Annotated in this window: 440 protein-coding genes, 7 tRNA genes, 1 rRNA gene, 2 pseudogenes and 3 other annotated features (1 of these 453 only partly in view); of the genes and pseudogenes, 355 read left to right on the forward strand and 95 right to left on the reverse strand. The window is 36.4% G+C overall.

The window, feature by feature from the left end; genetic code table 11:
* The 3 genes from rrf to KUA55_RS00010 form a co-directional block, all read left to right on the forward strand.
* Positions 1-77 (forward strand): 5S ribosomal RNA (gene rrf, locus KUA55_RS18680); the annotation flags it as partial.
* Positions 78-86: 9 nt separating this feature from the next.
* A tRNA-Asn gene (locus KUA55_RS00005) sits at positions 87-160 on the forward strand.
* 101 nt (positions 161-261) lie between these two features.
* Entirely contained in the window at positions 262-621 is a 360-nt protein-coding gene (locus KUA55_RS00010; RefSeq protein WP_218324119.1) for an iron-sulfur cluster biosynthesis family protein, read from the forward strand.
* Positions 622-675: 54 nt separating this feature from the next.
* Here KUA55_RS00010 and KUA55_RS00015 read toward each other — a convergent pair whose 3' ends face one another.
* Both KUA55_RS00015 and KUA55_RS00020 read right to left on the reverse strand, forming a co-directional pair.
* The gene (locus KUA55_RS00015; RefSeq protein WP_218324120.1) at positions 676-1,296 is read right to left on the reverse strand and encodes a flavin reductase family protein; all 621 of its coding nucleotides are present in this window, start codon (positions 1,294-1,296) and stop codon (positions 676-678) included.
* Positions 1,297-1,348: 52 nt separating this feature from the next.
* Positions 1,349-2,323: a ring-cleaving dioxygenase gene (locus tag KUA55_RS00020; RefSeq protein WP_218324121.1), complete on the reverse strand. Its 975-nt coding sequence runs from the start codon at positions 2,321-2,323 to the stop codon at positions 1,349-1,351.
* 136 nt (positions 2,324-2,459) lie between these two features.
* On the opposite strand from KUA55_RS00020, the gene KUA55_RS00025 reads away from it, so the two are divergent.
* Complete coding sequence (locus KUA55_RS00025) at positions 2,460-3,101, forward strand: HAD hydrolase-like protein (protein WP_218324122.1); 642 nt, start codon at positions 2,460-2,462, stop codon at positions 3,099-3,101.
* Between the two features lie 41 nt (positions 3,102-3,142).
* On the opposite strand, the gene KUA55_RS00030 is transcribed toward KUA55_RS00025, so the two are convergent.
* Both KUA55_RS00030 and KUA55_RS00035 read right to left on the reverse strand, forming a co-directional pair.
* Entirely contained in the window at positions 3,143-3,901 is a 759-nt protein-coding gene (locus KUA55_RS00030) for a hypothetical protein (protein WP_218324123.1), read from the reverse strand.
* A gap of 106 nt (positions 3,902-4,007) precedes the next feature.
* Positions 4,008-4,080, reverse strand: a tRNA-Thr gene (locus KUA55_RS00035).
* A gap of 377 nt (positions 4,081-4,457) precedes the next feature.
* On the opposite strand from KUA55_RS00035, the gene KUA55_RS00040 reads away from it, so the two are divergent.
* From KUA55_RS00040 to KUA55_RS00055, 4 genes are all read left to right on the forward strand, one after another.
* The gene (locus tag KUA55_RS00040; RefSeq protein WP_218324124.1) at positions 4,458-5,177 is read left to right on the forward strand and encodes a TVP38/TMEM64 family protein; all 720 of its coding nucleotides are present in this window, start codon (positions 4,458-4,460) and stop codon (positions 5,175-5,177) included.
* Between the two features lie 145 nt (positions 5,178-5,322).
* Positions 5,323-6,006: a response regulator transcription factor gene (locus KUA55_RS00045; RefSeq protein WP_218324125.1), complete on the forward strand. Its 684-nt coding sequence runs from the start codon at positions 5,323-5,325 to the stop codon at positions 6,004-6,006.
* A complete protein-coding gene (locus tag KUA55_RS00050; RefSeq protein WP_218324126.1) occupies positions 6,003-7,325 on the forward strand; it encodes a sensor histidine kinase in 1,323 nt (440 codons plus the stop codon). Before KUA55_RS00045 ends, KUA55_RS00050 begins: the two co-directional genes overlap by 4 nt.
* A gap of 96 nt (positions 7,326-7,421) precedes the next feature.
* Complete coding sequence (locus tag KUA55_RS00055) at positions 7,422-8,006, forward strand: PepSY domain-containing protein (RefSeq protein WP_218324127.1); 585 nt, start codon at positions 7,422-7,424, stop codon at positions 8,004-8,006.
* Between the two features lie 124 nt (positions 8,007-8,130).
* Here KUA55_RS00055 and KUA55_RS00060 read toward each other — a convergent pair whose 3' ends face one another.
* The gene (locus KUA55_RS00060; protein WP_218324128.1) at positions 8,131-8,931 is read right to left on the reverse strand and encodes an AraC family transcriptional regulator; all 801 of its coding nucleotides are present in this window, start codon (positions 8,929-8,931) and stop codon (positions 8,131-8,133) included.
* Positions 8,932-8,968: 37 nt separating this feature from the next.
* On the opposite strand from KUA55_RS00060, the gene KUA55_RS00065 reads away from it, so the two are divergent.
* From KUA55_RS00065 to KUA55_RS00095, 7 genes are all read left to right on the forward strand, one after another.
* Positions 8,969-11,311 (forward strand): beta-glucosidase, encoded by a 2,343-nt coding sequence (locus KUA55_RS00065; protein WP_218324129.1) that lies wholly within the window; start codon positions 8,969-8,971, stop codon positions 11,309-11,311.
* A 5-nt stretch (positions 11,312-11,316) separates the two neighbouring features.
* Positions 11,317-12,690 (forward strand): MFS transporter, encoded by a 1,374-nt coding sequence (locus KUA55_RS00070; protein WP_218324130.1) that lies wholly within the window; start codon positions 11,317-11,319, stop codon positions 12,688-12,690.
* Positions 12,691-12,703: 13 nt separating this feature from the next.
* A complete protein-coding gene (locus KUA55_RS00075; protein WP_218324131.1) occupies positions 12,704-13,804 on the forward strand; it encodes an alpha/beta hydrolase in 1,101 nt (366 codons plus the stop codon).
* 120 nt (positions 13,805-13,924) lie between these two features.
* Positions 13,925-15,253 carry a C1 family peptidase gene (locus KUA55_RS00080; protein WP_218324132.1) on the forward strand — a complete coding sequence of 443 codons (1,329 nt, stop codon included), beginning with the start codon at positions 13,925-13,927 and terminating at the stop codon, positions 15,251-15,253.
* A gap of 109 nt (positions 15,254-15,362) precedes the next feature.
* Entirely contained in the window at positions 15,363-16,154 is a 792-nt protein-coding gene (locus KUA55_RS00085) for a tyrosine-protein phosphatase (protein ID WP_218324133.1), read from the forward strand.
* A 13-nt stretch (positions 16,155-16,167) separates the two neighbouring features.
* Positions 16,168-17,004 (forward strand): fructosamine kinase family protein, encoded by an 837-nt coding sequence (locus tag KUA55_RS00090; RefSeq protein ID WP_218324134.1) that lies wholly within the window; start codon positions 16,168-16,170, stop codon positions 17,002-17,004.
* Positions 16,997-17,731 (forward strand): acyl-[acyl-carrier-protein] thioesterase, encoded by a 735-nt coding sequence (locus KUA55_RS00095; protein ID WP_218324135.1) that lies wholly within the window; start codon positions 16,997-16,999, stop codon positions 17,729-17,731. Before KUA55_RS00090 ends, KUA55_RS00095 begins: the two co-directional genes overlap by 8 nt.
* Before the next feature lie 29 nt (positions 17,732-17,760).
* Here the strand turns inward: KUA55_RS00095 and KUA55_RS00100 are convergent, their stop codons facing one another.
* Positions 17,761-18,735 carry an asparaginase gene (locus KUA55_RS00100; protein WP_218324136.1) on the reverse strand — a complete coding sequence of 325 codons (975 nt, stop codon included), beginning with the start codon at positions 18,733-18,735 and terminating at the stop codon, positions 17,761-17,763.
* Between the two features lie 74 nt (positions 18,736-18,809).
* Between KUA55_RS00100 and KUA55_RS00105 the strand changes: the two genes are divergently transcribed.
* Genes KUA55_RS00105 through KUA55_RS00115 form a run of 3 tightly spaced genes read left to right on the forward strand, consistent with a single transcriptional unit; the run spans position 18,810 to position 21,011 of the window.
* Positions 18,810-19,637 (forward strand): DUF72 domain-containing protein, encoded by an 828-nt coding sequence (locus tag KUA55_RS00105; protein ID WP_218324137.1) that lies wholly within the window; start codon positions 18,810-18,812, stop codon positions 19,635-19,637.
* Between the two features lie 14 nt (positions 19,638-19,651).
* The gene (locus KUA55_RS00110) at positions 19,652-20,488 is read left to right on the forward strand and encodes a Cof-type HAD-IIB family hydrolase (protein WP_218324138.1); all 837 of its coding nucleotides are present in this window, start codon (positions 19,652-19,654) and stop codon (positions 20,486-20,488) included.
* A 13-nt stretch (positions 20,489-20,501) separates the two neighbouring features.
* Entirely contained in the window at positions 20,502-21,011 is a 510-nt protein-coding gene (locus KUA55_RS00115; RefSeq protein WP_218324139.1) for a pyrophosphohydrolase domain-containing protein, read from the forward strand.
* Between the two features lie 19 nt (positions 21,012-21,030).
* On the opposite strand, the gene KUA55_RS00120 is transcribed toward KUA55_RS00115, so the two are convergent.
* The gene (locus KUA55_RS00120; RefSeq protein WP_218324140.1) at positions 21,031-22,386 is read right to left on the reverse strand and encodes an aspartate kinase; all 1,356 of its coding nucleotides are present in this window, start codon (positions 22,384-22,386) and stop codon (positions 21,031-21,033) included.
* Between the two features lie 304 nt (positions 22,387-22,690).
* Here KUA55_RS00120 and KUA55_RS00125 point away from each other — a divergent pair, with 304 nt between their 5' ends.
* The 10 genes from KUA55_RS00125 to KUA55_RS00170 all read left to right on the forward strand — a co-directional run bounded on the left by KUA55_RS00125 (position 22,691) and on the right by KUA55_RS00170 (position 33,990).
* A complete protein-coding gene (locus tag KUA55_RS00125; protein ID WP_218324141.1) occupies positions 22,691-24,412 on the forward strand; it encodes a septation ring formation regulator EzrA in 1,722 nt (573 codons plus the stop codon).
* A 71-nt stretch (positions 24,413-24,483) separates the two neighbouring features.
* Positions 24,484-24,660: a hypothetical protein gene (locus tag KUA55_RS00130; RefSeq protein WP_218324831.1), complete on the forward strand. Its 177-nt coding sequence runs from the start codon at positions 24,484-24,486 to the stop codon at positions 24,658-24,660.
* Positions 24,661-24,785: 125 nt separating this feature from the next.
* Positions 24,786-25,922, forward strand: a complete 1,137-nt coding sequence (locus KUA55_RS00135) for a cysteine desulfurase family protein (protein ID WP_218324142.1) — start codon at positions 24,786-24,788, stop codon at positions 25,920-25,922.
* Between the two features lie 10 nt (positions 25,923-25,932).
* Positions 25,933-27,147 (forward strand): tRNA uracil 4-sulfurtransferase ThiI, encoded by a 1,215-nt coding sequence (thiI, locus tag KUA55_RS00140; protein WP_218324143.1) that lies wholly within the window; start codon positions 25,933-25,935, stop codon positions 27,145-27,147.
* A gap of 119 nt (positions 27,148-27,266) precedes the next feature.
* The gene (locus KUA55_RS00145; protein WP_218324144.1) at positions 27,267-27,914 is read left to right on the forward strand and encodes a redox-sensing transcriptional repressor Rex; all 648 of its coding nucleotides are present in this window, start codon (positions 27,267-27,269) and stop codon (positions 27,912-27,914) included.
* Positions 27,915-27,951: 37 nt separating this feature from the next.
* Positions 27,952-28,156, forward strand: a binding site (T-box leader).
* Positions 28,157-28,210: 54 nt separating this feature from the next.
* Positions 28,211-30,856 (forward strand): valine--tRNA ligase, encoded by a 2,646-nt coding sequence (locus KUA55_RS00150; RefSeq protein WP_218324145.1) that lies wholly within the window; start codon positions 28,211-28,213, stop codon positions 30,854-30,856.
* 77 nt (positions 30,857-30,933) lie between these two features.
* Positions 30,934-32,250, forward strand: coding sequence for a bifunctional folylpolyglutamate synthase/dihydrofolate synthase (locus KUA55_RS00155; protein WP_218324146.1), 1,317 nt, complete (start codon positions 30,934-30,936; stop codon positions 32,248-32,250).
* Positions 32,237-32,896, forward strand: a complete 660-nt coding sequence (locus tag KUA55_RS00160; RefSeq protein WP_218324147.1) for an HAD family hydrolase — start codon at positions 32,237-32,239, stop codon at positions 32,894-32,896. Before KUA55_RS00155 ends, KUA55_RS00160 begins: the two co-directional genes overlap by 14 nt.
* A 49-nt stretch (positions 32,897-32,945) precedes the next feature.
* On the forward strand, positions 32,946-33,632 hold the full coding sequence (gene radC / locus KUA55_RS00165; RefSeq protein ID WP_218324148.1) for a RadC family protein: 687 nt from the start codon (positions 32,946-32,948) through the stop codon (positions 33,630-33,632).
* Positions 33,633-33,789: 157 nt separating this feature from the next.
* A complete protein-coding gene (locus KUA55_RS00170; protein ID WP_218324149.1) occupies positions 33,790-33,990 on the forward strand; it encodes a cold-shock protein in 201 nt (66 codons plus the stop codon).
* 43 nt (positions 33,991-34,033) lie between these two features.
* Here the strand turns inward: KUA55_RS00170 and KUA55_RS00175 are convergent, their stop codons facing one another.
* From KUA55_RS00175 to KUA55_RS00185, 3 genes are all read right to left on the reverse strand, one after another.
* Positions 34,034-34,546 (reverse strand): TetR/AcrR family transcriptional regulator, encoded by a 513-nt coding sequence (locus KUA55_RS00175; protein ID WP_218324150.1) that lies wholly within the window; start codon positions 34,544-34,546, stop codon positions 34,034-34,036.
* Positions 34,547-34,833: 287 nt separating this feature from the next.
* On the reverse strand, positions 34,834-36,507 hold the full coding sequence (gene rnjA / locus KUA55_RS00180; RefSeq protein WP_218324151.1) for a ribonuclease J1: 1,674 nt from the start codon (positions 36,505-36,507) through the stop codon (positions 34,834-34,836).
* Between the two features lie 2 nt (positions 36,508-36,509).
* Positions 36,510-36,722 carry a DNA-directed RNA polymerase subunit epsilon gene (locus tag KUA55_RS00185; protein ID WP_218324152.1) on the reverse strand — a complete coding sequence of 71 codons (213 nt, stop codon included), beginning with the start codon at positions 36,720-36,722 and terminating at the stop codon, positions 36,510-36,512.
* A 434-nt stretch (positions 36,723-37,156) separates the two neighbouring features.
* Here KUA55_RS00185 and KUA55_RS00190 point away from each other — a divergent pair, with 434 nt between their 5' ends.
* The 34 genes from KUA55_RS00190 (at position 37,157) to KUA55_RS00355 (ending at position 64,790) form a co-directional block, all read left to right on the forward strand.
* Positions 37,157-38,887, forward strand: a complete 1,731-nt coding sequence (locus tag KUA55_RS00190) for an ABC transporter ATP-binding protein (RefSeq protein WP_218324153.1) — start codon at positions 37,157-37,159, stop codon at positions 38,885-38,887.
* Positions 38,884-40,638, forward strand: a complete 1,755-nt coding sequence (locus KUA55_RS00195) for an ABC transporter ATP-binding protein (protein ID WP_218324154.1) — start codon at positions 38,884-38,886, stop codon at positions 40,636-40,638. Before KUA55_RS00190 ends, KUA55_RS00195 begins: the two co-directional genes overlap by 4 nt.
* 459 nt (positions 40,639-41,097) lie before the next feature.
* On the forward strand, positions 41,098-42,600 hold the full coding sequence (gene yjeM / locus KUA55_RS00200) for a glutamate/gamma-aminobutyrate family transporter YjeM (RefSeq protein WP_218324155.1): 1,503 nt from the start codon (positions 41,098-41,100) through the stop codon (positions 42,598-42,600).
* Between the two features lie 11 nt (positions 42,601-42,611).
* Positions 42,612-43,841 carry an aminopeptidase gene (locus KUA55_RS00205; RefSeq protein ID WP_218324156.1) on the forward strand — a complete coding sequence of 410 codons (1,230 nt, stop codon included), beginning with the start codon at positions 42,612-42,614 and terminating at the stop codon, positions 43,839-43,841.
* A 159-nt stretch (positions 43,842-44,000) separates the two neighbouring features.
* A complete protein-coding gene (locus KUA55_RS00210; protein WP_218324157.1) occupies positions 44,001-44,492 on the forward strand; it encodes a gamma carbonic anhydrase family protein in 492 nt (163 codons plus the stop codon).
* Positions 44,493-44,619: 127 nt separating this feature from the next.
* Positions 44,620-44,883, forward strand: coding sequence for a (4Fe-4S)-binding protein (locus KUA55_RS00215; RefSeq protein ID WP_218324158.1), 264 nt, complete (start codon positions 44,620-44,622; stop codon positions 44,881-44,883).
* A gap of 8 nt (positions 44,884-44,891) precedes the next feature.
* The gene (locus KUA55_RS00220; RefSeq protein ID WP_218324159.1) at positions 44,892-45,167 is read left to right on the forward strand and encodes a GNAT family N-acetyltransferase; all 276 of its coding nucleotides are present in this window, start codon (positions 44,892-44,894) and stop codon (positions 45,165-45,167) included.
* Between the two features lie 81 nt (positions 45,168-45,248).
* Entirely contained in the window at positions 45,249-45,488 is a 240-nt protein-coding gene (gene secG, locus KUA55_RS00225) for a preprotein translocase subunit SecG (RefSeq protein ID WP_218324160.1), read from the forward strand.
* Positions 45,489-45,588: 100 nt separating this feature from the next.
* On the forward strand, positions 45,589-46,326 hold the full coding sequence (locus KUA55_RS00230) for an alpha/beta hydrolase (protein ID WP_218324161.1): 738 nt from the start codon (positions 45,589-45,591) through the stop codon (positions 46,324-46,326).
* The gene (gene rnr / locus KUA55_RS00235; protein WP_218324162.1) at positions 46,326-48,689 is read left to right on the forward strand and encodes a ribonuclease R; all 2,364 of its coding nucleotides are present in this window, start codon (positions 46,326-46,328) and stop codon (positions 48,687-48,689) included. Before KUA55_RS00230 ends, rnr begins: the two co-directional genes overlap by 1 nt.
* A 1-nt stretch (position 48,690) precedes the next feature.
* Positions 48,691-49,155, forward strand: a complete 465-nt coding sequence (gene smpB, locus KUA55_RS00240; RefSeq protein ID WP_218324163.1) for an SsrA-binding protein SmpB — start codon at positions 48,691-48,693, stop codon at positions 49,153-49,155.
* Between the two features lie 286 nt (positions 49,156-49,441).
* Entirely contained in the window at positions 49,442-50,161 is a 720-nt protein-coding gene (gene atpB / locus KUA55_RS00245) for a F0F1 ATP synthase subunit A (protein ID WP_218324164.1), read from the forward strand.
* Between the two features lie 28 nt (positions 50,162-50,189).
* A complete protein-coding gene (atpE, locus tag KUA55_RS00250; protein ID WP_218324165.1) occupies positions 50,190-50,402 on the forward strand; it encodes an ATP synthase F0 subunit C in 213 nt (70 codons plus the stop codon).
* A gap of 66 nt (positions 50,403-50,468) precedes the next feature.
* The gene (atpF, locus tag KUA55_RS00255) at positions 50,469-50,990 is read left to right on the forward strand and encodes a F0F1 ATP synthase subunit B (RefSeq protein WP_218324166.1); all 522 of its coding nucleotides are present in this window, start codon (positions 50,469-50,471) and stop codon (positions 50,988-50,990) included.
* The gene (gene atpH / locus KUA55_RS00260) at positions 50,980-51,522 is read left to right on the forward strand and encodes an ATP synthase F1 subunit delta (RefSeq protein ID WP_218324167.1); all 543 of its coding nucleotides are present in this window, start codon (positions 50,980-50,982) and stop codon (positions 51,520-51,522) included. Before atpF ends, atpH begins: the two co-directional genes overlap by 11 nt.
* A 16-nt stretch (positions 51,523-51,538) precedes the next feature.
* Positions 51,539-53,065: a F0F1 ATP synthase subunit alpha gene (gene atpA / locus KUA55_RS00265; RefSeq protein ID WP_218324168.1), complete on the forward strand. Its 1,527-nt coding sequence runs from the start codon at positions 51,539-51,541 to the stop codon at positions 53,063-53,065.
* A gap of 15 nt (positions 53,066-53,080) precedes the next feature.
* Complete coding sequence (locus KUA55_RS00270; RefSeq protein WP_218324169.1) at positions 53,081-53,983, forward strand: F0F1 ATP synthase subunit gamma; 903 nt, start codon at positions 53,081-53,083, stop codon at positions 53,981-53,983.
* Between the two features lie 22 nt (positions 53,984-54,005).
* On the forward strand, positions 54,006-55,406 hold the full coding sequence (gene atpD, locus KUA55_RS00275) for a F0F1 ATP synthase subunit beta (protein WP_218324170.1): 1,401 nt from the start codon (positions 54,006-54,008) through the stop codon (positions 55,404-55,406).
* Between the two features lie 13 nt (positions 55,407-55,419).
* Positions 55,420-55,851, forward strand: a complete 432-nt coding sequence (locus KUA55_RS00280) for a F0F1 ATP synthase subunit epsilon (RefSeq protein ID WP_218324171.1) — start codon at positions 55,420-55,422, stop codon at positions 55,849-55,851.
* A gap of 167 nt (positions 55,852-56,018) precedes the next feature.
* A complete protein-coding gene (locus tag KUA55_RS00285) occupies positions 56,019-56,252 on the forward strand; it encodes a DUF1146 family protein (protein ID WP_218324172.1) in 234 nt (77 codons plus the stop codon).
* A gap of 45 nt (positions 56,253-56,297) precedes the next feature.
* The gene (murA, locus tag KUA55_RS00290; protein WP_218324173.1) at positions 56,298-57,599 is read left to right on the forward strand and encodes a UDP-N-acetylglucosamine 1-carboxyvinyltransferase; all 1,302 of its coding nucleotides are present in this window, start codon (positions 56,298-56,300) and stop codon (positions 57,597-57,599) included.
* Positions 57,600-57,610: 11 nt separating this feature from the next.
* The gene (locus tag KUA55_RS00295) at positions 57,611-57,787 is read left to right on the forward strand and encodes a DNA-directed RNA polymerase subunit beta (RefSeq protein ID WP_218324174.1); all 177 of its coding nucleotides are present in this window, start codon (positions 57,611-57,613) and stop codon (positions 57,785-57,787) included.
* Positions 57,788-57,839: 52 nt separating this feature from the next.
* Entirely contained in the window at positions 57,840-58,118 is a 279-nt protein-coding gene (gene yidD / locus KUA55_RS00300; protein ID WP_218324175.1) for a membrane protein insertion efficiency factor YidD, read from the forward strand.
* A complete protein-coding gene (locus KUA55_RS00305) occupies positions 58,105-58,560 on the forward strand; it encodes a GNAT family N-acetyltransferase (RefSeq protein WP_218324176.1) in 456 nt (151 codons plus the stop codon). Before yidD ends, KUA55_RS00305 begins: the two co-directional genes overlap by 14 nt.
* Positions 58,561-58,748: 188 nt before the next feature.
* On the forward strand, positions 58,749-59,927 hold the full coding sequence (locus KUA55_RS00310) for an ABC transporter substrate-binding protein (RefSeq protein ID WP_218324177.1): 1,179 nt from the start codon (positions 58,749-58,751) through the stop codon (positions 59,925-59,927).
* 69 nt (positions 59,928-59,996) lie between these two features.
* Entirely contained in the window at positions 59,997-60,875 is an 879-nt protein-coding gene (locus tag KUA55_RS00315) for a branched-chain amino acid ABC transporter permease (protein ID WP_218324178.1), read from the forward strand.
* A gap of 9 nt (positions 60,876-60,884) precedes the next feature.
* On the forward strand, positions 60,885-61,859 hold the full coding sequence (locus KUA55_RS00320) for a branched-chain amino acid ABC transporter permease (protein WP_218324179.1): 975 nt from the start codon (positions 60,885-60,887) through the stop codon (positions 61,857-61,859).
* Positions 61,840-62,604, forward strand: a complete 765-nt coding sequence (locus tag KUA55_RS00325; protein WP_218324180.1) for an ABC transporter ATP-binding protein — start codon at positions 61,840-61,842, stop codon at positions 62,602-62,604. The genes KUA55_RS00320 and KUA55_RS00325 overlap by 20 nt, the downstream gene beginning before the upstream one ends.
* 1 nt (position 62,605) lies before the next feature.
* A complete protein-coding gene (locus tag KUA55_RS00330; RefSeq protein ID WP_218324181.1) occupies positions 62,606-63,307 on the forward strand; it encodes an ABC transporter ATP-binding protein in 702 nt (233 codons plus the stop codon).
* Between the two features lie 3 nt (positions 63,308-63,310).
* The gene (locus tag KUA55_RS00335; protein ID WP_218324182.1) at positions 63,311-63,955 is read left to right on the forward strand and encodes a CBS domain-containing protein; all 645 of its coding nucleotides are present in this window, start codon (positions 63,311-63,313) and stop codon (positions 63,953-63,955) included.
* A gap of 84 nt (positions 63,956-64,039) precedes the next feature.
* The gene (locus KUA55_RS00340; RefSeq protein ID WP_218324183.1) at positions 64,040-64,267 is read left to right on the forward strand and encodes a DUF2969 family protein; all 228 of its coding nucleotides are present in this window, start codon (positions 64,040-64,042) and stop codon (positions 64,265-64,267) included.
* 78 nt (positions 64,268-64,345) lie between these two features.
* Positions 64,346-64,429, forward strand: a tRNA-Tyr gene (locus KUA55_RS00345).
* Position 64,430: 1 nt separating this feature from the next.
* A tRNA-Gln gene (locus KUA55_RS00350) sits at positions 64,431-64,502 on the forward strand.
* A 114-nt stretch (positions 64,503-64,616) separates the two neighbouring features.
* Positions 64,617-64,790, forward strand: a complete 174-nt coding sequence (locus KUA55_RS00355; RefSeq protein WP_218324184.1) for a hypothetical protein — start codon at positions 64,617-64,619, stop codon at positions 64,788-64,790.
* Positions 64,791-64,826: 36 nt separating this feature from the next.
* Here KUA55_RS00355 and KUA55_RS00360 read toward each other — a convergent pair whose 3' ends face one another.
* Positions 64,827-65,435 (reverse strand): TetR/AcrR family transcriptional regulator, encoded by a 609-nt coding sequence (locus KUA55_RS00360; RefSeq protein ID WP_218324185.1) that lies wholly within the window; start codon positions 65,433-65,435, stop codon positions 64,827-64,829.
* A gap of 175 nt (positions 65,436-65,610) precedes the next feature.
* On the opposite strand from KUA55_RS00360, the gene KUA55_RS00365 reads away from it, so the two are divergent.
* Both KUA55_RS00365 and KUA55_RS00370 read left to right on the forward strand, forming a co-directional pair.
* Positions 65,611-69,855, forward strand: coding sequence for a 2-hydroxyacyl-CoA dehydratase (locus KUA55_RS00365; RefSeq protein WP_218324186.1), 4,245 nt, complete (start codon positions 65,611-65,613; stop codon positions 69,853-69,855).
* 132 nt (positions 69,856-69,987) lie between these two features.
* Complete coding sequence (locus tag KUA55_RS00370) at positions 69,988-70,692, forward strand: GntR family transcriptional regulator (protein WP_218324187.1); 705 nt, start codon at positions 69,988-69,990, stop codon at positions 70,690-70,692.
* On the opposite strand, the gene KUA55_RS00375 is transcribed toward KUA55_RS00370, so the two are convergent.
* Entirely contained in the window at positions 70,693-71,331 is a 639-nt protein-coding gene (locus KUA55_RS00375) for a YigZ family protein (protein WP_218324188.1), read from the reverse strand. It abuts the gene before it with no gap.
* A 37-nt stretch (positions 71,332-71,368) separates the two neighbouring features.
* On the opposite strand from KUA55_RS00375, the gene KUA55_RS00380 reads away from it, so the two are divergent.
* The 18 genes and pseudogenes from KUA55_RS00380 (at position 71,369) to KUA55_RS00460 (ending at position 90,912) form a co-directional block, all read left to right on the forward strand.
* Positions 71,369-71,650 carry a DUF7662 domain-containing protein gene (locus KUA55_RS00380; protein ID WP_218324189.1) on the forward strand — a complete coding sequence of 94 codons (282 nt, stop codon included), beginning with the start codon at positions 71,369-71,371 and terminating at the stop codon, positions 71,648-71,650.
* A 91-nt stretch (positions 71,651-71,741) separates the two neighbouring features.
* Entirely contained in the window at positions 71,742-73,043 is a 1,302-nt protein-coding gene (locus KUA55_RS00385; RefSeq protein WP_218324190.1) for a helicase-related protein, read from the forward strand.
* Entirely contained in the window at positions 73,033-73,701 is a 669-nt protein-coding gene (locus tag KUA55_RS00390; RefSeq protein ID WP_218324191.1) for a ComF family protein, read from the forward strand. The genes KUA55_RS00385 and KUA55_RS00390 overlap by 11 nt, the downstream gene beginning before the upstream one ends.
* Before the next feature lie 140 nt (positions 73,702-73,841).
* Entirely contained in the window at positions 73,842-74,390 is a 549-nt protein-coding gene (gene hpf, locus KUA55_RS00395) for a ribosome hibernation-promoting factor, HPF/YfiA family (RefSeq protein WP_218324192.1), read from the forward strand.
* 191 nt (positions 74,391-74,581) lie between these two features.
* Positions 74,582-76,955: pseudogene (gene secA, locus KUA55_RS00400) on the forward strand (preprotein translocase subunit SecA); the annotation flags it as partial.
* 98 nt (positions 76,956-77,053) lie between these two features.
* On the forward strand, positions 77,054-77,146 hold the full coding sequence (locus KUA55_RS18685) for an SEC-C metal-binding domain-containing protein (protein ID WP_425514592.1): 93 nt from the start codon (positions 77,054-77,056) through the stop codon (positions 77,144-77,146).
* A 76-nt stretch (positions 77,147-77,222) separates the two neighbouring features.
* Positions 77,223-78,336, forward strand: a protein-coding gene (gene prfB, locus KUA55_RS00405; protein WP_218324194.1) for a peptide chain release factor 2 whose coding sequence is annotated in 2 segments (ribosomal slippage) — positions 77,223-77,294 and positions 77,296-78,336 — 1,113 coding nt in all. Because the reading frame shifts where the segments join, the coding sequence is not laid out codon by codon here.
* A 93-nt stretch (positions 78,337-78,429) separates the two neighbouring features.
* Positions 78,430-79,119: a cell division ATP-binding protein FtsE gene (gene ftsE / locus KUA55_RS00410; protein ID WP_218324195.1), complete on the forward strand. Its 690-nt coding sequence runs from the start codon at positions 78,430-78,432 to the stop codon at positions 79,117-79,119.
* On the forward strand, positions 79,112-79,996 hold the full coding sequence (gene ftsX, locus KUA55_RS00415) for a permease-like cell division protein FtsX (RefSeq protein WP_218324196.1): 885 nt from the start codon (positions 79,112-79,114) through the stop codon (positions 79,994-79,996). Before ftsE ends, ftsX begins: the two co-directional genes overlap by 8 nt.
* 220 nt (positions 79,997-80,216) lie before the next feature.
* Positions 80,217-80,537, forward strand: a complete 321-nt coding sequence (locus tag KUA55_RS00420; RefSeq protein ID WP_218324197.1) for a DMT family transporter — start codon at positions 80,217-80,219, stop codon at positions 80,535-80,537.
* A 62-nt stretch (positions 80,538-80,599) separates the two neighbouring features.
* Positions 80,600-82,048: a cardiolipin synthase gene (gene cls, locus KUA55_RS00425; protein ID WP_218324198.1), complete on the forward strand. Its 1,449-nt coding sequence runs from the start codon at positions 80,600-80,602 to the stop codon at positions 82,046-82,048.
* A gap of 72 nt (positions 82,049-82,120) precedes the next feature.
* Positions 82,121-82,975 carry a phosphate ABC transporter substrate-binding protein PstS gene (locus KUA55_RS00430; protein ID WP_218324199.1) on the forward strand — a complete coding sequence of 285 codons (855 nt, stop codon included), beginning with the start codon at positions 82,121-82,123 and terminating at the stop codon, positions 82,973-82,975.
* 162 nt (positions 82,976-83,137) lie between these two features.
* Positions 83,138-84,070: a phosphate ABC transporter permease subunit PstC gene (gene pstC, locus KUA55_RS00435; RefSeq protein WP_218324200.1), complete on the forward strand. Its 933-nt coding sequence runs from the start codon at positions 83,138-83,140 to the stop codon at positions 84,068-84,070.
* Entirely contained in the window at positions 84,063-84,950 is an 888-nt protein-coding gene (gene pstA / locus KUA55_RS00440) for a phosphate ABC transporter permease PstA (protein WP_218324201.1), read from the forward strand. Before pstC ends, pstA begins: the two co-directional genes overlap by 8 nt.
* Before the next feature lie 11 nt (positions 84,951-84,961).
* Positions 84,962-85,762, forward strand: coding sequence for a phosphate ABC transporter ATP-binding protein PstB (gene pstB / locus KUA55_RS00445; RefSeq protein ID WP_218324202.1), 801 nt, complete (start codon positions 84,962-84,964; stop codon positions 85,760-85,762).
* A 149-nt stretch (positions 85,763-85,911) separates the two neighbouring features.
* Positions 85,912-86,670 (forward strand): phosphate ABC transporter ATP-binding protein PstB, encoded by a 759-nt coding sequence (gene pstB / locus KUA55_RS00450; protein WP_218324203.1) that lies wholly within the window; start codon positions 85,912-85,914, stop codon positions 86,668-86,670.
* A 36-nt stretch (positions 86,671-86,706) separates the two neighbouring features.
* Positions 86,707-87,384 (forward strand): phosphate signaling complex protein PhoU, encoded by a 678-nt coding sequence (gene phoU / locus KUA55_RS00455; protein WP_218324204.1) that lies wholly within the window; start codon positions 86,707-86,709, stop codon positions 87,382-87,384.
* 219 nt (positions 87,385-87,603) lie between these two features.
* Entirely contained in the window at positions 87,604-90,912 is a 3,309-nt protein-coding gene (locus KUA55_RS00460) for a MucBP domain-containing protein (protein ID WP_218324205.1), read from the forward strand.
* Positions 90,913-91,242: 330 nt separating this feature from the next.
* On the opposite strand, the gene KUA55_RS00465 is transcribed toward KUA55_RS00460, so the two are convergent.
* Together KUA55_RS00465 and KUA55_RS00470 are read right to left on the reverse strand one after the other, a co-directional pair.
* Positions 91,243-92,193 carry a 1-phosphofructokinase family hexose kinase gene (locus KUA55_RS00465; RefSeq protein WP_218324206.1) on the reverse strand — a complete coding sequence of 317 codons (951 nt, stop codon included), beginning with the start codon at positions 92,191-92,193 and terminating at the stop codon, positions 91,243-91,245.
* A complete protein-coding gene (locus tag KUA55_RS00470) occupies positions 92,190-92,951 on the reverse strand; it encodes a DeoR/GlpR family DNA-binding transcription regulator (protein ID WP_218324207.1) in 762 nt (253 codons plus the stop codon). Before KUA55_RS00470 ends, KUA55_RS00465 begins: the two co-directional genes overlap by 4 nt.
* A gap of 247 nt (positions 92,952-93,198) precedes the next feature.
* On the opposite strand from KUA55_RS00470, the gene KUA55_RS00475 reads away from it, so the two are divergent.
* The 8 genes from KUA55_RS00475 (at position 93,199) to KUA55_RS00510 (ending at position 98,825) form a co-directional block, all read left to right on the forward strand.
* Positions 93,199-93,657 carry a PTS sugar transporter subunit IIA gene (locus KUA55_RS00475; RefSeq protein ID WP_218324208.1) on the forward strand — a complete coding sequence of 153 codons (459 nt, stop codon included), beginning with the start codon at positions 93,199-93,201 and terminating at the stop codon, positions 93,655-93,657.
* 22 nt (positions 93,658-93,679) lie between these two features.
* Positions 93,680-93,979 (forward strand): PTS sugar transporter subunit IIB, encoded by a 300-nt coding sequence (locus KUA55_RS00480; RefSeq protein WP_218324209.1) that lies wholly within the window; start codon positions 93,680-93,682, stop codon positions 93,977-93,979.
* A 21-nt stretch (positions 93,980-94,000) separates the two neighbouring features.
* The gene (locus tag KUA55_RS00485; protein WP_218324210.1) at positions 94,001-95,395 is read left to right on the forward strand and encodes a PTS galactitol transporter subunit IIC; all 1,395 of its coding nucleotides are present in this window, start codon (positions 94,001-94,003) and stop codon (positions 95,393-95,395) included.
* A 27-nt stretch (positions 95,396-95,422) separates the two neighbouring features.
* The gene (locus KUA55_RS00490) at positions 95,423-95,686 is read left to right on the forward strand and encodes a hypothetical protein (protein ID WP_343214695.1); all 264 of its coding nucleotides are present in this window, start codon (positions 95,423-95,425) and stop codon (positions 95,684-95,686) included.
* A 14-nt stretch (positions 95,687-95,700) separates the two neighbouring features.
* The gene (locus KUA55_RS00495) at positions 95,701-96,453 is read left to right on the forward strand and encodes a class II aldolase/adducin family protein (RefSeq protein ID WP_218324211.1); all 753 of its coding nucleotides are present in this window, start codon (positions 95,701-95,703) and stop codon (positions 96,451-96,453) included.
* Between the two features lie 178 nt (positions 96,454-96,631).
* A complete protein-coding gene (gene liaX, locus KUA55_RS00500) occupies positions 96,632-98,143 on the forward strand; it encodes a daptomycin-sensing surface protein LiaX (protein WP_218324212.1) in 1,512 nt (503 codons plus the stop codon).
* Between the two features lie 26 nt (positions 98,144-98,169).
* Positions 98,170-98,463, forward strand: a complete 294-nt coding sequence (locus KUA55_RS00505; RefSeq protein ID WP_218324213.1) for a PspC domain-containing protein — start codon at positions 98,170-98,172, stop codon at positions 98,461-98,463.
* Positions 98,463-98,825, forward strand: coding sequence for a phage holin family protein (locus tag KUA55_RS00510; RefSeq protein WP_218324214.1), 363 nt, complete (start codon positions 98,463-98,465; stop codon positions 98,823-98,825). The genes KUA55_RS00505 and KUA55_RS00510 overlap by 1 nt, the downstream gene beginning before the upstream one ends.
* Positions 98,826-98,925: 100 nt before the next feature.
* On the opposite strand, the gene KUA55_RS00515 is transcribed toward KUA55_RS00510, so the two are convergent.
* The 5 genes from KUA55_RS00515 to KUA55_RS00535 are packed head-to-tail and all read right to left on the reverse strand — an operon-like array spanning position 98,926 to position 103,698.
* Positions 98,926-99,957, reverse strand: coding sequence for a ketopantoate reductase family protein (locus KUA55_RS00515; RefSeq protein ID WP_218324215.1), 1,032 nt, complete (start codon positions 99,955-99,957; stop codon positions 98,926-98,928).
* Between the two features lie 19 nt (positions 99,958-99,976).
* On the reverse strand, positions 99,977-101,137 hold the full coding sequence (locus KUA55_RS00520; RefSeq protein ID WP_218324216.1) for a thiolase family protein: 1,161 nt from the start codon (positions 101,135-101,137) through the stop codon (positions 99,977-99,979).
* A gap of 12 nt (positions 101,138-101,149) precedes the next feature.
* The gene (locus tag KUA55_RS00525) at positions 101,150-101,797 is read right to left on the reverse strand and encodes a 3-oxoacid CoA-transferase subunit B (RefSeq protein ID WP_218324217.1); all 648 of its coding nucleotides are present in this window, start codon (positions 101,795-101,797) and stop codon (positions 101,150-101,152) included.
* Complete coding sequence (locus KUA55_RS00530; protein ID WP_218324218.1) at positions 101,790-102,449, reverse strand: CoA transferase subunit A; 660 nt, start codon at positions 102,447-102,449, stop codon at positions 101,790-101,792. The genes KUA55_RS00525 and KUA55_RS00530 overlap by 8 nt, the downstream gene beginning before the upstream one ends.
* Positions 102,442-103,698 carry an MFS transporter gene (locus tag KUA55_RS00535; protein ID WP_218324219.1) on the reverse strand — a complete coding sequence of 419 codons (1,257 nt, stop codon included), beginning with the start codon at positions 103,696-103,698 and terminating at the stop codon, positions 102,442-102,444. Before KUA55_RS00535 ends, KUA55_RS00530 begins: the two co-directional genes overlap by 8 nt.
* Before the next feature lie 223 nt (positions 103,699-103,921).
* Here KUA55_RS00535 and KUA55_RS00540 point away from each other — a divergent pair, with 223 nt between their 5' ends.
* The 7 genes from KUA55_RS00540 (at position 103,922) to KUA55_RS00570 (ending at position 109,612) form a co-directional block, all read left to right on the forward strand.
* A complete protein-coding gene (locus KUA55_RS00540) occupies positions 103,922-104,509 on the forward strand; it encodes a TetR/AcrR family transcriptional regulator (RefSeq protein ID WP_218324220.1) in 588 nt (195 codons plus the stop codon).
* Between the two features lie 309 nt (positions 104,510-104,818).
* Positions 104,819-105,757: an HPr(Ser) kinase/phosphatase gene (gene hprK, locus KUA55_RS00545; protein ID WP_218324221.1), complete on the forward strand. Its 939-nt coding sequence runs from the start codon at positions 104,819-104,821 to the stop codon at positions 105,755-105,757.
* On the forward strand, positions 105,757-106,590 hold the full coding sequence (lgt, locus tag KUA55_RS00550; RefSeq protein ID WP_218324222.1) for a prolipoprotein diacylglyceryl transferase: 834 nt from the start codon (positions 105,757-105,759) through the stop codon (positions 106,588-106,590). Before hprK ends, lgt begins: the two co-directional genes overlap by 1 nt.
* A gap of 56 nt (positions 106,591-106,646) precedes the next feature.
* Complete coding sequence (locus tag KUA55_RS00555; RefSeq protein WP_343214696.1) at positions 106,647-107,663, forward strand: NAD(P)H-dependent glycerol-3-phosphate dehydrogenase; 1,017 nt, start codon at positions 106,647-106,649, stop codon at positions 107,661-107,663.
* A 19-nt stretch (positions 107,664-107,682) separates the two neighbouring features.
* A complete protein-coding gene (gene galU, locus KUA55_RS00560) occupies positions 107,683-108,579 on the forward strand; it encodes a UTP--glucose-1-phosphate uridylyltransferase GalU (RefSeq protein ID WP_218324224.1) in 897 nt (298 codons plus the stop codon).
* 100 nt (positions 108,580-108,679) lie between these two features.
* Positions 108,680-109,108 (forward strand): DUF948 domain-containing protein, encoded by a 429-nt coding sequence (locus KUA55_RS00565; protein WP_218324225.1) that lies wholly within the window; start codon positions 108,680-108,682, stop codon positions 109,106-109,108.
* Between the two features lie 18 nt (positions 109,109-109,126).
* Complete coding sequence (locus KUA55_RS00570; protein ID WP_218324226.1) at positions 109,127-109,612, forward strand: YtxH domain-containing protein; 486 nt, start codon at positions 109,127-109,129, stop codon at positions 109,610-109,612.
* 89 nt (positions 109,613-109,701) lie between these two features.
* Here the strand turns inward: KUA55_RS00570 and KUA55_RS00575 are convergent, their stop codons facing one another.
* Positions 109,702-110,802: a M24 family metallopeptidase gene (locus tag KUA55_RS00575; RefSeq protein ID WP_218324227.1), complete on the reverse strand. Its 1,101-nt coding sequence runs from the start codon at positions 110,800-110,802 to the stop codon at positions 109,702-109,704.
* Positions 110,803-111,001: 199 nt separating this feature from the next.
* Here KUA55_RS00575 and ccpA point away from each other — a divergent pair, with 199 nt between their 5' ends.
* The 3 genes from ccpA (at position 111,002) to KUA55_RS00590 (ending at position 113,789) form a co-directional block, all read left to right on the forward strand.
* Positions 111,002-112,003 carry a catabolite control protein A gene (gene ccpA / locus KUA55_RS00580; protein ID WP_218324228.1) on the forward strand — a complete coding sequence of 334 codons (1,002 nt, stop codon included), beginning with the start codon at positions 111,002-111,004 and terminating at the stop codon, positions 112,001-112,003.
* Positions 112,004-112,058: 55 nt separating this feature from the next.
* Entirely contained in the window at positions 112,059-112,442 is a 384-nt protein-coding gene (locus tag KUA55_RS00585; protein WP_218324229.1) for an MmcQ/YjbR family DNA-binding protein, read from the forward strand.
* Between the two features lie 93 nt (positions 112,443-112,535).
* On the forward strand, positions 112,536-113,789 hold the full coding sequence (locus KUA55_RS00590; RefSeq protein WP_218324230.1) for a hypothetical protein: 1,254 nt from the start codon (positions 112,536-112,538) through the stop codon (positions 113,787-113,789).
* A gap of 57 nt (positions 113,790-113,846) precedes the next feature.
* On the opposite strand, the gene KUA55_RS00595 is transcribed toward KUA55_RS00590, so the two are convergent.
* Entirely contained in the window at positions 113,847-116,195 is a 2,349-nt protein-coding gene (locus tag KUA55_RS00595) for a transglycosylase domain-containing protein (RefSeq protein ID WP_218324231.1), read from the reverse strand.
* A gap of 190 nt (positions 116,196-116,385) precedes the next feature.
* Here KUA55_RS00595 and tyrS point away from each other — a divergent pair, with 190 nt between their 5' ends.
* The 14 genes from tyrS to KUA55_RS00665 all read left to right on the forward strand — a co-directional run bounded on the left by tyrS (position 116,386) and on the right by KUA55_RS00665 (position 132,848).
* A complete protein-coding gene (gene tyrS / locus KUA55_RS00600; protein ID WP_218324232.1) occupies positions 116,386-117,648 on the forward strand; it encodes a tyrosine--tRNA ligase in 1,263 nt (420 codons plus the stop codon).
* 56 nt (positions 117,649-117,704) lie between these two features.
* Positions 117,705-118,613 carry an AEC family transporter gene (locus KUA55_RS00605; RefSeq protein ID WP_218324233.1) on the forward strand — a complete coding sequence of 303 codons (909 nt, stop codon included), beginning with the start codon at positions 117,705-117,707 and terminating at the stop codon, positions 118,611-118,613.
* A gap of 18 nt (positions 118,614-118,631) precedes the next feature.
* Positions 118,632-119,519: a deoxyribonuclease IV gene (locus tag KUA55_RS00610; protein WP_218324234.1), complete on the forward strand. Its 888-nt coding sequence runs from the start codon at positions 118,632-118,634 to the stop codon at positions 119,517-119,519.
* Between the two features lie 81 nt (positions 119,520-119,600).
* Complete coding sequence (locus tag KUA55_RS00615; RefSeq protein WP_218324235.1) at positions 119,601-119,816, forward strand: YneF family protein; 216 nt, start codon at positions 119,601-119,603, stop codon at positions 119,814-119,816.
* 125 nt (positions 119,817-119,941) lie between these two features.
* A complete protein-coding gene (gene trxB, locus KUA55_RS00620; RefSeq protein WP_218324236.1) occupies positions 119,942-120,856 on the forward strand; it encodes a thioredoxin-disulfide reductase in 915 nt (304 codons plus the stop codon).
* 123 nt (positions 120,857-120,979) lie between these two features.
* Positions 120,980-122,704 carry a phospho-sugar mutase gene (locus tag KUA55_RS00625; protein WP_218324237.1) on the forward strand — a complete coding sequence of 575 codons (1,725 nt, stop codon included), beginning with the start codon at positions 120,980-120,982 and terminating at the stop codon, positions 122,702-122,704.
* 12 nt (positions 122,705-122,716) lie between these two features.
* Positions 122,717-123,004 carry an ArsR/SmtB family transcription factor gene (locus KUA55_RS00630; RefSeq protein WP_218324238.1) on the forward strand — a complete coding sequence of 96 codons (288 nt, stop codon included), beginning with the start codon at positions 122,717-122,719 and terminating at the stop codon, positions 123,002-123,004.
* Positions 123,005-123,130: 126 nt separating this feature from the next.
* Positions 123,131-124,423 (forward strand): homoserine dehydrogenase, encoded by a 1,293-nt coding sequence (locus KUA55_RS00635; RefSeq protein WP_218324239.1) that lies wholly within the window; start codon positions 123,131-123,133, stop codon positions 124,421-124,423.
* Positions 124,424-125,482, forward strand: a complete 1,059-nt coding sequence (gene thrC / locus KUA55_RS00640; protein ID WP_218324240.1) for a threonine synthase — start codon at positions 124,424-124,426, stop codon at positions 125,480-125,482.
* Positions 125,479-126,342 (forward strand): homoserine kinase, encoded by an 864-nt coding sequence (gene thrB, locus KUA55_RS00645; protein WP_218324241.1) that lies wholly within the window; start codon positions 125,479-125,481, stop codon positions 126,340-126,342. The genes thrC and thrB overlap by 4 nt, the downstream gene beginning before the upstream one ends.
* A 405-nt stretch (positions 126,343-126,747) precedes the next feature.
* Positions 126,748-130,500: a WxL domain-containing protein gene (locus tag KUA55_RS00650; RefSeq protein WP_218324242.1), complete on the forward strand. Its 3,753-nt coding sequence runs from the start codon at positions 126,748-126,750 to the stop codon at positions 130,498-130,500.
* Between the two features lie 21 nt (positions 130,501-130,521).
* Entirely contained in the window at positions 130,522-130,881 is a 360-nt protein-coding gene (locus KUA55_RS00655) for an EF2685/EF0750 family sortase-dependent surface protein (RefSeq protein ID WP_218324243.1), read from the forward strand.
* Positions 130,882-130,893: 12 nt separating this feature from the next.
* A complete protein-coding gene (locus tag KUA55_RS00660) occupies positions 130,894-131,541 on the forward strand; it encodes a WxL domain-containing protein (RefSeq protein WP_218324244.1) in 648 nt (215 codons plus the stop codon).
* A gap of 89 nt (positions 131,542-131,630) precedes the next feature.
* Positions 131,631-132,848, forward strand: coding sequence for a WxLIP family cell surface protein (locus KUA55_RS00665; protein ID WP_218324245.1), 1,218 nt, complete (start codon positions 131,631-131,633; stop codon positions 132,846-132,848).
* Positions 132,849-132,903: 55 nt separating this feature from the next.
* Here KUA55_RS00665 and KUA55_RS00670 read toward each other — a convergent pair whose 3' ends face one another.
* Positions 132,904-133,758: a pyruvate, water dikinase regulatory protein gene (locus KUA55_RS00670; protein ID WP_218324246.1), complete on the reverse strand. Its 855-nt coding sequence runs from the start codon at positions 133,756-133,758 to the stop codon at positions 132,904-132,906.
* Positions 133,759-133,835: 77 nt separating this feature from the next.
* Here KUA55_RS00670 and KUA55_RS00675 point away from each other — a divergent pair, with 77 nt between their 5' ends.
* The 21 genes from KUA55_RS00675 (at position 133,836) to KUA55_RS00775 (ending at position 152,974) form a co-directional block, all read left to right on the forward strand.
* Complete coding sequence (locus KUA55_RS00675) at positions 133,836-134,267, forward strand: Fur family transcriptional regulator (protein ID WP_218324807.1); 432 nt, start codon at positions 133,836-133,838, stop codon at positions 134,265-134,267.
* A gap of 129 nt (positions 134,268-134,396) precedes the next feature.
* Positions 134,397-134,573 (forward strand): 30S ribosomal protein S21, encoded by a 177-nt coding sequence (gene rpsU / locus KUA55_RS00680; protein WP_002356740.1) that lies wholly within the window; start codon positions 134,397-134,399, stop codon positions 134,571-134,573.
* 21 nt (positions 134,574-134,594) lie between these two features.
* Complete coding sequence (locus KUA55_RS00685; protein ID WP_218324247.1) at positions 134,595-135,038, forward strand: GatB/YqeY domain-containing protein; 444 nt, start codon at positions 134,595-134,597, stop codon at positions 135,036-135,038.
* Between the two features lie 202 nt (positions 135,039-135,240).
* Positions 135,241-136,161 carry a PhoH family protein gene (locus tag KUA55_RS00690; protein WP_218324808.1) on the forward strand — a complete coding sequence of 307 codons (921 nt, stop codon included), beginning with the start codon at positions 135,241-135,243 and terminating at the stop codon, positions 136,159-136,161.
* A 14-nt stretch (positions 136,162-136,175) separates the two neighbouring features.
* Positions 136,176-138,371, forward strand: a complete 2,196-nt coding sequence (locus KUA55_RS00695) for an HD family phosphohydrolase (RefSeq protein ID WP_218324248.1) — start codon at positions 136,176-136,178, stop codon at positions 138,369-138,371.
* Positions 138,371-138,850 carry an rRNA maturation RNase YbeY gene (ybeY, locus tag KUA55_RS00700; protein ID WP_218324249.1) on the forward strand — a complete coding sequence of 160 codons (480 nt, stop codon included), beginning with the start codon at positions 138,371-138,373 and terminating at the stop codon, positions 138,848-138,850. The genes KUA55_RS00695 and ybeY overlap by 1 nt, the downstream gene beginning before the upstream one ends.
* On the forward strand, positions 138,834-139,229 hold the full coding sequence (locus KUA55_RS00705; protein ID WP_218324809.1) for a diacylglycerol kinase family protein: 396 nt from the start codon (positions 138,834-138,836) through the stop codon (positions 139,227-139,229). Before ybeY ends, KUA55_RS00705 begins: the two co-directional genes overlap by 17 nt.
* Positions 139,230-139,243: 14 nt before the next feature.
* A complete protein-coding gene (era, locus tag KUA55_RS00710; RefSeq protein WP_218324250.1) occupies positions 139,244-140,143 on the forward strand; it encodes a GTPase Era in 900 nt (299 codons plus the stop codon).
* Positions 140,144-140,186: 43 nt separating this feature from the next.
* Positions 140,187-140,972, forward strand: a complete 786-nt coding sequence (recO, locus tag KUA55_RS00715; protein ID WP_218324251.1) for a DNA repair protein RecO — start codon at positions 140,187-140,189, stop codon at positions 140,970-140,972.
* Between the two features lie 117 nt (positions 140,973-141,089).
* Positions 141,090-142,652 (forward strand): ATP phosphoribosyltransferase, encoded by a 1,563-nt coding sequence (hisG, locus tag KUA55_RS00720; protein WP_218324252.1) that lies wholly within the window; start codon positions 141,090-141,092, stop codon positions 142,650-142,652.
* Positions 142,649-143,926 (forward strand): histidinol dehydrogenase, encoded by a 1,278-nt coding sequence (gene hisD / locus KUA55_RS00725; protein ID WP_218324253.1) that lies wholly within the window; start codon positions 142,649-142,651, stop codon positions 143,924-143,926. Before hisG ends, hisD begins: the two co-directional genes overlap by 4 nt.
* The gene (hisC, locus tag KUA55_RS00730; RefSeq protein WP_218324254.1) at positions 143,927-144,982 is read left to right on the forward strand and encodes a histidinol-phosphate transaminase; all 1,056 of its coding nucleotides are present in this window, start codon (positions 143,927-143,929) and stop codon (positions 144,980-144,982) included.
* Positions 144,982-145,575, forward strand: coding sequence for an imidazoleglycerol-phosphate dehydratase HisB (hisB, locus tag KUA55_RS00735; RefSeq protein WP_218324255.1), 594 nt, complete (start codon positions 144,982-144,984; stop codon positions 145,573-145,575). Before hisC ends, hisB begins: the two co-directional genes overlap by 1 nt.
* Positions 145,576-145,587: 12 nt before the next feature.
* Positions 145,588-146,211, forward strand: a complete 624-nt coding sequence (hisH, locus tag KUA55_RS00740; protein ID WP_218324256.1) for an imidazole glycerol phosphate synthase subunit HisH — start codon at positions 145,588-145,590, stop codon at positions 146,209-146,211.
* A complete protein-coding gene (gene hisA / locus KUA55_RS00745) occupies positions 146,208-146,930 on the forward strand; it encodes a 1-(5-phosphoribosyl)-5-[(5-phosphoribosylamino)methylideneamino]imidazole-4-carboxamide isomerase (protein ID WP_218324257.1) in 723 nt (240 codons plus the stop codon). The genes hisH and hisA overlap by 4 nt, the downstream gene beginning before the upstream one ends.
* Positions 146,927-147,685 (forward strand): imidazole glycerol phosphate synthase subunit HisF, encoded by a 759-nt coding sequence (gene hisF / locus KUA55_RS00750; RefSeq protein WP_218324258.1) that lies wholly within the window; start codon positions 146,927-146,929, stop codon positions 147,683-147,685. The genes hisA and hisF overlap by 4 nt, the downstream gene beginning before the upstream one ends.
* A 12-nt stretch (positions 147,686-147,697) precedes the next feature.
* A complete protein-coding gene (gene hisIE, locus KUA55_RS00755; RefSeq protein ID WP_218324259.1) occupies positions 147,698-148,330 on the forward strand; it encodes a bifunctional phosphoribosyl-AMP cyclohydrolase/phosphoribosyl-ATP diphosphatase HisIE in 633 nt (210 codons plus the stop codon).
* A 16-nt stretch (positions 148,331-148,346) separates the two neighbouring features.
* Positions 148,347-149,171 carry a histidinol-phosphatase HisJ family protein gene (locus tag KUA55_RS00760; protein WP_218324260.1) on the forward strand — a complete coding sequence of 275 codons (825 nt, stop codon included), beginning with the start codon at positions 148,347-148,349 and terminating at the stop codon, positions 149,169-149,171.
* 257 nt (positions 149,172-149,428) lie between these two features.
* Positions 149,429-150,319 (forward strand): glycine--tRNA ligase subunit alpha, encoded by an 891-nt coding sequence (glyQ, locus tag KUA55_RS00765; RefSeq protein ID WP_218324261.1) that lies wholly within the window; start codon positions 149,429-149,431, stop codon positions 150,317-150,319.
* Between the two features lies 1 nt (position 150,320).
* Complete coding sequence (glyS, locus tag KUA55_RS00770; protein WP_218324262.1) at positions 150,321-152,396, forward strand: glycine--tRNA ligase subunit beta; 2,076 nt, start codon at positions 150,321-150,323, stop codon at positions 152,394-152,396.
* Positions 152,397-152,545: 149 nt separating this feature from the next.
* Positions 152,546-152,974 (forward strand): helix-turn-helix domain-containing protein, encoded by a 429-nt coding sequence (locus KUA55_RS00775; RefSeq protein WP_218324263.1) that lies wholly within the window; start codon positions 152,546-152,548, stop codon positions 152,972-152,974.
* A gap of 42 nt (positions 152,975-153,016) precedes the next feature.
* Here the strand turns inward: KUA55_RS00775 and KUA55_RS00780 are convergent, their stop codons facing one another.
* The 4 genes from KUA55_RS00780 to KUA55_RS00795 all read right to left on the reverse strand — a co-directional run bounded on the left by KUA55_RS00780 (position 153,017) and on the right by KUA55_RS00795 (position 157,490).
* A complete protein-coding gene (locus tag KUA55_RS00780; protein ID WP_218324264.1) occupies positions 153,017-153,958 on the reverse strand; it encodes an AEC family transporter in 942 nt (313 codons plus the stop codon).
* A 73-nt stretch (positions 153,959-154,031) separates the two neighbouring features.
* Positions 154,032-155,957, reverse strand: a complete 1,926-nt coding sequence (locus KUA55_RS00785) for a fructose-1,6-bisphosphatase (RefSeq protein WP_218324265.1) — start codon at positions 155,955-155,957, stop codon at positions 154,032-154,034.
* 76 nt (positions 155,958-156,033) lie between these two features.
* The gene (locus tag KUA55_RS00790; RefSeq protein WP_218324266.1) at positions 156,034-156,849 is read right to left on the reverse strand and encodes a pyruvate, water dikinase regulatory protein; all 816 of its coding nucleotides are present in this window, start codon (positions 156,847-156,849) and stop codon (positions 156,034-156,036) included.
* Positions 156,850-156,860: 11 nt separating this feature from the next.
* Positions 156,861-157,490 carry a helix-turn-helix transcriptional regulator gene (locus tag KUA55_RS00795; RefSeq protein ID WP_218324267.1) on the reverse strand — a complete coding sequence of 210 codons (630 nt, stop codon included), beginning with the start codon at positions 157,488-157,490 and terminating at the stop codon, positions 156,861-156,863.
* 478 nt (positions 157,491-157,968) lie between these two features.
* On the opposite strand from KUA55_RS00795, the gene KUA55_RS00800 reads away from it, so the two are divergent.
* From KUA55_RS00800 to KUA55_RS00810, 3 genes are all read left to right on the forward strand, one after another.
* Positions 157,969-159,792: an FIVAR domain-containing protein gene (locus KUA55_RS00800; RefSeq protein WP_218324268.1), complete on the forward strand. Its 1,824-nt coding sequence runs from the start codon at positions 157,969-157,971 to the stop codon at positions 159,790-159,792.
* 514 nt (positions 159,793-160,306) lie between these two features.
* Entirely contained in the window at positions 160,307-161,749 is a 1,443-nt protein-coding gene (locus KUA55_RS00805) for a hypothetical protein (protein ID WP_218324269.1), read from the forward strand.
* A 333-nt stretch (positions 161,750-162,082) separates the two neighbouring features.
* On the forward strand, positions 162,083-163,639 hold the full coding sequence (locus KUA55_RS00810) for an FIVAR domain-containing protein (RefSeq protein WP_218324270.1): 1,557 nt from the start codon (positions 162,083-162,085) through the stop codon (positions 163,637-163,639).
* 231 nt (positions 163,640-163,870) lie between these two features.
* Here the strand turns inward: KUA55_RS00810 and yidC are convergent, their stop codons facing one another.
* Positions 163,871-164,794 (reverse strand): membrane protein insertase YidC, encoded by a 924-nt coding sequence (gene yidC, locus KUA55_RS00815; RefSeq protein ID WP_218324271.1) that lies wholly within the window; start codon positions 164,792-164,794, stop codon positions 163,871-163,873.
* Between the two features lie 102 nt (positions 164,795-164,896).
* Entirely contained in the window at positions 164,897-165,169 is a 273-nt protein-coding gene (locus KUA55_RS00820; RefSeq protein WP_218324272.1) for an acylphosphatase, read from the reverse strand.
* Between the two features lie 94 nt (positions 165,170-165,263).
* Here KUA55_RS00820 and KUA55_RS00825 point away from each other — a divergent pair, with 94 nt between their 5' ends.
* Positions 165,264-166,028, forward strand: coding sequence for a TrmH family RNA methyltransferase (locus tag KUA55_RS00825; RefSeq protein ID WP_218324273.1), 765 nt, complete (start codon positions 165,264-165,266; stop codon positions 166,026-166,028).
* A 109-nt stretch (positions 166,029-166,137) separates the two neighbouring features.
* On the forward strand, positions 166,138-166,629 hold the full coding sequence (locus KUA55_RS00830) for an HD domain-containing protein (protein WP_218324274.1): 492 nt from the start codon (positions 166,138-166,140) through the stop codon (positions 166,627-166,629).
* A gap of 44 nt (positions 166,630-166,673) precedes the next feature.
* On the opposite strand, the gene KUA55_RS00835 is transcribed toward KUA55_RS00830, so the two are convergent.
* A complete protein-coding gene (locus tag KUA55_RS00835; protein WP_218324275.1) occupies positions 166,674-167,012 on the reverse strand; it encodes a hypothetical protein in 339 nt (112 codons plus the stop codon).
* 151 nt (positions 167,013-167,163) lie between these two features.
* Here KUA55_RS00835 and efp point away from each other — a divergent pair, with 151 nt between their 5' ends.
* The 5 genes from efp (at position 167,164) to KUA55_RS00860 (ending at position 171,615) form a co-directional block, all read left to right on the forward strand.
* The gene (gene efp / locus KUA55_RS00840; RefSeq protein WP_218324276.1) at positions 167,164-167,727 is read left to right on the forward strand and encodes an elongation factor P; all 564 of its coding nucleotides are present in this window, start codon (positions 167,164-167,166) and stop codon (positions 167,725-167,727) included.
* 84 nt (positions 167,728-167,811) lie between these two features.
* Positions 167,812-169,515 carry a glycosyltransferase family protein gene (locus KUA55_RS00845; RefSeq protein WP_218324277.1) on the forward strand — a complete coding sequence of 568 codons (1,704 nt, stop codon included), beginning with the start codon at positions 167,812-167,814 and terminating at the stop codon, positions 169,513-169,515.
* Between the two features lie 185 nt (positions 169,516-169,700).
* Entirely contained in the window at positions 169,701-170,465 is a 765-nt protein-coding gene (locus tag KUA55_RS00850; protein ID WP_218324278.1) for a formate/nitrite transporter family protein, read from the forward strand.
* 86 nt (positions 170,466-170,551) lie between these two features.
* Positions 170,552-171,169 (forward strand): hypothetical protein, encoded by a 618-nt coding sequence (locus tag KUA55_RS00855; protein WP_218324279.1) that lies wholly within the window; start codon positions 170,552-170,554, stop codon positions 171,167-171,169.
* A gap of 71 nt (positions 171,170-171,240) precedes the next feature.
* The gene (locus KUA55_RS00860) at positions 171,241-171,615 is read left to right on the forward strand and encodes a hypothetical protein (RefSeq protein WP_218324280.1); all 375 of its coding nucleotides are present in this window, start codon (positions 171,241-171,243) and stop codon (positions 171,613-171,615) included.
* A gap of 49 nt (positions 171,616-171,664) precedes the next feature.
* On the opposite strand, the gene KUA55_RS00865 is transcribed toward KUA55_RS00860, so the two are convergent.
* Positions 171,665-172,567 carry a LysR family transcriptional regulator gene (locus KUA55_RS00865; RefSeq protein ID WP_218324281.1) on the reverse strand — a complete coding sequence of 301 codons (903 nt, stop codon included), beginning with the start codon at positions 172,565-172,567 and terminating at the stop codon, positions 171,665-171,667.
* Positions 172,568-172,843: 276 nt separating this feature from the next.
* Between KUA55_RS00865 and KUA55_RS00870 the strand changes: the two genes are divergently transcribed.
* From KUA55_RS00870 to KUA55_RS00900, 7 genes are all read left to right on the forward strand, one after another.
* Complete coding sequence (locus KUA55_RS00870; RefSeq protein WP_218324282.1) at positions 172,844-173,695, forward strand: sugar phosphate isomerase/epimerase family protein; 852 nt, start codon at positions 172,844-172,846, stop codon at positions 173,693-173,695.
* Between the two features lie 86 nt (positions 173,696-173,781).
* On the forward strand, positions 173,782-174,633 hold the full coding sequence (locus KUA55_RS00875) for a shikimate dehydrogenase (RefSeq protein WP_218324283.1): 852 nt from the start codon (positions 173,782-173,784) through the stop codon (positions 174,631-174,633).
* 65 nt (positions 174,634-174,698) lie between these two features.
* Entirely contained in the window at positions 174,699-175,985 is a 1,287-nt protein-coding gene (locus tag KUA55_RS00880) for an MFS transporter (RefSeq protein ID WP_218324284.1), read from the forward strand.
* A gap of 115 nt (positions 175,986-176,100) precedes the next feature.
* Positions 176,101-177,429 (forward strand): citrate transporter, encoded by a 1,329-nt coding sequence (locus KUA55_RS00885; protein WP_218324285.1) that lies wholly within the window; start codon positions 176,101-176,103, stop codon positions 177,427-177,429.
* Between the two features lie 246 nt (positions 177,430-177,675).
* Positions 177,676-179,796: a hydantoinase/oxoprolinase family protein gene (locus tag KUA55_RS00890; RefSeq protein ID WP_218324286.1), complete on the forward strand. Its 2,121-nt coding sequence runs from the start codon at positions 177,676-177,678 to the stop codon at positions 179,794-179,796.
* Positions 179,797-179,804: 8 nt separating this feature from the next.
* Positions 179,805-180,443, forward strand: a complete 639-nt coding sequence (locus KUA55_RS00895) for a hypothetical protein (protein ID WP_218324287.1) — start codon at positions 179,805-179,807, stop codon at positions 180,441-180,443.
* Positions 180,444-180,551: 108 nt separating this feature from the next.
* Positions 180,552-181,388 (forward strand): SDR family NAD(P)-dependent oxidoreductase, encoded by an 837-nt coding sequence (locus tag KUA55_RS00900; RefSeq protein ID WP_218324288.1) that lies wholly within the window; start codon positions 180,552-180,554, stop codon positions 181,386-181,388.
* A gap of 46 nt (positions 181,389-181,434) precedes the next feature.
* Here KUA55_RS00900 and KUA55_RS00905 read toward each other — a convergent pair whose 3' ends face one another.
* Positions 181,435-183,342, reverse strand: a complete 1,908-nt coding sequence (locus tag KUA55_RS00905) for a M13 family metallopeptidase (RefSeq protein ID WP_218324289.1) — start codon at positions 183,340-183,342, stop codon at positions 181,435-181,437.
* A 91-nt stretch (positions 183,343-183,433) separates the two neighbouring features.
* Here KUA55_RS00905 and KUA55_RS00910 point away from each other — a divergent pair, with 91 nt between their 5' ends.
* The 8 genes from KUA55_RS00910 to KUA55_RS00945 all read left to right on the forward strand — a co-directional run bounded on the left by KUA55_RS00910 (position 183,434) and on the right by KUA55_RS00945 (position 189,722).
* The gene (locus tag KUA55_RS00910; RefSeq protein ID WP_218324290.1) at positions 183,434-183,982 is read left to right on the forward strand and encodes a hypothetical protein; all 549 of its coding nucleotides are present in this window, start codon (positions 183,434-183,436) and stop codon (positions 183,980-183,982) included.
* A gap of 52 nt (positions 183,983-184,034) precedes the next feature.
* Positions 184,035-185,009: a ribose-phosphate diphosphokinase gene (locus tag KUA55_RS00915; RefSeq protein ID WP_218324291.1), complete on the forward strand. Its 975-nt coding sequence runs from the start codon at positions 184,035-184,037 to the stop codon at positions 185,007-185,009.
* A gap of 62 nt (positions 185,010-185,071) precedes the next feature.
* The gene (locus KUA55_RS00920) at positions 185,072-185,995 is read left to right on the forward strand and encodes an alpha/beta fold hydrolase (RefSeq protein WP_218324292.1); all 924 of its coding nucleotides are present in this window, start codon (positions 185,072-185,074) and stop codon (positions 185,993-185,995) included.
* 78 nt (positions 185,996-186,073) lie between these two features.
* Complete coding sequence (locus tag KUA55_RS00925; protein ID WP_218324293.1) at positions 186,074-187,219, forward strand: cysteine desulfurase family protein; 1,146 nt, start codon at positions 186,074-186,076, stop codon at positions 187,217-187,219.
* A gap of 61 nt (positions 187,220-187,280) precedes the next feature.
* Positions 187,281-187,628 (forward strand): DUF1831 domain-containing protein, encoded by a 348-nt coding sequence (locus KUA55_RS00930; RefSeq protein ID WP_218324294.1) that lies wholly within the window; start codon positions 187,281-187,283, stop codon positions 187,626-187,628.
* A gap of 153 nt (positions 187,629-187,781) precedes the next feature.
* Positions 187,782-188,435 (forward strand): hypothetical protein, encoded by a 654-nt coding sequence (locus KUA55_RS00935; RefSeq protein WP_218324295.1) that lies wholly within the window; start codon positions 187,782-187,784, stop codon positions 188,433-188,435.
* A 16-nt stretch (positions 188,436-188,451) separates the two neighbouring features.
* On the forward strand, positions 188,452-189,057 hold the full coding sequence (locus KUA55_RS00940) for a metallophosphoesterase family protein (protein WP_218324296.1): 606 nt from the start codon (positions 188,452-188,454) through the stop codon (positions 189,055-189,057).
* A gap of 50 nt (positions 189,058-189,107) precedes the next feature.
* Positions 189,108-189,722, forward strand: coding sequence for a Vat family streptogramin A O-acetyltransferase (locus KUA55_RS00945; RefSeq protein WP_218324297.1), 615 nt, complete (start codon positions 189,108-189,110; stop codon positions 189,720-189,722).
* Between the two features lie 30 nt (positions 189,723-189,752).
* Here the strand turns inward: KUA55_RS00945 and KUA55_RS00950 are convergent, their stop codons facing one another.
* Both KUA55_RS00950 and KUA55_RS00955 read right to left on the reverse strand, forming a co-directional pair.
* Positions 189,753-191,129, reverse strand: coding sequence for a PH domain-containing protein (locus tag KUA55_RS00950; protein WP_218324298.1), 1,377 nt, complete (start codon positions 191,127-191,129; stop codon positions 189,753-189,755).
* A complete protein-coding gene (locus KUA55_RS00955; RefSeq protein WP_218324299.1) occupies positions 191,126-191,506 on the reverse strand; it encodes a GntR family transcriptional regulator in 381 nt (126 codons plus the stop codon). Before KUA55_RS00955 ends, KUA55_RS00950 begins: the two co-directional genes overlap by 4 nt.
* A 165-nt stretch (positions 191,507-191,671) precedes the next feature.
* Here KUA55_RS00955 and mnmA point away from each other — a divergent pair, with 165 nt between their 5' ends.
* Positions 191,672-192,790, forward strand: a complete 1,119-nt coding sequence (gene mnmA / locus KUA55_RS00960) for a tRNA 2-thiouridine(34) synthase MnmA (protein ID WP_218324300.1) — start codon at positions 191,672-191,674, stop codon at positions 192,788-192,790.
* An 86-nt stretch (positions 192,791-192,876) separates the two neighbouring features.
* Here the strand turns inward: mnmA and KUA55_RS00965 are convergent, their stop codons facing one another.
* Positions 192,877-195,543 (reverse strand): cation-translocating P-type ATPase, encoded by a 2,667-nt coding sequence (locus tag KUA55_RS00965; protein ID WP_218324301.1) that lies wholly within the window; start codon positions 195,541-195,543, stop codon positions 192,877-192,879.
* Positions 195,544-195,768: 225 nt separating this feature from the next.
* Positions 195,769-196,842, reverse strand: coding sequence for a glutamyl aminopeptidase (gene pepA, locus KUA55_RS00970; protein ID WP_218324302.1), 1,074 nt, complete (start codon positions 196,840-196,842; stop codon positions 195,769-195,771).
* A gap of 127 nt (positions 196,843-196,969) precedes the next feature.
* Between pepA and KUA55_RS00975 the strand changes: the two genes are divergently transcribed.
* Together KUA55_RS00975 and KUA55_RS00980 are read left to right on the forward strand one after the other, a co-directional pair.
* Complete coding sequence (locus tag KUA55_RS00975; RefSeq protein WP_218324303.1) at positions 196,970-197,641, forward strand: Pr6Pr family membrane protein; 672 nt, start codon at positions 196,970-196,972, stop codon at positions 197,639-197,641.
* A gap of 91 nt (positions 197,642-197,732) precedes the next feature.
* Positions 197,733-199,157, forward strand: a complete 1,425-nt coding sequence (locus KUA55_RS00980) for an MFS transporter (RefSeq protein ID WP_218324304.1) — start codon at positions 197,733-197,735, stop codon at positions 199,155-199,157.
* On the opposite strand, the gene KUA55_RS00985 is transcribed toward KUA55_RS00980, so the two are convergent.
* The gene (locus KUA55_RS00985; RefSeq protein ID WP_218324305.1) at positions 199,154-199,855 is read right to left on the reverse strand and encodes a methyltransferase domain-containing protein; all 702 of its coding nucleotides are present in this window, start codon (positions 199,853-199,855) and stop codon (positions 199,154-199,156) included. The genes KUA55_RS00980 and KUA55_RS00985 overlap by 4 nt on opposite strands.
* Positions 199,856-199,880: 25 nt before the next feature.
* Here KUA55_RS00985 and KUA55_RS00990 point away from each other — a divergent pair, with 25 nt between their 5' ends.
* On the forward strand, positions 199,881-200,294 hold the full coding sequence (locus tag KUA55_RS00990) for a GNAT family N-acetyltransferase (protein ID WP_218324306.1): 414 nt from the start codon (positions 199,881-199,883) through the stop codon (positions 200,292-200,294).
* Here the strand turns inward: KUA55_RS00990 and KUA55_RS00995 are convergent.
* The 3 genes from KUA55_RS00995 to KUA55_RS01005 form a co-directional block, all read right to left on the reverse strand.
* Positions 200,291-200,992, reverse strand: coding sequence for a DUF554 domain-containing protein (locus KUA55_RS00995; RefSeq protein ID WP_218324307.1), 702 nt, complete (start codon positions 200,990-200,992; stop codon positions 200,291-200,293). The genes KUA55_RS00990 and KUA55_RS00995 overlap by 4 nt on opposite strands.
* 110 nt (positions 200,993-201,102) lie before the next feature.
* A complete protein-coding gene (locus KUA55_RS01000; RefSeq protein ID WP_218324308.1) occupies positions 201,103-202,539 on the reverse strand; it encodes an amino acid permease in 1,437 nt (478 codons plus the stop codon).
* A 184-nt stretch (positions 202,540-202,723) separates the two neighbouring features.
* Positions 202,724-203,749, reverse strand: coding sequence for a threonine aldolase family protein (locus tag KUA55_RS01005; RefSeq protein ID WP_218324309.1), 1,026 nt, complete (start codon positions 203,747-203,749; stop codon positions 202,724-202,726).
* An 82-nt stretch (positions 203,750-203,831) separates the two neighbouring features.
* Here KUA55_RS01005 and KUA55_RS01010 point away from each other — a divergent pair, with 82 nt between their 5' ends.
* Positions 203,832-204,365: a GNAT family N-acetyltransferase gene (locus KUA55_RS01010; protein ID WP_218324310.1), complete on the forward strand. Its 534-nt coding sequence runs from the start codon at positions 203,832-203,834 to the stop codon at positions 204,363-204,365.
* On the opposite strand, the gene KUA55_RS01015 is transcribed toward KUA55_RS01010, so the two are convergent.
* Positions 204,360-205,043, reverse strand: coding sequence for a metal-dependent hydrolase (locus KUA55_RS01015; RefSeq protein WP_218324311.1), 684 nt, complete (start codon positions 205,041-205,043; stop codon positions 204,360-204,362). The two genes, KUA55_RS01010 and KUA55_RS01015, sit on opposite strands and share 6 nt — an antisense overlap.
* A gap of 81 nt (positions 205,044-205,124) precedes the next feature.
* Between KUA55_RS01015 and KUA55_RS01020 the strand changes: the two genes are divergently transcribed.
* Complete coding sequence (locus KUA55_RS01020; RefSeq protein WP_218324312.1) at positions 205,125-205,775, forward strand: B3/B4 domain-containing protein; 651 nt, start codon at positions 205,125-205,127, stop codon at positions 205,773-205,775.
* A gap of 41 nt (positions 205,776-205,816) precedes the next feature.
* Here the strand turns inward: KUA55_RS01020 and KUA55_RS01025 are convergent, their stop codons facing one another.
* On the reverse strand, positions 205,817-206,290 hold the full coding sequence (locus tag KUA55_RS01025) for a YbaK/EbsC family protein (protein ID WP_218324313.1): 474 nt from the start codon (positions 206,288-206,290) through the stop codon (positions 205,817-205,819).
* 132 nt (positions 206,291-206,422) lie between these two features.
* Between KUA55_RS01025 and KUA55_RS01030 the strand changes: the two genes are divergently transcribed.
* From KUA55_RS01030 to KUA55_RS01065, 8 genes are all read left to right on the forward strand, one after another.
* A complete protein-coding gene (locus tag KUA55_RS01030) occupies positions 206,423-207,358 on the forward strand; it encodes an NADP-dependent oxidoreductase (RefSeq protein ID WP_218324314.1) in 936 nt (311 codons plus the stop codon).
* Positions 207,359-207,515: 157 nt separating this feature from the next.
* On the forward strand, positions 207,516-208,184 hold the full coding sequence (locus tag KUA55_RS01035; protein ID WP_218324315.1) for a response regulator transcription factor: 669 nt from the start codon (positions 207,516-207,518) through the stop codon (positions 208,182-208,184).
* The gene (locus tag KUA55_RS01040; protein ID WP_218324316.1) at positions 208,175-209,263 is read left to right on the forward strand and encodes a sensor histidine kinase; all 1,089 of its coding nucleotides are present in this window, start codon (positions 208,175-208,177) and stop codon (positions 209,261-209,263) included. Before KUA55_RS01035 ends, KUA55_RS01040 begins: the two co-directional genes overlap by 10 nt.
* A 50-nt stretch (positions 209,264-209,313) precedes the next feature.
* Positions 209,314-210,603, forward strand: coding sequence for an ABC transporter permease (locus KUA55_RS01045; RefSeq protein WP_218324317.1), 1,290 nt, complete (start codon positions 209,314-209,316; stop codon positions 210,601-210,603).
* Positions 210,600-211,268 (forward strand): ATP-binding cassette domain-containing protein, encoded by a 669-nt coding sequence (locus KUA55_RS01050; RefSeq protein ID WP_218324318.1) that lies wholly within the window; start codon positions 210,600-210,602, stop codon positions 211,266-211,268. Before KUA55_RS01045 ends, KUA55_RS01050 begins: the two co-directional genes overlap by 4 nt.
* A 46-nt stretch (positions 211,269-211,314) precedes the next feature.
* Positions 211,315-212,784: an ABC transporter permease gene (locus KUA55_RS01055; RefSeq protein ID WP_218324319.1), complete on the forward strand. Its 1,470-nt coding sequence runs from the start codon at positions 211,315-211,317 to the stop codon at positions 212,782-212,784.
* Positions 212,785-212,796: 12 nt separating this feature from the next.
* The gene (locus KUA55_RS01060; RefSeq protein WP_218324320.1) at positions 212,797-213,471 is read left to right on the forward strand and encodes an ABC transporter ATP-binding protein; all 675 of its coding nucleotides are present in this window, start codon (positions 212,797-212,799) and stop codon (positions 213,469-213,471) included.
* Positions 213,464-214,801 (forward strand): PASTA domain-containing protein, encoded by a 1,338-nt coding sequence (locus tag KUA55_RS01065; RefSeq protein ID WP_218324321.1) that lies wholly within the window; start codon positions 213,464-213,466, stop codon positions 214,799-214,801. The genes KUA55_RS01060 and KUA55_RS01065 overlap by 8 nt, the downstream gene beginning before the upstream one ends.
* A 36-nt stretch (positions 214,802-214,837) precedes the next feature.
* On the opposite strand, the gene KUA55_RS01070 is transcribed toward KUA55_RS01065, so the two are convergent.
* Entirely contained in the window at positions 214,838-215,566 is a 729-nt protein-coding gene (locus KUA55_RS01070; protein WP_218324322.1) for an NADPH-dependent oxidoreductase, read from the reverse strand.
* Positions 215,567-215,719: 153 nt separating this feature from the next.
* Here KUA55_RS01070 and KUA55_RS01075 point away from each other — a divergent pair, with 153 nt between their 5' ends.
* The 3 genes from KUA55_RS01075 (at position 215,720) to thrS (ending at position 219,832) form a co-directional block, all read left to right on the forward strand.
* A complete protein-coding gene (locus tag KUA55_RS01075; RefSeq protein ID WP_218324323.1) occupies positions 215,720-215,989 on the forward strand; it encodes an ACT domain-containing protein in 270 nt (89 codons plus the stop codon).
* Positions 215,990-216,001: 12 nt separating this feature from the next.
* Entirely contained in the window at positions 216,002-217,345 is a 1,344-nt protein-coding gene (locus KUA55_RS01080; RefSeq protein WP_218324324.1) for a PFL family protein, read from the forward strand.
* 573 nt (positions 217,346-217,918) lie between these two features.
* Positions 217,919-219,832, forward strand: coding sequence for a threonine--tRNA ligase (gene thrS / locus KUA55_RS01085; protein WP_218324325.1), 1,914 nt, complete (start codon positions 217,919-217,921; stop codon positions 219,830-219,832).
* Positions 219,833-219,862: 30 nt separating this feature from the next.
* On the opposite strand, the gene KUA55_RS01090 is transcribed toward thrS, so the two are convergent.
* Positions 219,863-220,465: a TetR/AcrR family transcriptional regulator gene (locus tag KUA55_RS01090; RefSeq protein WP_218324326.1), complete on the reverse strand. Its 603-nt coding sequence runs from the start codon at positions 220,463-220,465 to the stop codon at positions 219,863-219,865.
* 172 nt (positions 220,466-220,637) lie between these two features.
* Between KUA55_RS01090 and KUA55_RS01095 the strand changes: the two genes are divergently transcribed.
* The 4 genes from KUA55_RS01095 to KUA55_RS01110 all read left to right on the forward strand — a co-directional run bounded on the left by KUA55_RS01095 (position 220,638) and on the right by KUA55_RS01110 (position 224,436).
* A complete protein-coding gene (locus KUA55_RS01095) occupies positions 220,638-221,720 on the forward strand; it encodes an ABC transporter permease (protein WP_218324327.1) in 1,083 nt (360 codons plus the stop codon).
* Position 221,721: 1 nt separating this feature from the next.
* A complete protein-coding gene (locus KUA55_RS01100) occupies positions 221,722-222,390 on the forward strand; it encodes an ABC transporter ATP-binding protein (RefSeq protein ID WP_218324328.1) in 669 nt (222 codons plus the stop codon).
* Between the two features lie 73 nt (positions 222,391-222,463).
* Positions 222,464-223,468, forward strand: a complete 1,005-nt coding sequence (locus tag KUA55_RS01105; RefSeq protein WP_218324329.1) for a nucleoid-associated protein — start codon at positions 222,464-222,466, stop codon at positions 223,466-223,468.
* 20 nt (positions 223,469-223,488) lie between these two features.
* Complete coding sequence (locus KUA55_RS01110; RefSeq protein WP_218324330.1) at positions 223,489-224,436, forward strand: P1 family peptidase; 948 nt, start codon at positions 223,489-223,491, stop codon at positions 224,434-224,436.
* A 31-nt stretch (positions 224,437-224,467) separates the two neighbouring features.
* Here KUA55_RS01110 and KUA55_RS01115 read toward each other — a convergent pair whose 3' ends face one another.
* Positions 224,468-224,929, reverse strand: coding sequence for a DUF441 domain-containing protein (locus KUA55_RS01115; RefSeq protein ID WP_218324331.1), 462 nt, complete (start codon positions 224,927-224,929; stop codon positions 224,468-224,470).
* 328 nt (positions 224,930-225,257) lie between these two features.
* On the opposite strand from KUA55_RS01115, the gene KUA55_RS01125 reads away from it, so the two are divergent.
* Positions 225,258-226,610, forward strand: a complete 1,353-nt coding sequence (locus KUA55_RS01125) for an FAD-dependent oxidoreductase (protein ID WP_246601340.1) — start codon at positions 225,258-225,260, stop codon at positions 226,608-226,610.
* A gap of 68 nt (positions 226,611-226,678) precedes the next feature.
* Complete coding sequence (locus KUA55_RS01130) at positions 226,679-227,632, forward strand: aromatic acid exporter family protein (protein WP_218324334.1); 954 nt, start codon at positions 226,679-226,681, stop codon at positions 227,630-227,632.
* A 14-nt stretch (positions 227,633-227,646) separates the two neighbouring features.
* Here the strand turns inward: KUA55_RS01130 and KUA55_RS01135 are convergent, their stop codons facing one another.
* Positions 227,647-228,345: a YoaK family protein gene (locus tag KUA55_RS01135; RefSeq protein WP_218324335.1), complete on the reverse strand. Its 699-nt coding sequence runs from the start codon at positions 228,343-228,345 to the stop codon at positions 227,647-227,649.
* Positions 228,346-228,540: 195 nt separating this feature from the next.
* On the opposite strand from KUA55_RS01135, the gene KUA55_RS01140 reads away from it, so the two are divergent.
* Entirely contained in the window at positions 228,541-229,257 is a 717-nt protein-coding gene (locus KUA55_RS01140) for an AzlC family ABC transporter permease (RefSeq protein WP_218324336.1), read from the forward strand.
* Complete coding sequence (locus KUA55_RS01145) at positions 229,254-229,568, forward strand: AzlD domain-containing protein (RefSeq protein WP_218324337.1); 315 nt, start codon at positions 229,254-229,256, stop codon at positions 229,566-229,568. Before KUA55_RS01140 ends, KUA55_RS01145 begins: the two co-directional genes overlap by 4 nt.
* A 50-nt stretch (positions 229,569-229,618) precedes the next feature.
* Here the strand turns inward: KUA55_RS01145 and KUA55_RS01150 are convergent, their stop codons facing one another.
* The 3 genes from KUA55_RS01150 to KUA55_RS01160 all read right to left on the reverse strand — a co-directional run bounded on the left by KUA55_RS01150 (position 229,619) and on the right by KUA55_RS01160 (position 231,719).
* The gene (locus KUA55_RS01150) at positions 229,619-229,909 is read right to left on the reverse strand and encodes a hypothetical protein (protein ID WP_218324338.1); all 291 of its coding nucleotides are present in this window, start codon (positions 229,907-229,909) and stop codon (positions 229,619-229,621) included.
* Positions 229,910-229,998: 89 nt separating this feature from the next.
* A complete protein-coding gene (locus KUA55_RS01155; protein WP_218324339.1) occupies positions 229,999-231,048 on the reverse strand; it encodes a sensor histidine kinase in 1,050 nt (349 codons plus the stop codon).
* Entirely contained in the window at positions 231,045-231,719 is a 675-nt protein-coding gene (locus tag KUA55_RS01160; RefSeq protein WP_218324340.1) for a response regulator transcription factor, read from the reverse strand. The genes KUA55_RS01155 and KUA55_RS01160 overlap by 4 nt, the downstream gene beginning before the upstream one ends.
* A 127-nt stretch (positions 231,720-231,846) precedes the next feature.
* Between KUA55_RS01160 and KUA55_RS01165 the strand changes: the two genes are divergently transcribed.
* Positions 231,847-234,195 (forward strand): ABC transporter ATP-binding protein/permease, encoded by a 2,349-nt coding sequence (locus KUA55_RS01165; RefSeq protein ID WP_218324341.1) that lies wholly within the window; start codon positions 231,847-231,849, stop codon positions 234,193-234,195.
* A gap of 328 nt (positions 234,196-234,523) precedes the next feature.
* The gene (locus tag KUA55_RS01170; protein ID WP_218324342.1) at positions 234,524-236,878 is read left to right on the forward strand and encodes an ABC transporter ATP-binding protein/permease; all 2,355 of its coding nucleotides are present in this window, start codon (positions 234,524-234,526) and stop codon (positions 236,876-236,878) included.
* 34 nt (positions 236,879-236,912) lie between these two features.
* Here KUA55_RS01170 and KUA55_RS01175 read toward each other — a convergent pair whose 3' ends face one another.
* Positions 236,913-237,527, reverse strand: coding sequence for a PepSY domain-containing protein (locus KUA55_RS01175; RefSeq protein WP_218324343.1), 615 nt, complete (start codon positions 237,525-237,527; stop codon positions 236,913-236,915).
* A gap of 142 nt (positions 237,528-237,669) precedes the next feature.
* Between KUA55_RS01175 and KUA55_RS01180 the strand changes: the two genes are divergently transcribed.
* Positions 237,670-238,500 carry an aldo/keto reductase gene (locus KUA55_RS01180; RefSeq protein ID WP_218324344.1) on the forward strand — a complete coding sequence of 277 codons (831 nt, stop codon included), beginning with the start codon at positions 237,670-237,672 and terminating at the stop codon, positions 238,498-238,500.
* Between the two features lie 91 nt (positions 238,501-238,591).
* On the opposite strand, the gene KUA55_RS01185 is transcribed toward KUA55_RS01180, so the two are convergent.
* Positions 238,592-239,788 (reverse strand): YdcF family protein, encoded by a 1,197-nt coding sequence (locus KUA55_RS01185; protein ID WP_218324345.1) that lies wholly within the window; start codon positions 239,786-239,788, stop codon positions 238,592-238,594.
* Positions 239,789-239,898: 110 nt separating this feature from the next.
* Here KUA55_RS01185 and KUA55_RS01190 point away from each other — a divergent pair, with 110 nt between their 5' ends.
* Positions 239,899-240,381, forward strand: coding sequence for a GyrI-like domain-containing protein (locus KUA55_RS01190; protein WP_343214698.1), 483 nt, complete (start codon positions 239,899-239,901; stop codon positions 240,379-240,381).
* Positions 240,382-240,432: 51 nt separating this feature from the next.
* Here KUA55_RS01190 and KUA55_RS01195 read toward each other — a convergent pair whose 3' ends face one another.
* From KUA55_RS01195 to KUA55_RS01210, 4 genes are all read right to left on the reverse strand, one after another.
* A complete protein-coding gene (locus tag KUA55_RS01195; protein WP_218324347.1) occupies positions 240,433-241,716 on the reverse strand; it encodes a serine hydrolase in 1,284 nt (427 codons plus the stop codon).
* 240 nt (positions 241,717-241,956) lie between these two features.
* Positions 241,957-242,757 (reverse strand): TPM domain-containing protein, encoded by an 801-nt coding sequence (locus tag KUA55_RS01200; protein ID WP_218324348.1) that lies wholly within the window; start codon positions 242,755-242,757, stop codon positions 241,957-241,959.
* On the reverse strand, positions 242,754-243,794 hold the full coding sequence (locus KUA55_RS01205) for a TFIIB-type zinc ribbon-containing protein (RefSeq protein ID WP_218324349.1): 1,041 nt from the start codon (positions 243,792-243,794) through the stop codon (positions 242,754-242,756). The genes KUA55_RS01200 and KUA55_RS01205 overlap by 4 nt, the downstream gene beginning before the upstream one ends.
* Positions 243,795-243,804: 10 nt before the next feature.
* Positions 243,805-245,022: an SPFH domain-containing protein gene (locus KUA55_RS01210; protein ID WP_218324350.1), complete on the reverse strand. Its 1,218-nt coding sequence runs from the start codon at positions 245,020-245,022 to the stop codon at positions 243,805-243,807.
* 180 nt (positions 245,023-245,202) lie between these two features.
* Here KUA55_RS01210 and dnaX point away from each other — a divergent pair, with 180 nt between their 5' ends.
* The 11 genes from dnaX (at position 245,203) to KUA55_RS01265 (ending at position 253,719) form a co-directional block, all read left to right on the forward strand.
* Positions 245,203-246,930 (forward strand): DNA polymerase III subunit gamma/tau, encoded by a 1,728-nt coding sequence (gene dnaX / locus KUA55_RS01215; RefSeq protein WP_218324351.1) that lies wholly within the window; start codon positions 245,203-245,205, stop codon positions 246,928-246,930.
* A gap of 12 nt (positions 246,931-246,942) precedes the next feature.
* A complete protein-coding gene (locus KUA55_RS01220; RefSeq protein WP_218324352.1) occupies positions 246,943-247,254 on the forward strand; it encodes a YbaB/EbfC family nucleoid-associated protein in 312 nt (103 codons plus the stop codon).
* A 44-nt stretch (positions 247,255-247,298) separates the two neighbouring features.
* Positions 247,299-247,895 carry a recombination mediator RecR gene (gene recR, locus KUA55_RS01225; RefSeq protein WP_218324353.1) on the forward strand — a complete coding sequence of 199 codons (597 nt, stop codon included), beginning with the start codon at positions 247,299-247,301 and terminating at the stop codon, positions 247,893-247,895.
* 60 nt (positions 247,896-247,955) lie between these two features.
* Positions 247,956-248,597, forward strand: a complete 642-nt coding sequence (gene tmk / locus KUA55_RS01230; protein WP_218324354.1) for a dTMP kinase — start codon at positions 247,956-247,958, stop codon at positions 248,595-248,597.
* 17 nt (positions 248,598-248,614) lie between these two features.
* The gene (locus tag KUA55_RS01235; protein WP_218324355.1) at positions 248,615-248,944 is read left to right on the forward strand and encodes a cyclic-di-AMP receptor; all 330 of its coding nucleotides are present in this window, start codon (positions 248,615-248,617) and stop codon (positions 248,942-248,944) included.
* Between the two features lies 1 nt (position 248,945).
* On the forward strand, positions 248,946-249,887 hold the full coding sequence (gene holB, locus KUA55_RS01240; protein ID WP_218324810.1) for a DNA polymerase III subunit delta': 942 nt from the start codon (positions 248,946-248,948) through the stop codon (positions 249,885-249,887).
* Positions 249,888-249,903: 16 nt separating this feature from the next.
* Entirely contained in the window at positions 249,904-250,722 is an 819-nt protein-coding gene (locus tag KUA55_RS01245) for a PSP1 domain-containing protein (RefSeq protein WP_218324356.1), read from the forward strand.
* On the forward strand, positions 250,715-251,068 hold the full coding sequence (locus tag KUA55_RS01250; RefSeq protein WP_218324357.1) for a DNA replication initiation control protein YabA: 354 nt from the start codon (positions 250,715-250,717) through the stop codon (positions 251,066-251,068). The genes KUA55_RS01245 and KUA55_RS01250 overlap by 8 nt, the downstream gene beginning before the upstream one ends.
* A gap of 60 nt (positions 251,069-251,128) precedes the next feature.
* Complete coding sequence (rsmI, locus tag KUA55_RS01255) at positions 251,129-251,989, forward strand: 16S rRNA (cytidine(1402)-2'-O)-methyltransferase (protein ID WP_218324811.1); 861 nt, start codon at positions 251,129-251,131, stop codon at positions 251,987-251,989.
* Between the two features lie 158 nt (positions 251,990-252,147).
* The gene (locus tag KUA55_RS01260; RefSeq protein ID WP_218324358.1) at positions 252,148-253,362 is read left to right on the forward strand and encodes an ammonium transporter; all 1,215 of its coding nucleotides are present in this window, start codon (positions 252,148-252,150) and stop codon (positions 253,360-253,362) included.
* Positions 253,363-253,374: 12 nt separating this feature from the next.
* Positions 253,375-253,719 (forward strand): P-II family nitrogen regulator, encoded by a 345-nt coding sequence (locus tag KUA55_RS01265; protein ID WP_218324359.1) that lies wholly within the window; start codon positions 253,375-253,377, stop codon positions 253,717-253,719.
* 39 nt (positions 253,720-253,758) lie between these two features.
* On the opposite strand, the gene KUA55_RS01270 is transcribed toward KUA55_RS01265, so the two are convergent.
* Positions 253,759-254,301, reverse strand: a complete 543-nt coding sequence (locus tag KUA55_RS01270) for an SHOCT domain-containing protein (protein WP_218324360.1) — start codon at positions 254,299-254,301, stop codon at positions 253,759-253,761.
* Between the two features lie 316 nt (positions 254,302-254,617).
* On the opposite strand from KUA55_RS01270, the gene KUA55_RS01275 reads away from it, so the two are divergent.
* The 19 genes from KUA55_RS01275 (at position 254,618) to dinB (ending at position 275,580) form a co-directional block, all read left to right on the forward strand.
* Positions 254,618-255,727, forward strand: a complete 1,110-nt coding sequence (locus KUA55_RS01275; protein WP_218324361.1) for a baeRF6 domain-containing protein — start codon at positions 254,618-254,620, stop codon at positions 255,725-255,727.
* A gap of 191 nt (positions 255,728-255,918) precedes the next feature.
* Positions 255,919-256,119, forward strand: a complete 201-nt coding sequence (locus tag KUA55_RS01280) for a cold-shock protein (protein ID WP_218324362.1) — start codon at positions 255,919-255,921, stop codon at positions 256,117-256,119.
* Between the two features lie 88 nt (positions 256,120-256,207).
* Complete coding sequence (locus tag KUA55_RS01285; RefSeq protein WP_218324363.1) at positions 256,208-258,952, forward strand: helicase C-terminal domain-containing protein; 2,745 nt, start codon at positions 256,208-256,210, stop codon at positions 258,950-258,952.
* A 56-nt stretch (positions 258,953-259,008) separates the two neighbouring features.
* On the forward strand, positions 259,009-259,512 hold the full coding sequence (locus KUA55_RS01290; protein ID WP_218324364.1) for a cell wall elongation regulator TseB-like domain-containing protein: 504 nt from the start codon (positions 259,009-259,011) through the stop codon (positions 259,510-259,512).
* 20 nt (positions 259,513-259,532) lie between these two features.
* Entirely contained in the window at positions 259,533-260,720 is a 1,188-nt protein-coding gene (locus KUA55_RS01295; RefSeq protein ID WP_218324365.1) for a pyridoxal phosphate-dependent aminotransferase, read from the forward strand.
* 48 nt (positions 260,721-260,768) lie between these two features.
* Positions 260,769-262,067: an asparagine--tRNA ligase gene (gene asnS / locus KUA55_RS01300; protein ID WP_218324366.1), complete on the forward strand. Its 1,299-nt coding sequence runs from the start codon at positions 260,769-260,771 to the stop codon at positions 262,065-262,067.
* A 148-nt stretch (positions 262,068-262,215) separates the two neighbouring features.
* The gene (locus KUA55_RS01305; RefSeq protein ID WP_218324367.1) at positions 262,216-264,273 is read left to right on the forward strand and encodes a heavy metal translocating P-type ATPase; all 2,058 of its coding nucleotides are present in this window, start codon (positions 262,216-262,218) and stop codon (positions 264,271-264,273) included.
* A gap of 311 nt (positions 264,274-264,584) precedes the next feature.
* On the forward strand, positions 264,585-265,418 hold the full coding sequence (locus KUA55_RS01310; protein ID WP_218324368.1) for a PRD domain-containing protein: 834 nt from the start codon (positions 264,585-264,587) through the stop codon (positions 265,416-265,418).
* A gap of 62 nt (positions 265,419-265,480) precedes the next feature.
* Positions 265,481-266,890, forward strand: coding sequence for a 6-phospho-beta-galactosidase (gene lacG, locus KUA55_RS01315; RefSeq protein WP_218324369.1), 1,410 nt, complete (start codon positions 265,481-265,483; stop codon positions 266,888-266,890).
* Positions 266,891-266,911: 21 nt separating this feature from the next.
* Positions 266,912-267,229 carry a PTS sugar transporter subunit IIA gene (locus KUA55_RS01320; protein ID WP_218324370.1) on the forward strand — a complete coding sequence of 106 codons (318 nt, stop codon included), beginning with the start codon at positions 266,912-266,914 and terminating at the stop codon, positions 267,227-267,229.
* A gap of 23 nt (positions 267,230-267,252) precedes the next feature.
* Positions 267,253-268,965: a PTS lactose transporter subunit IIBC gene (locus KUA55_RS01325; protein ID WP_218324371.1), complete on the forward strand. Its 1,713-nt coding sequence runs from the start codon at positions 267,253-267,255 to the stop codon at positions 268,963-268,965.
* Positions 268,966-269,128: 163 nt separating this feature from the next.
* On the forward strand, positions 269,129-269,335 hold the full coding sequence (locus tag KUA55_RS01330) for a helix-turn-helix transcriptional regulator (protein WP_218324372.1): 207 nt from the start codon (positions 269,129-269,131) through the stop codon (positions 269,333-269,335).
* The gene (locus KUA55_RS01335) at positions 269,332-269,655 is read left to right on the forward strand and encodes a hypothetical protein (protein ID WP_218324373.1); all 324 of its coding nucleotides are present in this window, start codon (positions 269,332-269,334) and stop codon (positions 269,653-269,655) included. The genes KUA55_RS01330 and KUA55_RS01335 overlap by 4 nt, the downstream gene beginning before the upstream one ends.
* Before the next feature lie 111 nt (positions 269,656-269,766).
* Positions 269,767-270,210: a CopY/TcrY family copper transport repressor gene (locus KUA55_RS01340; RefSeq protein WP_218324374.1), complete on the forward strand. Its 444-nt coding sequence runs from the start codon at positions 269,767-269,769 to the stop codon at positions 270,208-270,210.
* Between the two features lie 25 nt (positions 270,211-270,235).
* Positions 270,236-270,445: a copper chaperone CopZ gene (gene copZ / locus KUA55_RS01345; RefSeq protein ID WP_218324375.1), complete on the forward strand. Its 210-nt coding sequence runs from the start codon at positions 270,236-270,238 to the stop codon at positions 270,443-270,445.
* On the forward strand, positions 270,446-272,620 hold the full coding sequence (locus KUA55_RS01350) for a heavy metal translocating P-type ATPase (RefSeq protein WP_218324376.1): 2,175 nt from the start codon (positions 270,446-270,448) through the stop codon (positions 272,618-272,620). It abuts the gene before it with no gap.
* Between the two features lie 108 nt (positions 272,621-272,728).
* Positions 272,729-273,790 (forward strand): DeoR family transcriptional regulator, encoded by a 1,062-nt coding sequence (locus tag KUA55_RS01355; protein WP_218324377.1) that lies wholly within the window; start codon positions 272,729-272,731, stop codon positions 273,788-273,790.
* 48 nt (positions 273,791-273,838) lie between these two features.
* Positions 273,839-274,366, forward strand: a complete 528-nt coding sequence (locus KUA55_RS01360; protein ID WP_218324378.1) for a type II toxin-antitoxin system Phd/YefM family antitoxin — start codon at positions 273,839-273,841, stop codon at positions 274,364-274,366.
* Positions 274,367-274,452: 86 nt separating this feature from the next.
* Positions 274,453-275,580, forward strand: a complete 1,128-nt coding sequence (gene dinB, locus KUA55_RS01365; RefSeq protein WP_218324379.1) for a DNA polymerase IV — start codon at positions 274,453-274,455, stop codon at positions 275,578-275,580.
* Here dinB and nrdG read toward each other — a convergent pair.
* Complete coding sequence (gene nrdG / locus KUA55_RS01370; protein WP_218324380.1) at positions 275,577-276,179, reverse strand: anaerobic ribonucleoside-triphosphate reductase activating protein; 603 nt, start codon at positions 276,177-276,179, stop codon at positions 275,577-275,579. The genes dinB and nrdG overlap by 4 nt on opposite strands.
* A gap of 60 nt (positions 276,180-276,239) precedes the next feature.
* Positions 276,240-278,429, reverse strand: a complete 2,190-nt coding sequence (gene nrdD / locus KUA55_RS01375; RefSeq protein ID WP_425514593.1) for an anaerobic ribonucleoside-triphosphate reductase — start codon at positions 278,427-278,429, stop codon at positions 276,240-276,242.
* A 272-nt stretch (positions 278,430-278,701) separates the two neighbouring features.
* Between nrdD and KUA55_RS01380 the strand changes: the two genes are divergently transcribed.
* The 7 genes from KUA55_RS01380 to dltD all read left to right on the forward strand — a co-directional run bounded on the left by KUA55_RS01380 (position 278,702) and on the right by dltD (position 285,999).
* Entirely contained in the window at positions 278,702-279,469 is a 768-nt protein-coding gene (locus KUA55_RS01380) for an ABC transporter ATP-binding protein (protein WP_218324382.1), read from the forward strand.
* Positions 279,459-281,459 carry an FtsX-like permease family protein gene (locus tag KUA55_RS01385; RefSeq protein WP_218324383.1) on the forward strand — a complete coding sequence of 667 codons (2,001 nt, stop codon included), beginning with the start codon at positions 279,459-279,461 and terminating at the stop codon, positions 281,457-281,459. Before KUA55_RS01380 ends, KUA55_RS01385 begins: the two co-directional genes overlap by 11 nt.
* Before the next feature lie 148 nt (positions 281,460-281,607).
* Positions 281,608-281,757, forward strand: coding sequence for a teichoic acid D-Ala incorporation-associated protein DltX (locus tag KUA55_RS01390; protein ID WP_218324384.1), 150 nt, complete (start codon positions 281,608-281,610; stop codon positions 281,755-281,757).
* A 14-nt stretch (positions 281,758-281,771) separates the two neighbouring features.
* Positions 281,772-283,286 carry a D-alanine--poly(phosphoribitol) ligase subunit DltA gene (gene dltA / locus KUA55_RS01395; protein WP_218324385.1) on the forward strand — a complete coding sequence of 505 codons (1,515 nt, stop codon included), beginning with the start codon at positions 281,772-281,774 and terminating at the stop codon, positions 283,284-283,286.
* Positions 283,283-284,491: a D-alanyl-lipoteichoic acid biosynthesis protein DltB gene (dltB, locus tag KUA55_RS01400; protein ID WP_218324386.1), complete on the forward strand. Its 1,209-nt coding sequence runs from the start codon at positions 283,283-283,285 to the stop codon at positions 284,489-284,491. Before dltA ends, dltB begins: the two co-directional genes overlap by 4 nt.
* Positions 284,492-284,503: 12 nt before the next feature.
* The gene (gene dltC / locus KUA55_RS01405) at positions 284,504-284,743 is read left to right on the forward strand and encodes a D-alanine--poly(phosphoribitol) ligase subunit DltC (RefSeq protein WP_246601341.1); all 240 of its coding nucleotides are present in this window, start codon (positions 284,504-284,506) and stop codon (positions 284,741-284,743) included.
* Positions 284,743-285,999, forward strand: a complete 1,257-nt coding sequence (gene dltD / locus KUA55_RS01410) for a D-alanyl-lipoteichoic acid biosynthesis protein DltD (protein WP_218324388.1) — start codon at positions 284,743-284,745, stop codon at positions 285,997-285,999. Before dltC ends, dltD begins: the two co-directional genes overlap by 1 nt.
* A gap of 34 nt (positions 286,000-286,033) precedes the next feature.
* Here dltD and KUA55_RS01415 read toward each other — a convergent pair whose 3' ends face one another.
* Positions 286,034-286,447: an NUDIX domain-containing protein gene (locus tag KUA55_RS01415; protein ID WP_218324389.1), complete on the reverse strand. Its 414-nt coding sequence runs from the start codon at positions 286,445-286,447 to the stop codon at positions 286,034-286,036.
* Between the two features lie 103 nt (positions 286,448-286,550).
* Here KUA55_RS01415 and KUA55_RS01420 point away from each other — a divergent pair, with 103 nt between their 5' ends.
* From KUA55_RS01420 to KUA55_RS01445, 6 genes are all read left to right on the forward strand, one after another.
* Complete coding sequence (locus tag KUA55_RS01420; protein ID WP_218324390.1) at positions 286,551-287,627, forward strand: M42 family metallopeptidase; 1,077 nt, start codon at positions 286,551-286,553, stop codon at positions 287,625-287,627.
* Positions 287,628-287,639: 12 nt separating this feature from the next.
* On the forward strand, positions 287,640-288,395 hold the full coding sequence (locus KUA55_RS01425; protein ID WP_218324391.1) for a DUF975 family protein: 756 nt from the start codon (positions 287,640-287,642) through the stop codon (positions 288,393-288,395).
* Positions 288,396-288,407: 12 nt separating this feature from the next.
* Positions 288,408-289,145, forward strand: coding sequence for an MBL fold metallo-hydrolase (locus KUA55_RS01430; protein ID WP_218324392.1), 738 nt, complete (start codon positions 288,408-288,410; stop codon positions 289,143-289,145).
* A gap of 11 nt (positions 289,146-289,156) precedes the next feature.
* On the forward strand, positions 289,157-290,164 hold the full coding sequence (lplA, locus tag KUA55_RS01435) for a lipoate--protein ligase (RefSeq protein ID WP_218324393.1): 1,008 nt from the start codon (positions 289,157-289,159) through the stop codon (positions 290,162-290,164).
* Positions 290,165-290,289: 125 nt separating this feature from the next.
* Entirely contained in the window at positions 290,290-290,835 is a 546-nt protein-coding gene (locus KUA55_RS01440; RefSeq protein ID WP_218324394.1) for a hypothetical protein, read from the forward strand.
* A 4-nt stretch (positions 290,836-290,839) separates the two neighbouring features.
* Positions 290,840-291,043 carry a helix-turn-helix domain-containing protein gene (locus KUA55_RS01445; RefSeq protein ID WP_218324395.1) on the forward strand — a complete coding sequence of 68 codons (204 nt, stop codon included), beginning with the start codon at positions 290,840-290,842 and terminating at the stop codon, positions 291,041-291,043.
* Between the two features lie 227 nt (positions 291,044-291,270).
* Here the strand turns inward: KUA55_RS01445 and KUA55_RS01450 are convergent.
* Both KUA55_RS01450 and KUA55_RS01455 read right to left on the reverse strand, forming a co-directional pair.
* Positions 291,271-291,344 (reverse strand) — tRNA-Arg (locus tag KUA55_RS01450).
* A gap of 76 nt (positions 291,345-291,420) precedes the next feature.
* The gene (locus KUA55_RS01455) at positions 291,421-292,092 is read right to left on the reverse strand and encodes an O-methyltransferase (protein WP_218324396.1); all 672 of its coding nucleotides are present in this window, start codon (positions 292,090-292,092) and stop codon (positions 291,421-291,423) included.
* Positions 292,093-292,235: 143 nt separating this feature from the next.
* Positions 292,236-292,306 (forward strand) — a sequence feature (ribosomal protein L21 leader region).
* A 19-nt stretch (positions 292,307-292,325) separates the two neighbouring features.
* On the opposite strand from KUA55_RS01455, the gene rplU reads away from it, so the two are divergent.
* The 3 genes from rplU to rpmA are packed head-to-tail and all read left to right on the forward strand — an operon-like array spanning position 292,326 to position 293,299.
* Positions 292,326-292,634, forward strand: a complete 309-nt coding sequence (gene rplU / locus KUA55_RS01460; RefSeq protein WP_218324397.1) for a 50S ribosomal protein L21 — start codon at positions 292,326-292,328, stop codon at positions 292,632-292,634.
* Positions 292,635-292,654: 20 nt separating this feature from the next.
* Complete coding sequence (locus KUA55_RS01465; protein ID WP_218324398.1) at positions 292,655-292,993, forward strand: ribosomal-processing cysteine protease Prp; 339 nt, start codon at positions 292,655-292,657, stop codon at positions 292,991-292,993.
* 12 nt (positions 292,994-293,005) lie between these two features.
* Positions 293,006-293,299 carry a 50S ribosomal protein L27 gene (rpmA, locus tag KUA55_RS01470; protein ID WP_218324399.1) on the forward strand — a complete coding sequence of 98 codons (294 nt, stop codon included), beginning with the start codon at positions 293,006-293,008 and terminating at the stop codon, positions 293,297-293,299.
* A 202-nt stretch (positions 293,300-293,501) separates the two neighbouring features.
* On the opposite strand, the gene KUA55_RS01475 is transcribed toward rpmA, so the two are convergent.
* Positions 293,502-294,554: a zinc-binding alcohol dehydrogenase family protein gene (locus KUA55_RS01475; RefSeq protein WP_218324400.1), complete on the reverse strand. Its 1,053-nt coding sequence runs from the start codon at positions 294,552-294,554 to the stop codon at positions 293,502-293,504.
* Positions 294,555-294,916: 362 nt separating this feature from the next.
* Here KUA55_RS01475 and KUA55_RS01480 point away from each other — a divergent pair, with 362 nt between their 5' ends.
* From KUA55_RS01480 to KUA55_RS01640, 34 genes and pseudogenes are all read left to right on the forward strand, one after another.
* Positions 294,917-295,672 carry an SDR family NAD(P)-dependent oxidoreductase gene (locus tag KUA55_RS01480; RefSeq protein ID WP_218324401.1) on the forward strand — a complete coding sequence of 252 codons (756 nt, stop codon included), beginning with the start codon at positions 294,917-294,919 and terminating at the stop codon, positions 295,670-295,672.
* Positions 295,673-295,749: 77 nt separating this feature from the next.
* Complete coding sequence (locus KUA55_RS01485) at positions 295,750-296,427, forward strand: TVP38/TMEM64 family protein (RefSeq protein WP_218324402.1); 678 nt, start codon at positions 295,750-295,752, stop codon at positions 296,425-296,427.
* Between the two features lie 114 nt (positions 296,428-296,541).
* The gene (locus KUA55_RS01490; RefSeq protein ID WP_218324403.1) at positions 296,542-299,313 is read left to right on the forward strand and encodes a sigma-54-dependent transcriptional regulator; all 2,772 of its coding nucleotides are present in this window, start codon (positions 296,542-296,544) and stop codon (positions 299,311-299,313) included.
* Positions 299,314-299,489: 176 nt separating this feature from the next.
* Positions 299,490-299,990 (forward strand): PTS sugar transporter subunit IIB, encoded by a 501-nt coding sequence (locus KUA55_RS01495; RefSeq protein ID WP_218324404.1) that lies wholly within the window; start codon positions 299,490-299,492, stop codon positions 299,988-299,990.
* Between the two features lie 70 nt (positions 299,991-300,060).
* Positions 300,061-301,053, forward strand: coding sequence for a mannose/fructose/sorbose PTS transporter subunit IIA (locus KUA55_RS01500; protein WP_218324405.1), 993 nt, complete (start codon positions 300,061-300,063; stop codon positions 301,051-301,053).
* Between the two features lie 27 nt (positions 301,054-301,080).
* The gene (locus KUA55_RS01505) at positions 301,081-301,887 is read left to right on the forward strand and encodes a PTS mannose/fructose/sorbose transporter subunit IIC (protein WP_218324406.1); all 807 of its coding nucleotides are present in this window, start codon (positions 301,081-301,083) and stop codon (positions 301,885-301,887) included.
* A gap of 21 nt (positions 301,888-301,908) precedes the next feature.
* The gene (locus KUA55_RS01510) at positions 301,909-302,820 is read left to right on the forward strand and encodes a PTS system mannose/fructose/sorbose family transporter subunit IID (protein WP_218324407.1); all 912 of its coding nucleotides are present in this window, start codon (positions 301,909-301,911) and stop codon (positions 302,818-302,820) included.
* A 103-nt stretch (positions 302,821-302,923) separates the two neighbouring features.
* Positions 302,924-303,298, forward strand: a complete 375-nt coding sequence (locus tag KUA55_RS01515; RefSeq protein ID WP_218324408.1) for a DUF956 family protein — start codon at positions 302,924-302,926, stop codon at positions 303,296-303,298.
* 185 nt (positions 303,299-303,483) lie between these two features.
* The gene (locus KUA55_RS01520) at positions 303,484-305,265 is read left to right on the forward strand and encodes a hypothetical protein (protein WP_218324409.1); all 1,782 of its coding nucleotides are present in this window, start codon (positions 303,484-303,486) and stop codon (positions 305,263-305,265) included.
* A gap of 188 nt (positions 305,266-305,453) precedes the next feature.
* Positions 305,454-307,226 carry a PTS mannitol transporter subunit IIBC gene (locus KUA55_RS01525; RefSeq protein ID WP_218324410.1) on the forward strand — a complete coding sequence of 591 codons (1,773 nt, stop codon included), beginning with the start codon at positions 305,454-305,456 and terminating at the stop codon, positions 307,224-307,226.
* A gap of 161 nt (positions 307,227-307,387) precedes the next feature.
* On the forward strand, positions 307,388-309,445 hold the full coding sequence (locus KUA55_RS01530) for a BglG family transcription antiterminator (RefSeq protein WP_218324411.1): 2,058 nt from the start codon (positions 307,388-307,390) through the stop codon (positions 309,443-309,445).
* 24 nt (positions 309,446-309,469) lie between these two features.
* A complete protein-coding gene (locus KUA55_RS01535) occupies positions 309,470-309,907 on the forward strand; it encodes a PTS mannitol transporter subunit IIA (RefSeq protein WP_218324412.1) in 438 nt (145 codons plus the stop codon).
* 2 nt (positions 309,908-309,909) lie between these two features.
* Positions 309,910-311,049: a mannitol-1-phosphate 5-dehydrogenase gene (locus tag KUA55_RS01540; protein ID WP_218324413.1), complete on the forward strand. Its 1,140-nt coding sequence runs from the start codon at positions 309,910-309,912 to the stop codon at positions 311,047-311,049.
* A gap of 135 nt (positions 311,050-311,184) precedes the next feature.
* Complete coding sequence (gene nagB / locus KUA55_RS01545; protein ID WP_218324414.1) at positions 311,185-311,886, forward strand: glucosamine-6-phosphate deaminase; 702 nt, start codon at positions 311,185-311,187, stop codon at positions 311,884-311,886.
* A gap of 123 nt (positions 311,887-312,009) precedes the next feature.
* Entirely contained in the window at positions 312,010-312,216 is a 207-nt protein-coding gene (locus tag KUA55_RS01550) for a helix-turn-helix transcriptional regulator (protein WP_218324415.1), read from the forward strand.
* Position 312,217: 1 nt separating this feature from the next.
* Complete coding sequence (locus tag KUA55_RS01555) at positions 312,218-312,598, forward strand: hypothetical protein (RefSeq protein ID WP_218324416.1); 381 nt, start codon at positions 312,218-312,220, stop codon at positions 312,596-312,598.
* Between the two features lie 155 nt (positions 312,599-312,753).
* Complete coding sequence (locus KUA55_RS01560; protein ID WP_218324417.1) at positions 312,754-313,461, forward strand: pseudouridine synthase; 708 nt, start codon at positions 312,754-312,756, stop codon at positions 313,459-313,461.
* A 5-nt stretch (positions 313,462-313,466) separates the two neighbouring features.
* Positions 313,467-314,171, forward strand: coding sequence for an MgtC/SapB family protein (locus KUA55_RS01565; RefSeq protein ID WP_218324418.1), 705 nt, complete (start codon positions 313,467-313,469; stop codon positions 314,169-314,171).
* 113 nt (positions 314,172-314,284) lie between these two features.
* Entirely contained in the window at positions 314,285-316,819 is a 2,535-nt protein-coding gene (locus KUA55_RS01570) for a sigma-54-dependent transcriptional regulator (protein WP_218324419.1), read from the forward strand.
* A 171-nt stretch (positions 316,820-316,990) separates the two neighbouring features.
* Positions 316,991-317,407, forward strand: coding sequence for a PTS sugar transporter subunit IIA (locus tag KUA55_RS01575; protein ID WP_218324420.1), 417 nt, complete (start codon positions 316,991-316,993; stop codon positions 317,405-317,407).
* 2 nt (positions 317,408-317,409) lie between these two features.
* Positions 317,410-317,886 (forward strand): PTS sugar transporter subunit IIB, encoded by a 477-nt coding sequence (locus tag KUA55_RS01580; RefSeq protein WP_218324421.1) that lies wholly within the window; start codon positions 317,410-317,412, stop codon positions 317,884-317,886.
* Between the two features lie 15 nt (positions 317,887-317,901).
* Positions 317,902-318,660, forward strand: a complete 759-nt coding sequence (locus KUA55_RS01585) for a PTS mannose/fructose/sorbose/N-acetylgalactosamine transporter subunit IIC (RefSeq protein WP_218324422.1) — start codon at positions 317,902-317,904, stop codon at positions 318,658-318,660.
* A 15-nt stretch (positions 318,661-318,675) separates the two neighbouring features.
* Positions 318,676-319,497, forward strand: a complete 822-nt coding sequence (locus KUA55_RS01590; protein ID WP_343214701.1) for a PTS system mannose/fructose/sorbose family transporter subunit IID — start codon at positions 318,676-318,678, stop codon at positions 319,495-319,497.
* 18 nt (positions 319,498-319,515) lie between these two features.
* Entirely contained in the window at positions 319,516-320,568 is a 1,053-nt protein-coding gene (locus tag KUA55_RS01595) for a galactitol-1-phosphate 5-dehydrogenase (RefSeq protein WP_218324424.1), read from the forward strand.
* Positions 320,552-320,701: a hypothetical protein gene (locus KUA55_RS18240; protein ID WP_246601343.1), complete on the forward strand. Its 150-nt coding sequence runs from the start codon at positions 320,552-320,554 to the stop codon at positions 320,699-320,701. Before KUA55_RS01595 ends, KUA55_RS18240 begins: the two co-directional genes overlap by 17 nt.
* A gap of 141 nt (positions 320,702-320,842) precedes the next feature.
* Complete coding sequence (locus tag KUA55_RS18245) at positions 320,843-321,106, forward strand: phosphoheptose isomerase family protein (protein WP_246601344.1); 264 nt, start codon at positions 320,843-320,845, stop codon at positions 321,104-321,106.
* Between the two features lie 13 nt (positions 321,107-321,119).
* Positions 321,120-321,860, forward strand: coding sequence for an SDR family NAD(P)-dependent oxidoreductase (locus KUA55_RS01605; protein WP_218324425.1), 741 nt, complete (start codon positions 321,120-321,122; stop codon positions 321,858-321,860).
* Positions 321,861-321,873: 13 nt separating this feature from the next.
* Positions 321,874-322,548 carry a D-allulose 6-phosphate 3-epimerase gene (gene alsE / locus KUA55_RS01610; protein WP_218324426.1) on the forward strand — a complete coding sequence of 225 codons (675 nt, stop codon included), beginning with the start codon at positions 321,874-321,876 and terminating at the stop codon, positions 322,546-322,548.
* 102 nt (positions 322,549-322,650) lie between these two features.
* Positions 322,651-322,818 (forward strand): annotated as a pseudogene (locus KUA55_RS01615) (MgtC/SapB family protein); the annotation flags it as partial.
* A 331-nt stretch (positions 322,819-323,149) separates the two neighbouring features.
* Complete coding sequence (locus tag KUA55_RS01620; RefSeq protein ID WP_218324427.1) at positions 323,150-324,703, forward strand: ABC transporter substrate-binding protein; 1,554 nt, start codon at positions 323,150-323,152, stop codon at positions 324,701-324,703.
* 70 nt (positions 324,704-324,773) lie between these two features.
* Positions 324,774-325,730: an ABC transporter permease gene (locus KUA55_RS01625; RefSeq protein WP_218324428.1), complete on the forward strand. Its 957-nt coding sequence runs from the start codon at positions 324,774-324,776 to the stop codon at positions 325,728-325,730.
* Positions 325,727-326,563 carry an ABC transporter permease gene (locus KUA55_RS01630; protein WP_218324429.1) on the forward strand — a complete coding sequence of 279 codons (837 nt, stop codon included), beginning with the start codon at positions 325,727-325,729 and terminating at the stop codon, positions 326,561-326,563. Before KUA55_RS01625 ends, KUA55_RS01630 begins: the two co-directional genes overlap by 4 nt.
* Before the next feature lie 12 nt (positions 326,564-326,575).
* Positions 326,576-327,571: an ABC transporter ATP-binding protein gene (locus KUA55_RS01635; RefSeq protein ID WP_218324430.1), complete on the forward strand. Its 996-nt coding sequence runs from the start codon at positions 326,576-326,578 to the stop codon at positions 327,569-327,571.
* Positions 327,519-328,292: an ABC transporter ATP-binding protein gene (locus KUA55_RS01640; RefSeq protein ID WP_218324431.1), complete on the forward strand. Its 774-nt coding sequence runs from the start codon at positions 327,519-327,521 to the stop codon at positions 328,290-328,292. Before KUA55_RS01635 ends, KUA55_RS01640 begins: the two co-directional genes overlap by 53 nt.
* A gap of 44 nt (positions 328,293-328,336) precedes the next feature.
* On the opposite strand, the gene nrdF is transcribed toward KUA55_RS01640, so the two are convergent.
* From nrdF to nrdH, 3 genes are all read right to left on the reverse strand, one after another.
* Positions 328,337-329,302 (reverse strand): class 1b ribonucleoside-diphosphate reductase subunit beta, encoded by a 966-nt coding sequence (nrdF, locus tag KUA55_RS01645; RefSeq protein WP_218324432.1) that lies wholly within the window; start codon positions 329,300-329,302, stop codon positions 328,337-328,339.
* Positions 329,303-329,315: 13 nt separating this feature from the next.
* Positions 329,316-331,475, reverse strand: coding sequence for a class 1b ribonucleoside-diphosphate reductase subunit alpha (gene nrdE, locus KUA55_RS01650; protein WP_218324433.1), 2,160 nt, complete (start codon positions 331,473-331,475; stop codon positions 329,316-329,318).
* A gap of 93 nt (positions 331,476-331,568) precedes the next feature.
* Positions 331,569-331,787 (reverse strand): glutaredoxin-like protein NrdH, encoded by a 219-nt coding sequence (nrdH, locus tag KUA55_RS01655; protein ID WP_218324434.1) that lies wholly within the window; start codon positions 331,785-331,787, stop codon positions 331,569-331,571.
* A gap of 367 nt (positions 331,788-332,154) precedes the next feature.
* Here nrdH and KUA55_RS01660 point away from each other — a divergent pair, with 367 nt between their 5' ends.
* The 3 genes from KUA55_RS01660 to KUA55_RS01670 are packed head-to-tail and all read left to right on the forward strand — an operon-like array spanning position 332,155 to position 334,906.
* On the forward strand, positions 332,155-332,625 hold the full coding sequence (locus tag KUA55_RS01660) for a FeoA family protein (protein ID WP_218324435.1): 471 nt from the start codon (positions 332,155-332,157) through the stop codon (positions 332,623-332,625).
* A complete protein-coding gene (gene feoB / locus KUA55_RS01665; RefSeq protein WP_218324436.1) occupies positions 332,625-334,787 on the forward strand; it encodes a ferrous iron transport protein B in 2,163 nt (720 codons plus the stop codon). Before KUA55_RS01660 ends, feoB begins: the two co-directional genes overlap by 1 nt.
* A complete protein-coding gene (locus KUA55_RS01670) occupies positions 334,775-334,906 on the forward strand; it encodes a FeoB-associated Cys-rich membrane protein (protein WP_218324437.1) in 132 nt (43 codons plus the stop codon). The genes feoB and KUA55_RS01670 overlap by 13 nt, the downstream gene beginning before the upstream one ends.
* Before the next feature lie 82 nt (positions 334,907-334,988).
* On the opposite strand, the gene leuD is transcribed toward KUA55_RS01670, so the two are convergent.
* From leuD to KUA55_RS01690, 4 genes are read right to left on the reverse strand one after another with little or no spacing between them, the layout of a single operon-like run.
* Positions 334,989-335,570: a 3-isopropylmalate dehydratase small subunit gene (gene leuD / locus KUA55_RS01675; RefSeq protein ID WP_218324438.1), complete on the reverse strand. Its 582-nt coding sequence runs from the start codon at positions 335,568-335,570 to the stop codon at positions 334,989-334,991.
* On the reverse strand, positions 335,571-336,944 hold the full coding sequence (leuC, locus tag KUA55_RS01680; RefSeq protein WP_218324439.1) for a 3-isopropylmalate dehydratase large subunit: 1,374 nt from the start codon (positions 336,942-336,944) through the stop codon (positions 335,571-335,573).
* A 2-nt stretch (positions 336,945-336,946) separates the two neighbouring features.
* Positions 336,947-337,984: a 3-isopropylmalate dehydrogenase gene (leuB, locus tag KUA55_RS01685; RefSeq protein ID WP_218324440.1), complete on the reverse strand. Its 1,038-nt coding sequence runs from the start codon at positions 337,982-337,984 to the stop codon at positions 336,947-336,949.
* A gap of 11 nt (positions 337,985-337,995) precedes the next feature.
* Positions 337,996-339,513, reverse strand: a complete 1,518-nt coding sequence (locus KUA55_RS01690) for a 2-isopropylmalate synthase (protein WP_218324441.1) — start codon at positions 339,511-339,513, stop codon at positions 337,996-337,998.
* 694 nt (positions 339,514-340,207) lie between these two features.
* Between KUA55_RS01690 and KUA55_RS01695 the strand changes: the two genes are divergently transcribed.
* The 6 genes from KUA55_RS01695 (at position 340,208) to KUA55_RS01720 (ending at position 346,973) form a co-directional block, all read left to right on the forward strand.
* Complete coding sequence (locus KUA55_RS01695) at positions 340,208-340,546, forward strand: PTS sugar transporter subunit IIA (protein WP_218324442.1); 339 nt, start codon at positions 340,208-340,210, stop codon at positions 340,544-340,546.
* Complete coding sequence (locus tag KUA55_RS01700) at positions 340,539-341,933, forward strand: glycoside hydrolase family 1 protein (RefSeq protein WP_218324443.1); 1,395 nt, start codon at positions 340,539-340,541, stop codon at positions 341,931-341,933. Before KUA55_RS01695 ends, KUA55_RS01700 begins: the two co-directional genes overlap by 8 nt.
* Positions 341,934-341,949: 16 nt before the next feature.
* Positions 341,950-342,240, forward strand: coding sequence for a PTS sugar transporter subunit IIB (locus KUA55_RS01705; protein WP_218324444.1), 291 nt, complete (start codon positions 341,950-341,952; stop codon positions 342,238-342,240).
* Positions 342,241-342,244: 4 nt separating this feature from the next.
* Positions 342,245-343,591 carry a PTS sugar transporter subunit IIC gene (locus KUA55_RS01710; protein WP_218324445.1) on the forward strand — a complete coding sequence of 449 codons (1,347 nt, stop codon included), beginning with the start codon at positions 342,245-342,247 and terminating at the stop codon, positions 343,589-343,591.
* 129 nt (positions 343,592-343,720) lie between these two features.
* Complete coding sequence (locus KUA55_RS01715; RefSeq protein WP_218324446.1) at positions 343,721-345,568, forward strand: BglG family transcription antiterminator; 1,848 nt, start codon at positions 343,721-343,723, stop codon at positions 345,566-345,568.
* Positions 345,569-345,647: 79 nt separating this feature from the next.
* Complete coding sequence (locus tag KUA55_RS01720) at positions 345,648-346,973, forward strand: MATE family efflux transporter (protein WP_218324447.1); 1,326 nt, start codon at positions 345,648-345,650, stop codon at positions 346,971-346,973.
* Between the two features lie 360 nt (positions 346,974-347,333).
* On the opposite strand, the gene KUA55_RS01725 is transcribed toward KUA55_RS01720, so the two are convergent.
* Positions 347,334-347,406: transfer RNA gene (locus KUA55_RS01725), tRNA-Lys, on the reverse strand.
* A gap of 142 nt (positions 347,407-347,548) precedes the next feature.
* Here KUA55_RS01725 and KUA55_RS01730 point away from each other — a divergent pair.
* The 6 genes from KUA55_RS01730 (at position 347,549) to KUA55_RS01755 (ending at position 353,780) form a co-directional block, all read left to right on the forward strand.
* Positions 347,549-348,106 carry a DUF1836 domain-containing protein gene (locus KUA55_RS01730; protein WP_218324448.1) on the forward strand — a complete coding sequence of 186 codons (558 nt, stop codon included), beginning with the start codon at positions 347,549-347,551 and terminating at the stop codon, positions 348,104-348,106.
* Positions 348,107-348,230: 124 nt separating this feature from the next.
* Positions 348,231-348,932, forward strand: a complete 702-nt coding sequence (gene yycF, locus KUA55_RS01735) for a response regulator YycF (RefSeq protein ID WP_218324449.1) — start codon at positions 348,231-348,233, stop codon at positions 348,930-348,932.
* 3 nt (positions 348,933-348,935) lie between these two features.
* A complete protein-coding gene (gene walK, locus KUA55_RS01740) occupies positions 348,936-350,768 on the forward strand; it encodes a cell wall metabolism sensor histidine kinase WalK (RefSeq protein ID WP_218324450.1) in 1,833 nt (610 codons plus the stop codon).
* Positions 350,759-352,084, forward strand: coding sequence for a YycH family regulatory protein (locus KUA55_RS01745; protein WP_343214699.1), 1,326 nt, complete (start codon positions 350,759-350,761; stop codon positions 352,082-352,084). Before walK ends, KUA55_RS01745 begins: the two co-directional genes overlap by 10 nt.
* The gene (locus KUA55_RS01750) at positions 352,074-352,922 is read left to right on the forward strand and encodes a two-component system regulatory protein YycI (RefSeq protein ID WP_218324451.1); all 849 of its coding nucleotides are present in this window, start codon (positions 352,074-352,076) and stop codon (positions 352,920-352,922) included. The genes KUA55_RS01745 and KUA55_RS01750 overlap by 11 nt, the downstream gene beginning before the upstream one ends.
* Positions 352,923-352,970: 48 nt before the next feature.
* Positions 352,971-353,780 (forward strand): MBL fold metallo-hydrolase, encoded by an 810-nt coding sequence (locus KUA55_RS01755; RefSeq protein ID WP_218324452.1) that lies wholly within the window; start codon positions 352,971-352,973, stop codon positions 353,778-353,780.
* Positions 353,781-353,815: 35 nt separating this feature from the next.
* Here the strand turns inward: KUA55_RS01755 and KUA55_RS01760 are convergent, their stop codons facing one another.
* Together KUA55_RS01760 and KUA55_RS01765 are read right to left on the reverse strand one after the other, a co-directional pair.
* Complete coding sequence (locus KUA55_RS01760) at positions 353,816-354,445, reverse strand: NAD(P)-dependent oxidoreductase (RefSeq protein WP_218324453.1); 630 nt, start codon at positions 354,443-354,445, stop codon at positions 353,816-353,818.
* A 70-nt stretch (positions 354,446-354,515) separates the two neighbouring features.
* Positions 354,516-355,169, reverse strand: coding sequence for a CPBP family intramembrane glutamic endopeptidase (locus KUA55_RS01765; RefSeq protein WP_218324454.1), 654 nt, complete (start codon positions 355,167-355,169; stop codon positions 354,516-354,518).
* Between the two features lie 182 nt (positions 355,170-355,351).
* On the opposite strand from KUA55_RS01765, the gene groES reads away from it, so the two are divergent.
* The gene (gene groES, locus KUA55_RS01770) at positions 355,352-355,636 is read left to right on the forward strand and encodes a co-chaperone GroES (RefSeq protein ID WP_218324455.1); all 285 of its coding nucleotides are present in this window, start codon (positions 355,352-355,354) and stop codon (positions 355,634-355,636) included.
* A gap of 24 nt (positions 355,637-355,660) precedes the next feature.
* The gene (gene groL / locus KUA55_RS01775; RefSeq protein WP_218324456.1) at positions 355,661-357,289 is read left to right on the forward strand and encodes a chaperonin GroEL; all 1,629 of its coding nucleotides are present in this window, start codon (positions 355,661-355,663) and stop codon (positions 357,287-357,289) included.
* Positions 357,290-357,383: 94 nt separating this feature from the next.
* On the opposite strand, the gene KUA55_RS01780 is transcribed toward groL, so the two are convergent.
* Together KUA55_RS01780 and KUA55_RS01785 are read right to left on the reverse strand one after the other, a co-directional pair.
* The gene (locus KUA55_RS01780; RefSeq protein ID WP_218324457.1) at positions 357,384-358,085 is read right to left on the reverse strand and encodes a response regulator; all 702 of its coding nucleotides are present in this window, start codon (positions 358,083-358,085) and stop codon (positions 357,384-357,386) included.
* The gene (locus tag KUA55_RS01785) at positions 358,057-359,610 is read right to left on the reverse strand and encodes a Spo0B domain-containing protein (RefSeq protein WP_218324458.1); all 1,554 of its coding nucleotides are present in this window, start codon (positions 359,608-359,610) and stop codon (positions 358,057-358,059) included. Before KUA55_RS01785 ends, KUA55_RS01780 begins: the two co-directional genes overlap by 29 nt.
* A 163-nt stretch (positions 359,611-359,773) precedes the next feature.
* On the opposite strand from KUA55_RS01785, the gene KUA55_RS01790 reads away from it, so the two are divergent.
* A complete protein-coding gene (locus KUA55_RS01790; protein WP_218324459.1) occupies positions 359,774-361,114 on the forward strand; it encodes a 2-hydroxycarboxylate transporter family protein in 1,341 nt (446 codons plus the stop codon).
* 36 nt (positions 361,115-361,150) lie between these two features.
* Positions 361,151-362,308: an NAD(P)-dependent malic enzyme gene (locus tag KUA55_RS01795; RefSeq protein WP_218324460.1), complete on the forward strand. Its 1,158-nt coding sequence runs from the start codon at positions 361,151-361,153 to the stop codon at positions 362,306-362,308.
* 52 nt (positions 362,309-362,360) lie between these two features.
* Here the strand turns inward: KUA55_RS01795 and KUA55_RS01800 are convergent, their stop codons facing one another.
* A complete protein-coding gene (locus KUA55_RS01800; RefSeq protein WP_218324461.1) occupies positions 362,361-363,194 on the reverse strand; it encodes a MerR family transcriptional regulator in 834 nt (277 codons plus the stop codon).
* Between the two features lie 75 nt (positions 363,195-363,269).
* Here KUA55_RS01800 and KUA55_RS01805 point away from each other — a divergent pair, with 75 nt between their 5' ends.
* The 9 genes from KUA55_RS01805 to gad all read left to right on the forward strand — a co-directional run bounded on the left by KUA55_RS01805 (position 363,270) and on the right by gad (position 377,619).
* The gene (locus KUA55_RS01805; protein ID WP_218324462.1) at positions 363,270-365,012 is read left to right on the forward strand and encodes an ABC transporter ATP-binding protein; all 1,743 of its coding nucleotides are present in this window, start codon (positions 363,270-363,272) and stop codon (positions 365,010-365,012) included.
* Positions 364,993-366,798, forward strand: coding sequence for an ABC transporter ATP-binding protein (locus KUA55_RS01810; protein WP_218324463.1), 1,806 nt, complete (start codon positions 364,993-364,995; stop codon positions 366,796-366,798). Before KUA55_RS01805 ends, KUA55_RS01810 begins: the two co-directional genes overlap by 20 nt.
* 360 nt (positions 366,799-367,158) lie before the next feature.
* On the forward strand, positions 367,159-370,743 hold the full coding sequence (locus KUA55_RS01815; protein ID WP_218324464.1) for an MBG domain-containing protein: 3,585 nt from the start codon (positions 367,159-367,161) through the stop codon (positions 370,741-370,743).
* Between the two features lie 237 nt (positions 370,744-370,980).
* Positions 370,981-372,150 (forward strand): pyridoxal phosphate-dependent aminotransferase, encoded by a 1,170-nt coding sequence (locus tag KUA55_RS01820; protein ID WP_218324465.1) that lies wholly within the window; start codon positions 370,981-370,983, stop codon positions 372,148-372,150.
* Positions 372,151-372,220: 70 nt separating this feature from the next.
* The gene (gene cysK, locus KUA55_RS01825; RefSeq protein WP_218324466.1) at positions 372,221-373,147 is read left to right on the forward strand and encodes a cysteine synthase A; all 927 of its coding nucleotides are present in this window, start codon (positions 372,221-372,223) and stop codon (positions 373,145-373,147) included.
* A gap of 161 nt (positions 373,148-373,308) precedes the next feature.
* Entirely contained in the window at positions 373,309-373,662 is a 354-nt protein-coding gene (locus tag KUA55_RS01830) for a DUF1827 family protein (protein ID WP_218324467.1), read from the forward strand.
* A gap of 101 nt (positions 373,663-373,763) precedes the next feature.
* Positions 373,764-375,242 (forward strand): nicotinate phosphoribosyltransferase, encoded by a 1,479-nt coding sequence (locus KUA55_RS01835; protein WP_218324468.1) that lies wholly within the window; start codon positions 373,764-373,766, stop codon positions 375,240-375,242.
* Positions 375,243-376,067 carry an ammonia-dependent NAD(+) synthetase gene (gene nadE / locus KUA55_RS01840; protein WP_218324469.1) on the forward strand — a complete coding sequence of 275 codons (825 nt, stop codon included), beginning with the start codon at positions 375,243-375,245 and terminating at the stop codon, positions 376,065-376,067. It abuts the gene before it with no gap.
* Positions 376,068-376,218: 151 nt separating this feature from the next.
* Entirely contained in the window at positions 376,219-377,619 is a 1,401-nt protein-coding gene (gene gad, locus KUA55_RS01845; protein ID WP_218324470.1) for a glutamate decarboxylase, read from the forward strand.
* A gap of 62 nt (positions 377,620-377,681) precedes the next feature.
* Here the strand turns inward: gad and recQ are convergent, their stop codons facing one another.
* Positions 377,682-379,433, reverse strand: a complete 1,752-nt coding sequence (recQ, locus tag KUA55_RS01850) for a DNA helicase RecQ (protein ID WP_218324471.1) — start codon at positions 379,431-379,433, stop codon at positions 377,682-377,684.
* Positions 379,434-379,576: 143 nt separating this feature from the next.
* Between recQ and KUA55_RS01855 the strand changes: the two genes are divergently transcribed.
* The 4 genes from KUA55_RS01855 to KUA55_RS01870 all read left to right on the forward strand — a co-directional run bounded on the left by KUA55_RS01855 (position 379,577) and on the right by KUA55_RS01870 (position 385,663).
* A complete protein-coding gene (locus KUA55_RS01855) occupies positions 379,577-381,448 on the forward strand; it encodes an LTA synthase family protein (RefSeq protein WP_246601345.1) in 1,872 nt (623 codons plus the stop codon).
* 16 nt (positions 381,449-381,464) lie between these two features.
* On the forward strand, positions 381,465-382,214 hold the full coding sequence (locus KUA55_RS01860; protein ID WP_218324472.1) for a tRNA 2-thiocytidine biosynthesis TtcA family protein: 750 nt from the start codon (positions 381,465-381,467) through the stop codon (positions 382,212-382,214).
* A gap of 243 nt (positions 382,215-382,457) precedes the next feature.
* Positions 382,458-385,136, forward strand: a complete 2,679-nt coding sequence (locus tag KUA55_RS01865; protein ID WP_218324473.1) for a cation-translocating P-type ATPase — start codon at positions 382,458-382,460, stop codon at positions 385,134-385,136.
* 101 nt (positions 385,137-385,237) lie between these two features.
* Positions 385,238-385,663, forward strand: a complete 426-nt coding sequence (locus KUA55_RS01870; protein ID WP_218324474.1) for a hypothetical protein — start codon at positions 385,238-385,240, stop codon at positions 385,661-385,663.
* A gap of 212 nt (positions 385,664-385,875) precedes the next feature.
* Here KUA55_RS01870 and KUA55_RS01875 read toward each other — a convergent pair whose 3' ends face one another.
* Both KUA55_RS01875 and KUA55_RS01880 read right to left on the reverse strand, forming a co-directional pair.
* Positions 385,876-386,037, reverse strand: coding sequence for a hypothetical protein (locus KUA55_RS01875; RefSeq protein ID WP_218324475.1), 162 nt, complete (start codon positions 386,035-386,037; stop codon positions 385,876-385,878).
* A 10-nt stretch (positions 386,038-386,047) separates the two neighbouring features.
* Positions 386,048-387,061, reverse strand: coding sequence for a lactonase family protein (locus KUA55_RS01880; RefSeq protein WP_218324476.1), 1,014 nt, complete (start codon positions 387,059-387,061; stop codon positions 386,048-386,050).
* A gap of 167 nt (positions 387,062-387,228) precedes the next feature.
* Here KUA55_RS01880 and KUA55_RS01885 point away from each other — a divergent pair, with 167 nt between their 5' ends.
* On the forward strand, positions 387,229-388,392 hold the full coding sequence (locus KUA55_RS01885; protein WP_218324477.1) for an AI-2E family transporter: 1,164 nt from the start codon (positions 387,229-387,231) through the stop codon (positions 388,390-388,392).
* Between the two features lie 42 nt (positions 388,393-388,434).
* Here the strand turns inward: KUA55_RS01885 and KUA55_RS01890 are convergent, their stop codons facing one another.
* Together KUA55_RS01890 and KUA55_RS01895 are read right to left on the reverse strand one after the other, a co-directional pair.
* Positions 388,435-389,055: an FMN-dependent NADH-azoreductase gene (locus tag KUA55_RS01890; protein ID WP_218324478.1), complete on the reverse strand. Its 621-nt coding sequence runs from the start codon at positions 389,053-389,055 to the stop codon at positions 388,435-388,437.
* A 150-nt stretch (positions 389,056-389,205) separates the two neighbouring features.
* A complete protein-coding gene (locus KUA55_RS01895; RefSeq protein WP_218324479.1) occupies positions 389,206-389,514 on the reverse strand; it encodes a rhodanese-like domain-containing protein in 309 nt (102 codons plus the stop codon).
* A 208-nt stretch (positions 389,515-389,722) separates the two neighbouring features.
* Here KUA55_RS01895 and KUA55_RS01900 point away from each other — a divergent pair, with 208 nt between their 5' ends.
* The 12 genes from KUA55_RS01900 to KUA55_RS01955 all read left to right on the forward strand — a co-directional run bounded on the left by KUA55_RS01900 (position 389,723) and on the right by KUA55_RS01955 (position 406,113).
* A complete protein-coding gene (locus KUA55_RS01900; RefSeq protein WP_218324480.1) occupies positions 389,723-390,364 on the forward strand; it encodes a TetR/AcrR family transcriptional regulator in 642 nt (213 codons plus the stop codon).
* Positions 390,365-392,089 (forward strand): ABC transporter ATP-binding protein, encoded by a 1,725-nt coding sequence (locus tag KUA55_RS01905; RefSeq protein WP_218324481.1) that lies wholly within the window; start codon positions 390,365-390,367, stop codon positions 392,087-392,089. It begins immediately after the preceding gene.
* Positions 392,090-393,946, forward strand: a complete 1,857-nt coding sequence (locus KUA55_RS01910; protein WP_218324482.1) for an ABC transporter ATP-binding protein — start codon at positions 392,090-392,092, stop codon at positions 393,944-393,946.
* A gap of 131 nt (positions 393,947-394,077) precedes the next feature.
* Positions 394,078-394,908, forward strand: a complete 831-nt coding sequence (locus KUA55_RS01915; RefSeq protein ID WP_218324483.1) for a VOC family protein — start codon at positions 394,078-394,080, stop codon at positions 394,906-394,908.
* Positions 394,909-394,948: 40 nt separating this feature from the next.
* The gene (locus KUA55_RS01920) at positions 394,949-395,968 is read left to right on the forward strand and encodes a serine hydrolase domain-containing protein (RefSeq protein ID WP_218324484.1); all 1,020 of its coding nucleotides are present in this window, start codon (positions 394,949-394,951) and stop codon (positions 395,966-395,968) included.
* Between the two features lie 7 nt (positions 395,969-395,975).
* Complete coding sequence (manA, locus tag KUA55_RS01925; RefSeq protein ID WP_218324814.1) at positions 395,976-396,926, forward strand: mannose-6-phosphate isomerase, class I; 951 nt, start codon at positions 395,976-395,978, stop codon at positions 396,924-396,926.
* Positions 396,927-397,268: 342 nt separating this feature from the next.
* Positions 397,269-397,859: a signal peptidase I gene (locus KUA55_RS01930; protein ID WP_218324485.1), complete on the forward strand. Its 591-nt coding sequence runs from the start codon at positions 397,269-397,271 to the stop codon at positions 397,857-397,859.
* Positions 397,837-398,607, forward strand: a complete 771-nt coding sequence (locus KUA55_RS01935; RefSeq protein ID WP_218324486.1) for a hypothetical protein — start codon at positions 397,837-397,839, stop codon at positions 398,605-398,607. The genes KUA55_RS01930 and KUA55_RS01935 overlap by 23 nt, the downstream gene beginning before the upstream one ends.
* 19 nt (positions 398,608-398,626) lie before the next feature.
* On the forward strand, positions 398,627-399,370 hold the full coding sequence (locus tag KUA55_RS01940; RefSeq protein ID WP_218324487.1) for an LPXTG cell wall anchor domain-containing protein: 744 nt from the start codon (positions 398,627-398,629) through the stop codon (positions 399,368-399,370).
* Entirely contained in the window at positions 399,363-399,866 is a 504-nt protein-coding gene (locus KUA55_RS01945) for a hypothetical protein (protein ID WP_218324488.1), read from the forward strand. The genes KUA55_RS01940 and KUA55_RS01945 overlap by 8 nt, the downstream gene beginning before the upstream one ends.
* A gap of 9 nt (positions 399,867-399,875) precedes the next feature.
* Positions 399,876-400,712 (forward strand): hypothetical protein, encoded by an 837-nt coding sequence (locus tag KUA55_RS01950; protein ID WP_218324489.1) that lies wholly within the window; start codon positions 399,876-399,878, stop codon positions 400,710-400,712.
* Between the two features lie 31 nt (positions 400,713-400,743).
* The gene (locus KUA55_RS01955; RefSeq protein ID WP_218324490.1) at positions 400,744-406,113 is read left to right on the forward strand and encodes a hypothetical protein; all 5,370 of its coding nucleotides are present in this window, start codon (positions 400,744-400,746) and stop codon (positions 406,111-406,113) included.
* Between the two features lie 42 nt (positions 406,114-406,155).
* Here the strand turns inward: KUA55_RS01955 and KUA55_RS01960 are convergent, their stop codons facing one another.
* From KUA55_RS01960 to KUA55_RS01985, 6 genes are all read right to left on the reverse strand, one after another.
* The gene (locus KUA55_RS01960) at positions 406,156-406,848 is read right to left on the reverse strand and encodes a type 1 glutamine amidotransferase (protein ID WP_218324491.1); all 693 of its coding nucleotides are present in this window, start codon (positions 406,846-406,848) and stop codon (positions 406,156-406,158) included.
* Positions 406,841-408,193, reverse strand: a complete 1,353-nt coding sequence (locus KUA55_RS01965) for a Mur ligase family protein (protein ID WP_218324492.1) — start codon at positions 408,191-408,193, stop codon at positions 406,841-406,843. The genes KUA55_RS01960 and KUA55_RS01965 overlap by 8 nt, the downstream gene beginning before the upstream one ends.
* Before the next feature lie 238 nt (positions 408,194-408,431).
* A complete protein-coding gene (locus KUA55_RS01970) occupies positions 408,432-409,829 on the reverse strand; it encodes a TrkH family potassium uptake protein (protein WP_218324493.1) in 1,398 nt (465 codons plus the stop codon).
* A gap of 74 nt (positions 409,830-409,903) precedes the next feature.
* Positions 409,904-410,263 carry a GIY-YIG nuclease family protein gene (locus KUA55_RS01975; protein ID WP_218324494.1) on the reverse strand — a complete coding sequence of 120 codons (360 nt, stop codon included), beginning with the start codon at positions 410,261-410,263 and terminating at the stop codon, positions 409,904-409,906.
* Positions 410,264-410,275: 12 nt separating this feature from the next.
* Entirely contained in the window at positions 410,276-411,010 is a 735-nt protein-coding gene (locus KUA55_RS01980; protein WP_218324495.1) for a DUF2087 domain-containing protein, read from the reverse strand.
* A 99-nt stretch (positions 411,011-411,109) separates the two neighbouring features.
* Complete coding sequence (locus KUA55_RS01985) at positions 411,110-412,642, reverse strand: YfcC family protein (protein WP_218324496.1); 1,533 nt, start codon at positions 412,640-412,642, stop codon at positions 411,110-411,112.
* Positions 412,643-412,903: 261 nt separating this feature from the next.
* On the opposite strand from KUA55_RS01985, the gene KUA55_RS01990 reads away from it, so the two are divergent.
* The 6 genes from KUA55_RS01990 (at position 412,904) to upp (ending at position 418,597) form a co-directional block, all read left to right on the forward strand.
* Positions 412,904-413,485: a thymidine kinase gene (locus KUA55_RS01990; RefSeq protein ID WP_218324497.1), complete on the forward strand. Its 582-nt coding sequence runs from the start codon at positions 412,904-412,906 to the stop codon at positions 413,483-413,485.
* A gap of 3 nt (positions 413,486-413,488) precedes the next feature.
* Positions 413,489-414,562: a peptide chain release factor 1 gene (prfA, locus tag KUA55_RS01995; protein ID WP_218324498.1), complete on the forward strand. Its 1,074-nt coding sequence runs from the start codon at positions 413,489-413,491 to the stop codon at positions 414,560-414,562.
* Positions 414,555-415,385: a peptide chain release factor N(5)-glutamine methyltransferase gene (prmC, locus tag KUA55_RS02000; RefSeq protein ID WP_218324499.1), complete on the forward strand. Its 831-nt coding sequence runs from the start codon at positions 414,555-414,557 to the stop codon at positions 415,383-415,385. The genes prfA and prmC overlap by 8 nt, the downstream gene beginning before the upstream one ends.
* A 193-nt stretch (positions 415,386-415,578) precedes the next feature.
* Entirely contained in the window at positions 415,579-416,589 is a 1,011-nt protein-coding gene (locus KUA55_RS02005) for an L-threonylcarbamoyladenylate synthase (protein ID WP_218324500.1), read from the forward strand.
* A gap of 76 nt (positions 416,590-416,665) precedes the next feature.
* The gene (glyA, locus tag KUA55_RS02010) at positions 416,666-417,898 is read left to right on the forward strand and encodes a serine hydroxymethyltransferase (protein WP_218324501.1); all 1,233 of its coding nucleotides are present in this window, start codon (positions 416,666-416,668) and stop codon (positions 417,896-417,898) included.
* A 69-nt stretch (positions 417,899-417,967) separates the two neighbouring features.
* Positions 417,968-418,597 (forward strand): uracil phosphoribosyltransferase, encoded by a 630-nt coding sequence (upp, locus tag KUA55_RS02015; RefSeq protein WP_218324502.1) that lies wholly within the window; start codon positions 417,968-417,970, stop codon positions 418,595-418,597.
* A 48-nt stretch (positions 418,598-418,645) separates the two neighbouring features.
* Here upp and KUA55_RS02020 read toward each other — a convergent pair whose 3' ends face one another.
* Positions 418,646-418,864 (reverse strand): hypothetical protein, encoded by a 219-nt coding sequence (locus tag KUA55_RS02020; RefSeq protein ID WP_218324815.1) that lies wholly within the window; start codon positions 418,862-418,864, stop codon positions 418,646-418,648.
* A 147-nt stretch (positions 418,865-419,011) separates the two neighbouring features.
* Between KUA55_RS02020 and KUA55_RS02025 the strand changes: the two genes are divergently transcribed.
* From KUA55_RS02025 to KUA55_RS02150, 26 genes are all read left to right on the forward strand, one after another.
* Positions 419,012-419,084: transfer RNA gene (locus KUA55_RS02025), tRNA-Thr, on the forward strand.
* 407 nt (positions 419,085-419,491) lie between these two features.
* Positions 419,492-420,700 (forward strand): FtsW/RodA/SpoVE family cell cycle protein, encoded by a 1,209-nt coding sequence (locus tag KUA55_RS02030; RefSeq protein WP_218324503.1) that lies wholly within the window; start codon positions 419,492-419,494, stop codon positions 420,698-420,700.
* The gene (locus tag KUA55_RS02035; RefSeq protein ID WP_218324504.1) at positions 420,693-421,049 is read left to right on the forward strand and encodes an arsenate reductase family protein; all 357 of its coding nucleotides are present in this window, start codon (positions 420,693-420,695) and stop codon (positions 421,047-421,049) included. The genes KUA55_RS02030 and KUA55_RS02035 overlap by 8 nt, the downstream gene beginning before the upstream one ends.
* A complete protein-coding gene (locus KUA55_RS02040; protein WP_218324505.1) occupies positions 421,049-421,348 on the forward strand; it encodes a glycine cleavage system H family protein in 300 nt (99 codons plus the stop codon). The genes KUA55_RS02035 and KUA55_RS02040 overlap by 1 nt, the downstream gene beginning before the upstream one ends.
* Before the next feature lie 72 nt (positions 421,349-421,420).
* Positions 421,421-421,663: a binding site (T-box leader), on the forward strand.
* A 54-nt stretch (positions 421,664-421,717) separates the two neighbouring features.
* The gene (locus KUA55_RS02045) at positions 421,718-422,746 is read left to right on the forward strand and encodes a methionine ABC transporter ATP-binding protein (protein WP_218324506.1); all 1,029 of its coding nucleotides are present in this window, start codon (positions 421,718-421,720) and stop codon (positions 422,744-422,746) included.
* Positions 422,739-423,434 carry a methionine ABC transporter permease gene (locus KUA55_RS02050; RefSeq protein ID WP_218324507.1) on the forward strand — a complete coding sequence of 232 codons (696 nt, stop codon included), beginning with the start codon at positions 422,739-422,741 and terminating at the stop codon, positions 423,432-423,434. Before KUA55_RS02045 ends, KUA55_RS02050 begins: the two co-directional genes overlap by 8 nt.
* A gap of 63 nt (positions 423,435-423,497) precedes the next feature.
* Positions 423,498-424,346 (forward strand): MetQ/NlpA family ABC transporter substrate-binding protein, encoded by an 849-nt coding sequence (locus KUA55_RS02055; RefSeq protein WP_218324508.1) that lies wholly within the window; start codon positions 423,498-423,500, stop codon positions 424,344-424,346.
* Between the two features lie 204 nt (positions 424,347-424,550).
* Positions 424,551-425,321 (forward strand): Fe-S cluster assembly ATPase SufC, encoded by a 771-nt coding sequence (sufC, locus tag KUA55_RS02060; protein ID WP_218324509.1) that lies wholly within the window; start codon positions 424,551-424,553, stop codon positions 425,319-425,321.
* Between the two features lie 13 nt (positions 425,322-425,334).
* Complete coding sequence (sufD, locus tag KUA55_RS02065; RefSeq protein ID WP_218324510.1) at positions 425,335-426,612, forward strand: Fe-S cluster assembly protein SufD; 1,278 nt, start codon at positions 425,335-425,337, stop codon at positions 426,610-426,612.
* Positions 426,612-427,847 (forward strand): cysteine desulfurase, encoded by a 1,236-nt coding sequence (locus KUA55_RS02070; RefSeq protein ID WP_218324511.1) that lies wholly within the window; start codon positions 426,612-426,614, stop codon positions 427,845-427,847. Before sufD ends, KUA55_RS02070 begins: the two co-directional genes overlap by 1 nt.
* Positions 427,834-428,310 (forward strand): Fe-S cluster assembly sulfur transfer protein SufU, encoded by a 477-nt coding sequence (gene sufU / locus KUA55_RS02075; RefSeq protein ID WP_218324512.1) that lies wholly within the window; start codon positions 427,834-427,836, stop codon positions 428,308-428,310. Before KUA55_RS02070 ends, sufU begins: the two co-directional genes overlap by 14 nt.
* A gap of 11 nt (positions 428,311-428,321) precedes the next feature.
* Positions 428,322-429,716, forward strand: a complete 1,395-nt coding sequence (gene sufB / locus KUA55_RS02080) for a Fe-S cluster assembly protein SufB (RefSeq protein ID WP_218324513.1) — start codon at positions 428,322-428,324, stop codon at positions 429,714-429,716.
* 611 nt (positions 429,717-430,327) lie between these two features.
* A complete protein-coding gene (locus KUA55_RS02085; protein ID WP_218324514.1) occupies positions 430,328-431,797 on the forward strand; it encodes a type I restriction-modification system subunit M in 1,470 nt (489 codons plus the stop codon).
* A complete protein-coding gene (locus KUA55_RS02090) occupies positions 431,790-432,929 on the forward strand; it encodes a restriction endonuclease subunit S (protein WP_218324515.1) in 1,140 nt (379 codons plus the stop codon). Before KUA55_RS02085 ends, KUA55_RS02090 begins: the two co-directional genes overlap by 8 nt.
* Before the next feature lie 29 nt (positions 432,930-432,958).
* Positions 432,959-436,315: a DEAD/DEAH box helicase family protein gene (locus tag KUA55_RS02095; RefSeq protein ID WP_218324516.1), complete on the forward strand. Its 3,357-nt coding sequence runs from the start codon at positions 432,959-432,961 to the stop codon at positions 436,313-436,315.
* Between the two features lie 149 nt (positions 436,316-436,464).
* Positions 436,465-437,574 carry a GmrSD restriction endonuclease domain-containing protein gene (locus KUA55_RS02100; protein WP_343214700.1) on the forward strand — a complete coding sequence of 370 codons (1,110 nt, stop codon included), beginning with the start codon at positions 436,465-436,467 and terminating at the stop codon, positions 437,572-437,574.
* The gene (locus KUA55_RS02105; RefSeq protein ID WP_024797006.1) at positions 437,574-438,110 is read left to right on the forward strand and encodes a HEPN domain-containing protein; all 537 of its coding nucleotides are present in this window, start codon (positions 437,574-437,576) and stop codon (positions 438,108-438,110) included. Before KUA55_RS02100 ends, KUA55_RS02105 begins: the two co-directional genes overlap by 1 nt.
* A 649-nt stretch (positions 438,111-438,759) precedes the next feature.
* The gene (locus tag KUA55_RS02110) at positions 438,760-439,458 is read left to right on the forward strand and encodes a putative ABC transporter permease (protein ID WP_218324817.1); all 699 of its coding nucleotides are present in this window, start codon (positions 438,760-438,762) and stop codon (positions 439,456-439,458) included.
* Between the two features lie 289 nt (positions 439,459-439,747).
* Positions 439,748-440,008, forward strand: coding sequence for an SWEET family sugar transporter (locus KUA55_RS02115; protein ID WP_218324517.1), 261 nt, complete (start codon positions 439,748-439,750; stop codon positions 440,006-440,008).
* A gap of 356 nt (positions 440,009-440,364) precedes the next feature.
* Positions 440,365-440,790, forward strand: coding sequence for a PAS domain-containing protein (locus KUA55_RS02120; RefSeq protein ID WP_218324518.1), 426 nt, complete (start codon positions 440,365-440,367; stop codon positions 440,788-440,790).
* 16 nt (positions 440,791-440,806) lie between these two features.
* Positions 440,807-441,193 carry a hypothetical protein gene (locus KUA55_RS02125; RefSeq protein WP_218324519.1) on the forward strand — a complete coding sequence of 129 codons (387 nt, stop codon included), beginning with the start codon at positions 440,807-440,809 and terminating at the stop codon, positions 441,191-441,193.
* A 762-nt stretch (positions 441,194-441,955) separates the two neighbouring features.
* Entirely contained in the window at positions 441,956-442,690 is a 735-nt protein-coding gene (locus KUA55_RS02130; protein WP_218324520.1) for a WxL domain-containing protein, read from the forward strand.
* A 21-nt stretch (positions 442,691-442,711) separates the two neighbouring features.
* Positions 442,712-443,413, forward strand: a complete 702-nt coding sequence (locus KUA55_RS02135) for a WxL domain-containing protein (RefSeq protein WP_218324521.1) — start codon at positions 442,712-442,714, stop codon at positions 443,411-443,413.
* A gap of 31 nt (positions 443,414-443,444) precedes the next feature.
* On the forward strand, positions 443,445-444,524 hold the full coding sequence (locus tag KUA55_RS02140) for a WxLIP family cell surface protein (RefSeq protein ID WP_218324522.1): 1,080 nt from the start codon (positions 443,445-443,447) through the stop codon (positions 444,522-444,524).
* A 93-nt stretch (positions 444,525-444,617) separates the two neighbouring features.
* Positions 444,618-444,959, forward strand: coding sequence for an EF2685/EF0750 family sortase-dependent surface protein (locus KUA55_RS02145; protein WP_218324523.1), 342 nt, complete (start codon positions 444,618-444,620; stop codon positions 444,957-444,959).
* Positions 444,960-445,070: 111 nt separating this feature from the next.
* Complete coding sequence (locus tag KUA55_RS02150; protein ID WP_218324524.1) at positions 445,071-447,827, forward strand: hypothetical protein; 2,757 nt, start codon at positions 445,071-445,073, stop codon at positions 447,825-447,827.
* Positions 447,828-447,934: 107 nt separating this feature from the next.
* Here the strand turns inward: KUA55_RS02150 and KUA55_RS02155 are convergent, their stop codons facing one another.
* Entirely contained in the window at positions 447,935-449,005 is a 1,071-nt protein-coding gene (locus KUA55_RS02155; protein ID WP_218324525.1) for an endonuclease/exonuclease/phosphatase family protein, read from the reverse strand.
* A 117-nt stretch (positions 449,006-449,122) separates the two neighbouring features.
* On the opposite strand from KUA55_RS02155, the gene KUA55_RS02160 reads away from it, so the two are divergent.
* Positions 449,123-449,701, forward strand: a complete 579-nt coding sequence (locus tag KUA55_RS02160) for a GNAT family N-acetyltransferase (RefSeq protein ID WP_218324526.1) — start codon at positions 449,123-449,125, stop codon at positions 449,699-449,701.
* Between the two features lie 17 nt (positions 449,702-449,718).
* On the opposite strand, the gene KUA55_RS02165 is transcribed toward KUA55_RS02160, so the two are convergent.
* The gene (locus KUA55_RS02165; RefSeq protein WP_218324527.1) at positions 449,719-450,237 is read right to left on the reverse strand and encodes an LURP-one-related/scramblase family protein; all 519 of its coding nucleotides are present in this window, start codon (positions 450,235-450,237) and stop codon (positions 449,719-449,721) included.
* A 21-nt stretch (positions 450,238-450,258) separates the two neighbouring features.
* Positions 450,259-451,122, reverse strand: a complete 864-nt coding sequence (locus tag KUA55_RS02170; RefSeq protein WP_218324528.1) for a Cof-type HAD-IIB family hydrolase — start codon at positions 451,120-451,122, stop codon at positions 450,259-450,261.
* An 84-nt stretch (positions 451,123-451,206) separates the two neighbouring features.
* On the opposite strand from KUA55_RS02170, the gene KUA55_RS02175 reads away from it, so the two are divergent.
* The 4 genes from KUA55_RS02175 to KUA55_RS02190 all read left to right on the forward strand — a co-directional run bounded on the left by KUA55_RS02175 (position 451,207) and on the right by KUA55_RS02190 (position 454,114).
* On the forward strand, positions 451,207-451,890 hold the full coding sequence (locus KUA55_RS02175; protein ID WP_218324529.1) for a uracil-DNA glycosylase: 684 nt from the start codon (positions 451,207-451,209) through the stop codon (positions 451,888-451,890).
* Between the two features lie 154 nt (positions 451,891-452,044).
* The gene (gene pta / locus KUA55_RS02180; RefSeq protein ID WP_218324530.1) at positions 452,045-453,028 is read left to right on the forward strand and encodes a phosphate acetyltransferase; all 984 of its coding nucleotides are present in this window, start codon (positions 452,045-452,047) and stop codon (positions 453,026-453,028) included.
* 104 nt (positions 453,029-453,132) lie between these two features.
* Positions 453,133-453,600, forward strand: a complete 468-nt coding sequence (gene tsaE, locus KUA55_RS02185) for a tRNA (adenosine(37)-N6)-threonylcarbamoyltransferase complex ATPase subunit type 1 TsaE (protein WP_218324531.1) — start codon at positions 453,133-453,135, stop codon at positions 453,598-453,600.
* The gene (locus KUA55_RS02190) at positions 453,593-454,114 is read left to right on the forward strand and encodes a GNAT family N-acetyltransferase (protein ID WP_218324532.1); all 522 of its coding nucleotides are present in this window, start codon (positions 453,593-453,595) and stop codon (positions 454,112-454,114) included. The genes tsaE and KUA55_RS02190 overlap by 8 nt, the downstream gene beginning before the upstream one ends.
* Before the next feature lie 25 nt (positions 454,115-454,139).
* On the opposite strand, the gene KUA55_RS02195 is transcribed toward KUA55_RS02190, so the two are convergent.
* Positions 454,140-454,673, reverse strand: coding sequence for a 3'-5' exonuclease (locus KUA55_RS02195; RefSeq protein WP_218324533.1), 534 nt, complete (start codon positions 454,671-454,673; stop codon positions 454,140-454,142).
* Positions 454,674-454,686: 13 nt separating this feature from the next.
* Positions 454,687-455,442, reverse strand: a complete 756-nt coding sequence (locus KUA55_RS02200) for an exodeoxyribonuclease III (protein ID WP_218324534.1) — start codon at positions 455,440-455,442, stop codon at positions 454,687-454,689.
* Between the two features lie 76 nt (positions 455,443-455,518).
* Here KUA55_RS02200 and KUA55_RS02205 point away from each other — a divergent pair, with 76 nt between their 5' ends.
* Together KUA55_RS02205 and murB are read left to right on the forward strand one after the other, a co-directional pair.
* On the forward strand, positions 455,519-456,430 hold the full coding sequence (locus KUA55_RS02205; RefSeq protein WP_218324535.1) for a Gfo/Idh/MocA family protein: 912 nt from the start codon (positions 455,519-455,521) through the stop codon (positions 456,428-456,430).
* Positions 456,431-456,494: 64 nt separating this feature from the next.
* Entirely contained in the window at positions 456,495-457,409 is a 915-nt protein-coding gene (gene murB, locus KUA55_RS02210; RefSeq protein ID WP_425514586.1) for a UDP-N-acetylmuramate dehydrogenase, read from the forward strand.
* Between the two features lie 4 nt (positions 457,410-457,413).
* Here murB and KUA55_RS02215 read toward each other — a convergent pair whose 3' ends face one another.
* Genes KUA55_RS02215 through KUA55_RS02230 form a run of 4 tightly spaced genes read right to left on the reverse strand, consistent with a single transcriptional unit; the run spans position 457,414 to position 460,347 of the window.
* Entirely contained in the window at positions 457,414-458,043 is a 630-nt protein-coding gene (locus KUA55_RS02215) for an ECF transporter S component (protein WP_218324537.1), read from the reverse strand.
* A gap of 4 nt (positions 458,044-458,047) precedes the next feature.
* On the reverse strand, positions 458,048-458,593 hold the full coding sequence (gene coaC, locus KUA55_RS02220; RefSeq protein WP_218324538.1) for a phosphopantothenoylcysteine decarboxylase: 546 nt from the start codon (positions 458,591-458,593) through the stop codon (positions 458,048-458,050).
* On the reverse strand, positions 458,590-459,306 hold the full coding sequence (locus KUA55_RS02225) for a phosphopantothenate--cysteine ligase (RefSeq protein ID WP_218324539.1): 717 nt from the start codon (positions 459,304-459,306) through the stop codon (positions 458,590-458,592). Before KUA55_RS02225 ends, coaC begins: the two co-directional genes overlap by 4 nt.
* Before the next feature lie 48 nt (positions 459,307-459,354).
* A complete protein-coding gene (locus KUA55_RS02230) occupies positions 459,355-460,347 on the reverse strand; it encodes a YhdH/YhfP family quinone oxidoreductase (RefSeq protein ID WP_218324540.1) in 993 nt (330 codons plus the stop codon).
* A gap of 202 nt (positions 460,348-460,549) precedes the next feature.
* On the opposite strand from KUA55_RS02230, the gene KUA55_RS02235 reads away from it, so the two are divergent.
* Both KUA55_RS02235 and KUA55_RS02240 read left to right on the forward strand, forming a co-directional pair.
* Complete coding sequence (locus KUA55_RS02235; RefSeq protein ID WP_218324541.1) at positions 460,550-461,092, forward strand: helix-turn-helix domain-containing protein; 543 nt, start codon at positions 460,550-460,552, stop codon at positions 461,090-461,092.
* 17 nt (positions 461,093-461,109) lie between these two features.
* On the forward strand, positions 461,110-461,373 hold the start of the coding sequence (locus KUA55_RS02240; protein ID WP_218324542.1) for an ABC transporter ATP-binding protein. 825 nt of this gene lie beyond the right edge of the window; the window shows 264 of its 1,089 coding nt (coding positions 1-264); the start codon lies at positions 461,110-461,112; its stop codon lies beyond the right edge, outside the window.

Raw genomic sequence — 461,373 nt, forward strand, 5'->3', positions numbered from 1 at the left:
TCGAACACAGAAGTTAAGCTTTTTAGCGCCGATCGTAGTGAGGGGTTGCCCCTTGTGAGAGTAGGACGTCGCCACGCGTAATTTATTCCGGCATAGCTCAGTTGGTAGTAGCGCATGACTGTTAATCATGATGTCGTAGGTTCGAGTCCTACTGCCGGAGTCATTAAAACAATTCATAAATTGAATTGTTTTTTTTGTGAGCAAATTTCTGTGGTTTAAATTGATTTGATGTTATTCTTCTTACATAAAGGGGATGAAATTATGTACATGAAAATTTCTGAATCATTAATAGACCAGTTGAAAGATTATCAAAAAAACGGGACGATTGTTCTCGATTTAGATGATGGTGTGGGCAAATACTCTAAGTTTGGAACTTGTGCTATAAATATAAGTTTCAGATTGTTGGTATTAGGAAAAGATCAAGATCAATCTGATTATACTGAAGTAATTTCTAGTGATATTGGTGAAATGCCAATAAAAAAACACTCTGAAATGTATTTGGAAGACAATTTAATTTTAGATTATGATCCAAGAATGTCATTAATTAAGTTAAAAGGCCCAAGTGGTATGATTGATGGAAACGTACAGATTGTTGATTTGAGAGAAAAAATTAGCAACTAAATTAAATAATTATAGTAAACAACGCTTTGTCAATGCAAAGCGTTGTTTTTATATTTATTTAGGTCTTTTGATATCGATAAGATTTGAGATATGGCTATATGTTTCGCCGGCTAATCGGGCAACTGGAGATAATTTTTCAGGTAAAATGTATTCTTTGTCAGCATCGAAAACATCTTCTGAAAATGAATAGTGCAATACTTCTAAGATGAATAAGTCGCTGATAATTATTTGATTATTAGTGATAGGAATGTATTGATGGACTTTTACTTCTAGACGAATTGGTGCTTCTTGGATGCCTGGAACGGCTATTTTTTTGCTGTCGATCATAGTGACGGGTAGGTTTGATAATTCACTTTCTGTTTCTGATAAGGTCGCAGCTGTTGCATTCATCAATACTAGGACGTCATCGTTTACAATTTGAATAACTGCTTCATTTGTTTCAGATAAATTTTTGGCAGTATCTTTCATTTGTTGATTGGGTTGTCGATTAATTGACAGGCTGACCAAAGGTAGATCTTTGGCGATGACACTGAAATAACTAAAAGGGGCAGCATTTATTACCTCTTTTGCTTTATTAAATGTTGTGACCCAAGCAATCGGGCGTGGGATAATACTACCAGTTAAAAATTTATAATGCTGTTGTGTAGTTAAGTTATTTGCTTCATATTCAATCATCTTTTTCCTCCTAAAAAAAGGCTGGGCCAGTATAAATGGTCCAGCCTTTATTTTATTGACGTTTTGTATTGGCATCGGATGTATCAAATGGTCTCACATATGCTTCGATTTCTTCCCGTTCACTTTGTAAGTGTGGAGGTAATGATAAGATTTCACCTGCGTGTTCGTAAGTTTCATCTTGTAAGAAGCCAGGACCATCTGTTGCTAATTCAAATAAAACCCCAGGTGCTGCTTGGAAATATTCAGATTGGAAATAGAAACGGTCAACAAAACCTGAATTTGGGAATTCTAATTCATTGATTTTTTTAATCCAAAAACGTAAAGCTTCATCGTCAGCAACCCGTAAAGCTAGGTGATGAACGTTACCAAAGCCTTGCATTGCTGGTGGCAAATCTTCACGATGATCTACGATGATAGTAGCCCCGTTACCGCCTTCGCCAACTTCAAATAAATGCATCGTGCCGTCTGAAGCTGTTTCTTCAAAGCCTAAAACATTTTTCAAGACAAGTTTCATATGATCAAAGTTTGAAACAACTACAATGGTTGGGCCTAAGCCGATAATTGAGTGTTCAGCGGGAACATTGGAATTTTTCCAAGGAATACCTGCTGCAACCCCTTTGTTATGTTCATCGGAAACCAATTGCATTAATTGATCATCAAAATCACTGAATTCCAAATACTTTTTACCGAAACGTTCTTTAATTTCACCATGCTCAACATTTAAACGATCAAAACGTTCTACCCAATAAGCTAAACTAGCATCAGTTGCTACACGGAAGCCAGTTCGAGCAATCGTATTCGTTCCTTTTTGGCCTTTTGGTAGTCCTTGGAAGTCAAAGAAAGTCATGTCTGTACCGGCACCGCCGACATCATCAGTAAAATATAAATGATAAGCACTGATGTCATCTTGATTGACTGTTTTTTTAATCATGCGTAAACCTAGTACATCAGTGAAAAAACGATAATTTTTTTCGGCGCTGGAAGTCATTGCAGTAACGTGGTGTAATCCTCTAATTTGTGTATCCATTGAAAAATCCTCCTTGATTGTCTGATTAACTCTTACTAAAAGTAAGTATACAGGATTAATTTTTTAAAGCAAGAATTTCAACTCCGCTTGATAATTCAAGTAAAAATCGCTAGGATGAAAATAAGGAGGCGCTCTTATGAAAAATACAATATTATTTGATCTGGATGGCACCTTGGTAGACTCCAGTGAAGGAATCATTAATAGTTTAAACTATATGATTGATCGGTTAGGCTTAAAAAAATTAGATCAAGCAACTTTACGTTTGTTTATCGGACCACCTTTGAAAGATTCTTTATCAACATATTTAGAAGTGACTGATCCGCTGGAAATCGACCAAGCGATTGCCACTTATCGTGAGCATTTTGCGGTTGCTGGTTTGAAGGAATTAACGATGTACCCCAATATTGCTGAGACATTGACTAGTTTGGCAAAAGAAAATAGATTGGCTGTAGCCACTTCAAAACCTGAAAAATATGCGAAACAAATTATTAAAAACCTAGGATTAAATCAATTTGAAGGTGTTTTTGGTGCCGATATGGACGGGAAATTATCAAGTAAAACAGCAGTCATCGAGTATGCGTTGGATCAGCTGGACACGACAGAGGGAATAATGGTGGGTGATCGTGAATTTGATATCCTTGGTGGAAGGGAAAACCATTTAAAAACAATTGGTGTATTATATGGTTTTGGTGATCGTACAGAGCTAACGGCTGCCGGAGCTGATGAAATCATCGAGTCTGTCACTGAATTACCTTTTGCGATAAAAAAAATCAAATAAAAAACCAGTCATTTTTTGAAGGACTGGTTTAAGCCGAAAGATTATTTAACTAATGTGTAGTCATCAATCGTTTTACCGTTAACATCTTTTAAGATGAGCCAGCTGTTGGTACCGGCAAAATATAAGAAGTTTCCTATCTCATTGACGCTTTTGAAAATAATATCTTCGGTAGTAGTAAAATTTTTTATTTGTTTAGCATGCTCTGCTCGCAAGCTCTGAGTGAATTTGGCAGCAAAACCAAGAGAACCGTCTTTGTTTAAAGGGGGTTCTTTTTTTAATGTTGCGCCGGCTAAAAGTTTTAACTCGTTGCGCTTTTGCCAAATGGCAGTGCCTTTTGCTTCATTATAATCAATAAAAAATTCAACGGTACTGATTTCTTTACGCCAGCGATGTTGCGCCTTTGCGGGTGCTTTTTTGATTTTTTTCATAGGATAACCAAAAGCCGTTAAAATTGTTGCAACCGATTCGTAAAAGTCGTCTAATTGATTGATATAATTTTGTGGAATCTTTTTCGCTGGAAACTCGCGGGCAATCGTTAATTTTGCATCAGTTAACTGTTGATAGAAAAACTCACCATAGTCGGCTAATGGAAAATCAAAGTCACAGCTAATCGTAATCAGCGTATCAAAATCTACACTTGGCTGATGATTGTCGATACCAATTCCGTTTAATTGACGATTTTTAGTGTAAAGCAATAGATGGTTGAGAGGTATATTGCTAGGGTTTGAGCTGATGCTAATCATTATATTTTGATGAATAATGTTAATCTCGTTTTTTTCGATGGATACTTGTAAGTCCATAGGAATCTCCTGCTTTTTTTATTTCAGTATACGAGAAATGCCAGGTAGAAAAAAATAATTTGCTTGGATACAAAAAAACCAATCTGTAAAGGATTGGTTTTTGTAAAGCCACCTGACGGGCTTGAACCGTCGACCTCCACCTTACCATGGTGGCGCTCTACCAGCTGAGCTAAGGCGGCATTTGTTATCTTATTAAGCTGCACAGATAATTATATAAAAGCTTTTTTTAAAAGTCAATCAAATTTAAATTTAAAAAATTTGGTCCTAATTGGAAGTTTTCAAAGGCTTATAAATTAGTTATTTTTAGTTGACTTCAAATAGAAAGATTCATTGATAGCTGTTTTTTGTTTTGCTATACTTATAATAAGAAAAAAGCGCTTTATTTTAGATTGGGAGGGATTTTTATGAGAAAAAATTGAGTTACCATACACTTAGAGTTTCTAAGTTTTTCCACAAAAAATCCCTTTGCGAATTGTTGTAAGTATATTTGTAGTAATAGGTAGTGGATGGATGGTTTTTTTGTGGCGTTTGAAATACGTTTACAAAAGGAGAGCCTATGAAAAAGGAAACAAAAAAAAGCTTAGTTAGTAAATTGATTGTTGTTGGTGTTGTCGTTATTTTGGTACTGATCTATTTTCTTGTACCTAGTGTGAATCAAATAGTACGCCAAATTGTCGGTATGTTTGCCAGTGGAGATTTTACCGTGGTACGGCAATTTATAGCTTCTTATGGTGGCTATGCCGTGCTGATTTCATTTTTCTTAATGATTTTTCAGTCAGTGGCAGCACCTTTACCGGCATTTTTGATCACCTTTGCCAATGCCAATCTTTTTGGTTGGTGGCAAGGTGCGATCCTGTCTTGGGTGTCCTCGATGGCTGGAGCCGCTTTGTGTTTTTGGATTGCCCGCATTTTAGGTCGGGATGTGGTTGAGAAATTAACCAGTAAGGGTGGCTTGCAACAAATTGACACCTTTTTTGAAAAATACGGTCGACTGAGTATTTTGATTGCGCGACTACTACCTTTTATTTCTTTTGACATTGTTAGTTATGCAGCAGGCTTGACAGCGATGTCCTTTGGGAGCTTTTTAATTGCGACAGGACTAGGGCAGTTACCGGCGACGATTATTTATTCTTATGTGGGCGGCATGTTAACTGGCGGTGCTGGTATGTTGGTGAGTGCGTTAATGATTTTATTTGCTTTATCGGCATTAATCGTCTTATTTAGAAAAATTTACACCGACCGGCAGAAAAAGAAAGTGAAACAAGAAGAAAATTAATTGCTTTTTTTAAAGACAGTCCTTAATGGATTGTCTTTTTTTGCTTAAATGAAGAAATCTTCATCTTGTTTATTAAAAAAAAGACGGATTATTTGTGAAAATCTAGTATGCTATAAGTGAGAGGAACTAAGGAGGTTGGGTTAGTATGAAAATTTTAATCGTGGAAGACGAAGAAAGTTTGGCTAATTTTATTGAGACAGAATTAAAATTTGAGGGTTATGAAACTGTTTGGGCTAGCGATGGGCAAGAGGCGCTAACAATCTTTTTTGAAAACCCTGAAGCGATCGATTTAATTTTATTAGATTGGATGCTACCAAAAACTGATGGGATTACTGTTGCCAGAAGAATCCGCAAACAATCAGAAGTGCCGATTATTATGATGACGGCAAGAGACCAAACCACAGATATTGTCCAAGGTTTAGACACAGGATTGGATGATTACTTAACCAAACCATTTGAAATTGAAGAATTATTTGCTCGGATTCGGGTAATTGAGCGACGAGTGGAAAAGCAAAAACAAGTGGAGCAACATTTAATATATCATGGCATTACGATGGATGTGGCGAAACACCAAGTTTTATTGAATGAGCAAATAATTGATTTGACGCCCAAAGAATTTGGTATTTTATATGAATTAATGAAAGAACCCGAAGCCGTGAAAACCCGTGATGAATTATTAAATGAAGTTTGGGGCTATGATTATTTTGGTCAAACCAATGTTGTAGACGTTTATATTCGAACATTGCGAAATAAATTGAAAGCAGTCGACGATGAGAACTATTTACAGACGGTTCGTGGTGTTGGCTATGTTTTGAGGGTGGGAGAATGAAAAAGAAGAAAGAAATTACTGCTAAAAAACAATTAACCCGAAATTTAACAGGTGTGTTATTACTACTGCTAATTATTGGCAATTTACTTTTTGTCCTCCTTTCTTTTTTTTCGGCTTATGAATATTTAGAAGATCGTAGCGACAATATGATTGAAGCGATTCAAAAGGGCAGCCAAGATAATTTGCAGCAAATTTTAGATGCGACAGTTTCCAGTGACGATGAGGATGCGGTGCGGGTGATTTTAACTGATGGCACGACTTACTATTCTGACGATGCTGAAGAAATTTTTTCCGAATTGTCACGAGGCCGCTATTTGCCTTTCTTTAGTGATTTATTATCCAGCGAAGAAGGGATTTATCTTTATCAGAGTGAGAAATATAACGGTGGACAAATTGAGGTCGCTGTCAATAGTGAAACGATTTTAGATATTACCAGTAGCATGGTGATGCTAAATATTTTTCTTAATGTCGTGACGATTGTTGTTGGTGCAACCTTAATTTATTACGTGGTGGGTAAATGGAGCCAAAAATTAAGTCGTTTAGCAAATGAAATTCATTTAGTAGAAACCGAAGATTTACCCCAAGTGACCGAAATTAATGAACCAATGGAGATGCAGGCGGTGACCCAAAGTTTTAATCAGTTGTTAATCAAACAAAAAGCAGCTATGGAAAGAGAAAGTCAGTTTGTTACTGATGCTTCCCATGAATTGCGGACGCCGATTGCAGCAATTCGTGGGCATGTTAATCTAATTAAACGTCGTGGTCAAGAACATCCAGAAGTAGTGGAAAAATCATTGGCCTTTATTGACCAAGAATCAAAACGGATGGAAGTCATGAGTAATCAATTATTAACATTAGGTCGTAGCCAAAAAGACGAAGCCACCGAGACTGTTAATTTATCTCAGTTAGTTAAGGAATCAATCGAAAAAATCCAAACGATTAGTGATCACGTGATTAGTTACCAAATCGCACCGGATGTTACAGGTACCTTTGTCAAAAATGATTTAAATCAAATTTTGCAAAACTTATTGGAAAATGCTGTGAAATATTCGCCAGACAAACAACCTATAGAAGTAACTTTAAAAAATGTTGATGGGAAAATTAAATTAGCGGTGATTGATCAAGGAATTGGGATTTCAGATGATCAGAAGACTAAAATTTTTGAACGTTTTTATCGGGTAGATGATGCCCATTCTAGTGTGATTGAAGGTTCAGGAATTGGTTTATCGATTGTTGATGCGTTAGTTAAAAAGTATCAAGGGGAGATTACTGTGACGGATAATCAGCCACAGGGAACGATTTTTACGATTATTTTCTAAAATGAAGAATTCTTCATTTACCTTCACTTAAATCTTGGTTTTTATCTTTTCGGAACTTGATAAGATAAAGTCATCAAAGAGATGGAGGAATTTAAAATGATTAAACATACGAAAAAAATTATCGCAGGTGTTGCAGCAGTCGCAGTAGCAGGAATTGCAGGAGGTTTGGTTTACGCAAACAGTAATGCAAGTGAAACAAAACAAATGGCAACTGTAAATACGAGTCAAATTAAAGTAACTCAAGAAGAAGCAATTGAACAATTCAATCAACAATTTGAAGGCAAAGAATTAAATCAAGTGGAATTAGAAGTTTCTCGCGCAGGATATGTTTATACAGTGGAAGGTTTTGACGACACGACTGATTACACGTTGAAAATTGATGCACAAACAGGAAGTGTTGTAGGTCATGAAACCGATCCGAAAGATCAAGAAGATATGCTAGAAGCTGAATATACGTTGAATTTAGACGGCATTATCACCCGTGATGAAGCAAGTAAAATCGCCGAAGACCAAGCCAAGCGTGGTGAAGCAAAAGAATGGGCGCTAGATCAAACGTCTACTGACGGTACGACTTGGGAAGTCAAAGTTATTGATGGTACTTATGAAACAGAAGTAACAATTAATGCGTTGACTGGCGATGTGGTTGGTGTCGATGTTGATGATGAAGCTTATGATGATTAAAAAAGTTGTGATGTTTAAAAACATCACAGCTTTTTTTTTGCGTTATTAAAATAGAATAATGATAGCAATCGTAAAATATTTATATAATTTGCGTAGATAATTTGATAATTTTTAGACAAGATAATTATTGAAAACGTTCACGATATTTTTTGGGACTGATTTGATAGATTTTTTTAAAGCGACTGGCAAAATAACTGGGCGACGAAAAACCAACACTCATACTGATTTCCTGAATCGTTTGTTGGGTAAAACGCAATAACTCAGCAGCCTCTTTCAAACGGGCTTCTAAAATAAAATCAGTGATGGTGATGCCAGTATTTTGATGGAATTTTGTCGACAAATAATTTTTACTGACAGAAGCGTAATTAGCCAGCTCTTCAATCCGAATCGGATAATGCAAATGACCTAAAATATAATCAATCGTCATACGCGTCAGCTGGGTATATTCTGCCGGATAACGTAAGAGATTGATGCGAGAAGTGTAATCGTAAATCATACTATAGGTGATTTCAGCAATTTCTTGAGAAGTCGTCAGTAAATCCATTTTTTGAATGTATAAATCGCTCAAATTGTATGCGCTTTCGCTATCGATACCCCCTTCAATCGCCAACCGTGAAATTAATGTCACTAAAACGACAAAAGAATAGCGGGCTTGACGTAAAGGATCGGCAGACATTTTTCCTACTCGTAGTGAAGGATCTGGATTACTTAAAACTTCAGCAATTTTTTCCGTATCGCCGTTTTTGATTAATTTTAGTAAGAGATTGAAACTTTCTGAATAGTCGTGGGTGTTCAAATTTTCCCGCTGTTCAAAGAAAAACTGATCAGAAGGTTGCTTATCTAGTGTGATTGGTTGGAACTGAAAATTTTTAGCAACACGTTTTAAAGTGAGGGAAAAATCTTCCTCGTGATTGATATTCGCCATGAATTTACCTCGATTATTTTTTAAAGGAGTTTTTGTTTTGGAAAAAAAGATTAAAGACATTATCCCACAAATGAGTTTAAAAGAAAAAGCTGATTTTGTCTGTGGGCAAGATTTTTGGCATACGAAAAGTTTGCCAATAGCAGAAGTGCCTGCGGTATTGCTGGCAGATGGACCAAATGGTTTGCGGATTCAAGAAGATGCGACGGATCATCTAGGTATTAATGATAGTAAAGCGGCGACTTGTTTTCCGACTGCAGCTAGTTATAGCTGTAGTTTTGATCCAGAATTAACCGCATTATTAGGCGACACGATTGCTAATGAAGCACTGGCAGAAAAAGTCGGCTTATTATTAGGTCCCGGAATAAATATTAAACGGAATCCATTAGGCGGACGAAATTTTGAATATTTAAGTGAAGATCCTTACTTAACGAGTCAACTGACGATTCCTTTAGTTAAAGCGTTGCAAGCAAAGGGTGTTGGCGCTTGTATCAAACATTTTGCTGCCAATAGTCAAGAAACGGCACGCTTGATTAATAATTCTGTGATTGATGAGCGGGCTTTGGCAGAAATTTATTTGCCACAATTTGAAGCGGTCATCAAAGAAAGTCAACCGTGGGGTGTGATGACTAGTTACAACCGATTGAACGGGATTTATACCAGCGAAAGCCAAGAATTATTGCAAGAAAAATTACGAAAAAATTGGAATTATCAAGGCATGGTCGTTTCAGATTGGGGAGGTACCAGTGATCGAGTAGCGACTTTGTTAGCTGGCATGGATTTAGAAATGCCTTACCAAGATGAAGCCAATGCTGAAAAAATAATCACTGCAGCCGAATCTGGTGACCTACCTATCGAAAAATTAGATACAGCAGTAACCGCTATTTTAACTTTTGTCAAAAAAACGCAACAAAATATCCATCAATCAACTTTTACTGAGGGACAACAACATCAAATTGCTAGAAAAATTGCTGAAGAATCAGCAGTCTTGTTAAAAAATCAAGACAATCATTTACCACTAACTAATTTTAATCAGACCGCCGTGATCGGTGCTTTAGCAAAAACACCACGTTTTCAAGGTTCAGGTTCAAGTAAAATTAACCCAACTCGTTTAGATTGTCCGATTGATTTTATTACTGGAAATGATGTGACTTATAGTCAAGGCTATCAACTAGATTCAGAGGAATTATTTGAAGAAGAATTATTAGCTGAAGCTTTAAAAAATGCTGGAAAAGCTGACAATATAGTAATTTTTGCCGGGTTACCAGATAGTTTTGAAGGGGAAGGTTATGACCGCCAACATTTAGATTTACCGCAGAATCAAAATTATTTAATTGAAAAAATTGCGGAAGTAAATTCAAATATCACAGTAATTTTAATGGGTGGCGGACCAGTCATTTTACCGTGGGCTGAAAAAGTCAAAAGTATTTTATTAACTTACCTTGCCGGTCAAGCAGTCGGTTCAGCCGTTGCAAATTTATTGACAGGTAAAGCAAATCCCTCAGGAAAATTAGCGGAAACTTGGCCTAAAAAATATAGCGATGCGCCTAGTGCACTGACCTTTGTCAAAGATGTTAAAAATACTCAGTATCGAGAAAGCATTTATGTCGGTTATCGTTTTTATGACACGAATAAACGGGAAGTGGCGTATCCTTTTGGTTTTGGCCTTTCCTATAGTCAATTTAAAGTCGCCACACCAGAAATAGAAAAAGGAAATAACAATATTCAAGTCACCGTAGAAATTGAAAACACAAGCTCGATTGCCGGTGCAGAGGTTCTACAGGTTTATGTTGTTGGCAGCAAAAAAATTCCAACTGCCGAAAAAACCTTAAAAGCTTTCCAAAAAGTTCATTTAGATGCTGGCGAGAAAAAAATGGTTCATTTTGAATTGCAGCGAGATGATTTTGCTTATTACGATGTTTCAACGAAAAAATGGCAGGTAGTAGAAGATCAATATACGATTTATCTAGCGAATTCTAGTCGAAATATTTTAGCCGAAATGCAGTTAGCTCTTTCAGGCGTTACTGATGTAAAAATTCCCGGTGAAAAAATTCATCCTAGCAATCATTCAAATGAGCATCCTTTTGCGATTACGGAAAAAGATTTTGCGGAATTATTTCCAGCTGAAAAAATGCCAACCATGGCGGCTAGTCAAAAATTGACAGTGGATAGCACATTAGCTGATGTGAAAACAGTCGGCGGTGAAATGATTTACCAAAGTTTAATTAGTAATTTAGAACAAGCCATTGGAGGAGATCCAGCACTTTATCAGATGTTGATGGCCAGTATTGAAACCATGCCTTTACGCAGTTTTAAATTGGCAGGCGCAGTAAGTGAAGATGATCTGACGCAATTATTGAAGCAATTAAATCAGGAGGAGTGAAAAAAATGCAATTAAGTCAAAAACAAACAAAACAACCAGGGAAGATTAGTTTTCTCGAGAAACTTGCTTATGGTAGTGGGGATTTAGCCAGTAATTTGGTTTTAGTTTTAACTACTACGTATGCAACATTCTTTTATACCGATGCATTAGGTTTGAATCCCGGAATTATTGGCGGTATTTTATTAGCATCAAAACTTTTAGATGGTACCAGTGATATTTTGATGGGCTTTGTGATGGATCGCGTGCATTCCAAACACGGTAAGGCGCGCTCTTGGATTTTGTGGTTAGCGATTCCGATTGGGATTGCCACAGTTATGATGTTTGCCGTACCGAATTTGGGAACTATCGGCAAATATATCTATGTTGCGATTACTTATAACCTAGTGAGTACGTTCTTTTATACCATGATTAATGTGCCTTATGGAACGTTGAATTCATTAATGACTCGCGACCAAGACGAACGTATGGTGATTAATGTTTTTCGAATGTTTATGGCACAGATTGGTCAGTTGGTCATTTCTGGTGTTACTTTGCCATTAGTTAATTTTGTAGGTGGTTCTGGCTATCAAAAAAGCTGGATTATCGTTGGCGCCATTTATGGTGTGCTAGCAGCAGTTATTTTCCTATTTTGTTACAGTAATACCAAAGAACGCGTGACCGTTTCTGAAGAACAAAAAACGAATTTATCGTTTATCGCTTCTTTCAAAATTATTATCAAAAATAACTATTGGTTATTGTTAGTCGTTGTTTGGGTATTTTTATCTTTCTTTATTAATTTATCAATGTTGACGGCTTCATATTATGGCAAATGGATCTTAGGCGACGAAAACTTAGGTGGATTATTACTATCTGCAACTTTATTACCAGCCATTTTAGCGATGGTCTTATTACCAATCTTTGTCCGTAAAATTGGTAAAAGGAATCTTTCATTAATCGGTGGCGTTGGTTTAGTTGTCGTACAAGTTTTAATGATTATCAATCCAACCAATATCACTTGGTTACTTGTTTGTTCAGTCGTTCGTGGTCTGGCATTATCCACTTTGATGGGAACTATTTTTGCCATGGTAGCCGATACGATTGAATACGGTGAGTGGAAAACCGGTACGCGAGTTGAAGGAATGTTGTATTCTACTACTACTTTTGGTGCAAAAGTGGGCGCGGGTTTGGCGCCAGCGGTTGCTTTAGGAATTTTAGGCGCAGCTGGCTACAATGGTGTAGCAGCTGAACAGGCAACAAAAGCAATCGACGCGATTAACTTTTTATATTTATATTTACCATTGCCAGTATTGATTGTTATTCCAATCATTTATCTATTCTACAAATTAGATAAAATTTATCCACAAGTTATGTCTGACTTAGAAAAACGCGAACAAGCTTAATGAGGTGATTTTTTTGAAAAGAGAATATACAAATTTAAATTTAGCTACTTTAAAAAAAGAAACGGAAATAATCGTAGAAGACGGACTAGAAAAAATAATTAAGCCGATTCCCAATGTTTCAGCGAAAGGCGTTTTGGATCCTAAATACTACGCGGAAATTTTGCCTGGCTTTGAAAAGGACGGTGGCGCAGAAACTTTAGCATTTATGAGTCAATTAGGGCAACGCAGTGGTGAACCCGACGGTACTTTGACTCGCATGGTGAATAATGGGGTTAAGAGTCTGCCGATTACTGATGGTGTTGAGACGATTCACTTAACCACCGATAATCAGATCCCCTTACGTTTGTATCGAAAAAATACGAAACTAAATGCACCGGTTTTATATTATATTCACGGTGGTAGTTTTTCTGCGGGGCAACCAGAAGTGGTGGAAGAATTGTGTAAATTGTTCGTTGAGAAGACTGGATTTTTAGCAGTGCAAATCGATTATCGTTTGGCGCCGGAAAATCCATTTCCGACGGGTTTACAAGATTGCTTTGAAGGCTTAACTTGGGTCTATCAAAATATTCAAACATATCAAGGCGATCCCCAAAAAATTACTATTGCTGGTGACTCAGCTGGCGGAAATTTGGCAGCGGTTTGTAGCATGATGGATCGCGACCAGCAAACAAAAATGGTCCATCAACAAGTTCTGTATTATCCTAGTGTTAATATGTCCACTAAAGAAGATGAAAATCTAAATTACCAAGCTTTTGATTTTAAACCAGCTACTGAACAAAAAGATTTGATTGAAGTATCTCTGGAAGCTTTGCGTTTAACGGCATCGGACAATTTAGGTTATATGTTAAAAGCAGAAAATTTGGAAGATCCTTATTTAAGTCCTTATTTAGGCGAGCTACAAGATTTGCCGGCGACTCTTTTGATAGTCGGAGAATTTGATTATTTACGCATTGAAGATGAAGCCTTTGCTAGAAAATTAAACAAAGCCAATGTACCAGTGAAAATCATCGAATATCGTGGATTAGGTCATGGCTTTGCAGATAAAATTGGCGTTTGGGCACAAGCAGAAGACAGCGTCGATGAAATGATAGATTTTGTAGAAAATGGATTATAGAACAAATGAGACAGTTGGAAGAAACTTTTTCAACTGTTTTTTTGTGGGCATTAAAGCAAGAGTGTTAGGATTGTTTCACAAGCATTTTAGTCGTAGAATAAGAGCAAGGAGGTTTTTGACATGACAGAAATTAATCAAGAACTTACAAAAACATTTCGTGAAGAATTTTTAATGAATCGTAAACAAGTCGCGTTACAACGGGGTGTAGTTAAAAATGGGATTGTGGAGTCAGCTGAAAATGTCAGCGCTCACGTAAAAAATGCACCGGTCTTCTCCATTGATTTAACTACCGGAAAAGTATCTGACCAAAAACAATCAGGTCGTTGCTGGATGTTTGCCGCTTTGAATACTTTCCGCCACAAAATGATTACTAGTTATCAACTGAAGGATTTTGAATTGTCACAGAATTATACTTTCTTTTGGGACAAATATGAGAAGGCTAATTATTTCTATCAAAATATTTTAAATACTGCCAAAGAACCAACAGCAAGCAGAGAAGTTGCATTTTTGATGCAAACACCGCAACAAGATGGCGGGCAATGGGACATGATTGTTTCTATTTTCCAAAAATACGGTGTTGTACCAAAAGCTGTGATGCCAGAAAGTAAAAACAGTATCAATTCACGCAATTTAAATAATTACTTAAATAAATTATTGCGGAAACACGCTGTAATCTTACGTCAACTGGTGGCTGAAAATGCTTCTCCAGAACAAATTGAAGACAATCGCCAAGCGATGTTACAAGAAGTTTATAATTTCTTGGCCATTTCTCTAGGTACACCACCAGAGGAATTTGATTTTGAATATCGGGATGAAGAAAAAAATTACCATATTGACCAAGGCATGACGCCACAAAGTTTTTATAAGAAATATGTTGATGTGGATTTAGATGAATATGTCAGCATTATCCATGCACCAACTGACGATAAACCATTTAACCAATCTTACACTGTCGACATGCTGGGTAATGTAGTCGGTGGTAAACAAGTGAAGTATCTTAACTTGGAAATGCCTGAATTGAAAAAATTAGCCTTACAACAATTGGAACAAGGCGAAACAGTTTGGTTTGGTTGTGATGTGGGTCAGTCTTCTGTCAGCAAAGATGGTATCATGGCATTGGACATTTTTGACATGGATGATCTATTTGATACAGATTTTGCTATGACGAAAGCAGAACGCTTAGATTATGGTGAAAGTATGATGACTCATGCGATGGTTCTAACCGGTGTGGATGTAATTAACGGTGAATCAGCGAAATGGAAAGTAGAAAATAGCTGGGGCGAAAAAGTCGGTGAAAAAGGTTATTTTGTCATGAGTGATGACTGGATGAGCGAATACACCTATCAAATCGTTGTGAGAAAAGAATTCTTATCACCAGAACAACGGGCTGCTTTTGAAGCAGAGCCAAAAGTTTTAGCACCGTGGGATCCGATGGGTGCCTTAGCCTAAAAATACTAGATCGACTTCTCTAGAAGAGTCGGTCTTTTTGTTTTCACCAGCGAAAATAATTTTCTATGCTATACTTAAAGAAAATAAATTTGACCGAGGGGGAATAAAAATGGGAAAACCCTTAGCTGTAAAACATGCTGAAAATATGCGAGAACTGGGTGGCTATACCAATAAAGATGGAAAAAAAGTGGCCAGTCAAAAGTTGATTCGCTCAGCTGCGATTAATTTATTAGATGAAACTGACCAAAATTATTTAGAAAAATATGGTATTCGTAAGATTGTCGATTTTCGTTCAACGGATGAACGTTCTTCTCAACCAGACAAAGACGTTACTTTAGCGGAAAATATTTTTCTGCCAATTTTTCCAGAAAAACAAGAGAAGAAGGAAGAATTAACCGCCTCTCCGCAAGCCTTATTGAAGCGCATGGAAAACGGTGAATCAGCCTTTGGACAAATGATGGATGCCTATGAAAGTTTTGTATTAGATGACTATGTTAGAAAACAATACCACAAATTTTTTGAGATTGTGTTAGCCAATGAAAATCCTAATGAAAGTGTCTTATTTCATTGTACTGCTGGAAAAGACCGGACTGGTTTTGCAGCGTTATTGTTATTGAGTGGCTTAGGTGTAGACCGTGTTACTGCCATGACCGATTATTTAGCTACCAATGAATTTTTAAAGGGCTTCACTGATAATATGTTGCAACATGCAAAAGAAAATGGTGTGCCTGACGCTTTATTAGCCAGCGTTAAAGATATGACAATGGCTCGCAAGGAATATTTAACAAAAAGCCTAAATTTGATTGATGAAAATTATGGTACAGTAGACAATTTCTTAATCGATGGTATTGGCTTACATGCAGCAGATCTGAAAGATTTACAGCGATTATATTTAGAATAAGAGGTGGCTTGAAATGGATCCGATTTTAAAGCAATTAGGGTTAAAAGAAAAATCGTTACCAATTGTTGGTGGTGATATTAATCAAGCCTATCGTGTTACCGATGGAAAAACCGATTATTTTTTAAAATATCATCCCCATGTTGATGCTGCCTTTTTTCAAGCGGAAGTTTTTGGTCTTGAACAGCTAGGACAAGTCGTGCGGGTTCCAAAAGTTTTTCAAGTTGGCGATTTTGAAGGGAATGCCTTTCTTTTATTGGAATGGATTGAACCTGGAAATGGTGATCAACAAGACTTGGCAAAAGATTTAATCAAAATTCACCAAGTCAAATCAGATTTGTTCGGTTTGTCAGAGGATAATTTTATTGGTTTATTACCGCAAATCAATCATCCAGAAGCAAACTGGTGGGATTTTTATTTTAAAAATCGTTTAGAAGTCCAGATTGAAATTGCTAAAAACCGTAATCATTGGACACCGGAAAGAGCGGCAGATTATGCACATTTAAAGGCAGTTGCCTATAAAAATTGGGGCGATTTAACCTTCAAACCATCCTTGTTACATGGGGATTTTTGGAGTGGCAATACTTTCTTTGATCAAGCGGGACAACCTATTTTTGTTGACCCAGCAGTATATTTTGGACATCGAGAATTAGATATCGCCATGTCGCAACTATTTGGTGGCTTTCGCAATGAATTTTTGGAAACTTATCAAGCAGGATATTTGTTGACGACAGGTTTTGAAGAACGCTTGCCATTATATCAACTGTACTATTTATTGGCTCACTTAAATATGTTTGGCGAAAGCTATGGCGGAGCTGTAGATAAAATTTTAGGAGGAAATTTAGGTGGGTAAGAAACACGAAACCATGCATCAAGTCAGTTATTATGAATGTGATCTCAACGGAGAAATGACTTTTCCAATGATGATTAGTGTAGCGATAAAAGTATCATCAGAACAAAGCGATATTCTAGGAGTAGGCTCAGATTACATCAATACGCTAGGAATTACTTGGGTGATTACCCAGACTGAAGTGATCATTCAACAATTGCCGAAAGTCGATCAAACCATCAAGATTGTGACTGAACCGACGGCTTTTAATAAATTTTTCTGTTATCGTTCTTTTTGGATCTACAATGAAGCCGGTGAAGAATTGGTGCAAATTAACATGGCTTTTGCCTTAATGGACGTGAAGGCACGGAAAATCACCAGTGTCTCCGCAGAATTGATGGCACCTTTCGAATCAGAACAAATTAAGAAAATTCATCGCTGGGAAAAGATTGAACAGGTTGAATCAGAAACCAGCCGTCCTTATCATGTTCGCTATTATGATTTGGATAGTAATCATCATGTGAATAATGCTATTTATTTTAATTGGTTAATTGATGTGTTAGGTAGAGAATTTATGGAAACATATCGTCCGACTTATGCTAATCTGAAGTTTGATAAAGAAGTTTTATACGGTGTAGATATCGATAGTTATTATGATTTACTAGAAGAAGAGGCATTGCGAAGCCGTCATGCAATTCGTTTTGGCGATCAATTAGCTTGTGAAGCGAACTTTTTATGGGAAAAAAGATAAAACCTTCTGAATTTCAGAAGGCTTTTTTCTTATTCTTCTAAATAAGCTTTTAATTCTTCAAAGTTTAAGCCAGCATTCAAAGCAATTAATAATTTGATGCGGGCTTTTTGGCCATTGATTCCAGGACAGAATATTACACCTTTTTCGGCAAGTTCCACACCGCCGCCATGATAATCATAGACTGGCTCTGCAATGCCGTTGAAACAACGAGAAACTAAAACCACCGGTAGTTTTTTTTGAATCAAGGTATCCAGTGCGCCTAAAGTTTGTGGTGGTAGATTACCAGCACCTAAAGCTTCGATTACTAAGCCGTCCACCCAATCAGTTTGGGTTAATATTTCAAAAAATTTACCTTGCATCCCAGCATAAGCTTTGATAATTGGAATCATGTTGTCGACACTTTGAATATCATAATGGGTGGTATCTGGTAATTCTTGTAAAAATAAAATGTGGGTCTTGGTGACTAAACCAATGGGTCCCAAAGTTGGTGTCCGAAATGTCGCCACATTCGTTGTGTGGGTCTTGGTTACGTGACGAGCAGAGTGAATTTCATCATTCATTACCACCATCACACCTTTGCCTTGTGCGTCGTCACTAGCAGCCACTCGAATAGCGCTAGCAAAATTATACAAACCATCTGAACCTAATTCATTAATTGAACGCATCGCACCAGTGATAATGACCGGCATTAATTTGCCGATAGTTTGATCTAAAAAGTAGCCGGTTTCTTCTAATGTATCAGTGCCATGAGTAATGACTACACTGTCAAAACCATTTTTTTTAGCTTCTTTAATTTTTTCTTTTAGCTGCAACATAATTTCTAAAGTAATGTGGGGAGAGGGTAAGTTAGAGAACTCTTCCACCACAATCTCAATATTATTAGGAACATTCATCTCATGACCGGCAGCGACTAAAGGATTCTTTTCATCTGGACGAACGGTACCATGGTCATCTTGGCTCATGGAGATTGTCCCGCCAGTATGTAAAATCAAAATCTTTTTCAATTGATCACCTTCTTATAAATTTTTCTATCTTCTAAAGATATTGTATACTAGTAAAAAAATAATTGGAGAGAGATATGATTAGAATTGGCTTAACTTCTTTTAGTGAACATGATACTTTAACTGGTAAAAAGAAAAGCAGCCTATTTGAATACGCTGGTTTTTTACCTTTGGTGGAATTAGATACCAGTTTTTATGGGATTCCCGCAGCAAAAACCGTTGAAAATTGGCTGACGCAAGTACCTCAGACTTTTCGCTTTATTATAAAATTACCTAGTCCATTAACCAAACAAAAAGATTTGGCGCCAGAAGAAAGCCTGCAAGAGATTTACCAGCAATTTTTAAAAGTGATGGCACCTATCATAAAAAATGGGCAACTTTATTGTTTTTTGGCACAATTTCCAGCGCAGTTTAAATTAACAAAAGAAAATGTGCGTTATCTGGAAGAATTGCGAGAAATGTTTCAGGAGTTACCAATAGCAGTAGAATTAAGAGACGCTAGCTGGTATGCAGAAGGCTTTCATGACAAAACTATGGCGCTCATGAAGAAATTAGAATATAGTCTAGTAATGGTGGATGAACCGAAATTATTAGATACAGTTCCGTTGGATCTGACGATTACCAATCCAGAATTTGTACTGTTTCGTTTTCATGGCAGAAATCAAACTTTTTGGAAAGATAATAGTCCTGAATGGCGTAAAAAAAGAACCCTTTATCGCTATAATCAAACAGAATTAAATGACTTGGCAAAGAAAATTCAACAAGTTGCAGCCGAAGTGGATGAAGTAGCAATTATTTTTAATAATAATTCTGGTGGCGATGCGGCCGGAAATGCTTTAACATTAAAAGAGATACTAAATTTAGATTATCAAGCCTTAAATCCTAGTCAGTTAGGCTTATTTTAGAAAAAGGGATGAACATGATTAAAGCAATTTTTTTTGATATTGATGGGACATTAGTAACAACTGAATCAAAAGCTTTGGATAGTACTAGAAAAGCGATTGCCGCAGCTCAAGCAAAAGGTATTTTATGCGGGATTGCGACTGGACGTGGACCGGTAGATATTGAAGAACGCATTGATCACTTACCGATGGATATGTTTGTGACCTATAATGGACAAATTGTATTTAGCAAAGAAAAAACAATTTTTGCCGAGCCTTTTTCCCAAGAGGTATTGGATGAAATCGTTGATTTTGCTGATCGTGAACGGCGACAGATTATTTTTGGCGGGCGCCATCATGTTGAAGGCAGTAGTATTATGAAATTCTCTCAGTCAGCTGCTGTGAAAAAAATTGCAGGTTTTATACCTTCTTGGTTTCCAGTAAGAATGACGAGGAAATTCATGCAAAAGTTCAGCTCGAATCGCAAAAAAGAACGTTTTGCCAAACTAGGAATTTTAAAGGAACCGATTTATCAATGTGTCTTGTTCGCTGCCGAATCAGAAAATCAAAAATTGGCTGAATTATTGCCTAACTGTTCCTTTCAGCGTTCCAATCCTTATTCGATAGACATTATTCCTAAGAATGGCTCAAAATATCATGGGATTGAAAAATTTTTAACCGCTTTTGATATTCAACCGGAAGAAGTGATGGCTTTTGGCGATCATTTTAATGATATAGAAATGCTCACCCATGTTGGAATCGGTGTTGCTATGGGAAATGGTCAGGCAGAAACGAAAGCTAGTGCAGATTATGTAACGGACACCAATGAAGCAGATGGTATTGCAAAAGCGTTAAAACATTTTGATATTATTTGATGAAGGAGAAAGTATGAAAACACCTTACGAAATGGCCCAAGAATTTCATCAGCAATTTGAACCTCATCCGCCTAACAAGCCGCAAGCTTATCAAAGTAGTGCTGCAAGTTTTCGGGCAGGTTTTAAAGTAGAAGAAATCGTTGAATATTTATATGGCGCGGCAGCTGGAGAGGAACAGCTTTTTTCAGCCTTAACCGAGGAGCTTCATCAAAGTATTGAGACAGCTAAAACTAAAATCTTAAACAAAGCTGAAGCCGTACCAGATCCACTGGTTGCAGAAGTGGATGCCTTAACTGATTTGTTGTATTTTACTTATGGTTCTTTTGCTTTGATGGGCGTTGACCCACAACCAATTTTTGAAATTGTTCATCGAGCAAACATGGGGAAATTATTTCCAGATGGTAAAGCACATTATCATCCAGTGACTCATAAAGTCATGAAGCCTGAAAATTGGGCTGAAGATTTTGCACCGGAGCCACTTATTTCTAAAGAATTAGACAGACAAAAAGACTTGACTAGCTAATCAGCTGCCAAGTCTTTTTTTAATCAAAAAAAGTGTAATAAATAGATCGTACAGCTTGTCTTTCCTGATCTCCCCGGATAACAAAAATGATACTCCGCTCGTCAGCGCCCTGACTGATCATTCGCAAGCTAATATTTTTTCTAGCTAAAGCAGCTGCACTTTCTGCTGTAGTACCTGGACGATCTCGCATGCCTTCACCTACTAGCGCAAGCACGGACAAGTCATGTTCTATTTCCATTAGGTCTGGCGAAATAGCATTCTCGATATTTTCTAATAATGCTTTTTCAATTTCAGGAGTCAATTGTTCTTCTCGTAAAACAATCGAAATATCATCTATTCCTGATGGCATATGCTCAAAGCTGATATCTAAATCTTCAAAAACCTGGAGGATTTTACGAACAATCCCAATTTCTCGGTTTAATAAATATTTAGCAATGGTAATACTACAAAAACCGCCATCACTAGCAACACCGACTACTTCATTATGGTGTTTCGCTTTGTTGTAAGATTCAGTAATAATTGTTCCAGTACAATTAGGATTATTGGTATTTTTAATCACAACCGGAATTTTTGCATGATAAGAAGGCATTAAGGCTTCATCGTGGAAAACTTTAAAGCCTGCATAACTTAATTCGCGCATTTCCCGGTAAGTTAAAACGTCGATTAATTCTGGGTCATGGATATACTTGGGATTTGCGGCAAATATCCCATCGACATCGGTAAAGTTTTCATAGCAATCCGCTTTTAAGCCCGCGGCAACAATCGAACCGGTAATGTCGGAACCACCTCGAGAAAAGGTGCAGATCTGACCTTCTTCGGTAAAACCAAAAAATCCGGGAATGACTAAAATATCATTACTGTCGCGCCATTGGTAGATTTTTTCATAGGATTTTTCTAATATTCTGGCATTATGAGGTTGTGCAGAAACTTGTATGCCTAATTCTTTAGGATTAATGTAGCGGGCATCTAGGCCGCTATTTTTAAAAAAGTTAGCAATTAATTGCGCATTTAAGTTTTCACCAGTTGCCAAGAAAGCATCTAGCATATAAGGATTGCTTTCATCAAAATTATTTTTCAACTCAGCTAATTCAGCTTGAAATTGTTGGCACAATTCTTCTGATATTCCCAATTCTTCCGCCATCACACCGTAGCGACGTAAGATAGCTTGGGTGATTTCAGTTGTATCTGTTTTGACTTTTACAGCTTCATAATAGGCGATTAATAAATCGGTGACTTTCTGGTCTTCATTATTTCTTTTGCCTGGTGCTGAAACAACAACGAAACGTCGCGTGACATCACTCTTCACAATAGCTAAGACTTTTTTTAATTGTGTGGCTGAAGCGACCGAGCTTCCACCAAATTTGATTACTTTCACTTTAATCACCTCTTATTTTAATGTAAGCTTAATCATAGCCGAAAAGCCCGATGACTTCAAGGTTCTTTTTAAAGGAAAAATGAAAAAATATTTGTTTATTTAATCGAATAGACTAAAAAATTTCAGAAAAGAATCGTTACCTCAAAAGATTTCACATAAAAAAATGAAGAATATTTGAAAAGTATTAGTGTAGGCTTGCAAAGTTTATGCTATAATCTAAGCTAGATGTTTTCGTCAAAAAAACATAGGAATCAATTATACTAAACAATAATCTTTTTATTATGAGTTGAAAGGAAAATCATTCATGGGAAGCAATTTGATTATTGGTATCATCATTGGTTTAGCTATCATAGCGGCCGCTTTATACTTGGTTGGGTATTTTATGCGCAAGAAAAACCAAGAACGACTGAAAAAGTTGGAGGAACGCAAAGAAGCTTGGTTTGATTTACCGATCGTGGAAGAAATTGATGAGGTCAGAAAGATGCATCTTGTAGGCCAAAGTCAAAATACCTTTCGCGAATGGAATCAAAAATGGAACGACGTTTACATCAATGATTTTGCTGAATTAGAAAGCCAAATCTTTGAAGTCGAAAGCCAAAATGAAACTTTCCGCTTATTCCAAAGTAAAGCAGCAATTGAAGCTGCTGAAAAAACAATGGATGAGATGGAAGCCAGTGCTGAAGAAGTGCAGCTGGGTTTGAAAGAACTCCGTGAAACTGAAGAGCGCAATTCATTGGCGGTCCAACAAGCCTTAGATATTTTTGAAGAATTGAAAAAAGAATTACAGGAAAACAATGATCAATTTGGTCCAGCTTTACCTGAGATTCAAAAACAAGTCAAAAATGTCGAACTTGAATTCACCCAATTTGTTACCTTAAATACATCAGGTGACCCAGTTGAAGCCCGTGAAGTACTAGACGATGCTGAGGCCAACACGTACAAAGTGCAAGCCACGATCCAAAAAATTCCTAGTATATTTGAAGAATTAAGTGCAACATTCCCAGGACAAATTGACGAACTCGAAGAAACCTATCAAACGATGATGGATGAAGATGTTGTTTTACCAGAAGAAGACTTTGAAGAACGACTTGAGCAGATTCGCAGAAGAGTCACTCATGCGTTAGAAGATTTAGAAAAAGTTGAACTGGAAACAGTGGAAACAGCCAACAAAGAAACTGCTGAAAAAATCGACGAGTTATATAGTATTCTTGAAAAAGAATTCAATGCTCGCCAATATGTTGAAAAAAATCGCAAATTAATTGCTGAATTTATCCAACATGCAGCAGCTAACAATCATCAATTGATGGTGGAACTGGATCACACTTCCCAAAGCTATACCTTAAACAACAATGAGTTAGGTCGGGCACGCGGTTTCCAAACAGAAATCGAAGAACTTGAACGTCGCAATCGTAACTTAGAACCAATGATTGATAAACATCAAATCGCTTTTTCTGAAGTGGAAGTTTTCTATCAAGATGCTTACAAAGTGTTGGAAGATATTGAAGCGAAGCAAGTTGAGATTGGTAATGACTTACAGGAGTTGCGTAAAGGGGAAAAAGTGGCACAAGACCGGATTGAGGAATATGAATTCCGTCTTCGAGGTTTTAAACGTTATGTTGAACACCAACGTTTGCCAGGGTTACCTTCAGATTATCTAGAATTTTTCTTCATTGCGACTGATCGGGTGGAAGAGTTAAGCCGTTCGCTTAACCAAATCCGTATCAACATGACAGACATCAACAAACTTGTTGCTCTGTGTGATGAAGATATGATTTCATTGGATGAAAAAACCAATGATTTGGTGGACGCAGCTGCGCTGACTGAACAAATGATGCAATATGCGAATCGTTACCGCCACACCCATGCGGATGTGAAAGAAGCGATCGAAATTAGCTACGATTTATTTAATAAGGAATTCCGCTATCAAGATGCTTTAGATGAAATTGGCACAGCTTTAGAAAGAGTTGAACCAGGTGCATTTAAACGAATTGAGGATTTCTATTTTAATAATCGTGATTTAGCTTAAAAATCAGGGAGCTGGAATGATTTCATTCCAGCTTCTTTTTTTAACAATAAAAATAATGAGGAGAAATATTGATGAAAAGTTTTAAAATTGGCGATGGCGTTACACCAGTAACCGGATCAATGAAAAATGAGTATGGGACAATTGTCAATTTCTATCAAGAGAAAAATCAAATCTTGGTACGTTTTGGTTCAGATCAGCAATTCTATTTTTCACCGGAGGAATTAATCTATTGGCAGGAACGGGAATAAACAGAATTTTTTATTTTATTTGGTTAAACTGCTTTTTTTGTCCTTAATTTATGAAGACATCTGCGCTTTACGTTGAGTGAATTACCCGTTATAATGAGAAAGAATTTTTGAAGGAAGGTAAATAAATGATTTATTTTGATAATAGTGCTACCACGCCGATTTATCCGCAAGCTTTAGATACATATGTAAAAACGAGTCAACGTATCATAGGAAATCCCTCAAGTTTACATGACTTGGGGAGTCAAGCGCATCGTTTACTGCAACAAGCTCGTAAACAAATTGCTGAATTAATTCAAGTCAAGCCACAAGAAATTTTCTTTACTAGTGGTGGGACAGAAGGGGACAACTGGGTCCTCAAAGGTACTGCGTGGGCCAAAAAAGATTTTGGTAATCATTTGATCATCTCCAGTGTTGAACATTCGGCTGTTAGAAATACGGCGGAACAATTAGCAACGCAAGGATTTGATGTCAGTGTTGTGCCGGTAGATTCATCTGGCCGCGTGGAGATTGCTGAATTGAAAAAATTGATTCGTCCAGAAACTATTCTAGTATCAGTGATGGCCGTGAATAATGAAATGGGCGCGTTACAGCCGATTCAAGAAATTAGTGAGCTATTGGCAGATTTTCCAACCATTCACTTTCATGTTGATGCTGTGCAAGCTATTGGGAAAGTTGATCAAAGCTTGTGGCTAACACCACGGGTAGATTTTGCTACTTTTTCAGCCCATAAGTTTCATGGTCCTCGTGGTGTTGGTTTTAATTATTGGAAAACTGGCCGAAAATTAATGCCTTTAATTAATGGCGGCGGACAAGAAAATGGGCAACGCAGTGGTACCGAAAATACACCGGGAATTGTTGCCATGAGTAAAGCGCTACGGATTCATTTAGAAAAAGTGTATCCAGATCATTTGAATAGCTTGCGTCAAGCTTTGAAAGCTGCATTGAAGCGCTATGATAAAGTCACCGTTTTCTCGGGAGATGAACATGCCGCGCCCCATATCTTAACTTTTGGGATTAAAGATATTCGTGGGGAAGTATTGGTTCATGCTTTGGAGGAAAAACAAATTTTTGTTTCGACTACCAGTGCTTGTTCTAGCAAGAAAAAAGCTGATAGTTCAACCTTAGGCGCCATGAAGATTCCTCATGAATTGGCGACAACAGCAATTCGCGTCAGCTTAGATGAAAGCAATACGATGGCTGAAATAGAACAATTTATGGTGGTTTTCAATCATATCTACGAAAAATTCAACAAAATTAATTAGGAGGATTCTCTTGCAATATACAGAAATTATGGTTCGTTACGGTGAACTATCAACAAAAGGAAAAAATCGCCGGAGTTTTATTATGCAATTGGCACAAAATGTTCGCGGTGCGCTTATTGAGTTTCCTGCTTTAAAAATTCATGCCGACCGTGATCGGATGCATTTAATTTTAAATGGAGAAGATTCTAACTTGGTGATTCCAAAGCTACAAAAAGTTTTTGGAATTCAAAATTTTTCTCCTAGTATCCGGGTTGAAAAAACACCGGAAGCATTAAGAGCAGTAGCAGAAGATATTATGCGAGAAATTTATACTGGTGAAGAAACTTTTAAAATCACAGCTAAAAGAAGTGATCATGGGTTTGAAATGAATACCCATGATTTACAACAATTTTTAGGTCAAGCAGTCGTAGATGTTTTTCCAGATATCAAAGCTCAAATGAAACGACCAGATATTAATTTACGTGTGGAAATTCGTCGAGATGCAGCCTTTTTATCTTTTGCAACAATTAAAGGTGCAGGCGGGTTGCCAGTAGGAACTAGCGGTCGTGGAATGTTGATGTTGTCAGGTGGAATTGATTCGCCAGTGGCAGGATATTTAGCAATGAAACGTGGTGTCGAAATTGAAGCAGTCCATTTTGCATCGCCACCGTATACCAGCGAACAAGCTTTACAAAAGGCCAAAGATTTAACAGAAAAACTAACACCATATGTTGGTAGCATCCAATTTATTGAAGTTCCTTTTACAGAAATTCAAGAAGAAATTAAAAAACATACACCCAAAGGTTACTGGATGACCATTACCCGTCGTATGATGTTGCGAATAACGGATGCCATTCGTGAAATGCGAAAAGGTTTAGTAATTATCAACGGTGAATCGCTAGGTCAAGTAGCTTCTCAGACATTACACAGCATGTTGGCAATTAATGAAGTGACGACGACACCGATTATTCGTCCAGTGGTAACAATGGATAAAACAGAAATTATCGAATTAGCCGAAAAAATCGATACTTTTGAGTTAGCAATCCAACCTTTTGAAGATTGCTGTACGATTTTTGCACCGCCACAACCAAAAACCCGACCAAAACTTGATAAAGTCCAAGCATTAGAGACCCGCTTAGATATTGAAGGAATGATAGCTCGTGCGTTAACTGGTTTAAAAATAGAAGCCATCACACCAGAGAAGAGTCAGCAAGAAATGGTTGATGCCTTTGCTGATTTATTATAAAAAGTTTTTGCCATCAAATTTTCGTAATTTGATGGTTTTTTTATTTGAAATCTTATTTGTAACGATTCTTGATACATGTTATGATAATATGTGAAAACAATAACAAGGAGTGGATTGAAATGGAAAAAATGAAGGAAAAACCTGCAATTTCAAAAGCCACTACGAAAAGACTCTCTTTATATTTACGTTGCTTAAAGGAATTAAATGCAAAAAATATTACCCGAATAAAATCCTCTGAATTGGCAAATCTGACGCAAGTGGGCTCTGCAACAATTCGACGAGATTTTTCCCATTTTGGTGAGTTAGGTCGCAGTGGTTATGGTTATAATGTAAAAGATTTGATCACCGTTTTTAGTGGTATTTTAGATACGAAAGAAGAAAAAAAGATTGCATTGATTGGTGTGGGTAATCTTGGTCAAGCATTGCTAAAAAATAATTTCCGCAGAAATGATAATTTGAATATTGTTTGTGCATTTGATAACGACCCTAATAAAATCGGTCAAATTATTGATGGTTTTTTGGTCCATGATTTATCAGAGTTACCGGAAGTTTTTGTCAAAGAAAATATTCAAGTGGCAATTTCAACCGTGCCAAGTCGGTATGCGCAAGAAGCGATTGATATTGTTGTTAAAAACGGTGTAACAGCAATTTTAAATTTTGCTCCTGATCCTTTAAATGTGCCAGAAAATGTTAATATTCGCTATATTGATTTGACTTCGGAGCTACAGTCGTTAATTTATTTCGATGAAATGGTCAATCCCAGCTAGCTTGGTCTTTACAAGTTGTATACTTCATTGTAGAATTGGTCATACGATGATCAAGAGGAGTACGACTGTACGCTTTTCAGAGAGAAAATGCCTGGCTGAAACATTTTCAAAGACAGTTGGAAGGTAGCTTGTGAGTAAATTGGCTGAAATTAGTAGGCTGATTCGCGTCATGACCGTTAACTCATGTCAAAGAGGCAGCAAGTCTGCAAATTAGGTGGTACCGCGTAAATTACGTCCTAAAACATTTCGATGTTTTAGGGCTTTTTTGTTTGATCAGAAAAAAAGGAGCGATTAATATGACAGAAGAAAATAATTTAGCGACAAAGTTTGATCCACAAGCAGTGGAAGCGGGTCGTTATCAAAAATGGCTAGACCAAGATTTATTTAAACCATCAGAAAACCCCGATGCAAAACCTTATTCAATTGTGATTCCACCGCCAAACGTAACCGGGAAATTACATTTAGGACACGCTTGGGATACAACCTTACAAGATATGATTATTCGTCAAAAAAGAATGCAAGGCTTTGATACTTTATGGCTTCCTGGGATGGACCATGCCGGGATTGCAACCCAAGCCAAAGTAGAAGAAAAACTTAAAGAACAAGGTGTCTCTCGTTATGACTTAGGTCGGGAAAAATTTGTGGAACAAGTCTGGGATTGGAAAGAAGAATATGCCGGCCATATTCGGGAACAATGGGCCAAGCTTGGTTTATCATTGGATTATAAACGGGAACGTTTTACTCTTGATGATGGCTTATCTGACGCCGTTAAAAAAGTTTTCGTTTCACTGTACGAAAAAGATTTAATCTATCGCGGAGAATATATTATTAACTGGGACCCACAAGCGCGGACAGCTTTATCTGATATTGAAGTTATTCATAAAGATTTAGAAGGTGCGTTTTATCATGTATCGTATCCGTTAACTGACGGCAGCGGTGTATTAGAAATTGCGACAACTCGACCAGAAACAATGTTAGGGGATACTGCGATTGCAGTTCATCCTGACGATGACAGATACAAAAATTTAATTGGTAAAACAGCAATCCTACCGTTAGTAGATAAAGAAATTCCAATTATTGCCGATAGCTATGTGGATATGGATTTTGGTACTGGGGCAGTAAAAATCACTCCTGCTCATGATCCGAATGACTTTGAGATTGGTAACCGTCATGATTTACCACGAGTAAATGTAATGAATGACGATGGTAGTATGAATGATTTAGCTGGCAAATATGCTGGCATGGATCGTTTTGCTGCCCGAAAAATGATTGTTGCTGACTTGAAGGAAATGGGTCGACTAATCAAAGTTGAAAAAATGACTCATAGTGTTGGTCATTCTGAACGTAGTGGTGCGGTAGTTGAACCAAGATTATCGACACAATGGTTTGTAAAAATGGAGCCTTTAGCAAAGGAAGCCATCGACAATCAAAAAACAGAAGATGCAGTTAAATTTTTCCCTGAACGTTTCAATCAAACCTTCCTATCTTGGATGGACAATGTCCATGACTGGGTAATTTCTCGTCAGCTTTGGTGGGGACATCGGATTCCAGCTTGGTATCATAAAGAAACTGGTGAAATGTATGTTGGGATGGAAGCACCCAAAGATGCTGAAAACTGGGAACAGGATCCAGATGTATTAGATACTTGGTTTTCTTCGGCTTTATGGCCATTTTCAACAATGGGTTGGCCTGATACTGAGGCTGCTGATTTCAAACGCTATTTCCCAACCAATACATTGGTGACTGGTTACGATATTATTTTCTTCTGGGTAAGTCGCATGATTTTCCAAAGTTTGGCATTTACTGAAGAACGCCCCTTTGAAAATGTTTTGATTCATGGTTTGATTCGTGATGAACAAGGCCGCAAAATGAGTAAGTCACTAGGTAACGGAATTGATCCGATGGACGTGATTGAAAAATATGGTGCTGACGCTTTACGTTGGTTCTTATCTAATGGTTCAGCGCCTGGACAAGATGTGCGTTTTAGTTATGAAAAAATGGATGCGGCTTGGAATTTCATTAATAAAATTTGGAATGCTTCTCGTTTTGTCCTGATGAATGTAGAAGGCATGACTGTTGAAGAAATTGATTTAACCGGTGAAAAAACAGTAGCTGATCGTTGGATTTTAACTCGTTTGAACCAAACAGTTGAAAAAGTAACGAATTTGTTTGACCAATTTGAATTTGGTGAAGCAGGTCGTCAATTGTACAATTTTGTGTGGGACGATTTTTGTGACTGGTACATTGAAATGAGTAAAGAAGTTTTATATGGTGAAGATGATGCTTCTAAGAAAACCAACAAGAGCATTTTAGTTTATGTCTTAGATCAAACATTACGTCTTTTACACCCAATTATGCCATTTGTGACAGAAGAAATTTGGGGCAAGATTCCGCATTCAGGTGAATCATTAGTAGTCGCTGAATATCCTGTGGTTCATCCAGAATACGATGATGCCGATGCGGCCAAAGGAATGGAAGTCTTAAAAGAAGTGATTCGTTCAGTACGGAATATTCGAGCTGAAGTAAATACACCTTTATCAAAACCAATTACTTTGTTAATTAAAACTAATGACCCAGCAATTGATACATTCTTAGTGGAAAATACTAATTATATCGAACGCTTCTGTAATCCAGAAGAATTGACGATTTCGGCCGATATTATTGCGCCAGATTTGGCGATGTCTGCGGTGTTAACCGGTGCGGAAATCTATCTTCCTTTAGCTGGTTTGATTAATATTGATGAAGAAATCAAACGTTTAGAAAAAGAATTGGCAAAATGGACCAGTGAAGTGAAACGGGTGCAAGGTAAACTAGCCAATGAACGCTTTGTTGCTAATGCGCCAGAAAAAGTTGTGGCTGAAGAAAAAGCCAAAGAAAAAGATTATTTAGAAAAACAAGCAGCTGTAAGTGAACGAATCGAAAGTTTACGAACAATTGGATAAATAAGCGAAGGATTTGCGTAAAGCAAATCCTTTTTCTATTGAACATTTCTGCTATACTGAAGATGAGGTGAGTCAGATTGACAATAGAAGAAGCGATTGCTTGGATTCATAATCGGGTAAAATTTGGACAACGACCTGGGTTAGAAAGAGTGCAAGCTTTATTAGATAAGGTAGGAAATCCTGAAAAAAAAGTTCCCGTGATTCATATCGCCGGTACAAATGGCAAAGGTTCTACTGTTACTTATTTACGGAATATGTTAGGGGCAACAGGGGTTACCGTGGGGAGTTTTACATCTCCTTATATTACTAGTTTCAACGAACGGATTGCGATTGATAATCAGCCGATTGTCAATGAGGATTTGATTACTTTAGTCGAAAAATATCAACCACTAGTCGCTGAATTGGATGTGCAGCCAGAGATCCAAGGAATCACCGAGTTTGAAGTAATTACCGCAATGATGTTGGATTATTTTTTGGAAAAACAAGTCGATGTGGCGATTGTAGAAGTCGGTTTAGGTGGTTTGTTAGATTCTACTAATGTGGTGTCTCCGATTTTAACCGCAATTACAACGATTGGTTATGACCATATGGATGTTCTAGGAAATACTTTGGAAAAAATCGCTGCCCAAAAAGCGGGAATTATTAAATCTCAGATTCCAGTCGTGACTGGAAATATTCCAACCGAAGCGTTAACTGTGATTGAAGAGTTTGCTAAAAAGAATCAAGCCCCCCTTTATCAGTATCAAAAAGAATATCAAGTGGAATATTTACGACCAGATAACCAATGGGGTGAACAATTTAATTATCTTGATGGTGCAGGAAAAATAAACCGTTTGAAGGTTCCCTTGTTAGGTCGGCACCAAGTGGAAAATGCTGGTTTAGCGATTCAACTTTATCATTTATATTGCCAGCTAAAGAATCTCCCTTTTATAGAAAAAAATATCCAAACTGGTTTGGCGCAAACTAGCTGGCCTGGTCGGATGGAAAAGATCAGCGATGAACCACTAGTCATTTTGGACGGTGCCCATAATAGTCACGCGATTGAACGATTAGTGGAAAATATTCAAACTGAATTTCGAGGCTTTAATATAAAAATTTTATTTTCAGCTTTAGAAACCAAAGATGTTGATGAAATGTTAAATTTACTAGCGAAAATTCCTCGTTCCAGAGTGTATCTAACTACTTTTGAATATCCAAAAGCCTTAGATTTGAGTCGTTATGCCAAATTTAACAACAAGAATTTCTCAGTCGTTTCATTGTGGCAATTTGGTTTAGCTGAATTGTTGGAGGATATGGAAGAAGGCGACTTATTGCTAGTCACTGGATCATTGTATTTTATCTCGCAAGTGCGGGAATTATTAATAAATTTAGGAGGCGCAGATGAAGAAATTTAACGGAGTAATATTTGATATGGACGGTTTATTGTTTGATACGGAGACGATTTATTATGAGACGCAACAAGTTGCTGCTGATCAATTTGGTTTGCCTTTTGATAAGAATATCTATAATCGTTATATCGGTATTAGCGATGAAGAAGTCTGGGAAGATTTGCATAAAGTCTATGCCCAACATGGCAAAGAAGTGGTCAATGCTTTCATCGAAAAAAGTTGGGGCGATGCCAAAGAACTTTTCTTTGCTGGAAAAGTTGAATTAAAGCCAGGTGTAATTGAATTGTTGGATTATTTAACAGAACAAGAAATTCCTAAGATTGTGGCTTCCAGCAATGTACGATCAGTGATTGAATCTCTGCTAGAGCATGCGCAGATTCGCGATTATTTTGTTGATATTGTGTCAGCAGATGATGTTAGTTATGCTAAACCAGATCCTGAAATTTTCTTGAATGCCTTGGGAAAATTAGGGACAGATGCAGCTAAGACCTTAGTTTTGGAAGATTCAAAAAATGGAATCTTAGCAGCCAATAGCGCCAATATTCCAGTAATTATGGTGCCAGATTTAATTCCACCAACGGAAGAATTAGCTGAAAAGACCTTAGAAGTCTTACCAAGTTTGCATGAAGTGATCACCTATTTGAAAAATTAAACAGTTCCTCTTCTGCGTACTTTATTAAAGACGTAGAGGAGGTTTTTTGATGGCAAAATTTTTACTGAAAGAACTACCAGAAAGCTCATGGCCGAGAGAACGTTTGATTGAAGTGGGCGAACGCTATTTAACGGATCAAGAATTATTAGCAATTATTTTGCGAAGTGGCTCAAGAGATCAAAATGTGATGGATTTGGCAGGCGAAATTTTACGAGAAATCCCAGACTTATATCAGCTAAAACAAGCAAGTATTACGGAATTAATGAAATTTAAAGGGGTCGGAAAGGCTAAAGCGGTGGAATTAAAGGCTGTTATGGAATTTGGTTTTCGGATCAATCGCTCCTTACAGCCTAAACTAGGTAAAGCCCAATCGAGTTTTGCAATGGGTCAGCTTTTTATTAATGAGTTAAAAGATTTCCAGCAAGAACACTTAATGGCGTTGTATCTCAATACTAAAAATGAAATCATTTGTCAAAAAACTATTTTTATTGGTTCGTTGAATCAATCGATTGCCCATCCAAGAGAAATATTTCGTGAAGCAGTCAAAATAAGTGCAGCAAAAATTTGTTTGGCTCACAATCATCCCTCTGGAAATCCTACACCATCTCAGAATGATTTGGCATTTACTAAACGGGTTCGGCAATGTGGAGAACTGATTGGGATTGAGATTTTGGATCATATTATTGTAGGAGACTTAAAATATTTTAGTTTACGTGAAGAAAATTATTGGGAATGATTGATGACAGCCCTTGCAATGTCATAATAGAAAATGTTAAACTATAAATGTAATTTTTTGTTTGGTTTGGATGAGAGTTGGTATACAGGTATTACCTCTATCGTACACGGGCAAACTTTACAATCATTAGTGCTTTAGCACGAGGAGGATATTATTCATGGAACAAGGTACAGTAAAATGGTTTAACGCAGAAAAAGGTTTTGGTTTTATCACTCGCGAAGACGGTAGCGATGTATTCGTACATTTCTCAGCTATCCAAGGCGACGGTTTCAAAACTTTAGAAGAAGGTCAAGCAGTAACATTCGACGTTGAAGATAGCGATCGCGGACCTCAAGCAACTAACGTTAACAAAGCATAATTTAATGCAATCAAAAAACCTTAGGAATTTTCCTAAGGTTTTTTTAATTGCTCAATAAAAGTTTGATCAATTCTTGGCTACGTTCGTCGCAGTTGGCATAATATCTGTCTTGGCCAGCTAAAGCAGCTTTACCAATGATATATTGCCAATATAAATCAAATGCTTGCGTATTATCATAAGAATGCTTTAAATCTAGCTGATCAAAGTATTTTTTAGTGGCCTCTTTGATTTGAATCATTGTTTCATTATCTTGTAAAAAGAAACGTTGAAATTCCTCAGGATAATCAAGGCTGTAATCAACAATTACATTTGTTAGTTGATCTAAAGAATTTGGTAGGTGATCATCTAAAAAATCAGTGTATTTAGCTAAAACACGACTGGTTAGCACTGTTTTTAATTCGGATAAATTTTCAAACTCGCGATAAATTGGTTGTGTGGAGCAAGGAATCTGCTGAGCAATATTACGAGCATGAAACTTTTTGAAACCATCTTTGATAATTAATTTGTATGCGCCATCAATAATATGATTTCGTTGCACACGTTTGGTCCTTACCATGAACAATCATCTCCTAAACTTTTCTAGAATAATTCAAAAAAATAACAAGATTATGAAATCTATCTCATTCTTATTTTTTATTCTCTAATTTTTTTTGCAATTTGTCAATAAAGTTTTCAATGAATTAAAGATAAAAATTGCGTAGTGTAGTTAATTTACTGATTAATCAGCAGATATCCTACAATAAAATAAAGGATCGCGTAGTAGATCAGAGTTTTTTAAAAATATCAAAAAACAAATAAAAAACACTAGTGCTTGATAGCAATCAGTGTTTTTTAGAATTATTATTAATCTGGAGTCATAATCATTGGTAAAATCATCGGATGACGCTCAGTTTGTTCAAATAAGAATGGTTGAATGGCACCTACCATTGCCTCTTTTAATTTTGCTTCCGTACAATTTGGATCATTTAAAGCATCTACTAATGCGCGGAATAAAATTCTTTGACCTTCATTGATCATATCACCTGATTCACGCATATAAACAAATCCGCGAGACAAAATATCCGGTCCAGCTAAAATTTCACGTTTTTCTAAATCGATGGTCGCCACAGTTAAAACTAATCCTTCTTCAGATAAGATTCGGCGGTCACGTAAAACGACATTACCGATATCGCCAATTCCGCTACCGTCAACATAAACATCACTAGCATTAAAATGACCAGCTTTTCTAGCGGAATCAGCTGTTAATGCCAACATATCGCCGTTTTCCATCATGAAACAATTTTCTTCTGGAACACCAGTATCTTGGGCTAAGCCAGTATGAATTTTTAACATCCGGAATTCACCGTGAATTGGCATGAAGTATTTTGGTTTCATTAAACGTAACATTAATTTTTGCTCTTGCTGACTCCCATGACCAGAGGTATGAATATTGTTGACTTTTCCGTGAATCACTTCAGCGCCAGCCTCTGATAGTAAATTGATCAGATGATTGACACTTGTCGTATTTCCTGGAATCGGTGAGCTAGAAAAAATTACTGTATCATCAGGTTGAATATGAATTTGTCGGTGGGTACCGTTAGCGATTCGTGACAAAGCAGCCATCGGTTCTCCTTGTGAGCCAGTACATAAAATTAATAATTCATTGGCTGGCATCCGATTAATCTCGGAAGCATCAACGAAAGTATTTTCTGGCACTGTAATATAGCCTAAGTTTCGACCATTAACAATCGCATTTTCCATACTCCGTCCAAAGACGGCAATTTTTCTACCTGTCGCAACAGCAGCTTCAGCGGCTTGTTGCAAACGATTGATATTTGAAGCAAAAGTGGCAAATATGATTCTGCCAGGAACTTTTTCAACGATTCGCAAAATCGAATGACCAATGGTTTGTTCTGATTTTGTAAAGGTTGGCACTTCCGCGTTGGTACTATCAGACATTAAACATAAGACGCCTTCTTCACCTAAACGAGCCATTTTGTGTAAGTTGGCAGGTTGTCCAACCGGCGTGAAATCAAATTTGAAGTCACCGGTTTCGACGATGTTTCCTGAAGGTGTTTTAACAACTACGCCTAATGGATCTGGAATACTATGAGTGGTTCTAAAGAAGCTGACTGAAGTTTTACGGAAACGAATCACCGTATCTTCATCAATTTCATGTAATTCAGCATCCCGTAATAGACCATGTTCATCTAATTTATTTTTGATTAATGCTAATGCCAAAGCACCTGCGTAAATTGGAATATTTACTTGTTTTAATAAGTAAGGTACACCACCGATATGATCTTCATGTCCGTGAGTAATGACTAAAGCTTTAACTTTGTTAATATTTTGTACGACATAGCTGTAATCGGGAATGACATAATCAATTCCTAAAAGATCATCTTCCGGAAATTTTATTCCAGCATCAATGATGATAATTTCATCTTGAAATTGAACCCCATACATATTTTTCCCAATCTCGCCAAGTCCACCTAGGGCAAAAACCCCAGTTTCATTATTTTTAAGCGAGAGTTTCATTATTAAAACTCCGTTAGCTTAAAGTCGGCATTTTCTTGCTCGTAAGTTAAATGATTGCCTTCTAAAAGTTGGATGTATTCCACGTTAAATGGGGTATTTTCGCGCATTAAATCGTGCACGCGTTCTTCGTTATCAGCTTCAATATAAAGTGATAAAGTTTGTTCTCTTTTTGGATTACGATCCTTGGTTTTTTGGTAATAAACTTTGTAAATCATTTGAAAATCTCCTTTTAAATAAATTTATCCACGACAAAATGAGGGGCGTCGGCCACCTAATTTTTTATACTCAGACTTTTAGTAGACTAAAGAGTTGAGAAGAAGCCTCGTCTTTGCTTCTTATTTGTAAAAATATTTTCACCGTTGTGTTGTCTGTTTGATACAACAAGTAAGTGTATTTTAGCATAGAAGTTGTTAGATGTATAGAAACAAGGCGGGTCAAATGGAATTTAAGAAAATTTTCAGAAATAATTTCATTTGGGAAAATTGTGAGCATTCCGATATTTTTTGTGATATATTGGAAATATTGCGGTAGAAAAGATTTTTTGGCTTCAATTTTTGATTTTTCATCTCAAATAATTGGGGTATTCCCGCCTTAAAAAAGAGAATAAATCAATGGAAAAGATTTATTTGATCGAAAAAGGAGGAATTTGATGAAATTAATGTGGCGCTATACTTGGCGTTATAAGAAGTTGCTGTTGTTTGATTTTATTTGTGTGTTTGGTTTCATTTTAATTGAATTAGGTTTGCCAACAATTTTGGCGATGATGATTGATAAAGGGATCAATCAAAATGATTTTAACTATGTTCAAAAAATGGGCCTTTGGATGATCGCCATTACTATTCTTGGCGTATTAATGAATATTGGATTACGCTATTTTAGTTCTCGAATCACTTCTAATATAGTAGCGGATATTCGAGATGACCTATTTGAAAAAATTCAAACTTTTTCTCATAGTGAATTTGAAAAATTAGGTGTTTCTTCATTAATTACAAGAACGACAAATGATGCGTATCAAATTATGTTGTTTATGCAAAATATTCTAAATACAGGATTCATGACGCCGATGATGTTTGGTGCCAGCTTGTATTTAATTGTTCGAACTAGTCCGAGTCTAGGGATTTTCGTTTTAGGAGCTCTGCCAATTTTACTTTTAGCTGTAGTGCTAATTGCGAAATACTCTGAACCTTTATCAACCAAGCAACAAAAAAACCTAGATAACATTAACGGTATTTTACGGGAGAACTTGTCAGGCTTACGAGTAATTCGTGCATTTGTAAACGAAAAATTCGAAGAAAAACGTTTCAGAAAAGTAAATGATGATTATGCTAATAGCTCAAAAAGTCTCTTCCATTTAATGGCTGTGGCACAACCGGGATTTTACTTCCTATTTAATATCGTGATGGTCTTGATTATTTGGAATGGATCAATTCAAATCAATGTCGGTTCACTAGAAGTCGGAACCTTGATCGCTTTTATTGAATATATCTTCCACGCACTGTTTTCATTTATGTTGTTTGCCTCAGTATTCATGATGTACCCTCGTGCAAATGTTTCTGCCGGACGGATTCAAGAAGCTTTTGATATGATTCCAGATGTGCAAGACAATCCTGAAGGAATTACTCAGTCAACTGAAAAAGGATATTTAGAGTTTAAAAATGTTACCTTTGCTTATCCTGGACATGCAGAAAGTCCGATGATTAGAAATGTCAGCTTTACAGCCAAACCAGGGGAAACAGTAGCATTTATTGGGAGTACAGGCTCTGGGAAATCTACATTAATCCAATTGATTCCACGTTTTTATGATGTTACAGATGGTCAAGTTTTAGTAGATGGCATCGATGTGCGAGATTATAAATTAAAAGATTTACGGCAAAAAATTGGTTATATTCCACAGAAGGCCCAGTTATTTACTGGAACCATTGCAGATAATTTACGCTTTGGGAAAGACGATGCTACTAAAGCAGAGATGCAAAGAGCAGCCGATATTGCCCAAGCAACAGACTTCATCAGTAAAAAACCAAAAGGCTTTGATGAAAAATTATCTGAAGGCGGTAGCAATTTCTCTGGTGGTCAAAAGCAACGGCTAGCGATTGCCCGAGCAGTGATTCGCCAACCAGAAATTTATATCTTTGATGATAGTTTTTCTGCTTTAGATTATCAAACTGATGCGAATTTAAGAGCCCGCTTGAAAAAAGAAACCACTGAATCAACTGTTCTGATTGTGGCGCAAAGGGTCGGAACAATTATGCATTCAGATAAAATTATTGTGTTAAACGAAGGTGTTGTAGTGGGGGAAGGGACCCATCAAGAATTATTGAAATCTTGTGAAATTTATTATGACATTGCTTCTTCACAATTATCAGAGGAGGAATTGGCATGAGAAAATCAATTCATTCACTAAAACGACTCTTCAGCTATTTGAATCCTTACAAATTTACGTTTATTATCGTTTTAATTTTAACCGTGATAGCTTTAGTTTTAGGAACATTAAGTCCTTATTTATCTGGCTTGCCAACAACTGAAATTGCTAAAAATATTAGTGAAGGTGAAAGTGTTAACTTCGATTATATTTTTAGAATTATCGTTTGGATCATCGTTGTCGGTCTCATTTACAGTGGCACTCAGTTGGGTTCTAACTGGCTGATGGCAAATATTGTCCAAAGTGCGATGCGAGATTTACGGGAAGAAATTGAAGAAAAAATCAATCGCTTGCCAGTTTCTTATTTTGATCGCAATCAACAAGGAAATATTTTGTCACGGGTAACTAATGACGTAGATGCAGTAAGTAACGCGATGCAACAAGCAACTATCCGAAGTATCAATGCTGTTCTAGGAATCATTTTTGGGCTGGCGATGATGTTTTACATCAATCCGACGATGGCTCTAATCTCAATGATTATGATTCCAGCATCATTAGTAATTTCAACCTTTATTGTGAAAATTTCTCAAAAAGATTTCCAAGAAATGCAAAACTCACTTGGGGATATGAATGGCTATGTTCAAGAAAATATGACTGGATTTAATGTATTGAAGGTTTATGGTCGTGAAAAAGAAGCCTTGCAAGGTTTTAATACAGTCAATCACCGTCTGCGTAAATATGGATTCAGAGCAAACTTTGTCTCTTCTATTATGCAGCCGCTAGTTCAATTAACAGCTTACGGCACTTATATTGCCATGGCTGTCTTAGGTAGCTGGAATGTTATTAGTGGTGTGATCTTAGTAGGTCAGTTACAAGCTTTTATCCAATATATTTGGCAAGTCAGCCAACCAATGGGTGAAATTACGCAATTGTCATCAATGATCCAAGGTGCTTCCGCTTCTGCCAAACGGGTCTTTGACATTTTGGATGAACCAGAAGAAATTGAAAATGCCCATGATTTGCCGCTACCAGAAAAAATTTCTGGGAATGTTGTTTTTGATCACGTGCAATTTAGTTATGATCCGAAAAAACCATTGATTGAGGACTTGAGTTTTGAAGTAAAAGCCGGTGAAACGGTCGCGATTGTTGGTCCGACTGGTGCTGGTAAAACAACCTTAATTAATTTATTAATGCGTTTTTACGATATCGACAGTGGTCAAATATTAATTGATGGCGTGAATTCTCAAGAAATGAATCGTTCTGATGTTCGATCTATCTTTGGTATGGTGTTGCAAGATGCTTGGCTGTATGAAGGAACGATTGCTGATAATATTCGTTTTGGTCGTTTAGACGCAACTGATTATGAAGTTGTTGATGCAGCAAAAACGGCTAACGTTGACCATTTTATTCGTACAATGCCAGGTGGCTATGAAATGGAAATCAATTCTGAAGGTGACAATGTTTCCTTGGGGCAAAAGCAACTATTAACGATTGCACGAGCGATTATTTCTGATCCGAAAATTTTGATTTTAGATGAGGCTACTAGTTCAGTTGATACACGACTAGAAGGTCTGATTCAAAGAGCGATGGAAAAAGTGATGCAGGGGCGGACAAGCTTCGTGATTGCCCACCGTTTATCAACGATTCGTGATGCAGACTTAATTTTAGTGATGCAAGAGGGCTCTATCATAGAACATGGGACACATGAAAGTTTATTAGCAAAGGGTGGCTTCTATGAAAAACTTTATAACAGCCAGTTTGCGGAAGATTAAAAAAATAAGCGATTCTAACCAGGAGTTTTAAAAAATAAAAATATTTTAATTATTTTTAGAGTTAATCATAAGAAAATATGGTTAACTCTTTTTTTTATGAGTATTTCGTGATAAGGTTTCATTTTTTTTTAAGTTTTCCGTTCTCTATTTCCAAAATTTTCTAAATATTTTTCGGTATTCTGAAAAGCTCATCAATTCGGGATTTTTGAAAGATTTAAAAATACCTTAAGATAGAAAAAGCGAATGATAACAAGTTCAATTTAAAGAAAACTATAATCGCTTTATTTACTTCGATTATGCTTTGCTAAAAAGTCAGCGGATAACCTTGAAAGCCCTTACAATTAAAGGGTAAAATTTATTTAGTATTAAATCAGCAATAAAATGAGTCAAATTTTTTAAAAAGGAGGATTTTATTTAAAAAGACTCATGCAATAATTATGATAATTTGGAGGGTTAATTATGTCGAATGGAACGAAAAAGAAACTGACTCTGATTTCTCTAATCTTAATGATTTTTACTTCAGTATTTGGTTTCACTAATATTACACGGGCCTTTTATTTAATGGGCTACGCATCAATTCTTTGGTACATTTTAGCGGCCATCACTTTCTTCTTGCCATTTGCTTTTATGTTGTCTGAGTATGGTGCTGCTTTTAAAGACAGTAAAGGTGGTATTTATGTTTGGATGGCAGAATCTTTTAATCCAAAATTCGCTTTCGTTGGAACATTCATGTGGTATGCATCTTATATCGTTTGGATGGTAAACGTTGGTACAGGGATTTGGATTCCATTATCTAATGCTATTTTCGGAACTGACCAAACCCAAACTTGGTCACCACTGGGTCTATCTGGGGTGCAAACATTAGGTGTTTTAGGTATTTTATGGATTATTTTAATTACAGTTGTATCCTCAAAAGGTTTGGATAGTATCAAAAAGGTAACCTCAATCGGCGGAACTGCCGTAGCATTGATTAACGTTGTATTATTTGTTGGTGGATTGGTTATCTTAGTTTTAAATGGTCAAATGGCTGAGCCTGTTTCAGCGCAAGCTTTCGTGACTTCACCAAATGCCAACTACACTAGTATGATTTCTGTCTTTAGTTTCTTGGTATTTGCTATCTTCGCCTATGGGGGACTAGAAGTTGTTGGTGGTTTAGTTGATGAAACTGAAAATGCAGAAAAGACTTTCCCTAAAGGGGTAACTATTTCGGCAATCGTTATTGCGGTAGGTTACGCAGTCGGTATTTTCATGGTTGGTACATTTACTAACTGGCAATTTACTTTTACCCAATTTCCTGGTGATACAGAAGTAACGTTAGGAAACGTAGCGTATATCATGATGAACAATATGGGTTACCAATTAGGTCACGCATTAGGCGTATCTGAAGCTGCGGCTGTACAAATTGGTCTCTGGGTATCTCGTTACATGGGTCTTTCAATGTTCCTATCTCTAACTGGTGCCTTCTTCACATTGATCTTCTCTCCATTAAAACAGTTGATCGAAGGAACACCAAAAGAAGTTTGGCCTAAATTCTTAACCAAATCTAAAAATGATATGCCAATTAACGCTATGCGAGTACAAGCAGGTATTGTAATCGCAATGATCGCATTAGTATCATTTGGGGGACGTGGCGCGCAAGCCTTCTTCCAAGTATTGGTTTCGATGACTAACGTGTCGATGACAATTCCTTATATGTTCTTATCAATTGCTTTCTTAGGATTTAAGAAGAAAACAGAAATTCATAAGCCATTTGAAATTTATAAAACGAAGAGTATGACGACGCTGGCTGTAGTAGTGGTTACTTTCGTGGTAGGTTTTGCCAATGTATTTACAATCATTCAACCAGCTACTCAAGGAATGATTTCAGATACAATCTGGTCAATTGCCGGCCCGGTAATCTTTGGTGTGATTGCCTTAGTCATGTTTAGTCGCTATGAAAAAAAACAAGCTAGCCAAAACTAGAGGTGTAAAGAATGGAAAATTTTCAAAAGAATTTAGAAAAATATGCGAATCTAATTGTTAAAACAGGGGTCAACATTCAAAAAGGTGATTTGATTCAACTGGATATTTCTGTAAATCAAGCACCACTGGCACGTTTAATTGTCAAAAAAGCTTATGAATTAGGTGCCAAAGAAGTGATTATTCGTTGGAATGATGATGTGATCTTGAAAGCCCAAGTAGAAAGTATGGACATTGAAGATTTACGAGCAGTTCCCCAATATAAGATGGATGAAATGGATCAATTAGTTGACCAAAGAATGACGCGTATCAGTGTAGTCTCACAAGACCCGGGTGTTTTTGCCGGAGTTGATACTGACAAAATTGCGGCTTATCAAGATTATGATCGTAAATTATTGTTTGGTTTGCGCCAAGTTGCAGCTGCTAATAAAATTTCTTGGACAGTCGTAGCAGCTTCTGAAGCTGGCTGGGCAAAAAAAGTTTTTCCAGATTTACCAGAAGATCAACAAGTAGATGCCTTATGGGACGCAATTTTTAAAGCGACGAAAGTTTATGAAGACGATCCAATCGCAGCTTGGGTTGCCCATGAAAAATTATTGCGGGAAAAAGCTGATATGATGAACAAAGAACAATTCAAAGCGTTACATTATACAGCACCTGGGACGGATATGACGGTTGGCTTACCAGAAGGCCATCTTTGGGATAGCGCCCGTAGTATTAATGAAAAAGGTTTTGAATTTATGGCAAATATGCCAACAGAAGAAATATTCACTGCTCCTGATGCGCGTGTGGCTGATGGTGTCGTTTCTTCAACAAAACCGTTAGCTTACGCAGGGCAAGTCATTACCGGTATTAAATTAACCTTTAAAGATGGTGAAATTGTCGATGTAAAAGCTGATCAAGGGGAAGAAGTTCTGAAAAACTTAGTGAAAATGGATGAAGGCTCAAAACATTTAGGTGAAGTAGCCTTAGTACCAGATCCGTCCCCAATTTCGCAATCAGGTATTACATTCTTTAGTACCTTATTTGATGAAAATGCTTCGAATCACTTAGCGATTGGAAATGCTTATGCCTTTAACTTACAAGGCGGCGTTGACATGACTGAAGAAGAATTAGATGCCAAAGGTTTGAATCGTTCGAAAAACCACGTAGACTTTATGATTGGTTCAGATAAGATGGATGTTGACGGTATTCGTCACGATGGAACAAAAGTACCGATTTTCCGTAACGGAAACTGGGCTTAAAGTTAATTGATAAACCACTGGCAAAATTGTAAAAGATTTTGTCGGTGGCTTTTTTGGTTAGATTGAGGAGGGGAATTTAATTTCTCCTAAAGTTTTTGGGATTAAGCTAACCGTTTTGTTTATCACTAGAAAGCTGTATGATAAGAATGAGGTGAAGACATGAAAAATTATATTTCTGAGAATGCGAGTATCTATGGTGACGTAACTATTGGCCGGGGAAGCACAGTGTGGTTTCAAAGTGTGATACGCGGTGACAGTAATAAAGTTGAAATTGGTGAAATGACAAATGTCCAAGATGGGACAGTTATTCATGTCGATCATCATGCACCGGTTAAAATTGATGATTACGTAACAATTGGCCATGGTTGCATTATTCATGGTTGTGAAATTCAATCAGGTGCGCTAATCGGCATGGGGTCGACCATTTTAAATGAGGCGGTAATTGGTGAGAATAGTTTGATTGGTGCAGGCTCTTTAGTAACGGAAGGCAAAGTGATTCCACCAAACGTCTTGGCTTTTGGTCGGCCAGCTAAAGTCATTCGTCCACTCACGCCAGAAGAAATAACCAAAAATCGAGAAAATGCCCAACATTATTATGAGGCTGGTGAAGCTTATAAAAATGGAAATTATCCAAAATATCAGAATCAATGAGTGAAATATCCTTATTTTTCTTCAGATTTTCTGAAAAAAGATTCCTAAAATTGATTCAGATTATGAGGACGTTTGTTATTCATTTTTTTTTGGGTCTGCTATAATGAAAAAAAAGGAGTGAGCCTGAATGGATGCAAGTAAATTTGATCAAGAACCAGTTACAGAAGAAAGTTTGCTAGAAAATGGCTACCGTAAATATGTTGGTAAAGATGTCGACATTTATTACAATAAAGATATCTGTGCCCACATTGGTAATTGTGTACGGGGAAATCCCGAAATTTTTGAAGTAGGCCGCCGTCCTTGGATTATTGCCGACAATGGTCCAGCAGAAAATGCGGTTCAAGTAGTAAATACTTGTCCCAGTGGTGCGCTAAAATATATTAGAAAGTAGGAAACAAGATGGAAATCAAAGAAGAAAAAAATCGTTTTGCCTTAATTAATGATGATGGTATTGAAGCGGGTGAAATGACTTGGTCTGATGCAGGCCCAGAAATTATGATTATTGACCATACTTTCGTAGATCCAACTTACCGTGGTCAAAAATTAGCAGAAAAACTTGTTGCTGCTGGTGTAGAAAAAGCTCGTCGTGACAACAAAAAAATTATTCCATTATGCCCATTTGCAAAAAAAGAATTTGCTGAAAAACCTGAATACGACGACGTCTTAAGAAAATAATCAAAAAGAGTCCTCTAGCCAAACTTATTGATTTATGCTAAAGTATCATTGAGAAAGTTTGGAAAAAGGAGGTCTCTTTTTTTGTATAATATTATTTTAGGAACTATTTTGGTTTTGTCAGTTATCATTGTGATTACGATTATGATGCAACCAAGTAAACAGAATAGTGCAGCTAGTGCATTTACTGGCGGTGCAGATCAACTTTTCGGCGGCAAACAAAAAGCCCGCGGATTTGAAGCAGTCATGCAGCGATCAACAGCTATTTTAGGTGCTGTCTGGATGATTTTACTTTTTGCCCTAATGTATATTTCAAGTAACTAAGCTTCTCATGATGAGAGGCTTTTTTTTATTTTGTTTTCTAGCAAAAATCAAGTATGATTATCAATAGTATAAAGGTAAAGACGCAGAAAGGAATTGTTTTATGGCGCAAACAAGACAAGCGCTTTATTTTCCCCATGGAAATAAAGCCGTTTTATTATTACATGCTTATTCAGGCAGTCCTAATGACGTAAGAATGCTGGCACGAGCTTTAGAAAAATATGATTACACTGTTTATGCACCGCTTTTTCAAGGGCATGGAACAGCAGACCCTTTAGATATTTTGAAAAAAGATCCTGAGCAGTGGTGGCAAGAAACTCGCTTAGCGATCAGTTTTTTACAAGAAAAAGGTCACCAAGTGGCGGTCTTTGGCTTGTCGATGGGTGGCGTGTTTGCTACACGAGCTTTGACAGAATATGGTAATGATCTGGTAGGTGGCGGTTTTTTCTGTTCACCAATTACGCCGGTAAAAAATACTGTTGTCGAAAACTTCCTATTATATACCCAGAAAGTTTTGGAAAAAAATCAACAACCAACGGAACAACTATTAATCGATTATCGGCCTTTAGTTGAGAAACAATTAAGTCTGATTGAAAAGCAGGCAGAAATAACCCATGAACAATTAGAGCAAGTAAGCCAACCTTTCTTTTTAGCACAAGCAGGAAAAGATGAGATGATTGATCCTAAAGGCGCTTTAAAGACAGCTGAAAAATTAACCAATACTAAATTCACATTGAAATGGTACCCGAAAAGCGGGCATGTGATTACTGTCGGCGTAGATCGCCATCAGTTAGAAAGAGATGTTGCTGATTTTTTAGCAACACTTGAATGGAGAGAATAATGGAAAGAAAAACAATGAAACAAGAAATTTTAACTTTTTTGCAAACGGCCAATAAGAAAAGTTTTTCGATGGAAGAACTTGCGGAAGCCTTAAAGATGCAAAAAAGTGCGGACTATAAATTATTGGTCCAAACAATTGCTGCGATGGAAAGAGAAAAATCAGTCGCATTGAATCAAAAAGGGAAAATTAAATTGCCGCTGCAAGCAGTCACGATAGAGGGGATTTTCCGCAGTAACGAACGAGGCTTTGGCTTTGTTACGATTGACCCAGAAGAGCCGGATGTCTATATCGCTAAAGAAGAAACACATTACGCCATGAACGGTGATACTGTTGAAATCGAGATTATCAAGACAGCCGATCCTTTTTCAGAGCGTGGTGCTGAAGGCCGAGTCCTAAAGATTAAACAACGAGCAATCACTCAAATCGTCGGAGAGTTTGTCGCTTTTGATGTAGATGAAATGAAAGAGTCCGATCTTTATGGTTTCGTCATCCCTAAAGATAAAAAAAGCAGTCAATTTAAAGTCTATATTCCTGCTGAAGGAATTCAACCGGTGGATGGCAGTATTGTGATTGTGGAAGTTACTCATTTTCCCGAAGAAGGTTACGCAACTAGCTTAGAAGGATTAGTCACAAAAGTGATTGGTCATAAAAATGATCCCGGCATGGATATTTTATCAGTTGTTATTGCATTGGGGATTCCCACTAGCTTTCCTGACGAAGTAATGGCAGCAGCTGATGAAGTCCCAGATGAAATTAGTGAAGCTGATTTAGTTGGTCGCAGAGATTTGCGGGATCAGCAAATTGTGACGATAGATGGTGCTGATGCAAAAGATTTAGATGATGCTGTGACGGTTAGAAAATTAGACAATGGTAATTATTTTCTAGGTGTCCATATCGCTGACGTTTCTTATTATGTTGAAAAAGACAGTTTATTAGATCAAGAAGCTTTTGAACGAGGCACTAGCGTTTATTTGACGGACCGTGTAATTCCGATGATTCCGCAACGCTTATCAAACGGGATCTGCTCGTTAAATCCTAAAGTACCTCGTTTGGCAATGAGTTGTGAGATGGAGATTACACCTAACGGTCAAGTCGTAGCACATGAGATTTTCCCAAGTGTGATTCAAACGACAGAGCGGATGACTTACAGTGCTGTTAATGGCATTTTAGAGGAGCAAGATTCTGAGTTGATGACACAATATCAAGAATTAGTGCCGATGTTTGAATTAATGAAGGAATTACACCAAATTTTAGAAGCGATGCGCACCAAGCGTGGCGCCATTAATTTTGATGATCAAGAGGCGCGAATCTTAGTTGATCCTGAAGGGACACCGTTAGAAATTCAATTAAGAGAACGTGGTGTGGGTGAACGCTTAATTGAATCTTTCATGTTAGCAGCCAACGAAACGATTGCCGAACATTTTAATCGCTTGAAAGTTCCATTTATCTATCGAATCCACGAACAACCAAAAGAAGAAAAAATGCAGCGCTTTTTTGATTTTGCCTCTGCACTGGGTATTTTAGTCAAAGGAACAAAAGAAAACATTACGCCAAAAGATTTACAAAAAGTGATTGATCAAGTAGCAGATAAACCTGAGGCACCAGTGATTAACACGATGTTGTTACGTAGTATGCAACAAGCGCGCTATTCTGAAGATAATTATGGACATTATGGCTTAGCAGCAGAATACTATACTCATTTCACGTCGCCGATTCGACGTTATCCAGATTTGATTGTTCATCGTTTGATTCGGACGTATAGTCAAGATCAAAGTGAAACAACCAAAGCTGTTTGGGCTGAGGCTTTGCCAGAAATTGCCGATCATAGCTCGCAAATGGAGCGCCGAGCAGTAGAAGCTGAACGGGATGTAGATAGCCTGAAAAAAGCCGAATACATGGCAGATAAAATCGGTGAAGAATATGACGGTATTGTTAGCTCAGTGACCAAATTTGGTTTGTTCATTGAATTACCTAACACTGTTGAAGGGCTGATACACGTTAATGAGTTGAAACAAGACTATTTCCAATTTATCGAAAACCAACTGGCTTTAGTGGGGGAAAGAACCCGTCAAACCTTTAAAATTGGTCAAAAAGTTCGCATTAAAGTAACTAAAGCTGATCCTGAAACCAGAGAAATTGATTTTGAGTTGTTATCGGCAGAAGAAGTGGCAGAGGTGGAACTAAGTCACCAACCACAAAACCGCCGTCGTCGCCGTGATAAACCAACTAACAAAAAGCAATCTAATTCAAAGAAACCCAACCGAGAATCTGGTTCAGGTAAAAAGAAAAAACCGAAAAATAAAAAAGCCTTTTATCAAAGCGTAGCTAAAAAACCAAAGAAAAAAGGTCGAAAGAAGGGATAGTATGCCAAAAGGCGAAGGGAAATTAATTGCCCAAAATAAAAAAGCCCGCCATGATTACACCATCACTGACACCGTTGAAGCAGGAATGGTGTTACAAGGAACAGAAATAAAGTCGATTCGCAATAGCCGAATTAATTTAAAAGATGGCTTTGCCCGTATTAGAAATGGTGAGGCCTTCTTATACAATGTTCACATCAGCCCGTATGAGCAAGGCAATATTTTTAATCACGATCCGTTAAGAACTAGGAAACTACTGCTACACAAAAAGCAAATTGCTCGTTTAACTGGTGAAGTGAAAAGTCCTGGTGTCACATTAGTACCCCTGAAAGTTTACATGAAAAATGGCTTTGCCAAAGTACTTATCGGGGTTGCTAAGGGGAAACATCAATATGATAAGCGGGAAGCTTTAAAACGTAAAGACGTTGATCGACAAATCAGCCGAACATTAAAAAACTACAGCCGTTAACAGAATATTCTTTTTCGCATATTTGATGAAAATTTCTTTACTTCACTTTGAATTTTGATAGGATTGTTTAGAATTTAGGATGGCTGTTTTAAGTAAAATTGTAAGAAAACGCTATAAAAAAAAGATTAAATATTTCTTAGAATAATACTTTAAGATTATTTAACTATTTTCACGAAAATTCTTTGAAATTTTCCTTTTGTGGTGGTAACATAGCGTAGTATTTTGACTGATAGCCAAATGCCACATTAACTTAGACGCACGTCAATGGGAAAAGAGGTGAAATGGATTGGATGAAAAGTCTTGGGTTTTCCATATCGGTCCGGTATGGTTTGATGGTACAGTAACGACAATGTTAGCGTTGACGGTGTTAATTGTCTTTCTGATTGTTTTTATTTTTACCAGAAATTTAAAAATGAAACCCACTGGGAAACAAAACGCAATAGAATGGGTGGTTGATTTCACGGCGAACATTGTCGGAGATAACATGCCTAAAAAAGAGGTTCGCAATTTTAGCTTTTTTTCATTCACTTTATTTTTATTTATTTTTGTCTCAAATCAAATTGGTTTGGTAACAAAAATCGTTTCGCCTAGTGAGATCTCGTATTGGAAGAGTCCAACAGCTGATCCGCTAGTGACGATGGGCTTAGCTTTACTTGTCTTGGTCTTAGCCAACTTCTTAGGAGCAGATCGTTTTGGTTTTAAAGGATATGTGAAAAATTCATTTTTTGCACCGATGCCAGCACTGTTTCCAATTAAGATTTTGGAAGAATTTACCAATGTTATTACATTAGGTCTACGGCTATACGGTAATATTTATGCTGGTGAAGTTTTGCTGACAGTAATTGCCAGCATGGTAACCAGTGCAGGTTGGATTGCCTTACCATTGGCGATTCCGCTTGAAATGATTTGGATTGCATTTTCATTATTTATCGGTAGTATCCAGGCGTTTGTCTTTACTACTTTGTCAATGGTTTATATTAGTCACAAAATTGAGTTAGAAGATTAACTATTATCCAATTAGGAGGAAATTTATTATGAACTTTATCGGTGCAGGGATTGCAATTTTAGGAGCAGCTATCGGTGCTGGTATTGGTAACGGACAAGTTATCAGTAAAACAATCGAATCTATGGCACGTCAACCAGAAATGGCTGGACAATTAAGAACAACAATGTTTATCGGGGTTGGTTTAATTGAAGCTGTGCCCATTCTAGGTGTCGTTTTAGGTCTATTGATGGTATTCCAATAAAATTCAAGCAACGGGAGGTCGTTGCTGTTTTTTATGTAGGAGAAACCAAAAGAAAGGAAGACCAGTATGCTGAATCATCTAGTAGTTGCCCAAGTCAATACGACCTTAGGGAATTTGATGGCTGTCACAATTGCCTTCATCATCCTACTAATACTATTGAAAAAATTTGCTTGGGGCGCAGTCCAAAATATTCTGCAACAACGAGAAGATAAAATCGCCAATGATTTAGATTCTGCTGAACAATCACGGCTAAAAGCAACCCAGCTTGAAAAAGAACGAGAAGACCAGCTGGCAAATTCTCGCAGTGATGCAGCAGAAATTATCAAAAATGCCAAAGAAAATGGCGAATTGACCCGTCAAAGTATCTTAAATGATACTGACACTGAAGTAGCTGCTCGAAAAGCACGGGCAAAAGCGGAAATCAATGATGAACGCGAAAACGCGCTTACTTCAGTGAAAGATGATGTGGCTAGCCTTTCTTTAGAAATCGCAGAAAAAATCTTATCAAAAGAATTATCTGCTGATGCGCATGAAAACTTGATTAATCAATATCTTGATCAATTAGGAAAAACAAAACATGAAGCTTGATAAATATACAGTTGGTAAACGTTACGGCAAAGCCTTATTCGAATTGGCGGAAGAAGGCAGTGAAACCGATGCAGTCTACCAAAGCTTAATAATTCTTGATGGTGTCTTTGATGAGATTCCTGATTTAGGCAATATTTTAACTGATGTGCGCTTAACGGGAGACGAAAAAGAAGCCATTATGAATCGTTTATTGCAAAATTTTGATGGTCTAGTTAAAAACTTTTTAAAAGTTGTTTTTGACTATAATCGAATAGATGATGTGCCTTTTATGATTGAAGAATTTAATCGTCGTTACGATATCAAAAATAAAATTGCAGAAGGTACGATTACAACAGCTGTTGCAATTACACCAGAAAAAAAAGCAGAAATTGAAGCGAAAGTGGCGGAGGTTTTTGGCTATCAAAAAGCTTTGCTAAAACCGTTAATTGATGAAAGCATCTTAGGTGGTGTCGTGGTTGAAGCCAACCATCGCGTATTAGACGGCAGCTTAGCAAGTCAACTGGCAGGATTGCGGGCAGCACTAGGTAAATAAAGAAGAGGTGAAAGAAATGGCCATCAAAGCAGAAGAAATCAGTGCTTTAATCAAAGAACAGATTCAAAACTACGACAATAAACTTTCTGTTGAAGAAATCGGAACAGTCACTTATGTCGGTGATGGTATCGCCCGCGCTCACGGGTTAGAAAATGCCATGAGTGGCGAACTTTTGGAATTTACCAACGGTTCCTACGGTATGGCACAAAACTTGGAAAGCAATGATGTAGGGATTATTATCCTTGGAGAATTTGAAACCATTCGTGAAGGCGATAAAGTAAAACGAACTGGCCGGATTATGGAAGTGCCAGTCGGTGAAAAAATGATTGGTCGGGTTGTAAATCCTTTAGGACAACCAATCGATGGTTTAGGTCCAATCGAAACGACTAATACTCGTCCAGTTGAAGCAGTTGCTCCTGGCGTTATGCAAAGAAAATCAGTTTCTGAACCAATGCAAACTGGTTTAAAAGCGATTGACGCGTTGGTACCAATTGGTCGTGGCCAACGGGAATTAGTTATTGGTGACCGTAAAACAGGGAAAACATCGATTGCAATCGATACAATTATTAATCAGAAGGGCCAAGATTTAATTTGTATTTATGTGGCGATTGGTCAAAAAGAATCAACTGTCCGCTCACAAGTTGAAACTTTAAGAAGTTATGGCGCAATGGATTATACCATCGTGGTTAATGCCGGGGCGTCTCAACCAGCGCCGTTATTATACATTGCACCTTATGCTGGTACAGCGATTGGTGAAGAATTTATGTATAACGGTAAACACGTGTTAGTTGTTTTCGATGATTTATCAAAACAAGCGGTTGCTTATCGTGAACTGTCTTTACTATTACGTCGGCCACCAGGTCGTGAAGCTTATCCAGGGGATGTTTTCTATTTGCATTCTCGTTTGTTAGAACGGGCAGCTAAACTTTCTGATGAGTTAGGTGGCGGTTCATTAACAGCTTTACCATTTGTTGAAACACAAGCTGGAGATATTTCAGCTTATATTCCAACGAACGTAATCTCTATCACTGATGGACAGATTTTCTTAGAAAGTGATTTGTTCTATGCAGGGAATCGTCCAGCCGTGGATGCCGGTTTATCGGTTTCACGAGTAGGTGGCGATGCGCAAATTAAAGCCATGAAAAAAGTTGCTGGTACCTTGCGTTTAGATTTGGCAAGTTACCGTGAATTAGAAGCTTTTACTCAGTTTGGTTCAGATTTAGATGCTGCAACGCAAGCAAAATTAAATCGTGGACGTCGAACAGTTGAAGTGTTGAAACAAAAATTACATGCTCCTTTAGCTGTGGAAAAACAAGTAACAATTCTTTACGCGTTGACCCATGGATTTTTAGATAGTGTGCCAGTCAACAGTATTTTAGATTTTGAAAGTCAACTGTTTGATTACTTTGATACCAATCATGTTGATCTATTTAACATCATAAAAGAAACCAAAGACTTACCAGATACAGAAAAATTCGACGCGGCCATTCAAGAATTTAAAGATATTTTTGATACAGCCAGCCAAAATGTGCCAAAAGCATAAGTGAGGTGAAAGTAAATGGCATCCTTAAATGAAATAAAAACACGGATTGCATCGACTAAAAAAACTAGTCAAATCACCAGTGCTATGCAGATGGTTTCAGCTGCTAAACTAACTAAATCTGAAGGATATTCCGCGCGCTTTCAAATTTATGCATCAAAAGTTCGGGAAGTATTAACTCATTTGACCGCCAATGAATTGGCAGAATTAGCAAATTCTGATAGTCCCAACAGTGATATTAATTATCATAGTATGTTGCAAAGTCGACCAGTTAAAAAGACTGGCTATATCGTCATCACTTCTGATGGTGGTTTAGTCGGCGGTTATAATAGTTCGATCTTGAAACAAACAATGAGTATGTTGGAAAGCGATCATGATGCTTCCGATGAATATGTTTTATTAGCAATTGGTGGAACAGGTGCTGATTTCTTTAAGACTCGGGACATGAAAGTAGCTTATGAATTAAGAAATTTATCGGATAACCCGAGTTTTGATGAAGTTCGTAAGATTGTTTCTATGACGACTAGTATGTATGAAAACCAGGTGTTTGATGAATTGTATGTTTGTTACAACCATCATGTAAATTCATTGTCTAGTCAATATCGCGTAGAAAAAATGCTGCCGATTTCTGATTTGGATCCAACCGAAGCCAAAGAATATCAAGAAGAATATATTTTTGAACCTTCCAAAGAAGCCATTTTGGATCAGTTATTACCACAGTATGCAGAAAGTTTGATTTATGGTGCTATTATTGACGCCAAAACAGCTGAACACGCTGCTGGAATGACTGCTATGAAGACAGCAACAGATAATGCCAAAAATATTATTGGTGATTTAACAATTTCTTATAACCGCGCACGACAAGCGGCGATCACTCAAGAAATTACCGAAATTGTCGGCGGAGCTTCCGCATTAGAATAATTTCGAGATTGGAGGAAAAAATATGAGTTCAGGCAAGATTGTTCAGGTTATTGGTCCCGTTGTCGATGTGGAATTTTCTTTAGATCAATCCTTACCAGATATTAACAATGCCTTAGTTGTTTATAAAAATGATAAAACGAAAGTTGTTTTAGAAGCAGCGTTAGAACTTGGAGACGGTGTGATTCGGACGATTTCGATGGAATCCACTGACGGTTTGCAGCGTGGAATGGAAGTAATTGATACGGAAAAAGCCATTTCTGTTCCTGTGGGAGAAAAAACATTAGGACGTGTGTTTAATGTTTTAGGTGAAACAATTGATACGTTGGAACCTTTCCCAGAAGATACAGAACGTTCAAGTATCCATAAAAAAGCTCCTGCCTTCGAAGATTTAAGTACCAGTAATGAAATTTTAGAAACTGGGATTAAAGTTATTGATTTATTAGCTCCTTACTTACGTGGGGGGAAAGTTGGATTGTTCGGTGGTGCCGGTGTTGGTAAAACCGTTTTGATTCAAGAATTAATTCATAATATCGCCCAAGAACATGGTGGGATTTCAGTGTTTACCGGTGTTGGTGAACGGACGCGTGAAGGAAATGACCTTTATTTTGAAATGAAAGATTCTGGCGTTATTGAAAAAACTGCGATGGTCTTCGGTCAAATGAACGAGCCACCAGGTGCGCGGATGCGGGTTGCTTTAACTGGTTTAACTTTAGCGGAATACTTCCGTGATGAAGCTGGTCAAGACGTATTATTATTTATCGATAATATTTTCCGTTTTACTCAAGCTGGTTCAGAAGTTTCTGCCTTATTAGGTCGGATGCCTTCTGCCGTTGGGTACCAACCAACCTTAGCGACTGAAATGGGTCAATTACAAGAACGGATTACTTCAACCAAAAAAGGTTCTATTACATCAATCCAAGCGATTTATGTACCAGCCGATGACTATACCGATCCGGCACCAGCAACTGCTTTTGCCCATTTGGATGCAACGACTAACTTGGAACGTAAATTAACCGAACAAGGGATTTATCCTGCGGTAGATCCGTTAGCGTCTTCTTCTAGTGCTTTGGCACCAGAAATTGTTGGAGAAGAACATTATCAAGTAGCAACCGAAGTCCAAAGAATTTTACAACGTTACCGTGAGTTACAAGATATTATCGCTATTTTAGGGATGGATGAATTATCTGACCGTGAAAAAGTGATTGTTTCGCGGGCACGTCGAATTCAATTCTTCTTATCACAAAACTTCCACGTTGCAGAACAATTTACCGGACAACCAGGTTCTTATGTTCCAGTTGAATCAACTGTCAAAGGTTTCAAAGAAATTCTTGAAGGTAAATACGATGATCTGCCAGAAGATGCTTTTAGAAGTGTCGGAACCATCGATGAAGTGATTGAAAAAGCAAAAACTTTAGGCAACTAGAAAGAGGTGCCCAATGGAAGAGAAAAAACAGGCTTTGACTGTTAACGTTGTGACGCCAGATGGTTTAATCTACGACCACAATGCACAAATAGTGGTTGCGCGAACTGTTAGTGGCGAGCTCGGAATTCTACTTAACCATGCACCGATTATTGTGCCTTTAGCCATCGATGAAGTACGAGTGCGTCGTGTAGACGATGAAACTCATGTCGATTGGATTGCTGTCAATGGTGGTATTTTAGAAGTGAGAAACAACGTAGTGACAATTATTGCCGATACAGCTGAACGGGAACGGGATATCGATGTTTCACGGGCTGAACGTGCAAAACAAAGAGCTGAAAGAACGATTGAAGAAGCCAAAGCAACGCAAGATGCCGATTCTTTACGAAGAGCGGAAGTTGCCTTGCACCGTGCGATGAATCGTTTGAAAGTATCAAAACATAATTAATATTAACAGTCAGGTTGACATTTATTGTAAACCTGACTTTTTTGTAATTTTTTCTCAAAAGATTTTTAAAAAACTTTAAACAACCTTAATAGTCTGCAAAACATACTCACCTAAAACATTTTATGCTATAATCCATTATGTTGATTTTCACGAAAGGAAGACAACAGATGCAGGTTTTTGGGATAGATGCAATGATTCGGATTGTGTCACATTTTGCTTTTATTTATTTGGCATTTTGGGCATTAAAATCATTGCGAGTTGAAAACTTATTTAAGGCTTATCACGTGCAGCAAGTACGGATGGGCATCATGATGATTGCGATTGCTTTAGGCTTTACTTGTAGTAATTTCTTTTTAGAAATTATCGCACTGTGTCGCAACATTTTTTTAACTTATCGTTAAGTACATAAAAAGGACTCGTTAGCGAGATTTTTTGGAGGGACCACAATGGAAGAGATTATTGTTCGTGGCGGCAGACAACTAAAAGGAACAGTCAAAATTGAAGGCGCGAAAAATGCAGTATTACCAATTTTAGCAGCAAGCTTATTAGCCGAAGAAGGCATAACTACTTTAAATAATGTACCAATTTTATCAGATGTATTTACAATGAACCAAGTGATTCGTCACTTAAACACTGAAGTTGCTTTTGATCAAGCTAATCGCTCAGTAACAATTGATGCGACAAAGGATTTAGCTGTTGAAGCACCTTATGAATATGTTAGTCAAATGCGGGCTTCAATCGTTGTGATGGGCCCATTATTAGCACGTAATGGTCATGCTAAAGTTGCTATGCCAGGCGGCTGTGCCATTGGTGAACGCCCGGTGGATCTTCACTTGAAAGGTTTTCAAGCTCTAGGCGCGAAAATTGTTCAAAAGAACGGCTATATTGAGGCTGTTGCAGATCAATTAATCGGCGCAAGAATTTATTTGGATTTTCCAAGTGTGGGTGCCACACAAAACATTATGATGGCAGCTGTTAAAGCCAAAGGAACAACTTACATTGAAAACGTGGCAAGAGAACCAGAAATCGTTGACTTAGCCAACTTTTTAAATAAAATGGGTGCCCACATTTATGGTGCGGGTACTGAAACTATGCGGATTGAAGGAGTGGAACAGTTACATGCTGTAACTCACTCAATCGTGCAAGACCGGATTGAAGCTGGTACCTTTATGGTTGCCGCTGCTATGACACAAGGAAACGTCTTGATCGAAGATGCAATTTCTGAGCATAATCGTCCTTTGATTTCTAAATTATCTGAAATGGGCGTTGATATCATTGATGAAAATGATGGGGTTCGGATTATTGGACCAAAACATTTGAAAGCAACAGATATTAAAACAATGCCACATCCTGGTTTCCCAACAGACATGCAAGCGCAAATGACTGCGATTCAATTAGTAGCTGAAGGAAACAGCCGAACAGTTGAAACGGTATTTGAAAATCGTTTCCAACATTTGGAAGAAATGCGTCGGATGAACGCACAAGTTAAGATTGACAATAATATTGCGATTATTTCTGGCAATACAAACTTACAAGGTGCGCAAGTTTACGCAACTGATTTAAGAGCTGCTGCCGCTTTAGTTTTAGCTGGATTACGGGCAGATGGTGTAACACAAGTCCGCAACTTAAAATATTTAGACCGTGGTTACTATCAATTCCATCTTAAATTGGCTGCTTTAGGTGCTGATATTGAACGAGTAGATGCTGAAGGAAACGTCGTTAAAGAAGTTTCTAAAGTAATGGCGTAAGGAGTTAGAAAATGAGTGCAAGTGAACATATCTTACGAAATTTAATCAAAATTGTCGCCATTTTATTAGCGGGTGTCTTGCTATTTATTATTGGTAGTATGATTGGTTTTGGTGTTGTGGGCGATGGCAATCCATTTAGTGTCCTATTACCCGGGGTATGGCGTCACATTTTAGAATTCATGCAATAAATTTTAGCTGAGACGCAATTGTCTCGGCTTTTTTGTTAGAAAGGGAAAGGCAATGAATATACTATCAAAAGCAATGGTTGGTTTGGTTAGAGGCTATCAGAAATTTATTTCACCGTTATTTGCTCCTAGCTGCCGTTATTATCCTTCCTGCTCAAGCTATATGATTAAGGCCATTCAAGTCCATGGAGCCTTCAAAGGATTATTAATGGGTATTTCGCGTATCTTAAGATGTCAGCCCTTTGCAAAAGGTGGAATCGATTATGTTCCTGTGAAATTTTCTCTTCACAAAAATAAAATTGATGAAGAGGAGCCTGATTATGGAAAAAAATAAAATTCAACTACTAGATCCGAAAGAACCTGTGCCGTGGGATTTATTATTATTAGCTGATCCTAGTAAAGAAATGATCCAAAACTATTTATCAGAGAGCCAGCTACTAGTTTATCGTTTAGAAGAAATCGTTGGGGTCTTAGTTTATCAAGGGATTAGTGAAAATGAAGTAGAGATAAAAAATTTGGCAGTCGCACCAGCCTATCAAAATAAAAAAATTGCTAGTCAACTTTTGACTGCATTTTTTAAAGAAGTGCGAGGAAACTATCAAAGTGCCATAGTAAAAACTGGTGATTATCCGCCGATACCATTGGCACTGTATCAAAAATTTGGTTTTGAAATTGTCGAAGTTCAAAAAGATTATTTTGTGCTTCATTACGAAGAACCAATTATTGAAGACGGAAAACAATTAAGAGATCAAATTATTTTACGAAAAGAGCTATAACTCAAAAAATAATGAGTTATAGCTTTTTTTGTGCAAAAATCTGCTTTTTATTCAATTTGATTGAATAATCGGAAAATTTCCGACAAATTGTAAAAAAATTCAGAAAATTCAATTGACATTACTTCTGATTTCTTATATATTTTTAATTATCTTATCCAATTATCATAATTCAATTAGGGGGAAAAAAGATGAAAAAAAGTACATTGGTAGCGGCCCTAGCAGCCGGCTTATTCTTATTCGGTGCTTGTGGCTCACCTTCAGCGACAAATGACAATTCAGGCGGCGGCAACAAGTCAGACGGCGACACAATCAAGATCGGTGGTAACTTTGAATTATCAGGTGCAGTAGCAGCCTATGGTGAAGCTGAAAATGAAGGGGTCAAGTTAGCGATTGAAGAAATTAATGACGCTGGCGGAATTGACGGTAAAAAAATCGAGTATGTTTCAAAAGATAACAAATCTGATAACAATGAAGCAGCATCAGTAGCAGCTAATTTAACTACTAATGATGGTGTGGTTGCTATCGTCGGACCAGCAACATCAGGAGCGACTAAAGCTACTTTACCTAATATTACAAAAGCACAAGTACCAGCAGTAACACCTTCTGGTACAGATGATTCAATCACAGTACAAAAGGATAAAGTACAAGACTATATCTTCCGGGCTTGTTTCCAAGATAGTTTCCAAGGGGTTGTATTAGCGAAATACGCTGAAGAAAACTTAAGTGCGACTAAAGCAGTCATCTTGGGTGATAACTCTAGTGACTATGCAATTGGTTTAACCAAAGCCTTCAAAGATACTTATAAAGGTGAAATTGTTGCTGAAGAAAACTTTACTGCTGGAGACAAAGATTTCCAAGCGATGTTAACAAAAGTAAAAGATTTAGACTACGATGTACTTTATATCCCAGCTTATTATACTGAAGCTGGCTTAATCATCAAACAAGCGCGTGAGATGGGTATCGACAAACCAATCATCGGTGCAGATGGTTTCGGTGATGAAAAATTAGTTGAAACAGCTGGTGCAGCAAATGTAAACAATGTTTATTACACTGGTCATTTCTCAGTGAATGCTCCTTCAAATGATAAAGTTCAACCATTTATTGATGCTTTCAAAGCGAAATACAGCAAAGAACCATCTGCCTTCAATGCTTTAGCTTACGATTCAGTTTACATGATTAAACAAGCTATCGAAGATCAAGGTGAAGCAAGCTCAACAGCGATTCAAGAAGGCTTGGCTAACTTGAAAGATTTCGTTGGTGTAACAGGTACTATGACTATGGATAAAGATCATAACCCTGAAAAACAAGCAGTAGTGTTAGGCTTAACAGATGGAAAAGAAAGTTCAGCAGAAACTGTGAACCCTTAGAAGAATCCTGTACGGCAAGGCAAGTTTGCTTGTCTTGCCGTTTTTTAGACAAAAATTTGGAGGAAGACAATGGAAGTTATCATACAACAACTAGTTAACGGCTTATTCCTAGGTAGTGTTTATGCTTTGATGGCATTAGGCTACACGATGGTTTACGGCATTATTAAGCTGATTAACTTTGCCCATGGGGAAATATATATGATCGGTGCCTTCATCGGTTACTTTTTAATTAATCAATTTAATATGGGCTTTTTCCCAGCGATGATTTTATCGATGATTGGTAGTGCGGCCTTAGGTGTCGTGATCGAATTTTTAGCTTATCGACCATTACGAAATTCTACGCGGATTGCCGCTTTAATTACTGCAATTGGGGTTTCATATTTGCTACAAAATACTATGATTTATTTTTTCAGCTCAAATACGCGGCCTTTCCCGCAAGTGATTGAAATGCATACCTATCGTTTAGGCTTTTTACAAGTCTCAAATATTCAATTAATGATTTTATTTGTTTCTTTATTCTTAATGATCTTATTAAATTTAATTGTTCAACGGACCAAAATGGGGAAAGCCATGCGGGCAGTTAGTGTGGATGCTTCAGCAGCTCAATTAATGGGTATTGATGTGAATCGGACGATTTCATTTACTTTTGCTTTAGGTTCAGCTTTAGCAGCTGCCGGCGGGATGATGATTGGTTTGTACTATAACTCAATCGAACCAATGATGGGTTATATTCCTGGCTTGAAATCATTTATCGCAGCCGTTTTAGGTGGTATTGGGATTATTCCAGGGGCAGCAATCGGTGGTTTCGCGATTGGCTTGATTGAAACAATTACGACTGCATTAGGTTTTTCAGATTTCAAAGATGCAGCGGTCTATGCTGTCTTGATTATTATTCTATTGATTCGTCCAGCTGGTATCTTAGGCAAAAATATTAAAGAGAAAGTGTAGGTGGCTTCTATGAAAAAGAATTTAACTTATAATATTATCTGGTTAGCCATCATTGTTCTTGGATATTTTGCTTTGTATGCAGCTTATTCAGCGGGGATGGTCAATCTATTTTTAGACAATGTCTTGGTTCAAATTGGCATTAACGTTATTTTAGCGGTGGGTTTAAACTTAATTATCGGTTTTTCTGGTCAGTTCTCACTAGGTCACGCTGGTTTTATGGCGATTGGTGCATACGCAGCAGCCTTAATTTCAATGCAACTGCCAACTTATGGTGGCTTCTTCTTAGGGATGGCAGCTGGTGTTGTGATTGCTGGTATCGTGGCTGTAGCCGTAGGAATACCAACTTTACGTTTGAGTGGAGATTATTTAGCAATTGCTACACTAGGGGTAGCCGAAATTATCCGAATTTTATTAATTAATTTTGATGAAATCACTAACGGACCTTCTGGTATCTTTGGAATCTTACCTTTTGTTAATTGGCAGATGGTCTACGGCTTTATGGCGATTACTACGTTAATCTTAGTGAACTATATTCGTTCAGGTGCTGGTCGTGCGACGATGGCTATTCGTGAAGATGAAATTGCTGCCGAGTCGATGGGGGTTAACACGACGAAATTTAAAGTGGTTGCTTTTGCTTTAGGAGCTATGACCGCAGCGATTGCTGGTTCGTTATATGCCGGCTATCTTCAATCAATTGCACCAAAAGATTTTGCCTTCACTAAATCAGTGGATGTCTTAATCATGGTAGTATTAGGTGGGATCGGTAGTGTGACTGGTAGTTTTGTTGCAGCAATTGTTTTAGGAATTATCAATATGTATTTACAAGATTTTGGTGCATTACGGATGATCATTTATGCCTTGGCCTTAATCTTATTAATGATTTTCCGTCCAGGTGGGATTCTAGGTACGAGAGAATTCTCTGTGAAGAAAATTGTCAATAAATTTAAAAAAGGAGATGACCAAAATGCCTCTGTTGGAAATTAAAGAGTTAACTAAAAATTTCGGGGGACTTGCGGCAGTCTCTAATGTCAACATGGAATTAGGCGAAAATCAATTAGTTGGTTTAATCGGACCCAATGGTGCCGGTAAAACGACATTGTTTAACTTAATCACTGGCGTATACGAACCTAGTGAAGGGGATGTATTACTAAACAATCAACGTTTAAATGGCAAGAAGCCTTATACGATTGCTGATTTAGGATTGAGCCGAACCTTTCAAAATATTCGTCTATTTAAAGATTTAACAGTGATGGAAAATGTTCTAATTGCTATGAATAGTAAAAATAAAGAAAGTTTTCTTTCAAGTGTCTTAAGATTACCAAGCTTTTATAAAAAAGAAGCGTTACTAGAAGAAGAAGCATTTCGATTATTAGCGATTTTTGGTTTAGAGAAAAAAGCTCAAAATTTGGCAAAGAACCTTCCTTATGGTGAACAACGTAGACTGGAAATCGTCCGGGCGTTAGCAACGAATCCTAAAATTTTATTTTTAGATGAGCCAGCTGCTGGGATGAATCCGCAAGAAACGGCTGATTTGACAGAATTAATTCGTAAAATCCAGGCTGAATTTAAGATTACGATTCTCTTAATCGAACACGATATGAGTTTAGTCATGGATGTCTGTGAAAGAATCTATGTACTGGAATATGGTCGTGTATTAGCGGAAGGAACACCTGAAGAAATCAAAGGTAATCCGGCAGTAATCAAAGCGTATCTAGGAGGTGACCTGTAAGATGTTAAAGGTTGAAAATTTAGCCGTCCATTATGGTGTCATCCAAGCTGTTCGCGATGTAAATTTTGAAGTCAATCAAGGGGAAATTGTTTCTTTGATCGGTGCAAATGGTGCTGGAAAAACGACGATTCTTCATACAATCTCAGGACTAATTCAGCCTTCTGCAGGTAAAATTACCTTTGAAGGTGAAGAAATCCAAAAAAGAGCTCCACGAAAAATTGTTGCCAAAGGGATTTCGCAAGTACCAGAAGGTCGTCATGTTTTTTCTGGTCTAACTGTTCAGGAAAATTTAGAGATGGGTGCCTATTTACGGAAAGAAAAAAATCTAAGTGAAGAGTACGAAACGATTTATCAGCGTTTCCCGATTTTAAAGGAACGTTTAAGTCAAGATGCTTCAACACTATCTGGTGGGGAACAACAAATGCTAGCAATGGGTCGGGCATTAATGTCTAAACCTCGTTTACTATTATTAGATGAGCCATCAATGGGTCTAGCGCCAATTTTTATCAAAGAGATTTTCAATATTATTCAAGCCATTCAAGCACAAGGAACGACGGTTTTATTGATTGAACAAAATGCCAAAATGGCTTTATCAATTGCTGATCGCGGCTACGTCTTAGAAACTGGTGAAGTTGTTTTAAGCGGAACTGGTGAAGAGTTACTGGCGAGTGATGAAGTGCGCAAAGCATATTTAGGAGGATAAAAAATGAGTGTAAAAGATTTTATGGCAGCTGAGCTAGTAACAGTTGATCCCCAAACGAAAATTTTTGATGCGGTAGATTTAATGAAAAAACACGATATTCATCGTTTACCAGTCGTTAAGGCGGATAAATTGGTTGGTTTAATTACAGAAGGAACGATTCAAGAAGCATTACCTTCAACGACAACTAGTTTAAGTGTTTATGAAACCAATTATTTATTAAATAAAACTGTGGTGGCAGATGTGATGATCGAAAAAGTAGCAACGATTGATCCAGATGCCCAATTAGAAGACGCGATTTATAAGATGCGCCAAAAAAATGTTAATGTTCTACCGGTATTAAAAGACGATCAATTGGTGGGAATTATTACCAACAACGATATTTTTGATGCCTTCTTAAAAATAACTGGTTATCACGAAGGTGGCAGTCGGATTCAGATTGCTGTAAAGGAAGACCGTAAAGGCTTATTAGCTGAAGTAGCAAAAGTTTTAGCCGACCATGACTACGATATTTTAACGGTCATTATCGATCATGCAAAAACTGGGACTGTGATGGAATTTCAAATATCTTCTAAAGATGCTGAAGCTATTTCTCAAGTCTTAACAGACGCCGGCTTCAATGTTCAACGAGCAGTTGTGACCAATCCATAATATTTGATCCGAGGCGATCTTTTGTCTCGGATTTTTTTCTTTTTGCCTACAGCTATGGTAAAATGTTTTCTGCGGAGGGATAACATGTCGAAAAAAAATAAAGATATTGAAATTAAAGGAAATGAAAAAGAAGTTATGCTAGATGGACAAAAAGTCAGTGTCACTGAGCTTTTTGCAGGCAAGAAACAAATTGGCGAAATTAGAGAAATAAAGGGATTTCAAGCCTATGCTGAAGGAACTTTATTAGGAAATTTCAAAAAAATTGATGATGCTTTTGAAGCAGTCATTGCCAACTATAATTTGCATCAATAAATTGAAAGAAAAGTCTTGCATTTTATTTTAAAGTTGGGTATTATAACTGAGTCGGGTTTTTCAGAAAACTTGATTTTTGGAGGAGTAGCGAAGTGGCTAAACGCGACGGACTGTAAATCCGTTCCTTAGGGTTCAGTGGTTCGAATCCACTCTCCTCCACCATTGGGGTATAGCCAAGCGGTAAGGCAAGGGACTTTGACTCCCTCATGCGTTGGTTCGAATCCAGCTACCCCAGTCATTTTAAGAGATGCAGGTCTTCGGATCGGCATCTCTTTTTCTTTTTGCTTGATGCCAAACCAGATTTGCGCTAAATTTAAAGGAACAAGATGGTTAAATAGGAGGGAAACAAATGAAAAAGAAAATGACTGAAATCATTAGCGATGCAGCAGAACGTGTATATGACATTGTAAAAGATGATAAATATGACGTAATGGTAGAGCTGACTAATAAGAACAAAGGCGTAAAACTAAACAAAAAGCGCCCTACTCGCCACACAATCAAATGGAAAGCTAAAAATCATTAAAGCAAAAGCCTACTGAATTTCTTCAGCAGGCTTTTTTTAATGATCAATCTCAATGCCTAAAATCGTCAAATGACCATTTCCCACCAACTTGATAACTAACTTCGCCAAGCTGTTGGCATCCATCGTTGTCTCGCTAGTAATCCACCAATGAAGTGTCCCAACGAAGATTGAGGTCATGTATTCAATAATAAAATCCATCGGAACCTCAATATCATTTTCGGTAATTTTTAGCCGTTGAAAGACATGGGCGTATTTTTCATCTAAAATGTCCGCAATTTCTTTGCGCATCATTTCATTTCCGGAAGAATCCATGACCGTTAAAAAGAATTGTTTATTGTTATGGATTTGCTTGTAGATGTTTGTTAATACCACCTCGACTTGTTTCACTTTTAGTCGATTGCCTTGGACAATCTGATCAGGATCTAAAACCGAGACGAAAGCATCGATAGCGTTATGAAAAATGAAGTCATATAAATCTTGCTTGTCTTTAAAATGAGCATAGAAAGTTGCACGATTAATCATCGCTTCGTCAGCAATCTCTTGGACGGTTAAATTATCGTAGCCTTTTTCTTCGACTAAACGAATAAATGCTTCAATTATCATTTTATGGGTACGTTTTACACGTAAATCAGTTTTTTTTGTCATTTTTTTCCCTTCTTTTGACAACATTATTAAGATAGCTGTTGTTTATCTCACACTTTTCTCACTTTTGGTTGTTGCATATTATTTAAAATCTTTCTAAAATATACGTGAGTAGTATAACAAACACACTGTCAGATAATCAACACATGTTGTAAAAAAGAAAAGGTGGGTATCAAGTATGACATTAAAAGCAGGGATCGATGTCGGCTCTACCACTGTGAAATTAGTGATTCTAAATGAGAATAACGAGAGTTTATTTTCGAAATACGAACGTCATTTTTCAGATGTGAAAGCCGCCACAAAAAGAATATTAGCAGAAGCGCAAGAAATTATTAGAGATCAAGTGATTACGATTAATATTACAGGCTCAGGAGGAATGGGCCTAGCAGACGTGTTGGAGATTCCATTTGTTCAGGAAGTGATTGCTTGTACCAAAACAGTTGAAGAAATTATTCCCGAAACCGATGTCGTGATTGAACTAGGCGGAGAAGATGCGAAAATTACTTTCTTTGAAGGTGCCTTAGAGCAACGGATGAATGGTAGTTGCGCAGGCGGAACCGGCGCCTTTATTGATCAAATGGCAGCTTTGTTGAAAACTGACGCCAATGGTGTAAACGAACTGGCGAAAGGTTATCAAACAATTTATCCTATCGCTTCTCGTTGTGGTGTGTTTGCTAAAACAGATGTGCAACCGTTAATTAATGAAGGAGCGGCCAAAGAAGATATTGCAGCCAGTGTCTTTCAGGCAGTTGTCAATCAAACGATTGCCGGTTTAGCAGCTGGTCGAAAAATTGTCGGTAAAATTGCCTTTTTAGGTGGACCATTATTTTTCATGTCAGAATTGCGGAAAAGATTTATTGAAACTCTAGATATCGCACCAGAGGATGTCGTTTTTCCAGAAAACCCGCAATTATTTGTCGCGATGGGTGCCGCTTTCTATTCAGAAAAGACTGGTGAGCATACCTTAGCAGAACTATTAAATAAATTAAATACAGCCAATAAAAATAGCTTGTCGCCTTCTGATACATTGGCGCCTTTATTTAAAGACGATCAAGAACTAGCGGATTTTCGTGACCGTCATAAACAAGCAACTGTTGAAACCAAAGATTTGGCAGATCATTCAGGACCAGCTTTTCTGGGAATCGATGCCGGCTCTACTACAACAAAAGTTGCTTTAATCGATGAAACTGGTCGTTTGATGTTCTCTTTTTACGGCAATAATCAAGGACAGCCGCTAGAAACAACCATGTCTGTATTGCGAGATTTATACGAAAAATTACCGGATGATGTCTATATCGGTAAAGCAGCAGTGACTGGTTACGGCGAACAATTAATAAAAAATGCCTTGAAAGTGGATATCGGTCAAGTAGAAACGATGGCCCATTACAAAGCTTCCAATCATTTCCTACCAGGTGTCGATTTTATCTTAGATATTGGTGGGCAAGATATGAAGGCCATGACTATAAAAGATGGCGCCCTATCTTCGATTCAGCTAAATGAAGCTTGCTCCTCTGGTTGTGGCTCATTTATTGAAACTTTTGCTAAATCATTGAAATATTCTGTGCAAGATTTTGCAGAAGCGGCAGTTCATTCTCGTCAGCCAGTTGATTTAGGTTCTCGTTGTACCGTCTTTATGAATTCGAAAGTCAAACAAGTCCAAAAAGAAGGGGCTTCAGTTGGTGATATTTCCGCTGGTTTGTCTTATTCAGTGATTAAAAATGCGATTTATAAAGTGATTAAGATTCGTCGTCCAGAAGAACTTGGCGAAAAAATTGTCTGCCAAGGGGGAACTTTCTATAATGAAGCAGTTTTACGGGCCTTTGAATTGGTTTCAGGTCGTGAAGTAGTCAGACCTTCGATTGCTGGCTTGATGGGTGCTTTTGGAGCAGCATTGATTGCCTCAGAAAACTATCAAATCGGTGAACTGACAGAGACTTTAAGTCTAGACGAATTAAACAATTTTTCTGCTGACAAAGAGTTTACCCACTGTGGCTTATGCGAAAATAATTGTATGATGACGGTGACGGTTTTCTCTGATGGACGTAAATTTGTGACCGGTAACCGCTGTGAACGAGGCGCACAAATTAAAGTCAAAAAAGAAGACCGCAAAGTCAATATGGTGGATTATAAATATCGTCGTTTATTCCATTACCGACCATTACGGAAAAAAGAAGTGGTCCATGGTGAGATTGGGATTCCACGAGTTTTAAATATGTATGAAAATTATCCTTTGTGGCATACATTGTTCACTGATTTAGGCTTTAGAGTCAAACTCTCTCCTCGGTCGAATAAAGATTTGTATGAACAAGGTATGGAAACTATTCCTAGCGATACGGCTTGTTATCCAGCAAAAATTGCTCATGGACATATTCAAGCCTTAATCGATCAAGGTGTACCGATGATTTTTTATCCTGGTGTGGTTTTTGAACGACAAGAATCAGCAGAGGCCGACAATCATTTTAATTGCCCGATTGTGCAAAGTTATCCCGATGTGATTCGTAATAATGTGGATGATATTCGTGAAGGGAAAGTCGATTATCGCAATCCTTACTTAAATCTTGCCAATGAAGCATCGGTGGCAGAAGTGTTGTACCGAACTTTTAAAGATTTAGGTATTACTAAAGAAGAAATTACTAAAGCTTTACATCATGGTTACGAAGAGTTAGAAGCCTTTAAAGAAGATATTCGACAAAAAGGCGAAGAAACCCTAATGATGTTAAATATGAAAGGTCAACGGGGCGTCGTTCTTTCTGGTCGTCCTTATCATGTTGACCCAGAAATTAATCACGGGATTGCTGACGTTATCACGCAAGAAGGCTTCCATGTATTAACAGAAGACTCGATTTCTCATCTAGGAGATGTAGGTAATTTACGAGTAGTCAATCAATGGGTTTATCATTCTCGATTATATGCAGCTGCACGAGTGGTTGCTAAATCAAAAAATCTTGAATTGGTGCAATTAAATTCCTTTGGCTGTGGTTTAGATGCGGTAACCACTGACCAAGTGGAAGAAATCATGGATCAATATGGAAAAATTTATACCGTTTTGAAAATTGATGAAGGATCAAACTTAGGAGCAGTTCGGATTCGTTTACGTTCCTTAAAAGCAGCTGTTCAAGAGCGACAAAAAGTTAATTATGTACCAACCCAAAAATTTGAAGAACCAGAAAAAATTGTTTTCACTAAAGAAATGAAAAAGACTCACACTTTATTGTTACCAATGTTGAGTCCAATTCACCAATCGGGTTTGTTCGATTTAGCTTTAGAAGCTTCTGGCTACAATGTTGTCTGCTTACCAGCGATGGATAAAGAAGCCACTAATGTTGGTTTGAAATATGTGAATAACGACTCTTGTTATCCAGCGATTATTTCAATTGGACAGCTTGTGGAAGCTTTACAAAGTGGCAAATATGATTTAAACAATGTCAGTGTTATGATGAGTCAAACTGGTGGTGGCTGTCGGGCAACCAACTATATTCCACTGTTGCGCAAAGCCTTAAATGATGCTGGCTTCCCGCAAGTTCCAGTCGTTTCAGTGTCACTGGGAAATAAAGGGGTCGAAAGTAATCCTGGGTTTAAATTTACTTTGCCAATGGTGAAACGGATTGTTGTAGCAGTTCTGTATGGTGATTTATTTGAACGTTTAGTCTATCGGACGCGACCTTATGAATTAGAAAAAGGTCAGATTGATCAAATGCACCAAGATTGGTTGGCAAAAGTTGCTAATAATGTGCGTAATGGTTCATTGACGCAATTTAATCGCAACATGAAAAAAATCGTTAAAGATTTCGATACGGTGCCATTATCTGATGAAGTCAAACCCAAAGTTGGGGTAGTAGGCGAGATTTTGGTGAAATATTCACCAACTGCCAACAATGACATCGTTCGTTTATTAGAAGAAGAAGGTGCAGAAGCTGTTGTGCCAGATTTAATCGGTTTTATGAATTATTCCTTGTATAACCAAATTTGGAAATATGATAATTTGGGGATGCCGAAGAAAAATAAAACCATGGCAGAATTTGTGATTAAACTAATCGAAATGGTTGAAAAACCGATGGATAAAGCACTACGGGCTTCTGATCGGTTTGACGGCATTCATTCAATTTATCAATTGGCTGAGGATGCCAGCAAAGTTCTTTCCATCGGTAATCATACAGGTGAAGGCTGGTTCTTAACTGGTGAAATGATTGATTTATTGAAGAGTGACGTAAACAATATTGTCTGCATGCAACCGTTTGGCTGTCTGCCAAATCACGTGGTGGGTAAAGGCGTGATCAAAGAATTACGCCATCAATATCCGAAAGCCAATATTGCAGCGATTGATTATGATCCAGGTGTTTCCATTGTCAATCAATTAAACCGAATCCGACTAATGATGGCAACAGCCAATAAAATGTTGGATGAAGAGGTAAGAACAAATTAAACAAGTAAACACAAGTAAGTAGACCATTTTTTCCGAAATGGTCTACTTTTTGATTGTCGCGGAGGTATATACCAGTTATAATGGAAAGAAAACAAGAGCTTTTTTTAGATTATAAGAAAGTAGGCATTCAAGATGGCAAATCAAGTGCCCGTGTATATTCAGATTCATGACCAAATAAAAAATCAAATCGAAACAGGCGTCTGGAAAGTGGGCGACCGCTTGCCTTCTGAAAGAGAATTAGCGGTGACCTTTGGCGTGAGTCGGATGACTTTACGACAAGCCATCCAGACTTTAGCAGATGAAGGGATTTTAGAAAGAAAAATCGGCTCAGGAACCTATGTCGCCAATGAAAAAGTCCAAGAAAAAATGACTGGAACCACCAGTTTCACTGATATTATGGAATCTTTAAACAAAGTCCCTTCCAGCAAAACTATTTCTTATTTTAATTCCCCCGCCAGCTCAAGTGAGATTGAAAATTTAAACTTGACTAAAGGAGAACGAGTCTTAAGAATGGAACGGATTCGTTATGCTGACAATGTACCTATTTGCTTTGAAGTCGCTAGTATTCCGGCAAAATTGGTAGAAGGCTTCAGTAAAGAAGAGATTACCGAATCTTTTTATCATTCTCTACAAGAGCGAGGTATGGAGATCGGTCATGCCAATCAAACGGTTTCTGCAGTGTTGGCTTCTGAACAAATTGCTGATTATTTAGAAATCAAACGTGGCGAAGCAATCTTGCGGCTACGTCAACTTTCTTATTTGGTTGACGAGCGTCCTTTTGAATATGTCCGGACTCAATACGTCGGCAGTCGTTTCGAGTTTTATTTAGAGAAATAATTATTCTTCGATTAGTTGTTCGGAATAACTGGTTTCTCCTGCAACAAAAGTCGCTTGACCGCTTAATAAATCGGTGACTTGGGCTTCGAAATTGGCGACCTGATCTTCATCAACAAAGCATATCGCAGTGACCTCATGGGTAAACAAGGTATCTTTTACTACAATTTTTTGGGTCTCCAGAAATTTTTCGAGTTTCCCCCAATGATTGTAAGGAATCGTCACTGAAATTTCTTGTTGCAGACGGCCTTCAACGATGCCAGTCTCGGCGATGCTATTAGCGACAGCTCCAGAATAAGCGCGAATCAAACCGCCGGCACCTAGTTTTGTGCCACCAAAATAGCGAGTAACAACAGCACAAACATTAATTAAAGTATTTTTTTTTAAGACTTCCAACATTGGAACACCAGCGGTTCCGCTAGGCTCACCATCATCAGAGCTGCGTTGAATCTCGTTTTGCTCGCCTAAAACGAAGGCACTGCAATTGTGATTGGCTTTCCAATGTTCCTTTTTAATTTGATTGATAAATTCTTTGGCTTCTGCTTCAGAAGTGATCCGTTTTAAATGGCAAATAAAGCGAGATTTTTTGATCTCCGTTTCATGAATACTGTCTGATTGAATCGTTCGATAAGTAGCTAACATCGTTTCACCTCATTGTTAGGATAGGAGTAGATGGCACATGGCACAAACTAAAAAATATGACGTAATCACCCATTATTTAAAAACCAACGGTGGCTCACAAGTGACCTTGACTTTTACTCAGATTGACGAGCTATTGTTTCCCAGCTCTGGCTTACCTAAGACGGCACGAACAGAAAAAGATTGGTGGGCCAATGATTATCGTCATCCCGAAAAAGGCGCCTACGGTTGGCTGAATGCCAGTTATGAAGTCGTTTCTATAAACTTAGCAAAAGAATTCATTGTTTTCAATAAATTAGTCAAATCCAGTTGGTTGATATAAACATGCATGAAAAAATATTTCGTTGATTTTAGTGACTGCGTCAAAATGACGTGGTCTTTTTTTTACGTATTTATTTAATGAGGTGAACAAAATGTGGGGTCAGTATTTAGCATTGGAAGAATGGCAAACTTTTTATCCGAAAGTCTCACTGGAACAGGCGCATCAACTGCCAGCGATGAATCAGATTTCAGTTGATTCTTATCGATGTAACCGTTGCGGCTCCATTTGTCAGAAACAAGTACCAGCGGGCTTTTTTTATTGTTATCAGTGCATAACTTTAGGGCGAATGACCAGCCAAAAAGATCTTTATTTTTTTCCTGTTCCTGAAAAAAAGCCACGAGAAATTTTTTTAAACTGGGATAAAACTCTGTCGATAAGTCAACAAGAAATAGCGGATCAATTACAAGCAGACCAAAAAAAAGGCGCATCCTTTTTACTGTGGGCAGTAACAGGAGCAGGCAAAACCGAAATGTTGTTTCAACTGATTCAAAGAAATCTAGCCGTCGGCAACCGAGTTTGTTTAACAAGTCCGCGTGTGGATGTCTGTAATGAGCTCCATCTACGAATGCTTCAGGCTTTTCCTCAAGAAGAAATTAATTTATATCATGGACAAAAAAGAATCGAAGGCGCGGGTCAATTCGTTATTTGTACCGTCCATCAATTGTTACGTTACCGAGATTATTTCGATTTGATGATAGTCGATGAAGTAGATGCTTTTCCCTATGCGAATAATCCTTTATTGCAAGCAACGGTCGAAAAAGCACAAGTTAGATCTGGCAAGCGGGTCTATTTAAGTGCCACACCGAATGCTGAATTGAAAAAAGCCGTTGATTTTTGCTATCGCTTGCCTGCGCGATTTCATCGTCGTCCATTACCGGTTCCAGAAATTTTACTTGCTGTTACTTTAGCAAAAAAAATGTATCGTGGGCGGTTGTCGCAAAAAGTTTTAAGCCGATTATTGGCGCTGTTGGGAAAAAATGATGTCTTGTTGTTTTGTCCTAGTGTCAGCAGCTTATTAGCCGTTGCACAATTCTTACAAAAGGAATTTCCAGATTGTCAAATGACCACCGTTCATGCACAAGATCAAGAGCGGGCAATGAAAGTAGACGGGATGCGCCAAGCAAAATATCAACTGCTGTTAACGACTACGATTTTAGAACGGGGAGTCACCTTTGAAAAAGTCTCCGTCGTTGTCTTAGAAGCCAGCCATCGGGTATTTAATCAAGCTGCTTTGGTGCAAATTGCTGGACGGGCAGATCGTAAAGGGGATTTTCATGAGGCAGAGGTTGTGTTTGTTACTAGCGAAATGACTCTGACGATAAAAAAAGCATTGGCAGAAATTAAAGAAAATAATCAATTGGCTTTTACACGAGGACTGTTAAATGAAATGTAGCTGCTGCCATGAGGAATATTGTGAGACTTTGACCTTAATAGATTTTTTTAGTTCATTTAGGGGACGCTGTTTTCGTTGTCAGCAATTGTTTCGACCAATTAAAAATCGTCAATGCTGCCTTGGTTGTGGTCGAGAAACTTCCGAAAAAATTTGTAAAGACTGTCAACAATGGCAAGCACAATTAGGCTTTTTAATTGGAAATCGAGCATTGTTTCATTATGATGACGGTTTTGCCCAGTGGATTGAAGATTATAAATATAAAGGTGATTATCGTTTGAAAAGTGCCTTTGCTAGAGAAATTCATTACCAGTTGAAACAGGTCAAACAGACCATCATCTGTCCTTTGCCAATCAGTCCCGAACGTTTTGAATCAAGAGGGTTTAATCAAGTGAGTGGCTGTCTCGCAGCAGCAAAAATAGACTATCAAGAATTGTTACTGCGGCCAACCAATGATTTGCCGCAAGCCAATAAAAAACGATTAGCTCGGTTAAAATTACCACAACCCTTTGTTATGAGAGTTTCCTCAGAAAAAATAAAAAACAAAAAAATTATTCTCATCGATGATGTCTATACTACCGGCAGAACCCTGTATCATGGGGCGGAATTATTACTGAAAAACGGTGCAAAAAGCGTGACAAGTTTCACTTTCGCTCGCTAGGAAAAGGGTTACATTTATTGAATTTTGTTAGCGATTCACTTTCCAAAGAGATTAGAATTAGGTATAATGAAATTAAGAAGAGATGGAAAGAGTGGTCCTTTCCGAAATCTTCAGTTGGTTAGATGAAAGGGGCAATTTGTATGTTTAGATATAACGTTCGAGGAGAAAACATCGAAGTTACTGAAGCAATCCGTGACTATGTAGAAAAAAAAGTAGGTAAATTAGAACGCTACTTTACTGATGTGCCGGATGCAACAGCGCATGTAAACTTGAAGGTTTACACTGAAAAAACTGCAAAAGTAGAAGTGACAATCCCACTTCCATACTTAGTGCTTCGTGCCGAAGAAACTTCACCAGATTTATATGCAAGTATTGATTTGGTTGTGGATAAATTAGAACGTCAAATCCGCAAGTTCAAAACAAAAATTAACCGCAAAGCACGAGAAACATCATTACCAGATCGCGAAGTTGCTGTTTTGATGGAAGAAGAAACTGACGATGCTGAATTAGAAATCGTTCGTACAAAACGACTTTCTTTAAAACCAATGGGTAGCGAAGAAGCCGTATTACAAATGAATATGTTAGGTCATAACTTCTTTATCTTTGAAGATGCTGAAACAAATGGCACTAGCATCGTATACCGTCGTAAAGATGGCAAATACGGATTAATTGAAACAGATGTAGACTAAAAAATTGGGCCTGTTAGAAAATCTTTTGATTTTTTGACAGGTCTTTTTTTATTTTCAAGAAAAAATCCTTAGTATTTCTAAAAGATAGCTGATTTTATGAATCAAAAGTTTCTTTTCAAGGGAACTAATGATAGAATATACTAGCGAGTTTATACGTATAAACGAATGAGGCTAAAGGAGTACTGTAAAAAATGGCGAACGTGCTTAAAAGATTAATCGAAAATGATAAAAAAGAATTAAAACGTTTAGATGGCATTGCAAACAAGATTGAAGAATTTTCCGAAGACATGGCAAAATTATCAGATGAACAACTGCGAGGAAAAACTGACGAATTCAAACAACGCTATCAAGCGGGAGAAACTTTAGATGAGTTATTACCCGAAGCTTTTGCGACAGTTCGTGAAGCAGCAAAACGCGTTTTAGGCTTATACCCTTACCACGTCCAATTAATGGGTGGGATCGTATTGCATGATGGCAATATCCCTGAAATGAAAACAGGTGAAGGTAAGACTTTAACAGCGACTATGCCAGTTTATTTAAATGCGATCACTGGTCAAGGGGTTCACGTAGTTACCGTGAATGAATATTTAGCAACCCGTGACTCAACTGAGATGGGTGAACTGTATAATTTCTTAGGTTTAACAGTTGGTTTAAATATTAACTCTAAGAGCAGTGATGAAAAGCGTGAAGCTTACAACTGTGATATTACTTATAGTACCAATAATGAATTAGGCTTTGACTACTTGCGGGACAACATGGTAGTTTACCGTAACCAAATGGTACAACGGCCATTAAATTATGCCATCGTTGATGAAACCGACTCAATCTTAATCGATGAAGCTCGGACACCATTGATTATTTCTGGTGCAGCTGAAAAATCAACAGCGCTATACAATCGGACAGATAACTTTGTCAAACGATTGGTAGAAGAAGATGATTATAAGATCGATGTCCAATCAAAAACAATTGGCTTAACGGAACAAGGAATTGCCAAAGCTGAAAAGAATTTTAACTTAGAAAACTTATATGATATCGAAAATACTGCCTTGACTCACCATATGGATCAGGCTTTACGGGCAAACTACATTATGTTGCGAGACATTGATTATGTGGTTCAAGAAGGCAAAGTTTTAATCGTTGACCAATTTACTGGTCGGATCATGGATGGTCGTCGTTATTCTGACGGTTTACACCAAGCGATTGAAGCCAAAGAAGGCGTGGAAATTGAAGATGAAACCAAAACGATGGCGACCATCACTTTCCAGAACTACTTCCGGATGTACAAGAAATTATCTGGGATGACCGGTACAGCGAAAACCGAAGAAGAAGAATTCCGTGAAATTTATAATATCGAAGTTATTCAAATCCCAACCAACAAACCAGTTATTCGGGAAGACCATCCAGATTTACTTTACCCAACTTTGGAAAGTAAATTTCATGCTGTGGTACAAGATATCAAAGAACGCCACCGCAAAGGTCAACCATTACTAGTCGGTACTGTTGCCGTTGAAACTTCTGAATTACTTTCTAACATGTTAAATGAAGATGGCATTCCTCATGAAGTGTTAAATGCGAAGAATCACTTTAAAGAAGCTGAAATTATTATGAATGCTGGTCAAAAAGGCGCGGTAACCATCGCTACCAATATGGCTGGTCGGGGAACCGATATTAAATTAGGCTTAGGTGTTATCGAAGTTGGCGGTTTAGCCGTTATTGGTACTGAACGTCACGAATCACGCCGGATTGATAATCAGCTACGTGGACGTTCTGGTCGTCAAGGTGACCCAGGGGTTTCACAATTTTATCTATCATTGGAAGATGACTTGATGAAACGTTTTGGTTCAGAACGAATCAAAGCTTTCTTAGATCGCTTAAATGTTGAAGATGAAGATGCAGTTATTCAAAGTAAAATGTTAACTCGTCAAGTTGAATCAGCACAAAAACGGGTAGAAGGTAATAACTACGATACACGTAAAAATGTCTTGCAATACGATGATGTAATGCGGGAACAACGGGAAGTTATTTACAAACAAAGACAAGATGTCATTATGGCGGAACAAGATTTATCGCCACAATTATTAAATATGGTTCGCCGTTCAATCTCACGGGTAGTTGATGGACATACCCAAGGGGAACAAAAAGATTGGAATCTTGAAGGAATTAAAGATTTTGCTGGTAATGCGTTAGTCCATGAAGACAAGATTGCCGTTAGTGACTTAGAAGGTAAGAAACCTCAAGAAATCAAAGATTACTTGTTGGAACGAGCAAAAGAAATTTTTGATATGAAAGTCGAACAGCTACAAAGTCCAGAACAATTATTGGAATTTCAAAAAGTAGTTATTCTACGAGTTGTAGATACTAAATGGACGGATCACATCGATGCGATGGATCAATTACGTCAATCAGTTGGTTTGCGGGCATATGGTCAAAATAATCCATTGGTTGAATATCAAACAGAAGGCTACAAAATGTTTGAAGACATGGTCGGCGCGATTGAATATGAAGTAACTCGTTTATTCATGAAAGCTGAAATCCGCCAAAATGTCCAACGGGAACAAGTCGGTGAAACCCAAGAAACGCATCCAGTTGAAGCAGACGGTGATCAAGTACCACCTGCAAACAGCCAAACGCGTGGCGTGCCACCAACAAATCTAACACCAGAAATGATTGAACAATTCAAACATGCTGGCAGAAATGATCCATGTCCTTGCGGCAGCGGTAAAAAATTCAAAAATTGCCACGGCAAAGAAGTATAAGCTAAAGAAGCTCTAGAACCCGGCGCACTGTGAATAACGGTGTTCCGGTTCTTTTTTAAAGAAAGAAGGAAACCTTTTGGAAAATGCAGAAATTCGTAACATGCTTGACCAACTGCAGGAACAAGTAGTCAGCTTTAGGGGGTCCCTTTGACCTCGATCAGCTAGAAGAAGCAATTGCTGAAGCGGAACAAAAGATGTCTGAACCAGATTTTTGGGATGATCAAGAATCAGCCCAAACCTTAATCAATCAAAATAATTCCGATAAAGCTACCTACGACCAATTCACTCATTTGAGTGAGGAAGTAGAAGAATTAAATCTAATGATGGACATGCAGCAGGAAGAATTTGATCCTTTGATGCAGACTGAATTAGAAGAACGGCTAAAAGAAATCAACAGCCAAGTGGCAAGTTTTGAATTGGCGCTCTTATTGGATGGTCCCTATGACAAAAACAATGCTATTATCGAAATTCATCCTGGTGCTGGTGGTACCGAGTCGCAAGATTGGGGTTCGATGCTACTAAGAATGTATACTCGCTGGGCAGAGCAACATCAATTTTCTGTTGAAACGATTGATTATCAAGCGGGCGATGAAGCTGGAATTAAAAGTGTGACTTTAATGATTAAAGGTCTTAATGCATACGGCTACTTGCGATCTGAAAAAGGCGTTCACCGCTTGGTACGAATTTCTCCATTTGATTCGGCTAACCGTCGCCATACTTCTTTTTGTTCTTTAGATGTCATGCCAGAGCTGGATGATAATATTGATATTGAAATTAATCCAGATGATTTAAAGGTGGATGTATATCGGGCAAGTGGTGCTGGTGGTCAGCATATTAATAAGACTTCTTCGGCAGTACGGATTACTCATTTACCCACTGGAACAGTCGTGGCTAGCCAAGCCCAACGTTCCCAATTTCATAACCGTGAAACAGCTATGAATATGTTAAAGGCAAAACTGTATCAGTTAGAATTAGAGAAAAAAGAACAAGAAGCGGCGGCTTTACGTGGAGATCAAATGGACATCGGTTGGGGTTCACAAATTCGTTCTTATGTCTTCCATCCTTATTCAATGGTGAAAGATCACCGAACCAATTATGAAACCGGAAATGTTCAAGCAGTGATGGACGGAGACCTAGATCCATTCATTGATGCCTACTTAAAATGGCACTTAGCTCAAGGCAACAATTAAAAATGAAATGAAAATGTAACCTTATGAAAGCCACTTGCAATGTTAGCGTGTTATAATAGCAAAGAATTTTATAGAGAATTTGGAGAGATAACCATGATTGAAATGCAGGATGTAGTAAAGAAATATCCTAATAAAACAACCGCTGTTCGTGGTATTTCAGTAAACATCGACCGCGGTGAATTTGTTTATGTTGTCGGTCCTTCTGGTAGTGGGAAATCAACTTTTATCAAATTGATGTATCGTGAAGAAAAAGCTACTTCTGGTAATAAATTAGAAGTTGCTGGTCATAATTTATTGAAAATCAAAAACAAAGAAGTCCCTTATTTGCGCCGCGATGTCGGTGTCGTTTTCCAAGATTTTAAATTGTTGCCTCGTAAGACAGTCTACGAAAATGTCGCTTATGCCATGCAAGTTATTGGTCGTAAACCGCGAGATATCAAAAAACGAGTGATGGAAGTGCTAGACTTAGTTGGCTTAAAACACAAAGTCCGAGTTTTTCCTAATCAACTATCTGGTGGGGAACAACAACGGGTGTCGATTGCCCGAGCAATTGTGAACACGCCTAAAGTTTTAATCGCTGATGAACCAACTGGTAACTTAGATCCTGATACTTCTTGGGAAATTATGAAATTGTTAGATCGTATTAATCAACAAGGCACGACAATCGTTATGGCAACCCATAATAAAACCATCGTAGATACGATGCGTCATCGGGTTATTGGTATTGAAAATGGCTTGATTGTACGTGACGAAGCGGAAGGAGAATACGAGTTTGATGATTAGAAATTTTTTCCGACATTGGTGGGAAAGTATTAAGAATATTAAACGCAATGGTTGGATGACGATTGCTTCTGTTTCAGCAGTTACCATTACTTTAACCTTAGCAGGTGTCTTTTTAGCAGTTATCTTAAATGCAGCCAAACTGGCACAAGATGCAGAAGGCGATGTTGATGTAACAGTATTTGTTGACGTTGAAACCAGTAAGGATGATCGTGATGAGCTAGCCAGCCAATTACGTGATTTAAATCATGTAGACAAAGTAACCTTCTCTAGTAAAGAAGACCAGCTAGAAAATATCAAGAAACAATATGGTGATGCTTGGAGCCTATTCAGTGGCGATGACAACCCATTATTTGATGTATATGTGGTACAAACAACCGATGCCGAATATGTGCGCTCAGTTGCCAATGATGCAGGTGATTTAGCCAATGTCTATCGAGCCGATTATGGCGGTGCCTCGGCAGATCAATTAATTCGTATCGCAAGAGTCGTGCGAACGTGGGGCTTAGGAGCAGCATTATTGCTGGTCTTTGTAGCAGTCTTCCTGATTTCCAACACGATTCGAATTACGATTTTATCCCGTAAACAAGAAATTCAAATTATGCGTTTAGTAGGGGCTAAAAATGGTTACATCCGTTGGCCATTCTTCTTAGAAGGTGGTTGGATTGGCTTAATCGGTGCCATTATCCCAGTTCTGATTGTCACTTATGGTTACGAACAAGTCTATCAATTAGCTGCTCAATACTTGGTGCAATCTGGTTTAGATTTATTGCGACCAAGTCAGATTGTCTGGCAGTTAGATGTCGCGATGGTAGCGACAGGCTATTTGATTGGTTCATTAGGCTCAGTGATGTCGATGCGCCGTTTCTTAAAAATATAAAAGTTTTAGACTGGAATCTTTTGTTCCAGTCTTTTTTTGTAAGAAATGCTGGTGTAAATTGTAAGAATTTTTTTACAGAGCTTGCCTTTAAAAAAATCTAGGACTAAAATAGCTAAGTAAATAAAAAACTGCTACCGAGTAGTTAAGAGAGTGCCAATTTCGTTAGGTCGATGAAGAAATTGGTGGCTCTCTTTTTGTATTTTTTTAGGAGGGATTTTTGATGGCGTGGATTGAATTAATTATTGCAGGTGTGTTTGAAGTTTTTTGGGCGACGACGATGAAGTTGAGTCATGGTTTTAGTAAGTTAAGCTTTTCGGTCTTAACAATTGTCGGAATGATCGCCAGTTTTTATTTTTTGGCGAAAGCTATTAAGGTTATGCCCATGAGCTTGGCTTACCCTATTTGGACAGGGATAGGAGCCGTGGGTTCGATTTTGATTGGGATCTTTTTTTTCAAGGATCATTTATCTTTGTGGACAGAATTTTTTGTGGCTTTATTGATTATAGGCATCATCGGAATTAAGGTGACTAGCGGGCATTAATTGTTTTTTATATTTACCCAGTGGCGACTTTTTGCTATGCTTAACTCTAAGGGGTGAGGCGTGTGGGGTTTGTGTGGAACAATATTGGGACAATTTTTTTAGTGATTAATACAATCTTATCGTTGATTATTGTGTTTCGTGAACGTAAAGATACGGTCCACACGTGGGCTTGGTTATTAATTTTGACCTTTATTCCTGTTTTGGGATTTGTTTTATATATATTTATTGGTAAGGGGATTTCCAAAGAAAAGATTTTTGATTTGCGGATGCAAAATAAATTAGGGTTAAATATTGAGATTGCTGATCAGCAACGTGCGCTAGAGCGGGGACTTTTTCCGAAGCCGAATACGAATTTGGTAGATTCTCAGCAATTGATTTATATGTTAACGATGTTTGAAAGCTCTCTTTATACGATGAATAATGATATCAAGCTGTATACGGATGGACGTGAAAAGTTTGACGCTCTGATCGCTGATATCCATCAAGCAAAATCTCATATTCATATGGAATATTATATATATCGGAGTGATGCACTGGGGATTGAAGTGCGGGATGCCTTGACTGAAGCTGCTAAACGTGGTGTGAAAGTCTTATTACTCTTAGATGCATGGGGATCCACTCAAGTAAATAATAAGTTTTTTGCGCCGCTGATTGAAGCTGGTGGTTTGGTGGAGTTTTTCTTCCCATTATTTGTCCCTTACTTAAATCCGCGGATGAATTATCGCAATCACCGCAAGATTGTTGTGATTGATGGAACGATAGGCTACACTGGCGGTTTTAACGTAGGAAATGAATATTTAGGTTTGGTTTCGACTTTTGGCTATTGGCGGGACAATCATTTGCGGATAGTCGGTGATGCGGTTTACACTTTGCAAAATCGTTTTATGATGGATTGGAACTCTCAGCATAAGCATGAAGTAGCTTATGATGTAAAATATTTCCCGGAAAACTATTCGATTGGTCATTATGCTAGTCAAGTCGTCTCTAGTGGTCCTGATAGTGAACATGAACAGATTAAGATGACTTATTTAAAAATGATTAATTTGGCAAAAAAAGAAATTTTGATTCAGACGCCGTATTATATTCCAGATGCTTCGATTCATGAGGCGCTTAAGTTGGCATTATTGTCAGGTGTAAAAGTTCGTTTGCAGATTCCTAATAAGCCAGATCATATTTTGGTCTATTGGGCGACCTATTCTTTTGCGGCAGAATTATTGGATTATGGGGCAATTATTGAGACTTATGAAGCAGGATTTATTCATGCTAAAACAATGATTATTGATGAAGGGATCGCCTCTGTTGGCTCAGCCAATATCGATGTTCGTTCTTTTAGATTGGACTTTGAAGTTAATACGATTATTTACGATAGTGGTTTTGCTAAGCAAGTTCGAGATGCATTTTTTGAGGATTCAGAGAAATCTCACTTGCTGACAAAAAAGATTTATCAAGAGCGAGGACTGTTGATAAAATTCAAAGAAGGAATCGCTCGTCTGATTTCACCATTGTTATAAAACTTTTAATTTTCAGTTTGGCTGGTTCATGTTAAAATGAACTAGCTTATTTTTTTGTCAAAGGAGAATATTATGAAAAAATGGTTACTGCCTATTTTATTAGGTACAGTCCTTATATTATCTGGTTGTGCAAAATGGATTGACCGCGGAGAATCGATTACAGCGGTGGGATCTTCGGCGTTACAACCGCTTGTAGAAACAGTTGCTGATGAATATCAAAACGATCATCCCGGCGAATTTATCAATGTTCAAGGGGGAGGAAGTGGGACTGGTCTGAGCCAAGTCCAATCTGGTGCGGTCGATATTGGGAATTCAGATTTGTTTGCTGAAGAAAAAGATGGCATCGATGCCTCTAAATTAGTTGATCATCGGGTAGCGGTAGTAGGTATCACACCCATTGTAAATAAAAAAGTTGGCGTAAAAAATATCAGTCTAGATAATTTACGTAAAATCTTTTTAGGTGAAATCACGAACTGGAAGGATGTTGGCGGCAAGGATCAAGAGATTGTCATTTTAAACCGTGCATCTGGAAGTGGAACCCGTTCGACTTTTGAAAAATGGGTATTGGATGGACAAACTGCGATTCAAGCACAAGAACAAGATTCCAGCGGCATGGTGCGACAAATTGTTACAGATACACCAGGCGCAATCAGCTATACTGCTTTTTCTTATGTGACAGATGATGTGCAAACATTAAGTATTGATAATGTTGAACCAACGGATGAAAATGTGGCGAATAATGCTTGGAAAATCTGGGCGTATGAACATATGTATACTAAAGGTGAACCAACAAAATTAACCAAAGAATTTCTTGATTATATGGTTTCTGAGCATGTTCAAGAAACGATTGTTTCAAAATTAGGTTATATTCCGATTTCTCAAATGAAAGTCGAACGCAATGCCGCCGGCGATACAACTGAATTATAAAAATGATTTCCAGTGAATGAAATTTCACTGGATTTTTTATTTATTTACATATTTACACAAAATTTACAATTGTTACAAAAACAACATAGAAGGTTAAAGAGAAATTGATTTTCGCCTTGTAAAATAGCGGTGTTAGATTATTTTTTTTGAGGGAGTAAAGAAATGAATAATGAAGATGTGAAAAAAGCACTCACAACAAAATCTAAACGTGCAAGAATTGAACAACGGGGGCGCCTGATTAGTTTTGCTTGTATTGCACTAATTGTTTTTGTGGTAGCAGCGATTTTTTATTTTGTTGCCAGCAAAGGTTTAGCAACATTTTTTGTAGATAAAATAAACGTAATGGATTTCTTATTTGGAACTGATTGGAATCCAAGTGCCACTGGTCCTGATGGCAAACCAATGGTAGGGGCTTTACCCATGATTGTCGGCTCTTTTGTCGTTACTTTCATGTCGGCGATTGTGGCAACACCATTTGCGATTGGTGCGGCTGTATTTATGACTGAGATTTCACCTAATAAAGGTCAACGCTTTTTACAACCAGTCATTGAACTATTAGTAGGAATTCCTTCAGTAGTATACGGTTTTATTGGTTTATCAGTAATTGTTCCAATGATTCGTTCAGTATTTGGTGGGACTGGTTTTGGGATTTTATCTGGAACCTTCGTCTTGTTTGTAATGATTTTACCAACAGTTACCACAATGACCGTCGATACGTTAAAATCAGTGCCACGATATTATCGTGAAGCTTCTCTAGCTTTAGGAGCGACACGTTGGCAAACCATTTATAAAGTGGTGTTGCGGGCAGCGATTCCTGGGATTTTAACAGCTGTTGTTTTCGGTATGGCGCGAGCTTTCGGTGAAGCTTTGGCTATTCAAATGGTCATCGGGAATGCCGCATTGATGCCAACAAGTTTAATTACCCCAGCTTCAACTTTAACTTCAATCTTAACTATGGGTATCGGAAATACTATTATGGGTACTGTTGAAAATAATGTCTTATGGTCATTGGCATTGATTCTATTATTCATGTCATTAGTCTTTAATATTTTGATTCGCTACATTGGGAAAAAGGGGGAAATAACAAATGGATAAAGCAAAACGCGCAGACAAAATTGCGACGGGAGTCCTTTATTTTATTTCTGGCCTAATCGTTTGTATTTTGGCTTTCCTACTATTATATATCTTAGTTCGAGGCTTACCGAATATCTCACTAAGCTTCTTGACTTCACCGTCAAAAGCTTATGAAGCCGGTGGCGGGATTGGGATTCAATTATTTAACTCAATCTATTTATTATTGGTTACCATGGTGATTAGTTTTCCAATTTCTTTAGGTGCTGGGATTTATTTATCTGAGTACGCCAAGAAAAACTGGATCACGAATGTCATTCGGACATCGATTGAAATTTTAAGTTCGTTGCCTTCAGTAGTAGTTGGTTTGTTCGGTTTCTTGATTTTTGTTATTCAATTTGGCTATGGCTTCTCGATTTTATCAGGGGCTTTAGCGTTAACGCTGTTCAACCTACCGTTATTGACTAGAAATATCGAAGAATCTTTGCGGGCGATTCACTATACTCAACGAGAAGCAGGCTTGGCTTTAGGTTTGTCACGTTGGGAAACCGTAACAAAGATTGTCGTACCTGATGCTTCACCAGGGATTCTAACTGGGATTATTTTAAGTTCTGGTCGGATATTTGGGGAAGCGGCGGCTTTGATTTATACTGCTGGACAAAGTGCACCAGCTTTAGACTTTTCAAACTGGAACCCATTAAGTGTTTCTAGTCCGATTAGTATTTTCCGTCAAGCGGAAACATTGGCGGTACACATTTGGAAAATTAATACAGAAGGTACAATGCCAGATGGATCAGCTGTTTCAGCCGGAGCTTCTGCTGTATTGATTATCGCTGTTTTATTATTCAACTTTGGTGCCCGCGCAATCGGCAAACGACTTCACAAAAAGATGACTTCAGCATAAGGAGCAACATAATGAAAGATTATAATTGGGATGAACGCAATATTATCAGCATGCCTGGTGAAATTGCTTTGCATACAGAAGATTTACATGTGTTTTACGGTAACAACGAAGCGATTAAAGGAATTGATCTGGAATTTGAAAAAAATAAGATTACCGCGCTAATCGGTCCTTCCGGTTGTGGTAAATCAACTTATTTACGTTCTTTAAATCGGATGAATGATGGCATTGCCGCAGCTCATGTAACTGGAAAAATTATGTACAAAGATGTCAATATCAATGCCGATAACATTGATGTTTACGAAATGCGCAAAAGAATCGGCATGGTTTTTCAACGACCAAATCCATTTAGTAAATCGATCCGTGACAACATTACTTTTGCTTTGAAACAACACGGTGAAAAAGATAAACATAAATTAGAAGAAATGGTCGAAACCAGCTTAAAACAAGCAGCATTGTGGGAACAAGTCAAAGATAACTTGGATAAAAGTGCCTTAGCCTTGTCTGGCGGACAACAGCAAAGATTATGTATCGCCAGAGCAATTGCCATGAAACCCGACATCTTACTATTAGATGAACCAGCTTCGGCCTTAGACCCGATCTCGACCGGGACAGTGGAAGAAACTTTGGTACAATTAAAAGAAGATTACACCATCATTATCGTGACCCACAATATGCAACAAGCCGCACGGATCAGTGACTACACTTCTTTCTTTTACTTGGGACATGCCATCGAGTATGACAAGACGACTAAAATCTTTACCCGACCAAAAATTCAAGCCACCGAAGATTATGTATCTGGCCATTTTGGTTAGAAGAGTGTGCTGAGAAATTTAATACCTTGAAATGGAGTTGCCAGTTCTACTTAGCGCTTTTTGCTTTAGTAGAATGGTAGTCGTACGGAAAATAAAACTAAATTTCTGGCAAGAAATTTAATACCTTGAAATGGAGTAGACGACAAAATATGGCTGACAAAATTATTACTTCAAAAGATTTGCACCTTTATTATGGTGAAAAAGAAGCCTTGAAAGGCATTGATTTAGCCTTTAATAAAAATGAAATTACTGCTATGATTGGTCCATCAGGTTGTGGTAAATCAACTTATCTACGTTGTTTAAATCGGATGAATGATTTAATTCCGGGTGTGACAATCACAGGAAGCGTTGATTATAAAAACCGCGATATTTACAGTCCAAAGACAGATACCGTTGAGTTGCGAAAAGAAATCGGAATGGTTTTCCAACAGCCTAATCCATTTCCTTTCTCAATTTATGAAAATGTTATTTACGGATTGAAATTAAAAGGGGAAAAGGATAAACAAGTCTTAGATCAAAAAGTCGAAGAAAGTTTGCGAGCAGCCTCGGTTTGGGAAGATGTGAAAGACAAACTTCATGAGAGTGCTTTGTCTTTATCTGGTGGGCAGCAACAACGGGTATGTATCGCCCGTGTTTTGGCAGTAAATCCTGAGATCATTTTATTAGATGAGCCTACTAGTGCGCTAGATCCAGTTTCGACTGGGAAAATCGAAAATATGCTGTTAGAATTAAAAGAAAACTATACAATTATTATTGTGACCCACAATATGAGTCAGGCTTCACGTATTTCTGACAAGACTGCCTTTTTCTTGCAAGGTGAGTTAATTGAATTTGATAAAACGAAAAAAATCTTTTTAGATCCAGCAAAACAAGAAACAGAGGATTATATTTCTGGTAAATTTGGCTAAAGACGAGACAGAGAGCACCTTAGTGGAGGGAAAAAAATGTTACGAACACAATTTGAAGAAGATTTATTAAACTTGCATAACCAATTTTACGAGATGGGGATGATGGTTTCTAGTGCCGTCCATAAATCGGTGCGATCTTATATTGATCATAACAAAGCATTGGCCCAAGAAGTCATTGATCATGATATTGAAATCAATGAGATGGAAGTCAAATTAGAAAAGAAAAGCTTCGAAATGATTGCCTTACAACAACCGGTTACCACGGATTTGAGAACGATTATTACGATTATGAAAGCGAGTTCTGACTTAGAAAGAATGGCTGATCACGCGGTGTCAATCGCCAAATCAACGATCCGACTAAAAGGCTTGCCACGAATTTTAGAAGTCGAAAAAGAAATCAACGAAATGTCTGATTACGTGAAAAAAATGGTAGACAACGTGCTAGTTGCTTACGTAAAAACTGACGAAAAAGATGCTCGGATGATTGCGAAGATGGACGAAACTATCAATGATTACTTCCAAAAAATCTATGACATGACCACCAATACAATGGAAAAAGATTCAGAAACGATTATTAGTGGAACAGATTATTTACACGTGGCTGGTTACTTGGAACGGGTTGGCGACTATGTGACCAATATCTGTGAGTGGATTGTTTACTTAGCAACTGGAAAAATTACTGAATTAAATTCGAATCGAAATGAAAATTTTTAATATAAAAACAGTAGTTCTTAATTAGTAATTGTTAAGAACTGCTTTTTTTTATGAAAAAAATTCATAATATATTGCTATTGACCTATAAAAAAAGGGAAAAAAACATAAAAATAATATTTTTTTGCCAAAAAGTATTGTAAACGGTTTCAAAAAAACTTCGACTGCTCATTATGAGGCTATAGTTAGCTTATTAATCAAGAAAAGAGCGGTGAGAGGTAAATGAAAAAAAGGCTATATTTATTAGGGTTTCTTTTAAGTGGTCTGTTTTTAGTAGGGTTTTCTACTCCAGTGTTTGGGACTGAGGTAAATACGATTGCGGATTTAGAAAATGCAGTCAATCAAGCTAGCAGCAATCAGACAATTACTTTAGGGGATACTTTTCCGACAGAGATTGATCAAACGATCAAATTAAAAGAGACAGCTTATCAGACAGTTATTGATGGTGGTGGAAAAACCTTACAGGCAGCAGTTGGAAAAAGTGTGCAAATTTTTTCTTATGGGGCTGGTACTGGAGATACCAATTCTGAGTTGACTTTGCAAAATCTGAAACTGGCAGGGAATGGTACGACAGATAAAAGTAAAGGTATTGATGCTGGTGGTTACACTGGAACATTGATCTTGGACAATTTATCAATTAGTCACTTTAATGGTGGGGGTCATGGTGGTGCGATGTATATCGCTAGCAATACAGCCATCAAAAACTCGAATTTCTCTGATAATGTAAATTACAATGGTGGTTATTCTGGTGGAGCGATTGGCACGGCTGATGGCTTCAGCAAAAAGTTATCAATTATGAATACACGCTTTAATAATAATAGTACAACAGATGTTACCGGTCCGGTGGTTGGCGGTGAGGGTGGCGCCATTCATTTTCATCAGCCTGCAGCAACAGCAGTCATTGAATTAAAGAACAATTATTTTGAAGGAAACTCTGCAGCAAAAAATGTCCAAGAAACGAATCAATATTCTTTATTGGCTGATGGTGGGGCACTTTCTTTTTGGAATGTTAAAAAAGGAGTCACCATTCAATTAACAGGAAATACTTTTGCCAATAATATTGCCGGTGATGATGGTGGCGCTATCTTACTGCAATCAAATGAAAGTATTCCTAGTGGTATTACTTTTAAGAATAATACTTTTTATGGCAATCAAGCTTTAGGAAATGATAAGGGTTCAAATAGCGGTGGTGCCATTCAGGTTTTTGCCGTAGGACTTCGTACGATTAACATTGACTACATTAATAATAGCTTTATTAATAATTTTGCTACTTATAGTGGTGGAGCAATTGGAAACAGCGGTTCTTGGGGCATCGGTGGTGCTGGGAAATTTTATAATAATTTATTTGTTGGTAATATTTCACAGTCAGATGCGAAGACTAACAACGTTGGTGGCGCAAAAACAATCTCTAAAAAGAATTCCAATATCGGACTTGAAGAGGATGTTACCATGGCGGATGTTTTTGGTTTAGATACGATGGATTTGTTGGAAAATTACGGAAAGATTTCCGCCGGTGCCGCAGTAGATGGTTCGACTACTATTATTCCGACTGTACCGATTGCTCCTGAAAAAGTGGCAGATGATAAAATTGACAATTATGTTGATGGTATTGATTCTGTCTTGGATCAGAGAGGGAGACCACGACCAGATGAAACGGATTTAAATACTAATGGCTTGAAGTCTGATCCTGGTTCAGTGGAAATCAATTGGCTTAAATATGATGCTAACGGAGGAACCTTTGAACTAAATAAGGCCTTAACAACATATGATGGAAAAATTTATTATGAAGGTGAAAATCCTACAGCGTATTATCAAGTTGGCTACGATCAGTTGGCAACAACAATTGTTGATGGCGCAAATACATTGAAGGCAACTAAAGCCAATGCTAAATTTTTAGGCTGGTCAGAAAATAAAGCTGCTACAAAACCAGATGTTGGTTTAGAGGTCGGAAAAGCCATCAATATTGTTAAAGGCAATCAAACTTTATACGCTATATATCAAGAAAAAGCAGCTGACGTAAAAGTTCGTTACATCGAAATTGATAGTGCAGGAAATGAAGTAAAGGAATTAGATCAGATAACTCTGACTGGCTTTGTTGGCGATTCTTTCGAAGCAGAAGTAAAAATGTTTGAAAACTATGGTCTGGTAAATGTTAAAGATGGTGCAGGAAATCCTTTAACCAGCATGAGTGGTACCTTTACTGATCAAGCACAAACCATTATTTTTGAATATAAACCAGATGTTAGTACGGTTGTAGTAAGTCACCAAGATGAAGCAGGAAATCCTTTAGCAGACACTAAGATTTTAACAGGTAAAATAAATTCAGCTTACACAACTTCTGCCGAAACAATTAGTGGTTATAGTTTAGTCGCTACACCGACAAATGCTAACGGAAATTATGCTGAAGATATTACTTACGTAAAATATATTTATAAAAAAGATACTATTGCTGGTGGTCAAGTCACTATTAAATATCAAGATGAAGAGGGCAATCCTCTGTTTAGTCCAGATATTGTAATCAATCAAGATATAGGGACCGTTTATAATACTGAAATAAAATCTTTTGAGGGTTACACGTTAAAAGCAGTTAAAGGACAACTTTCAGGGCTTGTTACAGATGAACCACAAGAAGTGGTGTTAGTTTACCAAAAAATCAAACAGGGTCAAGATCTTGGAACTGTTTTAGTGCATTATGTTGATGAAACAGGTTTGCCAATTGCATTAAGCGAAGTAAAAACAGGGGAAATTGATGAAGCTTACGACACGGAAGCTAAAAAAATTAATGGTTATACGGGACCGAAAATTCCAGATAATGCCAAAGGGACCTATAGCAAAGATTTAATAACTGTGACCTATGTTTATCAAAAGATACCAACGCCTGTCGAAACTGGTAAAGTTACCTATTATTATCAAGATGAACAAGGAAAAGAGCTAGCTGATGCCAAAGAAATAACTGGAAATGTCGGTGACGTTTATCCAGGGACAAATACTGATGTCATTAAAACAATTCCAGACTATTATTTAACAGAAGTGAAGGGTAATTTGTTTGGTATTTATCAAGCACAACCACAAACAGTTACTTTAATTTATGCAAAACAAGCAGTAAAAAATGGCTTAGTCATTACTAGATATCAAGATGAACAAGGTGAAGATATTGCCATGCCAGATTTTTCAATTGGAGCCATTAATACTGCTTATGAAACAAAACAAAAAACAATTGATGGATTTACCTTCAAAGAGACAAAAGGAAATACTAAAGGGAAATATAGTGATGAAGTAATTACTATCATCTATGTTTATAGTAAAAATGAACCGACCATCCCAACAACGGGGGGCAAAAATACTTCAAATTACATTGGTTCAGGTGGTAATGGACTAGCACCAACTAACTATGTTGCTACTAATACAGCAAAAACTTTACCAAAAACGGGAGAAAATAAAAAAATATCTAGTATTTTATCGATAGTCGGAATTATGTTACTAGTAGGTGTCGTAATGATTATCTATCGACGAAAAGCCGAAAATCACTAAACATCCTGAAAAAAACTGCTGAATTTTTTTCAGTAACTTTTTTAAATCAGACCTATGACAAGAACGGATTTCAAATCGTTCTTGTTTTTTTTAATGTATTGAATTAAATGATTCAATAGAAGAATTTTAGTTATCATATTCTGAGAATCACGAAAGCCACAATAAAAAGTCTCAGATACAAGAAAGTTTTTATCAGTTTTAAATGTTGTAGCACTAGATTTTTTTGTATCGAGAGTTTCACAATATGCTTCTACTGAAGCGACCCTCAAAAAGTTAGACCAAAGTGCTAACTTTTTGAGGGTCGCTCTATGTTTACTAAAAAAATAATAATTATAGTTTTTTTACTGTAATCATTTTGATGAACTTTTTAACATCATTAACATCGATTACGCCAACTTCGCCATGTTGCGCATTAGACATGCCACAAGCCATCGAATATTTTAAAGCATCCTCCAATTTAAAATTTTGCTCGATTGCGTGAGCAAAACCACCTACTGAAGCATCTCCTGATCCGGTTGTATTGGTAATATCGATTTTAGGAATTTCAATATCATAAAAATCGTTATTCACTTTACAAAGGGCACCCTCACTGCCACAAGAAATCATAATGTATTGAATACCAGCAAAATAAGGGTGGTTTAATTCACCTCGTGCCTGTTCTTTTGTCTCGATTTTTTTATCCAAAATTTCACTTAATTCATGAACATTGGGTTTGATAAAATTTGGCTTATAGTTTTCACTTTTCAATAAAGACGTTAGCTGAACTCCTGAAACATCCATAAAAACTGGGATATCAGCATCAATATTTTCTCGGATATAGTTTAGCATTTGTAAGTAAAGTTGTGGATTGTCTGAATTGACCGACCCAGAAATACAAACTAGATTGATTTTTTTTTGCTTATTTTTTTGCATAATTTTTTCCATTAAGATCGAAGTTTCATCATCAGAAATTTTTGGTCCACTTTCGACAATTTCTGTGTGGGTATGGTTATCATGCATGATTGTTATGGCGTTGCGTGTTTCTCCTTTAGCTTGTAGCATATCCAATTCAAACAGATTTTCTTGGAGTAAATATTTGTTCACTAAGGAGCCAAAATCGCCACCTAAAAAACCAGTTAATAAAACCTTTGAACCTGAAATTGCTGCTGTTCGCCCTGCATTAACACCTTTTCCGCCAACTGATTTTGTAGGGGATTCAAAACGATTCATTTTACCCACATTAAAGTGGTCAATAAAATAAGCAAAATCCATTGAAGGATTCATGGTAATAGTTAAAATCATTGAATTTCCTCCTTCAAAACTTTCGTGTAATCACTATAATGCGCTACTAATTCATCGGAAATACCATCATCCGTAATTAAGTAGTCGTGATCACTTAAGCGTGTGAAGGTATAAATATCTGACACACCTAGCTTTGAACTGTCAGCAACAATACAGGTTGTTTTTGCTTTTTTAAACGCAGCATTTTGGACATTTCCTTCATCAAATTGAGCGGTTGTGACATTGTTGTCAAAGATACCATTAGTAGCAGCAAAAGCTAAGTCAATATTTAAATTATCAAAGGAACGGACAGCTACTTCACCTATGAATTCCTCAGTTGTATGGGAAAATTCTCCTCCAGTTAACAAAATCCGATAATTTGTATTTTCTTTCAAATAAGTAAAGGCGATTAGGCTATTTGTAATAACGAATAAATCTTTTCGCTGAATTTCTGGTAAGGCATAGTAAATGGTTGTACCAGCACCAACAAATATAATCGAATGATCTGGGATTAAACTATTAATGATTTTTCCAATGTATTTTTTTTGCGCTACATTGGTTTGGATCTTTTCATCAGTAGACAATTCTTTATCAAGAATATCTAGCTTTTGAGCACCTCCATATAATTTAGTCAGTTTTTTCTGTTTTGCCAATTCAGTGATATCACGACGAATCGTCATTTCGGAAACATCTAAACGTGAAGCGATTTCAACTATTGAAAGATAAGTGTGTTTTTGAATTAGATCTAAGAGTTTTTCTTGTCGTTCTTGTTTTAGCATAGAACAAGTACCTCCTTTATTTGTTTTATGTTGTTTATGTTTGTTCAACATTAATGTTCAAGTTCATTATAGTCGCTATTATTATTATTTTCAAGCGTTATCACTTGTAAAATTGTTAAACTTTGTTTTAAGAAAGCGTTGACATAAGGCTTTTTTTGTAATATGATTGTTTTGCAAACAAAGTTAAACATTATATCACAAAAAATTAACAATGTTTTTCAAATTATTTCAAAATGGAGGTATTGTAATGGACTATAAAGAAATGTTTGATCCGGCTCTCATTGATTTGGAGATTTCTGCAGCATCTGAAGAAGAAGCTTTTAGTCAAGTAGCAGATCTGCTTAAAGAAAACGGAATGGTTAATGATGATTACTTAACAGGCATTACCAAACGTGAACAAAAATTTCCCACAGGTTTAATTACACAGCATTTAAATATTGGTTTACCACATGCTGATCCTGAGTATGTAAAAAAGCCTTTTGTATTTATTTGTCGATTAAATGAAGATGTTCAATGTCGTCAAATGGGAGACAGCCAAGAAATGAAGGTCAAAAATTTATTTTTCTTGGGTATCAAAGATGGCAAAAATCAAGTTGGCTTGCTTCAAGCCTTTATGAATTTATTTATGGATGAGACTTTTGTTGAAGCTTACCAAAATACAAATTGTCCAGAATCGGTTTATCAATTATTTGTAGAAAATATTTAATAATATATAGGAGGAAGAAACAATGAAGAGAAAATTAATCGTAGCATGTGGTAGTGGAGTAGCAACAAGTCAAACAATTGCTAGTAAAATTGCTAGCAAATTTGAGGATGATGGTATTGATTTCCCAGTGGAAGCAGTGGATTACAAATCGATTCAAAATGAACTACCTTCTGCCGGGATTTATGTGTATGTTGCCCAACCAGATGAAGATGTATTGACAAAAGCAGAGGAATTAGGCGTAAAAGTTTTCCCTGGTATTCCTTTCTTAACAGGTATGGGTGATGCGGATGTCTACAATGAAATACTAGCTCTAATTAAATAAAAAAATAAGGGGGTAACGAATGTGCAGATATTTCAAGATATTATTAATTACATTTTAGGATTAGGTTCGGCAATTTTTGTCCCACTGATTATTTTAGTATTAGGTTTACTGGCTGGAATGAAAATCAAAAAAGCCTTTATGTCAGCTATTACATTGGGTATCGCTTTTACTGGGATGTCGATGGTAATTGCTTTTATGTCAAATGCGGTAAGTCCTGCATCAGAAGCACTAGCTACAAATACTGGTATTAGCCTACCGGCACTTGACTTAGGTTGGACGGGAGCTGCAAGTATTACTTGGTCTTGGACTTATGCTTTTGTCTTTTTTGCAGTGACGATTGGTGTAAATTTTTTACTATTGGTGTTAAATCTTACAAAAACTTTGAACGTAGATATGTGGAACGTTTGGGGTAAAGCCTTAACTGCTTATTTAGTTTATTATGTGTCAGGAAACTTAGTAGCTGGATTTATTACAGCGATTGTTCAAGTTGTTTTAGAGTTGAAGTTAGGAGATATGTTCCAACGTCATATTCAAGATTTAACTGGTATTCCTTTAGTAACAGTGACACATTTTATGACTTCTTCAGCAGTCTTATTGTTGCCTTTTAATATGCTGATGGATAAAATTCCTTTCTTTAATAAACGTTCAGATACCAATGCTTTAAAATCTAAGTTGGGTATTTTTTCTGAGAACTCTGTTATGGGATTCATCATTGGTTTAGGTCTTGGTTTAGCGGCTGCTTACGGTGTATCTGGTTCATTAAATTTGGCGATTCAAGTCGCTACAGCAATGGCGCTATTTCCAATGATTTCAAAAATGTTTATGCAATCTTTGTCTCCTTTAGCAGATGCAATGTCGGAATTTATGAAACGTAAATTTAAAGATAGAGAAGTGTATATCGGATTGGATTGGCCAATTTTGGCAGGTCGTTCTGAAATTTGGGTAACAGCAATCTTGTTAGTTCCTGTATTTATCGGTTACGCCATCATTCTTCCTGGAAATGAAGTATTACCATTGGCAGGTATTATTAACTATGCAATTGCTGTCGGTGGTCTTTTATTAACTGGTGGTAATCTTTTACGGATGTTGGTTTTAGGTGTTATTTCATTACCGATCTATTTATATGCAGCGACGTATCTTGCACCAATACTTACTGGTTTGGCTGAATCAACTGGAGCGGTAGAAGGATTCCGTGAAGGACAATCGATTACTTGGTCATCAATAGAAGGTCCAGAGTTTAGAATCTTTTTTGCAGAAGCATTTAATTTAAATCCAATCGCTATAGCGGGTGTAATCATCTTCCTAGGATTGTTTGTACTTCTTTATAAATATATGAATAAAGTTGCCATCCCAAGTAAACGCTACGAAGAAAGTGGAAAAGATACCAAATTAAATGTCAGTACCACAACAGAATAATCAGGATTGAAGTAAGGAGAGAGAATTGTGAAGCAAATTGAAAGAGAAAAAATGAAGTGGTATGGATTGCTTTTTTTAGCAGTTGTTCTTTTCCTTACTGCAATGGCTACTAAACAAGTGCTATTAAATCTTATTGTGATTGGACTAGCAGTGTATATCTATAAATATGGGAGTCCGATTTTATTTAAAGAATACGATGAAAAACGTAAGAAAAAATTGGAAGAATCTGAAGCTGTGCGAGAAGCTGCAAAAACAGCACTTCAATCAGGTAATCTACTTAGAAAAAAATAATGGAGGAATTATAAATGTCAGATGGACGTATGTTGTTTGAAAGAGAAAGAGAAGATTTGGCAAAAATCGTTAAATTAATTTTTACTAGAAAAAATACAAATGTGGCTGGTGGAAATTTCTCTTTTTTAGCTACAGATGATAATAGAAAAGATTTTATTATTATGACACCAACAATGATGTCAGAAGCTTACTTAGGAGAATTATCAGCGGCTCAAATCTTAGTTGTGGATCCTGATACAAGAGAAGTAGTCAGTGGTGTTGGTAGCTTGACGAGAGAAATCAATATGCATCAGGCAGTTTATGACTCTAATCCAAAGATTAAAGCTGTTTTACATTCTCATGCACCAAATGCAATGTTTTGGGCAACAAGTGGCTTACCTATGCCTAATCTGACTGAAGCTACTCAAAAAGTGGGACCAGTTCCTGTAATGAAGTTTGCACCGAACTGTTCGGAAGAACTAGCTGAAATTACTAGCTCTTATATCAAAGAAAATGATTTACCAGTTCCACATATGTTGTTGTTGGACAGCCATGGTGTATTAATTAATGCGACTGGTGATACTGGAATGATGGCAATTCATAAAGCTTTATCAATATTAGACACTGTCGAGTGGAATGCGGAAATAGCTTATAAACAAGCAGTATTTCAAGCATTGGGAATTACTGATAAATTCCATTCCAAAGGCGAAGATATCGCAGATTTAGCCGACTTAAAGGAAAAAGATGCGATTTATAACCGTGCAAAAATTGCTGCCGGAGGAGACTAATTTTTTAAGTATATAATAGAAGAAACTTGAGATAATTATCTTGAGTTTCTTTTTTTTGTTTAATTTATTAAAGTCTTAGTCAAAGTTCGGCCTTAAGTCCTATGACAAAATTTGCGAAGCGTTGCATAATAAGGATGTAAACAAAATGACTTTAACATTGCTGAAGGAGGCAATTTTTATGAATGAAAGACAACGTATTTTAGACTTAGTTAAAAAAGGGATCATTACAACTGAAGAAGGTTTAGTATTATTAGAAAATATCGCAAAAGATAAAGATGAAGCACAAGTTCAAAAAGAAGCCGATCAAGTAGATTCTTATCATAAAGATCAAGTCGATGATTTGATGGATGAATTTGAAGAGGAATCTCAAGCAGATTTAGAAGCATACTACGATGAGTTAGCGACTGAAGCCAACCAAATTTCTGCCAAAATTGATGAAATCAATCAAGAAAAAGGCGAAGTAAAATCATTATTAGCTGACAAACAGGAAGCTTTATCAGAACTTCACACAAAACAGGACTTCGAAATTTTAATCGAAGGTGATGAAGGTTTGATGGCTGAATTGGAAGCTGAAATTAAAGAGTTGGAAGAACAATTAATTCTCTTGGACAATCAAGAAATAGCCCAAAAAGAAATGCTTAACAGCATTCACGAAGACCAACAAGAAAATCGTCGTTCTCGTCGTAGTCATTTTGATATTCCAGAAGATTTGAAAGAACAAGCGACTGAAACCTTTACTCAAGTCGGTGAAAAACTAGGGGATGCTGGTTTACAATTAGGTCGTTTAATGAAGAAAACTTTCAAAACGATTTCTGACACAGTAGAAGATAATGTTGACTGGAAAGATTTCAACGTCAAAGTTCCAGGTGTCGCTTCAACAAAATTTGAACATCAATTTTTATATACTGAGGTTGAACCAACCTTGATTGACGTGAAGTTAGCCAACGGTAAAGTAATCTTTAAATCATGGGACGATAATGACATCAAAATTGATGCCAAAATTAAACTATATGGTAAGATGAATGAAGCATCACCAATTCAATCATTCATGGAACGTAGTCAGATTGAAGTGGATAATGATCACATTTCATTCCAAGTACCAAACAAACGGGTCCATGCTGAATTAACTTTCTATTTACCAAATCGGACTTACGATCATGTGGCAGTCAAACTATTAAATGGGAACTTTACAGTAGAAGAATTAAATGCAAAAGATGTTTACGCAAAATCAACCAACGGGAACATCACCTTCAAACAAATCAATGCAACAATGTTGGAAATTGAAGGAGTTAACGGCAACATTGAAATTCAAAATGGTGAAATTTTAGACTCGATTATTGAAACAGTAAATGGTACGATTGTTGGGAAAGCAGATGTACAAAATTACGGCATCTCATTAATCAACGGCGATATTAAATTAACCGCTAAAAATGATTCATTGCGCAAAGTTAAAGCTAGTGCGGTGAACGGAACCATCAAAGTTTCTTTACCAACAAACATCGGTTTAGAAGGAATCGCTAAAACAAGCTTTGGGAATATCAATCAACGCTTAAGTGAAGTTGAAGTTGTGCGGGAGAAAAAAGATAAAACCAACCGCCTATTCCAATTCCGTCGCTTAGATGATGCGATGACTCAAATTGATTTAACAACGACAACTGGGAGCATTTTCTTAAAAGATTATGACGCTTAGTTTACTGATAGAAGGAGAAGATTTTTATGGATAAGAAATTACGCAAATCTCGTAATAATGTAGTATTAACCGGGACTTTAGCTGGGATTGCTGAATTTTTCGGGATTGATCCTACGATTGTGCGTGTCATTTATGTATTTTTAAGTTTAGTATTAATTGGTTCACCAATTTTATTATATATTTTATTGGCGATCATTATCCCAGCAGCACCACGCGGTGGGCAATCTTATGGTCACCAAAACCAATATTATGGTGCAAACCAAAAGAAACAACCTAAACAAGCAGAAAAAATTGATGATGATGACTGGAGCGACTTTTAATGACCTACTTGCAGCGCTTAATCGTAAACACGTTAATCTTTATTTCGCTGACGGTGTTATTTCCTAGCCACGTTTTTGTGGCTAGTTTAACCACCGCACTTATAGCGAGTTTCGTGCTATCCTTGTTAAATGCCTTAGTTAAGCCGGTGTTAGTTTTATTATCACTGCCACTAAATATTTTAACTCTTGGATTATTTAGTTTTGTGATTAGCGCTGGAATGTTACAACTGACTTCTAGTATTTTAGGAGCAGCTCGCTTCGGTTTCTCAAGTTTCTGGGCCTCGATTTTAGTCGCAGTCGTGATGGCGATTGTCAATGCGATTGTCTCAGAACGAAATATCGATAAATATACGGATGGCTAGTAATAGCTATCCGTTTTTTTAGCTAGAAATAAAAACTGACGGATATAATGATCATTAACTTTACGTTATTGATCATTATGTTATCCATCAGTTTTTTCTTTTAATAGCGATATTTTGCTAAGATTTTTTCTAAAGCTGGAAGATTCTCCATAGTTGGAACTGTTTTGTTGGCTTCGGCGGTAGTGACGATTCGAATGATTTCATCATTAAAAGGGGTTGCTATTTTTTCTTTTTTACCAAAGAATGTCACAATGCCATTGATTGCATGAATTTCAGTTGGACGGCCTTTTTCTAAGTCCTGCAACATGCTAGCTTTTAATAGCTGTGCTGGTCTGAAACCAGTCTCATAAGTATTGGCTTTTAATAACCTTTCCTGATTATCTTTAAAGCCTAAAGTGTCACGCATGTTTTCACCTTGAGCAGTTGAATATTTAGTAACTCCCCAGGCATCTCCCACACGAATACATTCATTACAAACGTACATAGCATAAACACTGGCAATCGGATCATCTAGTACATCACCAAAAGTACAACCTAAAGCAGCGGATAAGCCGCTATAAGTAGCATTAACTAACAATTTTGCCCAACGCATGCCTGCAAAGTTATCCTCCAAATGGACTTCGCACATATTTTCTAAAATTGTTTTACAGTCTAAGACTTTCTGATCAACTTCGCCATTTAAACGACCCATCGAAAAGCTTAAAGCTGATTCTGGTGTAGTTAATTCGGAAACACCTGGTTCAATCCAAGTCGCGCCCCAGCCAACTGTACACCCAATAACTCTATTTTCACCAAATACTTCAATTAACGCAGGCTCTGGAAAACCATTTTGTAAAGTTAAAATAATCGTATTTTCATTGATATGATTTTTAATAGAAGCAATTGCTGAATCATTGTATACTTGTTTCACTAAAAATATAATCAAGTCATATTCACCGGTGAGCTCTTCTGGTAAGAAAGCTTTGACAGGAACAGTAAATTCCATCGTTCCAGTGATTTTTGCACCATGCTCATTTAAAGCTTTAACATGAGCTTCGTTTACATCAATTAAGTCAACTTGTCTATGCAAAGAGATAAAGGCGCCTAAAATTGTACCTAATGACCCAGTACCCATTACTGCAATTCGTTTCACATTATTCACCTCATCTTCTTTAAATCATTTCGAAAATACCTGCAGCGCCCATGCCTCCACCGATGCACATAGAAACCAGTCCATATTTTCCATCAGTGTCTTCTAAATAACTTAATGCTTTACAGGTCAGGATTGCGCCGGTTGCTCCTAGCGGGTGACCTAAAGCAATTGCACCACCGCGAGGATTCACTTTATTTACATCTAATTCTAATTCACGAATACAGGCTAAAGATTGTGAACCAAAGGCTTCGTTTAATTCAATAATATCCATATCATCTAGAGATAAGCCAGTCCGTTCCATTACTTTAGGAATGGCATAGATTGGTCCTTCACCCATCAGTAGTGCATCTAATCCTGCAACTTGAAAACCAACGAACTTAGCAATTGGTTTAATTCCTTTTTCTTCTGCTACCGAACGTTCCATTAAGATGACAAATGCAGCACCGTCATTTAACGGCGATGAAGTACCTGCAGTCACTGTACCACCATCTTCTTGGAATGCAGGGCCCAAACCAGCTAAGTCATCCAAGGTTAAATTATACCGAATCGACTCATCATCAGAGAAAATATGTGGATTTCCTTCGATATCACCATAAGTAACAGGAATAATTTCCTTTTTGAATAGACCAGCTTCCTGTGCTTTTTGTGCTTTATGATGACTTTCTAAAGCAAACTGATCCATATCTTCGCGATTAACATCATCTTTCACGGCAACATTTTCAGCGGTTAAGCCCATAGAAGCGTACACACCAGGTTTGTTATCCATTACCCAGGGATCAATACCCGCAAATTCAAAGCCCATCGGTACTAAAGACATAGACTCTACACCACCAGCCACGATGATATCTGACTGATTGGCAATGATAGCATTGGCTCCCGTAGCAATTGTTTGTAGACCTGAAGAACAGAAACGATTGACTGTTTGAGCGGAAACGCTATCAGGAATACCAGCTCTTTGTGAAATTACTCGGGCCATATTCATTCCTTGAGATTCTTGTGGCATTGCACAGCCAACAATAATATCATCAATTTCACTAGGATCTAAATTTTCAACTTTTTTTAGTACACCATTTAAAACTTCTGCTGCATATTCAACTGGATGCTCATCAGCGAGTGTTCCTCTTACTGCTTTACCCACAGGTGAACGTCCATATCCAACGATTACTGCTTCTCTTGTCATTATTATACCCTCCTAATTAATTTGATTAATCTTCAAATCTTCAGCGACCTGATAATTTGCTTTAGTTTTTTCTTTAATTTCATCCAAGGTGGTAGTACTGGACATCTCTGTCAAAACAAGACCGGTTGGTGTGACTTCAAAAACACCTAATTCTGTAATAATTTCGCTGACACAGCCAACACCAGTTAGAGGAAATTCACATTCTTCTAAAATTTTTGGTGTCCCTTTCGCTGTATGTTCCATAGCAATGATTACTTTTTTTGCACACGTAACTAGATCCATTGCTCCACCATAGCCAACCACCATTTTTCCGGGAATCTGCCAATTGGCTAAGTTTCCTTTTGAGTCTACTTGCAAAGCACCTAAAACGGTCACATCAACTTTTCCTGAGCGTATTAATCCGAAAGATTCTGCTGAATTAATCAGTTGTCCTCCAGGAGCTACCGAAGCACTGGAACCGCCAGCATCGAAGACATTGGGTGTTGGTGGATTTGTGGCAGCAGCAATGCCGATAATGCCATTTTCAGCTTGGAAAACGACTTTTTTATCTTGACTGATAAACTTTGGTACTAAGGTTGGAATCCCGATGCCTAAGTTCACAATGTCTCCATCTTTAAGACCTTGAGCAACACGATATGCAATAAACGTTCTACTATTCATTTCTAGCACCTACCTTTACGATTGCATCAATATGAATACCTGAAATAGTAACTAATTCAGGATCAATTTCACCAACTTCAACAATACTTTCAGCTTCAACAATCGTATATTTAGCCGCAGGTGGTATCAACTGGGTGAAATTTTTAGTGGAGCCTTCTAAAAAGCAGTTACCGTCTCGGTCGACTTTAGTGGCTCGAACAAAACCAACATCAACCGGTAGCGAATACTCCATTAAATATTCTTTTCCATCAAATATTTTTGTTTCTTTTCCTTCTGCAACGATTGTTCCTACGCCAACTGGAGTATAAAAAGCTGGAATTCCAGCACCAGCACTACGGAGTCTTTCGGCAAAAGTTCCTTGGGGGACCAAGTCTAATTGCTGATGATCAAAAAATATTTCCGCAGATTGGCTGCCTCTCATAAAGGTAGTAGTCAGTTTTTTGCTTCTTTCTTTGATTAGACGCTCCAAATGACGTAAAACCATTCCATTAGGGGCATTTAAAGCGATGTGTAAATCTTTAGCATCACTTCTAGCAAAGAGAAATTTAATCAGTTGAACGGGACAACCTAAGGGACCAAATCCTCCAATGGCAACAGTGTCGCCATCTTTAACAACTTGAACAGCATCTATTGCGCGCATAATCTTACTCAATTCGTTCGACTCCTTCCATTTTGTTGTGTAATTGTTTTGTCATTGTTTTGCCAATTAAGGTGATAATTGTCATACCAGCCATCAAAAATAATACGATATACCATGCAGAACTATAGCTACCAGTCATGTCATAAAATGAAGAACCTAGGATAGGGCCCAGAGCAGCACCAAATGAGCTAGCAACATTTAACTTGCTGACAATTTGACCGTAATCGAGATTACCAAACATTTCAGCCGTTAATAAAGGGATGGTAACAGTTGGCAATGCATTTCCTAAGCCAAACACAATTGCTGACGGAATACCCATTGATGGAATATTGGAGGTTACCAAAATTAAGACAACCCCGAAAAACATGACCATTGAAGCAATGGCTGCACCCGTAAAAGCATTTGTTCGGTCGCAAATTTCGCCTAAGATAAGTTTTCCGACTAATAATGCAGCTGAAGAAAAAGAAATTAGCGAAGCTGCAAAAATTGGCGTGAAACCAATGTCTGTATAATAAGCCGCACCATTTGCATTAAAGATAGTAGAAACAGCGCTATAAAGAATAAATGCAAAGGCCATAATCCAAAATATTGAGGTATGTCTAGCTTGTTTGAAACTTAAACCATTTACAGCTGAGGTGCCTGTATTTTCAACTTGTCCAATTTGTTCAAGATTTTTTTCAGCTGGGCTGTTAGCGATGGTAAATAATATTAACGGTAGCGTAACGATTAAGTTTAAAACAGCAATTAATGCATAACCCCAACGCCAAGAAAATTCTTGAATGATGAAACCCATGACTGGATTTAAAATCATTGATCCCAAACCACTACCTAACATAGCAATTCCCATTGCACGACCTCGTAACTTTGGCCCAAACCAACTATTGATTAAAATTGAGATAGGGATACTAGTTAAACAGACACCATTAAAACCACCAATTACAGCAAAGAAATAAATTACATAAATATTTGGTGCTAAGGCATATCCGATAAAAGCGATAATTTCTAAGACGATAGCGACAGTCATGACTTTTTTAATTTTTACTTTTTGAAATAGTTTTCCTGCGACAAATAACGCGCCTAGCATAGTGACGATTGTTCCAATTGTCATCATTAAAGTTACAGCGGTTCGACTGACACCAAAACTCTCTGAAAGTGGTTGTACAAAAACGCCGACTAAATTAATTCTTGGAGCAAAAACAAAAGCCATGATAACCATACAAGTTAAAACGATGAACCATCCATGATAAATGCTTTTTTTCATTATTTTTCCTTCCTTTCCAAAATGTCAAAAATCTCCTTTCTTTTTTTAAAAATTAAAAAAAATGGACAAAATGTGCTATGATTACTGTAGGGTCTTTTCTTTTTCTTTATTCAATAGTAACGTAAGCGCTTCCAATTGCTTAGAACACTTTTCGTGCAAGTGTCCAGAAGTACACAATTTTTGTCGTTTTGTCCAGAGTGAGAAAATTTTGGGGGATCAAAAAATGAATAAAACCAAAAAGAAGATTCAATACGCTTTTATTAGTTTGTTGTATCAAAAAAATTTTTATGAGATTCGAGTGCCACAAATTATTGATATTGCTGAAATCAGTCGGTCAACATTTTATAATCATTTTGAGGATAAATTTGATGTGCTGGAGACAATCTCGAATGAATTGATTGCGGGCTTTATTGATATCATGTTGCGCCTAAGAAAACGTGGAGAAAGAGTTTTTTTTGAAGAAATAACTAATCACTATTGTGAGCCATATATTGATTACTTTATTTACTTGAATAAACATAAGTTTTATTTTACTGCTTTACTGCCGGGAACCTCAGCAACTAATTTTCAAGAACTTTTAGCAAATAAAATTAATGAAACTCGCCAAGGAACTATTAGTGCTTGGGGAGTAGAGACAAATTATGATGATTTGGAAGTCTACCGTAGAAAAATTTTAGCTAACGCTTACGTAACCATTTTTGAAGAGTGGCTTAAAAGAGGCTGTCGACAATCGCCAGAAGTGATGGGCATAATGTTGACGGATTTTTGGAGTTCGCCATTAATGGTCCCACAGTTTATGGTGACTAAATAATTTAATTTTAACTAGGGCTTTTTAAGTGTTTAACAATATAAAGATTAAAAACAGAATATCCGAATTATTTATGGTCGAAGTGCTTAAATTTACAAGTATCACTTCTTTCTAGATAATTCGGATGTTTTGTTGTTTTAAAATAAAAATTGTCCAAAAGAAAAATATAGTAGTATAACTTCAATGGAAAATATTAAAAAACAGTAGTAAAGAGTACTTATTTAGAGATTTTCACTAGAAACAGTCAAAATCTAGTAAGGAGTAAGATAAAATGATAAAATATAGCAGTAAGTCGTAGAAAAGAGGTAAACAATGTCTGAAATTGTAAAAGTAAAAGAATTGGTAGACAATTTGTCATTAGAAGTGGTCACCGGTAATGCTGCTAGTTTGGAACGAATCGTAACCAATAGTGATATTTCGCGACCCGGTCTGGAGTTGACAGGGTACTTTAGTTATTATTCTCATGATCGTCTGCAATTATTTGGAAATAAAGAAATTACTTTCGCTGAGCGAATGATTCCTGAAGAACGCTTGATGGTGATGCGTCGTCTGTGTACAGATGATACACCCGCATTTATTATTTCTCGGGATTTAACAGCATCAAAAGAAATGATTCAAGCAGCCGATGAACATAATATTCCCGTTTTAAAATCAAAAATAGGTACTTCCCGGCTACTTGGAGAAATCGCTAGCTTTTTAAGTGGTCGCTTGGCTGCTAGAACCAGTGTTCACGGCGTATTAGTCGATGTTTATGGTCTAGGTGTATTGATTCAAGGAGATAGCGGTATCGGAAAAAGTGAAACTGCCTTAGAATTAGTCAAACGTGGTCATCGTTTAATTGCTGATGATCGAGTGGATGTTTATCAACAAGATGAATTAAACTTAATCGGTGAACCACCAGGGATTTTGCAGCATTTAATCGAAATTCGTGGCATCGGCATTATTGATGTGATGGATTTGTTTGGTGCAAGTGCCGTTCGTGGTGAAATGCCGGTTCAATTAGTAGTTTATTTAGAAAATTGGTCAAAAGACAAAACTTATGATCGCTTAGGCTCAGATAATACTGAAGTTGAGATTGCTGATGTTAAAGTACCACGAATTAAAATTCCGGTAAAAACTGGACGAAATGTGGCGATTATTATTGAAGTAGCTGCGATGAATTTCCGAGCGAAAAATATGGGTTATGATGCAACCAAAACCTTTGAAGATCGTTTATCAAGATTAATTGATGAAAATTCGGGTGAGAAATAATGGACGGCTATTTAAATCGGACAGCGTTTACTATATTTGGTTTACCGATTTATTGGTATGCAATTTTAATCGTTTCGGGAATTGCGATTGCTTTATGGTTATCCACTAGAGAAGCACCGCGAGTCGGTTTGAAATCAGATGATTTTTCAAACTTTTTATTGTTTGCATTACCGATTGCGATTATTGGTGCCCGTCTTTATTATGTGTTGTTTGATTTACCGATGTATTTGGCGGATCCGATTCAGATTTTTAATACTCGCGGCGGAGGACTAGCAGTTTACGGGGGCTTATTAGCTGCGGGGATATTTTTAATCTTTTATACACGCCATCATTTTATTAACTCTTGGCTCTTTTTAGATGTGGTGGCACCTGGTGTGATTTTGGCACAGGGGATTGGCCGCTGGGGAAACTTTTTAAACCATGAAGCCTATGGTGGAGAGACCACCCGCAGTTTTTTAGAAGGTCTCCATCTGCCAGAATTTATCATTAATAATATGTACATTGATGGTGCATATCGTCAACCAACTTTTCTTTATGAATCGCTGTGGTGTTTCTTAGGGTTTATTTTAATCATTATTATCCGAAAGAAAACCAACATTTTTAAGGTTGGGGAAATCTTTTTGAGTTATGTTATCTGGTATAGTTTCGAACGTTTCTTTGTAGAAGGTTTACGCACAGATAGTCTGTATTTCTTTGATACACAACTACGAGTATCGCAAATTTTATCATTAGTTTTATTTGTTGGCGGCATTGCTTTAGTCATTTATCGTAGGAAAAAAATGCAGCCTAAAACCTATCTCAGAAACTTAGGGACTAATCAATCTTTCATATAAAAATAGTTGATTATGTTAAAATAAGGGTAGAAAAATTATGAATGGAGGAAACTTGTGTGAAACAAAAAGTTGCCGTTTTAGGCCCTGGTTCATGGGGGACTGCCTTGGCGCAAGTATTAGCTGAGAATGGTCATGATGTGCATATTTGGGGTGACAACCAAGCACAAATGGATGAGATTAACACGTATCACACGAACCGTCATTATTTACCAGATCTAAAAATTCCTGACAGCATTGTCGCTGAGAAGAGTTTAGCTGATGCCGTCAAAGATGTGGATGCAGTTTTATTTGTAGTACCAACTAAAGCCATTCGTGTTGTTGCTCGTGAATTTAATCAAGTGGTGAAAAATCAACCAGTGATTATCCATGCCAGTAAAGGCTTGGAACAAGGCAGTCATAAACGAATTTCAGAGGTTTTAGCAGAAGAAATCGCTCCAGAAAATCGTCAAGGAATAGTTGTTTTATCTGGACCAAGTCATGCTGAAGAAGTAGCGGTTCATGATATTACGACAATTACAGCTGCGAGTGACGAGGAAAACTTAGCGAAATACGTCCAAAAATTATTTATGAATGATTATTTCCGAATTTATACTAATACAGATGTGGTTGGCGTTGAAACTGGCGCGGCATTAAAAAATATTATTGCCATCGGTGCTGGTGCTTTAGCTGGTTTAAATTATGGCGATAATGCCAAAGCCGCAATTATGACTCGTGGCTTAGCAGAAATCAGTCGTTTAGGCGTGGCAATGGGTGCTAATCCATTAACTTTTATCGGTTTAAGCGGTGTTGGTGATTTGATTGTGACTGGAACATCGGTTCACTCGAGAAACTGGCGAGCTGGTAATCTATTAGGTAAAGGCCATAAATTGGATGAAGTATTAGAAAATATGGGTATGGTGGTTGAAGGTGTTTCGACAACGAAAGCTGCCAAGGAATTATCAGAAAGCTTAGGCGTTGATATGCCTATCACTGAAACAATTTATGATGTTTTATACAATGGAAAAGAAGTGCGCCAAGCTTGTAACGATTTAATGACACGGGAGGGCACTTTCGAAAATGAATTTACACTATAATTTATCAGGAGGCCCCATTATGCAAGTAAAAAAAGCAGTTATCCCTGCTGCGGGTTTAGGAACAAGATTCTTACCAGCAACTAAAGCAATGGCTAAAGAAATGTTGCCGATTGTTGATAAACCAACGATTCAATTTATCGTAGAAGAAGCTTTAAGCTCTGGAATTGAAGACATTTTAATCGTTACAGGAAAAGCCAAACGTCCGATTGAGGATCATTTTGATGCCAACATCGAATTGGAAACCAATCTAAAATCAAAAGGCAAAACAGATCTTTTAAAATTGGTGGAAGAAACTACCGATGTGAATCTACATTTTATTCGTCAATCTCATCCTAAAGGTTTAGGTCATGCAGTCTTGCAAGCCAAAGCTTTTGTCGGCAATGAACCATTTGTTGTGATGTTAGGTGATGACTTGATGGAAAGTGAGGTTCCTTTAACCAAACAGTTGATGAATGATTATGAAACAACTCATGCTTCAACAATTGCAGTGATGCAGGTTCCTCAAGAAGAGACTTCAAAATATGGAATCATTAATCCTGAAGGACAAGTGGAAAAAGGCTTGTACAATGTTAAGAATTTTGTAGAAAAACCAAAAGCTGATGAAGCTCCAAGTAACTTAGCGATAATCGGACGTTATTTGTTAACACCAGAAATCTTTGAAGTTTTAGAAAATCAAGCACCTGGTGCTGGTGATGAAATTCAATTAACTGATGCCATTGATAATTTGAATAAAACACAACGGGTTTTTGCTAGAGAATTTACCGGCAAACGTTTTGATGTTGGTGATAAATTTGGTTTCATGACTACTAGTATCGAATATGGTTTGAAACATCCAGAAATCAAAGACAAGTTGAGAGAATACATTATTGAACTTGGTCAAGAATTAGCGCCTAACGAAAATAAAAAATCAGAGTAAAACAATTGAAGTCTCCTTTTCTAAATAATGAAAGGGGGATTTTTTGTTTATATCTTAAAGTAAATGGTATAATAATGGATAATAAGTAAGGGGTGATGTCATGAGTCTAGGAGGAATTGCAGCAATCATCGCAGCTTTGGCGTTTGTTGTATTGGTGATTTATTTAGTGAAGGTCTTAAATCAAGTAGCCGGTACCGTGTCTAAAGTTGACGACACCGTCAAGGAAGCCAATAATACGATCGACGTATTAACAAAAGATGTTGATTTGCTGATGGTTCAAGTTGAAGGGCTTTTGGTGAAAAGTAATACGTTGTTAAACGATATCAACGGTAAGGTTGAAACGATTGATCCATTATTTACCGCAGTCGCAGATTTAAGTGAGACCGTTTCTGATTTGAATTTATCTAGTCGTCATTTAGTAGATAAATTTGCAGATGTAGGAAAAACAACCGCTAAAGCAACTGTTGCTGGAAAAGTGGGTAGTGCGACTTTAAAATTTTTCAAAAAACGTAATCAAACAGTTAAATAAAAATTGGAGGGATTTACTATGGCAAAAAAAGGACATTTTTGGGCAGGTGCGATTCTTGGTGGTGCAGCCGCTGCAGCCGTTGCTCTTTTATTAGCACCAAAATCAGGGCGTGAATTAAGAGATGATTTAGCGAAAAAAGCTGATGATTTTATGGACTTAGCGAGTGATTATACAGATGATTTTGTTTTGAAAACAAATGAATTTGGTGAAGTCGTAAAAGAACAAGCCAGCAATTTAAAAGATAAAGTAAGCGATACTGCTGATGACATGCAAGATGCAGCTGATGACTTATCTGACAGCTTGAAACAACAAAGTGAAGACTTGTCAGATCGTTTTCGCAAAGCAGCTAGTGAAGCAGCAGATACCGCCGATATTGTGATTAATGCTGATGAAATGGAACGAGAAGTTGCTGAAGAAGATGAAGTATTGAGTGATGAAGATCCAGCACCGCTAGAAGATTTAAAAGAATTAAAAGAAGATTTGGAAGAAAACAATCCAGAATAATTTTTCTAAAGAAAAAGAGGTCGAGAAAAAATTTCTCAACCTCTTTTTTAGTACTTGGATTGGTAAACAAACTAGGTCTACCAATTTTTTTAAAGAATGATTAATTCTTTAGAAGTTTGGGTAAATGGAATACAACCATCTTTAGTAACATAAACGCAGTCTTCAATCCGCACGCCGACATCATCAGGTAAATAAATGCCCGGTTCTAGAGAGAAGCACATACCTTCTTTGATTTCCATATCATTGCCGCCAACAATTGATGGGAATTCATGGATCGTCGTACCAATGCCATGACCTAAACGGTGATTAAAGTATTCGCCATAACCAGCGTCTTCAATCACATCGCGGGCAATTTTATCTAATTGAGCGGCAGTAATCCCTGGTTTTACGGCAGCTTGCGCTTTTAATTGTGCTTCTAAAACAAGGTCATAAATTTTCTTAATATGATCGGTTGGTTCGCCACAAGCAACTGTTCTAGTGGCATCGCTACAATAACCGTTAACGATAGTTCCAAGATCAAATAAAACTAATTCATTTTGTTTCACTGTATTTTTACCTGGTGAACCATGAGGATTTGCAGCATTTGCTCCCGCTAAAACTTCAGTTGGAAAGGACATTTGCTTGATTCCTTGTTTTTTCAACTCGTATTCGATTTCGGCTACGATTGATTCTTCCGTTGCACCAGCCTTGACCATCTTAAAACCAATTTCAAAAGCTAAATCCGCACTGCGACCAGCTTCGACTAATTTGTCGCATTCTTCTTTAGTTTTATAAAGTTGTAATTGTTGAATCATCGGCGTTAAATCAGCTGAAAAATCAGCATTGCCAAAAGCTTCAACTAAAATTAAATACCGATCTAAAACTAGTTGGCCTTTTTCCAAAGCCACTTTTTTTACATCGCCATAGCGTTTTTTGATCTCTGCGATAATAATCTTCCAAGGGTCTTCACTGTCTAAATATCCTACTACATCAAAGGGCCAGCTACTTGCCTTAGCACTTTCAACTTCTAATCCCGGAGCAAATAAGAAAGGATCTTTTTCCAGCGGAATGAAAAGAGCAAGCACCCGTTCCATCGGATTGCTTTCAAATCCTGAGAAATAGCCAATATGGGCTGGATCTGAAATATAGGCTAAATCAACTTGATTGGCGGCCATCCATTTGCGTAATTCTGAAACTTTTTCTTGATTCATTACATATCCTTCTTTCTGTTAAGCTTAAAGCTATTGTATCACTTGTTCATTTTATTGAAAAATAAAAATGATAAAACGCTTACATTTTTAAAAAGAATCTAGTGTAAAACGGTTGCAATAATCATGACAGCGTGCTATTATCTTTTAGAAATGTAAATGATATTTTCAGAAAACACGAAACAGAACAGGAGAAATATAAATGGAAAAACAAACAATTACAATTTACGACGTTGCTCGTGAAGCCAATGTCTCAATGGCGACCGTCTCTCGGGTCGTAAATGGCAACCCAAATGTAAAACCAACCACTAGAAAAAAAGTTTTAGAGGTGATTGATCGTTTAGATTATCGACCAAATGCCGTTGCGCGTGGTTTAGCAAGTAAAAAGACAACTACAGTCGGCGTCATTATTCCTGATGTGAGCAACATGTTCTTTGCTTCATTAGCACGCGGAATCGATGATATTGCGACCATGTACAAATACAATATTATTTTAGCTAATTCAGATGGCGAAACCCAAAAAGAAGTCAATGTATTAAACAATTTATTAGCAAAACAAGTAGATGGTGTGATTTTCATGGGACACCGTATCACTGATGAAATCAGAGCTGAATTTTCTCGCTCAAAAACACCGATTGTTTTAGCTGGTTCGATTGATCCAGATGTACAAGTAGGTAGTGTTAATATTGATTATCGTCAAGCGACAAAAGAAGCCGTTGATCTTTTAGCAAGTCATGGCAATGAAAAAATCGCTTTTGTCAGTGGCGCTTTAATTGATCCAATTAACGGACAAGACCGGATGAGCGGATATAAAGAAGCTTTAGAAAACCACAAATTAAAATACAGCGAAGGTTTAATTTTTGAAGCGCCGTACAGCTTTAAAGAAGGTTTAGCTTTAACAGACCGTATTTTAAACAGTGGTGCAACAGCGGCATATTTAACCGATGATGAATTAGCGATTGGCTTATTAGATGGTTTAATCGACAAAGGTATCAAAGTACCAGAAGAATTTGAAATTGTGACTTCGAACGATTCATTATTAACTGACGTGGCTCGCCCTCGTTTAACTAGTGTGACTCAACCACTTTATGATATCGGTGCGGTTGCTATGCGTTTATTAACTAAAATGATGAATAAAGAAGATTTAGAAGAAAAAACAATTATCTTACCTCACAGTATTTATGAAAAAGGTTCAACAAAATAAAAATTTTAGACCGGTTCTTTTTGAATCGGTCTTTTTTTAGATAAGGAGAATAAAGATGGACAACATATCTATTCAAAAAAGAATTGATCATTTTCAAGCTTACGGCAATCAGCTAAAAGGAGCGAAGGTTTATTTTCGAGAAGATTGGGGTACCATTTATTTTGATTTATTAGGAAAACAGTTTGGTATGATGAGTCCTGAAGCAAGTCCTGAAGCATTGATTACCTTAAAAAACTTACCTGAAAAAAATGAAGAATTGCGGGAACTTTATCCTGGAATGATTATTCCTGGCTATTACGCTAATAAAAAACATTGGAATTCAATCAAGTTAGCTGTGGAAGAGATAAGCGATTCTGAAATCGAAGCAATGATCGCCCGTTCTTATGATTTGGTGTTAAAGAAATTAACAAAGAAACAACAAGCAGAGATTTTGGAATAAATAATTAATCTTTTTAAAACAAATATTGTATAATTATAATGGTAGCGCTTAATCAGCTACGGCTTATCTAAAATTTATAAAGGAGATGAGAGAATGAACAAGGGTTTTAAGAAGTTATTATGGTTGGTTTTACCGGTTTTTTTAGGAATATTTGCGATTAGTTTAACGAATCAAGCAGATGCTGCCAGTAGTGGACAACAAAATATTTATCGTTTGTACAATCCTAACAGTGGCGAACATTTCTATACTTCAAACACCAGTGAAAGATGGGGATTAGTTCGAGCGGGCTGGCATAATGAAGGAATCGGCTGGGTAGCACCAGAAAAAAGTGATTCCCCGGTTTACCGTTTGTATAATCAGAATGCAGGGGATCATCATTATACGTTGAGCGCCAGTGAACGAGATGGTTTAGTTAACGCAGGCTGGAAAGCTGAAGGAGTCAATTGGTATTCTGATGATGCGAAAACAGCCCCCGTTTATCGGGCTTATAATCCTAATGCAGTAGCAGGATCTCATAACTATACAACTAGCAGCAGTGAACAAAATCATATTGTCTCGGTTGGTTGGAAAGATGAAGGTCATGGTTGGTATGCAATCAGTGCCACAGGAAGTGAACCTTCTGTACCAATCACACAAGATGATGGATATGTTTCCATTGAAGCGGTTATGAATTTGTCTGGTACCGGCGGTTATCATTCTAAAGTGATGATTAATTCAAAAGGTGGCGGGACAGTAGCTTCATTTGGGATTCAAGTTGATCCAGATAATGCTCGTTTTCCCAATCAGCCAGCCTATTTGTTGGAAAATATAAAAAGTAATGCAGCTGAAGCCGGTCCTGTAGGAAAAGAATATTTATTTATTCAACAAGCAGCTTTAAATCAAGATATTAAAGTTCGTTTGTCATGGTATCCAGATCAAACTTTGAAAGGCTATGTCAATGATGTTCAAATAGTTGAAACTAAAGCCAATTTAACTGGACCATTTACCTTTGGTGCAGAAGCTAGTGTTAGAAAACGTGATGAAAGTGTTGACGCCTATTTGAAAGATGTCACAGTCAAGGCAGGTAATCCGAATGACGTTAATCATTTAGGTATTATCAAAGCAGCTAAAGACGGCTGGAACAATGATGATTTTAATTTCTTTGGTTTACGAGCTGATTTGATTAAAGAAGGGACAGTTCATAATAGTAATGACGCCTTTACGACAAATGACGCAAAATTATACAAACCAAGTTTCAGAATTCATGGAACTGCCAATATCGCACCAGGCTATGATTGGGATACTTCTTTCCAATTGCCAGGTGGACATCCATTATCAGGTTTAGCAATGGTTGCGCAGAAACAATAAAAAAAGCTGGGGAGTAAGGTTTGAAATGACCTTACTTCCCAGTTTTTTTGCTTATTTTTATTCATCATCATCTTCATCGTCAGAGGAATTGTTACCTTTATTGTCCCAATAATTTTTATAATTGGCATCGGTGCCGCCAATCCCAAATTTATAAGTATTGTCTGCGGGACCACCAGTTGCCCAAAGGGAGGTAGTGTCACCGCCGGGAACAGAAATATTTTTCCCTTCAAAGGCAACTTTACCTTCTTTCAAACCAGTAAATTCACTGACTTTCTCTTTTTTAACACTGTCATCTAATTCAAATTTTTCCTTCGGATCAAATAATGACGGCGCGACAGAGTAAATCTGGTTAGCCAGATAAGCCATATAAGTGGCTGTTCTATTTCCAGTACCATCAGCCATCGCTGAGTTATCATCTTTTCCTGTCCAGCTACCTAAAGTTAATGAAGGAGATGAAACAATTAGCCAATTATCCGCAGAATCATCTGCTGTACCGGTTTTACCCACCCAATCGACGGAAGCCAAAGTATTATTTGTACTATATAAAATAGATTTAAATGGTGTTGTTTCTTGTTCATCAATAACGGAACGCATCATGTCATTCATAATTGAAGCCGTTGCTTTTGAAAATACTTCGGTTCCTTTTGATTCATGTTCATATAAAGTTTTACCATTTGCATTGGTAATCGAATCAATCAGGTAACCTTCTTGATAAACCCCTTCATTGGCTAAGGTTTGGAAGCCGTTGACCTCGGTTAAAGTAGAAACACCGGTCGTTCCTAGGGCCGCAGATTCTAAGCCCCAGCTGCTAGCTTCTGGGAAGTTCATTTTAGATAAATACGTATCGTAGACGTAGCTAGTTGAACCTTTTTGCGTCAATATATCTTGATATAAATGATAGGCTGAAATATTTGAAGATTGTACAATAGCGTCTCGGGCTGTTAAGAAAGTTCTTGTCCCGTTGTTAGTCGCATTTTTTAATCGCTTGCCATTGTTTTTGCCTTCTTGATAAGTCGTTGGATAATCAGAAATACGACTTTCTGAACCAATTAAGCCTTGATCAATTGCTGGTCCGTAAACTAATAAAGGTTTGATGGAAGAAGCAGCTTGACGAGAAGTATCGAAAGCATGATTTAGTTGATTAGTGCTATAATCCCGACTGCCAATAAAGCCATAGATTTTTCCGGTTTTATTATCCATCAAAACTGAGCCAGTCTCGACAGTGACTCCTGAGCCATCATCTAAATAAGAACCGTAAGAAGTAACACTTTGTTGCATCGCATCATAAATATTTCGGTTAATCGTGGAATTAATGGTTAAACCTTGATTTTGAATACTTAAAGTTGCTTGTTCAACATAGCGATTGCTGACAGATTCATTTTCAAAATCAGCATCACTGACGCCATCTTTTTTAGCTGCTTCTTTTGCCAATAAGTTAATTGCTTCATTATAGACGGTGTAATATAAGAAGCCATGTTCATCAACAGTTAATTCTCCTTGTGGCAAGAAATCATTGGAGATGTCATAATTCACAGCTTTTTCATAGCGGTCTTTACTAATCGCACCTTCGCGATACATATTGAATAAGACATTTCTTTGTCGCTCGATACCCAATGAATAGTCATCTTTTAGTTCACCGGTATTGGTGTAGGGACTGTATACGATTGGACTTTGAGGCAGGCCAGCAATAAAAGCAGATTGGGCTAACGATAAATCTTTGGCATCGACACCAAAAATTCCTTGGGCAGCCTCTTCTACGCCAGCAATATTTTGTCCTTTATTATTACGACCAAATGGAGAAATGTTTAGGTAAGCCGTTAAGATTTCATCTTTGCTTAAATATTTTTCAACATCCATGGCTAATAAAATTTCATTGGCTTTTCGTTTAAAAGATGTTTCGCTGGTTAACACTTGCTGTTTTACTAACTGTTGTGTCAAAGTTGAGCCACCAGACCCTGAGCCTAGACCAGTAACTTCACCTAATAGTGCACGAATAACTGCTTTTGGAACGACTCCTTTATGCTTGTAAAAGTATTCATCTTCAGTCGCTACAATGGCTTTCTTGACCCATGGAGAAATTTCGTCTCCGTCGACTTTTTGCCGGATAGGATCAGTATTTATGGTAGCAATGTTTTGACCGTCATCATATTTTAAAAGAGAGCCTTCATTTACATTCGAGATGTCTTGTCGGACATCGGTCTTGGTTAATGAGGAGGTGCCTTCGACTAAATTAGCGAAATAACCGACGCCAATTCCCAAAGCCAGCATGCCAGCTAAGAAAAGGACGGTAGTAAAACCTAGCAGCAAAGATTTCACAACGCTTATCGATACGTTAAGAAAAAAACTGCCACCTAATCTTTGCGGATTTTTCTTTTTTATCTTTTTTGGATTTTTCTTTGAAACCAAAGATTTCACCTCGTTAAATTCATTTCAATCACCAGTGAATTATAGCAAAGTCTTTACATGTTTCACAAGCGCTTGACAGTTTTGTAACACAAACTTCAAATAAATCCAGTCAAAATGAAATTTTAAGCTTTTATTTGCGTTTTTTTTCAGTTAAGATGGGTGATATACCATATTTTAGGAGGAAAATGAGATGCATTCGGACTTTTTTCAAGAATTAAAAAACCGCGGATTAGTCTACCAAGTAACAGACGAAGAAGCTTTAGAAAAACAATTAAATGAAGAGTCTGTCAAATTATATATCGGATTTGACCCAACGGCTGACAGTTTACATATTGGACATTTGTTACCAATTCTAACGTTGCGTCGTTTCCAACAAAATGGTCATGTGCCAATTGCCTTAGTTGGTGGCGGGACAGGCATGATTGGTGATCCATCATTTAAAGATGCGGAACGTCAATTGAACACATTAGACACAGTTAAAAATTGGTCAGAAAGTATTAAAAACCAGCTTTCTGGCATTATTGATTTTGAAAATAAAGAAAACCCCGCGATTGTGGCGAACAACTATACTTGGTTGAGCGAACTTTCAATGATTGACTTTTTACGGGATATTGGTAAAAACTTTACGATTAATTACATGATGAGTAAAGAAAGTGTGAAGCGCCGGATTGAAACGGGGATTTCTTATACTGAATTTGCTTACCAATTGTTACAAGCTTATGATTTCCAACAATTATATGAACGTTACGGTTGTCTATTACAACTAGGTGGTAGCGATCAGTGGGGCAATATTACTTCAGGAATAGAATTAATCCGCCGTGAAAAAGGTGTTCAAGCTTTTGGTATTACGATGCCGTTAATTACTAAAGCAGACGGCACGAAATTTGGTAAAACAGAAGGAAACGCAGTCTGGTTGGATCCAGAAAAAACTTCTCCATATGAATTTTACCAATTTTGGATTAATACTGATGACCGTGATGCTGTGAAATTCTTAAAATATTTCACATTCTTAAGCTTAGCAGAAATTTCTGAGATTGAAGCTGAATTTGCTAAAGCACCAGAACAACGTTTGGCACAGAAACGTTTAGCTGAGGAAGTAGTTACGATCGTTCACGGAAAAGAAGCTTACCAACAAGCGGTTCGTATTTCAGAGGCATTGTTTTCTGGCGATGTGAAAAATCTAGCCGCTGAAGAAATCCAACAAGCCTTTAAAGACGTGCCAAGTTATCAAGTTAAGGGCGAAGATGATTTGAATCTAGTAGAAATCTTAATTACAGCTGGCATTGAAAACTCAAAACGTCAAGCCCGTGAAGATATTACTAATGGTGCCATCTATCTGAATGGGGAACGGATACAAGATACGGCTTACACATTATCTGATGCTGATAAATTAGCTGGTGGCTATACAGTCGTTCGTCGTGGTAAGAAAAAGTATTTTGTTTTAGAATTTTAAAAATGGGGCGAGGCAACAGTCTCGCCTTTTTTGTGTGAATTAGCGAGGAGAAGAAAATGGGTACAATTTTAATTAATTCTTTTGGATTATTTGTAATTATCTTTTTTGGTTTTTTAGTTAAAAGAGTCGGTCTGCTATCAAAAGTAGACGGAGATACTTTATCCAGAATCATCATCAATGTTACCTTACCCGCAGCTGTGCTGGTAAACTTACAAAAATTAACCGTCCATGTCAATTTATTGTTTTTGATATTGGCAGGTTTTTTACTAAATCTATTGATGGTGGTAGTTGGCAATTTATTATCGAAAAAACAAACCACTACTGAACGGGAATTTATCATGTATTGCGGCTCAGGTTACAATATTGGTAATTTTGCTTTGCCTTTTCTGCAAAGTTTTTTGCCACAAGCGATTCCGTTTCTTTCTTTTTTTGATATTGGTAATTCCATTATGCTAGCCGGAGGTACGAATGTTGCTGTTGATAATTTAGTTGGCGATGAAAGAGAAAAACCTAATTTATTTTCGATTGTTAAGCGATTAGGGACGTCGGTTCCTTTTATGTGTTACTTGGTGATGTTCATTCTGCGGAGTTTTTCCATTGATTTACCGGCGAGCTTTTTTCAAATTATGCAACCAATTGCTAACGCCAATGCCTTTTTATCGATGTTTGTGATTGGCTTGTATCTAGAATTACGTCTGCCAAAAAAAGATTTTTCGGTCGTTGTTCGTTTATTAAGTATCAAATATTTTTTCGGAATTATTATTGCGGTGATTTTTTTCTTATTACCTTTGCCTAATTTAGTAAAAGTTGTGTTGTGTCTAGTTTCTGTTGGCCCCATTCCCATGTTTGGTGTTGTGAATAGTGCGAAAGCCGGCATGCCACAAGAAGTAATTGGTTTTAGTTCTAGCTTAAGTTTTTTAATTAGTTTGCCCCTCATGACAGCTATGTTACTATTTATGTTATAAAAGAAATTGGAGGAAATTATGTTAATAGGATCTCATGTTGGAATGAAAGGCAAAGAAATGTTGTTGGGCTCTGCTAAAGAAGCGGCTAGTTATGGTGCCACAACATTTATGATTTATAGTGGCGCGCCGCAAAATACCAAAAGAAAACCAGTTGAGGAGATGAATATTCCTGCTGGTGAAGCTTATATGAAGGAACACGGTCTTAGTAATATTGTGATGCACGCTCCCTACATTATTAATTTAGGGAATACGACCAAACCAGAAATGTTTCCTTTTGCCGTACAATTTTTAAGAGAAGAAATTATGCGTGCAGAAGCCTTAGGTGCGACTCAAATAACTTTACATCCTGGTGCTCACGTAGGTGCAGGTGAAAAAGCTGCGATGGATCAAATTATAAAAGGGTTAAATGAAGTCCTAACCAAAGATCAAAAGGCTCAAATCGCTTTAGAAACAATGGCTGGTAAAGGAACCGAAGTTGGTAAAACTTTTGAAGAATTGGCTTATATGATTGATGGCGTGACATTAAATGAAAAATTGTCAGTCACTTTCGACACTTGTCATACCAATGATGCCGGCTACAATGTCAAGGAAGACTTTGATGGTGTGATGGCGGATTTTGATCGAATTATCGGTTTAGATCGTTTAAAAGTCTTACACATTAATGATTCAAAAAATCCGATTGGTGCTCACAAAGATCGTCATGCCAATATTGGTCACGGCACAATCGGTTTTGAAGCACTTAATAAAATTGTCCATGATGAACGTTTTAGCCATGTCTCAAAAATTTTGGAAACACCTTATGTTGGTCCAGATAAAAAGACTGCTTATGCACCATATGGCAAAGAGATTGCGATGTTCAGAGCAGGTACTTTTGATCCAACTGCTTTTCCTGAATTAGAAGCATAGAAGTTTTAAAAAATAAACTTTTCTTTTACAGAGAAGTCTAGTAAAATATGATGGGAATGTTACCAGAAAGGAGCGGTGAACATGAGTGTCGGGATGATCGTATTATTTATTGTGATCGGAATTGCCATTGGGGCAGTCGGCGGGTTCTTCTTAGCTCGTAAATATATGATGGATTATTTCAAAAAAAATCCACCAATTAACGAAGATATGCTACGTCAAATGATGATGTCTATGGGCCAAAAACCATCTGAGAAAAAGATTCGTCAAATGATGCAACAAATGAAAAATCAACAATAAGGATTCATGAGAGCAATCTTAAGAGGTTGCTCTTTTTTATCGTTAACTTACTAATCTTTAGTAAGCAAATTAATCGACAGAAAATGATTATGGATGTATTGTAAGAACAAACGGAGGGAAAACAAATGTATGATGTAATCGTAATCGGTGCCGGTCCTGCAGGGATGACCGCTGCCTTATATGCTTCCCGTTCTAATTTGAAAGTATTATTGTTGGAACGTGGTGCCCCTGGCGGACAAATGAATAATACAGCTGAAGTGGAAAATTATCCTGGTTTCGAATCAATCATGGGACCAGAATTATCACAAAAAATGTTTGACAGCGTCGAAAAATTTGGGACAGAAAATGCTTATGGCATTGTGCAAGATATTAAAGATTTAGGCACACATAAAGAAGTCATTACTGAAGACCAAACCTTCGAAGCGAAAACAGTTGTCATTGCAACTGGATGTAACCATCGTAAACTAGGTGTGCCAGGTGAAGAAGAATATGCTGGTCGCGGTGTCTCTTATTGTGCCGTGTGTGACGGTGCCTTTTTCCGTAACAAACGATTAATCGTTGTTGGTGGTGGTGATTCTGCAGTTGAAGAAGCGATTTATTTAACTAATTTTGCTGCTGAAGTAGTTGTTGTTCATCGTCGTGACCAATTACGGGCGCAAAAAATTATTCAAGACCGCGCTTTTGCCAATGAAAAAATGTCTTTCATTTGGGATAGTGTTGTTGAAGAAATTCATGGTAATGATATGGCTGTTACAGGAGTCCAAATTAAAAATCTAAAAACTGGCGAAGTGACTGAAGAAGCAGCTGGTGGAATCTTTATTTATGTTGGTTTAGAACCATTAACTGAACCATTTATCAATAGTGGTATTACCAATCCAGCAGGCTGGGTAGAAACCGATACTGAAATGAAAACAAGTATTCCTGGTGTCTTTGCTATTGGTGATGTGCGTAACAAAGATTTGCGTCAAATTACAACTGCTGTTGGTGAAGGCGGTATTGCTGGTCAACAAGTCTATAAATATATTGAAGAAAATGCCTAATAATCTAAAGCAAGATGAACTTTTTTGAGTTTTTCTTGCTTTTTTTTGCTGGACTTTGGCTTTGCGTAGAATAACGACAATGGTATACTTATTAAGAATAAAAATTAAAAAGAGGTGCAAGATATGTCTTGGGAAAAAGTTTACGAACAATGGGCCGATTCTGATAAATTAGATGATACCTTAAAAAAACAATTGGCAGATTTAGCGAACGATCAGGCAATGAAAAAAGACGCTTTTTATAAACCTTTAGAATTTGGAACTGCCGGAATGCGGGGAATTATTGGACCTGGTATTAATCGGATGAATATTTTTACGGTACGACAAGCAACAGAAGGCTTAGCACGTTTCATGGATACACAAGATTTGGCAACTAAAAAACGCGGGGTAGCAATCGCCTACGATTCTCGTCACATGTCACCAGAATTTGCAATGGAGGCAGCAAAAACATTAGCTAAACATGATATTCCATCTTTTGTTTTTGAAAGCTTACGGCCAACACCAGAATTGTCATACGCGGTTCGTTTTGAAGAAGCTTTTGCGGGGATTATGATTACTGCATCCCACAACCCTGCCGCTTATAACGGCTACAAAATCTACGGCGAAGATGGTGGTCAAATGCCACCTGAGCACGCGGATGCTTTAACAGCTTTTGTGCGCCAAGTAGAAAATCCTTTGGAAGTTGAAATTCTATCTGAAGAAGCAGCGAAACAGGCTGATTTAATCCATATCATCGGTGAAGAAATCGACACCGCTTATTTAAAAGAAATGAAAACTGTCACGATCAATCAAGAGCTAATCAATGAAATGGGCGAAGAACTAAAACTAGTTTATACACCATTACACGGTACTGGTGGCATGTTAGGTGAGAAAGCTTTACAACAAGCCGGCTTTAAATCTTATATGTTAGTGCCAGAACAAGCTATTGCTGATCCAGATTTCTCAACTGTGAAGTCACCAAATCCAGAAGAGCCAGGCGCTTTTGAATACGCTATGAAGTTGGGTGAAAAAGAAGATGCTGATTTATTGATTGCCACCGATCCAGATGCCGATCGATTAGGTGCAGCAGTTCGTTTACCAGATGGCAGTTATCAAGTGTTAACTGGAAATCAAATTGGTGCAATATTGATTCGCTATATATTACAAGCCCATCAAGATGCAGGAACCTTAGCTAAAAATGCCGCTGTTTTAAAATCAATTGTTTCTAGTGAGCTACCGACTGCAATCGCTAAAAGCTACGGCGCAGAAATGATTAGTGTCTTAACTGGTTTCAAATTTATCGCTGAAAAAATTCAACAATATGAAGATGATGGTTCTCATACCTTTATGTTTGGCTTTGAAGAAAGCTATGGCTATTTGATCAAACCATTCGTACGAGATAAAGATGCGATTCAAGCATTGATTTTATTAGCAGAAGTAGCAGCTTATTATAAAAAAGCTGGTAAGACTTTATATGATGGTTTACAAGATATCTTAGCTGAATATGGCTATTTTGCTGAAAAAACAATTTCTATTACTTTGGATGGGGAAGCTGGAGCTGCAAAAATTGAAGAAATTTTAGGTAATTTACGCCAAGAAGCGCCTAAAGATTTTGCTGGTATAAATGTTGTCTTAACCGAAGATTTCTTAAAAAGAGAAACAACAGACGAAAGTGGTAAAATAAGTCTGATCGAAATGCCACCATCAAATGTTTTAAAATATGTTTTAGCAGATGAAACTTGGATCGCCATCCGTCCTTCAGGGACAGAACCAAAAATTAAGTTTTATATCGGCGTGAAAGGTGAAAGCCAAGCTGATGCAGTCAATAAGCTTGAAACTTTTGAAACAGCTATTAAACAATTGACTGAATAAAGGAGCTACAAGATGAAGGAACATGAAGAAATTTTAACCGTCAGCCGCTTTTATAAAGTACTAAGTGATCCCACTCGTCTAAAAATATTGATGTTTTTGAAAGATGGCGAACGCAATGTTTCTTCTATTTCAGAAAAATTAGCCATGGAACAAAGCGCAGTCTCTCATCAACTAAAATTATTACGGGATAACCGACTAGTTAAAGCGCGCCGCGATGGTAAAGCCATGCTGTATAGTCTAGATGATCATCATGTCCTAGATATTTTAGATCAAACTTTCCAACATATTTTACATCAATAATTCAACTAGTGATTTCCGATTTTATTTGGAAAATCACTAGTTTTTTTTGTTAGATTTCGCTATACTGAAAGTTAAACATTAGAAAACGATGAAATAAAATTAACATTTTAATGATGGAGGGACATTATGGCAGAACCAATCAAGATTGGCTTACTAGGTATGGGGGTTGTCGGCACAGGCGTCTTAGAGAATTTGGCTGAAAACCAAGAGAAATTAACCAACCAAATCGGGCGCTCCTTAACGGTGACGAAAGCTTTCGTCCGCCCTTCCAAAGAAAAAGAAAGACTAGCTGAAAAATTTGATTTAACTTTGGTTTATGAGGTTGAAGAAATTTTACAAGATTCAGAAATAGCTATTGTCATTGAGACGATGGGAACCATTGAGCCTGCGAAAGCTTACATTTCGGCTAGTTTAAAAGCTGGCAAGCATGTTGTAACTGCTAATAAAGATTTATTGGCGACACATGGCACCGAATTAATTGAATTAGCAGCAGAAAATCAAGTCAATCTTTATTATGAAGCTAGTGTTGCGGGTGGGATTCCGATTTTACGTACTTTAGCCACTAGTTTTGCTGGAGACAATATTTCAAAAGTTTTAGGAATCGTCAATGGCACCACTAATTTTATGCTGACGAAAATGGTTCAAGAACAACGAACCTATCAAGATACATTGGATGAAGCAACTGCTTTAGGTTTTGCTGAAAGTGATCCTACTAATGATGTTGATGGAATAGATGCGGCTTACAAGATGGTCATTTTAAGTAAATTTGCTTTTGGCATGACGATTACGATGGATCAGATGACGATTCGTGGCATTCGTGGATTATCGGCTGAAGATGTTGCAGTTGCTGGAAAACTAGGCTATGCAGTAAAACTAATCGGTTCAGCAATTAAAATTAACGACAGCATCCATACTGAAGTCGGACCGGTTTTAGTACCGAAAAATCATCCACTGGCAGCTGTTCAAAACGAGTATAATGCTGTTTTTGTAGAAAGTTCCGGTATCGGTGAGTCAATGTATTATGGTCCCGGAGCTGGTGGACGGCCGACTGGCACAAGTATCGTAGCGGACCTTGCAGCAATTGCTCAAGAAATAGAAAACGGTACTACAGGAAGACCATTTAGTCCGTATCAGCAAGAATTAAAATTGACTCCGAAAGATCAAATCATTAATTCTTATTTCTTCTCTTTAGAAATGCCGGATCATTCAGGTCAATTTTTAAAGTTGGCTGAAATTTTTACTAAACTAGATGCTGGATTCGAACAAGTCTCTCAAGCTAAAGGTGATGGTGAAAAAGCTAGAGTAGTGATTATTACTCATCCTATATCAGAAACAACGTATGCCGAAATTCAAAATCAAATCCAATTAAAAACCAAATTCAAATTTATCTCGTCAATGAAAGTTATGGAGGAAAAATAAATGTATCAAGGCCTATTAGAACAATATAAAGCGTATCTACCAATCACTGAAAACACACCAATGATTTCTCTAGCAGAAGGAAATACACCACTGATTCCTTTACCAAATTTATCCAAAGAATTAGGCATTACCTTATATGGAAAGTATGAAGGATTAAATCCAACTGGCTCATTTAAAGATCGTGGGATGGTGATGGCAGTGGCAAAAGCGGTAGAAGATGGCGCCAAAGCAATTATTTGTGCCTCTACTGGAAATACTTCGGCAGCAGCTGCGGCTTATGCGACTAGAGCGGGAATTAAAGCCTATGTGGTGATTCCAGATGGAAAAATTGCCATGGGAAAATTAGCCCAAGCAATTATGTATGGCGCTGACATTATTTCGATTCCAGGTAATTTTGATGAGGCTTTAAAAGCTGTACGTGACATCGCCAAAACTGAAGCAGTGGCACTAGTAAACTCAGTCAATCCTTATCGTTTAGAGGGACAAAAAACTGCTGCCTTTGAAATATGTGAACAATTAGAAAAAGCACCAGATGTTTTAGCGATTCCGGTGGGAAATGCTGGAAATATTTCAGCTTACTGGAAAGGCTTTAAGGAATGGCATGAAGTTAAAGGAACAGCTCTACCAAGAATGCATGGATTTGAAGCAGAAGGTGCAGCTGCGATTGTGCGCAATGAAGTAATTGAACAACCAGAAACAGTCGCGACAGCTATCCGTATCGGAAATCCTGCCAGCTGGAAATTAGCAGAAGCAGCCCGCGACGAATCAAACGGTTTTATCGATGCGGTAACTGATGAAGAAATTTTAAATGCTTATCGAAAAATTGCTGCCCAAGATGGTGTATTTGTAGAACCAGGTTCAGCAGCTTCTTTAGCCGGTGTCATTCAACATGTTAAAAATGGACGTATTAAACCAGGCGAAACAGTTGTATCGATCTTCACTGGTAATGGCTTAAAAGATCCAGATACTGCAATTAATGAATCAAATGTGAATATTTCAAAAATGAGTGATCTAGAAGATATGCGTAATCATTTGCGGGAAGGCGTGGCAAAGCTATGAGAATTCGTGTGCCTGCAACTAGTGCTAATTTAGGACCAGGCTTCGATTCTTGTGGCTTGGCAGTCTCGCTTTATTTAGAGATTGAAGTCGGTGCAGAAAGTTTGGACTGGGAGATTGAACATAATCTTACAGCTGAAATTCCCACTAATAAAAAAAATTTATTGATTCAAACAGCATTAAGATTGGCACCAAATTTAACGCCTCATAAGATAAAAATGATTTCTAATATTCCAGTTGCTAGAGGATTAGGTTCCAGTTCTTCGGTGATTGTTGCAGGAATTGAGTTGGCGAATCGATTGGGTAATTTAGGTTTAACACAAGAAAGAAAAATAGAGATAGCAACAAAAATCGAAGGCCATCCTGACAATGTTGCGCCAGCAATTTGCGGAGGATTTGTGGTTGCTAGCTATATTGATGAAAAAGTCAGCTATGTGAAGCATCATTTTCCTGACTGTGATATAATCGCGGTGATTCCTGAAACGCAATTGCTGACTAGCAGCAGCCGCGGCGTTCTACCTGAAGAAATGCTTTATGGTGAAGCAGTAAAAGCCAGCGCTATCAGTAATGTCATGATTGCTGCAATTTTGAATGGCAATCTATCATTAGCGGGAAAAATGATGGAAAAAGATCTATTTCATGAAATTCATCGTAAAAATTTAATTCCAAATTTTGCTGAAGTTCGCAAAACTGCCAAAATAAATGATGGCTATGGTAGTTTTTTAAGTGGTGCCGGTCCAACTGTATTAATTTTAAGTCCCTATGATAAAACCAAACAAATTGTAAAACAATTAATGAAAATAAAATCAACTAGTAAAATAGAAGTTTTGGCGATTGAACAAGAAGGCGTACAAGTTTTTTAAATAAGATGTATTTCAGCTCTAATAATTAGTAGGGAGACTACTAATTATTAGAGCTTTTTTTGATAAAAATATTTATTATTCTTTTTTTAGATATAAAATAAAATTAAATAATTATAAAATAAAAAAGATGGTATAAATATCACTTGAATAAATAAAAAATATCCATTTTTAAAAATAAAAGAGCAAATATAATTATAAAATAAGTTATTTTTGGAAAAAAATTGACTTTTTATTGTTAATTAAATAGAATGATTGTAAGGATATTATAATTATTTTTGAATAAACATTTAATATAACGCTTTTTTCATATACATATTTTTAAATATTTATTTATATAAAGTTATTTTTAACACTTGATTTTGTGTAGTTAGTAACAAGTGAAAAAGAAAAGGGGGTGTGTAATCTTTGAAGGGGCATTTTGGGAAAAGGAAAGTAAAACACACAAAAAAATTGAAACTATTGGTAACGATTTGTTTGATATCTAGTACACTCGCACCAATTTTTCCTGGACTTACTTTTATTGAGGCAAAAGCAGCTGTCGGAGAATCTTCGCTGCAAACAATCAGAAGTAACATTGTAGAAAATGAATTACCAAGCATTACAAAATCAAATGAAACAGTCAAAGAAAAAGAACCAGCAAGGGGAGTCACTTCTTTAGTACCAGAAAATGTGGAACCTGAAAAAAAAGTTGATAGTTCCGCTGATCTGACTCAGGCGGCGGAGAGTAAAATCACGATTGTTGATACAGGGATAATTTTAAAAAATGATGGGACATATATTCTAACAGATTCGCCAGAAATGTATTATGAAGATCCATCGCAATTTCCTATATCCGGAGAAATCAAAGGAGAGGGAGAATATGATGAAAACACAATTATCGAATTTACGAATAGCAACTCATACTTAGAAAATAGAATTTATTCTGAGCCACGAACAGGTGATGGAAATAATAAAGTGCAACAAATTATCAGAACTGAAGGAACACAAAGTAATTTAACTATTTGTCGAAACTCAACACTAGATGTAACGACAACTTTAGATTATGGCATTTATGTGGACCACTTAAATATTGGTGAACCAACGGAACTTGTTAGATTGCCTGTAACTTTAAACGTTAATGCTAATCAGATTGGTATATATACACCTGCAGGAATTACGAATTATACAGGGAGTGCTACAGCAAGGGCTACTAAAGCAGGAATTAGTGTTGTGGATGATCTGGCGCCTGATCGGGAAGAATATGTAGAAGTTAACACATTTGTAGAAAATATGGATTTGGGTGCATTTGGCGAGGCGCAGCCATCTTATGAGGGTCGTTTTGATACAAGTATGACTGCCACAGCAACTGATCCTGATAGTACAGGTGCATTATTAAAATTTGTGAATTTAAAAGGTGCTACTTTAAATGCCACTGGAGAAAAATACGGTCTTTTTGATGGTGGTATAACAGTTTTAGATACAGCAAATGACGATTACGCATCACCATCTCCTACTTACATTTCCAATATTTCAGGAACAAGTACTGATGGGATTGGCTTTTTTTCGTTTATGGATTTTCGGAATGATGCGGGAATAGTTACTGGAAAAACAACTAACGGAATAGGACTTGAGGCATATAATATTACTATGACGGATCAAAATGAGACAGGGAATGCTCCTGAAGTCAACGGCATGACGGGGACTGGTTTTGGTATCTTGACACGAACTTATGATTCTTATAGTGATAGTCTATCTATCGGAAGCATTAATGTGACAAGTGGAAAAATTAACGGTCATACACAGGATGGTACAGGGATTATGTCTAGTATTAGCGGACAGTTATTTAATCTTGCTGATATTGAAGTTTCTGGAACGGCCACAATAGGGCAAGGAATCATTGGTAGTCAACTCACTTTATCTAATCAAGTACAATCAGGTGCACCGAAACTTGATTTTACTGCTACTTCAAATGGTAGTTCTACAGCGACAATGTCAATGGTAAAAAAAATTTTAGCAACTCAAAGTCAAGAGTCTGGCATAAGTCTTGATAAATTTCCAAGTTCAGTAGGGGTAGTTGCTCTTGAAGGATTGGAGGTCGATTCTCAAGGGGGAATGGGCTTTGATACTAATTTTACTGCAACTGCGCCAATTAATGAAGATAATTCTTATGGTGTGTACAGTCCAGAAGGATCTGAATCGGGAGTAAACATCCAAGGAATAAAATATACCAATATTGTAATTGCTGGTGATATCGGTATGCAGACCGGAGCTTTATCTATGGGACGCTCAGATGAAACAAGTGATGCAAGTCCAGTTTTCTCGGTTGATGTAGATGGTCGTACGGCGGGTATCAATGCTCCCCGATTTATAATTTCTTTTAATGGATATAATAGCACTAGCGAAGACATGCAGATAAATATCGAAGCATCTGAAGGAAACGGCATTAACGTACCATATGGATTACAGTGGGATATAATGACATACGATCAAAAATGGCGTTTACCTGTTAATATCACAGCAACTGATACGGGGATTTCTGCACCAGATCCTGCTGCTTCTGGAAGTGCCTCCTATTATCAGTCAGGGATTAATATTTTTAATGTTGGTTTAGTGATTGACAATGCTCGTTTGGGTTTTTCTGCGATCAAACAGGAAAATTATAGTTTGCGTGATTCTACAATTAAGATTAATAGTTCTGAGGATGGGCTAGTATTTGATGAAGAAGGCGGAAGTGGTTATGGATATGGATCTATAGAAAATACAACAGTGGACATTGATAGTGGTACTTATGGGTTGAAATTAAATCAACTATATAATATTAATTTTTCTAGTTATGTAGACGGAGGAACGACAGCAACGGATAGCCCAATTAAAGTTACTGCAGACCAATATCCGATTTGGGTTAGTGGTAGCGAGATGGTAAATATCAGTAACGACTCAGGTAACCATGAAGAAACGGGAGATCCTCTAGGAAATACATTTTCTTTTATTGCGACCTCGCGTAATTTAGTACCAGATAAAGCTGATTATCCAGCGCTTTATGTTGAAAACTATAATGTTGAGATGAACAATAACGAAGGGGTTCAATTCATTGAAAACTACCAAACAGCCGTCTCACAGCCTTTCAACACTACTCCGAGTTCTCCATATAAAACTACGAATCCTTTCAATGTTGAAAAATATGGAAACTATCAATGGTCTGCAACGAGAACTGATACAGGTGGAGATGTAGTAATTGATGAAAGTCAAATTGCTAATAATCAACTTTCAACTAACGATATTTCATATACGGAAGCTAAATTAACTGCAAGTCGTGAAAAATATCTTACTGACGAAAGAATCTTTAATGCGGATGTTTCTGGAGATGATAAAAAAATCCTCCATCAAATCAACATGATTGTTCGCCGTGAAGAACAATATAAAGTAACTTATGACGGTAACGGTGCAGATGGTGGAGATGTTCCAACTGATAGTAATCTTTATTCTGAAAATGATTCAGTAAATGTCGCATCACAAGGGAACTTAACGCTAACGGATCACACCTTTGTTGGCTGGCTGAATAGTGCCGATGGTCAGGTTTATCAAAATCCGCAAATTGCTAGCTCACCGACGACTTATAAAATGGGAAAATCAGATGTGACGTTCACTGCACAGTGGCGTTCGAATAGTGTTGTCGAAGAGTTATCTTTAATCGATGGAAAGATACCGAGTCATTTAAACTTTGGCACTCATGAGATTCAATACGACACGGATAAAACTTTTTATGCGACAGATGATGGAACAAATACTGAAAATGGTTCAGCCAACAATTTGACAACCGGTGAAATAGGTATGCTAGATACTCGATTGGGAACGGAAGGTTGGAGTTTAACAGTTAAGCAATTGGCTCAGTTTAAGACAAGTACTAATCAAGAATTATCTTCAGCTGAATTAGGTTTTAAAGTAGGACCATTAGATACAAGTCAAAGTACAGGAGGTATTCCGAGCGGTGTCGATGATGAAGAGATCACTCTAATTCCCGGCAATGCAACAGAATTATTGCGAGCTTCCAATGGACAGGGAAAAGGAACAGTGACACTGCCAATCGAACGCTTCACGTTAAAAATTCCAAAAACGGGTGCAAAGCATGTAGGACAAAGCACCACAGAAGTAGAGTGGTTATTGTCAAATGTGCCATAGACAGAGGAGAGGGGAAAAACAATGAAAAAGTGTTTAATTAAATTTTTTTCCAGTCTGTTCTTAAGTATCTTGATACTTTTGAGCATGGCCTCTGCTGGGTTTGGGGCACAAACGGTAGATAATGAGGGAAATGGTTCAAATGCACAAGTTGGTTTTTATGAAAAATCTGATCCCCCGCCTACTGAAAGCTCCACGTCCGAACAAAACAGATCAACTGTACCATCAACCGGTGGGACTAAACCTAATGGTCGTCTACCTCAAACCGGTATGTTGATTAAATGGTCATTGGTGGGTTTGGGAATTGGTGTAGTGATATTTTGTATGATGATTTACCTAACAAAGCTAGTAAAACATTTAATGTTTTATTATAAAAAAAATTAAGGAGAGAAGATTATGAAGAAAAAAGCATTAGGATACGTATTGAGTATTATTGGTTTATCAGCAGTATGTGTTACAGCGGGGTTACAGAGTGTAGAAGCGGTTCAAACAAAAACTACTAAAGGAGAAGTTACTTACACTGACGGGACCTTAGATTTGGATGATAGTGATGCTGCTTTGCCAGATAATTTATTGTTTGGTTCTCATGAAATTCAATATGATGCAGACAAAGTTTACTATGCCACTGATGATGGCACAGATAATGAGAATGGTTCAGCTTCTAATATCACGACTGGTAAAGTTATTGTAACGGATAATCGTAGTAGTGCAACAAATGGTTGGGTTGTAAAAGTTCAACAAGCTGAACAATTTAAATTAGGAACAGATGAGCTAAATGGTGCAGTATTATCAACTTACGGTAATCCTAGAGCATTAACTAATATCACTGGTTCCAATGATTTTGATCCAATTGAAAATAAACTAGAATTAGTACCAGGATCAGATAGAACAGTTTTAAATGCAGTGACTTCTGATAGTGCAAAAGGAACAACTGAACTAGATCTAACTCAGTTTACTTTGGAAGTTCCTAAAGAAGCATCTAAAGCTGTCGGAAAGTATGAATCTACTATCAATTGGACAGTTACAGCAGCTCCAGCTCCATAAGATTATTTAAAAGAATAGCTCAAACATTTTCTTAAAGTTAATGTTTGAGCTTTTTTATAGCAAAGTTAAATGAGAAGTGAGGGAAGAAGATGAAATTCAAAAAGTTAGTTACTGTACTATGTAGTCTTTTTTTTATAACTAGTGCCTTTTTTTTCGTGGAGCAAGTGGAAGCAGCAGGTGGACTACGATTTAGTGTGAAACCTAATATTCCAGATAATCAACATAATAAAGAGGTTACTTATTATGATTTAATGATGTCGCCAGGTCAATCACAGGAAATCACCGTTACTTTAAGAAATACTTCAGACAGTGATGTTACAGTAGTTCCTAAAATTAATTCTGCAATGACCAATTCTGGTGGGGTAGTTGAATACTCTAATTTTGAAAATAAAGAACGAATTTACGACGATAGCTTGAAATATAATATAGAAGACATAGTGAAATTAAATGAAGAGACTGTCACTTTAGCGCCAGAAGAAGAGCGAGAATTAGCGATGACGATTACGATGCCCGCGGAAGAATATGATGGTGTAATCGCCGGTGGTATTTATTTAAGTCAACAAGATGATTCTACTAATGAAGAAGCTTCCGGAACAAATATTAAAAATTTATTTGGCTATGAAATTGCCATCTTATTACGAAATAATGAAACAATAGTTACGCCAGAAGTTGTTTTTGACGGCGCTGTAGCCAACCAACAAAATGTAAGAAATGCGATTTCTTTAAAAGTTCGGAATACTTCAGCTACATACATTAATAAAGCTCATTACAAAGCTGAACTTAAGCGAGAAGGATCGGATGAAGTGATCGTTGAAACGGATCAGGAGAATATGCAGTTTGCGCCAAATACTATTTTTGATTTGTTCTTGCCGATGGATGGCCGACGTTTTGAAGCAGGAGATTATGTTTTAACTGGTTCGGTTACATCAGGAGAGAATGAATGGCCTATCGAAGAAAGCTTTACTATCACTCGCGAGGAAGCGGATAAGTTTAATGAGGCCGATCCAGATGTGGAACCAGAAGATTACACGATGGTGATTATTTTAGGGGTCTTAGTAGCAATTTTTGCTTTAGCAGCAATTTTCTTAATCCGTAAGAATAAACAACAAAAAGCCAAATTAAAAGCTTTAGAAGAAAGTCAGAATACTCCTGATAGTCTGAAACAAATCACAGAAGAACAATCAGTAGCTAGTGAATCAACTAGCGAAACAAGTAATGAAAACAATGAAGTAGAAAATAAAGTAGCTGATACATCGTCAGTTGAAAAAACCGAAGAAACTAAGACTGAGGATGAACCAAAAGATTAAACAAAAAAGCTAGTGAATCGAGAAAAATATCTCAGATTCACTGGCTTTATTTTTATCAGGCTTTTTCTTCTTCGGTAAAGAAATAACTGTGATCCTCTAAATCTAGGGCACTCATGATCATTGCTGCGGTTTCTTCGATTGAAAGAGTCGCGACATTGATGATGACACAACCTAGCTTTTGATATAGGTCATTAGCGAAGTCTAGTTCGGCTTGGATCTTAGAAGCGTCTGAGTAGGCTGTCTCGGGGTTTAAACCGTAGGCCCGCATCCGTTCTTTGCGGATACCGATTAAAACTTCTGGATCATTTGTTAAACCGACAATTTTTTTCGGATCAATTTCCCAAAGTTGTTTAGGAATATGCGCTTGTGGAATCAACGGCAAATTGGCGACTTTTAAGTTTTTATTTGCTAAATACAAACTTAAAGGCGTCTTTGATGTACGAGAAACACCAAGTAAAACGACATCGGCCTCTAAAAAGCCTTTAGGATCTTTTCCATCATCATATTTTACAGCAAATTCCATTGCCTTGATCCGTTTGAAATAATTTTCATTCAAATGATGTAAGGCACCACGTTCACCAGTGGGATCAACATGTGCTCGGCGAGAAATCTCATCTACCGCAGGATGAAGGACATCTAGCTGGAAAATACCTTCACGTTCACAAAAATCACGGGCAAGCTGTGAAAGATGTGGGTCAATAATGGTATGAAAAACCATACCATCCTCGCTTTTTGCATCATTTAAAGCTTTATTTAACATTTCTTCGGTATTAATAAAAGTACGGCGGAATAAACAAAATTCAGTCGTTGGAAATTGCGCCATAGACGCTTGTGCCAATTTTGAAGCAGTTTCGCCGGCTGAATCTGACAGAATAAAAATTGAAACTAAATCGGGGTTTTGATTCTCCATGTTTGATAACTCCTTGCATTGATAGTAATTTTATTATACCATATTTTTAATCAGAATGATTACACTTTGATGGAGGGATACCTGTGGCAACACTTTTAGAAAAAGCATTGGTGACGGTAAAAGATAATGGCTTTAAATATACAAAAAAAAGAGAGACCCTAATTGATTTTTTAATTAAAAATAATCGTTATGTGGCGGCTAAAGAAGTTTATGACTATATGAATGATTTATTTCCAGGTTTAAGTTATGACACAGTCTATCGTAATCTAAGGGAGTTTTGTGAGATCGGAATTATTGAAGATACCGAACTTCATGGAGAAATGAAATTCCGTTTTAGCTGTAATGAAGATTTTGGCCATCATCATCATTTTATTTGTAATGTTTGTGGGAAAACAGAAGAAATTCATATGTGTCCGATGGATTTCTTTAAAGAACAATTAAATGGTTGTGAGATTGAAGGACACCGTTTTGAATTATATGGACGCTGTCCAGATTGTCAACGAAAATAAAAAAACGCAAGACAACTTGACTGTTATTTGACCTTTAGCTATAATATCAGATGGACAGTCTAGTTTTTGGAATTTTAATTTCAAATACAAAAACGGTTACTTTTAAAGCTCGGAGGGAGGGAATTAAATATGTCAAAAACAGTGGTTCGTAAAAATGAATCCCTTGACGATGCTCTTCGTCGCTTCAAACGTTCCGTATCAAAAGCTGGGACTTTGCAGGAATCTCGTAAACGTGAGTTTTATGAAAAACCAAGCGTGAAACGTAAGAAAAAATCAGAAGCAGCTAGAAAACGTAAAAAATTCTAGTTAGCAAATGGAGTGATTCAGATGTCACTACTTACGACTTTGAACGATGACATGAAAACAGCGATGCGAGCAAAAGATAAAGAGTCTTTGCAAGTGATTCGAATGTTGAAAGCGTCAGTTCAAAATGAGCAAATCAAACTAGGTCGTGATTTAAATGAAGACGAAGAATTAACGGTTTTATCTCGTGAGATGAAACAACGGCGTGATTCTTTAGCTGAATTTGAAAAAGCTGACCGTCAAGATTTAGTTGACAAGGTAAAAAAAGAAATGGTGATTGTCGAAAAGTATTCACCAGCACAACTTTCTAACGAAGAAATTACAGAAATTGTGAAGGCGGCAATTGCAAAAACAGGCGCAACATCAGCTAAAGAATTTGGTAAGGTGATGGGTGTGGTGATGCCGCAAGTCAAAGGCAAAGCCGATGGTAATGCAGTTAACGCCATCGTCAAAGAACTGTTACAATAAGATTAGTAAGCCATCGTTTAGTCGGTGGCTTTTTTGTTACTTTACATAGCAGCGCAAGATAAGAAATTAGCCCTGAAAATTTTGCTTTTAAGGGTGATGTGGTATGATAAGATGAACAAAAAAACGAGGAGATGAAGGATTTTTGGTAAACAACGATTTTGAGTCGTTAGAGATAAAATTAGATGCTAAAGACGATGTGAGTATGCTGTTAGGTGCTCACGATAAACATATTAAATTTTTAGAAGAAAATACTGGAACGACGATTAACACTCGCGGAGAAACGATTCAGGTCATCGGCGAGTCAGAAGAAGCCAAGTTAGTTGTGGAAATTATTCGGGCGTTGCAAGTCTTGATTGATCGTGGCATCAAGATTACGACACCTGATATTATGTCTGCTTTACGATTGGCAAGAGAACAACATCTGGATGAATTTATTCAAATGTATGAACAAGAAATTTTAAAGGATCGCAATGGTCAACCAATCCGACCAAAAAATATCGGTCAGAGTCGTTACATTGCAGCCGTCAACAAGTCTGACGTTGTCTTTGGTGTTGGACCGGCCGGAACAGGAAAAACTTATTTAGCGATCGTTATGGCGATTGCGGCTTTGAAAAAAGGTGAAGTCCAGAGAATTATTTTAACTCGTCCAGCGGTGGAAGCCGGGGAAAGCTTGGGATTTTTACCAGGTGATTTAAAGGAAAAAGTCGATCCATATTTACGACCAATGTACGATGCGTTACACCAAATTTTTGGTTTAGAACATACCAATCGTTTGATGGAACGCGGTGTGATTGAAATAGCACCGTTAGCTTACATGCGGGGGCGAACTTTAGATGATGCCTTTGTAATTTTAGACGAAGCACAAAATACAACGATTGCGCAAATGAAAATGTTTTTAACTAGACTAGGTTTTAATTCTAAAATGATTGTCAATGGTGATACTAGCCAAGTCGATCTACCTAAAGGTCAATTGAGTGGATTAATTCATGCAGAAAGAACATTAAAAGGCATAAAAAAAATTCGCTTTGTTAATTTTGAGTCTAGCGACGTTGTTCGGCACCCTGTAGTTGCTGAAATTATTGAAGCTTACGAAAAAGAAAGCTTGAAACGTACCAACGAATAGATTGGAGGAAATCTATGTTTAACCAGCCAATCAATCAATTACGCAAAAAGCTAGGAAAATACTTCATTCCATTGATTTTATTCGTCTTTGGTTTGATTTTATTTTTGACGCTCTTTAGTAGTGTGAAGCAAAAGGGCGTAAACTACCAAGAGGGTCAAGTAGCGACTGAAAGTGTTCGAGCAAATAAAACGATTGAGAACACGACTGAGACAAAACAGCGTAGAAAATTAGCGGCTGAGGCAGTTACGCCTGAATATACCTACCAAGCAGATACAGCGGATACTCAGCACGATAGAATCAGTCAGCTGATCGATTTGATTGTTAAAACAAATAATGAAATTGATAAAAGCTATCAAGATAAGGTTGCTGATGCAGATAGCGGTGAAGTCATTTCTCAGCCCACTGTGGATGAACGTGTTGCCGCCGTTAAAAAAAGCTTCGAAACTCTAGATCAAGATACTGTGAATTTTTATCAACAGTTGCCTAATGATTTTTATAGTGATGCGGTGCAATTGTCATCAAGTCAATTAGAAGCAGTGAAAACGGAAAGTTTGGCTTTAATCGATGAACAAATGGAAAAAAGGATTCGTGAAACGGATTTAAGTGATGATAAACAATTGGCGTTGGATAAGATTGATATGACCAATCACACAGAAGTCCAAGTCCAAGTCATTCGTTATTTGATTGAAGATGGCATCGTCATCAATGATGTATTAAATGAAACAAGAACAGCAGAATTAAAAAGACAGGCGCGACAATCAGTTCAACCGGTCATGATTTATCAAGGGGAAGTAGTTGTCCGCGAGGGCAGTCAGATTGATGCAACTGCTTTAAATAAATTGGATTTACTAGGAATGACCAATTCAACTGGTTCAATCTTTCCGTTAGTAGCGATGATTTGTGCTGTATTATTACAATTATTGTTGTTGTATTTTTATTCTCATCAAATCGAAGGGAATTTTCAACGAGTTCGCTTTATCTTGTTTTATGCAGCTAGTTTGAGTGTCGGTATTTTGCTGATGAAATTCCTACAGATTTTCCAAAGTAGTAATACCAGTACGCTGTCTTTATTTTTCCCAGCAGCGTTTGTGCCATTGATTCTTACAGTCTTTGTAAATCGACGAGCAGGAGCCTTGGCAGCAGTCTTTCAAACTATCTTTGCCTTGTTTGTTTTTTATAGCGCGATTGGAACCAATAATTTAACGATTATATTAATGAGTTATCTATTTGCTGGAACATTGGCGATTATGGTGAAACAAAAACGCATTGCCGATCAAGCAAAACAAGCATTGCTTTGGGTTGTGCTATTTCCGGTTTTATGGACAATTGTGTTGAATATTTATCAAGGCTTGTCGGCTTTTGACAGTCGAACATGGACCACATTAATTAGTTCGTTTGCCGGCTCAATGTTTTCGATTCTTTTGGGCATGGGATTACAGCCGTATATTGAATTATTAGTGACAGATAGCAGTGTCATTACCTTGAATGAGTTAAGTAATCCGAACAATCCTTTATTAAAAAGATTGTTAGAAGAGGCACCGGGAACGTATCATCATTCAATGATGGTCGCGAATCTAAGTGCCAACGCCGTTGCTGAAATTGGCGGCCGCAGTTTGTTAACACGAGTGGCTTGTTATTACCATGATATTGGTAAGATACGTCATGCTAATTTCTTCGTGGAAAATCTGCCGCCAGGTGCAGAAAATCCTCATAATTTCTTATTACCAGAAGACAGTAAGCAAATTATATTTGGTCATGTAACTGAAGGTGCAGAAATTTTAGAAGAATATAAGATGCCACAAATGGTGATTGATATTTGCTGGCAACATCATGGTACAACGTTAATGAAATACTTTTATGTGAAAGCCAAAGAACGTAACCCAGAAATAACAGAAGCTGATTTTCGTTATCCGGGACCAAAACCGCAAACCCGCGAAGCTGGTGTCGTTAATATTGCCGATAGCTGTGAAGCTGCAGTTCGAGCGATGGACCAGCCTAGCTTTGATAAAATTAAAATTTTTGTTCATGACTTAATTGAAGAAAGAATCTCAGATGGCCAATTAGATGAATCGGGACTAACACTACAAGAAATTCGGATTGTTGAAAAGTCGCTAGTGTCTAGTTTGAGCTCAACCTTCCATTCTCGGATTAAATATCCTAAGATGAAGTCTGAAGCAGAGAAAATGAAAGAAGAACAAGGAGCAGAATAATGGAGATTACTTTTATTGATGAAACAGGCGAAGTGACACCTGAAAAAATCAAAGAAATCGACGAATTGTTGCAATTTGCTGCTGATTTTTTGAAATTGCCTAAAGATACCGAAATGTCAGTAACTTTTATGGATAATGCGGCGATTCAAGTGATCAATCGTGACTACCGTGGAAAAGATGCGCCGACTGATGTCATAAGCTTTGCCTTGGAAGAAGAAGGCGAAGGGGAAATTGCCGTCATCATGAATGATGAAGAGTTGGCAGAGATGCCGCGAGAATTAGGCGATATCATGATTTCCACAGAAAGAGCCCGTGAGCAAGCGGAAGAATATGGTCATAGTTTTGATCGTGAAATTGGTTTTTTGGCGCTCCATGGCTTCCTACACATTAATGGATATGACCACATGACACCTGAAGACGAAAAAGAAATGTTTGGTTTACAGAAAGAGATTTTGGATGCCTATGGACTCAAAAGATAAGAACGTAAAAAAAAATAAACACTTCATTAATTCACTGGAGTTTGCGCTAGTTGGTATTCGAACTGTGTTTGAAGAAGAACGTAATATGCGTAAACATGTCCTATTTGGTGTTTTGGTTTTTATTGCCAGCTTCTTGTTTCGTTTATCCCATCAAGAATGGCTTTGGATTATATTAGCGGTTTTCATTGTTTGGATTGTAGAAATCATCAATACTATTTTTGAAAATGTCGTCGATATGGTGACTGACTTTCATTTTCATCCAATCGGAAAGAAAATTAAGGATATGGCGGCAGGCGCTGTGTTAGTTACATCATTATTTGCCGCATTGATTGGTGCGATGATCTTTATTCCCAAAATCTGGGCACTATTATTTAGTTAAGAAAGGAACAATTTATGACAGAACATAAATCAGGCTTTGTAGCGATTGTTGGTCGTCCTAATGTGGGTAAATCAACTTTACTTAATCGTTTAATTGGTCAAAAAATTGCGATTATGAGTGACAAAGCGCAAACAACAAGAAATAAAATTCAAGGGGTCTATACAACAGACGATGCCCAAATTATTTTTATCGATACACCGGGAATTCATAAACCTAAATCACGTTTAGGTGATTATATGGTGGAAGCTGCTTATAGTGCGTTACGGGAAGTGGATGCCATCATGTTTATGATTAGCGCTGATCAAAAAAGAGGTCGCGGAGATGATTTCATCTTAGAAAGATTGTCCCATCAAAACGTGCCAGTTTATTTGATCATTAATAAGATCGATAAGGTTCATCCAGACCAGTTGTTGCATATTATTGACGACTATCGAACTCAAATGGATTTTAAAGAAGTCATTCCTATTTCTGCGACAGAAGGAAACAATGTCGATCGGATGTTGTCAGTCTTAGTGGACCAAATGCCAGAAGGTCCGCAATATTTCCCTGATGATCAAATCACTGATCATCCAGAATATTTTATTGTCTCTGAATTGGTTCGTGAAAAAGTCTTAAAATTAACGCGGGATGAAGTGCCTCATTCAGTTGCGGTGGTTACCGATACGATGAAACGGGCTGATACTGGTAAAATTCATATTCAAGCGACTATTATCGTGGAACGAGATAGTCAAAAAGGCATTATTATCGGAAAAGGCGGTAAAATGCTGAAAAATATCGGTACGCAGGCCCGTAAAGATATTGAGAATCTTTTGGGCGATAGAGTCTTTTTAGAACTTTGGGTTAAGGTACAAAAAGACTGGCGTGATAAGAAAACTTATTTACAAGATTATGGTTATCGCAACGATGACTATTAAAAGACAGAGAATTTCTGTCTTTTTTTGATGGGGAGGTGAAAGGATGGCCAATCTAGCAGAAACAAAAGGAATGATTTTATTTACCCGCGACTATAAAGAAAAAGACCAGCTAGTGAAAATATTTACTGAATCGGCCGGTAAGGTGATGTTTTATGCAAAAGGATTACATCGACCCAATAATCCTTTGAGAAGTGCGACTCAGCCTTTTACGGAAGCTATTTATATTGGCAGCTTGAAACAAGAAGGCTTGTCTTTTTTAAACAGTGCGAAAGAGGTACACCCGTTTCGTCAGTTACAAGCAGATATTTTTCTAAATGCTTATGGCACTTATATCTTAGGTTTGGTGGATGCGGCAATCGACGACCATGTCTATGATCCAGCTTTGTATCATTTCACTCATTCGGCTTTGAAATTATTAGATGAGGGTTATGACGGTGAAACCATCCTTAATATTTTTGAGGTTCAAATGATGGCTCGCTTTGGTGTTGGCTTGAATTGGCGGGCGTGTGGTGTTTGCGGTAAGACGACAGGGATTTTTGATTTTTCTTCAAAATATCATGGCATCTTATGTCAGCAGCATTTTGATCATGATCTTCATCGTTATCATGCGGATCCTCGGGGTATTTATTTTTTACGGATGTTTGCCAATTTATCTTATGACAAAATCGGTGAAATCAAACTAAAAGCAGAAACAAAAAAAGAAATTCGCAAGATACTGGATCAATTATATGATGAGTATGTGGGATTGCATTTAAAGAGTAAAAAATTTATCGACCAAATGACTGAATGGGAAGATGTTTTAAAACGACCAGAGAAACCTGAAAATTAGGTTTCTTTTTTTTGGAAAAAATGCTTATTTTACTGAAAAAGATTGACCTTTTCTGCATAAATGATTAATATAGTTTAAACAAAAACTAATTATATTCTAATTTAAGGGGCGAAATAAATGGATCAATTGTGGGATATTTTACTTCCAAAAGAAAAAATTGAATTACAGCTTAGAAAGTTATACCGAGAGCATGGGTTTCGTCCATATCACTTAAATAATTTTGAAGAATATCAACTATATCAACGGAATCTGAATTTCCTAAGAAATACTGGTGTAATTACCTTTACCGGAAATGATGGGCGTACAATGGCTTTAAAACCGGATGTCACTTTATCCATCGTTAAAAATTTACCCAATAATCAACCGCAACGAGTGTATTATGTGGAAGATGTTTATCGTCATGACTCGCAAGCAGGTGAATATCAAAAAATCAATCAAATCGGGATCGAACTAATCGATAAAATCCAACCAAAAGACGAAGTAGAAGTTTTGAAATTGGCTTGGCAAAGTCTATCTTTGGTTGGCGAAGGGACATTAGATGTTTCTCACATCGGTATTTTAGCGGGCATTTGTCAGAAATTTCCTGAGTCTGAGCATGAAAAAGTAGTCGTTGCCATGCGAATGAAGAGCTCCCACGCCATGACAGAACTGGCTGAAAAGAATGGATTGACGAAAGAAGAAAGCGAAAATCTTGGAAAACTTGTCCGAGTAGCTGGTCATTTTGAAAAGAAAATTTGTCGAGCCGAAGAATTGTTGGCAAACTTTCCTGAAAGCTTAGCTAGCTTAAAAGAATTAAAAAATTTATTTGACACTTTAAGTCAGATGGATGACTTATCATCAAATATTCGGATGCGCTTGGATTTTTCAGTTGTGAATGATGCGGATTATTATAGTGGTTTATTGTTTCAAGGGTTCATTAAAGAAGCAAAAGAAACGATCCTTTACGGGGGTCGCTATGATCGCTTATTAGAAAAGGAACATAAGAATCAAGGCGCTGTTGGTTATGGCATGAATCTAAATCACGTGGGAAAAACAGCTCATGAGACCACCGAACAAACAGAGTTTTTAAATATTGCTTTGCCAAAAGGTCGAATGGGAGATGCTATTTATCAATTGCTGACCCAAGCAGGAATTGCAGCAGAGAATATTTTTGAGGACAATCGTAAACTGATATTTGAAGACCAGTTGAATCAGTTGCGCTTCTTTTTAGTGAAACCTAGTGATGTCGCGATTTATGTAGAGCATGGTGCTGCTGACATTGGTGTGGTAGGCAAAGATATCTTATTAGAATCAGAAGCCGATGTGATTGAATTTTTAGATTTAAAAATGGGTGTTTGTAAATTAGCGGTGGCAGCGCATAAAGATTATCAAGAGGATTTTTCACGACCATTGAGAGTGTCCACAAAATATCCTAAGATTACCCGAAAATATTTTGAAAGCATCGGACGTTCAGTAGAATTGATTCAATTACATGGATCAATCGAGTTAGCGCCATTGCTAAACTTATCAGATGTGATTGTCGATATTGTAGAGACAGGAACGACTTTGAAGGAAAATGATTTAGAAGTGACCGCTGATATAGCCCAATCATCTGCCCGATTAATTATCAATCAAGCTGCTTGGCGTTTTAAACAGGAACGGATTCAAAAAGTAATTGAAAATGTGAGGAAACAGCTATGAGAAAATTTGATACAAAAAAAGATGAATACAGTCGAATTTTACAAAGACAAGCAAACGAAACCGCCGATGTTTCCCAAGTTGTAACAAATATTTTGGCAGATGTTGAAAAAAACGGGGATCAAGCCTTATTTCAATTAACCAAGAAAATTGATGGGATTGAATTAACTGCCCTAAAAGTCAGTGAAGCTGAGATGGTAGAAGCGTTAGAAAAAGTACCGGAGAAATTATTGACCGTTTTAAAATTAGCCAAAGAAAAAATCACCTCATTCCATCAAAAGCAAGTTCGTCAAGGATTTGTTGCGACTGACGAGCCCGGTGTCGTGATGGGGCAAAGAATCTTACCCTTAGAAAAAGTTGGCGTCTATGTTCCTGGCGGGACAGCTAGTTATCCTAGCACGGTTTTAATGGATACGATTCCGGCAAAAATCGCTGGCGTAGCTAAAATTGTGATGGTGACACCACCAAATCAAGCAGGAAAAGTTGAACCGGCTATTTTAGCAGCGGCAAAAATTGCTGGTGTTGATGAAGTTTATAAAGTTGGTGGTGCACAAGCAGTCGCAGCTTTGGCTTATGGAACGGAAACGATTCCGCAAGTCGATAAAATAGTCGGACCGGGAAATATTTATGTTGCGACAGCTAAAAAAATGGTTTATGGCAAAGTCGATATTGATATGATCGCTGGACCAAGTGATGTCTTAATCGTAGCGGATGAAAGTGGCAAAGCTAATTGGTTAGCCGCAGATATGATTGCGCAAGCTGAACACGATACGTTGGCTCAAGCCATTTTAGTGACGACCGATGCTGATTTAGCGGAGGCTGTTGAAGCTGAGGTCAGTAAACAATTGGCTGCTTTACCCCGCCAAAAAATTGCTGAAGCTTCATTGAATCAAAATGGTAAAATTATTTTAGTTAAGGATTTAAAAGAAGCCGTGGAAATTGCTAATTTAGTTGCACCAGAGCATTTAGAATTAGCTGTTAAAGAACCTTTTGCATTATTAAGCCAAGTGAAAAATGCCGGAAGTGTCTTTTTAGGTCACCATACACCAGAAGTATTAGGAGATTATCTTGCAGGACCGAATCATACTTTACCGACAGAAGGTACTGCTCGCTTTTATTCGCCATTGTCTGTGGATGATTTTGTGAAGAAAAGTAGCTATTTGTATTATGATGAAGCTGCTTTGAAAGAAGTTGGCGCAGCGGTGGCGTATTTTGCTGAAACAGAAGATTTAGTGGGGCATGCTAGATCGATGCAGCTACGATTGGAGGCGGACTAAATGTCATTTTTAAATCGAAAATATGCCGATTTAGTGCCGTACACACCGGGAGAACAAGTCGATGATACTGAATTTATTAAATTAAACACCAACGAAAGTCCTTTTGAGCCGGCACCAGCAGTTAAACAAGCAGCGGTAACAGCAGCAGTAAATTTGAATCGTTACTGTGATACCAGTTGTCAATCAGTCATCAAACCATTGGCTAAACATTTTCAAGTAAAAGAAAATCAGATTTTTTTAGGTAATGGTTCTGATGAAGTTTTAGCTTATCTTTTTCAAGCCTTCACTGAAGATGGTGTAGCATTTCCAGATATTACTTACGGTTTTTATCAAATCTATGCCAATTATTATCAAACGCCCGCAACGATCATACCTCTTAATGAGGATTTTTCGATTGATTTAACAGCCTATGATGATTTAACTGGTGCAGTGATTATTACGAATCCCAATGCACCGACGGGTATTTTTTTAGCCACAGATGAATTAGTAGCTTTTGCACAGCGCAATCCAGAACGCTTATTGATTGTTGATGAAGCTTATGTTGATTTTGGGGCAGAATCAATGACTCAATTTGTCGATCAATTGCCGAATTTGTTGGTGATTGGTACGTTTTCTAAATCTCGTCAAATGGCTGGTGCAAGACTAGGTTATGCGGTGGGTAATTCGGATTTGATTGCGGATTTAAATAAATTAAAGTTTTCTACCAATCCCTATAATATCAATTCTATGACTCAAGCAGTGGCTGCGGCTGTCTTAAGTGAACCGGCTTATGTGGCAGAAAAAATTCAAACAATTATTGATAATCGTACAGAAACAAAAGCAGCTTTGGAAAAATTGGGCTTTGAAGTAACTGATAGCTATGGCAATTTCTTATTTGCTAAACATCCAAATATTTCGGGCGAAGTTTTATTAAACCAATTAAAAGCCCGTAAGATATTTGTCCGCTGGTTTAATCAACCTAGAACCAAAGATTATTTGAGAATTTCGATTGGAACAACCGAACAAATGGCAGCGTTAATAACAGCTTGTAAAGACATTTTAAAGGAAGTGGCCTGATGAGAACAGCAACAGTCAAACGAGATACGACCGAAACAAAAATTCAATTAAGCTTAAATCTAGATGGCAGCGGAAAACAATCGATTGAGACTGGAGTCGGTTTTTTAAATCATATGTTGGAATTGTTTGTCCGCCATGGTCGCTTTGATTTGGAATTGATTTGTAATGGCGATACTGAAGTAGATGCGCATCACACGACTGAAGATGTGGGAATTGCGATTGCTCGGGCTTTTTCAGATGCTTTAGGCGAACGACGTGGGATTAAACGCTACGGCAGTATGTTACTACCGATGGATGAAGCTTTAGTAATGACGGCAATCGATATTAGTGGTCGTGGTATGGCGGTAGTCGAACTAGAAATTCCTAGTGAAAAAATTGGTTCTCAGTTTGATACCGAATTGGTAGAAGAATTTTTTATTGCTTTTGCTAGAGAATTAGGTGCGAGTGTGCATCTCCATCAAATTGCTGGAAAAAATAGCCACCATATTGTGGAGGCGTGTTTTAAAGGTTTTGGTCGTGCGTTAGGCGAAGCAGTCGCTATCAATCAGGCAGCACCAGATGAAATTCCTTCAACTAAAGGAACAATCGTATAAAGGAGGCACTAAATGTTAGCAATTGTTGATTATGGCGTAGGTAATTTATTTAGTTTGTCTCGTTCGTTAGAATTTTTAGGAATTGAAAATAAAATCACACGAGATGTGGCTGAGTTTGCACAAGCTGACCGGATGATTTTGCCAGGCGTAGGTGCTTTTGGCGATGCAAAAAATAAATTGGATGAATTAAGTTTAGTTCAACCGATCTTAGATTTTGCTGCCAGTGGCAAACCCTTATTAGGAATTTGTCTAGGCATGCAATTATTATTTGAAACCAGCGAAGAATTTGGTGAGCATCAAGGATTGGGTTTGATTCCCGGTAAAATTGTTTCTATGCGAGAGGCTTTTAATAAAGAGAAAATTGATTTAAAAGTGCCGCATATTGGTTGGAATCAACTAGATATTCAAAAAGAATCTGCATTGTTAAAAGATTTTCAACCAGGTCAACATGTCTATTATGTCCACAGCTTTCATGCAGCAGATTGCGAAGCTTCTTTAGTCGCTTCTAGCGAATATGGGATCGAGATTCCTGGAATGGTTCAAAAGGATAATGTTTACGGCACACAATTTCATCCTGAAAAAAGTGGTGACGTCGGTCTAAATATTTTAAAAGCTTTTGCGGAGGTGTCAGCATGAAAATTTTCCCAGCGATTGATTTATTAGATAAAAAAGTGGTCCGTTTATATCAAGGGGACTACGAGCAACAGGAAATTTTCGGCGATGATCCGGTAGCTTTTGCCAAAGGTTTTGAAGCAAAGGGCGCAGAGTATTTACATTTAGTGGATTTAGATGGTGCCAAGGCCGGAAATCTCCATTACTTTGATATTGCCCAACAAATTGCTGAACAAACCAATTTATTTGTTGAAGTTGGCGGCGGTATTCGGGATGAAGAAACCATCAAAAATTGTTTAGCAGCCGGTGTGGATCGGGTGATTTTAGGTACGATTGCTCAGAAACAACCTGATTTTGCTAAAGCAATGGTGGAAAAATATCAAGAAAAAATTGCGATCGGTGTCGATGCCAAAGATGGTCAAGTTGCAGTTGAGGGTTGGCTGGAAAAAACGGATGCAGAAGCTTTTGCTTTTTGTGAAGAAGTCGTCAGTTGGGGAACAAAAACAATTATCTTTACGGAAATTTCCCGCGATGGTACTGGAGAAGGTTTGAACATTCCTTTATATCAAAAACTAAATCAATTAAATTGTGAAATTGTGGCATCTGGTGGTGTAGCAAGCTTAGCTGATATTACCGCGCTAAAAGAGATCGGTGTCAGCAGCTGTATCGTCGGTAAAGCATTATACAGTGGTAGCTTGGATTTGATCGATGTGTTAAACGCTGCAAAGGAGGACGTAAAATGATTGCTAAAAGAATTATTCCTTGCTTAGATGTGCGGGACGGTCGAGTAGTCAAAGGCGTCAATTTTGCTGGCTTAAAAGATGTGAATGATCCAGTTACTTTGGCAAAGTTTTACAATCAACAAGGCGCAGATGAGCTGGTTTTTTATGATATTACGGCGTCATTTGAAGAACGGGAATTATTTACCGATATTTTGCAAGGAGTCGCCTCTGAAGTATTTATTCCGTTGACTGTCGGTGGTGGGATTAATACGTTAGCTGATTTTGAACGAGTATTAAATTCCGGTGCAGATAAAGTTTCGGTTAATTCTGGCGCGATTAAACGACCGGAATTAATACAAGAAGGCGCTCAGCGTTATGGTAGCCAATGTGTCGTTTTGTCGATTGATATTAAGAGAGTTGGCGACAGCTGGCATGTCTTTGCTAAAGGTGGTCGTGAAGACACTGGAATGGATGCGTTAGAATGGATTAAAAAAGGAGAAGCTTTAGGCGCCGGTGAACTAGTAGTCAATAGTATTGACACTGATGGTGCGAAGAGTGGTTTTGATTTGCCATTACTGACCGCTATTAGTGAAATATCTAGTCTACCAATTGTAGCTTCTGGTGGTGCTGGCAATGCTGAAGATTTTGTGGAATTGTTTCAGTTAGACAAGATTGAAGCCGGCTTGGCCGCTTCGATTTTCCATTTTGGCGAAGTAAAGATTCCTGATTTGAAGGAATCTTTAGCTAAAAAACAAATTCCCGTACGAATTATTTAAGGAGAGACAAATATGGCAGAGTTAAAATTTAATCACCACGGTTTGATTCCCGTGGTTGTACAGGATTATTATACCCATGAAGTGTTGACTTTGGCTTATATGAATCAAGAAAGCTATCAATTAACGCTAAAAGACAAGTCGATGACTTATTACTCTCGTTCCAGAAAAGAACTATGGCGTAAAGGAGAAACTAGTGGTAACTATCAACATTTGGTTTCTTTGACTTTAGACTGTGATCAAGATGCTTTAGTGGCACAGGTTAAAAAAGATGGTCCGGCTTGTCATACTGGTGCAGAAAGTTGCTTCAATGAAAGTTTATATGGAGAAAAATCCGGTGACCAATTAGCTGATTTATTTGCTTTATTAAAAGATCGCAAAGAAAATCCTAAAGAAGGTAGTTACACAACTTATTTATTTGATAAAGGAATTGAAAAAATTCTCAAAAAAATCGGTGAAGAGTCAACTGAAGTGGTGATTGGTGCCATGAAAGCTGATACTGAAGAAACTATTTATGAAAGTGCCGATTTAATTTATCATCTACTTGTTTTGTTGGCGGAAACTGGGATAGAATTGAATCAAGTCAAAGATGAATTGGCGAATCGTCATGTTGTTGACAAAAAAAACAAACAAGAAACCATGAAATAAAAAAGGATGGTGCCGGATGTTTATTTCGAATGCCCATACTCACTGTACTTGGTGTGATGGAAAAAATACCCTCACTGAAATGGCCCAAGCAGCGATCGACTTAGGTTTTACTGATTTAGGTTTTACTTCCCACTCATATGCTCCTTTTGATCCAAGTTGTTTAGGAGTTGAAGATGAGTTCGGTTATCAAAAAGCCATCGCTGAAGTCCAGGATAAATTTGCGGGTCAGATTCAATTAAGCACAGGGATTGAACAAGATTATTATAGTCCAGCGATTTTGCAAAATTATGATTATACGATCGGTTCAGTTCATTATTTTCCGCCGCAAGATGGTATTTTTCGCAGTGTTGATGAATCACCAGAAAGCTTGGCTGAAACTTTGCAAACTTTTTATCAGGGTGATGCCTACAAAATGATTCAAGATTTTTATAACAATGTAGTGAAGCACATTAGCAAAAATCAAAATAAAATTGTGGGACATTTTGATTTAATCACTAAATTCAACGAAAAGAATCCATGGTTTGATGCAACTTCTGAGGAATATCAAAAAATTGCCAGTACTGCTTTAAATCAAGTGATTGATGTGATTCAAACCTATGATGGCTTGGTAGAGGTTAACACTGGTGCGATTTCTCGTAACTGGCGTAGTGGTCCTTATCCGCAAGATTTTCTAATGAAAATTTTACTAGATCGCAAAGTGCCGATTATTATTACGAGTGATTCTCATGCGACTGATACGTTAACTTGTTTCTTTCCAGAAACAAAGCAGATTTTAGCAGATATCGGCTTTAAAGAAAGCTATCAATTAAAAGACGGTATTTTCCAACCGATTGCTTTTTAGCGATTGACAAAAAATAGCCAAACCGCTATGATAAATACAATTAAATCGTGCGTTGAGCAAAAAAAGAATAGAGTTTAATCTTTTAAGCGAGTCTGGAAAAGTGGAAGCCAGATAAGAAAACTTTTTGTCGCAGGCATTTGTGAGCACAACTTTAAAAGCTGCCAAGATTTTTCTTGGAAGTAGGGTGGAACCGCGTTGATACGTCCCTATGTCGTCGAGACATAGGGACTTTTTGTTGTTTTAGAAGGAGGAAAAACATGAGTAAACTAACAGTACAAGAAATGATTTTAACTTTGCAAAAATTTTGGTCAGACAATGGCTGTCTATTGATGCAAGCTTACGACACTGAAAAAGGTGCGGGAACCATGAGTCCCTATACTTTTTTACGGGCAATTGGACCAGAACCTTGGAATGCCGCGTACGTAGAACCATCTCGTCGTCCAGCAGATGGACGTTACGGTGAAAATCCCAATCGTTTATACCAACATCATCAATTTCAAGTGGTGATGAAGCCTTCACCAAAAAATATTCAAGAACTTTATTTGGATAGCCTGCGTTTACTTGGGATTGATCCTTTAGAGCATGATATTCGTTTTGTTGAAGACAACTGGGAAAATCCTTCGATGGGTTGTGCCGGTGTTGGTTGGGAAGTTTGGTTAGATGGTATGGAAATTACCCAATTTACTTATTTCCAACAAGTTGGTGGACTACCTTGTCATCCAGTCACTTCAGAAATTACTTACGGTATTGAACGCTTGGCTTCATATATCCAAGAAGTTGAAAGTGTTTATGATTTGATTTGGTCAAATGATGTGAAATACGGTGAAATCTTCAAACAACCTGAATATGAACATTCAAAATATTCTTTTGAAGAAAGCAATCAAGAAATGTTGCTAGAAAACTTTGATAAATTTGAAAAAGAAGCAAAACGTTGTATTGATGAAGATTTGGTTCATCCAGCTTATGATTATATTTTAAAATGTAGCCACACTTTTAACTTATTAGACGCTCGGGGCGCTGTTTCTGTAACTGAACGAGCTGGTTACTTGGCCCGTATCAGAAATATGGCGAAGTCGGTCGCTAAAATTTTCGTTGCAGAACGAGAAAAACTAGGATTCCCATTATTAAATCATCAGGAGGTCAAATAAAATGGCGAAAAACTTACTATTAGAAATTGGATTAGAAGAAATGCCGGCTCACGTTGTTTGGCCTGCTATTAAGCAATTTCAAACCAAAGTGGCAAAATTTTTAGAAGAGCACAGTCTAACTTATGACACAATTGAAACTTTTTCGACGCCACGTCGTTTGGCTGTCAGAGTCACGAACATTCCTGACCGGCAAGAAGATGTGCAAGAAGAAGTGAAAGGACCCGCTAAAAAAATCGCTCAAGATGCTGAGGGTAATTGGAGTAAAGCAGCAGAAGGTTTTGTCCGCGGACAAGGTCTGACGACTGATGCGATTACTTTTAGAGAAATCAAAGGGGTAGAATATGTTTACGTGACCAAATATATTCACGGTAAAGAAAGTAAAGAAGTCTTGGCTGATTTGGTCGAAGTTATTAAAAGTTTGACTTTCCCAACGATGATGCATTGGGGAACTACTGAATTTGAATACATTCGTCCTATTCACTGGATTGTCGCTTTATTAAATGATGAAGTGATTGAGATGGAGTTACTTGATGTAACATCTGGACGCACCACTGAAGGCCATCGTTTCTTAGGTGACAGCGTGGAATTGGCTAATGCTAATGAATATGAAGAAAAATTAGCAGAACAATTTGTAATTGCTGACGGACAAAAACGTCAAGCGGTGATTGTGGCGCAAATCGAAGAGTTAGCTGCAGAAAATAAATGGACATTGGATTTAGATGCTGGTTTATTAGAAGAAGTCACCAATTTGGTGGAGTATCCAACGGCTTTTGTGGGGGATTTTGAAGAGCGTTTCTTATCAATTCCCGAAGAAGTGCTGGTAACTTCTATGAAGGAACACCAACGCTATTTTGAAGTTCGTAATGAAGCCGGTCAACTATTACCACATTTTATTTCAGTTCGTAACGGTAACAATGTGAAATTAGACAATGTCATAAAAGGTAATCAAAAAGTCTTAACCGCTCGTTTAGAAGATGGTGAATTTTTCTATCAAGAAGATAAGAAATTAACGATTGATCAATTGGTAGAAAAATTAAAAAATGTGACTTTCCACGAAAAAATCGGTAGTATTTATGAAAAAATGCAACGGGTGACTGTAATTGCGCAAATTATTGGCAAACAAGTTGGTTTATCTGAAACTGAATTAACTGACTTAAAACGAGCGTCTGGCATTTACAAATTTGATTTAGTCACGAATATGGTGGGAGAATTTCCAGAATTACAAGGCATCATGGGAGAAAAATATGCTTTGTTACAAGGCGAAAATCCTGCTGTGGCACAAGCTATTCGAGAACATTATTTACCAATTTCTGCTGAAGGTGCCTTGCCAGAATCAAATATTGGGGCAGTTTTAGCGATTGCCGATAAGTTAGATTCTGTCTTGAGTTTCTTTGCAGTTGGGATGATTCCAAGTGGCTCAAATGATCCTTACGCGTTACGTCGTCAAACATATGGGATCGTCCGCATCATTGAAGATAAAAGTTGGACTTTTCCATTTGGTCAACTACAAGGCGCTGTGGTGGATGCGATTAATGCAGATGAAGGCTTATTCGGGATTCACTTTAACAAAGATCAAAAAGAATTGATCGATTTCTTTAAAGGTCGTTTACGTCAACGACTACAATTAGAAAATATTCGTCATGATGTTATTGATGCTGTGGTGGATTCTAATCAAGATGATTTCACTCGAATTTTTGACATTGCGCAAATTTTTAGCCAACATACTAAAGATGAATTCTTCAAAGAAGCGATGGAAGCTTTGACCCGTGTCATTAATTTAACGAAGAAAACCGATCAGCCTTTAACAGGAAAAATTGATCCAAGTCTCTTTGAAAATGATAGTGAACGTGAGTTGTACGCAGCGATCAAAGAAGTGGAAGATGAATTTGGTAACCAAAATATGGCTGAAAATTATCAGACCTTGATTGGTTTACGACCAGTAATCGAACGTTATTTCAATGACACTATGGTAATGGTAGAAGATGAAAAAGTTCGTAATAATCGTCTACTACAATTAAGTAAAATCGCTGATATGGCAAAAGCACTAGCTAGTATCGAAAAAATCATTACTAAATAAAATTGACTGTCAAACTGCTTTGACAATCTCTTATTTAGTTGAAAAAGATTCTTATTAAGCTGTCAAAAAACTTTGACAAAGCTTGATGTACAAGACTTTTGGCTGAATAGTTTGAAAATCTTGATTAAAGTATATGTAAGGAGCGAGACATGGAACTTCATGAAAAACTAAAGCAGCATCGAAAAAATATTGGCTTGACCCAAGAAGCAATTGCTGAAAAATTAAAGGTTTCCCGTCAAACTATTTCTAACTGGGAAACCGGAAAGAGTCTGCCAGATATTTATAGCCTTGTTACTTTAAGCGAAGTTTATGACTTGTCCTTAGATGAATTAATCAAGGGGGACGTTCAAGTGATGAACAGTATTAAAACAGAAAAACGTAGCAATAAGGCGCAGATGAAATTTTTATTATTTGGTATTTTAGGGGTCATCTTAATTATTGGAAACTATTTAATCGGTAGTAATTACAATAGCCATTTAGCTGATTTTGTTAATGGCATGGGTTATGGTATGACTGCCGCTGCAATAGTTTCAATGGCGGTGATTCGCATCATTGCTAAAAAAGCCAAAAATAAATAAACGAAAGGTCCGGCAAATTAAATTTTGCCGGACCTTTATCTTTTATAAAAGTAATTTCAATAATAGTGGAATATAAGCAAGATAAAGTAACACTGAATAACCCAGTGCCGAAGCAGCATATTCTTGATCGCCACCATAAGAACGAGTCAGGATCGGTACCGAATTTTGTACCGGCATCGCCGATTGTACGATAAAAACTTGTAGCATTAAAGTAGGTACTTCAATAAACTGACCCAGCCCCCAAACAATCAAAGGAGAAAGAATAAAGCGACCGATCAAGACGCCGATAATATCTTTATTGATGGTTAAATTCTTAATGCCAACATTATAAACAATGATACCAATGATAAACATCGATAAAGGCGTAGTTAAATTTCCTAAATAAGTCAAGAAGATTTCAGCTGAAGCAGGTACTTGCCAGCTTAATAATACCCAAACCAAACCAATCCCAAAGCCTAATAGCGCAGGAGAAAAAATCTTTTTTAATACCGGCAGAAAATGAAAATTGACTTTAGCCTGTTGGATGTTGGGATTATCGCGGGCAATACAATAAATGCCAATCGTCCAAAAGATGGTTGTATTAACAATATAATATATCAAAACATTCGGTACCGCTTTTTCTCCAAAGATCGCTAAGTTAATCGGTAAGCCAATAAAAATTGTGTTGGAACAAGTAAACATTGTAGCAAAAGATCCTTGTCGACTAGGAGTAATTTTAAAAAGCTTGATGTAGATCCAACTGATGAAAAAGGTGATCAGCATCGAGATCAAAGGAATAATTGCGCCATGGATCAAAGCTAAAAATTGATCGTGGGTAAAATTACGGGTAATCGTCAAAAACATATTGGTAGGCAACGCAATCGTTAAAACCAATTTTGAAAAAACATCGCCAATTTGATTAGAGAACCATTGTTTGTAGGTTAAGAAATAACCTAAGAACATTAAAGCAAAAATCATTAAAATATTTATATATGCAGACAACATGTTATACACCTCAAAAATACTATACACAAAAAAACCTGCTTCATAAAGTCGAAGCAGGAATTTTTTTGCTTGTTTAGTTCATTTGGTAATGTAAAAAGCCCTTTAAGGTTTCAATTTGCTCCTCAATACTTTCACCAATTGTGGTGTCACGGATCATGGTGCGGGAAATATCATGATCGATTACCCGTTTCAATGAAGTATCATCCGTTTGAGTTTCAATTAAGTCTTCAATTGAATAAAAAGGATCATGGGTCACAATTTGAAAACCATAAGAGTTATTTAATAAGGAATAGCCGGCAATCCCAGTTGTTTTTTGATAGGCTTTTGATAAACCGCCATCAATCACAAACAACATGCCTTCACCTTTAATGGGAGATTCGCCGCCTTTAACTTTAACTGGCGTATGCCCATTGATAATTCTTGAATGAGGTGAATACAAACCAAATTCCTGTAAAATCATTTCACAAGTTTTCTTTGTGTCACGGAATTTATAGTAGCTATTTTTGATCTCCACATGAGTCTTCTTGTCAGCAATAAAGTAACGTTCAAAAGTCGTCATGGCACTCTTACCAAATTGCGGGGAAATATTTCCTGTCCAACAATACCAAGACCAATCAGCATGAGGATTATCTGATATCTGCAAGTCACAACCTTGCCGCAATTGATCTTCAAAAAAGCGTAGTAAATCTTTTCCCCGATAATTGATCCCATTGACTTTAAGTGGCAGGAAATCACCTTTATCAGTCAATGGTAAACACCCATGGAATAATAAATGTTGGTTATAAACTAAATACATCGAGCCCTTTTCCAATAAAAGATTCATGTGCTCTTGCATCTTAGTAGATTGCTGGAAAGAAGCCATTAACATATCCACCACATATTCTTCTTGCTCCGTAAGGGCGTACAAATCTTTTTGTAGCGTCTGAAAACAGCTACCTTGTAGCGGATAGGTTTTATTTTTCAAAGTAATTGTGTCTTGATCAAAATTAATTTGGTCAAATAATAAACGATCCGTCATATCAAATTCTGGATGACGTTTAATCAACTGACCTTCTAATTTAAATTGTAAGATAGCTAAAGCTTGATGCACTTTTTCCAGTGTGTCCAGGCTTTCAATCGAATAATTTACGTTGCTACATTTTTCTTTCGGTGTAAAAACAGGATTTTTTTGATAATGTTCTTCAGCATACATAAATAATGGACGTAAATTCAAGGCATATGCTTTTTCGATTTCATACAAATAATTATAACGAGCAGCAATCCGTAATAAAGTCATCAAACAAGCGCGAGAGCCAGCGTAAGCACCCATCCATAAAATATCATGATTGCCCCATTGCACATCAATCGAAGGATGCTGGCAAAGTTTGTCCATAATTTTATCGGCTTCCGGCCCACGATCATAAATATCGCCAACCACATGTAAATGATCCACCACTAAGCGTTGAATACTTTGACATAAAGCTGAGATAAAAGCGTCGCCTTGTTCCAATTCTAAAAGATGTGACAGAATTTCGTCATAGTAAGCCGCTTTGTCAACATAGGCAGTATTTGTATACATTAATTCTTCAATAATATAAGCAAATTGTTTTGGTAAAGCTTTTCGCACCTTTGAACGGGTGTATTTAGTAGAAGAAAAAGTTAAAAGTTCTAGCAATTGGCGAATTTTCGTGCGATACCAAGAAATATCTTTATGGGAGAAAAGCGAGTCACTAGCTAAAGATTCAACAGGATAGGCAACTAAAATAGTCAATTGATCCTTTTCTCGTTCAGTTAAGCGATCTTGAAATAAATCACTGATCTTTTCTTTAATATTGCCAGCACCGGTCCGTAAGATATGGTCAAAAGCGCCAAATTCTCCATGGATGTCACTAATATAAAGTTCCGTTCCTTTAGGTAAATTCATAATGGCTTCTAAATTAATTAATTCAGTCACAACATCTTCTTTTGAATGGAACTCTTTTTCTAACATCTGATAATACTTTTCACGAGTGGATAGCATTTCCTTCCTCCTAAATAAAGATTATTTCCGTCATATTCGTCAGTCTAGTCATCAAGTTCTTCTACTATATAGTAAATTATTCCATGTAATTATCCATGTGTTCATTAATTAAAGTCGCTGCTTCTTCGATTGATTTAGTGGTTACGTCCAATACGTAAGCACCTAATTCGTCATAAATTGAAAATGCATAGTCGACTTCTTCTTTGATCCGACCTAAATCTGCATAGCGAGAATTTTCAGCCAAGCCTAAAGAATGTAAACGACTCGTTCGAATTTTTTGTTGTACTTCAGGATCAATGATTAAGCCAATAATTTTTTCTTTCGGTACTTGGCGAATTTGTTCAGGAATTGGAACTTCCGGAATCAGTGGTAAGTTGGCTACTTTTAAGCGATGATTTGCCAAATACATACTTAAAGGTGTTTTAGAGGTACGGGAGATCCCTAATAAAACGATGTCAGCATCTAAGAATCCTTTGGCATCTTTTCCATCGTCATATTTCACAGCAAATTCAATTGCTGCTACGCGATCAAAGTATTCTTGATTTAATTTATGAACAACGCCGGCTTCTTGTAAAGGTGAGACGCCGGTTTTTTGATGAATAATTTCCATAAAAGGTGTCATGAAGTCGATGTGTTGTAGGCCGGTTTTCTTAGCGAATGCAGTCACAATGTTGGTTAAATTATCGCTAACTAAAGTCGTCACGACGATAGCGCCATCTTTTAAGGCATCTCGTAAAATTCCCTGTAACTCTTCTTCGTCTTTTGTAAAAGGAAAACGATACGTCGTGTCAAAATCGACGGAAGGAAATTGGGCGATGACGGCATTTACTAGTTTTAAAGATGTTTCTCCTACTGAATCTGAAATCATATACAATGGTACGCTCTTTTTCATGGTTTACTCTCCTATCGGTTGGTTTCAGTTTGTCGTGCTTGTTGCATGATATAGTTAAAAATTCGTGATTTCGTAATTTTTCCGACAATTTGTTTCGAATCTGTTTCATCTACTACTGGTAAAGAATCGACTTGATAGTCTAATAAAACAGCACCAGCTTCTAAAATAGTGAAATCCTTGGTGCAAGTTCTGACGTGTGGCGCCCGAGTCATAACAACTGCCACGGGTGTGCTTTGTAAATTGCTATTTAATGCCGCCCGTAATAAATCCTTGCGGGAAAGTAAACCCACTAATTTTTTATTTTCGTCAGTCACATAGATTGAGCCGACATCATACATAAACATATTGGTGATAGCATCGTGAATCGAAGTATCTTGTGGTGTTAATAAAGGAGACAACATAATCTCACCAACTTTTACTGAAAAAATCTTATCAAATAAAAATTGTTCAATTCCAACTCCCGTATACGTGTAGCCAACTTTTGGGCTAGCTTCTAAAATTCCTGCCATAGTAAGAAAAGAAAGGTCTGTCCGAAGAGTTGCATGAGAAATACCTAAATGCTCAGCAATTTTCTCCCCACTTAAAGGCTGTTCCTTTTTTACGATAGCAATAATTTTCTCTTGCCGTTCTGATAAATTCATAAAGGTCCTCCATTAAATCATTTTATACAATACATATTATACACTGGATACGCATATAAACAACATAAATAAAATATATAAACGCATAATAAGGAGAGAATCCAAAAAAACCTTTATTTGGGGGGAAATGAGATCTCAGAAAAAGTAAATATCGTAGGGAAATTTTTTCTGAAGATGTCATTTACTATTTGTATATTGGTGATTTTTAGCAAAAAAAATCTTTATTTCATTTTTTATGACGAATAATCACGCCTGAAAAACACATTTTATTTGTTATTTAATGTTGTTTTATAATTTATTTATAGCTTACCGTTACTTTTCGTAAAATCCGGAATTAAAGCTTATATGACAGTGTTTACATAAATATATAATAAAAAAATAAAATCGAAAAAGAATGAAAATAGCATTGAAATAATTATTTTATATGTTATTCTATATTTTGTAAGGGATATTTTTTTCAAATTGGAAGGAGAATTTTATGAAAAAGACGATTTTATTAAGTTTGAGTGCAGTCATCGGACTTGGATTAGCTGTATACGGAGGTACTGATGCTTCAGCAGCATCAAATGAATTGTATCGTGTCTATAATCCAAATTCTGGTGAGCATTTTTATACTGAAAGTGCCAGCGAAAGAGATGGATTGATAAGCCAAGGTTGGACTGATGAAGGACTTGGTTGGAATACACCAACTTCTGGTGATACTGTTTACCGGATTTATAATTCTAATGCAGGTGATCACCACTATACTAAGAGTGTTGATGAGTATAACTGGTTAGCTAGTCAAGGTTGGACTAGAGAAGGAAGATCATTCTTCTCATCAACTAATGAAGAAGTAGCGATTCACCGTGCTTATAATCCAAATGCTGTTGTAGGATCTCATAACTTTACAAAATCTTCATCAGAACAAAATTGGTTAGTTAATGAACAAGGTTGGACTAATGAAGGTGTTGCATTTTATGGCGTGAATGCTGATACAGTAGAAGTGAACAAAGATGCTTTAAGAGCAGCAATTACTTCAGCGTTAGCGTTAAACGAAGCTGATTACACAGCAGAAAGCTACTCACAATTAGTAATTGTCCTAAATGAAGCACAAGCTGTTTTAGAAAATGCAGAAGCAACTCAAGCAGAAGTAAATGCACAAGTGAATGCAGTACAAGTTGCGGTTTCAGCTTTAGAAGCAGTAGCTCCAGCAGAAACTGATAAAATAGCTTTAGAAGCTAAAATCACTGAAGCAAAAGCAATCGAAGGCACTGATTACACTGCCGAAAGCTATCAAGCATTACAAGATGCAATTACAGCAGCAGAAACTGTTTTCAATAATGCTAATGCGACTCAAGTACAAGTAGATGCACAAGTAGCAGCTTTAGACACAGCGATTGCTGGTTTAGAAGAAAATGGAAAAGTGGAATTAAATCGTTTAGTTAACTTAGTACAAGATTATACTGCCTATGATTTTGCTGACCAAGCTGCTTTCGATACTTTCTCATCAGCATTAACTCACGCTCAAAGTGTGTTAGCAGATGCAAATGCTGAACAAGGTACAATTGATGCTGCTTTAGCTTTATTATCTAATGCAGAATCAGTAAGTGTTAAAACTGCTTTACGTACAGCGTTACAAGAAGCTGCAGCAAAAGGTTTTGTAGAAACTGATTTCCCAGCAAAAGCATGGGCCGATTATCAAACATCAATTTCAGATGCTGAAGCTTTATTAACAAAACAAATGACTTCAGGTCAAGTGAAAAATGCTGCTGCTGCTGTGAATACTGCTGTAGCTAACTTAGAAAGTGCTAAATTTGACAAAACAGCTTTACAAGCACTAGTTGCTCGTGTTAATGAAATTGATCCTCAAGAAGCTGATTTTGCTGCAAATTATGCTGATGGAACAAAAGACGCTTGGAAAACTTTCCAAACTGCATTAGCTACTGCTACAGAACGTGCAGATGTTAATAAAGTTGATCTTGAAAATGGACAAGGTGATGTAAGCTGGTCAGTAACTGATTTAACAAATGCTTACAACAGTTTAGTTTATATTAAAGATTTAGATTCAGTTTTAGACCTTACTTCAGGAGTTTCAGCTTCATCATTTAAATTAGATACGGATGCTCAAGCATTCAATGCTAAGTACACAGAGTATACTAATACTCTTGCAGCAGTGAAAGATGGTAGTGCATCAACTACTCAAGGTAATATTGATGGTGCTGTAAATTCTATTAAATCATTAATTACTGGCAAATTAAAAGATGGTGTTACTGAACCTGATTTCTCTTCTTTAACTGGTAAAACTCCATTAGTTGAAGCTTAATAATCATTAACTTAATTTTTAAAGTCAAACGATGAAAATTGTTTGACTTTTTTTGTGCGAAAAAATAGAACGATTGTTATTAATTGTTTTTACTAAAAAAATGAATTTTTTTATTTGTGAAATTTTTTGGAAGAAAAACATTTGAACTATTTTTAGTGAAAAGGTTTTGAAAATATTTTCAAAAAATACCAATAGTTATTTTGATGCAGAGGAAATTTTAGGGTAATTTAATTCAATATTTGAGGTGAAGAATATACCTGCTATTAATAGGAAATTGCTGGATTTCAATTCTTATTTTAGGGATTGCGAAATAATTATTTTCACCGTTTTTTATTACAAAAAAAGAAAAAATGAAAACTTTTTCAGAATAAAGTGTTAAATAGATAACTATTGTTTGTGATAAATGCGAAAAAAATATAGAAAAAATGAAGAATTTACTTTGCTTTTTTTTTTAACTATGGTATCGTTGTTCTTGTAACGAAACAACTTTTTATTTTTTAGGAGGAGAAATTTTATGAAGAAGACTGTATTACTTAGTCTTGGAGCAGTAATTGGTTTAGGTTTAGCAGTATACGGAGGGACTGATGCATCAGCTGCATCTAACGAATTATACCGCGTGTATAACCCAAACTCAGGAGAACATTTTTACACTGAAAGTGCTAGCGAAAGAGACGGATTAATCGCGTCTGGTTGGACAGACGAAGGAATTGGTTGGAACACACCAACTTCAGGTGATACTGTATATCGTGTTTATAACTCAAATGCAGGTGACCACCACTATACTAAGAGTGTTGACGAGTACAACTGGTTAGCAGCTCAAGGTTGGGCTAAAGAAGGAACTTCATTCTACTCTTCAACTACTGAAGATGTAGCAATCTACCGTGCTTACAATCCAAATGCTGTAGTAGGTTCTCATAACTTTACACAAAGTTCAGTGGAACAAAACTGGTTAACTGGCCAAGGTTGGACAAATGAAGGAATCGCATTCTACGGTGTGAACCCTACTACTGATCCAGAAGATCCATCAAACGTTGATAAAACTAACTTACAAGGTTTATATGATTTAGTTAGAGACTTTGGACGTATGGACTTTGTTAGCGATGCTGACTTTGCTTCATTCTCAACTGCTTTATCTAATGCTGCAAGTGTATTAGCTAATGATGATGCTGATCAAACTGCTGTAGATGCTGCTTATCAATTATTAGTAGCTTCAGATAAAAGCTTTAAATCAGAATTACGTGCTGCAATCACAAATGCTGAAGAAGCGAACTTAGTTGAAACTGACTATCCTGCAGCAAGCTGGGCTGATTACCAAGCAAGATTAAAAGTAGCTAAAGATGCTTTAGTTAACCAAGTTAGCGAAGCAGATGTGAAGACAGCTACTGATAACTTAAATTCTTCAGTTGAATGGTTACAAGATGATGCAAATAAATATAATAAAGCTACTTTACAAGCTTTATTAGATAGAATTGAAGAAATCAACCCTCAACAAGCTGATTTTGCAAAAGCTGGATATTTAGGGGCTAACCGTAATGCAGATGCTTGGAAAACTTTCCAAGATAGATTAGCAATTGCTAACGAACGTGTTGATGTTAATAATTTAACGGTAACTCAACAAGAAATTAATTCAATCGTAAATGCTGTGACTAATTCTTACGAAGGCTTAATTTACCTTAATGATTTAGAAGCGATCATTCCAATGATTAAAGCTATTCCAGTTGGAGATTTCAAAGCTGGTGCTCAAACTAACGTTCTTGCTCTTGTAGAACAATATCAAGCAACATTAAATTCACTTGTTAACGATACAAATATTGACAATGATAATGCAGATTTAGTCGATGCTGTAAATGCTTTGAAAGCGGCAGTTAAAGAAGCTTTAACTGATAACACTATGCACACTAATATCACTGGTGATGATGTGTTTACTGGTAAAACTCCATTAACAGTTGCTGAATAATAATCACTAACATGATTTTAAAGTCAAACGATGTAAATCGTTTGGCTTTTTTTGTTGCTAAAAGTTCAAAATCCCCTAGAATTTCCACTCATTATTAAGTAGTTAATTTGAATGATTTAGAATGAAATTTAGCTCAATCTTACTAGTGTATCTAATATTAGATACTTTATCTTTAATTATTATGTATAAAAGTAATTTATTTGATATTTTTAAGCTGTGTAGCCTTTGTTTAATTTGTATTTCTAATAATTAATATTTTGACTAAAGTTTTAAGCAAGAGTATTCTGACATCACAAATGTTATCTAGCGTTTGAAATGATAGGAGTGAGTCAGATGAAAAGAACAATTTTGGTTAGTTTAGGCGTTTTATTTGGTCTAAGTATCGTCGCTTATGGCGGTCAACAAGTTTTAGCAGCTTCAAATGATAGCAATACTACGTTATATCGTGTTTATAATCCAAATAGTGGTGAACATTTTTATACAGAAAGTGCTAGTGAAAGAGACAATTTGGTGAAACAAGGCTGGACAAATGAAAATGACGCATGGCAAGTGCCTGTTAAAGGTGATATAGTCTATCGCTTGTATAATTCAAATGCGGGTGATCATTTTTATACCAAAAGTGAAAGCGAGTATAACTGGTTAGGCAAACAAGGTTGGACACAAGAAGGACAAGCATTTTTGAGTGATACAGTTAAGAAGGTTCCTGTTTATCGTGATTACAATCCCAATGCTACAAGTGGCGCCCACTTTTATACTACTTCATTATCTGAACATACTGGTCTGGATAAATTAGGCTGGGTAAATGAAGAGGTGGCTTTTTATGCGGCATCCAATAGTTCATCAGAAACTGTGGTGAACAAGGATATATTAAATACTTTAATTAAAAAAGTTGAAAATACGGAATCATCAAATTATACTGCTGCTAGTTTTGCAGATTTTCAAACAGCTTTAGCGGCAGCAAAAAAAGTATCAGCTGAGGAGAAAGCAACACAAGTAGAAGTAGATGCAGCTACCACAAATTTACAAAATACTTTTAACAATTTGGAAAAAGTAGCTGTCGTTGATAAAGCTGAATTATCGGCTAAAATTACCGCTGCGAAAGCAATTAAAGGTGATGACTATACTGATGCAAGTTACGCCGCATTACAAGCTAAAATTGATGCTAGTGAAACTATTTTAAATAAAAGTGATGCGACTCAAGCAGAAGTGAATGAACAAGTCACTGCTCTGCAAACAGCGATTGATCAATTGGCAGAAAAACCGTTGGATCCTGCTATAGTACCTGTGAATACAACCATTTCTAAACTAACTGATTTGAGCAATCAACCAAATAGCAGTTTTGTTGCTTCTAGTTATACCGTATCGTCATGGAATAAATATAGTGCCGCCTTAACAGCAGCTCAAAATTTAATTAACGCATCAAAAACTGGTGCCGTTACTAATGATTCTGCAGAAAAAGTTAATACTGATTTACAAACAGCATTTAATCAATTGCAATTCATTAAAAACCTCAATACCATGTTTGCTTATGGTAAATCGTTAACAATCAATAGCAGCGCGATTAGTGATGAAATGAAAAAAGAAGTCAATGACAATGGTAAGGAAACCACTGTATTGGCTTACGTTCAAAACTATGTACAATCAGCTTATAATGGATATTTCGTAACGAATGGTGATGGTGTTGATTTTGCAGCTTTTCTGTCTGATATTAGCCCAGCAGACATTGTTAAAACAGAAGATTTTATAAAAAATAATTTCATTGAAAATGAAACTTATACTATTACAGATGGCAAAGGTGAATCAGTTACAGTATCTGCCCCATTATTAAAAGATGCTTCTGAGTTAGAAAGTAAATTAGTTACTGCTCCAACAATAGACTGGAATAAATAAAAATACGATTATAGAAGGAGACAGCCAGAAATGGTTGTCTTTTTTTAATAATTGCTGAAAATAAGGCTACATGTTATGAAAAATGTACCGGAAATCAAAAAGAATATGAAAAATACTCTTTGAAAGCTGGCTGAATTGCAAAAAAATCGAGAATAAAGTATCTAAAAACTATTCATTTTCAGAAAAAAACACCTTCCCATTTAAGGAAAGGTGCTAAATACAATAATTAAATTATTTTTTTTGTTGTTTTCCGGCGTTTCTACCTTGGCCAGATTTGTTATTTTTCTTGTTGGTTGGTACATTTTTTTGGGACTTAATTGGCTCAGCTTTTTTGATTGGTTTTTTAGAAATTACTTGTTTTGGTGGGTTTTTGCGTAATTCTTCTTGGATTTGCGCTTTGATTCTTGGGCGCATAATCACGTTAGTAATAAAGGTTTGAATACAACTAAAGATACCACCGACCACCCAGTATAAAGCCACACCAGCTGGAGACGTGAAGGACATCACCGTGATCATCAAAGGTGAGGCAATCATCATTGATTTCATGGTTTTTTTCTGTTCTTCTGGAATGCCAATTAATGAAATGAAACTTTGTAAGAAGTAAGCTCCTGCGACAATCGCAACTAATAAATAACTTCGTTGAGACAAGAATGGTGAACTTTGGATACCTTCAGAAAAGCGAGCTGTGAAATATAAAGCTGAGAAGATTGGCATTTGGACTAATAATGGTAGACAACCCATACCGCCCATCATACTCATATTATTTTCTTTGTAGACAGCTTGTAAATCTTGTTGTGCTTGCATTTGTTCTTCTTGTGTTGTTGCTTCTTTTAGTCTTGCTTGAGCGGCATCAAGCTGTGGCTTGATGGCTTGCATTTTTTCTGATTGGACCAGTGATTTTTTTGATTGGTAAACACCTAATGGCAAAATAATCAATCGAACAATAACAGTTAAAATGATAATGGCTAGTCCGTAACCCCAGCCAAAACTATTAACCATCCAATCTAAAAATGTTTCTAGCGGAACCACTAAAAAGCGATAGACAATTCCTGAAGTATCGGGTGAACCGTCACTTGTTGTGCGGACACAGCCGGATAAAAAGATAACGAGACCTAACATACCTGACCCTAATAGCCAGTTTTTTAATTTATTCATTTACTTCTTCCTTCACTAAATAATATCAGACAAAGATAACTATACTAAAGATTTTTGGCTATTTCAATTGTATCAGAAAATTTAGTTAAGGTTAGGAGATTCTTAATAAATCACATCAAAGGTTTTAAAATCAGGCAGTGTATCGTCGATTGTTTGTTGAATATGCTCTACTTTGGAAAAGGGATTTTTGGGATTTTTCAGTTGATCAATAAAATTGGCTATTTGTGTCTGACTGCCGACAGCTTGGATGGAGACACTGCCATCTGCTTCGTTTTTAACGGTACCAGTCAAACCGATTTCGTTGGCAATTTGATGCGTTGTATAACGAAAGCCAACTCCTTGGACGCGACCAGTGACATTCATGCGCATTTTCATATGAATTCCTCCTAATAAAATCTAGTTGTATCTATCATAACGAGTTTTTTTAGTGCTGACAAATCTCATGCTATAATGTCCAAGAGGTGATTTCGTGAAAGAAATAGGATCATTAAAAAATCCATTAATTAAAGAGATGAAAAAGTTACAGCAAAAAAAATATCGTGACAAAACCGGGAGCTATTTATTGGAAGGCTTTCACTTGGTGCAGGAAGCTCACAAGGCTGGAATTACTTTTTCAGCAGTCTTTGTCAGTCAACGGGGCTTGCAGGAATGGGACAAATGGTTTACTGCTGAATTGCCTGAGATGACGTTGGTTTCTGATGACATCTTGAAAAGTTTGGCTAGTCAGCCAACGCCTCAAGGGATTATTGCGGTGGCAAAAACAACTGAAGAAACGACTATTGATTATCGTGGTGCCTGGCTGCTTTTAGATAATGTTCAAGATCCTGGAAATGTTGGGACCTTGATTCGAACAGCTGATGCGGCAGGTTTTTCAGGTGTGGTTTTAGGTGACGGCTCAGCAGACTTATATAATCCTAAAACTTTGCGGAGTACCCAAGGCAGTTTGTATCATTTGTCGGTAGTCAGTCAAAATTTAATGACCGTGATGGCTGATTTTAAAGAGACTGGTTTAATTATCGGGACGGCGTTAGACAAACAAGCCAAGGATTATCGCACAGTGACACCACCAGAAAACTTTGCATTGGTGCTAGGAAATGAAGGACAAGGTGTTTCAGAGGAAGTGTTGGGGCAAGTAGATGTGACAACTTACATTGAAATGAAAGGCCAAGCAGAGTCATTAAATGTAGCGATTGCTGGGGGCATATTAATGTTTCATTTAATAAACCAAGCTTAAAAAGTGTAAAGAAAGATTTAAAATTAAACAACTTTTTTTTGTCAGCGCCCTACTCGTACCAAAGCCGTGTTATACTTTTTTGTAGCAGCAGAAAAGGAGCTTTTAATCAATGACGGAAAATTGGCGTGAAGATGCAGAATATCTTTCTTACATAGAAGATTTATTAGCAACTGAAGAAGTACAAAAATTAGCAAACTATACGCAACATATGAATTCCACTCGTCTGGAGCATTCAATTAGCGTTTCATACAATAGTTATAAATTAGCCAAACGTTTTAACGGAGATGCAAAAGCAACAGCTCGCGCTGGCTTATTACATGATTTATTTTATTATGATTGGCATACAACGAAATTTGACGAAGGTTCTCATGCTTACATGCATCCAAGAATCGCCGTGAAAAATGCCGAAAAAATTACTGAATTATCAACACTTGAACGTGACATTATTATTAAGCATATGTGGGGTGCAACGATCACACCACCTAAATATAAAGAGAGCTACATCGTTACTTTGGTAGATAAATATTGTGCCATCAAAGAAGCGGCTGCACCATTAAGTGCTCGCTGGAATTCTTACAAAGAACGTCTAAAACGTATTTAAAAATAAAGCTTCGAAAAAATGACTGTCATTTTTTCGAAGCTTTTTTATTTGGCTAAACGTAAGGTTGTTTGTACAAAATCTAAATGATGAGCAATTTGTTGCAGTAACTCTAACAACATTTCATGCTCGTTGTCTTCATTTTCAAATTCAAAGAAACGATTGCTCTTTTTAAAATCATCCCAAAATTTGACTTCGGAAAAAATCATTTCTGCCTCTAGTGGATCCATCGTGTGTTTCATAATACCGTATAAATCACTGATAAATTCATTGATGACGCCTTCAAGGCCGTATTGTTTGGTGAATTCAGCCGTTTTGTGTTTTGGATCTTCTAGGTTGGTAAAAGTCCACCATTTGTCTGTGACCAGCTCAATTGTGTCTAACATAAAACTCACCCCTTTGCTTATTATTTTAGAGGAAATCCAAATCAAATGCGAGATTTATTTTAGGTTTATTTGATTCTAGTAAGTTTAGCTAGTCACTGCCTATGGGATTTGTTAAAATGAGGAGTCGACTAATCTTAAAGGAGAGAGATATATGATTTCAGCAAGTGATTTAAAAGCCGGTATGACTTTTGTCCAAGATGGCAAATTAATCCGTGTATTAGAAGCAAGCCACCACAAACCAGGTAAAGGAAATACTGTAATGCGGATGAAACTGAGAGATGTTCGCTCTGGTTCAACTTATGACACAACTTTCCGCCCTGAAGAAAAATTTGAACAAGCCATCATTGAAACAAAAAGTGTTCAATATTTATATAGCCAAGATGATGTGGCTGTCTTCATGGACTTAGAAACTTATGAACAATATGAATTACCATTAGATACGATCGAACAAGAAATGAAATATTTACTAGAAAATATGGAAGTAAAAATCCAATTCTTCGGCGACGAAGTTATCGGAGTTACATTACCAACAACAGTTGTTCTACGAGTGACTGAGACTCAACCTTCAATTAAAGGGGCAACAGTGACTGGTTCTGGTAAACCAGCAACAATGGAAACTGGTTTAGTAGTTAACGTGCCAGACTTTGTAGAAGCAGAAGAATTATTAGAAATCAATACTCAAGAAGGCACTTATGTAAAACGTGCTGGTAAATAAATTTTTAAAAGAGTTGGCAGAAGCTGACTCTTTTTTATTTGTTCTAGTATAATGGTGAGAGAAAAAATTTTTAGGGGAAATAAAATGACGTTCAAAAAAACCATCAGCTTACTAGGATTATTTCTAGTTATCAGCTTTATTTATACATTACCAATGTTAAGATTAACTTCGCCACATTTTCAGTTGTTGCAAGGAGACGACCTCGCCTTTCATTTCATGCGTACATTTAGTATGACTGATCAATTAAAGGAAATTGGTTATCCGACTGGAGTAGGGAATTTTTCACCTTTTCAATATGCCTATGGGGTAAATTTATTTTATCCATATGAAACGACAGTATTGCCATTGGCGCTTTTAACCATGGCGGTAGGAAAAATTTTTAAAGGCTATTATTTATATGTATTGCTCTTAACTTTTCTGACTTTACTCAGCGCTTATTATGGGATGCGCTATTTCTTAAAACTACAGCTTTTGCCATTATCAGATAAAGGGATGAAAATAGCGCCGTTTATTTTTGCGGTTGTCTATAGTTTTTCTCAGTATCGCCTAGTGAATATTTTTATGCGGACGGCTCTTGGTGAAGGTGCGGCTTTTGTCTTCTTACCATTAATTATGGCAGGATTTTTCAGTCTCTTTTTTGATCAAGGTAAGAAGAAAAGCTGGCTGATTTTTGGAATGGCAGGCTTAATTTATACTCACTTTGTTAGTTCATTGCTAGTAGTTTTATTTTTAGTGATTTGTTTATTATTGCTCATTCCGAAATGGTCAGTGACTGTCTGGAAACAATTAATTTTTAGTGGCGCGATGGCGGCTTTACTCAGTGCTTTTTGTTTGGTTCCGATGCTTGAACAGATGCAGCATCTGGATATTACCGGTGCTTATCAAGCCAGTTTAGTTGAAGGCGCCCAGATGACTGGTTCCTTGGCGTATCTCTTTTCATTCGTATCACCGGAAAAATATAGTTATTATACAGTCGGTATTTTTATATTGATTCCTTACTTAGGTAGCTTGTTGCTTTTCTTTTTACCAGGTAAGAAAAATCTTTTCCGTAATAAGTTTGGTTTTTTGCTACTGATTATGACTGGCTTGTTGATTTTTATGACGACCAATGTATTTCCATGGGATTACTTGGAAGGTAGCTTCATCCAGATTATCCAGTTTCCATTTCGTTTAAATTTATTGGCGACTTTACTAGGAGCAGTCTGTGGCAGTCTCTTTTTTGCCGAAGTGTTGACGGCCTTTAGTAAACACAGTGGCTTGTTAATTACAGTTAGTTTGCTATTATATTTAGCTACGCCGCTAGTGGTTTCTCAATATTTAACAAGTCAAAAGATTATGGAAAAATATACGACAGCGACTGATTTGCAAAAAGATGGCTATTATAATGAAGTCAGTCTCAGTATGTTTGATTATTTGCCAAAAATTGCTGATCCATATGAATATTTGAATAAACAAGGGAAAATCAATCAAGAGAAAACGACCATCGACTACACCATGACAGGCAATCGGGCCAAAGTAAATACTGAGAAGATTGTCGCAAATAGCGCTGTAGAGCTGCCACTAGCTGGCTACAAAGGCGTGACGGTAAAAGATTCTGACGGAAAAGACTTGTCCTTTAAAGTAGCTAAAAATGGCAAAATAAGACTAACTAAGTTTCCTAAAGATGAGTTTGTCACAGTGATTTATCAAGCGACTTTACTATACAAAGTTTCATTCTTTGTCTCGGCAGCAACTCTTATTTTATTACCAATCATATTAAAATTCAGAAACACTAGAGGATCAAAATAAATCCTCTAGTGCTTTTTTTATTAGAATTTAAGATACCAAAATAGCTATCCCAATCAAATAACTCTAAAATTTAAGCGGATTATTATTTTTTAGCGAAATTTTTCACGAAAACACCTTTTTATCTTAGGGAAAATTGTGTAAAATAACTTGAAATGTGAAAAAATGATCATAGAGGATGTGGAAAAATGTATTCACCGCAAGAAACAGCGGACATTTGTGCGACTAAAGGTTTGGAAAAAACACAGAAAAATTTGCTTGCGAAAATAATTCTAGGCTTTATCGGTGGGGCAATGATTTCGTTGAGCTACGTGGCTTATATGAAAATTGTCGCTCAAACACCTGAAACACTGGTCTTTCTAGGAAACTTATTAGGTGCGTCGGTTTTCCCTATTGGTTTAATCGTCATTTTATTAGCCGGTGGCGAATTAGTTACCGGGAACATGGTGGCTGTCTCAAGCGCATGGATTAATAAAAAAATCAAAGCCGTGGATGTTTTGAATAATTGGGCAATTATTACTTTTGCGAATTTTTTAGGGGCCATATTTGTAGCTTATTTCTTTGGACATATCGTAGGCTTAACAAGCAGTGGTGATTTTCTCCATGAGTTAACTTCTGTCGCAGATGCAAAAGTTGCAGCGACGCCTTTACAAGCTTTTATATCAGGGATTGGCTGTAACTGGTTTGTCGGTCTAGGTGTTTGGCTGTCTTATGCTGGAAAAGATGGTACATCAAAAATATTGGGAATTTGGTTTCCGATCATGATCTTTGTTTTACTAGGTTTTCAGCATAGTGTTGCGAATATGTTTGTCTTGTCGAATGCCATTATTGAAGGGCATATCGGGATTGGTGCTTTCTTCTACAATATCATCCCGGTTTATTTAGGTAATGTGGTTGGTGGCGTTTGTTTTGTCTCACTAGCTTACTATTTATCTTATCAAAAAGGACATTAATAAAAAGCTCCTCCTCAATATCTGGGGAGGAGCTTTTTTTGACTAAATCATTTACTTATTTATAATAAGTAATAGGAGGTGTCCCGATGGATACACAAGAAAAATTTGAAATGATCTTAAGTAATTTAACCAATACTTTTTTAACTAATGCTTTAGAAACACCCCAAAGAATTTTACCGGTTGCTGAAAAAATTGCGAAAGAAGCACAAGAAATCGTCTTGAATGATGTTGATAGTGAAGCCATCACTTTTATGGCCAAAAAATTATTACAAATGATGGACCGCTCTTTGTTTTTGGTGGATACTTTTGCTAAAGGTGTCGCAAAAAATGATTACAGTGCTTTAAGGGAAGAAAATCTGATTGCGCAACTAGATCAAGTCGTAGGACAATCAGAAAACGAAGACAGGTTAGTAGACTTGTTAACTGAATCGATTAGTAGCAACCATGCCAAAGGAATTAGCTTGGAAAAAATTTATTACGAAAACTATTTAGTAGAATATGTTGCCAGTCTGATGGAGATTTCTGCTATTCAACAGCTGACAGAGAAAAAAGAATTATTAACAGAGCTAAAGCCAGTGATTGAAAATCCTGAAAACGAATTTCCTTATGATGTTTTCCATCATATAACTGGTAATTTCAAAAAAGATTTTGCAAGCAAGTATTATCCTTATGAAACGGTTGTTCAAATTATGGAAACAGAATAAGTTGAGTCTTATCACTTTGCATTTTAATAAATTAGCTGTAAAGTGACAAAAAAAGTAAAGAAGATGATTTTATGTTAGATGTACGCGGTTCTTTAGAAAATTTAGCTTGGAATACAGAACATCACTTTTTGCATATTAAAGCAGGACATCCTTTTATTCGAATTTGGGCAGTTCAGTTTGAACTAGGTTATAGTGATTTTCGTACGATTCAAATGGCTCTACAATTAGCTGAAAAAATGGATTTATTGAAACGTTTCGCAACAGCATATAACGAAGTTTACAATTACGAGTATGCCTTTGTTAAAGGTGACATCGAAGGCTTCAACGAAACTTATGGAGATAAAATTGATGATTATATGACGGCTCACAAAGAATTGTTGGCTATCATCGAGGAAATCAAAACCTTTCAACCAGCGATTGATCCAACAGAAAAAAATCTAATTTAGATCAAAAAAAACCTCTTAGGACGCTTTTTGTGTCCTAAGAGGTTTTTTGTTAATAGACAATCTCATCAGGTGAGGAATGTGCCAAGACAAACTCTTTAAAATTTATGACGGCAGGGGTTAAATAAGCTTCTTTATTGGTAACTAAGTAAAAACTGCGGGAGCGGGTAATATTTTTTAAATGGATGGTCTTCAATGGTAAATGCTTCAGAATATACATATTTGGTACTACTGCAATGCCAAATCCTTGGCTGACTAAGCCGGCAATCACTTGATCAACAGTGACCTCATAGCCGATTTTGTAAGTGCTATTATTTTTTTGAAATAATTCATCAACAATATCCCGCAAACCGCTATTTTTACTAAAGACAATTTGTTCAAAAGGCTGCGTCTGCTCTAAATAAATCTCATCAAATTTAGCCAACGGATGATCTAGTGGGGCAATCACGACCAATTCTTGGCTAGCAACTGGTAGAAATTCAATCGATGGCTCATTTGGGATATACGAACAGATGCCGATATCATATTTCATATTACGGACGCCTTCCACGATCCGCTTAGAAACACCGTCTGATGTATGAAAATCAAATTGAATTTGCTGATTTTGATTGGCTGCTAAAAAAAGTCTGGTTAAATTAGGTACATAAGTTGTCCCCAATACTGGTAAAAAGGCAAAACTAATAAAGCCGCTACCACGACTGATTTTTTCAACTGTTTCAATCCCAGTATCTAAGGTCTGCAAAGTTTTTTTGACATAATCATGAAAAATCATTCCTGGTTTTGTTAAAACAACGTTGCGTCCTTTTTTTTCAAATAACGTAATACCTAACTCACTTTCCAGTGAAGAGATGGCATTACTCAAGCTGGGTTGGGTGACATTTAAGATTTTACTAGAGCGGGTATAATGTTGTTCGTTTGCTAAAACGTCAAAGTATTTTAAATGTTGTAAATTCATTATGAAGCTCCTAATAGTCATTTTTATCATTATAACAAAAATCTATATCTTTTACCTATAGATTTTTTGGGTAAAACCAATTAGAAATTTAAAACCTCAGCGGTTAAAATGAAACCAAGAAATGATTGTGAAAAAAGTTACAATTATTTAAAGCATGAGGGAAAAAATTTTTTTGAAAAATATTTCCACTCCCGCTGATTTTTTTACTTTCTTTTGTGAATCAAGTAACTTTATTAAAAATTGACAGATAGTCGTAAAATTTAGGAGGAAATCAACATGACAAAAGTACCATTAACTATCAGCTCTTACACATTAGGCGTGGATATCGATTTTGAAGAACGGGTAAAAACAGCTAAAGCAGCTGGTTTTGACGGTATTGGTTTACGTGCCGAAACTTATATGTTGGCAGTGAAACAAGGTTATTCTGATGATAGAATGTTAGAAATCTTAGCTGAAAACGATATGAAAGTAACAGAAGTAGAATATATTACTTTATGGTGCGACCCAAATAAAACAGTTGAAACACCAGAAACGTTGTTACAACAATTTAAAGAACAAACTGTTTATCATATGGCTCGTTTATTCGGAGTTGGTCATATCAACTGTGGTTTAATGGAACATTATCCTGAAGAAGTTCACGTAAAAGCTTTCCAAGAATTATGTGAACGGGCAAAAGAATTAGTGATTGGTTTAGAATTCATGCCATATTCTGGTGTGCCAGATTTGAAAAGCGCTTGGAACATTGTGAAAAAAGCTGATTGCGACAACGGGATGTTGATTTTAGATACTTGGCATTGGGCAAGAGCTGATACTATGAAAGAAGATTTGAAAGATGTACCAGCTGAAAAAGTTGTTTCTATTCAAATCTGTGACGTATTAGAACGTCGCTACCCAGATACAATCTTACGGGATGAAAGTATGCATGATCGTCTTTGCCCAGGTACTGGTTGGGGCGATACAGTTGGTTTCCTAAAAGCCATCAAGGAACACGGAATCAAACCACGGGTTGTTGGTACTGAAGTTATTTCTGATCCAATCCTAGCTTTAGGTTATCAAAAATCTGCAAACATGAATTACGAAACAAGTATTGATGTGATTAAACAAGCTTGGCCTGAATTATTAGGCTAATTTGTAATCTGATAAACTCATGAAGGTGAGATTATAGTATAATAAGTCTCGCAGATAAAAATTCGTTGAAAAAGGAAGTAAATAAGATGCTAGAAAGTATTTCAGGAAAAACAAAAATGTATGGTTTAGTTGGCAGCCCAGTCGGTCATTCTGGCTCACCTGCAATGTACAATTATGCCTTTGAACAATTAAAAATCGATGCTGTCTACTTGGCCTATGATGTGGATGTAGAGCACGTACCAAACGCAATTGATGCTATTAAAACTTTTGACATGCCAGGCGGAAATGTGACTATGCCTTGTAAAGTTGAAATGTCTAAATACATGGATGAATTATCTCCAGCAGCACAAATGGTTGGTGCCATTAATACTTTCCAAAATAAAGATGGTAAATTAATCGGTCATATCACAGATGGTATGGGTTTTGTGAATAACTTAAAAAACAATGGCGTAGAAGTTGAAGGTAAACATCTTGTCATCATCGGTACTGGTGGCGCGGCTACAGCGATTCAAGTACAAGTAGCAATTGAAGGTGCCGCTTCAGTTTCAATCTTTAACATTAAAGATGATTTCTTTGCAAAAGGCGAAGAAACAGTTGAAAAAGTCAAAGCACAATATCCTGATTTAGATATCGCCATCTATGACTTATTAGATGCTGATTTGTTGAAATCAAAAATTGCCGCTGCTGACATTTTAGTTAATGGTACAACTGTTGGAATGGGTGAAGGCAACACGAAAACACCGATTGCTGATACAAGTGTCTTCCATGAAAACTTAACAGTGGCAGATGCCATCTACAATCCGCCAAAAACACAACTAATCCAAGATGCAGAAGCAGCTGGCTTAAAAACTGTGACTGGTGCTGGCATGTTACTAGAACAAGGAAAAGCAGCCTTTAAGATCTTTACTGGGGAAGAATTACCTGTACGACCAAAATAATCTGATTATTGCCGAGATGGCATGAAAGATGGCCATCTCTGCTACTTTTAAAAAGGAGTAACAACATGAAAGCGAAAAAATATATTGCCTCTTTAATCACGGTGTATTTGTGCTATTTTACACATGGGATGCAAGCATTAATTTTAAGTCAAAATATTCCCTACTTTTCTGAAAAATGGGGTTATGTAGATGCAACAGCCGGAGCTGCAGCAGTTTCATTAGCTATCACAGCAACTGGTTTTGGTAAATTCATCTCTGTTTGGATTGGTGGAGAAATTTCTGATAAAGTTGGTCGTAAAAAAATGGCGATCGGCGGCGCAATTTTATATGTACTATGCTTTAGTGGCTTGCTAATTACCAACAGCATGGTGATTGCCAGTATTTGTGCCTTTATCGCAGGGGTTGCTACATCAGGTTTCTGGGATGCATCATTATATCCAGCAGTTCAAGAAAGCGCACCGAAATATTCAGCTTCAGCACTTTTAGGAATTAAATTATTCGTATCTATTTCAGGTGTCGTTTATCCATTATTGGTAGTTAATTTTGCCGCTAGTGGTCAACCACAATTAAGCATTATCTTGCCGTTAGTAATGTCGGTGGTTTGTTTAATTATGGCGATCGTTTCACCATTCGTGTATGACGATCAGATGAAAGAAAGCAAAAAAGATAAAAATAGTAACGCTAGTAAAGACGTGATTAATAAAGAAATCGCCGAAGCAAAAGCAAAAATGTTAGTAAAACCGAACTTTTTAGTAAACTTCATTACTATGTTTTACGGTTTCGTTTGTATGTTCATCATGTATGGCGCACAACAATATACAAAAGCTTTCGGTTTAAACAATGCTGGCTTATCTGAAACACAAGCCGCTGGTTTAACTTCAATTTACACTTTAGGTTCAATTATTGCGGTAATCTTCTGGGCAGTAGTGATGGGTAAATTAAGATGGAATCCGTTGAAAGTATTATTAATTGATTCAATCTTCACAGCTGTTGCCTTGGCAATCGTATTGGTTTTCCGTTCACCAGCCATCGTTTATGTAAGTATTGCTTGCTTAGGATTCTTTGCTGCAGGTGGTGCCTTACAAGCTGGTTTGAGCTTACGTCAAATGTTTATTCCAGGTCCAAAAGGTCGAAATACTGGGATTTATTATACTTGGATGGGATTGGCTAGTACTTTCTTACCATTCATTGTTGCTTCAATGACTAGCTCAGTTGGTGAAACACAAGCAGTCTACATTATGATGGCACTATTATTGGTATTTGCAATTCTAGCTATTTTGATGATGGGTTACTTAGTAGTGCAACACAAACGAATTTTTGGTTACAGTGCTTTTGATAAGATGCATGATTAATTAAGAATCATGGAGGGAAAACGGTTTAATAATCGTTCCCTCCTTGTTTTTCTATGATTTAATAGTTATGATGAGAAAAGTTTGTTCATAACGAGGTAATTTAGAGGGGGTACCCATGGATATTATTATTGGGATCATTTTAATTCTTTCCTTTGTGGGAATGGTTATCTATTGTATAAAAGGCTACAACTTAATGGTTGGCTTCATTATTATGGCAACGATTTGGACAGTGCTGCCGATTATTGGTAATTTACTAAATCCAAATGCTGCTTTTGCTGGGATGAGTGTCAATGAAATGCTAATTTCTGTCTATCAAACCGGACCAGAACGCTACGGACCTAGTTTAATGAATATATTTCTAGGGGCTTTTTTTGGACGGATTTTATTAGAAACAGGTATTGCTGCAACGATTATTCGAAAAAGTGTCGAACTAGGTGGCGATAATTTAGCGATTATTTTGTTAGTGATCAATTTGATTACCGGATTGATCTTTACTTCGATGACCGGTGGTGGTTCAGTAATTGCCATCGCAATGATTATCTTACCAATCTTATTTTCAATCGGTGTGCCAAAAGTAATTGCCTTCTTCTCATTTTCAGGTTCAGTTGCGGCTGGGATATTTTTAAATCCAATTAATTTTGGTCAGTACCAAGCATTTTTTGGTAATGCAGTTGGCGGCCCTGAGTATACATATAATGATTATTTGCCTTTTGGTTTGCTGGCTTTTGTGATTATGTTAGCAATTGTTTCGATTGCTTCAATGATTTATTTAAAGATGGGGAACTTGACCTATTCTTGGGCAGCTACCAAAAGTGCTGAAGTCAAAGATGCACCAAGTATTTCTTTGATTACACCATTTATTCCGGTGGTTGGTGTGGTGGCTTTTCAACTACCAGTCATCTTGTGTTTTGTGCTAGCTAGTATTTATGGCTTAGCTATCTGTGGACGATTGAATAATGGCTTTAGAGAAGCTTGTCGGACGATATCCTATTTATTTACTGAAGGTGTGAAAGACATGTCTTCATTAGTAGCTTTTTGGATTACTTTAGCGATGTTTAATCAGTCGGCGGCTTTTGCAGCGCCATATTTCCAAACAATTATTGGCGGAATTATTCCAACATCTCCATTGATTTTATGTATTATCTTCGGGATTTTGGCACCATTAACTTGGTTCAAAGGACCGCTGTCGTTAATCGGCTCTGGTGCAGCTTTACTAGCGGTGGTAATTAATACCACTGGCTATCCGACCACATTTTTATATCCGTTGTTTGCGGCAGTCTTAATCGGGATGGCCCATTTTGATATTACGATTTCTTGGAATGCCTGGGGCTTAGGCTTTAATCGGATCAATACAGTTTCTTATATGAAAGTTGCACTGATTCCTGGAACAGTCATTGCCTTAATTTTAGAAATCTGTAACTTTCTGATGAATAATCCACTTTAAGTTGCTTGGAAAAATTAATACCTTAATATGAAAGAGGATGCCAGTTCAACTTAACTAAGTATCAAACTAGTTGAATGGTATACGGTTTGAAAATAGAACTAATTTTTGGAAAAAATTATTACTTTAGTATGAAAGAGGATGCCAGTTCAACTCAACCAAGTATCAAACTAGTTGAATGGTATACGGCTTGAAAATAAAACTAATTTTGGAAAAATTAATACCTTAATATGAAAGAGGAGAAGCTTTATGAGTCGGCGTGTACGAATTGGAATTGATGTGGGAGGCACCCATACAAAAGCCGTCGCAATTGATAATGATAGCCAAGAAATTATTGGGAAATCTTCAGTGAAAACCACTCATGATCATGAGCAAGGTGTGGCTGAAGGGGTCGTCAATTCTTTTTTAAAAGTTTTGGCTGAATACAAGATTGAACCTGAAGAAGTAGTTTTTGTTGCCCACAGTACGACGCAAGCGACTAATGCTCTTTTAGAAGGTGATGTGGCAAAAATTGGGATTATTTCGACTGCGAAAAATGGGGTGGAAGGCTTATTAGCCAAATTCCAAACCAATTTAAAAGATATAGATTTAGGAACGGGAAGAAGCATTCATATCTTATCCCGTTATTTACCTGCGAAACAATTAACTGATGAAGCGATTGGAAAAATGATCGATGAATTGGTGGCAGAAGGCGTCGAAGTAATCGTTGCTAGTTCTGCTTTTGGGGTAGATGATTTAAGTTGTGAAGAGCATATTGCTAAGATTGCTAAAGAAAAGGGTGTTCAAGTTACGCTGGCATCTGAAATGACCAAGCTTTATGGCTTGTCACGCCGCACCCGGACAGCAACTATCAATGCGTCAATTTTGCCTAAAATGTTAGAGACTGCTAATTCTACTGAATCTAGTGTGCGTTCATCTGGCGTTGATGTCCCTTTGATGATTATGCGAGGCGATGGTGGCTTAATGGACGTGGTAGAAATGAAAAAACGCCCTGTTTTAACTATGTTATCAGGACCTGCTGCAAGCGTGATGGGTGCCTTGATGTATTTGCGTACCTCAAATGGGATTTACTTTGAAGTTGGTGGAACATCGACAAATTTAGGTGTCATCAAAAATGGTCGTCCAGTAATCGATTATTCAGAAATTTCTGGTCACAAAACCTATGTTAACTCTTTAGATGTCCGCGTATTAGGAGTCGCTGGCGGATCAATGATTCGGGTCAGTCATTCAGGCGTTAAAGACGTAGGACCTCGAAGTGCCCATATTGCTGGTTTAGAATATGCTGTTTACACTCCTGAGGAAGAAATTGTTGATCCTGAATTAGAATTATTTGCACCAAAAGAAGGCGATCCTGCTGACTATGTAGCAATCAAATTAGCCTCAGGCAAACGAGTAACTATTACCAATTCCTGTGCCGCTAATGTTCTAGGCTATGTTACTGAAGAAGATTTCTCTTTTGGTTATCCAAATTCTGCTAGAAAAGCGATGTTGCCTTTAGCGGAATATTTAAACTTAACAGTTGAAGAAGTGGCGCAACAGATCTTAGATAAAGCAGTAGAAAAGATTGTTCCTGAAATTGAAAACCTAGCAAAAAAATACCATCTTGAAAAAAATCAAATGACCCTAGTTGGAGTTGGCGGCGGTGTCGCATCATTAATCAAATATGCAGCGCAAAAAATGGATCTAAGCTATAAAATTCCGGAAAATGCGGAAGTAATATCCTCGATTGGGGTGGCTTTGGCAGCGGTGCAAGATGTGGTGGAAAGAATTGTTCCTAGTCCAACTAAAGCAGATATTCAGTCGATTAAACAAGAAGTAACCAATAAAGCGATTGAAAGTGGCGCGACTGAAGCCAGTATCGAAGTCCATATCGAAATCGATCCGCAAACACAAAAAATTACCGCTCGCGCTAGTGGCGCGACTGCCGCTCAAGCAGCCGAGTTAGACGGTGCACCAAATGAAGAAGAAGCTTTTGATTTAGCAGTACAAGATTTCCGTTTGCCGAAGGAAGAAGTGAAATTAATCGATAAGACTGATTTCTTCACTATCTTTGGCGCTTCTAATAATAAAGGAAATGGCATTCGCGTAATCGATAAAAAAGGCTTTATCAGAGTACAAAGAGAACACGCCCAAGTGGTCCACACAACGATGTCTAGCTATTTAGAACAAGTCAGCAAATTATGGGACAGCATGGCCAACTATCAAAGTGATATTATTTTACGGCCTGACTATTACTTCTGTGTCGGTCCACGCTTATTAGACTTTTCCAATACAGATTTTCAACAGTTAACAATGCTGATCGATATTGAAATGAGTGAAATCATGGGTGATGAAGAAGTTATCATCATCGCTGCCAACCGATTTATTTAGGAGCTATTATGGAAGTATTTGCATCAACTATCTTAACTTTAGCAAAAGAACCGCGAAATATTTTCGCAGCATATTTGTTGCAACAAGATCATTTGTACAACAAAATACCGCTGGCGCAACGCTCTGAGTTAATTTCTCAGGCAGAGGCTTGTGGTGAAGGAATCGCTGAAAAGTTACGAGGGGAAAAATTAGCTGAATGGTTGACGGACTATCAATTACAGCTGGAAACATTTGAAGATACGACTAAGGTTAGCTTCAATCATGTCTTAGCCGAGTTTCAACAGCCGGATATGATCAGAGTCAATCAAACTTTAATTGATGTAGGAAATGAATTGCTTCAAGCAGAGCCTAATTTGGCTTTCTTAACGGGAAAAGCCAGTTTGACTGAAATTTTACAAGCCCACGAACTTTTTCATTTTCTAGAGGAACAAGATCAGTTATTCACGAAAGAAAAGCACGTGACTTATAAAACCGGACCCTTCAAACGAAAAGCGCGGATACATGCTTTAAGTGAGATTGCTGCTAATCGGTTTGCGGAAGTTTTTTTTCAGTTGGATTATCCGGTTTTACTATTAAATCCGGTGTTGTTATATCCAATCGATGAGGATTATAGCTGGCAATTTATCAGACAAATCCAGCAACTTTGAAACTATTGTCACAAGCTATCGATTAATTGAAAATACCAATTAGTATCATGGGAATAGATAAAGTATAGTGATAGTAATAACAAACTTAAAAGGAGCGTTTTTATTAATATGGAAAATTCATGGTTAAATTTAGCAGGCGACGTCGTTTTAATTACTGGTGCATTAGGTGGAATGGGTCGTAAAATTGCTAATGATTTCGCAGAACAAGGCGCAAACATGGCGTTAGTCGACTTAAATAAAGAAGCCACTGCAGCATATGCAAAAGAATTGGCAAATACTTACAATGTAAAAGCTGAAGGTTATGCATGTAACTCAACAGTTGAAGAACAAGTGGAAGCATTAATTAAAGATGTAAAAGCTGACTTTGGTCGGATTGATGTATTAGTGAATACAGCAGCCATCTTGAAATTTAGTCCATTAGAAGACCTACCATTTGATGAATGGAAACAAGTAATCGATGTCAACTTGAATGGTTACTTCTTAATCTCACAACGAGTGGGTCAAGTCATGATCGAACAACAAGGCGGAAGAATGGTTCATATCTCAACTATTGCCTCAATTTCACCAGAAACTTATTCAGGTGCTTACAGCCCATCTAAAGCTGGCGTAAACATGATGTCGAAACAAATCGCAGCTGAATGGGGACAATATGGTGTCCGCAGTAACTGTATTTTACCTTGTTTTGTTAAAACACCTCTTTCAACTAAATTCTATGAAGATGTTGAAGTAGAAGAAGGTCGTCGTCGGATGGTCGCTTCTCGTCGTATCGGTGATGTACAAGATATTGCAAACAGTGCTTTATTCTTAGCCAGCAAACGTTCTGACTATACAAATGGTCACGAATTACGCGTTGAAGGTGGCTTTGGCATTATGCTAGGTGATTTAGTACCAAAACCAGGCGGACGTCGTCAATACGCAATTGATTCTCGTAAACCAAAAGCATAATTAGATAAAAGGTCTTCGCAAATTGCTGCGAAGACCTTTTTTTTATTTACCAAATACTCACTCGTTTTTCTGGTGCTAAATACATATTGTCTGATTCTGTCACATGGAAAGTATCATAAAATTCAGGGAGATTTTTCACTTGGACGTTGGCTCTTAATTTATTTGGTGCATGAACATCGACAGCCAATAATAATTGACTATATTCTTCTCGAGCTTTCATCCGCCAAATGGTTGCCCAGTTGATAAAGAAGGCAGCTAAATCTACCTCAGCTTCTTTTTTAGTAGCTTCTAAGGCACAACTCAAACCGCCGGCATCGGCAATATTTTCTGAGACAGTTAATTTACCGTTGACTTTGCCACCAGCAATTTCTAAACCATCAAATTGGGCAATCATGTCATCTGCTAATTGTTGGAAATGGGTCGTGTCATCTTCAGTCCACCAGTTATTCATATTGCCGTATTCATCAAATAGTGCGCCATTGTTATCAAAGGCATGAGAAATTTCATGAGCAATCACGGCTCCGATACCACCAAAGTTTTGACTGGCAGATTGTTCTAGGCTGTAAAAAGGCGCCTGTAAGATCGCCGCTGGAAAAACAATGATATTTCTAAAAGGATGGTAATACGCATTCACTGTTGAAGCGCTCATTTCCCATTCGTCGCGATCGACTGGTTGATTCCATTTGCTGAAATTATCAAGCCGAACTAGTTTTGCAAAATGGAGGGCATTGGTTAATAAAGTACCGCCATCTTCTGCTGTTGTGACGCGAAATTGTTGATAAATTTCCGGAATACTATCAGGATAACCCACATGCACACCGAGGGTACTTAGTTTTAAGATGGCTTTTTCTTTAGTTGCTGGACTTAACCAAGCATTGTTGTTTAAACGGTCTTGATAGACACCAATCATGGTGGTCACCATTTTTTTGACATCTGCTTTGGCTGTGGCACCAAAATATTTTTCACCGTAATAATTACCAACGACTTGATCAAAACGACCGGAAGCTAAATAGTAAGCGGCTTTTTCTTGTGGGCGGGCTTCTTCAGCACCGGATAAAGCACGATTGTAGCTGCCACCGATTTGACGAAATTCTTCACTTAAATAGCCAGTTAAAGCATTTAAAGTCATGACTAGCATCCAGCTTTTTAATTTTTCAAAAGTTTCTTCGTTGACTATTTGATCTAGTGCCTCAAAATACTCTGGTTCAGTCACGATGATTTTTTCAGGTAGTTGACCGATCAGACCAGTTACTAATTTTTCTAAGTCAAAGTGATGAGAGTGTTTGACAAACTCAGTTCCTGTTTGCGGATTGTACATTTTACTATAGTCGGCATTTTCTTCCGAGCTTTTCAAATGAGGTGCCAACGCTTTATCAAAAGCAATGGCTTGATCGGTTATTTTCTCAGCTGTTTCTGAATCGTAGCCGGCTAATGCAAATAACTGTAAAGTCATTTCTTTAAACATTTGCAACAGTTGTTCAGCTTGAGGATGATCTTTTTCGTAATACGTTTTATCTGGTAGAATGGTACCGGTAGTTGCTGCAAACAAAGCATTGATTTGCGTATTTTTCATATCGGCATCGATTTCTAAGCCAAAGGGTAAAGGCATCCCATCTAGTACCCAAGAATCAATCTGTTTATTTAAATCAGAGAAGTTGCGTAAGTCTGTTACTCTTTTTAGTAATGGCAAAAGAGGGGTTGCTCCGTCGGCATCTCTTTTTGCAAAGTCCTTTGTTAATTGGTAATAAGCCAGATATTCTTTTAGCAAGTCATCTTGAACTGATTCTGGCTTTTCAACCATTTCTTTCGTGTCATTGATTAATAAATCATCGATTTGATCGACTAAATCAATAAAGCCGCCAGTCGCTGGTTTGTCGGCAGGGATTTCAGCGGTTTCTAACCATTCACCATTTACTGCTTGATATAAATCATCTTTTAATAAATTTTTATCCATTTTATCTGCCCCTTTCTCCTATATTATGATATATATTATGTAAATACACCATACAAAAGACTTTATCCGTTTCAGTTAAGGAGGAATTTATTTGTATCCTAAAAATCAATGGATTGAGCTTAACGCTTTTTCTTTTTATAAAAACTGGCAGACACCTAGTGGCTTCTTATGCGGAACCTATGCCAGCAGTGTTTTATTGGCTTATTATCAGGATGTTTTGGCAAAACCAACGATTCCAGTGACGACTCGTCAACCTTTTGAAAATCAGAAAAAATTGATTGATATCTTGCAACCAATTTTGCAGCCAATCGATTTGCCGACAGTACCGCTTCAAATTAGCTTTGGTTTAAATTGGTATTTTCATAAATATCAGCTACCTTTTCGAGCACGATCTACAAGCATTGGTTCTTGGCAACGGGTAACAAAACGGATTTTGGCGGGGGAACCGGTGATGATCGGTTTAGCGAAATATTTCGGTTCAACCTATGGCAATCATTGGGTAGTGGTGCATGGTTTTTACGAAAGTAATGACGGTCAGCGCTATTACAAAATCCACGACAACTGGGGTGCGACTGAAAAAATTATTCCTGCCCGCTGGGGAAATGGGACAATTTCATTACAAGAAATAAAAACTAAATGAAAATCCTAAAATATATGATAAACTGGTGGTAACAAATTAATGGAGGGACAGCATGTCTAACGAATCTATTGAGAATAAGTTTAAAATTTTCAGTCTAAATGGCAATGTACCATTGGCTGAAAAGATTGCAGAAGTATGTGGCGTGAGTTTGGGGAAATCGACAGTTAAGCACTTCAGCGATGGTGAAATCGCGATCAACATTGAAGAAACTGTCCGTGGTTATGACGTTTACTTGGTTCAATCAACCAATGATCCAGTCAACGATAACTACATGGAACTATTAATTATGATTGATGCCATGAAACGAGCGAGTGCGAAAACGGTCAATGTAGTGTTACCTTATTATGGTTATGCAAGACAAGATCGTACGGCTAAGCCCCATGAACCAATCACGGCAAAATTAATTGCCAATTTATTAACGGATGCGGGTGCCAACCGGATACTAACGTTAGACTTACACACAGTGCAAGTACAAGGATTTTTTGATATTCCAGTGGATAATTTATTTACTATGCCGCTCTTTGCTCATTATTATCGTAAACGTGGCATGGTGGGAGAAGATTATGTGGTGGTTTCACCGAAAAATAGTGGTGTGACTCGTGCCCGATCATTGGCAGAATATTTGGATACCACGATTGCTATTGTTGATGAAGAAGAAGCCGACAATCCCGAAACAGGCTATGTGATTGGTGATGTTAAAGGAAAAACTTGTATCATGGTAGACGATATTTTAAATACCGGTATCGTTTTTGTAGAAGCTTCTAAAACATTAATGAAAGAAGGCGCTAAAGAAGTAGTCGCCTGCGCTTCTCATGGATTATTGTCAACACCTGCAAAAGAATTGTTAGATCAAACTGAAATCAAAGATATTTGTGTGACTGATTCAGTCTCAGTCCCAGAAGAACGTCATCCTGATAAACTTTCTATCATCAGCTGTGGTGAATTGTTAGGTTTAGGGGTCAAACGTATTTATAATAATCAAAGTGTGAGTCCATTGTTCACGATGGAACCGAAGAATTACGAATAAGAATGTCGAAATGAGGTCTAATTGCAGACCTCATTTTTTATTAATTGATTGGCAGGTGTTTTATGGCAATTATTATTGAAGAAATGATTGAATTAAATGGACAACCTCAGTTTGTTTCCATCAGAGGAAAACAGCCAGATTTACCACTATTACTCTATCTTCATGGTGGGCCTGGGGATGCGGCTTTTCCTTTGATGAGAAAGTATAATCAGCAATTAGAAAAGCATTTTATTGTGGTGAATTGGGAGCAAAGAGGGGCGGGTAAATCCTACTATCCTTTTGATGACCAGCTGCCTGATATGGCGACTTTTGAAGCCGATTTATTGGCTTTGGTAAAAATTCTGTTAACCACATTTAAACGAAAAAAACTTTATTTAGTAGGACATTCGTGGGGCAGTGTCTTAGGTCTGAAATTTATCCAGCAACATCCTGAATTAATTGAAAAATATTTTGGTATTGGTCAAGTAGTGAATATGCAGGGAAATTTTCAGCGGCAGTGTCAATTTGTTTTGACCGAAAGCCAAGCACGCCAAGAAAAGAAAACAACTACCCAACTTCTGCAAGTCAATCAAGCGTTAAATGACGAAAATTGGTTGAAAGATTTATTGTTTGTTACGAAAAAAGTTGTGAAGTATCGCCGGTCTCTGTATGGAAAATCTAATTATAATCAACTGGTGAAAGACTTTATTTTCTCTCGCGAATATTCTTTGAAGGATTTATTGAATCGGGAAAAAGGCTCTTTACAAGCGATTCAAACCTTATGGCTAGAATTGATGACAGTTGATTTTTCTGAAGTCACGCACTTTGAAGTGCCAGTAGTATTTTTTATGGGACGTCACGATCAACATGTCTCGGCAGACTTATTGGCCCGCTATTACCAAAGAATCTCATCAGCTAAAGAGATTGAATGGTTTGAAGTTTCCAGCCATTTTCCCCAATGGGAGGAAGCCGAGAAATTTAATCAGCTATTACCACGCTATATTTAAGGCTGTCATAATTTTTGGCAGTCTATTTTCTTGTGTGTTAGAATAAAACGACTTACATAGCAGAAAGGTTCGATTTTTTTGGAAAAGATTTATTTAGATCATGCAGCGACTAGCCCAATGAATCCACAAGTCATCGCAGAAATGACTGACGTAATGAGTAATATTTATGGTAATCCTTCTAGTATTCACGGAATTGGTCGTGAAGCTGCTGAGAAACTAATGGCTGCGCGAGATATTGTAGCTAAAAGTTTGGCGGTGAAACCTCATGAAATTATTTTTAATAGTGGTGGTACCGAAGGAGATAATACGGCAATTTTAGGTGTGGCTTTTTCTCGAGCTGAGTTAGGTAAACACATTATCACAACTGCGATTGAGCACCCAGCTGTCATGAATACTATGAAGTATTTAGAAGACAATGGTTTTGAAGTTACTTATTTAGGTGTGGATAAAAAAGGCCGTATCTCTTTGGATGAATTTCAAGCTGCGTTGCGAGAGGATACGATTTTAGTTTCTGTCATGTATGGCAATAATGAAATTGGTAATCTGATGCCAATAAAAGAAATTGGCGAAATATTAGCGGATCATCCAGCTTATTTCCACAGTGACGCAGTTCAAGCTTATGGGATCGAAACCATTCGTCCTCATGAATTAGGGATCGATTTATTAAATATTTCAGCCCATAAAATTAACGGACCAAAAGGCGTGGGCTTTTTATTTAAAAATGATGCCATCAAATTGCCAGCTTTACTACGAGGTGGCGAACAAGAAGAAAAGCGTCGGGCTGGAACAGAAAATATCGCCGGCATTGCTGGTTTAGCCAAAGCAGTGGAAATTTTGACGCCAGCAGAACGCGAGAAACGGACAGAAATGTACCAAAGCTTTAGCCAAATGATTTTATCTGCCTTAGATGTTGCTGAAATTCCTTACGCGATTAATGGCGATCTTGATCATAAATTACCGCAAATCTTGAATCTACGTTTTAAGGGTGTAGTTAATGATTTACTGTTGATGAAACTAGACTTAAAAGGTGTCGCTGTTTCCACTGGTTCTGCTTGTACAGCTGGAACCGTTGATCCTTCTCACGTACTAGAAGCAATCTATGGCAAAAATGCACCTGAAATCAAAGAATCGGTTCGTTTTAGTTTTGGTCAAGGAAATACAGAAGCGCAAATGAGCGATTTAACCAAAATTTTGGTGACTAGTTTGCAAGAGCTGGCAAAGTAGATTGAAATGCCAGATAAACATCTCTATAATAAGAATGAAAGAATATAAATGAGGTGAAATGATGGGATACAGTCAAATGGATACTGTTGAAGGCGCAAAATTTGAATATAAGTTGGCTCCCGAAGCCAAACGCTATACTTTGCGAGACAATGGATTTAAAGAAACCAAAGCTGGCAATTTTCAATTGGTTATGCCGCTGAATGCAACACCCCAAAGTAAAGAAGGATTCAAATTAAAAATCACAGTCGACAAAGAATTGAACGGCTTTAAAATGTCAGTGACGACTGCCAACGGTTTAAAAACCTTCAATATTTTTAAAGATGAAAAAAATCAATTGGTGCAAGAGAAATTTTATTTTTTAATGGATGGCATGATTGATCGGGGTTTATTTACTAAAAGTGAAAAATAAGAGAAATAAATTTTATTCTTACGGGGATAAAATTTATTTCTTTTTGTTTATCAGAAGGCAAGGCAAGATAAATATGGTACACTCTTAATAACAAAATCGTTTTCAAGTTGTTATTTAGATACGTACTTTTGTATCTTAGGAGAAGGTGAGAATTTGGTACATAAGATTAAGACAGTCCCCCATCATAAAATTATTTCTGAATATCGCCTGTTAACAGGCTTGAGTATTTCAATAGAAGATTGTGCCAGCTTAGCAAAACAACTGCAAAGCTATGGCGTGGATGATTATCGAGTTGGAAAATATCAAGGAAATAGTTATTTAACTCGTTACCTAGATTATTTCGTTGATTTTTTACCGATGTGGCAATATAAGAAGAAATATTTGATTCCTTTGTTATTTAGGTGTACAAAAGACACAGAGAAAATGTTTGATAACCCAAATCGTTGGCCAGCTTTTTTTGTTTTATTGGATTGGTATTTAACTTTTCATCCTCAAAAAGTATTAATTCACCATGGAACAAGCGATGAAAAGCAGCCGATTGTTGATACAGCATTTGTTATCTTTAGATTGTCTGAGATTTGGGATGGGATGGCTTTTCCGATTGGTAATTTAAACACATTAGCGGAATTTGAAGAATGGAATAAAAAAAGTCACGTGTTAGACACTGGTAGCGGCTTTCAACGAACTTCAGACTTTGATGAACATAATATCGAGGATTTATCGCAGGTAGCGGTCTTGATTGAAATTGTGAAGTTAAAATACCAAGATAAATTAAAAAAACAAGGGTATAACTTACCTAAGTCATAAAATGTAGGTGAGAGAGATGAAGTACTTTATTTCCGATACGCATTTTTTCCATGAAAATCTATTGGGGGACAATGATTTTGCTCCACGTATTTTTGATACCGTGAAAGAAATGAATCAAGCATTGGTAGACGGCTGGAATCAAGTAGTCAAGGATAAAGACGTGGTTTATCATTTAGGCGACGTGGCGATGCATCCGTTGTATGAACGGGGAAATGATGAAATTTTAGCGGAAATATTAAAATTAAATGGTCGGATTATTTTTATTAAAGGCAATCACGATTCACGGGCGTTCTTTAATTTTTTAGCAGCCAACGATCCATTAATGCCAGATGGTTCTAATAAATTTGAATTCCATGATGTAGGTGCGATTGTAAAATTTAATCACCATCAATATTATTTGACCCATTATCCGATGCTTTTAGGTAAAACAGTAAATATCCGTAATTTGCATGGGCACATTCACCATTACAGTATGCCGATTGCTGAAGATATCAACGTTGGTGTCGATGCACCGGAGCGGGATTTATTACCTGAAAAATTACCGTTTGGGGCACCAATTTCCGAAAATCTCATCGATGTTATCGCTATTGAAAAAGAAGCAGAAATAAAGAAATTAAAATAAATTGAAGCATTGCAAGTTGGTTGCAGTGCTTTTTTTAAGGAGTGAAGTTGATGAATTACGGACCAGATCCTAAAGCAATTTATCCTAATGAAGCGATTAAAAGTGTTTGCTTTATTAAAAATGTAATTACTCGAAAAAATATCACTGTGGGTGACTATACTTATTACGATGATGCGAATGGACCAGAAAATTTTGAGCAACACGTGACTCATCACTATGAATTTTTAGGGGATCAATTAATCATCGGTAAATTTTGTGCAATCGCTAGTGGGATTGAATTTGTCATGAATGGCGCCAACCATCGGATGAATAGTATTACGACGTATCCTTTTAACATTATGGGACATGGTTGGGAAAAAGCTACGCCAGAACTGAGTGATTTACCTTTTAAAGGTGATACCATTGTCGGTAATGATGTCTGGATTGGGCAAAGCGTGACGGTGATGCCAGGTGTCAAAATTGGTAATGGCGCGATTGTTGCTGCTAATTCTGTCGTGACAAAGGATGTGCCGGCTTATCATATTGTAGGTGGCAATCCGGCTAAAATAATTAAACCGCGTTTTTCAGCAGAAAAAATTAGTCAACTAGAAGAACTAAAATGGTGGGATTGGTCGGCGGAGAAAATTTTTAACCAATTAACTGAATTAACCAAGATAATAAAGTAAGCGCCGCGGGATTTCCGCAGCGCTTTTTTTTTAGGGCAGATGAGCCAAAATAGCTTGATAGGCATCTCTGGTTTTTTTTGCTTGTTTATTGGTGTAATAATAGGTGCGTTGTTTGGTTTGAATTTCTAAAATCGGTTGATCATTATTAATGACAAACATGGAAATTTTTGTTTGTTTGTCTTGAAAATTGCCGATAGCATAGTGGTCAGTTGCTAAACCGTTTGTTTTTATAAAGTGGTCAGGTAATTGCTTCACTAGGCGAACATTTTCAATATTATTGTAGGCAATTTCTTTTGAAGGATAAAAAGGCGCATCTAAAATGATTTCGTTGGTTTCAACTTGGTAAGTCATGGGATTAGGATGATAATCTAAAAAATACATCGGTCCAATGGTACCCACCATCGCCACTACCAAAATAATTCCTACGATAGCCATCGAGACTTTACCTCCCAAACGGCCAATGTTGACACCCATATTCATTCCAACTCGATCTGGAATCATTAAGCGATGATCGTTTGGATTATAGTAAAGTCCAAAGCGCCAATAATAATCATCGCCACGATAACGAAATGTCGGTGTTTGACTCAGTAATGCATCTTGTTTTTTTCGTAAACGTAATAACCAGTAGAGAGTAAAACCAATTAAAAGGAACATCAATATAAATTCCACAATCATAAAAATCATGAAGGTACTAGGTTTCATATAGATGCTAAACATAGGAATAAATATCATTAACGTAATGCCGATGCTCATACCGGCCATCATACTGGACCAGTAAAATTTGGTTAAATCATTATATTGCTGATTAATTTTTTGATCATCAGTCAGCGCTCGTACTGGTAAACGTTTAATATAGTACCAGCCCACGATTAATAATAACCAAGTCACCAACATAGTGATTAACATAATGATACCTAAACCTTGGTTAAAGGAAAGCAAAACAACATTACCGGCAATAATTAATATTAGAGCAGCAACAAACCACCAGATTGAAACTATTTTCCGATTTTTCTCGATAATCGTTTGGGTATTCATCTGCACGGGTGCCTCGGTTAATTCCCAATGATTTTGAACAATTAAATTGTGCATCTTTCGAATGTAGCGAATTTGTAAAAAGTAAAAATTAGCAATTAAAGCATACAATACTAGAAAGAATAAGGTCATAAAGATAGAGTCTTTCATTGGTAGAAAAAAGATTAAGGAAATCAATGAGTAAATAGTTGCCACTTGAAATAATCTTTTCCGATATTTTTTCGCTAAGGTAGTGACTTGTGGATCATTTACATGTTCTGGTGAAAAGGTATTTTCAATCACTACATAATTGTGAGGTTTCGCTGCCAAACCGCCGGTAAAGGCCATGATAAAACTACAAAAAACAAATATGACAAAAATGATGATTCCCATCATGATTGATCAGCTCCTTTTTTAAAGCTGGATAGAATAGTTGCAACTTTTTCCAGCAATTCTTTTTCTGTGATACCGGAAAGCGCCAATTCCGCTAAAATCAAAGTGAGGCTTTCGTCACGATTTTCTTTTGTAATCACTGGTAATGGTGCAACAACTGTTCCTTTGCGGCGGTCAGCAATTAAGTAGCCCGCTTCTTTTAATTGCTGATAACCTTTAGAAACAGTCATAGTATTGACGCCCAGTTCATCAGCAATTTGTCTAACTGTCGGTAATTGTTCGCCAACACTTAATTCGCCTTTTGCAATGCCGATAATGATTTGGCGCTTCAGTTGTGAATAAATCGCTTCTTCTGATAATGGATCGATTTCTAAAATCATAATCATGCCTCCTTGTATTATTTATATTAATACAAATAATACAAAGTGTCAAAAAATTTTCCTCTCGAATTTATTTTTAAATTGTTGTATAATGCAGATTACTGAAAAGTTGCGACCTTCAAATCGATAATTTTTTCGGAATTTAAATGAAATGATGGTGATACTGTGTCTAACAGCAACACGCGCGTCGTCGTAGGAATGTCTGGCGGCGTAGATTCATCCGTGACAGCTTTGCTTTTAAAAGAACAAGGCTATGACGTGGTGGGAATTTTTATGAAGAATTGGGATGACACTGACGAAAATGGTGTCTGTACAGCAACGGAAGACTACAAAGATGTCGCTAAAGTGGCTGCCCAAATTGGTGTACCGTATTATTCGGTTAATTTTGAAAAGGAATATTGGGATCGGGTTTTTGAATATTTCTTAGCAGAATATCGCGCTGGGCGCACACCAAATCCAGATGTGATGTGTAACAAAGAAATTAAATTCAAAGCATTTTTAGATTATGCAATGGATTTAGGCGCTGATTATGTCGCTACTGGTCACTATGCCCAAGTAGAAACTGATGAAAATGGTGTCGTTCACATGCTTCGCGGGGTGGACAATAACAAAGACCAAACTTATTTCTTAAGTCAATTATCTCAAGCACAATTGGCTAAAACAATGTTTCCTTTAGGCGGAATGGAAAAATCAGAAGTTCGTGCAATCGCTGAACGCGCTGATTTAGCTACAGCTAAGAAGAAGGATTCTACCGGTGTTTGTTTTATTGGCGAAAAGAATTTCAAACAATTTTTAAGTCATTATTTGCCAGCTCAAAAAGGCAACATGGTTACTTTAGACGGAGAAGTCAAAGGACAACATGATGGCTTAATGTATTATACGATTGGTCAACGTCAAGGCTTAGGAATTGGCGGCGGTGGAAAAACGCAAGATCCATGGTTTGTAATCGGCAAAGATCTAACCACTAATACATTATATGTAGGACAAGGCTTTCATAATGAAGCATTGTATGCGACTAGCTTGGATGCTAGTGAAATTCACTTTACTACGGATGAAGAAAAACCAAAAGAATTCCGTTGTACAGCAAAATTCCGTTATCGCCAAGAAGATTTACCTGTGACGGTTCATTTATTGGAAGATAATCGGGCAGAAGTTATTTTTGACGAACATATTCGTGCCATTACACCTGGACAAGCAGTTGTTTTTTACGATGGAATGGAATGTTTAGGCGGCGGCTTAATTGACCACGCTTATAAAGAAAGTAAAGAATTGCAATATATCTAAAAAAAGAGTTGGGAATTTTGTAGCGCCTCTGAAAGTTAGTTTTTTGGCTAACTTTCTAGGGGCGCTTCATTGCTCAACTCTTTTTATTATTGTTGATTTTTAGCCGCCTGATAATTTTTTTGCGGACGTTTATTCAAGAATACCTTGGTGATTTCCATTAAGAAAACAGCTAATAAAGCTAGACTTAGAGCAAGACCAATATTTCCAAGGGAGAAATCAGCTGGAATAGCGAAAATTTCTCGTACTCCTGGCAATAATGTCAAACTAAATAATAAGCCACTCGCCAGTACGGCAATTAAAACAATTTTATTTGAAAAGAAGCCAGCTTGAATGGCTGTCTCAGTATTCGAGCGTGCTGGAAAAGTTTGCAATGTACGACTAAAAATTAAAGTGGTAAAAGCCATCGCAACACCAATTTCTGGACTGGTCATGTTACCAAACCATTGTGAAAAGATGACGGCTGCAGCAATCAAAATCCCACGATAAGTCACTGAAATCAATGTTTTGCCAGTAAAAATTCCTTTATCAGGATCTCGTGGATTTCTTGCCATAATATCTGGTTCAGCTTTTTCAGTTCCCAAAGCAATAGCTGGTAAAGAGTCGTTGACTAGATTAATGAACAGCAATTGTAGTGCCGTAAAAGGATTGTCCCAACCGATAATTAAGGCAAAAACAATCGCGATAATCGCCCCTAAGTTTCCTGCGAATAAATAGGCTACTGCTTTTTTTATATTGTCAAAAACATTTCGACCAACAGCTACAGCGCTAATAATTGAAGCAAAGTTGTCATCGGTTAAAACCATCGCAGCGGCATCTTTTGCCACATCAGTTCCAGTTCCCATAGCAATCCCTATGTCGGCTTGTTTTAAAGCCGGTGCATCATTGACACCGTCACCAGTCATAGCAGAGATATGACCTTGGGCTTGCCAAGCGCGAATAATCCGAATTTTATTTTCTGGTGAAACCCGCGCATAAACAGTAATATCAGCCAGACGATCGGTAAGTTCAGCATCAGTTAATTGATCTAATTCTGAACCAGTTAGAGCTTGATTACCATTTGTAAAAATCCCGATTTCTTTGGCGATTGCTACGGCGGTGGTTTTGTGATCACCTGTAATCATGACTGTTTTGATACCGGCAGCTCGAGCTTCTTTGACAGCAGCAAAAACTTCTTTACGAGGGGGATCAATCATGGCTAGTAAACCAACTAAGATTAAATCATTTTCAGCTTCAAAGTTCAGCTCGTCTTGATTAATTTCTTTGTAAGCGAAAGCCAATACCCGCAAGGCCCGATTGGAAAAAGCTTCATTCTGCGCTTGCATTTTTTTCTGAGCAGCTTGATCAAATGGAACTACTTTACCATCTAGTAAAATTTTACTAGCTCTTTGAAAGACTATATCAGGTCCACCTTTTGTCACCATTATTTTTTGTCCATCTATTTCATGAAGAGTAGACATTAGTTTACGATCAGAATCAAATGGTAACTCAGCTAAACGGGGATAATTTTTTTGAATTTCTCGATAAGCTTGATTATTTTTTTGACTGTAATCAATTAAAGCAATTTCGGTTGGATCACCTAGTTTGGTACCATCCTCAGCTATTGACGCATCATTGGCTAAGACACTGATGTCGATCAAGCGTTTTTCATCAAAAGACCAATTTTTTGGTTCGTTAGAAAATTCGCCTGATTGACCATTGGCTAGATAAAAATCAATCACAGTCATTTTATTTTGGGTTAAGGTACCAGTCTTATCAGTACAAATAATACTTGTGGATCCTAAAGTTTCAACGGCTGGCAACTTACGAATAATCGCATGTTGTTTAGCCATTTTTTTCGTTCCTAGTGATAAGACGATGGTAACAATTGACTGTAAAGCTTCAGGAATTGCCGCCACTGCGACCGCGACTGCAAACATAAAGGCGTTGATAATTTCTTCCGTTAAGTTAGTAGGCGCACCGCCAATAAATAAACGCGAAATCTGAACCACCAAAATTAAGATCGATAAGGCTAAAATAGCCAAACTTAATTTTTTACTGAAACGATCCAAACCACGTTGCAGTGGGGTTTTACTTTCGGTTGTAGACTCTAATAGATTGGCAACTTGCCCAATTTCAGTTTGGCTACCAGTTGCGCTAACGAAAAACTTAGCACGACCATAGGTAACAATTGTGCCACTAAAAACCATATTATCACGATCACCCACCGGTAAAGTGCCAGTTAAAACGGCTAAGTCTTTTTCTGCTGGCGTCGATTCACCAGTTAGCATCCCTTCGTCTACTTTTAAAGAGCCGGCTTCAACCAATCGCCCATCAGCTGGCACATAGTCACCGGCTTCTAAAATAACTAAATCACCTACGACTAAATCTTTAGCTGGGATTTGAATTTCTTGTTGATCACGTATTACAGCGGCATCAGGAGCCGATAATTTTTTCAGTGCATCTAGCGAGCCTTCTGCTTTTTTAGTTTGAATCACACTCACTACCGAGTTCAGTAATAATACTGCAAAAATTACTAAGGATTCAACGTGAGCGCCCATCACCATTTGAACAATCGCAACAATTAACAGTACTACTACCATGGCATCTTTAAAGGTGTCTAAAAATAGTCGCCAACTAGATTTTTTTGGTTGTTCTTTTAACTGATTGGGACCATTTTCTGCCAGTCTTTTAGTCGCTTCAGCAACTGACAAACCATTTTCTGATGTTTGCAGTGTCTGTTGTAAATCTTTGATATTTTTCTGATAAATTTCCATTATATTCCTCCAATTCAATAAAAAAAGAGACCTAAGACAAGTGATGTTTACTTGTCTTAGGTCTCACCATTTCATATGATACCAGAGAACGCGATGCGTTAACTTACTGTTGATATCATAACAACTACTCGAGTTGTCGGTTACTCCCCTAAGGAATCTTCTTTTATCGTAAAGTGAATACTACAGGAATTTTTTTAAGAGCGCAACGTTTTTGTTTGTTCTTAATTATTTTCCAGCAATGATGGTTTCGATGGTACTTTGATCTAAGCCTTTTAACACTTGAATCAACATTTCTCTAGCAGCATCAAAATCCGCAATGCTAAACATCGTTTGGTGGGTATGGATATAGCGACCACAAACACCAATCACTGTGCTTGGAATTCCTTGATTTGATGTGTGGGCAGCGCCAGCATCAGTACCGCCTTTTGAAACAAAGTATTGATAAGGAATATGATGAGTTGCCGCAATATCTAATAAATATTCTTTTAGGCGAGGCAATAAGATCATTCCAGGATCTTGAATCCGTAAGAGTGTCCCTTCACCTAAGTGTCCGAAAGTTCCTTTGGTTGTGACAGTGTCATCAGCTGCTGAACAATCCACCGCAAAGAATAAATCTGGTTGAAATTTTGTGACTGCTGGTTTTGCTCCCCGCAAGCCAACTTCTTCTTGGACATTTGCGCCGGCGACTAAGGTATAATCTAGTTTTTCTTGGGCTAAAGCTTCTAGCGCTTCTAAGACGACTGTACAGCCATAACGATTGTCCCAAGCTTTACTGATGATATTTTTTCCATTGGCCGTTTTAATGGTTTCTACTAGAGGTACGATGGTGTCCCCAGGTCGCACGCCATAACTTTCAGCTTCTGCTTGAGATTCAAAGCCAGCATCAAATAGAATATCCTCTACTTTAATTTGTCCTTGACCGCTAGTTCCTCTTAATAAATGCGGCGGAACGGAAGAGGAGATACAAGGATAATTTCCATTAGCTGTTTTTAGCGTAAAGCGTTGAGCAGAAACAACATAAGGGTTCCAGCCACCTAATGGGGTAACTTTGAACAAACCTCTTGGCGTAATTTCTGTTAGCATAAAACCAACTTCATCCATGTGAGCAGCAACCATGACCCGTGGTTTTTCGGCAGCAGCATGTTTTAAGCCAAAAATACCTCCCAAGCCATCTTGTGCGACTTCATCAACTAAAGGTGTCAGTGCTTTTCTCATATAGCTACGAATGTCTTCTTCAAATCCACTGGTTCCCTGTAATTCAGTTAACTCTTTGATACGTTGAAATGCTTTTTCATCCATTTTTTATGACGCCCCTTTCAAAATTATTATAAACTTTTTTTTAAAGGTTGGATAGGACTTAGATAATCTTCCTTATTTTAAATATTTAGTTATAATAAGAAGGATAAAGAAAAAGAAAGAGGATTTGATGAGAGAAATAACAAAAAATATATTTCGTTTTTTTTTACTAATTATTTGTGGTGTAGGATTGAGTTGGCAGCTGGGGATGTTAAGTGGGGATTTTGATAGTTTTCAGTTGATTTTTTATACGATTCAAAGTGATTTTTTAATTTTTTTAACGTATCTTTTTTTAGTTCTTACTAGTTTTTTTCAAAGCTTATATCAACGGAAATTTATTTCAAAAGACGTCTCTGCTAATCTATTAGGTAAGTTAACTTTGCTAGCTGTCCTTTCCTCGGTCGCTGATAATTTTTTTACCACACCTAGCACAGTGGATCCAAGAGTTATTTTTCTATTGCATCATTTTTTACCACTGCTAATGTTGCTGGATTGGTTTATCTTTGTACCAAAGGCGGAAATTAAACAGACAAAACCTTTAACCTGGATCATTTTTCCGTTATTGTATTGGTTGTTTATAGTTGTTCGAGCAACATTTTACTTACCGTTAAGAAATAGTTTTTCGTGTTATCCATACAGTTATTTGGATGCAGATTTGCTCGGATGGCCAACGGTTTTTGTACATATGTTTGCTTTACTGCTTTTATTATTGATTATCGGTTATGCTTTAAAAAAAATCGGTAGTGGGCGCTATTTACAAGTTTTAAAGTGTTGGTTAAAAAATAATAAAAAAATAATGTAATTTGACGGGTCAAAAATAATCGAAAAAAAACTTGATTGGTTCTATACTTTGGATTATCAAATATGGAAACAAAGATTGTGGGGATTCGATTATGGCCAGCAAAAGCAAATTACTATCAGGCCCAATTATTGTTTTGGGTCTGTTTTCATTTCTATCATCTTTATCAGGAGAAAGTACCAATTTAGCCTTACCAAATATTAGTCAAGCGTTACAAATAACCAATAACCAAGCTACTTGGATTGTTCAAGTAGGCTTAATTACAACAACCATTTTGTTAGTGGCTTTTGGTCATTTAGGAGATATGATTTCAAAAGAATTTGTTTTCTTAATCGGTGGCATTTTTTTTACATTGGGATCACTGGTGAACGGATTGGCACCGGGATTAACGATATTATTGTTGGGGAGGGTTGTGCAAGCGATTGGTTCGGCAATGATAATGGCAAACTCAATTGGCATTACGACAGAATTGTCCACACCTAAAAACCGTGGCGAACTATTAGCAATTACCTCGATGTTTATTTCAGTAGGAGCCATCTCTGGTCCGGCTATCGGTGGGTTGATTTTATCCTTTACTTCATGGCGCTTGATTTATTTGATCAATGTACCTTTGGGAATTTTATTTATTTTAATTGGTTTGAAGGTTTTTACCTTCCCTAAAATATCGGTAGCGACTGTAAAAAAATCTTTAGCTGGTGCCAATTGGTTCGGGCAAATTATTTTTTCAGTGGGAATTATTGTTTTGTCCATAAGTAGTTTATTTTTTCAAAACCCAAAGTTAAGCTATTTAGTCGGTATAGCAGCTTTTATTCTAGGAGCCGTTTTAACAATTTATTCCTTTATGCAAGATGATCACAGTCAAACACCTTGGATTTCTCCAACCATTTTACGGAATAAACCTTTTGTTTTTTCAATGTTCGCTTTATTCTTGGCCATGTTGGTGAATGTTGCCTCGAATATTTTATTACCGTTTTATTTACAAAGTTTCAATGGTATATCGCCATTGATTGCTGGTTTAATTATGATTTTGCAATCTAGCGTGATGTTGTTTGTTTCACCAATCTCAGGCCGTTTAGCTGATCGGATAGGATCAGGAAAATTAATTATTGCCGGTTTGTTAGTCTTAGCCGTCTCTCAAATAGGCTATACAATGTTTCCTCTTAAATTTAATTGGCTGCTAGTTTTATTGCCAATTTTATTGAATGGTGTGGGTATGGGAATGTTTTTGGCGCCTAATAATTCTTTGGCCATTTCCTATGTAGATAAAAGTTTAACAGGTGTGGCAGGTTCTTTGACTTCGTTTTTTAGAACAATTGGAATGAGTTTGGGGATTACGATTGCTTCGACGGTTTTATTTGCTCAATTACCAGGTGTAAGATATATCACGCCTCAATTAGGGACGACCTTTTTGACAGCTTTTCATCATGTCTTTTTATTAATGACTGGATTATCTTTGATTGCGGCTATTTTATCTTTATACTTATTGAAATGGGAAAAAGAAAGGGCACTTAAGAATTAACTCGTGCCCTTGACTTGATAATAGATGATTTCAAAAGTAATCTGGTGAATATTTTCTTTAGTTAATTGATCGCCAAATACGGTGTTTAGTCGTTTCGCCAAATCTTCTGAGGAAAGTTCGTCTTGATAATAATCATGGAAAAAAGATTTTTCGTATATTTCTTTATGTTGATAAGTAAATTGTTTGGTTTGATAGCTAATCTGTAATTGATCGAGCTTTTTTTTATAACTTTGATTGATTGCTAAATCGGGATTTTTAGCTTCAAATGGGCTAAATAAGCTGTCAGAATCTTCAATGACCCGTAATAAACAACACCAATCTTTACTGAGACGATTAAAAGCAGGCAAGTCATCAGCTTTTAAAGTCGGATTCATCGCTGAAAAAACGAGATCAAAATGTTGTGGCTGTTGAAAGAATTCCGTTTGTGCCATTTGCAGGAAGGCAACCTTTGAGTTGGCCTTCTTTTTTGCAAGCTCAATCATTTTTTTTGAGAAATCCACTAGTAGATATCTTTCTGTAAAAGATTGAAAAAATGCCATATATCTACCACTGCCACCAGCTAAATCAAGTATACTAGACTGAGGTAAAATTTTTGCTTGGAGTAAAAAATCAGTGAGATCTTTTTCAATTGTTGTAAAAGAAGCTGCTTGAATTTCGTCGTATTCTTCGGCGAAATCATCCCAAAAATTTTCGTTCATTTTTTATCCTTTCTTGGAGGTTCTAATGATTATAAACAATATTTCCCCACAAAAATTAACACCGATTTTGACCGATTTATTAGCGCTTGATCAGCAGAACAAAGCGGTCTCAGCTATGCCTATTCAGACCATCGCTTTTTCAGCAGAAATAGCCGATCAAATTGTCGGCGGTGTTACTGCTAAAATTACTGGTGAAAGCCTGCATATTTCCTTGTTGGCGGTATCGCCGCAGCAACAAAATCAAGGGATTGGGGCTAAGTTGATTGAAAAAGTTGAAGCCTATGCACTCACAGAAAAATTAACCACTATAACTTTAACAACTAAAAGCTATCAGGCGCTAGATTTTTATTTGAAACAAGGCTATCAAACTTTTGCAGAACTAACAGATGTGCCAGTTCGCGGTATCACTAAATATTATTTATTAAAACGCCTTTCTTAAAAATAATAATATTGAACAGTTAAAATAGCGACTAAAACTAAAATAGCCGGTAAAAAATTTGAGACTCTGATTTTGGTTAATTTCATAACATTAAAGCCAATCGCCATAATCATCAGTCCGCCAATCGCACTGATTTCATCCATTAAGAGAGTCAGTAATTCAGGTGGTAGATATTTCACGATAATGCTGGCAAAAATTGCGATTAAACCTTGATAAATAATTACCGGAAAAGCTGAAAATAATACGCCAATCCCTAGTGAAGCAGTCAACATAATCGACATAAAACCATCCATTACTGCTTTGGTAAATAGGGTAGTGTGGTCATTAGACACACCACTTTGAATCCCACCGATAATCCCCATAGAACCAATTAAATAAATCAGACTAGCCGTGACAAAACCTTCAGCAAAATTGCTATTTCCCCGAGCAAAACGCCGTTCTAAAAACAGACCCAATTTTGTCATGGCATCTTCAATTTTTAAACCTTCACCAATCATGCCACCAATACAAATCGCAATAATAATTAGAATAAATGACTTGGCGGTAATCGCCATCTGGACAGCTAAAGCAATCACCCCTAAAGCAATTCCTTTTGTTACAGTATCTTTCGTCTGTTCAGAAATATTTCGTAAAACCACTCCTGACAAACTCCCGGCAATAATTGCTAAACCATTTACAACAGACCCCAAAAGAATCATCCCAACACCTTCATTTCTTTAAAATGAGAAAATAATTAAAATCAATACTAACATGAAGCTGTCGCTCATAGCAATAGCAAAAAAGCCCGAAAAATTTTCGGACTTCTCATTTAAATTTCACCTTTTTTTAGACGTTCACGTTTTGCTAAGATCGGCATTACAAAACCTAATCCAATTAAAACGACAATTCCGACAATATTAATAATTAATTCGTGCCAGAAAAGTGAAGAGCCATAAGGGGCATCTTGTGGCAAAATCCCAAAAATTGTTGCAACTGCAGTAATAATCAAACACCACATACCGACAAATACGGCGAAGCGATCATTTTTAATAAAGACATAATCGGAAGGAAATTTTTGTGTATCTTGTCGAATTTTGATAAAGGCGTAAAAAATCCAACAAGTGACACCGGGAGAAATAATTCCGTTTAAGTTCAACAGCCAGTTGAAAATATCATTCATCTCTGGCAGGAAAACCCCTAGTAATAAAATGAAGGCACTCAAGGCAGTTGTTAAAATATAGCCATTGATTGGTAAACCATCCTCATTTAACTTGGTTAAGGCTTGCGGCATATACTTTTTACCGGTATCAGAGATCAACATCCGAGTCATTGCATCCAATAAAACTGCCAGTAAAGCACACATATAAATAATTTGGGTAATGGCAAAGATATACATTAAGGTATTTCCTAGATGATAAAATTCTCCCAAACGTTGAAAGGCATAGTAAGAACCATTCATTTTTAAATTATTTGGCAAGTTATGGGCATTAAAGAAAACTCCTAATGAGAATGAACCAAAGACCGTTAAGAAAATCGTCATCACTGTTAACATAATCATTGCTTTAGGAAAATCTCTTTTTGGTTTTTTCATCCGAATCACAAAAGGGGCGACCAATTCGGCACCGTTAATGGCATAAATCAATAATCCAATTGTTGTTAAATAATGTAAATTAAACTTTGGCAAAATGGTTTGAAAATTCATTGGTTGCGTTTCAATATGACCATTGGGCATAAATAGGGAAGTGAAGGTCATCACGACAAATAAAATCGCCATAATAAACATTGCCCCACCACCTAGTGTGCTTAACACTTCCAAAGACTTTTTGAAATGACGTTGTAAAAAAATAAATATTAAAAAAATGACAAAAGTTAACAACGCAAACATTGAGTTAGACAATTGCTCTTCTAACGAATCATTCCCGTTAATGACCCAACCAAAACCAACCACTACCGCATTGGCTGTGTCTACTACGTAAGGAATTGAGGCCGCCCAATAAGTCCAAGCAGTAAAATAGCCTAACCGATCGCCGCTAGTTCCTCTGACCCATGAAGTTAAGCCGCCACCTTCATGATTAAAAACTGAACCTAATTGTCCCACCATCAATGAATAAGGGATTACATAAAGTAACAGCAAAATCACCCAAGAAGTAATTACGCCCATTCCTTGATTGGCAAAATTATAAATAATATCATCAAATCCGATAACTGTAACAAAAGACATCATGGCTAAAACTGGCCATGAAATAAAACTTTTTTTCTCTTCCATGAAGTTGCTCCTTTAATTTTAATCTAAGTTTTCAGCAGCAAACAGGGAGGCTTATTTAATGGCAACAAAGTCGAAACATCCTCTCATTCGAATCGCTTTATCTTCCCATGAAAACAATCGTAAGGTCAACTGTTAAATAAAAAAAATGGAGCAGACTAGGCTGCTCCAATTTATAAAAAACTCTTTACATAATCGCCAATAAGGCTTCAATATCTGCTCTTTTAGTTGCCCAGCTCGTAGCAAAACGAATTACTGTGTGACTATCGTCAAAGATTTCCCAGAAACCAAAAGCAACTTGTTCTTTTAATTTTTCCATTTTCTTGTTTTCCAAAATAATGAATTGTTGATTTGTTGGGGAATCTAGATAAAATTGATAGCCTTTTTCTTTTAGGCCAGCTTTTAATAAATCGGCTAACTCAATTGCATTTTTACTGATTTCAAAATATAGATTATCGGTAAATAAAGTATCAAATTGAATCCCTAATACACGTCCTTTAGCTAATAAGGCGCCTTGCTGTTTCATATTTGGAACAAAATGAGCTGGGGTATTATTCTTAGTGAAGACGATGGCTTCTCCTAATAAGGCACCAACTTTTGTACCGCCAATGTAAAAAACATCTACTAAATCAGCTAATTCTGCTAAAGTTACATCATTTTCTGAACTTGCCAAGGCGTAACCTAAACGAGCCCCGTCAACAAACAAAGGAATTTTATATTCATCACAAACGGCGCTGATGTCCGTTAATTCTTTTTTAGAATAAATCGTCCCATATTCAGTTGGTTGAGAAATATAAACCATGCCAGGTTGCACCGCAAAATCACGGTTGCCATCATTCCAATAATTTTTCATATATTGCTTCACGTCAGTGGCTGAGATTTTGCCAACTTTTTGCGGTAAAGTCAATACTTTGTGACCGGTAAATTCAATCGCTCCAGTTTCGTGAGTAGTGATATGTCCGGTTTCAGCTGCCAGCACACCTTCTGTTTTATTTAGCATCGAAGCAATCACTAAAGCATTGGTTTGCGTACCACCAGAAATAAAATAAATATGGGCATCTGGTTTTTCACAAGCTGCTTGAATTTTTTGACGGGCATTTTGACAATAAATATCATTTCCATAACCAGTTAATTTTTCCTCGTTAGTTGCCACCAAGTTAGCCAAGATTTTTTCATGGGCCCCTTCTAAGTAATCGCTCTCAAAATTTAACATCTAATTCCTCCTAGTCTAATGAAGCATCTTTCTGATAAAATTATCCCATAAATAAATCTATTATCAAGGGGAGTTTTTTAGTTTGGAAACAAAACGATTAATATTTAGAGAGTGGCGTGACGGAGACCAAATCCTTTTGAATAAATTTTTGCAGGATGCTGAAGTGATGTCCGCTTATGAACATGCTTTTTCTGATGAAGAAGTAACCAATTGGTTAGCTTGGAATGTAAAATCCTATGCTGAAAATGGTTTTGGCTTATGGGCATTGGAATTGAAAGAAACTGGTGAAATTATTGGCGAATGCGGTTTGATTTTACAAGAAATTGACGGAGAATTTTTCCCCGAAATTAGTTATCATTTGGCACAAAAATTTTGGCATCAAGGCTACGCTACAGAAGCCGCTCTAGCGGTTCGAGATTGGACGTGGCTAGAAACAAATTATACGGAATTAATTATTACCACAAGAGATATCAACATTGCCTCCATGAACGTCGCGATTCGCTGTGGTTTTATTATTAAAAAAAGAATGGTCAAATATTATCGCGGGCTTGAAATGCCCCATTATTTGTTTGGATACAAAAAGACACCTCATAATAGAGATGCCTCAGCTTTATAGTTGGATTGATTCACCGACCGCCATTACTTGACCAATACCATCTGGTAATAGTTCTACAAATTTGTCGGGATCTTGTTTGATTAAAGGAAAAGTATTGTAATGAATCGGGACGACTTTTTTAGCTTTTAGTCGTTTGGCTGCACTAGCTGCTTCTTGTGGTCCCATCGTGAAATTATCACCGATTGGCAAGAAAGCTACATCGATTTCAAAGGCTTTACCAAATAATTCCATGTCACCAAAATTTGAAGTATCGCCAGCATGATAAATCGTTTTGCCATTACTTTGCAAAATAAAACCAGCTGGATCACCCATATAAAGCATTTTACCTTCAAATTCGTAGCCAGAACTATGTTGAGCGTGCATCATTTTCACCCGACCAAAAGGAAAATCGAACTTCCCACCAAGGTTCATAGGATGCCCTTTTTCAGCACCTTGTGTCGCTGCAAAATGTAAAATTTCTGGTTGAGCAATAATTGTCGCATCATTATTTTTGGCAATTTCTACCATGTCACCAATATGATCGTTGTGCCCATGTGTAATCAAAATATAATCTGTCTCTACTTTACTGGCTTCCAAATCAGTGAGGGAATTACCGTTAATAAAAGGGTCAAATAATAGTTTTGTGCCGTCGTCAGTAACCACTGATAAAACCGAATGTCCGTGATAGGTAATTTTCAATAGAAAAACCTCCTTTTTTTTATTATACTTTTAGATAGGAAAATAAACTATTAAGATCCCTTTAAAAAGAAGAGGTGTTTTATGGAATTAATCGTCAGTCCAACATTAAAGGAATTAGGTGTCACTTTAAGTTATCACTTAGTTTCTTTTAAAAATCAAGATCACCAAGAAAAATTGTGGCAAGAACTATTAAATCCTCTGTTTCAACAATTAGAGACTGGGGGCGTTGGTCAGATTAAAGAGGATCCGCAAATCATCGCCACTAAAAAGGTTTATCGCGCATTAGGGAAAGATCCGGCACGTTTTCGACCGTCTTCAGATAGTTTGTGGCGTCGCGTAGCCCAGCAAAAGGGCTTGTATCAAATCAATGATTTAGTAGATTTAAATAATTTTTTTTCACTGAAATATAGAATCCCTTTTGGTTCTTACGATGTAACAAAAATCCAATCACCAATTACTTTAACGGTGGGTGAAGCTGGTGAAACTTATCCAGGAATCGGTAAAGCTTCAGTCAATATTGAAAATTTAATGGTATTAACCGACGAATCGGGACCGTTTGGCAGTCCAACAGCAGATTCAACGCGGGGAATGATTGGTGAAGATACATCGGAAGCGATCGTGATCGGTTATCATTTTTTAGCGGATGACTTCGCTACCATACAAAAAGAAATCAAAGAAGTTTTAGAAGCTTATTTAACTGAGGGTCATGTGATTGAACAAGGAATAGTTTAAAAAATACGAGCGGGAGAGTTTTTCTCCCAGCTCGCATTTTTTTACCAATTTTTACAAACATCAATCCAAGTTTGAAAATCGGTATATTCTTCTAACTCAGGAACTGTTAGCTTAATGGCGCTATTGCCACTACCACAAGCAGGATAAACATAATCAAAGCGTTTCAACGATTCATCTAAATAAATATCTACCTCTGGATTAACCGCAAAAGGACAGACACCACCGACCGGATGACCAACTCTTGTATCCACCTCGTCAGGCTTCAACATAAAAGCTTTCTCTTGAAAAATGCTTTTAAATTTTTGATTGTCGATCTTTGCATCACCAGCAGTGACCAATAAAATCACTCGGTCTTGATTCTTTCGCTTAAAAGATAAGGTCTTAGCAATTTGCTCCGGTTTGGTTCCTAATGCCTGTGCTGCTAAAGCGACGGTAGCTGAAGATTCATTTAAGACAATAATATCTTCTTCGCGACCAAATTCGGAAAAATATGATTGAACTTTTTCTAATGACATAAAATCCCTCCATTTTTTCTAGCAAGCATAGCATTAATTGACGAGAAATTTAAGTCTTTTTAATAAAAAAGAGACAAAATCGTAACGACTTTTTGCTAAAAATATTATAATACTTTTCTGGAGGGATGCCTGATGGAAACACGAGGAATCATAATTAATCAATATGGACATGCAGATCAACTGGTGGAAGGAAAAGTCCTTTTACCAGATTTAAAAGAACATCAAGTTTTAATTAAAACGAAAGCCACATCGATCAACCCCATCGATTGGAAATTACGTGAAGGATTTTTGGCTCAAATGTTTGAATGGGAATTTCCAATTATTTTAGGTTGGGACGTTGCTGGAATTATCGAAGCAGTTGGTAGTGAAGTAACCGATTGGAAAATTGGTGATGCCGTTTTTGCTAGACCAGAAACGACTCGCTTCGGCACTTACGCAGAAGATGTTATTGTTGACGATCATCTATTGGCTAAAAAACCTGAAAATGTTGGTTTTGATGAGGCGGCAGCTGTTCCTTTGGCAGGATTAACTGCTTATCAAGCATTATTTACTCATGGACATCTAAAAGCTGGTGAAACTGTTTTGATTCACGCCGGTGCTGGTGGTGTGGGTACTTATGCAATTCAATTAGCGAAAAATGCTGGCGCAAAAGTAATCACAACTGCTAGTGCCAGTAACATCAATTTATTAAAAGAATTAGGCGCCGATGAAGTAATTGATTATCGAACTACTGATTTTTCTGAAGAATTGCAGAATGTTGATTTGGTTTTCGATACAATGGGTGGCGAAATTCAAGAAAAAAGTTTTAAAGTTTTAAATCAAACAGGACGTCTGATTTCAATCGTCAGCCAACCGGATTTATCATTGGCGCAAGACATTTTATTGGCAAAAAGTATTTGGTTGAATCCCAATGGACAACAACTTCAAGAAATTGCTGATTTGATGACTGCCGGCAAAGTACGCAGTGTAATTGGCGCAAAATTTCCATTAACTGCGGCTGGGATACGAGAAGCCCATTTGATGAGTGAAAGCCATCATGCTAAAGGAAAAATTGTCATTGTGAAGTAGAAAAAAAGCAACCTCTCTCTTTTTTTGAGAGGTTGCTTTTTTTATTTTAAAAAATAAACGCTTGCTCAGCTTCATAATTTCTTCAAAAAATAGCCGTAGACAAAGCCAAAGTTTTTATACTATCTTAGAAAGGAATAAGAAAAAAGGAGATATTGTTATGCGAGTGTTAATAATTGAAGATAATCAAGAATTGTCAACTAGCATGAAAGCTGGATTGGAGCAGGAAAAAATCTCAGTCGATCTTGCATACACTGGAATAACTGGGGAAGAAAAAGCTTTTGTTAATTCATATGATGCAATTTTATTAGATTTAAATTTGCCAGATAAGGATGGCTTGGAGATTTTGTCTTTTTTAAGACAATCAAAAGTTGAAACACCAATAATAATTATTACCGCACGAGATGAAATTCAAGAACGGGCGAAAGGTTTAGATTTTGGGGCAGATGATTATTTAGTAAAACCATTTGACTTGTTAGAATTGAATGCTAGATTAAGGGCAATTATTCGTCGGTTTCATGGTCGAACGACACCCCAAATTACGATTGGAAAATTAGTAGTGAATCCAGTCTGCCGCCAAGTCATATATGACCAAAAAGTCATCTCACTAAAGCCAAAAGAATACGATATTTTATTGTGCATTGTTGAAAACTATCCAGCGATTGTCCCTATCGCAAAGATTGCTGAACATGTTTATGATGATGATTTCGACCCTTCTTCATCAGTTTTACGTGTTCACATGGCTCGTTTGAAGAAAAAATTGGCAGATGCAGCTGACAGAGAATTATTAAAAAATATTCGATCAAAGGGGTATCAAATATGCGACTAAATTTCAAAATGACAGTTGTAATGGTGACTTTTTCGTTGTTAGTTACTGCTGTTTTAATTAGCAGTTTTTTTCTTGTACGAACCAATATTTTACAAATGAATGTCGCTGATTCTTTAGGGGACAATTTTTTTGTAGAAAATATCCAAGATGCCAAAATTGAAATTACTTCAGCTTCTGAAGGACAAAATATTTCTCAATTTGCAGTCAGCAGTGATCGATTAGATAGTATCTATATGAATGAGTATTTTAAATATTTACCATCGATTGCTTTAGTGGTTTGTAGCGTGATTTTACTCTTGACCTTTCTTTTGTGGGCGGTTTTGCGAAAAATCTATAATAAACAAATTTTAGCAATTACTCATGACATGAACTTCATTGAGGACTTATCAATCGAAACGATAAAAGATCAAGCCGTAGCTAATGCATTCGGAACAATAAAGCAAAAATTTGACGGTCATCTAAGTGATTATAAACGATTAAATAGCTATTTAACTCACGAACAGAAAAATGCAATCGCTGTTTTGAGGAATAACATCGAACTGGAAAGTGCAGGACAAACGAATCTGCAGGTTTTAGACCGCTTAACTGATAGTATCGATGATATTTTAACACTGTCAAATAATCAAGGAGACTTAACAGAGGAAAAAGTAGACGTGGCATTAATTTGTGCAGAAGTGTGTGATCTTTACCAAAAACATTACCCTCAATTATATTTTAGGTTTGATGAAGAAGCTACAACGATGATTTATGGTAAGGACCGTTGGATTTATCGTGCTATTTCCAATTTAGTTGATAATGCGATTAAGTATGGTCAAGGTAAGCCAATCGAAGTCGTCGTTGAAAAGTTAAAAGAAAGTATCATCGTAAAAGTTAAGGACCAAGGTTGCGGTATTCCAGAGAGAAAACAATCCGAAATTTTTTCTCATAATTATCGGGTTCGGGGATTGAAACAAGACGGTTACGGCATTGGTTTATCTGTTGTTATGCATGTTTGTAATTTATGTCGTGGCTTCGTTTATCTAGAAAGTGAAGAAAATCAAGGGTCAGTTTTTTATTTAACATTCCCTAGTGAGAGTTAACATAGAATTAACATTTGATTTGCTACTATCCTATTGTAGGAGGAAAAATGATGATTATCATCAAACAGGCGTTATTGAATTTTAGGCGCAATAAATGGCATGATTCTATGATTGCTGCACTATTTTTTTGTTTAATTTTTTTGTTTTGTTTTTTATTGCAACTCTATAAAGTTGCTGATTATTCTTTATCCGAAATGCAAAAGCAAACGGCAACAGTTGTGACTGTAGAACCCAGTTTTAAAGAAGAGCAGGTAGAAAATTTGACGGCAGAAGATCTTCAAGCAATCAAAGCACTTCCGTATGTGAAAGAAATCAATATGATTGGTTACATTTCTTTAGAAATGGATGGACTGCAGACTAGTGAAAAGATCACAAAAACAGAAGGAGCTATTGTATCTGATACTGATTTATTTGAAACTTCTGAATTTCCTACCATGGGAGTAACTATTTTATCTGATGAGGCACTAAAAAAATATTTTAGTCAGAACTGGTCAATCAAGGGTGGTCTACCTTCAGAGGTAAAAACGTGTTTAGTCACTAAACAGTTTGCCGAAGAAAATCAACTAAAATTATTTGATGAACTAAGTGTTGGAGAAACGAATCAAAGGCAAAAATTAAAAATTGTTGGAATTGCTAACCCGAAAAAAAACAGCGCAGCACAAGCATTTTACAGCTCAATTTTTATTAACCCAATAACCAACCAGTCTTTAAATGTTCCTCAAGATAATAATTTTAGTACTATAAGCATCCAGCTAACGTCTAGTAAGAAACTAGGAGCTTTAAAAAAAGAGCTCCATAAAATTTCTTCGTTTAATCATTACCGGGTATATAAGGATCAGAGTTTTGTTCAAGTCTACGAGGTATTTCTGAATCAAAAAGAAATGTTGCTAAATGGTGTGATTGCCAGCGGTATTTTGAATTTATTTTTACTTAGTTTGTTTTATTATTACTTTTTTAAAAAGCGCCAATCCGATTTATTCAGTCTACATTTAATGGGGCTGCGTCAAAGCTATTTGATCCTTAGCAATATTTTGGAGATTGTTTTAATCGTGATTATTTGCTGGTTAAGTGCGTGTATATTAACCAATTTGTTAACGATTGAAGTGACAAAGGATTGGTTTAGTCGCTTACAACAAACTACCCGAGATTATCTGCCCTTGCTGTCATTAAAACAACCGATTTTTAATTCAGCTGTGGTTCAAAAACTTTTTGTGGGAAGCTTAATTATTCTAGTCCCTTATTTAATTGGTTTCATGGTAATTACTTCAGCTTTAACAGGACGCTTAAGTTATATATATAGCAGCTATTCTTATCAATCAAGGAGGCTGATGAAATCATGAAACAACTCGTATTAGAAAATGTAAGCTATTGCCCTAAAAATTCAACAGAAAAAATTTTAGATCAAATAAACGGTGAATTTTTGACAGGAAAAATCTATTTTATTTTGGGAAAGAAACAGACAGGTAAAACGACATTATTATCAATTCTAGCCGGACTAGTCCGTTGCACTGAAGGGAAAATTCTAGTCGATGGAGAAGATCTTAGTTTGACTAATCAGGATGATTTTCGAGCAGAAAAAATTTGTTGTCTTTTTCAAAATGGAAACTTGGTGAATGATAGTGCGTTAGCGAATTTAGAACTTGAAATGCTCTTAAGCAAGCAACCAAATCGAACGGATGAATTAATCAATAGTTTACAAATTGCTGGATTAACAGATAAAAAAATAAAAACAAACATTAAAAAGCTAACAAAAAAAGAACGACAGATGGTGTATTTAGCCAAAATTTTAGTCAGTCGAGCTAAATTGATTTTATTAGATGATCCTAGCCAATTATTTTCAGAGTTAGACGAGGAAATGATAGTGCGTAAAATAGCAGATTTCTGTCGAAGAAATGATAAATGTCTGGTGATAGTTAGTCAGTCAAATAATGCAATAAAATTTGCCGATGAATTGTGGGGCTTGAATGGGGGAAAACTATTATTTATTAAAGAGCAGCCAAGATAAATCGGGGAGATGAAAAATCGTTGTTCTTTGATTGAAAGGATCAAAAATGAACTATTTGAAACGAGCATGGTATAGTGTCAGTCGCAGAAAAGGAAAATCTTTCATTCTATTTACTGTTGTTTTTGTCTTAGGAAATGTCATTGCCGGTGCAATTGCAATTCAACAATCAACTGGAAATGTGGAAAAGAAAATGAAACAACAATTAGGAGCCACAGTGAGTGCAGAAATGGACATCGATAAATTAATGGAGGAAGGTGATGGTACCGCTTCGTTCACTGGTCCTGCTCCTTTGAAAGAAGAAACAATCAAACAAATTGGATCCTCTTCGTATGTGAAAGACTATGATTATAGTTATTCAGGTTATTTAACTGTTGATAAATTTAAAACATATCAAATGAAAAATGATAATGTCAGTGTAAATGGCGATATTGCTTCTTTAAACTTGAAAGGAAGTAATAGAAGTGAAGCTGCTGATTTCAAAAATAAAAAAATTAAGTTAGTTGAAGGTCGGTTAGTGTCTAAGGATGAAATCAAAAATGGTAAAGCAGTAGCGGTTATTTCAAAAAAAGTTGCTGATGAGAATGGTTTGGGTATCGGAGATCAAATGGTGATTGATACAAAAATGGTTTCTCAGAATGCTGACGGGACAAGTGAATCTCAAGAAGCGCTGAAACATTCGATAGAAATTGTGGGCTTGTTTGAACCAATCACTTTAGATAAAAAGAAAAGTGATGAAAAAAAAGGTGGCATCCAGCAACAGTTTTTAGAAATGGATCAGTTCAATACAATTTATATGTCTAATAAATTGGTACGTTCAATTAACCAACAAGAAATTGAAAAAGGAAAAGAACTTGATCCTGATGCTTATAAAGATGAGGAAGTCCAGCAACAGATCACACCAATCTATAATTTGAAATCGCCTGATGATGTTGAAGCTTTCAAAGAAGAAATGACAGCTTTGTTACCAGAAGGTTATAAAGCAACTGCTTCAACTGATGAGTTTGATAAGGTTGGTGGCAGTGTTCAAAAACTTTCAACAATTTCTGGTTATGTAGTTATATTGTCGATTATTGCTTCTTTATTGATTATTTCTTTAGTCGTTGTACTTTTTATGAGAGATCGAAAACATGAATGGGGCATTTATTTATCCTTAGGGGAACGTAGAAAACACATCATGCAACAGGTTGTTTTAGAGCTTTTATTCATTAGTTTGGTAGCCATGTGTTTGTCTTTAATTACCGGAAATATGTTAGGTAAATTAATTTCTGAGTCATTAGTCGCCAGTGATGCATTAACGGAATTACAACAAGCTGCAGGAAATCAATTATTCATTTCTGGGAGTTCAAGTCTAGGTGCTAGTCTTAGCACAGAAGATGTAATTAATAACTACCAAGTCAAATTTTCGTTGTCTTACATCGTTACTTTTTTAATTTCAGGAATTTCAACGGTCTTATTATCAGCGATTTTGCCGTTGACTTATGTAATGCGCTTAAATCCTAAGAAAATTATGATGTAGGAGGAGAAATTTATGACAATCTTAAAAGCAAAAAATATTTATTATTTTTATCAAGATGGTGACCAAAAACGAATTATTTTAAATGATACTTCTGTTAGCTTTGAAAAAGGCCAGTTTTATACAATTTTAGGTGATTCTGGATCAGGTAAGACCACTTTTCTGTCATTGATAAGTGCCTTAGATGAACCAAAATCCGGTGAAATTCTATACCAAGGAACTGATATTCAAACAATTGGATACGGAAAATACCGACGAGATGATGTAAGCATAATTTTTCAAAATTACAATTTAGTTCCTTATTTAACAGCGCTGGAAAATGTGTTAGTAGCTATGACGATTACAGATAATTCCTTACCAAAAAATCATCAAGAAGTTGCTTACAATTTACTAGATTATATTGGTATCAATAAAAATAAAGCTGATCGCGTAGTGACACAACTTTCAGGGGGAGAGCAACAACGAGTGGCAATTGCTCGAGCCTTATCAACAAATGTTGACATTATTTTAGCTGACGAACCAACTGGAAATTTAGATCAAGAAATGGAACAAGAAATTGTCAATATTTTTAAAGATTTGGCCGTTACTCATAACAAATGCGTAATCGTAGTAACTCATTCGAAAGAAATCGCGCAGCAATCAGATAAAACTTTCTTTTTAAAACAAGGCGAGTTGGTTCATTATGAGTGATTTCCTTTCAAATTTTAATGGCCCTAATTATAAAAAAAGCGAAGAACAATCCAAGGAAATAGAAGAAAAAAAAGTGCCAGAAAAAAAAGATAATAAACGTTCAAAAAATGAAATAACTGAAATTGACGATACTTATCAAGATAAGCAAAAAAGAAAAAAACGCAGAATAATTGTTGCTGCCTTATTAGCTGTGATAGGTTGTTTTGTCATTTATTATCAGATGAGTCATGTGAAGATGCCTGATTTTACAGATAAATCTTTGTCAGACGCCCGCTTATGGGCAACAAAAAATAAATTGAAAGTTTCTACTAAACAAGAATTTTCATTAAAAAAAGAAGCGAACGTAGTTATGTCTCAGTCCAATCAAGCTGGTAGAAGGGTAAAGAAAGGCACAACTATTCGATTAAACATTAGTAAAGGCCCTAATCCAAACCAACAATTAGAATTACCAGATTTTTCCAAATTAAGTAAGCCGTTGGCAGAAAAATGGATTGAGGAAAACAAAGCAACGAACCTTTCGTTAATTGAAGAGTATAGTGATACAGCTGAAAAAGGAAAATTTCTCAAATTTGAAATTGCAAACTCTGACGTTTCGGAAAAGAAATATCGCCGTAAGGATGCAGCAAAAGTGTTTTATTCTAAGGGGAAAGAAACTTATAAAAAAGATATCTCCGTACCGAATTTTGTCAGACAAACTAGAAATGAAGTAGAAACTTGGGCGAAAAATAATGAGATTAATATGACTTATGAAGAAACAACTTCTAATGATCTACCTGTAGATAGTGTTATTTCTCAAAGTTTGGCTAAAGATGAAAAAATTGCTAAAAAAGATGAAATGACAGTGGTAGTTTCTTTAGGTAAGGGCTATGTGATACCAAATTTTTCTGATTTTAGTATGGAAGATGCTGCAAATGCAATAGACGGAGTGCAAGTTCAGGCAAGAGGAATTTATACAGATAATTTACCTTATGGGCAGTTAGTTTCACAGAGTGTTCCAGCAGGTACAGTTTTAAATGCTAAAAATGATTTGAGGGTTGAAGCTGTGTACTCTCTTGGTCAACCCTATCTAAAAGATTTAAGAGGTTCTTATGTAGAAGGGGATTTGCAAAAGTATTTTTATGATGAGTTTAACTCTAAAGGTGTCAATATTAACTATACAATTCGACAAGTAGATTCTGATCAACCAAAAGGAACGGTTGTTGGGATGAGTGTTCATAATATTTTTCTACCCCTAAATTATACTGTCTCGATTGATATTAGCTTAGGCAACCTTGGGTCGGCTTCTACCAGTATTCCTAATAACCAGAAAGAACAACCTACCGAAGATTAAAATCAGCGTTTCCTGTTTGATAGGAAACGCTGATTTTTATAGTCGAAAACCTTGTTCTTTCAAAAACTCGCTTGTATCAGGACGTAAAATTTGATGAAAATGTTGCAAGATGGTGTCTGACCAATTGCCATTTTGTTGATTAGAACTGCGGTTGGCATAATAAGATGCCATGATTTCATCGTATTTTGTCAAAGTTTCTGGGGTCAATTTTTGATAGCTGTCGATATTAAGCGTTCCTGCTAAAGGAATTCTTGGCTTCACTTCATTTTTTTTCGCGGGATAACCGACCGTTAGACCAAAAATCGGGTACGTCAATTCGGGTAGGTTTAATAATTCTTTGATCCGAAATAAATCATTACGTAAGCCACCGATGTAACAAATACCTAAATCAATTGATTCCGCATAAGTTGCCATGGTTTGGGCGGCGATGGTGGCATCAACAATTGCTACTACGAGGGATTCAACGGTTCTTAATGGTGTTAAATCTTGCTTGGCTTGATTTAAAACTTGGGCATGTTTATTTAAATCTGCCACAAAAACATAATATGCACCGGTATCTGTATAGCCTCGAGCGTTTGAAATATTTTCAATTGCCACCAACTTTTCTGGATCTTTAACCTCAATTAATGAATAAGCTTGGATAAAATGTGAACTGCTGGGACTTTTAGCTGCAGTCACTAATTTTTCTTTTACAGCCTCTGGGATTTCTTTTGTAAGAAAATTCCGCACAGAAGTATGCTGAATCATTTGTTCAAATAATTCCATCGAATCACTCCTTTTTAATTAGTGTAAATAAAATGGAATAATCTAGCTAGCGAAATCTCTCAAAAAAAATAATATGAAAAATTTCATCTTATTTTCATCTGAGTGCAATCTTTATGTTATACTGTTCACAACATTTTTAGAGGAGTGAAGACAATGCAAGCAGTTTTAACAGTAATCGGTAAAGACAAAGTGGGTATCATTGCGGGTGTAAGTCAAAAATTATCTGAATTAAATGTAAACATTTTAGATGTTTCGCAAACAATCATGGGAGATTATTTTACCATGATGATGTTGTTGGAATTAAAAGATGCAGCACAAGATTTTGAAACAACTGCTAAAACGTTGCGGGAATTAGGCAAAGCTTTAGGAGTTAAAATTAGTGTTCAAAACCAAGAAATTTTTGACACGATGCATAAATTATAAGGAGGAAGAACTTTGGAAACTAATCAAATATTAGAAACAATTCGTATGATTGAAGAAGAAAATCTTGATATTCGAACAATTACCATGGGGATTTCTCTTTTGGATTGTATCGACAGTGATGGAGATAAAGCTTGCGAAAAAATCTACCAAAAAATTGTCACTAAGGCGAAAGATTTGGTTAAAGTCGGTGAGGCAATCGAAGCGGAATATGGCATTCCGATTATTAATAAACGGGTCTCAGTGACGCCAATTGCGATTGTTGCGGCAGCTTCACAAGAAACGAGCTATGTAAAATATGCTCATGCTTTAGATCGTGCTGCGAAAACTTTAGGAATTGATTTCATCGGTGGTTTTTCAGCATTAGTAGAAAAAGGTTATCAACATGGGGATGATATTTTAATTCGTTCCATTCCTCAAGCGTTAGCAGAAACTGATTTTGTTTGTGGCTCGGTCAATGTTGGTTCAACAAAAGCTGGGATTAATATGGATGCTGTTAGACAAATGGGTGAAATCATTAAAGAAACGGCAGAATTATCTGATTTAGGCTGTGCTAAATTGGTTGTTTTTGCCAATGCGGTGGAAGACAATCCTTTTATGGCTGGCGCATTTCATGGTGTTGGTGAGGCTGACTGTGTCATCAATGTTGGTGTCAGTGGACCTGGAGTGGTTAAACGCGCGCTGGAAAAAGTCAAAGGAGAATCTTTTGATGTCGTTGCTGAAACCATTAAACAGACAGCCTTTAAGATTACCCGTATGGGTCAATTAGTTGGAAAAGTAGCCTCCGAAAGATTAAATGTTCCTTTTGGAATTGTTGATTTATCTTTAGCACCTACACCAGCTGTTGGCGATTCTGTTGCTCATGTTTTAGAAGAAATGGGTCTAGAAACGGTTGGGACTCATGGAACTACTGCGGCGTTAGCTTTATTAAATGATGCAGTCAAAAAAGGCGGCGTGATGGCTTGTAATCATGTCGGTGGTTTGTCAGGCGCATTTATTCCTGTTTCTGAAGATGCTGGAATGATAGACGCGGTTAATAAAGGTGCTTTAACGATTGAAAAACTAGAAGCTATGACGGCAATTTGTTCAGTCGGGTTAGATATGATTGCGATTGCTGGCGATACACCGGCTGAAAGTATTGCAGCGATGATTGCTGATGAATCGGCTATTGGTGTTATTAATCATAAAACGACAGCAGTCAGAATTATTCCTGCGAAAGGCAAAAAAATTGGTGACATGGTTGAATTTGGTGGTCTTCTAGGACGAGCGCCAGTCATTAAAACCAATCAAAATAGTTCAGCAGATTTTGTGATGCGAGGCGGTAGAATTCCAGCACCGATTCATTCTTTTAAAAATTAAACAGAAAAATTTCTCAAAAGAGTGGTTGACATTCAATTTTTTTAAGGCTATTCTTTACTTATAAAATAAACCTGCTAAGAAAAAGGTCATGATTTTATTTTATTTACTGCTAAGAGAGAGAAGCCAAGGCTGAAAGCTTCTTCTGGAATAAATAAGATTACTCCCTTTGAGCTGATAGAAAACTATCCGATTGATACTCGCTACGTATTGCAAGAGTCAAAGAAATTTTTTTCTTTGAAAACTTGGGTGGTAACACGTTTAGTCACGTCCCTTATATTTTAAGGGGCGTTTTTTGTTTATATTGATATGGTTGAAAAAGGTCATGAGTTAAAGTATTCCCTGTTGCAAGAGAAAGAAGCCAAGGCTGGAAGCTTCTAACATATTTTTTAACTTACTCCCTTTGAATCGGGTTTAAAAAATCCCGCTTGATGTTCGTTAACACATCACCATGAGCCAGAAATTTTTATTTTTGGGAATTTGGGTGGTAACACGTGTGAAACTACGTCCCTTTTACTTTTAAAGGGGCGTATTTTTTTATAAATTTAAACAAATAACAGATTGGAGTTGAGTAGTATGTCAAACAAAGAAATCGAAATCGTCTTTCAAGATGGAAAAAAACAAATGGTGGTGAATGATACTACCTTGATGGAGATAAATCGTGAACAAAAAGCAAAAGCAATTGTTGGAAGCATCGATGGTGAGTTGGTAGACTTAGCTCAGCCAGTCGTTGAAAATAGTGAAGTGGCTTTTTATCAAAAAAATAGTCCTGAAGGCGAGGCTGCGATTCGTCGTTTAAGTAGTTTAATCTTAGCCCGGGCAGTTAAAAATCTATATCCTGAAGTACAATTTGCATCAGAAGAATTAGTGGAAAATGGTTTTTATCTAGATATGCGTTTAGCCCAACCACTAAGCGTTTTGGCTTTAAAAGATATTGAAGTAGAAATGAAAAAAATCATTAAAAGTGATCGAAAAATTGAAAGCAATCAAATGAGTGCCGCTGAAGCTCGTGAAGTCTTCAAAGATAATGAGTTTCAATTATTTTATTTAGCAAAATTTGCCGATGATATTCCGGTATTTGTTTATGACTTAGCAGGCGTAGTGATATTTAGTTTAAAACCATTGGCTTTAAACCTACAAGCAGCTAAAAACTTTGCTTTAGTAAAAGTTTCTGGGGCTTATTGGCAAGGCAATGCAGACAATGAAATGTTGCAAAGAATCTCAGCTGCAGTCTATGCTGATGCGCAACCATTAGAGGACTACTTGGTGTTCCTAGATGAGTCTGAAAAACGTAGTCATCAAAAATTAGGAAAAGAATTAGAACTATTCATGTTTTCAGAAGAAGCACCTGGGATGCCATTTTATTTAGAAAAGGGTCAAATTATTCGTAACGAACTTGAGCGTTTCTTGCGAGAATTGCAAGCCAAGTATGATTATCGTGAAGTGAAAACACCATTGATTATGAATCAACGTTTATGGGAACAATCAGGTCACTGGGATCATTATAAAGACAATATGTACTTTACAAAAGTAGATGATCAAGATTACGCTTTGAAACCAATGAACTGCCCAGGACACTGTTTAATTTTCAAAAATAGTGCGAAATCTTATCGTGATTTGCCAATTCGGATGTCAGAATTTGGTCAAGTTCACCGTCATGAATTTAGCGGGGCTTTAAATGGACTATTACGGGTTCGGACTTTCTGTCAAGATGATGCCCATATCTTTGTTCGTCGTGATCAAATCGAACAAGAAATTGCGTTAGCTTTAAAAATTATTGATGAAGTTTATAAAATCTTTGGCTTTGAATATGCGGTAGAACTTTCAACTCGTCCAGATGATTTCATGGGTGACATTGAACTATGGAATGAAGCGGAAGCGTCTCTAGGAAAAGTACTAAGTGATTTAGACTATAAATATACAATTAATGAAGGCGATGGCGCATTTTATGGTCCGAAGATTGATATTCATATCAAAGATGCCTTAAATCGTAGTCATCAATGTGCAACTGTTCAATTGGATTTCCAAATGCCAGAAAAATTCGATTTGAATTATGTGGATGAAAATAATGAAAAAGCTCGTCCAGTAATGATTCACCGAGCAGTGTTTGGTTCATTGGATCGTTACCTAGGAATCTTGATTGAACATTTTGCCGGTGCCTTCCCAGTTTGGTTAGCACCAAAACAAGTGGAATTAATTTCTGTTTCTGAAGCCCATCAGGAATATGTTGAAAAACTATATACTGAATTTAAAGAATTAGGTATTCGGGTAGATATAGATATTCGGAATGAAAAACTTGGTAAGAAAATCCGCGATGCGGAAATGAAGAAAATTCCTTACAGTTTAGTTATCGGTGATAAAGAGGTTTCAGGTGATAAATTTGCTGTACGTCGCCATGGACATGCCAATAATGATGTAGAAGAAATGTCGAAAGCGGAATTTATTCAATTGGTTCAAAAACAAGCAGCTGAAAAAAGCGGCAACTATTAACAGGAAAAAAATTCCTTGAGATGAATAAAATCATTTCAAGGAATTTTTTTGTTGTAAACCCTCTGTTAGCCAGCGGGCTTTAAAACGATAATCATGAATCAGTTCTTCTTTGCTCCAATCATTTGCTAGCATATCGGTTAAAGAATCGATGACTAGCTTCATGGAAAAATATAAAAAGCTGACACTCTCTGCTTCACTTTGAATATTGAAATGATTTTCTTGTAAGATAGCTGTCCAAGCATCCATGCCGTGAGCCATCGGACTTCGATAAGAAAACAAGTAGCTATTTTGCGTTAATAGAGCCAATTGTCGATATTTTGGCTCTGTTTCTTCTAAATCGACATAAGACAATAGAAAGTTTTCAATTCCTTTAAAATAGTCACTTTTTTGGTGGGTAATATAACCGATAATTTCGCCATGGACAATCCCGGCATAATAATGGATTAAATAATCATATGCTTCATTCAAATCTTCAAAATACTTATAAAAGATTCCCCGTGACATATTTAATGCTGAGACAATTTCGCTGACTTTTACTTGGCCTAAAGGTTTGGCATAAAAAATATCCAATAAAATTCCTCGAATGTATTCCTGTCGCTCTGTTGGCAAATTTTTAAATGTTGATTTGGGCATTATTTTCACCTCGTTTTGCTTTGTCAAAAACATTATAACATATGAAAAAAATGATGAGGCAGAATTGGTGACAAATTGTTACTAAGCGTGTAAGATGCACAAGTAATCAAAGAAAAATATTTTTTTGAAACACGAGTGACAAATTGTCATTTTAAAAATTGGAGGGAAATTTATGTTTTTAGCTTGGAAAGAAATGCGCTATTCAAAACTGCGCTTTAGTTTAATTATTGGCATTATGATTTTGGTGGGCTACGTGGTTTTTATGTTGTCAGGCTTAGCGAATGGTTTAGCTGATGGCCACAAAAAAGCGATTGTCGATTGGGATGCTACTTCAATTATTTTATCAGAAGACAGTAACAAAATTGCCAGTGCCTCCCAATTAACCCAAGGAGACTTGGAACGGGTCACAGCCGATCAAAAAGCTGCGGTGGGAATGACCTCTGGTGCGATTGAAGAAAAGGGCAGTAGCAAAAAAACAAATATTTCAATCTTTGCTGCGGAAAAAAATAGTTTTGTAGTCCCAGATGTAATTAAAGGAAAAAAATATCAACAAGATAATCAAATTATCATTTCCCAAAATTTAGCTGATGATGGCTATAAAATCGGTGATCAAATAAACATTGGCAGCAGTCAAACTTTTAAAATTGTTGGGATAAGTAAAGCGACCACCTATTCAGTTGTTCCAGTTGTTTATATGAATTTAAATGCTTTTACTAATTTAAAATACGGCAATCAACCATTTACTAGTGATGCAACTAAGCCAATTAATTTAATCGCCGTTAAAGGAAAAAGTAGTTTACAACAAGTGAATGGTGCTACCAAATTGCAAAAACTAAGCTTGGCGACTTTTATCGAGAATTTACCTGGTTTTTCAGCTGAAAGTTTAACTTTAAATACGATGATTTACTTCTTATTTGTAGTTGTTGCTGCCATTATCGGAATTTTTATGTATGTCATGACTCTACAAAAAACAGCGATTTTTGGCGTGATGAAGGCGCAAGGAATTGGGACTAAATATTTGGTTCGTTCTATTTTAGCTCAAGCCTTAATTGTCGGTGTCTTTGGTGTAGTAGTAGCGATTGTTTTAAGTGGACTGACGAGTTTAGTCTTACCAGCTGCGATGCCTTTTACAGTCAATTGGATGCAGTGGGGAATTTATAGTGTGATATTAGTCATTGTAGCAATGTTAGGCGGTTTATTTTCAGTTAGAACCGTGACAAAAGTTGATCCAATAACCGCCATTGGAGGAGAATAAAATGGAAGAAATATTAGTTATGAAAGATATTGTAAAAAAATTTGGTCAAGGGCATACCGAAGTCACAGCCTTAAAGGGAATTGATTTCTCGGTGGAAGCGGGAGAATTTGTCAGTGTTATCGGGCCTTCTGGTTCAGGGAAAACCACTTTTCTAACCATTGCTGGCGGTCTGCAAAGTCCGACTAGTGGAAATATTACGATAAACAATTTTGATTTTACTGATTTGAAAGAAAAAGAACGCGCTAAAGCCCGTTTTAAAGAAATTGGCTTTATTTTACAAGCTTCCAATTTAATTCCTTTTTTAAAAGTACAAGAACAATTTCAGTTAGTTGAAAAAATTGAACATGAAAACAAACAAGCAAAATTGGAAGAACTCCTAAAATCCTTAGATATTTGGGATTTACGCAACCAATATCCTAAAGCCTTATCTGGTGGCGAACGGCAACGTGTCGCGATTGCCCGTTCATTATTTAATGATCCCAGTTTGATTTTGGCTGATGAACCGACTGCCAGCTTAGATTCTGATCATGCTTTTGATGTGGTGAAATTATTAGCTAAAGAAGCCCATGAACGGAAAAAAGCCATCGTGATGGTCACCCATGATGAAAGAATGACCCAATGGAGCGATAAAATTTATCGTATGACGGACGGGAAATTAGTTTTACAATAAATTAAATCAAGTATATGATATTAAAGAGACAGCGGACCAACTGCTGTCTTTTTAATTGAAAAGGAGCAGACTTGTGGATATTTATTTAAAGAAAGCAATTTTACATATCGTTGACCGTAGCAGTGGTGATCCACTAATTAGTCAACAAGAACTAGATTTGAGTAAGGAATATGTGCGAGATTATTTAACTAGGAAAATCTTAAAAATTTCATCGCCACAAACAAAAACCGGAGTTTTAGCAGAAGACTCTAGATTTGCTATGATTGCCAAAGATACAACGGATCATTTTGTTGCTAACAGTGAAAAATTATTGCAGTTGTGGTATGACGCATATAAAGAAAGTGAAGAAGCACCGAGTTGTGATATTTTATTGGCTTTATATGAAGAAGATACTGAAATGTATTTAGCTTTGCTAAAAATTAATTACAATCAGGGTTATACTCATTTAGTTGAGGCAGACGAAACAGGTATGAAGAATGAATTGATTTTACATCAAGCTTTGTTATCAAACAAGACGCAAAAAGCTGATGAAGCCATCACTGTTAACTTAGCAAAATTAAACTATGAATTAATTGAAAAGAAATATGTCTTTTCTGGTGAAAAACAATTCTATTTTTCGACTAAAGTGATTGAGAGTGTGCCGGTTCCTTCATTGGAGGAAAATGTTAAAGTTATCAAACGAGCAGCTGAAAAAATCGGCAGTAAATTTGAAAATCCTAAACATGATTTAGTTGCAGATGTCAAAGAAGCCATTTATGAGCAGGTGGAAGAAACTGGTCAAATCAATCCTAAAGAAGTTTCCCAAAAGGTTTTCAAAGAAAATATCTCGGCCCAAATGGCTTTTGAAGCTGAAATTGCTGAAAAAGGTGTGGAGAGCTCAGTTTCTTTAGTGAAAGAAGCCAAAGCGATTACAGAAAAAAAATACGGCAAGCAAAAATTAAAGCTTTCCAACGGAATCGAATTGATTGTACCCTTAGAAGTTTATCGTAATCCGGATTTAATCGAATTTGTGAATCAACCAGATGGCACAATTTCGGTAATGATTAAAAATGTTGATGAAGTCATTAATCGAATTTAAAGCTACAAGGAGGGAAAAAAGTGGAACCATGGCAAAAATTTTTTAAAATTGGTCATTATACTGACCAAACAAATATGACTGGTTGTACCGTAATTGTTGCGGAAAATGGTGCAACGGGCGGTGTTTATGTTCGTGGAGGTTCTCCCAATACTCGTGACACAGACGCTTTGAAATCAGAAAACAATCGGAAATTTCTTCATGCAGTGACCTTATCAGGTGGTAGCGGCTTTGGCTTGTCAGCTAGTGATGGTGTTGTTGGCTTCTTGGAAAAGAAAAAAATTGGTCGTGATGTTGGTGTCACAGTGGTTCCTAATGTCAGCGGCGCAAGTTTATTTGATTTAAAAATTGCCAATAGTGAGGTGCGACCAGATTCAGAGGCGGGCCGTCTAGCTTGTGAAGCGGCGTTTTCCGAAGAAATTTTTCAATCAGGGAATTTTGGTGCGGGAACTGGCGCGACAGTTGGTACGATTAATGGATCAGAAAATGCCATGAAAGGCGGTATTGGAATTCATACACTAACTTACGGAGAATTATTTGTGACAGCAGTTATTGCAGTCAATGCTGTTGGAGATATTTATGATGAAGAAAAAAATCAATTTATCGCTGGTACTCGCCGGGGAACAACGATGGGTCATGCAGAAGAAATTCTTTTGGAAAAATATCTAACAGATTCAGATCTATATTCTGGTAATACAGTGATTGGTTGTGTTATGACCAATGCCATGATGCCAAAAAATAAAGCCAATAAATTAGCGGATTTAAGTCATAATGGGATTGCTCGAGCAGTTCGACCAGCCCATACTACTTACGATGGCGATACAATGTTTATCTTGGCAGCTAACGAAATTCCCGCAAGCTTTGAAGCTGTGTCAATTCTAACAGTGAGAGCAGTGCGAGCAGCCATATTAGAGGGTGTTCAAGCGGCCGAAAGCTATGCACCATTTTTGGCAGCAAAAGATTTTAAATAAAAAATTCTGGCGCAATATGCGTCAGAATTTTTTATTTTGCTACAAATAGTTGAACAGCCTGCATAATCATATACGTAATCCCCGCTGCGATTACAGGACCAGCAGCGACACCTTTTAAAAAGACGACCCCGACAATCGTTCCAAAGACTAAAGCTACCGTTACTTCGGGTGATTGGGCAATTAAATTTACACCACGAGCAGACAAAATAGCGACTAAAATACCACATAAAGTTGCTACCCAGCCTAAAGGTGATTTCAAAGTATTAAATAAATCACGAAAAGCAATATCGCCTGTTGCGATTGGTACTAAAATAGTTGCAGAAATTAAAGTAACGCCCCAATTAATCCCCTTTTGATTCAAGGTGGTTAATATTTTATCGGCGTTAGGCAAGATTTTTAATAGACAAACAGCCAAAACAGCAATTAACAAACTCTGATTTTTAGCAAAGAAAGCAATTGCTACAATTAAGCCAAGAAAAAGCCAGCTTTCCATTTTCTTCCTCCTAAATGTCATTTGATTCTCAATAAGAATAGCATTTTTTTATTGAAAACCCAAAAATAATTCTAAAACAGATAAATAGATAAATCTATTTTTTCTGATAGAATTTAGCTTCTCATTTCTTCATCCATTGTCGAATAAGTCCAAAACATAGCTATTACATGATTTTTCTTACATAAACCATCAGATAAATCGGCATTTTTCATTCTAATAACAGAAAAAAATGAGATAAAATAAAAAATTAAGCTTTTTTCTACAGTTTTGAATGATTATAAAGTACAATGGAATAGTAAGAAAAAAATGAATATAGGAGGAATTTTTCATGAAGGCTATCGTTTTAGGCTCTTCTCATGGTGGATATGAAGCTGTAGAAGAACTATTGCTGTTGCATCCTGATGCAGAGATTCAGTGGTATGAAAAAGGTGACTTCATCTCATTCATGGGTTGAGGCACGCAAATGTATCTTGAAGGGGTCGTAAAAGATGTGAATTCAATTCGCTATATGACACCAGAAAAGATGAGAGAACGTGGGGTCCACGTCTTTGATAACACTGAAATTACAAAAGTAGAACCTGACAAACATCAGGTAGAAGTATTGAACCATGTGACAGGTGAAAGCCGCGTCGAAAGTTATGACAAATTAATTTTAAGTCCTGGAGCAAATCCATTTATCGTGCCAGTTCCTGGTAATGATTTGGCAAACATTAAAACTATGCGGGGTCGTCAAGACACGATTGATTTAAGAATGTTGGCTGTTGATCCAGAGATTGAAAATGTGGTGATTATCGGTAGCGGCTATATCGGTATCGAAGCAGCAGAAAGTTTTGCTGTAGCTGGTAAAAATGTAACAGTCATCGATGTGATTGATCGTCCATTAGGCGTTTATTTGGATAAAGAATTGACTGATGTTTTACAAGAAACGATGGAAGCAAACAATATTCGGTTTGCCACTGGCGAACGAGTGCAAGCTTTTGAGGGCGTTGATGGTAAAGTCAAAAAAGCAATCACTGATCAAGGTGAATATTCAGCTGACTTAGTTGTTATGTCTGCCGGTGTTCGACCAAATACAAAATGGTTAGAAGGCGCTGTTGAATTATTACCAAATGGTATGATTAAAACAGACAAATTCATGCAAACTAGTGCACCAGATGTATTTGCAGTCGGTGATGCCACTTTAATCCAATATAATCCAGGACAAACTGAGATGAATGTTTCTCTTGCAACTAATGCAAGTCGTCAAGGTCGCTATGCTGTGAAAAACTTAATGGCACCGACAAAACCATTCCCAGGGGTTCAAGGTTCTTCTGCCTTACGTGTTTTTGATTATAAATTTGCTTCAACCGGTTTAAATGATGCAACTGCTGGTAAATTAGGGATTGAAATCAAATCTGTCTTAGTAGAACAAGATACTTTGATGGATTTCGTACCAGAAAAAATGAAAGAACGTGTATTGTTTAAATTAGCTTACGATCCAGAAACTTTAAAAATCGTCGGCGCACAAATTTTATCTAAACAAGATTTGACAGCAAACATCAATGCTATGTCGATCGCTATTCAAACTGGTTTCACGATTGAACAATTGGCTTATGCTGATTTCTTCTTCCAACCAGAATTTGATATGCGTTGGAACTTACTAAATGTTGCAGGTCAAAAAGCTTTAAACCAAGAAAGATAAAATAATCCTTTTCAGACTACATCATTATGGTGTAGTCTTTTTTTAGAGAATAAATTAAGGAGATTGAAATGAAAATAGGGTTAAGAACAATAAAAACTGCCATTGGTGCCGCAATTGCATTGTTAATTGCTGAAGCGATTGGTTTAGCTTATCCGACCTCAGCGGCGATTATTACCGTTTTGAGCGTCACCAATACGAAACGCTCTACCGCAAAAACAGCCATAGGGAGAGTTTTATCGCTGACTTTGGCCTTAGCAGTAGCATTGATTTGTTTTTCTATATTAGGTTTTCACGCGATTGCTTTTGGTTTGTATTTGCTGATTTTTATTCCTTTTTCAGTCAAATTTAAATTAAGTGAAGGAATTGCCGTCAGCTCCGTTTTGATCACTCATTTTCTCAGTGATGGTCGCTTTAGCTGGCCGGCCATTGCCAATGAATATTTGTTGATGATTATTGGTGTTGGCTGTGCGTTAGCCGTTAATTTGTACATGCCTGACACAGAAAAAAGAATTCAAGAAGATCAGTTAGTCGTGGAAGTCATTATGAGGGATCTTTTGCAAGAGATGGCGACTTATTTGAATCAGTCGTCAAAAGAAGCCATGCTGTTTCAAATGTGCCAATCTTTAGCAGATTTTATTAAAGAGGCGCAAAATAATGCCCGCCAATTTGAAGAGAATCGTTTTGTAGGGGCCAATCATTATTATTTCGAATATTTTGCGATGCGGCGTTTACAGTTACGTATCTTAAATAATATGTTGACTATTTTACAAGATTTGTCAGCGACTGAAGAAGAGGCTCACGAATTGCAGGAGTTGTTAAACTTTACTAGTGAAACTTTGGCTGAAGATAATGATGGTAAGGTGATTCAAGAAAAAATTGCCGAAACAAACCAAAAATATCGGCAAAAGGATTTACCAGATAGTCGGGAAGCATTTGAAAATCGAGCCCAACTATTTCAGCTTTTTCAATTGTTTCAAGAATTTATTGAAATCAAAGCTAGTTTTCATCGACAACAAAAATAAACAGGAAACGGTTTTTAGCCGTTTCCTGTTTTTTTATGGAATAAATTAGCTCCACGGGTAAATTTCCAAATGAAGAAAGTTTGACTTAAAGCTAATGCCAAAAAGCATAGTGCAATGATAAAAGTAGTTTGGTATCCAATCAAATGATAACAAAAAACCGCGACAACAACACCACTAATAAAGGCGGTAACTACACTGGAAAAATGAAAAAAACCTTTTTTAGCAAGCGGGTCATGATTTTTAAGGTAGTCGTAAAAATTGGTGGCCATCCCTTTTAAATTACCCGTGGTAAACAAATTGGTATAAGTTAAGCCATTGATTTTGTCAAAGCTAATCCATTGAATAGCTGCAGTGAAAGCAATCAGCATAATCACAATTGTATGCAACGGTTGAAAAAATTGTGTCGTTAACAAAAGAAAAATTACAGCTTCGTAGTACAACACGCCTAAACGCCAAAAGAACCATTTTTTCTGATTGGCAAGGTCAATTAAATATTTTGCCAAAAAGATTCCTAGAAAAAAACACAAAGTCGACAATAGCTTTTTACCAACGGACGCCCATTGACCGTCAAATCCTTGAATAATGGCTAAGACTAAATTACCAGTCTGAGCGGAAGCAAAAGCTTGGTATCGTAAATAAGTATAGCTATCCAACATGCCGCCAATAAAAGTCAGCATCAGTCCTACTGAAGGATTTTCATGGAAGCTTTTCATAAAAATCATCTCTTTTCTGTCTTATCTTAGCACAAAGAAAAGTTTCTTGAAAAATAATTTCCATTTTATCAGCATTTCTATCTTGAAATTTTTCATTTATAGCAACAGAAATGAAGTTGCAACTATCTTTTTTACCCAGTTGTGTTAGAATAAACATGTTTTTTATCATGTGAACTGTGAAGGGAAAGAAGCACCATGCCTAAAAGGCCAGTCTGGATAGAAACGTTATCCGCGGCAGCACCCCTTTGTTTAAGCTATATTCCTGTTGGTTTAGCGTGCGGAATGCTTTTACAAAAAGTTGGTTTTAACGTTTTCTTAACAGCATTAATATCGATCTTAGTTTTTTCTGGCGGCGCCCAATTTTTAGTTGTTTCAATGTTAGCCGTTCATGCATCATTGGCAACGACAGTTTTGATGGTTTTCTTCTTGGAGTTGCGCTATGCCTTATTGGGGGCGAGTTTATCACAATTTTTTAAAGATGAGTCGCGGGGAAGAATTGGTTTGTTTGCCCAATCGATGAACGATGAAAATTATGCAGTAAATTATTTAAAATATTCGACGGATTCCAACTGGAATTATAAAAAAGCGCTATCAGTTAATTGGCTATCATTGAGTGCTTGGACAATCAGTACGGTAGCAGGAACGATTTTTGGTTCGGTCATCCATATCAATACAGAATTGGTCCATTTTGCTTTGACAGCAATGTTTATTTTTATGTTTATGATGCAATTGAAGGATCGCCTATTGCTTTTTTCCGGCTTACTATCGGGTGTATTATCTGTTTTATTGATGCTGCTTTTTCAAAATACATTTGGTTTAATTGTAGCTACTTTACTGGCTTCATTGGCGGGATATTTGTTGGAACGTCAGCATAAAAGAAAAACCACAAAACAGCAAGGAGCCTCTTTATGAGTAATTATTTATTGCTAGTTATCATTTGTTTGTTTGGTGCATCTTATTTACCAAGATTGTTTCCAATGATGTATTTTGCCAAGCATAAAGTGCCGGAATGGTTCAGTGAATGGATGAAATTTGTACCGATTTCATTATTTGCCGCGTTGGTCTTTAAAGATGTTTTTTTGACTGATAATGCAATCGATCTGATTGGGAATGTAAAAATTATTGCCATGTTAATTGTAGCTGTGGTTGCTTATAAAAGCCGTTCGATGGCCATATCTGTATTGACAGGTTTGGCAGCAATTTTTTTATTGAACTTGATTTAAAAAAGTGCCAGCAAAAAGGTCCTGTTAGACTTTTTGCTGGCACTTTTATTTTAGGCTTGAAATTCTGCTAAGGGACGGAAGGTCAAGATTGTCATTTTGCGATAAAATTCGGCTGGTAATTTTTTCCAAGAATTTAATAATCGTTTGAAAAAATTATCTTCTGCTTGAATCACATATTCGTTTAAAACGATCCCACTAGATTTTTTTGGTTCTTTTATCATATTTTCGTAAGCTTCTTCTGCTTGATTTTGATTATCATAAATTCCTAGAGTATCAATCTCAATGTAAGAACCTTCAATTTTTTGAGTTTCTTCAATAAAATAAACGCTTTTCTTTTCCATAAGTTTTGAGCTCCTTTACTTAATACAATCAGTTTACCCTGACTTTGTTAACTAATTGTGAAGTGAAAGGAGAAGCTTTTGTCATTTATTTATGACTTTTTTGTGTCTAAGGGTAAATAAACTTTAAATGTGGTGCCTACATTCAGTTGACTAGTGACTTTGACTTTTCCATCGTGTAAAGCCACAATTTTTTGGACAAGGGCTAGGCCAAGACCATTGCCTTTTGATTGACGACTCGTATCATTTTGATAAAATTTATCGAAAATTTTTGGGATTGTTTTTTCAGCCATCCCAACTCCTTGGTCACTAATTGCGACAATTACTGTGTCAGGTAATACTTTTATAGAAATTATGATTGTGGTATTTTCTTGACTGTATTTTAAAGCATTATCAATTAAGTTTAACCAAACTTGATACAGCAATTCTTCATTGCCAAAATAATCGGTGTTGATTAAATCAAGCTGCCAATTAATCCCTTGGTTTTCCCAACGAGGCTGTAAAAATAAAATTACCTGCCGTAATTGTTCATCTAAACGAAAATGTTGCTTTTCTAGGCCTAATTCTTGATTTTCCAATTTGGTTAATTTTAAGATGTTCTCTGTAAGTTGGCTTAATTGTCGGGTACCATCTTGAATTCGTCGTAAATAATCTTGCCGTTCAACTTCACTTAAATCTTCTGCTTGAAGTAATTGTACGTAGCCTTGAATAGTTGCAATTGGCGTTTTAAACTCATGGGAAACATCGGAAACAAAATTATTCTGTAGCATTTCGATGCTGTTTAATCCCCGGACCATTAAATTAAAATCATGGTAGAGTTGAGCAACTTCATGGACTTTTTGTTGATCGTCTAAAGCAATTGAAAAATCCCCTTGAGAAACTTGATTCATGGCTTTTCGGAGATTAGCAATCGGTTGTAAAATCCGTTTTCCCACAAATAATGAAACGCCAGCGCCAATCACTAAGCTTAATAGAGAAATAAAACCTAAAGGAAAGAATTGATTATTTCGTTCAGCTGATAGAAATTCGTAATGGTTAATCAGTAGTAATAAGAAGATGAAAATTGTTAACACAAGTAACATCATCAAAAAAATAATACAGGCAAAATAAATCCATAGTTGTGAGTAGAGTTTTTTTCTCATGCTTGAACCACTGCTTTGTAACCAAGGCCCCGAATGGTTTCAATTGAAAAATCTGAATTATTAGCAAAACGATTTCGTAGACGTTTGATATGGACGTCTATCGTTCGTTCATCTGAATCACTGTCCATGCCCCAAATTTCATCCATTAATTGCTGTCTAGTAAAAATTTTATTGGGATAAGAAAGTAATTTGTATAAAAGTAAAAATTCTTTTTGAGGTAAATTTTCGGTTAAAGTGGGGCTTTCAACTTGATAAGTTGCCTGACTCAAAGTTGTTTGTCCGACAGTTAGTTCTTGTTCATGAACAATTTGGGCCCGTCTCAATAAAGCTTCTACTCGCAAAATCATTTCTTTAACATCAATGGGTTTCACCATATAATCATCTACTCCCAAGTCAAACCCTCTTTTCTTGTCTTCAAAACGGTCCTTAGCGGTAATAAATAAAATTGGTAGATCAAATCCGGCTGAACGGAGACTGTCCGCCAATTCATAGCCATCCATATCAGGCATCATAATATCGGAAATAATTAGGTCAATGTGTTGTTTATCTAAAATATCTAAAGCTTCTAAACCATTTCTAGCAATTTCAGTAGAAAAATACGCACGTTTTAAAGCTGATTGATAAAGTAAGGCTAAATTTTCGTCATCTTCGACAATTAGTAATCGGTTCATTTGCCAATCCCTCCTTGTTGTTAAATAATAGTACATAGTAACTATGAATTAAAGATGAAGTTTGTTCAACTTGAGTTAACAAAGGCGTGCTATCTTTGGCAAACTTCAAAAGAAAAGGGATGAAGGCATGTTAGAACTAAAGGATATCAAAAAATATTACCATGTGGGAGATACGACGACAAAAGCGTTAGACGGCGTCTCAGTATCTTTTCGACGGCAAGAATTTGTTGCCATTTTAGGAGCTTCAGGTTCAGGAAAAACGACGATGTTGAATGTTATCGGTGGTTTAGATAATTATGATTCAGGGGACATGATTATCGATGGGAAATCCACCAAAACTTTCAAAGAAAGTGACTGGGATGCTTATCGTAATAATTCAATTGGCTTTGTTTTCCAAAGCTATAATTTAATTAGTCATTTAGGAATTATTGATAATGTTGAATTAGGAATGACGCTAAGTGGTGTCGCGAAAGAAGAAAAACGCCAAAAAGCCGAAGAAGCTTTGACTAGAGTTGGTTTGGCTGACCATATGCATAAGAAACCAAACCAGCTTTCCGGTGGACAAATGCAACGGGTAGCAATTGCACGGGCTTTAGCCAATGATCCCGATATTTTATTATGTGATGAGCCAACTGGCGCGTTAGATACAGAAACCAGCGTCCAAATTATGAATTTAATTCAAGAATTATCGCAAGAAAAATTAGTTATTATGGTTACTCATAATCCTAATTTAGCTAATCAATATGCAGATCGCATCATTGAATTTTCCGATGGTCGGATTTTAAATGATTCTCATCCCCATAAAGAAAGTGAAAAAAGCGATCAGTTTATTTTGAAAAGAACCAAGATGCGTTTTGTGACGGCGTTGAAATTATCCTTCAATAATTTAAAAACGAAAAAAGGTCGGACCTTTCTGACGGCGTTTGCTTCAAGTATTGGGATTATTAGTATCGGGATTGTATTATCTTTGTCCAGTGGTTTTCAGGCACAAATTGATCGGACCCAAACAGAAACCATGGCAAAATTCCCTATCACTATCTCTCAAGTTGCTACTGATGCTACTGCTAACAGTGACCGAGCATTAGGAAGTGAAAAGGGGACATTCCCGAAAAGCCAGACTGTTACTGCCAAAATTAGTGACCAAGATCGTGCTCAACATACCAATAAAATTGATCAAAACTATATCGATTACATTGAGAATATTGATCCTAAATTAAGTAATAATATTGGTTATACTCGCTTAGTCGGAATGAATTTATTAGGAAATGTCGGTGGCGAAGTAAAACCCGTCACTTTTTCGGCAGCAGCTAGCAGTGAAGACAGTGGGGCAGCTATGAGTAGTGCTGTTTCAAGTATGACTGGAGTAGGTGTTTCAACTTTTCCAACGCAATTAGACAACAAATCAGGTGAGAATTTTTTACAAGATAACTATCGATTGCTAGATGGTAGTTATCCTAAAAATGCTACTGATGTGGTATTAATTGTTGATGCTAATAATAATACCAACATCAACTCATTGAAGAATTTAGGATTTGATGTAAAAGATGGCGAAAAAATTGACTTTAGTCAAATTGTTGGCACGAGCTTCAAGTTAATCCATAATAATGATTACTATACGGAATTGCCAACTGGAAACTTTATTCCAAACAATGATTATCAAGCAATGTATGACAATGCAAATGATGATACTTTGACTATTAGTGGTATTTTACGTGTCAAATCGGATTCTACGATGAATTTATTGGCACCAGGAATTGCTTATAGTGATCAATTAACATCGCAAATTGTGGAAGAAAATCAAAATTCAGCCATTGTTGAAGCGCAAAAAAATAGTGATACAAGTGTGATGACGAATCAAGCCTTAACTAGTGAACAAAAAGATGCTGTTTTAGCACAATTAGGCGGCAGCAGTATTCCATCTAGTATCATGATTTATCCTAATAACTTTAAGAACAAAGAAGAAATTTTGACATACCTAGATAACTATAATGACGGTAAGAAAAAAGCAGATAAAATTCTTTATACTGATTTGGCCGGAACCATGACTGAATTAACCGGTGGTTTAATGGATGCAATTACTTATGTGCTAGTGGCGTTCGCCGGTATTTCTTTAGTAACCAGCATGATTATGATTGGAATCATCACGTATACTTCAGTGATTGAACGGACGAAGGAAATCGGAGTCTTAAAAGCATTAGGCGCTCGTAAAAAAGATATTACTCGCGTTTTCGACGCGGAAACTTGTATTTTAGGTGTTGGTTCAGGAATATTAGGAGTGTTAATTGCTTGGGGTGCAACCTTCCCAATAAACATTTTACTTTATAATTTAACTGATTTGAAAGATGTAGCCCAGTTAAATCCTGTTCATGCCATCATTTTAATTGTGGTATCGACTGTTTTAACTATGTTAGGTGGCCATATTCCAGCCAAAATGGCAGCTAAAAAAGATGCAGCGATAGCATTGCGAGCAGAATAATTATTTTCAAGTAGCAGATTAGGTTCTTTAGAGAATTTAGTCTGCTTTTTTTATTGTAAATTTTGATGTATTTGTTTATAGAATAATAGCTTTAAAAGGAGGAGTGTTATTTTTTTTATAAAGATATCAATAAAAAAATGAAACAATCTGATATAAATTTTTATATAGTTATTTTATTTTATTTTTGATAAAATTATCAATCCCTTTATTTTGTTGACAAAAAGCTTTTTATTACTAATAATGATAGTTATATAGCTCGCGTTTTTTATAATAGTTAGTTATATTAATTGTTTTTTCAAGCTGTTGAAAAGAGAAAAGGAATGAGAAAATGTTAGAGTTACACACGATAAAAAAATATTATCACTTAGGCGAAATGACTACAAAAGCATTAGATGGGATTTCAGTATCTTTTCGGAGGCAAGAATTTGTTGCCATTTTAGGGCCTTCAGGTTCGGGAAAAACCACGATGTTAAACGTAATTGGCGGGTTGGATAACTATGATTCTGGCGATATGATTATCGACGGGAAATCCACCAAAACATTTAAAGAAAATGATTGGGATGCTTTTCGTAATAATTCGATTGGTTTTGTTTTCCAAAGCTATAATTTAATTAATCATCTAGGGATTATTGACAATGTTGAATTAGGCATGACTTTAAGTGGTGTTGCGAAAGAAGAAAAACGTCAAAAGGCCGAAGAGGCTCTAAGACGCGTAGGTCTAGCAGATCATATGCATAAGAAACCGAATCAACTTTCTGGTGGACAAATGCAACGGGTAGCGATCGCACGGGCTTTAGCCAATGACCCGGATATTTTGCTATGTGATGAACCAACTGGCGCATTAGATACAGAAACCAGCGTTCAAATTATGAACTTGATTCAAGAATTATCACTAGAAAAATTAGTCATCATGGTGACCCATAATCCTAATTTAGCCCATCAATATGCAGACCGTATCATTGAATTTTCAGACGGACAAATTTTAAACGATTCTCATCCTCATAAAAAAGTTGAAGAGGGTCATCAGTTTGTTTTAAAGAGAACTAAAATGCGTTTTACAACAGCATTGAAGCTTTCTTTTCATAATTTAAAAACGAAGAAAGGTCGCACATTTCTGACAGCTTTTGCTTCTAGTATCGGGATAATAAGCATTGGGATTGTATTATCGCTTGCCAGTGGTTTTCAGGTGCAAATTAATCGCACCCAAACAGAAACTTTGGCGAAATTCCCAATCACAATTTCAAAAACGGTGACTGATCAAAGTGACAATAGTCAACAAGCACTGGGGAGTGAAAAAGGAGACTTTTCAAAACGCAAGCAAATTACTGCAAAAATCAGTGAACAAGATCGGGTGCAACATACAAACAAAATTGATCAGAACTATCTTGATTACATCAAAAATATCGATCCAAAACTAAGTAATAATATTGGGTACACTAGAATGGTAGAAATGAATTTATTAGGCAATCTAAAGGATTCTGTGGAACCAGTTAGTTTTTCAACAACTATTAACGATGAACAAAATACTAATAGTATGGATTTAGATGGTTTTATTTCTAATATGACTGGTGTCGGCGTGTCTACTTTTCCAACTCAATTAACTAAAAATACTGGAGATAATTTTTTAAAAGATAATTACCAATTATTAAGTGGAAATTATCCGAAAGCGACGACGGATGTTGTTTTAATAGTCGATGCGAATAACAATACGAATCTGAATTCATTGAAAAATATAGGTTTTGAAATTGTTGAAGATCAAGCACTAGATTTCAATCAAATTGTAGGAACAACTTTTAAACTCATTCATAATAATGACTACTATACGCAAACCGCAGCAGGTAATTTTGTTCCTAATAATGATTATCAAGCGTTATATGATAACCCGAACAATCGTACGGTGACAATTTCAGGTATTTTAAGAGTTAAACCAAATGCCGTGATGAATTTATTAGCACCGGGGATTGCATATAGTAACGAATTAACTACAGAAATTGTAAATGAAAATCAGCATTCGGCTATCGTTGATGCACAAAAAAATAGTGAGAGTAGTGTCATTAGTAACCAACCTTTAACGGATGAGCAAAAAGAGACGACGATAACACAACTAGGTGGAGATAGTTTACCAGCAAATATAATGGTTTATCCTAACAATTATCAAGACAAAGAAGAAATTTTAAATTACTTAGATGCTTATAACACTGGTAAATCGAAAGAAGAGAGAATTCTTTATACTGATTTGGCGGGTACGATGACAGAATTAACAGGTGGCTTAATGAAAGCAATCACTTATGTGTTAATCGCTTTTGCTGGTATTTCTTTGGTTACTAGTATGATTATGATTGGAATTATAACCTATACGTCGGTAATTGAACGAACGAAAGAAATCGGAGTTTTGAAAGCTTTGGGGGCTCGTAAAAAAGATATTACCCGTGTTTTTGACGCAGAAACTTGTATATTAGGTCTTAGTTCTGGTATTTTAGGGGTTTTATTTGCTTGGGGGGCAACTGTGCCGGTAAATATTTTACTCTATAATTTAACTGATTTGAAAGATGTAGCCCAATTAAATCCAATTCATGCCGTCATTTTAATTGTGGTATCGACTATTTTAACTATGTTAGGCGGTCACATTCCAGCTAGACTGGCTGCAAAAAAAGATGCGGCGATTGCGTTGCGAGCAGAATGAAGAAAAAAGGAAATCCAAGTCGGATTTCCTTTTTTTAATCATCTTGTTCGGTGGTTAAAACATCACCAGATTGTGCATTAATTTTTACTTCATTTTCCATCTGGCCTTCTTTAAGTTTGACTTCCCAAAAAACAACGCCATCGTCTTTATCTAATTTAATTTCATCAACAGTTCCACTTACGGCATTACTGGCAATGCTAGCTGCTTCGTCAGCGGTAATGATATTTGAAACATCAATAGCATCTTGTTGACGATCTAAATCATTTTGTTCATCCCGATCAACCTGCTCTGTTTGTTGTGAGATAATTTCTTTTGAAGTTGCATCAAAACGAATTTCAAATTCTTCAGTATTATTTCGACCAGATACTTGATAAATCGGTTTGCCCAGACTCATTTCTAATTCGATTTGAGTAATGTCACTGTCAGGATAATTTTCATTATACAGGTCAATCGCTTCTTGTGTTGTCATAGGTAAATTTGACAGTGGGGTATTTCCTTGACTATCAGTGCTACTAGTATTATCGCCAGAGCTAGCAACTGTACTACTTGACGGGCTGGCTGGTGTCGCATTGTCGTTATTATTTTGATTCGAACAAGCAACGAAAAATAAACTGCTTAAAGCAATCAAAAATACGGGTGTTTTTTTCATAAAATCCCTCCTTTGTCATATTTTAACAAATTAACCACTATTTAACATGAAAATAAATCGTTTTTATCATTTAGTCTTTTCACTAGCAGAAAAATAAGAATAAAGGTATAGTTAACTTAAATAGTAAAAGGGGGCAAAAATATTGGAAACATATCAATTACGAGATGGTTTAATTATTCCAAAAGTTGGCTTTGGCACTTACAAGTTAAATGGTTTAGGTGGGGTCAACACAATGGTGCAAGCTTTAAGTAATGGCTATCGTTTATTAGACTCTGCTTTTAATTATGAAAATGAAGGTGCAGTCGGTGAAGCAATTCGTCGTTCAGAAGTACCCCGCAGCGAAATTATTGTCACTTCAAAATTACCAGGGCGTCATCAAACCCATGATGCGGCTATTCAGACCATTCAAGAATCACTTTTGCGGGCTGGATTAGATTACTATGATTTATACTTAATTCATTGGCCAAATCCACTGGAAGATCATTATGTGGAAGCTTGGCAAGCTTTGATTGAAGCACAAAAATTTGGTTTGATTCGCTCGATTGGTGTTTGTAACTTTTTACCAGAGCATCTAGATCGTTTAGAAAAAGAAACTGGTGTGTTACCTGTAATTAACCAAGTGGAATTACATCCCCATTTTAATCAGGCCGAACAACGGGCTTATAATCAGTCTAAAGGTATATTAACGCAAGACTGGAGTCCTTTAGGAAGGGCTAGTGAAATTTTAAATAATCCGATTATTAGCGAGATTGCAGAAAAATATGCTAAAAATGTTGGTCAAGTTATTTTACGCTGGGAAGTACAATTAGGTACAGCACCAATTCCTAAAGCATCGTCAAAAGTTCGTCAGTTAGGAAATATTGATATTTTTGATTTTGCATTGACTGAAGCAGAAATGGAAAAAATTAATCAATTAAGTAAGCCAGACGGGCGCTTAAAGAATCAAGATCCAAGTACCTATCAAGAATTTTAAAAGAAAAAGATGCGTCCAAAATGAATCGACCTCCAAAAATTAGATCAGGAATCTACTTTTTAGAGGTCGTTACAATATGGGCGTATCTTTTTTAAGTAAAAATAAGATTAAGCATTGAAATTAAGAAAAATAGTAAAACAATGACAGCACAGACTATCAAATGTCGGCGTTTGTTCATTAAAATAATCGCAGCAAATTCTCGTAAAAAAGCATTTGGTAAATAGTATTTTGCCGTTTTGGCTCCAATACCATCAGCTTTTAGACCAACTTGATCAGCAAACATCGCACCTCTAAAAATATGAAAATTATTTGAAGTAAAAATCACTTGGTAACCAGCAGGAGTTAGACGATCCATTAATTTTTTACTAAATAGCATATTTTCGTACGTATTAGTGGAGGTCGCTTCCAATAAAATATCCTCTGATGGTATACCTTGCTCTACTGCATAGTTTTTCATTGCTTCGGCTTCTGAGATTTTTTCATCACTGCCTTTCCCACCTGACATTAGTAAAATGGGCGTGCGTTTTGCTTTTGCAAATTGTTGATGGTAAAAAGCAATGCCCCGATTGATACGACTCGCCAAAATAGGAGAAACTTTTTCACCATCAATTAGGCCGGCACCCAAAACAATCAGATAATCTTGATTGAATTTTGGCTGATTTAATTGATAGATAAGTGAAATAAGCAAAAAGTTCCAGAAAATTAAAAAGAAATAGACCAGAATTGTGCTGGGAATTGATAACAGAATTAAGGCCCACTGGGGTAAAATTTCTGGTCCGATTTGCTGAATAACCAACCAAGCAATTAAAGCAACGGCTAAAATTAAAGTCAGTAAATTAGCAATTGAATGAGATTCTTTTTTTAAAACAATGTAGCTATTGCCAATCAGAAAAATAATTAGTGCATAAAGACCAAAAAGTAGAACGAATAAAAATATAATTCCTAAGATTCCTAACAGACCAATCGTAATATAAGATTGGCCTAAAAAGCTGATGGCGACTAGATAAGTGGCAAAAACCACTAAAAATAAAGTGAACAACCAGCCGTTTCGCAAGCGAGGTTTATCTCGCTGATAAAAATAATAAAACAAACCAAAAAACAAAGCTGGGATAATCAAATAAAAACTGTGATTTAAGATTTCTATTAAGACTAAATACAATAAGAAATAAGCACCGCTAAAAAGCCATAAAGATTTTCTGCTTTTGTCTTTTTTTCTCAGCCAAATAAAATAACCAATTAATAAGATCAGATAAATACTGCCAATCGTAATTTCACCAATAACTCCCATAACATCACCTCAAATTTAGTATAACAAAAACTAGCGAAACTGTGAAAGCCGGACAATCGATTGGCTTTTTAAAAATAGAATGGGTAGAATATTTGTGAGGAGGGATGATCGTGACAAAAATAAAAGGAGTAGACAAAGTAGTCTTACCAGAAATAACCGTACTAGGTAAAGAAGGTATTGGTTTAAGCAGCGCAGCAACTTCTTGGGTAGCACCTCTGTGGGATGAAATGAATCAGCATTTTGACGAAGTTATTCCATTTATAGATGCTACAGAAATTGAAAACTTACATTTATGGGGTTTAATGAGTGACCAACAAAATTGGTTGGCGCCTTGGGGAGAAACTGGTCGTTATTTGGCCGGCGTACAAGTGAAGCCAGGGACAATTGCACCAGAAGGTTGGAGTGTTTGGGTATTGCCCGCACAAACATATTTAACCCTAAAGACCGATGGAGAAAAAATTGATCGAGCAACAGAAATTATGCTGGAGCAAGTGCTACCTTTAGAAAAAGTAACTTTAGCAGGAGCAGTTCAAGAACATTATTTACCAAATTTTGCAGAAGGCGAAGTGGCCTTGTATTTTCCAGTTCAATAAAAAAAGACTTTAGATACCAGAAGAAACATTCTGAGGTCTAAAGTCTTTTTGCTATTTGAAAAAAGCCAGAATCTTGTTCCAAGTTAAAATAAAAATGTTCTCTTTGGCAACTGCTTGAGTAGTTAGAATATCAGCAGTTGGCGTTTCTGGTTCAACTAAATAACCTAAAGTATCTTGGGCCAAACTAATTTCAGCTGTCCCGATTGTTTCATCTTTACTAACTGGTGCAGTTAAAGATTGGTTTGTTAGTTTTTCATTATCGTAATTCATATTAATTGTTAAATCATTGATATCCATATCATTGCGTACCCAAAGTTGGACTTGACCGCTCAATGTTAAATTAACTTCTTTAGCTTTGCCGTCAATCACATTAAGGGAATTTTCTGGTAAACTCATTTGGCTCGTATCAATTGTTTCAATCCGCCAATTATCAAGAGCATAGTTCATTAATTTAGCTGTTTCAACAAAACGAGCAGAGGAATCATTTTCTTCATTGGTGGCATTTAAGATGACCGTAATCACACGACGACCATCACGAGTAATGGTGCCAGCAAAACAAGCACCCGCCAAATCAGTTGTGCCGGTTTTTAAGCCATCGACACCTTCCATATAATGATCTTGTCCCGGCAACAATTCATTCCAAGTTTCGATTGCAGTAGGAGTAGAAGTGTTGGCACCAAAAGTCATTTCGGTGATGCTAGTAGTTTGTAAAACTTCAGGATAATCAGTCACTAATTTTTGAGCGACGATTGCCACATCTCGTGCAGACATTAAGTTTTCATCATCATCGGCGGTTCCAGGATAACGATTATCGCCAGAAAAAGATACTGGTAAGCCAGAAGCTGTAACAATTTTTGCATCGGTGATGCCCCAAGTCGTTAATCGTTCCCGCATCTGATTGACAAATTGTGGTTCATTGCCGCTAATTAATTCAGCTAAGGCAACGGCGCATGCATTGCCAGATTCTATCAACATCCCATCGAATAAATCCTTTACTGTATACGTATCGGTCGTATTTAATGGCACATTGGAAAGACCAGCTACTGTACTTAAATCAGCAGCGTAGGTTGAGATAGGTACAGGTGTTTCCCAAGTGATTTGATTATTTTTAACTGCTTCTAAAACCAAGTAAGCTGATAAAATTTTTGTAACTGAAGCAATTCCCAAGGGTGTGTCACCATTTTGGTTAAAGAGAATTTTGCCTGATTCAGCATCAATTGCGTAACCTGCATTGGCTTCGACAGAGAAATCATCGGCGTGAGCAGGTGTCGCAAAAATAAATGAAAGCGCTAAAACAATAGGCAGTAAAGCCAATATTTTTTTCTTGATAGACATGCTTGACTCCTTTTTCAAATAAAAATAATAGATTGTTTTGAAAATTAAGTTTGACTTATTATTAAGCAAGGTATCATTTGAATAAGCTTAATAATAAAGAAAGCAAACAGTAATTTTTCATGAATTATCCAAGTCTACCAAAAATTATTCGTGACGACAAGGAAAAATCAGCTTCCTGTTTTATTCTAACGGAAGCTGATTATTAAATATAGCAGATTATCAAATTCTTAAAGCCTTGTTCTAGAAGCCTCGACCGCCACCACCAAAAGTACCGCCGCCGCTTGAATTTGTGGTGCTGCCACCTCCGCCACCAAAACCGCCACTGTTGTTTTTCGGTTTAGGAATAATTCGAGTTGTCACAAAAGAATTCACTAAAGTATCACTTTTTTCAGTTAAATCCAATTGGGCATTTTGCCGATATTGATAACGAAAATTGCCACTCTTTAGCTGGTAACGAAGTCTTACGAAAATAAAAAAGGCAATACCAGCTATTGCGGCCACCACCAAACTGATGATGGCTTCTAGAGGTGTAATTGATTTGTAATAGGTAATTTTTCCAGTTTTTTCATCAATCCGATAACTGCCCCGAGGTACGCCATCAGAAATAAATTTAGCTGATTTTGTTAAAAAGGCATTGCCGGCATTGTAGTAGTCACTGTCTTGCAAATTTGTTTGGACATCATCTAAAATATCGTCTACGCGTTTGTCGGTTAAATAATCAATCATATTACCAGAGGTAGTTAGATAAACTTTTCGTTGATTCATATCAATTAATAAAAGTGCGCCATTATTGTCTTTTCCAACGCGCTGCATCAAATTTTGATTGGCAAATTTTCGCGGTTCTTCTTCATTTGTATCGGTGGTTAAAATAAAGACTCTCCCTTTGATCTGCTGATCCAATTCGTCTGCTTTTTGGCTTAATTCTTGAATTTCTGAATCATTAAATAATCCGGCCTGATCGGTGATCGTATCACCAGCAGCGAAAACTTTCGTAGGAAGTAAAACACAGAAAAATAATAGAAGTAAGAAATATTTTTTCATATGAAATACCCCACAATCATTAAAACGGCTGCCACAATCGCAAAAATTCCAGCAGAAGTTAGTCCTAGTTTTGAATAACTAATCGGTAATATACCACTGGTTTTTCCAGTCTGCCCATTCATGGCATAGTAATAAACTTTACCATTTTTATCGTGATAAGTAACCAACCAAACAGGCAAGAGCATATAGTGATTGTTTTGTTCATCAATTGCAATGCTGCTACTTTTTTTATTAAAGGTGGTGTAACTAGTAATGGTATCACGCATTAGATTATCGGTATATTCATTTAATTCTCGGGAGACATCAGCTGATAAATCTTGCATTTCGATGTCTCTTTTTTCGGCTTGAAAACCTGACAAATATTCGGTTTTAAAATTGACAGCATTATTGATAGGAAAAGGTTGCACTTGATTAACCATTTTTTGCTGGATATTTTTACTCAAAGCATTTTTGACTAAATCATTGATTTTTGCTTTTCCCTTGCGGTAAACATCGTAAATTTTTGTCTCAGTGTATTCCAAATCACCAACAATCCAAACGCGAACCGCGGTTCCTTTACCGTGATATTCTCCCTGTGTTTTTGCATCTACTACCCAGTAAGGAAAATAAACACCGGTCATTTTTTCAATTTGCTGGGTATCATAGAAATCTTTAGGAATAAATTTTTTCTTTTTCACCCAAGCTAAAAAATCAGCTTCAGCTTTCTTGCGATCAATCTTAAAGGGTAAAACCTTATTGGGAAGAAATTCTCCACTTAAGCGCCCTTGCAAAACAACTGGATTATGACAGAAATAGCAATAAGTTGCAGCCGTGGTTGCGTCTGTAACAATTTGGGCACCACAACTAGGGCACAAAAAGAGTTCATTTTCACTCGTTTCTTCAATATTTTTTTCTACGATGCTAGCTTCATCTTCCGCATCAACGGCTTCGATTGTAAAAATACTTAAGCAATAATCACAATGAAATTTTTGATCATCGGGATTAAAAGTTAAAGGTCCGCCACAATTGGGACAATGATGGGTAATTGTATCATTCATAAATTGCCTCCTAATCTAGCGGAATGCCTTTGAATGGTTTGCCGCAATGGGGACAGAATTTGGGTACACCATTAGATAGATCAACGATTTCCCCGCATTCGCTACATTTCATTTCAATTTTATTGACCGTTGCTTGTGGTTTTGGTTCGCCACAATTACTACAAAATTTTCCAGTATTCTCGGTCCCACATTTTGGACAGGTCCAAGAGTCAGCTTTTGCTTGTTCTTGCGCCATTTGTTTTTGGTTATTATCACTGGCTTGACCCATAAAATTACCACCAGCATTCATACCCATTCCAACACCGAAGAATCCTTGTCCGGCGCCGCCAGGATTTTTGCCAGCTTCTTCGATTCCATGAGCTACAGCTCCTTGAACGTAACCTTCACGGATACTTGGATCGCCTAACATCGCTCCTTGATTACGCATATTAATTAATTTAGTTGAATCCTCAGTGTAAGAAATACTCGCTACGGCAACCGAAACAATCTCAATTCCTCGTAAACTTCTCCAAGACTCGTCTAACACATCGGCCATATATTTACTTAGTTCCATGCTTTTTGATGGCACATAAGAAATTCTTTCACCTGCTTGTGACATTTGGTTGATGGCTGTCTGTAAAGCTGTTAAAAATTCTTGCAAATATTGTTCGTTGATATCGTTTAAATCAACTTGTGATAAATTCCGTGGGATACCATTGGCAAAGAACAATAAAGGATCAGTCACTTGAACAGAATACGTACCATGTGCCCGTAAAAATAATTCAGCATTATAAAAGTTATCGAAATAATTTAAAGGCGTTGGCGTACCGAATTTAATGCCTTTAATTTCTTGTAGATTAATATAAAAAACTTGTTGTGATTGTGGTGCCACGCCACCGAATTTAAAACGATCAAAAGTTTCTTTGACAGCGTCTTTTAATTGGCCGTTGAACATAGAAGGGGCTAATTCATTATTGATTGTGTAATAGCCTTCTTCAGCGGTGTAATCAATAATTTTTCCGCCATCCACTAAAAGCATCATCATATTAGGATAGACATGAACAACTGAGCCGTCGGTTAAAACATCGCGGGTGGCTTTTTTATTGGCACCACGTTTGTCATTTTTTCTAACTGCTACACCTTTAGTCATGACCGTCGTTGCGCCCATATTATCTGGTTCGATGATTTCTAGCCATTGATCAGCTAAGCCGCCACCGATTGAACTTGTTGCTGCTTTAATTAGACCCATTAAAATCCCTCCGTAAAAACTTTTTTTTCATTATACCATGGAAAGAATTTTTTTAAGAATCCGTCGCAAGTCTTATTTAAAAGGAGATTAATTTTTTTACGGCTTTAAGGCAACAACTATCTTTTTTGACAATATTTTCGTATAATAATAGATAGTGATTTTTTACAAGGAGGAGTACAAATGGCGTATCAAGCACTGTATCGGGTCTGGCGTTCTCAACGTTTTGATGATTTGGTAGGACAAGAGGCAATTACTAGAACTTTAAAAAATGCAATTGCTCAACACAAAACATCGCACGCCTATTTGTTTACGGGACCGAGAGGAACTGGTAAAACAAGTGCGGCGAAAATTTTCGCTAAAGCAATTAACTGTCCTAACAGTGTTGATGGTGAACCTTGTAATCATTGTGAGATGTGCCAAGCTATTACTGAAGGCCGTCAAGAAGATGTGATTGAAATCGATGCAGCTAGTAATAATGGTGTCGAAGAGATTCGTTTTATTCGTGATCGGGCCAATTATGCGCCCACCACGGCTGCTTATAAAGTTTATATTATTGATGAAGTGCATATGCTTTCAACCGGTGCCTTCAATGCTTTGTTAAAAACGCTAGAAGAACCGAAAGAACATGTCATTTTTATTTTAGCCACGACAGAACCCCACAAGATTCCGGCGACAATTATTTCTCGTACGCAACGATTTGATTTTAAACGAATCGATACCCAAGTCATCATTAAGCGCTTGGCTTTTATTTTAGATGAAAGTCAAATTTCTTATGAAGAAGCCGCTTTGCCAGTCATAGCTAGAGCTGCAGAAGGCGGAATGCGGGATGCTTTAAGTATTTTGGATCAGGCTATTTCCTTTAGTAATGAAACCATTACATTATCAGATGCCTTGGCGGTAACGGGAAGTTTAACCACCGAAATGATGGATGAATATATTGGAGCTTGTTTAGCGGAAGATGTATCTGGAGCGTTGTCGGCTTTAGAAAATATTTTGGCAGAAGGTAAAGAAGCCCGTCGCTTAACCGAAGATTTATTACTTTATTGCCGGGATTTATTAATGTATCAACAGGCACCTGAACTATTAGACGAAACTAAACAATTAACCGATGCCTTTAAGAATTTAGCTGAGAACACGGTATCTGTCCGACTTTATCAAATGATAAAAATCCTCAGTGAAACACAAAATGAAATTCGTTTTACCAATCATGCTAATGTCTACTTAGAAGTGGCGACTGTAAAACTAGCAACTGCTGAGAAGAATCAATCAGCATATATTGAAAGCGAAAAAGAGAGTGGGCCGTCAGTAAGTAGTCAAGAACTAACGGCATTAAAAACAGAAGTACAGCAATTAAAAAATGAGTTACAACAGTTAAGGAATCAAGGAATAGCTCAGGCTGCACCAACAGAAGAAAAAACTGTCAATAAAAAAGTGAGCAGTAATTATCGCTTACCAACTGAAAAAGTTTATCAAGTCTTAAGTGAAGCCACTAAGAATGACTTACAACAAGTCAGAGGGGTGTGGGAAGATCTATTGATGGCTCTGCCAGTTACTCAAAGAGCAATTTTAAAAGCTAGTGAAATTCAGGCGGCGGGACCCAATTTAGTCTTGTTGGTTTTTGATTATGAAATTTTATGTCAGCGGGCAGAAGCAGATAGTGACCTTCAGTTGAATTTACAAAATAGCTTAAGTATGATGGTGAAAGATTACACACCGGATTTTGTGTATATTCCAAAGGAAAATTGGCCGCGATTGCGCCAAGCTTATTTAAGTCAGCATCAAGATGAACCGCAGGAAAACACTGACGAAATGCCTGAAGAAATTTCTTTACCAGTGGAAGAAGAAAATGCGGTTGTAGAGCAAGCCAAAAGTTTATTTGGTAATTTAGTAACGATTAAAGAAGATTAAGGAGTAGATAATATGCGCGGAATGGGAAACATGCAAGGTATGATGAAACAAATGCAAAAGATGCAAAAAGATATGACAAAAGCTCAAGATGAGTTGAATGCGTCAATTTTTACTGGTTCTTCAACTAATGATTTAGTAAAGGTGACCTTCACTGGTGATAAAAAGATGCAAGGCATTGAAATTAATCCTGAACTAATTGATCCAGAAGATCCAGAAATGTTGCAAGACATGCTAGTTTTAGCAGTCAATGATGCCATGAGTAAAATTAACCAAGTAACTGAAAGTACAATGGGTAAATATACTAAGGGATTACCAGGATTTTAAAGTAAATGCTGGTAGTTGTTAATTTGATACCAAAGGAGAAATGAATGCAATATCCTGAACCAATTGCTAAATTAATTGAAAGTTATATGAAGTTGCCGGGGATCGGGCAAAAAACGGCGACTCGTTTAGCTTTTTTTACGATTGATATGAAAGATGAAAGTGTAAATGAGTTTGCGCGTTCGCTGATTTCAGTAAAGCGAGATTTACATTTTTGTAGTATTTGCGGCAATATCACGGAAGATGATCCTTGTGAAATTTGCAGTGATACGACACGAGATCGCAGTACAATTTTAGTAGTAGAAGAACCAAAAGATGTGATGGCTTTAGAAAAAGTCAGAGATTATCATGGATTGTATCATGTTTTACATGGCGTATTGTCACCAATGGAAGGTACTGGACCAGAAGATATCAATATCGCTCCGTTGATTAAACGGCTACATGATGATGAAGTGAAAGAAGTAATAATTGCGACTAACGCAACAACTGAAGGCGAAGCAACAGCGATGTATCTTTCTCGCTTAATAAAGCCAGCTGGAATTAAGGTTACTCGCTTAGCCCATGGTTTATCAGTTGGTAGTGATATTGAATATGCAGATGAAATTACTTTATTAAAAGCAGTTGAAGGGCGTCGTGAACTGTAAATTTTCATTTCATAGCGTTTTTGTGTAGAATTGAAAGTATATTAAGTGGAGGATAAGATATTGAAAGGTTTATTTATTACAATCGAAGGTCCAGATGGTGCTGGCAAAACAAGTGTTGTAGAATATTTGTATCCGCGTTTGCGTCAGATCGCTGCAACAGATATCATGAAAACAAGAGAACCTGGTGGGATTCCCATCGCTGAAAAAATTCGACAAGTTATTTTAGATCCGCAAAATGATCGAATGGATGATCGGACAGAAGCGTTGCTTTATGCAGCTGCTAGACGTCAGCATTTAGTTGAAAAAGTTTGGCCGGCATTAGAAAGTGGTAAAATTGTTTTATGTGATCGTTTTGTTGATAGCTCGTTGGCTTATCAAGGGGCAGGGCGTCGTATTGGCGTTGAACCAGTGGCAGACATTAACCAATTTGCAACTGAAGGAACTATTCCAGATGTGACTTTGTATTTGGATGTTGATTCTGATACCGGTTTGCAAAGAATTATGGCGTCACGCCGCAATCAAATTGACCGCCTAGATTCTGAAGGACTACAATTCCATCAGCGAGTTCGTCATGAGTACCTGAAACTCTATGAGGCAAATCCTGAACGAATCATCAAAATTGATGCCAAACAACGACTGGAAGATGTAGTAGAAGACTGTTTTGAAGTCTTAGTTTCCCGTTATCCCCAATATTTTCAATAATAGAGAGGAGTTAGATTATGAAATTAATCTTAGCAATTATCCAAGACAAAGATTCTAATCGTTTAGCTAATGAGTTCATTGACGCTAACATTCGTGCAACAAAATTATCATCCACAGGTGGTTTTTTAAAGGCCGGCAATTCTACTTTTATTATTGGGATTGAAGATGAACGTGTAGAAGAAACACTGCAACTGATTCAAGAAACCTCTAAGGCAAGAACGCAATATGTGACAACACCGGTAACTTTGGATATTTCTTTGGACGGACAAGTACCGTATCCAGTAGAAGTTGAAGTTGGTGGCGCAACTGTTTTTGTATTACCAGTCGAAAGCTTCTTCCAATATTAAGATGAACGAAAAAGATACATTAAGAAATTTGCAACCGATTGTGTTTAGACAATTACAAAACAGTTTTGAGCATGGGCGTTTGGCCCATGCTTACCTTTTTGAAGGGGATAGCGGTACCGGTAAAGAAATGATGGCCCTGTGGTTTATCAAACATTTGTTTTGTCTAGATTTAAAGGATAATCAACCTTGTGAAAAATGTAATAATTGCTTGCGAATCAGTCAAAAGGAACACCCAGATGTGATTGAGGTGCTACCAGAAGGGCAACTAATCAAAGTTGACCAGATTCGTGAATTGCAAAAAGAACTAGCTAAAAGTGGTTTCGAATCAAATAAAAAGGTTGTCTTGATTCATCAAGCAGAAAAGATGAACGTTAATTCAGCCAATAGTTTATTGAAATTTTTAGAGGAACCACCAAAAGATTTTATGATCATTTTAATGACTAGTGCATTAGGAAAGATCTTACCGACGATCCAATCTCGTAGTCAGATTATTCATTTTCAAGGTTTAGCCAAAAAACATTTAATCCAGCAACTACAAACACAAGAAAATTTTTCTGTTGAAAGTGCTAGTTTGTTAGTGGATTTGACGAATAGTTATCAAAAAGCAGTTGAATTATCAAATGATGAATGGTTTAATGAGGCTAAAGAGACGGTTATGCAATGGTTCCGATATCTTGAAAAAGACGATCCTCAAGGCTTTGTTTATGTGCAAAAAAAATTAGTCAAAATTTTTAAAGAAAAAAACCAGCAACGTTTAGCTTTTGAAATGTTAGGTTATTTTTCTAAAAGTCAACGCAATCAAGTGTTGAATGATGATAGAGCGATGACTGAAAAATACAATCGGTTATTAGCTGAAAGTTTGAAAGCCATTCAAAAATTAGAAGCCAACGTCGCTTTTCAAAGTATTGCCGAACAAATAACCCTCCACGTAATATTCAAATAGAAAAGTAGGTGGACCAATGGTTGAAGTAGTGGGTGTTCGTTTTCGAGAAGCCGGACACATCTATTATTATGCTCCTGGCAAAAATACATTTCATTATAACGATAAAGTTTTGGTTGAGTCACAACAAGCGCAACAAATTGCCACCGTGGCACTTCCTAAAGTTGAAATGGCAAAGGAAGATTTATCAGAGGATTTAAAAACTGTTTTACATAAAGCGAGTGAAAAAGAATTACACAAATTAGCGCAAAATCAAAAAGATACTAAAGCTGCTTTTAAAATAGCTAAAGAAAAAATTCGTGAACATGAGTTGGAAATGAAATTAACCAATGTCGAATACACATTTGACCGCAGTAAAATGGTTTTTTATTTTACTGCAGATGGACGGATTGATTTTCGTGAATTGGTGAAAGATTTAGCAGCTGTATTTCGTACTCGGATTGAGTTGCGTCAAATTGGTGTTCGTGATGAAGCTAAGATTTTAGGGGGGATTGGACCTTGTGGCCGGCAATTATGTTGTTCAACATTCCTAGGTGACTTTATTCCTGTCTCGATTAAAATGGCAAAGGATCAAGGTCTATCATTAAATCCAGCCAAAATTTCTGGATTGTGTGGCCGTTTGATGTGCTGCTTAAAATATGAAAATGATGAATACGAACAAGCGAAAAAAGAAATGCCCGATTACGGCAAAGAAGTCATTACACCAGAAGGTAAAGGACGTGTAGTTGGTCTGAATCTATTGAGTCGGATTGTAAAAGTTCGCTTAGTAGGTCGTGAAACACCGCTAGAATATGATGTTTCTGAACTTGTTAAAGCAGGTGACAAAGGTCATGGATAGACGTAGTCTTTATGATGGTTTGAATCAATTAGAATTCAAGATGGAAGAAAATCTTGAACAGTTGACAACAATGAAAGAAACTTTATTGGAATTAGTCGAAAAAAATACCACCTTAGAAATTGAAAACCAACGATTACGAGAGCGTATTTTAGAGATGAATCAAAAAGCGCATCCTCAAACCACAGATGAAAAACAAGGATTATCCCAATCAAAAATGAATTTGGAAAAAATATATGAAGATGGTTTTCATGTCTGCAATTTATTATATGGTTCCAGAAGAGAAGATGATGAACCTTGTGCTTTTTGTTTAGATGTCATTTATAGTGAAAGTAAACCAAGTAAATAAGTAAGCAGACGGGATTGAGTAATCGCTCAATTCCGTTTTTAATTGAGAGGATTGATAATGATGAAAATCCAAAAAAGCTTTTCTAAAGAACCAAAGGGGATTCTTTATTTAGTACCTACACCAATTGGTAATTTAGCGGATATGACTTTTCGCGGCGTGGAAACTTTAAAAGAAGTTGATTTAATTGCTAGTGAAGATACTCGAAATACCCAAAAATTACTAAATCATTTTGAAATTAAAGTACCACAAAAAAGTTTACACGAGCATAATTATAAAGAACGTATTCCAGAAATAATTGCATTGTTAAAGCAAGGTAAAAAAATTGCACAGGTTTCAGATGCTGGAATGCCTTCAATTAGTGATCCCGGTCATGAGCTAGTGGAGGCTTGTATTGCGGCAGATCTAACAGTGGTTTCATTGCCGGGAGCAACGGCGGGTATGACAGCTTTAATTGCTTCTGGATTATTGCCACAACCTTTTTATTTTCATGGATTTTTACCACGAAAAAAAAATATTCAGAAAGAAACCTTAACTACGTTAAATGATCAAACAGCGACGCTGATTTTTTATGAGTCACCTTATCGCTTAAAGGCGACCTTAACGAATATATTAGAAGTTTTTGGTGATCGCCAGGTTGTAGTTTGTCGTGAATTGACTAAATTATTTGAAGAATACTTACGTGGAAGTGCAAGTGAAATTATTACTTATTTGACTGAGCATCAGCTTAAAGGGGAAATTTGTCTAATGATTGCTGGTAATAATCAAGTAGACGAAGAATTACCTGTTTTTGAAGGTAGTCTAAAAGAACAAGTCGAAAAAATTATTCAGACGGGTGAAACAAGTAAAGAGGCTATTAAGTTAGTTGCTAAGCAACAAAATTTGAAAAAACAAGATGTTTATAAAGCTTATCATGAAGGCTAAAAAAAGGACGGAGAATACACTCTGTCCTTTTTATGTCAAAAAACCTCACATGAATAGTGACGAAATTAGAAGTTTATGAAAATAAACGTAAAAATATACTGCAAATTCTCATTTTTAATGTTAGGATATGTTACATAATAAAAAATGGGAGTGGTTATATGGCAGCAAATATTGCATTTATTTTAATTTGTTCGGGGTTGGTATTTTTAATGACTCCAGCATTGGCGTTTTTCTATGGTGGTCTAGAAAGAAGAAAAAATATTTTAAACACAATGATGATGGTAATTTGTGTAATGGGTTTGGCTTCAATTGTTTGGATTGCAGTCGGCTATTCATTATCATTTAGTGGATCAGGTTCATTTATCGGAAATCTCGATAAAGTCTTTTTAAATGGAGTGTCAATGACAGAAGGAGACGGGATTCCTGATGGATTGTTCGCTTTCTTCCAAATGATGTTTGCTTTAATTACCACTGGTATCTTAACAGGTTCGGTAGCAGGACGCATGAGATTTTCAGCAATTTTCTTATTCATCGCCATCTGGTTAGTTGTTGTTTATGCACCGTTGGCTCATATGGTTTGGGGCGGAGGCTTCTTAGACCAGATTGGTTCAATTGACTTTGCTGGTGGGAACGTTGTTCATATTAGTTCAGGGATTTCTGGTTTGGTTCTAGCGGTTGTTTTAGGACGTCGTCGTGAATATCACTTAGCAGAATATCGTCCTCATAACGTACCGTTTGTAGTATTAGGTGCAGGTCTATTGTGGTTTGGTTGGTTTGGTTTTAATGCCGGTTCAGCTTTAGCGGCTGATGGTTTAGCTATTCACGCTGGGTTAGTAACAAATACTGCAGCAGCTGCAGCGATGCTTTCTTGGATGCTTATTGAGAAAGTTTTAAATGGTAAACCGACAGTTGTAGGTGCATGTACAGGTGCTGTGGTTGGTTTAGTTGCAATTACTCCAGGGGCTGGTTTTGTCTCACTATGGTCTAGTATATTGATTGGTCTTTTAGTAAGTCCTTTCTGTTACTTCTTCATTGCAGTGATTAAACAGCGTTTAGGATTTGATGATGCATTGGATGCTTTTGGTTGTCATGGTATCGGCGGGATTTTTGGAGGTATTGTTACAGGTATTTTTGCAGATCCAAGTGTAGGTGGCCGTACAGGTTTGATTTACGGTGGTGTAGATTTATTTGTTGCTCAACTTGAATCAATTATTTTCACGTTAGTTTTTGCCGGAGCAGCAAGCTTCATTATTATTTCAATTATTAAATTATTCATGCCAATTCGTGTAACAGATCAGGAAGAAGCACTTGGTTTAGATTTAGGAGAACATGAAGAAAGTGCCTACCCAACGTTTATGGGATTAGATTCTTAGGAGGAAAGTAGCATGAAAAAAGTTGAAGCGATTATTCGGCAGGAAAAATTAGAAGAAATTAAAGCAGCAATCGATAAAGATTTTGAGGTAAATGGTATGACAGTTTCACAAGTTCTAGGAATTGGTTTGCAAAAAGGACAAACAACTCATGTGCGGGGGAAAGAAATTGTAACGAGTTTATTGCCTAAAGTAACGGTGAGTTTTGTTCTGGCAGATGAAGATGTCAATCACGTGATTGATTTGATTTTAAATATTTGTCAGTCAGAGGATTTTGGTACTGGAAAAATATTTGTTTACCCAATTGAAGAAGCTATTCGAATTCGAACAGGAGAACGAGGAGAAGCAGCTATTTCATAAACGAAAAACGTCAAATACCGAAAGGTTTTTGACGTTTTTTTATTGAAGCAAGTCTTTTTTTATTTTCTCGAATTCAGCTGGGCTTAAAATACCTGCGTCCAATAGTTCTTTCATTTTGATTAATTGTTCCGCAATAGTTAAGGAGGTATCTTTTGGTTGTTCGTCAGCTGAAGGATCTTCGAAAGCATCTGTTAAGGCGATTAAAATAGCTTGTGACTCACCTTCAGTTAAAACAATCGGAATGGTGTCTTCTGAAGTAAGTACCATCAGATAGTCTAAACTGTGTTCTTTCATTAAGCGAAATTCTTGCAGGTTACTTCGAGTGATAACACGGAAAGTTTCTCCCAGCATCTTTTTTTGTCCCATAATGAAGCGCTGATTTGTTAAAGCGTAGGCATAAAAACCATCATTACGAGTGGCAGATTGACGGTTGTGCATTCCTAAGAAGCAAACAAGTACGGTTTCATCATTTCTCAAGTTTTTAGCTAATACTTCAAAATGTTTTAGGGAAAAACTAGGATCGGTACCTCCAAAAAAATGCTGTTGGTTGCAATATTGGTACATTTCTTGGGCAGTTTTCATCATATTGCTCCTTTTAAAACGAAATAATTTTATCAAGTATAGCACAAAAAAACCACCATAGCCGTCACTATGGTGGAAATGAAGGTTGTTATTTACTCTTGGTAGGAGTAAGTATGAAAAAACCAATTCGGGATAATTGGTATAATCTTATAATAAAGGAAACGCTTTATTTTTTCATGAATAATTTTTATTTTTATGCTAAGAAATCTATGAGAAAGCGATGATTAACTTTTTTTCTAGCCGTTTCTTTTTGTTTTTAACAAAAAAGTCTTTGTGTTACACTTGTTAAGTAGATTTTAAAAATAGGAGGGGTTTTATGTCATCTATCAGTAAAAATTTGCTTTCTCAATTAACTTCAGAAGAAGCAGTCGGACCGTTCGTCACGTTTATGTTGAATACCCATGTGTCTCATCAAGAAGTTGAGAAAGATCAGTTGATGTTGAAAAATTTTGCAAAAGAAGCGAAAAAACGTTTTGAGAAACGCTATCCTGATGAAAAATTTGCACCATTCCAAGAAAAAATCGATCGTTTATTAACTGATTTATCTTTCTGGCGTTCTCCAACAGCCAGTGTTGCCATCATCTTAACAAAAGATGAAACCTATATTCACCGCTTAAGTATCGAAGTTGATGATCAATATTATGTTGCCGACTTACCTTATTTATTAGCGATTATTAAAAATGCACAATTTAATTATAACTATTTGTTATTGGCTTTAAATCGCGATTCAATGAAGCTATATCAAATGAAGAATAAACAATTAAGTGAAGTAACCTTACCTGAAGAAGCACCAACTGACGCAACTAAAGCATTAGGTGACGAGCTTGCTGATAAAAGCCGAGTAAATACTTCTGGCGCTGGCTCAGCAGATGGTTTAAGCTTCCATGGAATGAGTCCTAAAGATGAAGAAGTTGAGGTTGATTGGTTGAATTATTACCAAGCAGTTGATAATTTCTTACGAGGCTTAGCTAACCCGGAACAATTACCATTGTATTTATTTGCCTTACCAGAAAATCAAAGCCAATTTAAAAAAGTGGCAAAAATTAATTACTATTCTGATAAAGCAGCAATTTCAGCATCACCAGCTAATTTGAGTATCAAGGATATTGAATTAGGCGCTTTAAAATTATCTGATGAATTGGCCGAACTGGAAACAACTAGCTATCAAAAACTAACTGATAAAAAATTCAACGATCAATTAGTTGATATTGATCTAGCAGCAAAAGATGCTCGTATTTCTCACCTATTCATTGCTACCAGTAATTTAATACCTGGCTTTGGTGATGACCCAGATACCGAATATGATCGTCGTCAAGTATTGAATCAAATTGCAGAACTTGTTATTTCAGGTGGTGGGCAAGTCTTTGTACTGGATCAAAAAGCGATCCCAGATGAAAAGAGTTTATTAGCGATTTTACGTTATTAATTGTCTTCATTATCAATTGGTAAAGAAATATGAGGAATCTTACTTCTTTCTTTAGTTTGGTTATTGATTGTGGTATACTTTAAACCGTAGTTGTTGTCGGCTAATCATTGGCAAGTGTTTTTTGAAACATCTTCCTATTTTTATCGTTCAAGAATTACAAAAAATATTTAAAAACAGGAGATGTTTTTTACATGGAACACGGTACAGTAAAATGGTTTAACGCAGAAAAAGGTTATGGCTTTATCACAGCAGAAAACGGCAGCGACTTATTCGTTCACTTTTCAGCTATCCAAGGCGACGGCTTCAAAACTTTAGAAGAAGGCCAAGCAGTAACATTTGACGTAGAAGAAGGTCAACGTGGCCCTCAAGCTACAAATGTTGAAAAAGCTTAATTAAACAATTTCTGCCAGGTGCAATTTTTGCATCTGGCTTTTTTTTGTAGCGAAAAAAAGCTATAATTTCAAAGGAAGGAGGCGGACTGTGAAAAATACTTATGCCATCGTTGATATCGAAACAACTGGAACTGATCCTAAAACTGATCGTATTATTCAATTCGGTTGTGTACTAGTAGAGAATGGGGAAATTGTTTCTCGTTTTGCGACAGATATTAATCCAGACCAGAGAATTTCAAGCCAGATTCAACATTTGACGGGAATATCCAATCAACGAGTAGCCAAAGCCCCTTATTTTGAAGATGTGGCAGTTACTATTGCCAATTTTTTATCGGACACAATATTTGTGGCCCACAATATCTATTTTGATTATACTTTTCTATCAAATGAATTGGTTCGTTGTGGCTTACCAGAATTAACTAGCCCAGGAATTGATACGGTAGAATTAGCACAAATCTTTATGCCAACTGCTTTAAGTTTTCGTTTGAAAGATTTAGCAGAAGAATTGGCATTTAGTCATAAGAACCCTCATCAAGCAGACAGTGATGCAGAAGTAACAGCGGAGCTTTTGATTAATTTAGAGAAGAGAATTCGCCAATTACCGTTAATTACTTTAGAACAAATTGTCAAACTAGCCGATCATATGGCTTTTCAAACGAAAGATTATCTAGCAGAAATATTGGCTGATCGAAAACAGCAACAAGAAACACCTTCAGCTGAGATTGAAATAATCTTTGGCCTGGCTTTAAAGAAAAAAACGGCGCCACTTTATTTAGAGAATCTCTACCAAAGAAGTTATCCTAGGATGAAAAAAAACAAAGAAAAATTATATGGTCAAAAATTGAGCTTCCGTAAAGAGCAAGGAAGATTAATGAATTTGGTCTATGATTTTTTCAATAGCCAAGAAAAAGCTGATTTAATTGTTGAAGCAGCGACTGGAATTGGTAAAACTTTAGGCTATCTTTTACCCATGAGCTATTTGGCCACCCCTGAAAATCCTTTAGTGGTCAGTACGGCTTCATTATTGTTACAAGAACAGATGTTGAATAAGGATTTACCTTTACTTAATGAATTGTTAGAACAGCAGTTGCAAGCGGTAGTAATGAAAAGTAGTCGACATTACATTGATTTGGCTCGTTTTTATCAAACCTTACAAGGAGAAATCGGTCAAAAACAATATACTTTCTATCAAATGGCTGTCTTGGTATGGCTGACTATGACAGAGACAGGTGATTTTGATGAATTAAATATGACTCGTTTGAATCATACTTTTTGGCAGGAGGTTGGACATTTAGGATTAGAAAGTTTAAATCCTAGTAATCCATTTTACGCCGTCGATTTTCTTGTCCAGCGTAATAAAAAATTGCAGCAAAGTAATTTAGTCATTACTAATCATGCTTTTTTAGCGGAAGAAAGCTATCGAAAGACGCCTCAATTACCTAGCAGCAGTTACTTAATTATTGATGAAGCCCATCATTTGAGCCGAACATTGACCCGTATTAGTAGTCACCAATTGAGTGTGACTGCCATTAGCAAAAGGTACCAACAATTACTGGAAACCAATAAAATATTAACATGGCAAAATTTAGTTAATCATGATCAACAGATCAGTCATCTAATTGAAATGTTATTTGATATTTATAGTGAGTTAGTGGCTGATTTAACGGATTTATTTCCAGAAATGATACGCTTAACGAAAGATGATATTAAGGTGTTGTCCCAAGATCAATTTGATCAAGTGTCGAACTATGGGCAAGACTTGATTAGTCGTATCCAAATTTTATACCGGGATATTTCGATCGTGACTGAAAAAATAGCAGCTTATTTTCAGTTGCATCAAGCAAGCTTTGGTATTGAAGAACAAAGTGATGTCCATGACTTTTTGGCTTTAAAAGAAAAGTTAAACTCTGAAGGGGAAACTTTTGATCAATTTGTGACTTTCTGGGAGGCCCGTTATCTCCACTGGTTAGAAGAAAAAAGCCAACGAATTGCTGTTGAAGATTTAGCAGCACAAGTTTTACCAGAAACGCGATGGTATAGCCGCTATCAACAAATTTTATACTTAGGTGGGACGTTGAAAATCACAAGTGATCGTAGATACTTTGCAAAACGTTGGGGAATTGACGCGGATTTAAAAGTGATTGCAAGTCCTTATGATTACAGCCAACAAGCAAGACTTTATGTACCAAACGACAGTTTAGATATTCAAACCGCCTCGCCTGAAAGGTACGGACAATATATCGCAGAAATTATTGGTCAAGTTGCGGCAAAAGAAGTTCGCCCAATATTGGTTTTATTTACTTCTCATGATATTTTGAATCGAGTCTATCGTTATTTGAGATTACCGATGCTTCAAGAAAATAGAGAAATTTTAGCACAAGGATCGGGTGGTAGCCGTGAAAAATTACTCAAACGCTTTTTATTGTCTGAGGATGCTATTTTGCTTGGAGCCGATAGTTTTTGGGAAGGAATCGATTTACCTGGAGAAATTCTGCAAGTCTTGATTGTTACTCGTTTACCTTTTGAAAATCCTAAACGTCCGCTAGTAAAAGCTAGAAATGAATATTTAACTAGTCTCGGGGTGAATTCATTTTATGAAGAAGCAATTCCTCATACGATTTTACGGTTGCGCCAAGCCTTAGGTCGTTTGATCCGATCGGAAGAAGACAAGGGAGTCATGTTCTTGTTAGATCAACGGTTCATTAAAGCAAGCTATGGGAAACGTCTGCAAAAAGCCCTACCTAAAGAATTACCGATTATTAATCATTCCTTTGCAGATAATTTAGCAGATGCCCATGATTTTTTAAATTCTGACAAAAATTCAGAGAAGTAATGAGGAAGCGCGCGAGTTTTGGTATAATGTAGCTTATCTGAAAGGAGCCAATTATTTTGTCGAAAAGAAAGACGATCGGCGAGAAAATCAATCTCTGGTTAATTGCAGCAATTATTGTTTTATTAACAATTGTTGTGACAGTTACTATTATTTTTATTCGCTCTAATCGGCCGTTACATCAGGCACGCGAAGAAACGATTCAAGTCGCTAGAAGATACGGCGATTTAGATACAGTAGATAAATTTTATTGGTTTAATCGTAAAAAAACTTATTTTACTGTCACTGGTGAAGATACTTCTGGAAAAAAAATTGTCGTCATTGTTCCACAAAAAGGCAATAAAATTCGCGTATTGGATCAAAGCGATGGCTTGACGGAAGCAGCCGCAAAAAAACAAATTTCAACTGATTATCCAGATGTGACTGTCGAAAAAGCCGAATTAGGCATCTATCAAAAGCAAACAGTTTGGGAAGTTTCAGCAAAAAATAGTGAAGGCAATTATAATTATTATTTGATTGCTTTTGCTGATGGGAAGAAAGTAAAAACATTGAATAACATCTAATCTTGGTAGGAGTGATAACGATGAAATTAGCAAAGCGCATGGAAACCTTAGAACCGTCAGTCACCTTAGAAGCAACTGCAAAAGCCAAAGCATTAAAAGCACAAGGACTAGATGTCATTAGTCTAACAGTTGGAGAACCTGATTACACGACGCCAAAAAATATTGAAGATGCAGCAATCGAAGCAATTAAAAGTGGCAGTGTGAGTTTTTATACAGCTTCTGGTGGGACACCAACGCTAAAGGAAGCCATTATTCACTTTACTAAAGAAAATTATGGTTTCACAGTTAAGCCCCAAAATATTATTGTTACAAGTGGTGCTAAATTTGCGTTATATACTTTATTTCAAACAATTTTGGATCCAGCTGATGAAGTCATTATTCCGGTTCCTTATTGGGTCAGCTATGGAGAACAAGTCAAATTAGCTGAAGGGCAACCAGTCTTTGTGAACGCAACACAAGAAAATGACTATAAAATTTCAGTAGCGCAATTAGCAGCAGCAAAAACTTCAAAAACTAAAGCTATTATTATCAATTCCCCTTCAAATCCAACAGGGATGATTTACACTGAAGAAGAGTTAAGAGGAATCGGTGAGTGGGCAGTTGCTAATGACGTGTTGATTATTGCAGACGATATTTATGATCATTTGGTTTATAATGGTAATAAGGCAGTTCATATTGCTGAGCTTTCAGAGGCTATTCGGAAAAACACGGTTATCATTAATGGTGTTTCTAAAACTTATGCAATGACAGGCTGGCGTATTGGATACGCAATAGGAGAAGCTGATATTGTTGCTGGAATGACCAAAATCGCCTCTCAAGCGACAAGTAATCCAGCAGCTGTCAGTCAAGCAGCAGCAGTTGAAGCTTTGAGTGGACAACAAAATACAGCTGAAGAAATGCGCCAAGCTTTTGAAGAACGTTTAAATACGATTTTTCCAAAAGTTGCAGCTTTACCAGGATTTCATTTAACTAAACCACAAGGAGCCTTTTACCTGTTCCCAAATATCAAAGAAGCTATGGACTTAGGCGGCTACACAAATGTAACGACTTGGGTCAATGATTTATTGGAACAAGAACAAGTTGCTCTAGTAACAGGTGAAGGTTTTGGCGCACCGGAAAATGTTCGGATCAGTTATTCAGCTAGTTTAGAAGACTTAGAAGAAGCCGTTGTTCGGATTCGCCGTTTTATTGAAAAGAATCAAAAGTAACTTATTAAGAAAAAGCAATTCGGGATAAATAAGTTAGGAGAGACGATAGTGGAACAAATTTCAATTATTGATGCAAAAGATTATGTAGGACAAACCGTAAAAATTGGTGCTTGGGTAGCTAATAAACGTTCAAGCGGAAAAATTTCTTTCTTACAATTAAGAGACGGAACGGCTTATTTTCAAGCAGTTGTGGTAAAAAGTGAAGTACCTGAAGAAGTTTTCCAATTAGCTAAAGAATTAACCCAAGAAACATCTATTTGGGTCGTTGGTGAAATTCGCGAAGACACCCGCTCAAAATTTGGTTATGAACTAGGTGTGAAAGAAATCGAAGTTGTTGGAGAAAGTCATGATTATCCAATTACACCAAAAGAACACGGAGTCGATTTCTTAATGGATCATCGTCATTTATGGTTGCGTTCATCACAGCAACATGCGTTGATGCTCATTCGTAACGAAGTCATTCGAGCGACTTATGAATTTTTAAATGCACAAGGTTTTGTGAAAATGGATCCGCCAATTTTGACAGGTTCAGCTCCTGAAGGTACGACAGATTTATTTGAAACAAATTATTTTGATCAAACAGCTTATTTATCTCAAAGTGGACAATTATATTTAGAGGCTGCAGCGATGGCCTTCAGTAAAGTATTTTCTTTTGGTCCAACTTTCCGTGCTGAAAAATCTAAAACACGTCGTCATCTAATTGAGTTTTGGATGATTGAATTAGAGATGGCCTTCATGCATCAAGAAGATAGCTTAGAAATTCAAGAACAATATGTCGCTTATTTAGTGCAAAGTGTTTTAGACAATTGTGATTATGCTCTGGACGTTTTAGGACGTGATAAAGAAATCTTGAAAAAATATACAAAACTACCTTACCCACGTATTTCTTATGATGATGCTGTTGAATTGCTAATTAAAAATGGCTTTGATGATATTACATGGGGAGATGATTTTGGTTCTCCACATGAAACCTTTATCGCTAATTCATACGATCAACCCGTCTTCATCTTAAACTATCCAAAAGCGATTAAACCTTTCTATATGAAACCTCATCCAACAAGAGATGATGTGGTGATCTGTGCCGACTTAATCGCGCCAGAAGGTTATGGTGAAATTATTGGTGGTAGTGAACGGGCAACTGATTATGACTATTTAGTAGAACAAATCAGAGCTGCTGGTCAAGATGAAAAAGATTATGAATGGTATTTAGATTTGAGCCGTTATGGCGCTGTACCCCATGCTGGCTTTGGTTTAGGTTTAGAAAGAACCATCACTTTCATTGCCGGAATTGATCATGTTCGTGAAGCGATTCCGTTCCCACGTTTGCTAAACCGAATTTATCCATAAAAAGAAACTGCCTTAGAAGAAATTTTCTAAGGCAGTTTTTTTATTTATTTTTGGAAACGGTTCAGTTTTTGGTTGACACATGATGATTCATTCATATATAATATACATGAGGAAACATTCATGTGTAATCAAGAAAGAAGGATGCATCATGGAAAAAATTTATCGTTTAGATGGTTTAGACTGTGCAAACTGTGCTGCAAAAATTGAAAAATCAATTAAAGAAATTCAAGGTGTTGAACGAGCACAAGTTGATTTTGCTACAACCAAATTAACAATTGAAGCAGAAAATGCTGATTTAAGTGAGGTTTGTAACGAAGCCAAACAAATTGTTAAAAAAATTGAGCCAGATGTAAAAATAAAAAACTGGCAAGATGAATCAGAAGAGGAAAATAATCATTTTAAAGTAATTCAAATTGTAAGTGCCTTAATTATTTTAGGGGTCTTAGCATTAGTTAAGCCCGTTATGCCGCTTTCACTTATCGCCTATAGTGCATTATATTTATGGATTGGCTTTGATGTTTTGAAAACAGCGGTCCTAAATATTTTTCAAGGAGAAATCTTTGATGAAAATTTTTTGATGACGGTTGCCACGATAGGTGCTTTAGCAATTGGCGAATATCCAGAAGCTGTGGCTGTAATGCTATTTTATCAAATCGGTGAATTTTTCCAAGATTATGCAGTCAATCGTTCGCGTAAATCAATTAAATCTTTAGTAGCTAGTCGGCCAGATAAAGCCAACTTACTATTAGATGGTCAATTAACTGAAGTTAAACCAGAAGAAATTCATGTGGGAGACTATATTGTTGTTAAGCCTGGCGAAAAGGTGCCATTAGATGGTGTGATTACTGAAGGACGTTCATTTGTAGATACCTCTGCTTTAACTGGAGAATCGGTCCCTCGTAGTATTGAAGCCGGCGAAGAAATTTTATCAGGTTTTATTAATCAAGAAGGACAACTAACTATCAAAGTCACGACAGTATTTGGTGAATCAACCGTCAGCAAAATTCTCGACTTAGTAGAAAATGCAGCTAGTAAAAAAGCACCAGCTGAAAAATTTATCACTAGCTTTGCTAGATATTACACGCCAATCGTTGTTGGCTTAGCAATTTTATTAGCTATTGTGCCACCTTTAGTAACGGCAAGTGCCTTTTATCCTTGGATTTATCGAGCCTTAACATTCTTAGTTATTTCATGTCCATGTGCGTTGGTGATTTCTGTTCCGTTGAGTTTCTTTGGCGGAATTGGCGGAGCTAGTAAAGCAGGAGTCTTAATCAAAGGAAGTAACTATATTGAAACATTAGCCAAAACGCAAACAATTGTTTTCGATAAAACTGGTACTCTTACAAAAGGAGTCTTTGAGGTACAAGAGATTGAAACCCAATTACCTCAAGCTGATTTCTTACAAATAGTGGCTAGTTTGGAACAAGGTTCAAATCATCCAATTGCCAAGTCTATTTTAAAAGCCAATCAAAAAGATTTATCATCCGTGGAAAATGTTGTCGAAAAGGCTGGTTATGGGATTAGTGGACAAATTGACAAGGTTAATTACTTTGCCGGAAATGATAAATTGATGGCTGCTGAAAATATTGTCATACCTGAAGTACACGCAATTGGAACTATCATTTATTTGGCAAAATCAAGGGAATTTTTGGGTTACTTAGTAATTGCCGATGATTTAAAAGCCGGTGTTAGTGAGACTATGAAAGAATTAAAAGCTTTAGGGATCAAACAAACAGTGATGTTAACTGGTGACAATCGAAAAATTGCTGACGCGATCGGTAAAAAAATTGGTGTCGATCACGTTTATAGTGAATTATTACCAGCAGATAAAGTCAGTCATTTAGAAGAATTGTTGCAAGAGAATCATAAAGTTGCTTTCGTTGGTGATGGCATGAATGATGCACCAGTTTTAGCTCGAGCGGACCTAGGTATCGCCATGGGTGGTTTGGGTAGCGATGCAGCGATTGAAGCTGCCGACGTAGTAATTATGAATGACCAGCCAGAAAAAATCGTTACGGCAGTCAAAGTTGCTCGCAAAACCATGAAAATCGTTAAAGAAAATATCATTTTTGCTTTAGGAGTCAAAATAATCGTTCTAGCTTTAGGTGCAGTTGGGATTGTTTCGATGCCCGTAGCTGTTTTTGCCGATGTTGGGGTAACTGTATTGGCAGTCATTAATGCGATGCGTTGTTTACGAGTGAAATAAATGTTGAAACGACTAATTGAAAGATTAGTCGTTTTTTTTAGCTAACTATAATAGGATAGAAAGAGTGATTAGACGGCGTTTAAGAAGACTAGAATTGTTGATTAATATTTATTTTAGTTTGAAATTGTTTGTTTTTCATAAATTTTGTGTTTACTTTTATGTAAGCGCATGCTATTATTGTGTCAACGAAAACAGAATATTTAGTGGATCGTTACTAACTTGATTAGGCGAGACTGCGAATAGTAGATTAGAATTTCATTATGAGATTGTCTACTGTTTGCAGTCTCTTTTTGTTTGAAAGGAGGATAGAAATGTATCGAATCGTTAAAGTTTTAAATAATAATGTTGCAATTGTCAGAGATGTGTCCAGTCAGCAAGCAGTCGTCATGGGAGCTGGAATAACTTATCAAAAAAAGAAAGGTGATCTGATAAGCGAAAAAGTTGTCGAAAGAATTTTTACCTTAAGAAATGAAGAATCACAAAATAACTTTTCGACTTTGTTGAAGGATATCCCGCTGGACTTTATCACGACTTCTTATGAGATTATTGAACGAGCCATTAGTCAGTATCAATACCCAGTTCAAGAATATATATATGTTACTTTAACTGATCATATTTATTTGAGTTATCAAAATTTAAGTAAAGGCACATATGAAAGCACCGTTCTACCGAATATCAAAACCAATTATCCAATTGAATTTAAGATTGGTCAGGCAGCTGTCCTATTAATCAAGGAAAAACTAGCTATTGATTTTCCTGAAGAAGAAGTTAGTCGCATTGCATTACATTTTATTAATGCTAAGGGGACTTCAACTGCGGTATCTACTGATGACCGAATTGAGAAAAAAATGATTGAATTAGTCCAAAATGAGTTGTCGATTTCAGGAATCAGTAGGACGAATAAAAATCAAAATTATTATGACCGACTGATGATTCATTTAAATTACTTTCTAGAACGAATCATGAGTGGTGTAGCTGATCCTGAATCTTTTTCACTAAATTTTGAAGAAACGTTAAAGAAAGATTATCCTGAAGCCTATCAAATCGGCAATCGTATTTATAGATTGATTGAAGATCATTTAGGGAAAACGCTAAATGAAAATGAACGAATTTATTTTACAATCCACATTCAACGCCTGTTATAAAACAATCAAGTATTCAAGAAAAATACATTTAAAAATATTGAAAGAGAAAAGGAGAAATAATCATGACTGAATTAAGAAAACTACCTGAGGACTTTTTAATGGGAGGAGCAACGGCAGCTTATCAAGTCGAAGGGGCCATTGATAAAGATGGTAAAGGGCCAGTAGCCTGGGATACATTTTTAGTAGAAAAAGGACGTTATACAGCTGAGCCAGCGAGTGATTTTTATAATCAATATCCAGTTGATATTGAACTATGTAAAAAATTTAAAATTGATAGCTTAAGGATGTCGATTGCTTGGAGTCGGATTTTTCCAAATGGTTATGGTGAAGTTAATCAAAAAGGTGTCGATTATTATCATCAAGTTTTTGCAGAATGTAAAAAACAAGGAATCACACCATTTGTCACAATTCATCATTTTGATACACCTAAAGCATTATTTGATGACGGAGATTTTTTAAATCGTGAGAATATCAAACATTTCGTGAACTACGCAAAATTCTGCTTTGATGAATTTAAAGAAGTCTATTATTGGAGTACTTTTAATGAAATTTACCCAGCTGCAACAAATCAATATTTGACGGGTGCTTTTCCTCCTGAAATTCGTTTCGATCTACAAAAAACAGTTACAGCATTGCATAACATGATGTACGCTCACGCACAAGCAGTCAATATCTTCAAAGAAGGCGATTATGAAGGTGAGATTGGTGTAGTTCACTCATTAGAACCTAAATATCCAGCTTCAGATACACCAGAAGATATTCATGCAGCCGAATTAGATGACGCGTTATCGGTGAAATTTTTAATGGATGCGACTTATTTAGGCTATTATTCTGAGCATACTATGAAATGTATTAATGAAATTTTAGCAGCAAATGATACAAGTATTACCATTGATGAAAATGATTTTGTTGAAATGAAAAAAGCTGCAAATCGTAATGACTATCTTGGGATTAACAATTATGTCAGCCATTGGGTGAAAGCTTATAATGACGAAAGCCAAATGTTCTATAACACAACTGGTGAGAAAGGCACGCAAGTCTATCGTATTAAAGGGATTGGTGAACGTATTCAGCGGACAGATTTACCACGAACGGATTGGGACTGGCTGATTTATCCTGAAGGAATCTTTGATTTATTGGTTAGGATTAAAGAGGATTACCCAAATTATAAAAAAATCTATATTACGGAAAATGGTTTAGGTTATAAAGATAAGTTTGACGACGGCGTTATTTTAGATGATGACCGAATTGATTATCTAAGAGGCTATTTTAATTATATTTCTAAGGCGATTGATGCTGGTGTTAATGTTAAAGGTTACTTCATTTGGTCTCTGATGGATGTCTTTTCTTGGGTTAATGGTTATAACAAACGTTACGGACTATTTTATGTCGATTTTGAAACGCAAAAGCGCTACCCGAAAGAATCTGCCTATTGGTATAAATTTGTCAGTGAAACAAAAACGATTATTTAAGACGAGGGAGGAGGATTTGAAATGAATAAAAATGACTTACAAATGCTCGGTTTTGAAATCGTTGCTTATTCAGGTGACGCTCGTAGTTCATTACTTGGCCTATTAAAAGAAATTCGCGGCGGTGATTTTTCTAATGTTGAAAGCAAACTCCAAGATGCAGATGAGAACTTAAAATTAGCTCATAATGCTCAAACGCAAGTTCTTGCCAATGAAGCTAGCGGTGATGACTTAGAATTAGGTTTTATCTTCATTCATGGCCAAGATCATCTGATGACAACCTTATTATTAAGAGATTTAGTCCAAGATTTTATTGAGCTATACCAAGAAAAATATCGCTGAAAAGGATTGAAGGAGGTAAAAAAATGAATGTAATTATTCAACAAATTGAAAAAAGACAAGCTCTGTTTCAAAAAGTGTCGAAGAATATTTACTTAATGGCAATCAAAGATGGTTTTTTAGCAGCCATGCCAGTTATTTTGTTTTCGAGTATTTTCATTTTGTGTGCAGCAATTCCACCGATTTTTGGCGTAACCATTCCAAGCGGGGTAGAAGAATGGTTATGGAAAATCTATGATTACACGATGGGTGTTGTTGGTATGTTAGTGGCTGGAACGACTGCTCGCTGTTTGGCGGGTAGTATGAATCGAAAAATGCCCGATGGAAAAATAATTAACGAGACATCAGTTATGTTAGCAGCGACTTGTGGTTTTCTTTTATTAGCAATTACTAAAGCTGATGGTTCTTTTGCAGCTGATTATATGGGAACAAAAGGGATTTTATCAGCGTTTATTTCAGCTTTTATCACTGTAAATATGTATAAATTTTGTGTGATTCGTGACATCACAATTAAGATGCCAAAGGAAGTACCTGGCAGCATCGCACAAAATTTTAGAGATGTTTTTCCTTTTTCTTTTTCTGTTTTAGCTTGTGCACTGATTGATATTGTAGCGAGAGCCGTACTTAATGTTCCTTTTGGAGAAGTTTTTTCCAAACTGTTGTCACCATTATTTGCTGGAGCTGAAAGTTATTTTGGTTTATCTATTATTTGGTTCTTAATTCCATTATTCTGGTTTGTTGGGGTTCATGGACCATCAGTTGTAAAACCTGGATTATCTGCTGCCTTGTATGGAAATACGGAAGCCAATTTAAGAGTTTTTACAGAAGGTGGTCATCCAACTCATGCGCTAACTGAAAATTTTGGGAATTTCATTGGTGAGTTAGGTGGGACGGGTGCAACATTTATAGTACCGATTATCTTTATTCTTTTTATGCGATCTAAGCAATTAAAAACGGTCGGGAAAGCATCAATCATTCCCGTGATGTTTGCCGTAAATGAACCACTATTATTTGCAGCACCAATTATTTTGAATCCTTATTTCTTTATTCCTTTCTGTATTGCACCGGTAGCGAATGTATTAATTGGTAAATTTTTTATCAGCGTATTAGGCATGAATGGTTTTATGTATGTTTTGCCATGGGCGACCCCGGGACCGATTGGAACAGTGATGAATACGGGCTTTCAGCCAATTTCAATTTTGCTGTCAGTAGTTTTACTATTAGTTGATTTTGCTATTTACTACCCGTTTTGTAAGGCATACGATAAAGTATTGGTAGCGCAAGAGGCAGAAAGAGTTGAAGAAATTGAGGAAATCGAAGGAATAGTCCCTCAATTATCACCAGAAAGTGCAACGGCAATTGTAGATAATAATGAAACAGTGGTTGTTGAAGAGCATTCTAGTGTAGCAACTATGGCTGATGAAAAGGAGTTAAAAGTTTTAGTTTTATGTGCAGGTGCGGGGACAAGTGCAATGTTAGCTAATGCTCTAGAAGAAGGAGCTAAAGAAACAGGGGCCCATGTCATTGCTAAGGCTGGAGCTTATGGTTCTCATTATGATATTATGCCGAATTTTGATATGGTAGTCTTGGCACCGCAAGTAAATTCCTATTATGATGATATTAAAGAAGATACAGATAAGCTAGGTATCAAACTAATTGCCACAAAAGGAGCAGAATATATTAAACTTACACGTAACCCTGCCGGAGCAATTAAATTTGTCATGGATCAGCTTAAATAAATAGATTTAACCACAGACAATATAAAAGATTTTTTGGAGTAGAGAAATCTACTCCATTTTTTTTTACAGAGAATATTGCTTACCTTATATTGACAAAATGTAAACAACTGATTACAATTATTAATGTAAACAAGTCGTTACTTTATGGAAAGTTGTGATTACTTTGATTAAAAATCATTTAAAAGTTCTCCGGGCAAAAAAAAATTGGACCCAAGAAGAACTAGCAAAAAAAGTTGGTATTTCTCGACAAGCGGTGATTTCGATTGAAAAATATAAATATACGCCATCGTTAGAATTAGCTTTTAAGTTGGCAAAGGCATTTGAGGTAGATATTAATCAAGTTTTTGATCCTGAGGAGGAGATTGAATGAGTCAAGTGATAATTTTTATTATTCAAGTAATTATTTTGGGTCTCTTTTTTTATTCGGGATTTTATCAAGCCAAAAAAAGAGTACAATACAAAAATGATGAGCGCTGGCAAGCAATTTCCAACCGTGCTAACCAAATTGGCTTAAAATATTATCAAGTTTTAGTGGTTTTAATTGCAATAATAACGACAATTTTATTGTATAAACCAGAATGGAATGTTCAGCTCTCGTTAAGTCGGGTGTTAATGTTTGGCTTTTTTCTGATATGTCTGGAGCAATTTGTCGAAACTTTAGGGATAAAATATTACGATAAACATATGTAAGTCTTTAGCAGAAAAAGCTAAAGATTTTTTTTGTAGAAAAAACTTGACTTATTATGATTACAATTGTAAACTTAATTTGTAATTACATATGTAAACGAAAGGAGAAGCACGATGACGATTACAGCTGAACCAATAAAAATTAGTGATTCCGAATGGGAAATAATGCGTGTGATTTGGACCAAGCAAGAAACTACAGCTCAAGAAATTAGTGAGATACTTGGCGAGACAATGGATTGGAAGCCGGCAACCATTAAAACCTTGTTGGGACGTCTAGTAAAAAAAGATGCTGTTTACACCAAACAAGCTGGAAAAAAATATATTTATTATCCAAAAATCAGTGAAAGTAAAACTGTTAAAAGCGCTACTGAAAATTTATTTTCACATATTTGTGCAAAGCAAATTGGTAATACAATCGCGGAATTAGTTGACGAAGCTGAACTGACCGAAGCAGATGTGGCGAAAATTATGGCTACTTTAAATAAAAAAGAAACGGTAGCAGAAGTTGTCTGCAATTGTATTCCAGGACAATGTGAATGTAAACATCACAGTGCTTAAATTTAAATTATAAGGAGAGATTATCATGAAACAAACATTTAATATTGAAGGTATGACTTGTCAACATTGTGTGAAAAATGTAGAAAATGCAGTTAACGAATTACCAGGAATTGATAAAGTAAAAATAAATTTGAAAAAAAATAATGGTGTTGTAAAATTCGACGAAGCACAAGTTACCGCAGCTGAAATCGCTACAAAAGTAACGGATGCAGGTTATCAAACAGAGGTGATCTAAATGAGCCAAACGGTGGAGACTTTTGCCATTACCGGTATGACTTGTGCCAATTGTTCTGCTCGGGTGGAAAAAGAATTAAAAGCGACTGATGGCGTGGTGGAAGTCAATGTTAACTTAGCGACTGAAAAAGCCACAGTATCTTTTGAGCAAGGACTTACGGCGGATGATTTAATCAAACGGGTGGAAAATATTGGTTATGGAGCAATTTTATTTGATGAAGCTCATAAACAAAAGATTGTTGAAGAAAAACAACGTTACTTAGCAAAGATGAAAAGAGATTTAATCATTAGTGGGATTTTGACCTTACCTTTAATGGCAGCGATGATTGCCATGCTTTTAGGTTCTCAAGCTGCTTGGGTACATTTACTGCATCGTCCAGTGGTGCAGTTAATCTTAGCTACGCCAGTTCAGTTCTGGATTGGTCGTCGTTTTTATTCAGGTGCTTATCACGCCATTAAAACGAAAGCCCCTAATATGGATGTATTGGTTGCGATGGGAACGACAGCGGCTTATGCCTTAAGTGTCTATAATGGATTTTTCAATCCTCATAATAGTGATTTGTATTTTGAAAGTAGTGGCATGATTATTACCTTAATTTTATTAGGGAAATATTTAGAACAAAAAGCCAAAACTAAAACTAGCGATGCCATTAAACAGTTGATGGCCTTACAAGCTAAAACTGCCACTGTAATGCGAGAAGGAGAAGAATTAAAAATCCCAATCGAAAATGTTTTGGTAGGTGATTTATTATTGGTACGGCCAGGTGAACAAATTCCAGTAGATGGAGTTATCAAAAGTGGGCAAACAACACTGGATGAAAGTATGTTAACAGGTGAAAGCTTACCTGTTGATAAAAGTGTCGATGACCAAGTTTTTGGCGGAACCTTAAATACGACTGGCAGTATTCAATTACTAGCAACACAGGTCGGCAGTATGACTGTTTTATCAAGAATTATTCGGATGGTGGAAGACGCCCAAGGTGAAAAAGCGCCGATTCAACAAATTGCTGATCGGATCTCAGGGATTTTTGTGCCAACTGTTTTAGTGATTGCTGCAATTACATTTGTTGTGACAAGTTTTGCTTTAGGTAATTGGGAAACCGCGATTGTTCACAGTGTTTCGGTTTTAGTGATCGCTTGTCCTTGTGCATTAGGCTTGGCTACACCAACTGCAATTATGGTGGGAACTGGTTTAGGTGCGAAGAATGGTATTTTAATTAAAGGTGGCGGAGCGTTAGAAAAAACGGCGCATCTGACAACTGTTGTACTAGATAAAACCGGTACTATTACTGCAGGTAAACCAGTAGTCGCTGATTTCTTCACAGAAAATGAAGAAGCATTGACTATTTTAACTAGTATTGAAAATTATTCTGAACATCCTTTGGCTAAAGCAATTGTAAATTATGGCAAAGAACGGACCAACTTAAAACCAGTTACTGATTTTGAAAGTTTAACTGGTCGTGGTGTGACTGGTAAAGTAGATGGTAACATTTATTATGTCGGTTCTAAACGTAGTGTTACAGAACGTGGACTGATGATAGATAATTTGGCAGAAGTGACGCAATTGGAAGCTGAAGGTAAGACCGTGATGTTCTTGTCAGATGAGAAAAATATATTGGCTTCAATTTCAGTGACAGATCAAATCAAGGATAGCTCTAAACAAGCAATCTCAAATTTACAAAATCAAGGTTTGACCGTTAAAATGTTAACGGGTGATAATTTACAAACTGCTCATTATATTGGTGAGCAAGTTGGTCTAACTGAACAAGATATTATTGCAGAAGTTTTACCAGAAGATAAAGCTGATGTGGTTCGCGAGCTTCAACAAAAAGGTGAAACCGTTGGTATGGTAGGCGACGGCATCAATGATGCACCTGCGTTGGCTTTAGCTGATATCGGGATCGCTATGGGATCAGGTGCTGATATTGCTATGGAAACGGCAGATATCACTTTAATGAATAGTGATTTGGTGTCTGTTAGCAAAAGCATTAAATTATCAAAAGTTACTTTAAATAAAATCAAACAAAATCTTTTCTGGGCATTTTTATACAATGTCATTGGTATTCCATTTGCGGCATTTGGGTTCTTAAACCCGATTATTGCTGGCGCAGCAATGGCTTTTAGTTCAGTCAGTGTCTTGTTGAATTCACTAAGTTTAAATCGAAAAAAAATATAATGATAAACGTCTGAATATTTCAGGCGTTTATTTTTATCTAGAAGTTCAAAAAATTTTATTTTTTTTAAAAATTAAATGCTATATTTTACTTGAGAGAAGGTGATCAAAATGATCTGGGAGCAACTGACTGAGGCTAAGATTAATCGCAAAATTAAGCTGCTGAATTGCTTGAAGCAACAACCAATGCGGGTTAAACAATTTGCAGAAGAAATTGGTGTCAGTACTAAAACGGTTCGTCGAGATTTAGCGGAATTAGAAAAGACAAAGGGACATTTTTTTACTAAAGGGGTCATTGTTTGGGAAAATGCTGAAGTATATCATCAATTGTATTTTGATTTGTTGCAAGAAAGTGAAGCCTTTAATGTTTTTCGTCATTTTTTGTGGAAGCACCCAATTCCTTATAAAAGAGGTACCTATCGTCATTTAAATGAAAAATTGTTGAAACTCAATCTTTCTTTAACTAAGGAAGGACTAATTGGTAATGACGCTGTTTTATTTCAATTGCGTTGGCAGTATTTACTGGATTTTGAAGTGGGAAATCAAAAGCATGTAATTGAAGAAAAGATGTTTCGTTTTTACCAATTTATAGATGCTGGTCATTTAGATTTCGCTTTGGGATGGGAGTATTTTGTAGCTAGTCCAGATCATTTTAATCAATTTTTAGCTCGTAGTCTAATGCCGGAAACCGTTGCATATTTACTTTATTTTGAAGAGCAGAAAAGATATTATGATTTATTTTTGAGCTTTTATTTACAGCATCAAGAAGTTGAAAGCATCTTATATCGTGATGCACGATTATGTAGTTATATGCTGATTAAATATTTAAAGATAGATGATCCACGGGTACAAGCACGTCTTCAATTAAAATTATTTCGGTTATTATTGGATCTTTCTCAAGGATTTCCGATTGGTTTTATCAATCAACTGGCCGATTTTTCTAGTAGCCCTAAACTTTGGCGAATTAGTAAAAAAATGAAAGAACTAGTTGTTGTACTAGATAATTGTCCGGTGACTGACTTGGCTTATACATTGGAAAAAACAGTCCGTGATGCTTATTTGTGCTCATTTTATGTTGAGCGCTATTCAACTTTTAGTAATGATGACTTTCATAATCATTTTTGGCAAGAAGAAGTGATGAAAGAAATTGAGGCTAAGTTTTTGGCAACCTAAGTTCTGCTTAGTAATATGCTATAATGAAAAAGACTAGGGGGGACCGAGATGGAATTGAAAAAACTTGATGTGCCGACATCTTCAATCACTGACGTAAAAAAATCACCGATGGATGTCTTTGGCCAAGCCCGTAAAGCTGGTACCGGAGTCTATGTCTTTAACCGGGAAAAAGTAGCTGGGATCATGTTAACCCAAGAACAATATGAAGAGCTTTTAGAAGAGTTGTCTGAATTCAGAGATAAACAATATAAACCTGTTGAAAAAGAAAACCAAGTGCCAGAAGAATTAGAAGAGTTAGCTATCGCTTTACGAAAAGTTCTAGTTAAAGGTGCCAACTTATCTGTTAAATATTTAGATGAGTGGATGGTCCAAGCTGGTTTCATTACGAAAAAAACTGGATTTGGTGGCGTTACGGAGTTATTAAGAGAACTGTCCGAAACCGGGAAGATTATTTACCAATTACGACGAAGAGAAAATAATAAAGTTATTTATGCCGAAATTTTTGGTGAAGCATATGAGAGTCACCGTAGCAGCGATATGATTACCATTGGACAAGTAAATTTGATTGAAAGATAAAAGCCAATTCTGAAGATAGTAGATTCAGAATTGGCTTTTTGCCAGCAAACAAATGTTCGGTTATAATGGAGGTGAGGTGAATAAAGGTGGCGGAATTATATTTTCCTTTAAAAAAAGATACATCAAGAAAAATTATACATATCGACATGGACGCTTTTTTTGCGTCGGTTGAAGAACGTGATGATCCTGAATTGGCTAAGCACCCGTTGGTTATTGCCCGTCACCCCTCTGATACCGGTGGCAAAGGAGTTGTTACCACTGCCAATTATAAAGCCAGACAATATGGCATTCATTCAGCCATGAGTGCTCAAAAAGCTTATGAACTTTGCCCAGAAGCTATTTTTAAACCAGGTGATCATGAAAAATATTCACGGGTATCAAAACAAGTGCGGGAAGTTTTTTTACGTTACACTGATGTGATTGAACCGATGTCAATTGATGAAGCCTATTTAGATGTCACCAACAATAAGATTGATCAAACTTCAGCGATCAAAATTGCCACATCCATCCAAAAAGATATTTGGCGGGAAGTTCAACTAACTTGTTCGGCAGGGGTTAGCTACAATAAATTTTTGGCCAAATTGGCTTCTGATTATCAAAAGCCACGGGGATTGACTGTAATTTCACCAGAAGAAGCCGAAGTATTTCTAAAAAAATTACCGATTGAAAAATTTCATGGTGTCGGAAAAAAAACAGTTCCTAAAATGAATGAGTTAGGCATTTTTACTGGGGAAGACTTGTATCAAAAAAGTGAAATGTTTTTGATTCAGCAATTTGGTAAGATGGGTTATTCCTTGTATCGGAAAGTTCGTGGCATTCATGATTCACCTGTCAATATTACGCGAGAGCGGAAATCAGTTGGGAAAGAACATACATATGGTCGACCTTTATCTACTGAAGAAGAAGTCTTAAGTCAGTTGCGACAACTTTCTGAAAAAGTTGAGGGGGCCTTAAAGCGTGTCCAACGCCATGGCAAAACGGTAGTTGTTAAAATCCGCTATGCTGATTTTACTACTGTCACGAAGCGAATAACATTACCAGAATACCTGCAAAAAAAAGAAGAGATTTTTTCTCAAGCACGAATTATTTGGGAAGAGGTCGGTGGAATCGAAAAACAGATTCGCTTACTAGGTGTGACAGTCACTAATCTCGATCCAATTGCCTATGAGAATATTGTGTTGCCTTTATGGCAAGAAAAAGAGCGGTTGAATTAAATCAACTCGCTCTTTTTGATTTGTTCAAAAGCCTTTTTAGAATCATGCAGCTTTTCCCATAAAACAACTCTGCCTTCAGCTAAAGATTTTTTAACGTCAATAATCCGTTGATTACTACTACCACGAAATTGGAGCATGAGATTCTTTTGATCTTCCATAAAACGACCATCAACTAAAACGTCAATTTTGTTTAGCAGTTCTAATTTATCATCGCTCTCTAGCAATAATTCTTCAAAGGTATAACCGCTCCAAGACCAGATATCTTTATCATCCCCAAATTCTTCTTTCATCCGGTTAACTAAAGACAAAGCCACCTGCGTATTCAAAAAAGGTTCGCCGCCTAATAAAGTAATTCCTTGCACATAATCATGACTCGTATCTGCAATAATTTGATCTTCTAATTCTTTTGTATAAGGTTTGCCGTAACGAAAGTTTTGAGCGGCCACATTAAAACAACCTTCACAAGCAAACGGACAACCAGAAAGGTACAAACTGTTTCTGACACCTTCACCATCGACAAAATTAAATGATTTGTAATCAGCAATATAATTTTGGCTTAAATCTGATGCTAGCCATTCTTTTGGTTTTGGATTTCGCATATTTTCCCTCTTATCTTGAAAAAACTGCGGGAAAATTTGGCTTCTCCCACAGTCTTTTATTTATTTCATATGTTTGACACGTGAAGCAATTTCTTGATGACGGCCGTGAACCATTGGACGTGCTTGCGGATTTCCTAAGTAGCCGCAAGTTCTTTTCACGACATCGACTGTTTTAGGATCGTGATTGCCGCATGATGGACATTCAAATCCTCGTTTAGTTGGCGTAAAATCTCCTTCAAATCCACATTCATAGCAATGATCAATCGGTGTGTTGGTACCTAAATAACCAATTTTATCGTACGCATAATCCCAAACTGCTTCTAATGCTTTTGGATTTTGTTGTAGTACGGGATATTCGCAATAATGAATGAAGCCACCAGAACAATATTTTGGATAATCTTTTTCAAAATCTAGCTTTTCAAATGGTGTTGGATTTTTCCGTACATCATAATGGAAGCTATTAGTGTAATATTCTTTATCGGTAATATTTTCAACAACGCCAAAGCGTTCGGTATCTAAACGACAGAAACGATCAGTTAAACTTTCACTTGGTGTTGAATAAACACTAAAATGATAGCCATATTCGTTACCCCAAGCATCTGCATGCAATTTCAGATTTTTTAAGATATCCAAAGTGAATTTTTTGGCTTCTGAATTATTTTCCCATTCACCGCCAAAGAAAGCCGAAGCTGCTTCGTATAAGCCGATATACCCTAATGAAATAGTTGCGCGTTTATTTTTAAATAATTCATCAACTGATTCATTGCGATTCAATCGTTTACCAAAAGCACCGTATTGGTAAAGAATTGGCGCGTTAGCTGGACTTGCTTCTTTACACCGATCTACACGGAAAACCATCGCATCTTTGACTGTAGCTAAGCGTTCTTCTAATAAAGACCAGAATTTATCTTGATCGCCGCCAGCTTCCATGGCAATTCGCGGTAAGTTCAAGGTTACAACACCTAAATTCATACGCCCAACATTAATTTCTTCGCCACTTTCATCTTTCCAGCCTTGTAGGAAAGAACGACAACCCATTGGTACTTTAAAACTGCCTGTTAATTCAACGATCTTATCGTAATTTAAAATATCTGGATACATCCGTTTAGTGGCACATTCTAATGCTAATTCTTTAACTTCATAATTTGGATCTGTCGGTTTTAAATTGACACCGTCTCTTAAAGTAAAGATTAGTTTAGGGAAAATAGCTGTGCGCTTTTCACTACCTAAGCCTTCAATTCGAATTTGCAAAATGGCTTTTTGAATTTCTTTTTCAAACCAAGAAGTTCCTAGACCAAAACCTAACGAAGTGAAAGGTGTTTGACCATTAGAAGTAAATAAAGTATTGATTTCATATTCTAGACTTTGCATCGCATCGTAAATGTCTTTTTTAGTTTTTGCTTTGGCATATTCTTCACGACGACTAGGTGTTTCAATCCATTCTTCCGCATCTTTTAAATGTTTTTGATAATTTAATTCAGCAAACGGTGCTAGTAATTCATCGGTGCGATCAGCAGAACAACCGCCGTATTGACTAGAAGCTACGTTAGCGATAATTTGCGAAATTTGTGCTGTCGCTGTCTGGATTGATTTTGGACTTTCTACTTCGGCATTCCCAATCTTAAAGCCGTCATTTAACATCCCTTTAAAGTCAATCAAGCAGCAGTTAGTCATCGGTGTATACGGATGATAGTCTAAGTCATGGTAATGAATATCGCCTTTTTGATGGGCATTAGCAACATGCGGTGGCAACATTTTTAAGCCGATTGATTTGCCGACAATCCCAGCTGTTAAATCTCGTTGGGTATTAAAAACATCGCTGTCTTTATTGGCATTTTCATTAACGACAGTTTGATCTTTATTGATTAGTTTGCTAATTGTAAAGTTAATATCAGTGGCTTGACTTCGTTGGAAATCACGATTGGTGCGGTAATTAATATATTCTTGCGCCAAGTCATACTGATTGTTTTCCAACAAGACGTGCTCCACTATATTTTGAATTTCATAAATTTTGATATCCCGATTAAAACGTTGGGCGATTTCTGCATCTACTTTTTCAACAATTGATTGAATTTTTACATGAGATAAAGGATCAAGACTCCCTTGAATTTTTGCCTGTGCTTTAATTAATGCGTCATAAATTTTTTGGTCATCAAATATTGTTTGGCGACCATCGCGTTTGATGACTTTCATCTCTCCCAAAGAAGATTGAAAAGTTGCGACAAAAGTATCATTGTTGCGAATTTCCATCATACCAACCACTCCGTTTCTAAATAATTCATAATATATCTTATAATAATCTTCAGAAAGATTCAACTAGATATAGTGGTGTATATTTTAATTGTACCAAATAAAACACTATATATTGTGTTTGTATTTCCTTGTAAAATCAATGAAAACTGATAGTCATAGGCTTTTTTGAAAGATTAATTAATTATTGCTATCTTTATTTTAAAATTCGAAAAAGATTCCACCAATGCCATTCTGTGATACGATAAAGAAAAAATTTAAAGGATAAATCAATGGAAAAATTAATTGAAGTGCAACATCTTACTAAAACTTTTGGTAATCGAAAAAATAAAATGACTATTTTAGATGATTTGAATTTTTCAATTGAAAAAGGTGAGTTTGTTGGCATCATGGGTCCTAGTGGTGCCGGTAAAACTACTTTAATGAATATACTGGCCACTATCGCCACTCCAACGATGGGTCAAGTGAGAATCAATCAGCAGGATATCACTCGTATGCGAGAAAACAAATTAACCGATTTTCGGCGGGAGAATCTAGGTTTTATATTTCAAGAATTTCATTTGATTGATAGTCTGACACTAAGAGACAATATTGTTTTGCCTTTGACAGTTTCAAAACTATCTACGGCTGAAATGATGAATAGAGTTGAGGAACTGGCGAAAATATTAGGAATTTATGACATTTTAGATCATTATCCTGAAGAAGTTTCGATGGGGCAAAGACAGCGGACTGCTGCGGCTCGAGCTTTAGTGGCGCGACAACCGATCTTGTTAGCGGATGAACCTACTGGTGCGCTAGATTCTAAGATGGCTACTGAGTTTTTAAATTACCTAGCCGAAATCAACTTACAGGAAAACACAACTATACTAATGGTGACTCATGATCCTTACACCGCTAGTTACTGTAATCGGGTTTTGTTTATTAAAGACGGTCGTTTTTTCTCTGAAATTGTCCGACGATCTTCTCGCAAAGAATTTTTTGAAAAAGTGATTGATATGCAAGCAACGATTGGAGGAGGAGGGCGCGCCAATGCTGATTAAATTAATGTGGCGTGGTTTTGTTCGACAGTTAAGCAACTATTTATTGTTTTTAGTTAGTATGATTTTTGCGGTGATGCTTTATTATTCATTTGTGACGATTACCAAAGAGCAGCCGATTATCCAAACAGCGGGAAACAATGCTCAGGTAGTTTCAGTTTTAACTTTGGGCATTGCGGCAATTGTCTTTATCTTAGTTTATTTCATGCTGACGACCAATCGTTTTTTTATCGAAAATCGCCGTAAAGACATTTCAATCTTTCATTTGTTTGGTTTGAAATTTTATCAAATCTATCTATGGTTTGCCTTTGAATTGCTACTCTTAGGGGGGATTTCCTTTATTATTGGGATTGCTTTAGGAATGCTTTTTTCAAAGTTATTAAGTATGATCTTAGTCTTTGCAATGGGATTAAATATTGCAGTTGATTTTTTTGTTTCATTTGAAGCCATCACCTCAACAGCTACAGTTTTAATTTTCTTATTACTGCTAGTAGCAATTCAAACGTTGTGGTTAGTTTCTAGTTTCAAATTTTCTTGGGAAAATCAGAAAATTTCTTTTCCTCAATTAAATCGAAAAAAAAGATTTCAGAAAATCACTGCAATTTTAGGGATTGTTTTCTTGGCTGTTGGTTGGGGGAGCGCCATCTTCTTTTTAAAAATTGTTCAAATAGCGGTTGGGAAATTTTATTTAGTGGAATCGATTTTAGTAATCATGCTGATTATTTTTGTTATTTGTATTATTGGAACCTATTTATTTTTTGCTTGTACTTTACCCTATTACCAAAAACGAAAAGTAGACAGTGTTTATCGTGATTTAAAAATATTGACTCGCAGTGAGAACCTCGCCTATTACTATAAAAATTGGCGTTTAGCTGGAACAATGACGATTTTATTGGGTTTAGCATTGGCATTTTTAGGCGCGACGACGGCGGTAGTTTCTTTATCAATGAATAATATTCGGGAATTTGCACCAGTGTCTTTAATGATTGATCAAGAAAATTATCAAACAATAAAAAGTGAAGTCAGCCAGTTAAGTGGCTATCAGGCGACTACTTTAAGCCTTAAACTAGTGGGTGGTCAGCAAACATTGCGGATTGTTGGTGAAGGAACCGATGAAAAGCCACAACTTTTTGATTTAATCAGTCAATCAAATTATCTTCGTTTTAGAAAAATAAATCCACAGTTAGCAAGAGTTGATTTGTCTGGCAATCAAGCAATTATGTTTACACCAGTTCAATCAATTTTAAAGGATTATATAAAATATAGTAGTAAGATTCATTTAGCCGATCGGGTATTGCAGATAAAAGGAGTGGAGACTAATTACTTAGGTGATACGAGTTTACGCTTAGGGCAAGAGATTATTGTTGTTTCAGATGAAACTTACCAAGCTATTTCTGGTGTTTCGTACAAATTAGCTGCAGTTAATGTAGCTAATAATGAGATGATGGTTTTACAAAAAATCATTGATCAAAAACTGACTTCAAAATGGATTGATCCAATTAAAGAAAATTTAGAATGGCATAATAATAAATTAAGCGGTGAAGTATCCAGAACGGAAGAAAATCAAGAAAATGCGGCTTACCGGATTAATTACGTCTCAAAATCAGAAATCTATCGTTCAACTAGAAATCAAGTGGGATTATTGCTATTTATGATGACTTTTGTGGTGGTGACTTTTATTGTGACGATGGCTAGTACGGCAAGTATGCGGCAATTATCTGACTTACCGCAAAAACGCGATCGGATTAAGCTATTAAAACAGATGGGTATTCCTAACAATTATTTAGTTAAACAAATTTATCGTGAAAATTTTGTGGTATTTTTCCCAACTGCGGCGATTGGTTTACTGCATAGTTGCTTTGCTATCCTAGTTTTTCAACAATTGGTGGCTAATGCTAGCTATTGGTTTGTTTATCTTTTCTGTGGTGTTTTGTTAATTATTTACTTCATATTTTACTGGGGGATTTGCCAATATCAAAAACGGTTTATTTAATAAAAATATTTTGAAGCGATTCGAAGTTATTTCGGATCGTTTTTTTGATGTGACAAAAACGTTCGTTGACCAGCTTATTGTGTAAGGACAATCAATGGAGCTGTTCTTTGAAGAGATTATAATAAGTATCAATAAGGAGGTAGATAAAATGAAAGTCTGGCTAAATAAACCCAAGACGAAATATTGGCTGAGCTTTATTGGTCGCACGCTTTTCTATTTTGCCATCTTCCTAGTTTTGATTTATTTATATCATTACAAGAGTATTCAAGGTGGGAATTTTATCTATAACGAATTTTAGGGGAGGGGTTTATTATGAAGAATATTGTGGCAACGATTGATGCCCTAGCGGAAGAATTTCCCGATAATTTAGTTTATCAATCAGAGACAGAAAGTTTTACTTATCAAACCCTACGACAATCTTCGGACAGTTTGGCAAGTTTTTTACAGCATCATTTGAAAACAAAAGCACCAGTGGTCGTCTACGGTGAATTAGAATTTGAAATGTTAGCAGCCTTTTTAGCCGTTTCAAAAACAGGAGTAGCCTATATTCCTATTGAAGCCAATACACCACAAGAACGAGTTGAATTAATTTTGAATGTGGCACAACCGCAATTGATTATCGCAGTTGATGATTGGCCTAGTGCATTAGAGACAGAGTTAACTATCGTGACTCCTTTAGACTTGCAACAAATCTTTCAAGCAAAAGTAGAAAATTTTGTAGCGACACCGGTAACTCGTGACGAAAATTACTATATCATTTTCACTTCCGGTACAACTGGTGTGCCCAAAGGAGTGCAGATTAGTCATGATAATTTAAGCAGTTTCCTAAATTGGGATCTACAAGATTTTGGTATTGCTTCGGGAAAACGATTTTTGTCACAGGCACCATACTCATTTGATTTGTCAGTAATGAGTATTTATCCCGCTTTAACTAGTGGTGGTACTTTGGTACCGATGGATAAAACAATTATCAATGATTTTCCTAAATTATTTTCATTTCTACCTAGTCTAGATTTGAATATTTGGGTGTCGACGCCGTCTTTCATGGATATTTGTTTAATGGAAAAAGACTTTGATGGAGAACATGTACCGTCCCTTGAAATTTTTCAATTTTGTGGCGAAGAACTGACACGGAAAACGGCAGAAGAACTGTTACGTCGGTTCCCTAATGCGAAAATTTTTAATACTTACGGACCTACTGAGGCTACCGTAGCTATTTCGCAAGTGTTGATTACACCAGAAATTTTGACAAAATATGACCGTGTACCCATCGGTTATGTGAAAGAAGATACGGAGTTATTAATTATTGATGAAGACGAGTTACAACTAGCCGATCAAATTGGTGAAATCGTGATTAAAGGTCCTAGTGTTTCCAAAGGATATTTAAATAATCCCGAGAAAACAGCTGCGGCTTTTCTAACGATTGATGGGGTGCCCGCTTATAAAACAGGAGACAGCGGGAAATTAACTGTCGATGGCTTGCTGGAATATGAAGGCCGAATTGATTTTCAAGTCAAATTACATGGTTTTCGAATTGAACTGGAAGATATTGATCATCATTTAGAAAAAGTTTCTTATGTGAAACAGGCAACTGTGGTACCAAAATATCAAGATCACAAAGTGCAACAGTTAGTTGCCTTTGTCGTAGCAAATTCAAATGATTTTGCTAAAGATTATCAATTGACCAAAGCTATCAAAGCTGAATTAAGCCAAGGAGTGATGGACTACATGATTCCCCAGAAATTCATTTATGTAGATCAAATCCCCCGAACAACCAACGGAAAAATTGACCGTAAAGGCTTAATCAACGAGGTGAATCGCCCATGATTATTCCACATATGGTGCCTTATGCTTCACCGATTTACTTTGTGATGTTACTGGTGGCCTTATTACCAATAATGATTGCCTTATTAAATGGGCGACGTTTAAATATATACCAATCACTGATAACCTTGTTTTTCTTATTTGTTTCATTTGGCGGAAAAGATTATCGTCAAGGTTTGGCTTTAATTTTTTATGTGATTTTTCAAAGTATTTTGGTGGAACTATATTTTCGCTATCGTCAAAAAGCCAATCATCAATGGGTTTTTTACGGGGCAGTTTTATTAAGTATTGTGCCTCTGATTTTTGTGAAAGTGACGCCGTTATTTGAAGCAGGCAATAATTCGATTTTTGGATTTTTAGGGATTTCATATCTGACCTTTAAGTCGGTTCAAATCATTATGGAAATGCGAGATGGTGTGATCAAAGAATATAGTCCTTTGACGTATATCAAATTTCTGTTGTTCTTTCCTACTATTTCGTCAGGACCAATTGATCGTTATCGTCGTTTTGAAAAAGATTTAAAGAATCCACCTACCCGAGAAGATTACCTGCCTTTTTTACAACGAGGGATTCATGATATTTTTATGGGTTTTCTTTATAAGTTTTTAATTGGATATTTTTTTGGACAGGTATTGCTGCCAGTAGTTTCTTTTAGAGCTTTAGCTGAAGGCGGTGTCTCTTGGTATTTAGTTGCTTATATGTACGTTTATAGTATGTATTTGTTCTTTGATTTTGCAGGTTATAGTTATTTTGCAATTGGGACCAGTAAGCTTATGGGGTATGATACACCAATTAACTTTAATAAACCTTTCCTATCTTGGAATATTAAAGAATTTTGGAATCGTTGGCACATGACTTTGTCTTTTTGGTTTCGTGATTATATTTATATGCGCTTGATGTTCACCTTGATTAAGAAGAAAGTTTTCAAAAGTCGAATCGTCGCTTCAAATGTCGGTTACTTTGCTTTGTTTTTAATTATGGGTATCTGGCACGGCTTAACTTGGTATTACATTTTGTATGGTTTTTACCATGCGACTTTAATCTGTGTGACAGATGCATGGTTGCGATTTAAGAAAAAGCACAAGAAAAAGCTGCCATCAAACAAGTTTACCCATGCTTTTGCAGTAGTATTAACTTTTCATGCAGTGATTTTTAGCTTTTTGATTTTCTCAGGCTTTTTAGATAAATTATTTTTCCACCATTTTTAAAATAGGGAGCGATTGAACATGGAAGAAACAGTATTTGCAATTTTAGAAGATTTAACAGGTAGTGACGAAGTAAGAGACAATCCAGATGTGGATGTTTTTGCTGAAGGTTTGATGGATTCACTGGCTACCGTACAATTATTAGTAGAATTAGAAGGACAGTTAGGCGTCAACGTACCGGTGTCTGAGTTTGACCGCGACAACTGGAGTACACCGAATAAAATTATTCAACAAGTGAAAGCTTTACAAGAATAATGAAAAAGCAACTTTTTAGTATTTTTGGGCCAGTCATTTTAGCTGCGGTCTTGATCGTCGTTTTATTCTTTTCACCGGTTAAAATCAACCAACATGATCCGGCTTTATTAAAAGAGGCTGCTAGTTCCATGTCGGGAAATATTTTAAGAGGAGACGACGTCAAAAAACAGGCTCTTAGTACTGATCAATATGTTCCTTTTTTTGGGTCATCTGAATTGAGCCGAATCAGTCCTTTTCATCCGTCTGTTTTAGCGGAAAAATATCAACGAGGTTACACACCGTTTTTATTAGGTGCACCAGGTACACAGTCAATGGCACAATTTATGATGATGCAGTCATTGGGCAATGATTTAAAAAATCGAAAAGTAGTTTTTGTTATTTCTCCACAATGGTTTGTGCGGGACGGCTTGAAACAAGCATATTTTCAAGCTTATTATTCACCGGAACAAACCTTAAATTGGCTGTTACATTTGAAAAAAATTGATGAAAGTGACCGCTACTTAGCTAAACGTTTAGTTCAGTATAAAGTAAAGGATGCCCGAACTGATGAAATGTTGAGAAATGTTGCTGCGGGGAAACTACCTAGTACTTTTGATAAACGTATTTCCCAGTTAAAACTAAACTTATTTAGTCGTGAAGATGAATTATTTTCAACGATTGGCTTAAGAAGCAAGCAAAAACAAATTGATGCTAGTGCCAAACAGTTACCGGATCAATATAATGAAGCCGATTTGAAAAAACTAGCCAACAAAATTGGGAGCGAACAAACTTCTGATAATTCGTTGCAGATTCAAAATAAATTTTTCCGTGGGTTAAGAAAACATTTGCCAGAATTACGGAATAAGCAAAACAAATTGGATTATCGGTATTCAAAAGAATTTTCTGATTTTCAATTGGCTTTAGATCAATTGGCTAAAGAACATGCGGATGTCTTATTCATCATTCCGCCAGTTAACGGTAAATGGTCTAAATACACTGGCTTGTCTCAAGAAATGTTACAACAATTTAGTACTAAAATTAAATATCAGCTGCAATCACAAGGCTTTAACAATATTGCTGATTTCACTAACGACAACAATACCAACTATTTCATGCAAGATACGATTCATTTAGGTTGGCAAGGTTGGTTAGCAGCTGATCAAAAAATTGCACCATTCTTAAAAGGGAATAAACAGGAAGCCCAAAATTATCAAATGAATAATGCATATTTTTTAAGTAAAAAATGGCAACAACAAAATCCAGCGACAATTAAATAAAATTGAGGAAATGGTCCGAAAGCCATTTCCTTTTTTAAACTTCAAAATAAATAGTATCCAGTTCCCCTAAAAATATTGGTAATAAATCAGACAAAGTTCCTGCTAATTGATGGGTCAATAATTCTTCTTTCGTTACCCAAAATAATTCTGCTGATTGATTAATAGTTTCATGGGTTTCAGCTGTAAATAAAAAAGCCAATTCACGGGTTTCTTTTGTGTGATTATTCCATTCGGCGGTACCAGCTAGTATCGGTTGTACTGATAAACCCGTTTCTTCTTTTAATTCTCTGATTGTTGCAGCCATGATACTTTCATCTTTTTCAACATGCCCACCAGGAAAAGTCCAGCCAGGCCAATCTGATTTTGTTCTATTTTGGATTAAGTATTGTCCTTGAGTGTTTTTAATTAAGCACATCATGGTTAATTCGATTGCTAAAGTTCTTGCCATTATAAGCTCCTCCAGTATATTTTTTTACACATAGTTTATTCTACGCATTATTTTTTGACAATGGTATACTTTTTAAATAGAAGTTTCCTAAGGAGGAGATAAAATGGAAGAGAAAGAAGAACAATTATTGATTGATTTAACTTCTGCTCGTGGCATTGCTGGGAACGAAGATGAAGTCAGAGAAATTTTTAAAACCTACGCACAGCCATTTGCTGACGATATCTTTTTTGATAATTTAGGTAGTGTGATTGCAAAACAAGGCGCTGGTGGACCAAAAATCTTTATATCAGGACATATGGATGAAGTTGGTTTTATGGTAACAAAAATTACTGAGAAAGGTTTTATTGAATTTCAAACGATTGGCGGCTGGTGGAATCAAGTCATGCTAGCACAAGAAGTTGAAATTAAAACCCGTCAGGGCGATTATATCCACGGAGTTATTGGATCAAAACCGCCTCATGTGTTGTCTATGGAAGCTCGAAAAAAACCATATGATGTGAAAGATATGTTTATTGATATTGGTGCAAGTAGTCTTGAAGAAGCGCAAGAATGGGGCATTCGTCCGGGAGATATGATTACGCCATATATTTCGTATAAACGCATGAATCATTCAAAATTTTTATTGGCAAAAGCTTGGGACAATCGAATTGGTACGGCGATTGCTTTACGAGTATTGGAAAATCTCTCTAAACGTGATCACAGCAATGTTTTATTTGCTGGCAGTGATGTGCAAGAAGAAGTTGGCTTACGTGGAGCACGAACTAGTACTCATTTAGTTAACCCGGATATTGCTTTTGCTTTGGATACGGGAACTGCTGGAGATACTCCAGGAATGTCACCAAAAGAAGCTGATTCTGTTTTAGGAAAAGGACCGCAAATTTTAATTTTTGATGCATCAATGATTCCTCATAAAAAATTATTGGATTTTGTAATTGATGTGGCAGAAGAATTAAATATTCCGTTTCAATATACCGTTATTGCTGGTGGTGGGACAGATGCTGGTCAAATGCACTTGACTCGTGACGGCGTCCCTTCTTTAGCAATTACAGTTCCAGTGCGGTACTTGCATTCTCATACTTCAATTATTCATGAAGATGATTATTTTAATACGGTAAAATTAGTGACAGAAGTGGTTGCTCGCTTAAACAATGATGTTGTTAATAAAATAAAAAGTTATTAGAGGAGAGAAAAAATGACAATTAGTAATTTTAAAGAAACAGCAAAAAATAGATTGCAAGGACAATGGCTGAAGATGGCAGCTTTTATTTTCTTAATCGCCATTTTAACAACTGTTGTTCAACAAGTATCGACTGTATTTAATAGTGAATCGGCTCGGTCGTTGGCGGCTTTTATTTTACTTTGTACGATTGGTTTCGCCTTTTCTTATGCCCAAAATTTTCTAGGCTTATACGTGGCTCGTGGTGGTAAAGCTGATATTAGTATGCTGTTTGTTGTTTTTCAAAAACCATATTATTCAAAAATGCTTTTCGTTCATTTGATTTCACAAATCGTTCAATATGTTATCGGTTTAGTTATTTTCATACCAATTTTATTAAGCAGCGGTATGGCTGTCTATCTTAACATGCTTTTCGGTTCACGTGTTACTCAATATACGGTTGACTCTGTGATGAGTTTAGGTTTTGCAAGTTTAGCAGTGATACTATTACTGTTGTATTTAGTTATTGGAGTTGTTATTAGCGTATTATTTAATTTTGCGGTATGGGTGAGTTTTGATTATCCAGAGTTAAGTCTAAAAGAGTGCTTTGCGCGGGCATGGTATTTAATGAAAGATCGCTGGGGTAAATATATTTTATTGCAACTGTCATTTATCGGTTGGTTTATCTTAGGTTTTATCGCTCTTTTTGTGGGAGTCTTTTTTGCAGCAGCTTACGCGCAAACAGCCAGTGCGGCTTTTTATGATCAAGCCGTCAAAGAAAAATTACTGTAAGGGGGAATTTTAATGGAACTGACAGTTCTAGGATGTCTTGGTGCCTATCCTTATGATGGTCAAGGAACTACTAGTTTTTTACTACAAGCGGATGGCTTTAATTTATTAATTGATGCCGGTAGTAGTACTTTGGTGGAATTAGAAAAAGAGTTAGATCCATTAGCTTTAGATGCAGTTATTTTGAGCCATTATCATCACGATCATATTGCTGATTTAGGGGTGTTGCAATATTATTGGCAGCTTTTTCCAACTGAAGTGCCAAAACCGATATTACCGATTTATGGTCATACAGAAGACGAATTTCATTTCAATGATTTGACGATGGAGGGTATTTCTGAAGGTCGTCCTTACTTTGAATCAGAAGAATTGAAATTGGGCCCATTTCTTGTTACCTTTATGAAAACTATTCATCCGGTTCCTTGTTATGCCATGCGGTTTGTAGAAATAAAAACGGGCGCCATCTTTGTCTTTACCGGTGATTCTGGTTACTTAGAGAGCTTTAATCAGTTCGCAAAAGATGCCGATTTATTTTTAGCTGACACTTATTTATTTAACGGCAATGAACACCATAAAGCGCATTTTACAGCTCAAGAAGCTGGAACGTTTGCAAAAAATGCCCATGCGAAAAAATTAGTGCTAACTCACTTACCGCAAATTGGTAATCTGGAGGAGCTTCGCCAACAAGCGCAAGTTGCTAGTGGAGAGATTCCAGTGGTCTTGGCCCAACCCCATAAAAAATTTATCATTTAGGAGATGAAATGATGCTTTATGTACCAAATGATCAAGAAAGAGATCCACGAGTTAACTTAGCGATTGAAACTTATTTATTAAAAAATATGCCTTTGACGGAACCTATTTTATTATTTTATATCAATCAACCGTCGATTATTATTGGTCGCAATCAAAATACGATTGAAGAAATTAATCAAGATTATGTGGATGAAAATGGCATTATTGTTGTCCGTCGATTATCTGGTGGTGGCGCCGTTTATCATGACTATGGAAATTTGAATTTCAGTTTTATTATGCCAGATGATGGCAATTCTTTCCGAGACTTCAAAAAATTAACAGAACCTATCGTGGAAGCACTACACAATCTTGGAATTCAAGGGGCTCATTTAAAAGGCCGTAATGATCTAGTGATTGATGATCAAAAATTCTCAGGTAACGCGATGTATTCAACAAATGGTCGCATGTTTGCCCACGGAACAATCATGTTTGATTCTGATATTAATGAAGTCGTTAACGCGCTAAAAGTAAAAAAAGATAAGATTGAATCTAAAGGAATTAAATCAATTCGTTCTCGGGTAACTAACGTCAAACCATTTTTACCTGAAGAAAATCAAAATATGTCGACTGAAGATTTCCGTCAAGCCATTCTGTTACAAATTTTTGGGGTTGATCATGTTGACCAAATCAACACTTATGAATTAACTAAGGATGATTGGAAAAAAATCAATCAAATTTCAGACGAATACTATCGTAACTGGGATTGGAATTATGGCCGTTCACCAGAATTTAACTTAGAACGTCAAAAACGTTTCCCAATTGGCTCCGTTGAAATTCGTTTGAATGTTGCCGATGGTGAAATCAAAGAAGCTAAAATCTTTGGAGACTTTTTCGGTTTAGGAGAAATCAAAGACGTCGAAGATAAACTGGTCGGCACTAAATATAGTAAAGAAGCTTTGAAAGAAGTGATTGATACAATCGATGTTGGACATTACTTTGGGAATATTACGAAAGAAGATTTACTAGAATTAATTGCTTAAAAGTTAGAGTGGACAATATTTTGTCCACTTTTTTTATTATTCTAAAACAATATCGAAATATTGTTTGACAATAATTTGATATCGTTTTACAATAATTATATTAAAGGGATAAGGAAGTGGCAAAAATGAAAAAGGTGACGATTTTTATTTTGACGATGGTGTTCTTTGTGATGCAATTGGCTATGGGGCTTAGCATTTTTCATTTTTTAATTCAACTTTTTTCAATACCATTTCAAGGGCTTCCCGAAGTAACGGGAGACAGTCTAGTGTTGGTGGGAGTGGATTTTGGAGGAAAAAGCTATAGTCCAATAAACGAGTTGATTTTAACAGTCTTTTTTGTGTTAGCATTTATTTTATTGTGTATAACCCAATTTCTTTTAGCAGGTAGTTTCCGGCATTTGTTAGAGAATATCAATGATGGCAAACCTTTTTCAGATAATAGTATTTTATCGATTAAGCGTATTCTATTTCGATATCTTATGCTAATTGTCATGACCTTTTTAATTGAAACGATGCTTCATTTTTTAGGTGGTCAAATAATTTCGACAAGCATTCCATCATTCTGGGAAAATCTGATTAATTCAGTTTTCCAATTGGCAGGAATTTACACTTTATATATCGTCTTTAAGGAAGGCTCTCGAATTCGTCAAGAAAACGAAGAGATTGTGTGAGCCTATGATTAAAATAAATTTAGATCGAATCATGTTAGAAAAGGGTGTCACTTCCAAAGAATTGGCAGAAAAAATCGGTATTACGCCAGCCAATTTGTCTATTTTAAAAACAGGAAAGGCTAAAGGAATTCGTTTTAATACATTGGAAAAAATATGCGAAGTTTTGGATTGTCAACCTGGGGAAATTGTTGAATGGATAAGAGAATAAAATTATTTTTATAAAGCTATTTATTTTCAGTATTTTACGGGGATAAATAGCTTTTTTCGTTTTACAATTGTTTAACTTATCTCAACTTTGGATTAAGCTACAATTTGAAAAAGTAGTTGCTGGAGAAGGATCTTAATTTGTTATAGGTGAGTGGGGCAAATAAAAAAAATGTTGGTCAATTTCACAATCAACCAACATTTTTTTTAAAATAGATAAATCTTCAAATACGTGCCAGGAGGGATTCGAACCCCCGACCGTCCGCTTAGAAGGCGGATGCTCTATCCGGCTGAGCTACTGGCACAGTATCGGAAAAAATCAATTAAATTGAAAATTTCAACATCATTGATTTTATCAGATAGTAAAAAATAGAGCAAGGGTTATTTTGCTATATTTTTCGAAATCAAGGCAACACCATCACCTAATGGTAGTAAGGTAGCATTTAATTCTGGAGATTCATTGACTTCTTTTAAAAATTCGTTTAAGTGCCGATGAATTGAACGGTTTTTTCGAGGAATTTCTTCAATCGGTTGTAAAACAGTGCCGGCTTGAAAAATATCATCTACCATTAAAATGCCTGTGTCACTTAATAACCGCAAACATTCTGGTAAAAAAGTAATGTATTTGGCTTTGGCGCTGTCCATAAAGATAAAATCATAAGGACCATCCAGCGTTTTTAATACATCGGCTGCGTCGCCTTCTAATAAAGTCACACGATCAGTCAAATTCATTTTTTCAAATGTTTCTTTGGCTTGATTGATCATGATTTCAAAGCGATCAATAGTGGTAACTTTAGCTTCGGGAACAGTTTCCGCCATTAAGCTGGCAGAAAAACCGATAGCTGTACCAATCTCTAAAATATCTTTCGGTTGTTTTTGCTGCAATAAAAATTTTAAAAAGACAACAGTTTCATGGGGAATAACGGGCACCCCTTTTTCATGGGCATAATTTTCTAAATCGGCTAGCTTTCCATCAAGTTGTCGCTGATTGTCTCTTAAATAATTTAAAATATCAGGATTTATAATTGGGCGGTGCATCATTTCGTTTAACATCATATCTTCCTTTTTAATCAAGATTTCTTTAATAGTAAGAAAAAAAAGTCCGTCCGTCAATTTTACCGACTATTAAAATGAAATTTTCATGATTGACTTTCGTGACGACATTTAGTAAACTTGTAATGTTGTAATTGTGGAACTCACAGCTACAACCGCGCAGAACAAGTATTAAGTGCTACGGCCACTTGGGATGGCGAGTCTAAGTATAAATTTAAGGAGGTGCCACAAGCATGTACGCAATTATTAAAACTGGCGGCAAACAAATCAAAGTTGAAGAAGGCCAAGCAATCTACATCGAAAAATTAGATGTTGAAGCTGGAGAAAAAGTTGTCTTTGACGAAGTTGTTTTAGTTGGCGGAGAAACTACTAAAGTAGGTGCGCCAATCGTTGATGGTGCAAGTGTTGAAGGAACTGTAGAAAAACATGGCAAACAAAAGAAAGTTGTTACGTTTAAATACAAACCTAAAAAACATTCTCACCGCAAACAAGGTCATCGTCAACCTTACACAAAAGTTGTTATTGACGCAATCAAAGCTTAATTAAAAAAGCAGGTGCCTAAATGATTAAAGGTGCATTTACAAGAAATCAAGCTGGAGTCATTGTTTCATTTGAATTGTCCGGACACGCCCAATCGGGTGAATATGGTCACGATATTGTTTGTGCGGCGGTCAGCGCTTTAGCAATCAGTACAGTCAATGGTTTGGATGCCTTAGCTGGCTATGAGCCAATCGTTGATGTGGATGAAGATGAAGGTGGTTACCTTTATGTTGAAATCCTTTCTGGTTTGACCCAAGAACAAGTAAATATCTCACAAATTTTATTAGAAAATTTGTTATTAGGTTTACAGGCAATTGAAGCAGAGAATGAACAAGCCATTCAGTTACAAACTAATTTATAGGAGGTAAATCTTATGTTGATGAAAATGAATTTACAATTATTCGCCCACAAAAAAGGTGGCGGTTCAACTTCTAACGGTCGTGATTCAGAATCAAAACGTTTAGGTGCTAAACGTGCTGACGGTCAAACAGTTTCAGGTGGATCTATTCTTTACCGCCAACGTGGTACTAGAATCTATCCAGGCGCAAACGTAGGTCGCGGTGGCGATGATACTTTATACGCTAAAGTTGACGGCGTTGTACGTTTCGAACGTAAAGGTCGCGACAAAAAACAAGTATCGGTTTATCCGGTAGCTCAAGAAGCTTAATTTATTAAAAGCTCTGTTCCTTTTTCAATAAGGGAATAGAGCTTTTTTATTTATCCAAAATAGGTTTTAAATCAAAAATATGGAAAACAGGCTGGTCATATTACTGGAGAATGTATCCGACAAGATGGTGGACTGACAGCTATGTAGAAAAAACGAAAAGAGCTAACAATCTCTTAAATTGAGATTGTTAGCTCTTTTTTATCTAGAACGTGTCAATATCACCGTTAAATTTGCCACTTACAACGACTTTGCCTAACATATGCCCAGCCTCTACATCTTTGGTAGCTAATTTCAGGTTTTTAGCGTTAATCCCATCAGAATAAACTTTGCTCAAAGTAGTTTTTAAAACACCTTTTTCAGCTAAATTAGCAATTAAAGCTAAAGTTTCACCTTGGGTTTCGATGAGGTAATTGTGGTCTGTTTTGGCAAACATATACTCCCAGTCAAAGCTGACAGATAAGTTTTTCCAGACGCTTAAATCTAAAGGTTCATGTACACCAACAATTGTACTCACATGACCAAATGGTTTAATCAAATATTTGATTTGATCTAAATAACGAGTAATATCGAATAGGACAGCAATGTAATCTACTTCATGGGTACCTAAATCGTGCAGACTTTGCTTCAAGTCTTCGTGGTAATCGATGGGATGATCTACACCAACTGATTCAAGCCATTCAAAGTTTTTAGGACTAGCAGTCGCAAAAACTTCAAGTCCAGCCCATTTGGCTAATTGATTTAAAATAGAACCCACACCGCCAGCACCATTGACAACAAGAATTTTCTTTCCTTGGTTGGCATTTTCTTTTGGAATCAATCCAAATTTTTCAAATAGTAATTCAAAAGCAGTTAGAGAAGTTAATGGCAATGCTGCTGCTTCTTCATCTGAGAGGTGTTTTGGAGCCAATGCGGCAATTTTTTCATCCACTAATTGAAACTCTTGATTACTACCTGCGCGTGTTGTTGTACCAGCATAAAAAATGCGGTCACCAACTTTGAATTTTGTTGCTTGAGAACCTTTGGCAACAACTTCTCCCACACCATCAAAGCCTAAAACTTTCAATGCGTTGTTTTTTGCTGCATCTTGTCGTAATTTTGTATCGACTGGATTAATCGAAACAGCCTTTACTTTTACTAATACATCAGTGGGATTAGGTTCAGGAATTCCCTTTTTTTCATCGATAAAACTTTGTGGGTCATCAATTGGTAATCCTTCGAAAAAACCAACTGCATGCATAAATTTATTGTCTGACATATGTGCTCCTCCTTTTTTCCCTGTATCGTTTTCTATTATGAGACAAAAGTAGCTGTTTGGGAAAGATTTAGCTTAATCTATTGAGTTAGAAATAATTTGTGAAGTTGATTCTACTGAACATTTTTTTCGTAAACTCATGTTTTTCGAGAATGTTTGGCTTAAAAATGGGAGTGGAAAAATTCTAAACTACGTTCTTTTTAAAAATTTATCATTTATGTATCAGCTATTTTATAAGTAAAAGATTTATTGATGTTGGATGTGATAAAAATAAAAACTTATAATTAACCTAAAAAGCATTGTGAAAAATCGAACAATATCTGTTAAAATAATATAATAAAATATTATAAAAGGAGCGAATAAGTATGTTTGATTTAACAGGACGGGTGGCAGTAGTTACAGGAGCTTCAGCAGGTTTGGGCCGTCAATTATCTTTAGCGTTGGCTAAACAAGGTGCAGATATTGCCATTTTAGCTCGCCGAGTGGAAAAATTAGAAGAAGTTGCTAAAGAGATCCGGTCATTAGGTGTGAAATGTCTTCCGGTGGCTTGTGATGTAACGAATTCTGAAATCGTCAATGAAGCACGGGATAAAGTGTTGGCTGAGTTTGGCAAAGTAGATATTTTAGTGAACAATGCTGGTGGCGGTGCAGTAGCGCCTTTAACTGAAATGACTGATGAAACATGGAATAATCTAATGAAGCTTGATTTAGATAGTGTTTTTTATGTGACACGAGCATTTGGTGCTTCCATGATTGAAAAAGGTTACGGCCGGGTCATTAATATTGCTTCAATTTTAGGTCAAGGTGGATTGCCTGAATTGCCAGTGATTCCTTACCATGCTTCAAAAGGTGGCGTAATTAATTTTACTCGAGGTGCGGCTGCTGAGTGGGCCCAAAAAGGTGTTACTGTTAATGCGCTGTGTCCAGGATTTTTTGCTTCCGAAATGAATGATGATTCCGCGATGGATTCTATGGATGAATTCATTACTCGTCGTACTCCAATGGGACGTCCTGGGAAAAATGGTGAATTAGATTCAGCAGTTGTTTTCTTAGCAGCAGATGAATCTTCTTATGTTACTGGAGATATCCTATTTGTTGATGGCGGTTGGACAGCAGTTTAAACTAAAATAATTAATTAGCCTTTTCAAACAGACTTGAAAAGGCTTTTTTTGCTATAATAAAAATAAACGGGTGAATTATGGATAAAGCAAGACTTCGGAAAATCTTAATTATTTTAGGAATCATTTTAATTGGTATTGTTCTCTACCGATTGTATTTAGAATTTCATAAAGATATTTCTTTGTTGTTAGATCCTAAAGCCAGCCGTGAGCTATTGTTAAAAGAGGTTCGTTCTCACGGAATACGGACAGCTGGATTGTTAATCGCTTTAACTGTTTTGATGTGTGCTTTACCAGGGCTGCCAACTTCTGTGATCGGGATTTTAATCGGTGTCTGTTACGGTCCTTTAATAGGTAGCTTAATGAATATTGCTGGCAATGCGGGGGGCAATTTATTATCGATGACTGTATTGAAACGTTTAAAGATTATGTCCCATGAACATAAGGACAATCAATGGGTGAAACGTATTTCGCAAATGAAGCATCCTAAAATTGGAATCATGCTGGCTTATATGGTCCCCGTAATTCCATCATTTATTGTCAACGTTACCGCTGATACATTGCGGTTGCCACTAAAAGAAATTTTTTTATCTGTGTTAATCGGTGTTTTACCATCTTCTATTTTGTACGCATTTGGCGGTGAAGCATTGTTCCATGGAGATACAAAAACTGCAATAATCTTAGTTGCAAGTGTTATCGTATTAGTTTTACTTGTCCGATTTATCAAAAACAAACATCAGCACCAGCTAGAAAAATAAGACTAGCTGGTTTATTTATTAGTTTAGTGTATCTTTTTTAAAGTTATTTATTTGACATTTTTTAAAAAATATAGACAATTAAGGATAAAGCAATACACTAAGGTGGGATGAAGAGTGAAAAGACGAATTGAGCGAATTTATCAACTGGTTTATCAACAATCTGGGATAACAACAGTTGAAATAGCTGAAACATTAAATATTCAGCGATCTAATGCAAGTAAGGATTTAAATCTTTTAGTAAAAAATGGTCAACTAAAAAAAAGTGAAGGTCGACCAGTCCAATATTTTGCGACTGATCGGAACCAGACAATCCTGGCACAGACGCTAACTTCTCCATCAACACCAACAAAATCACAAGAAAACATCAGTTATCCCAATCAAGCAACCGATGTGTTTGCTAGAATAATCGGTACAACTGGCAGTATGAAAAATGCGGTAGAACAAGCAAAAGCGGCAATTTTATATCCACCTAAAGGCTTGAATTGTTTGATTACTGGTCCGACAGGTTCAGGGAAAACTTTTTTTGCTCATGCCATGTTCCAGTTTGCTCAAACCAATCAGATTGTCGATCAAGATAGAGAGCTAATTGTTTTTAACTGTGCCGACTACGCCAACAATCCAGAGCTTTTAATGAGTCATCTTTTTGGATACGTAAAAGGAGCTTTTACTGGAGCGGAAACTGATCGTGAAGGATTGATTCAGCAAGCAGATGGCGGAATGCTGTTTCTAGATGAGATTCATCGTTTACCGCCAGAGGGTCAAGAAATGATTTTTTATTTCATGGATCACGGTAGCTATAATCGTTTAGGAGAAACAGGAAAAACTCATTTTGCTGATGTACGAATTGTGGGTGCGACGACAGAAGATCCACATTCAGCTTTATTGGATACTTTTGTGCGGCGAATTCCTATCAATATTCAAATGCCATCATTTAATCATCGACCAGTCGTAGAACAATTAGATTTGGTTCGAGTGATGGTGGCGATGGAGGCCAATCGGATTCAACGTAAGATTACATTGACAGAAGATGTAATTAAGGCGCTGTTAGGCAGTGTCTCTTATGGAAATGTTGGACAATTAAAATCAAATGTTCAATTGATATGTGCCCGTGGTTTTATGAATCATATGTCTCAAGAGGTTATTCAAATCACAATCAATGATTTAACTGAAGGAGTAAAAAGCGGCTTGGTTCAATTATCTGCGGATCGGGTCAAAACCTCTGATATTTCTCCGTATCTAGAACCAGAGATGGTGGTTACTCCAGATGAAATGAATGAATTAATTCGTACAGATACTTATGAGTTACCTTATAATTTATACGATATTATTGGTGATAAAGCTGCTTTGTTGAAAACCGAAGGACTAGATCAAGAAACCATCAATCATTTTATTTCTACAGATATCAATGTTCACTTAAAATCATTTTATAAAGATCACGGTTTTTCATTTGATACAGAGAGCCGTTTAAATGAATTCGTTGATAAACAAATTATTGATTTAAGTAACCGAATTGCCAGTCTTGTGAGTGAGAGATTGCAAACCTATTTTCAACAGAATTTTATCTATGCTATGAGTTTACACATTTCTTCTTTTTTAAAGAAAATAAATGTAGGTGAAACACGGGAAACAAATGTTAATATTCGTGAAATGGCTAATGATTATCCTCAAGAATTTGTTGTGGCGCAAGAAATTCGCCATTTAGTAGAAGAAGAATTTCAAGTAGTGATTCCAGAAAGTGAAGATTATTATTTAACTGTCTTACTAGTTTCTTTACGAGACGATCAACCAAATGGCAAAATCGGCGTTGTAGTAGCTGCACACGGAAACAGTACCGCTACTTCAATGGTGAATGTAGTAAAAGAATTATTGGAGGTAAATCATATTCAAGCGGTTGATATGCCGTTGGATATGCATCCAAGAGTAGCTTACGAAAAAATCCGCGAAGCAGTTATTTCGGTTAATGAAGGTAGCGGTGTTTTAATTATGGTAGACATGGGATCGTTAGCTACTTTTAATGAAGAAATTAAAGCCGACACCGGTATTTCAGTTAAAACTTTAGATATGGTAACGACACCTTTATTGATGGAAGCAACGCGAAAATCTAGTGTATTAGGTTCAGGATTAGAGGATTTATTTCAATCATTAGGTGAATTTAGAGGTTACGGCCGAGTAGAAAAGAAAAAAGTCGCAAAAACTCAGGTAGAAAAAATTATTTTAGCTATATGTGCATCAGGTGAAGGCACCGCGCAACGGCTTAAAGAGATTATTGAGCGACCATTAAAACAAAGAAAATTAGACCATATTTCAGTTAAAACATTAGCTGTAACAGATATGAAAGAGAAAATTGCTGATTTTCAAGAGAAATATCAAATTATTGCCACAACCGGGATTTTAGATCCCAAAATAAGTGCACCTTATATTCCAATGGAAAGAATTTTAAACCAAGAAACAAACCAAGTGTTAGACGAACTCCTTTTGGAAAATGATCTATCAGAACAAAAAGATGTGGTGTTGACTGCAACAAGCGCCAAAGATTTATGCTTGAAATTTATGGAAGAAAGTTTTACTTTTATTAATCCTAAAAAAATGTTGGCTCCACTTTGGCAATTAGCTGAAAGAATCATCGGAAATCAAAAGGAATCAAAAGACTATGCATTGATGGTGAATTTTGTTATGCATATGTCAGGAACAATCGAACGAAGTATTTTAAATGAACCCTTAATGATTGATCAACAAGAATTAGCTAATTTTGAAGCAAATAATAATAATCAAAAAATGAATAATGCTTTAAATGATTTAGAAAATCAATTAAACGTTACAATTCCTAATTCAGAAAGGTACTATATTAATCAATTATTACAAAATAAGCAAGAAACAATACAATAAAAGATACACAAAAAGGATACAGTATTCTGTATCCTTTTTGTGTATCTTTTTATAAATGCTTTAAAATCAATGATAAATCAGTAGTGTATTTTGGCACGCTTCTTGCTTATATATAAATGAACACTATAATACTGTGTTCTAGTATCTTTTTGTAGTTTTCTGTAGGAGGTGATCGAATGGTAATGGATATTAAACTTGCCAGAATCGATGACCGGCTAATTCATGGGCAGGTAGCAACAGTTTGGTCAAAGGCAACTGGAATAGAACGGATTTTAGTTGTGAGCGATGATGTTGCTAAAGATGAGTTGCGGAAATTTTTATTAAAACAAGCAGCGCCGCCAGGAATTAAGTCAAATGTTGTCACTAAGAAAAAGTTGGTGGAGGTTTATCACGATCAATTGTTTGATGGAATGAAAGTCATGCTATTGTTTGCTACGCCGAAGGATGTTTTAGCGATCGTAAATGCTGGAGTGAAATTAGATTCAGTAAATATTGGTGGTATGCGTTTTTCTCCAGGTAAAAAAATGATTACGAACTTTATTTCAGTTGACGGAGAGGATGTAGCAGATTTTGAACAGTTACATCAGTCGGGCATCGAATTAGAAATAAGACAAGTTCCTAACGATCGTAAGAACAATTTAATTTCATTAATGCAAAAAGAAAAGATGCTGAATTAATTTTGGTTACAGGTTTTTTAGAACTTATTTATATTATTGCACTGTAACAATAAAAGTAGGAGGTATAAAGATGGTAGGAATTATCCTTGCTAGTCATGGGGAATTCGCTAACGGTATTTTACAGTCCGGCACGATGATTTTCGGAGAACAAGAAAATGTCAAAGCAGTGACATTGATGCCAAGTGAAGGTCCAGATGACGTTAAGCAAAAAATGGAAGAAGCTGTAGCCTCTTTCGAAAACCAAGATGAAGTGTTATTTCTAGTCGATCTTTGGGGTGGTACACCGTTCAACCAAGCCAATAGTTTGTTTGAAGAACACAAAGACACATGGGCAATCGTTGCCGGCATGAACTTGCCAATGGTGATTGAAGCTTTCTCTTCACGTTTCACAATGGAATCTGCACAAGAAATTGCAGCTCACATTATTGAAACAGCTAAAGAAGGCGTGAGAGTAAAACCTGAAGAATTACAACCAGTTGAAGCAGCAGCTGCAATGCCTGAAGCAAGTCAACCAGCTGGATCTATTCCAGAAGGAACTGTATTAGGTGATGGTCATATCAAATTCGTATTAGCACGTGTTGACTCTCGTTTGTTACACGGACAAGTTGCGACTGCATGGACAAAAACAACTGGACCAAACCGGATCATCGTGGTCTCTGATGCTGTGGCTAAAGATGATTTACGTAAAAAATTAATCGAACAAGCTGCACCTCCAGGAGTTAAAGCTAACGTTATTCCAGTAGAAAAAATGATTGAAATTTCAAAAGACCCTCGTTTTGGAAATACAAAAGCGTTGTTACTTTTTGAAAATCCACAAGATGTTTTACGTGCAATTGAAGGCGGCGTTGACATTAAAGAAATCAATGTTGGTTCAATGGCACATTCTGTTGGGAAAGTTGTTGTAAGTAAAGTATTATCAATGGGTCAAGATGACGTGGATACTTTTGAAAAATTGAAAGCTGACGGCATCACTTTTGATGTTCGTAAAGTGCCAAATGATTCAAGAGCTAACTTTGATGAATTACTTAACAAAGCTAAAAATGAATTAAAAAACGCTAAATAAAAAGAAAAAAATAGGAGGGTTTATAAAATGTCTGTTATCTCAATGATATTAGTCGTTCTTGTAGCTTTTCTAGCTGGTATGGAAGGTATCTTGGATGAATTCCAATTCCATCAACCGCTAGTAGCATGTACATTAATTGGTTTAGTAACTGGTAACTTAACTGCCGGCATTATCCTAGGTGGATCTTTACAAATGATCGCTTTAGGTTGGGCAAATATCGGAGCTGCCGTAGCACCCGATGCTGCATTGGCATCAATCGCTTCTGCAATTATTTTAGTTTTAGGGGGACAAGGCGTTAAAGGTGTTTCTTCTGCGATTGCAGTAGCGGTTCCTTTAGCTGTTGCTGGTTTATTCTTAACTATGATCGCTCGTACTTTAGCTGTGCCAATCGTTCACATTATGGATGGTGCCGCTGAAGAAGGAAACTTTAGAAAAGTTGAATTATGGCATATTATCGCTATCTGTATGCAAGGTTTACGGATTGCTATCCCTGCAGCTGCCTTATTAGTTATTCCTGCAGACACTGTTCGTGGTTTCTTAGAATCAATGCCTGCTTGGTTAACAGATGGTATGGCAATTGGTGGTGGTATGGTAGTAGCCGTTGGTTATGCAATGGTTATTAACATGATGGCAACTCGTGAAGTATGGCCATTCTTTGCAATTGGTTTTGCATTGGCTGCTATTTCACAATTAACTTTGATCGCACTAGGTGTTATCGCTGTTGCTTTCGCTTTAATCTACTTGAACTTGTCTAAATCAGGCGGCGGTTCAAATGGTGGTGGCGGATCATCAAATACTGGTGACCCACTTGGCGATATCTTGAATGACTATTAATCTTGAAGGAGGAGAAATAAAATGGCAGAAAAAATCTCATTAACTAAAAAAGATCGTTTATCTGTTGCATGGCGCTCAACGTTCCTTCAAGGTTCTTGGAACTATGAACGGATGCAAAATGGTGGTTGGGCATTTGCAATGATCCCAGCGCTTAAAAAATTATATACAACTAAAGAAGATCGCTCAGCGGCATTAAAACGTCACTTAGAATTCTTTAATACTCACCCATATATCGCTTCACCAATCTTAGGGGTTACTTTAGCCCTTGAAGAAGAGCGTGCCAATGGTGCTCCTGTTGATGATGTAACTATTCAAGGGGTAAAAGTTGGTATGATGGGTCCTTTGGCCGGTGTTGGTGACCCAGTCTTCTGGTTTACAGTTCGTCCAATTTTAGGTGCCCTAGGAGCTTCTCTAGCTTTGACAGGGAACATTTTAGGTCCAATTATTTTCTTCGTTGCTTGGAATATTATTCGTTGGGCATTTATGTGGTACACACAAGAATTCGGCTATCGTGCTGGGTCTGCTATCACTGATGACTTATCTGGTGGTTTATTACAAGATGTAACTAAAGGTGCATCAATTCTTGGGATGTTCGTACTAGGAGCTTTGGTTCAACGTTGGGTAAATGTTAAGTTCACACCAGTTGTTTCTGAAGTAAAACTTGATAAAGGCGCTTATATTGATTGGAATAGCTTACCAAGTGGTGCAAAAGGTATTCAACAAGCATTACAAGATCAAGCTTCAGGTCTATCATTATCAGCTACTAAAGTAACTACTTTGCAAGATAACTTAGATCAATTAATTCCTGGTCTGGCTGCGTTACTACTTACTTTCTTATGTATGTGGTTATTGAAGAAAAAAGTTTCTCCAATTATCATTATTTTGGGATTATTCGTAGTAGGTGTTGGCTTACACGTTTTAGGTGTTATGTAATCACAAAAATTCTTAGTCAGCTGGGACAAATTTTTGTCCCAGCTTCTTTTATTAATAAACAAAAACTCGTATAATGAACGAAGTAGCAAAGGAGGATCATAAAATGGTTCAATCAATCAACACCAAAGTTGACTTAGTAATTGATGGTACTTCTTATTTGGGAATGTCTGATTATGGCAAAATCATGATCGGTGACAAAGGTTTTGAATTTTTCAATGATCGTGATGCCAAAAAATTTATCCAAATTCCGTGGGAAGAAGTCGATCAAATTATTGCATCAGTAATGTTTAAAGGAAAATGGATTCCGCGTTTTGCAGTAAAAACAAAACGAAATGGTACATATAGTTTTTCATCTAAAGATCCTAAGAAGACCTTACGGGCAATTCGTGAATACGTTGATCCAAGTCACATGGTACGCTCTCTTAGCTTTACTCAAGTAATTACACGAGGATTAAGAGGGAAATTTCAAAGAAAATAATGTTTAAGTAGGACTACAGTCTTTAGCAATCTTTGCTGAAACTCTAGTCCTTTTTTTAAAATTATCTTGCAGTTTGTAATTCTTTGATGTAAAATTTTGTTACAGTTTTGTAATGAAAATGAAATATTTGGTTTAGAAGAAAGATTAATGACTTATTTTATTATTTGAATGATAGGAGTACTAGCATGAATGTAGTTGATTGGGGAAAAAAGGTAAGCTTTGAAAAATTTAAATCAAAAAAGAATCTTTTTTTCTTTATCGTTTTGCTACTACTGGTAGTTTTACGCTTAGGCTTATATCTTAATGCTGATTATTTTGCGAATCTTTACGGTTCATATGATGATGGTCATTATATTCATTTAGCAGATGAATTGATTTCCGGTAATTGGCTGGGTGATTACAATGCGACAACCTTGTCAAAAGGTATTTCCTACGCGCTTTTTTTAGCTGGCAGTTATAAACTTCATCTTCCATATAGTTTGAGTTTTGGATTGTTACAGATTTTTGCCGCTTTTCTGGCAGCTCAATGTTTCAAACCCATTGTTAAGAGTCAATTATTTTTTAGTGGCATATTTATTTTTTTCTTGTATTCGCCAATTACTTTTATGGATGAGTATAGTACGCGAATTTACCGAAATGCGTTGGTGGTGCCAGTAGCCGTCATTATTATAGCTTGTACGATCGGTATTTATTTAAGACGCGATGGGAGCATTAAAAAGTTTGCTCTTTGGATGAGTGGTTTAGTGGTTGCTTTACCTTTTTTTTGGTATTTGCGAGAAGATAGTATCTGGATTTTTCCTTTTGTTGCCGGGGGTCTTTTTTTTGCAATTGTTCAGTTGATATTGACTCAACAAAAACAACAACCGGTTATCGATGTTATGAGACGAAAAATAGCTAAATCTTTTATCACGAAAATTCTACCTAAAATTTTGGTCTGCGCACTGCCATTTATTTCGATTTTAGTTACAACTAAAATATTGGTGGCGATAAATGACCAGCATTATGGTGTAGCAATGGTTAATGACCGCAGTGACGGCGAATTTGTGACTTTGATGAGTTATCTGATTCGATTGGATGATGGTACAGATTTAAATCAAAAAGATAATAAGATTTGGATTACGCGGCAGGCGGTAAAAAAAGCAGAGCAAGTTTCACCAACTTTACAGAAGATGAAAGTGAATACCAATTGGATCTTTACTGATAGTGTTTGGGCGACTGCTGATAAACAAGTATCTGGTGATTATTTCTTCTGGGGATTTCGTGAGGCACTAAAACAACGAGGTTATTACAATAATAACGCTGAGCAGACCGATAATTTATTAAAGAAAATAAATCATGAACTAAGTGAAGCTTATCGAGAGCAAAAAATTACGACTAAAAAAGAATTTTATTTAACTAAAAGCGGAGATGGGAAAATATTCAAGGATTTTCCAGGTGTTTTTAATTTAATGGGCGTTGCGATTGGCGAAAATTTAGATTATGGTAGCTATGAACAGGGTAGAAATATTCTATATTCCAGCAAGAAAGATCGAAAAATTGCTGAAAAAATCTTGGATCATTCTTTTTCAGGTCGTTGGCAATCAGCAGAAAGTGAGCCTATCAGCCCACCGATTGCTTTGACGGGTAGAGTAGCAAATCGTTTGATTCTAGTGGCTAATCTCATTAAGATACCTATTATAATAATTTCCATATTTGGCTTAGGTTTGATGGTATTGGGTAGTATTTTTTCAAAGAAGCAGCAAATTTTTTATCGTGATCACTTGTTGATTACGGTTGGTCTAGGTTTGACGTATATCGTTTTTCTTTTTGGGGTTGCTTGGTTTTGTTCTTTTGGAGAAACTGCTCAAATCCGACAATATTTTATGCGTGTCTATACAGGTGTAGGTGTTTCAATTATGCAATTTATAGCAGTCTTTAGTGGCCTTCATTTTGTTAAATTATTTAATCGTAAAAAAATCAAGAAATAACTTCTCAAAATTAGGAATCCTTTTCTTCTGACTTTATTTATAGAGTTGAAGAGAAGGATTTTTTTATAAATAAAAATAATGGCACAAAGTTCTGTGCCAAAGCTGTAGCTACTATTAATTGCTGAAACAATTGGAGGCGATTACAATACAAGTATAGAAAAATTACTTTTTTGAAGGAGGAAACGAAAATGGAAAATACTCGTCCGAAAACGGGGATTAAAGCGAAAGTCCAAAAGTTAGGTAGTAGTCTTTCAAGTATGGTCATGCCAAATATCGGTGCATTTATCGCGTGGGGGGTACTGACAGCTTTCTTCTTGGAAACTGGTTGGACACCAAATGCACATTTAGCATTGATGATTAGTCCGATGTTGACTTATTTATTGCCATTATTAATCGGTTACAGTGGAGGTAACTTAATTCATGGTCAACGGGGAGCAGTCGTGGGTGCTATTGCAACAATGGGTGTGATTGTTGGTTCAGATGTACCGATGTTTATTGGAGCTATGATTATGGGTCCTTTAGGCGGTTGGGTGATTAAGAAATTTGATGATATTTTTGCTGACAAGATTAAAGCTGGTTTTGAAATGTTAGTAAACAACTTTTCAGCTGGTTTACTTGGTTTTGGTTTAGCGATTTTAGGGAATTATGGGATTGGACCAATTGTAAGTTACTTAACTGAATTAATGGGTAAAGGTGTAGAAGCAATTATTAATATGCATCTATTGCCATTAGCGAATGTCTTAATTGAGCCTGCGAAAATTTTATTCTTAAACAATGCGATTAACCACGGAATTTTAACACCATTAGGAGCTGAACAAGCAGCTGCAACTGGTAAATCGATTTTATTCTTATTAGAAACAAACCCTGGACCAGGTTTAGGTGTATTGTTAGCCTTCACTATTTTTGGTAAAGGTGCTGCGAAATCTTCTGCACCAGGTGCAATCATTATTCAATTCCTTGGTGGGATTCATGAAATTTACTTCCCTTACGTAATGATGAAACCGCTATTGTTCTTAGCTGTAATCGCTGGTGGTGTATCAGGAACCTTTGTATTTTCAGTACTAGGTGCTGGGTTACAAGCAGCAGCTTCACCAGGTTCGATATTGGCTGTCTTAGCGATGACGCCACGAGGAGCATATTTTGCTAATATTGCCGGGATTGTGGTCGCCACAATTGTTTCTTTCTTAGTTGCTAGTATTATTATTAAAGCAGATAAAAATGAAGAAGACGATTTAGCCGCTAGTCAAGCCGCTGTTTCAAGTGCTAAGGCTTCTGCTAAAGGTCAAAGCTCTAATGCAAGTATGACTGAGTCTAATCAAGAAATGTTTGGTAATGTTAATAAAATTATCTTTGCTTGTGACGCGGGTATGGGTTCTTCAGCAATGGGAGCTTCAATCCTACGGGATAAAGCGAAAAAAGCTGGTCTGAAAATTCCAGTTTCAAACTCAGCAATCAATAATTTGAATGATGATCCAAATGCTTTGATTGTAACTCAAGTAGAATTACATGAACGGGCAAATCAAAAAGCACCAAGCGCAACTTTTGTATCTGTCGAAAACTTTATGAATTCACCCCGCTATGATGAAATTGTTGATAATTTAAGTAACGATGCTCAAACTGGTGCGGCAGTTGCACCAGCAGTCAGTGATGATGTAGTGGATGGCGTGGCTGATTATAGCAAAGTAACTCATCTAATTGTTGCTTATCAAGATACTAAAGGTTCTGCACATATGGCAGCAACGATTATTAAGAAAATTTTGAAAGATAAAAATTTAGCTTATCCAGTTTCAGTACTTCCAATTGCTGACTTAAAAGATGAAGTTGATGCAATGATTATCACGCTAAATGCGGAAACAGTTGCAGCTGAGCAACAAGCACCAAGCGCTGTGCATGTTTCAGTGACAGATTTAGTAGCATCGGAAAAATTTGATAAATTGATTGATCATTTAGTGAACAAGTAGTTTTTTTACTCGAACCGTATTAAGCTAAGTATGAATAGGTCACATTTTTCTGAGAATATTTGTATAATAAAGATGGGCCGAACTGCTAAGCAATTTGTTTAGATACCAGTTTGGTCTCATCCTTTTATTGATTTAGTTGTTTAAAAATGGGGGAAAGAAAAGTGTATTTTTCGGTTCGAGAGAAAAAAATATTAGCCTTACTGTTAGAGTATCCAAATGGAGTGGCTTTAGCAGATTTACAAGATTTGTTACAAGTCTCTAAAAGAACGATTTATCGGGAAGTTGCCAGTCTTGAAAAAACAATTAAATCTCTAGATGTTCAGATTATTAAGCCACGGGGAGCTGGTTATCGAATTGTCGGTGATTCGCAAGATTTAGCTAAGCTAGCTGAACAATTAGATGGTGACGAAAACGAATGGTTCACAGATAACGTAATACGGCAAAGTGCGATTGTTTGTTCTTTATTATTGAACGATGAGGAAGAAACAATTGAAGGTTTGTCTTATGATTTTGCCGTTAGTACGACGACAATTACAACTGATCTACAAACAATTGAAGCGAGTTTAGTCAGTTATCAATTAGATTTGGCCCGATTGAAAGGGCGTGGCATTAGTATTGTTGGCCGTGAAAATGAACGTCGCCAATTATTAAGTAATTTGATTTTTAATGGTATCAGCGAGTATGACTTCTTTAACTTTTTAGATCAATTAACATTAGAAAATCTACAGCAAGTATCTGACAATTATTTTTTAAGCTTATTGTCTAGTGAAAGCTTGTTTCAAGCCAAGAAAATATTTGGCGAAGTAAATGCCAGTTTATTTGATCGCGTAACTGACAATCAAATGCAACGGATCTTAATTATTTTAGCATTGTCGATTGATCGTATGAAAACGGGACACATGATTGAAAGTGATATCCAAGAAAACCCAAAACCAGAAAGTATGCAATTGGCGAGTCAGGTTATGGTAAAGGTCGCTACCTTGATTAAACAAAGTATTACCAATCAAGAAGTTCGCTTTTTTGCCCATCAATTAGAGGGCGTCAATTATAAAAAGCCACAAAATATCTTTATTGATAGTTTTGATGTGGAACTATCCTATAAAACGCGTGAATTGATTCGTCTAGTATCTGAAGCGACAAGTTATGACTTTTATAAAGATGAACAATTGTTTACCGATTTATTAGCGCACATGACCGCTGCATTAAAGCGCAGTTTAACCGTGATTCAAGGCAGTAACAATCCAATACTACAAAAAGTGATGGATAAGTATCAAAAAGTTACGGCCTCAGTTGTCGAAAATTTGGCGGTGGTTTTCCCAGACCATGCGTTTACTTTTGATGAACTGGGTTATGTAGTGATTCATTTCGCTACATCGTTGGAAAGATATCCTACCAGTAAAAATCTCAGTACTTTAGTATTGTGTTCTAGTGGGATTGGAACGGCTCGAATTTTAGAGAGTCGTTTAAATAAATATATTCCAGAAATTGAAACAGTTCAGGCTGCTAAAATATCAGAAATGAATCACTTGAATTTTCATGACTACGATATGATTTTATCAACAGTCTTTCTGCCTGGTTTTGAATTGCCTTACAAAGTGATTTCACCCTTATTATTAGATGATGAACTGCGGGAAATTAAGGAATATGTAAGAGGCATTCAGCCAGAAGCAGTGAATCTGAATCCAACTGATCTGATTTTAGAAGGTAGTGAAACTTTTGATGAAATCTATGAAACCATGCGGATTGCTAATAATTTACTGAGAGCGTTTGATTTAAAAAAAATCAAAGCCAAAGAAACAATTGAAGAAACACTGGCTGAAATTATTGAAAGCTTAACTGGAACCATTGTCAGTGATGCTAATATAGTGACTGATTTGGTAATCCAACGATATCTAGTGGCGCCGATTGGCATACCAAAAACTAATTTTGCCTTGTTTCATACAGCAGCACCTGAAATCAAAGAACCTTTTTTTACCATCTATGATTTGGATCATTCTTTTTTAATTCAAGGAATGGATAAAAAAAGTATTGAACTGACCCGGATTTTATTATTGTTGGCGCCTGATCCGATGCCAGAAAGTCAAAGTAGTTTGTTAGGCAAAATAAGTAGTTCGATTATTGAAAGTGATTTGAATACGGAGATTTATAAATTCGGCAATAAAGAAATTATTTATCAATTGTTGAGTTCATTATTTGTTAAGGAAATTCGCGAAAATTAAATGATTAATCAGGAGGAAAGAAAGATGGAATTACAAGCAGAAATGATTTTAGTCGACCAAACATATCAAAATAAAGAAGAGGCTATTCGTGCAACGGGACAATTATTAGTCGATGCTGGTTGTGTAACACCAGAATATATCGAAGCAATGATTGAACGGGATAAATTGGTTTCAGTTTATATGGGAAACTTTATTGCCATTCCTCATGGCACCGATGAAGCCAAAAAATATGTTCAAAAAAGTGGTATTTCGGTAATCCAAGTGCCTAGCGGAGTGCAATTTGGTGCTGATGATACGGATGATGTAGCGATGGTTTTATTTGGCATTGCCGGTGTTGGTGATGAACATTTGGATATTCTACAAAAAATTGCAATTTACTGCTCAGATGTAGAAAATGTTGTAAAACTAGCAGATGCGAAAACAAAAGAAGAAATTATTGGACTATTACAGGAGGTTGAATAAACATGCAAGCAACACATTTTGGAGCCGGAAATATCGGTCGTGGATTTATTGGTGAAATTTTGGCTAGCAATGGTTTTTCCATTGATTTTGTGGATATCAATGAAACAATTATCAATGCCTTAAACGAAAGAAAGGCGTATGACATTGAATTAGCAGATGCCAGTAAAAAAAGAATTCATGTAGAAAATGTCGATGGGCTAAACAATAAAGACAATCCAGCAGCCGTAGTAGAGTCTGTTTTTAAAGCAGACATTGTTACTACCGCTATTGGTCCAAATGTGTTGCCTTTTATTGCTGAATTAATCGCTCAAGGAATTCAAAAACGCCAAGCAGCAGGTTTGGAAAAACCATTGGACATCGTTGCTTGCGAGAATATGATTGGTGGAAGTCAATTTTTATTTGGTAAAGTCAAAGAATTTTTGACTACTGAAGATTTAGCTTACGTTGAAAAATATATTGGTTTTCCAAATGCGGCAGTCGACCGGATTGTACCGATTCAACATCATGAAGATTCTTTATTTGTCTCAGTGGAACCTTTTAGTGAGTGGGTGATTGATGAAACTCAAAGTAAAAATAAAGCTGTTCATTTAGATGGTGTAGAATATGTCGCTGATTTAGAACCTTATATCGAAAGAAAATTATTTTCTGTGAATACTGGTCATGCGACTGTAGCATATACCGGAGCCTATAAAGGTTACAAAACCATTGGTGAAGCGATTAAGGATCCAGATGTATTAGGAAAACTAAAAGCTGTTTTAGCTGAGACAGGAAATTTATTAATAGATAAATGGGGCTTTGATAAAGCTGTTCATCAAGCTTATGCCGATAAAATTGTTGGCCGCTTTGAAAATCCATATATTTCAGATGGTGTTGATCGTGTCGCACGGACGCCGATTCGTAAACTTGGCTATGACGAAAGATTTATCCGACCAATCCGCGAGTTAAAAGATCGCAACTTAGATTATCAAAATTTAGTTGACGTGGTTGCTATGATCTTAAGTTACAACGATCCAGCTGATCAAGAAAGTGTGGAATTACAAAAATTATTGGCTGAAAAAACAGTTGCTGAAGTTATTAAAGAAGTTACTGGTTTAAAAGATGATGAATTAATTGGTGAAATTGTAAAAACTTATCAAAAATAAACTGGTTTATGAGGAACTGATGATAGTTCCTCTTTTTTTGCTAAAAATTTAAGAAATGGTCTATACAATTCTTGCAAAATAAAAAAATCTGATTTATAATTGGTACATACCAAATGAGAGATAGGAGTTTTTACCATGGAAGTTATTCGCGTAAAAGACGCTGTTGCAGGCGGAAAAAAAGCATTTGAATTGATTAAAGCAGGTATGGACAGTGGGGCCAAAGTTTTAGGTTTAGCAACCGGTAGTACTCCTGAAACTTTATATCAAGATATGGTAAGTAGTGAGATTGATTTTTCTGATATGACATCAGTAAACTTAGATGAATATGTTGGCTTAGGCGGCGAAGATACACAAAGCTATCGCTATTTTATGAATGATCATTTGTTTAATCAAAAACCATTCAAAGAAACTTTCGTTCCAAATGGAAAAGCGGAAGACTTAGCAGCTGAAAGCAAACGTTATGACCAAGTAATTGCTGATCATCCAATCGATATTCAAGTATTAGGAATTGGACGTAACGGTCACATTGGTTTCAATGAACCAGGGACTTCATTTGATGCAACTACCCACGTAGTTAAATTAACTGAATCAACAATTGAAGCGAATAAACGTTACTTTGATAAAGCAGAGGACGTTCCAACTCATGCCTTGTCAATGGGGATTGGTTCAATTATGCAAAGTAAAAAAATTATTTTAATGGCTTTCGGCGAAAATAAAGCCGATGCAATTAAAGGTATGTTGGAAGGTCCAGTAACTGAAGACTTACCAGCAAGTGTTTTACAAAACCATCAAGACGTGATCGTAATTGTTGATGAAGATGCGGCAAGTAAATTATAAAAAATAGAATTTTGTGAGTAGCCTTTTGAAGGCTGCTCTTTTTCTATGTAAATATATCTTTACATAGAAAAACAAAAGTGCTATCATTTAGTAAAGATATCTTTACTAAAAGTGGGTGGGAAAATGAAAGTAATCAATCATATTAAAGAAATTCGAGAAACACGAGGCATTGCACAAAAGCAAATGGCTGCCGACCTAGACGTTTCTCGTCAGACAATGAATGCAATTGAAAAAGGGAAGTATAATCCTAGTCTGGAATTATCTTTAAAGATAGCTGATTATTTTTCTTTATCGTTTCAGGAAATTTTCTATTTAGAGGGGGATGAATAAAATGGCTTTTTTTTATGGAACTAATCTTAGTTGGCCGTTAGTTTTATTAGTAATAATTTTGGGGTTATTTTTCTTTTATGCAATAGTATCTACGCTTATATTTTTAATAAATCAAGCTCACAAACGAAATGATGAACTTGTTAAGAAAATAATGGTTGATTCTTTAGCAAGTACTGCTGTTGTGATTATTTTAGTTCATCTTGTTCAAATGATTGCTCGCATTGAATATTTTAATCAGACAGGAGGGGACTTGCATTTAGTAATCACTAGTGGCATGGTGATACATTCATTAGGAGACATTGGTCCTCATCTCGAAGCATTTGGTTTTGATTTAGGAATTTTTGCAATCTTCACTTATATTTTCAAATTACGATATCGTTAAATTTAATAACAAAACGATTGAAAAAGCGTATACTTTTAATTGACACTCTAGCCTTCACATTTGATACTTAATACTAAGATGACTTTCTATCATCAAGAGGTTACAAGAATTATTTACTTTCATTTTTAAAATCATGTTATCGTTAAGGAGAACTTATGCGTTTGGATAAATTTTTATCAGAAGTGGGTTTAGGAAGCCGTAAAGAAGTGAAACAGTTGATAAAAAAAGGACAAGTTAAAGTAAATCAGGTGGTAGTCAAATCTGATAAAACCCAAGTTGATCCTGAAAAAGATCAGATTGCTTTTTTAGATGCCCCATTAATTTATCAAGAATTTTATTATTATGTGTTAAATAAACCTGCGGGTGTTATTAGTGCGACGAGTGATCCTGTTCATCGCACAGTGCTAGATTTGTTTTCGTCAGAAGACTATCGCACTGATTTGTTTCCAGTTGGTCGTTTGGACAAAGATACTGAAGGATTGCTTATCATTACGAATGATGGGGAACTGGGTCATCAATTATTAAGTCCTAAAAAACATGTTGAAAAGGAATATTTTGCAGAGATTTCTGGAATAATGGATCAAGCAGATCAAGAAAAATTTGAAGTGGGAATTATTTTAGCTGGGGAAAAAATGTTACCTGCGAAGTTAATGATTGATGAAGTAACTGCAGTAACTTCAAAAGTAAGAATTATTTTACAAGAAGGAAAATTTCATCAGGTGAAACGGATGGTGAAAGCTTGTGGCAAGGAAGTGACTTATTTAAAACGCATTCGAATGGGTCAGTTAACATTGCCAGTCGATTTAAAAAAAGGTCAGTATCGAGCACTTACTGACGAAGAATTAGTTAAGTTGAAGGAGTGATTAGGATGGATACCCATCTTTCAATCTATGAAATTATGTTGCGTTTGTTTTTAGCCATTTTAATGGGTGGTGCGATTGGTGCAGAAAGAGAATTGCATAATCGACCGGCGGGCTTGCGGACGCATATTTTAGTTTGTATGGGTGCGACAATCATTGCTTTAATTCAAGTCGAAATTGGTTATAATGCCTTACAAACTGCTTTGAGTGAACCAAGATTGGCAGGAGTTGTTCGTTCAGATGAAGCCCGATTAATCGCACAAGTTGTTAGTGGCGTGGGTTTTCTTGGTGCGGGGACAATTATTGTCACTAATCGTTCCATAAAGGGTCTAACAACTGCGGCTTCCATTTGGGCGGGAGCTGGTTTGGGATTAGCAATTGGAATGGGATTTTATGCAATTGCTTTCAGTAGTTTTGTTGGCATCATGGCGGCCTTAATTGTGGTGAAACGAGTTATTAAAGTTCACGCTATCAAAAAGATTGAAATTCGTTATATTCATCGAGAAGAAACCAAAGAATTTATTATGAACTATTTTGATAGTAAAAAAATCGAAGTTGAAGATGTTGATTTTGATGTTGATTTTATGGAGGATTATCGAATTTATACCAATGTGTATACGATTGATTTGCCCAAAGGACTGTCCTATACAGATGTGATTGAAGATTTATCGATGTATAAAAATATTACAAAATTAAGGATGATTAATGTGTAGACCGACTGTTATAGTCGGTTTTTTTATTTTTGATCAAAGATGGAGTTATTTTCACTCAGTTGAAAGCCTATGTTAATCTGTGTACAATATCACTTACAGAGGAGGCTGGGGTAATGATGAGAAAAGAAAGTGTTTTTAATTTTTTGCAGGAAGAAACAAAAAGCTTTATTTCTTTAAATGATTCGCCAAAGTTAAATTCTACTAGTATTTCAGAAGCTATGGGGATTGCACGTTATAATATTAGTCGAGATTTAAATAGATTAGTCGAGGAAGAAAAAGTCATTAAGCTTTCCGGAAGACCTGTATGCTTTTTAGCAAAAGATCTGATTGAAGAAAAAATTGGTAATAGTTTAGTGATAGACGAGACGTTGACAATGGAAAAAATAAAAAAATTATTGACTAAACAATCACAAAAAAGTTCTAATGATTTTCCATTTAGTGAATTAATTGGCTATGATGGCTCGTTAGAAAATGCTGTTAAACAAGCGAAAGCAGCGTTGTTATATCCTCCTTTTGGTTTGCATTCGTTATTGACCGGTCCGTCTGGCTCAGGTAAAACAACTTTCGCACGGTTTATGTATCAATATGCTACCAATTTTGGAAAACTGCAAAAGGATGCGCCATATATTGTATTTAATTGTGCCGACTACTCTAATAATCAACATTTATTATTAGATCATTTGTTTGGTCATGTGAAACATGCCTTTACAGGAGCTGAATCAGATAAAGATGGGCTGATTGCTTCTGCTAATAACGGTATTTTATTTTTGGACGAAATTCATCGCTTGCCACCAGAAGGTCAAGAAATGCTATTCTCAATCATGGATCGGGGAGAATATTATCGATTAGGGGAATCTTCAAATCCGAGAAAAGTACAACTTTTAATTATTGGTGCAACAACCGAAGAAATTAAAGGCAACATTCTATCAACTTTTTTGAGACGTATTCCTCTAAAAATTTATATGCCTAGCGTCAAAGAACGTGGGCTAGCTGAGAAAATAAAATTAATTTATTTTTGTTTTAAGCAAGAAGCTAAGAAGGTCGGGCGAAAACTACAAGTAAATGAAGATGTCATTCGCTTTTTCCTGCAATATGACCCAGTCGGCAACATTGGACAAATGAAAAATGATATTCAATTATTATGTGCTAATGCTTTAGTAGATAGTATTTCTAGTCAGTCGGAAATAATTCAAGTGAAACTTTCTCATCTTTCTACGTATCTGATTGATCAATTCTACTATACGCATTCTTCAGAAATTAATAGTGAGATTCGTGAAAAATTAAAATTATTAAAAATCGAGGAATTTGTTTTTAATCCAGAGGGAGAAAAAGATTCTGATCCATTTTTGTTAGTAGATGAGGAAGATAGTATTTCACATGATGTTTTAGAAGTTTACCATAAGCATTTGCAAGGTGAAAGTTCATTGTCACCACTGAAATCAATTATTCATGGTAAGGCACAACAACTAGCGAAAAAACAAGGCAATCGACAACAAGCTATTTTTAAAATTGTCTCTCGAAAGAATTATGAAGTGACGATTAATATTTTAAAAAAAATTGCGCAAAATAAACAATATCATTTAGAAGAAAGTAATATTAAAAGCCTCGCTTTACACTTGGATACGCTGATTGAAAAAATTTCAGAAGGTTATTGTTTCAGAGATAATAACTTTTTAGAGCAACGTAAACCAAATGAGTTGGCCTTAGAAAAAGAAATAGAAGTTGCTGAACAAATTTGTAAAGAAATCTCGAATCAGCTTGAAGTGAAGTTGCCAGAAAGTGAAAAATATTTTATTTCTCTTTATTTAAAAGCAATGAATGAAAAGTATACAGAGAAAAAAATCGGCGTGTTGGTTTTAATGCATGGTACTACTGCAGCAACAGATTTAGCTAGCACGTCGAATCAATTATTAAATGTGGATCATGCTGTAGGACTTAATATGCCGTTGACGCAATCTGTCGCTGATACCTTAGAGAAAGCAACCACAATAATCCAAGAAATCGATCAAGGAAAAGGAGTCGTTATTCTCAGTGATATGGGCTCTTTAAATATGTTTGGTGATATTATTACTAAAAAAACCGGTATTCCAACGCAAACAATTAAAATGGTGACCACGCCAATGGCGATTGAAGCTACAAGAAAATCATTGCTTCCAAAGATGTCAATCACAGAATTGTGTGAGAGTATTATCGAACAAAGTGCTTACATCGGCAATAGTGTGGAGGATATTCAAACCAAAATATTTGAAGAAAAGCCAGAAACATTGGTTGATGATCGTCGGAGTAAAATAATTTGTATCTTGGAAGAAAGTTTGATTTTTTTAGATGGTACTGTCATTTATGACTTATTAGAAGCTGAAGCTAAAAAAATTGCTGAAAATTATCCGATTGAACACTATGAAGATTTTTGGATTAAATTTTTATTTCATATGAGTAATATGATTGAACGAGCGATTCGTAAAGAACAATTTTCAAGAGAGGAAAGTGTTATAATTATTCAAGCGAATACAACGTTATATCAATACTTAAAAGAACTATTAAAACCATTAGAAAATCGGTTTGCGATTGTGATTGAAGATAGCGAACTTAGCTATTTAATGGAATTAATCGAGGTCAATACTAGTACGATTTATGAAGAGTACCAATAAATTTTTTTAAGAGCACACTAAATTTTTATAAACAGCACACTAAAATAAATATTTGTTCATTAGAAAGTATCTACTCATTGTTTCTTCGGAAAACACTGATTTGATACTTTTTTTAATTGTTTAAAAAAGTTGGCACAGCAATTGCTTTTAGAATAATGAGGAGGTGGAACAATGATTGGTGTATTAATTTTGACACATGGTGAATTAGCATCGGGATTTCAAACTGCTTTAAATTTAATTTCAGGTGAAGCAGAAAATCTTGATACTTTGGGTTTATTTCATGAAACGAGTATTGAAGACTACAAAGAAGAAGTAGCAACAAAAATTCAATCTTTGGATCAAGGTGAAGGTGTAATTATTTTTTGTGACATCTTTGGTGCTAGTCCTTATAATGTGACAGCACAAAACTATCAGTTATTAAAAGACAAAGTAAAGTATCGCTCAATTACTGGTGTGAATTTACCAATGGTAATCGAAGCTGTATGTAGCAGAGAGACAATGAGTTTAGATGAGTTGGCTCTTCATGTTCAAGAAATTGGAAAAAATGGCATTAAGGAATTATTTGAAAATTTTGGGAAGGATGATTAAGAATGAGTGAAATTGTACTAACTAGAGTGGATGACCGTTTGATACATGGACAAGTGATGACAGCTTGGGTAAAAAAAACACGAGCGAATCAAATTTTAATTATTGATGAAGAAGTAGCGAAAGATGATTTTATGAGTGAAATTTTAAAAATGTCAGCGCCTTCAGGTATTGAAATTGCGGTAAAAGGTTTAGAAGATGCGGTCATTTTTTTGCAAGAACAAGAAACTGCAAATAAACGTTTGATTATCTTAGTCAAAGCACCGATCACAATTGAAGCGTTGATTGATCGGGGTATTGTGATAGATAAATTAGTTGTTGGTGGTATGGGTGCTAAAGAGAATCGTCGCGTGCTCTATAAAAATATCTCTGCTTCTGATGAAGAAAGAGAAACATTTAAAAAATTAATTGATCGTGGTGTTCCAGTCGTGATTCATATTATTCCAGATCAAAAAGAAACAGATCTTTCAAAATATCTATAAAAAAGGGGGAAAAAAATGCTTTTATCTGCTATTTTGGTTGCTATTATTTCGACAGTCAGTAATTGGTGGCCGAGTCATTTAATCACACGTTCTTGGTTGTATCCGATTTGGTCTGGATTTCTAGTTGCACTTGCTATGGGTGAGCCGTTGATTGGGATGCAAGCCGCAGCCTACATTAACTTGGCTTATCTTGGCTGGATTACAGCAGGTGGGACAATGCCTGGCAATCTGCCAGTTGCCGCAGTTTTCGGAACAGCTATGACAATTTTATCAGGTGCTGATCCTAGCTTGGCCGTAACTTTTGCCGTACCGTTTAGTTTGTTTGGTATTTTGACATTCCAATTGACAATGTCAATCAATGCGCTATGGGTTCACCAAGCAGAAAAATTCTTGGACAAAGGTAATATACGTGCAATGCGCATGATGAATTATGTTCCATCGGGTATTTTGAATTTAATTATTACAGGGGTTCCTGCTTTTATTTTAGTATACTTTGGTGCTGGTCCGATGCGAAACTTATTGGACATGATTCCAGATTCTTTTGTTAATGCGATGCAAGTTGTTGGGGCAATTATGCCAGCATTAGGGATTGCAATGTTAATTAGTTTCATGGGGAATAAAAAAATCATGCCGTTCTTTTTCTTAGGTTTTATTTTAGCAGTGTATCTAAACTTAGATGTAATGGCCGTCACAGCTGTCGCAGCGATTATGGGATTTGTTTTCTACAACACTGGATTTCTTGATATGAAACCAGCAGGAAAGGAGCAATCATAAAATGGAAACAGAAGTATAAAATTAACAAAAAAAGAGTTAATGAAGAATTGGGCACTGACTTATTCGAGTGAGACAGCCTATAACTATGAACGACTGCAGGCGTTGGGGCAAGCAAACGCAATGGTCCCAGTTATTCGTAAACTGTATCCTGATAATAAGGAAAGACAAGTGAAAGAATTAAAAAAATATTTTGTGTTCTATAATACTGAACCTTCTTTTGTCGGTACGATGATTCCTGGTGTGGCAACTGCTATGGAAGAACAAAGAGCGAATGGTGCAGAAGACATCACTGATGAAACAATTAATTCGTTAAGAACAGGTTTGATGGGACCTGTCGCTGGAATTGGGGATACTGTTAGTCAAGGGATCGTTTATCCAATTTTGGCCGGAATTGCTTGTTCTTTAGCGATTGATGGAAGTTATGTCGGACCTTTGTTTTTTGAAATTGCTTATAAAATTTGTTTGATTGGTTTTGGTTGGAATATGTATCGCTTAGGTTACCAAAAAGGAAAATCCTTTATCCTAACGATGTTACGCGAGGGAACGATTGCACGTCTAACGGAAATTTTTAGTATGGTTGGTTTGATGGTTGTAGGTTGTATGACTGCTTCTCGAGTGAATATTGAAATTCCTTTAATTTTAAATATAAGAGGTGTGGAATTAAATGTACAGGATCAAGTAATCAATGCTTTGATGCCGGGAATTGTTCCGTTGGCTATTACATTAATGGTTTATTGGTTGGTACGAAAAAAAGTGAATATCAATTTAATCATATTAATTATTTTTGTTTTAGGAATTGGCTTATCATATTTAGGTGTTCTAGGAATTCCAGAATAGACAGGAGGAGGTTAAACTATGAAAGCAGTTGAATTACAGGCAATTAATCAGTTAGCGTTGGTAGAAAAAGAAAAACCTACTCCTGGTAAGGGAGAGGTATTAATCCATATTATGGCGTGTGGTATTTGTGGCTCAGATATTCCAAGAGTCTATGTAAATGGTTCTTATCATTTTCCGACGGTTTTGGGGCATGAATTTGCTGGTGAAATTGTGGCAGTTGCTGATGATGTTGATCAAGAATATGTCGGAAAAAAGGCAGCTGTTTTTCCATTACTGCCTTGTAATGAATGCGAATACTGTCAATCAGGTTATTACGCGCAATGTAAAAACTATAACTATTTTGGTTCGAGAACCGATGGTGGTTTTGAAGAATATTTAGCAGTACCTGTATTCAATCTTGTTGTACTGGAAGATCACATAAGCTACGAAGAAGGCGCAATGGTAGAACCAGCCACAGTTGCTCAGCATGTCATTAACAAAGCTGAATTGAGTGTTGGAGATAGCATTGTGATTTATGGTGCTGGGCCAATAGGGATTATGGTCGCACAATGGGCACAAATTAATGGTGCTGGAAAAGTTATTTTGATTGATATCGATCCAACAAAAGTTGCGTTTGCAAAAGAATTAGGTTTTGAAAATGTTTGTAATAGTCAGGAAATATCGGCAGAAGAATTTATTTTGGATGTATTAGATGGAAAACTCGCTGATGTTGCGATTGAAGCAACGGGTTCTAGTGCAGCTTTTGACCAATGTGCACAATCTATTCGGACTTTTGGTCGAGTAGTTTTGTTAGGTAATCCTCATTCCGATATGGTATTGGAGCAAAAAACGTATGATCAATTTATGCGTAAAGAAGGGACCATTGTTGGGATGTTTAATAGCATTTATGAACATTTTCCTAAAAATGAATGGCAAGTAACAGCACAAGCAATTGCGAGTAAACAATTAAATCTAAAACCTTTAGTTACCCATAAAGTTTTAATTGAAGATTTAATCGAAGCGTTTGAAATGATTCATGAGAAAAAAGAATTTTATAATAAGGTGTTGATGGTCGATGAGAAATTATTATGATGATAGTCAATCCGTCATCGAAGAATTAAAAAAATTACTAGAAAAAGTTTCTGTTGAAGAAATTGACATATATGCAAAAGCTTTGTTAGAAGCGCGATCAGTTTTTTTGTTGGTGTTGGCCCTGTTCGGTTAGCACTAGAAGCAGCTGTTAAAAGATTGACGCATCTAGGTATTGATTGTCATATGGTAGGTGATTTAAATGAACCACCAATCACTAAAGATGATTTATTAGTTGTTGGCAGTGGTTCAGGTGAATCGGTGATTCCGTTAGAAATTGCAAAAAAAAGCGAAAAAATACGAAGCGAAAATCATTCATTTAACGTCAAATCCAAATAGTTCAATTGCGCAACTAGCAGATGTGATTGTTCAATTTGAGAGTCCATCAAAAAGTAGTCAAAAATTCACTTCGATTCAACCAATGACAACAATTTTTGAACAAGGACTATTAATTTTTCACGATGTATTAGCTTTACGTTTGATGGAAGAAAAAAATTTAACTATGACAGATCTTAAAAAACGTCATGCGAACTTAGAATAGAGGAGATTATTTTATGACAGACAAAAAAATTGCATTTATAACTGGTGCTGCCGGAGGGCTAGGTCAAGCAGTGGTTGCAAAATTATTAACAAAAGATTTTATCGTGCTAGTAAATGATAATAATCAAGATAATATTGATGCATTGTTAGCTGAATTTACTGACGATGAACTTTATGCTTATCCTTTTGATGTTACTGATGAAGCGGCTTGGATTGATGCGGCAACTGATATTAAAGAAAAATACGGTCATATTGATGTATTATTTAATAATGCTGGGATTTTTAAAATTGAAACAATTGAAAATACAAGTGTTGAATTGTGGGAAAAAACGATGGATGTTAACGCATTGAGTGTCTTTTTAGGAATTAAAACCATGTCAATCTTGCTAGGAGAAGGTAGTAGTATTATTAATACTAGTTCAATTGCTTCCTTCTTGGGTTCAAAAAATAGAATTGCTTATGCCGCGTCTAAAGGTGCCGTTTCGGCATTGACCAAAGGAGCAGCGATTGAATTTGCACCAAGAGGGATCAGAGTTAACTCAGTTCATCCAGCTTATATTAAAACGCAGATGGCTGCTCATGCAGCGGAAGCCACTGAGCGTACAATGGAAGAAATGGGCAGTCGTATTCCGTTATATCAAAGAATTAGTACAGCCGATGAAGTTGCTGATGTTGTTGTATTTTTAGCTTCAGATGAATCTCGGTTTATGACAGGGTCGGAAGTGGTTGTAGATGGTGGTCAGTCAGTCAATTAAAGGAGAGAATAAAATGGTAAAAATTTCCCCGTCTCTAATGTGCATGAATCTTGGTAAATTTGAAGAACAAATTAGTTGTTTGAATAAGAAAATTGATTATTATCATATAGATATTATGGATGGACACTATGTTAAAAATATGACTTTATCTCCATGGTTTATTGAACAATTAAATCCATATACTTCGATTCCAACAGATGCACATTTGATGGTAACTAATCCGATTGATTACGTTGATCAATTGTTAGAGTTAAATGTAGAGGTAATAAGCATTCACGCTGAACACTTAAACGGTCATGCTTTTCGTATAAGTGAGTTACTCAAAAAGCATAGGAAAAAAATGGGGGTTGTTTTAAATCCTGAAACGCCACTAAATGTCATTGCCGATTTTTTACATTTAATTGATATTGTTACAGTGATGACTGTTGATCCTGGATTTGCTGGACAAACATTTGTTACAGAAAGTTTAGAAAAGGTACGACAACTTAAAATATCTCGTGAAGAACAAAATTTGAGTTTTGAAATTCAGATTGATGGATCATGTAATGAAAAAACTTATAAACAAATGATTGATGCTGGGGCGGATATTCTAATAGTTGGTAAAAGTGGATTATTTAACTTAGATGAAAATATTGAAAATGCTGTAACGATGATGGAAAAAAATCTTACTGCAGCGATAAATTTATAAAAAAAGCACTTTACTTCAAAAAAGTAAAGTACTTTTAATCTATTTTTGATAATTTACAACAATCATCTAGATCATTTGATATATGAACTATTTTGATAGTAAAATATCGAAGTTGAAGATGTTGATTTTGATGTGGATTTTATGGAGGATTATCGGATTTATACCAATGTGTATACGATTGATTTGCCCAAAGGACTATCCTATACAGATGTGATTGAAGATTTATCGATGTATAAAAATATTACAAAATTAAGGATGATTAATGTGTAGGTACTGGACAAGGAAGCTTTAAGACAAGCTAAAATTTATCTGCAATAAATATAAAACAAATTGAATATTATGAAAAAAATATTACTTACTATTTATTCTCCTCTTGTTGTTATATGAGGAGAATTTTTTTATACTAATTATTGTAAGCGTTTTAAAGAAAGGGCGTGAGAAAATGAAACGAAATGGTATCCGTCTTTTTATGAGGGTGTGATTGGATTTTCTAAAGAGCCTAGAGTTTTCTAGGTGTAGGCATTTTCTCGCAATATATATGAGATAAAAATGCTAAATTCAAAAATTGAATGTAAATAGAGAATTTGGAGGAGCATTTTAAATGAAGAAAAAAATTTTTACAGTGTTATTCACAATGATTTTACTTTTAGGTGGTTTAGGATTAGGACAGGCTGGAAATACAGTTGAAGCAAAGGAAAGTGCAGACGATACATTTACTTTTTCAATTGACAGTGACCCAGTTTCACTAAATCCAATTAGTGCAAATGATCGCTGGGGCATGACTGCAGTGAACTTAGTCTTTTCTCCTTTGGCACGTTCAGAAAGTGACGGAGCAATTAAAAACGAATTGGCTAATGAAATTGTGAAAGCTGATGATGGATTAAGTGTTACGGTTACACTAAAGGAAAATTTGGTTTGGTCAGACGAACAACCTTTAACAGCTGATGATGTTGTATTTACTTATGAAAAGAAAATAGATAAAAATAATGGCGCTTCTGACATGCTATGGGTAGGTGAACAACCTGTAACCGTAGAAAAAGTTGATGATTTAACGATTAAATTTACTTTACCAGCATTAAATGTACCGATTTTGAATCAAGTAGCGGTAGATACGTATATCTTACCAAAACATGTCTATGAAAATGTTGATTTTGCGGAAGCAGAAGTTAATGTTGATCCGGTTGGTAGTGGTCCCTATAAATTTGCTGAATATAAAAAGGGTGAATACTTAAAATTTGAAGCAAATGGATCTTATTACGGTGGTCAAGCTAACCTAAACAATGTGGTCTTACAAATCATTTCTAACCCTGACACAGCCAAAGTCGCGTTGCAAAGTGGGGAAGTCGATGCTGGTTTAGTGCAACCGGCTGAAGTAAAAGAAATGCAAAAAAACGATTTGAAAATTCGTTCATATAGTGAAAATCGTGTTGGTTATATGGGAATCAATATGAATTCAAAAAAAGTTGCTGACGAAAAAGTACGTCAAGCGATGTTTTTAGCTTTAAACAAGCCTGAAATGAATAAAGCGACCTACTTAAATAAAAAATATTACAGTAATGCTTATTCGATTTTACCACCAAACAATGAATACTATAATAATAAAGTGAAGAAATACAAAACCAATGTTAAAAAGGCAACAGATTTGATTAAAGAGGCCGATGCAGAGGGGACTCAATTAAACTTAGGCTACATGACTGGTGATAAAATTCAAAAAATGCAAGTCACATTCATTAAAGAAGCGCTTGAGGAAATTGGTTTGAAAGTAAAACTTTCAGCGGTAGAAACAGCTGCTTTAGTGACAGAGTTGCAAAAAGAAAATAGCAAAAAATACGATATGTATATCAGTGGCTATATTTGGGGTAATGATCCTGATGCTTATAAATCACAATTTAAATCCGATGGCGATTTTAACATCATGCACTACAAAAATGATAAAGTAGATGAATTATTTAATGCTGGTGCCAACGAATTAGATGAAGTAAAACGCAAAGATATTTACAATCAATTACAAACTGAAATTGCAAACGATGCAGTTTTCTATCCAATTGTTGACAACAAAAAAATTATTGCATCTAATCCGAGTGTTAAAGGGTTTTCTGATGCAAAATTTGTCCCAGTATATATTATGGAAGACTGGTCTAAGTTATCTAAATAGTTGATTTAGGGCTGCTGAAAGAATCTTAAAGATTTTTTGAGTAGCTCTTTTTGTGAGAGTAGGTGAAACAATGGCAAAATATGTCGTAAAACGTTTGCTTTATGCGATTCCTTTAGTATTATTGGTGACGATTTTGACTTTTATCTTGATTCAATTGGCGCCTTATGATGCGGTGGATAGTTCAGTTACACCAAATATGTCTGCTGAAACTATCGCTATGATTCGGCAACAAAAAGGCTTAGATCAACCAGCAATCGTTCAATACTTTTATTGGCTGAAAAATATTTTTCATTGGGATTTTGGTTATTCTTTGGTAGGTCATCAGAGTATCGGTGAGTCATTATTACAAAAAATTCCTAATACAATTGTGTTAGTTCTGCCATCTTATGTGACAGCTTTGATATTGGCGTGTATTTTAGGTATTTTTGCAGGTGATCGAAGTGATAAATTTAGCGGAAAATTGATAGAAAAATTAGCTGGGATAGGTATTGCTACACCGACTTTTTGGTTAGCCATGTTGTTAATTTATTTTTTTGGTTATCATTTAAATCTTTTACCAATTATCGGTATGCGAACGATTGGGGTTGAAAATGATCTGTTAGATTTTTTGAAGCATTTTATTTTACCGTATATTACTTTGGTATTTGCTTTTACGCCAGAATTGATTCGATATATTCGTAGTGCAACTATGAGGCAATTAGAGGCGGAGTATGTCCTAGTCCAAAGGGCATTTGGTGCCAGTAAAAAAGAAATATTAATCAAACATGTTTTTAAAAATATCATGACACCAATTGCGATTCAAATTGGTATTTTCTTTCCAACAATGATTACTGGAGCAATTATTACAGAGTCTATTTACAGCTGGCCCGGTGTCGGCAACTTCTTTTTAACAGCAGCAAAAGCGTTGGATTATCCAATTATTATGGCGATTGTTTTATTATCTTCAGTAATGGTGATTATCGGAAACTTGGTAGCTGATGTGTTGGTTATTTTAATCGATCCCAGAATTCGTGGAGGTCGCCTATGATAAAAATTTATTGGCAAAAATGTCGTAAAGTTTTACGTTATTATCCTTCTTATCGATTTCTATTGCTTTTTTTATTGTTGCTTATCTTAGTTAGTTTTCTTGTTTTTTTATTACCACTAAATCCTAATAAAATTGATGTAACTCAGTTATCGCAGGGTCCAAGTTTGAAGCATCTTTTTGGCACTGATGAACTAGGTCGAGATTATTTTTTACGAGTCCTGTATGGCGGACATATTTCTTTAACTGTCGGATTTGTTGCAATGGCGACAGCTACCATTTTAGGAACAGCCGTTGGCTTATTGTCAGGTTATTTTGGGGGTATTCTTGATTCAATTCTAATGCGATTAGTTGATGTATTGTCGTCAATTCCTTGGATGGTTTTGTCGATTGTGCTAAGTGTTTTATTGGAACCGGGAATTGGCACTGTGATTTTAGTAATCAGTCTATTTTCCTGGATGAATATTTCACGTCTAGTGCGTGGTGAGGCGATTTCTTTTAAAGAAAGAGATTATGTATTATATAGTCAATTCATTGGTGAAAAGTCTTGGAAAATTATTTTTCAACACTTGCTGCCACCGATTCTACCAACAATCTTAGTTGCCGCAACAACAAATCTTTCTAGTGCAATTATGACAGAATCGGCGTTGAGTTTTTTAGGTTTAGGAATTCAACAACCTAAAAGTTCTTGGGGCTCTTTATTAGAAAATGCCCAAAGCAACCTTCAAGGAGCTCCTCATATGGCATTAATTCCAGGGATTTTTATTATTTTAACAGTATTAGCTTTTAATGGTGTCGGAGAATTTTTAAGAAAAATCTTCTCTGATCAAGAATAAGGAGTAAATATGATGACAGCTATTTTAACAGTCAAAAAACTCAATGTGATTACTTATCAAGGCTTGGAAAAAAAACCATATGAAATTATTAAAGAGTTAGATTTGACGGTTTTTCAGGGAGAAATTCTAGGAATCGTTGGGGAATCTGGCTCAGGGAAAAGTATTTTGATGCGTTGTTTGAAAAATATTTTACCTCGATTTTTTGAGTACCAATACCAAGAATTCATCTTTGAAAGTGAGATGCATCGACTGGATGAAAATTTATCAATAGCGATGATTTTTCAAGATCCCAAAAAAGCGATGAATCCAGTTAAAACGATTGGAAGTCAATTAGCTGAAGTAGCTAGACGTTTTCAAAAAGTATCAAAAGCAGCAGCTATCGAATTATCTGAGAAAACTTTAGCAAAAGTTGCAATTAGTAACCCGAAACAGCGGATGAAGCAGTATCCTCATGAGCTTTCCGGTGGCCTTCAGCAACGAGTAATGATTGCTATGGCACTCTTAACTAAATCAAAAGTTTTAATCGCAGATGAACCGACGACTGCTTTAGATGCAGTTACACAAAAAGGGATTTTGCTTTTACTGAAGGAATTACAGCAGACAGAAGGCTTAACAATTATTTTAATCAGTCATGATTTAAAGGTTATTAAACAAGTGGCTGATCGTGTTGCTGTTATGTATTTTGGGGAAATAGTAGAGCTTGGTAAACTACAAACTATTCTGAAAAAAACGCAACATCCCTATACTAAAGCTTTATTAGCGGCCAGTCCTAGTAAATCTCATGAATTAACAAGTATCCCAGGAAATGTACCAACGATGGATGAACAAATACCTGGTTGCTTTTTTGCTTCGCGTTGTTCAGTGAAATTACCAGAATGTACAAAAAGCCATCCTCTTTTGAAAGAGAGAAAACAGCATGCAGTTCGCTGCTTCTATGCAGAAAGGAAGTCGCAGAATGCAGAGAGAAATCCCGATTTTATCAATGAATCATTTATCGAAGACTTTTAAGAAAAGTGGATTTGATTTAAGAAAAAAACCGATTGTAAGAGCGGTGAAAGATGTTAGTTTGACTATTTATCAAGGAGAGTTATTTGCCTTAATTGGTGAATCTGGTAGTGGAAAATCTACATTGGGAAAGCTTCTCTTAAAGATGGAAGCACCAACTGCTGGAGATATCATTTTTTTAAATCAAACTGATCAGACAAAAGTAAAGCGTTCTCCAGAGGAAATGCAGATTATTTTTCAAAATCCTGAATCAGCGATGAATCCTTTCATGACCATTTTTAATATTGTGATGGAGCCGTTAAAAGCTTTAGGGCAGGAGCAGCTGAGTAGTGAAAAACAGGTGATCAATATTTTAAAAAAAGTAGGCATCGACGAGTCTTTATTTCAACGTTTCCCTAGTCAATTAAGTGGTGGACAAAAACAACGAGTCGTCATCGCCAGAGCATTGGTAACCAATCCTAAATTCGTTATTGCCGACGAACCTGTTTCTTCTTTAGATGTTTCGTTGCAGGCACAAATTGTTAATGTGATGTTGGATTTAAAAAAAGAGTTTCATTTAACTTACTTATTCATTTCTCATGACCTACAATTAGTTTCAAAAATTGCAGATCGAGTAGCAGTGATGTATCAAGGAGAAATTGTTGAAGTTGGCGAAACCAAAGATATTTTAGAAAACCCGCAGCATGAATATACAAAGACTTTGATTGCTGCACAATTAAACTAAAAACCAGGCAACTTCACTAAATGGAAGTTGCCTGGTTCGCTATATTATTCAAAACCAATCAAATAATCATCGTCATCCATCGCTTCGACATGGCCTAACAAATAGCCATTACCGACTTGTGAGAAGAAGTCGTGGTTACTTGTACCAGTAGAAATTCCATTCATGACAATTGGGTTTACGTCATCGGCGGTATCTGGGAATAATGGATCTTGTCCCAAGTTCATCAACGCCTTGTTGGCATTATAGCGCAAGAAAGTTTTGACTTCCTCTGTCCAACCGATTTCATCGTACAATTCTTCAGTGTAACGTTCTTCATTTTCGTAAAGTTCGTACAATAAATCATACATCCATTCTTTCAATGATTCTTGTTCTGCTTCAGGTAGCTCGTTGAATCCTCGTTGGAATTTGTAGCCAATGTAAGTTCCGTGAACAGATTCATCACGAATGATCAACTTAATGATCTCTGCTACGTTAGCTAATTTATTGTTTCCTAAATAGTATAGTGGTGTGTAAAAGCCTGAGTAGAATAAGAAAGTTTCCAAAAAGACACTGGCAATTTTCTTTTCTAATGGTGTACCGTTTTTGTAGATTTCGTTCACTCGTTCAGCTTTTTTTTGTAAATATACATTTGTATTGGTCCATTCGAAGATTTCATCAATTTCAGATTTTGTGTTTAAAGTACTGAAGATCGATGAATAACTTTTTGCGTGAACAGATTCCATGAATTGAATATTGTTTAAAACGGCTTCTTCATGTGGTGTGCGCACATCTTCTCTCAGTTGATCCATCCCAGTTTCTGATTGAACGGTATCAAGTAAAGTCAGACCACCAAAAACGTGGCCGACTAAGTTTTGTTCCATTTTTGATAATTTACGCCAATCATCTAAGTCATTTGATAAAGGAATCCGGGTATCTAACCAAAATTGCTCAGTTAATTTTTCCCAAGTTGATTTATCGATGACATCTTCAATTTCATTCCAATTTATTGCTTCATAATATGTTTCTGTCATGAGGTTCTCCTTTCTAAATGACGCAGCTTTCGCATTGATTTGAACCGATTTCTTCTGCGTCTTCAGTGAAGGTCCGAACGTAATAAATCGATTTGCAGCCTTTGTAGAAGGCATAGTTTCGTAAGATGTTTAAATCACGAGTAGATTGCTTAGTTTCTGTTTTCCATTCGTATAAACCGCGAGGAATTTCAGAACGCATGAATAAAGTTAAGCTCATTCCTTGATCAATATGTTGTTGCGCTGTGGCATAGACATCGATAACTTTACGCATATCCATATCGTAAGCAGACATATAATAAGGCAATGTTTCATTATTCAAATATGGTGCTGGGTAATAAATTTTACCAATTTTCTTTTCTTGACGTTCTTCAATTAAACGAGTGATAGGGTGTAAGCTAGCGCTAGTATCATTGATGTAAGAAATCGAACCATTTGGCGCTACAGCTAGACGATTTTGGTGATACAAACCATCTGTTTTAATAGCCTCTCTTAAAGCTGCCCAGTCTTCTGCAGTTGGAACAAAAATATCTTTGAAGATTTCTTTGACCTTATCAGTTTGTGGCATGAATTCACCAGTTACATATTTGTCAAAATAAGATCCATCAGCATATTTTGATTTTTCAAAATTATGGAAGCTTTGTTTCTTTTCTCTAGCAATTTGATTGCTTTCCACTAAAGTCCAATAATTTAACAGCATGAAATAAATATTAGTGAAATCGATTGATTCTTCAGATCCATAAACCATCAAGTTTTTAGCAAAGAAGCTGTGTAAGCCCATCGCACCTAAGCCAATCGTATGATTTAAATGATTACCGTTTTGAATAGAAGGAACCACATCAATATTTGAAGCATCTGTAACAAAAGTTAACGCTCGAACCATTGATTTAACAGATTTGCCAAAGTCAGGACTTTCCATTAAATTGACAATATTTGTTGAGCCTAAGTTACAAGAAATATCTGTACCTAATGTTTCATATTCTTGACGATCATTAATGGCAGATGGTGTTTGAACTTGTAAAATTTCTGAACATAGATTACTCATGACGATTTTTCCATCAACCGCATTTGCCCGATTAGCCGTATCGATATTGATAATATAAGGATAGCCAGATTCTTGTTGTAATTTAGAAATTTCGTTTTCCAAGTCACGAGCCCGAACACGTTTTTTACGAATGTTGGGATTAGCTACCATGTTGTCATATTCTTTTGTGATATCCACATAAGAGTAAGGGACACCGTATTCTTTTTCAACACCATAAGGGCTGAATAAATACATATCTTCATTTTTACGAGCCAATTCGTAAAACTTGTCAGGAACAGTGACACCTAGTGACAGAGTTTTAACCCGAATTTTTTCATCGGCATTTTCTTTTTTAGCCGATAAGAACATCTCAATGTCTGGATGGAAGACGTCTAGATAAACCACACCGGCTCCTTGACGTTGTCCTAATTGGTTTGAGTAAGAAAAGCTATCTTCGAATAATTTCATTACTGGAACGACACCACTAGCGGCTCCGTCATAACCTTTAATCGGCGCACCAGCTTCTCGAAGGTTAGACAAATTAATACCAACGCCGCCACCAATTCTTGATAATTGTAAAGCAGAGTTGATTGAGCGACCAATACTATTCATGTCATCCGTCATTTGGATTAAGAAACAAGAGACCAATTCTCCACGGCGTTTACGTCCTGCATTTAAAAATGAAGGAGTTGCAGGTTGATAGCGTTGATGAATCATTTCATCAGCTAAATCTAGTGCTAGATTTTCATCGCCGTCTGCAAAGTATAAGGCACTAAAAGCTACACGATCTTCATATGACTCTAGGTATTCGTCGCCATCGTTACTTTTTAAAGCGTACTGAGAATAAAATTTATAGGCGGCCATAAATGATTTAAAGACAAAATTCTGTTCATCTAAAAATGCATATAATTTTTCAATAAAAGCAAGAGAATATTTTTCGATAAATTCTTGTTCTAAATAATCTTCTGAAATTAGGAAATCAAGTTTTTCTTTAATAGAAGAAAACTTGTGGGTATTCGGTTCAACATTCTCTTTAAAGAATGCATCTAAAGCTTCTTTATCTTTATTTAATGGGATTTGTCCGTTAACAGGACGGTTGATTTCATTATTAAGTTTGAAGTAGGTCACATCGCCTAGATTTTTCAGACTCATTTCGTCACTTCTTTCCTATATATAGTAATAAATAAAACTGAGACAAAAATAGTCGCTTTTCATCTCAGTTCGTCATTCATTTAGATTTATTGATTAAGCTAAAGCTTTTAGTTGGTCAGGACGAAAGCCGATAATTGTGTCTGAACCATTAAAAGTAACAGGTACACTTTGGAAACCTTGTTCTTTTAAGAAGTCTAAAGCAGTTGGTTCGCTGTCTATATTAATTTCTTCAAAGCTAATATGATTGTCGTTTAAATAACGTTTTGTCATCTTACATTGCATACAATTGTTTTTTGAATATACTTTTACCATGGATGTTCCCCCTTTTTTTCTACACTTATCAGTATAAAAGATGTTGGGAAAAAGTCAATCGAAAAACACTATATATAGTGTTTCGTTTTTTGGGATACACAAGGCTTGGTGTTTTTGGAAAAATGATGAAAGCAGATGAATTCAATGGAAAAGCCCTTTCTTTATTTGAAAAACAAAAATTGAATGTTTTTTTTACGAACAAAAAAATTTTAAATAACCTTTCTAAACAAGTTTGAAATAATAAGTCAAATTTACTGCTCAAAAGATTAAGAAAAAGTTATGTTTCATATTGACATTGTTCACAAATCCAGTTAATCTAAGTGAGAAAGATTCTCATTATTAATTGAAAAAGTTAGGCGGAAAAATGATGACTACTTTAGCAGATGTTTCTTTGAATAAAGTTGTGGAAATTGATTCAGTCACATTAGATTCAGATATGAAGCGCCGGATGCAGGATCTCGGAATGGTAATTGGTTCGAAAATTGCCGTTGTGAGTCAGTCTGGGCATAATAGTATTGTCTTGTTACACAATTCTCGTGTGGCAATTGATAAGACTATTTTAAAAAGTATTAATGTGAAAGATATAACAGAAGAAAGAAATCATTGGTCTTCTTTAGATCAATTAAAAATAGGAGAACAAGGGGTTGTCGTAAATGTCCACGGCACCGGTGCAGTGAAACGCCGCTTAATGGATATGGGCTTAACCAAAGGAACGTTGATTAAAATTATTAAACTTGCCCCATTGGGAGATCCGATTGAAATTCGGATTCGCGGGTATGAATTGACTTTGAGAAAATCTGAAGCGGAAATGATTATTATTGCGAAGGAGGAAGCGTGATGGCAAACCTACATGTAGCATTAGCCGGAAATCCCAATAGTGGGAAAACTAGCGCCTTTAATGTATTAACTGGTAATAATCAATTCGTTGGAAACTGGCCGGGTGTCACCGTTGAAAGAAAAGGTGGCGTCTATAAAAAGAATACTGATGTTACGATTGATGATTTGCCGGGTATATACTCTCTTTCACCTTATACACCAGAAGAAGTTGTTGCTAGAGATTACTTATTGTCAGGTGAACCTGATGTCATTTTAAATATTGTCGATGGGACAAATTTAGAACGGAATCTTTATTTAACGACCCAATTAATTGAAACAGGGATTCCAACAGTCGTAGCTGTCAATATGATGGACATTTTGGAAAAAAGTGACAAGCAGATTAATTTAGAAAAATTATCTTATGCTTTAGGCGTACCGGTGATTGGCATATCAGCTTTGAAAAATCGAAATGTTGATAAAGCAGTCAAAGAAGCCATCGCAGCTGCAAAAAATAAAACAGAAATCAATTATCCCCAATATGATAAACGTCTTGAAGCTGCTTTAAATGAGATCGAAACCATTTTAGGTAGCACAGTTGAAGACAAATATGCTCGTTGGTACAGCGTGAAATTATTCGAACGGGATTCACGAGCAAGCCAAGCATTAGATTTGAGTACTATTCAGCAAAAAGAAATTGAAGAAACCATTAATATTACTGAAAAGATTATCGCAGATGATGCTGAATCCATCGTTATTAATGAAAGATATAATTTTATTTCGGACTTGAAAACCTTATGTGTTGTTGATGATGACCAGTTTAAATTATCATTATCAGATAAAATTGACCGGATTGTGACGAATCGCTTTTTAGCGTTACCGATTTTTGCTTTAGTTATGTGGTTAATCTATTACATTGCGATTCAAACTGTCGGAGCCATTGGAACTGACTGGGTAAATGATACTTTGTTTGGTGATATCGTACCGAACTTTATCGAAACAACCTTGCAATCTTGGCAAGTAGCTGGTTGGATGCAAGACTTGATTTTAAATGGGATTGTCGCCGGAATTGGCGCAGTACTTGGTTTTTTACCACAATTAATGGTTCTATTTTTCTGTTTGGCATTAATTGAAGATTGTGGCTACATGGCGCGGATTGCTTTTGTAATGGATCGTTTCTTTAGAAAGTTTGGTTTGTCAGGAAAATCATTTATTCCGATGTTAATTGCAACAGGTTGTGGTGTGCCAGGTGTCATGGCGAGTCGGACAATTGAAAATGAAAAAGATCGCAAAATGACTGTCATGCTAACGACATTTATGCCTTGCTCAGCTAAATTGCCAATCATTGCCTTAGTAGCGGGGGCATTTTTCCCAAATAGTTCTTGGGTAGCACCCTCAGCTTATTTTATTGGTATGTCAGCAATCGTTTTATCAGGGATTGCTTTGAAAAAAACACGTTTGTTTGCCGGTGATCCAGCACCTTTCATTATGGAATTGCCAGTTTATCATTTTCCAAGAATCGGTAATACGATTCGTTATACGTATGATCACAGTAAAGCATTTGTTAAAAAAGCAGGAACAATTATTTTTGTCGCTTGTATTTTAATTTGGTTTACTCAGACCCATAATTTTATGTTCCAAGCAGTACCAGAAGATCAAAGTATCTTAGCAGTTTTAGGAAACCTTGTAGCACCAATTTTTGCACCTCTTGGATTTGGTAATTGGAAAGCCGCAGTAGCAGCAATCACAGGACTAATTGCCAAAGAAAATGTCATCGGGACCTTTGGGATTTTATACAATCAACCATCAGTTTCCGAAAACGGCTCTCAGATTTGGGGAGCCTTGCGAGGTTCTTATACGCCAGTTGGGGCATATTCATTCCTAGTATTTAATTTATTGTGTGCACCATGTTTTGCTGCGATGGGGGCCATCCGTCGTGAAATGGCAAATGGTAAATGGTTTGCCGGTGCAATTGCATATCAATGTGGTTTGGCTTATGCAGTGAGTTTCGTTGTTTATCAATTTGGACACGTCTTTTTTGAAGGTGGTTCAATAGGAATTGGATTTATTTTAGCAGCCGTTGTTTTAGCGATTATGCTATACTTTATCTTGAAGAAACCAAATAAATCAAATCGACCAACCGTAACAATTCAACATTTAGATGAGGTGAAAGAATGGCAACTATAATTTTATCTGTTTTAATTTTTGGCGGTGCAGGAGTGATTGTCTATCGCAAAATTAAAAATGGCGCCTCTTGTGAAGACTGCGACTGTGGCTGTCCAGTAAAAGAAGAGCAAAGTAAATAAAAAATGTAAAATCCTCGGCAATCAGTCGAGGATTTTTTTGCATAAAAAAACTGTATCGCAATCGATACAGTTCATTTACAATTTAAAATTGGACCATCTTCTGTTCATAAGCACGAATCGCATCTTCATGCTGTAAAGTAATACTGATATCGTCTAAACCATTAACTAGTTTATCTTTCCAAGTGGCATCAAAAGCAAAGGAGTATTCAGCATTTGGTGTAGTAATTTTTTGTGCAGGTAAGTCAATCTCAATCTTTGTACCAGCAGGTAATTGACTGATGTCGTCACGAATTTCTTTTTCGATTCTAATAGGCAATAAGCCATTTTTCAAAGCATTCATATAAAAAATATCACTAAAACTACCGGCAATCACGGCTTTAAAACCATAATCCTGCAACGCCCAAGCGGCATGCTCACGGGAAGAACCTGAACCGAAATTCTCATCAGCAACTAAAATGGTCGCCTGTTTATTTTCTGGAAAGTTTAAAGGGAAATCAGGATTGTCACTCCCATCGGCTAAGTAACGCCATTCGTCAAATAAATGAATGCCAAAGCCTTTTTTATCGACTTGTTTTAAAAAGTTTTTGGGAATAATTTGATCGGTATCAATATTATCTTCTCTTAAAGAAACTACGCTACCGCTATATTGTGTGAAAGCTTCCATTTAAACAACCTCCTGTGAAATATTAATAAAATGACCATTGATTGCGGCTGCCGCTGCCATAGCTGGTGAACACAAATGGGTCCGAGCATCTTTTCCTTGTCGTCCCTTGAAATTACGATTAGACGTTGAAGCACAATGGACGCCAGCTGGCACACGATCAGGATTCATACCCAAGCACATTGAGCAACCAGGCTCGCGCCATTCAAAACCAGCTGCTTTAAAAACTTGATCCAAACCGATGGCTTCGGCCGCTTTTCGAACGGGACGTGAGCCCGGCACAACAATCGCAGTCACCTCATCAGCTACTTTTTTACCTTCAATTATTTTAGCGGCTTCTTTTAAATCAGAAAGTCGACCATTGGTGCAAGAACCAATAAAAACATATCCAATTGGAATATCAGCTGGCTTTTGACCAGGTTGCAAGTCCATATATTCATAAGCCTTAACAAATTCATCAGAGTCAGCAGCTGGAAACTGTTCATCATAAGCAACACCCATTTCAGGATTTGTGCCCCAAGTAACAAAAGGAGAGAGTTGGCTAACATCTAAAGTAAGAACGGTATCATATTGTGCATCTTCATCAGTAAAAAGCTCCTGCCAATTTTCACTGGCTGCTTGTATATCTTTAGGAGCATAAGTCCGGTCAGCAACGTAATCAAAAGTTGTTTGATCAGGTTTCATAATACCAATTTTAGCGCCGCCTTCAATCGCCATATTACAAATCGTCATGCGTTCTTCCATCGACAAGTTTTCAATTGTATCCCCGAAAAACTCTGCGCCGTAACCAACGCCAAAATTCGTACCATATTTTGCAATTAAAGCCAAAATAATATCTTTAGCGTAAACACCTTTAGGAAGCTCCCCAGTAATGTTAATACCCATATTTTTAGGCTTACTTTGCCAAATGGTTTGAGTGGCAAAAACATGCTCCACTTCACTTGTTCCAATCCCAAAAGCTAAAGCACCAAATGCCCCATGAGTTGCGGTATGAGAATCGCCACAGACGATGGTTTTTCCAGGCTGAGTCAAACCAGTTTCTGGTCCTACCATATGAACAATCCCTTGATTTTCAGTGCCATTATCACAAAGCTCAACACCAAATTCCTGACAATTGTCTCTTAAAGTATCAATTTGTTTTTTTGCGACTAAATCACTGAAATTAAAAATATCAACCGTCGGTGTATTATGATCCATCGTTGCAAAAGTTCTTTCAGGATGGCGCAGTGTGCGTCCAGCTTCGCGAATACCAGCAAAAGCTTGAGGTGAAGTAACCTCATGGATCAGATGCAAATCAATATATAAAAGTTGTGGCGAACCCGCCTCACCATAAACCACATGACGGTCCCAAAGCTTATCAAAAAGTGTTTTTCCCATAATTATCTTCCCTTCAAGTCAGTAATTACTGCATTTGTAAATTCGGTTGTCGTGGCACTGCCTTTTAAGTCTTTGGTGGCAATCCCTTTTTTTAATACATTGTCGCAAGCAGTTTCGATTTTTTCAGCTAACTGATTTTCGTTAAATGATTGACGAAGCATCATTGCTACCGATAAGATCATCGACAACGGGTTGGCAATATCTTGCCCAGCGATATCAGGTGCAGATCCGTGGATGGGCTCGTATAAAGAAGGGCCGTTTAAACTGTCGGAAGCACTGGCTAACACGCCTAAAGAGCCTGGCAAAACAGAAGCTTCATCACTTAAAATATCTCCAAATAAATTTTCAGTAACAACAACGTCAAAGTGGGTAGGTTGTTGGATGATTTTCATTGCTGCTGAATCAACATATTGATGCTCTAAAGTACAATCGGGAAATTCCTTCGCGATTTCTTCGGCTGTTTTACGCCATAGCTTACTAGTGGCTAAGACATTGGCTTTATCCACCGAGGTGACTAATTTTCTTCTTTGTTGTGCTAAACGAAAAGCTTGACGCAAGATATTTTCGATTTCAAATTTTTGATAAGTATTGGTATCTAATGCATTCTCAGCATTTAATTCTTGTGGTTTGCCAAAATAAATACCGCCAGTTAATTCTCGAACGATGACAAAATCAGTGCCGCGAATGATTTCTGATTTAATCGGTGAAAAATCGATTAAACTATCGGTTACTTTTATCGGTCGAATGTTAGCAAATAATTGTAGCTGTTTTCGTAAAGCCAACAATCCTTTTTCTGGTGTTTCATTTGCGTTATCCCATTTCGGACCACCAATTGCTCCTAATAATATGGCGTCAGCATTTTGACAAGCTTCAATTGTTTCTGCAGGTAGCGGAGAACCGCTGTGGTCAATAGCAGCGCCACCAAAAAATTGTTCTTCAATTTGATAATCTGGTTTGACGGTTGCTAAAATGGCTAGTCCACTTTTCATTATTTCTGGTCCAATGCCGTCTCCAGCTAATACGGTAATTTTTTTTGACATTTGAGCACTCCTTAAATATTTTTAGTAAAAACTTGATTGCTAGCAGCGACATAAGCTTTTGCCGAGGCTTGTAACACATCAAAATCAATGCCGACACCACGATAAGTTTGCTGATTTTTTTCATCTGTCAGCAAGACTCGCACTTCAGCTTGGGCATCTTCACCAGCAGTGATGGCTTGAATTTCATATTCAGTTAAGGAAACATCTTGGTCAAAAATCTCATCGATGGCATTGTAGATAGCTTGGATACTACCAGAGCCGATGGTTGAAGCCACTTTGGTTTGATCATTCGAATCGGTAATTGAGACAATAGCTCCTTGGAAACCGTTAGAGCTGTATTGCACTTGAACAGAAGATAATTTACATTGTTCGGTTTCTTCTCGATGTTGATCTGTTAGTAAAGCAATCAAATCATCATCAGTAATTTGTTTTTTCTTGTCGGCTAGAGACTTGAAGCGAGCAAATGCCGTTTTTAATTCATCATCAGATAGTTGATAACCAAGCTCTGCTAATTTTGCTACAAAGGCATGACGACCAGAAAGTTTTCCTAGAGGCAGAGAATTTTTATTTACCCCGACTAAAGATGGCGTGATGATTTCATACGTTTCAGGATTCTTTAAAACACCATCTTGGTGAATACCAGATTCATGAGCATAAGCATTTTCACCGATAATGGCCTTATTTTTTGGTACAGGAATACTTGATAGGCGAGCGACCAAATCACTTGTCCGTTTGGTTTCGGCTAATTCAATTTGGCTATTTGCTTGATAAAAGTCATTCCGAATATATAAAGCCAAGGCAACTTCTTCTAGAGCAGTATTTCCTGCTCGTTCACCAATACCGTTGACGGTACCTTCCACGCGATTCGCGCCATTTTCGATAGCTGCTAGAGCATTTGCTGTTGCCATACCCAAATCATCGTGACAATGAGAAGAAAAAATAATTTCCTGCTCACTTTGAATATTATCAATTAGAAATTTGAAAAGTGCGCCGTACTCTGTTGGATTAGAGTAACCGACAGTATCTGGTACGTTAATAATAGTTGCACCAGCATCAATGGCTGTTTGAACAGCTTTTAAAAGAAAACTTTTTTCAGTTCGGCTGGCATCTTCTGGTGAAAATTGAACCTTTTCAAATAAGTTGCGGGCATAACTGACATGCTCTTTGATTGATGCTAAAACTTCAGTTTCTGTCATTTTCAATTTATATTTCATATGCACGTCACTGGTAGCCAAAAAGATATGAATTTGTGGATGGACCGCATCTTGCAACGCTTCATATGCACGATCAATATCTTTTTTCTGACAGCGCGCCAGACCAGCCACAGTCATTTTTTTAACATTACGGGCAATATTTTGCACTGCTTCAAAATCGCCATCAGAAGCAATTGGGAAGCCTGCCTCAATTACATCAATACCCCATTTTTCTAATTGCTGGGCAATTTGAATTTTTTCTTTTGTGTTGAAATTTACACCAGGTGTTTGCTCACCATCTCTTAATGTTGTGTCAAAAAATTGAATTTTTCTCATAATAACCGCTCCTCTTTTTAAATTTGGGTATAAAAAAAGCATCCCAGTTAAGAAGAACCATTTTCTCCTTAGCTGCAATGCGAATAGGGACTCTTTTAGAAAACTAAAAAAAGAGTCCCTGTTATAATAATAAAGTTGTGTTATTTTGGTTATTTATCGTCATCATAATTTTTCACCTAAAATTGTCAGAATTTTTGTTTAATTGCTTGTTAAAAGAATAAACAAAGGAGCAACCAATGTCAACCTAAAATTTAAAAAAAGATGAGAAAAAGATGAAAATATTTTTTTACTTTGGGGGAAAAGCTTTCTTCAATAGATTTTTTTACAGATAGTTTGAGGCAAAAGAGCAAAGCTAATTTAAGGCTTTGCTCTTATTATATGTTTCGAAAACTGTCAGTTTGCTTCGGTGGATTTTATTGCACATGAGGAAATCCAATTAGCAATCTATTGAGGAGAGTTTAGAGATATATCAATAAATACCTCATTAGGTTGCTTTAAGCTTAATGTAAGAAATTTTGTATGTTTGGAAAAAAGTGTTTCAGTATAAAGAAAAAATCAGTATCTTCTAAGGCATTGAATTGACCAATTGTATCTTAGAAAAAAATTACCACAATCAAAGTGGAAAATTATGAATTTATTGAGTTTTGAAAACGATTTATAGTAAGAGTGTAAAAAGAAAAGAGGAGGAACTTAGATGGCAGAAACTGTACAGGTAAGTACTGAGCTGGAATCAATGGCGATTATCTTACATGCTGGCAATGCAAAAAGCAGTTCTTATGAAGCTTTAATGGCTGCTAAAAAAAGTGAGTTTGATTTGTTCGATGAAAAGTATACTGAGGCAAAGCAAGAAATAAGATTGGCACATAAAGCCCATGCTGAGCTATTGCGAAAATTATCATCATCGAATCAAATGAAAGAAGTTGATTTACTTTTAGTTCATGCTGAAGGTCATTTATCTTCAACAGATATTGCAGTAGACCTGATTGGTGAATTTGGTGAGTTGTATAAATGGAAGGAGACTATTGATGGATAAAAACTTTTTATGGGGAGGAGCAACAGCCTCTTATCAATGTGAAGGCGCTTGGGATGTAGATGAGAAAGCACCTTCAATGTGGGATGTTTACCTGCATGAAAATAATTTGGAAAATGGTGATGTAGCTAGTGATCATTATCATCATTATGAAGAAGATATTCGTATGATGGCCGAAGGAGGGCAAAATTCTTATCGCTTTTCACTGTCTTGGCCACGAATAATTAAAAATAAAAACGGTGATGTGAATCAAAAAGGCTTAGATTTTTATCATGGTATTTTGGATGCTTGTGAGAAGTATGGGATTGAACCATTTGTAACCTTATATCATTGGGATTTACCACAGTATTGGGAAGAAACTGGTGGTTGGTTAAATCACGAAGTATGTGGGGCTTTTGAACATTATGCAAAAGTTTGTTATGAAGCATTTGGTGATAAGATTCGTAACTGGACAACCTTTAATGAACCAAAATGGTTTGTGGTGAATGGTTATATGATTGGTAACTATCCTCCAGGCTTGCAAGATCCTCAGAAAACAATGATTGCCGCTTATAATGTGATGTATGCGAGTGCGTTAGGAGTTAGGGTTTTTAGAGCAGGAAATTATCCAGGACAGATTGGTATCGTTCATAGCTATACACCTGTAAATGGTGTTGATGATAGCATTGAAACTAAAATTGCCATGCGTTATGCCGACAATTACTGTAATAACTGGATTTTAGATACAGCTGCTTTAGGTGAATTTCCAATTGACTTGATTTCAGTTTTAGCAAAAGACTATGACATTAGTTTTATTAGCACGAAAGAACTTGAAATTATTAAAGAAAATACGGTCGATTTTATCGGTTTAAATTATTACTCTAGAACTCTGGTTAAACCTTATACCGGAGGAGAAACCCAACTATCTTTTAACCACACTGGGAAAAAAGGCGAGTCCAAAGTATTAATCAAAAACTGGTTCGAACAAGTGAAAGATCCAAATAATGAAACGACTGAATGGGATACTGAGATTTATCCTAAAGGTCTGGAAGACGGTTTAATTGAAGCTTACCAACGTTATCATTTACCAATTTATGTTACAGAAAACGGTGTTGGCGTTCGTGAAGATGTAACTGTCGATGAAGTGAAGGATGAATATCGTATTTCCTTTATGAACGATCATATCAATGCCATTATGAATGCTCAAGATGCTGGTTGTGATATTCGTGGATATTATGCTTGGTCATCGTTTGATTTGTATTCTTGGAAGAATGGTTGTGAAAAACGCTATGGCTTAGTTGCTGTCGATTTTGAAAATGGTCAGACAAGAGCACCAAAAGCTTCTTATCATTGGTTCAAAGATGTAATTGCAAGTCAAGGTGAACTCATAAAACGACGAAATTTCAATTAAAAGGAGCAGATTAAATATGAAGAATATAATGTTAGTTTGTAACGCTGGGATGTCTACAGGAATATTGGCTAAAAAAATTGAGGCCGCTTCAAATAATACGCTAAAAGTAAGTGCGTACAGTGAATCTGAATACAGTGATTATTTAGAGGGTATCGATTTAGTACTGATTGGTCCTCAAATCCGCTTTTTATTGCCACAAATTGAAGAACAGGTAACTGTTCCGGTACAGGCAATTTCTCCAATGAAATACGGCATAATGGACGGTAAAGGCGTTTATGAGGATATCAAAAAAATAGTAGGAGGATAAGGTTATGAATTTCAGTGTTATAAGCGAAAAAATGGACCGCTATATTTCACCTTTTGCAAATAAATTAAGTCAGCAAAGACATTTGAAAGCAACCCGTGATGCGTTTATGTCTATGTTGCCACTAATCTTATTTGGTTCAATTCCTCTGATTTTAGGGGCAGCACCCGTCACTGAAGATACAACCAACAGATTTATTTTAGCTTGGGCGAGCTTTGCTGAAAAAAATAGTTTGATATTAAACTGGGTAAGTAGTATTACTTTGAGTGCGATGTCACTGTATATTTGTATCGGGATTACTTATTATTTGTGCCGTCATTATAAAGAAGATATTTTACGGCCCATGATGTTTTCAATCGCTGGATTTCTTATGTTGGTATTGGACCCGCAAAGTTTAGGCTGGGATGGAAAAATTGTAGAAATTAGTTTTTTAGATGGTCGTGGCATATTACTTTCGATATTTGTAGCGATTTTAACGGTTGAAGGTTACCATTGGATGCGTGAGAAAAATATTGGTCGCATTAAAATGCCTGAGAGTGTTCCTGCTTCTTTATCAGAAACATTTGCCGCATTAGTGCCAGGGATTGTTTTACTGACAGTCTTTACGATTATTTTTATTATTTTCCATAGTTTAGATACAACTGCTGTGAAATTTTTATACGATGTAATGGCACCAAGCTTTAGAGCTGCCGATAGTTTGCCTTTTACTATTTTAATTATCTTTTTGGTACATTTATTCTGGTTTTTTGGTATTCACGATGCTGCTTTGGCAGGAATTTTAGGCCCAATTCGTGATGGTAATTTGTCAATAAACGCTGCTGAACAAATGGCAGGACAAGATTTATCACACATCTTCACTACACCGTTTTGGACTTATTTCGTGATTATTGGTGGTTCGGGTTCTGTTTTGGCTTTATCATTCTTAATGATGCGTTCCAAATCAAAGCAGCTGAGTACAGTCGGGAAAGTGGGCTTCTTGCCTTCAATCTTCGGAATTTCAGAACCAATTATTTTTGGTACACCACTTATGTTAAATCCGATTTTCTTCTTTCCATTTATCTTTACCTCAGTGTTTAACGGTATAGTAACGTATTTATGCATGTCATGGGGAATTGTTGGTAAAACATTTGCAGTCTTTTCTTGGCAAATGCCAGCACCGATTGGAGCATTTCTTTCGACCATGGACTGGAAATCGGTAGTTTTAATCTTTGCTTTAATCTTTATTAACGGATTAATGTATCTGCCGTTCTTGAAAGTATACGAAAAAGATTTAATGAAACTAGAAAGAGAAGCAGAACAGGAAGAATCATCAAAGGATGCTCAGATAATAGAAAATTCTGCTATTGAAAACTAAGAAAATAGGTGAATAAGGTTAGTTTACTCTAACCTTATTCGTGGTTTTGAAAGTTAACAAATAAATTTTCATTGTCTTGGACTGAAATGCTATAATTTGGAATAGACCAAAGATTCAGGAGGCAATTATGTGATAACAAAAAGACAAAATGAGTTGATCAAGGCTCTCAAAAATAGTCCAGTTTTAGTGACTGCAAGTAGTCTCTCTAGAAGCTTAGGGGTATCGTCTAAAACAATTAGAAACGATATTACAAAAATAAATACAGCCTTTCAATCACCAGTCATCGAATCTAAAGCGGGAGCGGGCTATTTTATTTGTGATCCACAAAATTTTTTAAAGGACGTAGATAGTACCCTCGAAACAGAAAATCTGCGTTTTGAACTATTAAATCGTATTTTAGAAAGAGAAGCTATTAATTTTTATGATTTGGCAGATGCATTTTTTATTAGTGAGTCGACGCTTAGTAGAATTATCCAAGAATTAAACCAAGTAATTGCGGAAAAAGATGAGTCGTTATGTATCGTTCGTCGACAGAATCAATTGCTAGTAGAAGGTGAAGAGGAACAAAAACGCGCCATTTTTAATCTATTTTTGAATCAAGAAATTAAAACTCATAAATTAAGTTTAGATAAATACAGTGACTATTTTGAACACTGCGATTTAACTGTTCTTTCTAATTTGGTGATTGATCATCACAATGAAATAGATTTTTATATGAATGATTTTTCGATGATTTCTTTCATCATTCATGTGGCGGTGTTAATTGAACGTGTAAGTCAAGGTAGTTATATTGAAACTTTACAGGTAAAAAAAATTGATAAAAAAAGCCAGCAACTGGCTCAGCAGTTTATTGTAAAGCTAGAAAACAGTTTAGGAATTATTATTCCAAAAAAAGAACTGTATTATGTAGCCAGACTTTATTCAGGTAAGTTTGTTATGATGGATGAACTGGCAGAAGAGGGGTTTCTTTCTTTAACAGATCGCATCATTCAAATAATTGATGAAAATTTTATGATTGATTTTTCTGCAGATGAGCGGATGAAAGATTACTTATCAACGCATCTGTCAGCCTTATATCGACGAGCGGTTAAAAAGCAATATCTAAGTAACCCTCTGACGGAAGAATTAAAGAACAAGTATCCATTTATTTATAATGTCAGTGTACTGGCAGCTGACGCCATTCAAAAGGAATTAAATATCACCTTTCCAGATGATGAAATTGCTTATATTGCTTTGCATTTTTTATCAGCCTCGGAAACCATGAGTCATGGCAAACTAAAGAGAATTTTACTAGTATCTCCTTATGGAGTCGCTAGCAGAAGACTAGTTCATAATAAGCTACGGAAGTTGAATTTTACAATTGATTTGATAGAAGCGACAACTGTTTTTGATGTTCAAAATTATTTAGATAACGAGCTCGACTTGATAATTACAACAGAAAATGTAACAGTATCTTCTAACATTCCTGTCTATTTTTACTCAGCAATTTTTGATGATTCAGATGTTTCAAGGGTAGAATCTATTTTAAAAGAACAAGATGAATCCAAAGAAATTATTCATCATTTTTTTAAAGAAGAACTATTCTTTGTTAATCAAAATTTTAAAAATCGAGAAGAAGTGATTACTTTTTTATGTCAACAATTAACCGATCAGGGTTATTGTGAACCTAATTACGTGGAAAAAGTGTTGGATCGAGAGCAACTTTCTTGTACTTCTTATGAAAATTATTATGCGATTCCCCATGCGATTCAGAGAACGGCGTTACAAAATGCTGTTGCTGTCTGTTGTTTAGAAAAACCTATCAAATGGGGTGGTAATCGGGTGCGCCTGGTTTTGCTTCTGGCAATGAAAAAAGAACGTGATCATGCCTTTGAAGAACTTTTTGGTTTTTTGGTCAAGATTTTAGATGAAGGAAGTTTTGTAAAAAAACTATCCAAACAAACTAATTTTTATGATTTTATAGAACTATGTAAATAAAATAAAAAAAGACACGTATTTTTATTGTTTCCCGTAAACCAAACAATAAAAAACGTGTCTTTTTTTTTGGAGGAAACAAATGGAAAAAACGAACAAATTTGAAACAAATCATTTACTATCATTAATTATTAAAATGTCAATACCCTCTATTTTTTCGATGCTTATTCAGTCTATGTATAACATAGTGGATTCAATATTTGTCGCAAAAATTGGTACGGAGGCGCTAACAGCAGTCTCAATTGCTTTTCCTATCCAAAATTTGATTTTAGCTTTAACGGTGGGATTTGGAACAGGTCTTAATGCCTTTTTATCACGAAAACTAGGTAGTAAAGATAATGAAGAGGCCAATCAAGCAGCTACCCAGGGGATTTTTACTTCACTTTTACACTATTTATTGGTGGTGGTATTAGGTTTAGTATTTGCCAAACCTTTTATGGCCTTATTTTCTGATGATGCTTTAACGCTATCTTTAGGATATGAATATATCAGTGTCATTTTCTTATTCAGTTTTGGCGTATTTATTCATATTACAATTGAAAAGGTTTATCAAGCATCTGGTAATATGATAGCTCCGATGATTTTCCAACTAGTTGGATCGCTGGTCAATATAATTTTAGATCCGATTTTAATATTTGGTTGGTTCGGTTTACCATCTATGGGAATTCGAGGGGCAGCCATTGCTACAGTAATTGGCCAGTTGTCTTCAATGTGTTTAGCCATTTTATTTTTTAAAAAAGGACATATGCCAATTAATTTTGTGTTTAAAAATTTTAAATGGAGCAAGTCCTTAACTCGAGAACTTTATTACAATAGTATTCCCTCATTCTTATTACTTTCAATCGGATCAATTATGGTTAGTGGAATCAATTTAATTTTAGCAACAATTTCTCAGGTAGGTGTACTCATTTTTGGTATTTACTACAAAGTTCAATCTTTTGTTTTCATGCCAATTAATGGTATCGTTCAAGGAACTTTACCAATCATGAGTTATAACTACGGAGCAAAAAATACGAGTCGCCTGCAGGAGAGTCTAAAATTATCAGTAATTCTTGCTGAAATTTTTAGTGTCATTGGAACAATTATTTTTCTGCTTTTCTCAAAGGAAATTATTTCTTTGTTTAGTACAGATCAAACTGTTTTGACAATAGGTGAACAGGCTTTGAAAATTATTGCTTTGAATTTTTGTTTTGCCAGTATCGGCTACGTCTTTACTTCATATTTTCAAGCTACAGGCAAACAATTTTCTTCAGTCTGCTTAATTTTAATCCGACAACTTATTTTATTATTACCAATGGCATTTATACTGAGTCATTTTTTTGGAATAGCAGGAATTTGGTGGGCTTTTGTATTAACAGAAGCTGTCTGTGTTGGACTTTCTTTTTGGCTATATCGAAGAAAGAGGTAATGGAAGTTAGAAGGATGTTTTATATATAGATTTTTGAATTGATAAGTAAAAGAAAGCCTACTCAAATTTAAGGTGAAAATTTTTATATGCAAAAAGGTACAGCAAATGCTATAGATGGAAAGCGAATCAACTGTGTTTGAAGGTAAAAAGGGGTTAATAGTGATTCTATAAAGAGAAAACGATGCATTCAGTATTATTAAATAAATGCGTCTTTTTTTAGTTTCGACATTAAGAAATATCAAGCAAAATGTTACTTTATCTAATATTCTATTTTTTCGCAAAAAAAATACCACCGCGCACATCCTTTTCGAAATCTCCTAAGAGACCAAGGTTGTACCGGTGGCGTGGGTTTGGCACCCATGGGCCGTGAGGGGCTCGAACCCGCGACCCGCTGATTAAGAGTCAGCTGCTCTACCAACTGAGCTAACGGCCCGTGTTAGCACGTTCATATGTTAGCACTAGGAATCTAAAAATGCAAGAGTAAACTGAATGCCCTAGTAACTGTGAGTTTTTTCAACTAAATTGTTTCATCGAGTGATTTTTGATAGTATGAAACTTGAGAGGAGCTATCGAAATTGCAGAAAATAAATTTAGAAAACTGGGGAAATCAGATTCAAGAGATTCATTTACCAAGATGGCAAGAATTACCAGAATTTGAATTGTATATGGATCAAGTGATTAATCTGGTGGATCGTTATCTATCTTCTATGATGACCTCTGAAAAAGCCCATTTACTATCGAGTGCCATGGTGAATAATTATGTCAAACATAAATTAATTCCTGCGCCAGTGAAAAAGCGATACAGTCGTGAACATTTAGCATATTTGATGATGATTACAATTTTGAAGCAAGTTTTATCAATTCCAGACATTAAAGCATTAATTGATATGCAGCTGGAAGTAGCGCAAGCCGATGAAGTTTATAATCATTTTTGTGAGGCACAAGAGTCTGCTTTGAAAGAAGTTACTCAGGTCATCAATCGAGATAAAATCACAAATGAAAATTATAAATTTGATTTTCGTCAAATTGCATTATATAGTAGTACTCAATCTTTTGCCCAAAAAATGTTGGCTGAGAAGATTATTTTCGATAACAAAGGTGAAGATTCTGTGAATTCTGACGGCAAAGCTTAAATAAAGTAATAAATAATCCGTTTAAGCCAAAGCTAGATTTTATGAAAAGATGAAACCGTTATGAAAATAATGTATAATGGTAGGCATGAAGACGATTTTGAAAACAAATAATGAGGTGACAATTTTGAAAAAAATACTAGTCGTTGATGATGAAAAGCCGATTTCTGATATCGTCAAGTTTAATTTAACAAAAGAAGGCTATGAAGTATATACAGCCTATGATGGTGAAGAAGCAATAGAAAAAGTCGAAGAAGTTGTACCCGATTTAATTTTATTAGATTTAATGTTACCTAAAAAAGATGGCTTAGAAGTAGCACGAGAAGTCCGCAAAACCCACGATATGCCAATTATTATGGTGACCGCTAAAGATTCTGAAATTGATAAAGTTTTAGGATTGGAACTAGGGGCGGATGATTATGTGACTAAGCCTTTTTCTAATCGCGAGCTAGTTGCACGGGTAAAAGCTAATTTACGTCGTGGTGGACAAGCACCTAAAGAAGATGAAAGTACGACCCAAAGCGATTTAACAATCGGGGATTTAACGATTCATCCAGATGCTTATGTGGTTACGAAACATGGCGAAACGATTGAACTAACCCATCGTGAATTTGAATTATTGCATTATTTAGCAAAACACATCGGACAAGTGATGACTCGGGAACATTTATTGCAAACCGTTTGGGGTTATGATTACTTTGGTGATGTCCGGACTGTCGATGTAACAGTTCGTCGTTTACGAGAAAAAATTGAAGATAGTCCCAGCCATCCGACTTATTTAGTTACCCGTCGTGGCGTCGGCTATTATTTACGTAATACTGAGGATTAATGAATGAAAAATAAAGTTCGTTTTTACCGGTCAGTCAATTTTAAAATTGCTTTTTCGTTTATTTTAATTTTACTGATTTCGATTGAAATTATCGGCGCGTATTTTATTCGTGGGTTGGAAAAATCAACCATCAATACTTTTACACGAGATATGAATTCGCGGGTAGCTAATTTAGCGACGACTTTAGGAACCACCATGTCTGAAAACAATGAGAGCGAGGCAGAAACAGTCCAGCGTCTTCTGGAGAACAATAGTCCTTCAGATATTAAACAAATGTGGGTTGTGGATGACAAAGGAATTGTGTTGGCTACAGGGGATGTCACGGATCGTGATTCCATTGTAGGTAAGAAGAATGAATATAGTGATGTGGATGATTTTACCGTCAAACAATACATTGCTTTAGATGATAATGGACAGAGAGTCTATATCAATGTCCAACCGATTCAGTCCCCGAGCGGTGATTCTGCCGTTATCGGGGCTCTTTATGTTCAGAGTGACATTGAGCAAAAATATGGAGACATCGCTAATACTGCGTTGATTTTCTTTACTGCTTCAATGATTGCTGGTGTGATTTCGATGGTTATTGCTTTATTAGTTGCTCGCTCAATTACCAAACCAATAGAAGAAATGCGTAAGCAAGCAATGAAAATTGCTCAAGGGGATTATTCTGACAAAGTTGAAATTAGAGGTCATGATGAATTAAGTCAATTGGCGGAAACCTTTAATAAATTGTCAGATCGAATTGAGGATGCCCAAGATACGATGGAAGCAGAACGAAATCGTTTAGATTCTGTGCTTACCCACATGACTGATGGCGTTATTGCCACAGATCGCCGTGGGAAAGTAATTACCATTAACGAAACTGCTCTGTCTTTATTAGATGTGACTAGTGAAGAAGCGATTGGTCAATCCATCTTACCGTTATTGGATTTAGAAGAAAGATACACCTTGCGTAAGTTATTAGAAACGCAAGAAGAAATCCTGATTGATCGTGATAATGAATCAGGCGGTGAAGTTGAAACGCAAATTTTGCGAGCGGACTTTGCGATGATTCGACGAGATTCTGGCTTTATCAGTGGACTGGTTGTCGTGGTTCACGATGTTACTGAACAAGAAAAAACAGCAGAAGAACGACGTCAGTTTGTTTCGAATGTTTCCCATGAATTAAGAACACCATTGACTTCAGTTCGCAGTTATATTGAAGCTTTGGATGAAGGGGCTTGGCGTGATGAGGAAATTGCGCCGCAGTTTATTTCCGTGACTCTAGGTGAGACAGATCGGATGATTCGAATGATTAATGATCTGTTGAATTTATCGCGAATGGATTCTGGTGCACAAAAGTTAGAACTGGAATTTGTGAATTTTAATGAGCTAGTTGATTATGTATTGGATCGCTTTGACATGATGGTGACGAGTCAAGAGAAAAAATATGTGATTGAACGAGATTTCACTGAACGGGAATTATGGGTGGAAGTTGATACTGACAAAATCATGCAAGTGATTGATAACATTATGAATAATGCGATTAAATATTCACCAGATGGTGGGAAAATCACAGCTCATTTAATGGAAACTCATAATAACGTAGTATTAAGTATTACTGATGAAGGCCTGGGTATTCCGAAAAAAGACTTGGATAAAGTCTTTGAGCGTTTCTACCGAGTAGATAAAGCACGGGCAAGACAACAAGGCGGAACAGGTTTGGGCTTAGCGATTTCCAAAGAAGTAATGAAGGCCCATAAAGGTCAAATCTGGGTGGAGAGCGTAGAAGGAAAAGGCTCAACCTTCTCCATTTCGTTACCGTATGAACCTTATGAGGGGGAATGGTGGGATTGAGAATATCAGAAAAAATTTTACGAGGCATCTTGATTGTCTTGATTCTTTTAAGTATCGTCTTCTCCTATAATATTTGGCTAGCACCAACAAATCGCACACCAAATGTAAACTCAAATACGCAAACAATTAATAATTTAGAACAAAACTATGCTAAAGCAACTGATTCCTATTTGCCGATTCGAGGAATTTGGGATCTGGATGGACAAAAATTTCAGACAAATAGTGAAAACTTATTAGCCACGGCTCAAGCCCGTTTAACTGAGGCAGACTATGGCGAACTATCAATCGTTGCTCAAGGTGAAGCTGAAATGCAAAACTATTACCAAGTCAATCGAGGGATGGAATTAAACTATGAAGGTCAGTTTTCTTTAGCCGAATATTTGAAAGTTTTTGATATACCGATAAATATCGATAACTTTGATCAACCTAATCGGATTCGTTTTAATAAAATTCAGATTGATTTTGAAAATAATCATATTCGCTTTCTCAATTATGCAAGACAGACGGTTTATCAAGGAGATATCACCTTTAGCACGAATACATTGCAAGATATTTACGAAAATAATCAGAGTCGTTTTATTCCAATGACAGAAGAAAATCAGATTATTCCACGGTTATTGCAAACCGAGGGGAACATTCGGTTGAAAAGGTACAATTATATATTGACTACCCAATCTTATTCACTTTTTAGAAATGCCTTTTTCCGGGAACCAGTTGGAGCCAAGGGGCAGGAAAATGAACAAGGTGTTCAATCTTTTGTTAGTGGTCAGGAAGAATTAATCTTAAATGATGATCAGCGTACTGTTGATTTTTCAGGAGAATTACCTAAAGATGTACAATCGGATAGTATTTATGCCCAAACCTTTGGCTATGTTAGTCGCTTGGGTACGGGCGTTGGGAATCTGCGTTACTTTGATCGTGAAGGCGGACAGATAACTTATCGGACATTTGTCGAAGGTTATCCGATTTTTAGTGAGTCTGACAAAGGAAAAATGGTCGTAACGATTGGAGATGCCCAGAATGATGAAGCAAAATCAGTCGCGATTCAAATGAGTATGGATACTGTTCAGGTGCCTATTCCATCAGATGAGGAAATTGAGTTATCCAGTTCATTGGAAATGGAAAATCAATTGGTGTACGCGGGTCTGGATATCGACAAGGTCGAAAGTTACATCATTGGTTATACTTGGAGTGATGTAGATGGTGCGAATCGACTGGTATCATTAACACCTGAGTGGTATGTAAAATATGATGGTAATTGGTTTGCAGCAAGTCAACTGATGGCTTCGGTTACGGAGGTGTCTAATGGATTTTAGAAAAATAGAGTGGTTATTCATTCTTGTTTTCATTAGTTTAAATATCTTTCTGTTTAATATTTATCAAAGTAGTCAAGATGATCAACAAGCTGTTACGACAACTTATAATCAAAAAGAAGGCATCACCTCCCGTTTAAAAAATGACAATATTACCTTTAAAGGAAAAATTTCTACTAAAAAACCTGAAGGATATTATTTAAGTGCTGAACAAGTCAATGTGATGAATGTCTTAAGTGAAAATAATATTCAAGATATCATGAGTACTTCATCAATATCTGATAATGTTCTGACTAACTATTTAGGGCAACCACGACGCTTTAATATGAATAGAATAAAGAGTAGTTTTAATCGCGCGATGAAAGATGATAGCTTCATTTATGAAGGGACAAGCTATCAATACATTTCTCATATCTCTAAAGAAGAGAAAGGCGATGTGAAAATAGTTGGCGCTCAGAACTATGAGGGCATCCCTTTTATTGATGAAACTTCGCGGGTAACTTTAGATATCGATACTAGTGGTACGAATGCTGAAGTGACGCAATATACCCAAACTTTATTACGCCAGATTGAACCATTAAGGGAAAAAATGACCCTTTATTCAGAAGAGGAAATCTTAAATACCTTATACATTAATAACAATATTCCTGCGAATTCAACTATTCAAGATATCTATTTAGGTTATTTTCGAACGATTGAAGTGGGGGAAAAGAATGTATATGTTCCTGTCTGGTTTGTAAAAATACAAACTTCTGATGATGTGAGTCAGATTGAACGGGTGAATGCCATGAGTAACCAAGTTATTTCCAATAATTTAGTGCCAAAGGTAGAAAATCCGTAAAAAGGGTTGTATACTTAAAGACAGTTTTTAAAGAAGGGACCACTTTTGATGTTAGATATGAATCATGCCTTTAATGTCAGTGTTCTGGCTAGTGGCAGCAGTGGGAACTCACTGTTTATAGAGAGTGCAGGCAAAAAAATATTAGTCGATGCTGGCTTAAGTGGCAAAAAAATTATTAGTTTATTAGCTGAAGTCGACCGTAAACCGGAAGACTTAGATGCGATTTTAGTGACCCATGAGCATCGTGATCACATTCATGGCGTGGGTGTATTAGCACGAAAGTATAAATTACCAGTTTATGCGAATGAAAAAACCTGGCAAGCGATGATGCCTCTGATTGGTAAAGTCGATTTGGAACAGAAACAAATTTTTGATATGGGTAAAGTCTTAACTTTTGGTGATATGGATATTGAAAGTTTTGGTGTATCTCATGATGCAGCAGCACCGCAGTTTTATCGTTTTTATAAAGATGGTCATTCTTTTGTGATGCTGACAGATACTGGTTATGCTAGTGAGCATGTGAAGGGAATTATTTCTGATGCCGATGCTTATTTAGTCGAAAGTAACCATGATTTGGAAATGTTGCGGATGGGACCTTATCCTTGGAATTTAAAGCAACGGATTTTAGGGGATCGGGGACATTTATCCAATGAAGATGGCGCCTTAGTGATGACCGACATTATCGGTGATCATACGAAGCGTGTGTATCTGGGGCATTTGAGTAAAGAAAACAACATGAAAGAGTTGGCCCATATGACAATGGAAGAAACATTGTTACGCTATGATTTAGGTGTCAATCATCAGTTTCAAATTTTTGATACAGATCCTAATGCCGCTACAGAATTATTTGCTATTTAAAAAATTCCGTCTCAATGAAGAGACGGAATTTTTTTTTAGATAGTTACGACACTAATATGTTGATTGGGGTGGGTATTATTGACTGCTTCGTCTACCATAGCAATCGCATAGTCAGCCATACTAATCATAGAATCGCCATTAGCATCAGTTAACATGCGGTCATCACTTAAAGTATATTTGCCGGTGCGTTCACCATTTGGTACGAAATAAGATGCAGGGCTAATATAGGTCCAGTGGAGATTCTTGCTGTCTTTTAATTCTAAGAAAGCTTTGTACATATTATACGCTGTGGGATAATAGCCGGCATTAGGATCTGATAAATCAATCATCCGTTCTGTTTTGGCATCGTCCATAAACAAGGAAGAAGTCCCGCCAATCACTAATAAACGAGTTTCGGTGCCACTAAGCAGGTCAATTAAATGCTGCAAGGATGTTTGATGTAATTCTTCATGACCACTCGGTGCGCGAAAAGCATCAATCACCACATCAAAAGCAAGCAAATCTTCTTTGGTTAGATCAAATAAATCTTTTTTAACAAAAGGAACGTCAGAAGCTAATTTTTCTGGGCTACGGACAATAGCGGTGACATCCAAATGACGAGCCAGCGCTTCTTTTAAAATCAAAGAACCGGCATGTCCAGTGGCACCAATTACTGCAATTTTCATATAAAAAACCTCCTATACTGATTTCTCTTTCAGTGTAAGGAGGTTTTTTAAAAAAAGCAAAGAAAAGCAATTATAATAAGCCAGCTTGACGTGCAGCTAATTGGACAATTATTACTAATAAATTCATCCCTACGTGGGTAATCATTGAAGTCCCAATCCGTCCAGTATAACGATATAAGAAACAGAAGAATAAACCTAAGCCGCCATATAATAAATAATGTCCATCAACGTGAGCGGCTGCAAATAAAGCCGAGCTGATTAATGCTGGCAAGATAAAGCCCCAGCGATTTGATAAGGCGCCAAAGATTGCCCGGCGGAAAACCAATTCTTCCATAATCGGTCCTGCGATAGTAGTGGCTAAAATAAATACCATGTTCTCTTGAATCAGTTGAATAATATTTTCAGTATTTTGTGATGCGGTGGGGGCATTGAAAAAAGCCTGTTCCACCATGAGTAAAACATTCTGTAAAAGGATGGAGCCGAAGATTCCTAAGAAGCCAAAGAGAATCATCCAACCGATCGCTTTTGGTTTTTGTTCAATGTTAAATTTTTGACTTTTAAATAGATAGATTAATAGTAATATTGCGCCAATAATATAGGCAAAAGTCGTCATGGTGATGCTTTGGTTTTGAGTAGGTCGAACAATTAAAGCGAAGATCACAGGTGATAGGTAGACCATCAAGTAAGTGATAATTGTTGCGATACTATATTTTTTTGCTGTCATAGATACTTCCTTTAAATTTTTTCTTTTAAGTATAGCATAAATAGATCTAGAAAAAATTTAAAAAAATCAGATGAAAAACTTGCAAAGTGAATCGAAAATGAGTATCATAAGAAATGTGAGTTAGCACTCTTTGTCTAAGAGTGCTAATAATAAAAACCAATCAAATTTTGGAGGGATTTATCGTGTTAAAACCATTAGGTGATCGCGTGATTTTAGAAGTAGCGCAAGAAGAAGAAAAAACTGTAGGTGGTTTAGTTTTAGCATCAGCTGCTAAAGAAAAACCCCAAACAGCTAAAGTTGTAGCTATTGGTGAAGGTAGCACACTTGAAAACGGTGAAAAAAGTCCAATGCCAGTTGCCGTTGGTGATATGGTAATGTTTGAAAAATATTCAGGTACAGAAGTAAAATATGAAGGCACTGAATACTTAATTATCTCTGCCAAAGATATTATGGCAATCGTTGAATAATAAAAAATTTTGAGGTGAAAAATCATGACAAAAGAAATTAAATTTGCAGAAGACGCACGGGCAGCAATGCTTCGTGGGGTAGATAAATTAGCGGATACAGTAAAAGTAACATTAGGCCCTAAAGGTCGTAACGTTGTTTTAGAAAAATCTTATGGCTCTCCATTGATTACTAATGATGGCGTAACAATTGCTAAAGAAATCGAATTAGATGACCATTTTGAAAATATGGGGGCTAAATTAGTTTCTGAAGTTGCATCAAAAACCAACGACATCGCTGGTGACGGTACAACAACTGCAACTGTTTTAACACAAGCAATTGTACGCGAAGGATTGAAAAACGTAACTGCTGGTGCTAACCCAATGGGTATCCGTCGCGGAATCGAATTAGCTACTAAAACTGCAGTTGAAGAATTACACAATATTTCTTCAATCGTTGATTCAAAAGATGCGATCGCACAAGTTGCGGCAGTTTCTTCTGGTAGCGAAGAAGTAGGTAAATTAATCGCTGAAGCAATGGAAAAAGTTGGTAACGATGGTGTTATTACGATTGAAGAATCAAAAGGGATCGATACTGAATTAGATGTTGTAGAAGGTATGCAATTTGACCGTGGTTACTTATCTCAATACATGGTAACTGATAACGATAAAATGGAAGCAGCTTTAGAAAATCCATACATCTTAATCACTGACAAAAAAATCTCTAACATTCAAGATATCTTGCCATTGTTAGAACAAGTATTACAACAATCTCGTTCATTATTAATCATTGCTGATGACGTGGATGGCGAAGCTTTACCAACCTTGGTATTGAACAAAATCCGTGGAACATTTAACGTAGTTGCTGTTAAAGCACCTGGTTTTGGTGACCGTCGTAAAGCGATGTTGGAAGACTTAGCTATCTTGACTGGTGCAACAGTAATTACAGAAGACTTAGGTTTAGAATTAAAAGATGCAACAGTTGAAAACTTAGGTTCTGCTGGTAAAGTTGTAGTAGATAAAGACAATACAACTATCGTTGAAGGCGCTGGCGACAAAGAACGCTTGGCTGAACGAGTTGAATTAATCAAACGCCAAATTGGTGAAACAACTTCTGACTTTGACCGTGAAAAATTACAAGAACGCTTAGCTAAATTAGCTGGTGGGGTTGCAGTGGTTAAAGTTGGTGCAGCAACTGAAACTGAACTAAAAGAATTAAAATTACGAATTGAAGATGCTTTAAACGCGACTCGCGCAGCAGTTGAAGAAGGTATTGTTGCTGGTGGTGGTACAGCATTAGTTAACGTTATCAATAAAGTAACTGAATTAGATGCAGAAGGCGATGCAGCAACTGGAATTAAGATTGTTGTTCGTGCTTTAGAAGAACCAGTACGTCAAATCGCTGAAAATGCTGGCTTCGAAGGTTCAGTTATTATCGACAAATTAAAAAATGCAAATGATGGCTTAGGCTTTAACGCTGCTACTGGCGAATGGGTAAACATGGTGGATGCCGGAATCGTGGATCCAACTAAAGTGACTCGTTCAGCATTACAAAATGCAGCTTCTGTATCAGCATTGTTGTTAACAACTGAAGCAGTTGTTGCTGACAAACCTGCTGAAGGTGGCGCAGCTGCGGCTCCAGCAATGGACCCAAGCATGATGGGCGGCATGATGTAATTCATCAGAATTTTTAGAACTCCGAGAAATCGGGGTTCTTTTTTTCAGCAAAAAATCTTCACTTTGCCTAACGTACAAAGTGAAGGTTTATTTTTTATTTTGGAAAATATTTTTGCCAGAGGGCGGGATTTTTTATTTGATAAGTTTGGAAAGGACGGCCTTGTTTGCGGTAGATTACGTCACTGGTTAGTAAGTCTTGCTGTTCTAAAAATTGCATATATTTGCGGACGGAGACGTGGGAAAAGCCACTTTTTTCCGCCAATTCTGCTACCGTGAAGCTAGCAGGAAATTCCTGCATGGTTTTGTAAATACGAGCCAGTGTGGCTTTGGAGAGTCCTTTTTCCAAAATCAATTCTGCTTTCTTTTGGCTTTTGTCGTAAAATAGCTGGTCAATTTGGGCTTGATTTAATTCTTCATGCTGGAGCATAGTTGTTTTTGCTAAGAAGCTTTCAAAGCTTTGGGCAAAGCGCTCATAACTAAATGGCTTCATTAAATAATCTAAAATACCTAAATGATGGGCGGCTTTTAAGGCTTCAGTTTGGTTCTCAGCTGTGATTAAGATGACTTCGCCGGGAAATTCTTGTTGTCGGAGATCTCGCAAAAAGGCTAAGCCATCATCATGTTTTAAGTGTAAATCCAACAAAATTAAATCTATCTGTTCCTCAGCTAGAAGTGCCTTGGCATCATCGGTGGAGGTTGCCTCTAAAATATTCAGTTGGGAGTCAATTTTGGTTAAATAGCTTTGATGGATGAAGGCAACCATCGGATCATCCTCTAAAATTAAAATGGTGGTCATCAATCTCACCTCGATAGTCAGTTTTAAAAATTAATTGTAAGTAGTCTTGCTGATAGTGCCAGTCGAATGTGCCATTTAGAGCTTCTAACGTATTGTTGAAATATAAAGTCGAAAATTGTTTTTCAATCGAAGCGACTTGTTCACTAGTAGCGACAAATGAATAAGTCGTTTGTAATCGCTGGTCCTGATAATTTATTTGTAGCAATATTTCGGCTGGTAGTTCCCATTGAAATAAGAAATGTTCCACAAAACGGTATAGATTTAGCAGTTGTTCAGTTACTTTAGGGTCATCTGTTTTAGGAATCTCTGGTGTAATCTCCACCCACAAATGGGACTGTTCTTCTAAAAATTTCTGTCTTTGATTTAATAAAAAACCAGCAATCAATGGATTATTGACTAGGATGGCCAAACGAGAAATTAATTCTTTCTCTGGCTGAATAATGTCTTTTAGATAATCATTGAGCTTTTCGTAGGCACCAAGTTCGGCTAAACCATAAATCACATGGAGTTTGTTCATGAACTCATGGGCCTGATTTTGTAAAGCTGTTGCATAATTGGTGGTGGAAGATAATTGATCAGCTAAAAATAGTGTCTCAGTAGCATTTCGTAAAAATAAGATGGAACCAATTTTGCTATTTTTGACGATGATTGGTGCAGCTGAAAAGAAATAATCCTGTCCAGCTTGTTGGTAAAACTGCTCATTTTTTTGGGATAAATCTAGTTGCTCTAAATCTTCGAAAATATCATTTAGCTTTAAGCCAATCAGCTGTTCATCATTTGCTACTTTTTGTTGGGCAAAAAATTCAGCTTGGTGGTTAGTTAATAATATCTTTTGTTGCAAATCCACCACGAAGACCGCATCTTTGGTTTCATTTAACATGGCATTGCGTTCTTCTAATAGACGGGCGATTTCTTTTGGTTCTAAATTATGTAATTGTAATTTCAAAAAGTAGGTGATTAAAAAGGCCATCAATAAGCCAATTGCCAAACTGATAAACAAGGCCATCGTATAATCATTTTTCGATTTATTGATTAAACTGCCGAGAGAAGTCGTAGTAATTCCTAAGGCAACGACGCCAATCTGTTTTTCTTGATAAAAAACTGGCACAAAGCCTCGTAGTGATTCTCCCAAAGTCCCAGCACTGGTGGAAAGATGTTCTTTTCCTTCTAAAGCTGGCGCTTCATCGCCTCCCTGAAAAGGTTTGCCAATCTGTTGTTGATTTGGGTGAGTGAGCCGCGTACCATCCATATTCAAGATGACGGTAAAGTCTAACTGATAAAGCTTAGTCACTTTTTGACTAAAGGCTTGTAATTCATCAGAAGATTCACCCTTTTCCAGAGCAGTCAACACCCGTGAATCGTCAGCAATTAATTTTCCCGTTCTCAAAAGTAAATTGCCTTCCTCTTTTTGAATATAGCGGGTATTTTGATAAGAAATCAGTAAATAAAACAAGGTTGTCACTACTAATAGTACTGAAATAAAACTAATTGCCAATAACATCCATAAACGCAAGCCTTTTTTCATAGGAATCCTCCAATTTTCAGTATAACACAATCAAAGTGAAGCGCTTTTTCTTTGTGAAAAGCACCACTTACTTTCTTTAGTTAAATAAGTTAAATAAACTATTTTGTTGAAACCGGATACATTATATTAAGCATATCAAAGAGATACACAAGGAGGAAACAAAATGGATCAGAAGTTAAATAAAACTGTTTTAGCCAAAGAAGAGCTAGCTGAAAAAACAAAATGGTGGCAGAAAATTCAGATTGGCTCCGTCAGTCTACCTGTCTATGCGACGATGGCAACCATTATTTTCATCACGGGGATGCTACAAGAATTACCAGTTAATATGTTGGGTGGCTTTGCGGTTATCTTGACGCTAGGTTGGTTGTTAGGAACCATCGGCGGCAATATTCCGATTCTGAAAAATTTTGGTGGTCCGGCAATTTTTTCTTTATTAGTTCCATCGATTCTAGTATTTTATAATTTAGTTAACCAAAATATTTTAGACAGTGCCGACATTTTAATGAAGCAAGCTAACTTTTTATATTTTTACATTGCTTGTCTAGTCTGTGGTAGTATTTTAGGGATGAACCGTAAGATTTTGGTCCAAGGCTTGTTGCGGATGATCGTGCCAATGATGATTGGCATGATTTTAGCGATGGGTGTGGGAACTTTAGTAGGTGTCTTAGTTGGTTTGGATTGGCAGCATACTTTGTTCTTTATTGTTACGCCCGTATTAGCTGGCGGAATTGGTGAAGGAATCTTACCATTATCATTAGGTTACAGCGCAATTACTGGTTTAGGTAGTGAACAATTAGTGGCACAATTAATTCCAGCGACGATCATCGGAAACTTCTTTGCGATTATGTGTACTGGCTTACTAAGCCGTCTAGGTGAAAAACGACCAGAGCTATCTGGTAAAGGCCAATTAATCAAGTTTAAAAAAGGTGAAGTGGATGATTTAGCTGGCGCCTTGGATGAAAAAGATGAGCCGATTGATTTGAAAAAAATGGGTGCGGGCGTACTAACTGCTTGTACATTATTCATTCTAGGTTCTCTATTACAGGCGTTGACAGGTTTCCCTGGCCCTGTTTTAATGATTGTGGCAGCAGCTTTGTTAAAATATTTAAACATTGTGCCAAAAGATACGCAAAAAGGCTCGAAAATGTTGTACAAGTTTATTTCTAGTAACTTTACTTTCCCATTAATGGCTGGCTTAGGCTTGTTGTATATCCCATTAAAAGATGTTGTCGGCGCCTTAACTTGGCAGTATTTTGTAGTGGTTATCAGTGTGGTATTCACAGTCATTGCGACTGGCTTTGTGGTAGCTCGTTTTATGAATATGCATCCAGTGGAAGCCGCAATTATTTCAGCCTGCCAAAGTGGTATGGGTGGAACTGGTGATGTGGCGATTTTAAGTACAGCTAATCGGATGAACTTGATGCCTTTTGCCCAAGTAGCAACTCGTTTAGGTGGGGCAATTACCGTTATTACCATGACAGCTATTTTAAGAATGATTTTTTAAAAATATGATAATCGAAACTCAAGGAGGAAATCTCAAATGTCAGATGTAAAAGAATTAGCTTTAGAACAAGCGCGAAAAAATGGTGGAAAATTAGCAGTGGTTTCAAAAGTGCCGATTGAAAACCGTGAAGATTTAAGTATTGCTTACACCCCTGGAGTGGCAGCTGTATCCTCAGCGATCGCAGAAGATAAGAATTTAGCCTATGAATTAACTACCAAAAAAAATACGGTGGCAGTCGTCAGTGATGGCTCGGCAGTCTTAGGCTTAGGCAATATTGGTCCCGAAGCAGCGATGCCTGTAATGGAAGGGAAATCAGCTTTGTTCAAACGCTTTGCTGAAGTTGATTCTGTCCCCATCGTATTGGATACCCAAGATGTAGAAGAAATTATTCAAACGGTGAAAATGATTGCACCAACATTTGGTGGGATTAACTTAGAAGATATCAGCGCCCCTCGTTGTTTTGAAATCGAACGTCGTTTAATAGAAGAATTAGATATTCCCGTTTTTCATGATGATCAACACGGCACCGGCATTGTTGTGTTAGCCGCCTTATATAATGCCTTGAAATTAGCTGAAAAGAATATCGAAGAAATCAAAGTCGTCGTCAATGGTGGCGGCTCAGCAGGATTGTCTATCAGCCGGACATTCTTAGCAGCCGGTGTAAAAAATGTGACGATTGTCGATCGTTTCGGTATTATCAATGAAAAAGAAGATGCAGAATATAATCCTTACCATAAAGAAATTGCTAAAGTAACCAATCGTGATTTCTTGTCTGGTGACTTATCAGTAGCATTAAAAAATGCAGATGTATTTGTCGGCGTATCAGCTCCAGGTGCTTTAAAAGCCGAATGGATTCAAACCATGAATCAAAAACCAATTATTTTTGCCATGGCGAATCCAACACCAGAAATTTTCCCAGAAGAAGCTTTAGCCGCTGGTGCTTACATTGTCGGAACTGGTCGGAGTGATTTCCCGAACCAAATCAATAATGTCTTGGCTTTCCCAGGAATATTCCGTGGCGCCTTAGATGCTCGAGCAAAGAAAATTACGATGGAGATGAAAGTAGCAGCCGCAAAAGGGATTGCTAGCTTGGTTCCAACAGAAGAACTTTCTACTACCAACATTATCGCCGATGCCTTCAATGAAAATGTCGCAAAGGTTGTCGCTGAAAGTGTCAGTCAAGCAGTAAAATAGTTTGTTAAAGAAGTTAGCCAAAGAGGCTGACTTCTTTTTTTGTGTTAAATATTTAGTCTTTTTCTTTAACGGGGATGAGGACTTCGAATATCTGGTCTTCTGAGTGTTCGGATGTGGCTTCATCTTGCCAAAGCAGTTCCCAGATGTCACCATCGAGGACTAAGTTGTGTTCCTTTAGGTAATTTCTAAAGCGGTTATTGAAAATATTGATGTTGTGAATCTCATCTTTCATAAAGCCTGATACATAATAACCGGCGGGACGTTTGACAATTTTTTGAGCTTGATAAAGTGGCAATCGTTCGTCAGAGATTCTTACAAGAGCGCGGTAGGGAGCTGCGTGAAAGTTTTCTTCATAAAAGGCAGCGCCGTCTACTAAAAAACCAATCGGATAGCCACTAAATAAGTCTTTACTGTCGACGGAAGAGTAGAAACGACCATATATTTCCACCGAGTCCATACCGCCGACACTGTCGATAGTATCTGAAATGACAAAAGATTCAGCTTCACGGTAACTATAAGTGATTGATTCCAAATCAAAATTCTTTAGAGTTTCATAGCGATTGATATAACTGTCTAAAGATGTGCGAATATCTTTTAAGGCGGTTATTTGTTGGTCAACCTTAGATCGTTGGCGGTAGAACTCTTGTACAGCGTAATCTACATTTCGGTTTTTTAGAAAAGTGTGAATCTCTTCTAAAGGCATACCGATATTTTTAAGAAGTAAGATGACATCTAATTCAAAATATTGATCGATTCCATAATAGCGATAACCATTTTCGCCGATCTTGATGGGTTTGAATAGATCGATTTGATCATAATAGATGAGTGTTCGCCTGCTGATGCCAGCATATTTACCCATTTCGCTGATTGAGAGATATTTTTTCATAAGAAATTCCTTTTTCTGCTTGACTGTGACGTTACGTTACAGTTTATTCTATCACTTTAGAAGGAGGAGTAAAAGATGAAATTATTTAAAATCTTTTTCAAGAATTATCGTAAGATGTTCTTGGCAACCTTCATCTTAATGATCTTGCAAGCTGTGGGAACACTAATGATTCCGTACTATGTTGCTGAAATTATTGATGAAGGAATACTAACGCAGGATCAAGGAGCTATCTGGCGTAATGGGGGATTAATGTTGGGGGTAGCTGTAGTTACCGGGATTGTTTCCATCATTGCCAGTTATTATTCTGCGATCTTAGCCGGGCGCTTCGGCTATTTTTTACGTAAAGGCTTGGTTGAGAAGACCCAAAGCTTGTCATTAGCAGAGATGGAAGAGTTCGGTACGCCGACACTTTTAGCGAGGACGACTAGTGATATTACCAATATTCAACAAATTTTGATGATGGTATTTCAAATGATCATCCCAGCTCCTTTAATCTGCATTGCTTCGATTGTATTGACGGGAGCGATCTCTTGGCGCTTTATTTGGATTCCTACAGTATCGATTGTACTATTTTCAATTATCTCGTTAGTGGTAATCAAAAAGGCGATTCCATTAGCAGATATTATGCAACAAAGAATGGATAAGATGATGCAAGTGCTTAGAGAATTCTACACAGGCGTTCGGGTGATTCGTGCTTTTGACAAAACTAAATTCGAAAAAGAGCGTGCTGATAAAACATTTAGTAGTTATGCTGATGTGATGATTCGAGTGAATAAGATGTTTGCTGTCTTGAACCCGACGGTGAATTTGGTGATGGGATTGGGAATGACCGCTGTCTTGGCTTTTGGTGGCGTCTTAGTCTTACAAGGAAATGTCCCAATCGGTAGTTTAACAGCTATCAACGAGTATACTATTTTAAGCTTATGGTTCTTGACGATGGCGGCGATGGTGATCGTAATGATACCTAAAGCCTTAGCTTCATTAGAGCGGATCGACGAAGTCTTGGCAAAAGAAGAAGAAATCGTTGATGGGGCTAAAAATAGTTTTTCAGCAAGAAAAGATGGTCCAATTGCGGTATTTGATCAAGTAGATTTTGCTTACAGTGGAGCAGAAGAAGCTGTTTTATCTGATATTACTTTTGACATACCTGTCGGGACTACCGCGATTGTTGGCGGGACTGGCTCAGGTAAAAGTACCATTGCTAAAGCCTTACTGCGTTTTAGAGATACATCAAAGGGCGAGATTCGTTTCTTAGGAGAATCAATCAAGGATGTCTCCCAGAATACTTTAAGAGATCGGATCAGTTATGTACCCCAGAAGGCTTTTTTATTTAGCGGCACAATTGAAGACAATTTCTTATTTGGGAATCCTGCGGCGACTAAGGAAGAGATGCAGCAGGTGGCTAAGATTGCTCAGGCGGATGCGTTTATTAATGGACTGGACGATCAATATCAGGCAACAGTTGCCCAGAAAGGGAATAATTTCTCCGGTGGTCAAAAGCAACGTCTGAGTATTGCCCGAGCCTTGATCAAGCCAGCGGATTTGTATTTCTTTGATGACAGCTTTTCAGCCTTGGATTATCAGACAGATGCGAAGTTACGGCAAGCTTTGAAGAGTTATTTAAAAGATGCGGCAGTCGTGATTGTTGCTCAGCGTCTTTCTACTATTAAAGATGCCGATCAAATAATTGTTTTAGAAGAAGGAAAAATTGTAGGCAAAGGGACCCATCAAGAATTATTAACGACTTGTCGTGTGTACCAAGAATTTGCCAAATCTCAAGGAATGGAGGAGAAAAAGCATGAGCATGAAGCAAGTTGATGAAAGAGTAGATACAGAAATGCCGAAAGATATGAAAAAAACCGGCTTGCGTCTATTTAAACTATTGGCGATTCAAAAAAGCCGCTTTTTAATTATTATTACTTCCGCGATTTGTTTTGCGGCTTTGATGGCGATTACTCCTTTAATCTTAGGTTGGGGATTAGATGCGATCATTGCCTTATTTCAGAACAATCAGTTTTCTTTAAATCGTCTAGTGTCTGTTTTAACACGTCCAGTGCTTTTCTTATTTCTGACTTGGATCGGGGTATCCTTATTTTCGTTACTGCAGGAATATACTATGGCTAGTGTTGCGGAAACGCTGACCCTGCGATTAAGAAAAACTTTAACTGAAAAGTTGAATCGCCTACCGATGAACTTTTTTGACCAATACAAGACTGGCGATATTCTAACTAGAGCTACCTTGGATTTGGATAAGGTTTCAGAAGTCTTGCAAGTGGGTTTAATGCAGATGATTTCAGCGATTCTTTCTATCGTGATTGGCTTAGGCTTGATGATTTACTTAAGTCCGTTACTGACGATTGGGATTGTAGTGATTCTACTGATTAGTTTATTTTTGACAAATTATTTGGCTAATAAGAACCAAGAATATTTTTCTCAAAACCAAGTAGCTTTAGGCGCTGTGGGAACGAAGGCGGAAGAGGATTATTCAGGAAATTTAGTCATCAAGGCGTATAACCGTCAAAAAGAAACGGTGGAAGAGTTAGATGAATTAAATGAAGCGCAATTTCAAGCTTTTAAAAAAGCACAGTTTGTCAGCTTCGCTATTAATCCTTTGATTCGATTAGTGAATCAATTAGGCTTCGTGACTAGTGCAGTTGTTGGCGGGATCATGGTGATTAATGGTCAGATGTCGATTGGTTTAGTGCAGGCTTATTTACAATATGTCAATCAAGTCTCGGAGCCTATTACTCAAGTTTCTTATGTCATCAATAGTCTGCAAAGTGCTTTTGCGGCGCTAGAACGAATTTTTGAAATTTTGGATCAAGCAGAGGAAAGTGAGGAACCCTTGTCCTTGCCTGTTCCAGAAAAAGTACTGGGGGAAGTTACCTTTAAGCACGTAGCCTTTGGTTATCAACCAGAGCATTTATTAATGGAAGATGTTAACTTCAAAGTCAAACCCAAACAAATGGTAGCCATCGTTGGACCAACTGGTGCAGGGAAAACGACTATGATCAATTTGTTAATGCGTTTTTATGATTTAAATAGCGGAAAGATCGAAATCGATGGTAAAAACGTTAAGCATTTTTCCCGAGCAGCGATTCGTCGTAAGTTCGGAATGGTGCTGCAGGATACTTGGATGTTTGAAGGCACAGTGGCAGACAACATTGCTTACGGCAATCCAGATGCTACACGTCAAGAAGTGATCCAAGCTGCCAAAGCTGCCCAGTGCCATCACTTTATTCGGACATTGCCGAATGGTTACGACACGATCATTTCTTCTGAGGATGGTCAGATTTCTCAGGGTCAGCAACAACTGCTGACGATTGCCCGTGCTATCTTGGCTGATCCACAAATCCTCATTCTTGATGAAGCGACTTCAAGTGTCGATACAAGAACCGAAGAAATGATTCAACAAGCGATGGATCAATTAACTAGCGAGCGAACAAGCTTCGTCATTGCTCATCGACTATCAACGATAAAAAATGCTGATCTGATTTTGGTGATGAAGAATGGCTCAATTATTGAACAAGGCAGTCATCGCAGCCTAATGGAAAAAGGCGATTTTTATGCCAATCTTTATAATAGCCAATTTGCGCCAGTGTAAAAGGAAAGCTCGACAATTGTGTCGGGCTTTTTCTTATGCCAAAATCTTGCAGAAAATTTGTCAAAGATCGACTTTTTTATGGGAAAAGACTCATCAAAGAAGAAAAAAGTTTTTTTAAGCAGAAAAATAAATCGTTAACTTACAACTGAAAAATCGAAAAAAGATTTCCAGTTTGCGGAAATATCTTTATCTTGTTGTTAATTTTAATTGCGTAAAAAATGTAATAAACAATTATTCTATTATAATATTTTTTACTCATATTATATTATAATTAAACTTAAAAATGATGAAACTCAACAATAAGAAGTGTTTATTTGATATAATTAGGTGGATGTAATTGTAAAGATGGAGGAGAAAATAATGAAGGAAAGACAAAAATTTAAATTAATCAAATGGAACAAGCAATTGATTTCAGTGGCTACCGGAGTTTTATTTGTCAGTCAATTGGCGGTTGGTTCGGTGAATGTCATGGCTGAGACGCCAGATTATGTCCCAGCAAGTAGCCTGAAAAATCAAAATGACACCAATCAACTGACGCTAGGCATGTCTAATGCCATCATCACAGGGGAAAATCAAAAAACAGTTGGGAATAATCCCAGTGTAAGTCAGACCAAGGCGAGTAAAGGTACGACAAGAAATGGTCCAAGTGTGCAAGATGCTACGAAAGTTCCCGCTGTGGATGAATTAAAAACAGCGATCGGTGGAGTAGCTGCTGGAGGAAGCGCTGAATTTACTTGGGATGGTGAATTAGAAATTGACGGTTCCGCAATTGCGATTGATGGGAAGAATATTACACTGACTTCCACTGATGGTGCCACTATAAAAAGAATGACTGGTTATACCGGCAATGTGTTCATTGTGACAGAAGATGGTGCTGGTAATAAAGGAAGTCTAACGATTAATGGTGTGAATGTTGATGGGAACGCTAATAATAGCCAAGGAGAGTCACTTATTTCTGTGACACAATCAACTTTTACTTTAGAGGATGGGACGATTGAGAATGGAAATGGAAGAGAAGGCCCTGGGGCAATTCTAGCTAGGGGTACTAGTAGTGAGATAAGTATTAAAGGGGGAATTATCAGCAACAATTATTCGAACAGTAGAGGTGGCGCCATTAGCTCTATTTCAAGAACTAATTATTCTGACGATACAGGGATAATAAACATTGAAGGCGGAACTATAAAGGAAAATCAATCAAATGAAGGAGCGGGCGGTATATATGTTAGTAATGGAGGAACAGTAAACATAAAAGATGAAGCAGCCATTATTGGAAACAGTGGCGGTGCAATGGGTGGTGCTTTATTTCTTCTATATGCAACATTAAATATGGAAGGTGGAACTATCAGTGAAAACGAGCGGGCAGGTAACGGAGGTGGTGTGTATGCGATGCAAAGCAAAGTAAATATAAGTGGTGGGACTATTAGCAACAACAAATGTTCTTATATAGGTGGCGGTATTTTTATTACTGGTGAAAAAAGTGAATTTGATATGACTGGCGGAAGAATAGTTAATAATACATCAAACAATGGTGGTTCGGCTATATGTAATGATAATATTGGTACTTTCACCCTCACGATATCTGGAGGCTTAATCTACGGAGAAGCAGATGCGACCAATGGTTTAGTTTATAATTATAGGACTGGCGGCGACTGGGAAGACATCACCGATGATGCTGTGATCATCGCAAATGCTAAAACATCCAGTCCTTATACATGGGAAAGTGATAAAGACTTAACTTATAAATATGGTGAGGATATTCAAAGTGAAGGGACCAACAAATGGACTATTCAAGAAGATGCTGATGGGAATAATGCAGTAGGTGTTGCCTATAAGTATACGGACAGTCAAAATGCTCTCCATGAAGGTTTTATTCCTGAAACAGACGCACAGTTTGCTTTGAACTCGGATATGTTTCAAAAGGTGACGCCATCAAATCTGACCTATACTGGGGAAGTGCAAAATCCAGCTATTTCAGTTGAAGCAGAAGCTACTTATGGCAATGCTGCTCTAGCAGATGTTATTTCTCAAGAAGTAAGCAAGACACCAACATTCTTAAACCAATCGACAAGCGCCAGTGAGAGGGATGTATTAAAAAATGCTGGTACCTATGATGTTTTGGCAAGTGTGACTCCAGCAGTAGCTCCCGCGGTTAATTTATTAAATGGATCCGCAAAAATTGGTGAAATAACCATCAATAAAGCCTCCCGTACGCAAGCTGATTTTGATTACGATCAAAAAACAACTTTATATCTAAAGGAAGATGGCACAGGATTAACTCTGGGTGCAACAGATATTGTAAAAAATAAAGCAGAAATCACTAGTTTCTCAGTTAGATATATTAAAACGGATGATTCAAATAATAGAGAATTAACAGAAATGACAGAAACAGGCAAATATCGTATTAAATTAATTAACATAGAGGATGACAGTCCTAATCATGCCACGCCAGATGGTATTGTTATAGTTGATGCTGAAATAACTGTTGAAAATCAAGTGAAACCAGATAGTAGTTATTATCAAGCCGATGTACCAAGTAATCACACTTACAGCGGAAGTTTCCCGACTATCGAAATTGATGAAATAGGTGGAAATGCTAGTGAGAATAAAGGGGAAATCAACACAGTCTTTAAACAAAAAGGTGAGACGGCGGAAACCACCACACCCAATGTCGGTAACTATGAGGTATACGCACGCAACGGAGGAACCGATAAATATGCATCGGTAGATGTCAAATTAGGAGATCTGACCATCACGAAGAAACGGTTATCCATCACTGCCGTAGATGTTGAAGTCCAACAAGGGGCTGACTTACCTGAAGCAACGATCAAATATGCTGGGTTTGTGACTGGTGAAAATGAGAACTCTATCTTTTTTCAGCTGCCGACTGCCAATTATTTAGGGGACACGACGGAAGTAGGGACTTCTGAGATCGAAGTAACCGCAGGTAAAACCAATACACGAGGTGAAAATTATAATCTTGCATATAAATCTGGAACCTTAACTGTTACAGAGAAAAAACCAGATGCTAGCTTGTATGAGGTGGAAATCTCAGCTGAACATGTCTACAACGGTCAGTTTCCAGAAATAAAAGTCACGACTGACCATGAGAACTTAGGGACGCTTTCAACAGTGATCAAGCAAGGTGAAGCAGAAGGACAGACACCAAATGTCGGGACTTATCAAGTCTACGTACGAAATGCTGGTTCAGATGACTATACAGGTGCCGATACATTAGTCGGTGAATTTACCATCACCGCAAAACCGCTAACTATCACTGCTGCAGATGTGGAAGTGGCACAAGGTGCAATCTTACCAGCAGTGACAATTAATTATAGCGAGTTCGCAGAAGGTGAAGAAGCGGCGACAATTTTCAGCAGCTTGCCGACAGGAAGATTTACTGGGGATAGTGGCACAGTTGGCACTTCTGCCATCGAAGTCACACCAGGAACTGAGAATCAGCAGGCGAAGAATTACGCGATCCGTTATGTGGCAGGAACATTGACAGTCAAAGGGAATTCTGACGAAGAACAAGATCGTCTTCCAGTCTATCGAGTGTACAATCCTAATAACGGAGAGCATCTTTATACTTTAAGTGCAGAAGAAGCCCGTTGGTTGATTGATGACATTGGATTAAATGATGAAGGCATCAGCTGGCACGCTGGAAAGACTACCGGCAAAGCGGTCTATCGTCTCTACAATCCAAATTCGGGTGAACATTTTTATACTCTGGATCAAAGTGAATACAATGGTGTCGGCAGCGCTGGTTGGACGCAAGAAGGAATTGCTTTTTATACAGCAGAAGATACAAAAATTCCAATTTATCGCGTCTTCAATCCGAATTCCCAAGATGCAGGTTCTCATCATTATACGTTGAGCACTGCAGAAAATACTTGGTTGCTTCGGGAAGGTTGGAAATCTGAGGGAATTGGGTTTTATGGGAAGTAAGGAACAAGGTAGAATTAATAATTGACTTTAGGAGATGGAGATACTGTGGTTGCAGTGTCTCCATTTTTTTATATAGAAAAAAACTTTGGTTGGTGATAACTTTTTCCAAATGGTCGAAGAAGCCAAGAAGGAGTAAATTAGTAATAGATGAAAAATACATTAAAATTTATTGTTTCACCTGCAGGGAAATGTGGTAGCATAAGGTATTAAAAATTTTAAATCAAAGGATGAATGTAGATGCCATTTTCTTCTATTTTAAAGAGTTTGCCTGATCAGTTTTTTGCTCAATTAGTGGCTAAAGTAAATCAAAAAATCGCGGCAGGTTATGATGTGATTAATCTAGGTCAAGGAAATCCAGATTTACCTACGCCTCGCTATATTATTGAAGCGCTACAACAAGCTGTGGCGGAGCCTGATAACCATAAGTATTCTCAATTTCGCGGTAATCATATTTATAAGCAAGCCTGTGCTGATTTTTACCAAAAAAATTATGGCGTGACTTTAGATCCTGAAACAGAGATTGCTGTTTTAGGTGGTAGCAAAATTGGTTTAGTCGAATTACCTCTAACTGTGATGGAGCCGGGAGATACCTTATTATTACCGGATCCGGGGTATCCTGATTATTTATCGGGTACTGAATTAGCAAGAGCAAAAAAGGAATTACTGCCTTTAAAACCTGAGAATGGCTATTTACCAGATTACAGCCAAGTAGATGAAAAAATTCTAGCTGCTGCTAAATTGCTGTATTTAAACTATCCGAATAATCCTACTGGTGCTCAAGCCACACCTGAATTTTTTGCAGAGACGGTCAAAGTCGCAAAAGAAAATGATTTTCAAGTGGTTCATGATTTTGCTTACGGTGCGTTAGGTGATGGTATCACACCACCCATTAGTTTTATGACGACTGAGGGTGCGAAAGATGTGGGAATAGAATTTTATACCTTATCAAAAACCTTTAACATGGCTGGTTGGCGGGTAGCCTTTGCAGTAGGAAACAAAGAATTAATTGCTGCGATTAATTTATTACAAGATCATTTGTTTGTAGGTATTTTCCCAGCGTTGCAAGTGGCAGGCGCGACAGCTTTACAGGGCGATGGAAAAGACATCGCGGCGTTAGTTGAAACTTATCGCAAACGGCGTCAGACATTTATTCAAGCTGCTGAAAAAATTGGTTGGCAGGCATATCCGTCTAGCGGTGCCTTTTATTGTTGGATGCCAGTGGCTGAAGGTTATACTAGTGAAGCATTTGCGGATTTATTGTTGGAAAAAGCCAGTGTCGCTGTGGCGGCGGGTAATGGTTTTGGAGAACAAGGTGAAGGCTATGTACGGGTAGGCTTAACGATTGAAGAACCGCGTCTAATTGAAGCGGTGGAGAGAATTGCCGCATTAGAATTATTTAATTCCTAAACAGATTTTTTTACATTGCTAGTTTTCTAGCATAATATTAAAGAATATTAAACAAAAAAGGAGAATGTTCATGGTAAAAGTAGTAGATAATATTTTAGATCTAACAGGCGAAACACCGATTGTAAAATTAAACCGAGTGGTTCCTGAAGGTGCAGCTGACGTTTATGCAAAAGTTGAATTTTTCAATCCTGGTGGATCTGTTAAAGACCGGATTGCCAAAGCAATGGTTGAGCAAGCAGAAAAAGATGGCAAGCTACAACCAGGTGGCACAATTATCGAACCAACTTCTGGAAATACCGGTGTCGGTCTGGCTTTTGTCGGTGCTGCCAAAGGGTACAAAGTGGTGATTGTTTTACCAGACACATTTTCAGTGGAACGCCGCCGCTTGATTCAAGCTTATGGTGCTGAATTAATTTTAACGCCAGGTGCTGAAGGAATGAAGGGCGCGATTGCCAAAGCGGAAGAACTGGCTGAAAAAAATGGCTGGTTCTTACCAATGCAATTTGATAACTTAGCTAATCCAGAGATTCATCGTCAAGCGACTGGTAAAGAAATTCTGGAAGCTTTTGGCAATGATGGCTTAGATGCTTTTGTTGCTGGTGTCGGAACTGGTGGCACGATTACTGGCGTAGGTGAAGTCTTAAAAGCTGCTAATCCAAATATTGAAATCTATGCAGTTGAAGCGACTGAATCTCCTGTTTTATCAGGCGGACAACATAGCCCCCATAAAATTCAAGGAATCTCTGCTGGATTCATTCCTAGTGTGCTGGATACAGAAATCTACCAAGGAATTGTTCAGATTGATAGCGATCAAGCGATTCAAATGGGACGAGATATTGCAACTAAAGAAGGTATTCTAGGTGGGATTTCTAGTGGTGCCGCAGTTGCTGCCGCGGTTGAAGTTGCTAAAAAACTAGGCAAAGGTAAAAAAGTGTTAACTGTCATTCCAGATAACGGTGAGCGTTATTTATCTACAGCCTTATACGACTTTGATTAAAGTTGACTAATGCGTAGCCAGCGATTGAGTTCGCTGGTTTTTTTTTGATTTTTTGGAAAAAATATGAGCAAATCTAAAGAAAAATGTTTTTTTATATGTTAAAATTAATTTAGATTACATAGAAAAAACGTTTACAACAAAAATGAAAAGGGGAGAAATGTATGAAATTAATTGAAACACCAATAAAAAGCAATCTTGATTTTGAGTCAATGTATCCCAATATTTCCAAGTTTGCTTTTGAAAAAGAAACAGCTGTGAAAGTCTATAAACTATACGCTTATGATCGTACAAAAATCATCTATTTAGATCGATTTGATCGCATAGAATTACTATTAGCCAACAAAAACAGAAAAATACGACATGAAGATGTCGATACGATTATTCATCGTTTGTTAAAAGTTGGACGTGAAGATGTCACTGTCAATGTTGGTTATAAGAAACAAATGTTGGCTGCGGGTGTTAGACCAAAGAGTGATTACAAAGATATCATCTCGATCACTTATTACTACAAATAAGCAAAATTTTATGGTGCCGAGACAAAGATAATTAGTCTCTAGGCACCTTTTTTGTTATACTATGGACATATTAGTTTTTAATACCAAAAAGGAGCCTATTTATGACTAAACGATATGAAGACGATAGTTTGACCTTGCATACCGATCTTTATCAAATCAATATGATGAAAACTTATTGGGAAACGGGACGGGCAAACTTAAATGCAGTCTTCGAATGTTATTTCCGAAATATGCCTTTTGATAATGGCTACGCAATTTTTGCCGGTTTGGAAAGATTAGTAGATTATTTAGAGCAGTTGACTTTCAGCGAGAGTGATTTAGCTTATTTGGCAGAAGTTGAAAATTATCCGACTGAGTTTATTGAGTATCTACGGAATTTTAAATTTGCTTGTACCGTTCGTTCGGCGGTGGAGGGTGAATTGGTCTTTGATAATGAACCGATTATTCAAGTGGAAGGTCCTTTAGTTCAATGTCAGTTAGTTGAAACGGCGCTATTAAATATTGTTAATTTCCAGACGTTGATTGCGACAAAAGCTGCCCGAATTAAATCAGTCATTGGTGACGATCCTTTACTAGAATTTGGTACTCGCCGGGCGCAAGAATTAGATGCAGCTATCTGGGGAACTAGAGCGGCTTATATTGGTGGCGCAGACGCTACTAGTAATGTACGGGCAGGGAAAATATTTGGTATTCCAGATAGTGGTACCCATGCTCATGCACTAGTGCAATCTTATGGAAATGATTATGAAGCCTTTAAAGCTTATGCGCAAACCCATAAAAATTGTGTTTTCTTAGTTGATACTTATGATACGTTAAATTCTGGTGTCCCAAATGCGATAAAAGTTGCTAAGGAAATGGGCGACAAAATTAATTTCCAAGGAGTCAGAATTGATAGCGGAGATATGGCCTACATTTCTAAGCGAGTACGCCAACAATTAGATGAGGCGGGCTTCACTGAAGCAAAAATTTATGCTTCTAATGATTTAGATGAAAGCACAATATTGAACTTAAAAATGCAACACGCCAAGATTGATGTCTGGGGTGTTGGCACAAAACTAATTACCGCTTATGATCAACCAGCATTGGGTGCGGTATTTAAATTAGTTTCAATTGAAAATAAAGAAGGCAAGATGATCGATACCATCAAATTGTCTAGCAATGCTGAAAAAGTAACGACCCCTGGAAAGAAACAAGTCTGGCGCATCACACGAAATTCTGATCATAAATCACAAGGAGACTATGTGACATTGTGGGATGAATATCCACCAGAAGAAGCGGAAATCTTCATGTTTCATCCGGTCTATCCTTACATCAACAAGACAGTTAAGGACTTTACTGCACGACCAATCTTGCAAGATATTTATGTTGACGGTGCACTTGTTTATGATTTACCATCGTTAGAAGAGATTAAAGCCTCTTCAGCGAAACGTCTAGATTCTCTTTGGGATGAATACAAACGTGATTTGAATCCCCAAAAATATCCTGTCGATCTTTCGACTGATTGTTGGAATCACAAGAACAAAATCATCGATGAGGTTCGCAAACAAGTGTCAAAAATGCAGCAGCAAAGGAATGATTAAATGAGCTTACAAGCAGAAATTATTCAAGAATTAGGGGTCTCACCAGAAATTGATGCCTCAGCAGAAATTCGTAAAAGTATTGATTTTTTAAAAAGTTATTTGAAAAAATATCCTTTCTTAAAAAGCTTTGTATTAGGCATTAGTGGGGGACAAGATTCTTCATTGGCTGGTCGTCTAGCACAGTTAGCGATGGAAGAAATGCGGGCGGAAACCGGTGACGCTAGTTATCAATTTATCGCGATTCGTTTACCTTATGGCGAACAAGCAGATGAAGCAGATGCGACTCGGGCATTAAACTTTATTCAACCGGATGTGAGTTTAAGCGTCAATATCAAAGGCGCAGTTGATGCCCAAGTGGCAGCGATTGAAGAAAATGATTTGACTATTTCTGATTTCAATAAAGGCAACATGAAAGCTCGCCAAAGAATGATTACTCAATATGCCGTGGCTGGCGAAAACAATGGTGCTGTGATTGGGACCGATCATGCGGCTGAAAATATTACTGGCTTCTTTACTAAATACGGTGATGGTGGTGCGGATATTTTACCTTTGTTCCGTTTAAATAAACGCCAAGGAAAAATGTTGTTAAAAGAATTGGGTGCCGATGAAGCAATTTATCTAAAAGTACCAACAGCTGATTTAGAAGATGGCAAACCATTAGTAGCGGATGAAGTCGCTTTAGGTGTGACTTATGATGATATTGATGATTATTTAGAAGGTCGTGAAATATCGACTGACGCTCAAACAAAAATTGAAAACTGGTGGAACAAGACGCAACATAAACGTCATTTGCCAATTACAATTTTTGATGATTTTTGGAAATAGATTTGAATGATAGACAAGGAAGAGTGGATGCTTCTTTGTCTATTTTTTGTTTTACATATGAATTGCATAAAAAGAGGGAACGTGAAACAATTAAGATAGCTGAGTTTGTACATATTAAATATAATTTTTAGATGATTAAGGAGGCTTTTTTATGTTATACGGAAAAGAAAATCGAGAAGAAGCAGATTATTTAGAGCCTATTTTTGGTTCAAAAGATGAAAAGATGGATTTGCCTAAATATAAATTAAATAAAGAGTCGATTGAGCCGCGGATAGCCTATCAATTGGTTAAAGATGAAATGCTGGATGAGGGAAACGCTCGTTTAAATCTTGCGACTTTTTGCCAAACCTATATGGAACCAGAAGCTGTGGAGCTAATGAGTCAAACATTGGAAAAAAATGTCATCGATAAATCAGAATATCCTCGAACGGCGGAAATAGAAAATCGATGTGTCAACATGATTGCAGATTTGTGGCATGCAGGCAATGATGAGAAATTTATGGGTACATCTACGATTGGTTCTTCGGAAGCAAGCATGCTTGGCGGCATGGCGATGAAATTTTCTTGGCGTAAACGGGCTGAAAAATTAGGCTTAGATATGCATGCGCAGAAACCTAATTTGGTGATTTCATCAGGTTATCAAGTTTGCTGGGAAAAATTCTGTGTCTATTGGGATATTGAAATGCGAGAAGTGCCGATGGATCAAGACCATATGTCGATTAATCTAGACAAGGTCATGGATTATGTGGATGAGTATACGATTGGAATTGTGGGCATTTTGGGGATTACTTATACTGGGCGATATGATGATATTCAAGCCTTGAATGATTTAGTCGAACAATACAATCAAACAACTGACTACAAAGTATTCATTCATGTGGACGCAGCTTCTGGCGGTTTTTACGCACCTTTTGTTGAACCAAATTTAATTTGGGATTTTCAATTAAACAATGTCATTTCTATCAATGCTTCAGGTCATAAATATGGGTTGGTGTATCCTGGGGTTGGTTGGGTCATTTGGCGGGATCAACAGTATTTGCCAGAAGAATTGATCTTTAAAGTTAGCTATTTGGGAGGCGAAATGCCGACGATGGCGATTAATTTTTCCCACAGTGCCGCGCAATTAATCGGTCAATATTATAATTTTATTCGTTACGGTTTTGAAGGATATCAAGCAATCCATCAAAGAACCCATGACATAGCCGTTTATTTAGCCAAAGCAATTGAAGAAACAGGTTTATTTGAAATTATTAATGACGGTTCACAACTGCCATTGGTTTGTTACAAGTTAAAAGCTGATTTTGATAAAGAGTGGACCCTTTATGATTTATCGGATCGCTTATTGATGAAGGGCTGGCAAGTTCCTGCCTATCCGTTGCCAAAAAATCTAGATCAAACAGTGATTCAACGGATTGTGGTGCGGGGAGATTTCGGGATGAATATGGCAGCTGATTATATTCAAGATATGCAACAAGCTATCGCTGACTTGAATCAAGCCCATTTGGTATATCATGAAAAAACCGAAGTAAAAAAATATGGCTTCACCCATTAAAAATTCAATAATCATAAAAAACTTTGATCAACAGACTCATTGGACTGTGGATCAAAGTTTTTTTATGCTGATTCATTTATTAACGCGATGAAGTCTGCACCATATTTATCTAATTTATTTTGCCCCACACCATTGATTGCTAGGAACTCTAATGAATTTTGGGGTTGTTTTTCAGCCATTTCCTGTAATGTTTTATCGGAAAAAATCATATATGGCGGTAATTTTTGCTGCTGCGCCAAATCAGAGCGCAAGCCACGGAGTGCTTCAAACAAGGCATCATCTGCTACTAACTGTTTAACTTGGGCTTGGCGCCGATAGACTTTTTGCTGACCTTTTAAGACACTTACGCCGCTTTCTGATAATTTCAAAACGGGAAATTGTCCGTCTGAGGCCACTAAGTAACCTTCAGCTGATAAATAATCTATTAATTGAGTTAGATCTTTTTGCGACCAATCCTTCATCAAACCATAAGTCGATAACTCTTCAAAATGCCATTGCAAAACTTTTTGATTTTTTGAGCCGTTTAAGACTTGTGCGACGAGAGCTTTACCAAATCGTTCTCCCATTCGTTTGATGCAAGAGAGGATTTTTTGTGCTTCTAAAGTGACGTCGACTTTCTCCCGTTGATCTAGACAATTACTACAACGACCACAATCGCCACTTTCTTCTCCAAAATAATGGAGGATGTATTTTTGCAAGCAATTTTGAGTATGACCATATTGTTCCATTTCGCGGAGCTTTAAATATTCTTGCTGCTGATATTCAGTTGTGCCTTGGGACTGATCAATAAAGAATTTTTGCACTTGTAAATCTTGGGGAGCAAATAATAAAATTGCTTCACTGGGTAAGCCATCTCGTCCAGCCCGTCCGGCTTCTTGATAATAAGATTCTAAATTACCTGGAATCTGATCATGAATCACAAAGCGAACATTACTTTTGTTAATCCCCATCCCAAAAGCATTAGTAGCAATCATTACTTGAATGTCATCAAATAAGAAAGCCTCTTGATTGGCTGTCCGCTCTTTTTCTGACAGGCCACCATGATAACGTCCCACCGAAAATTTGGCGTCTTTTAAAATATAATATAAGCGGTCAACTTCTTTGCGGGTGGCGGCGTAAATGATACCTGATTGTCCACTATTTAATTTTAAGTATTCCCGTAAATAAATATCCTTTGGTTCTTTGACTACTTGAAAAGCCAAATTTTCGCGGGCAAAACCGGTTTGAACACGATTATTTGGTGAGATAGCTAATAACTGACAGATATCTTCAGCAACTTTTGGCGTAGCAGTAGCTGTTAAAGCAACAACTGTAGCAGTTTTCGGTAATCCTTGTAATAATTCAGGGATGCGTAAATAGCTGGGACGAAAATCATGTCCCCATTGTGAAATACAGTGAGCCTCGTCAATCGCTACTAAATCAATCGGCAAACTTTCTAGCAGTAGCTGGAAAGATTCTGATTCTAGTCGTTCAGGTGCCACGTAAAGTAATTTTAATTCGCCATTGCGGGCTTGACGCATCCGATTTTGGACTTCTTGATAATTTAAACTACTATTAATAAAAGCTGCTGGAACGCCCATTTCTTGTAAACTATCAACTTGATCCTTCATTAAAGCAATCAAAGGGGAAACGACCAAAGTCACACCCGGCAAGGCCAAAGCAGGAAGCTGGTAACAAATCGATTTGCCACCACCAGTCGGCATAATTCCCAAAACAGGCTCTTTAGCTAGAATTTTTTCAATAATATTTAATTGCCCAGGTCTAAAGCTGGTGTAACCAAAAGTTTTTTCAAGTAATGTTAGTAAATTTTCCATAATAGCCTCATTTCCTATCATTAATATTATACGCAAAAAGCTGTGAAGAAAAAGGTCTTCCTTGAATGTTTTTTTAAGGAATCAAAATCGCCTTTACATTTATTCTGAATCTCGCTACACTATTTTTTATAGGTGGGAATAGAATGAACTTTTTAAAAAATAAAAAAATGATTTCGTTAAGAAATTTCGTTATCAAATGGTGGCAAAAAAAGCCACTAAAAATTGCAGTTATCGTGTTAAGTATCTTTTTATTAATAGTCGGCTCCAATTTATTTTTACAATTGGCACAGAATTCTTGGTCATTAAGTTTGGCGTTTAATTTTGCTTTTTCATGGCATACAGAAAAATTCTTTTTAGCCTGCTTAGTGTTATTCTTTTTATGGGGTTTCATTAGCAGTGTATTAGGTTCATTAGTTTATGGTGGTTTATTTTACAGTCTCTTGATTTTTGGGATTGGGATTGTGGATGCCTTAAAGATGCAATATCGGCAAGAACCGTTATATCCCGATGATTTAAAGATGATTGTTGAATTCGCTACTTTAAAAGATATTGCAGGTTGGCCTTTATTCTTAGGATTTGTCCTGTTGCTAATAGCTGGTGCTGGCTTAATAATTTACAGTATTTACCGTAGCTTTAAGAAAAAAAGAAGTTTCCAAATTTTTCGTGGGCTATTATTTGTAATTAGTTTTGCTGGTTTAATTTATGCCAGCAATTTTAATCAACCAAGTAATTTGTTGCGGCAAGCTTATAATAAAACGGCTTTGTGGATTCCGTACAGTCAAAAGATGAATTATTATAATACGGGTTTTATTGGTGGTTTTTTATATAATCTAGAGATTATTCCAATGGATCAACCAGATAATTATTCTGAAGCTACCATCAAAGAGATTGTTGAAAAATATACAACCGAACAAACCAAAAGTGAAAATCAGGAAGATAGCCCGAACATTATTTATGTTATGAGTGAGAGCTTTTCTGACACGAGTCGCTTGAAGGGTATCACAATTGAAGGCGGAGATCCACTAGCTGATTATCGTAGTGTGGCTAACAAGACTTATAGTGGTCAAATGTTATCGCAAAACTATGGCGGCGGTACTGCAAATATTGAATTTGAAGCTTTGACGGGTTTTTCAATGGAAATGTTTAATGCTCAAATGACGACGCCTTATACAATGTTGGTTCCAAATTTTACGGAGTTTCCATCAATCGTAAATACATTATCAGAAGAAGGTTATGACACTACTGCGATTCATCCTTATAATACATCCATGTATAAACGTAAAAGTGTTTATCAATCGTTTGGGTTTGATCAATTTTTAGATGAAAATACGATGGATTTCACTGATACAATCGAAGATAATCCCTATATTTCTGATGAAGCGGCTTATCAGCAAATTATGGAAATTCTAAATCAAACTGATGATCCACAATTTGTCCATCTAGTGACGATGCAGACGCACATGCCTTACAGTAACAAATATGCGAATAGTCCTTATACCGCAATCGGTGAAGATACTGACGCTGTAAATAATTATTTGCAAGATATTGCTTACAGTAGCGAAGCTTTAAATGAATTTTTAAACAAAGTCGATCAGCTTGATCGGCGAACATTGGTGGTTTTCTGGGGAGATCATTTACCAGGGATTTATTCAGAGGAGTTGCAAGCGGAAAATGAAGGAACAACCCTTCATGAGACTGAATTTTTGATGTATGATAACCGCCATCAATTAGAAAATCAACAAGATGTCGTTACTAGCCCATTTTATTTTGCGGCTGATTTATTTCAGCAAGCACAATTACCAACCAGCGGCTTTCAACAATTACTGTTACAGATGCAAGAAATTATGCCAGCCTTTGAAAAACAAATGTATTATCGTAATGGGAGTTTCCGCACAGAAAAAAGTTTGAATCAAAGCCAAGAAGAAATTTATCAAGCGTATCAATTGATTCAATACGACATCGTTGCTGGCAAACAATATAGTTTAGCAGAAAACTTTTTTAGGACCAATAATTAATAGAAGGAGAAAACCTATGTCATTTAGCAAAAAAGACAATCAAATATTTTTTAATCCGATTCGCCGTGGTATTTTAAATCACGAAATGATCGCAGCTGGTGATAAAGTGGCAGTAGGCTTAAGCGGAGGAAAAGATAGTACCAGTTTGTTTTATTTTTTGGATCAGATTGCCAAACAAAATAGGCTAGGTTTCTCTTTTGAGTTGGTGCCAATTAGTATGGATTTAGGCTTTGAAGACTTTGATATTTCTCCTCTTAGAGAATTTGTCGCTGATTTAGGCTATGAATTAGAAGTAATCCCGACGGATATTGCAAAGATTGTTTTTGATATTCGGGCTGAAAAATCTCCTTGTTCACTGTGTGCAAAATTGCGGCGCGGTATTTTATATCGACGAGCTGCAGAGTTAGGCTGTAAAAAAGTGGCTTTAGGTCATCATTTAGATGATGCGCTTGAAACTTATTTGATGAACTTTTTATTCCACGGCAAAATGAATAGCTTTGAACCAAAAAGTTATTTGTCAAAAACGGGGGTCACTTTGATCCGACCAATGATTTATGTGGAAGAAAAATCAATTATTCGCTACGTTGAAAGAGAGGACTTACCGGTTATTTTCAACCCTTGTCCGGTAGATAAACAAACCAAACGAGAAGAAATCAAAGAACTGGTAACAAATCTGTCAAAAACTTATCCCGATATTCGGCAAAAATTTATCATGGGGATAGAGCAAGGAACAGCTGCAGATTTTTGGACAAAGAGTCATATTTAAATCAAAGTAATCATAAATTCCTTTGAGAGATGATTGAATAAAAGCTGTTTCTTATGATATACTAACAAAGATTATTCATGAGGGAGTAACTGGCAGATGTATATCTGTGGCAATGCCACCAACAAGAAACGAAATTTCTGGTGTTGTCTTAAATAGTGAGACTTGTGTATGTGCCCGTATGCATACAGGAGTCTTTTTTTGTTACACCAAATGAATCAATACACAATAACAGGGGGAAAAACATTGTCAGAAGAAAGAAAGCAACAATTAATCAAAGCTTTCCATGCTGAAGCCGAAGAACAAGTGTTAGCTGAGGTGCAGACGACAGACGAAGGATTATCTTCAGCTGAAGCTCAAAAAAGATTAGCTGAGTATGGTTCAAACGAATTGGATGAAGGTGAAAAGAAAAGTCTATTCGCTCGATTCTTTGAGCAATTTAAAGATTTGATGATTGTAGTATTGATCGTTGCAGCCATTATTTCAGCCGTTGTTTCGCATGAAGTAGTCGATTCAATTATTATTTTAGCAGTAGTTATCATTAATGCGGTGATGGGTGTGGTGCAAGAATCAAAAGCCGAACAAGCCATCGAAGCGTTGCGAGAAATGTCGACGCCAAATGCCAATGTTTTACGAGACGATCATATCGCTTCGATTAAATCAACTGACTTAGTACCAGGTGATATCGTGATGCTAGAAGCTGGTGATGTGGTGCCAGCTGATTTACGTTTACTAGAAGTCGCTTCATTAAAAATTGAAGAAGCAGCTTTAACAGGAGAATCTGTACCAGTTGAAAAAGAATTAGGCATAATTGATGATACTGAAATCGGAATTGGTGATCGGGTCAACATGGCTTATTCAAATTCAAATGTAACTTATGGTCGTGGTAAAGGTGTGGTTGTTAATACTGGAATGAACACCGAAGTCGGAAAAATTGCCGGTATGTTAGCACAAGCTGATGAAACAGAAACACCATTAAAAACTAACTTGAATCAACTAGGGAAGTTTTTAACGCTTGCAATTATTATTATTGCGGTGATTATGTTTTTCGTTGGGATAGTCTTCAACAATACTTCTTGGGTGGATATGTTGTTAACCTCTATTTCACTAGCAGTTGCGGCAATTCCAGAAGGTTTACCAGCGATTGTAACGATTATTTTAGCTTTAGGAACACAAGTAATGGCCAAACGGAATTCAGTCATTCGTAAATTGCCAGCGGTTGAAACATTGGGTTCAACTGACATTATTGCTTCTGATAAAACAGGTACTTTAACTTTAAATCAAATGACAGTTGAAAAATTGTATGTTGATAATCATCAGTATGATGCTGATGGCGAATTACCAGTTGATAGCATGGGTATGAAAATCATGAACTACGCCAACGATTCTAAATTTACCCAAGAGGGCACATTGATCGGTGACCCAACCGAAACAGCGTTGGTCCAATTTGGTTTAAACAATCAATTTGATGTTCGTGAAAAAGTAAAAGCTGAACCTCGTTTGGCAGAAATTCCTTTCGATTCAGATCGTAAACTCATGAGCACTTTGCATCAACAAGCTGACGGTAAGATTTTAGTCGCAGTTAAAGGGGCACCAGATGTCTTATTAACTCGCGCAGATCGCGTTTTATTAAATGGAGAAGTTCTTCCTCTAGGCGAAAAAGAAAAAAATGATATTTTAACAAACAACACGGATATGGCGAAACAAGCCTTACGTGTTCTAGGAATGGCTTATAAATATATTGACCAAGTTCCTGCTGAATTAGAATCAGAAATTATCGAAAATGATTTAATTTTTGCTGGTTTAGTCGGTATGATTGACCCAGAAAGAGCCGAAGCAGCTGAAGCTGTGCGTGTGGCTAAAGATGCGGGTGTTCGTCCAATTATGATTACCGGAGACCACCGAGATACGGCTGAAGCGATTGCGGTTCGTTTAGGTATTATCGCGGCTGGTGATGACGCTGCAGTATTAACTGGAGCTGAATTAAATGAAATGAGCGACAATGAATTTGCTGAGAAAGTTGGCAATTATTCAGTTTATGCACGGGTTTCTCCAGAACATAAAGTTCGTATCGTGAAAGCTTGGCAACATGAAGGCAAGGTTGTAGCGATGACCGGAGACGGCGTCAATGATGCACCTGCTCTAAAACAAGCTGATATTGGGATTGGTATGGGTATCACTGGGACAGAAGTTTCTAAAGGTGCTTCTGACATGGTCCTAGCTGATGATAACTTTGCGACAATTGTTGTTGCAGTTGAAGAAGGTCGGAAAGTCTTCTCAAACATCCAAAAATCAGTTCAATATCTATTAGCTGCCAATTTAGGTGAAGTTTTGACGTTGTTCTTAGCTACATTGTTTGGCTGGGACACTTTATTGCCGATTCACTTATTATGGATTAACTTAGTAACAGATACCTTCCCAGCGATTGCTTTGGGAATGGAGCCAGCTGAAAAAGACCTAATGTCCCACAAACCACGGGGACGGAACTCTAACTTGTTTTCCGGCGGAGTCTTTTCAAGTATTATCTACCAAGGGATTTTAGAAGGTGCTACAGTATTATTTGTTTATTGGTCAGCTATTCAATGGCCGGTCCATGCAACTTATGATGCCATTCATTCTGATGCCTTGACGATGGCTTTTGCAACTTTAGGGTTGATGCAGCTATTCCATGCTTTTAATGTGAAATCTGTGCATCAAAGTATCTTTAAAGTGGGGCCATTTAGAAACAAAGCCTTTAACTGGGCGATTTTACTTTCATTTGCTTTAATGATGGTTATTATCATCGTGCCAGGATTAAATGATATCTTCCGGGTAGCCCATCTTGACTTGTACCAATGGGGAATTGTGATTGGTGCATCCTTTGCAATTATCCCGATTGTGGAAATTGTTAAGGCGGTTCAAAGAGCTACTAATAAGGATGCTTAGTCAATGAAAATAAGGGAATTAGTTTTCCCTTATTTTTTTTTGCATTTGTTAATAAAAAAACGTAAAATAGATATAGTTTACAAGAAAGAGAGGAAGTCTTGATGCGTCCAAATAAAGGTTTTTATGCAAGAGAAATAAATCAGATTATTCAAAATACAGAAAAAATGGGAGAACAATTACACCCTAGCTATGAAGAAATCCGCTTAGCAATTGATGAGGATAAACTAGCTGACTTAGATCAAGCCCACATTAAAGAAATTCATGAACTTTTTGACGAAGGAACGCAATTTTATCGTTTAAATTTCGAAAAAATTAAGTTATTAAAGCCACCTGCAAAAGTCATGGGAAATCATAAAACATTCGAAAAAGCATATGAGAAATATGTTAACGGTTGCCAAGCGATGACTGACAGTTTAGCTGGAGAAGTGAACGTTGATGCCTTTAACGAAGCTGAAAAAGTGCAAGATTTAGCTACAGATACTTTATACAAAGTGATTCAAAAAATTACTAATTTGTTATTAAAATAAATTAAGTTATGACAACAAAGGTTTTTTAATTTGATTATAATGTTATTTTAAATACTGAAATTAGAATTGATGATATGATTCATTCATACCAATAACAACCCTTTTCTTTTTCATTACTATTAGGTAATCAACTCCTTTCCACCGACTAACCACCGGTGGTCTTTTTTTTTACAAAAAAATCTTGGATCAACGACCCAAGATTTCAAAATAATTTAATTTTCTACATTTCTAACATAGTTATCGAAATAATCAGTTAAATCTTTTTTGATCTTCTGATATTCTTCTTCACTGTAATTTTTTTTTTCGATTTTTCCGTTGAATAATGGGATTTCTAATTCTTCTTTTAAACGCTCTATGACTTCTTCGCGGTTCATTTTTTTCCTCCTAATCGAAATAAACACAAACAACTTCTGGTGCGTAAACGTCTTTTTCTAATAAGCTCAGTAAACCAGTGTTTTTATCACGAGAAAATAAGGTTAAATTATCGCTGTTTTGATGCCCACAAACCAAAAATTCATCTGTTGAATCTAAGTTGAAATCTCTCGGGATAGCTCCTTCGCTGGAAATGATTTGAATAGTAGCCAAATTTTTTCCATTAGGATCAATCGTCATTACAGCAATTGAGTCATGTCCGCGATTTGAAGTGTATAAGAAATGACCGTCTTGTGAGACACGAATCGCTGCCCCACTACTATCGCCAGTAAAATCAGCTGGTAAAGTAGAAAGACTTTCTATTTCAGTAAAAACACCATTCTCATAAGTTAAAACTCGGACAGTATTATTTAATTCACCAAATAAATAAGCAATCGATAAAGTTGGATGGAAAACTAAATGACGAGGTCCAGTACCTGGTTCAGCTTTGAAAAGGGAAACTAATGAGAATTTGCCATCATCAGTAACATCATAGGTGTAGACACCGTCAGTTCCCAAGTCACAGACAACTAGTCGACCATCTGGCGCTAAGTCACTGAAATGCACATGGGCATGGTCTTGGTTTTGATGGGGACCAACAGCTTCTTGATGGAAGACATGATCAGCTGCTGTAAGACTGCCATCTTTCTCAATTTTGTAAGAATTTAATTCACCTTTGTGATAATTAGAGCCGTAAAGAAGTTGTCTTTTTTCATCAACGGCCACGTAGCACAAGGGAGCACCATCTTCAGTAACAGCATTGATGAAATTATTTTGTGGATCATAAGCTGAAGCACCACCTTTTTCTTGGACGGTAGTGACAGAATAAAGGTTATTTGCCAGACTCTTTGTTAAATAGGTTGGACTATTTTCGGCTGCGACCAATTTTAAATTAGTCAGTGTTTTTTTATCAGTGTCTAGGTCTATTTCATAAATGCCTTTACTATCTTTACGGGTATAAGTGCCTAACAATACTTTTTGTATCATAAAATGCCTCCTCTAATTTGCTCTTTTTATTGTACCAGATATCTCAGTATTTCAAATAGTTTATGCTATAATTAATGGCAAGAGATTGATTAATAAAACAAAATTTATTCGTGAAAATTACGCAAATTCAATAAAGTTTTAAAGAGTTTGATACAGGAGTGGTGAGATTGGACAAGAAAAAATTAAGTCAACGAACATCGTGGTTTTGGAAATGGTTTTTAAATAATCAAGTAGTGATCGCTTTAATTATCGTATTACTTTTACTAACTATTATTTTTGTATTTACTAAAGTTTCCTATTTGTTTGAACCAGTGGGGCAATTCTTTGCGATAGTCGGTTTGCCGGTAGTAATCGCGGGGATCTTATTTTATTTAATGAATCCAATAGTTAATTTATTAGAGAAAAAGGGACTTAAGCGAACCTACAGCATTATATTACTTTTTATTTTAGTAGTTGGTTTGATTATTTGGGGGATTGTGGTCATTATTCCCGAGATTCAACAGCAAGTCCGTTTGTTTATTCAAAGCTTACCAGGGTACATTGATACTTTAACAGCTAAAGCCGATCAGATTTTTAAAGATCCAGCTTTTAAACCGATCCAAGAGCATCTAGAAAATAGCGCTCAAAAAATTCTTGAATCAGTGACGGACATCACTAAAAATATTTCTCAGGTTACGATCAAAGGCTTAGGCAGTGTTGTTTCGACAGTAGCAACCATTGTTATAGCGCTAATTACTGCGCCGATTATTTTATTCTTCTTATTAAAAGATGGCAAAGACCTAGCACCATATCTAATCTCATTTTTACCAACAAAGATGCGCAAACCAACAGGTAAAGTGTTAGTTGAAATGAATAGTCAACTTTCGTCTTATATTAGAGGACAGTTGACGGTGGCTTTTGCGGTGGCGGTTATGTTTGTGACAGGATTTTCAATTATTGGTTTAAACTATGCTATTACTTTAGGCGTTTTGGCAGGATTTTTAAACCTGATTCCTTATTTAGGATCATTCTTGGCGATGGTGCCGGTTGTCTTTCTGGCATTAGTAACCAGTCCGCTGATGTTAGTCAAAGTAATTGTGGTCTTTATTATTGAGCAGACGATTGAAGGACGAATTGTATCACCGTTAGTTTTAGGGACACAATTAAAGATTCATCCAGTCACGATTATGTTTGTTTTATTAACGGCTGGGAAAATATTTGGGATTGCCGGTGTGATTTTAGGTATTCCATTTTATGCAGTAATTAAAGTTATTGCGATCCATATTTTTGATTGGTATAAACGTATTTCTGGCTTATATACAGATGATGATTCACAAGCAGAACAAGAATAAGAAAAACGTCGTTAGCTTAGGCTAGCGACGTTTTTTTGTTGATTAAAATGAATCTGCTAATTGTTTTGCAGCATCTTTTGCTGCCGCCATGATAGCTTCACGGTCGTCTGGATTGTAATCCGCACCTTCGATGTAAATCGCTTCAAAATCAGTTACCCCGATGAAGGCTAGAATATGTTTAATATATGATGAAGAGAAATCTTCTCCGCCATACACGCCACCACTAGATTGAATGTGTAGGGCTTTTTTATTTTCAACTAAACCAACTGGTCCTTCAGCAGTATATTTGAAAGTTTTACCAGCTACATTGACCGTATCAAACCAAGCTTTTAAGCGGGTTGGGATGTTTAAGTTCCACATACCATTGGCAATCACGATTTTGTCAGCAGCTAAAAATTGTTCGGTAAAGCTGTTAAATGTCGCAATTTTTTCTTGTTGTGTAGCGGATAAACTAGTGAAATCAGCACCAGCTTGTAAAGCACGCCAGCCTAATAAAATATCCTTATCGATTTCTGGTAGGTTTGTATCATATAAATCGACTACCTCAATTACGTCAGATGGATTTTTTGCTTCATACTCCGTTAAAAATGTATCCAAAACAGCCACTGATTGTGACTCGTCTTTGGTTAATGGGTGAGCTTTAATTACTAATACGTTTGACATCTAATACACTCCTTTTTTTTCATTACTCGTAAATGATACATAAAAAAATGACAAAAAACAATTTATTTGTCTGATAAAAAGTAAGTAAATCAAAATATAAAAAAAGATCATGACAAATGCCTAGGCATTACGTCATAATCTGTAATTGTTTTAGACCAATACAGCTTGATGATAGGCATTGACGCCACCAATAACATTGACAACATCAAATCCTTTTTCACTTAAATATTGAGCGATCGGTTTAGTCCGTCCACCAAATTGGCTGATCAAATAGTAAGTTTTTTCTTTGTCTAATTCATTTATTCGACTTGGTAATTCGGTAAATGAAATTTGTAAACTATTGTTAAATTCATTTAATGCTTCTGGTTCCAATAAATCTGGATCACGTAGATCAATTACTGCCACGTTAGCAGTATCTACTAGAGTTTTAAATTCTTGAGTTGTAATTGTGTGCAACATAACGATAACCTCTTTTTTTTGATATGTTTGGATAATAATATGAATCAAGATTTATATCAAGCGATTAAAGTTGCTTTCAGAAAATTTTAGGAAAACGTTACTAAACTAACACAATTCAGTTTAAATCGTCATATTTGTAAAAAAAATGAGATATGCTATAATGACATGGTGTCACATGACAGAGTGTCATTAAAAAAGGAGTTTTTTCATGCCCAAAGATACTTTTTTTCGTTTAAATCAAGAAAAGCGCGACCGAATATTAGAGGCCGCAAAAATTGAATTTTCGAAGCACCCATTAAAAGATGCTTCGATAGCCGAAATTATTCGCTTGGCAGAGGTGCCACGAGGAAGTTTCTATCAATATTTTGAAGACAAAGAAGATTTATATTTTTATTATTTTGATCAATTAAGAAAAGACCGTAGCGAAGAACTAATTGCTGCAATTAAAGCTGCTGATGGTGATTTATTTACTGGTTATGATCATTATTTTTCGGCTTTTATTTCTGATTTATTCAATGGCAAGGATGCCGCTTTTTATCGCAATTTATTTTTACATATGGATTATCGTGCCAGCCGTAAAGTGACTGAGGGGCAATCACAGCGTACTCATCAACATAAAGTCATTCCTGAATTGCTCTTAATCATTAATAAAAAACCTTTAAAAGTTGAAAACGATGAACAGTTAGCGGTCTTGATCCGCTATCTAATGAATATGTTTTTTACCACAATTGGTCAAGGCTATCATGAACGTATGAAAAATCCAGATTATCCAATTGAACAAATTGTCACCAATCTCAAGCTAGGTTTGTCGTGGCTGCGAGATGGTGCCTATCGAAAGGACGGAGAGTAAATGCTGAAATTATTAAAACGTGTTTCTTATAGTGCGGCAATTCTAGCAATTTTATTTATGTTTTTCCAAGTAATTGCTGATTTGTATTTACCGACACTAACATCAAATATTATTGATAATGGTGTAGCTAAAGGAAACATTGATTATATCTGGCACACTGGTTTTGTGATGATCGGAATTTCTCTTTTAGGTATTTTAGCTGCAGTGGGGAATACTTATTTTGCTACGCGAGAATCACAAAAATTAGGGAGACAACTAAGAAGTGACGTTTACGCAAAAGTTGAAAGATTTTCTAATCGAGAATTTGATTCTTTCGGAACTGCTTCATTGATTACCAGAACGACCAATGATGTGACACAAGTACAGATGGTCACACAGATGTTTTTAAGAATTATGATTAATGCACCGATTATGTTAGTCGGTGCTAGCTTTTTAGCCTATCAAAAAGACGCACAACTAACAAAAATATTTTTCGTAGTTATTCCTATCATGTTAGTTGTTGTCGGCATTATTATGTTTTTGGCAGTTCCTTTATTTAAAAGTATGCAAAAGAAAACTGACCGTTTGAATTTGGTTTTTCGTGAAGGACTAACTGGTGTTCGAGTGATTCGGGCTTTTGATAAAACAAAATATGAAGAAAACCGTTTTAACAATGCCAACTTGGACTACACGAATACCGCCATTAAAGTAAATACCATTGTTGCTTTAATGATGCCGTTAATGACATTAATCATGAGTGGTACCAATATCGCCATTACTTGGTTCGGCGGACATTATATTGCTGAACAAACTTTAGAAGTTGGTAATTTAATTGCCTTTATGACTTATGCCATGCAAATTTTAATGAGCTTTATGATGCTATCTATGATTTTCATTATGGTGCCTAGAGCACAAGCTTCAGCTGATCGGATCAATGAAGTATTGGATGCAAAAGATAAGATTCTTGATCCAACAGTACCAAAAGTGATTGAAGCTGCTGGTGATCAAACGACATTAGTCTTTGATCATGTGAATTATCGCTATAACGGCGCTGAAAATTTGGCTTTGGAAGATGTTCATTTTAAAGCTAAAGCTGGCGAAACAGTGGCGATTATCGGGGGAACTGGTTCAGGGAAAACAACCTTGATTAATTTAATTCCCCGCTTATTAGATATTGAATCTGGTGAGATTCGTTTGAATGGCGTATCAATTAGTGAGATGAAACAACATGATCTACGAGAGCTGATTGGTTTTGTTCCACAAAAAGCGGTTCTATTTTCTGGAACCATCCGAGAAAATATGCAGTATGGTGTAGCAGATGCAAGTGATGAAACCATTTGGAAAGCACTAGAAATTGCTCAAGCCAAAGATTTTGTTAGTAAACTGCCTAAGCAATTAGATGCTCGAGTAGAACAGGGTGGCGGGAACTTTTCCGGCGGACAACGGCAACGTTTAGCCATCGCACGAGCTTTGGTTAAAATAGCGGATGTTTATGTTTTCGATGATTCATTTTCAGCTTTGGATTTTAAAACCGATGCCAATTTGCGAAAAGCATTAAACCAAGAAATCACCGACAGCATAGTTGTAATTGTAGCCCAAAGAGTTTCTACTGTTATGGATGCTGATACCATTTTAGTCTTAGAAGAAGGTAAAGTGGTTGGTCAAGGTAAGCATGCGGAGTTGATGGAAACTAATGAGACTTACCGTGAAATTGTTTCATCTCAATTGAGAGAGGAGGACTTATAGATGGCGCAACCAGGAAGAGGTCATGGACCAGCTGGAAATATCGGCAAACAAGGGCCACGAGCAAAAAACTTTTGGTCGACTGTAAAACGTTTGTTTTCATATATGTCTCATCGCATTGTAGCGATTGTTGCCGTTTTAGTTTTGGCAATTGCTGCTGTAGTCTTTCAAATTCAAACACCCAAGATTTTAGGACAAGCAACTACTGAAATTTTTAAAGGAGTAATGAAGGGCTATCAGCAAATGAAGATGGGGATTCCAGTTAAGAATTTCCCAATTGATTTTGATAAAATTGCACAGATCATCATGATGGTAATTGCCATGTATGTGATTTCTGCTATTTTCAATTTTATGCAACAATTTATTATGACTCGTGTATCTCAACGAACGGTTTACGAATTACGGCGGGATTTAGAAGAAAAAATGAATCTAGTGCCAATCTCTTATTTCGATACCCATTCAAATGGAGATATCATGTCTCGAGCAATCAATGATATGGATAATATTGCCAGCACTTTGCAACAAAATTTGACCCAAATGATTACAAGTGTCGTAACCTTCATCGGGGTTTTAGCGATGATGCTGTCTATTTCATGGCAATTAACTTTGGTAGCTTTGGCAACTGTTCCGTTAAGTTTAATCGTGGTAATGATTGTAGCACCTAAATCACAACGGTACTTTGCGAGTCAGCAAAAGAGTTTAGGACTGCTAAATAACCAAGTAGAAGAAACTTATGGTGGACACACAGTGGTTAAAACTTTTAATCATGAAGTGGCCGACCAAGCAAAATTTGAAGAAGAAAATGAAGTTCTATACAAATCTGGTTGGAAAGCACAATTTATTTCTGCAATTGTGATGCCGCTAATGAATTTTGTAAAAAATCTAGGCTATGTCTTTGTAGCTGTCCTAGGTGGGGTAAAGGTTGCAAACGGAAATATGACCTTAGGGGATGTGCAAGCATTCTTACAATATACCAATCAATTTTCACAACCGATCACTCAAATTGCTAACTTAATGAACACAATTCAATCGACGGTCGCTTCAGCGGAACGGGTTTTTGAAGTATTAGACGAAGCAGAAATGGAAAATAATCCATCAGGAATTCTTATAGAAGAAAATTCTCCTTATAAAGTCCAATTTGAGCATGTACAGTTTGGTTATTCGGATGATGAATTATTGATGACCGACTTTAATTTAAATGTTCAGCCGGGAGAAATGGTGGCAATTGTTGGACCAACTGGAGCAGGAAAAACGACCTTAATTAATTTATTGGAACGTTTTTATGATGTGAAAGATGGATCAATTAAATATGATGGTGTCGATACCAGAGATATTTCTCGTGATGAATTACGTAGTCATTTCTCGATGGTTTTACAAGATACTTGGCTATTTACTGGTTCAATTTACGATAATATTCGCTATGGTAATGAGACTGCGACGGAAGAACAGATTATTCGGTCAGCTAAAGCCGCTCACGTAGATGAATTTGTTCGTAAATTACCTGAAGGTTACCAGACTGTCTTAAACGAAGAAGCTAGCAACATTTCTCAAGGACAACGTCAATTGATTACAATTGCTCGCGCCTTCTTGGCAAATCCGGATGTTTTGATTTTAGATGAAGCTACTTCCAGTGTAGATACACGAACTGAAATCTTAATCCAAAAAGCTATGAGCCGTTTGTTAGAAAAACGAACAAGCTTTGTAGTCGCACATCGCCTTTCAACGATTCGGGATGCCGACAATATTATCGTTATGAACCATGGAGCGATTGTTGAAACTGGTAATCACGAAGAGTTAATGGAAAAGAATGGTTTTTACGCAGATTTATATAATAGTCAGTTTTCAGAAGAAGTTGCATAGAAAAAGCCGGACAATCTAGCGATTGTTCGGTTTTTTCTACAAAATGCTTTAAAAAGCTCAAAAAGAAGAAAGATATTACTTGCGGTATTAGAAGCCTATCGGTAGAATTAAATCGAGATGAGGTGTATCCATTGGAAAATTTTGATTTAGGTGAAATGTCGTTGAAGACAATCGCCATTCGAGTAAAAAATCGTGACTTATTAATTCATTTTTATCGTGACATTATCGGCTTTCATTTGTTACGGGAAGAAAACGAATTAGCGATATTAGGTTATAAAGAACCTTACCGCGAAATCTTATGGCTTGAAGAAAGTCCCCGAGCGGAAGAACATTTTGGAGAAGTAAAAAGATTGGCTCGTATTTCATTAGTTGTACCAAATGAAGAAGAGCTAGCAAATGTCTACGCACGCATCAAAAAAAATGATTATGAAGTAAAAAGTGCTTTAGCCAGCGGTGAAGAAAAAGGCTTATTAGTAGAAGATCCTGAAGGTAATCAAGTAGAAATCTTTTACGCGCCTAGTAAAGAAAGATCGACTGCTGAAATTATTCAAGTGGACTTTGAAAAATTATTGAAAAAAGCGACCAACAAGGAAAAAATCCACGAAGCTTATTTTGATAAAGTTCATTTAAATGTTAACAACCTAAGCCAACAAGAAAAATTTCTAGAAGAGGTACTGGGTTTAAAAACTCAGACAGAAACTGATAAAGTGGTGGCACTTAATCGTGGTGATTTTAACGTTGGACTATCCGAAGTTGAGGGCGGTGTCATTGATTTACCGACTGATAAAGTATTAGGTTTAGACTTTTTACAATTTAAAATCAGTCAAGAGAACCTAGTAGCGTTAATTGCAAACTTAGAAAAAGAAAAGCGCGAATTTTTCGCGGATAAAAAACAAACACTTGTTACGATTTATGATCCGATTGGGATTGAATGGTGGTTTGTAACTAGTTGGAAACTTTAAGAGTGGGAAACCACTCTTTTTTAAACGAAAAGGTGAAATTATGTATCCTGAGACACAAGAATTAATTAAGGATAAAATGTTAGCAGGAATCTATCCTGGGGTAGTCTATCAGTTTATGGAAGATCAAGCGACCTTCCAACAAACATTGGGCTATGCGCAAATTGCACCAGTTTTACAGCCAATGACAGCAGATTTATTATTTGATGTAGCCTCTTTAACAAAAGTCGTTTGCACTCTAACGGTGATGCTGCAATTGCATGAAGCAACGCAAATTGAATGGGATCAACCTTTAAAAAAATATTTGCCTAACTTCGAAAATCCTGAGATTACTTTGCGCCACTTGTTAACCCATACTTCAGATATTCAGACGTATATTCCGCAACGAGACCGCTTATCGGCCAAAGAATTACAAGCTGCTTATTTGAAACTTCAACCAGGGAAAGATTTAGGAAAAAAAGTGCAGTACACAGATGCTGGAACGATTTTATTGGGTTTTTTAATAGAAGAAATATTTCAAAAAGATGTGACTGAGGTTTTTCAATCAGAAGTCTTGCAACCTCTTGATATGTCAGAAAGCTGTTTTTTACCTAATAATATAGACAAACGTTTTGTACCAACTGAAAAATTAGTGACTGGGGAAATCTTAAAAGGCGTCACCCATGATCCTAAAGCGCGAACACTTAAAACGCATGCTGGAAATGCCGGTTTATTCAGCTCTTTAACGGATTTATCTAAATTTGTTGAAATGTATTTGGCATTTGGAAAAGATTATTTGAAGCGAGAAATGATTGAGGAACTCTATCAAGATCAAACACCAGATTTTTCGGGAAAGCGTTCACTTGGTTGGGATCTAAAGTTTAGTGATCAAAATCAAGCACCGTTATTATTTCACACAGGTTATACCGGTACGTTTATTTTGTTAGACAGTTACCATCAGTCAGGATTTATCTTTTTATCTAATCGTGTCCATCCAGTTGATGAACGAGAAAAGTATATTTTGGCACGTGACGAAATTATTACTAGTTATTTATCAGAACGAAAAAAAATCTATCAAAAATAAGGAGTACATTATGGAACCATTATTCTTAAAACCAGTATTTCAAGAAAAAATTTGGGGCGGCAATCGTTTAAACACTGTCTTCGGTTTTGATTTACCCAACGATAAAATCGGAGAAGACTGGGCAATTAGTGGGCATCCTCATGGAGAAAGCATTGTCGAAAATGGCGAGTTTAAAGGTCAAAAAATTAGTCAATTATGGAAAAATCAACGAGAATTATTTGGTAATCAAGCAGGAGAAGTGTTCCCTTTGTTAACGAAAATTTTAGATGCCGAAGATGATTTATCCGTTCAAGTTCATCCAGATGATGCTTATGGAATGGCTCATGAAGGTGAATTAGGCAAGACAGAATGTTGGTACATTATCAGTGCTGAGCCAGGTGCATCAATCGTTTATGGTCACAATGCAAAAACTCGAGAAGAATTAGCTGAAATGATTCATGATGAAAAATGGGATCAATTATTACGCAGAATCCCGGTAAAAGCGGGCGATTTTTATTATGTTCCTAGTGGGACGATGCATGCGATTGGTAAAGGCATCATGATTTTAGAAACCCAACAAAGTTCTGACACAACTTATCGAGTATATGATTATGATCGAAAAGACGATCAAGGAAAGCTACGTGAATTACACATTCAACAATCCATTGATGTTATGACCGTCCCTGCAACTACACCTGAATTACAGATCAAAGAAGTAAAAAAAGGTAATTCAGCGATTATTACTTATTTGGAATCAGATTTCTTCAATATTTATGAATGGCAAATCATGGGTGAATTAAACTTGAGCCAAACTAGCCTATACACCTTAGCGACCGTTATTGAAGGTTACGGCGAAATGACTGTTGAAGGAAAGACTTTTGAACTAAATGCGGGAACCAGTTTCATCGTACCAAACCAAATAAAAGACTGGAAAATCGCTGGAGAATGCAAAATAATTGCTTCTACACCACAACATTAAAAAATTCTAATTTTCAATAATTGTTATTTTAAAATTTATTTTGAAAATATTATAATATTTTTTTAAAGCCAGAGATGTAATTTTTATTAATATCTCTGGCTTTTTTTTTTGTGTTTATTTTGCTAAATAAACACAAGTGTGAAGAATCAATTTAGTAAATTAATTCTGTTAAAAAGATGATATAACAGTCAATAGAATAAATAAATTTAATTAATTATAACTAATAGTTATAAAAAGTGATTTTTGTTTGGAAATTAGATAATAATCTTGTTGGTTTGTTTGATTTCTATTATAATTAAGTGAGGTTTTGTTTCTTAAATTAAATAAAAGGAGGTTAATAAATTGGAATCCAGTGTTAAAAAAAAGTTTTCAATCTCTGGTTTGATTGGGAAAATATTATTAGTAATAATGATTCCATTATTAATTATGAATTGTTACTTACTATATAAGAGTTATGCTAATCCTGATATTCCTCCACAAATTTTTGGGAAAACACCATTAATTGTTCAGTCTGGATCGATGGACGATGGACAAGCTGACAGTATCAAAGTGGGTGATTTGGTCATTGTTGATACAAAAACGGATGGTCAAACTTTCCAAGTGGGAGATGTTATCACTTATGAAATAAATAATGAGTACATTACCCATGAGGTCATCTCGATTCAAGAACAAGATGGAGAAATAGCCTATCAAACACAAGGGCGGGCAAATAATACACCCGACCAAAATCTAGTAACACCTGAGCAAGTTTTAGGGAGCAGTACAATTACCATCCCAAAGCTTGGCGACGTCTTGCTGTTTTTACAAACACCAATTGGTCTAGTAATTACAGTGGGCATACCGATTTTATTATTTTTGGCTTATGATCGAATTCGATCATTTATGCATAAAAGAAAAGGAGGAACAAGTGATGAAGGAACGGAAGAAGGATAAGAACATCAGACGCGCAGGCATAGTCACTGCACTCGTTGTGGTCACTTTAAGTTTAGTTGGAGGAACGTTAGCGAAGTATACAGGCACAGCAACTCATGATGCATCAGCACGGGTGGCGAAATTTGAAGTAGGTAGTAGTTTTACAGAGGATGTATTTAATTTAAATTCTTTATATGATGATTGGAAAGAAAAACCTGTCATTTTAGGTAATGTTTTGCAAACGCCGACAGCTGTTAACACAGCTGGTGATCCTAGTGAACAAGATGTTTGGTCAAATAACACTGACAAAAATATTTTAGCACCAGGTACATCAGGCTTCTTTGAAATTGGTTTGGAAAACAATTCAGAGGTTGCGGTAAGAGCTTCTAACATTACTCTTAGTGAAACAAATACGAACAGTATTCCAATTGAGTATTCACTAATTACTTATAATGCTAGTGGTCAACCAGATACTTCATCTGATTGGGGTACAATTGCTGCTTTAAATACAGCAATTTCAACTGCATCTGGATTAGGTACCTATGATTTAATGAAACCAGCTAGTGGGACATCAACAACAAAAACAGTGGCTGTAGCTTGGCGTTGGTTATTTGAAAGAGAACCTGTTGCTACTAATGATTCATTAGACACAAATTTAGGTACAAAGAATGCAACAAACGAAAACGAAGTAATAACTGGTGATAATGACTATGACAAATTATCAAAATACCAACTAAAAGTAGATGTTGCATTTACACAACTTGACTAATTAATAGGGGGGCACAATGATGCGAAGAATTAAATACTTCCTTTGCGGATTGTGTCTCTTTTTCTTTTTCGGAATGGCACAAGAAGTAAGGGCATCAGAATTTTTAGAAATTGAAGACCAAAACAATGTCATTTGGCAAGAGAATGAAAAATTCCCTCTATTTGGCGACCCCGAATCAAATGGTGATACTTTATTATACCCAACCAAAGATGGCAGTTTCAGTTTTACAATTAAAAATATTACCGATGTTAGACAAGATTATCGCATAACGATGGCTACTGAAAATCAGCACAATATTCCAATTGAATATGCAATCTATCGAAATAATGAGTTGATTTTTGGCAGCGAGGCCAATTATCAAGAGTTGAATGGGACCTTAAGTCGTGATCGAAGTCTGGCGAGAGGTCAGACTGAAAATTATGAGATTAGGTGGCAGTGGGACGGTTATGTTAGCGATCCACGGGATACTGATTTGGGCATACAGTCACAAAATGAAGATTTGTATTACAAATTTATTATTACCATTTTGAATGAGGAAGGAATTGCCAGTGATGATCAGGATGGTGATGGAAACATACCGTTGATGCAGATTCCTAATACAAGAGGTGGTTCAGGCACTCAGACTAATCGAGATTCAGGAATTCTCAGATATTTACCAAAAACGGGAGAGGCCTTGCAATACTGGTGGGTTTATACCGGATTTTTATTAATTGGCATAGTTTTAATCATTAAACGAAAAAGAAAGGAAGAGACGAATGAATAAGTTTGTAAAAGACAATCGCTATTTAATTGCCATTTTATTTTCAGTTATTCTGATTTCGTTCTCTTTTCTTGTTCGTTTTACATATTCAAAATATCAAGAAAGTGTCCAAAATAATAAAACTTCTCGGGTAGCTTTGTTTTTAGGTGATGGAATGGTTGTGGAAAACCTTACAGATGATGACGAGATGGTTCCGGGAGAAACAATCAATATTCCTGTGAGCATTTCGAATTTTAAAGGCGCAAGTCAAACCGAAACGACGTATACATATAACTTATCATTAGAGAATTTTGCTTCTCTACCATTGGAATGGGCTTTGAAAAAAGATGGTGTAACAGAATCATTGCCGTACAGTGGAAAAATGGCGCCTGGAAAAAAACAAGAGTTAACAGATGAATTTATGCTCACGGTTACTTGGCCAGAAGACATGAATGATTATAGTTATGCAGGTCAATTGAAAGCATTGCGCTTGAGATTAGACACGCAACAACTGGATTAGGTGAATAAGATGAAGAATATACTAAAAAACAAAAAAATAGTTGGTGCGATTGCGGTAGTATCAATTCTTTTCATAGGCTTGTTCGCTTACGCAAAATATATCGAGGTACAATCTGAGGATCAGCCAATTAAGGCTCGCGATATGTATTTTACCAGCAATTATTTATTAGAAGATAATCCTAGTTCAGAAGCTGATTACACTTTATCAAACTGGATTGCAGGAGACAGCATCGGTTTGAAATTAAAAAACTTTCCAGATGCGGAACGTTTTACCGAGGTACCGATTGATTACACAATCATACTTGATGGTGGTGCAACGAGTTTTAGAACAGAAGCTAGTGGTGCAAATGATACAAGTTACAGTAATACTCTAGCTGCTTCTGATGTGAAAACACGACAGACAACTGATGATATAAATATTATTTTGCCTGATGACTTTTTATCGGGAGTAGAGGAAAGAAAAGTTCGAGTGAAAGCTACAGTAACAGCTCCTTATCGTTATGAATTGTCAGCTGATTTTTTAATTAAGAAAGCAGCGAGTGGTTATACCTACTCGGTAGAAGATTCAGCTAGCAGTCCTTATGCCAAAGTAACAGTTACGGCAGATACAGCTACAGCTTTAACTTTATCCTGGAGTAACGATACTGTAGCACCTGATCAGACAAATTCGATCTTTTTTGGAAAAACCATCGTGAATGGAATCGGGGATGCTCGATCTATCCAGTTAGATACTTTGAATTCAGGAGAATCAATTGTTTTTTATATGCTGAAGTACAGGCCTGATGAAGTTTATACAAATCAATCAGCAGATGTATTTTTTGTAAGTGGATTAGCTGTAAATAATTAGTAACTCGAGGAAAGTTTGAGGAGATGATTTTATGAAAAAAATAAGACCTATAGTTATATCAGTCATCACTTTTTTATTAGTAGTCTCTTCGTTTGCTAATATTTCTTCGATTGCTGTTAGTCAAAGACAAACTTCCGGGACAGAAACTAGTACCTTGAATTCGTATACAAAAAATGAAGAGATACCAGCAAATGAAGCAACAAGTACTTCTTCTGAAGAACCGGAAATATCATTTGAAGAAGATACTGAACAAGAGGCAGCAGACATAAAAATGCCCGAAGCCAAAACTGGATCAGAACAAGCTGTGAATGATCGATTTTTTTCAAGGGTTGCTGGAGAAAATGGTTCAGAAACTTATTTTCGAAAAGACGATGAACTCGACGTTAGTACAAACTGGCTGGGTGTAGATACACAAGGATATAATCTGAATATTCAGATGAATGATTACACAACTTCAGCAGCTACTAGACAAGTAGAAATTGATATTCCTTATGGCGTTATGATAAGAAGAACGCAATTAGATGATATAGCTGGTTCTAACGCCTCTCCTCATGTAATTAACTGGTCTATCAAAGAAAGAAACCCACGTGTAATTAATCAAATGGATACAACCTTTAATGAGTCAGAATTTCTTGATTCTAGTAATGAAGATAATCCTTATAATACTAGTTACATAACTGGATCAAAGATTGTTATTGAGCTAGATCCTTCATTTGAAACTGCGGGCTTATCTCTAAGTCTGTTGCCTAATTATATGGATACTGGTCACGATAATCGATCTTATTGGTCCGGTGTGGAGAATAGCAGTCTTACTCGAGGCCTTCCATTAACAATTGAAATGTTTGAAGATGATACGTCGGTTGAAAAAAGAACCTTAGATGATATTAATATGCCTTCACCAGCAGTGGCATCGGTTGTTACTGGATCAACACCAGGAAGTGGACAACCCAATCCGCAAACTTTAGATACAGATTTAAGTATTTACAATCAAACGCGCTTAAGAAGAACGAATGAGAGTCTTGGCCGAAATGCCTATTATATGAGTAATGTTTCTTGGCAAGCTTATGTTCCTTACAAAGATTTAGGAGACGGAACATATGTATCGGCTATTTTAGATGGTACAAGAATGCAAGCCTGGATTGATCGATTGACTGCAGCAAATGGAAAACCAGTATTAACGTATTCTACTGAAACGCAGGCGGATGGCAGAGTTATCGTGAATTATTCTTTTGCCGATACAAGTCAAGAATATTTATTATTAGTCAATCAACTAGAGATGCATTATAAACTACCTTCAGAAGCAAAAGAACCGGATCCTAGCAAGAATTTTTCTACTAGTGATAAAATTTTATTTACCGGTGAAAATTTAGGTTGGGATTTTGGGAATTATCAGGCTGATGAAGACGGTAATATGAATATGGAAAGAAATCAAGTTTGGACTTTAGGAGATTCAACGATTTCAGTGTCTATTAAGGGCGAAAATATGCCTTTAGACTTTGCCAATCTAAATCCTAATGGTATTAGCGGCAGTTGGGTTTCAACATTAACAAATACAAAGGGGCAACAAAATTTGTTAGGTTTTAACTTAATTAAAGAAACGACGAGTGGTAGCGGAACTGCTGAAGTAAATTATGAATTTGGTACTGGAACACCGTGGCGAATGGGTGTTACAACTGTCCAATTCTGGACAGTAAATACTGACTATGGCGGTAGTATTGCTTCAGCGAGGGAGTATCCTTATAATTTTAAATTTAAACTTCAGAAAAAAGGATCTAGTGCAGGTCAAAATGTGTTAGAAGGGGAATACACTTTAATACCCAGTCAAGAGTATGCAGGTGTGAACATTTCCCGAAACTATAGTCATAGCGTTGTAGGTAATGTCAATTCAAAAGAGGTAGAGCCATTACTCGGATATCCTGACGAACGAGGATTTTATTATGTCAATCGTGAAATGTTAATAAAAGGATTAGATGAGGTGCCCGGGGATATTGACGACTATTACATTAAGTCCTTAACTTATGATTTAGCAATTACACCAACAAGAGGTGGTGGAAATTATACAAGTGGAAGTGATGGACAGCCCAGAAACAATGGAGGAAACTTTTTTGGCGAGACTTTTCAGACTGCTGGTGGGAATGGTAGACCTTTAACGACATTTAGTATAAAAGGTATAGAAGGTACTGAAAGTAATGAATATGTTAATGATGGTATCCGTACACAAATTATTACGGATAGTTTTGTTGCTAACCAAGCAGATGTTTCCTTAGGGATTAACGATATGACAGTTAAAAATGATGAGGATCGATTATTAACAACAACAAATGATCGAGTGGCGGTTGGTGAGAGAGTAAATGTAGCTGCCCAAGCTTTCCATTATTTCTATCCGTACGCCTATGGACAGTATTCTCCTGATCCAGTTTTTATCATTCGAACGCCAGTTGATATGGATTTACTGCCTTCGACAATTGGCCTCACCCAAGACGGCGAGGCGTTAACCTATGATTTGAGTGACCCGATTCTTTTAGGAGAAAATGGCGTGAATGGTAAGGTTTATCTGGTCACGCCACAGACAGAAAAAGGTATAGGATATTATAATGAAGACCGTGAGACAATAGGTAATAATATTAAAATTAATTATCAGATGCAGGTAAATATCTCTGCCCGTGCCGAAGCGATAAATTATCAAGAATTATTGTTTATAACAGACAAGAATTTAGCATCTGGCTATGCAGGTCAAAATCTTGCAACAATGGTACCGGATCGTTGGGGAGTCGGTGAAGCAATAAGTACAGCTGAAACAGCTGAAAAAACTGATTTAGCGAAAATTTTTTACTATTCAAATAATGATCCATCTCAAACAGGCTACAGACTATCTGGTGCCAATAATAGTGGAAACTATATGTTCAATACTGTGCAAGCTGAACTAGATTTTGGATTGCGAACTGATTTATCTGAAGAAGTACCTGAAGATGATGCTGGAATAGGCATGTTAGACAGTAACGAAACAGCCTTTGACATGAATTTTTCCATGAATAATACTAGTCAGCCTGGATATGTAGTCAGCCCAACAGGTAGATTTTTCTATTACTTACCAATTCCTAAAACAACTGCAGATGCGAACTTACCTGAATGGTATGATTCACAACAAACTAGCCAATATTCCCTGAAGTTAAATGGAGAGGTATCAATAGAATCTTCGGCAAATGTTAATTATCAAGTTTATTACTCGACTGATAAAAATCTGCTCTATAATAGTGGTGATACCTCGATTGGAGGAAGTGCCAGCGTTGCGAGATATGTTCCTTATGAAGATGTTCAGAACAATCTAGCAGATGTGACAATGGTCAAAGTTGTTGCAGAAGTTCGAGGAGCAAATAATACCCTTGTTCCTTATGGAGAACAAATGACTGCAAGTTTGCCTGTTATCTATGATGGTTCCAAGACAGAATTTGATACAAAAGCTAAAGAACTTACCTCGTGGCAGCCATATTTGATTCAACGGTACACACTTGATGGCGCAACCAATGAATTTAGAAACATTGCACCAGTAAAACAAGTTAGGATTCGCTACCGTGAAATTTTTGAGCGTGACATTTATGCTTTTAATGAAACAGATTATCCAAATTGGCAAACTGAAAATACCCCAAGAATACAAACTGTCGATTTACCAGATTTTGAGAATTTAACAGGATCTAATTTGCAAATAAAGAGTGTAGAAACCACCTCAAATGTTGATTTAGAGACAAAAAATACAATTAGTAACAATTTAAATAATGGCGTAACTTATGGTAATCGAACATTTGCGATTGATAATGGATTTAGTGGAGGTTCAATAGAAGAGTTGGCTTCAATCAATGGTATTACCTCGATTGGTAATATTTCGCAAACTGGAAATCAATTAAACTACGAAATATTTAATACAAACAATATCAATAATGTATTAGATGCAAGAAAAGTGACAATTACTTATCAATCAAAAGATTCGGATGATCTTGAATTTCAAGTAGTTCTAAACATTAGACGACGGTTGTCCAAAATTACACCAGAAACTGCTTTGGTTGCTGGGAAAGAATATTCTACAATAACTCCAGGTGATGCTACTACAACATTAGAAGATGGTGCTTTTACTGTTCAATTTGCTTATGATGTGACAGGAGTGAATGAAAATAATGTTGGTGCAGCAATTGGTAATGACACTTTCCTATCTTTTAATAAATCCGATGGATCGACTTCAGCTGAAGTGAATCTACCAGCAGGAGCGACAATCTTGATGAAGAATCAGTCACGAAAAGATGGTGAGCCTATTGACCCAATTTATTATTACTATAGAAATGATACTGGTAGTCCATTAACTAAGGTTGATCTCACCAAATTTATTCGGACTGGGACAACGAACGAAACCTTAACTATCGCGGATATGAAGAATTGGGCGGTCGATTATGATCAACTTTCCTATTTGTTTATTATAGATTTTGGACAAGGCAACGCCCCTATAACTACTTCTGATAATTATATTAGTTTAGAGTTTGCGACAAGTGCAGCTTATGAAAGTCCAAGCTATAACATAAATTCTGAACGTATCTTCACCCATAATCAAACTGAGTTTCCACCTGTTAGTGTGCAACAAAATGAAGCACTAAATTTAGGTGGTAGCCTCGATGTAAACGATGTGACTGGTAGTGTAGATGCTTTTAATACAGATAAGTCTGTAGCAATGGTTATTGATTTGACCAGTGCGATGAATGGGGATACCGTCAATTGGCCTCAAGGGACGTTACTTACAGACAGTGAGGGCGAAATTATTGAAACCCGCAGAGTTGGTAACCAGCTGATATTTATTTATCCATTAGGAGATCTGACTAATGCTGGGGCATTGTTTGAATATAATTTTAAAATCACCACACCAGTCGATCCATTACCAGTTGGCTTTTATAATCTGAACTTGCAAATAAAAACTAATTATGAAGGCGACTATCCACTCAATGGGAAAGTTGTTAATACGATTAGTGGAGCTTTTATGATAGCCCAGCAGCCTTCAACTGGTTTAAGAGTCACATCAAACCTAAATGACCGCCTACTATACAACAGCAGTTCAGTTCGAGATATTACTTTAAACTATTCTAAAACCAATATTTCAAAAGTAACGGCTGAAGTTCAAGTGAAAAATGGCAGTCAATATAAAGTGGTGGAGGATGCAGTGAGAGATCAAATTTTTGCTAATTTGAATCCGATTTTGGGAGCTGATACTGGTTCCTGGAATATTCAGATAGCGAATGATTTAGCTCAAAGTTTAAATGGCGAATATCAAATTGTCTTTAACGCTTATCAAAATGAAGCTGATACCGAACCGCTTTATCAAGTACCGTGGACCTTTATGATTTGGGATCCACCAGAAAATTAAAGTTAAAAAGCGTGACTACGATTTTTTCGTAGCCACGCTTTTTTAGTCTTCAGGAATTTCTGGTAAGTCAATATTTTCACCGTATTTATTTTTTAAAGCAGTTTGTAATAAACGGATAGCTAAGGCTTTATTGCGAGAAAGAATTGGACCATGGAAATACGTGCCGTAAACATTTTTGTAAATGACGCCTTCGCCGCTGTCTTCGCCGTTGTTCCCTTTACCTTCTTTTACCGTACCGAGTGGTCGTTCACCTTCACCAAGGAAAGTCCGACCATTATGATTTTCAAAGCCGTAATAGGTTTCGTCAAATTCTTCATTATGAATAATGATATCACCGATAAAACGATTATTGTCTTGGCTCAAAGTATAGTGATCCATTACACCGATACCGGGAATTTTTTCGCCGTCAGCGCCGACGTAATAATGACCTAATAATTGATAACCACCACAGACAGCTAAAAGCACACCATCATTTTCGATATATTTTTCGATGGCTTCTTTTTTATTTTGGATATCTTTTGAGACAATCATTTGTTCATAATCTTGTCCGCCACCGAAGAAAACCATATCGTATTTCTCAGCGTCGAAGTCTTGGTAGATACTGACAATTTCAGTATGCAAGTCAATGTCCATCTTTTCAGCATAATATTTCAACATTAACAAGTTGCCGTTATCGCCGTATGTGTTGAGTAAATTACCATATAAGTGTGCTAGATTCAGTTCGTATTTAGCCACGATCCATTCCTCCATCAATGTAACCTTTTTGTGCCAATTCTTTTCTCAATTGTAAGACTGCTGTGTAAGTCGCTAAAATATAGACATGTTCAGTAGGTAATTTTTTGATATCTTCAATGACTTCAGTTAAGCTTTCGGCTTCAGTTAATTTTTCTGTAGGAATCCCAGCCACTTTTAGTCGTAAAGCCATATCTTTGTGCCGATCGCCACCTGCAATTACCGCTGGAATATTCATCTCAGCAAATGCTTCATGATTACCATCCCAGATCCAGCTGACATCAATCCCGTCAGCGTAGTTAGCATTTAGTAAAGAGACTAGTGAGAAAGGGTAGGGTGCTAGTCCAATCATATCGATTACTTGGTTTAGACCCACCGGATTTTTCACTAAAACTAAGGTACATTTTTTACCCTCAATTTCAAATTCTTCTTGGCGACCAAAAACTTTTTCATCATAACCAAGGCCTTTTTTGATATTTTCAGGAGCAATGTTGAAATATTCTGCTACAGCGGTAGCCGCTAGTGCATTGTAGACGTTGTAAAGACCACCGACTTCGATTTTATAATCTTGTCCATCAATCACGAATTCAGAGGATTGGTTATCCATAGCTACCATTTCGGTTAATTGATAGTCTAATTCAGGACGATGGAAACCACAGTTAGGACAGAAATATTTACCTAAGTTAGCATAAGTAATCATTTGATATTTTAAGATATGCTGACAAACTGGACAAAGCAAACCGTCAGTATTGTAATGGGCATCCTGTTCATGATCAGGTTCGTGATCGAAGCCATAATATTTTCTAGGATTCACGGTTTCTACTGAGTTAAAAATTGGCGAGTCACCATTAGCAATGATTGGCGCTGTAGGCGATTTTGCGGCACCGTCGACAATTAGTTTGTAAGTGGTGTAAATTTCACCGTAGCGGTCCATTTGATCGCGAAAAATGTTGGTAAATAAAAACAGCTCTGGTTTAATATATTCAGTCACTTTACTTAAACTTGCTTCGTCAATTTCTAAGACAGCAATTTTTTTATCGCCACGTTTTCCTTTGGCATTTAAAAAAGTAGATACGATTCCTTGGGCCATGTTGGCACCAGTTGGATTGGTTAAGACATAATCGTATTCTTGTTTTAAAATATTTACCGTTAAAGCGGTTGTTAGAGTTTTACCGTTTGTTCCAGTAACAACCACCACTTTATAATCTTTTACAAGGGCATCCAGCACTTTTGGATCTAAGCTTAATGCTAGTTTCCCCGGATAGCTGGAACCTCCTTTAAAAAAGGTTTTTAGAACCCATTGTGCCGTCTTGCCAGCGGTAATCGCTAGTTGACTTTTTAACCCCATCATAAATCCTCCGTGTCTATTTACAAATTTAGTTGTATCTTATCATATTTGCCAAAAAAATTTAAACGGCTTTTCTCTTTCTTAAGTTTTAACCAAAAAAGACCCGATGTCAGGGGAACATCGGGTCAGGAGTAAGGATGAAAAAGAAATAGGATTATTTGGTATGTTTGTATATTAACGAAGAAATATGAATAAAATACGATGAATTTTTGGATAACCTTTAAACTTTTTGTGCTGATTATCCGATAATAATTTTTTCTTCAGGAAACTCGTAACCAATATCGCGGGTTTCTTTTGGTACAAAGAGCATTAAAGTATACAGCATGCCGATTCGACCAATAAACATTAATAAAGCAATCATCAATTTACCTGTTATAGATAAATCTGGTGTGATGCCTAATGATAGTCCGGTGGTTCCAAAGGCTGAAGTAACCTCGACAATGATTGCTACCAAAGAATGTTTTTCTGTAGCAGTCAAAAATAAGATACTAAAAAAACACATTCCAGCTGAAAGCATAAAAACTACAACCGATTTTCTGACATCTTCTGGTGGAATTTTACGACCAAAAACATTAATGTCATTTTCATTTTTCAAGAAAGAATAGAGATATAATCCGATAATTGCAACGGTTGTCGTTCGAACACCACCGCCAACGGAACTAGGTGAACAGCCAATAAACATCAGCATGGAAAAGACAATCAAAGTAGTACCTTGGAATTGGTTTAAATCATGAATTTGTAAGCCAGCATTACGGGTAGTCATGGAATAAAAGCCAGCATTTAACCATTGGTCTAAGAAATTCATCTGATTAAAACTATGGTCTTTTTCCAGTAACCAAATAATTAATGCGCCGCCGATAAATAAAATTACGAAAGCTAAAAGGGCAATTTTAGAAAAGAGTGAAAAACGAAAGGGCATTCGGTCTTTTTTTATTTTGTGAAAAACCCAGCCATGAAAATCCATCATCACTGGAAAACCAATCCCACCGATAAAAATCAATAGCATAACCGTTAGAATGAAAAAATGATCATTCGCGAAGGGAATAATCGAATCACCAGTCACGTCAAAACCTGAATTGGTAACCGCCGAAATTGCTTGATAAAAACCATAGAAAATTGCCTGGCTGATTTTTTTGTAAGAACCACTTAAATAAAAATGAAGAGAAAATAAAATGCCAAAAATCAATTCAACCCACAGAATCATCTTAAAAGTAACCTTGATTAGATTAACAATCCCACTTAAACGAGGTTGATTCATATCAGTCATAATTAGTTGCCTTTGTTTTAAGGTGATTTTTCGTTTAGAAACAATGAAAAAGAAAGTGCTAATCATCATGATCCCTAAACCACCAACATGAAATAGAATTTCCAATAAAACAACGCCACGATCATTAAAAATTTCGTGAATATTGAAAGTCGTTAAACCAGTTACCGAAATAGTTGAAATAGCCATAAATAGCATATCTAAAAAAGAAGCATGGGAATCAGGTTGTCGAAAAATCGGCAAATAAAATAAGCCTAATGCTAAAATCGTCATTACAATATAGTAGGAAACAATAATTTGAATCGACGAAAAACGATTGGTTAATTTTTGCCACTGTTTTTTCAAAAAGTCGAAGCGTTGTTCTAAGTGCATAGGGGTACTCCTAAATTTTTTTCTTAATCTTAGTATAGCAGACAATCAAAAAAACGCGCTGAAAATCAGTGCGTTTAATCATTTACTGGTTTATTGTAACCTTTATCAGCAAAAGGTTGTAGCTTTTCCAGCCATTCTTTTTGCAGTTTTTTTAATTCTTGCTTCATATTAGTGACTTTATCAGTGTCTTTTTCCCAAAGAACTTCAAAACTGAAATTTTCTGCTCCCAATTGATTCCAGTCTTCTTGTAGTGGTGTGCCATGATAAAAATTATTATTTAAATTTAATTGATAAAAATGCCAACGATTTTTTGTATTAGGAACGGCTTTGATAAAGATTTTTCCATTTAATTTATTTTTTATTTGAATGACGCCGTAATATGTTTTTTGCTGTTTGTATTCTTGCAATAATGCTTTTTTTCTCGCTGAATCCATCTTAAATCTCCTTTACTTGTTGCTTTCCCGCCAATATTTTTTTCCATCGGTTGTACGACTTAAAAAACCGTAGTCAATCAAATAGCGTCTTAAGGTTACATAATCAAAATAGATCTCAGTCAAGTATTGGTTCAATTCCTTTTCTGTCAGCATCGTTTCTGTTGGAATTTCCTCAATCACTCGATTTAAGATGGCGATGATTTTCTTTTGACCTTTAGGTAGTTGTTTTAATTGAACGCCTTTTGAAAAATCAAAGTATTTTTTTATTAAGGCTGTATATTCCTCTTCAGTAATTGCAAATCGATCATCTACATCAGTAGCTTTTAGTGGAATTGGTAAATAATCGTCCTTTTGAAAGACATTTTCAAAGGTTGCTAAGTATAGTTTGGCTTGTTTCGCTTTTTGACGGAAGGTAAATTTTTGATGTCGAATGGTTGATGGGCTGACTTTAAAAAGTTCGGCAATTTCAGCATCTTTTTTTCCGCTAGCAAAAGCCGTTAATAAATCTTTTTGCTTATCTGTCAAAGTATTGTATTTACTGTCCAGATGAATTAAAGGATTCGTTTTACCTGCATGATTTTTAATCAAATGTTGAATGACTGCTTGTTCAGCTGAGAAGAATTTTTCGCCGATTTGAAATATTTCCTCTTCAGCAAAAACGGCATCACAATAATTACAATGATACTTATTATCAGCTAGATGCCAGCCTTGTTTGATTGCTTCTAAAGATAAATTAGTAATATCCATAATACCCTCCTGTTAAACATAATTATAATTTGTTTATTGAATTTGTCAACAAAAAAAGACGAAGATTATTTATCAATCTTCGTCTAACATTAACTTTTATTAAATCAACACACCAATAATTAAGAAGACTAAGATAAGTACAACGGTCATTGCCAAAAGTTTCGTGACAAATTTCATCCACTTATCAAAGCCGACATTGACCATGGCTAATGAAACCAAAATCAAACCGGTCGGCGCCACCAAAGCAATGATTCCTTGGCCCCAGTTGTAGGCATCAATTATCATTGCCCGATCGATCCCAACCACATCAGCTAACGGTGCCATAATCGGCATTGAAAGTACCGCTAAGCCAGAAGATGATTGGATAAAGAAACCTAAAATAATATAAACAAAGAATAAGACACAAATAAATAATACGCTATTCATGCCACTAATTTTATTGCTAAAGAAGTTCATGATTGTGTCACTGACAAAGCTGTTTTCCATTACGATCCCGACGGAACGAGCAATCCCGACAGTTAAGGCAACGCCTAATAAATCAGCTGCACCGGCCACAAAGCTGTTGATGAATTTCTTTTCACCTAAGCCAGCAACAAAAGCCAAGATATAAGTGACGCCCAAGAAAACTACTGCAATTTCAGTGAAATACCAACCTAATTGTTGTACCCCCCAGATCATCACCACGAAGCCCATTACAAAAGTAATTAACGTAAGTTTCTGACGACCACTGAAAAGGGAACGTTCTTCTAAATCTAAATCGCCTAAAAAATGCGCCCGATCTTCACCAGCAGTGTCTGCCACCAATGATTTTTCGGGATTTAAACGAACTTTTTCGGCATAACGAATGGTATAAACAATGGATAAACCAACAGCAGCTATCCACATTGCAACCCGTAAACCCATTCCTTCGGTGAAGTTTATCCCAGCAGCATTTGAAGCGATAACTGTTGAGAAAGGGTTGACAGTCGATGCCATGGTTCCAATCGCTGTTCCCAGATAAATCGTGGCGACCGCGGTGAGTGTGTCATAACCAGCTAATAGGAAAATCGGAATCAAAATGGGATAAAAGGCAATCGTTTCTTCTGCCAAACCAAAAGTAGTACCGCCTAAAGCAATTAAAGTTAAAACGATGACAATTAACCATTTTTGTTTATTCTTTAGTTTGTCTGATAAACGCATCATACCGGCATTCATCGCACCTGTAGCATTAACGATACCGATGACACCACCTAGAATTAAAATAAATATAATAATATCAATACTGTCGGCAATCCCTTGGACTTGGGCAGATAGAAATTGATAGATTGTTCCTGTAACTCCCCGTGCAGGCTTCTCAATCTCTTCATAAGATCCAGGAATCGCTGCTGGACGGTAGATCGTCCCATCCCTAAATTTTTCCACGTCCATCTTGATGTCATAATCATTTAAAGTTGCTTGCGTTGCAGGTTCTGTAGCTTCCTTCCCAGAAGGTGCAGTAATAACAAATTCATCGCTTTCACCATCGTACATTAAAGTACTGTATTTACCTGAAGGGATAAAAAAGGTGAGGGCTTGTACCATAATTAATACGATGATAATTACCGTATAGGCACTGGGAAATGAACGCTTTTTCTTTTGTGGGACTTCTTCCATTTTTAACAACTCCTTTTATATTTTAAGGACTTTCTTAAAATGCCCTTAATTTATTATACAACGCATTTCTTTGATCAAAAATAATTGAAAAGATTATCATTTTTATATTATTTAATTTTAATTTAAGAAGAGGGATAACAGCTTGTATTTTATTTAATCGTTACAAAATATAGTGAATGGTAGTGAAGCAATAGAAAAATCTGTAAATATCAGTCTTTTTCTGCTATGATATTTTAGGAACTATTTGGAAAGGTGATACTAATGGCACAGCTTTTTTTTAAATACGGCGCAATGAATAGTGGAAAGACTATTGAGATTTTAAAAGTTGCTCACAATTATGAAGAACAGAACAAACCCGTTGTCTTAATGACAAGTGGTTTAGATACAAGAGATGGTGTTGGCAGAATTGCTAGTCGTATCGGCTTAAGTCGTGAGGCGCAACCGATTTTTGCAGACACCAATGTTTTTGAAGAAATTAGGCAGTTAGACTACAAGCCTTATTGTATTTTAATTGATGAAGCACAGTTTCTACTGAAACATCATGTCTTAGAATTTGCTAAAATTGTTGATCAGTTGGGCATACCAGTGATGGCCTTTGGTTTAAAAAATGATTTTAGAAATGAACTATTTGAAGGCTCAAAATATCTTTTATTATATGCAGATAAATTAGAAGAATTAAAAACCATTTGTTGGTTCTGTCACAAAAAGGCAATCATGAACTTGCACTATATTGATGGCAAACCCGTTTATGAAGGAGACCAAGTGCAAATTGGCGGAAATGAAGCTTATTACCCAGTTTGTCGTAACCACTATTTACACCCAGAAATTAAGGAGGAAACATAATCCATGTACGATCAAATGCAAGCAATTGAAGATCGATATGAAGAACTCGGAGAATTATTAAGTGATCCAGCGGTAATCTCTGATACAAATCGTTTTATGCAATTGTCAAAAGAAGAAGCAAATACTCGTGAGACCGTTGAAACTTATCGTCGATACAAAAAGGTCGTTGAAGGAATCAGTGAAGCCGAAGAATTACTAGGTGAAAACTTAGATGCTGAACTAGCTGAAATGGCAAAAGAAGAACTAGCGGATTTAAAAAAAGAAAAAGAAGTATTAGAAGACGAAATCAAAATTTTGTTGCTACCTAAAGATCCTAATGATGATAAAAATATTATTATGGAAATTCGTGGTGCAGCTGGTGGTGATGAAGCAGCTTTATTTGCTGGTGACTTATTTAATATGTACCAAAAATATGCTGAAGGCCAAGGCTGGCGCACTGAAGTTTTAGAAGCAAACGTAACAGGCATCGGCGGTTATAAAGAAGTTATTATGATGATTACTGGTGACAATGTCTACTCAAAATTAAAATATGAAAGTGGCGCCCACAGAGTGCAACGGGTACCATCGACTGAATCGCAAGGTCGGATTCATACTTCAACATCGACAGTGGTAGTCATGCCAGAGGCGGAAGAAGTTGAAATTGATATTGCTGATAAAGATATTCGAACAGATATCTATCATGCTTCAGGCGCCGGCGGGCAGCACGTCAACAAGACTGCATCGGCTGTTCGTTTAACACATATTCCAACTGGAGTGGTGGTAGCAATGCAAGATGAACGTTCACAAATTAAAAATCGCGAAAAAGCTATGAAGATTTTACGTGCCCGAGTGTATGATAAAATTTCATCAGAAGCTCAAAGTGAATACGACGCATCAAGAAAGTCAGCAGTCGGTACTGGTGATCGTTCTGAAAGAATTAGAACATATAATTACCCACAAAATCGGGTAACTGATCATCGGATTGGTTTGACAATCCAAAAACTAGATCAAATTTTAGCTGGTAAATTAGATGAAGTTGTTGATGCTTTGATTCTTTACGATCAAACGAAGAAATTGGAAGAATTACAAAATGTCTAAAAGCTATTTAGAAGTCCTGACCAGGGCTTCTTCTTTTTTAGAGCGTCATGGAAAAGAAGGCCATGCAATAGAATATTTATTTTTAGCACGCAAAAATTGGGATAAAACCACTTGGTTATTAAATATGCGCAAGTCAATCTCACCGGTTGATGAAGCAATGATTGAAGCTGATTTAGCTGAGCTAATGAAAGACATTCCACCCCAATACCTATTAGGTTATGAAGAATTTTATGGTCAAACTTTTAAAGTGACTAAAGACACTTTAATTCCGCGACCTGAAACAGAAGAATTAGTTGCTTTATGTCTAGCTGACAATCCTAAAAAAGATTTAAAAGTAACCGATATCGGGACAGGCACAGGGGTGATCGCCATTAGTTTGAAATTAGCGCGACCTTCTTGGCAAGTCACAGCATTAGATATTTCAACAGCAGCACTGGAAGTGGCAAAAATGAATGCTGAAAATTTGTCTGCAGAAGTTCATTTTAAAAAAAGTGATGTTCTAGCAAAATTGACAGAAAAACAAGATATCATTATTAGTAATCCGCCATATATTTCAGCTGATGAATGGGAATTAATGGATGTCAGTGTCCGTAAGTTTGAACCGAAACAAGCATTATTTGCCGATAATCAAGGATTGGCAATCTATCAGAAAATTGCTAAAGAAGCACCGAAATTATTAAATCCTCAAGGAAAAATTTATTTAGAAATTGGCTTCCAACAGGCAGACTCTGTTAAAGAAATCTTTCAACAAGCTTTTCCAGCTAAAGAAGTCAATCTGAAAAAAGATTTGTTTGGTTTGGATCGGATGATTGTCGTTGAATAAAATCTGGGGATAAAAATTTTATTTTTCTTTCATAATTTATAAAAAAACTGATGGTATCAGTCTTGAAAACGAATTAAAAGTTATCAACAAGGTTATGCACACTTGACAAAAGATTTATCCACAAGTCGTGGGTAACTTAAAATAAGTGTTTGGAAAATTGGGAAATCAAGATAATAGGAGTTGTGGATAAACTGTGGAAACAAAAATATTTAAAGCGGCAGATTTGCCGCAGGTGATTGATTTATTAAAAAGCGGCGAGGTAGTCGCTTTTCCCACGGAAACTGTCTATGGATTGGGTGCTGACGCGCTTTTGCCAGCAGCTGTCAAGCAAGTTTTTGCGGTCAAAGGACGTCCCGCTGACAATCCTTTAATTGTGCACGTATCAGACTTTGAAATGACGAAACAATTTGTGGAAAAGTATCATCCTTTAACTCAACAGATCATAAAAGAATTCTGGCCAGGACCGTTGACATTAATTTTTGAATTAAAAAAAGGTGCATTAAATCCTGTTGTTACAGGTGGTTTATCCACAGCAGCATTTCGAGTGCCAGACAATAAAATAACGTTAAAATTAATAAAAGAAGCGGGATTTCCTTTAGTCGGACCTAGTGCCAATACCTCTGGCAAGCCGAGTCCAACGACAGCTGAACATGTCTATCACGATTTAAATGGAAAAATAGCAGGGATTCTAGATGACGGTGCGACACAAATTGGTGTTGAATCAACCGTATTAGATTTAAGTGGTGACGTACCGACTATTTTACGACCGGGAGCAGTCACTAAGGAAATTTTGGAAGATGTTTTAGGAATTGAGGTTCCTCTGGATGCTCATTTGGTAAAAGAAACTGAAACACCAAAAGCACCGGGAATGAAATATAAACACTATTCGCCGGACACACCGGTTTATATGGTGGAAAATTCTGATTGGCCAGCCGCTATTGATTGGGCAAAAAGTGAGAATTTACGAGTGGGTATTTTAGCAGGTCCAGCGATTAGTGATAAATTTACTGGATTGAATCATTTTATTTTTGAGAACGATTCGATTGAAGCAGCTACTCATGGTTTGTTTAGTGGGTTACGAGCACTGGATCAGAGAGAAGATGTTGACATCATATTTGCTAATGTTTTTTCTGAGATAGATCTAGGTTTGGCTTATATGAATCGATTAAAAAAAGCGGCAGGACAAAAATACTTCAAAAAATAATTTGGCATAATATTCGATAAAAGGTTACAAATCTCGTATACTTAAAACTACTAAACAGTTAAGGGGTGGAGTGTTGATGAATTACAAAGAATTAGACCCAGATTTATGGCGAGCAGTTTCCTTAGAGGAGGAGCGCCAACAGAACAATTTAGAATTGATCGCATCAGAAAATATTGTTTCAACGGCTGTTCGTGCAGCGCAAGGGACCGTTTTAACGAATAAATACGCAGAAGGTTACCCTGGTCGTCGTTATTATGGTGGTTGTGAATTTATTGATATTGTAGAAAATTTAGCAATTGATCGTGCCAAGGAATTATTTGATGCAAAATTTGCGAATGTTCAAGCTCATTCTGGTTCTCAAGCCAATCAAGCAGCTTATTTGTCACTGATTGAAGCTGGTGACTTAGTTTTAGGAATGGATTTATCAGCGGGCGGTCACTTAACTCATGGTTCTCCGGTAAACTTTAGCGGGAAAACCTATCACTTTGTAGGCTATGGTGTTGATCCAGAGTCTGAAACTATTGATTACGATGTTGTGCGCCAATTAGCGCTTGAACACAAACCAAAATTAATTGTCGCAGGAGCAAGTGCTTATTCTAGAACAATTGATTTTGCTAAGTTTAAAGAAATTGCTGATGAAGTTGATGCAAAATTAATGGTAGATATGGCCCATATTGCTGGATTGGTTGCGACTGGATTACATCCAAATCCAGTGCCATATGCTGATATTGTTACTTCTACGACTCATAAAACTTTGCGAGGACCTCGTGGTGGATTAATTTTAACTAATAATCCTGAGTTAGCGAAAAAAATCAATAGCGCTGTTTTTCCAGGAACGCAAGGTGGCCCATTGGAGCACGTAATTGCTGCTAAAGCTGTCGCATTTAAAGAAGCTTTAATGCCTGATTTTAAAGAATACAGCCAACAAGTTTTAAATAATATTAAAGCGATGGAAACTGTTTTCAATGATACGCCAGAAATGCGAGTTGTCTCAGGCGGCAGTGACAATCATTTACTTTTATTAGATTTAGCTGGTTTTGAGATTAGTGGACGTGAAGCTGAAGAAATGTTGGATTCAGTGAATATTACTGTAAACAAAAATTCAATTCCGTTTGAAACAAAAAGCCCAAGAGAAACCAGTGGCATTCGTGTCGGTACAGCGGCGATTACTTCTCGTGGTTTTGATGAAGAAGATACAAAAGCGGTAGCACAAGCAATTATCGCTACACTAAAATCAAAAGGTGACAGCCAACAATTAGATAAAGTGAAAGCTGAAGTGTTGAGACTCACTCAGAAAAATCCTTTGTAAGAAAAACTTTTCTTATGGAAAAAGATAGCTTATAATAAGACAAAATGAGCACAAAAGGAGCAATTAAAAATGGGTAAGTTTCAAGTAATCGATCATCCTTTAATTCAACACAAATTAACAATTATTCGCGATAAAAACTGTGGTACAAAAGTTTTCCGTGAGGTTGTAGACGAAATTGCCATGTTAATGGCTTATGAAGTTTCTCGCGATATGCCTTTAGAAGATGTAGAGATCGAAACACCAATCACTATGTCCACTCAAAAAACTTTGTCAGGAAAAAAAGTGGCAATTGTGCCAATCTTGCGTGCAGGTCTAGGAATGGTTGATGGTATTTTAGAATTAATTCCAGCTGCCAAAGTAGGTCATGTGGGAATGTTCCGTGATGAAGAAACTTTAAAACCACACGAATATTTCTTTAAAATGCCAGAAGATATTGATTCTCGTCAATTATTCGTAGTCGATCCAATGTTAGCGACTGGTGGATCTGCGATCATGGCAATTGATTCATTAAAAAAACGTGGCGCTTCTAACATCAAATTCGTTTGTTTAGTTGCTGCTCCAGAAGGCGTAAAAGTATTACAAGATGCTCATCCAGATGTTGATATTTATACTGCAGCATTAGATGATCATTTAAATGAACAAGGATACATTGTACCTGGTTTAGGTGATGCAGGCGACCGTTTATTCGGTACTAAATAAGAAAAAGACCGATTCTTTTTAAAGAATCGGTCTTTTATCTTATCAGCTTTAAATTTTTTCTAGCTGTTTGTAGTTAATTACAGCGACACCATTTGATTCATTTATCAAATTTGTATTTGCTGTTGTTTCATCGATCTCAACAATTGCTGCGTTACGTAGTTGTTTCGTTACCTTACCAGTTTGTTTCTTACCATGAACAGTAAAAGTAACTTGCGTAGTAATAGGAAAAGTTTTTCCTAATTCGGAAGGGTCGATCTGCGTGTCCATTTTACCAAATGTTGCCAAAAAAACTCGCCTCCTTTAGTGTTACACATTACATTATAACATTTTTTAGCCATTTTTTCATCTATGGGACTTTTTCGAAGGTTTGCCTTTACTTTTTTTGAAAAGTTGCCTATAATTTTTTTGTAGTTTGCCAGCTTAGCTCAGTCGGTAGAGCAACGCACTCGTAACGCGTAGGTCACAGGTTCGATTCCTGCAGCTGGCATAAAAAGACAAATCCACGCCAAAATGTGGATTTGTCTTTTTTAATTTAAAATATAAATAAATTATTTTAGCTTAATACCTAAAGTTTCATCTTTCGGTATAAAAAGTTACTTTTTTAACTGAACGTATTCCTTGACCATACCCATCCATTGATTATTATGTTTAAAGAGATTATTTTTTTGCAATTTACTACGTTTACTTTATAAAATTTATACCATCAATCCTATTTATTTAAAAAACTATTTTCAGTAAAATTCTTATAAAGCCAAATTTTTTTTATTTTTACCATATGTGTAAATAATACGTGCTCTTTTTTCAAAGTTTTTCAAAAGACCGATGATTGCCGCTTTGTTTTATCATCAGGAGCGTCTATAATGTAACAGTATACTGGTGGAAAAGAGATGAAAAATGGATAAAAAAAGAAAAAGAAGCAATGATGACAGTCGCATTGATTATGGTGTGATTTTACCAGTCTTTGTTTTATGTCTAATCGGTTTATTGTCATTGTATGTTGCTCTGGGTCATGACCCGAGAAATCCTAATGTATTTACTAGCTTATCGATGCAAGCTTTATGGTACATCGTCGGAGCTGTTGCAATTATAATTATTATTCACTTTAATGCGAAATTTATTTGGAAAGTTACACCATTTTTGTATGGCCTTGGTTTGGCGGTCATGCTGGCCTTATTAAGATTTTATGATCCTGCATTGGCAGCTTCAACAGGTTCGAAAAACTGGTTCCGCTTTGGGAGTTTAACCTTTCAACCGGCGGAATTAATGAAAATTGCCTATATTTTGATGATGGCTTATGTGATTACAAGACATAATGTAGCTCATCGTGTGCGCAGTTTAAGAAGTGATTTGAAATTAATTGGTAAAATGTTTTTAGTCACGATTCCAGTCTTAGGCTTAATCATGGCACAAAATGATTTCGGAACAATGCTGGTCTTCTTTGCGATATTTGCAGGTATGTTTTTAATGTCCGGAATCTCTTGGATTATTATTATCCCGGTAATGAGTTTGGCGGTTCTTTTAGCAGGATCCGTTATTTTTCTAGTAACAACTGATTCTGGCCGTGAAGTGCTAAGCTTTATTGGTTTTAAGAATTATCAGTTTTCCCGGATTGATTCATGGTTAGATCCTTTCCATGACCCACAGGGAGATAGCTTTCAATTAGCCCATTCTTTAATGGCAATTGGTTCTGGAGGTATGTTTGGTAAAGGCTACAATGTAAGTAGTGTTTACGTACCAGTACGTGAATCTGATATGATTTTTACCGTTTTTGGTGAAAATTTTGGTTTTGTCGGCGGTGCATTGATTATTTTATTATATTTCTTACTGATTTATCGGATGATTCGGGTCAGTTTTGACATGAACAATGAATTTTATGCTTATATATCGACTGGGATTATTATGATGATTTTATTCCACGTCTTTGAAAATATTGGTGCAAATATCGGACTATTACCGTTGACTGGGATTCCTTTGCCATTTATTAGTCAAGGGGGATCATCAATTATAGGGAATATGATTGGTGTCGGTCTAATTTTATCCATGCGGTATCAAAGTAAAAAAAATCCAGAAATTGAGCTTCACAGGAGGGCGCGACGTGTATAAATTTTATTGGTATCCAAAATGTTCTACTTGTAGAAAAGCAAAAGCTTGGCTAGAAGAAAATCAAGTTCAATTTGAAACAATTGATTTAGTTCAAGCAACACCAAGTCAAAAGGATTTCGAAAAATGGTTGACCAATAGTGAGTTGCCATTACGGAGATTTTTTAATACTAGCGGGATGAAATATCGTGAACTAGAATTAAAAGATAAAGTTCCAGAAATGAGCATCCCGGAAGCTAGCAAATTATTAGCTAGTGATGGCATGCTAGTAAAGCGACCAATGATTATTAAAGACAATCACTTTGTAGTGAATGGTTTTAAAGATACAACTTATGAAGAGGTGTTTAGTTAATGGCAAATGAAAAAAACGGTTTATGGCTAGATGAAACAGATGATTTTACAACGATTGGTCTTACATTAACGTCTTTAGATGAGTTAGGCGAAATCTCGTTTGCTTCTTTACCTAAAGTAGGCCAAATTTTAGCAATGGATGATGTTTTGGCAGAATTAGAAGCTGAAAAAGCAGTAAGTGAATTTAAAAGTCCAGTAGCAGGAACAGTTTCAGAAATCAATCAAATTTTCTTGCAAACTCCAGAAAAAATTGATCCTAAAGACGAAGTTGCTGCGTGGATCGTCAAAATTAAAAAATAAGCCGAGAAAAATTAAGCTTGATGAATTTGTTGACAGAGATTTCTTAGACTGCTATAATTCATTTCAACATAACAACAAGCAATGAAAAGAAGAGTATATCTAAACAAGTCATACAGAGAGTTCCGGTAGCTGAAAAGGAATGGAGTTGCATAGGTAGAAGATGGTCTTTGAGCTTTAGCGGACGATGAGTTCGTTACGGGTGTGCCCGATATAGCACCTAAGTATGCGTCGTTGACAAGTACTTGAAGAGGTTATTATTGCGAGATAATGACAAAAATAGGTGGTAACACGAAAGTTTGAGCTTTCGTCCTAAGTGTATCTTTTTATACATTTGGGGCGGAGGCTTTTTTTGTTGGAGGAGGAAGATTTATGGGATTCATCGAACTTAGTCAAGTCGTAAAAACATTTAGCGGCAAAGTTGGCACAGTTCATGCGGTACAAGGCATTAATTTAACTGTCGAAAAAGGTGACGTATTTGGTATTGTTGGTTATTCAGGGGCAGGGAAAAGTACGTTGGTTCGTTTATTAAATGGACTTGAAACACCAACTGCTGGTGAAGTCATCGTCGATGGTGAAGACATTACAAAATTAAAAGGAAATCAGTTGCGACAATTTCGCAAAAAAGTGGGCATGATTTTTCAGCATTTTAATATTTTGTGGTCACGAACGGTTTTAGAAAATATTCAATTGCCTTTAGAATTAGCCGGAGTACCAAAAGAACGACGAAAAGGTCGGGCGGAAGAATTATTAAAATTAGTTGGCTTAGAGGGCCGTGGTAATGCCTACCCATCACAATTATCTGGTGGGCAAAAACAAAGAGTTGGAATTGCGCGGGCATTAGCAAATGATCCAGATATTCTTTTATGTGACGAAGCCACTAGTGCTTTAGATCCACAAACAACCGAAGAAGTGTTGGAATTATTGGCAGATATTAACCAACAATTAGGCTTAACCATTGTCTTAATCACTCATGAAATGAATGTGGTTAGAAAAATTTGTAATAAAGTCGCAGTAATGGAGTTAGGAAAAATTGTGGAAGAAGGCAATGTTCAAGAAGTTTTCCGTCATCCACAACAAGCCGTGACTAAAATTTTTGTACAACAAGAATTAGAACCTAAAAATGACCCAGCTGCCTTACTAGCAGAGTTTATCAAAGAAAACCCAACAGGAACATTGGCTTCGTTACAATTTGTCGAAAACAATGCGGGTGAACCAGTCGTCTCACAAGCTATTAGAAATTTTGATGTGAATGTTAGTATCATTTACGGCAACATCGAACGAGCGGCTGGTAATTCTTTTGGTACTTTGACTGTGCAATTAACAGGTAGCGAAGTCACCAAGGCTATCGAATTTTTCGAAAGTCAAAAAGTTGGGGTGGAGGTGTTGCATCATGGCTAATAATAATCAAAGTTTTGTAGAACAATATTTGAATTTTAGCAATGTTGATCCTACCACAATGAAAGAAGCTGTTAGAGATACTTTATATATGACGATCGTTTCGATGGTAATTGTTTTGGTTTTAGGTTTGCTTTTAGGTCTGTTGCTTTATTCAATTGGTCGTAAGAAATCTTTTGCCAGAAGTATCTTATACGGTATCGTATCGATTTTAAGTAATATTTTCCGTTCGACACCGTTTATGATTTTGATGGTGTTAATTATTCCATTTACACGAGCTTTAGTTGGAACGATTTTAGGAGCTCAGGCAGCCATTCCGGCCTTAGTTTTATCAGCAGCACCATTTTATGCACGCTTGGTTGAAATTGCTTTTCGTGAGGTTGACAGTGGTGTGCTAGAAGCTGCTGATGCAATGGGTGCTAATTATTTTCAAACGATTATCAAAGTTTTGATTCCAGAAAGTTTACCAGCGTTGATCTCTGGCTTAACTGTAACTACTGTTTCCATGATTGGTTTTACAGCGATGGCGGGGGCAATTGGTGCAGGAGGACTTGGTTCACTGGCGTGGCAAGAAGGCTTCCAACGAGGAAATTATACTGTAACTTTTGTAGCAACAATCATTATTCTAATTATTGTATTCATTGTTCAAGGGGTCGGAGATTTCTTAACAAAGAAAACCGACAAACGTTGAGAGTAAATTCAGGATTCAATGAAATAAAAAATAGATTATCTTAAAATATGGGAGGAAATATTTATGAAGAAATGGGCAGGATTAGTAGCATTGGGATTAGTGACATTTGGCTTAGCAGCATGTGGTAATAGTGATTCATCAAGTTCTGATAGTTCAGGCGGCGATAGTAATACATTAGTGGTGGGCGCTTCACCAACCCCTCATGCTGAAATCTTAGAACATGTAAAACCGATTTTAGAAAAAGAGGGTGTGAACTTAGAAATCAAAAAATTTGATGACTATGTTCTACCAAATAAAGCTTTAGCAGATGGTGATATTGATGCCAATTATTTCCAACATCTACCATTCTTAAATAAAGCCATCAAAGAAAATGATTATAAATTCAGTAACGTTGGTGCCATTCATATTGAGCCAATGGGGTTGTACTCACAAGATGTCAAAAATATTGATGACATTCCTGAAGGAACGACAATTATTACCTCGAATTCAGAATCTGACTGGGGCCGAATTATTACTATCTTAAAAAATGCTGGTCTAGTTGATGTTAAAGAAGGAACCGATTTAGAGACTGCAACTTTTGATGATATTACAGACAATCCTAAAAACCTTGAATTTAAACACGATATTGATCCATCGTTGTTAACTACAACCTATCAAAATGAACCAAAAACAGTTGTTGCAATTAATGCCAACTTTGCCTATGGTGCTGGTTTAAATCCATTGGAAGATTCAATTGCTTTAGAAGAAGATAACTCACCATACGTAAATGTATTAGTGTCACGCACAGAAGATAAAGATAACGAAAATATCCAAAAATTAAATGATGTATTACATCAAAAAGAAGTACAAGACTGGATCCTTAAAAAATGGGGCGGTTCAGTTAAACCAGTAGCTAGTGATGCTGGTGAATGATCAAATAAATAATGTTGAAACTCTGGAGACGAAAAAACGTTTTCAGAGTTTTTTTATTGAAAGATCCTTGCTATTTTCTGAAATTATAATTATTCTAAATAAAGATTATTTTTTTAAAGAATTTTATCGGAATTCGTTTGTATTCCATTCTCATTTAGATTAAAATATGTGAGAACGGAAAAATATTTTTTTGGAGGGAAATTCATGTCAGTTTTAGAAATCAAAGACTTACACGTAGCCATTGAAGATAAAGAGATCTTAAAAGGTGTTAATTTAATCATGAAAACCGGCGAAATCCACGCAGTCATGGGACCAAACGGAACAGGAAAATCAACCTTATCAGCAGCCATCATGGGTAACCCAAATTACGAAGTGACCCAAGGAGAAATCTTATTTGATGGAAAAAATATTTTAGAGTTAGAAGTGGATGAAAGAGCCCGTCTAGGACTATTTTTAGCGATGCAATATCCAAGTGAAATTCCTGGTGTGACCAACGCTGAATTTATGCGAGCAGCTATGAATGCGCGCCGTCCAGAAGACGATAAAATTTCAGTCATGCAATTTTTGAAAAAACTAGATAAACAAATGGCTTTATTAAATATGCCAGAAGAAATGGCTGAACGATACTTAAACGAAGGCTTTTCTGGTGGAGAGAAAAAACGGAACGAAATTCTACAATTATTGATGATTGAACCAACATTTGCGATTTTGGACGAAATTGATTCTGGTTTAGATATTGATGCTCTAAAAGTTGTATCAAAAGGTATCAATGCTTTAAGAGGAGAAAATTTTGGCGCCTTAGTGATTACTCACTATCAACGTTTATTAAATTATATCGTGCCAGATGTGGTACACATCATGATGGATGGCAAAATTGTCTTAACAGGTGACGCTGACTTAGCGCGTCGTCTAGAAGCAGAAGGCTATGCCGGCATTTCAAAAGAATTAGGTATTGACTACAAAGAAGAAGTTTAGGAGGGCAAGATAAATGACAAAATGGATTGATTATCTTGAAGACGTGCAACGCTATTCAGCGGCATGGGAAGAACCTCAATGGCTGACTGATTTGCGGGTAGATGCCTTAAGTAAAATTGATGAACTACCTTTACCAACGATTGAAAAAGTTCGTTTCGCTCGTTGGAATTTATATAATGTGAAACCTGAAGCAGAAGTAACTACTGGAAATGTCCCTGATTTTTCTAATATGTCAGACAATCCAATGGTAGTTCAACAAGGTGAACAAACCGTATTTGAACAGATTTCACCGGAGTTAGTTGAACAAGGTGTAATTTTCACTGACTTTGTAACAGCAGTCAAGGAACATGGTGACTTAGTGAGAGAGTATTTCATGACAAAAGCTGTGCCTTACACAGAAAATTCATTAACTGCTTTACATGCAGCTTTTATGAACAACGGTGTATTCTTGTACGTGCCAAAAAATGTTGTGATTGAAAAACCTTTAGAAAGTTTATTTTTACATGATGGTAACGCGGATGCACATTTCTTTAAACATGTATTAATTGTTGCGGAAGACAACAGCCAATTTTCATATTTGGAACGCTTTGAATCTCATGGCAATGAAGCGAAAAAATTAACTGGTAATGTGGTAGTAGAAGTGATCACCAAACCAGGTGCCCAAGTAAAATTCTCAGCAGTGGATTCACTGGGTGAAAATATTACGACTTATATGAACCGTCGCGGATATTTACTAAGAGATTCTATGATTGACTGGGCGATCGGTGTTATGAATGATGGTAACGTGATTGCTGATTTTGATTCTGATTTAGTGGGTGACGGTGCTCATTCTGAAGTGAAAATTGTAGCCATTAGTACTGGTAAACAAGTTCAAGGAATTGATACGCGAGTGACCAATAAAGCGCCGCATACAATTGGACACATTTTACAACATGGTGTCATTTTAGAAAAATCTACTTTAACTTTTAACGGTATTGGACATATTTTAAAAGGTGCCAAAGGAGCAGATGCGCAACAAGAAAGTCGCGTATTAATGCTTTCAACAAAATCTCGTGGCGATGCCAATCCGATTCTATTAATTGATGAAAATGAAGTCACTGCTGGTCACGCAGCCAGTGTGGGTCGTGTAGATCCAGATGAATTATTCTATTTAATGAGCCGGGGACTAAAAAAAGATGAAGCACAGCGTTTAGTTATTCGTGGCTTCTTAGGTCCAGTTTTAACGGCGATTCCAGTGAAAGCGACGCAAGATCAGTTAATTGCCACCATCGAAGGGAAGTTGACGAAATAATGAAAGATTTTTCTAGCCTTAGAAATGATTTTCCCATTTTATTTCAAGATGTAAATGACGAACCACTGGTTTATTTAGATAATGCAGCAACGACTCAAAAACCTACCCAAGTACTAGATGTTTTACGTTACTACTACGAACACGACAATGCTAATGTTCATCGTGGTGTTCATACTTTAGCGGAACGCGCAACCAAAGATTACGAAGCAAGTCGTGAAAAAGTCCGTAAGTTTATTAATGCTGGTGAAACAGCAGAAGTTTTATTTACCCGGGGAACGACGACTGGATTAAACTGGTTGGCGCGAAGTTATGGCGATGCTTTCGTAAAAGAAGGCGATGAAATTGTCATCTCTTATATGGAACATCATTCAAACATTATTCCTTGGCAACAATTAGCGGATCGCAAAGGAGCAACTTTACGCTATCTTTCTATTACTGACGAAGGTCATTTAGACATGGAAGAAGTCGAAAAAGTTATCAACAAAAAAACAGCGATTGTTTCATTAGCTCATGTATCAAATGTTTTAGGTGTCGTTAATCCGATTAAAGAAATTGCTCAATTAGCGCACGCCAACGATGCAGTAATGATTGTTGATGGTGCCCAATCGACGCCACATATGAAGGTGGATGTGCAAGATTTAGATGCTGACTTTTTTGCTTTTAGTGGGCATAAAATGTGCGGTCCAACTGGAATCGGTGTATTATATGGCAAACGTAAATATTTAGACGCAATGGAACCAGTTGATTTTGGTGGCGAAATGATTGACTTCGTGAATCTTTTTGACAGTACTTGGAAAGAATTACCTTGGAAATTTGAAGCAGGTACACCAAATATTGCTGGCGCAATTGCTCTAGGTGGTGCGATTGATTATTTGAACGAAATTGGGATTGAAAATATTCACCAATATGAACAAGAATTGGTTGATTACGTTTTACCAAAATTGCAAAACATTGAAGGGGTAACTATTTATGGCCCGCAAGATGTAGCTAGTCATACGGGTGTGATTGCTTTCAATATTGACGGCGTGCATCCTCATGATTTAGCGACTGCTTTAGACATGGAAGGTGTCGCGGTCAGAGCAGGACATCATTGTGCCCAACCTTTAATGAAATACTTAAATGTCCCGGCAACAGCTCGGGCAAGCTTTTATTTCTATAATACAAAAGCAGATGCTGATCGGTTGATTTTTGCAATCGAAGCAACGAAGGAGTTTTTCAAAGATGGCCTTATCTAAACTAGATAATTTATATCGCCAAGTCATTTTGGATCATTCAAGTCATCCCCATCATTTTGGAAAGATTAGTGGAGATTCTACTGCAAATATTGAAATGAATAATCCAACCTGTGGTGATGTAATCGAATTGGAATTAGCAGTAAAAGATGGAAAGATTGAAGACATCGCTTTTTCTGGCAGTGGCTGTTCTATTTCCTCTGCGTCTGCGTCAATGATGACCGATGTAGTGATTGGAAAACCAGTGGAAGAAGCCGAACATTTGGCAGTTGTTTTTGCTCAAATGGTACAGGGCAACGAAATCTCAGAAGAAGACAGTGATGCCCTCGGTGATGCCGCAATGCTATCAGGTGTGGCGAAATTCCCCGCCCGCATCAAATGCTCGACTTTAGCTTGGAAAGCTTTAGGAAAAGCTTTAACTGACGAAACTGGTCAAGCCAAAGAAGAACAACTTCATAACGAATAGGAGTGAAAAGTATGAGCGAACTTGAATTACAAGAAGAATATCAATATGGTTTTCACGATGATGTTAAGCCCGTCTTCACAACCGGTGACGGATTATCAGAAGATGTCATTCGCGAAATTTCTCGCGCTAAAAATGAACCAGAATGGATGCTTGACTTCCGTTTAAAATCTTTAAAAGCATTTTATAAGATGGACATGCCAGATTACGGTCCTGATTTATCTGATTTAGATTTTGATAAAATTAATTACTTTATCCGCTCTAGTGATAAAAAAGCCCGTGACTGGGATGATGTACCAGAAGAAATCAAAACAACTTTTGAACGTTTAGGGATTCCTGAAGCGGAACGAGCTTACTTAGCCGGTGCTTCCGCCCAATATGAATCAGAAGTGGTCTATCACAATATGAAAGACGAATTCACAAAATTAGGAATTGTCTTTACCGATACGGATACGGCTTTACAAGAGTATCCCGAATTATTGAAAGAATACTTTGGGACTTTGGTTCCTCCGACTGATAATAAATTAGCTGCCTTAAATTCAGCTGCTTGGTCAGGTGGTAGCTTTATCTATGTACCAAAAGGAGTAAAAACTGATATTCCAATTCAGTCTTATTTCCGAATTAATTCAGCCAACACTGGACAATTTGAACGGACATTAATTATCGTTGACGAAGGCGCAAGTATAAACTATGTTGAAGGCTGTACAGCACCAACGTATTCTTCAGATAGTTTACATGCTGCCGTAGTAGAAGTTTTTGTTAAAAAAGATGGCTATTGCCGCTACACAACGATTCAAAACTGGTCAAATAATGTCTATTCATTAGAAACCAAACGTGGCTCTGCTGAAGAAAACGGGACGATGGAATGGATCGATGGTAACTTAGGTTCAAAAGTAACCATGAAATATCCATCCGTGTACATGAATGGCCGTGGCGCTCGTGGAACAATGTTATCAATTGCTGTAGCTGGTAAAAATATTGTTTTAGATAATGGCGCCCGTATGATTCACAATGCACCAAATACTTCAAGCTCAATTGTTTCTAAATCAATTGCCAAAGATGGCGGCGCGGTAGATTATCGTGGAACCGTTCGTTTTACAAGAGACAGTGAAGGCTCATTTTCACATATCGAATGTGATACGATCATCATGGACGATCAATCGAGTTCAGATACCATTCCTTACAATGAAATTATGAATGGCAACGTATCTCTAGAACATGAAGCCAAAGTTTCAAAAATTTCCGAAGAACAATTGTATTACTTAATGAGTCGTGGAATCTCTGAACAAGAAGCAACTGAAATGATTGTTATGGGATTTGTGGAACCATTTACCAAAGAATTACCAATGGAATATGCTGTTGAGTTGAATCGTTTGATTCAATATGAGATGGAAGGCAGTGTGGGATAAAAAACAACTATAAACGTTTGTATAATAACGTTTATAGTTGTTTTTTTATGAAAATTAGCGATCTTGATGAAAATGACGAAACCTTTTTAGTGTATGTAATGTAATTATAAGTGAATAAGATGGACTTAATTTTATGTTATTATAGAATATACTGTATTAAAAGTTATGGATAGAGATACCATAAATAAAGAAAAAGAACATGATATTCTAGATAACGTGAAACAAGAGGAATTGTTTTTTAAATAATTCAACTATCCTCTTGTAATGAATAAAATGAGTTAAGAAGCAATAGAAGATAAGACATAGAAAATTAAAACTTCGCCTGGACAATCTTATTCTGTTGAAGAATTAATAAAAGGCTTGAACGAAACACACCATCAATTATTTTTAAGGTTAATTTCAAAATAATTTGTAGTGCTGTTAACAAAAAAAGAATCACTTTTGTAATATTAGTAATTTTTCTAAATTGAAGACTAAATGTATTTCTTAATCAATTGATGCTACAATTGTAGGGAATACATAACCAGAAAAATTAAAATGAAAAATATATATAATGACTTTTATTCATTGTATTTGAATTATAAATAGTGCTAGATAGGAGAAATAAAAAAATGATTACTGGAACAATTAAGAGTAAAATTGACAATATTTGGACAACATTATGGACTGAAGGAAGTACCAATCCATTAACTAATATAGAACAGTTAACTTATTTGCTATTCATGAAAGATTTAGATCGTGCAGAACTAGAAAAAGAAAAAAATAGTGAAGTATTAGGATTAGAATACACATCTTTATTTCCAAAAGACCACCCAGAATATCGTTGGCACACATTTAAAGACTTGGGTGATGCTCAAGAGATGTTCAATTTGATGCAACAAAAAATTTTTCCTTTTATAAAAAATTTGAATGGTGAAAATGATGATACTGCTTTTTCAAGATATATGAAAGATGCAATTTTTCAAATTAATAAGCCGGGAACATTACAAAAAGTAGTAGAGGCTTTAGAAGAATTACCAACTGAAGACAGAGATATGCAAGGGGATATTTATGAGTATCTTTTATCCAAACTAGCTACTTCTGGAACAAATGGACAATTTCGTACCCCACGTCATATTATAAAGATGATGGTAGATTTGATTGCTCCTACCCCCCAAGATATAATCAGTGACCCAGCTATGGGTTCGGCAGGGTTTCTAGTTGCAGCGAGCGAGTATGTAAGAAAACATCATCCAGAATTATTTTTAGATTCAATATTAAGTAAGCATTATCACAATAATATGTTTCATGGAAATGATATGGACAGTACGATGTTAAGAATTGGTGCAATGAACATGATGCTTCATGGGGTGGATAATCCGCAAATTAAATACCAAGATTCTCTTTCACAAGATAATATAGAGCGGGAAAAATATTCTCTAATATTAGCTAATCCGCCATTTAAAGGTTCTTTGGACTATGATACTACAGCAAATGATTTGTTAGCTTCTATTAAAACTAAGAAAACTGAATTACTCTTTTTGGCTTTATTCTTGAGAACGCTAAAACCAGGAGGTCGAGCAGCAGTGATTGTTCCTGACGGTGTTTTATTCGGTTCGTCCAAAGCCCATAAAGATATTCGGAAAGAAATTGTTGAAAAAAATAAATTAGAAGCAGTCATTTCAATGCCAAGTGGAGTATTCAAGCCTTACGCTGGAGTTTCAACTGCTATCCTAATTTTCACTAAGACTGAAATTGGCGGTACAGATAATGTTTGGTTTTATGATATGCAGGCTGATGGCTATAGTTTGGATGATAAGCGTAATCCAATCAAAGAGAATGATATACCTGATATTGTCGAGCGGTTTAAACATCGTAAACAAGAAATAGATTGCAAACGTAAGGATCAGTCATTTATGGTTCCGGTTGAGGAACTGGAAGGAAATGATTATGACTTAAATATTAATAAGTATAAAGAGATTGAATATGATGAAGTGGAGTACGAAGCTCCTATTATTATTTTGAATAATATCGAAAAACTCGAAAAGACTATTGCTGAAGGAATAAATGAATTGAAATCGTTGGTGCGAAATAATGACTAAATTGAATGAAGTAGCAGTTATTAATATGGGACAATCACCTGATTCAAAATACTATAATGATGCCGGTCAGGGAATACCATTTTATCAAGGGATTAGCGATTTTGGTAAAATCTTTCCTTCTCCTAAAAAATTCACGACCAAGCCTATAAAGATTGCAGAAAAAAATGAAGTACTTCTTGGGGTAAGAGCTCCAGTTGGAGATGTAAATATTTCGAACACTAGATGTTGTATTGGGAGAGGGCTGGCAAGTATCTCACCTAAGTCAGAATTCCTAGATTTAAAATACTTGTACTATTTGATGCATACGAAAAAAAAAATATTAAATAACCAATCCACTGGGAGTACATTTAAAGCAATAAATAAAAAAAATTTATCTGATTTAGAAGTCCCCTTACCTAATCTTATACTGCAAAAGAAAATAGCAAGCACATTAGATTTAGCTTCAGAATTAATCGAAAAACGTAAAGAACAGATTGCTGAAATGGATAAGTTAATTCAAAGTGTGTTTTATGAAATGTTTGGAGATCCTAACAGGCTTTCAAAAGAGTGGAAGGTAAATCTGAAAAGTATTGCTAATATTACTACTGGAAATACTCCTTCTAGAAAAGAATTAAAAAATTATGGTAATCATATGGAGTGGATAAAAACTGACAACATGAGTTTTGATTTTTTATATCCATCTAAGGCTACTGAGTATTTGTCAGAGATAGGGGTTAATAAAGGGAGAACTGCTGATAAAAACTCAATCCTTATGACTTGTATAGCTGGATCCAAAAAATCAATTGGTAAAGTAGTATTACTGAATAGAGTAGTGGCTTTTAATCAACAAATTAATGCTATTACAGTGAATGATAGTATTCATGTTAAGTATTTATTCTATACTTTAAAGTTTTCTAAGGTTCGCTTAGAAGATTTTGCGAATGATAGTATGAAAAAAATGATAACTAAATCAAAACTAGAAACTTTTGAAATAAATAATGTGGATATGAAGAGACAACTTGAATTTACTTCTATCGTCGAAGAAATCGAAACACAAAAGAAAACTATGGAAAAATGCTTACATGAAATGGAAAATAATTTTAATGCCCTAATGCAAAAAGCATTTCGTGGAGAGCTCTTTCCAGAAGAATAATTTCAGAAATTGAACGAAAGGAGAAAAAAATGGGGAATTTTGATTTTTTGACAAAAGATAAAGATTATCAAGGATTTGCTCAAGCTTGTATTGATACAGAAAAAGCAATGAATGTTAGCACGATTATGGTAGCAATTTGCTGCCGACGTGCGCTTGAACTTTCAGTTAAGTGGGTTTATCAATTTGATAGTGAGTTGAAAGTTCCTTATCGTGATAATCTATCTTCCTTAGTCAATCAGCGTGAGTTTCAAGATATACTTGATCCCAATTTACTGCCTGCTATTCGTTTTATTATTAAACTAGGGAATGTTGCTGTACATAATAATGCAACAGTCAAGCGAGAAGAGGCTATATTAGCTATAAAAAATCTATTCCAATTTATTTTATGGATTGATTATTGTTATGGCGAAAATTATCAAGATAGAACGTTCAATGAGGCGGTTCTTAGTTTATCAAAAACTATCAAAGAAAAAGAATCGCCGCGTCAACTAGAAGAGCTAACAGAAAAAATTAATGTGACTGATCCGCCACTTAAAGAATTGCAACAATCTCTACCAGATGAAACACGTGTAGATTTCATGAATAAACGAAAAAGTACAGTTGAATCTGGAAACTACGATTTTCGTATTGATAAAATTTCTGAAAGTGAAACGCGTAAGCGATATATTGATATTGAGTTACGACTTGCTGGTTGGAAATTCGATGAAAATATTGAAATAGAAGAGAAAATTGAAGGAATGCCTAATAAATCTGGTTTTGGGAAAATTGATTATGTTTTATATGGGAAAAATGGGCTGCCCTTGGCAATTGTCGAAGCAAAAAGAACGATGAAAAGCCCTAAAGAAGGGCGACAGCAGGCAAAACTTTATGCCGATCTCTTAGGAAAAAAGAAAGATCAAAAACCTATTGTTTTCTATACGAATGGGTTTGAAACATGGATGATTGAAGAACCCTATCCAGCTAGAGAAGTATCTGGTTTTTATACACAAGATGAGTTGCAGCTAATCATTGATCGAAGAGAAACAAAACGATCATTGAACTCAATAACTATTAACGATGATATAACGAATCGTTTTTACCAAAAAGAAGCAATTATTAATACTTGTGAGGCATTCGAGAATAGGCAACGTGAATCACTATTAGTGATGGCGACAGGAAGTGGAAAAACAAGAACGGTTATCTCTATTGTTGATGTATTAACACAGGCAAATTGGGCTAAGAATGTCTTGTTTTTAGCAGATCGAACTTCGTTGGTAAAACAAGCTTTTCGTAACTTTAATCAGCTGTTGCCAAATCTTTCGTTATGTAACTTATTGGAAGCGAATACGGAGAAGAATAATCCGCGTACTAGTCGAATGATTTTCTCGACATATCCAACAATGATGAATGCTATTGATTCAGTTAAACATGAAGAAAACTGGCTGTTTACGGTTGGACATTTTGATTTGATTATTGTTGATGAAGCTCACAGAAGTATTTACCAAAAATATCGTGCTATTTTTGATTATTTTGATTCCTTAATAGTAGGTCTTACTGCAACACCAAGAGAGGATATTGATAAAAATACCTACGATCTCTTCAACTTAGAAAATGGTGTTCCGACGTATGCTTATGATTTGGATAAGGCAGTGGATGATGGTTTTTTAGTGAAGTATAAAACGATTGAAACAGAACTAAAAATTCCGAGTGAAGGCATTCATTATGAGGACTTAACTGAGGAAGAGAAACAGGCATTTGATGATACTTTTGAAGATGAACCAGAGGTTAAGGATATTGATCCAGAAGCAATTAACGAATGGCTGTTTAATAAACATACGATCGACCTTGTTTTAAAAGAAATAATGAACAAAGGAATACAAGACTCTAGTGGTGATGAGATTGGAAAAACGATTATATTTGCGAAAAATCATCGTCACGCAGAAATGATAAAAGAGCGTTTTGATCTCCTTTTCCCTTATAAAGGAGATAGTTATGCTGATGTTATTGATTATAGCGTTAATTATCATCAAAGTTTGATTGATACTTTTTCAGTGAAAGAAAAGTATCCTCAAATTGCTATTTCTGTTGATATGCTTGACACAGGTATTGATGTGCCAGAGGTAGTGAATCTAGTTTTTTTCAAAAAAATCAGATCGAAAATCAAATTCTGGCAAATGCTTGGTAGAGGGACAAGATTATGTGAAAATCTATTTGGTCCAGGACAAGATAAAGATGGCTTTCTAATTTTTGATTATGGTCGAAATTTTGAATTTTTCCGAGAAGATAAGCAAATAGGAGAGGCTAGGCTGGTGACTCCATTGACTCAAAGGCTCTTTAATTTAAAAGTTGAATTGATTTATGAATTACAAGCCATACAGTATCAAGAATCTTCATTTATTTCATATCGAACCGAGCTGGTTAATCAGTTGTTTTCATTTGTCCAACAGCTAGATCAAAATTATTTTATGGTTCGTATGGAAATCAAACATGTGGATAAATTCTCACACTTAGACTCATGGAAAGCATTAACTATTTTAAATGTTAATGATCTAAAAAAACATATTTCACCTTTGATTGAACCGGAAAAGGATGATGAACTCGCTAAGCGATTTGATTTATGGGTATTTACTATTGAATTATCTACATTAACAAAGAGCAATGCAACACGAGCAATCCGACAAGTGATGGAAAGTGCTCAAGAACTTCAAAAACTGGGGACAATTCCTCAAATTTTGGAGCAAAAAGAGTTGATTAAAAAAATCCAAGAACCAGAATTTTGGGAGCAACCAACTCTTGAAACGTTGGAAGAAGTTCGCTTAGCATTAAGAGAGCTAATTCGTTTTATTCCTAAGTACACACAAAGAATCTATTACACTAATTTTGAAGATGAAATTATCTCGATACATGAAGATGATGCACCACTTTTAAAAGTAAATGACTTGCGTAGTTACAAAGAGAAAGTCGAAAATTATATCAGAGCACATTTGGATAACACTGCTGTCTACAAGTTACATCACAACCGTCCATTGACCAAGAAAGATGTAGAGATGTTGGAAGAAGTTCTCTGGGAGAAATTAGGTTCAAAAGATCAGTATAAAGAAAGTTACGGAGAAAAATCAGTGACTCTCTTAGTAAGGGAGCTGATAGGGTTAGATAAAGGTGCCGCAAAGGCTGTATTTTCTGATTTTTTATCTACTGAAAAGTTGAACTCACAACAATCAGAATTTATTAAATTGATCATAGCTTATGTTGTTCAGAATGGTTATTTAGAAAAAGCACAACTTCTGGAAGATCCTTTTAAACGTATCGGAACTATTGTCAATTTATTTGGTGATAACCAGAGGCAAATTCAGACATTAATTCAATCAATAGATTCAATTAATGACAATGCTAAGATTATTAATTAATTTTTATAAAATAAGGATTCATTTTTGATGAATTTAAATTGTCTAAAAGTAAGATTGTTTTTGTTTGTCTAAAAATCTTTTTTGCAAAAAAGATATAGAATTATATATATCACCATTGGAATGAAATTTGTATCAAAGGAGGAACAGTAGTGAAAGAAATTAGTTTGGTAGAAGAAAAGAATGAGGATGAGAGTATTTCAAACGATGAACTATTTAATATAAGTTCTTGGGGAGCAGATTTATCTTTTAGAGAAATAATAATGATGTATGATGAAGGTGAGCTGCTTAAACCTGAATTACAAAGAAATTATGTCTGGACAAAATTAGAGGCAAGCCGTTTTATAGATTCCATATTGCTTGGTTTGCCTGTACCTAGTATATTTTTTGCAAAAGTTGAAGATGAAAAAAAACTAATAATTGATGGGTATCAAAGAATCATGACTGTTTATGATTTTGTAAAAGGAGTTTTCAGTGGAAATAATCAGTCTTTCAAGTTATCCAATAGCGAGGCTATTAATAAAAGATGGCGAAATAAGACATTTGTTGAATTAACTGAAGATGAGCAAATTAGAATAAGGGCAACTACAATTCATGCAATTATCTTTGAACAAAAACAGCCTAGAAACGATAGTGGAATGTATCAAATTTTTGAAAGAATAAATACAGGCGGAAAAACATTAAAATCTCAAGAAATAAGGAATTGTATTTATCAAGGAGATATGAACTCCATTCTAATAGAATTAAATAAAGAAGAGATATGGAGAAAAATTTTACAAAATGATAAATTGGATTCTAGAATGTTAGATATCGAGTTGATTTTAAGATTTTTTTCTATAAGTCATTTGTATAGTAACACCCCTGATACCCATACCATCAATCTTACAAACTACTTGAACTGGTATATGTCAGATAAGAAAAATATGAATGAAGGTCAAATTAAGAAACTAACACAAATATTTATTGACACTATGAATCAGGTATTTGAAATATTTAATGACTTATCTTTTAGAAAGCCAACTAATATAAATAGAAAAATTAAAGTCAATCCTGTTATTTTTGATGCAGTTTCAGTAGCTACATTAAGAGTAATTGAAAATAAATTAGAGTTAGCATCAAAAGAAGCCATACTAGATAGATATGGTAAATTATTTTTAGATGAGGAATTTATTGATATGATTTCGAAAAGAACTACAAATATTGATAACATAATTGGTAGGATAAATAAAGTTTATGTTGATGTATATGGTGGTAAAATATAATGAAGCATGACATTTATACTGATTCTATGTTTAATGAGGAAGTTCAAAATAATTTGATTGGTGTTTTATCAGAGTTAAATGCTATCAGACAAATTATTAATAAGGATCACTTTTCTTCTGCTAATCCCTATTTGATAAATTATTCAATCGTTAGGTCAAGTGGAACTCTTGAACAAAGCTATAAAACTCTAATTTATGATTTTCTAAGAGTAGAAGAAAAAGAAAAGTTAAATGTCTATCTAAAAAAAAATATTGTAGATTCTTCTTCTAACCCTAATACAGGGAATATAACGAAAATGCTCGAAGGAATGGATGGTATGTGGTCAAATAAATTCAATGAAAATATAAATTTAATTAGCAAGGAAGGGGAACACAAAGCAAATTTAAATAGTTTGGTTCAATCAAGAAATGATTTTGCTCACGGAGTGAATCTTTCTAGTATAAAGATGGAAACAGTTATTAAAAATTACGAGTCAGGTATATATATATTGAAAGTTTTAGACTGCATATTAAATGAAATTGAAATGGATATCTAAAGGTTAAAATAATTAAGTAGTTCAATACGTTCTCTTAATGCATGCTTTTTAAAAACTAACACCCAAACTAGCACCAATCCCGAAAAATCATCAGAATTTCATGGCATCGCTCAAAACAGCGGATGTTGATCTAACAGTATTTAGAAGCTGTTGAAACTTGTAGAAAACACCATCCCTTTGCTGGAAGGCAGTGTGGGATAAACCTGTTTTACTAGCTAGAAACCTTATTTTGTAGGGTTTCTAGCTTTTTATTTTGCGTAAAAATAGGTAGGCTCTGTGAAAAGGTCTGTGCCTTTTTTTAAAACCAACAAATTGAGCAAATTTATCAGCTTTTGCGGTAATGGGAAGTAGGTCTATAAATATATGGTCAAGATAACAGTATCGAATATATCACCCTGGTTGTAACTGTTTGTAATATAGATAATAAAACTTTGAGATAGATTCATTGTAAAATGTCCATCGTACTATTAGCATATTTTGGTATACTTAATTCTAGGTGATTTAGTTCAACATTATTTTTTGCATAGGAAATAATTAAAAAATAACTGTATTGGCTAACAGAACATCCAAAAAATATTGAAGTTGGAAATAGTCACACTAAATAAAAACAGGTAGCGAGGTAAATAAATTGAGTATTGAAACACTTTTTATGACATTTATTGTTTATTCATTTGTAGGTTGGGTTTGGGAAAGTATTTTTTGTTCGATTAAGGATAAACATTTTGTGTATCGAGGTTTTTTATTAGGACCATACTGTCCTGTCTATGGTTTTGGTGTAGTTGCAGTACTGTTATTAGTACCAGAAAACGCGGGAACCTTACTAAACTTATATTTCAATGTTGTTGTAATTGTAACGATTATCGAATATATAACTAGCTGGTTACTTGAAAAATTATTTAATATGAAATTATGGGATTACACAAATGTTCCATTAAATATTGGTGGAAGGGTCGCTGTTCCTGTTTCTCTTTTTTGGGGTATTGGCTGTCTTATTCTAATAAAAATTGTTAATCCATTTTTTCAATATTATATTCATCTTTTCATAAATAATACACGGAGCATTGGCCCGATTCTTTTAGCAATCTTATTTTTAACTGATGTCGTGACGACATTTACATTTACAATTACTACTAAAAAAGAAGTCGAAGTTCACATAGATGAATCTGATACTGAGAACGCGGCAATCAAAGAATACAGGCTAAAACATATATTCGAAAATAAAAGATCTTCAAAGGGTAGAACAAAGGTGCTTGAAAATTTGTCTCAAAAACATAAAAATTTGCGACTTCATAATCTGAATAGAATTGTAAAGAATTATCCCAATATGAAATTTAAAAAAAGTAATTAGTATGAGCATAATTCATATTAAGAACCAAATTTCTCTATCTATGTAACCATGATTACAAAATAAAATAGAGAATACCAAATGAAGCATACCAACTACTTTTCATTTTTAACGAAAAAATTTTTTCGTTTTAATTAATGCCCATCACTTTTTTTATAGTAAAGCATTTATAGACTTAAGGAGACAATTATAATGATTAGACGAATAAAATCGGTTGTATTGCTAGGTCTTTTAGCGTGCACAGATTATCATTAGAAAAAATATATTATTCAAGAATACGAGGCGGTTTAAAATGGAAAACAATAAGTTTATTAGATATTTGAGTTGGACAGCAACTATCATGTCAATTTTGATGTACGTTTCTTATATACCTCAGATAATAGACAACTTGTCCGGTTCAAAGGGTAATCCTATACAGCCAATGGTAGCAGCAGTGAATTGCACCTTATGGGTAATTTATGGTCTTGGAAAAAAACCAAGAGATATCCCATTAGCAACAGCTAACTTTCCAGGGATAATATTTGGCTTAATAACATTTCTTACTGCTTTATAATAATCGATTATTCAAAGATGATCTCATTACATGCGAATTGCTTAACTGTGAAAAAAAGTTCTTATAGTAGTTATTCCCTAACACTTTCGCCAATGGTTTTAGCCGATATAAATGCGAAAAATAGGAAAGCTTGAAATAATATATCAAAATTGTAATTGGAGAAGTTTTTAGTTACAGCGATGTTCATTCATAGTAAGTTAGCCGTTATCTTTTTAAAAGCGGGGCAAATGTAGCTAGAAAATTATACAGTTTCTTCCAGAAGTTCCATTTAAAAGGTAAACATCAGAATATATATTTAATCAAAAGTTGCTAAAGAGGAATTAAGTAAACTAGTGTAAAAAGAAAAGAGGAAAACTATGTCATCAATTGAATTAGAATCAGGCAGATTAACGATTGAGCAATTAAATGGTATTTTCAGAGCTATTCCACAGGAATTTGATTTTATCGATGAAAACGACATTGTGAAGTGGTACTCTAATAACTCTATGCGGTTGTTTGACAGAGATAAGAGTGCTTTGAACAAGCATGTTTTGGATGTACACCCAGGAAAAAGCAGTAATCGAATAAATAAATTGCTGGATCAAATGCATAGTGGAGAAATCAGTCAACAAGTAATGGTCATTCCAGCAAAAGGGAAGCAAATTCAAATTAGCTTCTTCGCAGTGAGAGATGACGAAGGCAATTACATCGGCTGTATTGAAGTGACTCAGGACGTTTCACATTTAGTTGGTAAATCAAAAATTGGACACTTTTTGAATTTGATTAAAAAGGGTTCTAAATAATGGAGTTGAATGAATCTTGAAGAAGAAATTAGTAGTAGCCATGGGAATTATTGTGTTAATAACGGGCGGAATCTTAGCCATAATTAATTTAAAAAGTGACAATGATTCTGGTTGGCTTGTGGGGAACTGGCAATCTCCTGATAGCGAACTTAACAGTACATTAGATATAACATCTACCAAAAGTAACGAGATATCATTGACCATTGATGATCAACAAACGATGAAACTCAGACGAGTTAATAAAAATACTGATGAAGCATTAGTATATAAAGATAGTGATGGTACTACGTATAAATTTATCAAAGTATCTAATGCCAAATTAAAGTTTATATTGACTGCAAAAGAAGGTTTGATAGGTCAAACAAATGCCTTAGTTTACAATAAAAAATCGTCTATAAAATGAGAAATAATATCCCACGCAAGATGAGATTCTAATAATATGTATTTTGGCGTTGATGATCTGTGAAAAAATCTGTGACATTGGGTAAAACTATGTGCCTTTATCTTATCGCTATTAGGTTAAAAGACTTCAATAGTGAGAATGAACATATCTACTCGAAACTATAAAATAGCCAGGTTTTATATGGAAGGTTCTGTAGGATAATAGAATTAAACAAAAAAGTTTAAAGGATGTGAAACCAACATTCTTTAAGCTTTTTTATTTTTGGGGAATATTTTAAAAAATAATAAATATAATGTTTATTTAAATAATTTTTTTAAATAAGAATAACTCAAAATTCTCTTGACAAACATCTAAAATGATTTTAAGCTTAATTTGTAAATTAAATTTATCAAAAAACGCGTATTTTTTTAAACTTTTTAATATTTTATATAAAATTATTTGATATTTTCTTATTTTATCTTTCGATATATAAAAAATGGTTATAAAAATATCGTTTTTTTGAATATTTGTTTTTTAATGTGTTGATAGTAATAATTTTCTCAATGTTTAAAGGTGTTCAATCTTTAATCTAATAATTATTAGTCTTGAAACAGAATTTTTGAGGGGGTGCATGATGGTGTAGTTGGTAAGATGTCGCTGAAACTAAAACCAATTGATAGTTACTTTGTTTTTGAGATGTCCGTTTTTGATTTATTAGATAACTTGAATATGTATTTTTGAATGCGCATTCAATTTGTTAATTAAGAAAAGGAGATGTACAGAATGAAAATGAATAAAAAAATGTTAATGGGTGCATTGTTGTGCGGTAGTTTGTTACTAGGTAGTTTACCAGTAAATGCTGAGAGTCTACCGTCAACTGCTAAGACTCCAGGTAGTATTGTTTTAGAAGAAAATGATGATCCGACTAAGCCAGTAGATCCAACAGACCCTACTAAACCATTGGAACCAGAAGATCCAGATAATCCAGGTACCGGAAATGAAGGTCCTCTATCATTGGATGTTGCACCGAAAAAATTTGATTTTGGTGTGCAAAAAATGTATCAAACTAAACATACTTACACTGGTGTAGCTATGGATAATTCCGAAGAACGAGGTGATCGACACTACTTACAAGTAACGGATAATCGTGAAGCAGATGTTACTGGTTGGACTGTAAAAGTTAAACAAGATCGAGAATTGACTGATGATGGGACTAACAATATTTTGACGGGTGCTTATATTAAATTACCAAAAGCAGATGCTCGGAATAGTTTAAATGTTCCGTCAACTTCTATCGATACTAGTTTTACAACGGTTGGTGGATCTGGGTTGAATATTTCAACTGCTGAACAAACTGTTTTTGCTCCAACATCAACAACGACAAATAAAGGGAAAGCAACCTCAACTTCATTGTGGAAATCTAGCGAAGTTGAATTAACCATTCCTGCAGGAGTAGCTAAAGCAGGAACTTATACGAACAATGTGGAATGGTCACTAACTGCCGGACCAACAATCTAATTTGTAGAGGAGTAGACAAAAGTGAAAAATTTTAAATTAGCCAGTATCGCATTAATCATTGCTCTATCTCTGTCTACAGTATCACCTGTATTAGCAGCAGAAAATTCAGTGGGGGAAACTGATGGTAATATTTCTTTTGTGATTAATGATGATCCGACTAAACCAGTAGATCCAACAGATCCGAGTAAACCTGATCCTGGTGGAAATGATGGTGATAATGAAGAAACCAAGAACCAAGGGCCATTGTCACTAGATGTAATTCCAAAGCAATTTAAATTTGGTACACAAAAAGTTTCTGCAACGGCAGCAACCTACAAAAATACCCCTGAAAGTACCAATAAACTTAATTATTTACAAGTAACTGATAATCGTTCTGAGCTCAATGGTTGGAGCGTCAATGTTGGAATGACTGAGTTTACAAGTACGACAAGTGATGTTTTAGCTGGTGCAACGCTTGTTCTGCCATCAGGTGTAGCTAGAAATAGCACTACTGGCGAAACACCTGTTTCGAATATTTCTACAAAAGGTGGAACTATTTCAGCTGATGAATTAAATACTCTTACCGTATTTGGGGTTGATAACTCAGGTGTGGGTAAAGCAACTTCTGTGAACACTTGGAATGCAGCGGAAGTTGCGTTAAATGTTCCAGGTGGACAATCAAAAGAAGATAAGACATATGAATCCACTATAACTTGGACATTGACTGCAAATGTGTATAGCTAAAAAATAAATTATATATAGGGAGTTATGCTGAATGAAAAAATTAAATATATTATTTGTTAATTTGCTGGCATTTCTTTTGTTTTTTATTGGGGGAAGCATAGTCACTGTAGCATCAACTCAAAATGCTGGTGTCGGATATAGTGTACAAAAAATTAGTCCTGAAGGAGCACAAGTTTCAGAAGCCAGTTCGTACTATGATTTACTGGTGACTCCAGGAGAAACACGAACGATTCAAGCACGGATTCAGAATTCCGAGGCAGAAGAAATCAGCGTTCATTCTGACATATTTACAACCTATACAAATGCTAATGGAGAAATTAGCTATACTTCCCAACCAGAAAAATACGATAGTAGTTTAAAATTTAAGGTTAGTGATTTTTCGACGATTGTAGCATCAGATATTGATGCTACAATTGCACCAAATAGTTCTGAAGTTGTCACAGTAGAAATCAAAATACCCAATAATATTCCAGATGGTGTTTATTTAGGTTCTTGGTATTTTTTAAAGGATGGGCAAGATGAAACGACTTCTAGTTCTGAAGGAATTTCTATTAATAACATGTATAGTTATGCGATGGCTATCAAGCTAACTGTGAATAAAGAGATTGAAGCACCCAATATGAACTTACTAAATATTACGACAGGATTGAATAATTATCGAAAAGTAATCAATGCGAATTTACAAAATGATCAAGCAGCAGTTTTATCTAATCTAACTGTTTCGGCAGAAGTAATGAAACGTGGAGAGTATGAAGTGTTGTATTCTAACGAAATTAGTGGGTTAATCATGGCACCAAATTCAAACTATTCCTTCCCAGTTTTTTATAATGATGAACCAATGGAAGCAGGTCGTTATACGATGAATGTAAAAGCGACCACGACAGATCCAAAATGGGCAGAAAAGACTTGGGAATGGACAGAAGATTTCACGATTACGGAAAATGAAGTGAGAGAATATAGTTCAAAAGCAATTAATGATCCTGAAGTCGAAGAATCAAATTGGACATGGTTAATTATATTATTAATAGTCATTCTAATAATACTATTATTAATATTACTTTTTGTCTTGTATCGTCGTAAAAAGAAAAAAGAAGAAGAACAGGATAGATAAACTAACAACTTTAAACTAGTAAGTATTATGATTTCAGTGTATATACAATACACCAATTATTTCTAATGATTTGAAACAAGGAGGTACTGAGCAATGAAAAAATTCTTTGCTTTGTTTTGTTCCATATTTTGTTTTTTGTGGATCCTCCTCATTAACAGTCCTGTCGAAGTAATGGCCGCTTCGACACCAGGTAGTGTTACTTTATCAGAATTTGCGGATTCGCCAACACCAGATCCTGGTGAACCTGCAGGACCGCAAGGAAATCCGGTAACAACTGGTTATCGTCCTGCAAGTAACATAAGAAAGACCCTTCCACAAACGGGAGAAATAATTTCCATAAGTCTATCTTTAATAGGCATTCTCTTGGTTTTGATAATTTTACTTTGCCTGTTATATAAGAGGAAAAAGGAATACGCGAAAGAAAAAACTATCTGAATAAGAACAAATAGCCCCTTTATACTATTGTGAATTCAAATTTTCAGATAGAGAAATTAAAATAATATTTAATTGAGATATATCTGGAAATTAAGATAAGGATGGGTATAAATGGATAGAAAAATTAAAGGTTTAATGATGTTATTTTTAACATTTTTTTTAGCAGCAGTTTTTCCATTGACAGCTGCTGCGGCAGATGATGAAGATCCAAATTTAGGTGAATATGACGAATTTAAATTTGGGAAAGAATATGAACCAGACATTAATCTGGGAGCTGATGATCCTAATGCGGGTCAAATACGTGAGGAAACAGATGAGAACGGTAACGTTACTAGAATTTTCTTAGAAAGCCTTATGGAAACCAATTATACAACTCCTCAAAAAGAAGGAGGGGTTATTGGGATTGGTGAGAAAAATAACGATTACACTAAGTTATCTTCAATGAAGCTACTTACTCGAGACGCAGGATTTCTTGCTAATATTGTCGGAATCGATCCTAAGGCGGAGTTTAGGACAAGTTATACACCGGGTTCGAGCAGCGAACCATTTAAAGGAGGAACTTGGAAAGGTACCGGGATTGTTCCCTTGACTGCAAGTATAAAACTTGAAGGAGCTAGTAATGCTCTATCTGATATCCAGACAGGAAACTATGGTGCATACGTGCGGCTAGCTTTTTCCCCAGGTGTAGATGCTCGTTCGATGGCAAAATCAATTAACTGGAAAAACTCTGGAGCTAGTTCAAGGTATATACTTCGAGCCCTTAATACTGTCCCTCTACCATTTCCTAAACTTTATTTTCCAGTTACTTGGGCTCCGAGATACACTAGATGGAGTGAAGATGATCCTAGCGCCATTTATATCTTAATTAAAGGTGTAAATTACAGTAACTTTTCGTTGTCTGAAAGAGGGGATATGACCACTCGTCCTATTGTTTTAGAAGGTCTGATCGCCACATTGAGCGGGTTGGGTGATATACTCGGCCATGCTGCAGGGCATATTGACATTGACGTCAATCGTTACGAAGGGAATTTAACAAGAAATGAATTGATAGAAATGAACTATGATCCTATTGGGAATGCTGATGCCTTTAAAGGAGCAGATAATAGTCCAGGTAAGGTATTAACTAAAGGAACCTTACCACCTGATCCGGCTAATAAATTGGAATGGGCATTCTACCTTCTTGATAACGAACTGATGCTAGCACCAGGATTAGCTGGGTACGGAAAGAGATTAGGGGGAATTGAGGATGCGTATTTCGATATAAGTAAACTTGAAAAAAATCCAGTAGAAAACAATTCAATCCCTTCCTGGAGTAGCTATTTCTCACCAATTGATAAGATTAGAGATGTGTCAGATCAAATATCCAGTGATGGTTTAAACCTCGATCCTCTGAAAAGTTTTAATCTTCATTCCCAACTGGACGGTGAGGGTAATTATCTGGCGACAGAGTTCCAAGAGCTTGACGGAGATGATTATACTATGGCTCTCGAAGGCTCGCTGTACAATGAAAGAAACCTTACTCTCTCTCATAAAGATTTGTTGATGACATACGGAGAACTTAATGATCCTTCCCTCAGTGAAAAAGGTGGTCGAGGGAATCGGTTTATGCGAATCGTCGATTTCTTTGAAAGAAAAGATATTACTGATGACCCTACAAAAAATATCGTTACTAGCCAAACTATTTTAGATGACGAAGGAAATCAGCAACCGATTTCTGCCTTAATGAATTATTTAAATGTCAGTCGTCCGGTGTACTTTAATGGTACAGCTACCGCAAGCGTTGGTGGCGAAACAGGCAAAATCAACTCGGCTATCTTAAATGTGTTACAAAAATTTGAAAAACCAATTATTAAATTGGATGATCAAAACTCTACAGATTTAAAACTAAGGGAACGCGGTCAATTACAAGGAACAGTCAGCTCGGTAGAATCTGGCAAAGTTAAGATGTATTATTCACTTGATGGTGGAGAGTATCAATTGCTTTCGGAAATTGATACTAGTAATGATCTTGGGGATGAAAAAGAATTCGAAATTCCCAATTTATTATATCTAGATGTAGGAGATATAGGTACGCATAGATTTTCATTTAAAGCAGTGGATGAATATAATCAAGAATCCGATATTGTCACACAAACGGTAAATGTATCAGCTAATAAGTATAAAATTAATTTAAAATATCTCAACAATGCGGATGAACCTATCACAGAGGCTAGAGAGATTGAGATTGATGATACCGATTTAGCAGTTGATGGTACCTATAATTTAAACTTGCAGGATTACGAATATGACAAGGATAACTGGATTTTTAAATATGCTACTTTAAACAAAGAAAGTACTCAGTATCAATTAGCTGATCCTGTTTCATTAACTTTGGGTATGCTTGAAAAAAATCAAACGAATGTGAATTATTATTATGCAGCTAACCTTCCAGAATTCACTGTTCCTAATGCAATAGATTTTGGTGAGAAAAAGACTGAATTCAAAGAAAAGAATTATTTCCCTGAAAGTATTGACGGTAAACTTGAAATTAAAAATAATACTAATACTACTGACTGGGCATTAAATGTCGAAAGTACAAAAATAATTGATTCTAATCAATCTAAAGAACTAAATGGTGCATTAAGTTATTATAAGAACGGAGCACCAAAAAATGTAATAAATGAATCTTTGACTATATTTGATGCCAACTCGGATGGAGATGCTAGTAGTGGCGTTACTATTTCTGATGATTGGACATTAGAGAGTAATTTAGGTAATGTGCCAGAAAATAAGAGAAATGGTTTTTCTATCAAAACAGCTGGAGGTAGTTCTAAAGGGGATTATAAAGCAACATTAAATTGGACATTTATTAATGGTATTCGGCCATAGAGTAAATTTTCTCTACGAAAAAGGGAACAAAAATAATAGCTTAAAGAAAATTTGTTTTATCGATTAATTTTCTTTAAGCTTTTTTGATTTAAAAAGAGTCACTCAATTTATTCATTTAATTGAAAGTCCAAATAAACTGGATTATGATCCGAATATTCAAATTCGGTATCTTCTACTTGTAAATTTTTCACTTCAATATTATCTGAAACGATAAAGCCATCAATTAAAGTAGTGTATGTTTTTCCCTTTTGATAAGGTTCGTTTAAATCACGAGCAGATGGAACAGCATCTTTAGCTAAGTCTTTATTTGGTAGACTAAAACCGGCGGGTAATTTTTCTTTTGGAAATGGGTGCGTCCAAGTGCGACGTTCTTTCGTCTTGTTAAAAATTTCTGGACTATTGCCTAAAAGATCGTGATTATAATCGCCAGCAACTACTACATAATTGCCTTTTTGATATTCTTCGCTAATAAATTCAAACAGTTTATTAAATTGCGCTGTTTGAATTTTTTTGTCACTTGTATAAGCTGAAAAATGGATATTTATGGCAACTAATTGCTTATCATTTTCAGTAGGGATATATGCGGCAGTAAAAGCGCGATCTAAGTCGAAAAATTTATTAAAATTAGTTTCAATCGGTAAAGAATAACGTCTGGCAGCTGTTATTTCTCCATGACTCAAAGTAACTAGGCCAGATTTAGCTTGGCCGATTGGTTGAGTAAAGGGATAGAATAAATAGGCTGAGTGATAATTTTCACCGTATAGATTATTATAGCTTGGTAATTGATCTTTTAGCATTTGGACTTCGTTGACTTGTCTTGAACGAGTTCCTTTTTGATCGACTTCTTGATAGAAAGCCAAGGTTGGATCCAAACTTTTAGTCGTATTTATGACGCCAGCTAAATTAGCTTTCACTGATTGTGAAGAATCAGCAATTGATTTATCCCCACCATCCATAAAGAAGCTGTAACTTGGTGGATAAGAGCCATAGCCAATATTATAGGTCATAGCGCGATATTCGGTATTCGTTGTTAGTTCTTGCTGAGAAATATTTTGTGGTTTTAATGCTTGGTTATCAGCAATGCGGTCATAAGAGGCAAAAAGATAGATAAGATAGCCTGCGATTACAATAACAAATAAGCCAATTAAGATACCAATTATTTTCAATATTTTTTTCATTTTTAATCCCTCCAAAGATATGATAGCAGAATTTTATAGAAAATAATCTTAGTTAGTTTTAAACTTAGCGAAAGAGATGTTACACTGGGGATAGAAATTAATTAAAGGAGCTTGGAAATGATTCGTTTTGCAGAAAAAAAAGATGGCATGGCAGCCGCAGAGTTAATTTTAATTATTTTAAAGGACATGGAGTTAGATTTTCTGAACTATTTCAGTGAAGAAGAGACGAAAAAAGTGATTGCCGATTGTTTTTTAGATCCAACTTATCGCTATAGTTATCGCCGTGGTATTGTCGATGAGATTGATGGGAAAATCGCTGGCGTTGCTTTTGGTTATCCAGCGGAAGATGAGGCTGTGATTGACTTACCACTGATGAATTACTTAAAAGAAAAAGGGATTGAAGAAGATATTAAAATGTTTATTGATCCTGAAACTGTGCCGGGAGAATGGTATCTCGATTCAATCGCGGTAAATCCTGAATTTAGAGGGCATGGCATTGGCTCACGATTAATAGAGTCATTAGATAAATTGGCCCTTCGTGACGGTAAAGAAGTCATCGGCTTGAATGTTGACCAAGGTAATCCTCAAGCCAAACGTTTATATGCGCGTCAAGGATTTCATGATGTTGGGGAAATGACATTGAGCGGACATGTATATGATCATATGCAGAAAAAAGTAGCGCAACCGTCTAAATAGACGACTGCGCTACTTTTTTAGGATGAGAAATTTACTTCAAGATTTGAAGTATTTTCGGGTTGTTTTTTTCGATTGTAAAGCCAGTAATCCATGATTGCTGCAATGCAAATACAAATCGGTGCATCTTTTGGATTGGTAACATCCATCACATAGTAATCTCCGGTTAATAATGTTGCTTTATCCATCCGCATAATCGGTTCATTAAAATGATTGATTTTATATTTATGGTGGTAAATATTTCCATAAACAGCCCAATTTAAATGTTTAATATAATAAAAATCACCAGGCCAATTAAAAATTTTGTGGAGATTACCAACTTTTTCAATCCCAAGATAAATTTCAAACTTGTGTCCAAAAATTACGCTGGCTTGCTTGATGGCAGCAACCACTTCACCTGACATATCGTAAAGGGTCAAAACATTGCCTTTGCGACCCCAGTTTCCGACCATTAGATATAACGCTTTTCCCTGACAATTTTTAATGACGGTTCGGGTAGTTGCGCTGAGTTGTTGTTCTTGAATAAAATATTCCGTCATTTCTATCACCGCTTTTTTGAATTATTCACTAAGAATCTGTTGAATGGCAAGGGCGACGCCGCTTTCTTCATTGGTGGCAGTTTCAAACTTGGCTACTTCTTTAACAGGTAATTCTGCATTACCCATCGCAAAGCTCGTACCAGCATATTTTAACATACTTATGTCATTATAGTTATCTCCAATTGCCATAATCTCGTCTGATGTAAAATCAAACTGTTGAGCATAATGAGCAAGTGCCACACCTTTTTGAGCATTTTTATGATTAATTTCCAGGTTAGTACTGTCAGAAGCAGTAATGGCTAAGTCTCCTAAGTCAGCCAAATCTGCAGAGACTTTTTCTAAAATTTCTGCCCCATTTTTATCAAAGGCAATAATTTTTAATACTTCTTCTTGGGTTTTGATAAGTTCTGCCTGAATATCTGGAACAAAATCAGTGTGGAGTTCTTCAATCACATTTGCCACTTGGACAGCTAACTCTTCAGGTGTTAAATCTGGCGCATGATCTAAGACATTTTGATTCAGAAAAGCTTCTCTGACAGCTTGATTTTCAGAATAGACGTGTTCTGCTGTAAATACTTCTGCATAAATGGCTTGATCGTTTAAATGATTTAAGACACTAAAGGCTAAGTCTTGCGGGATAGCTGCTGTATAAACAGTCTCTCTATCTTGATTAACAATTTGAGCACCGTTTAGTAAAATCATCGGCACGCGAATCGCGGTGGGATTTAAAGCCCGTTCTGCGTGGATAATACCTCGGCCGGTAGCCGTAATAAATTTTAGACCTTTGTCTAAAGCATTATTGATAGCGGTAATGTTTTCTTCAGAAATTTGCATCTGGTGGTTTAGTAAAGTGCCATCCATATCAGAAGCAATTAATTTAATCAAAATTGTTCACCTAACTTTCTTCTTTTTCATTGATAGTGTACCATATTCTTGATGATGAACCCATAGGTATAAAGGAGCAAAAAAATGGAATTACTATTAGACAATAGTTGGCGTAAGGTTTTATCTGATCAATTTGAGCAGCCATATTTTTTTACGTTAACTAAATTTTTAGAAGAAGAATATCAAACACAAACAATTTTCCCACCACAGAATGAAATTTTTACAGCTTTAAATTTAACACCTTACGATCAAGTAAAAGTAGTGATTTTAGGACAAGACCCTTATCACGGTGGAGGACAAGCGCAAGGTTTGGCCTTTTCTGTCAAAAAAGGAGTAAAAATTCCGCCATCTTTAAGAAATATCTATAAAGAAATGGAAACAGACGTGGATATAAAGCCAGCCTCTCACGGAAATCTCATGAGTTGGGCACATCAAGGCGTGTTATTATTGAATACTGTTTTAACTGTTCGAGAAGGGGTTGCTTATTCTCATCGTGGACAGGGTTGGGAGCAATTTACTGACGAAATTATCCGGAAATTAAATCAGCGTGAACAACCAATTGTTTTTATTTTGTGGGGGAAGCCAGCACAAGAAAAAAGCAAAATGATTGATTTACAAAGGCATGCGATAATTTCGGCGCCACATCCATCACCATTATCAGCAAGGAGAGGATTTTTTGGATCTCAACCTTTTTCGAAAACTAATCAAATTTTAAAAAGTTGGGGAGAGCAACCAATTGATTGGGAACTATCTGAAACAGATGAATAATACAACGTTTTCTGTTATATAAGAGAAATTGTTAAAAGGCTTTCTTTGTTTATTCATTAGAATTTTTTTACTAATACAGCAAAATTTTTCTGTTTTTTTCTTATGAAGTGTTGTATGATGTTTGGTGTAAATAATTACTGGAGGGTTTATAACTGTGGAACTATTTGATAGCTTGAAATTTAAGATTGTTCGTCGCAACATTAAGATTGCTTTTCCGGAAGCAACTGATGCACGAATTTTAGGTGCTGCATCACGTTTGAAAGCCGAAGAACTAATGGAACCCATTTTAGTGGGGAATACAGAAGAAATTACAAAGGCAGCAGATGCTCGTGGTATTCGCGTAGCTAACTTTGAAATCATTGATCCTGATAAATTTGATCGTTGGGATGAAATGGTTGAAAGTTTTGTTGCACGTCGTAAAGGCAAAGTAACAAAAGAACAAGCTGAAAAAACATTAAAAGATGAAAACTATTTTGCAACAATGTTGACTTATATGGATATTACTGATGGTATGATCAGTGGTGCAATTCACTCAACCGGTGATACTGTTCGTCCAGCACTGCAAATTATTAAAACTAAACCAGGAATCAGCCGAACCAGCGGAGCGTTCTTAATGGTTCGTGGTCGTGACCAAGAAAAATATCTATTCTCTGACTGTGCGATTAACGTTAATCCAAATGCGCAAGAATTGGCTGAAATTGCTGCTGAATCAGCAAAAACAGCAGCATTATTCGACATTGATCCAAAAGTTGCGATGTTGAGTTTTTCAACTAAAGGTTCTGCGAGCTCAGAAGAAGTAGACAAAGTAGCAGAAGCAACTAAGATTGCGCAAAGTTTAGCACCAAATGTACCAATTGACGGTGAATTACAATTTGATGCAGCTTATATTCCAGCTGTAGCACAATTAAAGGCACCTGATTCAAAAGTAGCTGGAACAGCAACTGTCTTTGTCTTTCCAGAATTACAATCAGGAAACATCGGCTATAAAATTGCGCAACGTTTTGGTGGGTTTGAAGCAATTGGACCAATCCTACAAGGATTAAACAAACCAATTTCTGACCTTTCACGTGGTGCCAATGAAGAAGATGTTTACAAATTATCAATCATCACGGCAGCACAAACATTAATTGAAGACTAAAATTTGTTTTAAAGAGAAGCTCGTTATTTGGGCTTCTTTTTTTCGTAGAGATTACTTTGCTTCACCGACAGAAATCGTTATACTGTCAAAGAGGAGAGATGTAGATGATTTATTTAGCAGATGTGAATCAAAGTCAAAGACTAGGAGAAATCATTGGTCAGACTGCTGAAGCAAGCGATAATCTTGTGTTAACGGGAGATCTTGGTGCAGGAAAAACTACTTTGACTAAAGGAATAGCATTAGGCTTAGGGATTCAACAGATGGTTAAAAGTCCTACTTATACGATTATTCGTGAGTATCAGCAAGGTCGTTTACCTCTATATCATATGGATGTTTATCGAATTGAATCAGGTGCGGATGATTTAGGTTTAGATGATTATTTTGAAGGTGATGGCTTGTCGGTGATTGAGTGGGGCAAGCAATTAGGGGAATACATGCCGTTAGATTATTTAGAACTTATTTTAAATAAAGTCGATGATAATAGTCGCGAGATAGAATTAGTCGCTCACGGTAAAAAAGGACAGAAATTTGCTGAGCGCATCTTGAATGAATGGGAGAAAAAGTATGGATAATTTTGAAGTAATCATTCGTGAAGCGATTCCAAAAGATGCTGCTGAAATTTTAGCATTCACTAATATCGTTAATCAAGAGACAGATTTTATAGTCGTTGATGAGCTGGGGATTGAGTTGACCGAGGAATTACTTGCGATAAACCTAGAATCTATTTATGAGAGCGAAAATAATATTTTATTAGTGGCAGAAGTTAATGGTATGATTGTCGGTAATGCTTCAGTGAAAGCTAGCTCAGAAGCACCGATTCGACACGTTGGTGAAGTTGGAATGAGTATTTTTAAAGATTTCTGGGGAATGGGTTTAGGTACTATTTTACTAGAAGAGATAATTGCTTGGTCAGAAGAAACTGAAGTAATTTATCGATTAGAATTAACCGTGCAAGAAAGAAATCAACGAGCAATTCATTTGTATCAGAAATTAGGTTTTAAAGAAGAAGCTTCTTTGGAACGGGGCACAAGAAGTAATGATGGCGAATTTTTGACCGTATTATTGATGAGTAAAATGATAAACTAGCTTAGGCTCATGGCCTAAGCTAGTTTTATAAAGCTTTAACTAATTTTTTTAGTGGGTGGGTACCAAAATGTTCTGCTTGATACAATAGAATATTGGCACACGCTCGACTATCTTCTAAAGCATCATGGTGGTTCTTTAAAGGGATATCTAATTCATCACAGACCGTATTTAGCCGATGATTGTGCATTTCAGGAAACAGCCGCCGACTTGTTTGCACTGTACACAAGGATAAATAATGGGGCTGCGGAATATGATAATAATCCAGACAACCGGCTAAAATTTTTGTATCAAAACCGGCATTGTGAGCGACAATTAAGCGATTTTCTAAATAATAATGTTTAATCTGATCCCAAACTTCTGGAAATTCTGGTGCGTTTGCTACATCTTCTGGTTTAATACCATGAATTTGAATATTTTTCCAGAAAAAATCTGTCTGAGGTTTGATTAAGGTATAATATTCCCCAACTATTTTATCATTTTTTACCATGACAAGTGCTAAAGAACAGGCGCTGTGGGTCTGATAATTAGCTGTTTCAAAATCCATCGCAATAAAGTTCAAGTTGCTTCACCTCTTAAAGAGAAATATCTAATTCCACCGGACAATGGTCGCTACCCGTGATTTCTGTCCAAATTTTAGCATCAATTAATTGATTCTTCAGATCGTCAGAGACAACAAAATAATCAATCCGCCAACCAGCATTATTTTTACGGGCGTTAAAGCGGTAGCTCCACCAAGAATAAACGCCTTCTAAATCAGGATAGAAATAGCGGAAAGTATCAATATAGCCATTATCTAAAAGAATGCTGAATTTTTCACGTTCTTGTGGGCTGAAACCAGCATTTTTTTGGTTGGTTTTCCAGTTTTTTAAGTCAATATTTTCATGGGCGACATTTAAATCACCACAGAAAATGACGGGCTTTTTCGCTTTTAACTGATTTAAGTAATTTAGAAAAGCTTCTTCCCAAGTCATGCGATAATCTAATCGTTTTAACTCGTTTTGGGAATTTGGTGTGTAACAAGTGATTACATAATAATCTTGATATTCTAAAGTAATCAAGCGACCTTCTTGGTCATGTTCTTCCATTCCAAGACCGTAATGAACAGATAGAGCTTCGTGTTTTGTAAAAATAGCTGTCCCAGAATACCCCTTTTTTTCGGCATAATTCCAGTATTGATAATAGCCTGGTAGATCCATTTCAATCTGACCAGCTTGTAATTTGGTTTCTTGCAGACAGAAAAAGTCGGCATCTAATTGGTTAAAAACTTCCATAAAGTTCTTTTTCATAATTGCCCGTAGGCCGTTGACGTTCCACGAAATTAATTTCAAAATGATTCCTCCTGTACGAATTGTAATATACTTATTTTAAACGAAATAATTTTTAAAAGAAAGAAGGAAAACTTAAATGAAAATAGGTGTTATTGGTATTGGTGGTATTGCTCAAAAAGCATACTTACCTACTTATTTAAAGATACGCAATCAAGCAGATTTTTATTTTGCTTCTAGTAATGAAATGACTCGTAAATCATTAGCAGCGCAATTTAGTTTTAGTGAAGTTTATCAAGATTTAAATGAATTAATGACGCAAGGAATCGAAGCTTGTTTGATTCATGCGGCTACAAAAGCCCATTATCAACTGGCAAAGACTTGCTTGGAAAATAATATCTCGGTCTTTATCGATAAACCTATTAGTGAGAATTATCAAGAAGTCAAGGAATTGTTAACATTAGCAGAAGAAAAAAATCTGATTTTTATGGCAGGATTTAATCGACGTTTTGCGCCAAAAGTAGTTGCGCTAAAGGAAATGCCTAATAAGAGAACAATTCATTTAGAAAAAAATGAAACCAGTCATTCGCTAGCGACTGAATACGGCATTTATGATTTATTTATTCATTTAGTCGATACGGCAGTTTATTTGCTAGATGACGAGATTATAAAAATGACTGGTAAAGTGAAAGAAACCGATGGAATGATGACCTATGCACATATGCATTTATCGACAAAACAAACAGAATGCTTTATCTCGATGGATTTACAAAGTGGTGCCAAATATGAACGCTATCAAGTAACCAATTCAGAAAAAACAGCAATGGTCGAAAATTTGACCGATTATCAAGAAATCAGAGGAAGAGACATTACGATTGAACAGTTTTCCGATTGGGAAACGACCTTGTTTAAACGTGGATTTGAACAAATAGTGGAGCAATTTGTGGCAGCTGTAAAGCATGAATCGCATGATTTAAAGCAAAGAGATGTTCTTTCAAGTCATCGCTTATGTGCTGAATTGTTAGCCCAACATTTTCGTCATACAATTTAATCTGGTGAATTTATTTTGACCATGATAGAATATATCAGATGTCATGTGTAAGGGAGCAGAAGACGTGTACCAAATTTTAGAAAAATATCCAGAAATAAAAATTTTAAAAAATGAACCATTAGCAAACTATACTTTTACTAAAACCGGCGGACCTGTTGATTTATTAGCTTTTCCAAAAAACAATCAAGAAGTTCAAAATTTAGTTACCGCTTGTCAACAAGCAAACATTCCATGGTTAGTTTTGGGAAATGCTAGTAATCTAATTGTCCGAGATGGCGGAATTCGTGGAGTGGTTATTATTTTGACAGAGATGAAAGAAATTTCAGTGTCTGATGAAATGATCACAGCACAAGCTGGTGCGAAATTAATTGATACAACTTATTTGGCATTAGAAAATAATTTAAGTGGCTTTGAATTTGCTTGTGGCATTCCAGGAAGTGTTGGTGGAGCGGTCTTTATGAACGCAGGAGCTTATGATGGCCAATTGCAAGATGTGTTTTATGATGCAGAAATTTTATTGCCAAATGGTTCTATCGAAACTTGGACAGCTAGTCAAATGGACTTTGCCTATCGTCATTCGAAAGTTCAAGAAAACCCAGTCGTTGTTTTAAGTGCGCGATTTAAATTAGCTAAAGGCGATTATGCTTTGATCCAAAAAAGAATGGAAGAATTAACGGAATTACGCCAGTTAAAACAGCCATTAGAATATCCATCCTGCGGTAGTGTTTTTAAACGGCCAGTTGGTCATTTTACTGGGAAATTAATCCAAGATGCTGGGCTACAAGGCTTGATCTGGGGTGGTGCGCAAATTTCTAAAAAACATGCAGGTTTTATTGTTAATATTAACCAGGCCACTGCAACAGATTACACTGAATTAATTGCCCATATTCAATCTGTCATCAAAGAAAAATTCGATGTGGATTTAGAAACAGAAGTGAGAATTATCGGTGAAGAACCAAAAGAAGAGTCTGAGAATTAATTTCTCAGGCTCTTCTTTTCATTAGTCTTAATAAGATGGCTGCGACGGCCGTCGTTAAAATACCAGCAACTACAGCTTCTACAATGCCGCTACCAAAGACAATTCCTAAAATCAAACCTAAAACAGTATTGGCGGCAACCTCCATTGCTTGAGCATAACTATCTTTGAAGAATATAAAGATTAGGCCCATGACTAAAATTGTATTGGTCATAGAACCAACCAATCCCGCTAAGAATAAACTTAAGCCACCAGCTTTTTCATTCAAGATTTTTTGTCCACCTTTATAAACAAAATAAGGGACAATACCAACTAAAATACGTGGAATGACTGCGACGATTAGCGCGCGCCAATCACCATGTCCAGTTAATGGATTGGCAATTAGTGGAGAGAACGCAAAAGACATCGGTGTAATAATAATGGTTGAGCGAATAATGCTCATGACCCCAAAAATCCCACCTAAACTGCCACCAATTTTGGGTCCTAAAACAATTGATGCAATTATTACTGGAACATGCATCGTGGTTGCATTAATCGGACCAATCGGAATAAATCCTAAAGGCGTTACCGCCAAAATAATCATGACTGCTAAAAACATCGCAGTCAAAGCAAAATTTCTGACACTCATATTTTTCATGTTGCTATCCCTTCAAGTTCGATAATACTTCTTCTACAATATCTGAAACTGTCGCTAAAGCGCCACGACCATAATCCCCACATGCTAGCAGAGCTTCTCGTGGTTTAATTTCCTTAAAACCAGCCAAATCAGTTAGAGTCGCTAAATTTTTTTGCATAATCGGATTTTGATACATATAAGTATTCATTGCCGGTGCAATCAACTTCGGTGTTTCAGGTAAAAGAGCAAGTGCTACTGTTGATAATAAATCATCAGCAATCCCGTTGGCAAGTTTTCCTATTGTATTTGCTGAAGCTGGTGCAATTAAAAATAAATCGGCTTGCTTAGCTAGTTGAATATGATTAATTAAAGCTGGATCAATTTCCTCCATCACGTCCAAATGAACAGGACGGTGAGACAAAGATTGAATCGTAAGAGGTGTGATGAATTTTGTGGCACTGTCAGTCATCACAACATCGACTTGATAGCCTAATTTTGTTAACTCATTGGTTAAATCGGCAGCTTTGTAAGCAGATATACTGCCTGAGACACCTAATAAAATAGTTTTCATTTTGTTTCCTCCGTTACTGCTTGAATAATTAATTCGGCAATTTCTGATTTGGTTTTGGCTTCTTTAACTTTTCCATTTTTATTCAATAAGTAACCATGATGATTTTCTCCAGAAATTTCAGTTAAATCATTGGCTAAAACAAAATCAGCTTGATTTTTCTCCAGACTGGCTTTAGCGACATTTAATAGCTCTATCATTGGGACGTCAACTAATAATTTAAAACCAACTAAGATCGTTTCTGGTTGGATTTTTTTAACTATCGAAATCACTTTTGGGTTTTGCTTCAAAATGATGACTAAATGATCAGTATTAGAAGAAATTTTCTTTTCAGTTCGACTATCGGCAGCTACTTTTAGAGCATTGGCTAAATCAGTTGGATTTTTTGAAATTGTTTCTTCCAAAGTTTCCATAGTGACAGAACTTTCAGGAGTAAAATCGCTGACCGCCATACTATGAATGACTGCTTGATAAGGATTTTTTTCTAGTAACTCGGTCATTTTTTTTGCTAAATCAGTGGTTGATTCAATCAAATAAATTTTGATATTGTCACCTTTAGGCTGTAACGCTTGTTTTGTTGTAATGTAATCAATTTCTACTTCTTTGGGAAATTTTTCGGCAATCGTTTGACCTAGACGTCCGCTAGAATGATTAGTAATCGAACGGACATCATCAATTTTTTCAGCCGTTCCACCAGCAGTAATTAAGATACGCATGTTGATTTCCTCCTAATATTGAATAAGACAATAAAATTAAAAAAATGTTTAAACAGATGGCGTATTTAATTCAACGATGGTACGTCCAACGTGAGTACCTGCCAGTAAACTTTCTGCGACATCAGGTAATTTTTCCAAAGTTGTCGTATTGATAGTCAAAGTTTCAGGGACTTGCCAATTGCCTAATTCCTCCCAAACTGGTAGCCGTTTTTCTAAAGGTACATTGACAGAATCAATTCCTAATAAATTGACACTTCTTAAAATAAAAGGCAAGACAGTTGTGTTTAATTTAATTCCAGCAGCATTTCCGCAAAGGGCTAAACTACCTCCATAGCCGACAAAAGGAATTAACTGACTTAATAAATCGCCACCAACAGAATCAATTACAAAATCAAATAGCTGTTTACTTAAAGGTCGAGCTTTTTCTGGCAAAAAGCTTTGTGGTTGTAAAACCTCGCTCGCACCTAATTTTTTTAATTCATCGATTTTAGTTTCTTTTCGGCTTAAAGCAATAATATTTTTGATTTCTAATTCTTTTAAAAAATGTATTGCAAAACTACCAACACCACCGGTAGCTCCAGTAACTAAAACACGGCTATCAGAATTTAATCCATGTTTTTTCAAAGCATCCACTGCCAACGCCGCAGTAAATCCAGCTGTGCCAAAAATCATCGCATCTTTTTCACTTAAATTTTTCGGTAAGTGAACCAACCATTCTCCTGGAATAACCGCTAATTGACTAAAGCCACCATCATGAGCAACTCCGATATCAAAACCATTAGCGATGACCGTATCACCAACTTCAAAATCTGGATGATTAGAAACTAAAACTGTCCCAGCTAAATCAATCCCCGGAGTGATCGGGTAGTAACGTAAAACCCCGGTATTATCTCTTGTGGCTAAAGCATCTTTATAATTCACACTGGAATAATTGATGGAAAGCAATACCTCATTTTCTTTTGGTTGTGGTTTTTCAAAATTTTCAATTTGGTACGATACAGTTTGATCTTTGGATACACGAAATCTTTTATAGGTTGGCATTAATTGGTGCTCCCTTCAAACAATTTTATACCATCTATATTAGCGAAAAAAAGACGAAAAGCCAAATGAATCTGCTTTATTTTTTTGTTTAAAAGATTCTCATAAAAGGGATGGTTGTCTTGCATTTTAGGATAATCTTCGTATACTTGAATAGTTGTATTAAACTCTAAGTTTACTAATACCAAACACAAGGAGTAAATATATGAAAATTGGCGAGAAATTAAAAAATTTACGGGTTCAAAAAAATTTGACTCAGGAAGAGCTAGGCGAAAGAACCGATTTATCTAAAGGGTATATCTCACAATTGGAGAATGATGTCTCATCACCTTCAATGGAAACTTTTTTTGATATTTTAGCTGTTTTAGGTGTGACGCCAGAGCAATTCTTTAGTCAAAAAAATGTCAATCAAAAAATTGTTTATTCAGATGAAGAAATGACCTTTTATCATGATGAATCCAATGGGTATCAAATCAAATGGTTGATTCCAGAATCAAATGAAAAAGAAATGGAACCTATTTTGCTAACTTTTGAAAAAAATGGACAATATAAACAATTTGCACCTTCATTATCAGAGACATTTATTTATGTGTTAGCTGGCAAGGTTACTTTGCAATTTGGCGAGGATGATTACATAGCCAATGCAGGAGAGAGTATTTATTATGAAGCTAGTAAACCTCATCGTTTGCAAAATGCAGCGAATGGCAAAAGTCAGCTATTGATTGTAGCGACAGATTCTTATTTATAGAAGTTAGGAGTGAAGAAATGACAAACACAATTATTTCTTTTAAAGATGTAGTTAAAAAATATGATGATGATGTACCGGTGTTGAAAAAAATCAATTTTGATATTGAGGAAGGTCGCTTTTATACTTTGTTGGGACCTTCTGGCTGCGGTAAAACGACTATTCTAAGAATTATTGCTGGATTTACCGATGCAACTGAAGGTGATATTTTTCTTGAAGGCAAACGGATGAATGATGTACCAGCAAATAAACGGCAAGTTAACACCGTTTTTCAAGATTACGCT

It is taken from the genome of Enterococcus alishanensis (assembly GCF_019218635.1).
Lineage (GTDB): Bacteria > Bacillota > Bacilli > Lactobacillales > Enterococcaceae > Enterococcus_A > Enterococcus_A alishanensis.

Bases quoted from the DNA above. Each gene is read 5' to 3' on its own strand.
- KUA55_RS00010 (WP_218324119.1), top strand. From the start codon at position 262: ATGTACATGAAAATTTCTGAATCATTAATAGACCAGTTGAAAGATTAT.
- KUA55_RS00015 (WP_218324120.1), bottom strand. From the start codon at position 1,296: ATGATTGAATATGAAGCAAATAACTTAACTACACAACAGCATTATAAA.
- KUA55_RS00020 (WP_218324121.1), bottom strand. From the start codon at position 2,323: ATGGATACACAAATTAGAGGATTACACCACGTTACTGCAATGACTTCC.
- KUA55_RS00025 (WP_218324122.1), top strand. From the start codon at position 2,460: ATGAAAAATACAATATTATTTGATCTGGATGGCACCTTGGTAGACTCC.
- KUA55_RS00030 (WP_218324123.1), bottom strand. From the start codon at position 3,901: ATGGACTTACAAGTATCCATCGAAAAAAACGAGATTAACATTATTCAT.
- KUA55_RS00040 (WP_218324124.1), top strand. From the start codon at position 4,458: ATGAAAAAGGAAACAAAAAAAAGCTTAGTTAGTAAATTGATTGTTGTT.
- KUA55_RS00045 (WP_218324125.1), top strand. From the start codon at position 5,323: ATGAAAATTTTAATCGTGGAAGACGAAGAAAGTTTGGCTAATTTTATT.
- KUA55_RS00050 (WP_218324126.1), top strand. From the start codon at position 6,003: ATGAAAAAGAAGAAAGAAATTACTGCTAAAAAACAATTAACCCGAAAT.
- KUA55_RS00055 (WP_218324127.1), top strand. From the start codon at position 7,422: ATGATTAAACATACGAAAAAAATTATCGCAGGTGTTGCAGCAGTCGCA.
- KUA55_RS00060 (WP_218324128.1), bottom strand. From the start codon at position 8,931: ATGGCGAATATCAATCACGAGGAAGATTTTTCCCTCACTTTAAAACGT.
- KUA55_RS00070 (WP_218324130.1), top strand. From the start codon at position 11,317: ATGCAATTAAGTCAAAAACAAACAAAACAACCAGGGAAGATTAGTTTT.
- KUA55_RS00080 (WP_218324132.1), top strand. From the start codon at position 13,925: ATGACAGAAATTAATCAAGAACTTACAAAAACATTTCGTGAAGAATTT.
- KUA55_RS00085 (WP_218324133.1), top strand. From the start codon at position 15,363: ATGGGAAAACCCTTAGCTGTAAAACATGCTGAAAATATGCGAGAACTG.
- KUA55_RS00090 (WP_218324134.1), top strand. From the start codon at position 16,168: ATGGATCCGATTTTAAAGCAATTAGGGTTAAAAGAAAAATCGTTACCA.
- KUA55_RS00105 (WP_218324137.1), top strand. From the start codon at position 18,810: ATGATTAGAATTGGCTTAACTTCTTTTAGTGAACATGATACTTTAACT.
- KUA55_RS00110 (WP_218324138.1), top strand. From the start codon at position 19,652: ATGATTAAAGCAATTTTTTTTGATATTGATGGGACATTAGTAACAACT.
- KUA55_RS00115 (WP_218324139.1), top strand. From the start codon at position 20,502: ATGAAAACACCTTACGAAATGGCCCAAGAATTTCATCAGCAATTTGAA.
- KUA55_RS00125 (WP_218324141.1), top strand. From the start codon at position 22,691: ATGGGAAGCAATTTGATTATTGGTATCATCATTGGTTTAGCTATCATA.
- KUA55_RS00130 (WP_218324831.1), top strand. From the start codon at position 24,484: ATGAAAAGTTTTAAAATTGGCGATGGCGTTACACCAGTAACCGGATCA.
- KUA55_RS00135 (WP_218324142.1), top strand. From the start codon at position 24,786: ATGATTTATTTTGATAATAGTGCTACCACGCCGATTTATCCGCAAGCT.
- KUA55_RS00145 (WP_218324144.1), top strand. From the start codon at position 27,267: ATGGAAAAAATGAAGGAAAAACCTGCAATTTCAAAAGCCACTACGAAA.
- KUA55_RS00150 (WP_218324145.1), top strand. From the start codon at position 28,211: ATGACAGAAGAAAATAATTTAGCGACAAAGTTTGATCCACAAGCAGTG.
- KUA55_RS00160 (WP_218324147.1), top strand. From the start codon at position 32,237: ATGAAGAAATTTAACGGAGTAATATTTGATATGGACGGTTTATTGTTT.
- radC (WP_218324148.1), top strand. From the start codon at position 32,946: ATGGCAAAATTTTTACTGAAAGAACTACCAGAAAGCTCATGGCCGAGA.
- KUA55_RS00170 (WP_218324149.1), top strand. From the start codon at position 33,790: ATGGAACAAGGTACAGTAAAATGGTTTAACGCAGAAAAAGGTTTTGGT.
- KUA55_RS00175 (WP_218324150.1), bottom strand. From the start codon at position 34,546: ATGGTAAGGACCAAACGTGTGCAACGAAATCATATTATTGATGGCGCA.
- rnjA (WP_218324151.1), bottom strand. From the start codon at position 36,507: ATGAAACTCTCGCTTAAAAATAATGAAACTGGGGTTTTTGCCCTAGGT.
- KUA55_RS00185 (WP_218324152.1), bottom strand. From the start codon at position 36,722: ATGATTTACAAAGTTTATTACCAAAAAACCAAGGATCGTAATCCAAAA.
- KUA55_RS00190 (WP_218324153.1), top strand. From the start codon at position 37,157: ATGAAATTAATGTGGCGCTATACTTGGCGTTATAAGAAGTTGCTGTTG.
- KUA55_RS00195 (WP_218324154.1), top strand. From the start codon at position 38,884: ATGAGAAAATCAATTCATTCACTAAAACGACTCTTCAGCTATTTGAAT.
- yjeM (WP_218324155.1), top strand. From the start codon at position 41,098: ATGTCGAATGGAACGAAAAAGAAACTGACTCTGATTTCTCTAATCTTA.
- KUA55_RS00205 (WP_218324156.1), top strand. From the start codon at position 42,612: ATGGAAAATTTTCAAAAGAATTTAGAAAAATATGCGAATCTAATTGTT.
- KUA55_RS00210 (WP_218324157.1), top strand. From the start codon at position 44,001: ATGAAAAATTATATTTCTGAGAATGCGAGTATCTATGGTGACGTAACT.
- KUA55_RS00215 (WP_218324158.1), top strand. From the start codon at position 44,620: ATGGATGCAAGTAAATTTGATCAAGAACCAGTTACAGAAGAAAGTTTG.
- KUA55_RS00220 (WP_218324159.1), top strand. From the start codon at position 44,892: ATGGAAATCAAAGAAGAAAAAAATCGTTTTGCCTTAATTAATGATGAT.
- KUA55_RS00230 (WP_218324161.1), top strand. From the start codon at position 45,589: ATGGCGCAAACAAGACAAGCGCTTTATTTTCCCCATGGAAATAAAGCC.
- rnr (WP_218324162.1), top strand. From the start codon at position 46,326: ATGGAAAGAAAAACAATGAAACAAGAAATTTTAACTTTTTTGCAAACG.
- smpB (WP_218324163.1), top strand. From the start codon at position 48,691: ATGCCAAAAGGCGAAGGGAAATTAATTGCCCAAAATAAAAAAGCCCGC.
- atpE (WP_218324165.1), top strand. From the start codon at position 50,190: ATGAACTTTATCGGTGCAGGGATTGCAATTTTAGGAGCAGCTATCGGT.
- atpF (WP_218324166.1), top strand. From the start codon at position 50,469: ATGCTGAATCATCTAGTAGTTGCCCAAGTCAATACGACCTTAGGGAAT.
- atpH (WP_218324167.1), top strand. From the start codon at position 50,980: ATGAAGCTTGATAAATATACAGTTGGTAAACGTTACGGCAAAGCCTTA.
- atpA (WP_218324168.1), top strand. From the start codon at position 51,539: ATGGCCATCAAAGCAGAAGAAATCAGTGCTTTAATCAAAGAACAGATT.
- KUA55_RS00270 (WP_218324169.1), top strand. From the start codon at position 53,081: ATGGCATCCTTAAATGAAATAAAAACACGGATTGCATCGACTAAAAAA.
- atpD (WP_218324170.1), top strand. From the start codon at position 54,006: ATGAGTTCAGGCAAGATTGTTCAGGTTATTGGTCCCGTTGTCGATGTG.
- KUA55_RS00280 (WP_218324171.1), top strand. From the start codon at position 55,420: ATGGAAGAGAAAAAACAGGCTTTGACTGTTAACGTTGTGACGCCAGAT.
- KUA55_RS00285 (WP_218324172.1), top strand. From the start codon at position 56,019: ATGCAGGTTTTTGGGATAGATGCAATGATTCGGATTGTGTCACATTTT.
- murA (WP_218324173.1), top strand. From the start codon at position 56,298: ATGGAAGAGATTATTGTTCGTGGCGGCAGACAACTAAAAGGAACAGTC.
- KUA55_RS00295 (WP_218324174.1), top strand. From the start codon at position 57,611: ATGAGTGCAAGTGAACATATCTTACGAAATTTAATCAAAATTGTCGCC.
- yidD (WP_218324175.1), top strand. From the start codon at position 57,840: ATGAATATACTATCAAAAGCAATGGTTGGTTTGGTTAGAGGCTATCAG.
- KUA55_RS00305 (WP_218324176.1), top strand. From the start codon at position 58,105: ATGGAAAAAAATAAAATTCAACTACTAGATCCGAAAGAACCTGTGCCG.
- KUA55_RS00310 (WP_218324177.1), top strand. From the start codon at position 58,749: ATGAAAAAAAGTACATTGGTAGCGGCCCTAGCAGCCGGCTTATTCTTA.
- KUA55_RS00315 (WP_218324178.1), top strand. From the start codon at position 59,997: ATGGAAGTTATCATACAACAACTAGTTAACGGCTTATTCCTAGGTAGT.
- KUA55_RS00320 (WP_218324179.1), top strand. From the start codon at position 60,885: ATGAAAAAGAATTTAACTTATAATATTATCTGGTTAGCCATCATTGTT.
- KUA55_RS00325 (WP_218324180.1), top strand. From the start codon at position 61,840: ATGCCTCTGTTGGAAATTAAAGAGTTAACTAAAAATTTCGGGGGACTT.
- KUA55_RS00330 (WP_218324181.1), top strand. From the start codon at position 62,606: ATGTTAAAGGTTGAAAATTTAGCCGTCCATTATGGTGTCATCCAAGCT.
- KUA55_RS00335 (WP_218324182.1), top strand. From the start codon at position 63,311: ATGAGTGTAAAAGATTTTATGGCAGCTGAGCTAGTAACAGTTGATCCC.
- KUA55_RS00340 (WP_218324183.1), top strand. From the start codon at position 64,040: ATGTCGAAAAAAAATAAAGATATTGAAATTAAAGGAAATGAAAAAGAA.
- KUA55_RS00355 (WP_218324184.1), top strand. From the start codon at position 64,617: ATGAAAAAGAAAATGACTGAAATCATTAGCGATGCAGCAGAACGTGTA.
- KUA55_RS00360 (WP_218324185.1), bottom strand. From the start codon at position 65,435: ATGACAAAAAAAACTGATTTACGTGTAAAACGTACCCATAAAATGATA.
- KUA55_RS00365 (WP_218324186.1), top strand. From the start codon at position 65,611: ATGACATTAAAAGCAGGGATCGATGTCGGCTCTACCACTGTGAAATTA.
- KUA55_RS00370 (WP_218324187.1), top strand. From the start codon at position 69,988: ATGGCAAATCAAGTGCCCGTGTATATTCAGATTCATGACCAAATAAAA.
- KUA55_RS00375 (WP_218324188.1), bottom strand. From the start codon at position 71,331: ATGTTAGCTACTTATCGAACGATTCAATCAGACAGTATTCATGAAACG.
- KUA55_RS00380 (WP_218324189.1), top strand. From the start codon at position 71,369: ATGGCACAAACTAAAAAATATGACGTAATCACCCATTATTTAAAAACC.
- KUA55_RS00385 (WP_218324190.1), top strand. From the start codon at position 71,742: ATGTGGGGTCAGTATTTAGCATTGGAAGAATGGCAAACTTTTTATCCG.
- KUA55_RS00390 (WP_218324191.1), top strand. From the start codon at position 73,033: ATGAAATGTAGCTGCTGCCATGAGGAATATTGTGAGACTTTGACCTTA.
- hpf (WP_218324192.1), top strand. From the start codon at position 73,842: ATGTTTAGATATAACGTTCGAGGAGAAAACATCGAAGTTACTGAAGCA.
- KUA55_RS18685 (WP_425514592.1), top strand. From the start codon at position 77,054: ATGATTGAACAATTCAAACATGCTGGCAGAAATGATCCATGTCCTTGC.
- ftsE (WP_218324195.1), top strand. From the start codon at position 78,430: ATGATTGAAATGCAGGATGTAGTAAAGAAATATCCTAATAAAACAACC.
- ftsX (WP_218324196.1), top strand. From the start codon at position 79,112: ATGATTAGAAATTTTTTCCGACATTGGTGGGAAAGTATTAAGAATATT.
- KUA55_RS00420 (WP_218324197.1), top strand. From the start codon at position 80,217: ATGGCGTGGATTGAATTAATTATTGCAGGTGTGTTTGAAGTTTTTTGG.
- KUA55_RS00430 (WP_218324199.1), top strand. From the start codon at position 82,121: ATGAAAAAATGGTTACTGCCTATTTTATTAGGTACAGTCCTTATATTA.
- pstC (WP_218324200.1), top strand. From the start codon at position 83,138: ATGAATAATGAAGATGTGAAAAAAGCACTCACAACAAAATCTAAACGT.
- pstA (WP_218324201.1), top strand. From the start codon at position 84,063: ATGGATAAAGCAAAACGCGCAGACAAAATTGCGACGGGAGTCCTTTAT.
- pstB (WP_218324202.1), top strand. From the start codon at position 84,962: ATGAAAGATTATAATTGGGATGAACGCAATATTATCAGCATGCCTGGT.
- pstB (WP_218324203.1), top strand. From the start codon at position 85,912: ATGGCTGACAAAATTATTACTTCAAAAGATTTGCACCTTTATTATGGT.
- phoU (WP_218324204.1), top strand. From the start codon at position 86,707: ATGTTACGAACACAATTTGAAGAAGATTTATTAAACTTGCATAACCAA.
- KUA55_RS00460 (WP_218324205.1), top strand. From the start codon at position 87,604: ATGAAAAAAAGGCTATATTTATTAGGGTTTCTTTTAAGTGGTCTGTTT.
- KUA55_RS00465 (WP_218324206.1), bottom strand. From the start codon at position 92,193: ATGATTTTAACTATTACCATGAATCCTTCAATGGATTTTGCTTATTTT.
- KUA55_RS00470 (WP_218324207.1), bottom strand. From the start codon at position 92,951: ATGCTAAAACAAGAACGACAAGAAAAACTCTTAGATCTAATTCAAAAA.
- KUA55_RS00475 (WP_218324208.1), top strand. From the start codon at position 93,199: ATGGACTATAAAGAAATGTTTGATCCGGCTCTCATTGATTTGGAGATT.
- KUA55_RS00480 (WP_218324209.1), top strand. From the start codon at position 93,680: ATGAAGAGAAAATTAATCGTAGCATGTGGTAGTGGAGTAGCAACAAGT.
- KUA55_RS00495 (WP_218324211.1), top strand. From the start codon at position 95,701: ATGTCAGATGGACGTATGTTGTTTGAAAGAGAAAGAGAAGATTTGGCA.
- liaX (WP_218324212.1), top strand. From the start codon at position 96,632: ATGAATGAAAGACAACGTATTTTAGACTTAGTTAAAAAAGGGATCATT.
- KUA55_RS00505 (WP_218324213.1), top strand. From the start codon at position 98,170: ATGGATAAGAAATTACGCAAATCTCGTAATAATGTAGTATTAACCGGG.
- KUA55_RS00510 (WP_218324214.1), top strand. From the start codon at position 98,463: ATGACCTACTTGCAGCGCTTAATCGTAAACACGTTAATCTTTATTTCG.
- KUA55_RS00520 (WP_218324216.1), bottom strand. From the start codon at position 101,137: ATGACAAGAGAAGCAGTAATCGTTGGATATGGACGTTCACCTGTGGGT.
- KUA55_RS00525 (WP_218324217.1), bottom strand. From the start codon at position 101,797: ATGAATAGTAGAACGTTTATTGCATATCGTGTTGCTCAAGGTCTTAAA.
- KUA55_RS00535 (WP_218324219.1), bottom strand. From the start codon at position 103,698: ATGAAAAAAAGCATTTATCATGGATGGTTCATCGTTTTAACTTGTATG.
- KUA55_RS00540 (WP_218324220.1), top strand. From the start codon at position 103,922: ATGAATAAAACCAAAAAGAAGATTCAATACGCTTTTATTAGTTTGTTG.
- hprK (WP_218324221.1), top strand. From the start codon at position 104,819: ATGTCTGAAATTGTAAAAGTAAAAGAATTGGTAGACAATTTGTCATTA.
- lgt (WP_218324222.1), top strand. From the start codon at position 105,757: ATGGACGGCTATTTAAATCGGACAGCGTTTACTATATTTGGTTTACCG.
- galU (WP_218324224.1), top strand. From the start codon at position 107,683: ATGCAAGTAAAAAAAGCAGTTATCCCTGCTGCGGGTTTAGGAACAAGA.
- KUA55_RS00565 (WP_218324225.1), top strand. From the start codon at position 108,680: ATGAGTCTAGGAGGAATTGCAGCAATCATCGCAGCTTTGGCGTTTGTT.
- KUA55_RS00570 (WP_218324226.1), top strand. From the start codon at position 109,127: ATGGCAAAAAAAGGACATTTTTGGGCAGGTGCGATTCTTGGTGGTGCA.
- KUA55_RS00575 (WP_218324227.1), bottom strand. From the start codon at position 110,802: ATGAATCAAGAAAAAGTTTCAGAATTACGCAAATGGATGGCCGCCAAT.
- ccpA (WP_218324228.1), top strand. From the start codon at position 111,002: ATGGAAAAACAAACAATTACAATTTACGACGTTGCTCGTGAAGCCAAT.
- KUA55_RS00585 (WP_218324229.1), top strand. From the start codon at position 112,059: ATGGACAACATATCTATTCAAAAAAGAATTGATCATTTTCAAGCTTAC.
- KUA55_RS00590 (WP_218324230.1), top strand. From the start codon at position 112,536: ATGAACAAGGGTTTTAAGAAGTTATTATGGTTGGTTTTACCGGTTTTT.
- tyrS (WP_218324232.1), top strand. From the start codon at position 116,386: ATGCATTCGGACTTTTTTCAAGAATTAAAAAACCGCGGATTAGTCTAC.
- KUA55_RS00605 (WP_218324233.1), top strand. From the start codon at position 117,705: ATGGGTACAATTTTAATTAATTCTTTTGGATTATTTGTAATTATCTTT.
- KUA55_RS00610 (WP_218324234.1), top strand. From the start codon at position 118,632: ATGTTAATAGGATCTCATGTTGGAATGAAAGGCAAAGAAATGTTGTTG.
- KUA55_RS00615 (WP_218324235.1), top strand. From the start codon at position 119,601: ATGAGTGTCGGGATGATCGTATTATTTATTGTGATCGGAATTGCCATT.
- trxB (WP_218324236.1), top strand. From the start codon at position 119,942: ATGTATGATGTAATCGTAATCGGTGCCGGTCCTGCAGGGATGACCGCT.
- KUA55_RS00625 (WP_218324237.1), top strand. From the start codon at position 120,980: ATGTCTTGGGAAAAAGTTTACGAACAATGGGCCGATTCTGATAAATTA.
- KUA55_RS00630 (WP_218324238.1), top strand. From the start codon at position 122,717: ATGAAGGAACATGAAGAAATTTTAACCGTCAGCCGCTTTTATAAAGTA.
- KUA55_RS00635 (WP_218324239.1), top strand. From the start codon at position 123,131: ATGGCAGAACCAATCAAGATTGGCTTACTAGGTATGGGGGTTGTCGGC.
- thrC (WP_218324240.1), top strand. From the start codon at position 124,424: ATGTATCAAGGCCTATTAGAACAATATAAAGCGTATCTACCAATCACT.
- thrB (WP_218324241.1), top strand. From the start codon at position 125,479: ATGAGAATTCGTGTGCCTGCAACTAGTGCTAATTTAGGACCAGGCTTC.
- KUA55_RS00655 (WP_218324243.1), top strand. From the start codon at position 130,522: ATGAAAAAGTGTTTAATTAAATTTTTTTCCAGTCTGTTCTTAAGTATC.
- KUA55_RS00660 (WP_218324244.1), top strand. From the start codon at position 130,894: ATGAAGAAAAAAGCATTAGGATACGTATTGAGTATTATTGGTTTATCA.
- KUA55_RS00665 (WP_218324245.1), top strand. From the start codon at position 131,631: ATGAAATTCAAAAAGTTAGTTACTGTACTATGTAGTCTTTTTTTTATA.
- KUA55_RS00670 (WP_218324246.1), bottom strand. From the start codon at position 133,758: ATGGAGAATCAAAACCCCGATTTAGTTTCAATTTTTATTCTGTCAGAT.
- rpsU (WP_002356740.1), top strand. From the start codon at position 134,397: ATGTCAAAAACAGTGGTTCGTAAAAATGAATCCCTTGACGATGCTCTT.
- KUA55_RS00685 (WP_218324247.1), top strand. From the start codon at position 134,595: ATGTCACTACTTACGACTTTGAACGATGACATGAAAACAGCGATGCGA.
- KUA55_RS00690 (WP_218324808.1), top strand. From the start codon at position 135,241: ATGCTGTTAGGTGCTCACGATAAACATATTAAATTTTTAGAAGAAAAT.
- KUA55_RS00695 (WP_218324248.1), top strand. From the start codon at position 136,176: ATGTTTAACCAGCCAATCAATCAATTACGCAAAAAGCTAGGAAAATAC.
- ybeY (WP_218324249.1), top strand. From the start codon at position 138,371: ATGGAGATTACTTTTATTGATGAAACAGGCGAAGTGACACCTGAAAAA.
- KUA55_RS00705 (WP_218324809.1), top strand. From the start codon at position 138,834: ATGGACTCAAAAGATAAGAACGTAAAAAAAAATAAACACTTCATTAAT.
- era (WP_218324250.1), top strand. From the start codon at position 139,244: ATGACAGAACATAAATCAGGCTTTGTAGCGATTGTTGGTCGTCCTAAT.
- recO (WP_218324251.1), top strand. From the start codon at position 140,187: ATGGCCAATCTAGCAGAAACAAAAGGAATGATTTTATTTACCCGCGAC.
- hisG (WP_218324252.1), top strand. From the start codon at position 141,090: ATGGATCAATTGTGGGATATTTTACTTCCAAAAGAAAAAATTGAATTA.
- hisD (WP_218324253.1), top strand. From the start codon at position 142,649: ATGAGAAAATTTGATACAAAAAAAGATGAATACAGTCGAATTTTACAA.
- hisC (WP_218324254.1), top strand. From the start codon at position 143,927: ATGTCATTTTTAAATCGAAAATATGCCGATTTAGTGCCGTACACACCG.
- hisB (WP_218324255.1), top strand. From the start codon at position 144,982: ATGAGAACAGCAACAGTCAAACGAGATACGACCGAAACAAAAATTCAA.
- hisH (WP_218324256.1), top strand. From the start codon at position 145,588: ATGTTAGCAATTGTTGATTATGGCGTAGGTAATTTATTTAGTTTGTCT.
- hisA (WP_218324257.1), top strand. From the start codon at position 146,208: ATGAAAATTTTCCCAGCGATTGATTTATTAGATAAAAAAGTGGTCCGT.
- hisF (WP_218324258.1), top strand. From the start codon at position 146,927: ATGATTGCTAAAAGAATTATTCCTTGCTTAGATGTGCGGGACGGTCGA.
- hisIE (WP_218324259.1), top strand. From the start codon at position 147,698: ATGGCAGAGTTAAAATTTAATCACCACGGTTTGATTCCCGTGGTTGTA.
- KUA55_RS00760 (WP_218324260.1), top strand. From the start codon at position 148,347: ATGTTTATTTCGAATGCCCATACTCACTGTACTTGGTGTGATGGAAAA.
- glyQ (WP_218324261.1), top strand. From the start codon at position 149,429: ATGAGTAAACTAACAGTACAAGAAATGATTTTAACTTTGCAAAAATTT.
- glyS (WP_218324262.1), top strand. From the start codon at position 150,321: ATGGCGAAAAACTTACTATTAGAAATTGGATTAGAAGAAATGCCGGCT.
- KUA55_RS00775 (WP_218324263.1), top strand. From the start codon at position 152,546: ATGGAACTTCATGAAAAACTAAAGCAGCATCGAAAAAATATTGGCTTG.
- KUA55_RS00780 (WP_218324264.1), bottom strand. From the start codon at position 153,958: ATGTTGTCTGCATATATAAATATTTTAATGATTTTTGCTTTAATGTTC.
- KUA55_RS00785 (WP_218324265.1), bottom strand. From the start codon at position 155,957: ATGCTATCCACTCGTGAAAAGTATTATCAGATGTTAGAAAAAGAGTTC.
- KUA55_RS00790 (WP_218324266.1), bottom strand. From the start codon at position 156,849: ATGAAAAAGAGCGTACCATTGTATATGATTTCAGATTCAGTAGGAGAA.
- KUA55_RS00795 (WP_218324267.1), bottom strand. From the start codon at position 157,490: ATGAATTTATCAGAACGGCAAGAGAAAATTATTGCTATCGTAAAAAAG.
- KUA55_RS00800 (WP_218324268.1), top strand. From the start codon at position 157,969: ATGAAAAAGACGATTTTATTAAGTTTGAGTGCAGTCATCGGACTTGGA.
- KUA55_RS00805 (WP_218324269.1), top strand. From the start codon at position 160,307: ATGAAGAAGACTGTATTACTTAGTCTTGGAGCAGTAATTGGTTTAGGT.
- KUA55_RS00810 (WP_218324270.1), top strand. From the start codon at position 162,083: ATGAAAAGAACAATTTTGGTTAGTTTAGGCGTTTTATTTGGTCTAAGT.
- yidC (WP_218324271.1), bottom strand. From the start codon at position 164,794: ATGAATAAATTAAAAAACTGGCTATTAGGGTCAGGTATGTTAGGTCTC.
- KUA55_RS00820 (WP_218324272.1), bottom strand. From the start codon at position 165,169: ATGAAAATGCGCATGAATGTCACTGGTCGCGTCCAAGGAGTTGGCTTT.
- KUA55_RS00830 (WP_218324274.1), top strand. From the start codon at position 166,138: ATGACGGAAAATTGGCGTGAAGATGCAGAATATCTTTCTTACATAGAA.
- KUA55_RS00835 (WP_218324275.1), bottom strand. From the start codon at position 167,012: ATGTTAGACACAATTGAGCTGGTCACAGACAAATGGTGGACTTTTACC.
- efp (WP_218324276.1), top strand. From the start codon at position 167,164: ATGATTTCAGCAAGTGATTTAAAAGCCGGTATGACTTTTGTCCAAGAT.
- KUA55_RS00845 (WP_218324277.1), top strand. From the start codon at position 167,812: ATGACGTTCAAAAAAACCATCAGCTTACTAGGATTATTTCTAGTTATC.
- KUA55_RS00850 (WP_218324278.1), top strand. From the start codon at position 169,701: ATGTATTCACCGCAAGAAACAGCGGACATTTGTGCGACTAAAGGTTTG.
- KUA55_RS00855 (WP_218324279.1), top strand. From the start codon at position 170,552: ATGGATACACAAGAAAAATTTGAAATGATCTTAAGTAATTTAACCAAT.
- KUA55_RS00860 (WP_218324280.1), top strand. From the start codon at position 171,241: ATGTTAGATGTACGCGGTTCTTTAGAAAATTTAGCTTGGAATACAGAA.
- KUA55_RS00865 (WP_218324281.1), bottom strand. From the start codon at position 172,567: ATGAATTTACAACATTTAAAATACTTTGACGTTTTAGCAAACGAACAA.
- KUA55_RS00870 (WP_218324282.1), top strand. From the start codon at position 172,844: ATGACAAAAGTACCATTAACTATCAGCTCTTACACATTAGGCGTGGAT.
- KUA55_RS00875 (WP_218324283.1), top strand. From the start codon at position 173,782: ATGCTAGAAAGTATTTCAGGAAAAACAAAAATGTATGGTTTAGTTGGC.
- KUA55_RS00880 (WP_218324284.1), top strand. From the start codon at position 174,699: ATGAAAGCGAAAAAATATATTGCCTCTTTAATCACGGTGTATTTGTGC.
- KUA55_RS00885 (WP_218324285.1), top strand. From the start codon at position 176,101: ATGGATATTATTATTGGGATCATTTTAATTCTTTCCTTTGTGGGAATG.
- KUA55_RS00890 (WP_218324286.1), top strand. From the start codon at position 177,676: ATGAGTCGGCGTGTACGAATTGGAATTGATGTGGGAGGCACCCATACA.
- KUA55_RS00895 (WP_218324287.1), top strand. From the start codon at position 179,805: ATGGAAGTATTTGCATCAACTATCTTAACTTTAGCAAAAGAACCGCGA.
- KUA55_RS00900 (WP_218324288.1), top strand. From the start codon at position 180,552: ATGGAAAATTCATGGTTAAATTTAGCAGGCGACGTCGTTTTAATTACT.
- KUA55_RS00905 (WP_218324289.1), bottom strand. From the start codon at position 183,342: ATGGATAAAAATTTATTAAAAGATGATTTATATCAAGCAGTAAATGGT.
- KUA55_RS00915 (WP_218324291.1), top strand. From the start codon at position 184,035: ATGTCTAACGAATCTATTGAGAATAAGTTTAAAATTTTCAGTCTAAAT.
- KUA55_RS00920 (WP_218324292.1), top strand. From the start codon at position 185,072: ATGGCAATTATTATTGAAGAAATGATTGAATTAAATGGACAACCTCAG.
- KUA55_RS00930 (WP_218324294.1), top strand. From the start codon at position 187,281: ATGGGATACAGTCAAATGGATACTGTTGAAGGCGCAAAATTTGAATAT.
- KUA55_RS00940 (WP_218324296.1), top strand. From the start codon at position 188,452: ATGAAGTACTTTATTTCCGATACGCATTTTTTCCATGAAAATCTATTG.
- KUA55_RS00945 (WP_218324297.1), top strand. From the start codon at position 189,108: ATGAATTACGGACCAGATCCTAAAGCAATTTATCCTAATGAAGCGATT.
- KUA55_RS00950 (WP_218324298.1), bottom strand. From the start codon at position 191,129: ATGATGGGAATCATCATTTTTGTCATATTTGTTTTTTGTAGTTTTATC.
- KUA55_RS00955 (WP_218324299.1), bottom strand. From the start codon at position 191,506: ATGATTTTAGAAATCGATCCATTATCAGAAGAAGCGATTTATTCACAA.
- KUA55_RS00965 (WP_218324301.1), bottom strand. From the start codon at position 195,543: ATGGAAATTTATCAGAAAAATATCAAAGATTTACAACAGACACTGCAA.
- pepA (WP_218324302.1), bottom strand. From the start codon at position 196,842: ATGGATGAAAAAGCATTTCAACGTATCAAAGAGTTAACTGAATTACAG.
- KUA55_RS00975 (WP_218324303.1), top strand. From the start codon at position 196,970: ATGAGAGAAATAACAAAAAATATATTTCGTTTTTTTTTACTAATTATT.
- KUA55_RS00980 (WP_218324304.1), top strand. From the start codon at position 197,733: ATGGCCAGCAAAAGCAAATTACTATCAGGCCCAATTATTGTTTTGGGT.
- KUA55_RS00985 (WP_218324305.1), bottom strand. From the start codon at position 199,855: ATGAACGAAAATTTTTGGGATGATTTCGCCGAAGAATACGACGAAATT.
- KUA55_RS00990 (WP_218324306.1), top strand. From the start codon at position 199,881: ATGATTATAAACAATATTTCCCCACAAAAATTAACACCGATTTTGACC.
- KUA55_RS00995 (WP_218324307.1), bottom strand. From the start codon at position 200,992: ATGATTCTTTTGGGGTCTGTTGTAAATGGTTTAGCAATTATTGCCGGG.
- KUA55_RS01000 (WP_218324308.1), bottom strand. From the start codon at position 202,539: ATGGAAGAGAAAAAAAGTTTTATTTCATGGCCAGTTTTAGCCATGATG.
- KUA55_RS01005 (WP_218324309.1), bottom strand. From the start codon at position 203,749: ATGTTAAATTTTGAGAGCGATTACTTAGAAGGGGCCCATGAAAAAATC.
- KUA55_RS01020 (WP_218324312.1), top strand. From the start codon at position 205,125: ATGGAATTAATCGTCAGTCCAACATTAAAGGAATTAGGTGTCACTTTA.
- KUA55_RS01025 (WP_218324313.1), bottom strand. From the start codon at position 206,290: ATGTCATTAGAAAAAGTTCAATCATATTTTTCCGAATTTGGTCGCGAA.
- KUA55_RS01030 (WP_218324314.1), top strand. From the start codon at position 206,423: ATGGAAACACGAGGAATCATAATTAATCAATATGGACATGCAGATCAA.
- KUA55_RS01035 (WP_218324315.1), top strand. From the start codon at position 207,516: ATGCGAGTGTTAATAATTGAAGATAATCAAGAATTGTCAACTAGCATG.
- KUA55_RS01040 (WP_218324316.1), top strand. From the start codon at position 208,175: ATGCGACTAAATTTCAAAATGACAGTTGTAATGGTGACTTTTTCGTTG.
- KUA55_RS01045 (WP_218324317.1), top strand. From the start codon at position 209,314: ATGATTATCATCAAACAGGCGTTATTGAATTTTAGGCGCAATAAATGG.
- KUA55_RS01050 (WP_218324318.1), top strand. From the start codon at position 210,600: ATGAAACAACTCGTATTAGAAAATGTAAGCTATTGCCCTAAAAATTCA.
- KUA55_RS01055 (WP_218324319.1), top strand. From the start codon at position 211,315: ATGAACTATTTGAAACGAGCATGGTATAGTGTCAGTCGCAGAAAAGGA.
- KUA55_RS01060 (WP_218324320.1), top strand. From the start codon at position 212,797: ATGACAATCTTAAAAGCAAAAAATATTTATTATTTTTATCAAGATGGT.
- KUA55_RS01065 (WP_218324321.1), top strand. From the start codon at position 213,464: ATGAGTGATTTCCTTTCAAATTTTAATGGCCCTAATTATAAAAAAAGC.
- KUA55_RS01070 (WP_218324322.1), bottom strand. From the start codon at position 215,566: ATGGAATTATTTGAACAAATGATTCAGCATACTTCTGTGCGGAATTTT.
- KUA55_RS01075 (WP_218324323.1), top strand. From the start codon at position 215,720: ATGCAAGCAGTTTTAACAGTAATCGGTAAAGACAAAGTGGGTATCATT.
- thrS (WP_218324325.1), top strand. From the start codon at position 217,919: ATGTCAAACAAAGAAATCGAAATCGTCTTTCAAGATGGAAAAAAACAA.
- KUA55_RS01090 (WP_218324326.1), bottom strand. From the start codon at position 220,465: ATGCCCAAATCAACATTTAAAAATTTGCCAACAGAGCGACAGGAATAC.
- KUA55_RS01095 (WP_218324327.1), top strand. From the start codon at position 220,638: ATGTTTTTAGCTTGGAAAGAAATGCGCTATTCAAAACTGCGCTTTAGT.
- KUA55_RS01100 (WP_218324328.1), top strand. From the start codon at position 221,722: ATGGAAGAAATATTAGTTATGAAAGATATTGTAAAAAAATTTGGTCAA.
- KUA55_RS01115 (WP_218324331.1), bottom strand. From the start codon at position 224,929: ATGGAAAGCTGGCTTTTTCTTGGCTTAATTGTAGCAATTGCTTTCTTT.
- KUA55_RS01130 (WP_218324334.1), top strand. From the start codon at position 226,679: ATGAAAATAGGGTTAAGAACAATAAAAACTGCCATTGGTGCCGCAATT.
- KUA55_RS01135 (WP_218324335.1), bottom strand. From the start codon at position 228,345: ATGAAAAGCTTCCATGAAAATCCTTCAGTAGGACTGATGCTGACTTTT.
- KUA55_RS01140 (WP_218324336.1), top strand. From the start codon at position 228,541: ATGCCTAAAAGGCCAGTCTGGATAGAAACGTTATCCGCGGCAGCACCC.
- KUA55_RS01145 (WP_218324337.1), top strand. From the start codon at position 229,254: ATGAGTAATTATTTATTGCTAGTTATCATTTGTTTGTTTGGTGCATCT.
- KUA55_RS01150 (WP_218324338.1), bottom strand. From the start codon at position 229,909: ATGGAAAAGAAAAGCGTTTATTTTATTGAAGAAACTCAAAAAATTGAA.
- KUA55_RS01155 (WP_218324339.1), bottom strand. From the start codon at position 231,048: ATGAGAAAAAAACTCTACTCACAACTATGGATTTATTTTGCCTGTATT.
- KUA55_RS01160 (WP_218324340.1), bottom strand. From the start codon at position 231,719: ATGAACCGATTACTAATTGTCGAAGATGACGAAAATTTAGCCTTACTT.
- KUA55_RS01165 (WP_218324341.1), top strand. From the start codon at position 231,847: ATGTTAGAACTAAAGGATATCAAAAAATATTACCATGTGGGAGATACG.
- KUA55_RS01170 (WP_218324342.1), top strand. From the start codon at position 234,524: ATGTTAGAGTTACACACGATAAAAAAATATTATCACTTAGGCGAAATG.
- KUA55_RS01175 (WP_218324343.1), bottom strand. From the start codon at position 237,527: ATGAAAAAAACACCCGTATTTTTGATTGCTTTAAGCAGTTTATTTTTC.
- KUA55_RS01185 (WP_218324345.1), bottom strand. From the start codon at position 239,788: ATGGGAGTTATTGGTGAAATTACGATTGGCAGTATTTATCTGATCTTA.
- KUA55_RS01195 (WP_218324347.1), bottom strand. From the start codon at position 241,716: ATGTCTATCAAGAAAAAAATATTGGCTTTACTGCCTATTGTTTTAGCG.
- KUA55_RS01200 (WP_218324348.1), bottom strand. From the start codon at position 242,757: ATGAAAAAATATTTCTTACTTCTATTATTTTTCTGTGTTTTACTTCCT.
- KUA55_RS01205 (WP_218324349.1), bottom strand. From the start codon at position 243,794: ATGAATGATACAATTACCCATCATTGTCCCAATTGTGGCGGACCTTTA.
- KUA55_RS01210 (WP_218324350.1), bottom strand. From the start codon at position 245,022: ATGGGTCTAATTAAAGCAGCAACAAGTTCAATCGGTGGCGGCTTAGCT.
- dnaX (WP_218324351.1), top strand. From the start codon at position 245,203: ATGGCGTATCAAGCACTGTATCGGGTCTGGCGTTCTCAACGTTTTGAT.
- KUA55_RS01220 (WP_218324352.1), top strand. From the start codon at position 246,943: ATGCGCGGAATGGGAAACATGCAAGGTATGATGAAACAAATGCAAAAG.
- recR (WP_218324353.1), top strand. From the start codon at position 247,299: ATGCAATATCCTGAACCAATTGCTAAATTAATTGAAAGTTATATGAAG.
- KUA55_RS01235 (WP_218324355.1), top strand. From the start codon at position 248,615: ATGAAATTAATCTTAGCAATTATCCAAGACAAAGATTCTAATCGTTTA.
- holB (WP_218324810.1), top strand. From the start codon at position 248,946: ATGAACGAAAAAGATACATTAAGAAATTTGCAACCGATTGTGTTTAGA.
- KUA55_RS01245 (WP_218324356.1), top strand. From the start codon at position 249,904: ATGGTTGAAGTAGTGGGTGTTCGTTTTCGAGAAGCCGGACACATCTAT.
- KUA55_RS01250 (WP_218324357.1), top strand. From the start codon at position 250,715: ATGGATAGACGTAGTCTTTATGATGGTTTGAATCAATTAGAATTCAAG.
- rsmI (WP_218324811.1), top strand. From the start codon at position 251,129: ATGAAAATCCAAAAAAGCTTTTCTAAAGAACCAAAGGGGATTCTTTAT.
- KUA55_RS01260 (WP_218324358.1), top strand. From the start codon at position 252,148: ATGGCAGCAAATATTGCATTTATTTTAATTTGTTCGGGGTTGGTATTT.
- KUA55_RS01265 (WP_218324359.1), top strand. From the start codon at position 253,375: ATGAAAAAAGTTGAAGCGATTATTCGGCAGGAAAAATTAGAAGAAATT.
- KUA55_RS01270 (WP_218324360.1), bottom strand. From the start codon at position 254,301: ATGAAAACTGCCCAAGAAATGTACCAATATTGCAACCAACAGCATTTT.
- KUA55_RS01275 (WP_218324361.1), top strand. From the start codon at position 254,618: ATGTCATCTATCAGTAAAAATTTGCTTTCTCAATTAACTTCAGAAGAA.
- KUA55_RS01280 (WP_218324362.1), top strand. From the start codon at position 255,919: ATGGAACACGGTACAGTAAAATGGTTTAACGCAGAAAAAGGTTATGGC.
- KUA55_RS01295 (WP_218324365.1), top strand. From the start codon at position 259,533: ATGAAATTAGCAAAGCGCATGGAAACCTTAGAACCGTCAGTCACCTTA.
- KUA55_RS01305 (WP_218324367.1), top strand. From the start codon at position 262,216: ATGGAAAAAATTTATCGTTTAGATGGTTTAGACTGTGCAAACTGTGCT.
- KUA55_RS01310 (WP_218324368.1), top strand. From the start codon at position 264,585: ATGTATCGAATCGTTAAAGTTTTAAATAATAATGTTGCAATTGTCAGA.
- lacG (WP_218324369.1), top strand. From the start codon at position 265,481: ATGACTGAATTAAGAAAACTACCTGAGGACTTTTTAATGGGAGGAGCA.
- KUA55_RS01320 (WP_218324370.1), top strand. From the start codon at position 266,912: ATGAATAAAAATGACTTACAAATGCTCGGTTTTGAAATCGTTGCTTAT.
- KUA55_RS01325 (WP_218324371.1), top strand. From the start codon at position 267,253: ATGAATGTAATTATTCAACAAATTGAAAAAAGACAAGCTCTGTTTCAA.
- KUA55_RS01335 (WP_218324373.1), top strand. From the start codon at position 269,332: ATGAGTCAAGTGATAATTTTTATTATTCAAGTAATTATTTTGGGTCTC.
- KUA55_RS01340 (WP_218324374.1), top strand. From the start codon at position 269,767: ATGACGATTACAGCTGAACCAATAAAAATTAGTGATTCCGAATGGGAA.
- copZ (WP_218324375.1), top strand. From the start codon at position 270,236: ATGAAACAAACATTTAATATTGAAGGTATGACTTGTCAACATTGTGTG.
- KUA55_RS01350 (WP_218324376.1), top strand. From the start codon at position 270,446: ATGAGCCAAACGGTGGAGACTTTTGCCATTACCGGTATGACTTGTGCC.
- KUA55_RS01355 (WP_218324377.1), top strand. From the start codon at position 272,729: ATGATCTGGGAGCAACTGACTGAGGCTAAGATTAATCGCAAAATTAAG.
- KUA55_RS01360 (WP_218324378.1), top strand. From the start codon at position 273,839: ATGGAATTGAAAAAACTTGATGTGCCGACATCTTCAATCACTGACGTA.
- nrdG (WP_218324380.1), bottom strand. From the start codon at position 276,179: ATGCGAAATCCAAAACCAAAAGAATGGCTAGCATCAGATTTAAGCCAA.
- nrdD (WP_425514593.1), bottom strand. From the start codon at position 278,429: ATGGAAATTCGCAACAATGATACTTTTGTCGCAACTTTTCAATCTTCT.
- KUA55_RS01380 (WP_218324382.1), top strand. From the start codon at position 278,702: ATGGAAAAATTAATTGAAGTGCAACATCTTACTAAAACTTTTGGTAAT.
- KUA55_RS01385 (WP_218324383.1), top strand. From the start codon at position 279,459: ATGCTGATTAAATTAATGTGGCGTGGTTTTGTTCGACAGTTAAGCAAC.
- KUA55_RS01390 (WP_218324384.1), top strand. From the start codon at position 281,608: ATGAAAGTCTGGCTAAATAAACCCAAGACGAAATATTGGCTGAGCTTT.
- dltA (WP_218324385.1), top strand. From the start codon at position 281,772: ATGAAGAATATTGTGGCAACGATTGATGCCCTAGCGGAAGAATTTCCC.
- dltB (WP_218324386.1), top strand. From the start codon at position 283,283: ATGATTATTCCACATATGGTGCCTTATGCTTCACCGATTTACTTTGTG.
- dltD (WP_218324388.1), top strand. From the start codon at position 284,743: ATGAAAAAGCAACTTTTTAGTATTTTTGGGCCAGTCATTTTAGCTGCG.
- KUA55_RS01415 (WP_218324389.1), bottom strand. From the start codon at position 286,447: ATGGCAAGAACTTTAGCAATCGAATTAACCATGATGTGCTTAATTAAA.
- KUA55_RS01420 (WP_218324390.1), top strand. From the start codon at position 286,551: ATGGAAGAGAAAGAAGAACAATTATTGATTGATTTAACTTCTGCTCGT.
- KUA55_RS01425 (WP_218324391.1), top strand. From the start codon at position 287,640: ATGACAATTAGTAATTTTAAAGAAACAGCAAAAAATAGATTGCAAGGA.
- KUA55_RS01430 (WP_218324392.1), top strand. From the start codon at position 288,408: ATGGAACTGACAGTTCTAGGATGTCTTGGTGCCTATCCTTATGATGGT.
- lplA (WP_218324393.1), top strand. From the start codon at position 289,157: ATGCTTTATGTACCAAATGATCAAGAAAGAGATCCACGAGTTAACTTA.
- KUA55_RS01440 (WP_218324394.1), top strand. From the start codon at position 290,290: ATGAAAAAGGTGACGATTTTTATTTTGACGATGGTGTTCTTTGTGATG.
- KUA55_RS01445 (WP_218324395.1), top strand. From the start codon at position 290,840: ATGATTAAAATAAATTTAGATCGAATCATGTTAGAAAAGGGTGTCACT.
- KUA55_RS01455 (WP_218324396.1), bottom strand. From the start codon at position 292,092: ATGTTAAACGAAATGATGCACCGCCCAATTATAAATCCTGATATTTTA.
- rplU (WP_218324397.1), top strand. From the start codon at position 292,326: ATGTACGCAATTATTAAAACTGGCGGCAAACAAATCAAAGTTGAAGAA.
- KUA55_RS01465 (WP_218324398.1), top strand. From the start codon at position 292,655: ATGATTAAAGGTGCATTTACAAGAAATCAAGCTGGAGTCATTGTTTCA.
- rpmA (WP_218324399.1), top strand. From the start codon at position 293,006: ATGTTGATGAAAATGAATTTACAATTATTCGCCCACAAAAAAGGTGGC.
- KUA55_RS01475 (WP_218324400.1), bottom strand. From the start codon at position 294,554: ATGTCAGACAATAAATTTATGCATGCAGTTGGTTTTTTCGAAGGATTA.
- KUA55_RS01480 (WP_218324401.1), top strand. From the start codon at position 294,917: ATGTTTGATTTAACAGGACGGGTGGCAGTAGTTACAGGAGCTTCAGCA.
- KUA55_RS01485 (WP_218324402.1), top strand. From the start codon at position 295,750: ATGGATAAAGCAAGACTTCGGAAAATCTTAATTATTTTAGGAATCATT.
- KUA55_RS01495 (WP_218324404.1), top strand. From the start codon at position 299,490: ATGGTAATGGATATTAAACTTGCCAGAATCGATGACCGGCTAATTCAT.
- KUA55_RS01500 (WP_218324405.1), top strand. From the start codon at position 300,061: ATGGTAGGAATTATCCTTGCTAGTCATGGGGAATTCGCTAACGGTATT.
- KUA55_RS01505 (WP_218324406.1), top strand. From the start codon at position 301,081: ATGTCTGTTATCTCAATGATATTAGTCGTTCTTGTAGCTTTTCTAGCT.
- KUA55_RS01510 (WP_218324407.1), top strand. From the start codon at position 301,909: ATGGCAGAAAAAATCTCATTAACTAAAAAAGATCGTTTATCTGTTGCA.
- KUA55_RS01515 (WP_218324408.1), top strand. From the start codon at position 302,924: ATGGTTCAATCAATCAACACCAAAGTTGACTTAGTAATTGATGGTACT.
- KUA55_RS01520 (WP_218324409.1), top strand. From the start codon at position 303,484: ATGAATGTAGTTGATTGGGGAAAAAAGGTAAGCTTTGAAAAATTTAAA.
- KUA55_RS01525 (WP_218324410.1), top strand. From the start codon at position 305,454: ATGGAAAATACTCGTCCGAAAACGGGGATTAAAGCGAAAGTCCAAAAG.
- KUA55_RS01535 (WP_218324412.1), top strand. From the start codon at position 309,470: ATGGAATTACAAGCAGAAATGATTTTAGTCGACCAAACATATCAAAAT.
- KUA55_RS01540 (WP_218324413.1), top strand. From the start codon at position 309,910: ATGCAAGCAACACATTTTGGAGCCGGAAATATCGGTCGTGGATTTATT.
- nagB (WP_218324414.1), top strand. From the start codon at position 311,185: ATGGAAGTTATTCGCGTAAAAGACGCTGTTGCAGGCGGAAAAAAAGCA.
- KUA55_RS01550 (WP_218324415.1), top strand. From the start codon at position 312,010: ATGAAAGTAATCAATCATATTAAAGAAATTCGAGAAACACGAGGCATT.
- KUA55_RS01555 (WP_218324416.1), top strand. From the start codon at position 312,218: ATGGCTTTTTTTTATGGAACTAATCTTAGTTGGCCGTTAGTTTTATTA.
- KUA55_RS01560 (WP_218324417.1), top strand. From the start codon at position 312,754: ATGCGTTTGGATAAATTTTTATCAGAAGTGGGTTTAGGAAGCCGTAAA.
- KUA55_RS01565 (WP_218324418.1), top strand. From the start codon at position 313,467: ATGGATACCCATCTTTCAATCTATGAAATTATGTTGCGTTTGTTTTTA.
- KUA55_RS01570 (WP_218324419.1), top strand. From the start codon at position 314,285: ATGATGAGAAAAGAAAGTGTTTTTAATTTTTTGCAGGAAGAAACAAAA.
- KUA55_RS01575 (WP_218324420.1), top strand. From the start codon at position 316,991: ATGATTGGTGTATTAATTTTGACACATGGTGAATTAGCATCGGGATTT.
- KUA55_RS01580 (WP_218324421.1), top strand. From the start codon at position 317,410: ATGAGTGAAATTGTACTAACTAGAGTGGATGACCGTTTGATACATGGA.
- KUA55_RS01585 (WP_218324422.1), top strand. From the start codon at position 317,902: ATGCTTTTATCTGCTATTTTGGTTGCTATTATTTCGACAGTCAGTAAT.
- KUA55_RS01595 (WP_218324424.1), top strand. From the start codon at position 319,516: ATGAAAGCAGTTGAATTACAGGCAATTAATCAGTTAGCGTTGGTAGAA.
- KUA55_RS18240 (WP_246601343.1), top strand. From the start codon at position 320,552: ATGAGAAATTATTATGATGATAGTCAATCCGTCATCGAAGAATTAAAA.
- KUA55_RS01605 (WP_218324425.1), top strand. From the start codon at position 321,120: ATGACAGACAAAAAAATTGCATTTATAACTGGTGCTGCCGGAGGGCTA.
- alsE (WP_218324426.1), top strand. From the start codon at position 321,874: ATGGTAAAAATTTCCCCGTCTCTAATGTGCATGAATCTTGGTAAATTT.
- KUA55_RS01620 (WP_218324427.1), top strand. From the start codon at position 323,150: ATGAAGAAAAAAATTTTTACAGTGTTATTCACAATGATTTTACTTTTA.
- KUA55_RS01625 (WP_218324428.1), top strand. From the start codon at position 324,774: ATGGCAAAATATGTCGTAAAACGTTTGCTTTATGCGATTCCTTTAGTA.
- KUA55_RS01630 (WP_218324429.1), top strand. From the start codon at position 325,727: ATGATAAAAATTTATTGGCAAAAATGTCGTAAAGTTTTACGTTATTAT.
- KUA55_RS01635 (WP_218324430.1), top strand. From the start codon at position 326,576: ATGACAGCTATTTTAACAGTCAAAAAACTCAATGTGATTACTTATCAA.
- KUA55_RS01640 (WP_218324431.1), top strand. From the start codon at position 327,519: ATGCAGAGAGAAATCCCGATTTTATCAATGAATCATTTATCGAAGACT.
- nrdF (WP_218324432.1), bottom strand. From the start codon at position 329,302: ATGACAGAAACATATTATGAAGCAATAAATTGGAATGAAATTGAAGAT.
- nrdE (WP_218324433.1), bottom strand. From the start codon at position 331,475: ATGAGTCTGAAAAATCTAGGCGATGTGACCTACTTCAAACTTAATAAT.
- nrdH (WP_218324434.1), bottom strand. From the start codon at position 331,787: ATGGTAAAAGTATATTCAAAAAACAATTGTATGCAATGTAAGATGACA.
- KUA55_RS01660 (WP_218324435.1), top strand. From the start codon at position 332,155: ATGACTACTTTAGCAGATGTTTCTTTGAATAAAGTTGTGGAAATTGAT.
- feoB (WP_218324436.1), top strand. From the start codon at position 332,625: ATGGCAAACCTACATGTAGCATTAGCCGGAAATCCCAATAGTGGGAAA.
- KUA55_RS01670 (WP_218324437.1), top strand. From the start codon at position 334,775: ATGGCAACTATAATTTTATCTGTTTTAATTTTTGGCGGTGCAGGAGTG.
- leuD (WP_218324438.1), bottom strand. From the start codon at position 335,570: ATGGAAGCTTTCACACAATATAGCGGTAGCGTAGTTTCTTTAAGAGAA.
- leuC (WP_218324439.1), bottom strand. From the start codon at position 336,944: ATGGGAAAAACACTTTTTGATAAGCTTTGGGACCGTCATGTGGTTTAT.
- leuB (WP_218324440.1), bottom strand. From the start codon at position 337,984: ATGTCAAAAAAAATTACCGTATTAGCTGGAGACGGCATTGGACCAGAA.
- KUA55_RS01690 (WP_218324441.1), bottom strand. From the start codon at position 339,513: ATGAGAAAAATTCAATTTTTTGACACAACATTAAGAGATGGTGAGCAA.
- KUA55_RS01695 (WP_218324442.1), top strand. From the start codon at position 340,208: ATGGCAGAAACTGTACAGGTAAGTACTGAGCTGGAATCAATGGCGATT.
- KUA55_RS01700 (WP_218324443.1), top strand. From the start codon at position 340,539: ATGGATAAAAACTTTTTATGGGGAGGAGCAACAGCCTCTTATCAATGT.
- KUA55_RS01705 (WP_218324444.1), top strand. From the start codon at position 341,950: ATGAAGAATATAATGTTAGTTTGTAACGCTGGGATGTCTACAGGAATA.
- KUA55_RS01710 (WP_218324445.1), top strand. From the start codon at position 342,245: ATGAATTTCAGTGTTATAAGCGAAAAAATGGACCGCTATATTTCACCT.
- KUA55_RS01720 (WP_218324447.1), top strand. From the start codon at position 345,648: ATGGAAAAAACGAACAAATTTGAAACAAATCATTTACTATCATTAATT.
- walK (WP_218324450.1), top strand. From the start codon at position 348,936: ATGAAAAATAAAGTTCGTTTTTACCGGTCAGTCAATTTTAAAATTGCT.
- KUA55_RS01750 (WP_218324451.1), top strand. From the start codon at position 352,074: ATGGATTTTAGAAAAATAGAGTGGTTATTCATTCTTGTTTTCATTAGT.
- KUA55_RS01755 (WP_218324452.1), top strand. From the start codon at position 352,971: ATGTTAGATATGAATCATGCCTTTAATGTCAGTGTTCTGGCTAGTGGC.
- KUA55_RS01760 (WP_218324453.1), bottom strand. From the start codon at position 354,445: ATGAAAATTGCAGTAATTGGTGCCACTGGACATGCCGGTTCTTTGATT.
- KUA55_RS01765 (WP_218324454.1), bottom strand. From the start codon at position 355,169: ATGACAGCAAAAAAATATAGTATCGCAACAATTATCACTTACTTGATG.
- groL (WP_218324456.1), top strand. From the start codon at position 355,661: ATGACAAAAGAAATTAAATTTGCAGAAGACGCACGGGCAGCAATGCTT.
- KUA55_RS01780 (WP_218324457.1), bottom strand. From the start codon at position 358,085: ATGACCACCATTTTAATTTTAGAGGATGATCCGATGGTTGCCTTCATC.
- KUA55_RS01785 (WP_218324458.1), bottom strand. From the start codon at position 359,610: ATGAAAAAAGGCTTGCGTTTATGGATGTTATTGGCAATTAGTTTTATT.
- KUA55_RS01790 (WP_218324459.1), top strand. From the start codon at position 359,774: ATGGATCAGAAGTTAAATAAAACTGTTTTAGCCAAAGAAGAGCTAGCT.
- KUA55_RS01795 (WP_218324460.1), top strand. From the start codon at position 361,151: ATGTCAGATGTAAAAGAATTAGCTTTAGAACAAGCGCGAAAAAATGGT.
- KUA55_RS01800 (WP_218324461.1), bottom strand. From the start codon at position 363,194: ATGAAAAAATATCTCTCAATCAGCGAAATGGGTAAATATGCTGGCATC.
- KUA55_RS01805 (WP_218324462.1), top strand. From the start codon at position 363,270: ATGAAATTATTTAAAATCTTTTTCAAGAATTATCGTAAGATGTTCTTG.
- KUA55_RS01810 (WP_218324463.1), top strand. From the start codon at position 364,993: ATGAGCATGAAGCAAGTTGATGAAAGAGTAGATACAGAAATGCCGAAA.
- KUA55_RS01815 (WP_218324464.1), top strand. From the start codon at position 367,159: ATGAAGGAAAGACAAAAATTTAAATTAATCAAATGGAACAAGCAATTG.
- KUA55_RS01820 (WP_218324465.1), top strand. From the start codon at position 370,981: ATGCCATTTTCTTCTATTTTAAAGAGTTTGCCTGATCAGTTTTTTGCT.
- cysK (WP_218324466.1), top strand. From the start codon at position 372,221: ATGGTAAAAGTAGTAGATAATATTTTAGATCTAACAGGCGAAACACCG.
- KUA55_RS01830 (WP_218324467.1), top strand. From the start codon at position 373,309: ATGAAATTAATTGAAACACCAATAAAAAGCAATCTTGATTTTGAGTCA.
- KUA55_RS01835 (WP_218324468.1), top strand. From the start codon at position 373,764: ATGACTAAACGATATGAAGACGATAGTTTGACCTTGCATACCGATCTT.
- nadE (WP_218324469.1), top strand. From the start codon at position 375,243: ATGAGCTTACAAGCAGAAATTATTCAAGAATTAGGGGTCTCACCAGAA.
- gad (WP_218324470.1), top strand. From the start codon at position 376,219: ATGTTATACGGAAAAGAAAATCGAGAAGAAGCAGATTATTTAGAGCCT.
- recQ (WP_218324471.1), bottom strand. From the start codon at position 379,433: ATGGAAAATTTACTAACATTACTTGAAAAAACTTTTGGTTACACCAGC.
- KUA55_RS01855 (WP_246601345.1), top strand. From the start codon at position 379,577: ATGAACTTTTTAAAAAATAAAAAAATGATTTCGTTAAGAAATTTCGTT.
- KUA55_RS01860 (WP_218324472.1), top strand. From the start codon at position 381,465: ATGTCATTTAGCAAAAAAGACAATCAAATATTTTTTAATCCGATTCGC.
- KUA55_RS01870 (WP_218324474.1), top strand. From the start codon at position 385,238: ATGCGTCCAAATAAAGGTTTTTATGCAAGAGAAATAAATCAGATTATT.
- KUA55_RS01875 (WP_218324475.1), bottom strand. From the start codon at position 386,037: ATGAACCGCGAAGAAGTCATAGAGCGTTTAAAAGAAGAATTAGAAATC.
- KUA55_RS01880 (WP_218324476.1), bottom strand. From the start codon at position 387,061: ATGATACAAAAAGTATTGTTAGGCACTTATACCCGTAAAGATAGTAAA.
- KUA55_RS01890 (WP_218324478.1), bottom strand. From the start codon at position 389,055: ATGTCAAACGTATTAGTAATTAAAGCTCACCCATTAACCAAAGACGAG.
- KUA55_RS01895 (WP_218324479.1), bottom strand. From the start codon at position 389,514: ATGTTGCACACAATTACAACTCAAGAATTTAAAACTCTAGTAGATACT.
- KUA55_RS01900 (WP_218324480.1), top strand. From the start codon at position 389,723: ATGCCCAAAGATACTTTTTTTCGTTTAAATCAAGAAAAGCGCGACCGA.
- KUA55_RS01905 (WP_218324481.1), top strand. From the start codon at position 390,365: ATGCTGAAATTATTAAAACGTGTTTCTTATAGTGCGGCAATTCTAGCA.
- KUA55_RS01910 (WP_218324482.1), top strand. From the start codon at position 392,090: ATGGCGCAACCAGGAAGAGGTCATGGACCAGCTGGAAATATCGGCAAA.
- KUA55_RS01920 (WP_218324484.1), top strand. From the start codon at position 394,949: ATGTATCCTGAGACACAAGAATTAATTAAGGATAAAATGTTAGCAGGA.
- KUA55_RS01935 (WP_218324486.1), top strand. From the start codon at position 397,837: ATGAAGGAACGGAAGAAGGATAAGAACATCAGACGCGCAGGCATAGTC.
- KUA55_RS01940 (WP_218324487.1), top strand. From the start codon at position 398,627: ATGCGAAGAATTAAATACTTCCTTTGCGGATTGTGTCTCTTTTTCTTT.
- KUA55_RS01945 (WP_218324488.1), top strand. From the start codon at position 399,363: ATGAATAAGTTTGTAAAAGACAATCGCTATTTAATTGCCATTTTATTT.
- KUA55_RS01950 (WP_218324489.1), top strand. From the start codon at position 399,876: ATGAAGAATATACTAAAAAACAAAAAAATAGTTGGTGCGATTGCGGTA.
- KUA55_RS01955 (WP_218324490.1), top strand. From the start codon at position 400,744: ATGAAAAAAATAAGACCTATAGTTATATCAGTCATCACTTTTTTATTA.
- KUA55_RS01965 (WP_218324492.1), bottom strand. From the start codon at position 408,193: ATGGGGTTAAAAAGTCAACTAGCGATTACCGCTGGCAAGACGGCACAA.
- KUA55_RS01970 (WP_218324493.1), bottom strand. From the start codon at position 409,829: ATGCACTTAGAACAACGCTTCGACTTTTTGAAAAAACAGTGGCAAAAA.
- KUA55_RS01975 (WP_218324494.1), bottom strand. From the start codon at position 410,263: ATGGATTCAGCGAGAAAAAAAGCATTATTGCAAGAATACAAACAGCAA.
- KUA55_RS01980 (WP_218324495.1), bottom strand. From the start codon at position 411,010: ATGGATATTACTAATTTATCTTTAGAAGCAATCAAACAAGGCTGGCAT.
- KUA55_RS01985 (WP_218324496.1), bottom strand. From the start codon at position 412,642: ATGGAAGAAGTCCCACAAAAGAAAAAGCGTTCATTTCCCAGTGCCTAT.
- KUA55_RS01990 (WP_218324497.1), top strand. From the start codon at position 412,904: ATGGCACAGCTTTTTTTTAAATACGGCGCAATGAATAGTGGAAAGACT.
- prfA (WP_218324498.1), top strand. From the start codon at position 413,489: ATGTACGATCAAATGCAAGCAATTGAAGATCGATATGAAGAACTCGGA.
- prmC (WP_218324499.1), top strand. From the start codon at position 414,555: ATGTCTAAAAGCTATTTAGAAGTCCTGACCAGGGCTTCTTCTTTTTTA.
- glyA (WP_218324501.1), top strand. From the start codon at position 416,666: ATGAATTACAAAGAATTAGACCCAGATTTATGGCGAGCAGTTTCCTTA.
- upp (WP_218324502.1), top strand. From the start codon at position 417,968: ATGGGTAAGTTTCAAGTAATCGATCATCCTTTAATTCAACACAAATTA.
- KUA55_RS02020 (WP_218324815.1), bottom strand. From the start codon at position 418,864: ATGGACACGCAGATCGACCCTTCCGAATTAGGAAAAACTTTTCCTATT.
- KUA55_RS02030 (WP_218324503.1), top strand. From the start codon at position 419,492: ATGGATAAAAAAAGAAAAAGAAGCAATGATGACAGTCGCATTGATTAT.
- KUA55_RS02040 (WP_218324505.1), top strand. From the start codon at position 421,049: ATGGCAAATGAAAAAAACGGTTTATGGCTAGATGAAACAGATGATTTT.
- KUA55_RS02045 (WP_218324506.1), top strand. From the start codon at position 421,718: ATGGGATTCATCGAACTTAGTCAAGTCGTAAAAACATTTAGCGGCAAA.
- KUA55_RS02050 (WP_218324507.1), top strand. From the start codon at position 422,739: ATGGCTAATAATAATCAAAGTTTTGTAGAACAATATTTGAATTTTAGC.
- KUA55_RS02055 (WP_218324508.1), top strand. From the start codon at position 423,498: ATGAAGAAATGGGCAGGATTAGTAGCATTGGGATTAGTGACATTTGGC.
- sufC (WP_218324509.1), top strand. From the start codon at position 424,551: ATGTCAGTTTTAGAAATCAAAGACTTACACGTAGCCATTGAAGATAAA.
- sufD (WP_218324510.1), top strand. From the start codon at position 425,335: ATGACAAAATGGATTGATTATCTTGAAGACGTGCAACGCTATTCAGCG.
- KUA55_RS02070 (WP_218324511.1), top strand. From the start codon at position 426,612: ATGAAAGATTTTTCTAGCCTTAGAAATGATTTTCCCATTTTATTTCAA.
- sufU (WP_218324512.1), top strand. From the start codon at position 427,834: ATGGCCTTATCTAAACTAGATAATTTATATCGCCAAGTCATTTTGGAT.
- sufB (WP_218324513.1), top strand. From the start codon at position 428,322: ATGAGCGAACTTGAATTACAAGAAGAATATCAATATGGTTTTCACGAT.
- KUA55_RS02085 (WP_218324514.1), top strand. From the start codon at position 430,328: ATGATTACTGGAACAATTAAGAGTAAAATTGACAATATTTGGACAACA.
- KUA55_RS02090 (WP_218324515.1), top strand. From the start codon at position 431,790: ATGACTAAATTGAATGAAGTAGCAGTTATTAATATGGGACAATCACCT.
- KUA55_RS02095 (WP_218324516.1), top strand. From the start codon at position 432,959: ATGGGGAATTTTGATTTTTTGACAAAAGATAAAGATTATCAAGGATTT.
- KUA55_RS02105 (WP_024797006.1), top strand. From the start codon at position 437,574: ATGAAGCATGACATTTATACTGATTCTATGTTTAATGAGGAAGTTCAA.
- KUA55_RS02110 (WP_218324817.1), top strand. From the start codon at position 438,760: ATGACATTTATTGTTTATTCATTTGTAGGTTGGGTTTGGGAAAGTATT.
- KUA55_RS02115 (WP_218324517.1), top strand. From the start codon at position 439,748: ATGGAAAACAATAAGTTTATTAGATATTTGAGTTGGACAGCAACTATC.
- KUA55_RS02120 (WP_218324518.1), top strand. From the start codon at position 440,365: ATGTCATCAATTGAATTAGAATCAGGCAGATTAACGATTGAGCAATTA.
- KUA55_RS02130 (WP_218324520.1), top strand. From the start codon at position 441,956: ATGAAAATGAATAAAAAAATGTTAATGGGTGCATTGTTGTGCGGTAGT.
- KUA55_RS02140 (WP_218324522.1), top strand. From the start codon at position 443,445: ATGAAAAAATTAAATATATTATTTGTTAATTTGCTGGCATTTCTTTTG.
- KUA55_RS02145 (WP_218324523.1), top strand. From the start codon at position 444,618: ATGAAAAAATTCTTTGCTTTGTTTTGTTCCATATTTTGTTTTTTGTGG.
- KUA55_RS02150 (WP_218324524.1), top strand. From the start codon at position 445,071: ATGGATAGAAAAATTAAAGGTTTAATGATGTTATTTTTAACATTTTTT.
- KUA55_RS02155 (WP_218324525.1), bottom strand. From the start codon at position 449,005: ATGAAAAAAATATTGAAAATAATTGGTATCTTAATTGGCTTATTTGTT.
- KUA55_RS02160 (WP_218324526.1), top strand. From the start codon at position 449,123: ATGATTCGTTTTGCAGAAAAAAAAGATGGCATGGCAGCCGCAGAGTTA.
- KUA55_RS02165 (WP_218324527.1), bottom strand. From the start codon at position 450,237: ATGACGGAATATTTTATTCAAGAACAACAACTCAGCGCAACTACCCGA.
- KUA55_RS02175 (WP_218324529.1), top strand. From the start codon at position 451,207: ATGGAATTACTATTAGACAATAGTTGGCGTAAGGTTTTATCTGATCAA.
- tsaE (WP_218324531.1), top strand. From the start codon at position 453,133: ATGATTTATTTAGCAGATGTGAATCAAAGTCAAAGACTAGGAGAAATC.
- KUA55_RS02190 (WP_218324532.1), top strand. From the start codon at position 453,593: ATGGATAATTTTGAAGTAATCATTCGTGAAGCGATTCCAAAAGATGCT.
- KUA55_RS02205 (WP_218324535.1), top strand. From the start codon at position 455,519: ATGAAAATAGGTGTTATTGGTATTGGTGGTATTGCTCAAAAAGCATAC.
- KUA55_RS02215 (WP_218324537.1), bottom strand. From the start codon at position 458,043: ATGAAAAATATGAGTGTCAGAAATTTTGCTTTGACTGCGATGTTTTTA.
- coaC (WP_218324538.1), bottom strand. From the start codon at position 458,593: ATGAAAACTATTTTATTAGGTGTCTCAGGCAGTATATCTGCTTACAAA.
- KUA55_RS02225 (WP_218324539.1), bottom strand. From the start codon at position 459,306: ATGCGTATCTTAATTACTGCTGGTGGAACGGCTGAAAAAATTGATGAT.
- KUA55_RS02230 (WP_218324540.1), bottom strand. From the start codon at position 460,347: ATGCCAACCTATAAAAGATTTCGTGTATCCAAAGATCAAACTGTATCG.
- KUA55_RS02235 (WP_218324541.1), top strand. From the start codon at position 460,550: ATGAAAATTGGCGAGAAATTAAAAAATTTACGGGTTCAAAAAAATTTG.